At 56.7% G+C, this 461,373-nt stretch carries 394 protein-coding genes, 11 tRNA genes, 2 other RNA genes and 1 riboswitch (1 of these 408 only partly in view); of the genes, 167 read left to right on the top strand and 240 right to left on the bottom strand.

From position 1 onward, the window contains the following. Window positions 1-995 precede the first annotated feature (995 nt). Window positions 996-2,459: a ribonuclease G gene (rng, locus tag ACFPDR_RS09420; RefSeq protein WP_009461688.1), complete on the top strand. Its 1,464-nt coding sequence runs from the start codon at window positions 996-998 to the stop codon at window positions 2,457-2,459. 175 nt (window positions 2,460-2,634) lie between these two features. Here the strand turns inward: rng and ACFPDR_RS09425 are convergent, their stop codons facing one another. The 3 genes from ACFPDR_RS09425 to msbA all read right to left on the bottom strand — a co-directional run bounded on the left by ACFPDR_RS09425 (window position 2,635) and on the right by msbA (window position 5,556). Next, a complete protein-coding gene (locus tag ACFPDR_RS09425) occupies window positions 2,635-3,087 on the bottom strand; it encodes an AAA family ATPase (RefSeq protein ID WP_376911063.1) in 453 nt (150 codons plus the stop codon). A gap of 186 nt (window positions 3,088-3,273) precedes the next feature. Continuing rightward, a complete protein-coding gene (locus tag ACFPDR_RS09430; protein ID WP_376911064.1) occupies window positions 3,274-3,732 on the bottom strand; it encodes a hypothetical protein in 459 nt (152 codons plus the stop codon). A gap of 30 nt (window positions 3,733-3,762) precedes the next feature. Then, entirely contained in the window at window positions 3,763-5,556 is a 1,794-nt protein-coding gene (msbA, locus tag ACFPDR_RS09435; protein WP_143241206.1) for a lipid A export permease/ATP-binding protein MsbA, read from the bottom strand. A gap of 147 nt (window positions 5,557-5,703) precedes the next feature. Here msbA and ACFPDR_RS09440 point away from each other — a divergent pair, with 147 nt between their 5' ends. From ACFPDR_RS09440 to ACFPDR_RS09450, 3 genes are read left to right on the top strand one after another with little or no spacing between them, the layout of a single operon-like run. Next, window positions 5,704-6,609, top strand: a complete 906-nt coding sequence (locus ACFPDR_RS09440) for a glycosyltransferase family 9 protein (protein WP_376911065.1) — start codon at window positions 5,704-5,706, stop codon at window positions 6,607-6,609. Beyond that, a complete protein-coding gene (locus ACFPDR_RS09445) occupies window positions 6,606-7,370 on the top strand; it encodes a YdcF family protein (protein WP_009461680.1) in 765 nt (254 codons plus the stop codon). Before ACFPDR_RS09440 ends, ACFPDR_RS09445 begins: the two co-directional genes overlap by 4 nt. After that, window positions 7,367-7,633, top strand: a complete 267-nt coding sequence (locus ACFPDR_RS09450; RefSeq protein WP_203144973.1) for a YkgJ family cysteine cluster protein — start codon at window positions 7,367-7,369, stop codon at window positions 7,631-7,633. Before ACFPDR_RS09445 ends, ACFPDR_RS09450 begins: the two co-directional genes overlap by 4 nt. A 67-nt stretch (window positions 7,634-7,700) precedes the next feature. Here the strand turns inward: ACFPDR_RS09450 and ACFPDR_RS09455 are convergent, their stop codons facing one another. The 8 genes from ACFPDR_RS09455 to hrpA all read right to left on the bottom strand — a co-directional run bounded on the left by ACFPDR_RS09455 (window position 7,701) and on the right by hrpA (window position 21,052). Then, the gene (locus ACFPDR_RS09455; protein WP_035270697.1) at window positions 7,701-8,816 is read right to left on the bottom strand and encodes a glycosyltransferase family 4 protein; all 1,116 of its coding nucleotides are present in this window, start codon (window positions 8,814-8,816) and stop codon (window positions 7,701-7,703) included. Window positions 8,817-8,974: 158 nt separating this feature from the next. Beyond that, window positions 8,975-10,159, bottom strand: coding sequence for a glycosyltransferase family 4 protein (locus ACFPDR_RS09460; RefSeq protein ID WP_052159324.1), 1,185 nt, complete (start codon window positions 10,157-10,159; stop codon window positions 8,975-8,977). Continuing rightward, window positions 10,156-10,872, bottom strand: a complete 717-nt coding sequence (locus ACFPDR_RS09465; protein WP_060185766.1) for a polysaccharide deacetylase family protein — start codon at window positions 10,870-10,872, stop codon at window positions 10,156-10,158. Before ACFPDR_RS09465 ends, ACFPDR_RS09460 begins: the two co-directional genes overlap by 4 nt. 33 nt (window positions 10,873-10,905) lie before the next feature. Continuing rightward, complete coding sequence (locus ACFPDR_RS09470; protein WP_376911066.1) at window positions 10,906-11,712, bottom strand: glycosyltransferase family 2 protein; 807 nt, start codon at window positions 11,710-11,712, stop codon at window positions 10,906-10,908. Further along, window positions 11,685-12,527, bottom strand: coding sequence for a polysaccharide deacetylase family protein (locus tag ACFPDR_RS09475; protein WP_321217403.1), 843 nt, complete (start codon window positions 12,525-12,527; stop codon window positions 11,685-11,687). Before ACFPDR_RS09475 ends, ACFPDR_RS09470 begins: the two co-directional genes overlap by 28 nt. Further along, window positions 12,524-13,630, bottom strand: coding sequence for a glycosyltransferase family 4 protein (locus tag ACFPDR_RS09480; protein ID WP_083053968.1), 1,107 nt, complete (start codon window positions 13,628-13,630; stop codon window positions 12,524-12,526). The genes ACFPDR_RS09475 and ACFPDR_RS09480 overlap by 4 nt, the downstream gene beginning before the upstream one ends. Continuing rightward, window positions 13,627-17,103: a DNA polymerase III subunit alpha gene (dnaE, locus tag ACFPDR_RS09485; protein WP_254002840.1), complete on the bottom strand. Its 3,477-nt coding sequence runs from the start codon at window positions 17,101-17,103 to the stop codon at window positions 13,627-13,629. The genes ACFPDR_RS09480 and dnaE overlap by 4 nt, the downstream gene beginning before the upstream one ends. A 157-nt stretch (window positions 17,104-17,260) precedes the next feature. Continuing rightward, entirely contained in the window at window positions 17,261-21,052 is a 3,792-nt protein-coding gene (gene hrpA / locus ACFPDR_RS09490; RefSeq protein ID WP_376911067.1) for an ATP-dependent RNA helicase HrpA, read from the bottom strand. Between the two features lie 72 nt (window positions 21,053-21,124). Between hrpA and argA the strand changes: the two genes are divergently transcribed. The 3 genes from argA (at window position 21,125) to ACFPDR_RS09505 (ending at window position 24,478) form a co-directional block, all read left to right on the top strand. Further along, window positions 21,125-22,480, top strand: a complete 1,356-nt coding sequence (gene argA / locus ACFPDR_RS09495) for an amino-acid N-acetyltransferase (RefSeq protein ID WP_009461662.1) — start codon at window positions 21,125-21,127, stop codon at window positions 22,478-22,480. 70 nt (window positions 22,481-22,550) lie between these two features. Beyond that, a complete protein-coding gene (locus ACFPDR_RS09500) occupies window positions 22,551-22,823 on the top strand; it encodes an oxidative damage protection protein (RefSeq protein ID WP_009461661.1) in 273 nt (90 codons plus the stop codon). 368 nt (window positions 22,824-23,191) lie between these two features. Then, window positions 23,192-24,478 carry an EAL domain-containing protein gene (locus tag ACFPDR_RS09505; RefSeq protein ID WP_060185760.1) on the top strand — a complete coding sequence of 429 codons (1,287 nt, stop codon included), beginning with the start codon at window positions 23,192-23,194 and terminating at the stop codon, window positions 24,476-24,478. Window positions 24,479-24,539: 61 nt separating this feature from the next. On the opposite strand, the gene phoU is transcribed toward ACFPDR_RS09505, so the two are convergent. The 12 genes from phoU to alr form a co-directional block, all read right to left on the bottom strand. After that, window positions 24,540-25,274, bottom strand: a complete 735-nt coding sequence (gene phoU / locus ACFPDR_RS09510; RefSeq protein ID WP_009461659.1) for a phosphate signaling complex protein PhoU — start codon at window positions 25,272-25,274, stop codon at window positions 24,540-24,542. A gap of 87 nt (window positions 25,275-25,361) precedes the next feature. Next, on the bottom strand, window positions 25,362-26,045 hold the full coding sequence (gene rpiA, locus ACFPDR_RS09515; protein WP_009461658.1) for a ribose-5-phosphate isomerase RpiA: 684 nt from the start codon (window positions 26,043-26,045) through the stop codon (window positions 25,362-25,364). A gap of 38 nt (window positions 26,046-26,083) precedes the next feature. Continuing rightward, a complete protein-coding gene (locus ACFPDR_RS09520) occupies window positions 26,084-26,428 on the bottom strand; it encodes a Spx/MgsR family RNA polymerase-binding regulatory protein (RefSeq protein ID WP_009461656.1) in 345 nt (114 codons plus the stop codon). Window positions 26,429-26,455: 27 nt separating this feature from the next. Next, entirely contained in the window at window positions 26,456-27,262 is an 807-nt protein-coding gene (locus ACFPDR_RS09525) for an ABC transporter permease subunit (protein WP_009461654.1), read from the bottom strand. Then, a complete protein-coding gene (locus ACFPDR_RS09530) occupies window positions 27,259-28,179 on the bottom strand; it encodes an ABC transporter permease subunit (protein WP_009461652.1) in 921 nt (306 codons plus the stop codon). The genes ACFPDR_RS09525 and ACFPDR_RS09530 overlap by 4 nt, the downstream gene beginning before the upstream one ends. Then, window positions 28,176-29,306 (bottom strand): ABC transporter ATP-binding protein, encoded by a 1,131-nt coding sequence (locus ACFPDR_RS09535; RefSeq protein WP_009461650.1) that lies wholly within the window; start codon window positions 29,304-29,306, stop codon window positions 28,176-28,178. The genes ACFPDR_RS09530 and ACFPDR_RS09535 overlap by 4 nt, the downstream gene beginning before the upstream one ends. 6 nt (window positions 29,307-29,312) lie before the next feature. Next, window positions 29,313-30,419 (bottom strand): polyamine ABC transporter substrate-binding protein, encoded by a 1,107-nt coding sequence (locus tag ACFPDR_RS09540; RefSeq protein ID WP_009461648.1) that lies wholly within the window; start codon window positions 30,417-30,419, stop codon window positions 29,313-29,315. A 77-nt stretch (window positions 30,420-30,496) separates the two neighbouring features. Further along, entirely contained in the window at window positions 30,497-31,216 is a 720-nt protein-coding gene (locus ACFPDR_RS09545) for a 3-deoxy-D-manno-octulosonic acid kinase (RefSeq protein ID WP_009461646.1), read from the bottom strand. Between the two features lie 9 nt (window positions 31,217-31,225). Further along, on the bottom strand, window positions 31,226-32,005 hold the full coding sequence (locus tag ACFPDR_RS09550; protein ID WP_009461644.1) for a sulfite exporter TauE/SafE family protein: 780 nt from the start codon (window positions 32,003-32,005) through the stop codon (window positions 31,226-31,228). Between the two features lie 5 nt (window positions 32,006-32,010). Next, complete coding sequence (gene radA, locus ACFPDR_RS09555; RefSeq protein ID WP_009461642.1) at window positions 32,011-33,396, bottom strand: DNA repair protein RadA; 1,386 nt, start codon at window positions 33,394-33,396, stop codon at window positions 32,011-32,013. Window positions 33,397-33,405: 9 nt separating this feature from the next. After that, on the bottom strand, window positions 33,406-34,122 hold the full coding sequence (locus ACFPDR_RS09560) for an SDR family oxidoreductase (RefSeq protein ID WP_009461640.1): 717 nt from the start codon (window positions 34,120-34,122) through the stop codon (window positions 33,406-33,408). An 18-nt stretch (window positions 34,123-34,140) separates the two neighbouring features. Continuing rightward, the gene (gene alr / locus ACFPDR_RS09565; protein WP_009461638.1) at window positions 34,141-35,271 is read right to left on the bottom strand and encodes an alanine racemase; all 1,131 of its coding nucleotides are present in this window, start codon (window positions 35,269-35,271) and stop codon (window positions 34,141-34,143) included. A gap of 70 nt (window positions 35,272-35,341) precedes the next feature. Between alr and hpnC the strand changes: the two genes are divergently transcribed. The 3 genes from hpnC to hpnE are packed head-to-tail and all read left to right on the top strand — an operon-like array spanning window position 35,342 to window position 38,355. Next, on the top strand, window positions 35,342-36,202 hold the full coding sequence (hpnC, locus tag ACFPDR_RS09570; RefSeq protein WP_009461636.1) for a squalene synthase HpnC: 861 nt from the start codon (window positions 35,342-35,344) through the stop codon (window positions 36,200-36,202). Between the two features lie 6 nt (window positions 36,203-36,208). Continuing rightward, complete coding sequence (hpnD, locus tag ACFPDR_RS09575) at window positions 36,209-37,072, top strand: presqualene diphosphate synthase HpnD (RefSeq protein ID WP_009461634.1); 864 nt, start codon at window positions 36,209-36,211, stop codon at window positions 37,070-37,072. Beyond that, window positions 37,069-38,355, top strand: a complete 1,287-nt coding sequence (gene hpnE / locus ACFPDR_RS09580) for a hydroxysqualene dehydroxylase HpnE (protein WP_376911068.1) — start codon at window positions 37,069-37,071, stop codon at window positions 38,353-38,355. The genes hpnD and hpnE overlap by 4 nt, the downstream gene beginning before the upstream one ends. Before the next feature lie 16 nt (window positions 38,356-38,371). Here hpnE and speG read toward each other — a convergent pair whose 3' ends face one another. The 4 genes from speG to alaC all read right to left on the bottom strand — a co-directional run bounded on the left by speG (window position 38,372) and on the right by alaC (window position 43,132). Continuing rightward, complete coding sequence (gene speG, locus ACFPDR_RS09585; protein ID WP_009461630.1) at window positions 38,372-38,929, bottom strand: spermidine N1-acetyltransferase; 558 nt, start codon at window positions 38,927-38,929, stop codon at window positions 38,372-38,374. 311 nt (window positions 38,930-39,240) lie between these two features. Next, window positions 39,241-40,650: a threonine synthase gene (thrC, locus tag ACFPDR_RS09590; RefSeq protein ID WP_060185754.1), complete on the bottom strand. Its 1,410-nt coding sequence runs from the start codon at window positions 40,648-40,650 to the stop codon at window positions 39,241-39,243. Continuing rightward, complete coding sequence (locus tag ACFPDR_RS09595) at window positions 40,650-41,948, bottom strand: homoserine dehydrogenase (protein WP_022983573.1); 1,299 nt, start codon at window positions 41,946-41,948, stop codon at window positions 40,650-40,652. Before ACFPDR_RS09595 ends, thrC begins: the two co-directional genes overlap by 1 nt. After that, window positions 41,945-43,132 carry an alanine transaminase gene (gene alaC, locus ACFPDR_RS09600; RefSeq protein WP_026484343.1) on the bottom strand — a complete coding sequence of 396 codons (1,188 nt, stop codon included), beginning with the start codon at window positions 43,130-43,132 and terminating at the stop codon, window positions 41,945-41,947. Before alaC ends, ACFPDR_RS09595 begins: the two co-directional genes overlap by 4 nt. Before the next feature lie 167 nt (window positions 43,133-43,299). Here alaC and ACFPDR_RS09605 point away from each other — a divergent pair, with 167 nt between their 5' ends. From ACFPDR_RS09605 to ACFPDR_RS09625, 5 genes are all read left to right on the top strand, one after another. Further along, window positions 43,300-43,743, top strand: coding sequence for an Mth938-like domain-containing protein (locus ACFPDR_RS09605; RefSeq protein WP_009457563.1), 444 nt, complete (start codon window positions 43,300-43,302; stop codon window positions 43,741-43,743). Beyond that, a complete protein-coding gene (locus ACFPDR_RS09610) occupies window positions 43,740-44,207 on the top strand; it encodes a peroxiredoxin (RefSeq protein WP_376911069.1) in 468 nt (155 codons plus the stop codon). The genes ACFPDR_RS09605 and ACFPDR_RS09610 overlap by 4 nt, the downstream gene beginning before the upstream one ends. 52 nt (window positions 44,208-44,259) lie before the next feature. Continuing rightward, window positions 44,260-45,984, top strand: a complete 1,725-nt coding sequence (locus ACFPDR_RS09615) for a PhoH family protein (protein ID WP_035270746.1) — start codon at window positions 44,260-44,262, stop codon at window positions 45,982-45,984. 116 nt (window positions 45,985-46,100) lie between these two features. Beyond that, window positions 46,101-47,093, top strand: a complete 993-nt coding sequence (pdxA, locus tag ACFPDR_RS09620) for a 4-hydroxythreonine-4-phosphate dehydrogenase PdxA (RefSeq protein ID WP_251196137.1) — start codon at window positions 46,101-46,103, stop codon at window positions 47,091-47,093. Continuing rightward, window positions 47,090-48,061: a bile acid:sodium symporter family protein gene (locus ACFPDR_RS09625; RefSeq protein ID WP_088450771.1), complete on the top strand. Its 972-nt coding sequence runs from the start codon at window positions 47,090-47,092 to the stop codon at window positions 48,059-48,061. The genes pdxA and ACFPDR_RS09625 overlap by 4 nt, the downstream gene beginning before the upstream one ends. A gap of 144 nt (window positions 48,062-48,205) precedes the next feature. Here the strand turns inward: ACFPDR_RS09625 and ACFPDR_RS09630 are convergent, their stop codons facing one another. From ACFPDR_RS09630 to ACFPDR_RS09685, 12 genes are all read right to left on the bottom strand, one after another. Next, window positions 48,206-49,576 carry a replicative DNA helicase gene (locus ACFPDR_RS09630; RefSeq protein ID WP_009457570.1) on the bottom strand — a complete coding sequence of 457 codons (1,371 nt, stop codon included), beginning with the start codon at window positions 49,574-49,576 and terminating at the stop codon, window positions 48,206-48,208. Window positions 49,577-49,850: 274 nt separating this feature from the next. Further along, complete coding sequence (gene rplI, locus ACFPDR_RS09635) at window positions 49,851-50,306, bottom strand: 50S ribosomal protein L9 (RefSeq protein ID WP_009457571.1); 456 nt, start codon at window positions 50,304-50,306, stop codon at window positions 49,851-49,853. Window positions 50,307-50,324: 18 nt separating this feature from the next. Next, window positions 50,325-50,597 (bottom strand): 30S ribosomal protein S18, encoded by a 273-nt coding sequence (gene rpsR / locus ACFPDR_RS09640; protein WP_003802444.1) that lies wholly within the window; start codon window positions 50,595-50,597, stop codon window positions 50,325-50,327. 89 nt (window positions 50,598-50,686) lie between these two features. Beyond that, window positions 50,687-51,004, bottom strand: coding sequence for a primosomal replication protein N (priB, locus tag ACFPDR_RS09645; protein ID WP_009457572.1), 318 nt, complete (start codon window positions 51,002-51,004; stop codon window positions 50,687-50,689). A gap of 13 nt (window positions 51,005-51,017) precedes the next feature. Then, a complete protein-coding gene (rpsF, locus tag ACFPDR_RS09650) occupies window positions 51,018-51,416 on the bottom strand; it encodes a 30S ribosomal protein S6 (RefSeq protein WP_026484337.1) in 399 nt (132 codons plus the stop codon). A gap of 143 nt (window positions 51,417-51,559) precedes the next feature. Then, entirely contained in the window at window positions 51,560-52,363 is an 804-nt protein-coding gene (gene folE2 / locus ACFPDR_RS09655) for a GTP cyclohydrolase FolE2 (protein ID WP_026484336.1), read from the bottom strand. 149 nt (window positions 52,364-52,512) lie between these two features. Beyond that, window positions 52,513-54,378, bottom strand: coding sequence for a 1-deoxy-D-xylulose-5-phosphate synthase (gene dxs / locus ACFPDR_RS09660; RefSeq protein ID WP_376911070.1), 1,866 nt, complete (start codon window positions 54,376-54,378; stop codon window positions 52,513-52,515). Window positions 54,379-54,491: 113 nt separating this feature from the next. Next, window positions 54,492-55,400 (bottom strand): polyprenyl synthetase family protein, encoded by a 909-nt coding sequence (locus tag ACFPDR_RS09665; RefSeq protein WP_022983568.1) that lies wholly within the window; start codon window positions 55,398-55,400, stop codon window positions 54,492-54,494. Window position 55,401: 1 nt separating this feature from the next. Next, window positions 55,402-55,668 (bottom strand): exodeoxyribonuclease VII small subunit, encoded by a 267-nt coding sequence (locus tag ACFPDR_RS09670; protein ID WP_003802451.1) that lies wholly within the window; start codon window positions 55,666-55,668, stop codon window positions 55,402-55,404. A gap of 179 nt (window positions 55,669-55,847) precedes the next feature. Next, window positions 55,848-56,699, bottom strand: coding sequence for a sulfurtransferase (locus tag ACFPDR_RS09675; protein WP_376911071.1), 852 nt, complete (start codon window positions 56,697-56,699; stop codon window positions 55,848-55,850). Further along, a complete protein-coding gene (locus ACFPDR_RS09680; RefSeq protein WP_080655545.1) occupies window positions 56,692-57,600 on the bottom strand; it encodes a DMT family transporter in 909 nt (302 codons plus the stop codon). Before ACFPDR_RS09680 ends, ACFPDR_RS09675 begins: the two co-directional genes overlap by 8 nt. 89 nt (window positions 57,601-57,689) lie before the next feature. Further along, the gene (locus ACFPDR_RS09685) at window positions 57,690-57,848 is read right to left on the bottom strand and encodes a hypothetical protein (RefSeq protein WP_155624324.1); all 159 of its coding nucleotides are present in this window, start codon (window positions 57,846-57,848) and stop codon (window positions 57,690-57,692) included. Between ACFPDR_RS09685 and htpX the strand changes: the two genes are divergently transcribed. Next, window positions 57,847-58,728 carry a protease HtpX gene (htpX, locus tag ACFPDR_RS09690; RefSeq protein ID WP_009457574.1) on the top strand — a complete coding sequence of 294 codons (882 nt, stop codon included), beginning with the start codon at window positions 57,847-57,849 and terminating at the stop codon, window positions 58,726-58,728. The two genes, ACFPDR_RS09685 and htpX, sit on opposite strands and share 2 nt — an antisense overlap. A gap of 88 nt (window positions 58,729-58,816) precedes the next feature. On the opposite strand, the gene ACFPDR_RS09695 is transcribed toward htpX, so the two are convergent. The 4 genes from ACFPDR_RS09695 to aceE all read right to left on the bottom strand — a co-directional run bounded on the left by ACFPDR_RS09695 (window position 58,817) and on the right by aceE (window position 63,792). Beyond that, window positions 58,817-59,437 carry a GyrI-like domain-containing protein gene (locus ACFPDR_RS09695; protein WP_035270757.1) on the bottom strand — a complete coding sequence of 207 codons (621 nt, stop codon included), beginning with the start codon at window positions 59,435-59,437 and terminating at the stop codon, window positions 58,817-58,819. A gap of 25 nt (window positions 59,438-59,462) precedes the next feature. Further along, window positions 59,463-59,921 (bottom strand): GNAT family N-acetyltransferase, encoded by a 459-nt coding sequence (locus ACFPDR_RS09700; protein ID WP_376911072.1) that lies wholly within the window; start codon window positions 59,919-59,921, stop codon window positions 59,463-59,465. A gap of 64 nt (window positions 59,922-59,985) precedes the next feature. Beyond that, on the bottom strand, window positions 59,986-60,930 hold the full coding sequence (locus tag ACFPDR_RS09705; RefSeq protein ID WP_376911073.1) for an alpha/beta hydrolase: 945 nt from the start codon (window positions 60,928-60,930) through the stop codon (window positions 59,986-59,988). Window positions 60,931-61,116: 186 nt separating this feature from the next. After that, window positions 61,117-63,792: a pyruvate dehydrogenase (acetyl-transferring), homodimeric type gene (aceE, locus tag ACFPDR_RS09710; RefSeq protein ID WP_376911074.1), complete on the bottom strand. Its 2,676-nt coding sequence runs from the start codon at window positions 63,790-63,792 to the stop codon at window positions 61,117-61,119. 177 nt (window positions 63,793-63,969) lie between these two features. Between aceE and ACFPDR_RS09715 the strand changes: the two genes are divergently transcribed. Further along, window positions 63,970-64,419 (top strand): MarR family winged helix-turn-helix transcriptional regulator, encoded by a 450-nt coding sequence (locus tag ACFPDR_RS09715; RefSeq protein WP_035270761.1) that lies wholly within the window; start codon window positions 63,970-63,972, stop codon window positions 64,417-64,419. Between the two features lie 60 nt (window positions 64,420-64,479). After that, on the top strand, window positions 64,480-66,144 hold the full coding sequence (locus tag ACFPDR_RS09720; protein ID WP_035270762.1) for a Na/Pi cotransporter family protein: 1,665 nt from the start codon (window positions 64,480-64,482) through the stop codon (window positions 66,142-66,144). A 94-nt stretch (window positions 66,145-66,238) separates the two neighbouring features. On the opposite strand, the gene polA is transcribed toward ACFPDR_RS09720, so the two are convergent. Next, window positions 66,239-68,956, bottom strand: coding sequence for a DNA polymerase I (gene polA / locus ACFPDR_RS09725; RefSeq protein ID WP_035270763.1), 2,718 nt, complete (start codon window positions 68,954-68,956; stop codon window positions 66,239-66,241). Between polA and ACFPDR_RS09730 the strand changes: the two genes are divergently transcribed. The 4 genes from ACFPDR_RS09730 to hisM all read left to right on the top strand — a co-directional run bounded on the left by ACFPDR_RS09730 (window position 68,955) and on the right by hisM (window position 71,927). Beyond that, window positions 68,955-69,623 (top strand): TIGR00730 family Rossman fold protein, encoded by a 669-nt coding sequence (locus tag ACFPDR_RS09730; RefSeq protein WP_009457591.1) that lies wholly within the window; start codon window positions 68,955-68,957, stop codon window positions 69,621-69,623. The two genes, polA and ACFPDR_RS09730, sit on opposite strands and share 2 nt — an antisense overlap. Before the next feature lie 102 nt (window positions 69,624-69,725). Next, complete coding sequence (locus ACFPDR_RS09735) at window positions 69,726-70,520, top strand: ABC transporter substrate-binding protein (RefSeq protein WP_009457593.1); 795 nt, start codon at window positions 69,726-69,728, stop codon at window positions 70,518-70,520. A gap of 16 nt (window positions 70,521-70,536) precedes the next feature. After that, a complete protein-coding gene (locus ACFPDR_RS09740; RefSeq protein WP_009457595.1) occupies window positions 70,537-71,226 on the top strand; it encodes an ABC transporter permease in 690 nt (229 codons plus the stop codon). Next, window positions 71,226-71,927, top strand: a complete 702-nt coding sequence (hisM, locus tag ACFPDR_RS09745; protein WP_022983563.1) for a histidine ABC transporter permease HisM — start codon at window positions 71,226-71,228, stop codon at window positions 71,925-71,927. Before ACFPDR_RS09740 ends, hisM begins: the two co-directional genes overlap by 1 nt. Before the next feature lie 102 nt (window positions 71,928-72,029). Here the strand turns inward: hisM and ACFPDR_RS09750 are convergent, their stop codons facing one another. The 10 genes from ACFPDR_RS09750 to scpB all read right to left on the bottom strand — a co-directional run bounded on the left by ACFPDR_RS09750 (window position 72,030) and on the right by scpB (window position 85,294). Continuing rightward, the gene (locus ACFPDR_RS09750; RefSeq protein ID WP_035270768.1) at window positions 72,030-72,488 is read right to left on the bottom strand and encodes a DUF1641 domain-containing protein; all 459 of its coding nucleotides are present in this window, start codon (window positions 72,486-72,488) and stop codon (window positions 72,030-72,032) included. Between the two features lie 14 nt (window positions 72,489-72,502). Beyond that, window positions 72,503-73,693 (bottom strand): NAD(P)/FAD-dependent oxidoreductase, encoded by a 1,191-nt coding sequence (locus tag ACFPDR_RS09755; RefSeq protein WP_035275100.1) that lies wholly within the window; start codon window positions 73,691-73,693, stop codon window positions 72,503-72,505. Window positions 73,694-74,056: 363 nt separating this feature from the next. Beyond that, entirely contained in the window at window positions 74,057-75,874 is a 1,818-nt protein-coding gene (gene typA, locus ACFPDR_RS09760; RefSeq protein ID WP_009457601.1) for a translational GTPase TypA, read from the bottom strand. Window positions 75,875-75,877: 3 nt separating this feature from the next. After that, window positions 75,878-76,630, bottom strand: a complete 753-nt coding sequence (truB, locus tag ACFPDR_RS09765; RefSeq protein ID WP_022983561.1) for a tRNA pseudouridine(55) synthase TruB — start codon at window positions 76,628-76,630, stop codon at window positions 75,878-75,880. 33 nt (window positions 76,631-76,663) lie between these two features. Then, on the bottom strand, window positions 76,664-77,077 hold the full coding sequence (rbfA, locus tag ACFPDR_RS09770; protein WP_009457603.1) for a 30S ribosome-binding factor RbfA: 414 nt from the start codon (window positions 77,075-77,077) through the stop codon (window positions 76,664-76,666). A gap of 3 nt (window positions 77,078-77,080) precedes the next feature. Beyond that, window positions 77,081-80,137 (bottom strand): translation initiation factor IF-2, encoded by a 3,057-nt coding sequence (gene infB / locus ACFPDR_RS09775; protein WP_060185744.1) that lies wholly within the window; start codon window positions 80,135-80,137, stop codon window positions 77,081-77,083. A gap of 67 nt (window positions 80,138-80,204) precedes the next feature. Further along, window positions 80,205-81,689 carry a transcription termination factor NusA gene (gene nusA / locus ACFPDR_RS09780; RefSeq protein WP_035270771.1) on the bottom strand — a complete coding sequence of 495 codons (1,485 nt, stop codon included), beginning with the start codon at window positions 81,687-81,689 and terminating at the stop codon, window positions 80,205-80,207. Continuing rightward, the gene (gene rimP, locus ACFPDR_RS09785) at window positions 81,686-82,177 is read right to left on the bottom strand and encodes a ribosome maturation factor RimP (RefSeq protein ID WP_009457607.1); all 492 of its coding nucleotides are present in this window, start codon (window positions 82,175-82,177) and stop codon (window positions 81,686-81,688) included. Before rimP ends, nusA begins: the two co-directional genes overlap by 4 nt. A 322-nt stretch (window positions 82,178-82,499) precedes the next feature. Further along, window positions 82,500-84,332 (bottom strand): 23S rRNA pseudouridine(2605) synthase RluB, encoded by a 1,833-nt coding sequence (gene rluB, locus ACFPDR_RS09790; protein ID WP_376911075.1) that lies wholly within the window; start codon window positions 84,330-84,332, stop codon window positions 82,500-82,502. 2 nt (window positions 84,333-84,334) lie between these two features. After that, window positions 84,335-85,294 (bottom strand): SMC-Scp complex subunit ScpB, encoded by a 960-nt coding sequence (gene scpB, locus ACFPDR_RS09795; protein WP_374697900.1) that lies wholly within the window; start codon window positions 85,292-85,294, stop codon window positions 84,335-84,337. Window positions 85,295-85,426: 132 nt separating this feature from the next. On the opposite strand from scpB, the gene ACFPDR_RS09800 reads away from it, so the two are divergent. From ACFPDR_RS09800 to ACFPDR_RS09815, 4 genes are all read left to right on the top strand, one after another. Further along, a tRNA-Met gene (locus ACFPDR_RS09800) sits at window positions 85,427-85,503 on the top strand. Between the two features lie 831 nt (window positions 85,504-86,334). Then, window positions 86,335-86,411: transfer RNA gene (locus ACFPDR_RS09805), tRNA-Met, on the top strand. Window positions 86,412-86,967: 556 nt separating this feature from the next. Next, window positions 86,968-87,330, top strand: a complete 363-nt coding sequence (locus tag ACFPDR_RS09810; RefSeq protein WP_376911076.1) for a hypothetical protein — start codon at window positions 86,968-86,970, stop codon at window positions 87,328-87,330. A 73-nt stretch (window positions 87,331-87,403) separates the two neighbouring features. After that, window positions 87,404-88,429 carry a DUF3829 domain-containing protein gene (locus ACFPDR_RS09815; protein WP_376911077.1) on the top strand — a complete coding sequence of 342 codons (1,026 nt, stop codon included), beginning with the start codon at window positions 87,404-87,406 and terminating at the stop codon, window positions 88,427-88,429. 131 nt (window positions 88,430-88,560) lie between these two features. Here the strand turns inward: ACFPDR_RS09815 and ACFPDR_RS09820 are convergent, their stop codons facing one another. Continuing rightward, entirely contained in the window at window positions 88,561-89,526 is a 966-nt protein-coding gene (locus tag ACFPDR_RS09820; RefSeq protein ID WP_376911078.1) for a hypothetical protein, read from the bottom strand. A gap of 140 nt (window positions 89,527-89,666) precedes the next feature. On the opposite strand from ACFPDR_RS09820, the gene ACFPDR_RS09825 reads away from it, so the two are divergent. After that, complete coding sequence (locus tag ACFPDR_RS09825) at window positions 89,667-90,809, top strand: GNAT family N-acetyltransferase (RefSeq protein WP_376911079.1); 1,143 nt, start codon at window positions 89,667-89,669, stop codon at window positions 90,807-90,809. Between the two features lie 3 nt (window positions 90,810-90,812). On the opposite strand, the gene phaR is transcribed toward ACFPDR_RS09825, so the two are convergent. The 5 genes from phaR to ACFPDR_RS09850 all read right to left on the bottom strand — a co-directional run bounded on the left by phaR (window position 90,813) and on the right by ACFPDR_RS09850 (window position 95,765). Then, window positions 90,813-91,355 (bottom strand): polyhydroxyalkanoate synthesis repressor PhaR, encoded by a 543-nt coding sequence (phaR, locus tag ACFPDR_RS09830; protein WP_009457627.1) that lies wholly within the window; start codon window positions 91,353-91,355, stop codon window positions 90,813-90,815. A gap of 59 nt (window positions 91,356-91,414) precedes the next feature. Beyond that, on the bottom strand, window positions 91,415-92,152 hold the full coding sequence (phbB, locus tag ACFPDR_RS09835; RefSeq protein ID WP_088450794.1) for an acetoacetyl-CoA reductase: 738 nt from the start codon (window positions 92,150-92,152) through the stop codon (window positions 91,415-91,417). Between the two features lie 124 nt (window positions 92,153-92,276). Next, window positions 92,277-93,908 carry a PHA/PHB synthase family protein gene (locus ACFPDR_RS09840; protein ID WP_376911080.1) on the bottom strand — a complete coding sequence of 544 codons (1,632 nt, stop codon included), beginning with the start codon at window positions 93,906-93,908 and terminating at the stop codon, window positions 92,277-92,279. A 142-nt stretch (window positions 93,909-94,050) separates the two neighbouring features. Beyond that, the gene (gene pgeF / locus ACFPDR_RS09845) at window positions 94,051-94,818 is read right to left on the bottom strand and encodes a peptidoglycan editing factor PgeF (protein WP_254002824.1); all 768 of its coding nucleotides are present in this window, start codon (window positions 94,816-94,818) and stop codon (window positions 94,051-94,053) included. After that, on the bottom strand, window positions 94,800-95,765 hold the full coding sequence (locus ACFPDR_RS09850; protein ID WP_026484310.1) for an RluA family pseudouridine synthase: 966 nt from the start codon (window positions 95,763-95,765) through the stop codon (window positions 94,800-94,802). The genes pgeF and ACFPDR_RS09850 overlap by 19 nt, the downstream gene beginning before the upstream one ends. Before the next feature lie 116 nt (window positions 95,766-95,881). Between ACFPDR_RS09850 and ACFPDR_RS09855 the strand changes: the two genes are divergently transcribed. After that, window positions 95,882-96,658: an outer membrane protein assembly factor BamD gene (locus ACFPDR_RS09855; protein WP_035271413.1), complete on the top strand. Its 777-nt coding sequence runs from the start codon at window positions 95,882-95,884 to the stop codon at window positions 96,656-96,658. Between the two features lie 253 nt (window positions 96,659-96,911). Here the strand turns inward: ACFPDR_RS09855 and ACFPDR_RS09860 are convergent, their stop codons facing one another. From ACFPDR_RS09860 to ACFPDR_RS09890, 7 genes are all read right to left on the bottom strand, one after another. After that, window positions 96,912-97,592, bottom strand: coding sequence for a TetR/AcrR family transcriptional regulator (locus tag ACFPDR_RS09860; protein ID WP_052362930.1), 681 nt, complete (start codon window positions 97,590-97,592; stop codon window positions 96,912-96,914). Between the two features lie 51 nt (window positions 97,593-97,643). After that, a complete protein-coding gene (locus ACFPDR_RS09865) occupies window positions 97,644-98,939 on the bottom strand; it encodes a TRAP transporter large permease (protein ID WP_035270793.1) in 1,296 nt (431 codons plus the stop codon). A 2-nt stretch (window positions 98,940-98,941) separates the two neighbouring features. Continuing rightward, window positions 98,942-99,448 (bottom strand): TRAP transporter small permease, encoded by a 507-nt coding sequence (locus ACFPDR_RS09870; protein WP_247965809.1) that lies wholly within the window; start codon window positions 99,446-99,448, stop codon window positions 98,942-98,944. Window positions 99,449-99,468: 20 nt separating this feature from the next. Beyond that, on the bottom strand, window positions 99,469-100,461 hold the full coding sequence (gene dctP / locus ACFPDR_RS09875) for a TRAP transporter substrate-binding protein DctP (RefSeq protein WP_035270797.1): 993 nt from the start codon (window positions 100,459-100,461) through the stop codon (window positions 99,469-99,471). 48 nt (window positions 100,462-100,509) lie between these two features. Next, window positions 100,510-101,835, bottom strand: a complete 1,326-nt coding sequence (locus tag ACFPDR_RS09880; RefSeq protein ID WP_376911081.1) for an NAD(P)/FAD-dependent oxidoreductase — start codon at window positions 101,833-101,835, stop codon at window positions 100,510-100,512. Then, the gene (locus ACFPDR_RS09885) at window positions 101,832-102,197 is read right to left on the bottom strand and encodes an ethanolamine utilization protein EutQ (RefSeq protein WP_232466916.1); all 366 of its coding nucleotides are present in this window, start codon (window positions 102,195-102,197) and stop codon (window positions 101,832-101,834) included. Before ACFPDR_RS09885 ends, ACFPDR_RS09880 begins: the two co-directional genes overlap by 4 nt. 139 nt (window positions 102,198-102,336) lie before the next feature. Continuing rightward, the gene (locus ACFPDR_RS09890; protein ID WP_376911082.1) at window positions 102,337-103,272 is read right to left on the bottom strand and encodes an NmrA/HSCARG family protein; all 936 of its coding nucleotides are present in this window, start codon (window positions 103,270-103,272) and stop codon (window positions 102,337-102,339) included. Window positions 103,273-103,361: 89 nt separating this feature from the next. On the opposite strand from ACFPDR_RS09890, the gene ACFPDR_RS09895 reads away from it, so the two are divergent. Both ACFPDR_RS09895 and ACFPDR_RS09900 read left to right on the top strand, forming a co-directional pair. After that, the gene (locus ACFPDR_RS09895; RefSeq protein WP_376911083.1) at window positions 103,362-103,775 is read left to right on the top strand and encodes a winged helix-turn-helix transcriptional regulator; all 414 of its coding nucleotides are present in this window, start codon (window positions 103,362-103,364) and stop codon (window positions 103,773-103,775) included. 245 nt (window positions 103,776-104,020) lie between these two features. Then, window positions 104,021-104,500 (top strand): hypothetical protein, encoded by a 480-nt coding sequence (locus ACFPDR_RS09900; protein ID WP_376911084.1) that lies wholly within the window; start codon window positions 104,021-104,023, stop codon window positions 104,498-104,500. A gap of 21 nt (window positions 104,501-104,521) precedes the next feature. On the opposite strand, the gene ACFPDR_RS09905 is transcribed toward ACFPDR_RS09900, so the two are convergent. Next, on the bottom strand, window positions 104,522-106,576 hold the full coding sequence (locus ACFPDR_RS09905) for an ATP-dependent DNA helicase (protein WP_376911085.1): 2,055 nt from the start codon (window positions 106,574-106,576) through the stop codon (window positions 104,522-104,524). Between the two features lie 160 nt (window positions 106,577-106,736). Here ACFPDR_RS09905 and ACFPDR_RS09910 point away from each other — a divergent pair, with 160 nt between their 5' ends. From ACFPDR_RS09910 to ACFPDR_RS09920, 3 genes are all read left to right on the top strand, one after another. Further along, on the top strand, window positions 106,737-109,085 hold the full coding sequence (locus ACFPDR_RS09910) for a Tex family protein (protein WP_035270805.1): 2,349 nt from the start codon (window positions 106,737-106,739) through the stop codon (window positions 109,083-109,085). Window positions 109,086-109,088: 3 nt separating this feature from the next. Next, complete coding sequence (locus tag ACFPDR_RS09915) at window positions 109,089-109,601, top strand: hypothetical protein (RefSeq protein WP_035270806.1); 513 nt, start codon at window positions 109,089-109,091, stop codon at window positions 109,599-109,601. Between the two features lie 235 nt (window positions 109,602-109,836). Then, window positions 109,837-110,481 carry a CatB-related O-acetyltransferase gene (locus ACFPDR_RS09920; RefSeq protein WP_060185726.1) on the top strand — a complete coding sequence of 215 codons (645 nt, stop codon included), beginning with the start codon at window positions 109,837-109,839 and terminating at the stop codon, window positions 110,479-110,481. A 382-nt stretch (window positions 110,482-110,863) separates the two neighbouring features. Here ACFPDR_RS09920 and ACFPDR_RS09925 read toward each other — a convergent pair whose 3' ends face one another. From ACFPDR_RS09925 to ACFPDR_RS09945, 5 genes are all read right to left on the bottom strand, one after another. Then, window positions 110,864-112,186 carry a tryptophan--tRNA ligase gene (locus ACFPDR_RS09925; RefSeq protein WP_035270809.1) on the bottom strand — a complete coding sequence of 441 codons (1,323 nt, stop codon included), beginning with the start codon at window positions 112,184-112,186 and terminating at the stop codon, window positions 110,864-110,866. A 76-nt stretch (window positions 112,187-112,262) separates the two neighbouring features. After that, window positions 112,263-113,354 (bottom strand): cell division protein ZapE, encoded by a 1,092-nt coding sequence (gene zapE / locus ACFPDR_RS09930; RefSeq protein WP_035271417.1) that lies wholly within the window; start codon window positions 113,352-113,354, stop codon window positions 112,263-112,265. A 217-nt stretch (window positions 113,355-113,571) separates the two neighbouring features. Further along, window positions 113,572-114,999, bottom strand: a complete 1,428-nt coding sequence (gene lpdA / locus ACFPDR_RS09935; RefSeq protein WP_009457672.1) for a dihydrolipoyl dehydrogenase — start codon at window positions 114,997-114,999, stop codon at window positions 113,572-113,574. Window positions 115,000-115,160: 161 nt separating this feature from the next. After that, entirely contained in the window at window positions 115,161-116,375 is a 1,215-nt protein-coding gene (odhB, locus tag ACFPDR_RS09940) for a 2-oxoglutarate dehydrogenase complex dihydrolipoyllysine-residue succinyltransferase (protein ID WP_009457673.1), read from the bottom strand. Window positions 116,376-116,409: 34 nt separating this feature from the next. Beyond that, window positions 116,410-119,277: a 2-oxoglutarate dehydrogenase E1 component gene (locus tag ACFPDR_RS09945; RefSeq protein WP_035270812.1), complete on the bottom strand. Its 2,868-nt coding sequence runs from the start codon at window positions 119,275-119,277 to the stop codon at window positions 116,410-116,412. 520 nt (window positions 119,278-119,797) lie between these two features. Between ACFPDR_RS09945 and ACFPDR_RS09950 the strand changes: the two genes are divergently transcribed. After that, the gene (locus ACFPDR_RS09950; RefSeq protein ID WP_026484296.1) at window positions 119,798-122,092 is read left to right on the top strand and encodes an NADP-dependent malic enzyme; all 2,295 of its coding nucleotides are present in this window, start codon (window positions 119,798-119,800) and stop codon (window positions 122,090-122,092) included. Between the two features lie 274 nt (window positions 122,093-122,366). Here the strand turns inward: ACFPDR_RS09950 and ACFPDR_RS09955 are convergent, their stop codons facing one another. From ACFPDR_RS09955 to ACFPDR_RS09965, 3 genes are all read right to left on the bottom strand, one after another. Then, window positions 122,367-123,125, bottom strand: a complete 759-nt coding sequence (locus ACFPDR_RS09955; protein ID WP_268380562.1) for a class I SAM-dependent methyltransferase — start codon at window positions 123,123-123,125, stop codon at window positions 122,367-122,369. Between the two features lie 178 nt (window positions 123,126-123,303). Then, window positions 123,304-124,545 (bottom strand): voltage-gated chloride channel family protein, encoded by a 1,242-nt coding sequence (locus ACFPDR_RS09960; protein WP_137431268.1) that lies wholly within the window; start codon window positions 124,543-124,545, stop codon window positions 123,304-123,306. Window positions 124,546-124,625: 80 nt separating this feature from the next. Next, window positions 124,626-124,698: riboswitch (Fluoride riboswitch) on the bottom strand. A gap of 45 nt (window positions 124,699-124,743) precedes the next feature. Next, window positions 124,744-126,507 carry an L-lactate permease gene (locus tag ACFPDR_RS09965; RefSeq protein ID WP_137431269.1) on the bottom strand — a complete coding sequence of 588 codons (1,764 nt, stop codon included), beginning with the start codon at window positions 126,505-126,507 and terminating at the stop codon, window positions 124,744-124,746. A gap of 242 nt (window positions 126,508-126,749) precedes the next feature. On the opposite strand from ACFPDR_RS09965, the gene lldR reads away from it, so the two are divergent. Then, entirely contained in the window at window positions 126,750-127,529 is a 780-nt protein-coding gene (gene lldR, locus ACFPDR_RS09970) for a transcriptional regulator LldR (protein ID WP_035270821.1), read from the top strand. A gap of 266 nt (window positions 127,530-127,795) precedes the next feature. Here lldR and gltA read toward each other — a convergent pair whose 3' ends face one another. The 7 genes from gltA to ACFPDR_RS10005 form a co-directional block, all read right to left on the bottom strand. Further along, window positions 127,796-129,100 carry a citrate synthase gene (gene gltA / locus ACFPDR_RS09975; protein ID WP_022983549.1) on the bottom strand — a complete coding sequence of 435 codons (1,305 nt, stop codon included), beginning with the start codon at window positions 129,098-129,100 and terminating at the stop codon, window positions 127,796-127,798. Window positions 129,101-129,118: 18 nt separating this feature from the next. Continuing rightward, on the bottom strand, window positions 129,119-129,379 hold the full coding sequence (locus ACFPDR_RS09980) for a succinate dehydrogenase assembly factor 2 (protein ID WP_003802528.1): 261 nt from the start codon (window positions 129,377-129,379) through the stop codon (window positions 129,119-129,121). An 18-nt stretch (window positions 129,380-129,397) separates the two neighbouring features. Next, window positions 129,398-130,114 carry a succinate dehydrogenase iron-sulfur subunit gene (locus tag ACFPDR_RS09985; RefSeq protein ID WP_003802530.1) on the bottom strand — a complete coding sequence of 239 codons (717 nt, stop codon included), beginning with the start codon at window positions 130,112-130,114 and terminating at the stop codon, window positions 129,398-129,400. A 13-nt stretch (window positions 130,115-130,127) separates the two neighbouring features. Next, entirely contained in the window at window positions 130,128-131,906 is a 1,779-nt protein-coding gene (gene sdhA / locus ACFPDR_RS09990; RefSeq protein ID WP_026484288.1) for a succinate dehydrogenase flavoprotein subunit, read from the bottom strand. 3 nt (window positions 131,907-131,909) lie between these two features. Then, the gene (sdhD, locus tag ACFPDR_RS09995) at window positions 131,910-132,293 is read right to left on the bottom strand and encodes a succinate dehydrogenase, hydrophobic membrane anchor protein (RefSeq protein ID WP_003802535.1); all 384 of its coding nucleotides are present in this window, start codon (window positions 132,291-132,293) and stop codon (window positions 131,910-131,912) included. Beyond that, window positions 132,293-132,706, bottom strand: a complete 414-nt coding sequence (sdhC, locus tag ACFPDR_RS10000) for a succinate dehydrogenase, cytochrome b556 subunit (protein ID WP_009457694.1) — start codon at window positions 132,704-132,706, stop codon at window positions 132,293-132,295. The genes sdhD and sdhC overlap by 1 nt, the downstream gene beginning before the upstream one ends. 102 nt (window positions 132,707-132,808) lie before the next feature. Continuing rightward, the gene (locus ACFPDR_RS10005) at window positions 132,809-133,579 is read right to left on the bottom strand and encodes a GntR family transcriptional regulator (protein ID WP_009457695.1); all 771 of its coding nucleotides are present in this window, start codon (window positions 133,577-133,579) and stop codon (window positions 132,809-132,811) included. A gap of 289 nt (window positions 133,580-133,868) precedes the next feature. Here ACFPDR_RS10005 and ACFPDR_RS10010 point away from each other — a divergent pair, with 289 nt between their 5' ends. Further along, window positions 133,869-134,858 carry a malate dehydrogenase gene (locus tag ACFPDR_RS10010; RefSeq protein ID WP_022983546.1) on the top strand — a complete coding sequence of 330 codons (990 nt, stop codon included), beginning with the start codon at window positions 133,869-133,871 and terminating at the stop codon, window positions 134,856-134,858. Window positions 134,859-134,930: 72 nt separating this feature from the next. Here ACFPDR_RS10010 and ACFPDR_RS10015 read toward each other — a convergent pair whose 3' ends face one another. The 4 genes from ACFPDR_RS10015 to prpR form a co-directional block, all read right to left on the bottom strand. Next, entirely contained in the window at window positions 134,931-137,372 is a 2,442-nt protein-coding gene (locus tag ACFPDR_RS10015; RefSeq protein ID WP_374697886.1) for a TonB-dependent siderophore receptor, read from the bottom strand. A 224-nt stretch (window positions 137,373-137,596) separates the two neighbouring features. Beyond that, window positions 137,597-138,592, bottom strand: coding sequence for a FecR family protein (locus tag ACFPDR_RS10020; protein WP_035270827.1), 996 nt, complete (start codon window positions 138,590-138,592; stop codon window positions 137,597-137,599). Between the two features lie 108 nt (window positions 138,593-138,700). Then, complete coding sequence (locus tag ACFPDR_RS10025; protein WP_035270828.1) at window positions 138,701-139,201, bottom strand: sigma-70 family RNA polymerase sigma factor; 501 nt, start codon at window positions 139,199-139,201, stop codon at window positions 138,701-138,703. 108 nt (window positions 139,202-139,309) lie between these two features. Then, the gene (gene prpR, locus ACFPDR_RS10030; protein WP_239055240.1) at window positions 139,310-141,226 is read right to left on the bottom strand and encodes a propionate catabolism operon regulatory protein PrpR; all 1,917 of its coding nucleotides are present in this window, start codon (window positions 141,224-141,226) and stop codon (window positions 139,310-139,312) included. 254 nt (window positions 141,227-141,480) lie between these two features. On the opposite strand from prpR, the gene prpB reads away from it, so the two are divergent. The 11 genes from prpB (at window position 141,481) to efp (ending at window position 154,552) form a co-directional block, all read left to right on the top strand. Beyond that, window positions 141,481-142,380: a methylisocitrate lyase gene (gene prpB, locus ACFPDR_RS10035; protein ID WP_083054012.1), complete on the top strand. Its 900-nt coding sequence runs from the start codon at window positions 141,481-141,483 to the stop codon at window positions 142,378-142,380. Between the two features lie 104 nt (window positions 142,381-142,484). Then, window positions 142,485-143,648, top strand: a complete 1,164-nt coding sequence (prpC, locus tag ACFPDR_RS10040; protein ID WP_009457712.1) for a bifunctional 2-methylcitrate synthase/citrate synthase — start codon at window positions 142,485-142,487, stop codon at window positions 143,646-143,648. A 90-nt stretch (window positions 143,649-143,738) separates the two neighbouring features. Then, window positions 143,739-144,140 carry a hypothetical protein gene (locus ACFPDR_RS10045; protein WP_035270831.1) on the top strand — a complete coding sequence of 134 codons (402 nt, stop codon included), beginning with the start codon at window positions 143,739-143,741 and terminating at the stop codon, window positions 144,138-144,140. Between the two features lie 11 nt (window positions 144,141-144,151). Continuing rightward, window positions 144,152-144,427 (top strand): GNAT family N-acetyltransferase, encoded by a 276-nt coding sequence (locus ACFPDR_RS10050; RefSeq protein ID WP_115634098.1) that lies wholly within the window; start codon window positions 144,152-144,154, stop codon window positions 144,425-144,427. A 139-nt stretch (window positions 144,428-144,566) separates the two neighbouring features. After that, a complete protein-coding gene (gene acnB, locus ACFPDR_RS10055) occupies window positions 144,567-147,152 on the top strand; it encodes a bifunctional aconitate hydratase 2/2-methylisocitrate dehydratase (RefSeq protein WP_115634099.1) in 2,586 nt (861 codons plus the stop codon). 324 nt (window positions 147,153-147,476) lie between these two features. Beyond that, complete coding sequence (locus ACFPDR_RS10060) at window positions 147,477-148,643, top strand: TRAP transporter substrate-binding protein (protein ID WP_009457721.1); 1,167 nt, start codon at window positions 147,477-147,479, stop codon at window positions 148,641-148,643. A gap of 138 nt (window positions 148,644-148,781) precedes the next feature. Continuing rightward, window positions 148,782-149,414: a TRAP transporter small permease subunit gene (locus tag ACFPDR_RS10065; protein ID WP_009457722.1), complete on the top strand. Its 633-nt coding sequence runs from the start codon at window positions 148,782-148,784 to the stop codon at window positions 149,412-149,414. Continuing rightward, complete coding sequence (locus ACFPDR_RS10070) at window positions 149,411-151,333, top strand: TRAP transporter large permease (RefSeq protein WP_371478045.1); 1,923 nt, start codon at window positions 149,411-149,413, stop codon at window positions 151,331-151,333. The genes ACFPDR_RS10065 and ACFPDR_RS10070 overlap by 4 nt, the downstream gene beginning before the upstream one ends. A 236-nt stretch (window positions 151,334-151,569) precedes the next feature. Beyond that, a complete protein-coding gene (locus ACFPDR_RS10075) occupies window positions 151,570-152,781 on the top strand; it encodes a DUF2863 family protein (RefSeq protein WP_376911086.1) in 1,212 nt (403 codons plus the stop codon). 1 nt (window position 152,782) lies between these two features. Beyond that, window positions 152,783-153,922 carry an elongation factor P maturation arginine rhamnosyltransferase EarP gene (gene earP, locus ACFPDR_RS10080; RefSeq protein WP_376911087.1) on the top strand — a complete coding sequence of 380 codons (1,140 nt, stop codon included), beginning with the start codon at window positions 152,783-152,785 and terminating at the stop codon, window positions 153,920-153,922. Between the two features lie 72 nt (window positions 153,923-153,994). After that, window positions 153,995-154,552 (top strand): elongation factor P, encoded by a 558-nt coding sequence (efp, locus tag ACFPDR_RS10085; protein ID WP_003802564.1) that lies wholly within the window; start codon window positions 153,995-153,997, stop codon window positions 154,550-154,552. A gap of 93 nt (window positions 154,553-154,645) precedes the next feature. On the opposite strand, the gene ACFPDR_RS10090 is transcribed toward efp, so the two are convergent. The 5 genes from ACFPDR_RS10090 to ACFPDR_RS10110 all read right to left on the bottom strand — a co-directional run bounded on the left by ACFPDR_RS10090 (window position 154,646) and on the right by ACFPDR_RS10110 (window position 159,921). Beyond that, window positions 154,646-155,398 (bottom strand): SDR family NAD(P)-dependent oxidoreductase, encoded by a 753-nt coding sequence (locus ACFPDR_RS10090; RefSeq protein WP_247965825.1) that lies wholly within the window; start codon window positions 155,396-155,398, stop codon window positions 154,646-154,648. Continuing rightward, window positions 155,398-156,273 carry a hypothetical protein gene (locus tag ACFPDR_RS10095; protein ID WP_060185714.1) on the bottom strand — a complete coding sequence of 292 codons (876 nt, stop codon included), beginning with the start codon at window positions 156,271-156,273 and terminating at the stop codon, window positions 155,398-155,400. The genes ACFPDR_RS10090 and ACFPDR_RS10095 overlap by 1 nt, the downstream gene beginning before the upstream one ends. Next, a complete protein-coding gene (locus ACFPDR_RS10100) occupies window positions 156,267-157,889 on the bottom strand; it encodes an acyl-CoA synthetase (RefSeq protein ID WP_376911088.1) in 1,623 nt (540 codons plus the stop codon). Before ACFPDR_RS10100 ends, ACFPDR_RS10095 begins: the two co-directional genes overlap by 7 nt. Further along, window positions 157,886-159,055 (bottom strand): acetyl-CoA acetyltransferase, encoded by a 1,170-nt coding sequence (locus tag ACFPDR_RS10105; protein WP_376911089.1) that lies wholly within the window; start codon window positions 159,053-159,055, stop codon window positions 157,886-157,888. Before ACFPDR_RS10105 ends, ACFPDR_RS10100 begins: the two co-directional genes overlap by 4 nt. 65 nt (window positions 159,056-159,120) lie before the next feature. Beyond that, the gene (locus ACFPDR_RS10110; protein ID WP_203145001.1) at window positions 159,121-159,921 is read right to left on the bottom strand and encodes an IclR family transcriptional regulator; all 801 of its coding nucleotides are present in this window, start codon (window positions 159,919-159,921) and stop codon (window positions 159,121-159,123) included. A gap of 229 nt (window positions 159,922-160,150) precedes the next feature. Between ACFPDR_RS10110 and ACFPDR_RS10115 the strand changes: the two genes are divergently transcribed. The 5 genes from ACFPDR_RS10115 (at window position 160,151) to ACFPDR_RS10135 (ending at window position 165,921) form a co-directional block, all read left to right on the top strand. Continuing rightward, a complete protein-coding gene (locus ACFPDR_RS10115; protein WP_376911090.1) occupies window positions 160,151-161,161 on the top strand; it encodes a TRAP transporter substrate-binding protein in 1,011 nt (336 codons plus the stop codon). A 17-nt stretch (window positions 161,162-161,178) separates the two neighbouring features. After that, window positions 161,179-163,041 (top strand): TRAP transporter large permease subunit, encoded by a 1,863-nt coding sequence (locus ACFPDR_RS10120; protein WP_060185711.1) that lies wholly within the window; start codon window positions 161,179-161,181, stop codon window positions 163,039-163,041. A gap of 11 nt (window positions 163,042-163,052) precedes the next feature. Next, window positions 163,053-163,883, top strand: coding sequence for an SDR family NAD(P)-dependent oxidoreductase (locus ACFPDR_RS10125; RefSeq protein WP_376911091.1), 831 nt, complete (start codon window positions 163,053-163,055; stop codon window positions 163,881-163,883). Between the two features lie 235 nt (window positions 163,884-164,118). Then, a complete protein-coding gene (locus tag ACFPDR_RS10130) occupies window positions 164,119-164,799 on the top strand; it encodes a hypothetical protein (protein ID WP_257113142.1) in 681 nt (226 codons plus the stop codon). Between the two features lie 258 nt (window positions 164,800-165,057). Continuing rightward, entirely contained in the window at window positions 165,058-165,921 is an 864-nt protein-coding gene (locus ACFPDR_RS10135; RefSeq protein WP_376911092.1) for a hypothetical protein, read from the top strand. Window positions 165,922-166,083: 162 nt separating this feature from the next. On the opposite strand, the gene ACFPDR_RS10140 is transcribed toward ACFPDR_RS10135, so the two are convergent. Next, the gene (locus ACFPDR_RS10140; protein WP_376911093.1) at window positions 166,084-167,232 is read right to left on the bottom strand and encodes an iron-containing alcohol dehydrogenase; all 1,149 of its coding nucleotides are present in this window, start codon (window positions 167,230-167,232) and stop codon (window positions 166,084-166,086) included. A 134-nt stretch (window positions 167,233-167,366) separates the two neighbouring features. Then, a complete protein-coding gene (locus tag ACFPDR_RS10145; protein ID WP_035270842.1) occupies window positions 167,367-168,893 on the bottom strand; it encodes an aldehyde dehydrogenase family protein in 1,527 nt (508 codons plus the stop codon). A 242-nt stretch (window positions 168,894-169,135) separates the two neighbouring features. Between ACFPDR_RS10145 and ACFPDR_RS10150 the strand changes: the two genes are divergently transcribed. Beyond that, entirely contained in the window at window positions 169,136-171,013 is a 1,878-nt protein-coding gene (locus ACFPDR_RS10150) for a sigma-54-dependent Fis family transcriptional regulator (RefSeq protein ID WP_376911094.1), read from the top strand. Here ACFPDR_RS10150 and ACFPDR_RS10155 read toward each other — a convergent pair. The 8 genes from ACFPDR_RS10155 to ACFPDR_RS10190 form a co-directional block, all read right to left on the bottom strand. Next, window positions 170,964-171,440, bottom strand: a complete 477-nt coding sequence (locus tag ACFPDR_RS10155) for a DUF1178 family protein (protein ID WP_026484274.1) — start codon at window positions 171,438-171,440, stop codon at window positions 170,964-170,966. The genes ACFPDR_RS10150 and ACFPDR_RS10155 overlap by 50 nt on opposite strands. An 87-nt stretch (window positions 171,441-171,527) precedes the next feature. Further along, the gene (locus tag ACFPDR_RS10160; RefSeq protein ID WP_052159334.1) at window positions 171,528-173,213 is read right to left on the bottom strand and encodes an ABC transporter ATP-binding protein; all 1,686 of its coding nucleotides are present in this window, start codon (window positions 173,211-173,213) and stop codon (window positions 171,528-171,530) included. Then, a complete protein-coding gene (locus ACFPDR_RS10165) occupies window positions 173,210-174,664 on the bottom strand; it encodes an ABC transporter permease (RefSeq protein WP_115634105.1) in 1,455 nt (484 codons plus the stop codon). Before ACFPDR_RS10165 ends, ACFPDR_RS10160 begins: the two co-directional genes overlap by 4 nt. Window positions 174,665-174,671: 7 nt before the next feature. Next, a complete protein-coding gene (locus tag ACFPDR_RS10170) occupies window positions 174,672-175,649 on the bottom strand; it encodes an ABC transporter permease (RefSeq protein ID WP_009457740.1) in 978 nt (325 codons plus the stop codon). After that, window positions 175,649-177,835, bottom strand: a complete 2,187-nt coding sequence (locus tag ACFPDR_RS10175) for an ABC transporter substrate-binding protein (RefSeq protein ID WP_083054027.1) — start codon at window positions 177,833-177,835, stop codon at window positions 175,649-175,651. The genes ACFPDR_RS10170 and ACFPDR_RS10175 overlap by 1 nt, the downstream gene beginning before the upstream one ends. After that, on the bottom strand, window positions 177,829-178,401 hold the full coding sequence (locus ACFPDR_RS10180; protein ID WP_251196084.1) for a thermonuclease family protein: 573 nt from the start codon (window positions 178,399-178,401) through the stop codon (window positions 177,829-177,831). Before ACFPDR_RS10180 ends, ACFPDR_RS10175 begins: the two co-directional genes overlap by 7 nt. Before the next feature lie 102 nt (window positions 178,402-178,503). Then, on the bottom strand, window positions 178,504-180,105 hold the full coding sequence (locus tag ACFPDR_RS10185; RefSeq protein ID WP_321289834.1) for an acyl-CoA dehydrogenase family protein: 1,602 nt from the start codon (window positions 180,103-180,105) through the stop codon (window positions 178,504-178,506). 41 nt (window positions 180,106-180,146) lie between these two features. Then, window positions 180,147-181,151 (bottom strand): magnesium and cobalt transport protein CorA, encoded by a 1,005-nt coding sequence (locus tag ACFPDR_RS10190; protein ID WP_060185703.1) that lies wholly within the window; start codon window positions 181,149-181,151, stop codon window positions 180,147-180,149. 92 nt (window positions 181,152-181,243) lie between these two features. On the opposite strand from ACFPDR_RS10190, the gene ACFPDR_RS10195 reads away from it, so the two are divergent. The 7 genes from ACFPDR_RS10195 to ACFPDR_RS10225 all read left to right on the top strand — a co-directional run bounded on the left by ACFPDR_RS10195 (window position 181,244) and on the right by ACFPDR_RS10225 (window position 185,923). Beyond that, window positions 181,244-181,624 (top strand): DUF423 domain-containing protein, encoded by a 381-nt coding sequence (locus tag ACFPDR_RS10195; RefSeq protein WP_376911095.1) that lies wholly within the window; start codon window positions 181,244-181,246, stop codon window positions 181,622-181,624. Window positions 181,625-181,681: 57 nt separating this feature from the next. Beyond that, window positions 181,682-182,719, top strand: a complete 1,038-nt coding sequence (locus ACFPDR_RS10200; protein ID WP_060185702.1) for an adenosine deaminase — start codon at window positions 181,682-181,684, stop codon at window positions 182,717-182,719. Next, complete coding sequence (locus ACFPDR_RS10205; protein WP_376911096.1) at window positions 182,712-183,329, top strand: DNA-3-methyladenine glycosylase; 618 nt, start codon at window positions 182,712-182,714, stop codon at window positions 183,327-183,329. The genes ACFPDR_RS10200 and ACFPDR_RS10205 overlap by 8 nt, the downstream gene beginning before the upstream one ends. A gap of 58 nt (window positions 183,330-183,387) precedes the next feature. After that, window positions 183,388-183,702, top strand: a complete 315-nt coding sequence (locus ACFPDR_RS10210) for an I78 family peptidase inhibitor (protein ID WP_022983535.1) — start codon at window positions 183,388-183,390, stop codon at window positions 183,700-183,702. A gap of 6 nt (window positions 183,703-183,708) precedes the next feature. Beyond that, a complete protein-coding gene (locus tag ACFPDR_RS10215) occupies window positions 183,709-184,116 on the top strand; it encodes a PaaI family thioesterase (RefSeq protein WP_035270861.1) in 408 nt (135 codons plus the stop codon). A gap of 179 nt (window positions 184,117-184,295) precedes the next feature. Beyond that, window positions 184,296-184,895, top strand: coding sequence for an NAD(P)H:quinone oxidoreductase (gene wrbA, locus ACFPDR_RS10220; protein ID WP_009457766.1), 600 nt, complete (start codon window positions 184,296-184,298; stop codon window positions 184,893-184,895). A 14-nt stretch (window positions 184,896-184,909) separates the two neighbouring features. Next, on the top strand, window positions 184,910-185,923 hold the full coding sequence (locus ACFPDR_RS10225; RefSeq protein ID WP_376911097.1) for a glutathione S-transferase family protein: 1,014 nt from the start codon (window positions 184,910-184,912) through the stop codon (window positions 185,921-185,923). On the opposite strand, the gene ACFPDR_RS10230 is transcribed toward ACFPDR_RS10225, so the two are convergent. Further along, entirely contained in the window at window positions 185,917-187,086 is a 1,170-nt protein-coding gene (locus ACFPDR_RS10230) for an alpha-hydroxy acid oxidase (RefSeq protein ID WP_376911098.1), read from the bottom strand. The genes ACFPDR_RS10225 and ACFPDR_RS10230 overlap by 7 nt on opposite strands. 291 nt (window positions 187,087-187,377) lie before the next feature. On the opposite strand from ACFPDR_RS10230, the gene ACFPDR_RS10235 reads away from it, so the two are divergent. Beyond that, window positions 187,378-187,454 (top strand) — tRNA-Arg (locus ACFPDR_RS10235). A gap of 197 nt (window positions 187,455-187,651) precedes the next feature. On the opposite strand, the gene ACFPDR_RS10240 is transcribed toward ACFPDR_RS10235, so the two are convergent. Both ACFPDR_RS10240 and ACFPDR_RS10245 read right to left on the bottom strand, forming a co-directional pair. After that, on the bottom strand, window positions 187,652-188,125 hold the full coding sequence (locus ACFPDR_RS10240; protein WP_137431288.1) for a hypothetical protein: 474 nt from the start codon (window positions 188,123-188,125) through the stop codon (window positions 187,652-187,654). 320 nt (window positions 188,126-188,445) lie between these two features. After that, window positions 188,446-190,716 (bottom strand): TonB-dependent siderophore receptor, encoded by a 2,271-nt coding sequence (locus ACFPDR_RS10245; protein ID WP_376911099.1) that lies wholly within the window; start codon window positions 190,714-190,716, stop codon window positions 188,446-188,448. A 116-nt stretch (window positions 190,717-190,832) separates the two neighbouring features. Between ACFPDR_RS10245 and ACFPDR_RS10250 the strand changes: the two genes are divergently transcribed. The 4 genes from ACFPDR_RS10250 to ACFPDR_RS10265 all read left to right on the top strand — a co-directional run bounded on the left by ACFPDR_RS10250 (window position 190,833) and on the right by ACFPDR_RS10265 (window position 193,955). After that, complete coding sequence (locus ACFPDR_RS10250) at window positions 190,833-191,588, top strand: response regulator transcription factor (RefSeq protein WP_376911100.1); 756 nt, start codon at window positions 190,833-190,835, stop codon at window positions 191,586-191,588. A gap of 3 nt (window positions 191,589-191,591) precedes the next feature. Further along, on the top strand, window positions 191,592-193,037 hold the full coding sequence (locus ACFPDR_RS10255) for a sensor histidine kinase (protein ID WP_376911101.1): 1,446 nt from the start codon (window positions 191,592-191,594) through the stop codon (window positions 193,035-193,037). Between the two features lie 163 nt (window positions 193,038-193,200). Beyond that, window positions 193,201-193,277 (top strand) — tRNA-Arg (locus ACFPDR_RS10260). Between the two features lie 342 nt (window positions 193,278-193,619). Beyond that, a complete protein-coding gene (locus ACFPDR_RS10265; protein ID WP_035270874.1) occupies window positions 193,620-193,955 on the top strand; it encodes a hypothetical protein in 336 nt (111 codons plus the stop codon). 82 nt (window positions 193,956-194,037) lie between these two features. Here ACFPDR_RS10265 and ACFPDR_RS10270 read toward each other — a convergent pair whose 3' ends face one another. From ACFPDR_RS10270 to ACFPDR_RS10280, 3 genes are read right to left on the bottom strand one after another with little or no spacing between them, the layout of a single operon-like run. Beyond that, entirely contained in the window at window positions 194,038-195,474 is a 1,437-nt protein-coding gene (locus ACFPDR_RS10270) for an NAD(P)(+) transhydrogenase (Re/Si-specific) subunit beta (RefSeq protein WP_088450874.1), read from the bottom strand. Then, window positions 195,471-195,791, bottom strand: coding sequence for an NAD(P) transhydrogenase subunit alpha (locus ACFPDR_RS10275; protein ID WP_009457776.1), 321 nt, complete (start codon window positions 195,789-195,791; stop codon window positions 195,471-195,473). The genes ACFPDR_RS10270 and ACFPDR_RS10275 overlap by 4 nt, the downstream gene beginning before the upstream one ends. Window positions 195,792-195,795: 4 nt before the next feature. Further along, the gene (locus tag ACFPDR_RS10280) at window positions 195,796-196,914 is read right to left on the bottom strand and encodes an NAD(P) transhydrogenase subunit alpha (RefSeq protein WP_137431291.1); all 1,119 of its coding nucleotides are present in this window, start codon (window positions 196,912-196,914) and stop codon (window positions 195,796-195,798) included. Between the two features lie 656 nt (window positions 196,915-197,570). Here ACFPDR_RS10280 and ACFPDR_RS10285 point away from each other — a divergent pair. From ACFPDR_RS10285 to ACFPDR_RS10295, 3 genes are read left to right on the top strand one after another with little or no spacing between them, the layout of a single operon-like run. Then, entirely contained in the window at window positions 197,571-198,620 is a 1,050-nt protein-coding gene (locus ACFPDR_RS10285) for an ABC transporter ATP-binding protein (RefSeq protein ID WP_035270877.1), read from the top strand. A gap of 5 nt (window positions 198,621-198,625) precedes the next feature. After that, window positions 198,626-200,293: an ABC transporter permease gene (locus ACFPDR_RS10290; protein WP_080748018.1), complete on the top strand. Its 1,668-nt coding sequence runs from the start codon at window positions 198,626-198,628 to the stop codon at window positions 200,291-200,293. 16 nt (window positions 200,294-200,309) lie between these two features. After that, window positions 200,310-201,314 carry an extracellular solute-binding protein gene (locus tag ACFPDR_RS10295; RefSeq protein ID WP_083054036.1) on the top strand — a complete coding sequence of 335 codons (1,005 nt, stop codon included), beginning with the start codon at window positions 200,310-200,312 and terminating at the stop codon, window positions 201,312-201,314. A 242-nt stretch (window positions 201,315-201,556) separates the two neighbouring features. On the opposite strand, the gene ACFPDR_RS10300 is transcribed toward ACFPDR_RS10295, so the two are convergent. Beyond that, the gene (locus ACFPDR_RS10300) at window positions 201,557-202,150 is read right to left on the bottom strand and encodes a phenylacetic acid degradation protein PaaY (protein ID WP_035271432.1); all 594 of its coding nucleotides are present in this window, start codon (window positions 202,148-202,150) and stop codon (window positions 201,557-201,559) included. A 113-nt stretch (window positions 202,151-202,263) separates the two neighbouring features. Here ACFPDR_RS10300 and ACFPDR_RS10305 point away from each other — a divergent pair, with 113 nt between their 5' ends. The 3 genes from ACFPDR_RS10305 to ACFPDR_RS10315 all read left to right on the top strand — a co-directional run bounded on the left by ACFPDR_RS10305 (window position 202,264) and on the right by ACFPDR_RS10315 (window position 205,007). Further along, entirely contained in the window at window positions 202,264-202,521 is a 258-nt protein-coding gene (locus tag ACFPDR_RS10305) for a hypothetical protein (RefSeq protein WP_022983531.1), read from the top strand. A gap of 220 nt (window positions 202,522-202,741) precedes the next feature. Continuing rightward, the gene (locus tag ACFPDR_RS10310; protein WP_060185692.1) at window positions 202,742-203,812 is read left to right on the top strand and encodes a nitrilase; all 1,071 of its coding nucleotides are present in this window, start codon (window positions 202,742-202,744) and stop codon (window positions 203,810-203,812) included. Window positions 203,813-204,023: 211 nt separating this feature from the next. Next, complete coding sequence (locus tag ACFPDR_RS10315; RefSeq protein ID WP_203145011.1) at window positions 204,024-205,007, top strand: helix-turn-helix domain-containing protein; 984 nt, start codon at window positions 204,024-204,026, stop codon at window positions 205,005-205,007. A 16-nt stretch (window positions 205,008-205,023) separates the two neighbouring features. Here the strand turns inward: ACFPDR_RS10315 and ACFPDR_RS10320 are convergent, their stop codons facing one another. The 10 genes from ACFPDR_RS10320 to cysS all read right to left on the bottom strand — a co-directional run bounded on the left by ACFPDR_RS10320 (window position 205,024) and on the right by cysS (window position 213,429). Beyond that, the gene (locus ACFPDR_RS10320) at window positions 205,024-205,383 is read right to left on the bottom strand and encodes a DUF4870 family protein (RefSeq protein ID WP_009457799.1); all 360 of its coding nucleotides are present in this window, start codon (window positions 205,381-205,383) and stop codon (window positions 205,024-205,026) included. An 89-nt stretch (window positions 205,384-205,472) separates the two neighbouring features. Then, window positions 205,473-206,396 (bottom strand): prohibitin family protein, encoded by a 924-nt coding sequence (locus ACFPDR_RS10325; RefSeq protein WP_080655542.1) that lies wholly within the window; start codon window positions 206,394-206,396, stop codon window positions 205,473-205,475. Further along, window positions 206,386-206,526 carry a hypothetical protein gene (locus tag ACFPDR_RS10330; RefSeq protein ID WP_022983530.1) on the bottom strand — a complete coding sequence of 47 codons (141 nt, stop codon included), beginning with the start codon at window positions 206,524-206,526 and terminating at the stop codon, window positions 206,386-206,388. Before ACFPDR_RS10330 ends, ACFPDR_RS10325 begins: the two co-directional genes overlap by 11 nt. A 173-nt stretch (window positions 206,527-206,699) precedes the next feature. Next, entirely contained in the window at window positions 206,700-207,260 is a 561-nt protein-coding gene (locus tag ACFPDR_RS10335) for a hypothetical protein (RefSeq protein ID WP_230940584.1), read from the bottom strand. Window positions 207,261-207,677: 417 nt separating this feature from the next. Next, a tRNA-Ser gene (locus ACFPDR_RS10340) sits at window positions 207,678-207,770 on the bottom strand. A 60-nt stretch (window positions 207,771-207,830) separates the two neighbouring features. Further along, window positions 207,831-209,084: an aspartate kinase gene (locus ACFPDR_RS10345; protein WP_022983529.1), complete on the bottom strand. Its 1,254-nt coding sequence runs from the start codon at window positions 209,082-209,084 to the stop codon at window positions 207,831-207,833. A gap of 167 nt (window positions 209,085-209,251) precedes the next feature. Then, a complete protein-coding gene (gene tilS, locus ACFPDR_RS10350; protein ID WP_376911266.1) occupies window positions 209,252-210,199 on the bottom strand; it encodes a tRNA lysidine(34) synthetase TilS in 948 nt (315 codons plus the stop codon). A gap of 130 nt (window positions 210,200-210,329) precedes the next feature. After that, the gene (locus tag ACFPDR_RS10355) at window positions 210,330-211,295 is read right to left on the bottom strand and encodes an acetyl-CoA carboxylase carboxyltransferase subunit alpha (protein ID WP_022983527.1); all 966 of its coding nucleotides are present in this window, start codon (window positions 211,293-211,295) and stop codon (window positions 210,330-210,332) included. A 26-nt stretch (window positions 211,296-211,321) separates the two neighbouring features. After that, window positions 211,322-211,993: a DNA-3-methyladenine glycosylase family protein gene (locus ACFPDR_RS10360; protein ID WP_042483969.1), complete on the bottom strand. Its 672-nt coding sequence runs from the start codon at window positions 211,991-211,993 to the stop codon at window positions 211,322-211,324. Then, entirely contained in the window at window positions 211,978-213,429 is a 1,452-nt protein-coding gene (gene cysS, locus ACFPDR_RS10365) for a cysteine--tRNA ligase (protein ID WP_035270889.1), read from the bottom strand. The genes ACFPDR_RS10360 and cysS overlap by 16 nt, the downstream gene beginning before the upstream one ends. Window positions 213,430-213,693: 264 nt before the next feature. Between cysS and ACFPDR_RS10370 the strand changes: the two genes are divergently transcribed. From ACFPDR_RS10370 to ACFPDR_RS10380, 3 genes are all read left to right on the top strand, one after another. Then, window positions 213,694-214,305, top strand: a complete 612-nt coding sequence (locus tag ACFPDR_RS10370; protein ID WP_226348582.1) for a tetratricopeptide repeat protein — start codon at window positions 213,694-213,696, stop codon at window positions 214,303-214,305. A 169-nt stretch (window positions 214,306-214,474) separates the two neighbouring features. Further along, a complete protein-coding gene (locus ACFPDR_RS10375) occupies window positions 214,475-214,984 on the top strand; it encodes a peptidylprolyl isomerase (protein ID WP_045931048.1) in 510 nt (169 codons plus the stop codon). Continuing rightward, the gene (locus ACFPDR_RS10380; protein ID WP_376911102.1) at window positions 214,974-215,774 is read left to right on the top strand and encodes a UDP-2,3-diacylglucosamine diphosphatase; all 801 of its coding nucleotides are present in this window, start codon (window positions 214,974-214,976) and stop codon (window positions 215,772-215,774) included. The genes ACFPDR_RS10375 and ACFPDR_RS10380 overlap by 11 nt, the downstream gene beginning before the upstream one ends. Before the next feature lie 1,088 nt (window positions 215,775-216,862). Here the strand turns inward: ACFPDR_RS10380 and ACFPDR_RS10385 are convergent. Genes ACFPDR_RS10385 through ACFPDR_RS10395 form a run of 3 tightly spaced genes read right to left on the bottom strand, consistent with a single transcriptional unit; the run spans window position 216,863 to window position 220,183 of the window. Then, on the bottom strand, window positions 216,863-217,723 hold the full coding sequence (locus ACFPDR_RS10385) for an undecaprenyl-diphosphate phosphatase (RefSeq protein WP_239055223.1): 861 nt from the start codon (window positions 217,721-217,723) through the stop codon (window positions 216,863-216,865). 26 nt (window positions 217,724-217,749) lie between these two features. Next, entirely contained in the window at window positions 217,750-219,333 is a 1,584-nt protein-coding gene (locus ACFPDR_RS10390) for a TerC family protein (protein ID WP_035270896.1), read from the bottom strand. Window positions 219,334-219,391: 58 nt separating this feature from the next. Beyond that, window positions 219,392-220,183 carry an inositol monophosphatase family protein gene (locus ACFPDR_RS10395; RefSeq protein ID WP_060185686.1) on the bottom strand — a complete coding sequence of 264 codons (792 nt, stop codon included), beginning with the start codon at window positions 220,181-220,183 and terminating at the stop codon, window positions 219,392-219,394. Between the two features lie 108 nt (window positions 220,184-220,291). Between ACFPDR_RS10395 and ACFPDR_RS10400 the strand changes: the two genes are divergently transcribed. The 11 genes from ACFPDR_RS10400 (at window position 220,292) to ACFPDR_RS10450 (ending at window position 231,707) form a co-directional block, all read left to right on the top strand. Further along, window positions 220,292-221,140, top strand: a complete 849-nt coding sequence (locus ACFPDR_RS10400; RefSeq protein ID WP_088450892.1) for an RNA methyltransferase — start codon at window positions 220,292-220,294, stop codon at window positions 221,138-221,140. A 145-nt stretch (window positions 221,141-221,285) separates the two neighbouring features. Further along, window positions 221,286-222,056 (top strand): IclR family transcriptional regulator, encoded by a 771-nt coding sequence (locus tag ACFPDR_RS10405; protein WP_022983524.1) that lies wholly within the window; start codon window positions 221,286-221,288, stop codon window positions 222,054-222,056. A gap of 629 nt (window positions 222,057-222,685) precedes the next feature. Continuing rightward, window positions 222,686-224,095 (top strand): short-chain fatty acid transporter, encoded by a 1,410-nt coding sequence (locus ACFPDR_RS10410; RefSeq protein ID WP_035270901.1) that lies wholly within the window; start codon window positions 222,686-222,688, stop codon window positions 224,093-224,095. A 9-nt stretch (window positions 224,096-224,104) separates the two neighbouring features. Continuing rightward, complete coding sequence (locus tag ACFPDR_RS10415) at window positions 224,105-225,385, top strand: amidase (protein WP_376911103.1); 1,281 nt, start codon at window positions 224,105-224,107, stop codon at window positions 225,383-225,385. A 57-nt stretch (window positions 225,386-225,442) separates the two neighbouring features. Further along, on the top strand, window positions 225,443-227,125 hold the full coding sequence (gene mdcA / locus ACFPDR_RS10420; protein ID WP_035270904.1) for a malonate decarboxylase subunit alpha: 1,683 nt from the start codon (window positions 225,443-225,445) through the stop codon (window positions 227,123-227,125). 34 nt (window positions 227,126-227,159) lie between these two features. Further along, window positions 227,160-227,510 carry a malonate decarboxylase acyl carrier protein gene (mdcC, locus tag ACFPDR_RS10425; protein ID WP_009457832.1) on the top strand — a complete coding sequence of 117 codons (351 nt, stop codon included), beginning with the start codon at window positions 227,160-227,162 and terminating at the stop codon, window positions 227,508-227,510. Further along, window positions 227,507-228,409, top strand: a complete 903-nt coding sequence (locus ACFPDR_RS10430; protein WP_376911104.1) for a biotin-independent malonate decarboxylase subunit beta — start codon at window positions 227,507-227,509, stop codon at window positions 228,407-228,409. Before mdcC ends, ACFPDR_RS10430 begins: the two co-directional genes overlap by 4 nt. Beyond that, window positions 228,406-229,119 (top strand): biotin-independent malonate decarboxylase subunit gamma, encoded by a 714-nt coding sequence (gene mdcE / locus ACFPDR_RS10435; RefSeq protein ID WP_022983522.1) that lies wholly within the window; start codon window positions 228,406-228,408, stop codon window positions 229,117-229,119. Before ACFPDR_RS10430 ends, mdcE begins: the two co-directional genes overlap by 4 nt. After that, window positions 229,119-229,823, top strand: a complete 705-nt coding sequence (gene mdcG / locus ACFPDR_RS10440) for a malonate decarboxylase holo-[acyl-carrier-protein] synthase (RefSeq protein WP_376911105.1) — start codon at window positions 229,119-229,121, stop codon at window positions 229,821-229,823. Before mdcE ends, mdcG begins: the two co-directional genes overlap by 1 nt. After that, the gene (locus ACFPDR_RS10445) at window positions 229,813-230,775 is read left to right on the top strand and encodes a triphosphoribosyl-dephospho-CoA synthase (RefSeq protein WP_376911106.1); all 963 of its coding nucleotides are present in this window, start codon (window positions 229,813-229,815) and stop codon (window positions 230,773-230,775) included. Before mdcG ends, ACFPDR_RS10445 begins: the two co-directional genes overlap by 11 nt. A gap of 2 nt (window positions 230,776-230,777) precedes the next feature. Continuing rightward, window positions 230,778-231,707, top strand: a complete 930-nt coding sequence (locus ACFPDR_RS10450) for an acyltransferase domain-containing protein (protein WP_321289876.1) — start codon at window positions 230,778-230,780, stop codon at window positions 231,705-231,707. Between the two features lie 30 nt (window positions 231,708-231,737). On the opposite strand, the gene ACFPDR_RS10455 is transcribed toward ACFPDR_RS10450, so the two are convergent. The 3 genes from ACFPDR_RS10455 to ACFPDR_RS10465 all read right to left on the bottom strand — a co-directional run bounded on the left by ACFPDR_RS10455 (window position 231,738) and on the right by ACFPDR_RS10465 (window position 234,832). Further along, window positions 231,738-232,673 (bottom strand): LysR substrate-binding domain-containing protein, encoded by a 936-nt coding sequence (locus tag ACFPDR_RS10455; RefSeq protein ID WP_026484233.1) that lies wholly within the window; start codon window positions 232,671-232,673, stop codon window positions 231,738-231,740. 208 nt (window positions 232,674-232,881) lie between these two features. Continuing rightward, window positions 232,882-233,694 (bottom strand): mechanosensitive ion channel family protein, encoded by an 813-nt coding sequence (locus tag ACFPDR_RS10460; RefSeq protein ID WP_035271438.1) that lies wholly within the window; start codon window positions 233,692-233,694, stop codon window positions 232,882-232,884. 529 nt (window positions 233,695-234,223) lie between these two features. Beyond that, on the bottom strand, window positions 234,224-234,832 hold the full coding sequence (locus tag ACFPDR_RS10465) for a class I SAM-dependent DNA methyltransferase (RefSeq protein ID WP_083054047.1): 609 nt from the start codon (window positions 234,830-234,832) through the stop codon (window positions 234,224-234,226). Window positions 234,833-234,920: 88 nt separating this feature from the next. On the opposite strand from ACFPDR_RS10465, the gene ACFPDR_RS10470 reads away from it, so the two are divergent. From ACFPDR_RS10470 to ACFPDR_RS10495, 6 genes are all read left to right on the top strand, one after another. Beyond that, window positions 234,921-235,919, top strand: coding sequence for an LLM class flavin-dependent oxidoreductase (locus tag ACFPDR_RS10470; protein ID WP_026484230.1), 999 nt, complete (start codon window positions 234,921-234,923; stop codon window positions 235,917-235,919). Beyond that, entirely contained in the window at window positions 235,916-236,842 is a 927-nt protein-coding gene (locus tag ACFPDR_RS10475; RefSeq protein ID WP_026484229.1) for a LysR substrate-binding domain-containing protein, read from the top strand. Before ACFPDR_RS10470 ends, ACFPDR_RS10475 begins: the two co-directional genes overlap by 4 nt. A gap of 75 nt (window positions 236,843-236,917) precedes the next feature. Beyond that, complete coding sequence (locus ACFPDR_RS10480; protein ID WP_060185679.1) at window positions 236,918-237,946, top strand: Bug family tripartite tricarboxylate transporter substrate binding protein; 1,029 nt, start codon at window positions 236,918-236,920, stop codon at window positions 237,944-237,946. Further along, window positions 237,943-239,550 carry a gamma-glutamyltransferase family protein gene (locus tag ACFPDR_RS10485; protein WP_115634120.1) on the top strand — a complete coding sequence of 536 codons (1,608 nt, stop codon included), beginning with the start codon at window positions 237,943-237,945 and terminating at the stop codon, window positions 239,548-239,550. Before ACFPDR_RS10480 ends, ACFPDR_RS10485 begins: the two co-directional genes overlap by 4 nt. 416 nt (window positions 239,551-239,966) lie before the next feature. Continuing rightward, window positions 239,967-241,811: an ABC transporter ATP-binding protein gene (locus ACFPDR_RS10490; protein WP_239055214.1), complete on the top strand. Its 1,845-nt coding sequence runs from the start codon at window positions 239,967-239,969 to the stop codon at window positions 241,809-241,811. 132 nt (window positions 241,812-241,943) lie between these two features. Continuing rightward, complete coding sequence (locus ACFPDR_RS10495; protein WP_376911107.1) at window positions 241,944-242,708, top strand: glucosamine-6-phosphate deaminase; 765 nt, start codon at window positions 241,944-241,946, stop codon at window positions 242,706-242,708. Here ACFPDR_RS10495 and ACFPDR_RS10500 read toward each other — a convergent pair. From ACFPDR_RS10500 to ACFPDR_RS10520, 5 genes are all read right to left on the bottom strand, one after another. Then, complete coding sequence (locus tag ACFPDR_RS10500; RefSeq protein WP_376911108.1) at window positions 242,661-244,061, bottom strand: efflux transporter outer membrane subunit; 1,401 nt, start codon at window positions 244,059-244,061, stop codon at window positions 242,661-242,663. The two genes, ACFPDR_RS10495 and ACFPDR_RS10500, sit on opposite strands and share 48 nt — an antisense overlap. A 32-nt stretch (window positions 244,062-244,093) precedes the next feature. Further along, on the bottom strand, window positions 244,094-246,052 hold the full coding sequence (locus ACFPDR_RS10505; protein WP_376911109.1) for an ABC transporter permease: 1,959 nt from the start codon (window positions 246,050-246,052) through the stop codon (window positions 244,094-244,096). After that, window positions 246,046-247,224 carry an efflux RND transporter periplasmic adaptor subunit gene (locus ACFPDR_RS10510; RefSeq protein WP_257113116.1) on the bottom strand — a complete coding sequence of 393 codons (1,179 nt, stop codon included), beginning with the start codon at window positions 247,222-247,224 and terminating at the stop codon, window positions 246,046-246,048. Before ACFPDR_RS10510 ends, ACFPDR_RS10505 begins: the two co-directional genes overlap by 7 nt. 341 nt (window positions 247,225-247,565) lie before the next feature. Beyond that, window positions 247,566-249,761 carry a TonB-dependent receptor gene (locus tag ACFPDR_RS10515; protein WP_035270920.1) on the bottom strand — a complete coding sequence of 732 codons (2,196 nt, stop codon included), beginning with the start codon at window positions 249,759-249,761 and terminating at the stop codon, window positions 247,566-247,568. A 12-nt stretch (window positions 249,762-249,773) separates the two neighbouring features. After that, entirely contained in the window at window positions 249,774-250,886 is a 1,113-nt protein-coding gene (locus ACFPDR_RS10520; protein WP_371477976.1) for a YncE family protein, read from the bottom strand. Window positions 250,887-251,103: 217 nt separating this feature from the next. Between ACFPDR_RS10520 and mutS the strand changes: the two genes are divergently transcribed. Then, on the top strand, window positions 251,104-253,740 hold the full coding sequence (mutS, locus tag ACFPDR_RS10525) for a DNA mismatch repair protein MutS (RefSeq protein WP_060185671.1): 2,637 nt from the start codon (window positions 251,104-251,106) through the stop codon (window positions 253,738-253,740). 236 nt (window positions 253,741-253,976) lie between these two features. Further along, on the top strand, window positions 253,977-255,167 hold the full coding sequence (locus ACFPDR_RS10530; RefSeq protein WP_137431301.1) for a JmjC domain-containing protein: 1,191 nt from the start codon (window positions 253,977-253,979) through the stop codon (window positions 255,165-255,167). 73 nt (window positions 255,168-255,240) lie between these two features. On the opposite strand, the gene ACFPDR_RS10535 is transcribed toward ACFPDR_RS10530, so the two are convergent. Then, window positions 255,241-255,372: a hypothetical protein gene (locus tag ACFPDR_RS10535; RefSeq protein ID WP_274382996.1), complete on the bottom strand. Its 132-nt coding sequence runs from the start codon at window positions 255,370-255,372 to the stop codon at window positions 255,241-255,243. A gap of 274 nt (window positions 255,373-255,646) precedes the next feature. On the opposite strand from ACFPDR_RS10535, the gene ACFPDR_RS10540 reads away from it, so the two are divergent. The 5 genes from ACFPDR_RS10540 to bioD all read left to right on the top strand — a co-directional run bounded on the left by ACFPDR_RS10540 (window position 255,647) and on the right by bioD (window position 261,556). Beyond that, window positions 255,647-256,891, top strand: a complete 1,245-nt coding sequence (locus ACFPDR_RS10540; RefSeq protein WP_115634127.1) for a benzoate/H(+) symporter BenE family transporter — start codon at window positions 255,647-255,649, stop codon at window positions 256,889-256,891. Window positions 256,892-257,160: 269 nt separating this feature from the next. Further along, window positions 257,161-258,357 (top strand): cytochrome P450, encoded by a 1,197-nt coding sequence (locus ACFPDR_RS10545; protein ID WP_376911110.1) that lies wholly within the window; start codon window positions 257,161-257,163, stop codon window positions 258,355-258,357. Further along, window positions 258,354-259,520 carry an aminotransferase class I/II-fold pyridoxal phosphate-dependent enzyme gene (locus tag ACFPDR_RS10550; protein ID WP_376911111.1) on the top strand — a complete coding sequence of 389 codons (1,167 nt, stop codon included), beginning with the start codon at window positions 258,354-258,356 and terminating at the stop codon, window positions 259,518-259,520. The genes ACFPDR_RS10545 and ACFPDR_RS10550 overlap by 4 nt, the downstream gene beginning before the upstream one ends. A gap of 6 nt (window positions 259,521-259,526) precedes the next feature. After that, the gene (bioA, locus tag ACFPDR_RS10555; protein ID WP_226348569.1) at window positions 259,527-260,867 is read left to right on the top strand and encodes an adenosylmethionine--8-amino-7-oxononanoate transaminase; all 1,341 of its coding nucleotides are present in this window, start codon (window positions 259,527-259,529) and stop codon (window positions 260,865-260,867) included. Beyond that, window positions 260,864-261,556: a dethiobiotin synthase gene (gene bioD / locus ACFPDR_RS10560; protein WP_137431305.1), complete on the top strand. Its 693-nt coding sequence runs from the start codon at window positions 260,864-260,866 to the stop codon at window positions 261,554-261,556. Before bioA ends, bioD begins: the two co-directional genes overlap by 4 nt. Before the next feature lie 15 nt (window positions 261,557-261,571). On the opposite strand, the gene ACFPDR_RS10565 is transcribed toward bioD, so the two are convergent. From ACFPDR_RS10565 to ACFPDR_RS10590, 6 genes are all read right to left on the bottom strand, one after another. Then, window positions 261,572-261,946 carry a FecR/PupR family sigma factor regulator gene (locus ACFPDR_RS10565; protein ID WP_022983511.1) on the bottom strand — a complete coding sequence of 125 codons (375 nt, stop codon included), beginning with the start codon at window positions 261,944-261,946 and terminating at the stop codon, window positions 261,572-261,574. A gap of 10 nt (window positions 261,947-261,956) precedes the next feature. After that, entirely contained in the window at window positions 261,957-262,277 is a 321-nt protein-coding gene (locus tag ACFPDR_RS10570; protein WP_083054060.1) for a sigma factor-like helix-turn-helix DNA-binding protein, read from the bottom strand. Between the two features lie 429 nt (window positions 262,278-262,706). Then, entirely contained in the window at window positions 262,707-263,840 is a 1,134-nt protein-coding gene (gene bamC, locus ACFPDR_RS10575) for an outer membrane protein assembly factor BamC (protein WP_321289906.1), read from the bottom strand. After that, window positions 263,837-264,742, bottom strand: coding sequence for a 4-hydroxy-tetrahydrodipicolinate synthase (gene dapA, locus ACFPDR_RS10580; RefSeq protein ID WP_376911112.1), 906 nt, complete (start codon window positions 264,740-264,742; stop codon window positions 263,837-263,839). Before dapA (ACFPDR_RS10580) ends, bamC begins: the two co-directional genes overlap by 4 nt. Before the next feature lie 79 nt (window positions 264,743-264,821). Beyond that, window positions 264,822-265,472, bottom strand: a complete 651-nt coding sequence (locus ACFPDR_RS10585; RefSeq protein ID WP_022983510.1) for a site-2 protease family protein — start codon at window positions 265,470-265,472, stop codon at window positions 264,822-264,824. A 159-nt stretch (window positions 265,473-265,631) separates the two neighbouring features. Further along, window positions 265,632-266,258, bottom strand: coding sequence for an L-threonylcarbamoyladenylate synthase (locus tag ACFPDR_RS10590; protein WP_009457902.1), 627 nt, complete (start codon window positions 266,256-266,258; stop codon window positions 265,632-265,634). A gap of 196 nt (window positions 266,259-266,454) precedes the next feature. Between ACFPDR_RS10590 and ACFPDR_RS10595 the strand changes: the two genes are divergently transcribed. The 4 genes from ACFPDR_RS10595 (at window position 266,455) to paaX (ending at window position 269,725) form a co-directional block, all read left to right on the top strand. Further along, window positions 266,455-266,530, top strand: a tRNA-His gene (locus ACFPDR_RS10595). 365 nt (window positions 266,531-266,895) lie between these two features. After that, window positions 266,896-267,132: a hypothetical protein gene (locus ACFPDR_RS10600; RefSeq protein WP_022983509.1), complete on the top strand. Its 237-nt coding sequence runs from the start codon at window positions 266,896-266,898 to the stop codon at window positions 267,130-267,132. A gap of 4 nt (window positions 267,133-267,136) precedes the next feature. Beyond that, entirely contained in the window at window positions 267,137-268,606 is a 1,470-nt protein-coding gene (locus ACFPDR_RS10605; protein WP_026485269.1) for a phospholipase D-like domain-containing protein, read from the top strand. 159 nt (window positions 268,607-268,765) lie between these two features. Beyond that, complete coding sequence (gene paaX / locus ACFPDR_RS10610; RefSeq protein ID WP_022983507.1) at window positions 268,766-269,725, top strand: phenylacetic acid degradation operon negative regulatory protein PaaX; 960 nt, start codon at window positions 268,766-268,768, stop codon at window positions 269,723-269,725. Between the two features lie 190 nt (window positions 269,726-269,915). Here the strand turns inward: paaX and ACFPDR_RS10615 are convergent, their stop codons facing one another. The 3 genes from ACFPDR_RS10615 to ACFPDR_RS10625 form a co-directional block, all read right to left on the bottom strand. Continuing rightward, a complete protein-coding gene (locus ACFPDR_RS10615; RefSeq protein WP_035270945.1) occupies window positions 269,916-271,634 on the bottom strand; it encodes a cation acetate symporter in 1,719 nt (572 codons plus the stop codon). After that, window positions 271,631-271,939, bottom strand: a complete 309-nt coding sequence (locus ACFPDR_RS10620) for a DUF485 domain-containing protein (RefSeq protein ID WP_376911113.1) — start codon at window positions 271,937-271,939, stop codon at window positions 271,631-271,633. The genes ACFPDR_RS10615 and ACFPDR_RS10620 overlap by 4 nt, the downstream gene beginning before the upstream one ends. 214 nt (window positions 271,940-272,153) lie before the next feature. Further along, a tRNA-Arg gene (locus ACFPDR_RS10625) sits at window positions 272,154-272,230 on the bottom strand. Window positions 272,231-272,499: 269 nt separating this feature from the next. Between ACFPDR_RS10625 and ACFPDR_RS10630 the strand changes: the two genes are divergently transcribed. After that, complete coding sequence (locus tag ACFPDR_RS10630) at window positions 272,500-273,801, top strand: phospholipase A (protein WP_042483837.1); 1,302 nt, start codon at window positions 272,500-272,502, stop codon at window positions 273,799-273,801. Window positions 273,802-273,807: 6 nt separating this feature from the next. Here the strand turns inward: ACFPDR_RS10630 and ACFPDR_RS10635 are convergent, their stop codons facing one another. Continuing rightward, entirely contained in the window at window positions 273,808-274,761 is a 954-nt protein-coding gene (locus tag ACFPDR_RS10635) for a LysR family transcriptional regulator (RefSeq protein WP_042483833.1), read from the bottom strand. 127 nt (window positions 274,762-274,888) lie between these two features. On the opposite strand from ACFPDR_RS10635, the gene ACFPDR_RS10640 reads away from it, so the two are divergent. The 4 genes from ACFPDR_RS10640 to ACFPDR_RS10655 all read left to right on the top strand — a co-directional run bounded on the left by ACFPDR_RS10640 (window position 274,889) and on the right by ACFPDR_RS10655 (window position 281,094). Continuing rightward, complete coding sequence (locus ACFPDR_RS10640) at window positions 274,889-278,446, top strand: indolepyruvate ferredoxin oxidoreductase family protein (RefSeq protein ID WP_376911114.1); 3,558 nt, start codon at window positions 274,889-274,891, stop codon at window positions 278,444-278,446. A gap of 242 nt (window positions 278,447-278,688) precedes the next feature. Further along, a complete protein-coding gene (locus ACFPDR_RS10645) occupies window positions 278,689-280,578 on the top strand; it encodes an LTA synthase family protein (protein WP_376911115.1) in 1,890 nt (629 codons plus the stop codon). 59 nt (window positions 280,579-280,637) lie between these two features. Beyond that, window positions 280,638-280,714 (top strand) — tRNA-Pro (locus ACFPDR_RS10650). A 119-nt stretch (window positions 280,715-280,833) separates the two neighbouring features. Beyond that, on the top strand, window positions 280,834-281,094 hold the full coding sequence (locus ACFPDR_RS10655; protein ID WP_045931013.1) for a hypothetical protein: 261 nt from the start codon (window positions 280,834-280,836) through the stop codon (window positions 281,092-281,094). 34 nt (window positions 281,095-281,128) lie between these two features. Here ACFPDR_RS10655 and ACFPDR_RS10660 read toward each other — a convergent pair whose 3' ends face one another. Genes ACFPDR_RS10660 through ACFPDR_RS10670 form a run of 3 tightly spaced genes read right to left on the bottom strand, consistent with a single transcriptional unit; the run spans window position 281,129 to window position 283,683 of the window. Beyond that, window positions 281,129-281,623 (bottom strand): DUF421 domain-containing protein, encoded by a 495-nt coding sequence (locus ACFPDR_RS10660; RefSeq protein WP_081045424.1) that lies wholly within the window; start codon window positions 281,621-281,623, stop codon window positions 281,129-281,131. 18 nt (window positions 281,624-281,641) lie between these two features. Further along, window positions 281,642-282,058: a c-type cytochrome gene (locus ACFPDR_RS10665; protein ID WP_026485261.1), complete on the bottom strand. Its 417-nt coding sequence runs from the start codon at window positions 282,056-282,058 to the stop codon at window positions 281,642-281,644. A 2-nt stretch (window positions 282,059-282,060) separates the two neighbouring features. Then, the gene (locus tag ACFPDR_RS10670; protein WP_063692384.1) at window positions 282,061-283,683 is read right to left on the bottom strand and encodes a flavin monoamine oxidase family protein; all 1,623 of its coding nucleotides are present in this window, start codon (window positions 283,681-283,683) and stop codon (window positions 282,061-282,063) included. A 286-nt stretch (window positions 283,684-283,969) separates the two neighbouring features. Between ACFPDR_RS10670 and ACFPDR_RS10675 the strand changes: the two genes are divergently transcribed. Beyond that, a tRNA-Pro gene (locus tag ACFPDR_RS10675) sits at window positions 283,970-284,046 on the top strand. A gap of 70 nt (window positions 284,047-284,116) precedes the next feature. Here ACFPDR_RS10675 and ACFPDR_RS10680 read toward each other — a convergent pair. Then, complete coding sequence (locus ACFPDR_RS10680) at window positions 284,117-284,554, bottom strand: PACE efflux transporter (RefSeq protein WP_376911116.1); 438 nt, start codon at window positions 284,552-284,554, stop codon at window positions 284,117-284,119. 97 nt (window positions 284,555-284,651) lie between these two features. Between ACFPDR_RS10680 and ACFPDR_RS10685 the strand changes: the two genes are divergently transcribed. Next, entirely contained in the window at window positions 284,652-285,557 is a 906-nt protein-coding gene (locus ACFPDR_RS10685; RefSeq protein ID WP_251196057.1) for a LysR family transcriptional regulator, read from the top strand. Here the strand turns inward: ACFPDR_RS10685 and ACFPDR_RS10690 are convergent. Continuing rightward, entirely contained in the window at window positions 285,541-286,266 is a 726-nt protein-coding gene (locus ACFPDR_RS10690; protein ID WP_060185658.1) for a transporter substrate-binding domain-containing protein, read from the bottom strand. The genes ACFPDR_RS10685 and ACFPDR_RS10690 overlap by 17 nt on opposite strands. Window positions 286,267-286,348: 82 nt before the next feature. On the opposite strand from ACFPDR_RS10690, the gene ACFPDR_RS10695 reads away from it, so the two are divergent. Continuing rightward, on the top strand, window positions 286,349-286,750 hold the full coding sequence (locus ACFPDR_RS10695; protein ID WP_009457944.1) for a DoxX family protein: 402 nt from the start codon (window positions 286,349-286,351) through the stop codon (window positions 286,748-286,750). Between the two features lie 188 nt (window positions 286,751-286,938). Here the strand turns inward: ACFPDR_RS10695 and ACFPDR_RS10700 are convergent, their stop codons facing one another. From ACFPDR_RS10700 to ACFPDR_RS10710, 3 genes are read right to left on the bottom strand one after another with little or no spacing between them, the layout of a single operon-like run. After that, on the bottom strand, window positions 286,939-288,300 hold the full coding sequence (locus ACFPDR_RS10700; protein WP_239055200.1) for a sensor histidine kinase: 1,362 nt from the start codon (window positions 288,298-288,300) through the stop codon (window positions 286,939-286,941). Further along, entirely contained in the window at window positions 288,297-288,962 is a 666-nt protein-coding gene (locus tag ACFPDR_RS10705; protein ID WP_035270961.1) for a response regulator transcription factor, read from the bottom strand. Before ACFPDR_RS10705 ends, ACFPDR_RS10700 begins: the two co-directional genes overlap by 4 nt. 1 nt (window position 288,963) lies before the next feature. Then, window positions 288,964-289,512, bottom strand: coding sequence for a PepSY domain-containing protein (locus tag ACFPDR_RS10710; RefSeq protein ID WP_052159339.1), 549 nt, complete (start codon window positions 289,510-289,512; stop codon window positions 288,964-288,966). Window positions 289,513-289,734: 222 nt separating this feature from the next. On the opposite strand from ACFPDR_RS10710, the gene ACFPDR_RS10715 reads away from it, so the two are divergent. Both ACFPDR_RS10715 and ACFPDR_RS10720 read left to right on the top strand, forming a co-directional pair. Beyond that, window positions 289,735-290,151, top strand: coding sequence for a hypothetical protein (locus ACFPDR_RS10715; RefSeq protein WP_035270962.1), 417 nt, complete (start codon window positions 289,735-289,737; stop codon window positions 290,149-290,151). Window positions 290,152-290,360: 209 nt separating this feature from the next. Continuing rightward, complete coding sequence (locus ACFPDR_RS10720; protein ID WP_376911117.1) at window positions 290,361-291,986, top strand: acyl-CoA synthetase; 1,626 nt, start codon at window positions 290,361-290,363, stop codon at window positions 291,984-291,986. A gap of 230 nt (window positions 291,987-292,216) precedes the next feature. Here ACFPDR_RS10720 and pstB read toward each other — a convergent pair whose 3' ends face one another. From pstB to ppk1, 5 genes are all read right to left on the bottom strand, one after another. Continuing rightward, window positions 292,217-292,996 (bottom strand): phosphate ABC transporter ATP-binding protein PstB, encoded by a 780-nt coding sequence (gene pstB / locus ACFPDR_RS10725; protein ID WP_009463840.1) that lies wholly within the window; start codon window positions 292,994-292,996, stop codon window positions 292,217-292,219. A gap of 33 nt (window positions 292,997-293,029) precedes the next feature. Further along, entirely contained in the window at window positions 293,030-293,893 is an 864-nt protein-coding gene (pstA, locus tag ACFPDR_RS10730; protein ID WP_022983498.1) for a phosphate ABC transporter permease PstA, read from the bottom strand. A 12-nt stretch (window positions 293,894-293,905) separates the two neighbouring features. Then, window positions 293,906-294,844, bottom strand: a complete 939-nt coding sequence (pstC, locus tag ACFPDR_RS10735; protein WP_026485253.1) for a phosphate ABC transporter permease subunit PstC — start codon at window positions 294,842-294,844, stop codon at window positions 293,906-293,908. Window positions 294,845-295,064: 220 nt separating this feature from the next. Further along, window positions 295,065-296,108 carry a phosphate ABC transporter substrate-binding protein PstS gene (pstS, locus tag ACFPDR_RS10740; protein WP_026485252.1) on the bottom strand — a complete coding sequence of 348 codons (1,044 nt, stop codon included), beginning with the start codon at window positions 296,106-296,108 and terminating at the stop codon, window positions 295,065-295,067. Between the two features lie 96 nt (window positions 296,109-296,204). Beyond that, window positions 296,205-298,277, bottom strand: a complete 2,073-nt coding sequence (gene ppk1, locus ACFPDR_RS10745) for a polyphosphate kinase 1 (protein WP_371477950.1) — start codon at window positions 298,275-298,277, stop codon at window positions 296,205-296,207. Window positions 298,278-298,516: 239 nt separating this feature from the next. Between ppk1 and ACFPDR_RS10750 the strand changes: the two genes are divergently transcribed. Beyond that, a complete protein-coding gene (locus ACFPDR_RS10750) occupies window positions 298,517-300,007 on the top strand; it encodes an exopolyphosphatase (protein ID WP_376911118.1) in 1,491 nt (496 codons plus the stop codon). 297 nt (window positions 300,008-300,304) lie between these two features. Here ACFPDR_RS10750 and ACFPDR_RS10755 read toward each other — a convergent pair whose 3' ends face one another. The 5 genes from ACFPDR_RS10755 to ACFPDR_RS10775 form a co-directional block, all read right to left on the bottom strand. Further along, on the bottom strand, window positions 300,305-301,087 hold the full coding sequence (locus ACFPDR_RS10755; RefSeq protein WP_009463097.1) for a GNAT family N-acetyltransferase: 783 nt from the start codon (window positions 301,085-301,087) through the stop codon (window positions 300,305-300,307). A gap of 68 nt (window positions 301,088-301,155) precedes the next feature. Next, window positions 301,156-302,499, bottom strand: a complete 1,344-nt coding sequence (gene glmM, locus ACFPDR_RS10760) for a phosphoglucosamine mutase (RefSeq protein ID WP_009463095.1) — start codon at window positions 302,497-302,499, stop codon at window positions 301,156-301,158. After that, entirely contained in the window at window positions 302,496-303,338 is an 843-nt protein-coding gene (gene folP / locus ACFPDR_RS10765) for a dihydropteroate synthase (RefSeq protein ID WP_060185653.1), read from the bottom strand. Before folP ends, glmM begins: the two co-directional genes overlap by 4 nt. Window positions 303,339-303,364: 26 nt before the next feature. Further along, entirely contained in the window at window positions 303,365-305,278 is a 1,914-nt protein-coding gene (ftsH, locus tag ACFPDR_RS10770; protein ID WP_009463092.1) for an ATP-dependent zinc metalloprotease FtsH, read from the bottom strand. Window positions 305,279-305,385: 107 nt separating this feature from the next. After that, a complete protein-coding gene (locus ACFPDR_RS10775; RefSeq protein WP_009463090.1) occupies window positions 305,386-306,024 on the bottom strand; it encodes an RlmE family RNA methyltransferase in 639 nt (212 codons plus the stop codon). A 17-nt stretch (window positions 306,025-306,041) separates the two neighbouring features. Here ACFPDR_RS10775 and ACFPDR_RS10780 point away from each other — a divergent pair, with 17 nt between their 5' ends. Then, complete coding sequence (locus ACFPDR_RS10780) at window positions 306,042-306,638, top strand: YhbY family RNA-binding protein (RefSeq protein ID WP_026485246.1); 597 nt, start codon at window positions 306,042-306,044, stop codon at window positions 306,636-306,638. Between the two features lie 96 nt (window positions 306,639-306,734). Here ACFPDR_RS10780 and greA read toward each other — a convergent pair whose 3' ends face one another. Then, a complete protein-coding gene (greA, locus tag ACFPDR_RS10785) occupies window positions 306,735-307,211 on the bottom strand; it encodes a transcription elongation factor GreA (RefSeq protein ID WP_022983494.1) in 477 nt (158 codons plus the stop codon). A 407-nt stretch (window positions 307,212-307,618) separates the two neighbouring features. After that, window positions 307,619-308,944, bottom strand: a complete 1,326-nt coding sequence (locus tag ACFPDR_RS10790; RefSeq protein WP_035270974.1) for a solute carrier family 23 protein — start codon at window positions 308,942-308,944, stop codon at window positions 307,619-307,621. Window positions 308,945-309,263: 319 nt separating this feature from the next. Here ACFPDR_RS10790 and ACFPDR_RS10795 point away from each other — a divergent pair, with 319 nt between their 5' ends. Next, entirely contained in the window at window positions 309,264-309,902 is a 639-nt protein-coding gene (locus tag ACFPDR_RS10795) for a histidine phosphatase family protein (protein ID WP_376911119.1), read from the top strand. A 294-nt stretch (window positions 309,903-310,196) separates the two neighbouring features. Here the strand turns inward: ACFPDR_RS10795 and ACFPDR_RS10800 are convergent, their stop codons facing one another. The 4 genes from ACFPDR_RS10800 to carA all read right to left on the bottom strand — a co-directional run bounded on the left by ACFPDR_RS10800 (window position 310,197) and on the right by carA (window position 316,433). Beyond that, window positions 310,197-310,967 carry an SDR family oxidoreductase gene (locus ACFPDR_RS10800; RefSeq protein ID WP_376911120.1) on the bottom strand — a complete coding sequence of 257 codons (771 nt, stop codon included), beginning with the start codon at window positions 310,965-310,967 and terminating at the stop codon, window positions 310,197-310,199. A gap of 13 nt (window positions 310,968-310,980) precedes the next feature. Then, window positions 310,981-311,877, bottom strand: coding sequence for a lipid A hydroxylase LpxO (gene lpxO / locus ACFPDR_RS10805; RefSeq protein WP_026485242.1), 897 nt, complete (start codon window positions 311,875-311,877; stop codon window positions 310,981-310,983). 141 nt (window positions 311,878-312,018) lie between these two features. Beyond that, window positions 312,019-315,261, bottom strand: a complete 3,243-nt coding sequence (gene carB / locus ACFPDR_RS10810) for a carbamoyl-phosphate synthase large subunit (protein WP_088450966.1) — start codon at window positions 315,259-315,261, stop codon at window positions 312,019-312,021. Window positions 315,262-315,269: 8 nt separating this feature from the next. After that, window positions 315,270-316,433 carry a glutamine-hydrolyzing carbamoyl-phosphate synthase small subunit gene (gene carA / locus ACFPDR_RS10815; RefSeq protein ID WP_035270978.1) on the bottom strand — a complete coding sequence of 388 codons (1,164 nt, stop codon included), beginning with the start codon at window positions 316,431-316,433 and terminating at the stop codon, window positions 315,270-315,272. 169 nt (window positions 316,434-316,602) lie between these two features. Here carA and tal point away from each other — a divergent pair, with 169 nt between their 5' ends. Beyond that, complete coding sequence (tal, locus tag ACFPDR_RS10820) at window positions 316,603-317,565, top strand: transaldolase (RefSeq protein WP_376911121.1); 963 nt, start codon at window positions 316,603-316,605, stop codon at window positions 317,563-317,565. Window positions 317,566-317,706: 141 nt separating this feature from the next. On the opposite strand, the gene ACFPDR_RS10825 is transcribed toward tal, so the two are convergent. The 13 genes from ACFPDR_RS10825 to ACFPDR_RS10885 all read right to left on the bottom strand — a co-directional run bounded on the left by ACFPDR_RS10825 (window position 317,707) and on the right by ACFPDR_RS10885 (window position 335,580). Continuing rightward, the gene (locus ACFPDR_RS10825; protein ID WP_376911122.1) at window positions 317,707-318,807 is read right to left on the bottom strand and encodes a YncE family protein; all 1,101 of its coding nucleotides are present in this window, start codon (window positions 318,805-318,807) and stop codon (window positions 317,707-317,709) included. Window positions 318,808-318,892: 85 nt separating this feature from the next. Further along, window positions 318,893-321,316, bottom strand: a complete 2,424-nt coding sequence (locus ACFPDR_RS10830) for a TonB-dependent siderophore receptor (protein WP_376911123.1) — start codon at window positions 321,314-321,316, stop codon at window positions 318,893-318,895. A 194-nt stretch (window positions 321,317-321,510) separates the two neighbouring features. Beyond that, window positions 321,511-322,497, bottom strand: a complete 987-nt coding sequence (locus ACFPDR_RS10835) for a FecR family protein (protein WP_125304698.1) — start codon at window positions 322,495-322,497, stop codon at window positions 321,511-321,513. Then, entirely contained in the window at window positions 322,487-322,990 is a 504-nt protein-coding gene (locus ACFPDR_RS10840) for a sigma-70 family RNA polymerase sigma factor (RefSeq protein WP_042483745.1), read from the bottom strand. Before ACFPDR_RS10840 ends, ACFPDR_RS10835 begins: the two co-directional genes overlap by 11 nt. A gap of 269 nt (window positions 322,991-323,259) precedes the next feature. Next, window positions 323,260-324,054: an ABC transporter permease gene (locus ACFPDR_RS10845; protein WP_009463067.1), complete on the bottom strand. Its 795-nt coding sequence runs from the start codon at window positions 324,052-324,054 to the stop codon at window positions 323,260-323,262. Window position 324,055: 1 nt separating this feature from the next. Next, entirely contained in the window at window positions 324,056-324,862 is an 807-nt protein-coding gene (locus tag ACFPDR_RS10850) for an ABC transporter ATP-binding protein (protein WP_063692414.1), read from the bottom strand. Continuing rightward, window positions 324,855-325,895, bottom strand: coding sequence for an ABC transporter substrate-binding protein (locus ACFPDR_RS10855; RefSeq protein WP_063692448.1), 1,041 nt, complete (start codon window positions 325,893-325,895; stop codon window positions 324,855-324,857). The genes ACFPDR_RS10850 and ACFPDR_RS10855 overlap by 8 nt, the downstream gene beginning before the upstream one ends. A gap of 105 nt (window positions 325,896-326,000) precedes the next feature. Continuing rightward, on the bottom strand, window positions 326,001-326,612 hold the full coding sequence (recR, locus tag ACFPDR_RS10860) for a recombination mediator RecR (protein WP_003803396.1): 612 nt from the start codon (window positions 326,610-326,612) through the stop codon (window positions 326,001-326,003). Then, window positions 326,612-326,938 (bottom strand): YbaB/EbfC family nucleoid-associated protein, encoded by a 327-nt coding sequence (locus ACFPDR_RS10865; RefSeq protein ID WP_009463063.1) that lies wholly within the window; start codon window positions 326,936-326,938, stop codon window positions 326,612-326,614. The genes recR and ACFPDR_RS10865 overlap by 1 nt, the downstream gene beginning before the upstream one ends. Before the next feature lie 41 nt (window positions 326,939-326,979). Then, window positions 326,980-329,400, bottom strand: coding sequence for a DNA polymerase III subunit gamma/tau (gene dnaX, locus ACFPDR_RS10870; RefSeq protein ID WP_376911124.1), 2,421 nt, complete (start codon window positions 329,398-329,400; stop codon window positions 326,980-326,982). Window positions 329,401-329,515: 115 nt separating this feature from the next. Continuing rightward, window positions 329,516-329,613, bottom strand: an RNA gene (ffs, locus tag ACFPDR_RS10875) — signal recognition particle sRNA small type. 16 nt (window positions 329,614-329,629) lie between these two features. Continuing rightward, a complete protein-coding gene (locus ACFPDR_RS10880) occupies window positions 329,630-332,932 on the bottom strand; it encodes a UvrD-helicase domain-containing protein (RefSeq protein ID WP_376911125.1) in 3,303 nt (1,100 codons plus the stop codon). Beyond that, window positions 332,932-335,580, bottom strand: coding sequence for a hypothetical protein (locus ACFPDR_RS10885; RefSeq protein ID WP_376911126.1), 2,649 nt, complete (start codon window positions 335,578-335,580; stop codon window positions 332,932-332,934). Before ACFPDR_RS10885 ends, ACFPDR_RS10880 begins: the two co-directional genes overlap by 1 nt. 108 nt (window positions 335,581-335,688) lie before the next feature. Between ACFPDR_RS10885 and ACFPDR_RS10890 the strand changes: the two genes are divergently transcribed. Beyond that, window positions 335,689-336,501, top strand: coding sequence for a TOBE domain-containing protein (locus tag ACFPDR_RS10890; RefSeq protein ID WP_239055191.1), 813 nt, complete (start codon window positions 335,689-335,691; stop codon window positions 336,499-336,501). Here the strand turns inward: ACFPDR_RS10890 and ACFPDR_RS10895 are convergent. Genes ACFPDR_RS10895 through modA form a run of 3 tightly spaced genes read right to left on the bottom strand, consistent with a single transcriptional unit; the run spans window position 336,491 to window position 338,637 of the window. Then, on the bottom strand, window positions 336,491-337,192 hold the full coding sequence (locus tag ACFPDR_RS10895; RefSeq protein WP_035270991.1) for a sulfate/molybdate ABC transporter ATP-binding protein: 702 nt from the start codon (window positions 337,190-337,192) through the stop codon (window positions 336,491-336,493). The two genes, ACFPDR_RS10890 and ACFPDR_RS10895, sit on opposite strands and share 11 nt — an antisense overlap. After that, window positions 337,189-337,869 carry a molybdate ABC transporter permease subunit gene (gene modB / locus ACFPDR_RS10900; protein WP_009461324.1) on the bottom strand — a complete coding sequence of 227 codons (681 nt, stop codon included), beginning with the start codon at window positions 337,867-337,869 and terminating at the stop codon, window positions 337,189-337,191. Before modB ends, ACFPDR_RS10895 begins: the two co-directional genes overlap by 4 nt. A gap of 18 nt (window positions 337,870-337,887) precedes the next feature. Beyond that, entirely contained in the window at window positions 337,888-338,637 is a 750-nt protein-coding gene (modA, locus tag ACFPDR_RS10905) for a molybdate ABC transporter substrate-binding protein (RefSeq protein ID WP_266108091.1), read from the bottom strand. 176 nt (window positions 338,638-338,813) lie between these two features. Here modA and xerD point away from each other — a divergent pair, with 176 nt between their 5' ends. Continuing rightward, complete coding sequence (xerD, locus tag ACFPDR_RS10910; RefSeq protein ID WP_302357151.1) at window positions 338,814-339,710, top strand: site-specific tyrosine recombinase XerD; 897 nt, start codon at window positions 338,814-338,816, stop codon at window positions 339,708-339,710. A 15-nt stretch (window positions 339,711-339,725) separates the two neighbouring features. Then, window positions 339,726-340,220 (top strand): Cys-tRNA(Pro) deacylase, encoded by a 495-nt coding sequence (gene ybaK, locus ACFPDR_RS10915; protein WP_035270993.1) that lies wholly within the window; start codon window positions 339,726-339,728, stop codon window positions 340,218-340,220. A gap of 74 nt (window positions 340,221-340,294) precedes the next feature. Here the strand turns inward: ybaK and ACFPDR_RS10920 are convergent, their stop codons facing one another. Beyond that, entirely contained in the window at window positions 340,295-340,816 is a 522-nt protein-coding gene (locus tag ACFPDR_RS10920) for a hypothetical protein (RefSeq protein WP_376911127.1), read from the bottom strand. Between the two features lie 140 nt (window positions 340,817-340,956). Here ACFPDR_RS10920 and ACFPDR_RS10925 point away from each other — a divergent pair, with 140 nt between their 5' ends. Beyond that, window positions 340,957-342,180 (top strand): MFS transporter, encoded by a 1,224-nt coding sequence (locus ACFPDR_RS10925; RefSeq protein WP_376911128.1) that lies wholly within the window; start codon window positions 340,957-340,959, stop codon window positions 342,178-342,180. A gap of 222 nt (window positions 342,181-342,402) precedes the next feature. On the opposite strand, the gene ACFPDR_RS10930 is transcribed toward ACFPDR_RS10925, so the two are convergent. Both ACFPDR_RS10930 and ACFPDR_RS10935 read right to left on the bottom strand, forming a co-directional pair. Beyond that, window positions 342,403-342,882 carry a nuclear transport factor 2 family protein gene (locus ACFPDR_RS10930; RefSeq protein WP_376911129.1) on the bottom strand — a complete coding sequence of 160 codons (480 nt, stop codon included), beginning with the start codon at window positions 342,880-342,882 and terminating at the stop codon, window positions 342,403-342,405. A 16-nt stretch (window positions 342,883-342,898) separates the two neighbouring features. Further along, window positions 342,899-343,510 carry an NAD(P)-dependent oxidoreductase gene (locus ACFPDR_RS10935; RefSeq protein WP_009461315.1) on the bottom strand — a complete coding sequence of 204 codons (612 nt, stop codon included), beginning with the start codon at window positions 343,508-343,510 and terminating at the stop codon, window positions 342,899-342,901. Window positions 343,511-343,661: 151 nt separating this feature from the next. On the opposite strand from ACFPDR_RS10935, the gene ACFPDR_RS10940 reads away from it, so the two are divergent. Continuing rightward, window positions 343,662-344,051 carry a winged helix-turn-helix transcriptional regulator gene (locus tag ACFPDR_RS10940; protein ID WP_203145041.1) on the top strand — a complete coding sequence of 130 codons (390 nt, stop codon included), beginning with the start codon at window positions 343,662-343,664 and terminating at the stop codon, window positions 344,049-344,051. 62 nt (window positions 344,052-344,113) lie between these two features. On the opposite strand, the gene ACFPDR_RS10945 is transcribed toward ACFPDR_RS10940, so the two are convergent. Beyond that, window positions 344,114-344,539: a PACE efflux transporter gene (locus ACFPDR_RS10945; RefSeq protein WP_009461311.1), complete on the bottom strand. Its 426-nt coding sequence runs from the start codon at window positions 344,537-344,539 to the stop codon at window positions 344,114-344,116. Between the two features lie 325 nt (window positions 344,540-344,864). Between ACFPDR_RS10945 and ACFPDR_RS10950 the strand changes: the two genes are divergently transcribed. After that, window positions 344,865-345,476 (top strand): hypothetical protein, encoded by a 612-nt coding sequence (locus ACFPDR_RS10950; RefSeq protein WP_321289949.1) that lies wholly within the window; start codon window positions 344,865-344,867, stop codon window positions 345,474-345,476. Between the two features lie 29 nt (window positions 345,477-345,505). Here the strand turns inward: ACFPDR_RS10950 and ACFPDR_RS10955 are convergent, their stop codons facing one another. Together ACFPDR_RS10955 and ACFPDR_RS10960 are read right to left on the bottom strand one after the other, a co-directional pair. Further along, window positions 345,506-345,985 (bottom strand): low affinity iron permease family protein, encoded by a 480-nt coding sequence (locus tag ACFPDR_RS10955; RefSeq protein WP_376911130.1) that lies wholly within the window; start codon window positions 345,983-345,985, stop codon window positions 345,506-345,508. A gap of 967 nt (window positions 345,986-346,952) precedes the next feature. Next, window positions 346,953-347,027: transfer RNA gene (locus ACFPDR_RS10960), tRNA-Arg, on the bottom strand. Between the two features lie 554 nt (window positions 347,028-347,581). On the opposite strand from ACFPDR_RS10960, the gene dctP (ACFPDR_RS10965) reads away from it, so the two are divergent. Genes dctP (ACFPDR_RS10965) through ACFPDR_RS10990 form a run of 6 tightly spaced genes read left to right on the top strand, consistent with a single transcriptional unit; the run spans window position 347,582 to window position 353,587 of the window. Further along, window positions 347,582-348,640 carry a TRAP transporter substrate-binding protein DctP gene (dctP, locus tag ACFPDR_RS10965; protein WP_035271004.1) on the top strand — a complete coding sequence of 353 codons (1,059 nt, stop codon included), beginning with the start codon at window positions 347,582-347,584 and terminating at the stop codon, window positions 348,638-348,640. A 26-nt stretch (window positions 348,641-348,666) separates the two neighbouring features. Next, complete coding sequence (locus ACFPDR_RS10970) at window positions 348,667-349,188, top strand: TRAP transporter small permease subunit (RefSeq protein WP_009461299.1); 522 nt, start codon at window positions 348,667-348,669, stop codon at window positions 349,186-349,188. Further along, window positions 349,185-350,504, top strand: coding sequence for a TRAP transporter large permease (locus ACFPDR_RS10975; RefSeq protein WP_045930984.1), 1,320 nt, complete (start codon window positions 349,185-349,187; stop codon window positions 350,502-350,504). The genes ACFPDR_RS10970 and ACFPDR_RS10975 overlap by 4 nt, the downstream gene beginning before the upstream one ends. Window positions 350,505-350,528: 24 nt before the next feature. Next, a complete protein-coding gene (locus ACFPDR_RS10980) occupies window positions 350,529-351,179 on the top strand; it encodes a GntR family transcriptional regulator (protein ID WP_035271006.1) in 651 nt (216 codons plus the stop codon). Between the two features lie 35 nt (window positions 351,180-351,214). Beyond that, entirely contained in the window at window positions 351,215-352,102 is an 888-nt protein-coding gene (gene dapA, locus ACFPDR_RS10985) for a 4-hydroxy-tetrahydrodipicolinate synthase (RefSeq protein ID WP_035271009.1), read from the top strand. Continuing rightward, window positions 352,103-353,587, top strand: a complete 1,485-nt coding sequence (locus tag ACFPDR_RS10990) for an aldehyde dehydrogenase (RefSeq protein WP_376911131.1) — start codon at window positions 352,103-352,105, stop codon at window positions 353,585-353,587. Between the two features lie 219 nt (window positions 353,588-353,806). Here ACFPDR_RS10990 and ACFPDR_RS10995 read toward each other — a convergent pair whose 3' ends face one another. After that, window positions 353,807-354,808, bottom strand: a complete 1,002-nt coding sequence (locus ACFPDR_RS10995; RefSeq protein WP_083054089.1) for a LysR substrate-binding domain-containing protein — start codon at window positions 354,806-354,808, stop codon at window positions 353,807-353,809. Between the two features lie 143 nt (window positions 354,809-354,951). Between ACFPDR_RS10995 and ACFPDR_RS11000 the strand changes: the two genes are divergently transcribed. The 8 genes from ACFPDR_RS11000 (at window position 354,952) to ACFPDR_RS11035 (ending at window position 363,964) form a co-directional block, all read left to right on the top strand. Continuing rightward, on the top strand, window positions 354,952-357,240 hold the full coding sequence (locus ACFPDR_RS11000; protein WP_035271015.1) for an NADP-dependent malic enzyme: 2,289 nt from the start codon (window positions 354,952-354,954) through the stop codon (window positions 357,238-357,240). A gap of 159 nt (window positions 357,241-357,399) precedes the next feature. Continuing rightward, the gene (locus ACFPDR_RS11005; RefSeq protein ID WP_376911132.1) at window positions 357,400-358,413 is read left to right on the top strand and encodes a glycosyltransferase; all 1,014 of its coding nucleotides are present in this window, start codon (window positions 357,400-357,402) and stop codon (window positions 358,411-358,413) included. A 2-nt stretch (window positions 358,414-358,415) separates the two neighbouring features. After that, window positions 358,416-359,546 carry an FAD-dependent oxidoreductase gene (locus tag ACFPDR_RS11010; RefSeq protein ID WP_203145043.1) on the top strand — a complete coding sequence of 377 codons (1,131 nt, stop codon included), beginning with the start codon at window positions 358,416-358,418 and terminating at the stop codon, window positions 359,544-359,546. Next, entirely contained in the window at window positions 359,533-361,179 is a 1,647-nt protein-coding gene (locus tag ACFPDR_RS11015) for a hypothetical protein (protein ID WP_115634185.1), read from the top strand. Before ACFPDR_RS11010 ends, ACFPDR_RS11015 begins: the two co-directional genes overlap by 14 nt. After that, a complete protein-coding gene (locus ACFPDR_RS11020; protein WP_376911133.1) occupies window positions 361,172-361,960 on the top strand; it encodes an NAD-dependent epimerase/dehydratase family protein in 789 nt (262 codons plus the stop codon). Before ACFPDR_RS11015 ends, ACFPDR_RS11020 begins: the two co-directional genes overlap by 8 nt. Before the next feature lie 2 nt (window positions 361,961-361,962). Then, window positions 361,963-362,799 carry a sugar phosphate isomerase/epimerase family protein gene (locus ACFPDR_RS11025; RefSeq protein ID WP_115634187.1) on the top strand — a complete coding sequence of 279 codons (837 nt, stop codon included), beginning with the start codon at window positions 361,963-361,965 and terminating at the stop codon, window positions 362,797-362,799. Further along, window positions 362,796-363,152: a DMT family transporter gene (locus tag ACFPDR_RS11030; RefSeq protein WP_115634188.1), complete on the top strand. Its 357-nt coding sequence runs from the start codon at window positions 362,796-362,798 to the stop codon at window positions 363,150-363,152. Before ACFPDR_RS11025 ends, ACFPDR_RS11030 begins: the two co-directional genes overlap by 4 nt. Then, window positions 363,149-363,964, top strand: coding sequence for a glycosyltransferase family 2 protein (locus ACFPDR_RS11035; RefSeq protein ID WP_115634189.1), 816 nt, complete (start codon window positions 363,149-363,151; stop codon window positions 363,962-363,964). Before ACFPDR_RS11030 ends, ACFPDR_RS11035 begins: the two co-directional genes overlap by 4 nt. 81 nt (window positions 363,965-364,045) lie before the next feature. On the opposite strand, the gene ACFPDR_RS11040 is transcribed toward ACFPDR_RS11035, so the two are convergent. Continuing rightward, window positions 364,046-365,041, bottom strand: coding sequence for a tripartite tricarboxylate transporter substrate binding protein BugE (locus tag ACFPDR_RS11040; RefSeq protein ID WP_035271016.1), 996 nt, complete (start codon window positions 365,039-365,041; stop codon window positions 364,046-364,048). Between the two features lie 151 nt (window positions 365,042-365,192). On the opposite strand from ACFPDR_RS11040, the gene ACFPDR_RS11045 reads away from it, so the two are divergent. The 3 genes from ACFPDR_RS11045 to ACFPDR_RS11055 are packed head-to-tail and all read left to right on the top strand — an operon-like array spanning window position 365,193 to window position 367,930. After that, on the top strand, window positions 365,193-366,089 hold the full coding sequence (locus ACFPDR_RS11045) for an AEC family transporter (protein WP_009461286.1): 897 nt from the start codon (window positions 365,193-365,195) through the stop codon (window positions 366,087-366,089). Between the two features lie 9 nt (window positions 366,090-366,098). Further along, the gene (locus ACFPDR_RS11050; protein WP_009461285.1) at window positions 366,099-366,599 is read left to right on the top strand and encodes a bifunctional alanine racemase/tRNA (adenosine(37)-N6)-threonylcarbamoyltransferase complex ATPase subunit type 1 TsaE; all 501 of its coding nucleotides are present in this window, start codon (window positions 366,099-366,101) and stop codon (window positions 366,597-366,599) included. After that, a complete protein-coding gene (locus ACFPDR_RS11055) occupies window positions 366,563-367,930 on the top strand; it encodes an N-acetylmuramoyl-L-alanine amidase (protein WP_009461284.1) in 1,368 nt (455 codons plus the stop codon). The genes ACFPDR_RS11050 and ACFPDR_RS11055 overlap by 37 nt, the downstream gene beginning before the upstream one ends. Window positions 367,931-368,517: 587 nt before the next feature. On the opposite strand, the gene ACFPDR_RS11060 is transcribed toward ACFPDR_RS11055, so the two are convergent. Then, a complete protein-coding gene (locus ACFPDR_RS11060; RefSeq protein WP_026485215.1) occupies window positions 368,518-369,168 on the bottom strand; it encodes a VTT domain-containing protein in 651 nt (216 codons plus the stop codon). 145 nt (window positions 369,169-369,313) lie between these two features. Here ACFPDR_RS11060 and mutL point away from each other — a divergent pair, with 145 nt between their 5' ends. Together mutL and miaA are read left to right on the top strand one after the other, a co-directional pair. Beyond that, window positions 369,314-371,185 carry a DNA mismatch repair endonuclease MutL gene (gene mutL, locus ACFPDR_RS11065; RefSeq protein ID WP_376911134.1) on the top strand — a complete coding sequence of 624 codons (1,872 nt, stop codon included), beginning with the start codon at window positions 369,314-369,316 and terminating at the stop codon, window positions 371,183-371,185. Further along, complete coding sequence (gene miaA, locus ACFPDR_RS11070; protein WP_115634191.1) at window positions 371,182-372,120, top strand: tRNA (adenosine(37)-N6)-dimethylallyltransferase MiaA; 939 nt, start codon at window positions 371,182-371,184, stop codon at window positions 372,118-372,120. Before mutL ends, miaA begins: the two co-directional genes overlap by 4 nt. 100 nt (window positions 372,121-372,220) lie before the next feature. On the opposite strand, the gene ACFPDR_RS11075 is transcribed toward miaA, so the two are convergent. Both ACFPDR_RS11075 and purM read right to left on the bottom strand, forming a co-directional pair. Further along, window positions 372,221-373,681 carry an NCS1 family nucleobase:cation symporter-1 gene (locus ACFPDR_RS11075; RefSeq protein ID WP_137431383.1) on the bottom strand — a complete coding sequence of 487 codons (1,461 nt, stop codon included), beginning with the start codon at window positions 373,679-373,681 and terminating at the stop codon, window positions 372,221-372,223. A 285-nt stretch (window positions 373,682-373,966) separates the two neighbouring features. Next, on the bottom strand, window positions 373,967-375,016 hold the full coding sequence (purM, locus tag ACFPDR_RS11085; protein WP_022983476.1) for a phosphoribosylformylglycinamidine cyclo-ligase: 1,050 nt from the start codon (window positions 375,014-375,016) through the stop codon (window positions 373,967-373,969). A 54-nt stretch (window positions 375,017-375,070) separates the two neighbouring features. Between purM and hda the strand changes: the two genes are divergently transcribed. The 4 genes from hda to folK are packed head-to-tail and all read left to right on the top strand — an operon-like array spanning window position 375,071 to window position 378,346. After that, window positions 375,071-375,769, top strand: coding sequence for a DnaA regulatory inactivator Hda (gene hda, locus ACFPDR_RS11090; RefSeq protein WP_022983475.1), 699 nt, complete (start codon window positions 375,071-375,073; stop codon window positions 375,767-375,769). Between the two features lie 3 nt (window positions 375,770-375,772). Beyond that, window positions 375,773-376,474 (top strand): HAD family hydrolase, encoded by a 702-nt coding sequence (locus tag ACFPDR_RS11095; RefSeq protein WP_009461280.1) that lies wholly within the window; start codon window positions 375,773-375,775, stop codon window positions 376,472-376,474. Between the two features lie 10 nt (window positions 376,475-376,484). After that, complete coding sequence (gene pcnB / locus ACFPDR_RS11100) at window positions 376,485-377,864, top strand: polynucleotide adenylyltransferase PcnB (protein WP_009461279.1); 1,380 nt, start codon at window positions 376,485-376,487, stop codon at window positions 377,862-377,864. A 29-nt stretch (window positions 377,865-377,893) separates the two neighbouring features. Then, the gene (folK, locus tag ACFPDR_RS11105; RefSeq protein WP_376911267.1) at window positions 377,894-378,346 is read left to right on the top strand and encodes a 2-amino-4-hydroxy-6-hydroxymethyldihydropteridine diphosphokinase; all 453 of its coding nucleotides are present in this window, start codon (window positions 377,894-377,896) and stop codon (window positions 378,344-378,346) included. On the opposite strand, the gene ACFPDR_RS11110 is transcribed toward folK, so the two are convergent. The 5 genes from ACFPDR_RS11110 to ACFPDR_RS11130 form a co-directional block, all read right to left on the bottom strand. Further along, on the bottom strand, window positions 378,330-379,850 hold the full coding sequence (locus ACFPDR_RS11110; protein ID WP_376911135.1) for a UdgX family uracil-DNA binding protein: 1,521 nt from the start codon (window positions 379,848-379,850) through the stop codon (window positions 378,330-378,332). The two genes, folK and ACFPDR_RS11110, sit on opposite strands and share 17 nt — an antisense overlap. A gap of 52 nt (window positions 379,851-379,902) precedes the next feature. Then, the gene (locus ACFPDR_RS11115; RefSeq protein WP_009461276.1) at window positions 379,903-381,108 is read right to left on the bottom strand and encodes a putative DNA modification/repair radical SAM protein; all 1,206 of its coding nucleotides are present in this window, start codon (window positions 381,106-381,108) and stop codon (window positions 379,903-379,905) included. Window positions 381,109-381,247: 139 nt separating this feature from the next. After that, a complete protein-coding gene (locus ACFPDR_RS11120; RefSeq protein ID WP_022983473.1) occupies window positions 381,248-381,526 on the bottom strand; it encodes a hypothetical protein in 279 nt (92 codons plus the stop codon). A 218-nt stretch (window positions 381,527-381,744) separates the two neighbouring features. Beyond that, window positions 381,745-382,932 (bottom strand): MFS transporter, encoded by a 1,188-nt coding sequence (locus ACFPDR_RS11125; RefSeq protein ID WP_376911136.1) that lies wholly within the window; start codon window positions 382,930-382,932, stop codon window positions 381,745-381,747. 24 nt (window positions 382,933-382,956) lie between these two features. Beyond that, complete coding sequence (locus tag ACFPDR_RS11130) at window positions 382,957-384,159, bottom strand: MFS transporter (protein WP_376911137.1); 1,203 nt, start codon at window positions 384,157-384,159, stop codon at window positions 382,957-382,959. A 133-nt stretch (window positions 384,160-384,292) separates the two neighbouring features. Between ACFPDR_RS11130 and ACFPDR_RS11135 the strand changes: the two genes are divergently transcribed. Beyond that, entirely contained in the window at window positions 384,293-384,880 is a 588-nt protein-coding gene (locus ACFPDR_RS11135) for a TetR/AcrR family transcriptional regulator (RefSeq protein WP_257113071.1), read from the top strand. A 325-nt stretch (window positions 384,881-385,205) separates the two neighbouring features. On the opposite strand, the gene ACFPDR_RS11140 is transcribed toward ACFPDR_RS11135, so the two are convergent. The 3 genes from ACFPDR_RS11140 to ACFPDR_RS11150 are packed head-to-tail and all read right to left on the bottom strand — an operon-like array spanning window position 385,206 to window position 387,829. After that, window positions 385,206-386,726 carry a fumarate hydratase gene (locus tag ACFPDR_RS11140; protein ID WP_022983469.1) on the bottom strand — a complete coding sequence of 507 codons (1,521 nt, stop codon included), beginning with the start codon at window positions 386,724-386,726 and terminating at the stop codon, window positions 385,206-385,208. 39 nt (window positions 386,727-386,765) lie between these two features. Next, window positions 386,766-387,533: a crotonase/enoyl-CoA hydratase family protein gene (locus ACFPDR_RS11145; protein ID WP_115634197.1), complete on the bottom strand. Its 768-nt coding sequence runs from the start codon at window positions 387,531-387,533 to the stop codon at window positions 386,766-386,768. A 50-nt stretch (window positions 387,534-387,583) separates the two neighbouring features. After that, window positions 387,584-387,829, bottom strand: coding sequence for a hypothetical protein (locus ACFPDR_RS11150; RefSeq protein WP_162473396.1), 246 nt, complete (start codon window positions 387,827-387,829; stop codon window positions 387,584-387,586). Here ACFPDR_RS11150 and glyQ point away from each other — a divergent pair. From glyQ to ACFPDR_RS11185, 7 genes are all read left to right on the top strand, one after another. Beyond that, window positions 387,776-388,681 carry a glycine--tRNA ligase subunit alpha gene (gene glyQ / locus ACFPDR_RS11155; protein ID WP_026485201.1) on the top strand — a complete coding sequence of 302 codons (906 nt, stop codon included), beginning with the start codon at window positions 387,776-387,778 and terminating at the stop codon, window positions 388,679-388,681. The two genes, ACFPDR_RS11150 and glyQ, sit on opposite strands and share 54 nt — an antisense overlap. After that, a complete protein-coding gene (glyS, locus tag ACFPDR_RS11160) occupies window positions 388,681-390,813 on the top strand; it encodes a glycine--tRNA ligase subunit beta (RefSeq protein WP_035271031.1) in 2,133 nt (710 codons plus the stop codon). The genes glyQ and glyS overlap by 1 nt, the downstream gene beginning before the upstream one ends. Continuing rightward, window positions 390,813-391,352, top strand: a complete 540-nt coding sequence (gene gmhB / locus ACFPDR_RS11165) for a D-glycero-beta-D-manno-heptose 1,7-bisphosphate 7-phosphatase (RefSeq protein ID WP_088451012.1) — start codon at window positions 390,813-390,815, stop codon at window positions 391,350-391,352. The genes glyS and gmhB overlap by 1 nt, the downstream gene beginning before the upstream one ends. Before the next feature lies 1 nt (window position 391,353). Continuing rightward, window positions 391,354-392,103, top strand: coding sequence for a lysophospholipid acyltransferase family protein (locus ACFPDR_RS11170; protein ID WP_009454973.1), 750 nt, complete (start codon window positions 391,354-391,356; stop codon window positions 392,101-392,103). Beyond that, on the top strand, window positions 392,069-392,950 hold the full coding sequence (locus ACFPDR_RS11175) for a M48 family metallopeptidase (protein ID WP_088451014.1): 882 nt from the start codon (window positions 392,069-392,071) through the stop codon (window positions 392,948-392,950). Before ACFPDR_RS11170 ends, ACFPDR_RS11175 begins: the two co-directional genes overlap by 35 nt. A gap of 29 nt (window positions 392,951-392,979) precedes the next feature. Next, a complete protein-coding gene (gloA, locus tag ACFPDR_RS11180; protein WP_035271035.1) occupies window positions 392,980-393,375 on the top strand; it encodes a lactoylglutathione lyase in 396 nt (131 codons plus the stop codon). A gap of 192 nt (window positions 393,376-393,567) precedes the next feature. Beyond that, complete coding sequence (locus ACFPDR_RS11185) at window positions 393,568-394,797, top strand: nucleoside recognition domain-containing protein (protein ID WP_376911138.1); 1,230 nt, start codon at window positions 393,568-393,570, stop codon at window positions 394,795-394,797. 167 nt (window positions 394,798-394,964) lie between these two features. On the opposite strand, the gene rsmA is transcribed toward ACFPDR_RS11185, so the two are convergent. From rsmA to ACFPDR_RS11200, 3 genes are read right to left on the bottom strand one after another with little or no spacing between them, the layout of a single operon-like run. Further along, the gene (gene rsmA, locus ACFPDR_RS11190; protein WP_137431391.1) at window positions 394,965-395,756 is read right to left on the bottom strand and encodes a 16S rRNA (adenine(1518)-N(6)/adenine(1519)-N(6))-dimethyltransferase RsmA; all 792 of its coding nucleotides are present in this window, start codon (window positions 395,754-395,756) and stop codon (window positions 394,965-394,967) included. 8 nt (window positions 395,757-395,764) lie between these two features. Then, window positions 395,765-397,216: a peptidylprolyl isomerase gene (locus tag ACFPDR_RS11195; protein ID WP_083054099.1), complete on the bottom strand. Its 1,452-nt coding sequence runs from the start codon at window positions 397,214-397,216 to the stop codon at window positions 395,765-395,767. Next, on the bottom strand, window positions 397,209-399,572 hold the full coding sequence (locus ACFPDR_RS11200) for an LPS-assembly protein LptD (RefSeq protein ID WP_376911139.1): 2,364 nt from the start codon (window positions 399,570-399,572) through the stop codon (window positions 397,209-397,211). The genes ACFPDR_RS11195 and ACFPDR_RS11200 overlap by 8 nt, the downstream gene beginning before the upstream one ends. Window positions 399,573-399,725: 153 nt before the next feature. Here ACFPDR_RS11200 and ACFPDR_RS11205 point away from each other — a divergent pair, with 153 nt between their 5' ends. The 3 genes from ACFPDR_RS11205 (at window position 399,726) to ACFPDR_RS11215 (ending at window position 402,353) form a co-directional block, all read left to right on the top strand. After that, window positions 399,726-400,772 (top strand): aminoglycoside phosphotransferase family protein, encoded by a 1,047-nt coding sequence (locus ACFPDR_RS11205; protein ID WP_083054100.1) that lies wholly within the window; start codon window positions 399,726-399,728, stop codon window positions 400,770-400,772. Then, the gene (gene murU, locus ACFPDR_RS11210) at window positions 400,772-401,482 is read left to right on the top strand and encodes an N-acetylmuramate alpha-1-phosphate uridylyltransferase MurU (protein WP_137431392.1); all 711 of its coding nucleotides are present in this window, start codon (window positions 400,772-400,774) and stop codon (window positions 401,480-401,482) included. The genes ACFPDR_RS11205 and murU overlap by 1 nt, the downstream gene beginning before the upstream one ends. 163 nt (window positions 401,483-401,645) lie before the next feature. Next, on the top strand, window positions 401,646-402,353 hold the full coding sequence (locus tag ACFPDR_RS11215; protein ID WP_009454993.1) for a hypothetical protein: 708 nt from the start codon (window positions 401,646-401,648) through the stop codon (window positions 402,351-402,353). A gap of 110 nt (window positions 402,354-402,463) precedes the next feature. On the opposite strand, the gene glnQ is transcribed toward ACFPDR_RS11215, so the two are convergent. From glnQ to mnmC, 9 genes are all read right to left on the bottom strand, one after another. Continuing rightward, window positions 402,464-403,192, bottom strand: coding sequence for a glutamine ABC transporter ATP-binding protein GlnQ (gene glnQ, locus ACFPDR_RS11220; protein WP_009454997.1), 729 nt, complete (start codon window positions 403,190-403,192; stop codon window positions 402,464-402,466). Further along, window positions 403,189-403,968, bottom strand: a complete 780-nt coding sequence (locus ACFPDR_RS11225; protein WP_137431393.1) for an ABC transporter permease subunit — start codon at window positions 403,966-403,968, stop codon at window positions 403,189-403,191. Before ACFPDR_RS11225 ends, glnQ begins: the two co-directional genes overlap by 4 nt. 173 nt (window positions 403,969-404,141) lie before the next feature. Then, on the bottom strand, window positions 404,142-404,873 hold the full coding sequence (gene glnH, locus ACFPDR_RS11230; protein ID WP_373568170.1) for a glutamine ABC transporter substrate-binding protein GlnH: 732 nt from the start codon (window positions 404,871-404,873) through the stop codon (window positions 404,142-404,144). Between the two features lie 228 nt (window positions 404,874-405,101). After that, window positions 405,102-405,893: a MetQ/NlpA family ABC transporter substrate-binding protein gene (locus tag ACFPDR_RS11235; RefSeq protein WP_009455007.1), complete on the bottom strand. Its 792-nt coding sequence runs from the start codon at window positions 405,891-405,893 to the stop codon at window positions 405,102-405,104. A gap of 50 nt (window positions 405,894-405,943) precedes the next feature. Next, a complete protein-coding gene (locus ACFPDR_RS11240) occupies window positions 405,944-406,603 on the bottom strand; it encodes a methionine ABC transporter permease (protein WP_022983463.1) in 660 nt (219 codons plus the stop codon). Beyond that, window positions 406,600-407,610, bottom strand: coding sequence for a methionine ABC transporter ATP-binding protein (locus tag ACFPDR_RS11245; RefSeq protein WP_009455014.1), 1,011 nt, complete (start codon window positions 407,608-407,610; stop codon window positions 406,600-406,602). The genes ACFPDR_RS11240 and ACFPDR_RS11245 overlap by 4 nt, the downstream gene beginning before the upstream one ends. 246 nt (window positions 407,611-407,856) lie before the next feature. Then, window positions 407,857-407,932 (bottom strand) — tRNA-Lys (locus tag ACFPDR_RS11250). A 265-nt stretch (window positions 407,933-408,197) separates the two neighbouring features. Beyond that, on the bottom strand, window positions 408,198-410,366 hold the full coding sequence (locus ACFPDR_RS11255) for a glycoside hydrolase family 31 protein (protein ID WP_321289984.1): 2,169 nt from the start codon (window positions 410,364-410,366) through the stop codon (window positions 408,198-408,200). Window positions 410,367-410,517: 151 nt separating this feature from the next. Then, the gene (gene mnmC / locus ACFPDR_RS11260; protein ID WP_376911140.1) at window positions 410,518-412,383 is read right to left on the bottom strand and encodes an FAD-dependent 5-carboxymethylaminomethyl-2-thiouridine(34) oxidoreductase MnmC; all 1,866 of its coding nucleotides are present in this window, start codon (window positions 412,381-412,383) and stop codon (window positions 410,518-410,520) included. Window positions 412,384-412,515: 132 nt separating this feature from the next. Between mnmC and ACFPDR_RS11265 the strand changes: the two genes are divergently transcribed. Further along, window positions 412,516-413,379 (top strand): inositol monophosphatase family protein, encoded by an 864-nt coding sequence (locus ACFPDR_RS11265; RefSeq protein ID WP_060185615.1) that lies wholly within the window; start codon window positions 412,516-412,518, stop codon window positions 413,377-413,379. A gap of 155 nt (window positions 413,380-413,534) precedes the next feature. Here the strand turns inward: ACFPDR_RS11265 and ACFPDR_RS11270 are convergent, their stop codons facing one another. Continuing rightward, window positions 413,535-415,232 (bottom strand): AMP-binding protein, encoded by a 1,698-nt coding sequence (locus ACFPDR_RS11270; protein ID WP_376911141.1) that lies wholly within the window; start codon window positions 415,230-415,232, stop codon window positions 413,535-413,537. 80 nt (window positions 415,233-415,312) lie between these two features. Here ACFPDR_RS11270 and ACFPDR_RS11275 point away from each other — a divergent pair, with 80 nt between their 5' ends. The 3 genes from ACFPDR_RS11275 to mgtE all read left to right on the top strand — a co-directional run bounded on the left by ACFPDR_RS11275 (window position 415,313) and on the right by mgtE (window position 418,545). Next, complete coding sequence (locus ACFPDR_RS11275) at window positions 415,313-416,512, top strand: M20 aminoacylase family protein (protein ID WP_035271064.1); 1,200 nt, start codon at window positions 415,313-415,315, stop codon at window positions 416,510-416,512. Window positions 416,513-416,697: 185 nt separating this feature from the next. Further along, window positions 416,698-417,042, top strand: coding sequence for an acyl-CoA thioesterase (locus ACFPDR_RS11280; RefSeq protein WP_003803527.1), 345 nt, complete (start codon window positions 416,698-416,700; stop codon window positions 417,040-417,042). Window positions 417,043-417,063: 21 nt separating this feature from the next. Next, window positions 417,064-418,545, top strand: a complete 1,482-nt coding sequence (mgtE, locus tag ACFPDR_RS11285; RefSeq protein WP_109088800.1) for a magnesium transporter — start codon at window positions 417,064-417,066, stop codon at window positions 418,543-418,545. Between the two features lie 874 nt (window positions 418,546-419,419). Here the strand turns inward: mgtE and ACFPDR_RS11290 are convergent. The 3 genes from ACFPDR_RS11290 to ACFPDR_RS11300 all read right to left on the bottom strand — a co-directional run bounded on the left by ACFPDR_RS11290 (window position 419,420) and on the right by ACFPDR_RS11300 (window position 424,304). Beyond that, window positions 419,420-420,313 (bottom strand): DUF1932 domain-containing protein, encoded by an 894-nt coding sequence (locus ACFPDR_RS11290; RefSeq protein WP_321289989.1) that lies wholly within the window; start codon window positions 420,311-420,313, stop codon window positions 419,420-419,422. A gap of 212 nt (window positions 420,314-420,525) precedes the next feature. Beyond that, window positions 420,526-423,252 (bottom strand): preprotein translocase subunit SecA, encoded by a 2,727-nt coding sequence (gene secA, locus ACFPDR_RS11295; protein ID WP_009455031.1) that lies wholly within the window; start codon window positions 423,250-423,252, stop codon window positions 420,526-420,528. Window positions 423,253-423,371: 119 nt separating this feature from the next. After that, the gene (locus tag ACFPDR_RS11300) at window positions 423,372-424,304 is read right to left on the bottom strand and encodes a M23 family metallopeptidase (RefSeq protein ID WP_035271071.1); all 933 of its coding nucleotides are present in this window, start codon (window positions 424,302-424,304) and stop codon (window positions 423,372-423,374) included. Window positions 424,305-424,322: 18 nt separating this feature from the next. Here ACFPDR_RS11300 and ACFPDR_RS11305 point away from each other — a divergent pair, with 18 nt between their 5' ends. After that, a complete protein-coding gene (locus ACFPDR_RS11305; protein WP_115634326.1) occupies window positions 424,323-424,805 on the top strand; it encodes a DciA family protein in 483 nt (160 codons plus the stop codon). Window positions 424,806-424,838: 33 nt separating this feature from the next. Here ACFPDR_RS11305 and lpxC read toward each other — a convergent pair whose 3' ends face one another. From lpxC to rnpB, 16 genes are all read right to left on the bottom strand, one after another. Then, window positions 424,839-425,762 carry a UDP-3-O-acyl-N-acetylglucosamine deacetylase gene (gene lpxC, locus ACFPDR_RS11310; protein ID WP_026485180.1) on the bottom strand — a complete coding sequence of 308 codons (924 nt, stop codon included), beginning with the start codon at window positions 425,760-425,762 and terminating at the stop codon, window positions 424,839-424,841. Between the two features lie 210 nt (window positions 425,763-425,972). Further along, a complete protein-coding gene (ftsZ, locus tag ACFPDR_RS11315) occupies window positions 425,973-427,139 on the bottom strand; it encodes a cell division protein FtsZ (RefSeq protein WP_035271073.1) in 1,167 nt (388 codons plus the stop codon). Between the two features lie 171 nt (window positions 427,140-427,310). Then, window positions 427,311-428,537 carry a cell division protein FtsA gene (gene ftsA, locus ACFPDR_RS11320; RefSeq protein WP_009455039.1) on the bottom strand — a complete coding sequence of 409 codons (1,227 nt, stop codon included), beginning with the start codon at window positions 428,535-428,537 and terminating at the stop codon, window positions 427,311-427,313. 7 nt (window positions 428,538-428,544) lie between these two features. Then, on the bottom strand, window positions 428,545-429,336 hold the full coding sequence (locus ACFPDR_RS11325) for a cell division protein FtsQ/DivIB (protein ID WP_009455041.1): 792 nt from the start codon (window positions 429,334-429,336) through the stop codon (window positions 428,545-428,547). Window positions 429,337-429,353: 17 nt separating this feature from the next. Continuing rightward, complete coding sequence (locus ACFPDR_RS11330; protein ID WP_321387261.1) at window positions 429,354-430,304, bottom strand: D-alanine--D-alanine ligase; 951 nt, start codon at window positions 430,302-430,304, stop codon at window positions 429,354-429,356. Further along, window positions 430,301-431,707 (bottom strand): UDP-N-acetylmuramate--L-alanine ligase, encoded by a 1,407-nt coding sequence (gene murC / locus ACFPDR_RS11335; RefSeq protein ID WP_239055172.1) that lies wholly within the window; start codon window positions 431,705-431,707, stop codon window positions 430,301-430,303. The genes ACFPDR_RS11330 and murC overlap by 4 nt, the downstream gene beginning before the upstream one ends. Then, entirely contained in the window at window positions 431,704-432,777 is a 1,074-nt protein-coding gene (murG, locus tag ACFPDR_RS11340) for an undecaprenyldiphospho-muramoylpentapeptide beta-N-acetylglucosaminyltransferase (protein WP_239055171.1), read from the bottom strand. Before murG ends, murC begins: the two co-directional genes overlap by 4 nt. Continuing rightward, entirely contained in the window at window positions 432,774-433,967 is a 1,194-nt protein-coding gene (ftsW, locus tag ACFPDR_RS11345) for a putative lipid II flippase FtsW (RefSeq protein WP_022983452.1), read from the bottom strand. The genes murG and ftsW overlap by 4 nt, the downstream gene beginning before the upstream one ends. After that, complete coding sequence (murD, locus tag ACFPDR_RS11350) at window positions 433,964-435,493, bottom strand: UDP-N-acetylmuramoyl-L-alanine--D-glutamate ligase (RefSeq protein ID WP_376911142.1); 1,530 nt, start codon at window positions 435,491-435,493, stop codon at window positions 433,964-433,966. Before murD ends, ftsW begins: the two co-directional genes overlap by 4 nt. Then, window positions 435,490-436,662 carry a phospho-N-acetylmuramoyl-pentapeptide-transferase gene (mraY, locus tag ACFPDR_RS11355; protein WP_035271084.1) on the bottom strand — a complete coding sequence of 391 codons (1,173 nt, stop codon included), beginning with the start codon at window positions 436,660-436,662 and terminating at the stop codon, window positions 435,490-435,492. The genes murD and mraY overlap by 4 nt, the downstream gene beginning before the upstream one ends. Next, window positions 436,652-439,429: a bifunctional UDP-N-acetylmuramoyl-L-alanyl-D-glutamate--2,6-diaminopimelate ligase MurE/UDP-N-acetylmuramoyl-tripeptide--D-alanyl-D-alanine ligase MurF gene (gene murF / locus ACFPDR_RS11360; protein WP_266108113.1), complete on the bottom strand. Its 2,778-nt coding sequence runs from the start codon at window positions 439,427-439,429 to the stop codon at window positions 436,652-436,654. The genes mraY and murF overlap by 11 nt, the downstream gene beginning before the upstream one ends. Further along, on the bottom strand, window positions 439,426-441,165 hold the full coding sequence (locus tag ACFPDR_RS11365; protein WP_035271088.1) for a peptidoglycan D,D-transpeptidase FtsI family protein: 1,740 nt from the start codon (window positions 441,163-441,165) through the stop codon (window positions 439,426-439,428). The genes murF and ACFPDR_RS11365 overlap by 4 nt, the downstream gene beginning before the upstream one ends. Next, window positions 441,162-441,464, bottom strand: coding sequence for a cell division protein FtsL (gene ftsL / locus ACFPDR_RS11370; protein WP_009455049.1), 303 nt, complete (start codon window positions 441,462-441,464; stop codon window positions 441,162-441,164). The genes ACFPDR_RS11365 and ftsL overlap by 4 nt, the downstream gene beginning before the upstream one ends. Next, window positions 441,461-442,531: a 16S rRNA (cytosine(1402)-N(4))-methyltransferase RsmH gene (gene rsmH / locus ACFPDR_RS11375; RefSeq protein ID WP_376911143.1), complete on the bottom strand. Its 1,071-nt coding sequence runs from the start codon at window positions 442,529-442,531 to the stop codon at window positions 441,461-441,463. The genes ftsL and rsmH overlap by 4 nt, the downstream gene beginning before the upstream one ends. Before the next feature lie 7 nt (window positions 442,532-442,538). After that, entirely contained in the window at window positions 442,539-442,967 is a 429-nt protein-coding gene (gene mraZ, locus ACFPDR_RS11380; protein WP_009455053.1) for a division/cell wall cluster transcriptional repressor MraZ, read from the bottom strand. A gap of 289 nt (window positions 442,968-443,256) precedes the next feature. Next, window positions 443,257-443,663, bottom strand: an RNA gene (rnpB, locus tag ACFPDR_RS11385) — RNase P RNA component class A. 65 nt (window positions 443,664-443,728) lie between these two features. Between rnpB and ACFPDR_RS11390 the strand changes: the two genes are divergently transcribed. Next, entirely contained in the window at window positions 443,729-445,543 is a 1,815-nt protein-coding gene (locus ACFPDR_RS11390; protein WP_083054110.1) for an ATP-binding cassette domain-containing protein, read from the top strand. 15 nt (window positions 445,544-445,558) lie between these two features. Here the strand turns inward: ACFPDR_RS11390 and yfaE are convergent, their stop codons facing one another. The 8 genes from yfaE to ACFPDR_RS11430 form a co-directional block, all read right to left on the bottom strand. Continuing rightward, a complete protein-coding gene (yfaE, locus tag ACFPDR_RS11395; protein ID WP_009455057.1) occupies window positions 445,559-445,867 on the bottom strand; it encodes a class I ribonucleotide reductase maintenance protein YfaE in 309 nt (102 codons plus the stop codon). Next, entirely contained in the window at window positions 445,864-447,000 is a 1,137-nt protein-coding gene (gene nrdB, locus ACFPDR_RS11400) for a class Ia ribonucleoside-diphosphate reductase subunit beta (protein ID WP_026485169.1), read from the bottom strand. The genes yfaE and nrdB overlap by 4 nt, the downstream gene beginning before the upstream one ends. Window positions 447,001-447,018: 18 nt before the next feature. Further along, a complete protein-coding gene (gene nrdA / locus ACFPDR_RS11405; RefSeq protein ID WP_035271093.1) occupies window positions 447,019-449,298 on the bottom strand; it encodes a class 1a ribonucleoside-diphosphate reductase subunit alpha in 2,280 nt (759 codons plus the stop codon). A 198-nt stretch (window positions 449,299-449,496) separates the two neighbouring features. Continuing rightward, entirely contained in the window at window positions 449,497-451,323 is a 1,827-nt protein-coding gene (recQ, locus tag ACFPDR_RS11410) for a DNA helicase RecQ (RefSeq protein ID WP_035271096.1), read from the bottom strand. 9 nt (window positions 451,324-451,332) lie between these two features. Next, entirely contained in the window at window positions 451,333-452,469 is a 1,137-nt protein-coding gene (locus ACFPDR_RS11415) for a hypothetical protein (protein ID WP_035271098.1), read from the bottom strand. A 21-nt stretch (window positions 452,470-452,490) separates the two neighbouring features. Continuing rightward, window positions 452,491-454,263, bottom strand: coding sequence for a ClcB-like voltage-gated chloride channel protein (locus tag ACFPDR_RS11420; RefSeq protein WP_060185606.1), 1,773 nt, complete (start codon window positions 454,261-454,263; stop codon window positions 452,491-452,493). 8 nt (window positions 454,264-454,271) lie between these two features. Then, a complete protein-coding gene (locus ACFPDR_RS11425) occupies window positions 454,272-455,321 on the bottom strand; it encodes a cytochrome d ubiquinol oxidase subunit II (RefSeq protein ID WP_009455069.1) in 1,050 nt (349 codons plus the stop codon). After that, complete coding sequence (locus ACFPDR_RS11430) at window positions 455,318-456,658, bottom strand: cytochrome ubiquinol oxidase subunit I (protein WP_035271100.1); 1,341 nt, start codon at window positions 456,656-456,658, stop codon at window positions 455,318-455,320. Before ACFPDR_RS11430 ends, ACFPDR_RS11425 begins: the two co-directional genes overlap by 4 nt. A 161-nt stretch (window positions 456,659-456,819) precedes the next feature. Between ACFPDR_RS11430 and ACFPDR_RS11435 the strand changes: the two genes are divergently transcribed. The 5 genes from ACFPDR_RS11435 to ACFPDR_RS11455 all read left to right on the top strand — a co-directional run. Beyond that, window positions 456,820-458,577, top strand: coding sequence for a glutamine--tRNA ligase/YqeY domain fusion protein (locus ACFPDR_RS11435; protein ID WP_035271102.1), 1,758 nt, complete (start codon window positions 456,820-456,822; stop codon window positions 458,575-458,577). Window positions 458,578-458,587: 10 nt separating this feature from the next. Beyond that, window positions 458,588-459,358, top strand: coding sequence for a septum site-determining protein MinC (gene minC, locus ACFPDR_RS11440; RefSeq protein ID WP_026485162.1), 771 nt, complete (start codon window positions 458,588-458,590; stop codon window positions 459,356-459,358). Window positions 459,359-459,581: 223 nt separating this feature from the next. Further along, window positions 459,582-460,397, top strand: a complete 816-nt coding sequence (gene minD / locus ACFPDR_RS11445; RefSeq protein ID WP_009455077.1) for a septum site-determining protein MinD — start codon at window positions 459,582-459,584, stop codon at window positions 460,395-460,397. Between the two features lies 1 nt (window position 460,398). After that, complete coding sequence (gene minE / locus ACFPDR_RS11450) at window positions 460,399-460,677, top strand: cell division topological specificity factor MinE (RefSeq protein ID WP_009455079.1); 279 nt, start codon at window positions 460,399-460,401, stop codon at window positions 460,675-460,677. Between the two features lie 257 nt (window positions 460,678-460,934). Beyond that, window positions 460,935-461,373 carry the beginning of an aromatic ring-hydroxylating oxygenase subunit alpha gene (locus ACFPDR_RS11455; protein ID WP_254499705.1) on the top strand. 710 nt of this gene lie beyond the right edge of the window, so 439 of the gene's 1,149 nt are visible here — the first part of the coding sequence; it begins with the start codon at window positions 460,935-460,937; the stop codon falls past the right edge of the window.

The raw sequence follows: 461,373 nt of genomic DNA on the forward strand, positions 1-461,373 counted from the left end.
GCTCTCTGTAGCGCTTCAGGGAAAACCCTGTGTGTGCTGCAGCGAGAAAAGAACTATAGCACGAGGATTTTCCGCTTTGCAAGCGTTTCATGGGATTTTTCTCGGTATTTCAGGATAGAAAACCCCGTAAAACGATGTAGCTGATTGATAACTATGAAGAATAACTATAAAAATAACTTTTAGCTTATTTCGACTTTTTGCCTCCAGGCAGGAGGCTTCAAGCTTCTTCAGAGCAAAACACGAACAGAAAGCTATTTTCCTCACGGAAATTCGTTAAATCATCTCCCCCGTTCTCTGACAACTCCTGCCTCTATTCGCCTCTATATAGATAGAAGAGAAACTCCCTCCGAAAAACAGTCGCCAGTCGATGGGTTGGTTGGTTGGTTGGTTGGTTGCTGGATGGATGGATGGATGGATGGATGGATGGATGGATGGATGGATGGATGGATGGATGGATGGATGGATGGATGGATAGCGGACAAAAGAACGGCCACACGAACACTCCATTGGCCCTGTGCCTTCAACCAACAGCGTCTCTATATAGATAACGAGTTGAATGGCCTCCAAGATCGAGCACTATGCTGGGCTGCTAGCCACTCGGGGCCCCGGGACCGGGTGTTGGGGCGAGTCAGAGTACTTGCCGCAGTCGGAGTCACAATCGGGGATGCAAGCAGTCTGCTGTTTGAGCCCAAAGTTTGTGATTGGTCCGGGGGACCAATCACTGGGCGAGTTCAGACTGCGCCCCGATTGTGACTCCGACAAGGGGACCGGCGCATTGCGCCGGCAAGTAGTCCGCCCCAACACCCGGTCCCGGGGCCTCGAGTGGCGACCTACATAAAGCAGCTGGAACCATAAACGCCTCCAAGCAGTCTCCCAAACAAAGACAAGCGAAGCATTCATCCTCCCTAAACTCTCTATATAGTCATAAAGGCATAGCAGCCTCACCGACTTGGCCCTACACTAGCCCGGAACAGATATTCCTGAGCGAAATTACTATGCATGAAGACATCCTGATTAACGTCACTCCGTTTGAAACCCGTGTTGCCCTGGTCGAGCAAGGTGCTGTCCAGGAAATTCATATCGAGCGCAGCATCCAACGCGGTTATGTGGGGAACGTCTATCTGGGAAAGGTGGCACGGGTTTTGCCCGGCATGCAAAGTGCCTTTATTGATATTGGCCTGGAACGCGCGGCGTTTATCCATGTCGCGGACTTACGCCAGAATCGCACCGAGCGTAATCAGGGTAGTCCCACCACGCCGATTGAAAAGCTCTTGTACGAAGGTCAGTCTCTATTAGTACAAGTCATCAAGGATCCTTTGGGCACCAAGGGTGCTCGTGTATCAACACAAATCAGTATTGCGGGCCGCATGTTGGTGTATCTGCCTTTTGATCCTCATATTGGCGTATCGCAACGGATTGGTTCGGATGCAGACCGGATCGAGCTGCGCGAGCGTGTCAGTCGTCTTATGCCCAAGGATGAGAAAGGCGGTTTCATCGTACGGACTCAGGCCGAATGCGCGACGGATGAAGAGATCAGTGCAGACCAGCAGTATCTGCGTACTTTGTGGACACGTATTCAGGAACGTATCCGCGAGCAAGGCGCCCCCTCTGTGCTTTATACGGACTTGAGCCTGGCGCAACGTGTTTTACGCGATATGGTGACGCCCAACACCCAATCCATCATCGTGGACTCACGCACCGTCGTGCAGGAGATGAAGGAGTGGGCACAGATTTACACGCCCTCGGTGCTTGAGCGCATCAGTCACCACAAAGGCAGTCGCGCTCTGTTTGATACAGCCCATGTGGATGAAGAAATCAATCGCGCCCTGTCGCGTCGGGTAGATTTGAAGTCCGGCGGCTATTTGATTATCGATCAGACCGAAGCACTCACTACGGTGGATGTGAATACCGGCGGTTTCGTCGGTGGTCGCAACTTTGACGACACGATCTTCAAAACAAACCTGGAAGCAGCGATTGCCCTGGCCCGCCAGCTGCGTCTGCGCAATCTGGGTGGCATCATCATCCTGGACTTTATTGATATGGACGACCCTGCTCACCGGGAGTCTGTCTTGCAGGAGCTGCAAAAAGCGCTGGCCAAAGACCGCACTCGCGTGACGATCAATGGCTTTAGTCAATTAGGTCTGGTGGAAATGACGCGCAAACGTACGCGTGACTCTTTGGCGCACCAACTATGCGAGCCCTGCCCCACCTGCCAATCGCGAGGTTCCGTCCGCACGGCCCGCACAGTCTGCTATGAAATCTTGCGCGAGGTCCTGCGCGAAGCCAAACAATTCAATCCCAAAGAATTTCGTATTTTGGCGGCTCAAGAGGTCGTGGACCTGTTTCTGGAAGAAGAAAGCCAGCACCTGGCCGTGGCGGGCGACTTTATTGGCAAGCCCATTTCCCTGGAGGTAGATCCACACTACTCCCAGGAACAGTACGACATTATTTTGCTGTAATTGGTCAGCATTGGGGTTGGCTGGGTAGCCAATCCCCTACATAAGCTCTTGTACGGCAAGGTCTGCGGCCTGCTCGGACACGCTCCTACACACGCAAAGCTCAGACACAGATACAAGCAAACCAGCAAACATCTTCTGGCACGCGGCAATTAGCAGCAGAAAAACACGCCCCGGCTTATTCGCTAATCTGATGGCGGATGATATGAAAGCCCTCTGACTCCTGAGGTGCCACAAAGTAAGAGCTGAACAAATCAAACTGCGCTTCGGTCGTCTCAAAGGGATGCTCACCACTGGCATTACGGGCATGCAAACGTGCCTTGCACAGTTTGTCAGCCACAGCCGATTTTTCAATCAGCTCCCGCGCCCAAGCGCGTGTTGCCAAGGTATTGGACGGAAAATCCAGCACTACAGACATTCCAGCCTGCAACAAAGCAGCAATATGCGGTGCCATGGCCGCCCGCAACTGCGCTGAACAGCGCGCGTAATCTTCCAAAGACGCAATTTGACCGGGGTATACGTTAGCCAGCCAGAAATCTTCGCTGATTAGCACGGTCTTGGGCTGCTCGGACAGCTTTTTAGCAAGGGTGGATTTACCCGCCGCAATCTTGCCGCAAATCAGATAAAGCATCGCTGCTGTCGAGGCTGTCTGTCTGACTGGGGGTGTAGAGGCAAGATCCATAATCATCTCTGTTCATTGAGAGGGACTGAAAACAATAAACCCGCCTGAAAAAGCGGGTCACGAGCAGGACAGTCTTGTCCTGCGATCAGGGCGCCTCATGTGCTGAGCGAGTTGCCCAGCACAAAGCTTGGACACTTACAGCGGCGCAACCGGTACAAAATCATCCTCGGGCAGCACTTCTTTTGGTGCATCGTCCGGGTTGCACACACCTGGAGCACGAATTGAAGTGAAGATCTCCTGAATCTCTCGCTTCACATCAGCGCGGTAAGCGTAAACCTTTGCGTCTACCCAACCCTTTTGCATCAGGGTCAGATCGATCAGGATACTTTTATCCCAGCCCGCCCCCGGTTCCAGTTCGTAGCGCAAAGTGCCGTAGCTGGCCTGACGCTCATCCATCTTGAAAACCGCTGCTTTGCCACACTCGGCCTTATGCTTGAACAAGGCACGCTGAATACCCACAAAGTCCGTATTGATGCGGCGCTCCGTCTTGAAGTAACTGGGACGACGCAAATCTTGTTCTCGCAGTTCCGCACCCTGCTTGGCACACCCTGCCAACACAGCCAGCCCGGCCAGCGCAAGAATGATTTTCTTCATGATGTTCCTTATCGTGCAGCCCCAGGCTGCTTATTCGTTGAACTGAAACTGCATTTGGTAGAAACCGGCGTACACACCGTTGCGGGCCAGCAATTCGTCGTGACGGCCCTGCTCAATAATCCGCCCTTCGTCCAGCACCAGGATTTGATCCGCATTTTGTACGGTAGACAGACGATGCGCAATCACCAAGGTACTGCGGCCCTTCATCAGGGTCTCCAGCGACATCTGAACCTGACGCTCGGACTCATTATCCAGAGCCGAGGTGGCCTCATCCAGAATCAGAATGGGAGCATTTTTAATCAAGGCACGGGCAATGGCCAGACGCTGACGCTGGCCACCAGACAGGGAATTGGCATTCTCGCCCACCATCGTATCCAGACCTTGTGGCAAGCCTTCCACGAACTCGCGCAGATTGGCTGCCTCCAGCGCTTCCCAGATACGCTCCGGCGTAACATCGGCTCCCGCACCATAGGCCACGTTTTGGCCAATCGTCGCCTCAAACAGCACCACATCCTGGCTGACCAAAGAAATCTGGCTACGCAAGCTACGCAAGGTCAGCTCTTCGGAGGGAATGCCGTCTACCCGCACTTGCCCACTACTAGGAATCAAGAAACGCGGCAACATATTGGCCAGTGTGGTCTTGCCACTACCGGAACGACCAACCAGAGCAATGGTCTGGCCGGGCTGCACCGCAAAACTGACCTCGGACAAGGTATCGCGATGCGCGTTGGGGAAACGATGTGAAACCGAGTCGAACTCGATATGACCGCGTACAGGCTGCGTGAACTCTCGAGTCCCGGTATCGGGCTCCGGGTCCTGGTCAACCAGCTTGAAGACACTTTCTGCCGCCACCAGCATGCGCTGCATCGTGCCGGTGATATTGGTCAAACGCTTGATAGGATCAAAAATCTGTCCCAGGGCAGCCATGAAAGCGGCAAAGCTACCGATAGTCAGCGTGCCGGTATTGGCTTGGTAAAGTGCGACAAAAATCACCCCGGCCACGGCGATAGACACAAACAGCTGTGTGATGGGCGACAAAGCGGCATCCGCTGAAGCCGCACGCATGGCAAAGCGGCGCAGGCGCGCGTTCACATACATGAAACGGGTATTTTCACGCTCGTAGCCATCAAATAGCTTGATGACACGTTGGGCATCGATAGCTTCACTGACAACACGAGTCAGCTCGGCATTCATGTTCACGGTATCGCGATTAATACGGCGCAGGCGACGCGACACCAGCTTGGCCACAAAGACCGAGGCAGGCATGACCAGAAACACGATCACGGTCAATTGCCAGGACATGTAAAGCAAAACGCCCAACAAGGCGATCACTGTCAGGGTTTCACGCACTACAACAGTTACCACCTCGGTGGCCACGCCAGTCATGGTGCCGGCATCAATCGTGAAGCGGTTCAGCAAACGGCCAGTATCCCCTTGCTTGAACTCCGAATCGGACAATCCCAGCAAGCGGGAGAACATGTCACCACGTAAAGTCAGCAACATTTTGTTGGCGATCCAGGCAAATAAATAAGAACTGCCGTAACTGGTCACGCCGCGCACAAACATCAGTCCAATCACCGCCAGCGGGATGGACCACATGTAATCAGGATTGGCACCCGTAAAGCCATCATCCAGCAAAGGCTTCATGATCACCGCCAGCACCGGCTGGGTAGCCGAAGAGATACTGACCAGGATCAGCGCCAGCACCGCTACCTTCCAATAAGGCAGCAAACGGCTATAGATGCGCTTCCAGAGATCGGATTTGACAGGATCGTGCCCAGCAGGCTTGATTTTGGTTTCTATGGCGTTGGACAACGAGGACACCCTATATACTATCTAATTGTGTTTATTCTAACGCTCATTGCCTGAATCGAGCGTCTCCGCACTTGTTGGTTCTGCCTAGTTGTCCTGTTCATGTCTGATCCCTCTGCCCTTTACCTACGATTGCCTAATTGGTTAGGCGATGTATGCATGAGCCTGCCGTGTTTACAGGCTCTGCTGGATACCGGTTTGCCCGTCGTGGTTTGCGCCCGCCCCTGGGCCCGCGAACTGCTGTCGGCCTACCCCTTGCATGGCTTCATCCCCATGACCAGCCACTGGCATCAGGACGCCAAGGCCATACGCCGCTATCGTCGCCAGCACGGCCATCGCCAAGCGTACGGCCTGCTGCTGCCCGATTCGCTGAGCAGTGCCCTCAGCTTCAAACTGGCAGGTCTGCCAGCCTGCGGTTACCGGGACGACGGCCGTAGCCTTTTATTACGATGGCCTTTAAATAAGCCGCAAAAGCAGTTGCATGCGGTGCAATCCTGGTTCTATATTGTTCAGCAGGCTTTGGCGCTGTGGAATTTGAACCCGGCACCTGAACAAGCCCCAGCCACCCTGGATTTGACGCTCAGCCCCCTGCAACGGCAAGAAGGCGACAACAGTCTGCGCCAAGCCGCCCTGCGCCCCGGTGACTATATTCTGATCGCCCCTACCGCAACGGGACTGCACAAAGGCCGCGTCAAAGTCTGGCCGTATTTCGACCAACTGACCCGCCATCTGCAAGCCCAAGGCAAAACCGTCATTATGTGCCCCCCGCCCAACGAGCATGAGGCTGCCCTGCAAAATGCGCCCAGCGCACGTTGCCTGCCGCCCCTGCCTTTAGGAGCGTTTGCGCGGCTTTGCCAACAGGCGCAGTGGGTTATTTGCAATGACTCTGGCGTCTCCCATATCGCGGCAGCCATCAAGGCCCAGCAGCTGACCTTATGTGGCGTCACCAACCCTGAAGACACCGGTCCCTGGTCGCCACGGGCGATTTGCCTGGGGCGCGATGGCCAATGGCCAACGCTGGACGAGGTGGTGCAAGTGCTGGAGTCAGAGCGGGAGCACCCATGAATGTATCGAGCATCCTGACCAGCCTGGTCATTCCGCTGAATTTGTTTGCCGCCCTACTACTTGTGGCGGTGCTGCTCTTTATCTTGCGCCTGCGCAAAACCGCCGCCGCTCTGGCCTTGGCCGGACTGCTCTGGACCGGCGCCTGGTCCCTGCCTGCCACCAGTCTGTATGCGGGCGGTTATCTGGAAAAAATGTATCCCTATCAGCCGGCTGAGCAGGTAACGCAAGCCGATGCCATTGTGGTTCTGGGCGGCCACACCGCTCAAAACCGCAGCAATTGGTTCTTGCCCCAAACAGCACAGAAAACATCGGCGCGGGTAGAACGAGCGGCCGATCTGTATAAAGCGGGCCGTGCACCTTACATTGTCTTGTCGGGAGCCGCGCTGGACGGCGGCATCAGTGAAGCCAAGGTCATGGCCAACACCCTGACTAATCTGGATGTGCCCGCCTCGGCCACACTGATGGAAAACGAAAGCCTGACCACCCAGCAAAATGGTGCATACACCGCCCAGCTACTGCAAGAAAAGCAGGCCAAGAAAGTCTTGTTGGTAACCTCTGCCCTGCACATGCCACGCGCCATGGCAATTTTCCGCAAGCAAGGGGTCGATGTCATTGCGGCTGGTGCCGCCCCACAGCTAACGGTTCCGAACAGCCCCGAGTTTTCCATGTGGAAACCCAATCTGATGGCCTTGCAATCCAGCCGCTCCATCATCAAGGAATATGTCGGGATTCTGGTGTACTGGTCCCGAGGCTGGGCATGATTTGCCGTTCTGAATGTGGGGCCTGCTGTATCGCCCCCTCTATCTCCAGTCCTATCCCCGGCATGCCCCACGGCAAGCCTGCGGGTGTGCCTTGCGTTCAGCTGGACGAACAGCTACGTTGTCGGATTTTTGGCCAACCCGAACGCCCTGCCTGTTGCTCGGGCTTGCAAGCCTCGCCGGAAATGTGTGGAGAAAAGCGGGAAGATGCCTTGATCTGGCTGACGGAGCTGGAAACACTCACTGCTCCGTCCCTCAACAACTAAGCATAAAAAAAGCGTTCTGAAATACACTCAGAACGCTTTTTACTACAGGCTTGGCCTGCACCTGACTTTATAGCGCCCGCGCCTTCAAATAGGCCTGATAGGTATCCACCGAAAAACGCTGCGCATCAAAACGGTTTTCTGCGCGCTGCCTGGCACGCTTGCCCACGGTATGCAAGCAGTACTTCTGACATAACATGTCTCGGACATGCGCCTCAATGGCTGCCACGTCTCCACAAGGCACCACCCAACCCTCATGCAAATGCTCGATGCTTTCCGGTAGACCACCCGCATTGGAGATCAAGACGGGCAGCCCCAAAGCCAAGGATTCGTAGCACGCGTACGAGGCCGACTCTTTGTATGAAAGCACAAACCCCACATCACAGGCAGCCAGGATCGACCGCACATCCTTAACCAAGCCGGGGAAAACCAATTGTTCGGCACAGCCCAAAGCCTGCACTTGCTCCCGAACAGCCTGCGCAGGTGGATCACCTGCTACCACAATCCGAACGCGCTGCTTGAGTTCCGGCTCCAGACGGGACACTGCTTCAACCAGCAGCAACCAACCTTTTTCCAGATCCGTGCCACCCACTGAGCCCAGCACCAAACTGTTCTCTGCCAAATCAGCGCCGAAAAGTGCTTGGCGTGCAGCCTGCTTTTCCTGCGCGGAAACCGGGGAATAATGCTCCAAGTCCAGACCGTGATAAATCCGTTCAACGTTGCAACGCCGATAATCGGAATTGGCGAGTTGGCGGGCAACATAATCGCTGACAGCAATGCAAAGATCAGTCCCAAAGCGCGCCCGCAAACGGTTACCCATGCTGTGTAGGCGCTTGGTATTGTGTTTGGTCCAGATAATAACGGGAGGATTCGACAAGGTTTTGCAGGCGATCATGACATGACGATGATCGGTACTGCCATTGCAATGCACGATATCGAAGGCTTCGCGCTGCAAAAAACGGCGCAGGTTCCAGATTTCCGACAAGGCCGTCCCGATACGGGCGGTATACAGGCCTGGCAACACTCTTACACCGGGTATCTGCGACGCTTCCCGATACAGTCGGCCCGTTGCCGGTGCCGCCAGAGTGAATTCACACTGATGGGCCAAACCGCGCAACAAACCCAGAATATAGGTGACATGGCCACCGCCATTACCATGGTGAATATCAGTGATCAGGACCTTCAAAACTCGCTCCGTCAGCGGCTGTGAATGACAGACAAATACTCAGATCGAGCATCTACAGGCCACAAAGTGTATCCGCTATTGCGTAAGCTGAACAATGACTGAACAGCAGTTTTGACGATTTAATCTCGGTAAAAGAGAAAACCTGGCTGCACCTGCCTTTAATCTTGGCGGCGAAGCAACACTTTTTGATACAGGTCCTGATAGCGAGTCGCGACGGCAGGCCAACTGAATTGCACCAATAACTCACGCGAGTTCTCGATCAGATTCCTGGCCATGGCCGGGTCCTTGCTGATTTTCTCAATCGCCCGAGCCAGTTCCTGAGCATCCTCCGGATGGCTGAGCAGCAGTGCGTGATAGCCGCCCTGCACATATTGGGCAAAGCCGCACCACGGAGCCGGGCTCAGGACAACCGGCAAGCCATAGGACATGGCTTCCAGCGGTGCCATGCCAAAGCTGTCATTCAGGGTGGGATGCACGTAAATATCGGCAGCGCGATAAAAAGGTTCGACGTTGGAGGTTTCACCCTGCAGGATAACGCGATCCTGCATATTCAGAGTCTGAAGCTGCTGGCGTATCTGGTCACGCAGACCCGGCTTTCCGCCCACCACCAGCAATCGATAATGGGAAGGCAGTTTCGCCAAGGCTTCCAGCACCGTATTCAAGCCTTTACGCAGCGGATTACGAGCCACCAACAGGCAGACAACCTGATCGTTCGTAAAACCCAAAGACTCGCGAACCTGGGTGCGCTCCTGGCCTTGGGCATCGGCTTGCGGCAAGGCCACACCGGGAGCAATGACGGGATAGTCGTGCACGCTGCCATAGGCTTGCTGCAATTGTTCGGCAATCAGGCCCGAAACGGCGACTACGGCATGAGGACCGGGGCGCAAACGGCGTTTTTCCAAACCCAGATACCCCCAGACCCTCGGGCTGAAGTAGGAGCCCAGTTTTTTCAATAAAGGCAAAGGCCGCACGCGCCAGTTAAACCGCACGGGGGTGACATGCACTACTTCCACGTCCCCGCACCAGCCGTTCATGTGCGAGTGCACAATATCAAAACCTTGCGCCGTGGCCTTGGCGGCCTGACGGGCAAACAGAATGCCGCGTATCCAGCCCGGCCAATGCGACCAATGTCGAATAGGCACATAGGCCAGCTTCAAATCACAGCGACTGTCATATTCGCGCGCAAACACGGTGATTTCGTGTTTTTCGGCCAGCTCGCGCATCAGTTCCACCCCATACGCTTCAGCGCCGCCAAAGCGGTTACCGAAACGGTCGACCACAAAAGCGATGCGCAAGCGCTCGGGAATCGCAGCGGGAGTGTCGCGGGTTTGATCTGAGCTCATGAGCGGGAAACCGTACGACGCTTGTCTTCCAGGCGTGTCACGCACTTTTGCACGAAGCGCAAAATATTGGTGGAACGCGAGACCGTCACACGGGGCAAGTCAAATAAATCATCGTCTGAACGGGCCAGACCGCGATTGGTCGTGGTGGCATTCAGATAACCAGCCTGACGCACCTGCTCACGAATAGCCTGATTCTGATCGCCATAGGGATAGCAAAACGCGCTGACTTCCACTTGCAGCACGTCTTGCAGCTCTGCCTTGGATTGCACGATCTGGTAATGGGCGATTTCCGAGGACACATCGGTCAGATGCACATGGTCCAGCGTATGCGAACCGGCTTCATGACCGGCGTTCACCCAGGCGCGCAGTTCTGGCAAGGACATCAGACCGGAATGCGGCACTCCTTTGGGTTGGTCCCAGAAGTTCGAACCGTCCAGATGCCGCGCCACAATGTAATTGGTCGCCGTAAAGCCCAATTCATCCAGCACCGGCATGGCGTTCTGAAAGACGTTACGGTAGCCATCATCAAAGCTGATTCCCACAACCTTGCCCTGCTTTTCACCCCGCAGGTACGGCATCAGTTGCGCCATGGATAAACCACGGTAACCCAAGCGCTTGAGCCAAGTCATCTGGCGCCGAAAATCAGTAGGATGCACGGTCAAACCACGGTAAGGCGAGCCCTTGGGAGCAGGCACCCCGACCTGGTGGTACATAAGAATCGGAATCATAGGCGGCATTATAAGGGGCTAATCAGACTTCTGACGGGTGTAATACCACAGCTTACTATATCGAAACAGGCTGCCAGAAGCGGCCATACACGCCAGAATGAAGCCTTGCGGGCCGTCCAGAAATCCCCGTCGAACAATATAGTGACGCACAAAGGTCCAGCTGGCATGGCCAGCAATGCCCGGCAGGCTGGTGGTCTTGCCCTTGGCCTGCATTTGACGGGCCGCATCCGAGGAATAACGGTTGATCTTGTCGATAAAGACTTCAAGGCTGGCGTAGGGGTAATGCAGAAAATGTCCATCCAAGACCAGAACTGGATGCTCGGTCTGCACGCTTTCATGGACCTTGGCGTCGTTAAAGCGGGCTGTACCACGCTTGAACAGTCGTAATACCCGGTCTGGCCACCAACCGCTATGGCGCATCCAGCGGCCAGCGAACTCTGACAGGCGGGCAATCCGGTAAGCCGTACCACGAGGCTGAGTCATTTCCTGCTGAATCAGTTGTGCAAGCTCGGGCGTAACACGCTCGTCCGCGTCAATGGACAGCACCCACTCGCCTGTGGCCTGCTCCAGTGCCCGATTCTTCTGCGGCCCAAAACCGGGCCAATCCGGGGTGACCGTCACGTTCGCCCCCATGGAACGGGCGATTTCCACCGTCTCATCCGTACTGCCCGAGTCCACCACAATAATCTCGTCCGCAAAGGCAACGGATTCCAGGCAGGCACGAATATGCGCCTGCTCGTTTTTCGTAATCAGGATAACGGACAGGCGCTTGCCAGAACTCGACGCGGCGCTTTGCCCTACTTCTGTCGTTGACGACGACGCCATGCTTTCCACCTGTTGAAAATCGGACCGATCACGGGATGTACCGCAACATTCAGCCTGCGTCCTACCGATACGCCCGTCGTGTCACGCACGGCGAAACGATAAATGTGCAAAGGATCGCTACCAGGCTGGTTGGAGCCGAAGGCGCGCGTTGTATACAGATAGCGGAAACCGGCTTGCTGGGCGACCTGCACATAATCAGGATCAAAATAGCCTTGCGGCCAACACAGCTGGTCAGAGACCATACCCATATTGGCCTTCAAGGTCTGACGGGATTGCTCCAGTTCCCAACGCATCTTGTCGTTCTTTTGATCGCGCTGTTCGCTCAGGTCCCAGCGAGTATGGGTATGAGTATGACTGTGGAACTCGAACACACCATCAGCCTGCATGGCGTGGATTTCACTCCAGCGCAAAATCACCTCGTCGCTGCGACCTTGCTCGATACGCGCTTCACATTCACGATGATCCGGGCATTCGGGCACGTCCTGGCCCTGGCCCAGATAAGGGCGCACAGGCCCCTCATTGATCCAGCTTGTCACCAGGAAAATCACGGCATTGAAGCCATATTTTTTCAACAAGGGATAAGCGTAGACCCAGTTATCCAGGTAGCCGTCATCAAAGGTAATCAGTACCGATTTGGGCGGTACGCCCTGCCCTTGCAGATGGCCTACAAATTGCTCGGTTGTCAGGCTGGTCCAGCCGTTTTTCTTCAACCATTGCAAATGCTGCTCGAAATGCTCGGGACTGGCATTGATCATGCCCCCTTCCGGGGTGATATGGTGGTACATCATGACGGGCACAGTGCTTGCCACTTTCATCCCTGAAGCTCCTTTAACCAAGCATAATAAGCGCCTTCCAGCCGGTCGCCCATGGCAACCGGGGTAAAGCGCTCGTCGCTACGACAAAACAGGCGCCCTGCGGCTCCCATTTCCTGACGCAACTCCGTGCTCCGGATCATTTTTTCCAAGGCGGCACGCCACTGCTCCGGGTCGTGCAAATCCGCCAGCAAACCGCTGCGGCCTTCTTGCATCATCTCCGGGACCCCGCCAACGCGGCTGCCCAGCACAGGAATGCCGGCGCTTCCAGCCTCTACAAAAACAGTGCCCGACGCTTCCATATGGGTCGCCAAGGCAAAAATATCCAGATTGGGCAGAATCGAGGGCACATCTGCACGAGCGCCCAGCATATGAATCCGCCCTTGCAGCCCCAGTTCCGCGATCAAGGCCTGCAACTGTTCATAGCCCGGAGAGCCGCCCCCCACCAGCACCAAGTGCAATTGAGGGTAGCGATCAAATAAAGGCTGCATGGCGGCGATCAGTTCATGATGGCCTTTTTCGCGCCGCAATACGGCAACGCAACCTACCAGCAAGGTATCAGACGCCAAACCCAACTGGGCACGCAAATCCAGGAGGGGCGCTGAATCAATCACGCTGGGATCGACACAGGGATAGACCACCCGAACATGCCCAGGTTTCACGCCCCGCTCGATCAGGTGATCGCGCACATAATCGCTGGGCGTAATCACCCGTTTGGGCACGATGGTGTAAGACATCAAGGAGCCCACTTTCTTGGCCAGATGGCGCGTACGCACAATCAAGGGGGTTCCCGCCAGGCGCCCGGCCACACCGGCCAGCATGGTGTCACGGCGGCTATGGCTGTTCAGCACATCAAACTGACCTTGGCGCAAGACCCGACGCAACTGGCGCACACCGCGCATGTAATTGGCCGGGCCATCCATCAACAGGGTATGAACCACAAAACCCTCGTCGCGCAGGCGCTCGGTCAACTGGGCGTGGGGTTGGCAGGCGGCCTCCACCTGATGCCCCCTTTCGCGCAAGATGCGCATGGCTCGCAGAATGTAGTTTTCCTGACCACCAAAGCTGGTGGCAGCTTCCGAGTGCAGAATGCGCAAGGGCCTCATCGGTAGCTGATCTCCACCTCGCGCGTGGCGTCCCAGCCTTCCAGCTGCTCCAGCAGGGAGTCTGCCAAACGGACACGCCATTGCGGACCTAATTGCACCACGCACTCATAATCGGGACGCTGCAGTTGTACCTCGACCGGCACCCCGCCCTGCTCCTGGGCACGGTGTGGTGCCAACAAGGTTTGCAGACGCTGTGCGTCGGCATTATTGTTCAGGCCGATGCTCAGGCAACTGGCACGGGCTTCACGGGCCAGCTGCAAGTCAAAAATAGCATCAGCATTGATACGCAAGCCGCCGGTGTAATCGTCGTTGCTGACCTTGCCCTGGATGATGATCAACTGGTCTTCTTTCAGACGCTGGCGATGCTCTTCAAACAGCTCATTGAAGATGGCCACTTCCAGCTGCGCCGAGCCGTCATCCAGCATGGCGTAAAGCATCTTGCCGCGACGTGTCATGCGTACACGCACCGCTGACAGCACACCGGCAAACCACTGCGGACTGCGCGACGCTTCCAGACGTGCCAACGGTGTCGGTGCAAAACGGCGGACCTCATCACGCCAGGCGTCAAACAAATGGCCGCTGAAGTAAAAGCCCAGTGCCGTCTTTTCCTGACGCAAGCGATCTTGCAGGCTCCAGGGAGCCACTTTCGCAACCTCGCCTTCCACAATATCGTTGGAGTCGTCATCAAACAGCGAAGACTGGTTGGCGCTACGTTCGGCCTGTTCGGCAGCTTCGGTAGCGGCACCGATACTGGCCAGCAAAGCGGCGCGGTTTTCATCAATCGTGTCAAAAGCGCCGGCACGCACCAAGGCTTCAATGGTGCGCTTGTTCACCTGATGGCGGTCTACACGACGGCAGAAATCAAACAGGCTGGTGAAAGGACCGCCTTGCTTGCGAGCATCCACAATCGCTTCAACCGCAGCCTGACCGGTCCCCTTCACGGCGCCCAGACCATAGCGCATGGTGCGTGGCGGCAAGCCTTTTTCCGTATAGCTATCCTGCACAGGCTCAAAGCGATAGTTGGACGCATTGATATCTGGCGGCAAGACTTCCACGCCATTGGCCAGCGCATCTTTCCAGAAAATCTGTACCTTATCGGTATCGTCCATATCGGACAGCAAAGTCGCGGCCAGGAACTCGGCCGGATGGTGGGCTTTGAGCCAGGCCGTCTGATAGGCAATGAGAGCATAAGCAGCGGAGTGACTCTTGTTAAAGCCATAGCCCGCAAACTTTTCCATCAGGTCAAACAGCTTGACCGCCAATTCAGGGTCGTGGCCTTTCTTGACCGCCCCTTCCTCAAACAGAACACGGTGCTTGGCCATCTCCTCGGGCTTTTTCTTGCCCATGGCGCGGCGCAGCAAGTCAGCGCCACCCAGCGAGTAGCCACCGATAATCTGCGAGATCAGCATCACCTGTTCCTGGTAGACGATGACCCCGTAGGTACTGCTCAAGGTGCTTTCCAGATCCGGGTGGAAGTAATCGACCTCGGCTCGACCGTGTTTACGGTTCACGAAGTCCACCACCATGCCTGACTCAAGCGGCCCCGGACGATACAGGGCCAGCATGGCGATAATGTCTTCAAAAGTGGAAGGCCGCAGACTGCGCAGTAGCTCCTTCATCCCACGCGATTCCAGCTGGAACACCGCTGTCGTATTACCTTCGCACAACAGCTTGTAGGAGGCGTCGTCATCCAATGGCAAGGCCATGATGTCGAACTCGCGCTTGTCCGCATTGAACTGGCGTACATAGCGCACGGCCCAGTCCAGAATCGTCAAGTTACGCAGCCCCAGAAAGTCGAACTTGACCAGGCCGGCAGCCTCCACGTCGTCCTTGTCGTATTGCGACACGGCGTTGGCGTCCGGGCCTGACTGGGCATACAGCGGGCAAAAATCGATCAATTTGCCGGGTGCAATCAAGACCCCCCCGGCGTGCATGCCCACACTACGGGTCAGGCCTTCCAAGGGACGGGCCAGATCGATCAGGGCTTTGACTTCCTCGTCGTTCTCGTAACGCTCGCGAAAGGCCGGCTCATCGGCCAGCGCACGTTCCAGCGTCCAGGGATCGGCGGGGTTGAAAGGAATCAGTTTGGACAAGCCATCGCACAGGCTGTAAGGCAATTCCAGCACACGGCCTACGTCGCGCACCACGGCTTTTGCGCCCAGAGTACCGAACGTGGCGATCTGGCTGACGGCCTGACGGCCATATTTCTGTTTAACGTAATCAATAACGCGTTCGCGGTTGTCCTGACAAAAGTCCACGTCAAAGTCAGGCATGGATACCCGCTCGGGGTTCAGGAAACGTTCGAACAGCAAGTCATAGCGCAAGGGATCCAGATCAGTAATCCCCATGCTGTAAGCCACCAGGGAACCCGCCCCCGAACCCCGGCCCGGCCCTACGGGCACGCCATTGTGCTTGCCCCAGTTAATGAAGTCCGCCACGATCAGGAAGTAGCCGGGAAAGCCCATGGAAATAATGGTGTTGCACTCCCACATCAAACGCTCTTCGTAAGTGGGGCGTTGCTTCTCGCGCTCCTCGGGGTCGGCATACAGCTGCTTCAAGCGGATTTCCAGACCGTCTTTGGCCTGTTGAATCAGGAAGTCACCCAGCGACATGCCATCGGGCGTGGGAAAATCGGGCAGATAGGGTTTGCCCAGTTCCAGCTCCAGGTTGCAACGCTTGGCAATTTCCAGCGTGTTTTCCAGCGCAGCAGGAACGTCCGCAAAGCGCTGCTGCATTTCGTCCGAGCTTAGAAAATATTGCTCTTGCGTAAAACGCTTCACACGCTTGGGGTTGGCCAGCTGTTCGCCTTCGGCAATACACACCCGCACCTCATGCGCGCGGAAATCGTCCGGGGCAATAAACTGAATCGGGTGCGTAGCAACGACAGGCAGGTCCATCTCTGCTGCCAAACGCATGGCAGCTTGTACATACAGCTCATCGCCGTCCGCACCGCTGCGTTGCAACTCAATATAGAAAGCGCCCGGGAACAGACTGTCCCAGTGGCGGGCGCAATCACGGGCCAATTCCAGATTGCCATCGGCCAGGGCCTGGCCTACATCGCCCATACGTCCACCGGACAGGGCAATCAGGCCACTGCACTCTTTCAGCCAGGCGCGCTGCACTTCTGCTCGCCCCTTGTACTGGTTGCCCAGCCAGGCACGGGTCAGAATGTCGCACAGGCTCAGGTAACCAGCCTCGTTTTGCACCAGCAATAACAAGCGCGACGGTTTTTCGCGGTCTTCCTCGTTCTGCAGCCAGATATCACAACCCATGATGGCTTTCAGCCCGGCTTTACGCGCCGAGGTATAGAACTTGATCTGCCCAAACAAGTTGCACAAATCCGTCAAAGCCAGCGCAGGCTGCCCATAGGCCTGCGCTTTTTTGATCATTTCGGGAATACGGGCGATGCCGTCCACCACGGAGAACTCCGAGTGGGATCGCAAATGGACAAAGGAAGGGGTGGTTTCGCTCATGATGGAATTGTACTGAAGCCAATAGACATTGGTGACCCTGAAGCGATGCTCAGGGTGAATAAGGGCAGGCAATATGTTTCGATTGGTTCACATCTCGCGGAACAACAAACGCACAATCACCCGCCCCCTGCCGACCAATACCAAAATAACAAACAATCTAGCGCTGCAAGGCAGCCCAGGCTTTTTCCAGCCGCTTGACCGAGACAGGCATAGGGGTGCGCAGTTCCTGGGCAAACAAGGACACACGCAGTTCCTCCAGCATCCAGCGAAAATCCCGCAAACCGCTATCGGTCGCACCTTTCAGCGCGGCCACGGCACGCTGGTACTTGGTCAGCAGAACCGACATATCCTGCATCAGGCGTTGATCGCGAGCCGGGTCGGCACGCAGCTTGTCCACCCGTGTTTGTACCGCTTTCAAGTAACGCGGCATATGGGCCAGTTGCGCGTATTCATTGCTTTCCAGAAACAAGGTCGGCATCAAGGCGTTCAATTGCTGCTGTATGTCTTTCAAAGCCTCGGGGTGGGCCTTGATTTGTACCAGTTTCTTCTGGGCGGCACTCCATTCAGTCAGAATCTGCCCGGCCAGACGCGCCACTTCCTGGGCCACCAGACCCAGACGGCTGCGACCCTCCTGCACACGAGCCTCGAACTCGGCCTGGTTCTTGGGCCAGGGCTCCATCATGCAGGACTGTTCCAGAGCCACATCAATGATCTGATCACGCAATTGTTCCTGCGTCCCCAGATTGATGTACAGCATGCTGATACGAGTCAGGTCCGTAATGTTCTTTTCCAGAAAGCGCACCTGCTCGCGCAGGGCCAAACGGAACAAGCGGCGCAAACCCTGACGGTGCTGACGCTGGGCCTGGGCCGGGTCATCGAACACATCCAGATCGCAATGGGTTTTCTTGTCGATCAAGGCCGGGTAGCCAATAAAGCTGCGCCCCTTGCGTTTGATTTCCATCAGCTCGGGCAGTTCACCAAAGCTCCAGCTGGTCAGTTGCTCGTGATCCAGCACTTGCGCTACCTGTTCGTCGCTGGCGGCCATTTGCTGGAAGGAGGCCTGGGCCTGACGGCCATGCTCGGCCTTGAGCTGATCCAGATTGCGCCCGCCCGACAACATGCGGCCATGCTCGTCAATGACCCGGAAGTTCATGAACAAGTGCGTCGCCAGCGTCTCGGGTTTGAAGTCACTGCGCTGCGGCCTTTGCTTGAGCTGAGTCCACATATCCTGGGAAATGGCGTCCAGCAGGCTCATGCCCGGATCGGCTGCTTTTTCAAACCAGCGTTGGTGAAAGGCGGCAGCATAATCGGGCAGCGGCACACAATGGCGGCGGATGCGTTGTGGCAAGGATTTCAGCAAAGCCAGCACTTTTTCTTTCAGCATGCCGGGCACCAGCCACTCGCAACGCGCAGCGTCGATCTGGTTCAAGGCGAACAAGGGAACGCTCAAGGTCACCCCATCGCGCACCGAGCCCGGCTCGAAGTGATAATCCAGCGCCATCTTCACGCCCTGCCATTCAACGGAGCGCGGAAAGACCTCGGTGGTGATGCCGGCTGCGTCGTGCTGCATCAATTCGTCGCGGTTCAGCTCCAGGCCCTTGGCCTCTTCTTTGGACAAGCCCTTGAACCACTTTTCCAATGTGGCGGTCTGGTACACGTCCTTGGGAATGCGCTGATCGTAAAACGCGTAGATCAGTTCCTCATCCACCAGAATATCCGGGCGGCGGGATTGGTGCTCCAAACGCTCTACCGCCTGTATCTGCTGACGGTTATGACGCAGGAAAGGCAGGTTGGAGTCGATCTCGCCTGGCACCAGAGCCTGGCGCAAGAACAACTCGCGTGCCTGCACCGGATCAATGCGGCCAAAGTGAATGCGACGGCCACTGTAAATCAGCAAGCCATACAAGGTAGCACGCTCGTTGGCCACTACCTGCCCGGCTTTCTTCTCCCAGCGCGGATCGCCCCAGGTTTTACGCAGCAAATGGGCGCCAACTTTTTCAATCCATTGCGGCTCGATACGCGCCACACAGCGGGCAAAGAGTCGCGTGGTTTCCATCAGCTCGCCCGCCAGAATCCAGCGGCCTGCTTTCTTGACCAGCTTGGAGCCGGGGTGAATCACAAAGCGCAATTCACGCGTACCTTGATAGACACCCGTTTCTTCACTCTTGTAGCCAATATTACCGATCAAGCCCGTCAACAAGGCCAGATGCACCTGCTCATACGTGGCTGCCGAGGGGTTGGCGACCCAGCGCTGCTCCTGTACCAGACTGCGTAATTGGGTATGAACATCCCGCCATTCACGAATACGCAAAGGGGACAACAAAGCCTGTTTGACGCTATTGGCAAACTTGCGCTGCGAGCTTTGTTCCTGCGACAGCTCTTCCAACCAGTTCCACAGCTTCACATAGGACAGGAACTCGGACTTGTCGTCGTTGAAACGGGCATGGGCCTGATTGGCTGCTTCACGCTCATGGACAGGACGATCACGCGGATCTTGCACGGACATGGCCGAGGCCACGATCAGCATTTCCGTCAAACAATGATGTTCATGACCGGCCAGAATCATGCGGGCCACACGCGGGTCCACAGGCAGTTTGGCCAGGGAACGGCCCACCTTGGTCAGGCGCTGCTGTTCATCCAGCGCACCCAGCTCTTGCAGAATCTGATAGCCATCGGCAATCGCCCGGCCCGTGGGCGGCTCCACAAAGGGGAAGGTTTCCACATCGTCCAGATGCAAGGCCTTCATGCGCAGAATCACCGAGGCCAGCGAGGAGCGCAAAATCTCGGGATCCGTAAAGGGGGGGCGGCTCTTGAAATCCTGCTCGTCATACAGACGAATACAGATACCGGGGCCAATACGACCGCAACGCCCTGCCCGCTGGCTGGCCGAGGCCTGACTGATCGCTTCAATACGCAGTTGCTCGACCTTGTTGCGCCAGGAATAGCGCTTGATACGCGCCAGACCACTATCGACCACAAAGCGAATGCCGGGCACGGTCAGCGAGGTTTCTGCCACATTGGTCGCCAGCACCACACGGCGCGCATTGCCTTTGGGTCGGAAAATACGTTCCTGATCCGCCTGCGACAGACGCGCAAACAAGGGCAGGATCACGGTATTGATGGGCTTTTCTTTTTCCAGCGCCTCGGTGGCTTCGCGGATTTCACGCTCACCAGGCAGGAAGACCAGAATGTCGCCCGTACCATGCCGGGCACATTCCTGCACTGCATCCACAATGCCTTGCATCAGATCCCGCTCTTCCTCGGAGGTGGAACGGCGTTCTTCGGCATCGACCAAAGACGGGTCCAGAATCGGGCGGTACACAATATCGACGGGATACAGACGGCCCGACACTTCAATGACAGGCGCCTTCTTGCCCTTGTGGGCAAAGTGCTGCGCGAAACGTTCGGCATCAATTGTGGCCGAGGTAATGATCAGCTTCAGGTCCGGACGCCGTGGCAACAGTTGCTTTAAAAAACCCAGCAGAAAGTCGATGTTCAGACTGCGTTCATGGGCCTCGTCAATAATGATGGTGTCATAGCGGCTTAACAGGGGATCGCGCTGGGACTCGGCCAGCAAGATCCCGTCTGTCATCAATTTGATGGCCGAGCGCGGTCCGGTCTTGTCGTTAAAGCGGATTTGGTACCCTACCCAGTCACCAATCTCCGATTGCAGCTCCTGGGCAATACGCTTGGCGACCGACGTGGCGGCCAGACGGCGCGGCTGGGTATGACCAATAATCTTGCCCTGCAGGCCACGGCCCAGCTCCAGACAGATTTTGGGTAATTGGGTGGTTTTGCCCGAGCCGGTTTCACCACACACAATGACCACCTGATGGTCTTTGATCGCCTGCGCAATTTCGGCCCGTCGGGCGCTGACTGGCAGGTCATCAGGATAAGAAATTGTTGGTAAAGAGTGTGGGTTTTCAGTCAATTCGTCGGACTCGTGCATGAAAGGTAGTTTCTGGTACAGACATCATTATAATTTTGGCTTGAAACCATTTGGACGCAAAGATCCCCCGCAATGAACACAGACATCCCCGACTCGTACAACGCCATCGAACCACCTGATGAATCCCAGGCACAATTTGTGCGATGGTTCAGGGAAGTGGCGCCTTATGTACACGATTTTCGTGGCAAGACGTTCGTGGTGGCCTTTGGGGGCGAGCTCATCAACGATGGACTGCTCTACACCCTGATCCCGGATTTGTCGCTGCTGTCAGCACTGGGCATCAAGCTGGTGCTGGTGCATGGCTCCCGCCCCCAGGTCAATGAGCAACTGCGCCTGAAAGGCGAAACCACGCAATTCGGTCGCGGTACCGAGCCAACCAGTGCGGTCGCTCTGGAATGCGCCAAAGAAGCCGCTGGTGAAATTCGCCTGGACATTGAAGCCGCTTTCAGCCAGGGTTTGCCCAACACCCCCATGTCACATGCCCAGATTCGTATCATTTCGGGCAACTTTGTGACCGCGCGTCCGGTGGGCGTGATTGATGGCCTGGACTTCAAGCATTCTGGCGCGGTACGCAAGCTGGACGTGGACGCCATGCGGCTGATCATGAGCCAAGGAGCGCTTATTCTACTCTCCCCATTGGGTTTTTCTCCAACTGGCGAGGCCTTTACCCTGGACATGGAAGATCTGGCCACCAGCACGGCCATCGCCCTGCGCGCTGAAAAGCTGATTTTCCTGACCCCGGAGCATATCGGGCACTCCAATAATCTGGATATCGATTCGGAGCTGGCTCGTGCCGATGCCGACTCCCTGCTGGCCTCGGGCAAGCTGGACGAGGACTGCTCCACCTTCCTGCGCTACGCCTCGCAAGCCGTCAAACGCGGTATTGCCCGTGCGCACTTGGTGCCCTACAAGCAGGACGGCAGCATTTTGCTGGAGATCTTCACCCACGATGGGGTGGGCACCATGGTGGTGGAAGACACACTGGACGATTTGCGCCCGGCCAATCTGGACGATGTGGGTGCAATCGTGCAACTGATCGAACCCCTTGAAATTGACGGCACCCTGGTCCCCCGCGGCCGTTCGGTCATCGAGCGCGAGGTGGAGCAGTTCACGGTTCTGGAGCACGACGGCATTATTTACGGCTGTGTGGCATTAATTCCGTACGAAGAAGAAAGCATGGCCGAAATGGCCTGTCTCATCGTGCACCCGGAATGGCAAGGCTCGGGCGAAGGTGAAATTCTCTTGCGCCATACCGAAGCCAAGGCCCGTGCGGCCGGCTTCAAGCGTCTTTTTGTGCTGACCACCCGCACGTCTCACTGGTTTATCAAGCGTGGCTTTGTACAAGGTGGCGTGTCCGATCTGCCCAAGGGCAAGCAGTCCCATTACAACCGTTCGCGCAACAGCATGGTCTTTATTAAAAAGCTGTAAGCCGGTTTGACCCTCCTGCGCCCCTAAGTACAATACGCCCATCCAAGCATTTGATTGAAAAGGAACACATATGGCACGCATGATTCACTGTGTGAAGCTGAAACAGGAAGCCGAGGGCCTGGAGTTTCCCCCCTACCCCGGCGAGCTGGGCACCAAGATCTGGCACTCGATTTCCAAACAGGCCTGGGCCAACTGGATGGACGTGCAAACCCGTCTGGTGAACGAGAACCGCCTGAACCTGGCCGATGCCCGTGCCCGCACGTATTTGAAAGAACAGATGGAGCAATATCTGTTTGAAGACAAGGACGTGGAAGCCGACGGTTTTACCGCCCCTTCCGCTTAAGTCCCGATTCAGGACACGCACGCAGACCCCGGAGCATTACCATCGTGCTCCGGGGTTTCTTTATTTTTGCCCCCGACTCCCCCGCCTTTCCCCGCATTCTTATCAAATAGCCCCACCTTCAGCACGCAGCCAAAACGTAATTAAATGAAACGCTGCGCGACAAGTTAGTTTCAGACTGGTCAAAAATCAAAAGAAATGGGATTTTTCTACAGTTACCTGAAGCCCTAAGGCACAAAATCACGGCTGGCCTTGATGCGCATACAGTGCCCAAGCCACACCGGCCCATCACGTGTCCATGTCTGAGCAGCCTTGCGCCGAGCCCTGCACAGCACCGCCGCTTACTGCTTTACCCACAGGAAAAGAAGTTCATGTGCCGCCTAGACCTACCCGAGATTGACCAGTACTCCACTCACTTGCGCCTGTGGCTGGTCAACCTGAGCTATTTGGAGGCTTTGTATGGGCCGCAGTTTCATGCTTTTGTGCTGGATACCGTGCAGCAAAGGCTGCTGGACTGTGGGCTGACTGCCAATGAAATCTTTATCCGGGGAGATTTTGTCCTGATTGCCTTGAAGCAGTTGGGCAAGCAACACCGCTTTCAGCGTACCCATCCCAATGCCCTGGCCCAATTGCTGGGTGCGGCACTGGAGTGTGACCCCATCACCCAGGATGAGCACCGCATCTACCTGCACACCCAGATGGCTTACCACTACGATAGCCGTCAGTACGACACGAATCAGCTCCACCCTCCCGCTCCCAACCCCTGCTCTCATAATCACCCAGCCACGCTGGCCGCCTGGCACAAGGTCTGGGCCAAGACGTACCGGGACGATATGAGTCTGGCAGTTCGCATGCTGGATGATTTACAGAATGGGCTGCTGGCCCTGGCCTTTCAGCCCATCTATCACCTGGGTGAAAAACACAAGAACAAGGACTTTTATGAAGAAGCCTTGATTCGTCACTGCGGCACGGCGGATTACTCTTTACCCGAGGCCATCGCCGCTCTGGAGCGGCTAGGTCTGGTGTCCCGGCTGGATCGCAGTGTCTTGGGCAGTGTGGTGGAGCTGCTCAGTACAAAACCCGGTCTTTGTCTGGGAGTGAATATCTCCGCAGGCTCCCTGCAGGACGATTTGTGGTGGCAGGATCTGTTCAGCTATCTGGACAGTCGCCCGGATGTGGCCCAGCGCCTGATTCTGGAGGTGACGGAAACCGGCACCATCGCCCACAAGCCCACGGCGCTGCGCCTGATTGCCCAACTGCAAAACCTGGGGGTACGGATTGCTCTGGACGACACGGGATCGGGCAATAGCACCCTGGCCTTTCTGGTGCAGACCCATGCCGACATTATCAAAATTGACCGCTCGATCTTGCTGCGGGCACGCAGCCCCGGTCAGCCAGCCCATTTGCTGCGCAATCTGGTCAATGTCTGCGCCGATTACAGCCCCTACGTGATCATCGAAGGTGTCGAGGACGAGGCTGATCTGGAGTTTGTGCGCCAGTCCGGTGCGCACGGCGTGCAGGGCTATCTGCTGGCCTTGCCAACGCTGACCCCGTCCTGGTGGAACTCAGCAGTATTGATTACGGTGCAGGATGCGGTACTGCTACGTACCCAGTTCTATCCTGACCAAGCCCCCCAAGGCTACGGCTTTAGTTTTTGAAAAGCAAACAAGCCTTGCATGGTGTCATGCAAGGCTTGCAGCAAGAAGGCCCGGGTCGGAATCAGGCTTTGTCTTCGGATTCCGGTTCTGGCAAGGGTTCACCACGTGCAGTACGCTCGGTGTTTTTCACACCGGTGTGACGCACGTCGTCACCACGCACCATGTAGATCACGCGTTCAGCCATGTTCTTGGCGTGGTCGCCAATACGCTCCAGCGCACGGGCGATAAAGATCAGATCAATGGAGTGCGAAATCGTGCGTGGATCTTCAATCATGTAAGTGATGATGTGACGCAGCGAACCCTTCCACTCACGATCCACTTCCTTGTCGCTACGCACAATCTGTGCTGCGTGTACGGCATCCTGGCGCGCAAAGGCGTCCAGCACATCGTTGATCATGCCAGCGACTGAGGAGCTCATGTGGCGCAGTTCCACCACGGGCTCGTAGCCAGCGGTACCTTCGTGCAGACGGCGAGCCATCTTGGCGATGCGCTCGGCCTCGTCCCCGCAGCGTTCCATATCGGTCAGCATTTTGGAGATGGACAGCAGCATGCGCAAGTCAATGGCGGTGGGTTGATTACGGGCGATCAGATTGGTGATGCGCTCGTCAATCTCCACCTCCAGGCGGTTGATTTCTTTTTCACGCTCGCGAACCTGATCGACCAGCGACATATCCCCGGTTTGCAGGGCTTCGGTCGCACTGCGAACCATAGATTCAACAATACCGCCCATCTGCAAGAACAGCGAACGGGTGGCCTCCAGATCGGAGTGAAACTGCTTATTGGTATGTTCGTTCATAGTGGCCTTCTGTAACAGCAAAATGGCTCGCGCCAGCGCTTAATCCGTGCATAGATTAAGCACCGATTATGACAGAGACATTAAAATTCAGAAACCGTCGCCTGGCAGGGTGCGCACACCCTGTTGACCGGCAATCAAGGCCACGCTGGCTGGGGTAATCGCGAACAGGCCACAGCACACCACACCGGGCATATTGTTGATCTGGGCTTCCAGAGCAGCCGGGTCTGCAATCGACAAACCGGACACGTCCAGAATCAGGCCACCGTTATCGGTGACAAAGCCCGTGCGCTCGACGGGATTACCGCCCAAGGCGCGCAATTGGCGAGCCACGGCATTCTTGGCCATGGGGATGACTTCCACCGGCAAGGGGAACGCACCCAGGCGATCCACCAGTTTGGAATCGTCCACAATGCACAGGAACTTGTCCGAGACCGAAGCCACGATTTTCTCGCGGGTCAAAGCGCCACCACCGCCCTTGGTCATGTTCAACGCCGCATCGATTTCGTCGGCACCGTCCACATACCAGTCCATGCGTTCGATGGTGTTCAAGTCTTGCACTGCAATACCCAGACTTTGCAGGCGAGCGGTCGAGCGCTCCGAGCTGGAAGCAGCAGCCTTGAAGGCATGTTTGTGCGCCGCCAGAGCATCAATAAACAAATCAACCGTGGAACCCGTACCCACACCCAGAATGGAATCCGGGGTCAGGAAAGGAAGGACGTAATCAACCGCAGCCTGAGCCACCTGTTGTTTGAGTTCGGTCTGTGTGTACATGGCAGATATAAAAATGGGGGGGCTTGGCCCCCCTTGGTTTACTTAAGAAAACGAGCGGCAAATTTGCCTTCGTTGAAACCCACGCTGACCTCGCCCTCGGGCGTAATCAGCAAGGGGCGGCGCACCAGCGCCGGAAACTCAGCAATCAAGGCCAGCCATTGGGCATCGTCCTGCGGCTCTTTACGTTCTGCAGGCAGATTACGCCAGGTCATGGAGGCACGGTTGACCAGCTTGGGCCAGCCACCCAGCTCCTGCGCCCATTGTTGCAGGCGGGCCGCTTCCAAGGGATGTTCGCGGTAATCCACAAAGTTCAAAGGCAGACCGTTTTGCTCAAACCAGGCAATCGCCTTTTGGCAGGTGCTGCAATTTTTCAAACCATACATCGTGAACACGGCAATACTCCTTATCAATCAGGCGCGACGCTCGCGGCGTACCTGCAAGCGGCTGGCGACCACAACAAAAATACCAATCACCAAAATCAGCAGGGTTGCCAACGCATTGATCTCGGGCTTGAGGCCCAAGCGTACGCGCGAAAACACTTCCACCGGCAAGGTGGTAAAGCCCGGACCGGACAGGAAGGAGGCGATCACCACATCGTCCAGCGACAAGGTAAAGGCCAGCAACCAGGCCGCCATCAAGGCAGGCACGATCGAAGGCAGGACCACCTGGAAAAACGCCCTCAAGGGGGTGGCACCCAAATCAAGCGCCGCTTCTTCCTGAGAGCGATCCAGCTCACGCATGCGCGATTGCAGAATCACGGTCGCGTACGCGGTGCACAGCACCACGTGACCAATCCAGATCGTGAAGATGCCGTTCTGTTCCGGCCAGCCAAACAGGGAGTTCAGCTCCACAAACATCAGCAGCAGGGAAATACCCAGCACCACTTCCGGGATGACCAGCGGTGCACTGACCAGACCGATATACAGAGCAAAGCCCTTGAAGCGTCCCATACGGGCCAGCACATAGGCGGCCCAGGTGCCCAGAATGGTAGCCATGGTCGCGGTCAGCACGGCTATCAGGAAAGACAGCTTGGCAGCACTGAGCAGCGCTTTATCCTGAAACAGGGACTCGTACCAGCGGAAGGAAAAACCCGACCAGGACGTCATGATGGCCGATTCATTAAATGAAAAGACGATCAGGAACAGGATAGGAATGTACAGAAAACCAAAGCCCAGCGTCAGGACGATGGCGCGCAGCCAGGGATTAGGCTTGGTCATGAGCGGCCTCCCCGTTGCGCTTCCATCTGTCGCATCTGGCTGTACTGGAAGAAAATCAAGGGAATGATCAAGAGCAGGACCATCACGCAAGTGACGGCAGCAGCCATCGGCCAGTCCGCATTATTGAAGAACTCGGTCCACATGACACGGCCCATCATCAAGGTGTCAGCCCCACCCAGCATTTCCGGAATCACGTACTCACCTACGGCCGGAATGAACACCAGCATGGCACCGGCAATCACGCCGGACATGGACATGGGCAAGGTGATATTCCAGAACGCCGACCAGGGACGCGCGCCCAGATCGTAAGCCGCTTCCAGCAAGCGCATATCCAGCTTTACCAGATTCGCATACAAAGGCAGGATGAAAAATGGCAGATAGGCATAGATCAAACCGATATAGACGGCCAGATCGGTGCGGTAGATTTCCAGCGGCGCATCAATAATGCCTATCCACAGCAAGACCTGATTGAGCAGGCCATCGCCACGCAAAATGCCTACCCAGGCGTAGACACGCAGCAGCATGGAGGTCCAGAAAGGCAGAATCACCGCCAGCAACAACAGACTACGCACGGCGGGTGAAGAGCGCGCAATGTAGTAAGCCACCGGGTAGCCGATCAAGATACAAAAGATCGTGGTGACGGCAGCCATCTTCAAGGAGCTGACGTAGGTGGCCAAATACAGATTGTCGCTGAACAGCAGGATATAGCCGCGCAGGTTCAGTACAAAGGAAATGCTTTCCTCGGCAAACTGGGCCAAGGGCGTATACGGCGGCACCCCGAAATCAAGATCGGCAAAACTGATCTTGAGCACGAGCAAAAATGGCACCAGCAGAAACAGGATCATCCACAGGAATGTGGGTGCGACCACCAGCGTGCGACTGGTAGGCAGCAGTTTGCGCCAGGACAGGTTCTTCATGTGCTCAGTACCGTTGCGCTATCGTCGGACCAGGACACGTAGACCTCTTCGTCCACGCCGGGAGCATCTGGCTGGGCCAAGGTACCACTGGGCATTTGCGCCTCGATCAGCATGCCGGCGTCCAGACGAATCTGGTAGCGGGTGTAGCTCCCCATCCAGGACACGTGGGTCACAATGCCGTGGCCCCAGTTGGTGTCCTCGGAAGGCAACTCACGACTCACCTTGATCTGCTCGGGACGAATGGACACATACACGTCCATGCCCAGCGGTTCGCTGATCCCGTGGCTGACATACAAGGGGCGGTTTAACTCCTCGCACTCGATATGAACGTGGTCCGGTTCGTCCACCGTCACTACGCCGGTGAACAAATTGGTGGAACCGATAAAGCCCGCCACAAAGCGCGAGTTCGGGAAGGAGTACACATCGTAAGGCGTACCGGACTGGATGATCTGCCCATCGGACATTACCGCCAGTCGGCTAGCCATGGTCATGGCCTCTTCCTGGTCGTGAGTCACCATAATGCAGGTCACTCCCACACGCTCCAGAATCTTGACCAATTCAATCTGGGTTTTCTGACGAATCTGCTTGTCCAATGCGGACATGGGTTCGTCCAGCAAGAGCAGCTTGGGACGCTTGACCAGGCTACGCGCCAGAGCGACACGCTGTTGCTGCCCGCCTGACAACTGATTGGGTTTGCGGCGTGAAAAACCCGCCATCTGCACCAGATCCAGGGCTTCAAATACGCGTTCGTGGATTTCGTTGCGGGGCACGCCTTCCTGCTTCAAGCCAAAAGCCACATTGGCCTCAACCGACATGTGCGGAAACAGCGCGTAGGACTGGAACATCATATTGACCGGCCGCCGGTAAGGCGGCAGGTCGGTAATATCCTCGTTGTCCAGATAAATCCGACCGGAAGTCGGCTCCTCGAAACCTGCCAGCATACGCAGCAAGGTGGATTTGCCACTGCCTGAACTACCCAGCAGCGCAAAAATTTCGTGACGGGCGACGTCCAGACTTACAGACTGGACGGCCACCGTATCGCCAAAAATCTTGACGACTTCGTCCACACGCACGAAAGCATCCTCGCCATCCATCCAGGGCGAGGTTCCGGTACGGATATCTTGCATGATGCCTTAACGTCCAGACTTGAGTTCAGCCCACAGGCGCGTTTGCAGACGCTGCACCTTCAGTGGCTGTGGTTTGATGACGAACAAAGTCTTGGAGACTTCGGGCGAAGGGTAAATCATGGGGTTGTCAGCTACTTCCTTGACCACGAACTCGCGCGCATCTTTATTGGCGTTCGGGTAGAACATGGTGTTGGTAATGGCGGCATGGACTTCCGGCGTTTCAATGTAGTTGATGAAGGCGTGGGCCTCTTTCACATTGCTCGCGCTCTTGGGGATGGCCATGGTGTCAAACCAGACCGGCGCCCCGCCTTGCGGAATGTAGTAGTCGATGGCGTACGGCTTTTTAGCCTGGCGCGCACGATCAGCGGAGATCATCACGTCGCCGGAGAAACCGTAGACCATGCACAGATCACCCGCGGCCAGCTCATCGATATAGCCCGAGGAGCTGAACTGACGCACGTAAGGACGGATTTGCTTGAGCAAGTCCAGGGCTTCGCGGTAATCGGCTTCATTGCTGCTGTTGGGGTCTTTGCCAATGTAGTGCAGCACGGCCGGGAACACCTGGGCGGCTTCGTCCAGAATGGAAATGCCACAGCCTTTCAGCTTCTCGGCATTTTCTGGCTTGAACAGCATGTCCCAGTTGCCCAGGTCCACCTGCTCGCCCATGATCTCCTTGACCTTGGTCACGTTGTAGCCCAGGCCATTGGTGCCGTAGCCCCAGGGAATCAGGTATTCATTGCCGGGGTCCACATCGGAGAGCAGCGCCATGATGTCCGGGTCCAGATGGGACCAGTTGGGAATCTGACTTTTATCCAGCTTCTGGAACAAACCGCCTTCGATCTGACGCGCTGCGTAATGCGTGGAGGGAACCACCACGTCGTACCCCGACTTGCCCGTCAACAACTTGGCTTGCAAGGTGTCGTTATTATCGTAAACGTCATAACGCACGGTAATGCCCGTGGCTTTCTGAAAGCCGGACAAGGTATCGGGGGCCGTATATTCAGCCCAGTTATAGACGTTAACAACCTGATTTTGTGCCTGTGCAACAGGCATGATGGCAGCAGCGGCCAGCAGGCCGGCGAGTACCTGTGGTGTGTTCATCCCAAAAGACATCACGAGTCCCCTTCCTATCGAAAGCGAAAAACCCAAAAGGCGAGATGATAAAGCTTTTTTAAAGCCCGTAGTCGTAATTAACGCTGCGTTTGGTGACGGTAAGCAGAAAACATCTGCTGCCACCACTGATCGCCACGCGGCCCACACACTTTGAGCAAAGATCGTCTCAGGCGTTGCACATTACCCAGCGCCTGGGCGGGGCTGACGGGCCCCTGTCGTGCACGGTCAAAATCGATCAGCCAGACTTTGTCATTCGCATCCAGCAAAATATTGTAGGCGTTAAGGTCAGCGTGCCAAACCTCGAATTGGTGCATGCGGACAATCTCGTGTGCCACCGCTTCGGGGGAGGCACGGTCCAGGCACAGAGTCAACGGCTGCACATTGGGCACCCGCTGGCTTATCAGAGCCGCATGGTACCAAAAACCCTGCTGCCACCATGCGCCCGCCAGCACTTTGGGGACGGCCAAACCCTTGTTGTGCAAATAAGACATCACCTGAAATTCTCGCCAGCTGCGAGTCCGGGATGCCCCTTGCCACAAGTAGGAGGACTCATTGAAGCGAGCCACCAGACCACCACGCCGGTAGTGGCGCAGCACCGCCTGACCAAAGGGCCCGTTCACAAACCAGGCGGCCTGACGACCACCCTGTCCCACCTTGCTGGCCTGGTCGCCATACGAGGTGGCCTCGAACCAGCGCTGCAAGGCCTCAGGCTCCAGATCCAGCTGATTGGCCAGCTCCGGTGCCAACAAGGCACCGCCACCGGGCAAGGAATAGACAGTTTCGGATTGGGTGCTCACGGCAGCTCCTCAGGCACGAACCAGCAACAGGGCCATGATCAATACCAGCATGCAGGCAAAAATAAACTTCAGACGATTCTCGGGCAAACGATAGGCCAAGCGCACGCCAAACGGCACCAGCAGCAGGCTGCCTATCGCCATCGGTATGCCGACCTGCCAGGTAGCCTGACCATGAAACGCGTACGTCGCCAAGGCGACCAACGTGCCGGGAATAATCATGGACAGGGCCAAGCCTTGCGCACCGGTCTGGCTATAACCCATACGGCTGGTCAGGAACGGCACCACCAGCACCGCACCGCCCACACCAAACACGCCTCCGGCCAAGCCCGCCATCATGCCTACCGCGATATACCACAGCTGGCCAAACGACTCCGGGTCCGGACGCGGCTTGTCACTGCGACGACGCCGCCGGGAAAAGCCTAGACTCTGGTCGAAATAATACAGGGCAATGGCCATCACAAATACAGAGTAAATGCGACGCAGCAAGATCGCATCCATGCCCAGAGCCAGACGTGCGCCCAGCCAGGTAAAGATAATGGAGGAGATCGCCCCCAATGCTGCCCGACGAAAATCAATGTGGTTGCGACGATGGTACTGACGCACGGTCAGCAGAACCGCAGGCACCACCATGATCAGGGCCGTACCTTGAGCGGTTTGCTGGTCCATGCCCAGAATCAGGCCCAGCAACGGAATAGCCAGCAAGCCGCCACCGATCCCCAGGACCCCGCCGGTATAGCCAATAAGCGCGCCTCCCAGCAAGCAGGCCAGGATCAACTCAATACTTATCATGGCGGTTACAGATTACGCAGACGGTCGACAGCGTCTTCCACCCGGTCTACCGCCCAGATTTCCAGGCCTTCGATCGCCTGACGCGGGGCGTTGCTCTTGGGAATCAAGGCAATGCTGAAGCCTAATTTGGCCGCTTCGCGCAAACGCTCCTGCCCACGCGGGGCCGGACGAATTTCACCGGCCAGGCCGATTTCCCCAAACACGACCAGACCCCGTGGCAAGGGGCGATTATTCAGGGAGGACAAAATAGCCAGCAGCACCGCCAGGTCAGCCGCTGGTTCGGTAATCTTGACGCCACCGACGGCGTTCACGAACACGTCCTGGTCGTAGGTGACCACACCAGCATGGCGATGCATTACCGCCAGCAACATGGCCAGACGGGAACTTTCCAGGCCCACAGACAGGCGGCGCGGATTGGGCACATGGGCCGAGTCCACCAAAGCCTGAATTTCCACCAGCAAAGGCCGTGTGCCTTCCTGAGTAGCCATGACGCAGGAACCGGCTACTGACTGGGAATGCTGGGACAAGAACAGGGCCGAAGGATTGCTGACTCCTTTCAAGCCTTTTTCCGTCATGGCAAACACGCCCAATTCATTTACCGCACCAAAGCGGTTCTTGAACGCGCGCACCATGCGGAAGGAGGAATGGGTATCCCCCTCGAAATACAGCACCGTATCCACAATGTGCTCCAGCACACGCGGACCGGCCAAGGTCCCGTCTTTGGTGACGTGACCGATAAAAATCATGGAGGTACCGCTTTGCTTGGCCAGACGGGTGAGCTGGGCCGCACATTCACGCACCTGCGATACCGAGCCTGGGGCCGCACTGAGCTGATCGGAATACAGGGTTTGAATCGAGTCGATCACCACCACGCTAGGCTGGTGCGACTGCAAGGCCTGGCTGATGGATTCCAGACGAATTTCAGCCAGCAGATCCACACCTTCGGTAGGCACGCCCAAACGGCGAGCACGCAAGGCGACCTGCTCGGCGGACTCCTCGCCCGTCACATACAGAACTTTGGTTTGCTGAGCCAAGGCTGCCATGGCCTGCAGCAGCAGCGTGGATTTACCGACACCGGGATCGCCCCCGATCAGGATCACGCCGCCTTCCACCAGGCCACCGCCCAGGACACGATCGAACTCGCCTATGCCTGTAGGCACACGCGGCAGTTCCCGTGCCTGCACATCGGAAAGACTTTGGACCGGGCTGGAGCCAGCCAGGGAAGCAAAACGATGCGCACTGGCCGCAGCCGGTGTTTCTACCGTTTCCTGCAAGCTGTTCCAAGCCCCGCAGGCCGGGCATTTGCCCGCCCACTTGGGTGTATCTGCCCCGCACTCCGTGCAAACAAATACAACTTTGGCCTTGCGGGCCGCACGAGTACTGGTGGCCATAGAAATTCCTTAACGTCCGGCCAAGCTGCCACCGCCATCCACGCCCAGGTTCTGGCCGGTGATATAAGCGGCTTCATCGCTTAGCAAGAAGGTAACCGCAGCAGCCACTTCGGCCGCCTGCCCAAAACGTCCCAAAGGAATGGAGGACAGGCTGCGCTGTTCGGCTTCGCTGCCGACGGGATGATTGGCACGGAACAATTCGGTTTCGATCGGACCAGGAGAGACCGCATTGACGGTAATGCCGTAAGGAGCCAATTCCAGTGCCCAGGTGCGGGTACAACCCAGCAAGGCACTTTTGGCCGCGGCATAGCTGGTGCGATCGGAACCGCCGTGCACAACACGACTGCAAATATTGACGATGCGGCCTTCCTTGCGCGCTTTCATCGAAGGGATGAAAGCCTGGGCCACTTGCACCGCCACACGTACATTCAGGTCAAACACCTGATAAAGATTGCCCAGGTCCACCTGACCAATCGGTTCGGGCGCGACCATACCTACGTTGTTCACTACCGCATCAACGGGATATTTTTCGCGGATAACGCGCAGCATTTCCTCGGTTTCGCCTGCATTGCTCAAATCGCAGGAGTACAGATATCCGGGGAAATCAATGCTTTCGGTGTGGCGGGCCAGACCCACAACGTGGGCCCCGGCATCAGCCAGCCTTTGGCTGATTGCCCAGCCGATTCCTTTGGTAGCGCCGGTAACGAGTACACATTTATTTTTCATGGCTATGCCTTGTTGGTGTTAATCCTGGATGACGCGCGGCACGCGTGGGGCGACCGCGCAAATCAATTCGTAGCCCAGGGTTCCGGCTGCCGCAGCAACCTCATCCACACTGGGCCCGCCTTGACCGAACAACACCGCCTGACTGCCTACACCGGCGGCGGGCACCGGGGTCAGGTCGACTGCCAGCATGTCCATGGACACACGACCGAGCAAACGGGTACGCACCCCGTTCACGGTAATCGGGGTGCCAGTTCCCGCGTGACGCGGGTAACCATCGGCATAGCCACAAGCCACCACGCCAATACGCATGGCCTGCTCGGCAATGTACGTATGGCCGTAGCCAATGCCCTCGCCCTGCTTGACGCCGCGCACGCTGATCAGCTCTGCGGCCAAAGTCATACCAGGCTGCAGGCCGAAGTCCTCGGCGCTGATGTCCGCAAAAGGAGAGCTGCCGTACAGACAAATACCGGGGCGTACCCAGTGATCCGGACCGGAGGGCATGTATGCACCCAGGTCAGGGCTTAGTGTTGCCGCTGAATTGCACACACTGACCGGGCCCGGCAAGCCGTCGGTGATCCGGTTAAAGCAGCGAATCTGCTCCAGCGTGGCGTCAATGTTGTCGTCAGCGCGCGCAAAGTGCGTCATGCGCCCCACGGTTCCCAGCTTGCCCGCTTTTTGCAGACGCTGAGCGCGTTCGAAGGCGGCGGGGTAATCGTCCACGCTGAAACCCAGACGGTTCATGCCGCTATTGAGCTTGACCATGGCATTCAAGGCCACCCCGCCCTTCCACTGCTCCAGCATCTTGAGCTGCTCGTGGCAATGAATGACAGTGGTCAGGCCAAACTCGGCCAGCACATCCAGATCTTCAGGCTGGAAAAAACCTTCCAGCAACATGATGGGGCCGGTCCAACCGGCAGCCCGACAACGTATGGCTTCTTTCAGGTCCAGCATCGCCATGCCTTCGGCGGCACTGAATGCCCGCACCGCATTTTCGATGTCATGACCGTAAGCATTGGCCTTCATGACGGCCCAGATATGGGGCCGTTTTACGCCGGATGGAGCCGTGGCGTTATTCAGGCTCTGAATAACCATATCGAGATTGTGACGCAGTGACGCAATATGAATGGTGGCCGAGATAGGACGTGGCATGGTTCTCCCCGAAGCAATACGAAAGTCTAAACCAGCCCTAGTGGAAACGAAAGCCGTATACTGGCGGACTATGTCTATCGAGCACTATGAAAACTTCCCTGTCGCCTCTGTGCTGCTACCTCGTCGGCTACGCCGACCGGTCACCGATATTTATCGTTTTGCCCGCAGCGCCGACGACATTGCTGATGAAGGCGATTTAAGCGCTGCCGAGCGCCTGGAACTGCTGGCGCAGTTCGAAGCCGGAATAGAACAACTGCAGTATCACCAGCCCGTCCTGGCCGATACCCCGCACAGCGAAATTTTTGTCCCTTTGGCCAGCAGCATCAGCAACTTCCAGTTGCCGCTCAAGCCTTTTCTGGACCTGCTGTCTGCGTTTCGCCAGGATGTCACCACTCATCGCTATAGCGATATGGCCCAGGTGCTGGATTACTGTACCCGCTCGGCCAATCCGGTCGGCCGTTTGATGCTGCATCTGTATCAAGCCCACAGCCCGGAGCTGATCGAGATGGCCGACTCCACCTGTACCGGTCTGCAACTGGTTAATTTCTGGCAGGACGTGGCACTGGACTGGCACAAGAACCGTGTCTATATCCCGCAAGACCTGCTGGCCCAATATGATCTGGATGATGATTACATCCAGGCCCGTACCCAGCTGCTGCGTCAGCCCGAGGCCGATGCCCGCTGGCAGGAAATGATGCAGTTGCTGGTTACCGATGCCCGTCAACGCCTGCAAGCCGGGCTGCTGCTGTCCAGCTATCTGTCCGGGCGCATCAGCCTGGAACTGAAAATGATGGTATTGGGCGGCCTGCGTATTCTGGAACGCCTGGAAGCGGTAAAGTTTGATGTCTTCAGCCATCGTCCCACCCTGTCCCGCCTGGACTGGCTACGCCTGATTACCCGCGGCTTGAGCCGTACCCCTTACCGACCCTGAACGTCCATGAGCCCAGACGAGTATTGTCAGAACAAGGCAGCCCAAAGCGGCTCCAGTTTTTACTACGCCTTTTTGTTTCTGCCGCCTGAACGCCGCCGTGCCATCACGGCGCTGTACGCGTTTTGCCGCGAGGTGGACGACGTGGTGGACGAGGTTCACGAGGAATCGGTCGCCCGCATGAAGCTGGTCTGGTGGCGCACGCAAGTGGCCGATCTGTACGAAGGCCGTGCCCATCACCCGGTCATGCAGGCTCTGGCGCCCCATATCAAGGCGTTCGATCTGCCTCAGGACGAACTGCTGGCCGTGATTGACGGCATGGAAATGGATCTGGATCAGGTGCGCTACCAAAGCTGGAGCGAGCTGGAACGCTACTGTTGGCACGCCGCCAGCGTGGTGGGACTGCTGTCGGCGCGTATTTTTGGCCAAACCCAGGAACAGACCAGCGATTATGCCCAAAAACTGGGCCTGGCTTTTCAGTTGACCAATATCATCCGCGATGTGGGCGATGACGCTCGTCGTGGCCGCATCTACCTGCCCCAGGAAGATCTGGACAAGTTCGGTGTATCGCCTCACGAGATCCTGGATCAGCAGCATTCGGAGCGCTTCGAGGCCCTGATGGCCTTTCAAACCGAACGCGCCCAGGACTTGTACCGACAGGCCATGCGCGCCCTGCCCGCTGTGGATCGCCGGGCACAACGCCCAGGCCTGTTGATGGCCGCCATCTACCATGCCCTGCTGGTGGAAATTGCCAATGATCGTTGGCATGTACTGGAACAGCGCATTTCGCTGACACCCATTCGCAAATTCTGGTTGGCCTGGAAAACCTGGGTATCGGGCGGCCGCAGCTTGCAACGCAAACTGGGCCGATGAAAGTCGCGGTTATCGGGGCGGGCTGGGCGGGCTGTGCTGCCGCCTGGCGGCTGAAGACGCAAGGCCATCAGGTCAGTGTCTTTGAAGCCTCGCGCCATATAGGCGGGCGTGCCCGCCGCATCCACAGCCCCAATCTGGGGCGTGATACCGATAATGGCCAGCACATCATGCTGGGCGCCTACTCCGTCATTCTGGGTTTGATGGGGGAAATCGGACTGGACGAAGCATCCCGTCTGGAACGCAAGGATCTGGACGTGATCTCGGCCGATGGGCGCTTTCGCCTGCGCAATCGCCCCTTGCCCGCCCCCTTTCATTTATTGACTGGCCTGTTGGGCGCCCAGGGCCTGAGCTGGTCGCAGAAAATCAAGCTGGCACGTTTTTGCCGCTGGCTGATGAAACAGCAATGGCGCACCCCGGATGGTCTGACGGTTTTGCAGCTCCTGGAGCAGCATCAGCAAGACAGCCATGTCATCCGTTTGTTCTGGCAGCCGCTCTGCGTGGCGGCCATGAACACGCCCATTGAGCAAGCCTGCGCCCAACTCTTTGCCCATGTCTTGCGCGACAGCCTGGGCGGTCCCCGGCAAGCCAGCCAAACCTTGATTCCCTTGATGGATTTAAGCCAGCTCTGGTGCGAGCCCGCCCTGCGTGACATTCAGCTACAGCTGGGCCACAGAGTACAAAGACTGGAACTGACAGAGTCAGGTGTACAAATTGACGGCCTGCAGTTTGATGCAGCCATTGTGGCCTGCCCGCCCGTCCAGGCTGCGCGCCTGCTGCATAGCCTACCCAGCAGCCCGGCCAGCGAACAACTGCTGGCCGATCTGGAAGCCTTCAGCTACATCCCTATTGCCACCCTGTATCTGGAATTGGAACAGGCCTGGAATCTGCCCCATTCCATGTTGATGCTGGACGATAAAAGCGGCAGTGGTGGCCAATGGCTGTTTGATCACAGCGCCCTGAAACCGTGCAGCGGTGAAACGCTGGTGGGGATCGTCATCAGCGATGCTGTGCGCCTGCAAGCGCTGGACCGCGCGCAAGCCATTGCCGCGATCATCGAGCAGGTCCGCAGCCAGACCCGGCACCTGGAAGCCATGCCTGCCATACGGGCCAGCGAGCTGATTATCGAAAAACGGGCTACGTTTGCGGCTGTGCCCGGTCTGCGTCGCCCTTCGGTAGCGACACCTTGGCCAGCTATTCGCCTGGCAGGCGACTGGACCGATACCGGCTACCCCGGTGTGCTGGAAGGCGCTGTGCGCAGCGGGCTGAAAGCCGCGCATCTGTAAGGGCCACGACTGAGCACTACTGCGCCGACGGTGTCAGCAAAGTCTGCGCAGGCTTATGAGCAGCCAGAAACTCCGATTGAAACAGGCACATGCGCACCACATCCCGATACTGGCCGTTAATGAAGAACTCGTGCTTGAGCTCGCCTTCCACCTGAAAACCAAACTTCTGATAAATGTGAATGGCCTTGTGGTTTTCCTTGTCCACAATCAGCACGATCTTGTACAGGTTCAGCACTCCAAAGCCGTACTCGATAGCCAGTTTGGTCGCCCGCGAGGCAATGCCCTTGCCCTGGAACTCCGGCGCAATAATGATCTGGAACTCTGCCCGGCGGTGTACATAATCAATTTCCACCAGTTCCACCACGCCGGACGGCTGCCCTTCCCACTCCACAACGAAACGACGTTCACGCTGATCGTGAATATGCTCATCGTACAGAGCCGCCAGCTCGCCATAGGTTTCGTAAGGTTCCTCGAACCAGTAGCGCATCACGCTGGCGTTATTGTCCAGCAAATGCACAAAGCGCAAGTCTTCGCGCTCCAGCGGGCGTAATTTAACGTGAGTCGTTTTACTCATGATTTTTCTATCCTTTCTCTATGTTCGATAGACGAGCCGCCTATCTGCCTATACCAAAGGCCATAGACATCATGCCCGCATATCGTGTGTTTTTGATGAAGGCCTGATAGAAAAAGTTCAGTTGGCTGCAAAACCGCAGCCCGACCAGTCTTGCGGCAAAACCGGCCAAAAACGCAAAAACCCCGATTTCTGCTTTCCTGCATAGCAAACTGAACATCAGTCAGGCCAGCAGGAATATCAAAATCGGGGTTTGAAACTACTACCTAGCCGCTGTGGCTGCGCCAGCCCGGAGCTAGCGCAGGTAGCGGGCATCAGGTTGGGGCGTGTTCCTCGATGTAGCGACGTACTTGAGCTACATCCGAATCCATCACCACCACCTTCTGTGGCAAGTCTGCCAAACCGGTCAGGTGCGCAGGCACCGGAGCGGGCTGACCAATCGCTTCTTCGATTGTCTCGGAGAACTTGGCAGGCAGCGCGGTTTCCAGCACCAGCATGGGGATGCCTTCTTCGCGGAAGTTCTGAGCCACCTTGACGGCGTCTGCCGTGTGCGGGTCGATCAGAGTCTGGTACTGCTTGTTCACCTGAGCAATGGTGTTCAGACGATCCTGGTGCGAGCTGGCACCAGCCACAAAGCCGAACTCTTCCTGGAAGCGTGGCAGATGCTCGCTCAGGTCGAATTGGCCTTCTTTGGCCAGCTGCTCCCACAATGCCTTGACCTTGCTGCCATCACGGCCCAGCAGATCAAACACAAAGCGCTCGAAGTTGGAGGCGCGGGAAATGTCCATGGATGGGCTGGACGTGGCGTAAGTTTGCTCGGAACCACGGGGACGATAAATACCGGTGCGGAAGAATTCTTCCAGCACGTTGTTTTCGTTGGTGGCCAGAACCAGCTTGGCGATAGGCAGCCCCATCTGACGAGCAATGTGGCCCGACAGAATATTGCCGAAGTTACCCGAAGGAACGGCAAAAGAGACTTTCTGACCCGCCTGGCTGGTGCTTCGCAGCCAGCCCCAGAAGTAGTACACCACCTGAGCCGAAATGCGGGCCCAGTTAATGGAGTTCACGGCGCCCAGATGCCATTTGGACTTGAACTCCAGATCACCCGCCAAGGCCTTGACGATGTCCTGGCAATCATCGAACACACCTTTCACCGACAGGTTGTGGATGTTTTCGTCTTGCAAGGAGTACATCTGAGCGCGTTGGAAAGCACTCATGCGACCATAAGGCGAGAGCATGAACACGCTGACGCCACGCTTGCCGCGCAAGGCGTATTCAGCCGCCGAACCCGTGTCGCCAGACGTGGCACCCACAATGTTCAAGGTGCTGTTGCGCTGTGTCAGCACGTATTCGAAAACCTGGCCCAGGAACTGCATGGCCATGTCTTTAAAAGCCAGGGTTGGGCCTTGGGACAAGCCCAGCAAGGAGAAACCGGGTTCCAGTTCCTTGACCGGTACCACCTGCTCGCTGTCGAACACGCCGGGGGCATAAGCACGTGCCGTCAAGGCGGACAGTTCATCAGCCGGAATATCGGTGACGAACAGGCCCAGCACTTTGGCGGCCAGTTCGGGGTAGCTCAGGGCGCGCCAGGACTCCAGCGTTTCTGCACTGACTTGAGGGTAGCTCTCTGGCATGGCCAAACCGCCATCCGGAGCCAAGCCTTCCAGCAAGATGTCCGAAAATGGCTGGGCCTTCATGCCGCCACGAGTAGAGATGTAATTCATTACAGGTTCTCCACGCGCAGACGGGTCACGGCAGACTGAACAAAAGGCAGATTCTGAATCTGGCTGATCGCACCATTGATGGCACCTTCACGCGCTTCATGCGTCAGGAAGATGATGTCAGCCTGTTCACCGGCTGGCTCCTGGAACATGGAACCGATCGAGATCGAGGCTTGCGCCAGAATGCGAGCCACATCAGCCAGAACACCAGGACGGTCATCCACACGCAAACGCAGGTAGTACGAGGACACCACTTCATCCATAGGCAGGATGGGCGTATCGGACATGGCGTTGTGCTGGAAGGCCAGGTAAGGCACGCGATGTTCCGGTTCTGCCGTTTGCAGACGGGTCACATCCACCAGGTCCGCCACCACCGCCGAGGCGGTTGGCAAGGCGCCGGCACCGGCACCGTAGTAAACGGTTTGGCCCACGGCATCGCCATGCACCAGCACCGCGTTCATGGCACCTTGGACATTGGCCAGCATGCTTTGCAGTGGAACCAGTGTGGGGTGTACGCGCAGTTCGATACCTTCTTCACGGGCGCGGGTAATACCCAGCAGCTTGATGTTGTAGCCCAGGCGTTGTGCGTGTTGCAGGTCTTCCAGTGCCAGGCTGGTAATGCCTTCCACGTGAGCCTTGCTAAATTGCACGGGGATACCAAAGGCCAGGGAGGCCAGCAGGCTCAGCTTGTGCGCAGCATCCACACCTTCAATGTCGAAAGTAGGATCGGCTTCGGCGTAACCCAGACGCTGGGCATCGGCCAGGGCTTCAGCAAAGCTGACACCACGGTTGCGCATTTCGGACAGGATGTAGTTGGTGGTGCCGTTGATAATGCCGGCCAGCCACTGAATACGGTTGGCCGTCAGGCCTTCGCGAATTGCCTTGATGATAGGAATACCACCGGCCACAGCGGCTTCGAAGGCCACCATGACGCTACGCTCGTGAGCAGCGGCAAAAATCTTGTTGCCATGCTTGGCCAGCAGCGCCTTGTTGGCGGTGACCACGTGCTTGCCCTGGGCAATGGCTTCCATGACCCACTCGCGTGCCAGGGTGTCGCCCCCCACCAGCTCGACCACAATATCGATCTCGGGGTTACGCACCACATCCATGCCGTCTGTGGTCAGGGTGACCTCGTCCCCCACCAGCGCGCGTGCCTTTTCCAGGTCACGCACAGCAATAGCGACCACCTCAATACGGCGACCGGCGCGGCGAGCGATTTCATCTGCATTGCGTTTCAATACGTTCCAGGTGCCGCTGCCAACCACACCCAAACCCAGCAAACCTACTTTGATAGGACTCATTGAACAAATCCGTCCTTACGGAACATTTCTTTGATGCCGCGTACCGCCTGACGGGTACGTTGCTCGTTTTCGATCAGCGCAAAGCGCACATAGTTGTCGCCATACTCACCAAAGCCGATGCCGGGGGATACGGCTACTTTGGCATCGCTCAGTAAGCGCTTGGCAAACTCCAGCGAACCGATGTCCTTGTAGAACTCGGGAATCTTGGCCCAGATATACATTGATGCCTTGGGGACATCGACCATCCAGCCTGCTTCATGCAGGCCCTTGGCCAATACGTCGCGACGGCGGCGGTACTGCTCCACCACCTCGCTGACACAATCTTGTGGTCCTTCCAGCGCCGCAATGGCGGCCACCTGAATCGGTGTGAAGGTACCGTAGTCGTGATAGCTCTTGATACGTGCCAGGGCATTGACCAAGGACTCGTTCCCCACCATGAAGCCAATACGCCAGCCGGCCATATTGTAGCTTTTGCTCATGGTAAAAAACTCGACTGCGACATCGCGCGCACCTTCCACCTGCATGATGGAGGGGGCCACGTAGCCGTCAAAGGTAATGTCGGCATAGGCCAGATCGTGTACCACCAGAATATTGTGCTCGCGTGCCAGCGCCACAATACGCTCAAAAAAGGACAGCTCCACACACTGGGCCGTCGGATTGCTGGGAAAACCCAGAATCATCATTTTGGGCTTGGGAATGGACTCCCGCACGGCTTTTTCGATTTCCTCGAAAAAGTCCACGCCGGGGACCATGGGCACCGAACGGATATTCGCGCCGGCAATGACGGCGCCATAAATATGAATCGGGTAACTGGGGTTGGGCACCAGAACGGTGTCGCCCTTGTCCAGGGTTGCCAGCATCAAGTGGGCCAGACCTTCTTTGGAACCGATGGTAACGATCGCTTCACTATCAGGATCCAAGTGCACATTGTAGCGGCGCTCGTACCAATTGGTCACGGCTCGGCGCAGACGCGGAATGCCTTTGGAGACAGAATAACCATGAGTGTCCGGGCGGGTGGCCGCCTCGACCAGCTTTTCCACGATGTGCGCCGGTGTCGCGCCGTCCGGGTTCCCCATGGACATGTCGATAATGTCCTCGCCACGACGGCGGGCGGCCATTTTCAGCTCGCCTGTAATGTTGAACACGTAAGGCGGCAAACGCTCGATGCGCGGAAAGCGAATCATGACATTCCTTGAGAAGAAAACAGCGAAGACCCAAACCAAAAGGTGCGAAGTAAATCAAAGAGTTTAATCCATGATTGACTTACTGAGAATCACTGCAAACAGATCAGGTGCCGCATCGTCCCTGACTCTTTGCGCTATCATCGACCCTGTAACGGGAGAGACTCATCGTGCAACTGCAACGCGAACACAATCCAGCCATGAATGCCATCACCGCTTACGGTGAGGACTATGTGGCAATCAACTTTCAAAACCACGATCATTCCATCTTCTTTAGCCCTGAAGGTCCTGTGCAGGACCTGGCCATTCAAAGCGCAACCGAGCTGACAGCCCCGTTGCTGCGCCGGATTGCCGGACTGGAATCGGTCAAGCAAGACCCCATGGCCTTTCTGGACGACGCCCCGCCGGCGCGCCCTGACAACGCCCCCGAATTGATCTTGATTGGGACTGGCCAGCGCCAACACTTTCTGCACCCGGCTGTCACGCAGGAAATGCTGCAGTGGGGCATAGGTGTGGAAATCATGGATACCCAGGCCGCCGCCAGAACCTACAATATCCTCATGTCCGAAGGCCGCAAAGTTGTCGCCGCCTTACTCATACAGGAAAAAGCATGACAGCCCTACAAATTGGTGCCCCCATCCCCGACTTTTCCGTGCCCTCCACCCAGGGCGAGTTCAGCGCCGCTGACCTGAAAGGAAAAATGACAGTGTTGTACTTTTACCCCAAAGACAACACGCCGGGCTGCACCACCGAGTCCCAGAATTTCCGCGATGCCCTGCCCGAATTTCAGGCTGCAGGCGCACAAATCATTGGCGTTTCGCGCGACTCGCTCAGTTCGCACGAACGTTTTATCGACAATCAAGCCCTGACTTTCCCTTTGCTTGCCGACACCGAAGAGCGCTTGTGCGAACTGTTTGGGGTCATGAAAATGAAAAACATGTACGGTAAACAGGTACGTGGCATCGAGCGCAGCACCTTTTTGATCGACGCCCAAGGTGTGTTGATTCAAGAATGGCGTGGCATCAAAGTGCCCGGCCACGTCCAAGCTGTATTACAGGCTGTTCAGCAAGCCGCCTGAAACCTTACCGTGCCGACTTGCAGGTCGGCACACAACCAGGAGTACGTGTTATATGCCGCTACCAACGTTGCCCACCAAGCTGGGAACCCTGCTTAGCGAAAAAGATGACAGTGTCATCCTTGCCGATCCACCCGTACCACTAGACGAACCCGACACTCCCCCCGCCAGCCCCAAAGCCGCCCCCAGTAAAGCGGCTGCTACGCCACGCTCCAAAAAGCCTGCGCCCGTCAAAACGGCGCCCGCGGCCCCCGCAGCAGCGCCTGCGCCCGCCAGTGTGGCCAAAGCAGCTCCCAGCAAAAGCGCTGCCGCCAGCCCTGCCCAGGCTCCCAAGCCTGTCGCCGGCGCAGCCAGCAAACGCACCCGTCTGGCCCCCACCCAGCGCAAATTGTTTGTGCTGGATACCAACGTCTTGCTGCACGACTCCAATTCGCTGTTCAAGTTTGAAGAGCACGACATCTTCCTGCCCATGATGGTGCTGGAAGAACTGGATCACCAGAAAAAGGGCCTGTCCGAAGTGGCCCGCAATGCGCGTCAGGTCAGCCGCTCCCTGGAAGGGCTGGTGGGCGATCATGGTCTGGACAAGCCCATCAATCTGGATGGCATCGGCAATACCGAAGCGCGTGGCGCCGTCACCTTCCAGACCAGCGCTCTGGATACCACCCTGCCTATCCAGCTGCCGCTGGGCAAGGCGGACAACGCCATTTTGGCCGTGGTCAATGCCCTGACCCAGAGCATGCCCAAACGCGAAGTGGTGCTGGTGTCCAAAGACATCAATATGCGTCTGAAGGCCAAGGCACTGGGCCTGCTGGCCGAAGACTACCGCCACGATCACGTTCTGGATGACTCCGACCTGCTGTATGACGGTGTCATGCCCTTGCCGGACAATTTCTGGACCAAGCACGGCAAGAACATGGAGTCCTGGCAACAGGGTGGCACCACCTTCTACCGTATCAGCGGACCGCTGTGCAGCCAGTTCATGGTCAACCAGTTCGTATTTACCGAAGGCGACGATCCCTTGTATGCCCAGGTACGCGAAACCGCTGGCAATACCGCCGTACTGGCCACCTTGCGCGACTACAGTCACGGCAAGAACAACGTCTGGGGCATTACGGCTCGCAACCGCGAACAGAACTTTGCCCTGAACCTGTTGATGAACCCGGATTTTGATTTCGTCTCCCTGCTGGGCCATGCCGGTACCGGTAAAACGCTGCTGGCCCTGGCCAGTGCGTTGACCCAAACCCTGGAGACCAAGCGCTACAACGAGATCATCATCACCCGTGCCACCGTGCCTGTAGGAGATGACATTGGCTTCCTGCCCGGTACCGAGGAAGAGAAAATGCAGCCCTGGATGGGTGCGCTGGAAGACAACCTGGAAGTGCTGCATCTAGGCACCGGCAAGTCCTCCAGCAACCTGAACAACCCACAAGGCGCCGAGGCTCCGCGCAACTCCACCATGGAACTGGTGCGCTCCAAGATCAAGGTCAAATCCCTGAGCTTCATGCGCGGTCGTACCTTCATGAACAAGTTCCTGATCATCGACGAGGCGCAGAACCTGACGCCCAAGCAGATGAAAACACTGGTGACGCGCGCCGGTCCAGGAACTAAAATTGTCTGCTTGGGCAATATTGCCCAGATCGACACGCCCTACCTGACCGAGGGCAGTTCGGGGCTGACCTACGTAGTAGACCGATTCAAAGGCTGGCCGCATGCAGGCCACATTACCTTGCAACGTGGTGAGCGCTCCCGTCTGGCCGATTACGCCAGCGACGCACTCTAAACCGAATCGCTACTCACTCAAACCGGGTCCTGGACCCGGTTTTTTTTTACCGCCAGGCTGCATCAAGGCCAACAAGCACAGCAAAGACGCAGCGTGGAGGATTTTTAATGACTGTTATGAAACGTACCGCACAGCCCATCGGGCTTACCATGGGCGATGCCGCTGGCATAGGCCCGGAAATTATTGCCCGCCTGATTGTTGAAGGCCTGCCCCACCCCGCCGTAGTCTATGGCGATGCGGGTGCGCTGCGCCGTGCCCTGACACTGATTGGCGCCGACCAGGACTGGCACGTCGAGGAGGTGGAGCAGCCTGTTTGCACACCCAAGGGGCTCATTGCCGTCCTGAATCGCTGGCAAGCCCTGCCCGACGGTCTGCCCTATGGCGAAGTTAACGCTCAGGCCGGACGCGGCGCCTACGAATATCTGTGCCACGCTATTGATGATGCCCAAGCCGGTCTGATCCGTGCCATCGTCACCGCCCCACTGAACAAGCTGGCCATGCAAAAAGGCGGTATCGATGCCCCTGGCCACACCGAGATTCTGGCCGAGCGCAGCCACACCGAGCACTACGCCATGATGCTGGCTAACGAACACTTGCGCTCCATTCTGGTCACCATTCATGAGCCGCTGGCCCGTGTCCCTTCCCTGATTACTACAGAACGCGTCTTGCAAACCATCCGGCTGGCACAGTTGGCCTGCACCCAGGCCGGGATCGCCAAGCCCCGTGTGGCTGTGGCAGGCTTGAACCCCCATGCCGGTGAGGGTGGCAAATTCGGCTCTGAGGATATTGAGCAGATCACACCGGCTATTGAACAAGCCTGCGCCGAAGGCATCCAGGCCAGCGGCCCCTGGCCCGGCGACACGATCTTCATGCGGGCTCGTCAGGGAGAGTTCGATATTGTGGTGGCCCAGTACCATGACCAGGGGCTGATTCCCATCAAGCTGCTGGGTCTGGACGAAGGCGTGAACGTGACGGTAGGTCTGCCCTTTATTCGCACCAGTGTCGACCACGGCACCGCGTACGACATTGCCGGACAGGGTAAGGCCGACGCCTCCTCCCTGGGCTATGCCTACCGTATGGCTCTTTCCATGAGCGCGCATCAAGCATGATCAAGCGCTTACCGATTGACCCGTTTTTGCTGAAGCTGTTTGCCACTGTTGCTCTTGCCAGCCTGCTGCCCGCTCAAGGTTGGGGCGTGCCTCTGTTCCAACACATCACGCAGATCGCGATTGCCCTGCTGTTCTTTCTGCATGGTGCCCGCCTGTCTCGTGAGGCTATCTGGGGCGGCTTGTCCCACTGGCGTTTGCACCTGTTGATTCTGTCCGTCACCTTTGTGCTCTTCCCTATTCTGGGCAGTGGCGTGGCGGCTGTGCTGCGTCCCTGGCTAACCGACAATCTGTACCTGGGAATTCTGTTTCTGGCTTGCCTGCCCAGCACCGTGCAATCTGCGGTGGCGCTGACCGCAATGGCTAGAGGGAATGTGCCGGTGTCGATTTGCAGCGCCTCGGCCTCCACCTTGCTGGGGGTGTTCATCACTCCCCTTCTGGTCGGCATCATGCTGGCAGGTGCCACCAGCGCCCAGGCCACCGTGTCGCTGGAGGCGGTGGGAAAGATCATGCTGCAGCTATTTTTCCCCTTTGTCTTCGGGCATATGCTGCGTCCCCTGATCGGCGCCTGGGTCATGAAGCGCCAGCAACTGCTGAAAGTCGTGGATCAAGGCTCGATTCTGCTAGTGGTGTATACGGCTTTTTCAGGCGCGGTGGTGGGCGGTCTGTGGTCCTCCACCCCATTGAGTGCCTTGGGACTGATTGTGCTGTCCAACGCCGTTCTGCTGACCTTGGCGCAAGTGCTGGCCTGGAACCTGGGGCGCTGGCTGGGCTTTTCCTTTGAGGACCGTGTCAGCCTGCTGATGTGCGGCTCCAATAAAAGCCTGAGCAGCGGCATCCCGATTGCCAATGTCATTTTCCCTAGTGCCATGGTCGGGCCTATCATCTTGCCGATCATGTTGTTTCACCAGTGGCAGCTACTGGTATGTGCATGGCTGGCGAAAAGACTGGCGGCTCGAAGTGAAAACTAAGAGGACGGCGAACCACCTTGCCTGACTACCCATACACGCTGAACGATGAATAAAAAAGAGGCATACCAAGGTATGCCTCTTTTTTGTCCTGACATCTGGCAAACGGCCTCACAAGCCCGCGCACTGAAGCAGCCACTGTGCTTTTTAATTGGGCATGTAATCCAGAAAGCGCGTGCTGGCTCCGGCGAAGGTCAAGCGAACCGAACCAATAGGACCGTTACGCTGTTTACCAATAATAATTTCAGCCGTGCCTTTATCGGGCGAGTCCGGGTTGTAGACCTCGTCACGGTAAATAAACAAGATCAAGTCAGCATCCTGCTCAATAGCGCCGGATTCGCGCAAGTCACTCATTACAGGACGTTTGTTGGGGCGTTGCTCCAGGCTTCGGTTCAACTGCGACAAAGCAATCAAGGGACAATTCAATTCTTTGGCCAGACCTTTCAAGGAACGACTGATTTCAGAAATTTCCGTTGCCCGGTTCTCGCCACCGCTTGAGGACATCAGCTGCAAGTAGTCGATGATGATCAAGCCCAGTTGGCCACACTGTCGCGCCAGACGTCGAGCTCGTGCCCGCACTTCCATGGACGACAGGCCGGGCGTTTCATCAATGTAAATCTGGGCCTCCTGCACCTGCTGCACGGCATGTGTCAGACGTGGCCAATCGTCGGCTGTCAGCTTGCCGGTACGCATACGGTGCTGGTCCAGCAAACCGACCGAACCGACCATACGCATGGCCAACTGCACCGCGCCCATTTCCATGGAGAACACGGCAACGGGCAAACCCTGGGCAATCGCAACGTGCTCACCAATATTCATGGAGAACGAAGTTTTACCCATGGAAGGACGACCCGCCACAATCACCAGGTCGCCTGGCTGCAAGCCTGACGTCATCTTGTCCAGGTCAATAAAGCCAGTTGGGACCCCGGTTACTTCCGAATCGCCTTCGCGGTGATACAGCTCGTCAATACGTTCCACCACCTGGCTTAGCAGGGGCTGGATTTCCAGAAAGCCCTGCGAACCACGCGCCCCTTCCTGGGCAATCTGAAACACACGGGTTTCCGCCTCGTCCAGAATCTGCCGGGCCTCCTTGCCCTGCGGATTGAAGGCGGCCGAGGAAATATCATCAGCAACGGTGACCAGCTTGCGCAGGGTGGAACGTTCGCGAACGATCTCGGCGTAGCGACGAATATTGGCCGCCGATGGCGTGTTGTGAGCCAGCGCATTCAAATAGGCCAGCCCACCCACCTCTTCCTGCTTGCCTGCAACCGACAAGGACTCAAAGACCGTGACGACGTCGGCAGGACGGGCCAGACCAATCAAGCGGGTAATGTGTTGCCAGATCAGCTTGTGATCAAAACGATAAAAATCCTCGTCGGTGACAATATCGGCCACCCGGTCAAACGCGGCATTATCTAGCAACAAGCCACCGAGCACCGACTGCTCCGCCTCAATGGAATGAGGCGGGACCCTGAGGTAGTCCAGCGTTGAATCGGATTTGGCTGACTTGCTTTCCATGCATATACCTTCAAATCAAGGAAAAAAATCGACGCCGCAGCCAACAGAATGTGTTGTGCGGGCTTGAACAGTATGTGTATCTGGGGTCAGAACAGTCAGGCTCAACAGCGTGCTGGGCTGACAGGACCGAATGCGGCAATACAGTCACGCCGCAGGCGTGCTGGCTCTCTTCAAACAGAATGAAGAGAAAACAAAAAAGCCGGCTTGCACCGGCTTTTTTGAGCTTGGCAGATACACTCCATGAAAGAATGTACCATGCGTCAACGCGCTAGGCTTAGGCTACGTCGCCTTGAACCACAACGTTGATTTCAGCGATCACGTCAGGGTGCAGAACAACCTGAACGGGGTACTCGCCAATGGCTTTCAGGTGACCGTCTGGCAGACGAACCTGAGTCTTGACCAGGTCGGCAAAGCCGGCATTTTGCAATGCATTGGCGATGTCCATGGTGGTCACGGAACCAAACAAACGACCGTCCACGCCGGCTTTTTGAACCAGGGTGAAAGCTTGGCCGTTCAACTTTTCGTTCTGAGCCTGAGCAGCGGCCAGCTTTTCAGCTTGCAGCTTTTCCAGTTCGGCACGGCGTGCTTCGAACTCTTGCAGAGCGGCAGCCGTAGCACGGCGAGCAACTTTGCGTGGCAGCAGGAAATTACGGGCGTAACCATCACGTACGCGCACAACGTCACCCAGATTACCCAGGTTGGCGACTTTTTCGAGCAAAATAACTTGCATGACTAAGGTTCCTCTGGATTATTTGTGGTTGTCGGTGTACGGCAACAGAGCCAGGAAACGAGCGCGCTTGACAGCGGTGTCCAGCTGACGCTGGTAGTGAGCTTTGGTGCCCGTCAAACGTGCAGGGATGATCTTGCCATTTTCCTGGATGAAATCACGCAGGGTGTCCAGATCTTTGTAATCAATTTCTTCAACGCCAGCGACGGTGAAGCGGCAGAATTTGCGGCGCTTGAACAGTGGGTTCTGTTGTGCAAATTTGCGTTTTTTGTCTTTGCCTCTACGGAAAGCCATTTTGTGCCTCGTTAGTAACCGGGCTATACCCGGAAGAATTCAGTGTGAAGCGAGGTGTTGAACACTTCGCGACGATCGAGCCAGACCAGTCAAACCGTAACAGAGCCTTGTCCCGGAAAGTGACGCTGATATTGCTGTACATGCAGCACCAGACGCGTCGAACCTTTACGGGCTGGGGCAATAAAACCTTGTAGCTGCAAACGGGCTCCCAAAGGAGTGTCTGCCAGACCCAGTGCATTATTTCCCAAAGCCACTACCTGCATCGTCAAAGCGATTTGCCGGGAGTGACCGGCTTCCATTACGGAAGATTCGTGTTCCAGGACCAATTCCAGAGCTGGGACACCAGCCGGCGTATAACGCAAGGGCTTGATGTCGACAAGCTGACCGGCAAGAGAGAACTGGTTCACGTAGTCGGAGCTATTACTCTTCAGCTTGAGCTTCGGCTTCAGCAGCTGCAGGAGCGCTGGCTTCAGTACTTGCTTTACGTGCTTCTTCGCGTTCGACGGACTTCATCATGACCGAAGCGCCTTCAGGGGCTTTCTTCGTGCCAGCGACGAGGTAACGCAAGATAGCGTCGTTGTAGCGGAAGGAATGCTCCAGCTCGTCCAGGGTGGACTGACCGCATTCGATGTTCAGGCACACGTAGTGAGCCTTGACCAGTTTCTGGATTGGGTAAGCCAGTTGACGGCGGCCCCAGTCTTCCAGACGATGAATAGCACCGCCTTCGGAAGTAACAATCGCCGAATAGCGCTCGATCATGGCGGGCACTTGCTCGCTTTGATCGGGATGCACAATGAACACTACTTCGTAGTGACGCATGGAACAACTCCTTGTGGATATCGCCTACTACCCGCTGTAAAACCAGTCAGGCACCAAGCGCGACAGCCCGCCCATTCAATCCGGGTCGAGCAAGAAACCATAGATACTAGCACCAAGAAAGGCTGGCTGACAAGCCAAAAGCCTTAGCCCTGCACGCTTGCGTAGGCAGAGTGATTATGAATCGACTCAAAATTCTCGGCTTCGATGCTATAACGCAACACTCCGGGCAAGCTGCGCACGCTGACGGCTACATCACGCACCAGATCTTCGACGAATTTGGGATTGTCGTACGCGTATTCGGTAACGTACTTTTCGTCAGTGCGCTTGAGCAAGCCCCACAGCTGGCAGGACGCCTGCTCTTCAACCGATTTGATCAGCGTAGGCAAGTCCAGCGCAGCCGGATCTGCAAACACGGCCTGCACGGTAACGTGCGAGCGCTGATTATGGGCACCGTACTCTGAAATTGCCTTGGAGCACGGGCACAGGCTGGTAACCGGAACCAGCACGGACAACTCAAATTCGGGCTGGGCATCCACACCAACACGTGCTGTCCAGCTGACGGTGTAATCCATCAGGCTGGCCACACCGGATACGGGTGCCACTTTTTCCAGGAAAACGGGGAAGGTGGCTGTCATGTCGCCACGCCCGGCATTGAGCAAAGGCAACATGGCCTGGGCCATCTGCACAAAACCGGCGGGCGTCATGGCTTGACGGCGGTACTCTTCCAGCAAAGCCACAAAGCGCGACATATGGGTGCCTTTTTCTTCGGGCGGCAAGGCCACCGTCAACTCCCATTGCGCCACGGTGGGCACGGCCTGCCCTTGCAGGTCCAGCATCATCGGATGCCGCACCCCGCGCACACCCACGCGCTGAATCGCAACACGGCGTGTATCCGTGCTGCTTTGCACATCTGGCATGGCCAAAGGCGATTCCGACACTGTATTCATATCCATCAGGTTCAGCTACGACAGAGCCGCAACCGTAAATAAAAACAATAATGAATTATTATCTTACGCTTATCGCACGCGAGGTTCGATAACCTTAATAAGAACGCGCATATTGGGGTATTTAAACCCTAAACTGTGCAGAAATTGCCTCACGCCTCAAGCAAACTTGAGAAACGTTCACGAATGGAGCGCTCAATGCCTGCGGCATCCAGGCCCAGATCCTGAGCAATTTTCTTCTGATCGCCGTGATCGATGAACTCGTCGGGGTAGCCCAGTTGCAATACCGGCATCACCAGCGCTTCACGGCTGACAAACTCCAGCACCGCGCTGCCTGCGCCCCCCATCAAACAGCCCTCTTCCACGGTCACAAATGCCTGATGGCTTTGTGCCAGCTCTTGCAGCAAGGCTTCGTCCATAGGTTTTACAAAACGCATGTCTACCACGGTAGCGTCCAGAACCTCGGCTGCTTTCAGCGCCTCGTGCAACACGGGACCAAAAGCCAGAATGGCCAGGCTCTTGCCCTGACGGCGCAGATTGGCCTTGCCCAGCGGCACGGTATGGAGCTCCTGATCCACTTCAGCACCGATACCCGCTCCGCGCGGATAGCGCACCGAGCTGGGCCCTGGGTGCTGATAACAACAGGTCAGCAGCAAGCGGGTTTCGTTTTCGTCCGACGGCGTGGCCACCACCATGTTCGGAATGCAGCGCAGAAAGGCGATGTCGTAATTACCGGCATGCGTTGCCCCGTCTGCGCCCACAATACCGGCGCGATCCAGCGCAAAAGTGACATCCAGATTCTGCAAGGCCACATCGTGAATCAGTTGATCGTAGCCGCGCTGCAAAAAGGTAGAGTAAATCGCCACAACCGGCTTTTGCCCCTCACAGGCCAAACCACCGGCAAAGGTCACGGCGTGCTGTTCGGCGATACCCACATCGAAATAACGACGAGGGAATTGTTGCTCGAACTCCACCATGCCACTGCCTTCACGCATGGCGGGGGTAATACCGTACAGACGCTGATCCTGCTTGGCCATATCGCACAGCCACTGACCGAAGATCTGCGTGAACGTAGGGCGTGGCTTGGTCGTAGGCGTCACCAAACCCACAGAAGGGTCGAATTTGCCTGGACCGTGGTAGAGCACCGGATCGGCTTCAGCCAGCTTGTAGCCCTGCCCTTTACGGGTCACCACATGCAGGAACTGCAAACCACCCAGATCACGCAGATTGCTCAAGGTAGAGACCAGCGCATCCAGATCGTGGCCATCAATCGGGCCTACGTAGTTAAAACCCAGCTCTTCAAACAGTGTGGCCGGAGACAGAATCCCCTTGGCGTGGCCTTCAAACTTGCGCGCCAGTTCCAGCACAGGCGGGACATGCTGCAAGACAGTACGGCCTACATTTTTGGCAGCGGCGTAGAACCGGCCCGACATCAGGCGAGCCAGATAATGATTCAAGGCCCCTACAGGCGGCGAGATTGACATGTCGTTGTCGTTCAGCACCACCAGCACATTCACATCCGGAGTGACACCGGCATTGTTCAGGGCCTCAAACGCCATACCGGCCGTCATCGCGCCATCACCGATCACGGCAATGTGCTGACGCTCGATCCCGGCATTGCGCGAGGCCACGGCCATGCCCAATACGGCAGAAATTGAAGTCGAGGAATGCGCGGTGCCAAAGTCGTCATACTCGGACTCGGAACGCTTGGGAAAACCGGAGATGCCATCTTGCTGACGCAAACCACTCATCTGATCGCGGCGGCCAGTCAGAATTTTGTGCGGATAGGACTGGTGACCCACATCCCACACGATACGATCGTGGGGAGTCTCGAACACATAGTGCAAGGCAGTGGTCAATTCAACCGTGCCCAGATTGGACGACAAATGCCCACCGGTTTTGGATACGGATTGCAGAACAAACTCGCGCAGTTGTCGTGCCAGCTCGGGAAGATCACGTTGATCAAGCTGGCGCAAGTCGGCGGGAGACTGGATCTGCTCTAGGGAAACGGTTGTCATACTAAAGACGTCTATCCGGGCAAATAAGTGAAACGACTGTCTAAAAACAATCGCCAATCGGCTATTGTAAAACGCTTCGCGGCCTGTGCCAAAGTAGCACAGGCCCGCGTCGCTTAATGATTGCGACCCACGATGTAATCAGCCAGTTGCGTCAGACGTGCCGCAGCAGGTCCCAAAGGACGCAAGGCCAACTGGGCCTGCTCATTCAGAGCACCGAGCAACTCGCGCGATCCGTCCATACCCAGGATGGAGACATAGGTGGGCTTGTTATCGGCGGCATCTTTGCCCGCCGTCTTGCCCAGCGTGGCGGTGTCAGCCGTCACATCCAGAATATCGTCCACGACCTGGAAGGCCAGACCGACTGCCTGGGCGTACTCTTCCAAACCATTACGCACGGTAGAGGAAGCACCCGCCACAATACCACCCAGCAAAACGCTGGCTTGCAACATGGCGCCAGTTTTCATGCTGTGCATCTCTTGCAACTGATCACGGTCCAGGGCAATGCCCACGCTGGCGCAATCAATAGCCTGACCACCGGCCATACCGGCACTGCCGGCGGCCTGCGCCAACTGGGTAATGGCTTGCACAATCAGCGCAGGGGCAATCGGCATTTGTGCCAACAACTCAAAGGCCAAGGGTTGCAAGGCATCGCCAGCCAGCATGGCGCACGCTTCATCAAACTGAACATGGGTGGTTGGGCGACCACGACGCAATTTGTCGTCATCCATGCACGGCAAGTCGTCGTGAACCAGCGAGTAGGCGTGGATCAATTCCACCGCCGCCGCTGCCAACTCCAATGCTTTCAATTGGGCAGCGGCCATGGGCTTGCCTTGCAAGGCAGCCTCACCGGCGGCATACACCAAGGCAGCGCGCACGCGCTTGCCACCACCCAGCACGGAGTAGCGCATGGCTTCGTGCAAACGAGCAGGTTCCTGGCTGACAGGGGGCAGCAATTGTTCCAGTACGGTCTCAGTCTGCTCAACCCGCGCCTGCAGCCAATCAGAAAAACTGGTAGAACTCATCTTAACTATCTCCAACAGCTTCATCCCCGGACAAGGGGCGCAGCAGATTGCCTTGCAATACGCTGACTTGTTCTTGTGCAAGGTCCAGCTTGCGCTGACACAATTGGGCTAACTCCACGCCCTGCTCGTAAGCCTGCAAAGCCTGCTCCAGCGGCAATGCCCCGCTTTCCATGCGAGCGACCAGCGCTTCCAGTTGTGCCAGAGCGGACTCGAAATCCTGCTGGGCTGGCGCCTGGGCGCTTTGATTATCATCGCGAGATTTAACCATAACTATTCCTGATCAATGAGGGCCGTCAGGACTGGCTGAGACCCAATTGGAAGTGGCATTGTACGGGAGGCGGCGGCTTGCTGCCCTTCCCAAGGAGTACTTTCTACTTTGGGACCGCTCCACAGCAAAAAAGCCGCTCCGGAGCGGCTTTCTCAGCACCAGAAACTCAGGGCATTGAACTAGCTGCGCGCAACAGGTCGGCTGGCGTCACTCACCCATTCACTCCAGGAGCCGGGATAAATGCTGGAGCCAGACAAACCGGCCAACTCCATGGCAAAAAGATTGTGACAAGCTGTAATACCGGAACCACACTGGTGCACAACCATCTCTGCCGAAAGCGCTCCCAGCAAGTCCTGAAACTCCTGGCGCAGCTGATCGGCCGGTTTGAAACGCCCCTGTTCACCCAGATTATTCAGATGCGACCGATTAAGCGCATCGGGGATATGACCTGCGACCGGGTCCATCGGTTCCACGTCACCGCGATATCGCTCGGCAGCACGTGCGTCCAATACGGTAAAGATAGGTTTGGACAGGTTTTTCAGTACCTGCTCAGTCTGCACAGTAGGCATGGCAGCCTGCTCAGGCACACTCAATTTAGCAGCTGCTGGCACAGGCTTGGCCGGGCCGCTTTCTTCGGCTCCGCCCAACTGCTGCCAGGCCTGCCAGCCCCCATCCAGAATGGCGACTTGAGGATGCCCCAACCAGCGCAGCATCCACCACATATGGCTGGCGAATAAAGAGCCTTGGGCGTCGTAGACCACGACCTGCATACCATCACGCAAGCCGTTTTTCTGCAAAAGCTGCGCCAGCTCCTGACGGCTGGGCAAAGGATGACGGCCATTCAGACCCGTCTTGGGTGCAGCCAGATCCAGCTCGTGATCCAGAAACACGGCACCCGGAATATGCCCCTGTTCGTAAGCGCGTCGTCCTGCCTGATGGTCGGCCAAATCATGGCGTACATCCAGAATCAGCCACTCCGAATTATTCAGATTGGCCTGGACCTGCTCTGCGCTAATCAGAAATTCAAACACGTTCTGCCTCCTTGACGGGAGCCTGCTCCGCTGTCGCGGCCTGACCTCGCAAGATACGATCCTCGCTGTAGGTACGCCAGGCCGACAACAGACCAGACCCAATAATCAATGCCATACCTGCCCAGGCTAACCAGTCAGGCACATCACCCCAGAAAGCAATGCCAATCAGGGCGGCGAAAATAATGGTGGTGTATTGCAGGGCTGCGGTCAACAAGGCCGAGCCCAAGCCAAAAGCACGCGTCATGGTCAATTGCCCGAACAAGCCGGACAGGCCCACGCCCAGCAAGGCCAGCCACGCGCGCCAGCTCAGCTCGCGCCAGCCTTCCCACAAAAGTCCAACCAGGCTGGAACAGACGACAAAACAGGAGAACAGCAGCACGGTGCGCCATTCCGGCTCGCCAGAGCGCCCCAGGGCACGTACCTGCATCATGGCCACCGCGCTCAAGGCGCCGGCACACAGGCCCAGCATGGCGGCCCACCATTGGTCTGGCGTAATGCTGGGGCGCAGGACACCGATCACGCCCATAAAGCCCAGCAACACGGCAATCAGACGCACAGGGTCACGCTGGGTGCCACCCCAGGCAAGCATCCAGAAAGCAATAAACAAGGGAGCGGTGTAGTTCAGGCTGACCGCGGTGGACAAGGGCAGATTAGCCAGAGCCAGAAAGCCCAGCCACATGGAACTGACCCCGGAGACATTACGCCGGACATGCAGTTTCCAGCTTTGAGGAGCCAGCCTCAAACCACGGCTTTTAGCCCAGAACACCAGAAGAAGAACCGAGGGCACACCCCGGAACAAAACAATTTGCGCCATCGACGCCCCGGCATCGGCGGACACTTTGACACAGGCCCCCATAATGGCAAACATGGCGCAGGCTACCAGCATCCATAATGACTGCATGTGATCAAACCAGATTCAGTAATAAGGGAAAGCCATTACTATACTCCCCACCTTGTAAAAGTGGACCGGTAACCCCATATCCAGACCACTTACGCAACAGCAAGAACCTCGGCGCAAGAAACTATCTTGCCCGGAAGCTGACTAAAAGCTGAATATTTTATTTTCACGCCTGGAATCAAGGCTAAAATTCGCGCAGATCGTGTTCTCACGATCACGATTTTTTCTGTTACACCGGAATCCGCATTCATGAAACGAATTGTCCTTTTCTTAATCACCAACCTGGCCGTCATGCTGGTGCTCAGCGCCTCCATGAATATTTTGGGTGTGGGACGTTACCTGAACGCGCAAGGTCTGGACCTGACTCAATTGCTGATCTTCTCGGCTTTGGTCGGTTTTACCGGCGCCATTATCTCCTTGCTGATGAGCAAATGGATGGCCAAGCAAAGCGTGAACGCCCGTGTCATTGACCCTAATGCCCCCGCCAATGCCGAAGAGGCCTGGCTGGTCGATACCGTGCACCAACTGGCCGACCGTGCCGGTATTGGCCGCCCCGAAGTGGCCATTTACGAAGGCGAGCCCAATGCCTTTGCCACCGGCGCTTTCAAGAATGATGCTCTGGTCGCCGTGTCCACGGGCTTGCTGCGAGGCATGACCGAAGAAGAAGTCATGGCGGTGCTCGGCCACGAAGTTGCCCACATTGCCAATGGCGACATGGTCACCCTGACCCTGATCCAAGGCGTGGTGAACACCTTTGTGATCTTTCTGGCCCGTCTGGCCGGCTACTTTGTTGACCGCGTGCTACTGCGCAATGATCGCGACGTGGGCATGGGTTACTACGCCTCGGTCTTTGTGTTTGAGCTGATTTTTGGCGTGCTGGCCTCCATCATCGTGGCCTGGTTCTCGCGTCAGCGTGAATACCGTGCTGATGCCGGTTCCGCTCAGTTGCTGGGTTCGCGTCAGCCCATGATTCACGCGCTGGCCCGCCTGGGCGGCATGGCTCCTGGCGAACTGCCCAAGAACTTTGAAGCCTCCGGTATTTCGGGTGGTCGTTCGATCAGTGCTATCTTCGCCTCCCACCCTCCTATCGCTGCACGTATTCAGGCTTTGCAAAGCGCTCAATCAGTCTAAGATCCCAGGCGGCCTGAACGGCACAGCCAAATAAAATGCCCCAAAAGCACACAGGCTTTTGGGGCATTTTTTATGCCTTGGCGCAAAGTTAGCGTATTGGCTGCCGAACAATCATCTTGTGCCGACTCGACGACGCTTTGCTCCAATCACTCAGATAGATCTCGTGATACACGCCCAAAGGCTCCAGCCCTTCCTGCGGCAGGAACTTCGTATAGAGCTGCGACAACAAAGCTGACAGATCGGCTGGGGAGCCCACATGCATCACCTGCACGCACTTGCCCTCCGTCACGGCTTCCCACCTGGGAGCTGGAGCGTTCCCCAACTGAGCACGCATCTGGGCCACCGCGCCTTCCAGACCCGCCTTATCGGTCCATACAGGCAAGGTCACTTGTACACGCCACTGCCAGTTTTCCCGCCGCCCTGCTTCCACATCTTTCGGATCCGCAGCCCAGTACAGAACTTCGACCGGCGCTTCCATAAAGTCACGCCCCATGCGTTGGCGTGCCTCTCGACGGATAGGCTCAATAGCAAGCTGCAAGGTCTTGATAGCCGCCCCCACCGCAACAGGCTCGGGAGCACCTTTGCCATCCAGAATGGCAAACGGCAAAGTGGGCACATCCAGCACCCGAAAATGGTGCTGCAAAGGCGCATACAACATCTTCAGGGCTGGGATATCCTGGCTTAAATCGATCATGTTTTCGTAAGCCATAAAAAGGTCTCACCTAACTCCAAACCTAATCAGCAAAGTGATATTCCAAAATATCGTCACCGAACTCATCACGCTGGCCGCTTTCGGTCCAGCCTAAATGACGATAGAAACCATAGGAGCGCACCTGAGGATCACTATTACAAGCCAGGAACAGGCGCGTAAAACCACGCCCCTGCAAGTCCTGCATCATCTGTGTCAGCAAACGACGGCCCAGACCCAGGCTTTCATAGTCGGGCAACAGCGCCAACACCATGATCTCGCCGCTCTCGCTATCACCGAAGCAATAGCCAGCCATCTGCCCATCGACCACGGCCACATAGCCGGGGCAACTACCATCCTCAATACCTGCGGCCCAGCTTTCGGCGGTAACTCCCAAGGCGGCCAGATCCTCTTCAGAAAAAGCATTTTCACGAGTCAGTCCCCGGATACGCAGGCATTCGCGGGCGTCATCAGGCACTGCAGCGCGCAAGACTATCTTGCTCATTCACTACTCCAATATAAAAAGGGCAATGACGGCAAATCATCACGTCATCGACCATACAAAAGACTTAAGGGGTGTCAGTGTTGAGTTGGCTCAACCACTGGGCAATGTCGCCCACGACCTGGGGCATGGCCGAGCTGCCATCGGCCTGCGTCATGACGTGATCCAGATCGGGATAGCTGCGCCACACAACATGCGGGTTATCCACCTGTGCCACCATCTGGGCAGCGGCTTTCGGCGAGACCGAGGTATCGCGCCCGGACTGAATCACCAGAGTGGGGATAGCAATCCGTCGCAGCACCTCAGCCTGATCCAGATTCAGCATCTGCTGCCACCAATCGCGTCCATGTCCGCTCATCCGAGTATCCAGGCCGGCCCTGGCCTGCCTCAAAAATTCGCCCAAGCCATCAAGCATGGTTTGCTTGTCGGCAGCCGGCATCTCTTGGATTGAGGCGCTATAGAGCACATCATCCTGGAACCAGCGCCCGCCGCCATTAAAACTGATGGCCGCATCCAGATGCGAAGTCTGGGCCGCCAGCAAATGAACAATCACCGCTCCCTCGCTGCCACCCAAGGCAAAAAGCTTGTCATAGCGGGTCTGACTTTGCAGCTGTTTTAAAACCGCATCCAGATCAGCCACACGCTGTTGGGGCTGGTCGCGCTGAATATAGTCTGTCGGGCAGTCGCTACGCTCGGGATCGTCGCTATCAGGCAGCGCGGCCGTCAGCGCATATTTTTCCACCGCCAGCACCTGGGCTTGTGGACGAGCCTTGGCCAGAGTTTCCCAAACAACTTTCTTGTGCGCCACGCTATTGCAATCCGAGCCTTGCACAATCAGAAGCAGCTCCTGCACACCTTCTTGAGGGGCGATGGCAGGCTGGACGTAATAATGAATGGTGCTGCCATCTGCACGCGCCAATTCATGTAGCTGCGTTTGAGCATAAGCCTGGCTGCCCAAGTCCCCAGAGATAGCAAGGCCCGCCAGGCGGGCCAGAGAAATTGAATAATCCATGCCGCACTGTGGCACAGAATGATGAAGATTTGATGGAGAAAAATGGCGGACTCGCCGCCATGAAAAGGGACCAGCCAGCAAAGAGCTGACCTGACCGGGGGAGACATCAAGCCATCACACCCTTTGCTGGCTGGTGTCCCGCCGCCGGTCGCCATTTGCCCAAAAAGACGACCGGACTGGCAAGACTCAAGGCTTCATGGGATTGGTCTTTTCTGGATTGATTTGATAGCGCTGCAAAGCATCGCTGACCAGCGAGCGTGGCACCGAACCTTCGTCGGCCAAGGCCTTCAAGGCCGAGACCACGATAAAGTGCCGGTCCACTTCAAAGAACTCGCGCAGCGAGGCCCGTGTGTCGGAACGCCCAAAGCCGTCCGTACCCAAAACCAGCAAACGACGCTCCGGCAAAAAGGGCCGGATCTGCTCGCCCACAATCTTCATATAATCCGTGGCAACCACAATCGGGCCTGCATGCCCTTCCAGGCAAGACTGCACATAAGGGATACGCGGCTCGCTTTCCGGGTGCAAGGTGTTCCAGCGCTCCGTATCCAGGCCATCACGACGCAGTTGGTTCAGGCTGGGCGCACTCCACACATCGCTGGCCACACCAAAGTCCTCTTGCAGCAATTGTGCGGCAGCCAGCACCTCCATCAAGATAGAGCCACTGCCCATCAACTGCACACGCGGGGCCTTGGCTTTTTGCTGCGGTCCCGCCTGCAAGAGATACAGCCCTTTGATAATGCCCTGCTCCACCCCTTCCGGCATCTCGGGATGCGGGTAGTTTTCATTGAGCACGGTAATGTAATAGAACACGTCCTCCTGATCCTGATACATGCGACGAATACCATCCTGCATGATCACGGCCAGCTCATAGGAGAAGGTGGGGTCGTAAGAGCGGCAGCTAGGCACCACGCTGGAGAGCACATGGCTATGACCATCATCGTGCTGCAAACCTTCGCCCATCAAGGTGGTGCGACCCGACGTTGCACCAAACAAGAAGCCTCGTGTCCGTGCATCCGCCGCAGCCCAGATAAAGTCCCCTACTCGCTGAAAACCGAACATGGAGTAGAAGATAAAGAGCGGAATCGTGGGCACACCGTGATTGCTGTAGGCCGTGCCTGCTGCAATCCAGGAGGAGATTGCCCCAGACTCATTCAGGCCTTCCTGCAAGATCTGCCCGTCCTTGGCTTCTTTGTAATAGCTCAGCTGGCCAGCATCCTGTGGCGTGTACAACTGCCCCAAGTACGAGTGAATACCAATCTGGCGGAACAGACCTTCCATACCAAAGGTGCGCGACTCATCCGGCACGATGGGCACAATCAATTTGCCCAGTACCGGGTCTTTCAACAAGGTGCTCAAAATACGTACAAAGGCCATGGTCGTGGACAGGCCACGCTCGCCCGTGCCCTTCAACTGGGCCGCAAAGCTGTCCAGCGTGGGCACCGTCAAGGCCGGAACAGAGGTTCTTCGCGATGGCACAAAGCCACCCAAGGCAGCACGACACTGCTGCAAGTACACCGCTTCCGGGCTGCCTGGCTCGGGGCGCAGATAAGGCAGCTCTTCCAGTTGTTCATCCGTAACGGGTAGCTGGAAACGATCCCGGAAGGCACGCACGGCATCCGCGCTCATTTTCTTGAGCTGGTGATTGATGTTCTGGCCTTCACCAGCCTCGCCCATACCAAAACCCTTCACGGTTTTCACCAGAATTGCGGTCGGCCCGCCATGGCTGTTACGTGCGGCTTGGGCATACGCGGCGTAGACCTTGTCGGGATCGTGACCACCACGGGCCAGGGCCCAGATGTCGTCGTCCGACAAATCTGCTACCAGTTCCAGCAACTCGGGATATTTGCCAAAGAAATGCTCACGTACATAAGCGCCACTTTGGGACTTGAAGGTCTGATAATCCCCGTCCACGCATTCCATCATGCGTTTGCGCAGCAAGCCGGTTTTATCTTTGGCCAGCAAATCGTCCCAGCCTGCGCCCCAAATTACCTTGATGACATTCCAGCCTGCCGCACGGAAGTTCGCTTCCAGTTCCTGAATAACTTTGCTATTGCCACGCACAGGGCCGTCCAGACGTTGCAAATTGCAGTTGACCACGAAGATCAGGTTATCCAGCTTCTCACGCCCACCCACGGCAATGGCGGACAGGGACTCGGCCTGATCCATTTCCCCATCCCCCAGGAACGCCCAGACCTTGCGACCATCCATAGGCTTCAAACCACGGAAATCCAGATAGCGCATATAGCGTGCCTGATAGGCAGCCATCAAAGGCCCCAGGCCCATGGACACCGTGGGAAATTGCCAGAACTCGGGCATCAGGCGTGGATGCGGGTAAGACGACAAGCCACGACGCCCCGCCTCACGACGGAAGTTGTCCATCTGTTCATCATCCAGACGCCCTTCCACATAAGCACGGCCATAAATACCGGGGGCGGAGTGACCCTGTATATAGACCAGGTCACCATCAAAGCTTTCTGTGCGGCCCCGAAAAAAATGGTCAAAGCCCACGTCGTACAGAACGGCCGCGGACTGATAAGTAGCAATGTGTCCGCCCACATTGGAGTGCCGACCGGCACGCAGCACCATGACCATGGCGTTCCAGCGCACATAGGCATTGAGCTTGCGCTCCAGTTCCTTGTCACCGGGATACGGGGTTTGCTGATGCACCGGAATGGTATTCACATACGAGGTGGTCACGCGTGTGTACAGGTCACCGTGATGACGCGCATCGAAATCCAGCAATTGATCAATCAGATAGTGGGCACGGGGGCGTCCTACTGCCGCCGTGACCGATTCCAGGGCATCCAGCCACTCGGTCGTCTCTTGCGGGTCCACATCCGCGATCTGCAAAGCGTGATTCATAACAATCTCCAGGTGGATAGGCCGGATCCGCCACGCGACGTCCTCACGGCCTGAACAAGACGCAGGGCAGGACAAACCCTCACCCATACGATTGCAATTGCAACTACTTTATGAACGCATCTTATCCGCGTATAATTGCATTTGCAACTAAAAAATAAATTCCTGGGGGAAAGAACGATGAGTCGCTCCGACACTGATCTGTGGTTTTCCTTTGTGCGCGCGCACCGCAGCATCCTGAAAGAAATCGAACGCAGACTGGCTGCCGAAAAGTTGCCACCCTATGCCTGGTACGACGTGTTGTGGGGACTGGAAAGCGGGCCGGAGGGAACCCGACGCATGCATGAACTGGCCGATCGACTGGTCATAGAACGCTATAACCTGACGCGACTGATCGACCGGCTGGAAGCCCAGGGGCTGGTCCAGCGCAGTCGCTCCTCGGAAGATGGTCGGGCCGCCTTTGCCAGCATCACGGATGAAGGCCGGGCCTTGCGCAAACAGATGTGGCAGATCTACCAAAGCGCTGTGCAGGAACTGTTTCTGTCGGCCTTTTCCGATCAGGAACAAACGCAGTTTGCACACGGGCTGGATCAGGCTGCCCGACAAGCGCGGCAATCCTCCAACACCTAGATGTGTCTAACTGATACCTGAGGCTCACGCTTGTAAGAGGCACTGGGCTATTATTTAGCAATGAAAGAAATCTTCGCACTTCTCGATTTCGGGGGTTATATCGCCTTGCTCCTGTGGGGTATCCACATGGTGCAAAGCGGTGTGCAACGCGCCTTCGGTGCCGAACTGGGCATCTGGATGGGTCATGCCCTGGGGCGTCCCCGCCGTGCTTTTGTTGCCGGAGCGGCCATTACGGCCGCCATCCAAAGCAGTACCGCCACCGGGCTGATGATTACCAGCTTTGCCGCCACCGGCATGGTCGCCCTGGTTCCGGCCCTGGCCGCCATGCTAGGCGCCAATGTGGGTACGACGCTGATCGTGCAACTGCTGTCCTTCAAAATGACCGCGCTGGCCCCGGCCCTGATTCTTCTGGGAGTCTGGCTGTTCCGCTCGCAGGAGCCTGGACGCCGTCGTGACCTGGGTCGCGTCTTTATTGGTCTGGGCCTCTTGCTGCTGTCCCTGCATGAACTGGTGGGCTTGTTCTCCCCCATTCAGGACGCCCCCCTGCTGCAAACCATTCTGGAAGCGCTGGCAGGCAGTCCCATGACGGGCATGCTGCTGGCCGCTCTGCTGACCTGGGCCGCACACTCCAGTGTGGCCATTGTGGTGCTGATCATCTCGCTGGCCAGTCACCAGCATATGGACCCGCAACTGACCTACGCATTGGTGCTGGGTGCCAATGTGGGTACCGCTATCAACCCGATTCTGGAAGGGGCTGGCGGCTCCAAGGACCCAGCCAACAAACGTCTGCCCATCGGCAACTTGGGCACACGTGTGTTTGGTTGTCTGGTCGGCATGATTTTGCTGCCCTGGATTCCGGATTTGATGAGCTGGTTCACCAATGACCCAGCTCGTGCTGTGGCCAACTTCCATACCTTCTTCAACCTGGCCGTGGCAGCCTTGTTCCTGCCTTTACTCAAACCCTATTCGCGTCTGCTGAGCCGTTATCTGCCCCGCCGCACCGACCCGGATGATCCCGGCCTGCCCTTGTATCTGGACCAGTCCGCTCAGGAAGTGCCTGCCGTGGCCTTGGGCAATGCAGCGCGTGAGGCGTTGCGTCTGTCCGATATGTTGCAGGAAATCCTGGATACGGCCCGTCAGAACATGCTGAACAATAGCGCCCAAAGCATTAACCATGCGCGCTATATCAGTAATGCCGTCAACCGTCTGGAGCCGCTGATCACCACCTATCTGGCCAGTATGGACCAGGAAAACCTCAGCAAGAAAGATACCCGTCGTCTGAACGATATTCTGACGTTCTCCACCAATATCTCGCACGCCGCCACGATCAGCGTCAATGGCTTGCTCAGCCACACGGCCAAGCTGCGTAAACAAGGCTGGATACTGCAATCGGAAGAACAGGCCGAAATCGGCAAAGTCATGGACAGGCTGATTCGCAACCAGCGTCAGGCAGCAGCCCTGTTTGTGGCCGAAGATGTAAAAACCGCCCGCTTCCTGGCCTTTGAAAAAGACTTCTTCCGCGAACTGGAAGTAGCGGCGGGAGATCGTCATATTCGCAAGATCAAGGCCGGTCAGCTGGACTCCGCCGAGCAGGGCTCCTTGTACCTGGAGATTTTGCGCGACGTGCGTACCATCAACTCCTATCTGGTCAGCGCCGCCGCCTATCCAATTCTGGCCAAGCACGACGAGTTGCTGCCCAACCGAGTACGCTCCAACGAGGAATAAACAGACTGCAGCCAGGCGGTGAAAACAAGCCGCTCTGCTACTTAAAAAAAAGGCGACCATCAGGTCGCCTTTTCCTTTAGCTTGCCAGGAAGCCTTAGTGAGCCTGTTCCCAGTTATCACCCACGCCGACTTCAGCCACCAGCGGCACATCCAGCTTGGCTACATTGCACATCAGGCCCGGCAGGTTTTCACGCAGGACATCCAGCTCGTCTTCGGGTACATCGAATACCAGCTCGTCATGTACCTGCATCACCATCTGCGTGCGCAGCCCTTTTTCTTCCAGCCAGCGCTGCACAGCCACCATGGCCATCTTGATCAGGTCGGCCGACGTGCCCTGCATCGGCGCGTTAATGGCGGCACGCTCTGCACCGGCCATGCGTGGCCCTTTCGCGCCCTTCAGTTCAGGTAGCCACAGACGGCGACCAAACACGGTTTCCACATAACCCTGCTCATGCGCCTGCGCCTTGATGCGCGTCATGTAGCTGGCCACGCCAGGATAGCGGGCGAAGTAGCGATCAATATAGGCACGGGCTGCATCACGAGTAATGCCCAGATTGCTGGCCAGACCAAATTCGCCCATGCCGTAGATCAGACCAAAGTTGATCGCCTTGGCCGCACGACGCTGGTCCGAGCTGACGTCCTTGGCATCCACACCGAAGATCTCGGCAGCGGTTGCCGTGTGCACGTCCCCACCCTGCTCAAACACCTGCTGCAGATTCTCGTCGCCCGATACATGGGCCATGACACGCAATTCGATCTGGGAATAGTCAGCCGACACCACTTTGCCCAGTTCAGACACGAAAGCGGCGCGAACACGGCGGCCTTCTGCGGTACGCACTGGAATGTTCTGCAAGTTGGGATCGGAGGAAGCCAGACGTCCGGTAATGACGGCAGCCTGTGCGTAACGAGTATGCACACGGCCACTGTCCGGGTTCACCATTTTGGGCAGTTTGTCCGTATAGGTGGACTTGAGCTTGGCCAGGCCACGATATTCCAGCAGTACCTGGGGCAAGGGGTAATCCTGAGCCAAACGGGTCAGCACATCCTCATCGGTAGAGGGGGCACCGCTGGCGGTTTTACGAACCACCGGAATACCCAGCTTGCCGAACAGAATCTCGCCCACTTGCTTGGGGGAGTTCATATTAAAAGGTTGGTCGGCCAGCTCGTAAGCCTTGTTTTCCAGTTCCAGCATTTTCTGGCCCAGCTCGTGGCTTTGGCGCGCCAGAGTAGGCACATCAATCTTGACGCCATTGCGCTCCACAATGGTCAGCACGTCCGACGCCTGCACTTCCAGCAAATAGATACGCTCCAGCCCCTCTTCCTTGGCTACTTGAGGGCGCAGGCACTGATGCAGACGCAAGGTGTAATCCGCGTCTTCACAAGCGTATTGCGAGGCCACGGGAATATCCACCTCGTCAAAGCCGATCTGCTTGGCCCCCTTGCCGCAAATATCCTCGTAAGACGCGCCTTTCAGACCCAACCATTGCAAGGCCAGCTCTTCCATGCCGACACGCTTGTGCGATTGCAGAACATAAGCCTGCAACATGGTGTCCTCGCGAATACCGCGCAGGCTGACTTTTTCATTCAGCAGGACATGGGTATCGTATTTGGCGTTATGCAGGACCTTGGCCGCCTCTGCGCTTTCCAACCAGGGGCGCAGCGTTTCCAAGACATAGTCTTTATCCAACTGTTCTACATCCAGCGAGCCACGATGAGCCACCGGCACATAAAAAGCCTGCCCCGCCTTGACCGACACCGACAAGCCCACCAGACGCGCCATCAAGGGGTCCAGGGAGGTGGTTTCGGTATCCAAGGCCACCAGCTCGGCCTTTTCCAGCAGGCCTAGCAGGGTCTGTAATTGTTCTTTCGTCGTGACGGTCTGGTAATCCAGCTCGGCAGGCGCAGCAGGTGTTTCAGCCTCGACACGGGCATCCTGGGCGGGAACGCGCTTGGGATCATCTGTCAATTCACGCAACCAGGTGCGGAAACCGAAGGTCTCGTAGATATCCTGCAACACGGCGTTATCACGGGGCTCTGGCTCCAGCGCCTCGAAATCCCCGGTAAACCCAGGCACTTCGCAATCAAGTTTGACGGTGACCAGTTTGCGCGTCATTTCAAAGTTGGAGCTGAAGTCGCGCAGATTCTGGCCGGCCACCCCCTTGATTTTGTCGGCATGCTGCAACAGTTCATCCAGACTGCCATATTCGCCCAACCACTTGGCAGCCGTCTTGGGCCCCACCTTGGGAACGCCGGGAATATTGTCCGAGGTGTCGCCAATCAACATCAAATAATCGATAATCTGATCTGGGCGTACCCCATACTTGCTGGTAACGCCTTCTACATCCAGCTTCTCGTTACTCATGGTGTTGACCAGCTGCACATGCTCATTGACCAGCTGGGCCAGGTCCTTGTCCCCGGTAGACACCACGGTCTCGATGCCATTTTCTGCCGCCAGACGGGAAAGCGTGCCAATGATATCGTCGGCCTCTACGCCAGGCTGACAAATCAGATGCCAGCCCATGGCGCGTACCGCTTTATGAATAGGCTCTATTTGCACCGCCATATCTTCGGGCATGGAGGGCCGGTTAGCCTTGTATTGATCGTACAGATCGTCCCGGAATGTGCGGCCTTTGGCATCAAATACGCATACCATATAGTCCGCTTGATAATCCTGTAGCAGACGGCGCAGCATATTGATGACCCCGTACAAGGCGCCTGTGGGCTGGCCTTGCGCGTTTCGCAGATCGGGCATCGCATGGTACGCTCGGTACAGATAGCTGGAACCATCAACGAGCAACAAGGTTTTTTTCATGTCTAACAATAAAATCGTCCGTTTACCGGCCTCTGAGCAGATTCCTACCATCATGAAGGAGCTGCAAACTGCGGTCGATACATTAAAAGAAATGGGTGCTGGCGTTAGTGTTTTCGGCAGCGCACGCATCAAACCCGGTCATCCTTACTACGAACTGGCCCAGGAACTGGGCCGTCGTCTGGCCGAAGCGGGCGTCACCCTGATTGCTGGCGGTGGCCCTGGCCTGATGGAAGCCGCCAATAAAGGCGCGTACGAAGCAGGCGGGCAAAGTATTGGCCTGAATATACGCTTGCCTCACGAAACCACCAACAACCCTTACCAGACACAAAGTCTGCAGTTCGAGTACTTCTACTCGCGCAAGGCCACCTTTTTCATGCACAGCTGGGCCTACATTGCCCTGCCTGGCGGTTTCGGTACCCTGGACGAGCTGTTTGAAGTCATGACCCTGGTTCAAACAGGCAAAGTCCCACCCGCACCCATTGTACTGATCGGCACTTCCTTTTGGTCCGGCCTGATCGAATGGATTGGTGACCAATTGATGGAGATGGGCCTGATTGGTCCGAAAGACCTGAATTTGCTGGTCCTGACCGACGATCTGGACGAGGTCATGGGCTACATCAACCAGTGCTGCGTACTGCCTAGGGCGGAACCCGCATTGCCCCAGTAAGGCGTACGGGTTAAATTTGCAGTCTTTCTTCGGCCCTCCATCAGCAGGGCCGAATTTGTATTGAATGCCACAAGCTAGTCGATATTTGCCGGAGTCCTCCACATGAACAAAATGCTTGCCCGCCTCCTGATGGTGGCTTTTTGCAGTGCCTTGGTGCCCGCTGCTGCCCATGCAGCCGGGCCGTCCGAAATCCGTTTTGCCACTGAAGCGGGTTATCCCCCCTTCGAGTTTCTGGACCCCAGTGGCGAGCTGCAAGGCTTTGACATCGACATCGGCAACGAAATCTGTAAGCGCCTGCAAGCCAAGTGCGTGTGGATCGATCAGTCCTTTGACAGCTTGATCCCCGGCCTGCAAGCGCGCAAATTCGATCTGGCCAACTCCACCATGACCGCCACCGAGGCACGCGCCAAGGTGATCGACTTTAGCGAGCCCATGTATATTGTGCCGGTTCGCCTGGCCGCCCGCAAAGGCAGCGGTCTGGAGCCCACCGCCGAATCCCTGAAAGGCAAGCGTGTCGGTGTGCAGCAAGGCACCACCATGGAAACCTATGCGCGCCAGAACTGGGCCAACAACGGTGTCACCATCGTGGCTTACCCCAGCTACACCGACGCCTTCAATGACCTGGCCGGTGGCCGCGTGGACGCCACCTTCCAGGAAGCCCAGAATGCCGTTGAAGGCTTTTTGACCAAGCCTGCCGGTGCCGACTTTGAGCTGACCGGCAGCACCGTGGACGACAGCCCCATCCTGAACGAGCCTATCGCCATGGGTATTCGCAAGGGCAACAAGAAACTCAAGAAAACCGTTGATGAAGTTCTGCGTGAAATGAAGGCCGATGGCACCATGCAGACCTTTGCCGACAAATACTTCCAAAAAGAAAACATTCGCATCGCGCCCTGACCTGGATACCTGAACCATGTTGCTTTACGGTTATGGGCCGCAGTTGCTGGTCGGCACCTGGGAAACCATCAAACTGGCAGTGCTCTCGCTGCTGGTTTCCCTGGTGCTGGGTCTGGTCGCTGCCCTGATGAAACTGTCCCGCACCTCGCTGCTGCGATGGGTGGGCGGTTTGTATACCACCTTGATCCGGGGCGTCCCGGATCTGGTGCTTTTGATGTTGTTCTTTTTCAGCTTGCAAATCTGGCTGAACGAACTGACTGACTGGCTGGAATGGGACATGATCGAGATCGATCCCTTCGGAGCCGGTGTGGTCACGCTGGGCTTTATTTATGGTGCTTACTTTGCCGAAACCTTCCGTGGCGCCCTGATGGCTATCCCCAAGGGCCAAATGGAAGCGGGCAAAGCCTGTGGCTGGAGCGCCTGGCAAGTTCTGCATCGCATCCAGATTCCTCAGATGATGCGCTACGCCCTGCCCGGACTGGGCAATAACTGGCAAATCCTGCTCAAATCCACCGCACTGGTGTCCCTGATCGGCCTGAGCGATGTGGTCAAGATTGCGCAAAATGCCGGTAACGCGACCTTCAACTCCTTCCTCTTTGTGGGCATCACTGCCCTGATCTATCTGGGCCTGACCGCCGTCAGCAATATTGGACTGGGCTACCTGGAACGACGCTACAACATTGGCGTGAAAGGAGCACAGTTCTAATGGATGTTCTGAACGAATTCTGGCGCGCCTATCTGTACCAAAGCAATGGTCAGCTCTCGGGTCTGGCCATGACACTTTGGCTGCTGGTGATCTCGGTTGCCATCGGCTTTTTCCTGTCGATTTTCATGGCCATTGGCCGTGTCTCGGGCAAGGCCTGGCTATCGCGCCCTATCGGTGCCTTCACTTACTTTTTCCGTGGCACCCCCTTGTACGTGCAGATCCTGCTGATCTACACCGCCATGTACAAGCTGGCCATCGTCAAATCCGTACCTGCACTGGAAGCCTTCTTCATGAGCGGCTTCAATTGCATGATTCTGGCACTGACCTTGAACACTGTTGGCTACACCACCGAGATTTTTGCCGGAGCCATCCGCTCCATGCCTCCCGGTGAAGTCGAGTCGGCCCGTGCGTATGGCATGTCCGGCTGGACCTTGTACCGCCGCGTGATTCTGCCGCAAGCCCTGCGTCGTGTGCTGCCTGCTTACAGCAATGAAGTGGTGCTGATGCTGCATGCCACCTCGCTGGCTTTTACCGCCACCGTTCCTGACCTGCTCAAGATCGCGCGCGATGCCAATGCGGCCACCTACCAAACCTTTACCTCCTACGGGATTGCTGCACTGATTTACCTGTGCGTGTCCTTCATTCTGGTGGGCATTTTCCGTATCGTGGAAAAGCGCCAAATGGCATTCTTGAATCACTGAGTGCTGAGGTGCTGAGGTGCTGAGGTGCTGAGGTGCCGAACAAGAAAAAAGGGCCGCTTTCACAAGCCGCCCTTTTTTTCTTTAGCGATACAGCTGGCCGTGTCAGTCCCCCGTGTGATCCAGGTTCTGATAACGCATCTGGCGCCCCATCACACCGGCCATCATCAAAAAGAAAGTCAGGCCGCGACGCACTTCCGGCTCCTTGGCCAGTCGTATCAGGCCCATCAGGGTCGGTGTGGTCTCCGTGGCCCGCACCTGATCCGAAGCCATACGTGCCGCATTTCCAACCGACCAGGCGGCCCCTATGCCCTCCTCAAAGCCCTTCATAAGCTTTTCGAGCATATAGTCGTCCGTCATATCCACCAGATCGGCCAGCAGGGACACCGCATCCACCACCCGATTCAAACGACCACCGGCCAGCAAAGGTTCGATCTTGCCGATCAGTTCATCCAGGCCCTTGATGCCCGGATCCTCTCCAAGCAGGCTTTCCAGGGCGGAAGGGGACTTCTGAGCAGCGCCCGCATCACCGGGATTCAAGGATTTATCCGATACCGAATTCATCTGTCTCTCCTGAATTAGACCAAGCCACGGGCCACGGCCCAGTAAATACCCCGGTTAAAACCCTTGCGCAGCAGTCCACCCAGTTTGGTGGGCGGCGTGGGATGCACATCCTCCTTGTAGTCGTACCAGAGCGGCATACCGCCCTCCAGACCCATTTGGGCTACCGCCACCACCCGGCCATCGTATTCGTCGCTGGTGCGCCCAAATCGCAACTCTGAGGCCAGGTTGTTGACCACTACGGGCGATTGGTTATGGCAGGAGCCGCCCGCTTTACTGATAGGCAGGTCCACCGTGTCACCCAGCACGTATACATTGTCCAGCCCCAGCACCTTCATGGTTTGGTGATCGGTGGGGACCCAGCCTTCGTTGTCGGCGGCTTGAGAAATCCCCGAGTCACGCACAGCAGGCACCGCCGTAATGGGAGGAGTCGCCATCAGGAGGTCGAACGGCTCTTCTGCGCCCTCTTCGGAATAGGCAATCTTGCGTTCAGGGTCTACACGGCTCAGGGTAAAACCGCGTTGATGCTTGATGTCACGATCCTCAAAAATGGGCGGCAAGACCTGACAAACCTCGTTCTGCATGAACAGGCAGTTACGCAAAAGCTGGGAGGTCGTGGGATAGGTATAAGCAATCTCTACCTTGTCGCGTACACCACGACGACGCAGGTACTCGTCCAGCATCAAGGTTGTTTCTACCGGTGCAATACCGCACTGGTGAGGAACGTTATGAGTTTTGGGGAAGGTGACCGTTACCAGCACACGGCCCTTTTCCAGCTTGCTCAGGCGGTCCGCCAATTGGCGCGCAGGCGCATGCTGATAGAAATGATCACCGCCCTCTTTCAGGCCTTCGATTTTTTCCGGTGAGGGGACGCAGCCGGTAGACAGAACCAGGTAGTCATAGTCGATCTTCTTACCACTGGCGCAGTGCAGACGGCTGGCCTTGAAGTCAAAACCACTGACTTCCTCTAGCTGAAAATCAATTTCGGGGCGCAAAAGTGAAATTTGCGGACGTCGCAACTCATCCCGAAAAAAAGCATCAAACGCCACGTACATAAAAGCGGGCTTGTAATAATGCCAGGGAGAGTTGGACAGCATGGTAATGCGGACTTTACCAGAACGAATTTCCGGGTATAGCTTGGTCACTAAATGATTGGCGGTCATCGTACCGCCAATACCACCACCTACAATCACAATATGCTGCACCATCAGTATTCTCCTTAATGGGGGAAACTGCGCACCGGCTCTTGCAATGAAAAAATCTTTTCAAAAACAAGAAGATGCCCAGCTACAACTGAGACTTTGCAAAGCGAGCTTGGTAATGTGTCCAGCCAGTTTGTATCAAGCAGGTATTAAGCAGAAATTAAAGCAACCCATCAGACTCAATAAGCCACTTAATCAATTTTATTTATCCCACACCCTTTCTTGAATTTAAAAATCAAGCTGGGGTGCTTATGCATACACCCCAGCTTTTTAATACCGCGTTCTAAATCCGGCTGACGCCAACCATAGTAAGACAAAAAAAACGCCTGCATCAAGCAGGCGTTTTCTCGTATCGCTAAACCCGAAAAATTAACTTTCGCGTTGGCTGCGACGGCGCTCGTGTTCTTTCAGGTAACGCTTGCGCAGGCGAATGGACTTGGGAGTCACTTCAACCAGCTCGTCGTCATCCAGGAAGTCCACGGCGTATTCAAGAGTCAGACGAATAGGTGGAACCAGATCAATGTGCTCGTCCTTGCCGGAAGCACGCACGTTGGTCAGTTTCTTTTCCTTGATGGGGTTAACCACCAGGTCATTGTCGCGGCTGTGAATACCGATGATCATGCCTTCGTACAGGGCATCACCCGGGGACACGAACATGCGACCACGATCCTGCAGCTTCCACAAGGCGTAGGCCACGGCATCACCGTCGTCCTGGCTGATCAGCACGCCGTTACGACGCTCGCCCACCGTGCCTTCACGCATGGGGCGGAACTCGTCAAAGGTGTGGCTCATCAAGCCGGTACCGCGTGTCAGCGTCATGAACTCGCCCTGGAAACCGATCAGGCCACGGGCGGGAATACGGTACTCCAGACGTGTACGACCACGGCCGTCAGCAACCATATCCTGCAAGTCACCGCGACGGCGACCCAGTTCTTCCATCACGCCGCCTTGGTGGCCGTCTTCGACGTCCACGGTCAGCTGCTCGTAGGGCTCCATCTTGACGCCGTTCTCTTCACGAATCAGCACGCGTGGACGCGACACGGCCATTTCATAGCCTTCACGACGCATGTTTTCGATCAGAATGGTCAAGTGCAATTCACCGCGACCGCACACTTCAAACACGGTGTCGTCGTCAGTTTCGTTAACACGCAAAGCCACGTTGGACTTCAATTCACGGTCCAGGCGATCACGCAACTGACGGCTGGTCACGAACTTGCCTTCACGGCCTGCCAGAGGCGAGGTGTTCACCATGAAGTTCATGGTCAGCGTAGGCTCGTCAATGCGCAGCAAAGGCAGAGCTTCCTGGTGAGCAGGATCGGTCACCGTGCAACCAATGCCCAGCTCTTCAATACCGTTGATCAGCACGATGTCGCCGGCTTCAGCTTCATCTACCGATACACGCTCCAGGCCCTTGAACTTCAGAACCTGATTGATACGGCCTTTGATGACTTCGCCATCAGGACCAAATTTCACGACCACGTCCTGGGCAGCGCGCACGCGGCCACGGTTCACACGGCCTACACCGATCTTGCCCACGTAGGAGCTGTAGTCCAGCGAACAGATCTGCAACTGCAACGGTGCGTTGACGTCGTCCTCACGCTGGGGCACATGCTCCAGGATAGCGTCGAACAAAGGACGCATATCGCCTTCACGCACGTCTTCGGTCAAACCGGCGTAGCCCGACAGACCCGATGCGTAAATGATGGGGAAATCCAGCTGTTCGTCGGTCGCGCCCAGTTTGTCGAACAAGTCGAACGTGGCGTTGATCGCGAAGTCAGGACGGGCGCCTGGACGGTCAACCTTGTTGACCACCACAATCGGACGCAGACCCAGTTCCAGAGCTTTGCGAGTCACAAAACGGGTTTGAGGCATGGGGCCTTCAACCGCATCCACCAGCAACAACACGCCGTCAACCATGGACAGCACGCGTTCGACCTCACCACCGAAGTCAGCGTGACCGGGGGTGTCGATAATGTTGATGTGGGTGCCTTCGTATTCAACGGCACAGTTCTTCGCCAGAATGGTAATACCGCGTTCTTTCTCGATATCGCCCGAGTCCATGACACGTTCGGAGATATGTTCGTTGTCACGGAACGTACCTGCCTGTCTCAACAATTGATCGACCAGGGTGGTCTTCCCGTGGTCAACGTGGGCAATAATGGCCACATTGCGCAATGCGCGTCTCATAACTCATCCTTCTGATTGAAGTTTTTTGGGCAAAATCTCGGTAGGCAAGCTCTCGATGGCCAGCAAGGCCGACATCGGGTCTTCCATCGCCTGCAACCCGTCCAGGGTGTAGGCGTCGTCGATATGAAAAGGTCCTAATTCTGTCCGGCGCAAGGCCGTCAGATGGGCAAAACACCCCAGAGCACGTCCAATGTCTTGCGCCAGGGTCCGGATATAGGTTCCCTTGCTGCAACGTACAAACAAACGCGCCGATTGCGGCGTAAAGTCTTGCACCTGCAAATCGTGAATCACGAGATGTCGTGCCTCACGTTCCAGCTCTATACCCTGACGGGCATATTCATACAGGGGCTTGCCATCGCGCTTGAGCGCGGAATACATGGGCGGCACCTGGGTAATGGGTCCTCGGAAAGCAGGTAGAACTGCTTCCAGCGCCTCGAGGGTGACACCGGCAAAATCTGCCGGAGCCTGGGACACCACATTGCCGGTCAAGTCACCTGAATCGGTTTCCTGCCCAAACTGCAAGGTAGCTTCATAGGCTTTGTCTGCTTCCAGCATCGTGGCGGAAATCTTGGTAGCCCGGCCAAAACAGCAAACCAGCAGGCCCGTTGCAAACGGGTCCAGGGTTCCAGTATGGCCAGCTTTGCGGGCATCCAGAGTGCGGCGGGCACGCTGCAAAGCGTGGTTGCTGGACATTCCGTCGGACTTGTCCAGTAGCAGCACACCATCAATCAACTGCCCGCGTTTTCGCGTAGCCATCGTGTGTCAATCCGTGAAGAAACAACAGCCGCGTCAGGGCTGTTCGTCTGGCTCGTCCGATTTGGAAGCAGAGCCAGTCAATTCGCTATCGGCCTGGTTGGCGCTGTCGATGAGCTTGGAGAGCTCCATGCCGCGTTCCAACTGTCGGTCGTGATGAAAATGCAGAGTAGGAACCGTGTGGATGTGCAGCAGCTTGAACAGCAGCGAGTGCAACCAACCGGCCTTCTCGGTCAAAGCCGCCTGAGCGACTTCGGGCTCGGCGCCCAGCACCGAGTAATACACTTTGGCGTGTGCGTAGTCTGGAGACAGCTCCACGCCGGTCAAGGTAATCAGACCAGCGCGGGTCATGTCGATCTCGCGCTGGATCAGAACCGCCAGATCCTTCTGGATCTGGTCGGCCAGGCGCAGGTTGCGCCCTGGGTTTGGTTTGGACTTGTGTCGTGCCATAAATTACAGTGTCCGGGCGATCTCTTTGATCTCGAAGATCTCAAGCTGGTCGCCCACTTGGATGTCGTTGTTGCCACGCAGCGTGATACCGCAATCGAAGCCGGAACGCACTTCCTTGACGTCGTCCTTGAAGCGGCGCAGGGAATCCAGGTAGCCACTCCAGTGCACGACGTTGTTGCGCAGCAAGCGAACTTGCGAATCGCGACGGACCACGCCTTCGGTAACCATACAACCGGCGATATTACCAATACGCGACACGTTGTAGACTTCGCGGATTTCAACCATACCGATGACTTCTTCGCGCTGCTCGGGAGCCAGCATGCCGGACAGGGCTGCTTTGACCTCGTCAACCGCATCGTAAATGATGTTGTAGTAACGCAGATCAATGCCGTTGGCTTCAGCCAGTTTCTTGGCGCTTTGCTCGGCACGGACGTTAAAGCCGATCACTACCGCGTTGGATGCAATCGCCAGGTTGACGTCGCTCTCGGAGATGCCACCCACGGCGGCGTGTACAACCACCACACGCACTTCGTCGGTAGAGAGCTTGACCAGCGACTGTACCAGCGCTTCTTGCGAGCCCTGAACGTCGGTCTTGATGATGAGCGACAGGGTTTGCATGCCTTCGCCCAGATTGTCGAACATGGACTCCAGCTTGGCGGCCTGTTGACGCGACAGTTTCACATCACGGAACTTGCCTTGACGGAACAGCGCGATCTCACGAGCTTTACGCTCGTCAGCCATCACAACCAGTTCATCACCCGCAGCGGGCACTTCAGTCAGACCCTGGATTTCTACAGGAATCGACGGACCAGCCGAACTCAGCGACTTGCCGGTTTCGTTCAGCATGGCGCGAACGCGACCGAAGGAGGCGCCGACCAGCACGCTGTCACCACGGTTCAAGGTACCGCTTTGAACCAGGATGGTGGCCACAGGACCGCGGCCCTTGTCCAGACGGGCTTCAATAACCGTACCCTTGGCAGGTGCGTCAACCGGAGCTTTCAACTCCAGCATTTCGGCCTGCAGCAGCACGTTTTCCAGCAATTCGTCGATGCCCTGGCCGGTCTTGGCCGACACAGGAATAAAGGGCACATCGCCACCGTATTCTTCAGGCACCACTTCTTCGGCTACCAGTTCCTGCTTGACGCGTTCCGGGTTGGCTTCAGGTTTATCAATCTTGTTGATCGCCACCACCAGCGGCACGCCAGCGGCGCGAGCGTGGTGAATGGCTTCACGGGTCTGGGGCATCACACCGTCATCGGAGGCCACCACCAGAATCACCACGTCAGTGGCTTTGGTACCGCGAGCACGCATGGCCGTAAAGGCTTCGTGACCGGGGGTGTCCAGGAACGTGGCCGTGCCACGTTCTGTCTTGACGTTGTACGCACCGATGTGCTGTGTAATACCACCGGCCTCGCCCGAGGCGATCTTGGCACGACGGATGTAGTCCAGCAGCGAAGTCTTACCGTGGTCAACGTGACCCATGACAGTTACCACTGGAGCACGGGGCTTCAGTTCGGCGTCGTTCTGAGCATCGGTATCGACCAGGAAGGCTTCAGGATCGTCCAGCTTGGCAGCAATCGCCTTGTGACCCAGTTCTTCGACCAGAATCATGGCTGTTTCCTGATCCAGAACCTGGTTGATGGTAACCATCTGACCCAGCTTCATCAGGTGCTTGATCACCTCGGCAGCCTTGACGGCCATCCGGTGAGCCAGATCGCTGACCGAAATGGTTTCCGGCACGTGCACTTCACGGGCAATGAATTCTGCCACTTGTGGTTCACGGCGCTCGGCCTGAGCGTTGCGGCCACCACGACCACCCTTGCCACGACCTGCCTTGGCATTGGCTTTCCAGCCTTCACGACCACCGCCGGCACCGGCGGAAGCCACATCAGCCTTGGAAGGCTGCTTCTTGCGGCTGGCATCGCTGGTCCAGCCAGGGGTGCTGTCAGTCTTGACGGGTTTGCCCGGGGCCTTCTCGGTCTTGGAGCCTTTGGCGTCTTTCTTCTGAGCGCCCTTGGCACCTGCCTTGCTATCAGCCTCTGGCTCGGGAGCACGCAAGACCTTACGAGGACGGTTCAACATATCGCGCAACGCAGCGGCTTCGGCCTCTGCGGCCTTACGGGCGCGATCACGATCCTGGTCTTGCTCCACATCGGCGGCAACAGGAGGAATCACCGGGCCACGCACTGCACGGCGCTGACCAGTAGCGGCCATATCCCGAGGTTTTCCAGTCGAAGTGGGCGTTTTAGTCCCTTGAGGGTGCTGATTTTTATTCACAGAGTTAGCTTGACGGGCGTCGTTTACAGATTTAGTAGGTTCCACGGGCTTTTCTTGGGCCGTAGGAGAGGGAGCCGATTCGGCCTTTTCCTGAACAGGCGCTGCCGCGGCTTCGGATGGCTCCGTTGCAGCAGGTGCTTGTTCCTGAGGCTGAGGCTCGGGTTTCTTTGTATCTTCCTGAGCAGCCTCAACGGGCTGTGCAGGAGCAGCAGGTTCGGGCGCAGGCTCGGCAACAGGAGTCGGCTCGGGAGCAGCGACCACTTCGGGCTCAGGCTCTGGCTTGGGCTCAGGCTTGGACTCGACAGGGGCTTGCTCTTTCACAGGAGCTTCAGGAGTTGCTGCCACAGGATCTACGGGCTTGCTGACAGGCACGGCAGGCGCCTGTTCAACAGCTTGCTTTTCCTGACTAGCCGCCTGGGCCTGAGCAGCTTGCTCCTTTGCATTTTCCTGTGCCAATGCCGCATTGGCTTCTGCCACCAGCTCGGAGGGATCACGCTTTACAAACACGCGTTTTTTGCGTGTTTCCACCTGAATCGTGCGGGAGCGACCCGATCCGTCATCCTGACGGATCTCCGATGTTTGACGGCGAGTCAGGGTGATCTTGTTGCCTTCCTGACTGCCGTGTGAGCGGCGCAACGATTCAAGCAGCTTCGCCTTATCCGAATCAGTGATGGCGTCATCAACTGATTTGAGCTCAATACCTGCGCTACGCAACTGCTCCAGCAGAACATTCGCAGGCATTTTCAGTTCTTGAGCGAACTGGGCGACAGTGTTACTCGACATTCGACTCTCTCTTGCTTTACTACAACTATTCTTAATGAATACAACGCGCGGGACCTAGCTAGACATATCAGGCCTCGTCGTCAAACCAGTGGGCACGGGCACGCATGATCAGTTCGCTGGCCGCATCTTGCGCCAGGCCGGTCATCTCGGACAGTTCGTCCGTTGCCAGTTCCGCCAGTTCATCCAGCGTTGTAATCTCGTTTTCGGCCAGTACGGCGATCAGCTCAGGCGTCATGCCCTCGACTCCTGCCAGTTCCTTGACCGCGGTCTGTACCAATTCTTCCTTGGCGATGGCCTCGCTCAGCAGCGCATTGCGGGCGCGGGCACGCAGCTCGTTGACGGTTTCTTCGTCAAAGGCTTCGATGTCCTGCAATTCCTGCATAGGCACATAAGCGATTTCTTCCAGACCGGTAAACCCTTCGTCGATCAGAATATCGGCCACGGCTTCGTCCACATCCAGACGGGACATGAAGGTAGCGCGCAATTCTTCGCGCTCTTCATCCTGACGGTTGCGGCTTTCTTCCGGTGTCATGATGTTGATCTGCCAGCCCGTCAATTCCGATGCCAGACGCACGTTCTGACCACGCGAACCAATCGCCTTGGGCAGGTTTTCTTCGTCTACCACCACATCCATGGCGTGCTTGTCTTCGTCCACCAGAATGGATTCGACGTGCGCCGGTGCCAGAGCACCGATCACGAATTCGGCCGGATCATCGGCCCACAACACGATATCGACCTGCTCGCCGCCCAGTTCGTTACGCACCGCAGTAACGCGCGAACCTCGCATGCCCACACAAGTACCGATAGGATCGATACGCTTGTCGTAAGCAATAACAGCGATCTTGGCGCGCACACCCGCATCACGGGCAGCGGCCTTGATTTCCAGCAGGCCCTGTTCGATCTCGGGTACTTCGTTCTCGAACAGTTCTTTAATGAATTCAGGTGCTGTACGCGACAAGATGACCTGCTGGCCACGTGCTGCGTAGTCCACCTTCTGTACCCAGGCGCGGACACGGTCGCCCACGCGGATATTTTCCTTGGGGATCATTTCCGAACGAGGCAAACGTGCTTCGATCTTGCCCATTTCGATAATGGCATCGCCCTTGTCCATACGCTTGACCGTACCGGAAACGATGGTCTCACCACGCTCCAGAAAGTCGTTGAGCACTTGCTCGCGCTCGGCATCACGGATTTTTTGCAGGATGGCCTGCTTGGCAGCCTGGGCACCGATACGGCCAAACTCGATAGGCTCGAGTGGCTCTTCGATGTAATCGTCCACTTGCAGCTCGGGATCGATCTCCTGGGCGTCCGACAGCATCTCCTGCTTGTCGGGCTCTTGCAGACCGGCCTCGTCGGGCACGACCAGCCAGCGCCGGAAGCCTTCGTGGGCGCCGGTTTCCCTGTCGATTTCCACACGGATATCGACATCTTCCTTGAAGCGCTTTTTCATGGCCGAGGCCAAGGCGCTCTCGAGCGCGGTGAACACGACATCACGCGCTACGGATTTTTCACGCGCCAGCGCATCGACCAGCAATAGAATTTCGCGACTCATCGCTTCTTACCCTTGAAATCAAGAACGGGATCCAATTTGGCACGATCCACCTGGTCATAGGTGAATTCGACCTGCGTCAGCTTGCCCGATGCTTCGTCCAGTTCCAGCCTAAAAACGGTATCCAGCGGAACACTAGCCGGTAGCGCCCCTTCAGGAGCGTGGAGCGTACCCACAAACACTTTCCGATTGTCGAGCGCCTCGTGCAGGCGCACCTGCACCCGACTGCCCGCAAAGCGCACGTAATCGCCAATACGCAACAAGGGGCGATCTATTCCCGGCGAGGCCACTTCCATGCGCTTGTAATCCACGTTTTCCACTTCGAAAACGCGTGATAATTGTTTAGACACCCATTCACAGTGTTCGATACGCACCCCTTCCGGGTGATCGATGACGATGCGTAACAAGCCTAGCGGCGCACGCTCCACGTCCACCAGTTCGTACTCGGTACCCGCCAGGGTCTCTTGTGCCAAAGCTAGAATGTCTGCCATAAAATCCAAAAAAATGGGCTGTACGCCAGCCCATGGTCACCATGCACGCTTGAGAATCAAGCGGGCCCTGGTCTTGCGCATTGCCAACGTCAAATCGGGATAGTTGCAGGCGCAACCGAACCGGATGATCCACGCGGTCTCTGCCTTGAAAGACCGCCCTATTCGCTGGCGCGCAGCATCAAAAAAGACCCAGCCGACACAAACGTCTCTGAGCCAAGTTCTATATTCTACCAGAAAACCGGAAAATACGTGCATTCACACGGCCTTACAGGCCCAAACCGCAGGGTTCGGGCCACAAACTCAAAGTCCGTGCGTCCTGGCTTTACCGGCGCCCGCGTCCCAGGTGGGATTCATGGGCCGCCGAGCTGGCTGGTTGCCAGTCATCATCACGACGGCTGACACGGCGCACCACCGTTGTTTTCTTCACATGAGCCTTGGGCGTTTGCCCGGCTCCGGCACGATCGGACGCGCCGCGACGGGCCGAAGGCGCACGTCCTTCCTGAGCACCGCGAGCGTGACCACCACGGGCCTGATCACCACGCCCCTGCTCACCGCGCGCCTGGTCGCCACGCGCTGGACGGCGGCCATTGTGCACACGCGCACCTTCCTGCGAACGCCCCTCGCGACTGCGACCTTCATGCGCGCGTCCTTCCGAAGAACGCCCTTCCGCCGAACGACCGCGTTGCTGGCCACCACGTACACCCTGACCGCTACGTGGAGCACCACGCCCTTGACCACCGTGTTCACGACGACCACCATCAGGATGGCCATTGGCCAGACCACCGCTAATGAACAAGGCACCGCTGACGGATTCGTTTACACGCACATTATTTGAGGAGCGACCGCGACCTGCCACACGACCACCACGCCCCATGCGAGCACCACTCAGACCGTTGTGCTCCAGCGTACCGAAACCGGGAGGCAAAGCGCTGTCGTGGGACAGAGGTTGACGTTCGCGACGCTGGTGGGTGCCTTCGTCATCCGACTCTTTCACCAGCCCCAGGCGCAGCATGAATGCCATCACCACATCAGCATCCAATTCTTCCCAACGGCCACGGCGCAGATTTTTAGGCAGACCCACATCCCCAAAACGAGTGCGAATCAGACGGCTGACCGTCACACCCATCGCTTCAAACATACGGCGCACTTCACGGTTACGGCCTTCATGAATAGTGACGCGATACCAACGGTTGCTGCCTTCGCCACCCAAAAATTCGATCATGCCGAACTTGGCCACACCGTCTTCCAACTGCACGCCATCGCGCATGGATTGCATTTGCTCTTCGCTCAGCTCACCCAGAACACGTACAGCGTATTCACGCTCGGCACCGTAGCGCGGATGCATCATGCGGTTGGCAATATCACCCGATGTCGTGAAGATCAGCAAACCCTCGGTATTCAAATCCAGTCGACCGACCGACAACCACTTGCCCACTTTCAGGGAAGGCAGGCGACTAAACACGGTGGCACGGCCTTCGGGATCGTCGTGCGTGACAATTTCGCCAGCCGGCTTGTGATACAGAATCACGCGCGGAGGACGCTTGGTGTTGGCACGATTGATCAGTTGACCATTGATACGCACCTTGTCATCGGCACTGACACGTTGACCGATATGGGCAGGTTCGCCATTCACGGAGACACGACCTGCAACGATCAGCTCTTCCATATCGCGGCGCGAACCGATACCGGCTTCAGCCAGCACCTTGTGCAATTTAGGCTGCACCAAGTCGCTGCCCATGTACTTACCCAGGCGCTGCGACAAACGACTTTGCTTGTCCAGATGGCTGAATGCGATGTCATCATCACCATCCAGAATCACAACCGGAGCGTCGTCAGCAGGGTTGGAGTAACGAGCGGCCTGGGTGTTGCCTGGTCGCTTGTTGGCGCCACCGCGTGTATCTGGACGACGACCAGCAGCCGCAGGTTTGCGTCGATTGTTTTGTGGGCGAGCTGGGCGGGCCTTGGCCTCACCAGGAGCGGCCGCCTGGACCTCTTCATTCTGGCGGGGAGCCGACTCTTGCGTGGCATCGCCACGACGGCGGCGAAACGGCGTGCGCAGCTTGCGCCCCTGGCCCTTCGCGCGGGGATTCTTGGGGTCGGCCGCGCCAGAGGCGTCCGACATGGAGGCTGTGTTCGTCTCGTGCGAATCAGTCATTTTTAATCATTTACTCCAGAGTTTTTTATTTCGTCCGGTACCTGTATATCCGATAGGCCAGCCGCAGCCTGGGCCTCATCCACGGGGTCCGGTGTCGTATTCACTTCAGCTTGTTCGGTTTGTGGCAGCTCCGCTTCTGAAACTGCCTCAAGCAAATCGTCCTGACTGCCTGGCTCGGAATCCAGTTCGGACTCCAGCTCAAGCTGAGCAACAGAGGCCTGTAGCGGCTCCATGCTCACTTCCAAAGCAGCGTCTTGCTCTGCTTCTAGTTCTATTTCTTGCCCTGCTTCGGAACCAGTTTGCTGCCCAGCCACAGATGCAGACTCTTGCTCTGCACCCTGCTCTGCCGCTTGCTCCTGGCTCTGATCCTGATGATCCCCACCCTGCTGTTGATCTTGCTGTTGATCCTGTTGCTGATCCCGTTCTTGATCCGATTCTTTGTTCTGCTCCTGATCAGCCGACGCAGCTGCTTGCCCGTTTGGCAAGGAAGCCAAGGCATCCAGGGAGTCCAGAGTTTCAACCGAAGGCAACTCATCCAAAGAGCGCAGACCCAGATCATTCAGAAACTGACGGGTCGTTCCCAGCAATGCCGGGCGTCCGGGCGCATCACGATAGCCCAGCACTTCAATCCAGCCCCGATCCTCCAGGGTACGCACAATTTGAGTCGATACGCTCACACCACGTATGTCTTCAATATCCCCACGGGTAACAGGTTGCCGCCAAGCAATAATCGCCAAGGTTTCCAGCACGGCCCGCGAATACTTGGGCGCGCGCTCCAGACTAAGACGGGACAAAAACACTTGCATGGCCGGGCGACTTTGAAAGCGCCAACCCGAGGCAACCTGAACCAATTCCAGGCCACGCTCTTTCCAATCCAATTGCAAGATAGCCAGATAACGGCGCAGATCATCCGCGCTCAGCGGCGGGGAGACAAACATTTTGCGCAACTCGGCGCTGTTCATGGGCTGCTGTGCACACAGCAAAGCCGTCTCCAGGACTCGGATTATTTCACTTTCAGTCACTGCTGGGAAGCCTCACTTTCTGGCGATACTTGCATAAAGCAAAAATTCCATGTTAGTATTTATCTTTTCCGGCGCGGGGTGGAGCAGCATGGTAGCTCGTCGGGCTCATAACCCGAAGGTCGTAGGTTCAAATCCTGCCCCCGCAACCATCACCCGGAACTGCTTAGCAGAATCAAACAAGCCAGCCAATTTGTGCTGGCTTTTTTGTTGCCCGCTGTTTTGATCTGCAATCTTGCGCGCGGCGCAGCCCACAGTCAGAACACGCAGGCCAGCCATCAGCAATGTGGCAACAACCCCAGCCCAAACAAAGGCCACCACAGCAGCCGCAGCACGCATCCGAATCACCATCGTCGCCATCATCGGGCTTTTTTTCATCGGGCCGGAAGCGCACGCAAGCCCGCCGCCCTGGCTCAAACCAGAAACAGCCGCTTTAAAAGCAATTAAAAATGTTGTGTAAGCACACATGCTGATGATGAGTATGTCCGCAAGCCCTATCGGACTGGATTTGAATTGGCGCTCCTGATTGGCGGAACGCGAAAACAGCACAACAACGTTTGGGGCAATAACTGATCGGGGCGACAGGTCTACATTGTCAAATGCCAACATCAAGGCACCAACAGACCACCGCAGGGCTTATCGATTGCCTAAACCTGAAGCAAAGCCAGAAACAGAGAAATTCGTTTTGCCGGGACATCCCGCCTAGTAGGGGAGCCGACTGCTATCAAAGCCAGATGCCAGCCATCAAGAACTGGTCGCTATACAGGAAGCCGCTTGCGCGTTTGAACTTTTTGAAATGCCAGTCCGGCTGAACCTGTAAGCACAGTTCGTATTACACCATTGCGACCAGCAAGACGCAAGAAAATTGAGGATCGTTTTATCCAGCCTTTATGCCCCTTCCAGCGGCAATCGCCAAATATTAATGAAATAAACACGCCACACTATGTACATAATCAAAAACTATGTTATAGTTATTTTTCTGACGCGGGGTGGAGCAGCATGGTAGCTCGTCGGGCTCATAACCCGAAGGTCGTAGGTTCAAATCCTGCCCCCGCAACCAAATTCATTTATCGGCCTCTTGCAGATAAATTTGAAAAAACCGGATTTATTCCGGTTTTTTTTATGCCCGTTGTTTTTAAATAGTCTGGTTTCCTCAAAACAATAAACACGGCGTACCCACGACAAGCCCTCTTCCTGCAGTAACTCCCACCCCGCTAGTACGCCCCCATCTACTTCAAGCACGAAATTTTCTTGACGGCCGCAGTCTCACCGTGCGATAAACCTTCCCGTGCGGGTGATTAGCCAGCTTGAGCATGACCAGAACACAGAATAACAAGTCAGCTCCAGCCCCTCTAATCGCGCTTCAAATCCCGCCAATCAGCTTGTTTGTGCGTGAACACAGTGACGCCTCATGGGCGTGGTCTACGCTGCACGCTCACGCCTCACAGCCAAGCTGAGTTTCAAGAAAGACGAAATCCCTTACGAAAGCCAGGCCACCTCTTCTCCAGCGTTGGAGCCAAGTACGTGCCTGCGCGATCCCAGGATGAGTCGTACTTTTTGCAGTCACTCACACACAAGCAGAATCGGCTGGAGACAGCCGACTAAAGGATCAAGACATGAAACGAGTACCCGCAATCGCAGGGGCCGCTCTGGCCTTGCTGATGGCCAGCACCAGCACCTTTGCTGCCACCACCTATTTGACTTGCGAGTTTGCCGACCCGTCGGGCAAGCCCCAGGTTTTCAATTTCGCCCTGGATCAAGAGGCTGGCACCTTTGGGGTGTACGCTCCTGCTTCGGGCAGCGAAAGAATGGAGCGAGGCACCTTTGCCGACAACAAGGCCAGCCTGAATGAAGGCGCAATTGCCTGGGAGATTGACTTGGCAAGCGGCACCATCATCCGCGATCGCCGCATGGTAGGCGAAAAAGACCAGGGCAGCTGCAGCGCCATTTCTGCCGAGCGCAGTGGCTTCGAGCAGTAACCCCCCCTCCCCGAAAAGACCTGTCTCTGTCCCTTTCCCCAGGGGCAATGCAGCTTATCTCTACAGCGCGAAAATGAAGAAACTTACAAGTATTGTGATCCTGGGCGCGATCGGCATTGCCATCGGCGCCTACGCCAGCGGCCAATTCAACACCTGGCTGCCACAGGAAATGAAGGTCGGCACCTCTGGCAGTTCCCTTCTGGGCAATGGTGAAGTGAGCCTGCAAAAGCAGGATATGCAACTGGCCGAGAAACTGCAGCCAGTAATTGCCTGCCTGAATGACGTCGCCAGCCCCTTGAGCCAGCATGCCCAGAAATACATCAAGGAATATCAGAACCTTGTCGCTACCCCCGGCTCCACCCGCATTGCCGCCAGCTTCAAGATCAAGGTGTACGAGCAGAACAACTCCATCTCGCGCGAATGCATCACCCAAATGCGCAATGCCATCGCCATGCCGCCAGCAGACGCTGGACTGGACAAGCCTGGTCAAGTGTTTGCTGACACGCTGGAAAAGCTGATTCCCGTCATGAATGAAGCGGATCTCTATTACAGTCGCAAGGACAATATTGACGACCAGATGAAGAAAGGCCGCGAGCTGGACGAGCAGATCATGCCTCTGTTCATCAGCTTCTTTGATGCGGAAGACACGCTCAGACAAACAGTCTCGGAGCGCAATCACAGTCTGCGGGAAAAACAGTTGGTGGCGATTGAAAAGGCTTACGGCACCGAGAACTTTGCTTGGCACACGCTGAATGTCTCTCTGGCCGCCCGCCGCGCCGTTGATGCCATCAGCACGTTGGCAGAGTCCGAGCAGCTCACTGGCCAGTCCATCGAGAAAATCGAGCAAGCGTATCAAGCCGCCTTCGACAAGGCTGATGCCTTTGCCAAAGCACATCCCGACACCAAAACGCAGCTGGGCAACGCGCCCAAGTGGTTTGCCCTGTCCAGCAACTTCAATACCTTCCTGGTGGGCTTGAAGGATCTGCGCCGAGCCCTGGCATCGGACGCAAAGCAAGCCAATGTGGAGTACCAGCTCTCCAAGCTGGAGAACGACTACAACAGCATGATCAGAAACTACAACATGCTACCCGACGCCTGACGAAACCAGGCTAATGGCTGCGTTTTCCGTAAGCAGGAGAGCGCAGCCTGCGCACTGGCAATGGCAGACCCCAAGCAAGATGGGGTTGGTCCGGTATTACAGGGCCTCCCGCCACCAGGGCCAAACGCTCATTAGCGCGCCGCGTCATCCTTGCGAAGATCGAAAAACCGCAAACCATCACGCAGACGATCACGCAGCCAGACATAGACAGACGGGGCTTCTTGCCCTGTATTGAATCTGGCTTGCACCTTCATGCCAGACATCAATTTACGCACCTGATCCACAGACAAGCCAGACTCCAGACGTGCCGCTGGCCAAGGGGGATCCATTGTCATATTCAACGACAAGCGCCCTTGAGGCGCGGGTAGCTGAGCAATAAATGCCAGCAAGGCATCGCGGCTGTCCCGATCCGCCACCGAGTCAGGCATCAACTGCACGGAAGTGCGTGCGGCCAACAAGGCCTTCTCAATACCGGGGCGCGGGTCTTCGTACATGCTCATGTTCATCACCAACGCAGGCATGATCATGGACTGGATCAGATTCTGATTATCCAGGTACAGATTCAGACTTTTAAGCTCTGCCTGCTCAAGATCATCGGCACCCAAGGGGCGTCCTGCGGCCGACACAATCCCGAATTGCGCCTGAGCACGAACCTCACGCAGGTACTGACTACGCAGTCGAACCTGCTCCAAATTCAATTGTGCCAAGGCCGAGTCCCACTTGTACTTGAAAGTAAAATCCATAGGCTTGGCTTGCAGGCGCATTACGTAGTCCTGCCCTGGCAAACGTCCCGTCAGAACATAGATCCCGCTTACTTGTAGATCCATGGAGTCTGGAATAACTTGCCGCTCGGACAAGGATGCCAAGCCTTCATCACGCAAGACCAGCTCATCAAAGGCCAGCAGCATTGACGAAAAACCGGCCGACCATTGTCCATTCCGAACCAGACAAGCCCCCTCCTGATCCTGCATCTGCAGCTCGTCGCCGGATTGCGGCTGTAAAGCGACATAATTACGCAAATACTCACAAGCAGGACCCGCTTGAGCCGAACCTGCCAGCACCATCCACGTACCCAGCGCCAAGGTAATTTTCTTCATGAATTCCTCTTATTGGGCAAGCGCTGGCAACAATACCAATCAAGCCTTCCCTTTGTATGAAACGCTGGCTAGTATACAAAGCCGTCAGGGTCTATGCCCTAGCCCTGTTTCAAGTTGAGCTTACCGACGTACTCCTTGCCATGGTCAGCACTGAACCGATCCAATTTTCACTTTGCACACAGCTGAGTCAGCTCGACGCAGCACACTGGGACGCGCTCTCTGGCCATCACCTGTTGCTCAGTCATGCTTTTCTGACGTCATTGGACGAAGCTGGCTGCGCCATTCCACAGACAGGCTGGTCGCCACATTACCTCTTGATGCATCGTGGACAGACGCTGTCTGGTGCCGTGCCCCTGTATCTGAAGCACCATTCGCGCGGCGAGTATGTGTTTGATCAGGGCTGGGCTCAGGCTTATCAACGCCATGGGCTGGACTATTACCCCAAGCTGCTCAGTGCCGTCCCCTTTACGCCCGTTAGCGGCCCACGTCTGCTGGCGCACACACAAGAGGATCGCATCCTGCTGGCCAGGCAACTGATCCAGCTGACGCAAAGTAATCAGCTGTCCTCTGTGCATGTCCTGTTCCCGAATCCGGAGGACAGGCAAGCTCTGGAGCAGGCGGGCTTCATGATTCGCCACGATGTGCAGTTTCACTGGCAGAACCAGGACTACGCCAGCTACGAAGACTTTCTGGCCTCCCTGACCCAGCAAAAGCGCAAAAAAATGCGACAGGACAGCCGCAAGGTTTACGAGCAGGGGCTGTCCTTTGAGCACAAACAGGGTCAGGAGATTAGCGAGCAGAACCTGGACTACTTTTACCAGTGCTATGCCAATACCTATCAGGAGCGCGGACAACGCCCCTATCTGAATCGGCATTTCTTTGCGCGCCTGCACGAACAGCTACCCGACTCTCTGGTACTGATTCTGGCGCAACAAGATGGGCAAGATGTAGCCTGCGCCCTGTCGCTGCGGGACGGGCACACACTTTATGGACGTTACTGGGGCTGTACTCGATACGTGCCAGGCCTGCATTTCGAGACCTGCTACAACCAGGCAATTCAGTTCTGCATTGCGCAGCAACTGCGTTTCTTTGAAGGCGGTGCTCAAGGGGAGCACAAGCTCTCGCGAGGTTTGCTGCCCACTCCCACCAGCTCGGCGCACTGGATTGCTGACCCCCGCTTTGCCCACGCCATTGAAGAGTTCCTGCATGAAGAAGCGGGCCATGTGGCCCGCTATCAGGAAGCACTAAACAGCCATACCCCGTTTAAAACGCTGGCAAGCTAAAAATCAGTCTTTCTTGTCTTTGCCTGGTGGCGCAAAGGGAAAGACCGAGAACATTTGCCGGGTCTGATCCTGCATCTGGTCCTGCATTTGCACAAACAGATTCTTGCTTTGATCGATATAGCTGTTCATGACGGTTTGCATCACAGGCGCCTGTATGCTCATGAATTGCGCCCAGGCTTCCGGGCCGAACTGACCGCCGTAGACGCCTTTGGACTGTTCGGTCATGCGCTCCTGGATTTCCATGAAGGCCTGAATGTTCTTTTCCAGATACGAGCCCATCACCCCCTGCATGGCATTGCCATAAAAGCGGATGATCTGCATCAGCACCGGAGTGGAGAACATGGGGATACCCCCGCTTTCTTCCTCAAGAATGATCTGCAACAGAATACTGCGCGTCAGGTCCTCGCCGCTTTTGGCATCGACGACCGCGAACTCCTCTCCTGACAGGACCAGTTGCTTGACATCGACCATAGTGATGTAAGCGCTGGCCTGCGTGTCGTACAAGCGACGATTGGGGTATTTCTTGATGAGTCGAGGGGATCCCATGCTGGTGCTTACTTCCTAATCTATAAATCAAAAACACGCGCTATGCACTGCAACAAGCCTTAGCTCATGTGCAAGCCACCGTTCAAGGAGAAATCCGCACCCGTGGCAAAGCCGGAATCACCCGAGGCCAGCCAGGCCACCATGGAGCCAATTTCATCCGGTGTACCCAAACGGCCCACTGGAATGGTCGCCACGATTTTCTCCAGAACGTCGGGGCGAATCGCACGCACCATGTCCGTACCAATATAACCGGGGGAAATAGTATTGACCGTCACCCCCTTATTGGCAACCTCCTGGGCAAGAGCCATGGTAAAGCCGTGGATCCCGGCTTTAGCCGTGGAGTAGTTGGTCTGCCCAAACTGCCCTTTCTGCCCGTTCACTGAACTGATGTTGATGATGCGGCCCCATTGGCGCTCTACCATGCCATCAATGACTTGTTTGGTCACGTTGAACAGGCTGTTCAGGTTGGTGTCGATTACCGCACGCCAGTCTTCCTGGCTCATTTTACGGAAGGTACCGTCGCGTGTAATCCCGGCATTATTGACCAGAACATCCACACGACCAAACTCGGCAAAGACCTTTTTAAAGGTTTCAACGGTCGAGTCCCAGTCTGCTACGTTGCCCACCGAAGCATGAAATGTGTAGCCCAGCTCGGCCTGCTCGCCCAACCATTTCTGAAAATCACGGTTGGGGCCGCAGCCTGCAATAACGGTAAAACCGTCTTTGGCCAGACGCTGACAAATGACTGTCCCTATCCCTCCCATACCACCAGTGACGTAAGCTACTTTGCTGCTCATATACTTCTCCTGAAAGGGGTGACAAAGCTCGATCCCTGGGCCGGCCCGGGCAATGAAAAAGCCTGGCGTCGGGATAATGGAAGCAGGCAGACCGCCCTGCTCCCGAAACCTGAAAAATTGAAAATTAACTGGCGCGCACTTTCACATAACTGCCGGGCGCATCCTCCAGCACGGGATAACGCGCATGGCCCAGACGACGTTTTGCGCGACGCCGCGTACCCGACAAGAGTGCAAGCCACGCAATCCAATCGGACCACCAGCTACCAGGTACGGACTGAGCCCGCTCCATATACTGCTGGGCATCCAGCGTGGCGACTGGCTCGCCATCTTGTAGCACCCAGTAATTACGGCGCTGCTTGGCAGGCGGATTGATCACGCCTGCGATATGACCCGAGGCTCCCAGCACAAAACGATGCTGGGCCGCAGGCAAGGCCTGCAAGGACGCATAGGCCGACTGCCAGGGCACGATATGGTCTTCTTTGGAGCCATACAGGTACACAGGCAAATCCAGTTGGCTCAGATCGGCGCGGTGCGCCCCCACGGGGACACCACCTTTTTGAACCAGACGATTTTCCAGATAGGTGTTGCGCAAATACCAGGTAAAGAAAGGACCGGGCAAATGGGTGCCGTCGGAGTTCCAGTACAGCAAGTCAAAGGCAGGTGGTTTTTTACCCTGCAAGTAGTTACTGTTCACATAGTTCCAAACCAGCTCGGCGGGGCGCAGGAAAGAAAAGGTACTGGCCAGCTCACGGGCATTGAGCAATCCACCCTGCCCCAACTGCCACTCCCGAAACGCAACCTGTGCTTCATCGATAAAGACATTCAGCATGCCCACGTCGGTGAAATCCAACATGGTGGTCAGCAAGGTCATGGAAGCGGCTGGGTCCTGACCTTTATCGCGTGCCAGTGCCAAAGCGCTGGCCAGCAAGGTGCCACCGATACAAAAGCCCAGCGTATTGATTTTTTCCTGGCCCGACAGCTCCTGGCTGACACGAATCGCCTCCAGCACGCCCTGCTCCAGATAATCCTGCCAACTCAGTGCATGGATATGGGCCGCGTCATTCGGCTGGGGATTGCGCCAGGACATCAGATATACCGTCAGCCCCTGATCCAGAGCGTGGCGTACAAAGGAATTCTCCGGCTGCAGGTCCAGAATGTAGAACTTGTTAATGCAAGGCGGCACGATCAGCAAGGGCACGGCATGGACCATGCTGGTAGTAGGTGCGTATTGAATCAGTTGAAAAATATCGTTCTGGAACACCACGGCACCGGGGGTGGTTCCCACGTTTTGCCCCAGTTGAAACTGGCTTTCATCCGTTTGTGTCAGACGGCCTTTTTGCCAGTCGTCCATAAAATTGGACATCCCTTCCAGCACGGACTGGCCGCCCGTATCCATCATCGTTTGCAGGGCCTGGGGGTTGAGCATCAAATAGTTGCTGGGCGACATGGCCTCAGCCCACTGCATCATGGAAAAGCTCAGGCGCTCACGCTGCGCGGCTTCCAGCTCCATCGAGTCCAGCATCTCGTTCATGGCCTGAACGCTAAGCTGCCAGATATGGGCATTGAACAAGGCGGTGGGATTGCTCTGCCAGGCGGCATCCGCAAACCGGCGATCCTGGGGAGGTGGCAAGGCACCGCGCTGGGCCTGGTCCCACAACTCCTGCCACTGTTGCATATAACGAGCTTGCAGTTCAGCACAGCGGGTGGCATCGATCGGTTTGCCAAAACCTTGAAAAGCTCTGTTGTTACTCGACATCTGCCACCTGTAAACGAATTGCAAATACGCTTAGAGCATGACGTTCGTAACAAAAGCAGTCAATTGGGGTAATTAATTAGGCTGGCACGCCAATAGACGGAATTAAAGATTCCATATCGTATTTAATACGATCAAAAAACCGTTAAAGCAGGTTCAAGCGAGCAATGGTGGCTTGTCGGCCGGTCAAGGGCGAGCGGCGGTAGGAATAAAACAATCCATTCTCTTGAAACGTACACAAGCCACTTAAGTGCACGGTCATTTTTCCAGGGCTTAATTTTTCCAAACGGTGGCGGGCAATACCGGGCAAATCCGCCTGCCATTTTCCAGGACGCTTTCCCTGAATAAAAAAGGCGGCCAATTCCGGCTCATCCTGAACATAGGCATCAAAGACCTCCTGCCCGACTTCGAAGTGCTCCTGACTGATTGCCGGACCAATCCAGGCTTGCCAGGATTGCGCTTGGGGACAACGGGCGGCCATCGCCTGCCAGGTACGCTCCAGGACTCCGGCTTGCAGACCACGCCAACCGGCATGGGCCACACCCAATACCTGAGATTGCTCGTCCCAGATCACCACCGGCAGGCAATCGGCGGTCAGAATGGCCAGGGTACGATCCCGGCGTGTAGTGATGGCAGCATCAAACTCTCTGGGCACGGCAGGCAACACATCCTGATCTGCATCCAGCACATCTGTGCCGTGTACCTGTGCCAGCCAGACTGGCTCCGAAGCCAGGAAGTCCGCCAGCCGCTGGCGATTTACCTGCACCCGCTCCGGATCGTCGCCGGTATTCAGGCCCAGATTCAGGCTGTCACGCTCGTCCTGGCTGACGCCCCCAGCCCGAGTCGTACAGAAATAAAGCAGCCCCGCTTGTTCGGGGCCGCTAACACCAGGAATCAGCTTTGAGTGTGCCATTCAATCGCCTCTGCAACAGACTGATAGTCAGACGGTGGCTCCGCCGAGAAGCGACGGCGCTCGCCCGTATCGGGATCATCAAACTCCAGCACATGGGCATGCAGCATTTGGCGCTGCGCCCCCGCGACAACGCGGCCACCATATAAGGTATCGGCCAGCAGAGGATGCTTGATTGAGCTCAGGTGGACACGAATCTGGTGGGTACGCCCTGTCTCCAGTCGGCAAGCCACCTCGGTCACCGCTTCCTCGCCTGCATAACCCTGACGCAACATTTGATAATGCGTTACAGCATGCTTGGGAGCGACGGACGGCCCAGTACTCATGCGCACTGGCACGCGCAAATCGCGTCCAATCGGCTCATCGACCGAGCCCTGGCCCGGCAAGACGCCATGGACCAACGCCAGATACTGGCGTCCCATGCTACGCTCTTGCAGTTGTCGGACAAAGTGAGTTTGTGCGACTTCCGTGCGGGCCACGACCAGCAAGCCGGAAGTGTCTTTGTCCAACCGGTGTACAACACCGGCACGGGGTACCTGACGCAGATTGGGGAAGCGAAACAGCAAACCATTGAGCAAAGTGCCACGCCAGTTACCCGCGCCAGGATGCGTGACCAGACCCACTGGCTTGTTAACCACCAGCCAGGAGTCGCTTTGAGCCACAATCTCGAAGTCCACGTCATCGGGTTCGAAGGCCATGTCTTCTGGGGCCTGTTGCTCCCAGACCAGCACGGTATCACCGGGGTAAACCGTATGCTTGACCTTGACGGCCTGGCCGTTGACGAGAACATGCCCACTCTCGACCCAGGACTGTAGACGGCTGCGCGAATGCTGTGGCAGTAAACGCGCTAAAGTCTTGTCCAGACGATCGGGAGACGCAGTGATGGGAAGGATAAAACGCAGTGCGTCGGAAGAAACAACACTATCTTTTTCAGTATCTGTGTCAGGCATGGCGACAAATCATATAATTGAGCAGCAATGCTAACACCAAGGACGCTTTTGTGACTCGCCTGAACCTGAACTTGCCACGTATTCGTGGTACCAAGCTGGCCCACGTAGCCGCATTAATGCTGGCTGCCACTTTGCTTGCTGGCTGCGGCACTACCAAAAAAGAAGTTGACCCCACCTCGGGTTGGACCGCCGAGCGCCTGTATAAAGACGCCCGTGAAGAAATGTCCGCCGGCAACTGGAAAGACGCGCGTACCCGCCTGGAAGCCGTCGAGTCCCGCTACCCCTTTGGCACTTACGCACAGCAATCGCTGATCGACCAAGCCTATATCAACTGGAAAGACGAGGAGCCTGCCAAAGCCCTGGCCGCTATCGACCGCTTCCAGAAGCAGTACCCCAGCCACCCCGGTACCGACTACATGCTGTACCTGAAAGGGCTGATCTCCTTTACGCCTCCTAGCGCTGCCCTGTCCAACATTACCCAACAGGACCCCAGCGAGCGTGACCCCAAAGGTCTGCGTGAATCCTACGAAGCCTTTAACGATCTGCTGCAACGCTACCCCAATAGCCGTTACGCACCGGATGCCGCCAAGCGCTTGACCTGGCTGGTCAGCACCATCGCCCAGAACGAAGTGCACGTAGCCGAGTACTACTACAAGCGTGGCGCTTACGTGGCTGCTGTGAACCGTGCGCAAACCGTGATTACGGACTTCAAGGGCGTGCCTATTGCTGAACGCGCGCTGTACTTGATGTACCTGTCCTACGACAAGATGGGTCAAACCGAGCTGCGTGACACCACCAAACGCGTGATGGATCAGAACTTCCCGGACTCCACCTACTTCAAGGACGGTCTGGATGCCAAGGTTAACTACTGGAACCCGATTAACTGGTTCTAAACCTTTAGGCAAAGCAGCACAAAACACAGGCTGCCTTTGTGAAGCGACAATAAAACGCCTCACAGAACTTAGTCAAAAAAAAGCCGAATCCCATACAGGATTCGGCCTTTTTAGTTTTCCGGCTTCAAGCTGATATTCCTTACCAGTCTGCTCTGCCCTGCTCATCAAAACAGTAACGACAGGTCAGGTAGCTCCTTAGCCTGCAGCCATCTAAACACACCCCGCCCCCACAGGATCCAGAGCATCCTGAATATCACCCCACCTTCTTGGCATTGTCCTTTTGCACGCTATACATACGCTCTGCAAAAGCCTTGGCCTTGGCTGGGTCCAGGGGCTGGCCTCCCAGAATCTTCATGGTGTCGTCCAGATACACCATGCGGTCTTCCAGCTCTTCCTGCAGGCCAATCAGGTAATAGCCAATCTGACAAAAGTACGTCGTCCGGGCTCGGGTCTGGGCTTCAATCTCTTCCAGACCCATACGCTGAAAGAAATTGGCCAAGGCATTCATGCAGGCCTTGTCCGCCCGCGCGACGGCCTGACGCACTCGCTCGGAGCGCCTTGCCCAATCCCGCATGGCCATATCCAGGCCCGGCTCAAAACGGGACACGTCCAGCCAGGTAGAGAACAGGGACAACATGCCATCTTGCAGATTGTCCACATTCTCCAGCGCCAGCATGGTGGAGCGCATATTCTTTTGTTCCCAGAAACCGACCAGCCCATCCAGCAGATCGTCCCTGTCCTTGAAATGCCAATAAAAACTGCCTCGCGTGACGGCCATGACCTGCGCCAGACGAGTGATGCGCACCGCCTCCACGCCTTCCTGCATAAACAGGCGAATGGCCGCCTCCAGCCAGTCCGCCCGCGTCAAATGCACATTGGGCTCGGTCAGCGCGCCGGCCTGGGCCACACGTTCAATCAATTCCTTATCGCTCATATCGCCTGCTTGTAGAGTCGCTTTAGTCGCCAAAGTATACCGGCGCTCCTCTTATAACAGGCCCAGCATTCGTGGAAACGCCAAGGAAACAGCGGGCACGAAGGTGGTGATCAATTGAATCGGAATAGCCACAAACACGATCATGGCGATGGCCGGACCAAAGGAACGATGTACCGTCACCTTGCTGATACGGCAGGACATGTACAGCACAGGTGCCATCGGCGGGCTGTTGGAACCCACAATCACCGCACACGCCACAATCGCGGCAAACTGTATCGGATTGACATCGGCCACGCCCACCAAAGGCAGCAGCAAGGGAGCCACCACCACGGTCAAGGACACATCGTCAATAATCATGCCCACCAGAATCAGGAACACATTGACCATCAAGAGAATGCCGATGGGGCTATCCACCAGACCCGTCACAAAGGCGGTCAAGTCCTGTGGCACACCTTGCGCAACCAAAATACGGCCGATCAGAAAGGAGAACAGCAAGATCAGGATAACGGTGCCCGTAGTCTCTGCCGTGCGAACGAAGCTGTCACGCAGCTTGCGCAGGGTCAGTTCACGATACACAAAACAGCCAATACCAATCACCAGCACAACCGCCACCGCCGCAGCTTCCGTGGGTGTGAATACGCCCCCGTAAATACCACCCAGAATCAAGGCGGGAATACACAAGGCGGGCACGGCATAAAGCAAGGTCTTGAGGGAAGAACGACGGGATTGCTCATCAGCAGGCTGTGCAGGCAACTCCTTGAACCAGCGTCCAGCCACCACATAGTTGAACAGCGTCAGCCCGACCATCAACAGAATCCCTGGCCCGATCGTGGCTGCAAAACACGCCACTACCGACTGCTGCGTCACCACCGCGAACAGAATCATGGTGATGGACGGCGGAATCAGAATCCCCAGCAAAGAGGAAATCCCCAGCAAGGCCGCCGAGTACTGACGCGGATAACCGCGCTGCTCCATGGGATCGACCAGAATGGTGCCAATGGACGCCACCGCCGCCGAGGCCGTACCCGAAATCGCCCCGAACACCCCGGAAGCCAGCACCATGCTGGCCCCCATGCCACCACGACGATTCTTGACCAGCATTTCGGCAAAACCCACCAAACGGTGCGCAATCCCGCCTGCCTGCATCAAGTACCCCGCCATGATGAACAAAGGCAAAGCCAGCAGAACCAGAGAGTTCAAGGAACGGAAACCTTGCAGCATCAAGGTGTTCAAGTTGACGTCATACACCAGCGTCAACATCAGCAGCGTGCCCGCAAAGGACCAGGCCACCGGCACCCCGACACCCAGCAGAAACAAGAGCAAGAGAACAGAAAATCCGGCATGCATAATCAATGGCCCCCATGGCGCAAGGCCATCAAAGACTGATAAACATCGCGCAAGGCATAGATCAGGCTACCGGCGGCGTTCAGACCAATAGCGGCTTGCGGCACCCAGACAGGAATTCCCAGCTCGGCCATCGTGGTCGAGAACCGGGAACCCCACATGAACATGCGCAAGGTCCAATAGGCAAAAGCCACCACAATGATCAGCACCAGTACGGACACGATGAAACGATGGATAGCACGCGCCCCTGGGGTCTTCAAACGATGCGACAGGTAATCCACCACCAGATGCTGACGGGACTGGCTGGCAATCAAGGCCCCCGTCATATACAGCCAGATCGCCGCCACCATCACAATGGTGTGCACACCGGCTGCCGGCCAATTCAGGTAATAACGTGCGGCCACCACATAGGCCAAACCTGCCGCCACCACAACGCTGGACGCAATGGCCAGCCATTCCAGGGCGATCAGGGTCGGCCCTCGCTTGATCAGAAGGTCCTCACTCACATTCATACTCCCTTGTTCCTAGGTGTTCACTTGAGAGCCGAGGCGTTTTTCTCGATATGGGCCATGATGCTGTCGCCCACTTCAGCGTGCATCGCAGGCCAGACCTTGGCACGCACATGGGTGCCCAAAGCAGCCAGTTGATCCTTGTCGAGCTCAAGGTAGGTTTTACCCAGCGCTTTCCACTTCTCCACAATGGCCGCGTCCGCGACCTGGGCCTTGGAAAACTGATCTTGCATGATGGTGATGGCCGAGGTCTGGATCACTTCCTGCTGCTCGGGCGTCAAGGCTTCCCAGGCTTCCAGGTTCATGGACAGCACACCGGTAATGAACTGCTGCTTGCTGCGCACGTAGTAATCCAGCGTGTCGCGGAAATATTCGTAGTCGTAATAAATGACGTTGGCTGCATCGCCATCCACCACGCCGGTCTGAATGGACGTAAACACTTCGCCCCAGTCAATGGCTGCCGTCTGATAACCCATGGCTTGCACAGACTGCTGCATCATGGAGATTGGGGGGACACGTACCTTGATGTTCCTGGCGTCCTCTACCGTCACCGCATGTTTGCCTTTAGTGGCGACGCCATTGAATCCTTCAGGCCAGGCACCGAAGAACTTCAAGCCGTTCTCTTTGTAGATACCGTCCAGCGTTTCATTCAACCAGCCACCGGGCTGGTACGCGGCCAAGGCTTCTTCCCAGGTGGTGAACATGTAGGGCGTGTAGATCACCGCAATGCGCTTGTCGTAGGAAGTCATGGGCCAGTTCAGCATCAACTGCACATCACCGGCTACATGCTGGTCGAACACCTCTTCCTGACCACCCAACTGGTTTTGATAGAAAACGCGTGGCGACACCGCGCCTTGCGTACCCTCTTTGATCAGCGCAGCCCATTTCTCGATTGCATCACCGCTAGGCGAGCCTTGCGCGCCCGAGTCCGTTGCAATGCGCATGGTCTGTGCGGACACGGTGGCCGCGCTCAGGCTGAACATCACCGTCAGCAAGGTCTTGCTCAAAAGCTTCATAACTCCTCCTGGGTATGTCTTTTAAATTTATTGTTCAAACGTCGGCTATCAGGCTTCCGCCCGGTGCCGCCATAACTCCCAGCCCAAACGGGCCCGGACACCCACATCCAGAAACGGACGTGGCGGCAAGGCATCGGGTTGCCCCAAAGCCTGCATATCGGCAATCAAGGGATTGTCCACACCGCAAGCCAGATCGGCGACCAACATGCCGGAAATCGTGCCCTTGGTCAGACCCACCCCGTTCTGACACACCGCGGAATACACATGCGGTGCCACCTGCCCAAAGCCTGGGGAACCATTACGGGACAGGCAGATAAAGCCCGTCCAAGTGTGTTCCATCTCCACGTTCTTTAGATTCGGGAAACGCTCGTCAAACAGGGTTTTGTGCTCAATGCGCACGCGGCGGCGGCTTTCATCATCACTGCGCAAATTGGGCGCGTAAGTCATGTGCTGGCGGATCAGAATGCGTTGGTCATTGGTGCGACGCATGGTGATGCCCACAAAGGCATTGGCGGGCGTCAAACCCCAGCTGGGCAAACCACCCAATTCGCGCTGCTCGCTTTCTGTCAGGCAACGGGTCAGGCTTGCATGAGCCGCCATCGGCATCAGCTTGCCGCTGTAAAAACCGAACTGCTCGGCGAACACATTCACGGCCAGAATCATCTTGCCTGCACGAACCTTGCCACCGGGGGTTTCCAGCGTGACACCGTCGCCTTGCTGCAAGGACAGCACGGGCGTTTTTTCGTAGACGGTAACGTTGGGAGGCATATTGTCGGCCAGACCACGCGACAGACCCGCCGGGTTCAGCAACACCGTACCGGGGGTGTAAATTCCTGTGCGGAAATGCTTGAACCCCAGCTTGTCGTGCAAGGCCTTGCCGTCCAGCCACTCATGCGGTTCCTTCAAGGACTCCAGCACTTGCAGCGTAGGCTTCAAGGTTGTGCGTACGCCTTCCTCCGAAACCGCTGCGTGGAATTTCCCGATGGGGCTCCAGTCGCACTCGATACCGTAACGCTCGACCTGGGTTCTTAAATAAGCAATCGCGGTACGCGCCAGGCGCACATGCGAGCGGGCGGCGTCCAGTTCGCCCATGGAACTGCCGACGTTATGAGGGCTATCAATCGCAAAGCCGGAGTTTCGACCTTGAGCGCCCTCCCCCACCTGATCGGCCTCCAGCACCACGATGCTGTCACCGGGGCGGTTCTCTGCCAGGCGACGGGCAGCGGCCAAACCGGCCAGGCCTCCGCCGACAATCACCCAATCAGCCTGCACGTCTTTGGCCAAAGCGGGCTTGGGCGTGCGGGGAGCCAGGAGCCGACTCCACCCATTGGTCTTGTCGTTCTCCGGCAGACGCGTAATTTTCTTGATGCTCATGCCGCCGTCCGTGCGCTGGCCCAGTTGCTGGGATGCAGGCAGTAGTGGATCAGGGCAGACTCTGCTTCGTAGATTAAAGGCGTGCCTGCGGGCAACCACACACAATCACGTGGACCGGCTTCCAGAATGCCCTGCGGCGTGTGAATGCGCATGCTGCCCTCGATTACCGTCACGACCTCGTCATACAGCACGGTCCATTCGATGCGGGCCTGGTTCAAGCGCGCATACCCCGCCCCCAAAGGCGTCCCATCTTCCTCACCCACGATTTCCGCCAACTGCGCCATCTCCGGTTTTTCCTGTCTGGGCTGAAAGACCAAATCGTCAAAATGCATTACTCGCGGCAAAGTTTTTTCTGTTGTCATGTGGATCACCAAACACAAGTGGTTTTAGAACATACATAGTTGTATGTTGTGATGGTAATGAGCCGAATTTGACGCGTCAATGCGTGGAGAGATGGGGATTACCCTGCGTTCCAGGCGGGAGAGCTTTATATTTAAATGATTAAATTAGCCTTGTAACAGGATCTGAAAGCAGGGTTCTTGGTAGCGCTTTTGGCTGTTTTCTGCGCAACGCTTCTTCCAGCTTTTCACGCCCTTCTCCCATCAGCCAAGAACGCAGCGAGACAAGTTCAGGATTGATTTCTCGCATCAGACCGAGGTCCACCTGTTCTGCAAGAGGGCCATCCTCCAGACTAGACGCCATATGCCCCAAATCGGCGTTGGCAGCTAATACTTCATCAGGGAGTCGGGCATAAGTGATAGAGCGACCTGCGGCCTCAGAAAAGGCGGCCTCCAGCTCCTGGCCGGTCACACGATCACTGGCGATCTTCAAGGTCATCCCGGCAAAACGTGCCCTGTCCGCAAACAGGGCGGCAACGATTTTCCCTATGTCTTGCACCGCAGTGAGTTGGATCGAATGATCACGGTGTATCAGAGAAACCAACCACCCTTCCTCCAGGCCAAAGCCCGGCCGCACAAGCATCTCCATGAAGATCATGGGACGGATGATGGTTGCAGTCAGCGGCAGTTCGCGAATATGTGCCTCAATAAGAGGCTTGGCATCAAAGCGCGCAACACCTGTCAGTTTGTCCCCAGCGCTAGCCCCCGAGGAATAGATGAAATGCTCGACGCCATTTTTTGCCGCCAGATCAGCAAGACGTGTGCCATAACAAACCTCCTCTTCTGCTGATAGGTTCGCAGGCATCACGCTAAATACGCCATACACATCCTTCATGGCCGACGCGATAAGATTGGCATCGTCCAATGCCCCTTGCACGAGTTCAGCGCCTGCTTCCCGCAGAGCGATTGAAGCCGGTTTGGATGGAGATTGCACAAAGGCGCGGACAGGCCAGTGAGCCTCCAGAAGTGCTTTGGCCACCGATCCACCTTGCCGGCCTGTGGCTCCGAAAACCAGAATGGGACGATGTACTTTATTCATGATTCAGCTCGAAAAAAAGAGAATGTCGTATTCTTTCCTCGATATCTGAATTGCGGAAGACGGCACTTTTTTGAACCTCAGGCACAAAAATGAAACCCATAGATCCAGCAGAGTCGAATGCTCTCAAGGAGAAACCCGACAGCGACTCATCCTTCCAGCCAATTCCATTGAATGGAGTCTGCACGCGACTCGGTGACAAGTGGACCGTGCAGGTCATCTGGCGCCTTGCCATCGCGGGTGATCGTAGACTGCGATTTTCCGAAATCAAGCGTGAGGTGGAAGGAATCACACAGCGCATGCTGACGCTGACACTCAGAAACCTGGAACGAGATGGCTTGGTAGAACGCCATTATTTTCCCGAGGTGCCCCCACGTGTGGAATACGAACTGACGGAGATGGGGAAAAACATGCTCGATGCGCTGAAAGGCATCAATGTGTGGGTCAGAGAGAACCTTCCGCGTATACAGAAATCACGTCAAACGTACGATGCCAAAAAGCCTTGATGTAGAACGGAGAACGACGCGAAATTGAAGTCCAAGCTTATGATGCTGCGACTTTATACAATGTCGTGCCCCGTGCCTGGTACTGTGCAGCACCTAGCTCAAAACTCCACCGTGGCAAGCAATGGCTGAAACCTGTCCTAAGTTGTTGGCCCGTAAGACCCACTACTCCGCTTCCCGACGTCACAAGAACATGAAAACAGACATTTTCCAATGTCCAAGAATGCCCCTTTCATAAAACATACTCCATGAACCGCGAACAAGCAGAAACACGGGTACTAGAAGCCATTCCTGTACTGGCAAAGGATCAAAGCATTGAGGAGTGCATCGCTCAACTACAAGCCAGCGGCCTGTCTGAAGTCCGTGCGGCCAAACTTTGCGTGATGATTCCCGAAGCCTTCGGGCTGGCACTGGCCTGGCGCCTGGGTGCGGCACTGCCTGATGAAGAGCAGATGTTTGATGTGCACAATCGCGCAGGCGAGACGGTTCAGGTCCCCATGCTGGGCCAGCATGTGTTTTCCGTCGCGCTGGCAATGGCGGTTGCGGTGCTCAAAAAAGGCTGGTTTACGCCTATCACTCGGGAAGCGTTTGAGGCAGTCAGCAATCGCAGTGCCGTCATGTCCGTTCTTCAGCAGATAGAGGGCAGTCTGGAAGGCGCTGGCACACCCAGCCTGTTCTTATGGGGCCTGGTGGCAGAGGACATCGTCGCAGACGAGTCCTTACCCTAAGTTTTAATAGACGGAATACGCTCAAGCCTGCTCCGAACTGTCGTTCAGCTCCACATCACTGACCTGAGCGCTCTGCCGCCTGGCTTTCTGCTCCCGCAGAAACGCCAAGGCACGAGCAGGATCACGCGTACGGGCAAAAGGTGGCAAACCACGCCATAGCAGTTTGCCGTAGGGCTTCTCGACAATACGGGTGTCGCCCACCATCAGCACGCCCCAGTCGCGCTCGGTACGAATCAGACGCCCTGCCCCTTGCTTCAAGGCAATGGCGGCTTCGGGCAACTGGTATTCCATGAAGGGATTACCGCCCCTGTCCTTGCACTCCTTGATACGCGCTTCCAGCACCGGATCATCCGGCGGAGCAAAGGGCAGCTTATCGATAGCCACCAGCGTCAAGGCATCACCGGGCAGGTCAATCCCTTCCCAGAAGCTGGCGCTCCCCACCAAAACCGCATTGCCACGGGCACGGAACTCGTCCAGCAGAACTTGCCGTGAACGCTCCCCCTGGCGCAGCACATTGCGTTCGATGTCTTCCCGATCAAATCGGTCCCGCAGCATATCTGCAATCCGCTCGACCGAGCGCAAGGTGGTACAGAGCACCAGCACACCACCCTGCCCCGCCTTGATCAGCGGAATGAGCGCATCCACGAAGGCCTGATTGAAGTTGGGATGGCTAGGAAGCGGCAAGGTGCTGGGGACGTAGAACAGCGCCTGATTCGGATAGTCGAACGGCGAAGCCCAGGCTTCGGTGCGAGCATCAAACAAACCCAGTTGACGCTTGAAGTGATTGAAATCACCATGCACCGACAAGGTGGCCGAGGTCAGCACCCAGGACTGCTCCTTGCCTCGGTAGCGCGAGAAAATCTTGGCGACCGACAAAGGGGCACTGTGCAGGCGCAGATAATGCTGCCCACTTTCTACCCAACGCACGAACTCGTCGGGCTGGTCTTCGTCTTTTTCACTTTCTGGCAAATAGGCGTGACGGCCTTGACGATCCGGCTGGCTCCATTGGAACAAGCGCGCACGTAACTCCAAGGCGCTTTTATGCGCCGCCGTCAGATCAGGATGGCGCTCAGCCACCATGGCCAGCATCTTGATGACCTTGTCGAAGGTCTCCAGCAAATTCTCCAGCGCCTCGTCAAAAAGCTCGGGCTCGGGCAAGGCCTGAAAAGTGGCACGGCCACCTTGGGCGGCCAGCGACGCGGTGCGCAAATGCAAATCCCGAGCCGCTTGCTCCAGCTTGCGGGCCACCTGACTCCAGTCTACGGTCTCACGTGCCTGGGCCAGACCCGCCGCTTCTATCTGCCGACACAAATCCGTCAATTGATACAAGGACACGCTACTACCCAGAAAACGGGTGGCCACGTCGGGCAGTTGGTGTGCCTCGTCAAACACCACCAGATCCACGCTAGGCAGCAAATCCGTCACACCCTCTTCGCGCAAGGCCAGGTCCGCCATGAACAGAGCATGGTTCACCACTACTACATCCGCATCCTGGGCATGACGGCGCGCCTTCATCACAAAGCAGTCGCGCACAAAGGGGCAATCCTGTCCCAGGCAGTTATCGCGTGTGGAAGTGACTCGGTGCCAAATATCCGCGTCCTCCGGGACTTCGGCCAACTCACCCTTGTCGCCGCTACGGCTGCGTTCAGTAAAAAGCTGGATGGCCCGCAGATAAGCAATTTCCGCACGGGACTTCAGGGCACGGTCATCCTGCCCCAATCGTTCCAAATGGTAATGACAAACGTAGTTGCTGCGCCCCTTGAGCAAGGCCACATCCACCGGCAAGGCCAGCGCTTTACGCAGGTGGGGAATATCCCGACGGAACAATTGGTCCTGCAAGGTGCGCGTCCCGGTCGAAACCAGCGCTTTGCCCCCTTGCATGAACACGGGCACCAGATAGGCCCAGGTCTTGCCCGTGCCTGTGCCCGCCTCGGCAATCAGTACGCCGGACTCGGCGACCGTCTCGCTGATGGCTTGGGCCAGCTCCAGCTGAGCCTGCCGCGGACGATAGTGCGAGACAGACTCTGCCAGAGGGCCTTGGGGAGAAAAGATATCGGAATAATCCTGCAACAACATGGGGCAAAACCGCTCAGGGAGAGGTGACGAATGACAGAACTGTCTACAATCACAGTGGAATACATACAAGATGATACCTGCCAATTCTGGGTCGCTGCCGGTCTTTATGGCAAAATGCGGCGCTTGCAGACCCTTTTACAACGATGGACCCATAACTGAAATGACTGTGGAAACCCTCGCCCAGCAACAGGATCACCAACAGATTCTGGCGCTACTGGCCTCTGAACTGAACATCCGCATCCAACAAGCCGCCTCTACGGTTGAGCTCTTGGACAACGGGGCCACGGTCCCTTTTATTGCCCGTTACCGCAAGGAAGCTACCGGCGGCCTGGACGATAATGTCCTGCGTGATCTGGAAGTGCGCCTGATCTATTTGCGCGATATGCAATCGCGTCGTCATGCCATTCTGGAATCGATCCGCCAGCAGGAAAAACTGACGCCCGAGCTGGAGCAAGCCATTTTGGCGGCTGACACCAAGCAGCGTCTGGAAGACTTGTACGCCCCTTACAAGCCCAAGCGCCGTACCCGTGCCCAGATTGCCCGCGAAGCCGGCCTGGAGCCGCTGGCGGACGCCATTCTGGCCCAGAAGGATGCAGACCCTGTGGCGCTGGCCGAAGGCTATCTGAATGCCGAAGCCAAGATCGACACGGCCAAAGCCGCCCTGGACGGTGCCCGCGACATTCTGGCCGAACGCTTTGCCGAGCAGGCCGACCTGCTGGAAGCCATGCGCGACTATCTGTGGAAGTCCGCTCACTTGTACTCCAAGGTTGCCGAAGGCAAGGAACAGGAAGGCGACAAGTTCCGCGACTGGTTCGACTTTAACGAAGCGCTGCGCCAACTGCCTTCTCACCGCGTGCTGGCTTTGTTGCGCGGTCGTCAGCAAGGTGCACTGGACCTGCGCCTGGGCCTGAACCCCGAGCAGGATGCGCTTTTGCCCCACCCTTGTGTACTGAAAGTCGCCGAGCTGACCGATATTGGCGCTGACTTTTCCGCCGACGCCAGCCCACGCGACCATTGGCTGGCCGAGGTTTGCCGCTGGACCTGGCGCGTCAAGTTGCTGACAGCATTCGAATCCGAGCTGATTGGCCGTCTGCGCGAAGAAGCCGAGCAAGAATCCACCCGCGTGTTTGCCGCTAATCTGCGCGATTTGCTGCTGGCGGCCCCCGCCGGCAATAAAGCCGTTCTGGGCCTGGACCCAGGTATTCGTACCGGCGTGAAAGCTGCTGTGATCGATGCAACCGGCAAGGTGCTGGATACGGCCACCGTCTACCCCTTTGAGCCCCGTCGTGACCGCGAAGGCGCCATTCGTACCCTGGCCGGTCTGGCTACTCGCTACCAAGTTGAACTGGTGGCGATTGGTAACGGCACAGCGTCGCGCGAAACCGAGAAACTGGTTGCCGACCTGCAATCCGCTTTCCCGCAGTTGCCTTTGACTCGCGTAGTCGTGTCCGAGGCGGGCGCTTCGGTGTACTCCGCCTCTGAACTGGCCGCACAAGAATTCCCGGATATGGACGTCAGCCTGCGCGGTGCTGTTTCCATCGCCCGCCGCCTGCAAGACCCACTGGCCGAGCTAGTCAAGATCGACCCCAAATCCATTGGTGTGGGTCAGTACCAGCACGACGTGAACCAGCGCGAACTGGCTCGCAGCCTGGACGCCGTAGTTGAGGATTGTGTGAACGCCGTGGGTGTGGACGTCAACACCGCCTCTGCTCCCCTGCTGGCGCGCGTTTCCGGCCTGAACAACACGCTGGCCAAAAACATCGTCACCTGGCGTGACGAAAACGGTGCCTTCCAAAGCCGCAAGCAGTTGCGTGAAGTGCCGCGCTTTGGTGAAAAAGCCTTTGAACAGGCAGCGGGCTTTTTGCGTATTCCCGGTGCAGCCAACCCTCTGGACGCCTCGGCGGTTCACCCCGAAGCCTATCCGGTTGCCGCCCGCATTCTGGAGCGCCTGCAAACCGAAGCCAGCGATGTCATGGGTAAATCCGGCGCACTGAAAGGCTTGTCGCCTTCCGACTTCACGGATGAGCGCTTTGGTTTGCCCACCGTGCGTGATATTTTTAATGAAATTGAAAAGCCCGGTCGCGACCCTCGCCCTGAATTCACCACCGCCAAGTTCCAGGAAGGCATCAACTCCCTGAACGATTTGACGCCCGGCATGATTCTGGAAGGCGTGGTCACCAATGTGGCCAACTTTGGTGCCTTTGTGGACGTGGGTGTGCACCAGGACGGTCTGGTGCATATCTCGGCCCTGTCCGAGACCTTTGTCAAAGATCCACGTGATGTGGTTCGCGTTGGGCAGACCGTTAAGGTTAAAGTCCAGGAAGTGGATGTAGCTCGTAAGCGCATCGGCTTGACCATGCGCCTGAACGACGACAGCGGCCCTGTGCGTGGTTCCAGCAACACCGGCAACGCTCCCCAGCGCCGTTCCGGAAACAATCGCCCCAACCGGCAAGCTGAACCGGCACCGACAGGTGCTATGGCAGCCGCCTTTAGCAAACTTCGGAGATAAGCCATGACTGAGACCGAGCGCCTTTCCCAACTGACGCGTCTGCTCAATCTGCTGACCGGATTTGATCAGAAGGAACAGGATATTGCAGCCATCAGCCAGTCCGTGCTGACAGCCAGCGCCAGCCCGACAGCGATGGGTGAGGCGTATGGCAAGCACGCCCAGAACTTGATGGAACACGATCCGGATGGCGCTCTGATCCTGGCCATCAGCTACGAGCTGGACGACTATCTGGCTCTGGCCGATACCGTGGACGAACTGTGGGAAGAGATTCTGGCTGCCTTTGAAAGCCAGGATCTGCCCGCCTTTCCCTACGACGACATGCCTTTTCAGGACGTGGACGGCTTTTTCCAATGGGCGAACGAGCAGCTGCAGGAGTTTCACCCCTCCTACTGCCTGCTGGAATTTGCCCAAAGCTATGACGAGGAATTTCAGCTGATCGTGGTCAAACGCGAGAACCTGGAGGAAATTCTAAGTCTGTGTGAAAAACTGGATATTCCCGCTCAAGCAGCCGAATAAGGCCAGTAATCCCGGCCCAAACACACCAAGCCCTGCGTGAGCATTCATGCAGGGCTTGATGCTTTTGGCCCGCTTGAATGCCAAGCAGCTCAAAGCGCATTAGACTAGTCCCGCCATCAACATCAGCAAGCGAGCCTCTTGTGCTCGCTTGGCTGCTTGGCCCAAACATGAACACCCACTTTGCCGGGACCGGCGCAAAGTCAGTTCCCGCGCGGCAAGGTCCAGAAGGAGAAACATGGAGCAAAAACACTGGTCGCAGGTCGAACTCCTGCACGAAACCGTATCCAATCCCAATATTCACGTACGCGGCACACACAGCTATTACAGCCATGCCTGGACAGACAGTTTTGAAGAAAGCGTGGTGCGTTACCTGTACGGGGACGAATACAGCCGCAAGGCCTGGACCTCGCAATGGCCGGTAGACCAGCTGCATATTGGCGACTACGTGTGCATCGGTGCCGAGGCTGTCATTCTGATGGGCGGCAATCACACACATCGCATGGACTGGTTCAGCCTGTACCCCTTCGTGGACAAGATTACGGAGGCTTACGTCGGTAAAGGCGACACCCATATTCACGATGGTGCCTGGATCGGCATGCGAGCCATGATCATGCCCGGTGTCGTGATTGGGGAAGGCGCTGTCGTGGCCTCGGGAGCGATTGTGACCAAGAACGTGGCACCCTACACGATTGTGGCTGGCAATCCTGCTGTACCCGTGCGAAAGCGCTTTGATGAGGCAACGATTGAGCAATTGCTGGGTCTGAAGATGTATGAGTGGCCGGAAGAGAAATTCACGGCGCTAAGGGATGTGATCTGCGCAGAAGATATTGCAGCATTGGAGCAGGCCAGCCAGGACTGGGATCAGAAGTCCAAAGCCTAAGACCGACTGGCCCAGGCTCAAGTCCAGGTCTTAAGTCCGAATCCAGATTTCGGGCTCAGAATTCAGAGTTCACGTTCGGATCAGATCTGGTTTGGTTTGGTTTGGTTTGGTTTGACCTGACCTGACCTGACCTGATTTCAAGAATGAATTCAAGGCCAAAGCCGATTACACGAGCAGGGTCAAGCCAAGCTCCAGCTTGATCTTCTGCACACGCTCGGTACAAGGAATAAAGAACAGCTCCAAAAGTGAGATAAGTCTCTCTTTTGGGGCTGCTCAATTTCAAGCAATCTTCAAGTTGAAGCGTTGCTGCTCAAAGAAGCTTACTGTCTCCACTACGGCATCAATCCTGAACAGCCGATCAATCCCGCAGTAGACAAACCACTTAGTCGCGCATCGAATCCAAAGCGGCTGCAACGGCATCACGCAGATCTGCCGATACTCGTGCCACTTCTTCACCGGCGCAATGGATTTGCAACTCCTGACCGTCCTGCTTGGCAACTTCGGCAAAAGCCGCAGTCTGCAGTGCCTTGATCGCCACACCAGCCTGTTTTGGGTCTGCGTAAGAGCGAGACAGAAACAGCTCTTGTCCAGCAGCATCTTGCAGGCGGAAACGGAAGGTGCCATCTTCGTCGCGGAAGTTCACAAAACGAGCTTTACGAGCCTTGGCTTCAGTCTTGCTAACTGCCACGCTCAAGGGGTCACGCAGGCCCACGGCCGCCTTCAATTCATGGATGAAGGGGGTAGCGTAGGCACGAGCCTTGCGCGCGCCAACTTGCAGCAAATCCTCAATATCCTGGGGACGAGCCATCAAGGCTTCGTAGCGATCGCGCATGGGCGCAATCATGGCTTCCAGCAACTGATGCAAGGCATCCTTGGCCTCGCCCCAGGCCATGCCGTCGATCAACTGCTGACGGAAGGCTTGGGTCTGCTCGGGTGTCGCAAATGCCTTGTACAAGGCCGTCAGGTGCGAATCATCGGGATCTTTAGACTCGCCGGGACCTTTGGAGTCCGTCACGATGCGGGCAATGGCCGCCTTCAGTGCCTTGGCACCACCCTCGAACAGAGGAATCGTGTTGTCGTAGCTCTTGGACATCTTGCGGCCATCCAGACCGGGCAAGAGGGCCACGTCCTCTTCCACCTGTACTTCGGGCAATACAAACAGCTCCTTGCCACGGCCATACAGGTGGTTGAAGCTCTTGGCGATATCGCGTGCCATTTCCAGGTGCTGCACCTGATCCCGGCCCACGGGTACCTTGTGGGCATTGAACATCAGGATGTCGGCCGCCATCAGTACGGGGTAGCTGAACAGGCCCATGGTGACGCCATCATCAGGCTCTACGCCCGCCGCTTCATTCTTGTCGACAGAAGCCTTGTAAGCGTGTGCACGGTTCATCAAGCCCTTGCCGGTTACGCAACCCAGCATCCAGGACAGCTCCGGAATTTCCGGAATATCGGATTGACGGTAGAACGTTACTTTTTCCACATCCAGGCCGCAGGCCAGCCAGGTAGCAGCAATCGCACGGCGCGAAATGGCTACGCGCTCCGGATCGTCACATTTGATCAGGGCGTGGTAGTCCGCCATGAAGAAAAATGCGTCGACATCGGCTTGCTGGCTAGCACGGATAGCAGGACGAATCGCCCCGGCATAGTTACCCAAGTGTGGAATACCGGTCGTTGTAACGCCGGTCAGTACTCGTGTCGTCATGATAAAAAATACGCTTATAAAACTACGTGTCAGGGTTCAGGAATCAGACGCGTGGCCAGTGGCCGCGCCCAGCATCCTACAAAATAACTGCCTGGCGCCGTTCTGACTCCAGGTACTCCCGCGATTGCATTTCCATCAAACGCGAGACAGTACGGTGGAACTCATTGGCCATAGGGCCATCCACATACAATTCTTCTTCAGGCACCGCTGCGGACATGATGAACTTCACCTTGTGATCGTAAAAAACGTCGACCAGCCAGGTGAAGCGTCGCGCCGCAGAGGCATCACGCGCTGTCATGCGAGGCACATCAGACAAAATCACGGTCTGGAAGCGGTTCGCCAGTTCCAGATAGTCGTTTTGCGAACGTGGGCTGACGCACAGGGTCTCGAAATCAAACCAGACGGCTGAACCGGACAAGGCGACCGCTTTTACATCCCGGTTTTCAATACTGAGCACCGGCTCTTGAGGGGCCGTGTCCGACAAGGCCGTGAACATGGATTGCAGTTCTGCGGTGGTCTGCGGGCCCAATGGCGTCAAATAGGTTTTCACCTGCTCCAGAGCACGACGGCGATAATCCACGCCCGTATCCACGTTCATGATGTCCATGTTCTTCTGAATCAGCGCAATGGCGGGCAGAATGCGATCGCGGTGCAGCCCTTCCGGATACAGCGTGGAGGGCTCGTAGTTGGACGTCATCACAAAGGACGTGCCGCGCTCGAACAGACCCAGCAGCAGCTTGTACAAAATCATGGCATCGGCCACATCCGAGACGTGGAACTCGTCAAAACAGATCAGGCGATAACGCTTGGCGATACGCTTGGCGACCTCATCCAAGGGATCACTCATGCCTTTGACCTGATTCAGCTCTTTGTGCACGCCGCGCATGAACTCATGGAAGTGAATCCGAGTTTTGCGCTTGAGCGGCACCGTCAGGTAGAAGGCGTCCATCAGGAAGCTCTTGCCGCGCCCGACCCCACCCCACAGGTACACACCACGCGGCACTTCCGGGCGGGAGAACATACGACGCAAGGCGCTGGAGCGCATTTTGCGAAACTCTACCCACTCGTCGTAATAGCGTTGCAGCCGGTCTATAGCTTGCTCCTGTGCCTGGTCGGCACGGTAGCCTTTTTCCGCTAAAGCCTGATGGTAATACTCGCGAACATTCATATCACTGAAAATAAAAGAACCTGTCCAAGACAGGTAGTGGTCTGCCAGCATGCACTGCGATCCACAGCAGCACCGCTTTTGATGCAGGGTCTGAGCATACTGCGCGGTCAATTATCTCACGCATCGCAGCCTGTACAGACTGCTTTGATCAGCCTTTCGTGACGAAAAAAAGGGCGAGCCCGTGCCCGCCCTTTTCCAACAACACCCTGAAAGTCTATCAGAAGTTCAGAGCGCGTTTGTCCACTGCCAAGGCCGCTTCTTTCAGGGCTTCGGACAGTGTTGGGTGAGCATGGCAAATACGGGCGATGTCTTCCGACGCGCCACGGAATTCCATGATCGCAACAGCTTCAGCTACCAGCTCGGAAGCCACAGGGCCCACAAAGTGCACGCCCAAGACTTCGTCGGTCTTGGCATCCGCCAGAACCTTCACAAAGCCGGTCGTGTCACCCAGTGCGCGGGCACGGCCGTTAGCCAGGAAGGGGAAGCTGCCAGCGCGGTAAGCACGGCCTTCGGTCTTCAGTTGCTGTTCGGTCTTGCCAACCCAGGCGATTTCGGGCGAAGTGTAGATAACCCAAGGCACAGTGTCGAAGTTGACGTGAGGTTGCTGACCAGCCAGACGCTCGGCCACAGCCACACCTTCCTCTTCGGCTTTGTGAGCCAGCATAGGACCACGCACCACGTCACCCACCGCCCAGATACCTGGCAGGCTGGTGGCGCAATCGTCGTCCACAACCACGAAGCCGCGCTCGTCCAGTTTCAGACCGATGGTGTCTGCACCCAGACCGGCAGTGTTAGGCACACGGCCGATGGACACGATCAGCTTGTCGGCTTCCAGCTTGTGCTCGGCACCAGCGGCGTCCACGTAGTTGATGGTGACCTGTTTGGCGGACTTCTTGATTTCGCCAACTTTCACGCCCACATTGATCTTCAGACCTTGCTTGGTGAAAGCCTTCAGGGCTTCCTTGGCAACGTCGCGATCCACGGCGGACAGGAACTCGGGAGCACCTTCCAGAATGGTCACTTCGGCACCCAGGCGACGCCACACGCTACCCAGTTCCAGACCAATCACACCGGCACCGATAACGGCCAGTTTCTTGGGAACCTTGGGCAGACGCAGTGCGCCGTCGTTGGACAGAATTTGCTCTTCGTCGAACTCGGCACCGGGCAAGGCACGAGCCGAGCTACCGGTAGCGATGATGACGTTCTTGGCAACCAGCTCTTCAGCGTTGGCACCGGCCACGTTCACCGACCAGCCGCCGTCAACCTTGGCGCCAAAGGAAGCGGTGCCGTGGAAGAAAGTGACCTTGTTCTTTTTGAACAGGTACAGGATGCCGTCGTTGTTCTGCTTGACGACCACGTCTTTGCGACCGATCAGCTTGTCCAGATTCAGCGATACGCCCTTGACGTCCACACCGTGATCAGCCAGATGCAGATTGGCGTGCTCGAAGTGCTCGGAAGATTGCAGCAAGGCCTTGGAAGGAATGCAACCAACGTTGGTGCAAGTACCGCCAGGAGCGGGTTTGCCTTCAGCGGTGGACCATGCGTCCACGCAAGCGACGCTCATACCCAGTTGAGCAGCACGGATGGCGGCGATGTAGCCACCAGGGCCTGCACCAATCACGACAACATCAAATTGCTTAGCCATAAAAAATCCCATAAATGTGAAAAGGCACGCTGGACCGTCCAGAAGTCAGACGGGAAAGTATCAGGTGGCGAACGCCAACCCCCAGGGCCTTAAACAAAGTCGGCCAAGGCTTAGAAGCAAGCACTTGGCCGTAAACATACTAGACCGAAACTACCGCGTGCTTAGACGTTCAACAGCAGACGCTGTGGATCTTCCAAGGCTTCCTTCATGGCCACCAGACCCAGAACGGCTTCGCGGCCGTCGATGATACGGTGGTCGTAGGACATGGCCAGGTAGTTCATGGGGCGAATCACGATCTGACCGTTTTCGACAACAGCGCGATCCTTGGTGGCGTGAATGCCCAGGATGGCGGACTGAGGTGGGTTGATGATGGGGGTGGACAGCATGGAGCCGAACACGCCACCGTTGGAGATGGAGAAGGTACCGCCTGTCATTTCTTCCAGGGTCAGCTTGCCGTCGCGGGCACGGGCACCGAAGTCAGCGATTTGCTTTTCGATGTCAGCGATGGACATTTGATCAGCGTTACGCAGGATAGGCACCACCAGACCACGTGGGCTACCAACGGCCACACCGATGTCGAAGTAACCGTGGTAGATGATGTCTTTGCCATCAACCGAGGCGTTCAGTACGGGGTATTTCTTCAGGGCGGCAACAGCAGCCTTGACGAAGAAGGACATGAAGCCCAGTTTCACGCCGTGTTCTTTCTCGAACTGATCCTTGTATTTCTTGCGCAGATCCAGCACAGCTTGCATGTTGACTTCGTTGAACGTGGTCAGCATGGCGTTTTCGGACTGCGACTGCAGCAGACGCTCGGCGATGCGAGCGCGCAGACGGCTCATGGGCACGCGCTGCTCTGGACGGCCGTCCAGGGACAGGGTTGGAGGGGCAACAGGAGCGGCAGCAGGTTTAGCAGCAGCGGCGTTGGCTTCCAGAGCGTCACCCTTGGTGATGCGACCACCACGGCCGGAACCTTCCACGGAGCTGGCTTCCACACCCTTTTCAGCCAGGATCTTGGCAGCTGCAGGCGAAGCAACCGAAGAGGCGGCGGAGCTGGCAGCAGGAGCGGCAGCGGCTGGGGCAGCAGCAGGAGCGGCTTCTTGTGCAGCGGCGGCAGGAGCGGCAGCGCTGGCCTTGCCTTCGGAGTCAATACGGGCCAGCACGTCGCCGGAGGTAACGGTGCTGCCGTTGGCCTTGACGATTTCGCTCAGCACGCCCGAGGCAGGAGCGGGAACTTCCAGCACAACCTTGTCGGTTTCGACTTCGATCAGGATTTCATCAGCCTGGACCATTTCGCCAGGTTGTTTTTTCCACTCCAGCAAAGTGGCTTCGGAGATGGATTCAGAGAGTTGGGGAACCAGAACGTCGGTAATTGCCATGATTATATTTTCCGTATTTAAAATTTAGGGTGCGTTATTTGGTCAGCATGAAGCCTTTGCGAGCGCCGAAAGCCTGCTCCAGCAGCGCCTTGTGTTGTTCCTGGTGTTTGGCCAGGTAACCAACGGCAGGCGAAGCGGACGCGGCACGGCCGGCGTAACCCAGCTTCTGACCTTCGGTCATGTTCTCGTAGATGTGATGCTGAACGTAGAACCATGCACCTTGGTTTTGAGGTTCGTCCTGAACCCAGATAACTTCCTTGGCGTTGCTGTACTTGGCCAGCTCTGCCTGGAAGGCCTTGTGGGCAAACGGATACAACTGCTCCACACGGATAATGGCAATATCGTTGCGCTCCAGCTCTTTACGGTGGTTCACCAGATCGTAGTAAACCTTGCCCGAGCAAGCCAGAACACGTTTGACAGCGGCTGCATCAATTGCCTGATCGGTCTCGCCGATCACGGGCATGAAGTGACCCTCAGCCAGATCGCTCAGTGGCGAGGTAGCGTCTTTATTACGCAGCAAGGACTTGGGCGTCATGATGACCAAAGGCTTGCGGAAAGGACGGATCATCTGACGACGCAGCACGTGGAAGATCTGGGCGCCGTTGGTGGGCTGAACAACCTGGATATTGTTGTCAGCGCACAGTTGCAAGAAGCGCTCGATACGGGCTGAGGAGTGCTCCGGACCCTGACCTTCGTAGCCGTGTGGCAGCATCAGAGTCAGACCGCAATGACGGCCCCACTTGGCTTCACCCGACGTAATGAACTGGTCGATCACAACCTGGGCGCCGTTGGCGAAGTCGCCGAACTGAGCTTCCCAGATAGTCAAAATGTTGGGCTCTGCCGAAGCGTAACCGTATTCAAATGCCAGCACGGCTTCTTCGGACAGAACCGAGTCAATCACCGTGAAGTTGGCCTGGCCTTCGGAGACGTTCTGCAAAGGAATGTAGGTGCCGTCGTTCCAGCGCTCACGTTTTTGATCGTGCAGCACAGCGTGACGGTGGGTAAACGTACCACGGCCCGAGTCCTGGCCGGTAATACGGATGGCGTAGCCGTTGTTCACCAGGGTTGCAAAGGCCAAGTGCTCGCCCATGCCCCAGTCCACCTGAGCTTCGCCACGTGCCATGGCACGACGGTCATTCAGCATGCGGTTGACCAGCGGGTGAACCGTAAAGCCTTCTGGCACGGTGGTCAGTTTTTCACCGATGCGTGTCAGTTCGGACATCGGCAAGGCGGTGTCAGCCTGGTCAGTCCATTTGGCGCCCAGGAAGGCAGACCAGTCGGTGGCGTACTTGTTCTTGTAGTCTGTCAGAACAGGTTCAACCGTGCGCTTGCCATCTTCCATCAGTTGACGGTAAGCCTTGACCAGATCTTCGGGTTCGTTCTCGGACAGAATGCCTTGAGCAACCAGCTTGTCGGCGTACAGTTTGCGCGTACCGTTGTGCTGACCAATCTTCTTGTACATCAGCGGCTGGGTCATCGAGGGAGTGTCTTGCTCGTTGTGGCCCAGTTTACGGAAACAAACAATATCAACCACGACGTCGTGCTTGAACTCGCGGCGGAAATCCAGAGCCAGCTGAGTCACAAACACCACGGCTTCAGGATCGTCACCGTTCACGTGGAAGACAGGGGCTTCAATCATCTTGACCACGTCCGTGCAATACAGCGTGGAGCGTGTATCGCGAGGATCAGAGGTGGTGAAACCGATCTGGTTGTTAATAACGATGTGCAGCGTACCACCGGTACCGTAGCCACGGGTCTGGGCCAGGTTCAGTGTTTCCATGACCACACCCTGACCGGCAAAAGCCGCGTCACCGTGAACCAGCACGGGCAGAACCTGGCTGCCGTCTTCGTCGCTACGACGATCCTGACGAGCACGGACCGACCCCTCGACCACTGGGTTAACAATTTCCAGGTGGGATGGGTTAAAGGCCAGAGATAGGTGAACCGGACCGCCACGAGTGGACAGGTCGCTGGAGAAACCGTTGTGGTACTTCACGTCGCCGTCGGTCAGGCCTTCAGCGTGACGGCCTTCAAACTCGGCAAACAGGTCACCGGGCATCTTGCCCATGATGTTGACCAGCATGTTCAGACGACCACGGTGAGCCATACCCACGATGATTTCCTGAACGCCGTTCTCGCCAGCGTGGTTGACCACTTCATCCATACAAGCGATGAAGCTCTCGCCACCTTCCAGGGAGAAGCGTTTCTGACCGACGTATTTGGTGTGCAGGAAGCGCTCCAGGCCTTCGGCCTCGGTCAGCTGCTGCAAGATGTTGCGTTTTTGGTCAACGTTGAAAGAACCTGTGCCATGCACCGACTCCAGGCGCTGCTGAATCCAGCGCTTGACGACCGGGTCGGAGATGTACATGAATTCTGCGCCCACCGAACGGGAGTACGTATCACGCAAGGCCTTGAGCATGTCGCGCAGCGTCATGGTGTCGGCTTTGGTGAAGTAAGTGTTGGTGGCGGAGTAGACCTGGTCCAGATCTGCTTCGGTCAAACCGTAGAAAGCAGGGTCCAGTTCAGGGATGCTGGGGCGTTCGGAGCGCTTCAGGGGATCCAGATCAGCAATGCGTGCACCCAGGGAGCGGTAAGCAGCAATCATGGACTGAATCGACACTTGCTTCATGGCAACTGTCAGGTCCGGTGCTTGGGCGCTGGTCAGGAAGGCATTGGCTTTGGCACGCTGAGCGAAGGACTCGACGATGGGAGCGTGAGCTTGATCGCGGGTGCTGTCGCGGCCGTCAGTCGCAGGCTGGTGCTGCAGCTGGTCGAAGTACTCGCGCCATTGGTCGGCGACGGAGCCTGGATTGTCGAGGTAGGACTCGTAGAGTTCTTCGACGTAAGGAGCATTGCTCCCGAACAAATAAGAGTTACTGAGCAGTTCTTTTTGCGATGACATTATTACGCTTCACCTATCCGAGTGTTTCACTCGTGTTGAGATGCAGGAAAACCTTCCGCGACACGGACCTCGCCGGTTAGCGGATAGCAGGAGCAGAAGGCAACGTAGGACGCCTTATACAAGCCGTATTGATCTAGTATAACGCCGCACACAAAAGGCGCAATTAATGACATCTAAAATGCTTGGCGACTGCGTCATACCGTTGGCATTAACAAACACATCGATCTATCACGAGGGCGAATTCTTACAAAAGAAGCGCTCCAAATCATGATTGACGCCCCTTGGCTGCCCCACATGAAGGAAAAATTCCGATATGCTAATCGGGTGCAGCAAGTACGCGCTTCGCGGGCCCCTTTTCCACCAAACCGAGCCCAGCCTGCCCTTGGTCACCTTGAGGCAGGCAACAAGCGTTGCCATGACATATGCTGCCTATAACAAATCAGCACCTACCTGGTGACTGTATTTCTTATAAATTAGATTCACTTTTACACTAGAAAATCCTATCAGGAGCTTTACCAAAATGGATGCCAACGCCGATCTGGCCAAACTTGCGCTGGACTATCACGCGTATCCCACTCCCGGGAAAATCTCGGTGGTCCCTACCAAGACCCTAGCCAATCAAGATGACCTCTCGCTAGCCTACTCCCCCGGCGTCGCATCTGCTTGCATGGCCATCCACGCCGAAGGCGAAGAAGCCGCCGCCAAGTACACCTCGCGCGCCAACCTGGTTGCCGTGGTTACCAACGGTACCGCCGTGCTGGGTCTGGGCAATATCGGCCCCCTGGCCGCCAAGCCCGTCATGGAAGGCAAAGGCTGCCTGTTCAAGAAATTCGCCGGCATCGACGTGTTCGATATCGAACTGAACGAAACCGATCCGGACAAGCTGGTCGACATCATTGCCGCACTGGAACCCACCCTGGGTGGTGTGAACCTGGAAGACATCAAGGCCCCCGAATGCTTCTACATCGAGAAGAAGCTGCGCGAGCGCATGAGCATTCCCGTGTTCCACGATGACCAGCACGGTACCGCCATCATCTCGTCCTCCGCTGTTCTGAACGGCCTGAAAGTCGTCAACAAGAACATCGCCGACATCAAGCTGGTTTGCTCGGGCGCTGGCGCTGCTGCCATTGCTTGCCTGGACTTGCTGGTTGCCCTGGGCGTGAAGCTGAGCAACATTTTCGTGGCCGACTCGCGCGGCATCATCTGGAAAGGTCGCGACGAGAACATGGAGCCCAACAAGGCTCGCTACGCTCAAGAAACCGACGCCCGCACCCTGGCTGATGCCATGGTTGGCGCTGACGTGTTCCTGGGTTGTTCCGCGCCTGGCGTCCTGTCCGCCGACATGGTCAAGACCATGGCCGACAAGCCCCTGATTCTGGCCCTGGCCAACCCCGAGCCTGAAATCCGTCCTGAAGTAGCCAAGGCTGCCCGCCCTGACTGCATCATCGCGACCGGCCGTTCGGACTACCCGAACCAGGTCAACAACGTGCTGTGCTTCCCCTTCATCTTCCGTGGTGCCCTGGACGTTGGCGCCAGCGTGATCAACGAAGAAATGAAGCTGGCTTGCGTGAAAGCCATTGCCGAGCTGGCCCAGGTCGAGCAAAGCGACGATATGGCCACTGCTTACGGCGGCGAAGATCTGCGTTTTGGTCCTGAGTACATCATCCCCAAACCGTTCGACTCCCGTCTGATCGTTCAGATCGCTCCTGCCGTGGCCCAAGCTGCGATGGACTCCGGCGTTGCCGCCCGTCCTATCGAAGACATGGACGCCTACCGTCAGAAGCTGATCGCCATGACCTACCACACCGGCCCGCTGATGCGTCCGTTGTACATGCAGGCCAAGGCTGCGCCCAAGCGCATCATTTACGCTGATGGCGAAGACGAGCGCGTATTGCGTGCCGTGCAAACCGTCGTGGACGAGAAGCTGGCCCAGCCTATTCTGGTGGGTCGCCCCAGCGTGATCGACATGCGCGTCAAGAAAGCTGGCCTGCGTCTGGAAGCGGGCAAGAACGTGCAAATCGTTGATCCTGAAGACGATGATCGCTTCACCGAAACCTGGACTGCCTACTACAAGCTCAAGGCACGTGAAGGCGTGACTCCAGACATCGCCAAAGCCATGATACGCAAGCACAACTCGCTGATCGGCGTGATGCTGCTGCAACGTGGTGATGCTGACGGCATGATCTGCGGCGTGGCCAGCAACTACGACAGCCAGCTGCACTATGTTGAGCAAGTCATTGGCCTGAAGAAAGAAGCCCAGACTTTCGCCGCCATGAACGTGCTGATGCTGCCTACACAAACTCTGTTTGTGTGCGACACCCACGTCAACGAGAACCCCACTGCCGAACAGATCGCCGACATGACGATCCAGGCCGCCGACGAAGTCAAACGCTTCGGTGTGGTGCCTCGTGTCGCGCTCTTGTCGCACTCGAACTTTGGCAGCCGCCAGACCGAGTCGTCCCGCAAGATGGCCAAGGCTCGTCAGATCCTGGCTGAACGCGCTCCCGACCTGGAAGTGGACGGCGAAATGCACGCTGACTCCGCCCTGTCCGAGAAAATCCGCCTGAAGGCCTTCCCCGACAGCACGCTGCGCGGTTCGGCCAACCTGCTGATTACTCCTAACCTGGACGCCGGCAACATCACCTACAACATGCTGAAGATGACAGGCAGCAACGGTGTGGCCATGGGCCCCATCCTGCTAGGTGCGGCTCGCCCCATCCACATCCTGACCACCAGCGCTACGGTGCGTCGCATCATCAACATGACAGCCCTGGCCGTTGTGGATGCACAGCAAGAAGCCCAGCAAAACAGCTAATCCTGTTTAGCTGAATAAAAACCGGATGCAGCGTAAAGCGGCATCCGGTTTTTTATTTCATGATGACTTTGGCGGCCTGTTGCGATGGGCAAAGCTGTCGCCTGATCCAACAGAGTATCGGTACTCAGGATCCAGCTCATTTAGCCACAACGGACACAACACAGCCGCGCATCCTCTCTCAGGGTTGGCGGGTGCCCGGAATCTTGTGCAAGTTCGCTCCGTCAGCCGCGAAGTGTCCGAACCTGATGAGCAGACATCACACTCCAAGAGCGGCCTATTTCCGCACCCGCCCTGCTCGCACAGACAAAGGCCAGCTGATTCGGCGACGCTGATCGGGATCACCCCACTGCTTGCGCAACTCCACTTCCACTGCGCTCAAGGGACTGGCGCCCAGCGCTTTTTCAGCCGCTTTCACAGCCGACCAGGTTCTGATGTATCCCAGGAGCTGTGGCAAACTCCAATCCACCTCCATGGCCAAAGGCGGCAAGCTCAGCTCCTGAAAAGGAAAGGCCAGGCTGCGATACCCCTCTTCCACATGACGGCGCTCCGGTGGCCAGTAAGCGCCAATGGTTTCATAGTAGAAATGCTGCATGACGCTATCCACTTCACCCTCCACATGCAAGACGCCATAGGTGATCAAAGCCAGCAAGGCATCGGGGCGAGCGATACGCTGAACCTCGGCATAGAAAGGCCCCAGATCCAGCCAATGAGCCGCTTGCGCGACGGTGATCAAATCCACGCTGTTATCAGCCAGACCGCTGTTGTCAGCCAAAGCCGTGCGATAGCTCACACCCTCTTGCGGCTGCGCCTGAGCAATCTGATCGGCGCTGCCATCCGTGGCAATCACTTCCTTGAATCGCTTGGCCAGCAACACAGAAAGCTGCCCAGTCCCGCAGGCACAATCCAGCGCCCTATCCTGTGCGGGACTCAGTTCGGCCAACACATCCGCCAGCTTTTGCGGATAACTGGGGCGGTAACTGGCATAGTCGGCTGCAACTTGGGAAAAGTGATCTTTGAACTGGGAGTCTGCCATCGCTTCACCTTTGTCTCTTGATATCAAGCCATATAGTAGTTTGCTAAACGCGGAGCCTGGAAACCAGCGTAACAAAGAGACTATTTTTAAGCAGGCACATGAAGCATCCCTAGCCACTCGCTCACCGAGTGGCCGACTGACTGACTGACTGACTGACTGACTGACCGACTGACCCAGCTCAAACAGGCCAACGAAGTTTGAACTTGCGATGACCCACACGTTGCGCATGATAGATCCCTGCATGCCCCGAGAACACATAGGCTGCTACACAAGCGATCGCCGCCAAAGGCCCCAGTTCTGCACCAAACAGCTCCATCGCCATCAGTGTGCACGCAATCGGTACATTGGCTGCGCCGGCAAAGACGGCCACAAAGCCCAAGCCCGTCATCATGGAAAAAGGCATGTGCAGCAAGGGAGCCAAGGCATTACCCAGAGTCGCCCCGATGTAGAACAAGGGCGTGACCTCCCCTCCTTTAAAACCGGAGCCTAAAGACAGAACAGTAAACCCCAGCTTGCCCAGAAAATCCCATGGCTGCATAGGCTCGTGGAAAGAGCGCACTATTTCCGGAACACCCAGGCCAATGTACTGGTAGGCATCCAACGCCCAGACAGCTATCGCCACCACCAGCCCGCCCCAGAAGGGTCGCATGGGTGCGTACTTGATGCTCTTTTTCATCCAGGCGGAAAGCTGGTGAGTCAGCATGGCGAACAACATGCCGATCAGGCCGAACAGAACCCCGGCAATCAACACAGCCAGCATGCTCCAGCTGTCTAGTGACACGACGTACTCAACGACGTAATGGGTATGCTGCACGCCCCAGATCAGGCCCACCTGGTCGGCAACAATCGCAGCGATCAGACAAGGAAACAAGGCGTTGTAGCGCATACGGCCTATCGCCAGCACTTCCATGCCAAACACGGCTCCGGCTAAAGGCGTGCCAAAGACAGATGAAAAGCCGGCACTCATACCTGCCATCAACAGAATGCGTCGATCCTCCCGGCCCAGGCGAAACACATGGGTTAGCTGGTCCGACAAGGCGGCACCCATTTGTACGGCGGTGCCCTCTCGGCCTACCGATGCACCGAACAAATGGGAAATCACGGTTCCGCCAAGCACCAAAGGCGCCATGCGCAAAGGCACCACTTTCTTGGGGTCGTGAATTTCCTCGATCAGCAGGTTATTACCTGCACTAACAGACTGCCCTACGCGTTCATACACCCAGCCTACGGCCAAGCCTGCCAGCGGCAGTAGCCAAATCAGCCAGGCATGCTGTATCCGCCAGGAGGTAGCCTGCTCGAGTGAAAAAAGGAAAAAAGCGGAAGCGCTGCCTGCCAGCACGGCAATCAGGCAAGCGAGCACCAACCATTTGCCGTAATAGGCCAGCAGGTTTAGCGAGAGTGAGGTTTTGAGTCTGTTCATGGGTTGTAAGCTCAATGGAATCGGGCTGACCACAAACAGAAGATGTAAACGCAGACGCCTACAGCCCCGACGGTGGTCAGGTCACTGTAGACGTCATCAGCTGCTTCAGAACGAAACGGCGGTTAAAGGAGGAACGTCATCTCCAGGAAGAAATTGTACAACGACTCCTTTAAGCCGCAAATAAACAGAGCAAAATTTTCAAGCCATGGCCGGTGTCATCTGACGGCCCCGGGACAGGCTCAAGCCCCCTATGGTCAGTGCCAGGAAGACTGCGGCAGCTATCCACCAGCCCATGGCACCAGTAATCAAGGCCTGGCCGATCAGGCCTGCCTGAATGACGTAATACACCATGGGTATCAAGGTCTTGCGAACAATCTCGCCCTCACGTCCCAACATGCCGACAACCGCACCGGCAGCCACCACGTTATGGACGCAAATCATATTGCCAGCTGCTCCACCTACCGCCTGCAATGCAACCACGATAGCGGACTGGTCCACACTCAAGCCAATTTGCTGAGCGGTAGAGAACTGGAAGTACGAAAACATCATGTTACTGACAGTATTGGAGCCCGCAATAAATGCCCCCAAACTGCCCACCCAGGGTGAAACCGTAGGCCATGCCTGCCCAACCGCCGACGCGGCCCCTTGAGCCAGCACCAGCGGCATGCTGGCAATGGAACCATCAGCCGCTGCCGAGTTGATAAACACCTGCACCATAGGCACGGCCAACAACAAAGCAGGAGCTGCGCTGCCCATGGTACGCAGCGATGCTTTCACACCGACAACATACTGCTGACTGTTCATGCGAAAAATCGCAATGCAGGCCAGTGAGACCAGAATCAAGATGGCCCCTGGCGAGAACAGCAACTGAGCCGACGTAGAAATACCAGTGCCCAAAATTCCTTCCACCTTGATTGTGGCCGAAGGCCCCGTCAACCAGGCTTTTACCGCAGGAACAGTACGAGTAAAGATCAAAAGTGCAACCACCAGCACATACGGCGAGAAAGCCCGCAATACCGAAAAGCGTTGCTGCGATTCCGTGTTATCCATCGCCACTGTGCCCAGCCAGTGGGACGGCCATTGACTGCGATCCGGGAAATCAAAGGTTTTGCGAGGTGCAAACCAGCCCTTTCGAGCTGCGCTCACCACGATTACCAGTCCGACCATCGAACCCAGCATGGAGGGGAACTCAGGGCCCAGGGTAATGGCAATCAGGTAGTACGGAACGGTAAAGGCCAAGCCGGCAAACAAAGCGAACTTCCATGCCCCCAGTCCCTCGGCAAAGGAGCGGCGTTCACCGAAAAAGCGAGTCAACAAACCGCAGAGCAACAGTGGAATCACAAAGCCGGTCATGGCATGAATCAAGGCGACGTTCTCGACGATCTGCTGCAAATACTCAAGCGGCTGCAGGGGCGAAATGGCAGCTGCAACATCAACCTTGTTATCAATACCCGAACGCACTCCAACCAGCATGGGCGTACCAACCGCACCGAAAGACACAGGCGTGGACTGGATAACCAACACAGCCATCACCGCGGCCATGGCAGGAAAGCCCAGCGCCAGCAGCAAGGGAGCCCCAACAGCGGAAGGCGTACCGAAACCCGACGAGCCCTCGATCAGGGAGCCGAACAACCAGGCAACAATAATGACCTGAATGCGACGATCCGGCGATACATCCATAAAGCCCTGGCGAATCGCACTTAATGCTCCGCCCACCTTGAGCGTATTCAAAAGCAGCACGGCACCAAATACAATGAACAGCAGGGTCAATGCGGTAACAATGCCGTTGATCGTGGCTGCAGCAATAACTTCGGCCTGGCTCCCCCATACAAATAAAGCGAGAATCGCCGTAACCAGATACGCGGCCCCCATCGATAGTTTGGCTGATCGCCCCATCACCACCATCAATAGAAAAACAACCAATAATGGCGTCAGAGCCAACAAGGTGTATAAAAGACTCATCCCGAATTCTCCTTTGTGTGACTGCACATATAGGAGGAAGAGGTTTTGTTGGTGAACAAAATGCGGCTAGGAGCCCGGCCCTGGGCAGCGCAACCACTTCCCGTTTTGTATTTTTGAGCATCATAGCGGTATTACCACCTTTGCATTACCAGCAGAAACCCTGACTAATTTGGCGCCTCAAGGCCTTAATACGATTAAAAAACCAAGAAAGTGGTAATACCAAATTTAAAGAAGTGTCTTATATGACTATGAATCCCAGCACTCGCCTATCGGACCTGGTTGCTGAAAAAATCCGGCAACTTATACAGGATGAACAGTTGCAACCCGGTGACCGAATCCCGTCCGAGCGTCAATTGGCTGAACGGCTGGATGTGTCGCGTGTACCGATACGGGAGGCCTTGCGCTCGCTAAGCTCTGAAGGCTTGCTGGTTACCCGCCGTGGTGGGGGTACTTATGTTCAAGACAGCGAGTTGATCAACTGGCCAGCCCAGAGCATTGCGCCTCTGGAGGAGCTGATCAATGAAGACCCCTTGTATCGCTATGATGTCCTGGAGGCACGTCGGGCCTTGGAAGCCAGCACAGCCTGGCATGCGGCACAACGCGCAACAGATGCGGACAAAAAGCACATTGAACAGTGTTTCCAAGTGATGGTTCGACATCAACAAAACCAGGATGCAGACCTGTCGGCACGTGCAGACGCCCAATTTCATCTGGCAATTGCCATGGCTTCTCATAATGTCGTGCTGGTACAACTGATGAATGGCTTGTTCCAGTTAGTGTTCTCTACAGTGAAAGAGAACCGGCGCGCCATGTTCGAGTTCGACAATGCACGGGAAGTGGAAATTTTGACCGAGCAGCACGCGGGAGTCATGAAAGCTATTTTGGATGGTGATGCAGAACGGGCTCGCGAGCTGATCGGGCACCACCTGGATCATGTCCAGGCCAAAGTCCGATTTTCTGAAGAGAACAAAGCTCGTGAACAGCGGATTTTCCGCTTCAACAACCACCTTTCTCAGCCTTAAAGCCTAGCCTGTCAGGCATTGGAGCTGCTACATGTTGACGTGCATATGGTGGTGACAATGCCAACAGCAATGCCAGCGACTCTGGCGATGCGGGCAGTTTTGGTGATCGCTGTGGCTATGGCTGTGGCTATAGCCATAGCAATACAGAAATAACGGGCAAAAAAAAGTGCACCCAATGGTGCACTTGACCTTCCAGCTACTGCTTCATAACGCTACGGGCTACATGAACACCCGGGGCACGCCCCAGGGATCGCAGCCCGAAAGCATTAACGTTGAGCAGGTACGTCGCGCTGAGTTGGGCCCACGTACAGCTGACGTGGACGGCCGATCTTGTAATCTGGATCGGACAGCATTTCGTTCCACTGAGCAATCCAGCCTACGGTACGAGCCAGGGCGAAGATAGCGGTGAACAAGGATGTTGGGATGCCGATAGCGCGCTGAACGATACCCGAGTAGAAGTCTACGTTGGGGTACAGCTTGCGTTCGACGAAGTATGGATCTTCCAGAGCAATGCGCTCCAGTTCCATGGCCAGCTTGAACAGAGGATCGTTCTCCAGGCCCAGGGCTTCCAGAACTTCCTTGCAGGTTTCTTGCATCAGCTTGGCGCGTGGGTCGTAGTTCTTGTAGACACGGTGACCAAAGCCCATCAGGCGCACGCCCGAGTTCTTGTCCTTGACCTTCTCCATGAACTCGCCAACCTTGTCGATGCCGCCGTTGGCTTGCAACTCTTCCAGCATGTTCAGGCACGCTTCGTTTGCACCACCGTGGGCAGGACCCCACAAGCAAGCAACACCCGCAGCGATCGCAGCGAAAGGATTGGTACCCGACGAACCGCACAGACGCACGGTGGAGGTAGAGGCGTTTTGTTCGTGATCTGCATGCAGGATGAAGATACGGTCCAGAGCGCGCTCAACCACTTCGTTGACCTTGTAGTCTTCGCAAGGGGTAGCGAACATCATGCGCAAGAAGTTGCCGGTGTAGGACAAATCATTCTTGGGATAGATGAAAGGCTGTCCCAAAGAATACTTGTACGCCATCGCAACCAGAGTAGGCAGCTTGGCGATCAAGCGGATAGCCGACACATGACGGTGATGAGGATTCGTGATGTCCGTGGAATCATGGTAGAACGCCGACAGGGCACCGACCAGGCCGGTCAGTATTGCCATGGGGTGAGCATCCGGACGGAAGCCGCGCAGGAAGTGCTGCATCTGTTCCTGAACCATGGTGTGGTTCGTGACCAGGGAATCAAATTCCTGCTTCTGATCTGCGTTGGGCAACTCGCCGTTCAGGATCAGGTAGCACACATCCATGAAATCGCACTTTTGTGCCAACTGGTCGATCGGGTAACCACGGTACATCAACTGGCCCTTGTCGCCGTCAATGTAGGTGATACCGGATTCGCAAGCCGCCGTTGCCATAAAGCCCGGGTCATAGGTAAACATACCTGTCTGACCGTAGAGCTTACGGATATCGATCACGTCCGGACCTACGGTGCCCTTGTGTACAGGGAACTCAACCGAAGGGCTACCGTCGGAGAAGGATAGCGTGGCTTTTTTATCTGACAATTCCATCACTTTTTTCCTCAATGGTTATAGCTTTCGCATAATGTCTACTAGTCGCTGAATGTCCGGTGTGGCGTACTGCCCTTCTGGCTCGGAGCGAGCCAGAAGGACATCCAGCAAAACTGTATCGTCCATTTCGAACAAGCGGGTCAGGGCCGAGACGTCCTGATCAGTCAGCTCGTTTTCGTATTGATCCAGAAAACGGGTGATCATCAAGTCGTTTTCAAGCAAGCCCCGGCGCGCACGCCAGCGCAGGCGCGCACGCTCCAATTCCGTCAATGTTCTCATCGGTACATACCCACCTTTTTAGATACTGCGACGCACCAGCATTTCTTTGATCTTGCCGATGGCATGCGACGGGTTCAGTCCTTTTGGACAGACGTCCGTGCAATTCATGATCGTGTGGCAGCGGAACAAGCGGTATGGATCTTCCAGATTGTCCAGACGCTCGCCCGTTGCTTCGTCACGCGAGTCGGCAATGAAACGATAGGCTTGCAACAAACCAGCAGGACCGACGAACTTGTCGGGGTTCCACCAGAACGATGGGCAAGAGGTCGAGCAGCAGGCGCACAGAATGCACTCGTACAGACCATCGAGCTCCTCACGGGCTTCGGGCGTTTGCAAACGCTCTTTCTCTGGAGGAGGAGCATCGTTGATCAGGAACGGCTTGACCGAATGGTACTGATCGAAGAAGTGGGTCATGTCCACGATCAGGTCACGGATAACCGGCAGACCTGGCAGTGGGCGCAGAACCACAGGCTCTTTCAAGTCGCGCATATTGGTGGTGCAGGCCAGACCGTTCTTGCCATTGATGTTCATGGCATCGGAACCGCACACACCTTCACGGCAGGAGCGACGCAGCGCCAGGCTGTCGTCCATGTCGTTTTTAATGCGCAGGATCGCATCGAGCAGCATCTTGTCGGTGGGCTCCAGCTCGACTTCGATCTTCTGCATGTAGGGACGCTCGTCCTTGTCAGGATCGTAGCGGTAGATTTCAAATTTGACCTTACGTTTTTGGCTCATGTCAGTATCCTGCTTAGAAAGTCCGGGCCTTGGGCGGAATCGTTTCGGCTGTCAGAGGCTTCATCTGGACAGGCTTGTACTCCAGACGGCTGCCTTCCGAGAACCACAAGGTGTGACGCAGCCAGTTTTCGTCGTCACGTTCTGGGTGGTCGTTCAGGGCATGAGCACCGCGACTTTCAGTACGATTGGCGGCCGACTTCGTCGTAGCGCGAGCCACTTCGATCATGTTGGCCACTTCCAGAGCTTCAATACGGGCGGTATTGAACACCTTGGACTTGTCTTTGAAGTAAATATCCTTGACTTCGGGAACCAGGGATTCGATCTGGTCGACACCCTTGTGCAACAGATCCAGGGTACGGAACACGCCGCAGTGAGCCTGCATGGCCACACGAATCTTGTTGCCCACGTCCTGTGCCTTTTCGCCCGAGGTACGGGATTCCAGACGGTTGACGCGGTCCAGCGAGTACTCGATGGAGGACTCGTTGATTTCCTGGTGAGCGTGCGTTTTCTCGGGGTGCGAATCCACAATGTGGTTGCCCGCAGCGCGACCGAACACGATCAGGTCCAGCAGGGAGTTCGTACCCAGACGGTTTGCACCGTGCACGGAAGTAGCGGCACATTCACCGATGGCGTACAGACCATTGACGATCTTGTTTTCGCCGGTGGCGGTTTGAGTCACAACCTGACCGTAGTAGTTCGTGGGGATACCGCCCATCTGGTAGTGGATGGTTGGAACCACAGGGATTGGGTCTTTGATCGGGTCCACGTTACCGAACTTGATCGCGATTTCGCGAATCGAAGGCAGACGTTTCTTGATGACGTCAGCGCCCAGGTGATCCAGTTTCAGAACCACGTAGCTGCCGTCGCCACAACCACGACCTTCCTTGATTTCCTGGTCCATGGAACGGGACACGAAGTCACGTGGGGCCAAGTCTTTCAGGGTGGGAGCATAACGCTCCATGAAGCGCTCGCCGTCTTTATTGAGCAGGATACCGCCTTCACCGCGCACGCCTTCGGTAATCAGCACGCCAGCACCGGCTACGCCAGTGGGGTGGAATTGCCAGAATTCCATGTCCTGCAAAGGCAGACCAGCACGAGCAGCCATACCCAGGCCGTCACCCGTGTTAATGAAGGCGTTGGTGGAAGCAGCCCAGATACGGCCAGCACCACCGGTAGCCAGCACCACGCGCTTGCCTTCCAGAACGTAGATTTCGCCGGTTTCCATTTCCAGAGCGGTTACGCCCAGAACGTCGCCCGCTTCGTTACGCAGCAGGTCCAGCGCCATCCATTCCACGAAGAACTGGGTGCGGGCTGCAACGTTACGCTGGTACAGGGTGTGCAACATGGCGTGGCCGGTACGGTCAGCAGCGGCACAGGCACGTTGAACAGGCTTTTCACCAAAGTTGGCAGTGTGACCACCAAATGGACGCTGGTAAATCGTACCGTCCTGGTTACGGTCAAACGGCATACCGAAGTGCTCGAGCTCGTACACAGCGTGTGGAGCTTCACGGCACATGAATTCGATGGCGTCCTGGTCGCCCAGCCAGTCCGAACCCTTAACGGTGTCGTACATGTGCCAGTACCAGTGATCCTCGCTCATGTTACCCAGGGAAGCACTGACGCCACCTTGAGCCGCCACGGTGTGGGAGCGGGTTGGGAACACCTTGCTGAGCACGGCCACGGACAAGCCAGCCTGAGCCAATTGCAGGGAACAACGCATACCGGCGCCACCGGCACCGACCACCACTACGTCAAACTGACGGCGGGGCAAAGATTTTGTGATGGAAGCCACGGTTTAGAGACTCCAGATAATTTTTGCAAAAAAGACGACACTGGCAACCAGCCACAGCAAGGTCAACACTTGCAGGAACAAGCGCAGACCAGCGGGCTTGACGTAGTCCATCCAGATGTCACGCACACCAATCCAGGCGTGCCAGGACAAAGACAGGAAGAACAAGGTTGCCAGCAACTGACCCAAAGGCAGGGAGCCGACCGTGAACGAGAACAGGCCGCGCCAGGTCTCGAAATTCAGTTCACTGCTAAACAGGATGCCGCCGATGATGACCAAGGTGTAGATGGCCATGATGACTGCGGTGACACGCTGTGCCAGAAAGTCCAAGGTACCGTAGTGGGCACCCACTACCAGGCGGTTTGCGCCAATGCGCTCACGATTTGCCATTACCACACCCCAAACAGTTTCAAACCAAACACAACGGTCAGCGCCAGGCTGACCCCGAACACCATACCGGCCGACTTCTTGGCGGACTCTTTGTCGTTACCCAGGTGCAGGTCCAGTGCCAGATAGCGGATGCCGGCACAGAAGTGGTGCAGGTAGCCCCAGATCAGGACCAGAAGGATCAGCTTACAGACAGGGTTGTCGACGTAGCTGCGCAAGGTCTCGAAGGACTCTGGAGAGCTGACGCTCAAAGAGAACAGTGGCAATAGAACGAGCGGCAGGCAAAGAAACAGCAATGCACCACTGACACGATGCAAAATCGACGATTTTGCAGCCAGGGGCAAGCGGTAGCTCAATATCTGCGGCACGCTGATATTGCGATACTGCGGACGCTGCTTGGGTGCGGTATCAGACATGATGGCCTCGAAGTAGATAAAAAAAAGTCATAAAATTTTTAACCTTGGTATTTTCACCTATTTGACACTACGGTGCAGTATCAAATACCGTATGCCGCCGAACTAGCTGAGCGTGTTTCGGTAATGGAAGCGCTCAGTCAGGTACAAGCCCCGGCGCAACTCCATCGGTCGATCACCATAGGTATAGGACACGCGTTCCACGTGCAGGAGCGGCGAACCGGCAGCGACCTGCAAGACCGAGGCGGCCTCTTCGGTGGCACTGACAGCACCAATCTTTTCATCGGCGCGTACCATGCTCACGCCGAATTTGCTCTCGAACCAGGCGTACATCGGGCCCTTGTTCTGCTCAACGGCCTCCAGGGTCAAACCCTTGAAGACGGAGCCAGGCAGCCAGATATCGTCATAAATGGTCGGGACCTGATCAAAGGACAGAACCCGGCGCAGGTTCACCACCATGTCGGAGGTGCGCAAATCCAGCAGCACGGCAACATCCGTAGGCGCTTTCATTCGACGCACATCCAGAATACGGCTCTGGGAAGCCACAGGCTTGCCATCATCCGGGGCCAGGCGCAGGAAACGAAAGCGCACACGGGCTTCGTGGTGAGTAGCCACAAAAGTACCCTTGCCTTGACGACGGATCAGGAGGTTGTCGGCGGCCAGCTCATCAATGGCCTTGCGCACCGTTCCCTGGCTGACCTGAAAGCGGGCAGCCAGCTCCAGTTCACTGGGGATGGCTTCGCCGGGCTTCCACTCGCCACGATCCAGCCCCTGCAGCAACAAAGCCTTGATCTGTTGATACAGAGGGCTATAGGCCGCGCTAGGAGCGGATTTTTCGATTTCCTGGGTGCGTAGCGGCGGCACGTTATCAGACATGGGGCTCATAAAAAATGCGCGACAGATACAGCTTGGAACGCGCATTTGTTCATAAAATAGACAGTGCACTAATTTTCGCATGACCGGCCCCGAATGTCTAACGCTCTTATGTCTTATATAAGATATAAGACGTTTGACGCCGCTATCGTTTTGGTCTAGTCTGCGCAGTGAAAAAAGAGGCTTTTCCTCTTGCGAAAAACCGTTTTCCACGCCAGCCGCCCGGTCTGCAAAAGATTTAAACTGTGTTTTTCGTCACCGTCTTCAAACCCAAAAACGGAGTCTTACTCTCATGTCCAAACCCGCAATGCGCGTCGCCGTTACCGGCGCTGCTGGCCAGATTGGCTACGCCCTGCTGTTTCGCATCGCTTCTGGCGAAATGCTGGGCAAAGACCAGCCTGTAATCCTGCAGCTGCTGGAACTCGCCGACGAGAAAGCCCAAAAGGCCCTGAAGGGCGTCATGATGGAACTGGACGACTGCGCCTTCCCGCTGCTGCAAGGCATGTCCGCCCACAGCGATCCTGAAACCGCCTTCAAAGATGCTGATATCGCCCTGCTGGTCGGTGCCCGTCCTCGTGGCCCAGGCATGGAACGTAAAGATCTGCTGGCCTTCAACGCCCAGATCTTCACAGCACAAGGCCGTGCCCTGAACAAAGTGGCCAGCCGTGACGTGAAAGTGCTGGTGGTCGGCAACCCTGCCAACACCAACGCCTACATTGCCATGAAGTCCGCTCCTGACCTGCCAGCGAAGAACTTCACCGCCATGCTGCGCCTGGACCACAACCGCGCCCTGTCGCAGTTGGCCACCAAGTCCGGCAAGGCTGTTGCTGACATCGAGAACCTGATCGTTTGGGGCAACCACTCGCCCACCATGTACCCAGATACCCGTTTCGCTACCGTGAACGGCGAGAAGATCGACGCGATCATCAACGATCAGGCCTGGAACCGCGAAACCTTCATCCCCACCGTGGGCAAACGTGGCGCCGCCATCATCGAAGCCCGTGGCCTGTCCTCGGCTGCTTCGGCTGCCAACGCCGCCATTGACCACGTGCGCGACTGGGTGCTGGGTTCGAACGGCAAATGGGTCACCATGGGTGTTCCTTCGGACGGCTCCTACGGCATTCCTGAAGGCATCATCTACGGCGTGCCTGTGACCACCGAAAACGGTGAGTACAAGCGTGTTGAAGGGCTGGAAATCGACGCCTTCTCGCGTGAGCGCATGGACCACACCCTGAACGAGCTGCTGGAAGAGCGTGACGGCGTGAAAGACCTGCTGGGCTAATTGACCCGCTAGTCTGCAAAATCCCCGCCTGATTGGCGGGGATTTTTTTGCCTGAGGGCTAGCCTGCCTGCATCAGAAGTCGTAACGCAGATTCAGGAATGCACTGCGTGGCGCACCGTAGTGGCCGTAGCTGCCGCCCATGCCCTGATAGTAAGTCTTGTCGAACAAGTTATTCACGTTCAGAGTCGCCGCAAATTTCTTGTTGAACTGATAGCGCGCCATCAAGTTCACCACCGCATAACTGTCCTGCTCCACGGTGCTGTTGTAGCGGCTAAAGCGTAAGGAGGTCTTGGAGTTCCAGTTGACACCCCCGCCTACCGTCAAGGCACTCCATTGGCCTGGTAAACGGTATGTCGTCCACAAGCGCAAGGTGTTCACGGGCAGCACTGTCAGCAACTGCTCGCCTTGGGCATCTTTGGTCTTGGAGTGGCTGAAACCGAAATGCACATTCCAATCCGGCGTGATCTCCCCAGCCAGTTCCAGGTCAATCCCCTTGGTCTTGGCGCCATCCACAGAACGAAAAGCCTGGGTATTCTGACCTGGCACCGTAAAGCCCGCGTCTTCCTCGGCCACATTATCTTTTTGGGACTGATAGAGGGCGATATTCGCGTTCAGACGACGATCCAGAAACTCGCCTTTCCAGCCAAGCTCCTGATTCTTGCCAATAATTGGATCCAGGACCTTGCCATTACGATCCTGCGCGGACTGAGGCTGGAAAATATCCGTGTAACTGGCATAAATGGTTTGCTCAGGCGTCAGGTCATAAACCAGGCCAACATAAGGCGTGATTTGGTCACGCTCACGCATGCCATAGGTCTGCAAGAACTTGTCAGTTGGGCTGGCGTAATAGTAGTCGTAGTCATAGCTGGAAACCCGCGCACCCACAATCAAATGCGTCCTTTCAAGCGGATTGAAACGCACCGCAGCATAAGCACCTGTCTGGCGAGACTTCACATTAAAAATCTCTCCTACCTGCCCCGTATTCGCAGGACGTTCCAGCTCGTTATTCCAGGTATAGAAATTGACTTTGGAAACGCCCACATCCCAGCCCGTATGCTTGTTTTCATAGTTCTGGAAATTGAATCCGGCAATGAAATCGTGTTGACGCCCGCCCAGCTCGAAAGGCCCTTGCAAGGTAACATCCACACCTTTCTGGCTTTGCGTAGCCCCTGCGCGGTAGCGCAGCATTCCTGCACTGCCTGTTTCCTTATCCAGGAAAGAACGACCCGAGCCGACCTGGTAGGAGCCATTCAGATTATCCCGGTCCACATCCATGTAATTGGCCGCCACCTTGAACTGCCAATCATTGGGCAAATCCTGTTCCAGATTCAGCGTGTAGTTGGTCGTTTTGAACTCGTCATACATCCACCGGGCACCCGTGCTGGTCGAGCGCGAGAAATCGGTTGCTTCGCCATTGGTAAAGATCAAGGGTACGCCAGGCGCGCCCTTGGCCTTGTAGCGCTGATGATCCACGCTAAGGCGTAGCAAGGTGGTCTCTGTCAGGTCCGCCTCCAAAGCGCCATAGAACAGGTCCTTGTCCTGCTTGTAGGCATCCATGAAGCTGTTGTTGTCCTGCTTGGCAAAAACCAGTCGCCCTCGCAGGTTGCCGCTTTCAGTCAGGGGCCCGGACACATCCGCTTCTGCCCGATAAAAATCCCAGGAGCCCGCCCCCAACTGCACGTGGGCCTGGAACTCCTTCGTTGGGCGCTTACGTATCAAGTTCACCGTTCCGCTGGGGCTGCCCGCTCCCGTCATCAGACCGGTTGCCCCGCGCACCACCTCTACCCGGTCATACAGCGCCATATCCAGCAAGGTGCTGGGCATGGTGCGTGTCTGATTCACTTGCGTCGTGGTCACACCATCGAGCTGATAGGTATCAATGGCACTACCACGCGAATAAATATTGAAGCGCTGGCCACCATCCTGCGCCATGGTCACACCCGGCGTCTGCCCCAGGACATCCGTCATCGTATTCAACTGCTGATCTTCCATCTGCTGACGAGTAATCACGCTGATGGATTGCGGCGTATCCTTGATCGACAAGTTCATCTTGGTTGCGGTGTTGGTCAGCGGCGTTGTGTAGGAGCCCGTACCTTCCGTGGTCGGGTCCAGGCTGGCCTTGACCTGAATAGGCGCCAGCTGTGTAGCCTCGCTCAGAGCAGGACGCCGCAGCGATACATTTTTTCCGGATCGCACAAACTCGATTCCGGTACCCGCCAGAAGGCGACGCAACCCTTCCTCGGGAGACAGGCTGCCTGTCAGCGCCGGAGCGCTATATCCCTGCACCACATCCTGGGAGAAGAAAATCTGCAAAGAGGCCTGCTCACCAAATTCCAATAGCGCCTTGCTCAATGACTGAGCCGGTATGTGGAACTGAATGCTTGCTGATTGAGCGACTGCAGCTTGAGGCAGCGTACCCAGCGCAAGCGCAATAGACATGGCCAAGGCCGACATGCTGAACTGCATGCTCGATAAGGGCGTGCGCGATGCCGCACGTAATGATGCCGTTTTCACAATCCTGCAAATTCCATAAATGAAGTTTCGCGTCTGACGCAGATATCCCTTTGGCCAAAGGTGTTTTCAGGGGACTGTGCGCAAATCGCAAATCCTCCCCCCTCATGTCTATAGACGAGCCAGCCCCGCAAACATCGGATGGGAAATGAGAATCATTTTCGAAACAAAGTGTAACAGCAGACGAGAACAGAAAGCTCACACCACGGCTCGCGCATTACAGGAAATTATTTGGCGACGATGCGCAGGCGCCCATCCGGGGCACGCACCACAAGCACCGGAGCGAAAACCGGCAGCATCTCAAGAAACGATTGGGGGTCATCCACACTGAAAATACCCGCGATCTGATGATCTCGTAGTGTCGGTGCATCCAGCACTACGGGACGATCCAGATAACGGTTGATCTCAGCAACAGCGCGGAACAAAGGCGTATTTTCAAAGACGATCTTGCCGCGTCGCCAAGCCAGCGTGCTGTCCAGGTCAGGCAGGTGCACCGGCCCCAAGCCCAACTCGTCCGACACAGCCAGCCCCTGCCCTTTTTCCAGAGCTCGTGACTGACGATTCCACCACGGCCCATTGGACACATTGACCGAGCCCGACTCCACACTGACTTGCGTGGTCTGAGCGTCGTAACGCACATTAAAGCGCGTACCCGTTACCACGATTCGGCTCTCGCCCGCCTCCACCACAAAAGGGCGGGATGGGTCATGTTGCACTGAGAAGAAGATCTCCCCTTCAAGCAGCTGAACCACACGTTTGCCTTCGTAAAGGCGCGCTGTTGCGCGTGCACCCGAGTTCAGCTCCAGCACGGAACCGTCCGGCAAGCTCATCTGCTTTTGCTCACCACGCTGGGCCAATAAGCTCATGGTCTGTTGCGGCGACTCCAACCAGCCACCACTCAGGGCCACGCTTCCTACCACGGCCGCGGTACACATGCCCGCCAGCCCCCAGGCAAAGCGTCGACGCGTCAGTGCAGGGACAGGCTTGGGAGCCTCGCGGCGCGATAGAATCTCGCTCCATTCTTCCTTGGGAATATGCAGGCTGGCATCCCAAATACGCTGCACATTGCGGTACTGCCGGTCATGCTCGGGATTCGCCTGTCGCCATTGCTCGAACGCACGCCAATCCTCCGACGAAGCATCGTCAGAATGCAAATAGGCAAACCATTGAGCGGCAAGCTCGTCCGGTTCTACCGAGGAGGAAGAAGCGTTCGGTGGTTTCATCACAGCACAACAAGAGAGCAAGCTGCACAACAAAGCAGCCGCATGGAAATATACCCCTTCATACCTATAGACGTTCGAGAAGGGGCAAGACCCGAACAATTTGTCGGTTCAAGAGGCATATTTCTGTAACTTTTTATTCAAATGGCGCAGCGTGCGGCTCATGTGCTTTTCGACGACCGAGCGGGAAATGCCCATGGCACTCGCGATCTCCGCATGCGTCCAGCCTTCAATGCGATGACGCACATAGACCTGCTGACACACCAAAGGCAACTCATTCAGAGCGCTTTTCAAGTCTGCCAGCATTTGCCGCGAGACCAACTCCGACTCCAACTCCGGGGCCTGCGGATGCTCATGCTCGTCCAGTTCGTGCAAAGGAGTGGTAGGCAAAATCGCCTGGCGGCGATAACGGTCAATAACGCCGTTGGCGGTGCTGCGCTTCAGATACGCGCGCGGATTGTCAACCGTAGCCGCAGCATTTTCCAATAAGCGCAGCGCTGCATCCTGCATAGCGTCTTCGCTATCTTCATGAGGTGCTTTCCGACGCCACGCCGCAACCAGCTCAATGTAATGAGCGAGCCACGTTTTCTTGGGCGCGGATGATCGGGGCATACGGAACAAGCTGCAAAAGAATGAAAGCCGACATAATAACAATGATTCTCATTCATAATGAGCTGACGTATCAATTTATCGTTTCCGAGCACAGGGGCGACCCGATAGCTACTCCGTTTTACGCAACTTCCGCCACAAGGTACTACGGCTAATCCCCAGCCGCTGTGCCGCCAAGGCGCGGTTGCCACCACACTCTTCCAGTACTTTGGCCAGATGCTCTTGTTCACTGCGCTCCTGCTGATCACGCAAGGCTGGCAAGGCGGGCTCGCTCACCACGGCCCGCAACTCAGGCGCAATATCTTCCAGCACCACAGCCTGATCCCCTTGCACTGTGCCCAGGACCATCAAGCGTTCGATCAGGTTTTCCAGCTCGCGGATATTGCCGGGCCATGTGTAGTGGCGGCCTAGTTCAAGCAACTCCGCCATCCACTGCGAGTTGAGCGTGATTGCACCACCCAGACGTTGGGCAACCTTGGCCAATAAATGCTCCACCAACTCCGGCAAGTCCTGGGTGCGCAGACGCAAAGGCGGCAAACGCAGCACCAGGATGTTCAGTCGATAAAACAGATCCTGGCGGAACACGCCTTCTTTAACCTGCGCGGCCAGATCGCGGTGAGTAGCCGCAATCACGCGCACATCTACCGGCGTTGGCTCAATCGCCCCGATACGCAGCACTTCTTTTTCTTGCAGCACACGCAGCAAACGGGTTTGTAGCGGCAAGGGCATTTCGCCGATCTCGTCCAGAAACAGGGTGCCGGTGTGGGCCGCTTCCACCAGCCCCACCTTGCCGCCGCGGCTGGAGCCCGTGAAGGCGCCTTCCACATACCCGAACAGCTCGCTTTCCAACAGGCTGTCCGGGAAAGCCGCGCAGTTCACGGCCACAAAGGGTTGCGCGCGTCTGGCGCTGGCGCTGTGAATGCCCTGAGCCAGCAATTCCTTGCCTGTGCCGCTTTCACCAATAATCAAGGTTGTGGCAGTACTTTGAGCGCAAGCTTGGGCTTGAGCACGCAGCTTACGCATGGGCGAGCTTTGCCCCACCAGATCAGATAGCTCGTAACGGGCATGACGCGATGCGGCTTGCTGACTGCGTGAACGCAAGCTGCGGTCCAGTCGTTGAATCGCTGCCGGGTCCTGGCAAAGTAGCACTGCCCCGCTCAAGCGTCCCTGCTCCAGAATCGGCATGCGGGTCACGATCGCGGTACGGCCACCTACTTGCTGCACCGTATCCAACTGCACTTCCAGACTGCGCAGCGTGCCAGCCAGATCCAGCTCGGGATACAAGGAACCCAAACGACGGCCAATCATGGCTTGAGCCGGTTGGCCCAACCAGGCTTCCATCGCCGGGTTCACGGTTTCAATCCGCTCGTCCCTGTCCACTGACACCACGCCGTCACGCAACTGCGCCAGAATCGTATTCAAGCGATCCCGGCGAGCAGCCTCAGCGCGAGCCACACGAGCCAGTTCGATAGCGGATTCCAGGGCCTGTCGCACCGCTCCTTGTGAATACAGCAGCACGCCTTCCATCTGATTCTCGCGCGCCAGATCCACCACCAGACCGGGTGCCAGCACCCACTCCACGCCCAGCTCTTTCAAATCCTGGACACAGCTACGGGCGTCGGCTTCACTGCGATAGCTACGTAGCTCCACAGGCAGATCAAAACGCTGCACGAACTCCAGCAGCTCCAGCGGCATTTCGCCATAGGTCACCACCGCTTTGCGCTCTGCCTGTGCCGAGGCCAGACTGCCCATAATGTCGAAGCCACCGGGATGGACCAACACCACCGGCAAGTCCAGATGTTCGCGCAAATAACTGCCGTTGGAACCGGCAGACACCAGCACGTCAATTTCGCCTGTTTGTCGCAAAACCTGCACGGCCTCCACGGCCTCGCCATAGGCTTTGTCCACAATCAGTATTTCAGCCTGGGCGCGAAACTGCGGCACCAGCTCCTCCAATAGAGAACGCAGTCCATGCAGGCCGAAAGCCACCAGACGCAGACGCGCAGGCGGGGAGGAAGGATAAGGCATATGGTTTCACCCGGGCTTCAATAATGCGACACTGCTTCAAATTACGTTTCAATATTGAAACACAAAACAGGAAAAGACAATATTCCTGGAAGGGAGCGACGACATCACACCACGCGAGAAATCCCCGCCTCCTCTGGGTTCAGGCTTTTCATCGCCCCCATATTTGAACTTGGCACAGCATTTGCTTTAGTAGAACCAACCCATCGCAGCACTACGCTGACGACATTTTTATATCTTGTGATCTGGAGCCCCAAATGAGCCAAAACCAACTGACATCGGCAGGCGCCCGTTTCCGCCAGGCCCTACGTGAAGAACAGCCTTTGCAAATCATCGGCGCCATCAACGCCAACCACGCTTTGCTGGCCCAACGCGCCGGCTACCGCGCCATCTACTTGTCGGGTGGCGGTGTCGCGGCTGGCTCTTTGGGTTTGCCTGATCTGGGCATTAACACGCTGGACGACGTGCTGACCGACATTCGTCGCATTACCGATGTGTGCGATCTGCCTTTGATGGTGGACATTGATACCGGCTTTGGCGCTTCGGCCTTCAACATTGCCCGCACGATCAAAAGCCTGATCAAGTTCGGCGCTGCCGCTTGCCACATTGAAGATCAGGTTGGCGCCAAGCGTTGCGGTCACCGCCCCGGCAAAGAAATCGTCAGCACTGGTGAAATGGCCGACCGCGTGAAAGCCGCTGTTGACGCCCGTACCGATCCCGAGTTCTTCATCATGGCTCGTACAGACGCGATTGCCGTCGAAGGCGTGGACGCTGCTCTGGAACGTGCCCAGGCTTGCGTGGAAGCAGGTGCAGACGGCATTTTTGCTGAAGCTTGCTACGACCTGGACACCTACCGTCGCTTTACCGAAACGCTGGATGTCCCCGTGCTGGCCAACATTACCGAATTCGGCCAAACCCCATTGTTCACGGTGGAAGAGCTGGCTTCGGCCAATGTCGCCATGGTGCTCTACCCCCTGTCTGCCTTCCGCGCCATGAACAAGGCCGCCGAAACTGTCTACCAGGCGATCCGTCGTGACGGACATCAAAAAAATGTCATCGATTTGATGCAGACTCGTGAAGAACTGTACGATCGTATCGGCTACCATGCTTACGAGCAAAGCCTCGACAAGCTGTTCCAGAAAAACAAGAAGTCCTGAGCCACCACAGGCTCCCACCCGGCCCCTTGACTGGGCCGTCGCGCGGGTAATACCCCATTCAGCAGCCAGCCTCGTGCTGGCTGCCCAGCAACCAGGAGACCTTTATGAGCAGTACTGAGAACACCCCTAGCACTGGCTTCAAGCCCAAGAAATCTGTTGCCCTGTCTGGCGTTGTTGCAGGCAATACCGCCTTGTGCACGGTCGGTCGCAGTGGCAATGATCTGCACTACCGCGGCTACGATATCTTGGACCTGGCCCAGGCTTGCGAATTTGAAGAAGTGGCTCATTTGCTGATCCACGGCAAATTGCCCAACCGCGACGAACTGCGCGCGTACAAGCAAAAGCTCAAGCGTCTGCGTGGCCTGCCTCTGGCCCTGCAAACCGCGCTGGAAACCCTGCCTGCCCACAGCCACCCCATGGACGTGATGCGTACTGCCGTGTCGGTTCTGGGCTGCGTGCTGCCTGAAAAAGACGACCACAACCTGCCCGACGCACGCGACATCGCCGACCGTCTGATGGCTTGCCTGGGTTCGGCCCTGCTGTACTGGTACCACTACAGCCACAACGGCGAGATGATCGACGTACAGACCGACGACGACAGTATCGGCGCGCACTTCCTGCACCTGCTGCATGGTGAGAAGCCATCGGCCGAGTGGGAAAAAGCCATGCATGTCTCGCTGAACCTGTACGCCGAGCACGAGTTCAACGCCTCCACCTTTACCAGCCGCGTTATCGCCGGTACAGGTTCGGACTTCTACTCCGCAATTGCCGGTGCGATCGGCGCCCTGCGCGGTCCCAAGCACGGCGGTGCCAACGAAGTGGCTTTTGAAATCCAGAAGCGCTACGAGAACCCCGACCAAGCTGAAGAAGACATCCGCAAGCGCGTGGAAAACAAGGAAGTCATTATTGGCTTCGGTCACCCTGTCTACACCATCTCCGACCCACGCAACGAAGTAATCAAATCGGTGGCCAAAGAGCTGGCCGTGGCCGATGGCAACACCCGCATGTTCGACATTGCCGAACGTCTGGAAAGCGTGATGTGGGAAGTGAAGAAAATGTTCCCCAACCTGGACTGGTTCTCGGCCGTGTCCTACCACACCATGGGTGTCCCTACTGCCATGTTCACGCCTTTGTTCGTGATCGCGCGTACGGCTGGCTGGGCGGCTCACATCATTGAGCAGCGCGTGGACAACAAGATTATTCGTCCTACCGCCAACTACATTGGCCCTGAAAACCAGAGCTTTGTGCCTCTGGATCAGCGCCCATAAGTCACAGATCCTGGGCTATTATTTGCCTGTGATCTAACCCACACGGCCCCGCTGCATTGCGCACGCGGGGCCGTCTTGCTGGTGACTTCAATGCTCTCTGAATTTGTACGCTACGCCCTGCCGCTGGCCGGCACCTTGATGATTGCCTGTGCCTTGACCAGTCTGGTCTCCGGCGCTTATTTACTGCTTTTCAATCTGCGCCGCAGCAACCAGGTGTTGCGTCATCCCTATCTGGATCAGTACCCCTGGGAAAAACTCAGTTTTTCGCTGAAGGCAGGCGTACTGCTGGATTATTTTTTACGTCTGAATTTCCCCAAACGCCAAAACTCGCTGTTTGGCAATGCCAACCGGCTACTCAAGCACGTGCAACCCGATGATGTCCCCATGGGCATCAAATGGCCCCTGATGGGGCTGTGGGGCGGCTGCTTTCTGGGCATGATCGCCATGCTGGCTGTTTGGATTCTGATCGCCCTGCACTCCAACCCCACTTGAAGGAGTCTGCCATGACTACCGAGATCCACCACGACCCGCAAGCGCGTCTGTTTTACTGCGACATTGAAAACCGCCGCAGCGTGATCGAATACGAACTGGACGATGCTGTCATGAGCATCACCCACACCCGTGTGCCGCCCGAGCTGGAAGGCCGCGGCATTGCGGGGCAACTGACCCGCTTTGCGCTGGAAACGGCAAAAAACCAACAGTGGAAAGTACGCCCCATTTGCAGCTATGCCGTGGTCTATTTCCGCCGTCACCCTGAATACGCCGACTTGCTGGCCTGAGCCCGATAACAGTCAGCTTCTCGTAAGTCTTATATAAGATATAAGACCATTGCTTCGCTGCGCGCTTCAAATTACAATTGGGGCAACACGCGATTTATTGCATTTTCATATCAACCATTTACCGATAGGCACCCGCACTATGCTGGACTCTTACCGCGAACATGTTGCCGAGCGCGCTGCTCTGGGCATTCCCCCGCTGCCTTTGTCGGCTCAGCAGACCGCCGAGCTGATCGAGCTCATCAAGAACCCACCTGCCGGTGAGGAAGCATTTCTGGTCGACCTGCTGACGCACCGCGTCCCCGCCGGTGTGGACGATGCTGCCAAAGTGAAAGCCTCCTACCTGGCCGCCATCGCGCTGGGCACAGAAACCTGTGCTTTGATCAGCCGCGAGCGTGCCACTGAGCTGCTGGGAACCATGCTGGGTGGCTACAACATCAGCCCGCTGATCGATCTGCTGGATTCGCCTGAACTGGGCCAGATCGCCGCTAACGGCCTGAAAAACACCCTGTTGATGTTTGACTCTTTCCACGACGTTCAGGAAAAAGCCGAAAAGGGCAATGCCTTTGCAAAAGAAGTGCTGCAAAGCTGGGCCGACGGCGAGTGGTTCACCAGCCGTCCTGAAGTTCCAGAAAGCCTGACCGTGACCGTTTTCAAAGTCACCGGCGAGACCAACACGGACGATCTGTCCCCCGCCCCTGACGCCTGGAGCCGCCCGGACATTCCGCTGCACGCTCTGGCCATGCTGAAGAACCCGCGCCCAGGTATCGAACCTGAAGAGCCCGGCAAGAAAGGTCCTGTCAGCTTTATCGAATCCCTGAAAGAAAAGGGCCACCTGGTTGCCTACGTGGGCGACGTGGTCGGTACCGGTTCTTCGCGTAAATCGGCCACCAACTCCGTGTTGTGGTTCACCGGCGAAGACATTCCTTTCGTTCCCAACAAGCGCTTTGGTGGCGTGTGTCTGGGCAGCAAGATTGCTCCTATCTTCTACAACACCATGGAAGATGCCGGCGCTTTGCCTATCGAACTGGACGTTTCCAAAATGGAAATGGGCGACGTGGTGGAACTGCGTCCCTACGAAGGCAAGGCCTTCAAGAATGGCGAACTGATCTCCGAATTCCAGGTCAAGTCCGACGTCCTGTTTGACGAAGTGCGTGCCGGTGGCCGTATTCCCCTGATCATTGGCCGTGGCCTGACTACTCGTGCTCGCGAAGCACTGGGTCTGCCCCCAACCAACCTGTTCCGCCTGCCACAAAGCCCTGCCGACTCCGGTAAAGGCTTCTCCCTGGCCCAGAAGATGGTTGGCCGTGCTTGCGGTCTGCCTGAAGGCCAGGGCGTGCGTCCCGGTACTTACTGCGAACCACGCATGACTACCGTTGGTAGCCAGGACACGACTGGCCCAATGACTCGCGACGAACTGAAAGACCTGGCTTGCCTGGGCTTCTCGTCCGATCTGGTGATGCAGTCCTTCTGCCACACCGCTGCTTACCCCAAACCTGTTGACGTTAAAACTCACCACGAACTGCCTGCTTTCATCAGCACACGCGGTGGTGTTTCCCTGCGTCCAGGCGACGGTATCATCCACTCCTGGCTGAACCGCATGCTGTTGCCCGATACCGTGGGTACCGGTGGCGACTCGCACACCCGTTTCCCTATCGGCATCAGCTTCCCCGCTGGTTCCGGTCTGGTGGCCTTTGCCGCTGCTACCGGTGTGATGCCTCTGGACATGCCAGAATCCGTGCTGGTGCGCTTCAAGGGCGAAATGCAGCCCGGCGTCACCCTGCGTGACCTGGTTAACGCCATTCCTCTGTACGCCATCAAGCAAGGCTTGCTGACCGTCGAGAAAGCCGGCAAGAAGAACATCTTCTCCGGTCGCATTCTGGAAATCGAAGGTCTGCCCAACCTGAAGATCGAACAGGCTTTCGAGCTGTCCGACGCTTCGGCCGAACGCTCCGCTGCTGCATGTACCGTGCGCCTGAGCAAAGAGCCCATCATCGAATACCTGAACAGCAACATCACGCTGCTCAAGTGGATGATTGCCAATGGCTACGAAGACGAGCGCACTATCTCCCGTCGTATCAAGGGCATGGAAGCCTGGCTGGCCAACCCGGAACTGCTGGAGCCCGATGCAGACGCTGAATACGCTGCTGTGATCGACATCGATCTGGCTGAAATCCACGAACCTATCGTGGCTTGCCCGAACGACCCAGACGACGTGAAGACGCTGTCCGACGTGTCCGGCACCGTGATCGACGAAGTGTTTATCGGTAGCTGCATGACCAACATCGGTCACTTCCGTGCTGCCTCCAAGCTGCTGGAAGGCAAGCGCGACATTCCAACCCGTCTGTGGGTCGCTCCTCCGACCAAGATGGACCAGCAACAGCTGAGCGAAGAAGGCCACTACGGCGTTCTGGGCGTGGCTGGTGCTCGTATGGAAATGCCCGGTTGCTCGCTGTGCATGGGTAACCAGGCACAGGTTCGCGAAGGCGCCACCGTCATGTCCACCAGCACCCGTAACTTCCCCAACCGTCTGGGCAAGAACACCAACGTGTTCCTGGGTTCGGCTGAACTGGCTGCCATCTGCTCGCGTCTGGGCCGCATCCCGACCCGCGAAGAGTACCTGGCCGACATGGGCGTTCTGCAAGCCAATAGCGAAGACATCTATCGCTACATGAACTTCGACCAGATCGAAGAGTTCAAGGAAATTGCTGACTCCGTAGGTCTGTAAGCCCTAGCGCTTGCAAAAAACGCCTTCGCCGCTTCATGCGGCGAAGGCGTTTTTCTTTGCCTGTTTGAAATGACTTCCCTCTCAAGAGGCCTGTAAAAAGCCTGTTCAGCACAGCCCACCCGTCGCTAAAGGTGCACTCACTCACGCTTATCTGCCCACGGGTATACCCCTATCATCATTGTGGTTACTCCTTATGTACGGCCAGTGTTCGAATCGCATATAAAGCTGAAAGCAAACTGAAAGAAGACTGAAATAAAGCTGAAAACACATCAGATTGCTGCAGTTTGCTCTCGAACGCTTACAGCCACTTCGGAGACACACCTCATGAGAAACAGGATCAAAAAAAGCACCGCGCCTCAAGCACAAACTGGCGCATCCCGGCGCAAGTTCCTGAGCGGTGCTGCAGCCGGCACCGCGGCTGCAGCAACGATGGGCTTTCCTGCCATCGCTCGCGCGCAGGGTCCCATCAACTTCCGCTTCCAAAGCACTTGGCCCACCGTCGACATCTTCCACGAATTCGCTCTTGATTTCGCCAAGAAGATCAACGACATGACCGGTGGAGATCTGAAAATCGAAGTTTTGCCGGCAGGGGCTGTTGTACCGGCCTTTGGCCTGCTGGATGCCGTCTCCAAGGGAACACTGGACGGGGGCCACGGCGTGCTGGGTTACAACTACGGCAAGCAGAACGCCCTGGCCTTGTTTTCGTCAGGACCGGCCTTCGGCATGGACGCCAATATGGTCCTGGCATGGCACAAATATGGCGGCGGCAAGGAGTTGCTGGCCAAGCTGTACGATGCCATCGGTGGCAATGTCGTCTCCTTCCTGACCGGCCCGATGCCCACGCAACCGTTCGGCTGGTTCAAAAAACCCATCACCAAGACTGAAGACCTCAAGGGTCTGAAGTTCCGCACTAATGGCCTGGCTATCGACCTGTTCACTGAAATGGGCGCGGCCGTCAATGCTTTGCCGGGCGGTGAAATTGTTCCGGCACTGGACCGCGGCCTGCTCGATGGTGCGGAGTTCAACAACGCCGCCTCGGACCGCGCTCTGGGCTTTCCGGACGTGTCCAAGGTCTGCATGTTGCAAAGCTTTCACCAGGCCTCAGAAACCTTCGAGATCATGTTCAACAAGGACAAGTACAACGCCTTGCCGACACAGCTGAAGGCCATCGTCGACAACGCCGTGGAGGCCGCATCGGCCGACATGTCCTGGAAGGCGGTGGACCGTTACTCGCAGGACTACCAACGCCTGCAAAAGGAAGACGGCGTCAAATTCTACAAAACGCCCGACACCATTCTGCAGCAACAACTGGTCGTCTGGGACCAGATCGTCGCCAAGAAGGCCGAGACCAACCCCCTTTTCAAGGAAATCGACGCATCGCAACGAGCGTTCGCGGCACGCGCCATGGCGTGGGACATGGACACCAACAATAACCGCCGTATGGCCTACAACCACTACTTCGGTCGCAAGGCCCCCCAAGCCAAGAGCTGACCCCTAACGGCAATTGCACTGCGTCATCCCGTCCAGCCGGATGTGGATGACGTCTCCTTCCCCACTCCAGGCCGGCCGCGCCCCAAGCCGCAGCCGACACGCATCAGACCCTTTCCGCGCTAGCAAGGTGAACCTACCATGCAGAAAATTCTGGTCTTTATCGACCGGTTCAATACGTGGATAGGCCAGTTGTTCGGCTGGCTAGTCCTGGCATTGACCCTGTTCGTTTCCTTCGAGGTCTTCTCTCGATACGTACTCTCCAACCCACACGCCTGGGCCTTTGACATGATGAACATGCTGTACGGTGGCCTGTTCATGATGGCCGGTGCCTACACGCTCTCCAAGAACGGCCATGTGCGCGGGGATGTGCTGTACGGCTTTTTTCCACCCCGTCTGCAGGCAGCCCTGGATCTGATCCTGTACATCCTGTTCTTCATCCCTGGTGTGGTAGCCATGTTCTGGGCCGGTTACTACTTCGCAGCCGAGTCCTGGGCCATCACGGAGCACTCCAATATCACGGCCAACGGACCGCCCATCTACCCGTTCAAGGCCATCATCCCGCTGGCCGGTTTCTGCCTTCTGCTGCAAAGCTTCGTGGAAATGGTGTACTGCGTACGCTGCCTGCGAGACGGAAAATGGCCTTCGCGCGACAAGGACGTTGAGGAAGTCGATGTCGACAAGCTCATGGATATGGTGGACGTCAAAAGCGATGACATTGAGAAACTGGATGCCTTTGTCACAGGCGACGGCAAGAAAGGGAGTCCAACATGAGAAAAGAAATCTGGTTCGGGCTCACCATACTGATCGGCATTGTCCTGAGCATTGCCATCTTCATGCCAGCGCCAGCAGACATGAGCAACGGCCATTTGGGCCTGCTCATGCTGGCCCTGATTGTCGTCACTATCATGCTGGGCTTTCCCACTGCCTTCACCCTGATGGGGATGGGGGTGATCTTTACCTGGCTGGCCTATCGCGACATGGGCACGCAGCAAGCAATCCAGCAGACCCTGGACCTGATGGTTCTGCGCACCTACGCCGTCATGACCAACGACGTACTGATTGCGGTGCCTCTGTTCATCTTCATGGGTTACCTGGTTGAACGCGCCAACCTGATCCAGAGCCTGTTCCAGGGCATGCACCTGGCCATGGCACGAATTCCAGGTTCGCTGGCAGTAGCCACTATTGCCACCTGTGCCATCTTTGCGACAGCTACGGGCATTGTGGGTGCGGTAGTGACACTGATGGGCCTGCTGGCGATGCCCGCCATGCTGCGAGCGGGTTACAGCGTACAGCTAACGGCTGGATCCATTACCGCCGGGGGCTGCCTGGGCATTTTGCTGCCCCCCTCCGTACTCCTGATCCTGTACGGCGCCGTCGCGGGTGTCTCGGTCGTGAAACTGTATGCCGGGGCCTTTTTCCCCGGCCTGATGCTGGCTGTCCTGTACGTGGTGTACGTCATCATTCTGGCCAAGCTCAAGCCCAGTGTCGCGCCTCCGCTTTCCGCGGAAGACCGGATCGTGCCTCTGCCAGCCTTCGCACAAACCATCAAGGAGACCATTACAGACCGTGCTGTACCCGGCCTGATCAACGCCATGAAGGGGCCTCGCAACGTCGACGTGCCCATGAAGCTGCTGGTCAAGAATCTGGCCGTGGCCTTGCTGCCCGCTGTGATCTTCATCGCTGTCATGGGCTTTAGCTATCAGTCGGTCACTGCACCCAAAGTAGCCGAGCACTACGAGCTGCAGGAAATGGGCGGCGGTTTCAATAACTTCGACAATGACTACAGTGGCGGTGGACTGGCAGAACCTCCGGGTGCTGGCGGTTTATCCGAACCTGAAGGCAGCGAGCCACTTGTGACGCTGGGTGCCAGCGAACCGGGCGCAGAAGCTCCCGCAGCTGCAGCAGAGGCAGCCGAAGAAACCACTACGGCAGAGCGCCAAGCCGCGCCAATGACATTCTGGATCTTTCTGATCGTGGGCAGTCTGGCCTTGTTGTGCTACTACGCCATGCTGAACTTCGCACGGCTGGAAATCTTCAAGATGCTGCTCAGCTCCTTCTTTCCGCTGACCATGCTGATCCTTGCCGTGCTGGGCAGTATTATCGTTGGCCTGTGCACTCCCACCGAAGCGGCGGCCTTGGGTGCCTTGGGCGGCATCCTGCTGGCCTTCGCCTATCGCCGCTTGAATTTCTCCATGGTGCGCGAATCGGTGTACCTCAGCGCCAAGACCAGTGCCATGGTCTGCTGGCTGTTCGTCGGTTCCAGTATTTTCTCGGCCGCCTTCGCCCTGCTGGGTGGTCAGGAACTGATCAATGGCTGGGTGCTGTCCATGGATCTGACACCCATTCAGTTCATGATCCTGGCGCAGATTGTTATTTTCCTGCTGGGTTGGCCGCTGGAATGGACAGAGATCATCATCATCTTCATGCCCATCTTCCTGCCACTGCTGGCGCACTATCAGATCGACCCCCTGTTCTTCGGCCTGCTCGTCGCCCTGAACCTGCAAACCGCATTCCTGTCACCACCGGTTGCCATGTCGGCTTTCTACCTGAAGGGCGTCTCGCCACCCCATGTCACCCTGAACCAGATTTTCCTGGGCATGATGCCCTTCATGGGTATCCAGATCCTGGCGATCATCATCCTGTACCTGTTCCCTGGCATCGGCCTGTGGCTACCTAGCGTGTTGTACTGATCGCAACCTGCCAACATCGGACCGGACCCGACGCTTCCCCATTTTTCACAGGGGAGGCGCCGGGTGCATGGAGGCGGCCCCTCGCGTACATGCCTGATAAGGCACAAATTATCGCCAGCCTCTATTTTGCAAGCACCAGAACTCTACCAGCCATCCCCTAGGGGCTACCCTCATTCACACACCCCGGTCGTGGCAAAGGGTAAACTAGCTTGTCCCTCTCTCGGTTTTGTATGTCCATGTCGCAACTCAATTCCAAACTGCTCGCCCAACAACCCAAAGAAATCCAGCGTCTGATCAATTACACCGACGCACTGGTACGTTCCGGCTCGCAGATCGAAGATCGCTATTGGCAAGGGCTGACCGCTCAATTGCTGGACAAGCTCTATAGCGGGCGCCGCAATACAGCGGTTGAACAGACACTGGAACTGCTGGGCAGCCAGCAACAAAACCAGCATTACGAAATCCTGATGGAACTGGCCGAGTCCCACGCCGAGTGTCAGCAAATCGAGCATGACGGTGTGCTGTACGACGCCCTGCTGTTTTCGGCCCCGCTGACCGCCTGGACACGCTATCAACTGCCCCAGGGAGTATTGAAACCCCAGCAACACAAGGAACTGGAAGAGGCCTTGCGCGCCACGGTTCTGGCCGAAGGCACAATGTGCGCCCTGCTGCCCAATCTGGTCAATTACGACGAGATGCCGCAGACCTACCAGCAGGCTTACGCCTGGACGCGCAGCCTGACTGCGCAAGCTCTGGGCCGCAGCCAGGAGCCTGCTCCACTGAACAAACCCGAAGAAGCCAGCAGCCTGTTGGCCGACGCCCGCTTTCTGATTGGTGTCGTCATGGCTCCGGTCGGTCAGCCCCTGTTTCGCTGGCAGCAATCCAGCGACAATCTGCAAGCCGACCACCTGCGCTGGGTAGAGCAATGGGTGGAGCGTTACTCCGCCATCGTCACACCGTTGTTTACCGGCTGCCAGCTGCAGTTTCTGGCTCCCAACGCTTATTACGGCAATAACCGCGAGTCGGACCGCGAGATTCGTCCACTGGCCCTGAAGGCCGGTATCACCTGGCTGCAAACAGCCGTGAAGCTCTCGCCCGACCATTTGCGTGCGGCCATCGTTGCTTGCGGTGAAGAACAAGTCGAAGAATATCGCGTGGGCTTTAGCACCATTTCCTCGCCCACTGTGATTTATGGCTGTATCTGGCCTGTGTTGAGCCAGGAAGAAGCCGAGTCCTCTTTCCACAGCGACGACCATATCGACATTCCGGACGTGATTGCCGCCCTGCTCAGCACCCTGGGTCTGGTCCAGATTCAGCGCCTGCCCGGCCTGCACTCCACCGAGACCTGCGACGATTGCAACGCGCCCTTCTTCCCGGACATCAACGGCGAGATGCAGCACCCGGAACTGCCGGACGAAATCGATCTGGACCCCGTACAGCTGCACTAAATTGAACACCGTTACTGTTTCCCAACCTGTATCCATAGACCTGTTTTGCCGTGTTATCGACAATCTGGGGGATATAGGCGTGTGCTGGCGGCTGGCCCGTCAGTTGGCGGCCAGACCCGAGGTCGCCCAGCTACGCCTGTGGGTAGATGATCTGCACAGCTTCAGCCGTATCCAGTCCGAAATTCAAAGCGAACGGCAAAGCCAGCAACTGCAGGGCGTAGATATTGAGCATTGGCACGACGCGCGCCAAGAATACCCCGCAGCACATCCCTTCGTGATCGAGGCCTTTGCCTGCGAACCGCCCGAAGCCATGACACGGCAACTGACGGCAGATAGCCATGTGTGGATCAATCTGGATTACCTGAGCGCCGAGCCCTGGGTACAGGGCTGCCACGGCCTGCCCTCCCCACAAGCCGGTGGTGCGAACAAATATTTCTTCTTTCCCGGTTTTGTCCCGCAAACAGGGGGGCTGCTGCGTGAAAGCGATCTGCTGGCCCGTCGCGACGCCTTTCAAAGGGACGATGCTGCCTACCAGGCCATGCTGAGTCGTCTGGGCGTGGCGCAGGAGCACATTCAAGCCCTGCTCCAGGGCGAGATGCAGCAAATGTTCCTGTTCTGCTATCCCGATGCGCCCGTGCTGGCCCTGCCCGAAGTGCTATCCACGCTAAAGCAGAAAACCCTGCTGCTGGTGCCCGAGTCTGTTGCCCAAGGTATCCCGGATCTGGAGCAAGGCCACTTGCACGTTCAGCGCATCCCCGCTGTGAATCAGGCCGATTTTGATGCCCTGCTCTGGCGTAGCGCGCTGAATATTGTGCGTGGCGAGGACTCCCTGGTACGCGCCATCTGGGCCGCTCAGCCCATGCTGTGGCAGCCTTACGTACAGGAAGAACAGGCCCATCTGGACAAGCTGCAAGCCTGGCTGGATACCGGCAATTTGCCCAAGCCGGTTCAAGCCCTGCATCTGGCCTGGAGCAGTGCCGATCAGGCCGGCGCCGCCACTGCCTTGAGCCGCTGCCTGGACCCCAAGGTGTTGCGTCTATGGCAACAAGAAGCCCGTACTTATAGTGAAAAACTGGCTGAACAAGCCGATTTGGCCAGCAGTTTGCTGAGTTTTTACACCCAAGTCGCCCGAAAACGCTAAAATAACGGATTACCTCTTAAAAGCTCCCTGACACTGCGTTTGGCGGAGCCTGTCCCATTCGGAGTTTTTTTAATGAAAACCGCACAAGAACTGCGCGTTGGTAACGTCGCGATGGTTAATGGCGACCCTCTGGTCGTTCAGAAAACGGAATACAACAAATCCGGTCGCAACTCCGCCGTTGTCAAATTGAAGTTCAAGAACCTGCTGACCGGCTCGAACAGCGAAGCCGTGCACAAAGCTGACGAAAAATTTGAAGTGGTTCAGCTGGAAAAGCGCGAATGCACTTACTCCTACTTTGCTGACCCCATGTACGTCTTCATGGACGAAGAGTACAACCAGTACGAAATCGAAGCTGAAAGCATGGGCGACGCCCTGGATTACCTGGAAGAAAACATGTCCGTTGAGGCCGTTTTCTACGAAGGCCGTGCTATTTCGGTTGAACTGCCCACCATCATCGTGCGCGAAATCACCTACACCGAACCTGCCGTGAAAGGCGATACCTCCGGTAAAGTGCTGAAGCCTGCCAAGATCAACACGGGCACCGAAATCAGCGTGCCTTTGTTCTGCAACATCGGTGACAAGATCGAAATCGACACCCGCACTGGCGAATACCGCAGCCGCGTGATGTAAGAAAGACGTCGTACCGTCCAGTGCGGTACGCGCAAAAAAAGGGGCTGTTTTTACAGCCCCTTTTTCCTGCCTGCTCGAATCACCACATCATCCTCAGGCCAGCAGGCCGGTATTCACAAAACCACCGTCCACACTGATGATCTGCCCGGTCATATAGGCTGTTTTTTCGGTATCCAGCAAAAAGCAGATCGCCTGCGCTACCTCACGCGGCGTGCCATAGCGATGCATAGGCACGGCAGATTTCCAGGTTTCCTGCACCTGCTCCGTGTGCACTTGCATGGCCAATGGCGTCATGATCGGGCCAGGACACACACAGTTCACCCGTATGCCTTCCTGGGCCAGCTCATTGGCCATGACCTGCGTCAGGTTGATCAAACCCGCCTTGGTAATGCCATAGGCGGCGCGCCCACGATTACCCACCAGACCCGACACCGAGGAAATATGCACAATCGCGCCCTGCTTGTACTCGCGCATCAACAAGGCCGCTTCCCGGCTGATGCTAAACGCCGCCAGCACATTGACCTCGAAGGTTGCCCGTAGCAAGGCAGAGTCCGTTTCCAGAAACGTCACATCACGTCCAAACCCGGCAGAATTCACCAAGCCGCCTACAGGACGTTGGGAGTGATAGCGCTTCAGCAAAGGAGCAATACGCGCTTCGTCGGTAATATCCAGCAGCTCGGCGGCCAGATGATCGCCGTAACGATTGAACTGCTCTGTCAAAGCGGCTAATTTCTCGGCATTATTATCCAGAGCCAGCACATACGCGCCCTGCTCCAGCAACAGCTCGACGGTTGCCAGCCCAATACCGGAAGCCGCCCCCGTCACTACCATCCAGGAATCTTGCATCAGGCTGCCTCCAGAACCATTTCAAAAGTCACCAGCACAGAGTTCACCTCCGGTTTCAAACGACCACGATGCACGCCATGCTGATAATCAATAATGATCACGTCCAGTTGCACTTGTTGCTCGGCGGGCAGGCTCAGGTCAATCCGCCCTTCCTCAATCAGCACCTCAGTGACGAAAGGTTCGACAACGATCTCAGGCTCCAGGATCGCCCCGACCAAACTCCCGACACCACCGCGGATGACGGCACGCGTCAGGCCCAGCTCCTGACAGATAGCCCGCAAGACAGCTGAGATATTCTGGTTCGGGGCCAAGGTCACAATCCAGCTTTTCGGGCTTTCAGGCTGAGCCTGGACTGACAAGTGCTCGGGTCTGGCGACAGGCGTGAACAAGCTGAAATTCGTTTCCGGGCAAGGCAGAGTCTCAAAGGCTGCGCCGCGGACATAGCTAATATCCAGCTCCGGCGAACCACCCAAAATCGTTTGGTCCGGGAGAATATGCCCGGCCTGCAACTGTCCTTCAGAGTCACGCCAGGCGGCATGACAGTGCAGCCATAACTGACCATCTGGTTTGCGCCCCAGAGTCACACTGGCTTGCTCAATCTGAACCGGACCGGGGTGTGTATAAAGCTGGCTGTAGTACACCGAATGATCGGGCGAGGAAGACAGCGCCGGCATCACATAATGCAGGTCCGCAAACTGCCCGCCTTTGAAACGCCCCACCGCGCTATACAAACCATGTGCCTCCCCCGCCAGGCGGAAGGCATCCAGCAAGGAATGCCCGGCCCGCAAGGTCTGGGTATGACTTTCCGTCTGGCAAGGGGCCAGCATATAAGGCTGAGCCCGCTGAACGCCAGGATGCTTGACCTCTCTTAGCATGGTGCCTCCTGTGCCAGCTGCGGCAGACATTTCATCAGCTCATCTTTCACCATGCGCTTGGGCACTTTGCCGTAGCCGGACTTGGGCAGGGAATCCCAGAACTGGATGTACTTGGGCATTTTGTAGCGAGCGATGCGCTCGCTCAGCCAGCTGCGCAGCTCAGCCTCCGTCAAGGCGGCCCCTTCTTTCAAGACACACACTGCCACTCCGACTTCACCCCACTGACGATCCGGCACACCCACCACCGCCACTTCAGTAATTGCACCGTGCAGCAGGATGTATTCCTCGATCTCGCGCGGGTAAATATTGGAGCCACCCGAGATGTACATATCGGAAGCACGCCCGGTCAGGTACACATAGCCACGCTCGTCCATATGACCGATATCGCCCGTGCGAAACCAGCCATTGCGGAAGGACTCGGCATTGGCCTTGGGATTGTTGTAGTAGCCCGCAAACACGGCTGGGCCAATTACGCAGACCTCGCCAGTTTCGCCATACGCCACTTCCCGACCTTGTTCGTCCTGAATGGACACCTGCATGCCCGCACGCTCGTAGCCACAGCTGGCGGGATGGCTGATACGACCATCGGCATCTTGATGATCAAAAGACGGCAGCACGGTGATATTGCCCGTCACCTCGCCCAGGCCGTAGTACTGCACCAGCACCGGACCGAACTTCTCCAGCGCCAGACGCAAGTCCGCCTCGTACATGGGCGCACCGGCATAAATCACATGACGCAGGCTGGAGTGATCGTACTGATCGATATGTGGGCACTCGGCCAGCAACTTCAAAATCGTCGGTACTGTGAACAAGGTGCTGAGCTTGTACTTTTCGATCAAGGCAAAGGCTTGTTCGGTACTGAAGCTGTCGCCCGGCAAGAGCACGGTTTTTGCGCCACGCAACACCAGATTCAACTGATGCACACCTGCACCATGCGACAAGGGAGCCAGCACCAGACCACCATCTTCGCTGCGAGTACCAGGCAAGAGATCAGCCAGATGATTGGTCAGGACAAAGGCCATTTGCCCATGCGTCAACACGGCGGCTTTGGGCTTGCCTGTCGTACCGGAGGTAAACAGCAGCCAGCAAGGTGAGTTGGAAAATACATCGGCATTCGGCGTAACGGCACCCGCATGATCCCTTAACAGATCTGCCACCAAGGGGCGCGAATCGGCTGGTGCTGGTGTACCGCGCAACCACAGCAAGTCCATCTGCGGGAAATGCTGGGTGACGGTTTCCGCATGTTCAGGGAAATCCGTCTGGCACAGGAATACCGTGCTGCCAGACACCTCCACCATATGCAGCAACTCTTCGGGCTTGACGCGGAAGTTGGTCGGCACCCAGATCGCCCCCAAACGGAAAGCGGCGAACATGGAGAGGAACATCTCATTGCTGTTTTTGGAGTGCACCAGAATCGCGCTGCCAGCCTGCACGCCACGGGCTTGCAGGCCCGCCGCCAAGGCCGAGACCTGAGCATCCAGTTCCCGCCAATCCCAGCTTTCCTCACCCCAGATCAACGCGGGCTGATCCGGCAGACGACGCGCATTCTGGGTCAACAGGTGCGACAAGTTCATAGCCCGATTCGACATGGGCTGTACCACGGCATTTGTCATCATTTCAAGCGTTCCAGAATCGACACATAGTTAGCCACAGCCGCACCACCCATATTGAAGATGCCGGCCAGTTCCGCCTGCGGCAACTGCATGTCACCGGCTTCCTGAGCCAGCTGCATGGCGGCCATCACGTGCATGGAAACACCGGTTGCGCCCAGAGGGTGACCGCGAGCTTTCAGGCCACCGGAGACGTTCACCGGCAACTGACCATCCTTACGGGTGCGACCTTCCAGAATCACTTTCCAGCCCTCGCCACGCGGAGCCAGACCCATGGCTTCGTACTCCAGCATTTCAGCTGTCGTAAAGCAGTCATGGGTTTCCACCAGATCCAGATCCAGAATGCCGACACCAGCTTTGGACAGAGCCTGCTGCCAGGCACGATGCGCCCCTTCAAACGCAATCGGGTCGCGTCGCGACAAAGGCATGAAATCATTGACCTGGACACGGGAGCGGAAGCGAATCGCGCGGCGCAAGGCACGGGCGGTTTCTTCATCGGCCAGAATCAGCGCGGCAGCCCCGTCGGACACCATGGAGCAGTCGGTGCGGCGCAGCGGGCCGGCCACCAGAGGGTTCTTTTCCGAAACCTGATCGCAGAACTCCAGGCCCAGATCACGGCGCACATGGGCGTAAGGATTGGCCAGGGCATTCACGTGATTCTTGGCGGCAATCTGCGCCAAAGAGTGGCTCTGGTCGCCATAACAATCAAAGTAAGCCTGGGTGATCTGACCAAAAATCCCCGCAAAGCCCAGCGGATTGTCCTCTTCCTTGCGATAGCAGCCGGAGCTGAGAATTTCAGGAATACGGCTAGGAGGCACGCCCGTCATTTTTTCCGCACCGACAGCAATACCAATGCGGGCACGGCCGCTTTCAATCGCATCCATCACGCTATGAATAGCGGCACTACCCGTGGCGCACGCATTTTCTACGTGCACGGCAGGTGTGAAACGCAGATCAGGCTGATGCAGGGACAACAATCCGGCCTCGAACCCTTGGGGATTCAAGCCATTGTTGTAGACACCCACGGCCGCAAAATCGATGTCGCTAGCCTGTATGCCGGCATGCGCAATCGAATCCCTGACCACGGCTTGAATCAATTCTTCAATGTCGATGTTATCCAGCTTTCCAAACGGGGTATGTGCCCATCCCACAATACATGCGTGTCCAGACATAGTTTTCCTTGAACGTAGAAATTTGATCAATGAATCGCTCGCCCCTGAAAAGCTGAAATAGCTGCTCAAGGGCCCGTAACTTGTTCCCCAATCCTCAGGGACTCGATGTACGCCTTCTCTTCCAACAAAAGCGCTACCAGCTCCTCATGTCGTTTGTTGCGCAAGCGGCTCTCTACACTGGCGATGGCCAGGGAAGCCGGCATGCCACTGGTGGGATGAGAAACGCAAACCGCCACCCCCCAGGAACCTTCAAAAATAAAACCACGGTTAAAGGCATAGCCTTGCTCACGCGTCTCGGCCACCAGATCCCACAGAATGTCGGTGCTCAACTGGGGGTACTGGCGCAGGCGCTCGGCATTGACCTCCAGGGCTTCGCCAATCTGCTCATCCGTCATGGCCGCCAGAAATGCAATCCCACTGGCGCCACAACCCAAGGGGTGACGATCCCCCGGCTGCAACACATGCGAGCGCAAGGGATGATGCCCTTCCTCGCGAGCCAGACAGACGGTTTCATAGCCGCGCTGCACGCTGAGCAGCGCGCTGTCACCCGACACCTTGGCAATACGCGCCAAGCTGCGTTCGGCAATGCGCTGAATGCCAAAACGATGCGCTGCCATCAGCCCCAAGGAATACAGCTCGGGGCCGGGAAAATATTTGCGCGATACCGGGTCCTGCTCAATCAAGCCATTGCCCATCAAAGCCAATAACAGGCGACGGGTGGTGGGCTTGGTCAACTCGACCTTTTTCACGACATCACTCAAGCCTATGCCCTGGTTACGCAGGCCTACGACCACCTGCATGACTTGCACGGCCCTATCCAGGGTTTGGCTGGAAGAAATCGACTCTGGGCTCTCTTTGGAATCCATTTTCACACTCTTGATAATATAGGTCCGCATATTGGACCATTTAGTGACTCAGATTGGAATACGTGAACCGCCCTTTAGCGAAGTATTTTGGGCAGTATATTAAATATTTACGTAAATCCTGTAGGTAAAAATACTAGGTTGTCCTAATTTCAGGCCTGTCTTGTAATGCAGCAGGTCAGCTTACATAAATCTATAGGTCCATTAAATGGACCCCACAGGAGATTAAAAAATGAAGCGTCGCACATTTCTGAAAACAGTTGCTGCCAGCAGCACCCTGCCCTGGGCATTGAGCTTTTCCAAATCTGCTGAAGCTGCCGAATTCGAGTATCGCATTGCGCACAGCGTGCCCACCCATCACCCCTTACATGTCCGCATGGTTGAAGCCGCAGACCGCATTCGGGAACAAACGAATGGGCGCTTTGACCTGCGCATCTTCCCCTCGGACCAATTGGGTTCGCAGACCGATGTGATGAGCCAGATCCGCTCGGGCGCTATTGATTTCCTGTGCTTGTCCGGTGTGGTGCTCTCTACCCTGGTTCCCTCCAGCGCCATCAGCGGCCTGGGCTTTGCGTTCAAAGATTACGACCAGGTCTGGAAAGCCATGGATGGCGGTCTGGGCGAGTTCATTCGTGCCGAGATCGCCAAAACCCGCTCGCTGTTCGCCTTTGAGCAGATCTGGGACAACGGCTACCGCCAGATCACCAGCTCGGGCCGCGCCGCCGCTACTCCGGCTGACATCAGCGGCATGAAGATTCGCGTTCCGCCCTCCTCCATGTGGACCTCGCTGTTCAGCTCCTTGGGTGCTGCTCCGGCCACCATCAACGCCAACGAGCTGTACTCCTCCTTGCAGACCAAGATTGTCGATGCCCAGGAAAACCCGCTGGCCGTGATTTCCACCTTGAAGCTGTACGAAGTGCAGCAGTACTGCGCCATGACCAACCATATGTGGGACGGTTTCTGGCTGCTGGCCAACCGCCGCAACTTCGACGGCCTGCCCGAGGACATTCAGGAAATTGTGCGCAAGAACCTGAACCAGAGCGCCGTACAGGAACGTGCCGACTTGCTGGCCCTATCCGAGCAATTGCAAAGCGATCTGGAAGGCAAAGGCATGCAATTCGTCCAGGCCGATACCGCCGCCTTCAAGCAGCGTCTGATTGATGCCGGTTTCTATGCTGAATGGAAGAAGAAGTTCCCGGCAACAGGCTGGGAGCAATTGGAATCCGTCGTCGGTAGTTTATAAGCCAGGGGCACAGCACAATGACAAATGACAGTCAGAACCTGCAGATACAGGAACAGCCACCGCTGTGGCAGAAATTTGAAACTTGCTTGTTTAAAGCGACGGCCTTTATCAGTGCGATTCTGCTGGCCTTAGTCATTGTTCTCTTGCTCTCGGGCGTGGTGTCGCGCTATGTATTGCACGCACCACTGACCTGGTCCGACGAGCTGGGCGGCATTCTCTTCCTGTGGCTGACCACCTTTGGGGCCGCCCTGGCGACGTATCGCTTTTCCCATATGCGCATGACCGCCGTGGTCTCGCGCCTGGGCAGCGAATGGGAGCCCTTCTTTACCGCTTTTGCTATCACCGCCACCACACTGTTCTTCGCCCTGATCCTGTATCCGGCAATTGATTTTGCGATGGAAGAGGCCTTCATCACCACCTCTGCCCTGGAAATCTCCAATGCCTGGCGTGCCTCGGCCTTGCCGGTCGGTTTCGGGCTGGCGCTGATCTTTGGTCTGGGCAAGATGGCGGAAGTAATACGCCAGCCTAAAGCCATTTGGGCTGTCTTGAGCGTATTTGCTCTGGCTTTAGTGGTCTGGCTGATCAAGCCCTACCTGCAAGGGCTGGGCTACCTGAACCTGGTGATCTTCTTTGTACTGATTGTGGGCGTCAGCGTACTGACCAGCGTACCTATTGCCTTTACCTTTGCCCTGGCCACACTGGGCTATCTGGCCCTGACCACCCGCGTCCCCGTGATGACCCTGGTCGGTCGCATGGACGAGGGCATGTCGCATCTGATGTTGCTGGCCATCCCCACCTTTATTTTTCTGGGTCTGCTGCTGGAAATGACAGGCATGGCACGTGCCATGGTGCAGTTTCTGGCCAGCCTGCTGGGTCATGTAAAGGGAGGCCTGTCTTATGTACTGATTGGCGCCATGTATCTGGTGTCCGGCATCTCCGGCTCCAAAGCTGCTGATATGGCTGCCATCGCACCTGCGCTGTTCCCGGAAATGACCAAGCGCGGCGCCAAGGAAGGCGAACTGGTCGCCCTGCTGTCCGCAACTGGCGCGCAAACAGAAACCATCCCACCTTCTATTGTGCTGATCACGATTGGCTCGGTTGCCAGTGTATCTATTGCCGCCCTGTTTACCGGCGGTATGTTGCCTGCGCTGGTGCTGGGTATCGGCCTGTGTGTAGTCGTAGGCTGGCGCAACCGGCACGAGGACCTCTCCAATATTCAGCGCACACCCGCCAAAGAAGCCCTGAAGCTTTTTCTGATCGCCCTGCCTGCACTGGCCCTGCCCTTCGTCATCCGCGCCGCCGTTGTTAAAGGCGTCGCCACGGCAACGGAAGTCTCCACCATTGGCATCGTCTACGCCATGATCGCGGGCCTGGTCATCTACCGCCAGTTCGACTGGCGCAAACTCTACCCCATGCTGGTGGATACCGCTGTTCTGTCGGGAGCCATCCTGATCATCATCGGTGCAGCCTCCGGCATGGCCTGGGCCTTGACCCAATCCGGCTTCTCCCGCGAGCTGGCCCAATTCATGCAAACCCTGCCCGGAGGCCGCATGGGCTTCCTGATTGTGTCGGTAATTGCCTTCATCATCCTGGGCAGCCTGCTCGAAGGCATCCCCGCCATCGTGCTCTTTGGCCCGCTGCTGTTTCCCATCGCCCGAGTCATGGAAGTGCATGACGTGCACTACGCCATGATCGTGATTCTTTCCATGGGTCTGGGCCTGTTCGCACCACCTTTCGGCGTCGGTTACTACACCGCCTGCGCCATCGCCCGCGTCAACCCGGATGAAGGCATCCGGCCGATCTGGGGCTATATGCTGGCCCTGCTGATTGGCCTGGTCTTTGTAGTCGCCTTCCCCTGGATTTCGATTGGTTTTCTGTAAGAGATATGGCTATGACACAGCAGCACAACTCCGCCGTTTTTACGCAAAGCTTGCAAGGCAAAACAGTAGTGGTTTTTGGGGCGGGCGCGCCCCTGGAGGATTGGAATAACGGGAAAGCGGCGGCGGTGGCCTATGCCAGGGCCGGGGCGCAGGTGGTTTGTGTGGATAAGGATTTGGCGGCTGCTAAACGCAGCGCGGATCATATTCTTGGGGAAGGTGGAGAAGCGCTGGCTTTGGAGGCGGATGTTTGTGATACCGAGACGGTGGAAAAGACAGTGACCTTAGCTATAGAGCATTTCGGAAAAATCGATGTCCTGCATAACAACGTAGGCATTGCACCTGCGGGTGGGCCATTAGATATAGACGATGCTCTATTCCAAAAGACCATGGATACTAACGTCGGATCCATTCTGCGAACCACTCGCGCTGTATTACCGCACTTTCTAAAACAAGGCTCGGGAGTGATTACTAATATATCTTCCCTGGCCTCAATCCGTTGGAGTGGCTACTCTTACTTCGCTTATTACGCGTCTAAGGCGGCACTGAATCAGGCTACCGTAGCTACGGCATTGGAGTTTGCTGATAAAGGAATACGGGCAAATGCCATTTTGCCGGGGGTGATTGATACGCCACTGGTTTATCAGCAGATTGCTGCTCAGTATGACTCGATTGAACATATCAAGGAGCAGCGGGCTAATGCGGTGCCAATGAAGAGAACGGGAACACCGTGGGATATTGCGAATGCAGCGGTGTTTCTGGCTTCGGATGCGGCGGGGTTTATTACGGGGGTTTGTCTGCCGGTGGATGGGGGGCATTCTTGTGCTATGCCGGGGATGAGGTGAGTGGTTAGTTCCGATCGGTATGCACAATTGGCGAAAGTCTGCAATCGGCCAGGAGCAGTCATTCCATCATTGCTCTTTAACGACTCATATCAAGCGCCAATCTCGAAAATTTTCAGGTTTGCCTAAAAGGTTTGCGTGTGATTGCTCACTCTCTTCATTACGGATAGATTCATTCTTATAAGAACGATGAGCATTTTTGCCTTCCCTCTAAATCTAATTAGGAATAGAGAATTCTATGTTTCCTTTGAATCAAGTAGTTAACAGACCATTTGTATTTCTTGTTGACTCTCCGAATCATAACGATTTGTACGATGGCTACAGCATCGGGATGGCATTGCGAGATGCTCTTAGAGCAATAAGAATTCCTTGCTTTTATACCCTCGCAACAAGCAAAGAAAATTTTCAAGCTGCCCTAAACAACCGTCTTCCAGATGCTGTTCATCAAATGCAGCACTATGCAAACACAAACGCAATCCCGTTTGTTCATCTCTGCATGCATGGGTCACAACCGGGTGTCGGTTTAACGGACGGCTCGTTCTTTAGTTGGTCGGAGCTGCGCAACCTTTTATTGACCCACAATCATGTAAAGGGCCACGATCCGTATGTGTGCATGGCCTCATGCAACGGATTTAACGCTACCAGTATGGCAAACGCTTTTGATAGTGCTTTCAATATTCTTATTGGTAATACGGGAGCAGTACTTCAATCAGACGTAACCGTCGCTTATATGTCTTTCTACAACCATCTTTTTTATAAAGCTGCAAACTTCGATCAGTCAGTTCAAGCCATGCGTCATGCTTCTGGGGATCACAGTTTTTACTATGCTGTAGGTCAGCAAGTTAAGAATCAAAGGTTCTATGAAATGCAATCTCAGCTTCCCGTCAATCCATGGTCAAATTCGCAGCCGAGCTTCTAATATGGCAGTCAAGCGGACTGGCCAAAAGCCAGCCGCTTACTTATCGTTAGTAGTTTGGCTGTCTGCCTTGGATCGGGTTTTGTTATTTGTTATTTGTCGTTGGACGCAATCGACCAGGAGCCGCGCTCCAACTACGGCCTACTTGGCGTTACAGTGCCAATGCATAAAGTCGCAGCCCTATGAGTCGGTACGCTGAGATATGAAAACAAGGGAATCATGAGTACAACCAAGATTTGGTGCCCCTACGCCGGAGAAGAGATGGACTCTGCCGCATGTAATGCTGAGCACATCATTCCTTTGTCATTGGGTGGAAGCAACGGTTTTACAGTGCCGGTGAGTAAGACACTCAACGCGGAGGTTGGCAGTGCAATTGATGCTGCCTTGGCGACCAAGGATATCATCACGATGTTCCGTCGCCGGGAGTTCGATGCTCGTGGACACAGCAATAAGAAGCCAGAAGTAAGAATCCGGAATGCGACTTATGGCGCAGACCTACGCCCGGCACAGGTTACTCTTGGGGGTAAGGATGGCACTACGGTATGGGACGCCAGAAACAGGCTTGATGTCCCCGAGCAAGACCTCGCTGGGCAGGCCATCCAACTGACGCTCACTATCAAGCCATTTGATCGAATTCGTTTTGTGGCGAAGGTCGCTCTTGCAGCGGGATATGCAATTTATGGTGAGTTGTTCCGAACCTTTGCTGACCATGCTGACCTGCGAGGGCTGGTACATGCGAAATCCCCCGACGCAGCGAAGCAGGTTTTGGAGGCAAGCAACTTGCGCGGGTGCTTTGACCTATATCCAGTTGAGCCGAAAGATGCTCGCCAAGTACAGCTTGAGAAAGTGATGTGTGAGGCAGTTTCAGGATCCGTCGTAATGTCCACACCTACAAACGAAAGCGTGATCTTCACTGTAGGGGTTTTGGGTCAATGGGTAGGTACGATGAATGTGCCAGCCCAAACAGATTCCTATCCAAATGATGGTATTCACGACGTAGGGCACGTGATTTTGATGGTTGATGGAAAGACTGAGCGAATATCTCTTCGGGAATTTGCAAAGTACGTCCACGGACTTCAGACAGGTCAAACGGGGGATGAGCAAGCCCAGAACGATCCTGCCTAGGAATAGCAGGCTTAAGCTGGTTGGAGCGGCCAAGGCGGAGGAGCAGTGCGTTCGTCAGCTTTGGGGCGAAAGCAGTCGTACCGCATGCGCCCCTCAACTCCACGTCATCCAACAAATAAAAGAGGAAGAGCTTTCAGCTCTTCCTCTCAACACCTACTTAACTTACCTCACCCCAAACGCCTCTTCAAAAATCCCCATAATCGTCTTCTTATCCGTCTGAATCGGATTAGTCGCACCACAGACATCCTTGAGCGCGTTATCTGCCAGCACCGAAAAATCCTCCCGCTTCACACCCAGCTCTTCCAGCGACTTCGGAATCCCCACGATATCCGCCAGCTTTTTAATCGCTGCGATGACATCCAGGCCTTTCAGATCTGGATTGTTATCTGATAGCAGCTTGCCGATTTCATTCAGACGTTCCTCCGCCACCTGCATATTGAATGCCTGCACATGCGGGAGCAGCAGTGCATTACAGACACCGTGGGGCAGATCGTAGAAACCGCCTAGCTGGTGCGCCATGGCATGGACATAGCCCAGCGACGCGTTATTGAATGCCATACCTGCCAGGAACTGCGCATAGGCCATTTGTTCACGTGCTTTTTTATTATGTGGCTCGCGCACGGCAGTCGGTAGGTATTTGGCGATCAGTTCTACCACTTTCACCGCACAGGCGTCGGTGATGGGGGTAGCGATTGTGGAAACGTAGGCTTCAACGGCGTGGGTTAGTGCATCCATACCAGTGGCAGCGGTTAGCGACGCAGGCATGCCTTCCATCAGATCGGAGTCGTTTACTGACAGGAAGGGGGTGATGTGGCGGTCAATGATCGCCATTTTTACGTGGCGGGTTTCGTCGGTGATGATGGTGAAGCGCGTCATTTCCGACGCTGTGCCTGCGGTGGTGTTGATAGCCAGTAGCGGCAATTGCGGCTTGGCGGACTTATCTACACCTTCATAGTCTGCAATCTTGCCGCCGTTGCTGGCGACCAGCGCGACCCCTTTGGCACAGTCATGCGACGAACCACCGCCCAGGGATACGATCAGGTCTGCGCCATGTGCTTTCAAAGCATCCAGGCCTGCATTGACGTTACCCACGGTGGGGTTAGGCTGCACCTGATCAAAAATCGCTGTATTGATGCCCTGCGCAATCAACTTGTCAGCCACCAGCTTCGCCATACCCAGCTTGGCCAGATCGGCATCAGTAATGATCAGGGCTTTTTTGAAGCCCATTTTCCCGACAATCGGCATGGCCTGGTCCAGTGCGCCGGGGCCAAGAATATTGTGCGAGGGGATAAAGAATTCCGAGACTGTCATGGTGCGTATTCCTTATTAATGACCGAAGAGAATCCCTGCGACCTCGGGGGTATACGAACTGAGAGCGCGCAAGGAGGGAATCCCCCCATATTGCATGGGGGGAGGTCTTACAACACTACGAATAGATCAAAGGATCAGAAGAAGCCCAGGGCGTTCGGGCTGTAGCTGACCAGCAGACACTTGGTTTGCTGGTAGTTATTGAGGGCCATCTTATGGGTTTCGCGGCCGATACCGGATTGCTTGTAGCCACCAAAGGCGGCGTGAGCAGGGTACAGGTGATAGCAGTTGGTCCAGACGCGGCCAGCTTCGATGCCACGGCCTACGCGGTATGCGCGCGAGCCATCACGGCTCCAGACACCAGCGCCCAGGCCAAACTCGGTGTCGTTGGCGATGGCAATGGCTTCTTCTTCGTCCTTGAAGGTAGTGACGGCAGCCACTGGTCCGAAGATTTCTTCCTGGAAGGTACGCATGCTGTTTTTACCCAGCAGCATGGTGGGACTGATGTAGTAGCCATTATCCAGACCCTGGCCCAAACGATTGCGTTCGCCGCCAGTCAAGGCTTGTGCGCCCTCTTCCCGACCGATATTGATGTAGCCCAGGATGCGCTCCATCTGTTTCTCGGACACCTGCGCGCCCACCATTGTCCCGGCATTGAGGGGGTTGCCGGTCTGGATACGTTTGACTCGCTCCACGGCACGCTCGATAAAGCGCTCGTAGATGGATTCCTGAATCAGGATACGCGATGGGCATGTGCAAATCTCGCCCTGGTTCAGAGCAAACATGCTCAAACCTTCCAGGGCTTTGTCCAGGAAGGCATCATCAGCCTGCATCACGTCTTCAAAGAAGATGTTGGGGCTCTTGCCGCCCAGCTCTACCGTAGCGGGGATCAGGCGGTCGGCTGCGGCGTGCAGGATTTCACGGCCGACGGGGGTGGAGCCAGTGAAGGCGATTTTGGCGATGCGCTTGGAGTTGGCTAAGGCATGGCCTGCTTCTTTACCGTAGCCGGTGACGACGTTCAGTACGCCAGCGGGCAGCAAGTCACCGATGATTTCCATCAGCAGCAGGATGGAAGCGGGAGTTTGCTCGGCGGGTTTCAGGACGATGGGGCAACCGGCCGCCAGGGCGGGGGCCAGTTTCCAGGCGGCCATCAGCAGCGGGAAGTTCCAGGGGATGATCTGGCCGACCACGCCGATAGGCTCGTGGAAGTGGTAAGCAACCGTGGTGCTGTCCACATCCGAGATGCTGCCCTCTTGTGCGCGCAGGCAACCGGCAAAGTAGCGGAAATGGTCGACGGCCAAAGGCAAGTCAGCCGCGCGGGTTTCACGGATGGGTTTGCCGTTGTCGATGGTCTCTGCCACCGCCAGACGTTCCAGGTTTTGTTCGATACGGTCCGCAATGCGCAGCAAAACGGCGGAGCGCTCGGCAGGCGGGGTATTGGCCCACTGGTGGCGCACCTTGTGCGCGGCGTCCAGAGCCAGGTCAATGTCCGCTGCACCCGAGCGGGCTACCTGGCAAAACACCTGCCCGGTGACGGGCGAGACGTTATCAAAATACTCGCCTTCGACCGGCGGCACCCAACGTCCACCAATGTAGTTGTCGTAACGGGATTTGAAAGGGAATTCCAGATCCAGGCCCATGGATTTGAGATCGGACAGATTCATGATGTCTCCTTATTGATTTAGTTCGGTGCCACAAGACGTGCACCGCAGGGAAAGGTTAGGGGTGCCTTTATCCTGACTTAACTAAAGCAAATAACGTGCCAAACTAGCTAGCGATTGTCCCGACTCGATCCTGAGCTCGCCCGCCTCCATAATGGAACGACCTCCAGTCGCAGGCTGCGACAACTACTGTCGCAAAACGCGAGCACTGTCGCAGAATGCGACACCCCTCCCGGAGCACACTCATGACTTCTCTACACTCGTTTTGCCCGCAGACCAACGAAACCATGTGGCGTCAGTCCTGGGAGCGCTGTCAGACGATGGAGTCGGAGTTAAGCGCGGAACCTCGGGACATGAGCCAAGGTGCGCTGCGACAGTTGCTGGAACAACAGCATCACTTGTTGCATCACTCCTCGGCAGCGGTACAGGATCTGGCGGCGCTGGTGCACCCGCATCGCAGTCTGGTTTTATTGTGCGACGCACAAGGCACGGTGTTGCAACAGGCGGGGGACCCACACTTTCTGCAGCGGGCCGAGCAGGTTGCCTTGCGTGCGGGTGTGAGTTGGGCGGAGAACCATCGCGGCACCAATGCTATCGGTACGGCTCTGGTCTGCGCACAGCCCATCAAGATTCACGGCAGCCAGCACTATCTGCCTGACAACCGGATTCTTAGCTGCCACGCCGCCCCCATTTACGACCCTTACGGCCAGATTATTGGAGTGCTGGATATTTCCGGCCCTTCGGAGCTGGAACATCACTACGCGCTGGATTTGGCACAGCTGTACGCCCGCCAGATCAGCCGCCAGATGCTGGAGTCACTGTGCACGCCATCCCGCCGTCTGCTGCATCTGCATACAGACCCCGGCCTGCTCAATAGTGCTTTTAGTGGTCGACTGGTTCTGGAGGACGACACCATTGTGGCGGCCGATGAGTTGGCCGCCCGCATGTTGCGCCAGGACTGGCAGGAGCTACCCGGCCAGGACTTAAGTTCGGTACTGGAACAGGCGAAAAGCACGAGTCGACCTGTAACGCTCCACCTGAGCACAGCGGCTAAAACCCCGGCTCCAGCCCGTGCGGTGCTGGCTCGGACTGAGACGGCAGAAACTACACAACTGTCCCCTCAACAGGAAAAAGCTTTGGAGCCGGCTTTGCGCGCCATGCAGATGGGCTTGTCCATCTTGCTCAGCGGTCCTAGCGGCTCGGGCAAGGAGCGCATGGCGCGTGAGCTGCATCGTCGTCACAAGTCGCAATCCGGTCCTTTTGTGGCGATTAACTGCGCCGCCCTGCCCGAAACCCTGATCGAAGCCGAGCTGTTTGGTTATGAAGCCGGTGCGTTTACAGGTGCACGCCGTCAGGGCTATGCAGGCAAATTGCGTCAGGCCCATGGCGGTGTGCTGTTTCTGGATGAAATTGGCGATATGCCTGTAGGCTTGCAAAGCCGTCTGCTACGGGTTCTACAAGAGCGCGAGGTGCAGGCACTGGGTTCGGAACGCACACACAGGCTGGACTTCCAACTGATCAGCGCCAGCCATCAACCGCTGGAAAAACTGGTGCGTGATGGCCGCTTCCGTGCCGACCTGTACTTCCGACTGCAAGACTATATCTGCACAGTCCCCAGCCTTAGGGAACGCAACGATCTGGGCGACTACATTTCCAAAGAACTGGCTATTCTGGCACAAGGCCAAGCTGCGCCCCAGCTACATCCCGAAGCACTGCAAATACTGCAGGACTACGACTGGCCGGGCAATTACCGTCAGTTGCGATCGGTGCTGCTGCAAATCATTGTGCAAGATTCTCCGGGGCGGCTCTGGTTGGCCCAGGACCTGCCTGCCTTGCCATGCTTGAATGCAGAACACCCGGTACTGGTCCAAGAGCCTGCCATCCCGGAGGTCCGGAGCATTACGGAAACCAGCTCCCTTGACTCCCCAAAGCCACAAACCCTGAAGGAACAGGAATACGCTGCCGTGCAGCAGGCTTTGAAACAGCATCAGGGAAATATTTCACAAGCGGCGCGCGCCTTGGGACTGCATCGCAGTACCTTGCACCGCAGGCTGAAAGAAATGTCGCAGTTATTTACTGCAGGCGGTCATCATCCAGAAAGTCCGGAATCGGCATGGCAATAATGCCGTCGTCGGCCAGTTCCTGATACTCCTGCACCGTGGCCTGACCACGGATTGCACGCGGCTCAATGTCGCCCTCGTGCATGCGGCGTGCTTCCTGGGCAAACTGGGTGCCCACATTGTCTGACTTGCGTATCACCGAACGCAGCTCTTGTAAAAGCTGACCTTGAATCGCCCGCATTTGCGCTTCGGTAGGCATGGTTGAAGGCAAGGGAGGCGGAACTGGAGCACTGGCAGGAGCGCCAAGGCTTTCCTGCGCACCTACATTGATACGTGGAGCCGAAAGTTTGCGTTTGACCTCGTGGCTGTCGCAGACGGGGCAACACAAAAGCCCACGACTGATCTGCTCATCGTAACTTTCGCGTGAGCTAAACCAACCCTCGAACACATGGCCGTGTTCGCATTCAAGATCAAAAACCTTCAGACTCATAATGTGTTTATCAATGGGCGGACAGACCGCCGTATTGTGACATAGAAGTGCCGGACTAATTATGGCAAGTCCGGCATGTGGCGCGGCTTAACGGGGAACAGCGGCCAGCAGACGCTGCGTCAACTCTTCCTGCGGATGGAACAGAACGTGCTGTGCGCTGCCCTGCTCCACGATGCGTCCCTTGGCCATGATAGCAATTCGATCGGCCAGATACTCCACAACCCCGAAATTATGGGTAATGAACAAATAAGCCAGACCCAGTTCCATTTGTAACTCACGCATCAAATCCAGAATTTGCGCTTGTACGGACACGTCCAGGGCCGAGGTGGGTTCATCGCAAATCAGAACGGCGGGCTCTACCGCCAAGGCACGGGCAATAGCGATGCGCTGACGTTGCCCGCCGGAAAACTCATGTGCGTAACGATCCAGGGCATTCTTGGGTAGACCGACTTGGTCCACTAAAGTTTCAATTCGTTTGCGACGCGCCTTCGTGTCCAGCTCAGGACGCAGCGCGGTCAGGCCTTCCAGGAGAATATCCCCCACCATCATGCGCGGATCCAGCGACCCATAGGGATCCTGAAAAATGATCTGCAAACGTGAGCGCAGTTGCCGCAAGGCCTTGCCTTTCACTTGCAAGACGTTCTGCCCCTGCATCTGCACCTGCCCGCTGATCTGAGCCTGATGATCCAGCAAGCGCATCAAAGTACGTGCGACCGTGCTTTTACCGCAGCCCGACTCGCCGACCAAAGCCAGGGTTTCGCCCTTGTGCAGTTGCAGGCTCAAGTCTTTGACCACGGGAATGACAGGCAGGCGTCGCCACCAGGAGCCAGCCTGCTTATAGGAAACAGACAAGCCCTGAATATCCAGCACCAGCTCTTTGCCGCTATTGCGCGGTGGGACTGCTTCAATGGGCGCAGGGGCACGGGACAAGGGACGCCCACGTTTCTCAAAAGTGGGAATGGCATTGAGCAATTCACGAGCATAAGGATGGCTAGGGCGCAAAAAGAACTGGCTTGCCAGCCCGGCTTCCACTATTTGTCCGTGCCGCATCAAGGCCACATAGTCGGCGTACTGTTTGACCAGCAGCAAATCGTGCGTAATCAGCAAGATAGCCAGGCCCATCTCTTTCTGTATATCGGCCAACAACTGCAGAATCTGCGCCTGAACCGTTACATCCAGCGCGGTAGTTGGTTCGTCAGCCACCAGCAAATCAGGTTCGGCCGCCAAGGCAATGGCAATCATGATGCGTTGCTTCTGGCCGCCGGAGAACTGGAATGGAAAGTCGTCGTAACGCTGTGCGGCACCGGGGATGCCGACGCGTTCCAGCCATTTGATGGCCCTTGCCCTTTCCTGCCCCGCAGGAGCCACACCATGACGACGAATCACCTCGCTGATCTGCCGGCCAATGGACATGACCGGATTCAGGCTGGTGGACGGCTCCTGAAAAATCACGCTGATGCGTTTACCGCGCACATCCTGCATTTGCTGTTCAGGCAAAGGCGGCAGTTCCAACCCGTCCAAGGCAATTTGACCAGATTGCATCCAGGCGGCTTCGGGCAAGAGGCGCAGGATCGCCATGGCCGTCATGCTTTTGCCGCAGCCGGACTCCCCCACCAAAGCAAAGGTCTCACCGCGCTGCACGGCCAAAGACAGATTACGCACCACACTTTGCACACCGGCATCGGACTGCACACGCAGCTCCAGACCCTCGATATTCAGCACGGCAGGCGTTGCAGAGGGCTTCACGGCGGAGACATTTTCAAGCTCGCTCATACCTTGGCTCCTCCTGGACGACGTACTCGCAAAGCCTTGAAGCGACGAGTACGAGGGTCAAACGCCGTTTGCACCGCATCGGCAAAAATGTTCGCAGACAGAACCAAACCCAGCATCATCACAAAAGCCCCGGCCAGGCCCCACCAGATGATCGGGTCGCGGGACAGCTCGCTACGGGCGGCGTCAATCATGCGCCCAAAGGATGGCATGCTCGGGTCCACACCAATACCCAGATAAGACAGCACAGCCTCGTACAGCACCAGGCCGGAGAACTCCAGAATCAGGGTGATCAGCACAATGTGCATGACGTTAGGCAGCAGGTGACGGAACATGATGCGCAGATGACCGACACCAAAGGCTTGGGCTGCCTGAACGTAGTCCAGCTCGCGCAGCTTCAACACCTCGGCCCGCAGCAGGCGGCACAGGCCCGCCCAGCCGGTCAAACCCAGAATCAGGCACAGCATGAACAAGCGCAGATCTGCGCGAGCGGCCACGGTGTCGAAGCTGTCGGGATGGGTGTCGATATAGACCTGCATCATCAACACGCAAGCGGCGATCAGCAGCACACCGGGGATGGAAGTCAGCGTGGTGTAAATGTATTGAATGACATCATCCACCCAGCCCCGGAAGTATCCAGCGGCCAAGCCCAGAATGATGGCAGGTGGCAGCATGGCGAAGGTGGTCAAGGTGCCAATCACCAAAGCCGTGCGCACGCTTTTCAAGGCTTGCCAGATGATGTCGTTACCCGTGCGATCCGTGCCCAGCACGTAGTAATTCGCGCTCAGGCTCAGCACCAGGCATAGCAGTATCACCAGCACGCAGGCACTGAACCAGACCAATCGCCAATTCACCAAACCCTGCCCTTGCCACCAATAACGCCAAGCCGCGCCCCAACCCGGCTCCATGGATTGCTTGCGCCCCCAAAGCGTCAGCAGAACAGCCAGTAGCACACTGACTAGCCCCCCCCAGGCCAAACCTTTGGCGCCTAGCTGCAAAATATCGTGTCTATGCGCGGCAGGCGTATCCATACCCACCCCGGCATTGACCAGACGCGGAAAGTCCCGCACGGGCTTGCCATCTATCAGCATGCTTTCTTTGGTCAGCTGAAAGCGGGCCAAGGGAGCGGAATAGGTTTTTTCCACCTCGGCCAGCCCGGCTTTCTTCAGAATATCGTCCAGCGCAGAGCGGGCGACGGGGGCATAGCTGGCTGTGCTGGCTTCCTGCCCAGGGGCAGCCGGCAATAAAGGCCGGTAGTGAATGGAGTCCAGTAAACCGATCAGCAGGAAAAAGACCAGAAAAACAGCAGCGCACATGGCCGAGGGCGTACGTGCCACACTGGCCCAGGCCGAGCGCAAGGCAGGCCGCTTGACGACGCGCCAGGTGTAGAGCGCCATGGCCAGAAACAGTGCCAGCACAAAGGTATCGGTCCAGAGAAAGACGAACTGTGGCATGGCGGGCTCAACTAAAACGAATGCGGGGGTCAACCAGGGTGTAGGAGATATCGGCCAGAATCAAACCGGCGATATAAAGCATCGATCCTAAAAACACCATGGCACGCACAATGGAGAAGTCCTGGGCATTGATGGCATCAATGGTGAAGCTGCCCAGACCCGGAATACCAAAAAAAGACTCCGAAATCAGGCTGCCCATGAACAGCAGGGGCAAAGCCGAGACGGTGCCCGTCAGAATGGGCAAGAGCGCATTGGGCAAGACATGGCGGAACAAAACGGTAGATTCCGCCAGCCCCTTGGAGCGCGCCGTACGCACATAATCACGGCTGGCCTCTTCCAGAAACAGGCTGCGATAAAAGCGCGATTCCGCCCCGATACGCGACAAAATCCCCACCAACACCGGCAAGACCAGAAAGCGCCAGTTATCCATCCCTTCTACCCAGCCCGAAAACGGCACCCAGCGCAGCACCCGTGCAAACAGCCATTGCCCGGCAATGATGTAGAACAGGCCCGAAATGGACATCAACACGACGCACAGCACAACGGCGGAAAAATCCAGTCGGGTTCCCCGAAAGAACACCATCAGCAAGGCAAAACTGATGCACACCCATAAGCCCAAAAAGAAGGTGGGCAAGGCCAGCGCCAAACTGGGCCCCATGCGTTGCTTGATCTGATAGGCAATATCCTGCCCCTGGTCGGACAAGCCAAAGTCCAGGCGCAACAAAGGAACCGAGCGCTCGTAAAAAATCGTGTCGGTAAAGGTTTTGGAACCTTCCGCCTGCGCGTTATAAAACAGCGGCTTGTTATAACCGCGCTCTGCCTTCCAGTTTTCAATGGCCGTCTGACTGACGCGCTGTCCGCCAATGGACAAACGGGCCATATCGTCAGGCGTGTTCACGGCAAAGAACAACACAAAGGTCAGCAGATTGACCCCTATCAGAATCAGCACGCCATACAGAATGCGCCGCAGCATATAGGAAAACATCAGTCTTTCTCCTTGCGCAGAGCCACATGGCGACGACGCGCCTGAGCCTGCGAGCGCACCACCCACACCAGAATCAAGGCCAGCAAGCCCAGCGGAATGGCGGGCCACCAGACGGGGCGGTTCCAGCGATCAATGCGCTCCACACGCTGTTCGGGGTCGATACGGTAATACTGGATGCTGTCGCGCACCATCATGGACGGCTTGGCATTGCGCACCCAGCTTTGGTAGGCACCACCCGCATTGGGCACATAGCCAAACATCCAGGGGGCATCATGCTGGACCAGATGGATCATCTGCTGCACCACCGCCTGCTTGTCCGGGCCGTCGTTCAGAAAGCGCATTTGCTCGTACAGGCGATCAAACTCCGCGCTTTGGTAATTGGCGGCGTTCTCACCACCAAAATCCTTCTTGGCCTGGGGGCCATACAGCAAGGTGAAGAAGTTTTCGGCATCCGGGTAGTCGGCTACCCAGCCCCACAGAAATAGCTGTGCCGCGCCCCGCTTCATCTTGTCCTGAAAGCGGTTGTAATCGGTAGCGCGCACCTCCAGCTGCAAGCCTACCTGGGCCAGCTGACGGCGCATCCAGTCCACCGTGGCATCCGAGCCCATACCCATCATGGAGTCGTAATACAGAATCAAGGGCTTGCCGGTACGGCTGTCCCGTCCATCGGGATAGCCCGCCTGTCGCAGCAAATCACGCGCTTCGTCCAGACTGCGGCGTTTCACCACGCCATTGTCCTTGGTGTAGACATAAGGGTTGGCACCCTGGGGCAGCGGCTGATAGCCCGGCACGCCAGGCGGCAAAGGGCTATGCGCGGCTTCTCCTTGGTCATTCATGAAAATGGAAACGTACTGCTCCCAGTCGAACACAATGCTGATGGCCAGGCGCAGCTTGCGGTTTTTCTCGAACTGCTCGGGCGTATCGCCCTGACCGACCACCGGGTCGTGCCAGTTAAAGCCCATATAAAACAATTGCGCTTCAGGTGCCGTGCGCAATTGCAGGCCGCGCTCCTGATACAGATTGGCTTTGTCGACCGAGTCCTGCGCGGCCACTGTCATGGCGACACCGTACTCGCCCCGCTCCACCTGCGGAATGTCGTAATAGCCCTGCAGGAACTTGCCCATCAAGGGGACGCCCTCTTTTTCCAGAGAGAACACCACTTTGTCCAGAAAAGGCATGGGTTTGCCGCAATCTTCCAGTAAACCAGCAGCCTGGTCGCCGGGCTCGCCCACACAAGGGTATGGCTCCCCCCGGTAATTGGGGTTACGGCTCAGAACGTGACGACGATTGGTCAGGGATTCCGTCAGCATGAATGGGCCTGTACCCACGGGCCAGCTATCCAGTGTCAGATTGTGCTGCGCCATGCGCGGCTGGCTATAAAAACGCTCGGCCTCCCAGGCCATGGGCGCGGTAAAGGTCATGGCCAGCCAATACTTGAACTGTGGGTACTTGCCATTCACCTCGATGCGCAAGGTATGTTTATCCAGCGCTCGCACACCCGGCAAGGTGTAGGGCCGTAAATCCAGCCATTGTGGACGCGGCTCCTGCTTGTCGATACGGGCCAGTTCTTCGCTGAACTCCTTGAAGCCCCGGATGTGCTCGGCCATCACACCCAGCACAGGAGAGGCCAGGCGCGGGCTGGCCAAACGCTTGAAGGCGTAAACGTAATCGTGAGCCGTCAGCTCGCGCGAGCCGGTATGGGCGAAGTCGGCAATGCTGAAAGCATCGTTCAGGTCCGGCGCCCGCATGGGGTAATAGCGGTACTCGCCCTGCTCATCCAAGGCAAAGGCCGGATGCGGCTGAAAGCGAATGCCTTGCTTGATGGGAATATCGTAACGGCTGACTGCCACCTGTTCGCCCGGCACATCAGCAGGCAAACGATTACCCTGCTCATCAAGGTATACAGGCTCTACCAGCTCGGCCGCCGCCTTGGGAATCAGGCGGTAGGGACGGTCCAGATAGTGATAGCCGTACAGTGGCTCGTAAATCGAGTAAGTAAACGGCGTCTCGTCACCGGAGTAGGACAAGGCTGGGTCCAGGTGATTGGGAGAACGGGTCGTGAACGCGCTGTACAGCGTGTTTTCTGCTGCACTGTGTTCGTGATAAGGGCTGTTAACGGGCTTGGAGCAGGCTGCCAATCCGACGCACAACAGAGCCAGTCCGAGCCGCCGCAAAGGGCTTAGCATTGCCCTTGCTGCCAGCAGTCATAACGCCATTTCCATGGCGGAACAGGATTGGGCTCAGACCAGATGCCTACACCGGCTTCCTTGGCTTCGCGCTCCAGCTGATCAATACGAGGGTCGCGCAGGAAGCGGCCGCGTTTTTCACGATTGGCCATGGCCATTCCAGCCCGTACCAGTTTCTGGTTGGCGGTTTCGCCATCGGCCAAAGGCACATCGCATACAGCGCGACCGTGGCGGTCGCGCTCATAGCAAGACAGGGTCAAATGTTTACCGGAAACCAAATCCGACAGGAAGCGCCGCGAGGCCACCGCAAAGGGCTGACCAGGGCGACGGCTGTCTTTGGTGGTTTCGGGGGCATCAATACTGGCCAGACGCACGCGCACCTGCCTGTTATTGCTGGGCAAAATCGTCAGCGTATCGCCGTCGGCCACCCGCACCACCCGCCCTGTCAGCTCGAAGTCTTGAGCCTGAACAGGCAAGGCCCAGACAGCCATCACAGCCGTCAAGCCAGCACAAACGGCTGTGCGCCGCGTCAAAGAAGAAAAGCCGGACAGGGAAAACACAGTCATGATGCGGACAACACTCCAGGCGGGTAGCAGAAACTAGGCTAACAAATTATAGATACTGCGCACCGCCTGTCCAGAGCAATGTCCCTAGTAGGCAAGACTGCGTCAAGACGCCTGCAGGCGGGGCCAGATGCGATGCAAATACCAGGAAGCCTGCTCCACACCTTCCAGCCCGAATACGGTAGCCGGACCTTGTTGCAGACGATGGGTCGCGAACAGATCCGCGACGGCATCGGGAGTCACCTGGCGCATCAGGCAGGCTTGGTACAGAAGGGCCAGTTTCTGCGTCCAGACACGGCCTCCCGCCTGGGAAACCGTGCTCAACAAATCCTGTGCAACCTGACCCAGTTCCGCATCATCTCCCGTACGGGCACGCAAGTCTGCCTGCAAGGCCTCCAGGACACCTTCCTGACTCAAGGCGCGCTGCACATCCAGGCACATCACATTGCCGGAGCCTTCCCAAATCGAATTGACAGGAGCTTCGCGCAGCAAGCGCGGCATGGGGCCATCCTCGATATAGCCGTTGCCGCCCCAGGTTTCCATGGCTTCGGCACACAGGGCGATGGCCCGACGGCATACCCAGAACTTGGCAGCTGGAGCCAGCACGCGTAGCACCGCCTGCGCCACGGGATCATCAGCCCGCTCCTGCAAGTCCACCAGGAACAGGGCCAGATGGGTGGCCGCTTCGCTTTCCAGGCTCATATCCAGCAGTACTGCCTGCATCAAGGGCTGCTCGATCAATTGTTTGCCAAAGCAGCGTCGGTGCTGACAGTAATGCAGGGACTGCACCAAAGCCTGCCGCATCAGGGCGGCACTGCCCAGCACGCAATCAATACGGGTACGGGCCGCCATTCCGGCCAGCAAAGCAATACCGCGACCGGCTTGGCCCACGCGCCAGGCCAGCGCACCATCAAAATCAATTTCGGCACTGGCGTTGGAGCGGTTGCCCAATTTGTCTTTCAGCCTGCGTATATACCGGCGATTCAAGCCATATTCGGTATAGCGCGGCATCAGGAAACAAGAAAACTGCTCGTGCTCACGCGCCAGTACCAGATGCCCGTCCGCCTGCGGCACGGAGAAAAACCATTTGTGCCCGTAAAGACGAAACGCCTGAGCCTGGGGATGCGCTTCAGTGGTGCAGCCGCGCAGATCAGAGCCGCCCTGCATTTCCGTCATGCCCATGCCCAGCAGCACGCTGCTTTTTTCTGTCATCAACTGATCAGAAGAATCGTACTGATTGATGTCCAGCTTGGCCGCCCATTCCTGAAACGGATCAGCCTGCAATAAGGGCGCAGCGGCGCGCGTCATGGTCAAGGGACACAAGGTGCCCGCCTCAATCTGACCATGCATGTAAAAGCCCATGGCTCGTTGCAGGTGCTGGCCAGATTCGGACTGATGGGGCCAGATATGCAGGCCCTGCTCCATGCCCAGGCTCATCAATTGATGCCATGCCGGATGAAAATCCACCTGATCGACTCGTTGCCCTTGAGCAGACCAGCCTCGCCATTGCGGCGGCTGGCGATTGGCCAAGGCACCTTGTTCGCGCCAATGGGCAGAGCCCAGTTTCTGGCCATAGTCCGCCAGCGCTTGCCGGGCCTCCTGGGAGGCCAGCTTGCTTTGCCAATGTTGTAAAGCCGGATCTTCGCCAAACAGATCGTCATTCATCAAATCCGGCACCTGATTCTGTAACTGCTGTTCCAGACCCATCTCGCCTCCTTGATTCCGGCCGTCCTGCCCCGTCTCTTAATCTAGAGCCATTTGGCCTTTTTGAATTTCCAGTACAAAAATCCGCACACGCTGCCCATCAGGCCCAAGGCCAGGGGGTAGCCCAGCGTCCATTCCAGCTCGGGCATGAATTTGAAGTTCATCCCGTAAATCCCCGCCACCGCGGTCGGCACGGCCAAAATGGCCGCCCAGGCCGCCAGCTTGCGGGTAGTGTCAGTCTGCTGCATCTGCCCTATCATCAAGCCACCTTCAAAGGCGAAGGCCAGGGCTTGCCGCAGGCTGTTAATAAATTCGGAAGTGCGGGCAATGCGGTCTGCCACTTCACCGAAATATGCCCGACTTTCCGCATCCACATACGCCAGCTCGATGCGCGACAAACGACGGCTTAGCTCCGCCAATGGCGTTACCGCGTTATACACGCGCAGCAAATCGCGCCGTAAACGGTAAATACGCCGTACATCGTTTTCCTTGAAGCCCCGAATCAGAAATTGCTGTTCAATGGCCTCTACCGCCTTTTCGGTTTGTTCCAGGCAAGTCTGGTACTGGTCCACAATCAGATCCAGCAACTCCGAGGCGACAAAATCACTGCCCCGCTCCAGCAAGGCCGGTGTGCTTTCCAGACGGGCACGCAGCTCTAAATAGCTGCTGTTGGAACCACGCCGCACCGTCAGCAACAAGCCGTGGGCAATCAGAATCTGCGTAGTACCAAAAAGTGGGCGCAGATCTTTCAGGCCCAAGGTTACCGCCACCACAATCAGGCAATTGCTGAACTCCAGCAATTTGGGACGACGATGAGGGGCAATCAATTCTTCAACGGCATTGTCTGGCAGACCCAGTTGCGCCCCTACTTCGCGCAAGGTCGCCTCGCTGGGGTCTTTCAAACCAATCCAGATAAAGCCGTCCTTCAAGGGATTGTGTACAGGCAGGTGATGAATATCCAAAGCCTGTGCTGGCTGGCCAGACTGATAGCGATACGCGGCCACCACAACGTCTTGTGCATCAGGGGCGACCGGAGCTATTTCTTGCATGCTGTCTCCTTGCAGACAAAGCCAATTTTTTTGTTCGATAATAGCACTGGCCTCCCTCCGCGCTGCGACCGCAGCGACTTGCAAGGAACGACATGAAATCACGATCCATTCTGTGCCTGGGCACACTGATTATGGCCTTGGGCGTAGGCCTGGGCGCGTTTGGTGCCCACGCCCTGCGCGCCATGGTTGACGCTTCAGCATTGGCAACCTGGCACACGGCCGTACTGTATCAATTGCTGCATGGGCTGGGCTTGCTGCTGATTGCCGCGTTGGGCTCGCAATTGAATGCGACCTGGCAGTCGCGCAGCGCAATTCTGATGCTGGCTGGCGTACTGATTTTCAGCGGCAGCCTGTACATTCTGGTGCTTAGCGGCGTGAAATGGCTGGGCGCGATTACCCCTATTGGCGGAGTAGCCATGATTCTGGCCTGGCTCTTTCTGGCCATTGCCGCCCTGCGTGGCAAGGACGTCTGACCCCAGGCCTTTGCCTTCGTATAATGGGGCGCATATTCTGCCTACCAGGAGCGCCCCGTGTCTGATTCCGCCTTTTCCCTACGCGAATTTACCCGCCAACTGCCCAAGGCTGAACTGCACCTTCATATCGAAGGCACGCTGGAACCGGACTTGATCTTCAAGCTGGCCCAGCGCAATCACATTACGCTGCCCTATCCCGATCAGGCCAGCCTGCACGCCGCCTATCAGTTCACCGACTTGCAGTCCTTTCTGGACCTGTACTACGCCGGGGCGGGGGTTCTGATCACCGAGCAGGATTTCTTTGACATGACCTGGGCCTACTTTCTGCGCGCCCAGGCCGATGGCATTGTCCACACGGAAATCATGTTTGACCCGCAGACGCACACGGCACGCGGGATCGCCATGGAAACCGTGTTTGCCGGGATTGCCCGCGCCGCCCGCCAGGCCAGATCCGAGTTGGGGATCAGCAGCTATCTGATCTTGAGCTTCCTGCGCCACCTGAGCGAAGCCGAGGCGTTTGACACCCTGGAAGCCGCCTTGCCCTTGCGCAATCAGTATTCCGACCTGTGGATTGCCATTGGCCTGGACTCCTCGGAAAAGGGCAACCCGCCCGCCAAATTCGAGAAGGTTTATGCCCGTTGCCGAGAGCTGGGTTTCCGACTGGTCGCCCACGCGGGTGAGGAAGGCCCGGCCAGCTATGTACGCGATGCCCTTCAGCTTCTGAAAGTAGAACGCATCGACCATGGCGTGCGCAGCCAGGACGACCCGGCCCTGATGCAGTATTTGGCCGACCACGCCATTTCCTTGACAGTCTGTCCGCTGTCCAACATCAAGCTCAAGGTTTTTGATAGCCTGCACCAGCACAATCTGAAGCATTTGCTGGATCGCGGCCTGAATGTCTGCGTGAACTCGGACGACCCGGCCTATTTTGGCGGCTATCTGCTGGACAACTACCTGCAAACCGCCCAGGCCCTGAATCTGCGGGAGGCCGATTTACGCACTCTGGCAGCCAATAGCTTGCGCTCCTCCTTTTTACCCAAGGAGCAAAAGCAGGCCTGGTTGAACAAGCTGGAGCAGATTCCCGGAAATGACTGAATCCGCGCTGTACCTGCCACGTGCGTTCTTTGCCCGTGATCCGCGTTACGTTGCCCTGGAATTGCTGGGCAAAACCCTGGTTTTGAATGACGAGCGCGGGCAGCGCTGCGCCACCATTGTAGAAACCGAAGCCTATCTGGGTCCCCAGGATCAGGCCGCCCACAGCCGACGCGGTATCACCGAGCGCACGCGACTGATGTTCGGCCCGGCAGGCTACGCCTATGTGTATTTGATCTACGGCCTGCACCACTGCATGAATATCGTCAGCGGTGTTGAAGGCGATGGTACGGCGGTCTTGCTGCGGGCGGCGCAATGGACGTCGCCCGAGGATGGCCCGTCCCTGTCAGGCCCCGGACGATTGTGCAAAGGGCTGGGTATAGACAAAGCTTATAACGGTGCAGATGCCTGCGCCCCTGCCATGCATTGGCTGGACGCCCCCGCCCTGCCGCCAGAGCAAATTCTGATCAGCCCACGCATCGGCGTAGAGTACGCGGGCGCCTGGGCCAAGGCCCCCTTGCGCTACTCGATTGCCCAGCATCCCGAGGTGTCCGTCAAGCCGGGCAAAACCACCACAACACGCAGTGTCAAAGGCCTTAAACGCCCCGCCTAGAACAGGTATTATTAATCCTTCAAGCTGAATGCTTCCCAGCTGCTTTTAAGGATTTCCCATGCGACTCTCCGTACTACTTAGCGTCCTTCCCGCCGTTTTGCTGGCTGCTTGCACGGCCACGGGCAATAGCGCGCAAACAAGTTCGACCTCTTCGTTCAGCGACTCTTCTGGTGGTCTGTGCAATGCGGACGCCTTGAATCCAGCCGGTCAAACCGCCAGCCAAAGCCAAGTTGAACGTCTGGTCAAACAGGCCGGTGCGGCAAAAGCCCGCGTCCTGGCTCCGGACCGCATGTACACCACGGACTACGACCCCACCCGTTTGAACATCCGCGTGGACGAACAAAACAAAATTACCTCTGTTTACTGCGGCTGATCCCTGATGACTCTTGAGCAAAGCCAACACTTGCTGGACACGCTATTTGCCCCTTGGGTGCAAGCCCTGAAATTGCGTGTAGAAAACATGAATGAAGACGGCGTGGTTCTACGCCTGCCTTTTTCAGATCAATTGACGCACGTGGCCGGTGTGGTCTGCGGTCAGGTGTATATGGCGGCAGCCGATACCGCCATGGTGCTGGCCGTCAGTCAAAGCCTGGGGGAGTTTCGCCCCATGACTACAGTTTCACTGAACACCAGCTTTGTACGCCCGGTTAGCCAGGGGGATGTGCTGGTACACGCCCAAGTGCTGAAGCGTGGCAAAAGCATGGTCTTTGGCGACATCAAGCTGCTGGACGAGCAAGGTCGACTGGCCGCCCACGCCACCACCACCTACGCCCTGCTGCCAGGCTGATGCTCCTCGGGACGGCCACCCGCTTTGCAAGACAGACTCTGACACAAAACAATCCGTCCAGGGGTTTGGCAGAGCGGGCGTGGCACGACTATCATCGTCATAGCAGCTACGCCCCGGCTTAGCCCTGTGGCCGCTGCCCCGTCCGATTCCTTGTTGATCGCTTTTCTGGAGAAGTTCAAATGGCAAAAGTCCTGGTTCTCTATTACTCCGCCTATGGCCACGTAGAAAAAATGGCCCAAGCGGTTGCCGAAGGTGCACAAAGCGCTGGCGCGACGGTGGACATCAAGCGTGTCCCCGAACTGGTCCCGGAAGCCGTGGCCCAGAAAGCGAATTTCAAGCTGGATCAAGCCGCCCCGGTAGCCACTATTGGCGACCTGGAAAACTACGACGCCATCATTGTCGGCACCGGCACCCGTTTCGGGCGCATCAGCTCGCAAATGGCCAGTTTTCTGGATCAGGCCGGTGGCCTGTGGGCGCGCGGCGCACTCAATGGCAAGGTAGGCGGTGCCTTTACCTCTACCGCCACCCAACACGGTGGGCAGGAGCTGACGCTACTGTCCATTATTCATAACCTGATGCACTTTGGCATGATTGTGGTGGGCCTGCCTTACAGCTTTGCAGGCCAGACACTGCTGAACGAAGTCACTGGCGGCAGCCCTTACGGCGCATCCACCATTGCCGGTGGCGACGGTTCACGTCAGCCCAGCCAGAACGAGCTGGACGGCGCCCGCTACCAGGGCCGTCATATCGCTGAAATTGCAATCAAGCTGAAAGGCTAAAACGGAGTACACAGATGGGCATGATGATAGATGGACAATGGCATAGCAAAGAGCCTGTCAGCAGCACCCAGTCCGATACATTTCAACGTGCCCAGTCTGCCTTCCGGGACTGGATTACCGCCGACGGCGGCCCCGGCCCGGACGGCCAGGCAGCGCAGCCTGCCCAGGCCAATCGCTATCATCTGTATGTCTCGCTGGCCTGCCCCTGGGCGCATCGCACCTTGATCATGCGCGAATTAAAGGGGCTGCAAAAGCTGATTTCAGTGTCGGTGGTGAACCCCATCATGGGCGATCAGGGCTGGACCTTTGAACCGGCGGAGGGCGTGGTGCCGGACCCGGTCATGGATGCGCAGTTCCTGCATCAGCTCTATGCCAAGGCGGACCCGCAATTTACGGGGCGCATTACCGTGCCCGTACTGTGGGACAAGCAGCGCGGCACAATCATCAATAACGAGTCGGCCGAGATCATGCGTATTTTCAATAGCGCCTTTGATACTTTGGGCGCGCGCAGCCTGGATATGGCACCTGCCGAGCTGCTGGGCGAAATCGACCAGATCAATGCCCATGTGTATGACACCGTCAATAACGGGGTCTACAAAGCAGGTTTTGCCCGCTCACAAGCCGCCTACGACACAGCAGTTCATGCCCTGTTTGGCAGCCTGGACGGGCTGGAGGCTCGCCTGAGCCAGCAGCGCTACCTGACGGGCACGCAACTGACCGAGGCCGACTGGCGCTTGTTCACTACCCTGATTCGCTTTGATCCGGTCTATGTTGGCCATTTCAAATGCAATCTGCGCCGTCTGATTGATTATCCGAATCTGTGGAACTACATGCTGGAGCTGTACCAAATGCCTGGCGTGGCCAGCACGGTCAGCCTGGATCACATCAAGACCCATTACTACAGCAGTCACCGCCATCTGAACCCGACGGGCATTGTGCCGGCTGGCCCTGTACTGGATCTGAACGGGCCCCACGGACGAGGTCATTTACCCGTCCAGCCAGGGCCCTTGCATATCGGCCTTCAGTAACCGGGGCGATCGAAAATATCGGGATTGAGCAAGATGGAGCGGTCTACCTGATTGATATCGGTACGACCGCAAAACGCCATGGACACGTCCAGCTCATTCGCCATCAGTTTCAGCAAACGGGCCACACCGGCCTGCCCCGCCGCACCCAAGGCATACAGGAAAGCACGGCCAATCATGGCACCTTGAGCGCCCAAGGCGCGGGCACGCAACACATCCTGACCGCTGCGAATACCACCATCGACCAGCACTTCGATCTTGTCACCTACCGCCTTGCTGATCGCAGGCAGGCAGGAAATTGAGGATGGCGCGCCATCCAGCTGACGGCCACCGTGATTGGACACGATCAAGGCATCGGCACCACTATCCACGGCGTAACGAGCATCGTCGGCATCCATAATGCCTTTAACAATCAGCTTGCCGCCCCAGGCATTCTTGATCCACTCGATATCTTTCCAGTTCAGGCTCGGGTCGAACTGCTCGGCCGTCCAGGTAGACAAGGAGCGCAGATCCGACACCCCCTTGGCGTGGCCGACGATATTGCCAAAGCTACGACGGTGCGTGCGCAACATATTTCGGCACCAGTACGGCTTGGTCGCCAGATTCAGCAGATTAGGAATGGTCAGGCGCGGAGGTGTGGTCAGGCCATTTTTAATATCTTTGTGACGCTGCCCCAAAACCTGCAAGTCCAGGGTCAGGACCAGCGCCGAACAATTAGCCGCCTTGGCACGCGCAATCAGGTTTTCAATAAAGCTGCGATCACGCATCACATACAGCTGGAACCAGAACGGGGCACGGGTAGCCTGGGCCACGTCCTCCAGCGAGCACACGCTCATGGTGGACAGGGTGAAAGGAATACCAAAATCCCGTGCGGCCAAAGCCGCCAGCATTTCACCATCGGCGTGCTGCATGCCGGTCAGACCGGTAGGGGCAATAGCCACGGGCATGGCCACATCCTGACCCAGAAGCTTGGCCTTCAGACTGCGATGGTCAATGTCCACGGCCACGCGCTGTTTGAATTTCAGCTTGTGAAAATCCTGCTCGTTCGCATGATACGTGCCCTGCGTCCAGGAGCCGGAGTCGGCGTAGTCATAAAACATCTTGGGCACGCGGCGTTTGGCCGCCAGGCGGAAATCTTCAGTGCAGGTAATTTTCGACAGATCCATTACATTGGGCTCCAAAACAATGGCGTAATAATGCGACTTTGTGCCCTGCGGGGCAAGTCATCCGGGGCAGACTGTTCGAAGTTTCTGTCTGGCGCGCCTAAAGGACCACCAAGACGAGCCCCCAAGACCAAAAATAAAGAGATTCACTGTTGTCCCGCTGCACGCCTTGCCATCTCTGGCTTTACAGCCTGCCCGCCGACCCCGAAAAACATAAAAAAAGACGATTTCAGTAAAATTTGTTGATATTTTGGTGACAAGTAAAAATAGCCGTGCTATATTTCTACTTCTTTAGCGGCTGTAGCTCAGTTGGATAGAGTACTTGGCTACGAACCAAGGGGTCGTGGGTTCGAATCCTGCCAGCCGCGCCATATTCAGTAAAAAAGCCATTTCTTCGGAAATGGCTTTTTTGCTTTCTGCTCTCGGACAACAGGCAGGGAAAAGACCCACTACCCCGCCAGGCACCACCCAAACCCCACCCACAATAGCAATACGAGCAGGCTGGAACGAAGAAATAGAATGAGCAGTAGTGGCTTTTTATGTAGACAGGAATAACTCCTGCACGACCTTATCGCCTTTCTGACAACTCAATACCCTCACCGTCCCCAAAGCCATCATGCACCCACACCGCCACGGGGACGGCATAGCTCCATCCACCCGCTTTCCACCAGCATTCTGCAAACCACGCTTTGGTGGTGTTAGCCGCGATACTCAGTCCATCCAAGCCTTCATCCAGGAAATAGTCTTCGTGGAAGGCGTCCATCTTGTCCAAACCCAGAGACAGTTCCAGGGCTCTACCGGGAAAGATGGAAGGGTCGCTGCTATCTACTTTATTATTTTCACCGCTGTAGTAAATCCATGCCGACGGGGTTTCCAGGCCATCTTCACCAAAAAAAATTTGCACCTGGGCATCCGCAACGCTATCTGGCACAGGCAAGGCGAACAAGGTACGTAACTCGGTAATGAGATGCTTTGAAGCTCGTTCCAGACACCGCCTGTAACGCTGCTGAAACTGTGCCGGACTTAAGCCGAATGGGACCATACCTGTAACTCCTGGGGCTTTGAAACTGCAACTAATTGACTTGGGGCTGCGTCATCATCACGCTTGATGTTGACGCAGCCGCCACGAAGAATAATAGTTCCTCTCCCCAGTCAGCAAGCCACTCTTGCATTGGCAAGACTCTGAATGCCACTGCTCACTCCTGATCTCGGCTATAGCTCAAATCACTCAGGTACCTGGCGACGAATCGGAGACCTGGGGTCACGTCCTGCCAGATGGACTATCCCTACAAACAAATAACAGACGTGCAAAAGCGGCGCTACCTGTTAGCGCCGCTTTTTTACAACCCAAAGCAGACGCGCTTAGAAGCGGGCTTGCACATTCACCATAAAGTTACGTGGCTCGCCATAAATCAGGCCGTTATAGAAACCGAACTCTCGATAGTATTCCTTATCGAACAGATTATTGACGCGTGCCGTCACGCTCAGATTCTTGTTCACGTCATAACGCGCCATCACGTGGGCCAGCATGTAGCCGGACTGACGAATCGGGCTGTTATCAAAGCCGCCGCCCGTCAAGGGACGACCGGGCATAGGCGTGGATGTCGTGGAGCTGTCATAGCTGATACTGGTCCCCAACGTCAGCTTGTCGGCCAGCACGTTCGGACGATACGTGGTGCTAACACGGAAGCTGTGACGCGGGTCCTGACGTGGACTGCTATTGGGACTGGAATCCACCACATTCATATAGGTGTAGCCAGCATACACATTCCAGCGATTGGTCAGTGCCCCCGCCAGTTGCAAGTCCAGGCCAGTAGATTTGATACCCGTAGCATTGGCCACATACGCCTGATCGCCGGTATCCAGTACGGTACGATCATCATCCGCCTTGGCGACGTTGGTCTGCTTGGCATGGAACACCGCTACGGTGCTGGACAAGCGATCATCCAGCCAGGAGCTCTTGATACCCGCCTCGTAGCTGGCCCCCGTAATTGGCTTGATGATATTGCCTGCCACATCGCGCTGGCTTTGCGGTTTGAACACGTCGGTATAGCTGGTGTAGAGCGTGTGATTCGGCGTGACATCAAAGGTCAGGCCTAGATAGGGTGTCCATACCTTCTTGTCCAGCTCGGAGCGACGGGCGCTTTTGACATTGTCCTTGTCGTAATCGTAGGCATAGGTTTTGTAGTAGCTATAGCGCGAACCCAGAATGACTTTCAGATTGTCAGCCAGCTCCAGACGGGTGGCGATGTACGGGCCGTAATTGGTCGTCCGTGTCACACCACGCGCATCGGTACGGAAGGTTTGCGGCGCACCGTACTCATTACCATTCCAGGTCTGCCAGTTGGCCGGCAGATCCAGACGGTACTGACATCCACGAGCAGGCACATGACCATCAATATGGCAGTTCCCCAAGGCCCCACTGAACTGATAGGAAGTCTCCTCTGAGCGCTGGCCGTTAAAACCCAGAATCAACTCATGCTCGCGACCCAATAGTTTGAATGGCCCGGTGACATTCAAGGAGAAGGCATGCTGCGTGCCCTCGCTTTCCGAATGCAGGCTGTTCAAATACGCCAGCCCCGTTTCTCTATCAAACAGGCCCCATTTGGAACCGGCGCTATTGGCTTTCAACACCCCAAAGCTGTTGATGCTTTCCAGGTCGCTATAGCTGTAGTTGGCGTCGGCATGCCAGCCACCGCCCAGGTTCTGCTCCAGGTTTGCAAACCAGGTGTGATTCTTGCGCTGGGTGTAGCTCCAGTCCGCAACCGGGTGATAGCTGCGATCGAAATCCGTACGAGTGCCGTCCGAGAACCAGATAGGCACGTTCGTGCCCCAGGATGTGCCCTTGTGCTTTTTATAGGTGTACTCGTAACCCGCCGTCACGCTGGTGTCGGGCGAGAAGTCGTAAGTCACGGTAGCCAGCAGGCCAAAGCTCCTGGGGTTCTCATTGTCGCGGAAGGTATGGCTGTCATCCCCGCTAAGCACCAGACGCGCCCGCAAATCCCCATCTTGGCTCAGGGGAGTATTGATATCCCCCATCAGGCGTCGTTTGCGCCAGCTACCCAGCTCGACATTGCCCTGCAGGCCAAATTCCCGGTATGCCTTTTTACGTGACAGGGAAATGCTGGCCGACGGGTCACCCGTACCGCCCAGCAAGCCGTTGGCCCCGCGCAAGACGCTGACGTCTTCGTACAGGTCCATATTCACCGCCCCGCCTATGCCGGAAAAACCGGACTCGCCATTGAACTCCAGGCCATCAATCTTGTAGTTATTGATGTTGAAGCCACGCGCCCGGTAGGTTGTACGCGAGCCAATATCCACCTCATTGACACTGATACCCGACACCGAGGTCAAGGCATCGTCCAGCGACTGAATGTTTTGATCCTCCATTTGCTGGCGTGTAATGTTGGTGATGGCCTGCGGCGTATCTTTTTCTTCCATACGCAGCCCGGTCGAGCTTTTGCTGTAAATCTTTTGGTAGCTGTCTTCGGGCTCTGCCTGCTCGTGCCCCTTGACCGTAATGGGCTTGAGCATGGCGGGCGCATCTTGTGCCCAGGCTGCCTGCCCGCTCAGGGCAAGAAGAATCAAGGCCGCAAGAGGCTTGAGTGGTGGACGGGATGAAGGGAACGGCAAAACATGACTCCTGTTTAATAATGAGAACAATTCTTGTTCGCCGTAAGATTAGCGTGTATGGTTTCAGGCGATGTTTCGCCTTATGTTCCCGCCCAATCGCAATGTAATGGTATGTAATGACAAGTTTTTCCAGCCCCCAACGCCGTGTATTAATCATTGAAGATGATGTAGAACTTGCCGAGCTGACCGCCCAGGAATTGAGCTTTGGCGGATTCACCACGTACATCGCCGAAAGCGGTGCTCAAGCGTTTGAACTGCTCAAACGCCACCCGATTTCTCTGGTCTTGCTGGACCTGATGCTGCCCGGCGAGGATGGCCTGGAACTGTGCAAACAATTGCGCGGCATCGACAATCCTCCAGCCATCATCATGGTGACAGCCCGTAATGAACTGGCCGACAAGGTGGCGGGTCTGGAGCTGGGCGCGGATGATTACGTGGTCAAACCCTTTGAATCCAGAGAACTATTGGCACGCTGCAAGGCGGTGATTCGGCGCCATGCAGCTCCACAGGCCCAGGCAGAAACCGCCATCGCGGATGCTCCGCCCTCGCGCTATCACTTTCTGGGCTGGCAGCTGGACCTGAATGCACGCCAGTTGTATTCACCCCAAGGCGTCACCATCTCCCTGCCCAATTCAGACTTCCATGTGCTGCTGTCCTTGCTGGAAGCCCCCAATAAAGTACTGTCACGCGCCCTGCTGCTGCGCCGCGCCTTTGGCCGCAATCTGAACTACGAAGACAGGGCTATTGATGTGTGCATCAGCCGTATCCGCCATTACATAGAAAAGGATCGTTCCAAGCCGGAGATCGTGCGCACCGTCCGCAACGAGGGCTATATCCTGTACATAGACCCGCAATCCCTGCACGCTGAATAAAGCATGGCTGTTTCACCCTCAAGCACGTGGCCGGAGAAACTGCGCCGCAGCTTCTGTTTTTTCTATCCCGAACGATTACGCAGCAAGATCACTCTGGTCGTAGTCGTGGGGCTGCTGGTGGCCCAGATTCTGACCGGCACCATGTGGTCGCAAATGCGCCGGCAGGTCTTGATAGAAACCCCGGCCCGTATTGCTGCCGTGCGTTTTTCAGACTGGTATCTATATGCCGAGTCCCAGCTAGCCCATGGCGCGGACATTGACCCCAGCCTTCTGTCAGGCGTATCCGCCACACCCGTCAGCGCAGATCTGCCACTGGATTACCAGTCCAATATGAGGGAGGACTTTGGGCTGTTCTTTGAAAAAGTCATTCAAGAGCGCACCGGAGCCTGCAAGAATTTTCATCTGCTGTCGGTGAACAAGGCCAGACCTACGGACAAGGAGGCGGGTATTCCTTTGCTGGACGCCTTTTCGCGCGAACTGAATCTGGTGGATGTGTCTTTCTCCGCCATATTCAAGCTGTCCAATGGCCAGCACTGGCGACTGCATGTGGTGGAAAACCAGGGCTGGAGTTCCATCGGCAATCTGAAATTCACCTACGACTATTTCCTGCGCATCTATTTCTTCCGCCTGATTCTGGTGGTCATCGCCCTGACCCTGTGCCTGAACTTCATTTTTCGGCCACTGAAAAAGCTGGAAAAAAGCGTGCTGGAAATGGATGTGAACCGTAATCAGGAAAAGATACAGCTGGGCGGCTCCAAAGAGTTCAAGCGGCTGGGCGTGGCCTTTAACAATATGGTGGAGCGCGTACAAAAACATATTGAAGAGCGCGCCTATTTCTTCTCGGCCGTATCCCATGATTTGCGCACACCCATCACACGCCTGAAGCTGCGCGTACAGAAAGTGCAGGACGAGGCCTTGCGCCTGAGCCTGAAGCGGGATGTGGAACAGCTCAATGAACTGGTCAACTCCACGCTGGAACTGATGAGCTTTCAGACCTCTGACGAAGCCTTTGCCGAAGTCGATCTTGCCGCCCTGCTGACGGCAGTCAGCGTGAATCGTCAGGACCTGGGAGAAAGCATCGCGCTGGCAGAACTGGAGCCAGCCATTCTGAACATACAGATTCAGCGCTTTCGCCGTTGCCTTGAAAACCTGATCTCCAATGGCTTGCGCTACGGGCAGCACGTATACATCTCCGCACATAAAGCAGCGACGGAATACATCATTACCGTGGCCGACGATGGCCCCGGCATTCCTCTGGACGAGCAAGCCAAGGTCCTGCGCCCTTACTACCGCCTGGAGACCTCCCGCAATCGCTCCACCGGGGGCTATGGTTTGGGCTTGAGTATTTGCGATGAAGCCCTGCGCGCCCATGGTGGACGGCTGGAGTTTGGACACCAGGAACAGCGTTTTTGTGTACGCATCCATTTGCCCTTGCAGCCAGCAGGATAAAGACATTACAAAGTGCCGGGTTAAATCTGTGCCACAAGGGGCTCCGGCCCCTCTCCAAGCCTGATTTTTAGTGCTTTTCCAAACTATTTTGCATTTATTTCTAGAAAAATGCTTTTTAGGCTTGCCATGCAGATAAATAGTCTGCTATAGTTTCACTTCTTTAGCGGCTGTAGCTCAGTTGGATAGAGTACTTGGCTACGAACCAAGGGGTCGTGAGTTCGAATCTTGCCAGCCGCGCCATATTCAAGTTGATTTCTTCACGGAAATCAGCGACCAGAGTTAGAACTCGTGGGGTCAAACCCAATGGATGAGACTCTGAAAAGATCAGCCCTGATGACGATGTCATCAGGGCTTTTTCTTTGCCTGCTGCTTTTACCCTGCATACCGCCGCTTACCTGCAAACAGATCAAAACTCCACGACTGCAGACCGGGCACAATGTCTGTTGCACTTTCCTGCCCCTGCGCCCTCAACCGCCACGGGACAAGCGGTGTAAAGTAGCGACTTCCGCCCAGACAGAGCCTGCCTGCTCTTGCTAGACCACAGCGTCTGCGCGGACCTCTTCTTAATCGACAGGATTGACCATGTTTGAGCGCACAAAACTTCTTTTGCCTTTAGCGGCCCTCCTTCTGGCCAGCGCCAATAGCTACGCCCAGGATAGCGGCCCTGCCATTCAACTGGCGCAAATGGGCGGAGCCATGCACGCTGCCGCCGAAGTTTGCGGTGACTACAGCCAGACCCAGCTTGATGAGATGAAAAAACAGCAGAAGTCTTCCATTCAAAGCATGGGCCTGAACGACGAGGACTTTGATAAAGCCTTTGAGCAAGGCCTGGACCGTGGCCGTCAGGATCTGCAAAAAGCCACTGCCGAGCAGCGCAAGCAGATGTGCGAGCAATTGCGCTCCGGCCCCAAGTTCTAAATTCGCTCTACTCAACAAGAAAGCGCTCTGGCCCGCAAGGAACCAGAGCGCTTTTTACTGCCAGCGCGAAGACGGACTCGTCTTACAGCGCTTTGACCATATCTTCGATGGTCTTTTTGGCATCGCCAAACACCATCATGGTCTTGTCCATATAGAACAGCTCGTTATCCAGACCAGCATAACCAGCAGCCATGGAGCGCTTGTTCACGATCACGGTTCGGGCTTTGTAGGCTTCCAGAATCGGCATGCCCGCAATCGGCGAAGCCGGATCGTTCTTGGCGGCCGGGTTGACCACGTCGTTGGCCCCCAACACCAGCACCACATCGGTCTGAGCAAACTCGCTATTGATGTCGTCCATTTCAAAGACCTGCTCGTAAGGCATTTCGGCCTCGGCCAGCAAGACGTTCATATGGCCAGGCATACGACCGGCGACCGGGTGAATGGCGTAGCGCACATTCACACCCTGGCTGGTCAGCTTGTCCGACAGCTCTTTCAAGGCGTGTTGAGCACGGGCCACGGCCAAACCATAACCAGGCACAATCACCACGGACTCGGCATTGCTCATCATGAACGCGGCATCTTCAGCACTGCCGGATTTCACCGAACGATTGCCCTGATCTGCACCACCCGCAGCCGCTTCCGGATTGGCACCAAAACCGCCCAGAATCACGTTGAAGAAGGCGCGGTTCATGGCCTTGCACATGATGTAAGACAGAATCGCACCGGAGGAACCCACCAGCGAACCGGCAATGATCAGCATGGAGTTGTTCAGGGAAAAACCAATCCCTGCTGCCGCCCAACCCGAATAGCTGTTCAGCATGGACACCACCACGGGCATGTCTGCCCCGCCAATCGGGATGATCAGCATCACGCCCAGCAGGAAGGACAAGGCCAGCAGCACGCCAAAGGCCCACCATGCTTGCGTCATCACAAAAACCACGCCGCAAGCCAGGGCCAACAGCCCCAGCAGCAGGTTCAGCATGTGCTGACCTTTGAAGGTAACGGGTGCGCCCTGGAACAGTCGGAACTTGTACTTGCCCGACAGCTTGCCAAACGCAATGACCGAACCGGAGAAGGTAATGGCACCGACCAGCGCGCCCAAAGCCAGCTCCACACGGTTACCCATGGGCAGAGCCACCTCGGCCGAACCAATCCCGAAGGCCACCGGCTCCAGCACCACGGCAATCGCAATGGCTACCGCAGCCAGACCAATCATGCTGTGCATGAAGGCCACCAGTTCCGGCATCTTGGTCATCTCGACACGGCGTGCCATGACGGTGCCCAGCACGCCACCAATCACCAGACCAATCAGAACCCGCAGCAGGCCAGAGAGCTCTTTGCCTTCAGGAGCGAGGCTATAAATCAGCACGGCTGTGGTCGCAATGGCCAAGGCCATCCCCACCATGCCGAACAGATTGCCACGACGCGAACTGGCTGGATGCGACAAGCCTTTCAGGGCCTGAATGAAACACACCGAGGCCAGCAAATAGCACAAGGTAACGGTATTCATGGAAATCATGACTGCCCTTCCTTGGGCGTATTTTTAGCGCCCTTCTTTTTGAACATTTCCAACATGCGGCGGGTTACCAGGAAACCACCAAACACGTTTACCGAAGCCAGCGCGGTGGCAATAATGCCCATCGCCTGCGCCCAAGGGCTTTCGGTCAGGGCCGCTGCCAGCATCCCGCCCACAATAATGATGGCCGAAATCGCGTTGGTCACCGCCATCAAGGGCGTATGCAAGGCGGGCGTTACGGTCCAGACCACGTGGTAACCCACGTAAATGGCCAGCACAAAGATGATCAGGTTAATGACCAGGGGAGAAATAATATCCATGGCGTCAGGCTCCCTGCTGTGGAAAGAGTCGTTTGCCACCCTGTACAACACGGCTGGCATTCACAATGTCGTCGTCCGCAGGGATATGCAGCTCGTCAGACTGATCCTTGAGCATCAAGCCCAGGAACTGTTGAATATTGCGTGCATACAAGGCAGACGCATCCGCAGCCACACGGGCCGGGAAGTTGGTCTCGCCCACCAGGGTCACGCCATATTTCTCCACAATCTGGTCGGCTTCGGTCAAGGCGCAGTTGCCGCCACGGGCCGCAGCCAGGTCAACAATGACCGAACCTGCCCGCATGGACTGCACCACTTCCTCGGCAATCAGACGCGGGGCGGGCCGCCCCGGAATCAAGGCCGTAGTAATGATGACGTCGGCCTGGGCGCAACGCGCCGCCACCACCGCCGCCTGCCGTTGCAACCAGGAAGCGGGCATGGGACGGGCATAACCGCCTACCCCTTGTGCCGCTTCGCGCTCTTCATCGGTCTCGTAGGGCACATCAATAAACTTGCCGCCCAGGGACTCGATCTGCTCACGCGCGGCAGGACGCACATCAGAGGCTTCTACCACCGCCCCCAGACGACGTGCCGTGGCAATCGCCTGCAAACCGGCCACACCCGCGCCCAGCACCACGACACGGGCCGCTTTGACGGTACCCGCCGCGGTCATCATCATGGGAAAGAATCGGGGATATAAGGTGGCTGCTTTCAGCACAGCGGCATAACCCGCGATATTGGCCTGCGAGGACAGAACGTCCATGCTTTGCGCCCGCGTGGTACGCGGGATCAGCTCCAGGGCGAACGCCTGGCAGCCCGAAGAAGCCAGCTTGTCCAGACCCTGACTCTCGTAAGGGTCCAGCATACCGACGACCACATGCTCGGCACGCAAACGCGCCGAATCCACATCAGCCGGGCCCACTACCAGCAGCACGGTGGCTTGATAGGGATCTCCTATCGTTGCCCCTGCTGCCTCGTAATCGGCATCCGAGCTGGCAATCCCCTGTCCGGCACCCGCCTCGATAATCACATCATGGCCCGCCTTGCGGTAAGCCTTGATGGTATCGGGCGTGGCCGCTACCCTCTTTTCCCCGGTCCCCCGGGGGCTTAGTACACCCAGTCGCATCTTCAATCTCCAGTTAATTAACTAACTTCTACGATCTCTGACGACGTGCAGTACCCGGATGGGTGAGTCTGTCACCACGTGGACACGACCCAACAACCTCTCCGGCCCGGTGTGTGTTTGCCCTCAACACCGGAACACCATCTATAAATTCGGATGTGCAAAAAACAGGCCTGGTGCAGACCGGCCTGAACAGGATAGAAACCTACCCTTTAGTGTCCCTCTCCCACTCCTGCCCCTTGCAGGAAACTGTCATTCTTTTTGAACTCACTATAAGGGCCTTTATTTGACACAAGAAACCCCGACCCGCACTAGACCGCTTTAGACGAAAAAGCAAGACACATTACTACCACCTGATTATCGCAATATGATGCCTGTCCGACGGGATTTTTTTTGCTTGCCCACTGGGTAACACTGAGTAGATCAGCCTTTGCTACGGACTTAGACGCCTGATAATTAAAACTACAAGCATTGGCCTGCTGCTAAGATAGCAACTTCCTATAAAACTTGTCACTAACTCGTAATTAATGTTCGTGTTCACGCCCCGGTGATGTTTGCGTCGCTACTGGCCGCTGAACCACTTCTTTTTAAAGCCTAGGCAACCGCCCCCTTGATACGCGGTTTACCTGCACTACTCAGTCCCAGGCTGATCTATCCCCATGGCAGACATCCACATCGATCACGTAGTGAAACGCTACGGCAACAATACCATCATCAATGAACTGAGCCTGCAAATCCGGCATGGCGAGTTCTTCACTTTATTAGGGCCCAGCGGCTGCGGCAAAACAACCTTGCTGCGCATGATTGCCGGTTTCATCATCCCCGATGAAGGCCGCCTGTTTCTGGACAAGGAAGACATTACCTACCTGCCCGCGCACAAGCGCGAGACCGGCATGGTGTTCCAGGACTATGCATTGTTCCCCGATAAAACTGTGTTTGACAATGTGGCTTACGGCTTGCGGGTACGCAAAGTCAGCAGCAGCGAGATCAAGAAAAAAGTCGCCTACATTCTGGAGCGTGTGGAACTGGGGGGCATGGGCGAGCGTTACCCGGCTGAGCTGTCCGGAGGTCAACGCCAGCGTGTAGCCCTGGCCCGCGCCCTGGTGATCGAACCCCGTGTTCTGCTGATGGATGAACCTTTGTCCAACCTGGATGCCAAGCTGCGTATTCAAATGCGCCAGGTCATCCGCGAATTGCAGCAGGAATCCAATATCACGGCTATTTTCGTGACGCATGATCAGGAAGAAGCCCTGTCCATGTCGGACCGTATTGCCTTGCTGCGTCAGGGCCGTATCGACCAGCTCGATACCCCCGAAGCCATGTACTCCACACCACGCACTGCCTATGCTGCCGACTTTATTGGTGCGGCCAACCTGATCGACACCCTGGGCGTGCATGTGGAAGCTGATCACACCACCGTCAGCATTGCCGGTGGACACATCATGGTGAACAACCCGCCGCCTGCCGGCCAGGTACTGCTGGCAGTGCGCCCTGAAAACATCACTTTGCATACCGAAGCCCAGGCTAGCAGCATTCCGGCCCAGATTGTGGCTCGCCAATATCTGGGAACCAAAACGGCCTACAGCCTGAAACTGAGCGATGGTAAGCAAATTATTGCCGACGTTGCCGCTGCCCAGGACCCGCATCTGTCTGCAGGTGCTTCGGTGAACCTGAGCTTTAGCCCTGAATGTCGTCTGGTCGAGGCGTAAGACCCATGGCTATTGCTGCAAGACCCCTGGCCCTTCGTTCTCCCTGGTTCCTGCCCGCCCTGGTCTGTCTGGTGGTGCTGGTGTTCTGGGTTGTCTGGCCACTCGCCTCCCTGTTCTATCAAAGCGTGATCGACCCGGCAACAGGCATGCCCAGCCTGCACGGCTTTGAAACCTTCTTTAGCGACCCTCGCTATGTTGAGGCCTTCTTCAACACCATCAAGCTGGGGCTGATCTCCACGATAGGGACGCTGCTGCTGGGTGCGCCGCTGGCCTATGTGGTGGCTCGCTACGACTTCCCCGGCAAGGCCATTGTGGCCATCCTGCCCCTGACCACCATTGTGCTGCCGGACATCATCGTCTCGCAGGCCTGGCTGATGCTGCTGGGCAATAACGGAGTGGTGCGTCTGGCCCTGGAAAGCATTGGTATTGACCTGCCCAGTTTCTACGGCTGGTTTGGCATGTCCTATGTGCTGATCCTGAACGATTACACCTATGTGTATATCGGCATGCTGGCTGCGCTCAAGGCCATTGACGGCACGCTGGAAGAAGCGGCCGTGAACCTGGGTGCCAGCAATTTCAAGCGCGCGCTTAGCGTCACCTTTCCGGTGCTGATGCCTGCCTTGCTGGTCAACGCCATGATTGTGTTCACACTGGCCGTGGACAACTTCTCCATCCCCATGATTCTGGGCGGTCAGGTCGATGTGCTGTCCTCGCTGACCTACACCACCTTTCTGTCCGAGATGAGCGGTAACCCCACCATGCAAGGTGTGCTGGCCGTGGTGTCCGTCATTCTGGTCGGTGCGGTGTTGTTCATCCAGAAGCGGGTACTGGAGCGCAAGACCTTCCAGATGCAGCAAGGCCGCGCCCCACGTCCGGTTCGTGCTCAAGGGCTGGCCGGCATCTTGCTGACCGTTGGTGCGGTGCTGTTTGTGACCTTCTCGCTGATTCCGGCCTTTATCGTGCTGATTGGTGCCTTCACCAAAGCCAGCGGCCCGGTCATGCAATACGGCACCTTCACGCTGGACAATATGGAGCGTGCCCTGCGCTACGCTCCCGAGCCCATCTTGAACTCGTTGATGCTGGCCAGTGTCGCCACTATTGCAGGCACCTGCTTTGCCACGATCTGCAGTTACCTGATCGTGAAAAAGCGCCTGTTCGTGGTCACCGCGCTGGACTATATGGTGATGCTGCCTTTGGCCATTTCCGGCACCGTGCTGGGTATTGCCCTGATCCAGACCTACAACAGCGGCATGCTGGTACTGACTGGCACCTGGGTGATCATGGCCGGCGCGTACTTTGTGCGTAAAGTACCCTTCTCCATTCGCTCGGCCTCGGCCTCGCTCTACAACATTCCCGACTCTATCGAAGAGGCCTCCATCAATCTGGGTGTCAGCCCCTTCCAGAGTTTCTTCAAAGTGGTTCTGCCCTTGATGAAGCCCGCCATTCTGGGCGCGGCCATCCTGATGTGGGTCACTTCGCTGGCTGAAATTTCCGCCACTATCGTGCTGTATTACGGTGGTATGGAGACCATGCCCATCCAGATGTTCCGTCAGATCGACGCCGGCTTCCTGGCCCGCGCTTCGGCCTATGGGGTGATCTTGATGGTCGTGATTCTGGTGCCGATTTATCTGGCTATCCGTTTTCTCAAGCTGGATCTGTTTTCCAGCCGCTAATCTAAAAAGGCTCACTATGCTGACTACACGTTTTCTGAAAACTGGTCTGGCACTCTCCCTCAGTGTCGGCGCCCTGTCCCTGTCCGGTGCCGCCATGGCCGCCAATGCCGTGATGTACACGCCCAACAATGTGCAAACCATTGATACGGCGCTGGAAATTGCTCGCAAGACCGCGTCTGACCTGTCCATTCAACAAGTGACCTCGGGCGCTGGTGCCTTGATGAAGCGTATCGAAGCCGAAGCACAGAACCCGCTGGGTGACGTGGTCTGGGGCACTGGCTACGGCACCATGGCCGCTTTCCAGCAGAACTTCGAAGCCTACGAATCGCCCGAGAACAAGGCCATTCCTGAAGCTTTTCATGGCAAGGACAGCCTGTGGACCAGCTCCAACGCCCACGTCATGGTAATCATGGCCAACGAACGTCAACTGAAAGGCCAGGCCGCTCCCAAAACCTGGTCCGATCTGTTCGATCCTCAGTGGAAAGGCAAGGTCATTATTGGTGACCCCGCATCATCGGGCAGTGCCTACGACCAGGTTTATGGCATCTACCAACTGTACGGTGCAGAAGGCCTGCAAAAGCTGGCAGCCAACGTGATCGTGTCCAAGAGCTCGGGCCAGGTCTACAAAAGCGTGGCTAACGGCGAGTACCCCTTGGGCGTGACCATGGAATACGCGGCCTACGCCTACGTGGCCGGTGGTCAGAAAGGCATTGAGCTGATCTACCCTGAAGACGGTACCTTCATCGCTCCTGAAGGCGTGGCCGTGATCAAGAACCCCAAGAACGGCCAGGAAGCGGCCCGCAAACTGGTCGACGTTCTGCTCTCCAAAGAAGTACAGGAAGCCGAACTGGTGGAGAACTTCCGCCGTCCTACTCGCAGCGACATCAATGTGGCCGAGCTGACCAAGTTGCCTAACCTGGATCAGATCAAAGTGGCCAACATCGATCCTTTGAAGGCTGCTGCCGAGTACGAAACGGTCATCGAAGCCTGGAAACAGGCTTTGGCTGCAGCTGGCAAATAAGCCGGAGAAATTCAGAGCGCAACAGCAATGCGTGGTGGGCCTGCCCCACCCGCCTGCTGGTCCGCACTGAATGGACAAACCCCTTGATGCTGGATTCTCATCCGGCTCTCAAGGGGTTTTTTATTGCCTGAAATACGTGAGCAAAAACGGCTGCTGGGTGACATATTCCCAGCACTTTCAGACCGGCTCCGAAACTGCGTTGCGCTTGGCAAGCAACAAGCCTGGAGAAAGACAGAGCTGCCTTATTTATCCACTGGATAAATCTGATCTTCACGCAGGCGTGGGCGATCGGCTTCCACTTCGGTCAAAGGCTCCACACGCTGCATGGTTGCCAGTGAACGCTGGGCCAGACGCTGGTACATACGTGTGCCGAAAAACTTGCCATCAATGGCTTTCTGATCCAGTTCTTTGACCACCGTCGCGGGAGAACCGGCCACCAGACTGCGGGGCGGCACTTGCATCCCTTTCTTCACAAAGGCCATGGCGCCAATAATGCTGTCTGCACCAATATCCGCCGCGTCCATGACGACCGCATTCATACCCACCAGCACGTTGCGGCCAATGACGCAGCCGTGCAGCACGGCACCGTGCCCGACGTGGCCATCCTCATGCACCACCGTGTCCTGATAAGGCGTGCCATGAATAACACAGGTGTCCTGAATATTGGAGCCGGCCTTCATGATGATGCGCCCGAAGTCCCCGCGCAAACTGGCCAAAGGACCGATATACACGCCCTCGCCAATAATGACGTCACCAATCAGTACAGCGGTAGGATGAACATAGGCCGTGGGGTGAACCACTGGCACCAGCCCATCAATAGAATAAATATTTTGCATACCTGCCTCGTACAAAAAGCCTGCACCCACAGCCGGCCCAAGGTCCGGCCAAAAATACGATCATAGCTGCTGCAGACCGATATAATGCGCCGTACTCTTTCTTTTTGCATCCTATGAGCATGTTGTATTACTGGCTGGCCTTTTCCCTGGGCATGGTGTTTTACGCCGCCTACTTGTCGCAGTCCTTTTTGCTGTCGCAAGGCATCATCTATATGAAGGAAAAAGATCAATCGCCGCCCCTGCTCTGGCTGTTCACCCGCCTGATCGGCTTTATCCTGCGTGCCATTCCCGGCCTGCTGATGCGCCCTATCCCCCTGATTTTGTGGGTCGTGGGCCTGGGGCTGACGGTGCAATACAGTTTCGCGCTTTAAGCCAGACGGGCCGCACTTTTCTCGTTCACTGCACGGACATCCGGGTCAGGATTGGGGGCTTCCTGCCCCCACGTCTGCGACTCCCAGTCAAGCCTTCTGCGCCTGTCAGTCAATTCAGCACTGTCCTCCCCTCCTAAACTGACACAAAACAGGATGGCCGGGCTCTGTAAGCAGCACGGCCTGGCGATCAAGATCGCGGATACCGCGACAAGGAGGATGTATGCAGACAAGGAAAATCGTCCGGGCAGCCGCCGTACAGGCCGCCTCTCCCAACTACGACCTGGCAGCAGGTGTTGATAAAACCATTGAACTGGCTCGACAAGCGCGTGATGAAGGCTGCGACCTGATCGTATTTGGTGAAACCTGGTTGCCAGGCTATCCCTTCCACGTCTGGCTAGGTGCGCCGGCCTGGTCACTGAAATACAGTGCTCGTTACTATGCCAACTCACTCTCGCTGGACAGTGCAGAGTTTCAGCGCATTGCCCAGGCTGCGCGAACCTTGGGCATTTTCATCGCATTGGGCTATAGCGAACGCAGCGGTGGCAGCCTGTATCTGGGCCAATGCCTGATCGACGACAAAGGCGAGATGCTGTGGTCACGTCGCAAACTCAAACCCACGCATGTAGAGCGCACCGTATTTGGTGAGGGTTATGCCCGTGATCTGATTGTGTCCGACACAGAACTGGGACGCGTCGGCGCTCTATGCTGCTGGGAGCATTTGTCGCCCTTGAGCAAGTACGCGCTGTACTCCCAGCATGAAGCCATTCACATTGCTGCCTGGCCGTCGTTTTCGCTATACAGCGAACAGGCCCACGCCCTCAGCGCCAAGGTGAACATGGCCGCCTCGCAAATCTATTCGGTGGAAGGCCAATGCTTTACCATCGCCGCCAGCAGTGTGGTCACCCAAGAGACGCTAGACATGCTGGAAGTGGGTGAGCACAACGCCTCTTTGCTGAAAGTAGGCGGTGGCAGTTCCATGATTTTTGCACCGGACGGACGTACACTGGCTCCCTACCTGCCTCACGATGCCGAGGGCTTGATCATTGCCGATCTGGATATGGAGGAGATTGCCTTCGCCAAGGCGATCAATGACCCCGTGGGCCACTATTCCAAACCTGAAGCCACCCGTCTGGTGCTGGACTTGGGGCACCGAGAACCCATGACTCGGGTGCACTCCAAAAGCGTGACCAAGGCAGAGGCTTCCGAGCCAGGTGTGCAAAGTACGGCTACCTCAGTCGCTATCAGCCATCCCCAGGACTCGGACACACTGCTCGTGCAAGAGCCGTCCTGATCCCAAGAGATGACAAGGCCCGGACAGCTTGCCCGGGCCGTGATTCCTTCTGCTCCCCGGTCCTGCATCCGCGTCGTCCTGGTCGGAAATTATCGCCCTCCGCCACTCTTTCTGGTCTGGCTCAAACCAAAGATCTTGCCTGATACTTAGTCAGTCCAGTTGATCGCAGTCCCTGCCGTCAGCCTTTGGACCCACGACGGAGAGATCATCAATGGAGCAATGGTCCACCACGGCAGTTCCCGCTACCCGGCGCGCCCCCTATTGGATGGAGGCCGTCAACAAAGCTTATGTGCAGCTGGAATGCGCCGTCCCCTCCCGTTCCGCTACCCCTTTCTTCGGGGCCATTACGCGACGTGAACTGGCAGAGGTCAGCCTATCTCGTATCTCCTCGACCACCCAGACCGTGCTGCGCACGCCACTGCAAATTTCCAGAGCATCCGAGGATATTTTTCTGCTCAGTATTCAAGTGGCAGGAGCGGGACAACTAGTTCAGGATGAAAAGATCGCTAAGCTGAAACCCGGCGATCTGGCCCTGTACGACTCCACCCGCCCCTATCAACTCCTGTTTGACCAGGACTTTGAGCAGTATGTCCTGTCTTTGCCCGGCTCCATCCTGCGCAAGCGTTTGCGCAATGCCGAAGATATGACAGCCTGCAAAATAACCAGCGCCCAATCCGGCACGGCACGCCTGCTCGCCTATATGGTGAGCGAACTGATGGCCTGCCCGCCAACCGGCGGACCTATTGTGGATCTATCACTTGCCGACAGCCTGGTCGGTATTCTGGTGGCAGCGCTGGCCGAGAATCTGGGCAACCCGTCCTTAAAGGACGATACGGGAACCGTGCGGCGCGACCGGATCAAAGCCTATGTATTGGAGAATCTGCGCGACCCCGAGCTGAATATAGGCAAGATTGCCAATCGCCTGGGCCTGACAGCCAGCACTGTGCATCGCGCCTGGGAAGGCGAGGCCGATTCACTGACAAACTGGATTTGGTCCATGCGCCTGCAAGGCGCTGAACAGGATTTGCGCCGTCTAGCCCATCACCACAAGACCATCACTGAAATTGCGTATCACTGGGGCTTCAGCAGCTCTGCCCATTTCAGCCGGGCATTTCGGCAGCGCTTTGGTGTGCCGCCTAAAGAGGCCCGCGAAAGTATGCGGGCCCAGGTCCAAACAAACACGATGCCTATCTGATCCGGCGGTCCGGCGATCAGGCAATCGCCTTGCCGTCATTCAGAGCCAGCAGACCCTTGATCAGACGGTACAGAATCCACACGCTGACAATCACGATGGTCACGAAACCGACCAGAATCGCCATCAACAAGAAAGACAGCGCCACACCAAGCAATCCCCACCAGAACGTACGGATTTGCCAATCAAAGTGCGACTCCAGATAGGTGCCGCGCACTTCATCGCGCTTGATGTAGTTGATGATGATGGCGACCAGGGCGGTGATGCCGCCAAACATGGACAAGATGTACAGCGCGTAATTGATCAGAGTCAGATTACGCAGACTGACCAACTGGTTTGTACCGTCGCCTTGTGGGACCGGGTTCCTTTCCTCATTCATCCGTAACTCCTTGGAAAAATAAACGGTAGCGTTACCTATCCCGTAACGCTACCGAAGAAAACCTGTTCAGGTCAGTGACTGCCTGGAGATCAACGCAGTCCAATAAATGGCATGGCGGAACCGGGAACCAGACTTTCTGGCAACTTACCGTCCCATTTTTCCACCGCATTCAAATTGACCAGATTGGTATTCTGGGCCAATGCCTGGGCCCTGGCAGAAATGGCCTTGGCTTCGGCGTCACCACGCAGGCGAATACCGTCAGCTTCGGCCATGTAGCGTTCGCGCTGAGCGCGGGCTTCTGCTTCAGCCTGAACCACTTTGATTTCAGCCTGAATGGAAGCAGTTTCTTTTTGCTGGCGGGTGGTTTCAATTTGAACCTGAGCCAACATGCGGTTTTCAATCGATTGCTCGTAGGCTTTGGAGAACGACACTTCCTCAACCTGCACGCCCATCATTTGCAAAGGAGCGGACTCCAGGGTCACGCGCATGGCTTCGTTGATGTCAGCACCCAGCTTCTCGCGATTCTGAATCGACTGAGCAGCAGTGTACTTACCGAACACGTTCTTGATCACATCCAAAGCCTTACGCTCGAGCAAGCGAGCTTCCAGGGCATCGAGTGAACCGTACTCGGAGTACAGCTGAGCCACATCAGTTTCAGGTACGCGATACGTTACCGAAGCCACCATGGAGGCGGACTGCTGGTCAAAACTGTACGCCTCAAGCTGCATGCGAACCGTGTGATCACGTACCGAAATGGTACGTACCGTGTCAAAGAACGGAACCTTGAAGTCCAGGCCAGGTTCGGCCACGCGAACCAGCTTACCGTTACGCAGCACCACGCCACGTTCACCCTGGTCTACCTGCAAGAACGAGCCCATGGAGGCCACGATCAGGATCAGGAAAATAACAACCGCCGCTCCCAGGAAACCCAGTCCCTTGGAGTAGTTGGCAGTGCCACCTTCTGGCTTTGTTTTAGCAGCCAGTTTCGTAAATGGATTTTTATCAGTGCTCATCACGGCTTCCTTTATGTGGCTGACGCGTCTGGTCTTTTAATTGACGACGTTCCACCATCAGTTGCCGTATGCCTTTGGCAATCAGGTAGGCCAGCACAGCGGCCCCCAACAAAATCAAGATGATACGCATGACGCTTCAGTCTTCCCACTAGATTTCAGTCAGAGCGCAATTATCCCCGATTCCTTCTGTCACGCTCAGAAAAGAAGCGTCAAAATATGACAAATGGACAGTATTGCTGGTAACAAATCTTGAACAGACGCCATTGCGACGCCCGAGAAAATGGAAAAAAGCAGATTAGTTGCTTATTCGAGAGAAGCCAGGGCAGCGTCCAGTTCAGCCAGATGAGCCTGTACCGGCGGTACATCGCTACGGGTTGCAACCAGGCGCAGAATATGGTTTTTACTGATCTGGAAGGTGCGCATCAACTGCTCCAGTTCAGCCGTGGAGTATTGGCGTGCGTTATCGCGCAAGGCCGCTTCCAGCGCATCCAGCTGCTCGTAAACCGAGTCCAGATCTTCACGCTCCTGGATATAGAGACGAGTCAGCCAGATATGGCGTCCCACGCTATCCCATTGCTCCAGTCCGGCAAAGCCATACTTTTGCGTCAGACTGTTCAATTGACGGTAAATGTCGGAACCGCGCTCGACCTGATCCACCTCCAGCATGGGTGGGAAACCGTCTGGCAGACCGCCATCCCAAACCGGCTCGCTACGCTCCACGGTTTGCAGCACCGGCAAGATTTCACCCAGGCTTTGCACATAACGAGTCACGACCTGGTCATCCAATGCCAGCTCAGTTGACGATGCCAAAAAAGGCAGGCCCATCAAGGCCATGCTACAGATACAGAGGACTCGTTTAATCATCGCTCGCCCTAAAAAACAAGACCACCCGTCTTGAACGACGTAAAACACATTGGTCGATTGTAAGCACGGGAATGACTGCTTTTCTTTGCCTGTGCCAAAAACGACACAGCCTTTTCAATCCTCAACAGTCTTGGACTGAAAAGCCTTGCGCTTTAACAATCCATGCTGTTTGAAACGCTGCTGCCAAGGACACTCTACCGTTTCACTTCGCCTGAGTGGGCAAAATAAAAAAGTAACAATTATTTTTTGTTCTTGTGTTTGGAAAAGTGTGATGCCCGTCTTGTTGTCGCCATTACTGCCTGAACCAGGACCGGGTTTGCACAAAGACAAGCTTGAGCGTGGGTCCGAACATTGGCGACACTATGCGTCAGACAATAAAAAAAGCCCTTGAAAACAAGGGCTTAATTTAATTCCAGCTGGCGGAGACGGAGGGATTCGAACCCTCGATACGGGTATAAGCCGTATGCTCCCTTAGCAGGGGAGTACCTTCAACCTCTCGGCCACGTCTCCAGCTCTAGGAAAGAAGTAACTATAGCATTTTTAAAAAACCAATGCAAATAGCTAAAGGGATTATTTTTCCTGATCCAGCTCGAACGTCTTGTGCAGAGCACGCACCGCCAATTCCATGTACTTGTCGGCAATAATCACCGAGGTCTTGATCTCGCTGGTGCTGATCATCTGGATGTTGATGCCCTCTTCGGACAAGGCGCGGAACATGGAGCTGGCAATACCAGCGTGGTTACGCATGCCGATACCAACGATGGACACTTTGCACACGGCTTCATCAAACACGATTTCGCCAGCGCCCACAGCCGGGCCGACCTGGTTCATCAGCAGTTCCTTGGTACGCAGCGCGTCGTTGCGGCTGACGGTAAAGGAAAAGTCTGTGGTGCCCTGAACCGACAGGTTCTGCAAAATCATGTCGACTTCGATGTTGGCCGCTGCGATGGGGCCCAGAATGGAATAGGCCACGCCGGGGGTGTCGGGAACGGCACGCAGGGTGAACTTGGCTTCATCACGGCTGAAGGCGATGCCAGAGACAACGGCAGCTTCCATTTTTTGGTCTTCCTCGAAAGTAATCAGCGTACCCGAAGACATTTCTTCTTCGAGCGAAATCATGGGGTCGGTCATGGAGGACAAGACGCGCACAGGCACCTTGTACTTGCCAGCAAATTCCACAGACCGGATTTGAAGAACTTTGGAGCCCAAAGAGGCCATTTCCAGCATTTCTTCAAAGGACAGCACTTTCATGCGACGTGCTTCGGGCACGACGCGCGGGTCGGTGGTGTAGACACCATCCACATCGGTAAAGATCAGGCATTCGCTGGCCTTCATGGCAGCGGCAACAGCCACCGCGGAAGTATCCGAGCCACCACGACCCAGGGTCGTGATATTGCCTTCATCATCCACCCCCTGGAAGCCGGTCACAACGACCACACGGCCTGCGTCCAGATCCTGGCGAATGCGGGTGTCATCAATAGAACTAATGCGGGCACGAGTGTAGGCATTGTCGGTCTTGACGGGAACTTGCCAACCGGCGTAGCTGCGGGCGGGAACGCCCTGGGCAGCCAAGGCCATGGCCAACAAAGCGCTACTGGCTTGTTCGCCCGTAGCGGCCAGCATATCCAGCTCGCGCGGATCAGGCTGAATACTCAGTTCTTTGGCCAGGCCTAGCAAACGGTTGGTTTCACCGGACATGGCCGAAGGAACCACCACAACTTGGTGCCCGGCGGCATGCCATTTGGCAACCCGACGCGCCACATTCTGGATGCGCTCGATCGAGCCCATCGACGTGCCGCCATATTTATGTACGATCAGGGACATCTTTTACTCTGCATCAAAGGGCTAAGGTCTGGGATAGACACAAAACCCAACTATTCTAACGACTTTCTGTGCCCCAAGCGCAGGCTCTACCACATACACACGCAAAAAAACACATACTTTGTCGACTCAACACCATAGCCCACGCTCCTGCCACAGGCCACCCCAAACTACTTACTTGCTTGATCGGCCACCCGGCCTGCTTGCTGGTCGCCTGGACCGGCAGATTCGATCTGCACCCGGCCTCGCACACAGCGCACCAGGTTCTGTCCATGCTTCCACATCAAATTTCTGTCGTGCCCCCGGGCATGCAGCCCGCGCAGTTGCTTGAGCAGTTCTGCCAGACGCGCTTGCGTAGGCAAGCCAGCGCCCTGCTCCTGCAACCAATAACGGAGCACCAGGCTTTGCCGCGCTGGCTCCAGACTACGCCAGGCCACCAAACTGAAACTGCGTCCTGTTTCATCAGGTTCCAGTGTCAGCCAATCCTGGCTGGCCACACTATCCAATACTTCCTGTGTTTCGCGGCTTAGCTGGGCTTGACGCTGCAAACGGCTTTGCCAGCCCGGCCAGCGCGCGTCGAGTACAGGCGTGAGCAAATCGCGTACTGCACCACGGGTGTAATCAGGATTGATATTGGTGGGATCTTGTACCGCATACCAGCCTGTGGCTGCGGCAAACGCATCACTGGCTTGAAGAATAAGTGCCCTGGGCTGCTCCAGCCAGGGTCGCCAGTACTGCAATTGATCGCGCTGCATACGGGGTGCCATCGCCCCCAGACCGGTTGTACCCGTGCCTCGCAGCAAACGCATCAGAACCGTTTCGGCCTGATCGTCTTGATGATGAGCCAGCAGTACATGCTGCAAGCCAACAAAATGCGCCAGTTCAGCCAGGCCCTGATAACGGGCATCACGCGCGGCAGATTCCATACCATCAGCGCTTAGACGGCGGGACTGTACCTGGACCCGCAAACTGTGACAGGGTCGCTGCAAACGCGCAGCCAAGTCATGCACATGCGCTTGCCACTGATCGGCAATGGCTTGCAGGCCGTGATGAATATGGAAAAAATGAAGTGTGACTTTGCGGCGGCTGGCCCAAAGATGGGCATGTACCGCCAGCATTGCCGAGTCCGCACCACCACTTAAGGCGACAGCGACGCAATCGCCGCTTTTGAAACTTAGGTGATGGTTAAGCGCCTCCAGCAGCGGGGGTGAGGGGCTAAAGCCCCCCAGCTGACTGGAAGGCAATGGATCAGGCACGAACTTCCTGATAACGACCGTAGGCCAATAGACGTTCCATACGCTGCGCCAGCAGTTGTTCGGTGCTCAGGCCCGAGACCTGACGCAAGGCGTCGGCCAGGGCACGGCCCAATTGGCGCGCCATCATGGTGGGATCGCGATGTGCGCCACCAATGGGCTCGTTGATCACGCGATCGACCAGGCCCAGTTCTTTCAGACGGGGAGCGGTAATGGCCAGGGCCTCAGCCGCCACGGGCGCCTTGTCCGCACTACGCCACAGAATCGAGGCGCAACCTTCGGGCGAGATCACGGCGTAGGTGGAATATTGCAGCATGGAGACCACGTCACCCACGGCAATTGCCAACGCACCGCCCGAACCGCCTTCACCAATAATGGTGGAGATGATAGGTACACGCAGTTTGGCCATGGCAAACAGGTTATGACCGATTGCCTCGGACTGGCCACGCTCTTCAGCGCCAATACCAGGGTAGGCGCCGGGAGTATCAATGAAGGTAAAGACAGGGATACCAAATTTTTCCGCCAACCTCATCAAGCGCAGGGCTTTACGGTAGCCTTCGGGGCGCGGCATGCCAAAGTTGCGACGGGCGCGCTCTTTGGTATCACGACCTTTCTGGTGACCAATCACCATGCAAGGCGTACCGTTGAAACGGGCCAGACCACCCACAATTGCCAGGTCGTCCGCATACATGCGATCGCCATGCAGTTCGTGAAAGTCCGAGAAGATCTGGTTTACATAGTCCAGGGTGTATGGACGTTGTGGATGGCGAGCAACCAGGGCCGTTTGCCAAGGCGTGAGCTTGGCGTAAATGTTCTTGGCCAGCGTCTGGCTTTTTTGCTGCAGACGGCTGAGTTCCTCTGAAATATCCACAGCGGAATCAGATTGCACATAGCGGAGCTCTTCGATTTTGCCTTCGAGCTCGGCCAAAGGCTGCTCAAATTCCAGGAATGTATTTCGCATGTCGGTTCTTAAGGTTTAGGCCTAATTTAATATCGTACCGCAACTGTGTTCAGACTGCGCCACAGATGCCAGGTAGCCACCGTGCACCACGGTGCCCACGCTTGAGCAACTTCACGCGCCTCGAACCGGGAGACCGGCTCGCCGCTGAAATAGTGCTGAGAGATTGCCTTGAGCAGGCCCGCATCATCCAAAGGGAGAACATCGGGTCTGTGCAAGTTGAAAATCAGAAACATATCTGCCGTCCAGCGACCTACGCCACGAATGGCGCACAGATCTGCAATAACGGCTTCGTCAGACAGGGACTGCCATGCCTGGGGGTCGATTTTACGAGCATCAAAGTGAGTCGCCAAATCAACAATGTATTCGGCCTTGCGTTTGGGCAAACCCAAACCATGCAGGGCCTCGTAACCCAGTTCCAAAATAAGTTCAGGCGAGAGCGCCTGGCCACAGCCGTCCAGCAGTTTGCGCCACAGCTGGTCCGCCGTACGCGAGGCCAGTTGCTGGCCCACGATGGAACGCACCAAAGTGGTGAAAGCCGGAGCCTGATGTTGCAGCCAGTAGTCGCCATGCTGGGGGATGAGCTTGCGCAAGATACGATCGCGCTTCATCAGCTGGGCGCAGGCGTCGTCCCAGTAATCAGGTTTGCCCACCAAACGAACTTGAGGGCCGGATTGAACGCCGCTTAGGCCCTGCGCCATTGTGTTGCTCCACCTGGCCGATCTTCCAGCTCTACGCCCTGCTCTTTAAGCTGCTCACGGATGGCGTCGGCGCGCGCAAAGTCGCGATTCTGTTTAGCCTGGCCGCGTTCCGCCAGAAGCTCGTCAATCTGGGCGTCGCTCAAGGAGTCGGCACCGGCCACGCTGGCCGCCTGACCAAAGCGTGTGCTGGCGCGCCAGTAGACGGCGGGGTCCACTTGCAACAGACCAATCACGCCACCCAGGGCACGCATCAAACCGGCGGCCTGCGCATCCTTGTCGCGGTTGGCCTGGCCAGCCAGTTCAAACAGAACGGCAATAGCACCGGCCGTATTGAAATCGTCATTCATGGCTTCGGCAAAAGCCAAAGCGGGGCCTTGAGTCCAGTCAATTTGGACGTCGGCGGCAGGAACGTGTTGAAGGGTCTGGTACAGACGGTCCAAAGCCTGCTGAGCATCGCGCAGATTATCTGGTGCGTAGTTTTGCAGGCTGCGGTAATGGTTGCGCACAATAAAGAAGCGCAACATTTCAGCTTCACGCGGGTTGGCGATGTAGCTGCTTTCTTCGTCGGCCAGACCTTCGGGCGCCACGGTATCGCGGATGCGACGGAAGTTGCCCAGGGACTTGGACATTTTCTCCGAGTCCACCATCAGGGGGCCGCAGTGCATCCAGACATTGGCCAACTGACCGCCAAAGGCGCCTTCCGTTTGAGCAATTTCGTTTTCGTGGTGAGGGAACTTCAAGTCCGGGCCACCGCCGTGAATATCCAGGGGCAGACCCAGCAGCGCCTTGCTCATGGCCGAACATTCGATGTGCCAGCCCGGACGGCCCAGACCGTAGGAGGACTCCCATTTGGATTCGGCGGGTTCGTCTTCTTTAGCCGACTTCCACAGCACAAAATCCAGAGGGTCACGCTTGGCCGAGTTCAGGGCAACACGCTCACCGGCACGCAGATCATCCAAAGAGCGACCCGACAATTTGCCGTAGCCGGGGAACTGACGCACGGCGTAGTTCACATCACCGTCTTCGGACTGATAGGCCAGGCCGTTTTCTTCCAGCTTGGCAATAATGCCCAGCATATCGGGCACGTGCTGCGTGGCGCGTGGTTCCGAGTCAGGGCTTTGCACACCCAGGGCCTTTTCGTCGGCATGCATGGCGGCAATATAGAAGTCCGTTACCTGAGACATCAGTTGCTTGCGCTCGACGGCACGGCGGATGATCTTGTCATCAATATCGGTAATATTGCGCACATAGGAGACGCGATAGCCGCTTGCTCGCAACCAGCGCTGCACGATGTCAAAGCTGACCAGCATACGAGCGTGTCCCAGGTGACAGAAGTCGTACACCGTCATGCCACAGACGTACATACGCACGTGGCCCGGTTCAACCGGAGAAAACACCTCTTTAGAGCGTGACAACGAGTTATAAATGCGCAACATGGCCTGTAATCGTCATAAAATCGGAACCTTGTGCCAGAACAATTGCCCTTGGATCAGGTTCCGTATTTCCCGCCCGGCAAGAGGCAAGGTTAGAATGATGGTCAATAAGTATAGCAAGCAGACCTCGTTAAAGGCAGCAATCTACCAACCTTCCTGGTCTTCAAGCCAGATTTTATAGGCGCCCCCTCTGTGTTCAGTACACCTAGACGGACTCGGTTTCTCGCTCCTTGCACCCTGGCCCTTTTTCTGGCCCTGGGTCAAAACGTGAGCGCCCAATCCCTGCCCGATTTGCCCCCGCCCAGTGCGCGGGTGAACGATCCCTTGCTGGATATCGCTCCCGAACCTGAACGTGGCTGGAAGGGTCTGGCCCGTGCTCTGGACGTGCTGGCCCCCAGCGTCGATACCTCTTTGCCGCTTAGCGCCGCTGAAGTCAGCCAGCGCATCAGCACCTTGATTGCCCAGGGCCGTCATGCCGACGCCTTGCAGGCGATCGAAAAACAGCTGGAGCAACGCAAGGACCGTGGTGAGCCCGGTGCCAATGTGCAACTGCTGTTTTTGAAAGCACGCGCCCTGTCAGCCAGTGGTGACCACAATGGCGCCATCAGCCTCTACCAGAACATGACCACCTATTACCCGGAGTTGCCCGAGCCCTGGAATAATCTGGCGGCCGAGTACATTGCGCAGGACAAGCTGGACCTGGCCCTGGAAGCCCTGAAAATGGCTTTGACCGCCGATCCCTCCTACGCACTGGCCCGCGCCAATATGGGTGAAGTCCAACTGATGCTGGCCAATGACACCTACCGTCAGGCCGCCGCCAGTGGTGTGCCCAAAGCAGCCCAGCGTGCGCAACAAACTGGCCAAATTCTGCAACAATAAGATTTTTCTTTGACTGGGTTGTCCCTATCTTATGTTTGCAAGCACATTTCAATGGTGTGATCAGGCTCGCAGCTTGCGCACCCTGCTTATTGCTGCCTGTATGGCTATGCCTATGATGAGCAGTCCGGCTATGGCAGCAGATTCTTCCACTTCTTCTGAAGGCACTTCTATGAGCACCTCTCCACGCGTCCAACTGCAGACGAACCAGGGCACCATCCTGATCGAACTGAACGCAGAAAAAGCCCCCAACACCGTAGCCAACTTTGTGGACTACGTGTCCAGCGGTTTTTACGACGGCACCGTGTTTCACCGTGTGATCAACAACTTCATGATCCAGGGCGGCGGCTTTGAGGCCGACATGAAGCAAAAAGCCACCAACGCTCCTGTCAAGAACGAAGCCGACAACGGTTTGAAGAACGACAAGTACACCCTGGCCATGGCTCGCACCTCCGACCCACACTCGGCTACGGCTCAGTTCTTCATCAACGTGGCTGACAACGACTTCCTGAACTTCACCGCTCCTACCGCCAATGGCTGGGGCTACGCCGTATTTGGCCGCGTGATCGAAGGCATGGACGTGGTCGACAAGATCAAGACCGTGCGCACCGGCAACAAGGGCTTCCACCAAGACGTGCCCGTTGAGGACGTCGTTCTGGAAAAAGCCACGCTTGTCGAATAAGCTCACGCTTGCGGGCAACATCTGGATTGCTGCGGACCTGCATCTGGGTCCGGACAATCCAGACACCGTCCAGGATTTCCTGCAGTTTCTGCACTTCGCCCAGCATCAAGCTCATGCCTTGATCCTGGGCGGTGATATTTTCAATGCCTGGATTGGTGACGATCAAATCGCCCACCCTGCTCCCTGGCTTGCTCAAGTCAGTGAGGCGCTGCGCACATTCGCGCAGCAGCATCCGCTGTATCTGATGCGCGGCAATCGCGATTTCCTGCTGGGCCAAACCTACGCCCGCCATGTTCACGCCACGCTATTGCCCGATCAAGTCGTTCTGGACACTTCTGCCGGCCTGATTCTGATGTCGCACGGCGACGAGTACTGCCTGGACGATCTGGCCTATCAACGCTTTCGCCATTGGGTACGCAAACCCTGGCTCCAGAAACTCTATCTGGCCTGCCCTTTAAGCTTGCGTCAGCGTATTGCTGATTCAGCCCGCGCCGGTAGCCAGCGCGGCAAGCAATACAAGTCCAAAGACATCATGGATGTGCAGCCTGCAGCTATTGTGGCAGCCTGCGAGGCGCATCCTGTGCAGGCCATGGTTCATGGCCATACACATCGCCCTGCAGTACATGACATTCCCGGCTTTGAGCCGGTACGCCGCTGGGTACTCCCGGATTGGGAGTCTGACTCCTCGGAAGGAGGACGACGGGGCGGCTATATCAGCATTGAAGGTGTACAGCTCTGCCTGCACCAGTGGGGGCAAGAGGATCAGTGTCAGACACTGGGACCTCAGTAAGAGTGACTTCACCTACAGCCAGCTAGGTTTAAGCTCCACGTCTTTTTATACCTTCTTGCGATAAAACCTGTTTTTCTTCACACGGTGCTGGTGGCAGGAATCAAGGTGGGTGCATAAGCATTTTTGAGGGGGCAGTTGGGCTCGACTTGGCGGGTCTCCGGCCCGTGCTGCGCACGAGTTCCCTGGTCTCTTGCAGTATCCAGGCGCCCTGTGAACTCGCGGGGTGGCTCGTCCCCCGGATGAACCACAAGCGCCCCGCTCAAACAGCACAGGGCTTGCATCCTGGATACTGCAAGAGCCTGCGGCCAGAGCCCTGACTCGCCCGTCGAGCCCAACTGCCCCCTCAAAAACGCAAAAAAGACCGTGATTTTTGCCAACAAGATACTTTCGCTCGCGGCAACCAAAGCGGACCACCGAAGGCTGGTCTCGTGCCCGACCACCGACTCTTGGCGCCATGAGCAGCAAGGCTGCTTGTCCCTTCCTAACTGTGAGCCTCTCGGTTCGTCTGCCCCGGTATCCGGGCGGTTCAGACTGCTTGCCGCAGGCGGTATTCGGATACGGGGTGCAAGCGCCCTTATGTTTGAGCGGGACGCTTGTGTCTTGTCCGGTGGACAAGACACCCCGCGCGTTAAGGGCGCGCCCGTATCCGAACACCGACCAGGGTACCGGTGCGCAGCACCGGCAAATAGTCAGCCCGGATACCGGGGCAGACGAACCGAGAGGCGTCTTGCTGAGACCAAGCTCCTTTCAATAAGCAGCAGCGTATCGAAACCGAACCAGGCCAGACCAAATGACGGGCGACAAACCCGCTATTTGCCAACAAACCCTTGAACACAATAATCACCAAAAAAGTGCCTATCAAATTGGTACATCGCTAGATACGCGGACAGACAGACGGATAGACAGCTAGACAGATAAATAGATAGATAGATAGATAGGTAGGTAGGTAGGTAGGTAGGTAGGTAGGTAGGTAGGTAGGTAAAGTATGTGCGTGAAAAGACGACATTTACCGAGCCTCCCTGAAAAGAAAAATCCCCGCTGGCAGATCAAGCAAGCGGGGATTTCAAAACATCTTAGGCGGCAAAGGTCTAAGTCATCAGCCACACAAACAATACTCCGCCCAACGCAATCCGATACCAGGCAAAAGGACGATAGGTGCGACTGGACACAAAGCGCAGCACGGCCTTCACCAGGAACAAGGCGCTAAAGAAAGCAGCAACAAAGCCCACAATAATCGCGGTACTTTGATCTGCACTCAAGGACGCACCGTTGCGATACAGGTCATAAACCGTAGCAGCCAGCATGGTTGGCATGGCCAGGAAGAAAGAAAACTCCGTGGCGGTCTTGCGCTGAATACCGGCCAGCATGCCGCCGATAATAGTGGCGCCCGAACGTGAAGTACCTGGCACCATGGCAATACATTGGGCAAACCCAACCACCAAAGCCTGCTTCCAGGTGATCTCTTCCAAGGCAAAGGCGGTAGCCTTTTGCGAGGTGGCGGTTTCACCCTGATCCAGCTCCGACGTGTTCTTCGCGTACTGCGGTTTGCGCTCGACCCACAGCATCAACAAACCACCCAATACCAGCGTGAACACAAACACAATCTGGTGATGGAACAAGGCTTTGACGTACTGAATCGTCAAAGCACCAATAACGGCAGCGGGCAAAAAGGCAATCAGCAGATTGCGAGTGAACATCAGCTCGGTACGATCTCCGCGCAAGACCCCGGTGAGCAGCTGAATCAAACGGGCGCGAAAAATCCAGATCACGGCCAGAATCGAACCAAACTGAATGACAACCTCGAAGACCTTGGCATCACCCGAGGAAAAATCAATCCAGGAGCCCAAGATCAGCAAGTGCGCCGTACTGGAAACCGGAATGAATTCCGTGATGCCCTCAACAATCCCCAGAAACAGGGCTTTCAACAAATAGAGAGTTTGCTCAGTCATGTTGTCCGAATCAAAGCCAATAAAAATTAAGACGCCAGAAATGGATCGATTTGTTCATCATCGTATGGCACACGTTCCAGGCTGACCTGCGAAATGCGACGCCCTTCCAGCTCTTCCACCTTGAAGCGATACACCGCATCGCTTTGCTCAAGCACACACACATCGCCCACCTTGGGCAATTGTCCGAAACGCGTCAGCAGATAACCGGCCAGGGTGGCATATTCTTCCTCTTCATCCACCAGACCATCCACACCCAGCATCTGTTCCAGATGATGCAAGTCCGTAGAGCCGTCCAGGAGCCAGTGGTCCTGGGACTCCTGGACAATATCGGGAGTTTCGTCCTCGCTGGGGAAGTCGCCTGCAATCGCCTCGAAAATATCCAAAGGCGTCACCAAACCTTCAATAGTGCCGAACTCGTCCGTCACCATGACCAGCTGCCCGCGGCTTTGCTTGATGGTTTCCATCAGGTCCAAAATCCCGATGGACTCATACACAAAAACCGGCTGACGCAATTGGTCCAGACGGATATGACCATGAATCAGCAGGTCTGCCAGTAACTCTTTGCTTCGGCCAATGCCAATAACCTCATCGAGCGAACCGCGACACACTGGCACCATGCTATGGGGTTCATGCGTCATCTTTTCGCGCAGGACCTCAGGATCGTCCTGCACATTCACCCAGGTAATCGCATTGCGCGGCGTCATCACCGAATGCACCGTGCGCTCGGACAAGGTCAATACACCACTGACCATATTGCGCTCTTCCTGACCGAACACCATTTGCGCCGCCGCACCGGGCAGATCCGGCCCGATGGCCGTTTCACCGGAAGCGGGACGCTTGCCCAACATGCGCAGCACAGCCTCGGCCGTACGCTCACGCATGGGACGACCAGCCTGCAGCATACGCAACTTGCGACGCGCCAGCTGATTGAACATTTCGATCAGGATGGAGAAGGAAATGGCCGCATACAGGTAACCCTTGGGTACATGTACGCCAAAGCCTTCCACCAGCAAGGAGAAGCCGATCATCAACAAAAAGCCCAGGCACAGGATCACCACCGTGGGGCGACTATTGATATAAGCCGTCAAGGGTTTGGAAGCAACCAGCATGATGCCAATGGCAATGACCACCGCCGCCATCATGATGGGCAGGTGCTCGACCATACCCACCGCCGTAATGACCGCGTCGATGGAGAACACGGCATCCAGCACCACGATCTGCGCCACGATGACCCAGAAGCTGGCATACATGCGCGAGCCGGAAGCATGAGCGCTGCGGTTCTCAATACGTTCGTGCAGCTCCAGTGTGCCCTTGAACAGCAGGAAAAAACCGCCCACGATCATGATCAGATCGCGACCTGAGAAATCCAGGCTGAATATGGAGAACAAAGGATCGGTCAGCTGCACCAGATGAGACATGACCGTCAGTAAGCCAAGGCGCATCAGCAAGGCCAGTGACAGGCCCAGCACACGAGCCCGGTCGCGCTGCGCCGGAGGCAGCTTGTCGACCAAAATTGCAATGAACACCAGGTTATCGATGCCCAGCACAATTTCCAGAACTACCAGTGTGAGTAACCCAACCCAGGCGGTCGGGTCCATCAACCACTCCATCTCAGCTCCTTGGCGCTGTGATTAAAAGAACACCCCGGCAATGCCGGGGTCTAGGTTCTTAATCTTGCAGGTGCGACAGCATCTGAATAAAGATCTTCGGACTGGCGGCAATCACATTGCCAGTCTCTTTCCAGGTTTGTTCGCCTTCAAAGTCGCCCACCAGACCGCCGGCTTCGGTCACCAGCAAGGTGCCGGCAGCCAGATCCCAGGGTTTAAGGTTAACGGCGCAGAAGCCATCCAGACGGCCTGCGGCCACATAAGCCAAATCCAAAACCGTTGCACCCACGCGACGCACGGCAGCACATTCGGCCAGCATATCGGCAAATGGAGAGGTAGGTTTCACGCCTGCACCCGAATCCGGCACGTGTGCACCGATCAAGGCATCGTGGTAACGGGTCTGGCCCGAGACACGAATACGACGGTCATTCAGGAAGGCACCACCGCCACGGCTGGCCGTGAACATTTCATTGCGGTTGGTGTCGTAAATGACGGCATGGGCAGCCTGGCCACGGTGCATCAAGGCAATCGAAATTGCGTAGCACGGAAAGCCGTGGATAAAGTTGGTGGTGCCATCCAGAGGATCAATGACCCACTGGTATTCGGGAGCACCTTCGCCTGCGGGTTCCAGCGGTGGGCGCTCGCCCGTTTCCTCGCCGATAAAACCGTGGTCGGGGTAGGCTTCGCTCAACACTTCAATGATGGCTTCCTCTGCTGCGCGATCCACTTCCGTGACATAATCTTTAGGGCCTTTACGCGCAACCGACAGGTGCTGGAGGTCCAGACTGGCGCGAGAGATAATGGTGCCGGCACGGCGAGCCGCCTTGATGGCGGTATTGAGCATCGGGTGCATGGAAATTCCGTTTTTTTAACAATAATTGAGCCTGCCTGGCGTGCCCTGTTGCAGGGCAAAATCGCGTGAGCAGACACAGGAAGCGTAGCTTCAAAGTAGCTATTTTAAATGACTCAGACGCAAGCATCGGCATTTGATGATAATTTTCACCGGGTTCGCTTCATTATGGTGCAACCCAGCCACCCTGGAAACGTGGGCGCAGCAGCGCGAGCGATCAAAACCATGGGCTTTGGCGACTTATGTCTGGTCGACCCGCTAGACCCGGACGTTGCACAAAACCCTCAGGCAATCTCGCTGGCCAGCGGTGCCGTCGACGTTTTGGAGCAAGCAACTATTGTTCCCACTCTGGCACATGCACTGGAACCGGTCACTCTGGCTTTTGCCCTGACGGCCCGCCCCCGCTATTTAGGACCGCCAGCCGCCGATATACGTCAGACTGCCGAACTGAGCCGTGAGCATCTGCGCCAGCACGCCGGAACCGTCGCCATTGTGCTGGGGACCGAACGCGTGGGCCTGACCAATGATCACATCAGCCAGTGCCAATACGTCTGCCATATTCCGGCCAATCCTGAATACAGTTCCCTGAATGTCGCCCAAGCTTTGCAACTGGCTGCCTGGGAATTGCGCTATGCCTTGCTGGCTGAAAGCGGTGCCAGCCTGCTGCCCAATACGGATGGCAAGGCAGACCCTGGCAAGGAGCTGGCTCCCCAAGCCAAGGTGCAAGCCTTGCTGCAGCACTGGGAACAGGCCATTGAAAGCGTCAAGTTCCTGGACCCCAAACACCCCAAGAAGCTGGTGCCCCGCATGCAGCACCTGTTCGGTCGCGCCCAGCTTAGTTTGGACGAAGTGGATATGTTGCGCGGCCTGTGTACCGCCATGATCAAGACCGCCAAAACAGCGGGCCACCCCATCCCCGAACAACGTAAAGACGAGTCGGCAGGCCCGGAACATCGCTAAAACCTGCCTTCAAACGCGCTACCCCTCTTGCCCGCTGCACCCAGCGGGCATTGTCTTTTATGAGCGATCACACAGTGGACACTTTCTTGGCTGGCGTATATTCTTACTGAGTTACTTTTTCGGTAAGCAATAGCTGTTTTCAAGCATGAACACTCCCGAGACCGTAGAACCGCAGGATCAGGCCGGGCCGCGCACCTTGCAACGCGGCCTGCTGGTGCTCAAGACTTTGCAGAATCATCAAGGCAAAGGGCTGAGCGTCACCGACCTGTCGCGCGCCACGCAATTACAGCGCCCCACCATCTACCGGCTGCTGGCCGCCCTGATCGATCACGGTCTGGTCCAGAACAGTAGCCATAGCCGTCGCTACAGCGCCACGCGCCAGGATCAGGGCCTGTTTGGACTGGACCCGCGTGTCACCATCATGCAGCCCATCATGCAAGAGCTGGCTCAACAGACTGGCGACGCGGTCTTTCTGGTGGGCCGCGATGGCGACGACTCCGTTAGCCTGTGGCGCGAAATTGGCCCCTACCCGGTACAGATTCTGGCCACTTATGTAGGCAAGCGTCAGCCTTTGGGCGTGGGTTCGGGTGGCATGGCCTATCTGGCCACACTTGGGGACGAAGCGATCGAGCAGATTATCGAACGCAATGCCAATCAACTGGATCAGTACGGTGGCATGACTCAGCGCGAGATGCGCCAGTTGGTCACCAACACCCGTATCCGGGGCTACTCGGTTGTAGGCAATTACGCCGTACGCGGTGCTTTGGGTGTGGGCTGCGCGTTGTGCGATCACAAAGGCCGCCCCATTCTGGCCATGAGTGTCACGGCCATTACCGAGCGCATGCCTGCGCCACGGCAAAAAGAAATTGCCGGTTTGCTGCGCGACGCGCTGGATTCGGTCGCCGACAAGTTTTAAATCTGGGCGGATCTCTCCCCCTGAATGGTGTCGGATCGTTAACACCCTCATCCGCACACAGCCTGCCCTGTGTGCTTTTTTACGCCTCGAACCTCCCCCTCCCCCTGCTTTCCTCATCAACGCAGGTGGCTCTTCCAGGCTCAGCCTGTCAAGACAAAGGAAACTACGCTGGCGATAAGCCTGGCCCCTTCCCAAGCCGCACTCATCCCAGCTTGGCTGCTGAAAAAAGCAGTTCCGTTTCAAACAGTGCTCTAGCCGCCATTCAAACTGGTCCTCTAATCAGTTCGTTTTAGCTAAATATCCCCATTTCTCAAAAAACTGTCAGCTTTATATCGAAAGCCGCGTGTCGCAGCATTCGCACGCCCTTTTCTCCCTAGGGTTAACGCGTCATCGTTTCGCCGCGCGTAAATAAAACAACATTTGCTTTATTGATCCACGCACCAGCCTGTCGCTATCTTGTGGGCACAACGATAAGCCCCCTAAGGGGCACACCATAAAAAAGGAAGGCGAGATACAGGCAACAGTCATTACCGAGGAGTACGCGCTAGCGGGACTGTGTATCCAGCATCCACATCCATCAGCCGACCCACTAGCCAGGTCGGGGAGACAAAAACAAGGATAAGTTCATCATGAACACCACTGCTACCCTCTCGGCCAAACCCAGGCCAAACTTGCTGACCCGCTTTACCAATATCTGCGTGCGTTACGTAGAAAAGTGGATGCCGGACCCGTATCTGTTCGCCGTCATCCTGAGCTTGCTGGTTGTAGGACTGATTGCCCTGTTTGTCGATGGCGCCACCCCCGGAGGAATGGTGGATGCCTGGTATCGCGGGGTATGGGGTCCCAAAAGCATTTTCACCTTTGCCCTGCAAATGGTGCTGATTCTGGTAACGGGCTACACCCTGGCCGAAGCACCGCCCTTGAAACGCGCCATCATCTGGTTGGCCTCCCGTGCCCGCACACAAGTTGAAGGCGCCCTGTTGTGCTTTGCCGTGGGCGCGATCTTCTGCCTGCTGAACTGGGGCCTGGGTCTGGTGGCCGGTGCCCTGGTTGCACGCCAGGTTGCCCGCCGTCTGCCCAATGTGCACTTTGGTTATCTGATTGCCTCGGGTTATATGGGTTACCTGCTCTGGACTCAAGGTCTGTCCAGCTCGATTGCCCTGGCCAATACCGATCCCAACAGCCCCATCAACGTCATCCATCAACTGACCAGCATGACGGTGCCGTTCAGCCTGACCATTTTCCAGCCCTATAGCTGGATTCCAGTTGTGGCCCTGATCATCCTGCTGTTTCTGACGATCTGGCGCATGGAGCCCGACTACGCCTTACCACCCGACCCCGCCGTCTTTGCTGACATTGAAAAAGACCTGCCCAAAACCAAGCCCAGCACCCCAGCCGAAAAGCTGGAAAACCTGTGGATTCTGAATGTGCTGTTCTTTGCCGCGGGTATGTACTACTTCGTGCGCAGCGGTTTTGCGCTGAACATCTCATCCATGATCATGCTGTTTACCGTCACCGGTGCCCTGCTGCACTGGACGCCTATCCGCTTTATCAAATCCTTTGTCGAGTCCGCCAAAACGGCAGGCCCGCTGATTCTGCAGTACCCGCTGTATGGCGGCATCATGGGCTTGCTAGCCTATATCCCCATGGAAGGCGGTCGCGCCCTGGAAGAAATCCTGTCCTCCGCGCTGGTGACCGGGGCCAATGAATACACTCTGCCCTTCCTGACCTTTATCGCCTCCATCATCATCTCGCTGTTTGTTCCTTCCGGTGGCGGACACTGGGGTGTGCAAGGCCCCATCGCTGTGCAATCGGCCCTGGCCATTGGTCAGGACGGCCCTGCCTACCTGGGCCTGATGTCCATGGCCGTGGCCTTTGGCGAGGCGGTGGCCAATATGATCCAGCCCTTCTGGCTTTTGCCTGTGCTGGCCATTGCGCGCCTGAATGTACGACAAGTGATGGGCTTTACTGTCGTGGCCTTTCTGATTGGCACCGTCATTTTGACGATTGCTATTCTTATCGCACCCTTCACGATCTAAGGACGCGCCATGTCTGTGAATGATTTCGCTACCCGAAACAGGACATCCAGCCAGGAGGCAGCAGAGGCAGCAATTGCCCGCTACGAGCAAACCGAGGATCTGATTCAGGCCTTTGCCCATCTGGACAAGGAGCAGGTACGGCATGTCGCCCAAGAGCAGGAGAACAACACCGGCCCCTTGAAGGGGCTGGTCATCGGCATCAAGGATTTGATCAATACGGCGGACGCTCCAGCCACCTATGGTTCGCCCATTTATCGCGACAACCGCCCCACACAGGACGCTGCCATTGTGCAGGCCCTGCGTGCGGCCGGTGCCGTGCCTTTTGGCAAAACCGTCACCACGGAATTTGCGCTGTTCAGCCCTCCCAAGACACGCAACCCCTGGAATCTGGAGCACACGCCGGGTGGTTCGTCGTCCGGCTCGGCCGCTGCCGTGGCCGCCAATGTGGTGCCGGTAGCTTTGGGCACCCAGACAGCGGGGTCCGTGGTGCGCCCCGCCACGTTCTGCGGAATTTACGGCTTCAAACCCAGCTTCGGCGCCCTGCCCAGCAGCGGCTTGAAAACCATCAGTCCCTCTTTGGACACTTTGGGAATCCTGGGCCAGCGTCTGGAGGATGTGCGTCGTGTGTTCAACGCACTGCGCAGCACGCCGGAAGTATCGCAAGTCCTGCAGCAAGCCCCTTTGCGCCTGAGCTTTTTGCACACGCCCTGGTGGGAGGACATTGCCGAGGATTTGCGTGATCGGCTGGAAGCGACCGTAACTCACCTGAAAACGGATGACGGCCAGTTTGAAGTTCAGCTTAGCGACAGGGACAGTCTGTTTGGTGAACTGACCCACGCGCAGCAAGCCATCATGGGAGCTGAAGTACTGGCCCATTTAAGCCATGAACGCCAGCAACACCTGGAACTGCTCTCGCCTGCTTTGCAGACTTATCTGGATAAATGCGCACAGACTCAACCTGCCGAACTGATTCAGGCTCAAGGCCTGATCAATCAGGTCAAGCGCCAACCCGAGCTGATCTTCGGCGACGCAGACCTGATCCTGAGCGCCGCCGCCTTGGGCGAGGCTCCCACACGCGACACCACGGGCGATCCCGTGCTGTGCCGTGCCTGGACGGCATTGGGCATTCCATGCATCAACTTGCCCATCGGCTTTGGCAGCCACGGGCTTCCTTTAGGACTGCAAGTGGCTGCCCGCCCTGGGCAGGATGACCTGCTACTGGAAGCGGCCACCCGCATTGCCCATCGCCTGGGCACATTAACTATCGCGCTGCCTGAACTCCGATCCTGAAGGGTCGGGCAGCTTACTCAACGGATCACATCGACAGAGGTAGGACAGGGAAACCCAATGACGGACAGCAACTGGAATCTTAAGAATCAAGCCCGCCAGCAAAGACTGCAACGTGCCAGCCGCGCACTGGGAGACTCTTTGCAAGGCAAGATATGCAGCACGGATAAAGCCAGCAGCTTGCTGGAAGCCGTATTACAAGTAGGAGATCGAGTATGTCTGGAAGGCAATAACCAGAAGCAGGCCGACTTTCTGGCCGACGCACTGGTGGGAGTCGACCCAGCGCAGATTCATGACCTGCACATGGTGCAATCCGTGCTGGCCTTGCCCCAGCATCTGGATGTGTTTGAAAAAGGCATTGCCAACCGCCTGGACTTCAGCTTTTCCGGCCCGCAAGGTGCGCGCCTGGCCAGGCTGGCCTCGGCAGGACGACTGAACATCGGTGCCATTCATACCTATCTGGAGTTGTTTGCCCGTTACTTTGTAGATTTGACCCCGAATGTCGCGCTCATCGCGGCCCAGGCCGCCGATGAGCACGGCAATCTGTACACCGGCCCCAATACCGAGGACACCCCGGCTATTGTGGAAGCCACCGCTTTTTCCGGCGGCATTGTCATCGCCCAGGTCAACGAGCTGGTCGACAGCCAGACCACCCGCCTGCCACGCGTGGACATTCCCGCCGACTGGGTGAACTTTGTCGTGCCCGCTCCCCGCCCGCACTTTATAGAACCGCTGTTTACCCGTGACCCAGCCCAGATCAGCGAAATCCAGGTCTTGATGGCCATGATGGCGATCAAGGGCATCTACGCGGAATACGGTGTGCAACGCCTGAACCACGGCATCGGTTTTGATACCGCCGCCATTGAATTGTTGCTGCCCACTTACGGCGAATCACTGGGCCTGAAAGGCAAGATTTGCCAGCACTGGGCCTTGAATCCGCATCCTGCCCTGATCCCGGCCATCGAAGCCGGTTGGGTGCAATCGGTGCACTCCTTCGGCTCCGAGCTGGGCATGGAAAACTATCTGCGCGCCCGCTCCGATGTGTTCTTCACCGGCCCGGATGGCAGCATGCGCAGCAACCGCGCGTTCTGTCAGGCGGCTGGCCACTACGCCTGTGACCTGTTCATCGGCTCCACCTTGCAGATCGACCTGCATGGCAATAGCTCCACCGCCACGCTGGGCCGTATTGCCGGTTTTGGTGGCGCACCCAATATGGGCGCGGATGCACGTGGTCGTCGCCACGCCAGCCCCGCCTGGTTGAAAGCCGGGCAAGAGGCACGCCAAGGACGCCAAGGTGCAGCCGGTACGCCACGTGGTCAGAAGCTGGTGGTGCAGATTGTGGAAACCTTCCGCGAACACATGACGCCCGCCTTTGTGGACACCCTGGATGCCTGGACCCTACAGGAGCAGACCGGCATGGATCTGCCGCCCATCATGGTGTACGGCGACGATGTCACTCACATCCTGACAGAAGAAGGCATCGCCAATCTCTTGCTGTGCCGTACCGACGAAGAGCGCGAACAAGCCATACGTGGTGTTGCCGGCTATACGCAAGTGGGCCTGGGCCGAGATGCCCGCATGGTGGAGAACCTGCGCGATCGCGGCATCATCCGTCGCCCTCAGGATCTGGGCATAGACCCACGCCAGGCCACCCGCAATTTATTGGCCGCACGCAGCATGCGGGATCTGGTTCAAGCCTCCGGCGGGCTGTATCAACCTCCGGCACGCTTCCGTAACTGGTAATAGCCCGCCACGCTATTTGCATTAGGAGATCACGATGACAAACATTCCTCACGGCCTGGAAACTCTGGCCTATAGCTTCAAAGGACAAGAGCCTATTGGCACCTTCCAGCCTGTGCTGGTGGGCGTGGTAGGTTCGGGCAATCTGGAAGTGCTGGCCGAGCCCAAGGACAGCGCCGAATGCACCATCCATATTCATACCTCGGCACGTGGTTTCTCCACGATCTGGGATGCGGTGGTGCGGGACTTTCACCAGCGCCATCCGCTGGCCGGTATTCACTTTGACATTAACGATATGGGGGCCACCCCTGCCGTAGTCAGTCTGCGTTTGGACCAGGCCGCCAGCGAAGCCCTGGCACGCAGCCAAGCACAAGGAACACAGTCATGAGCAGTTATCTGGAATGTTCTGCCCGCCAGCGCGTTCAGGCTCTGTTTGACGCCAACAGCTTTCACGAATGGCTGCCGCCTGCACAACGTTTAAGCAGCCCCCATCTGGCCCAGTTGGGAGTGCCTTCTTCCTTTGATGATGGCGTGGCTATCGGCCGTGCTTTGCTGGAGGGGCAGACCGTGTATGTGGCGGCGCAGGAAGGCGAATTCATGGGCGGCGGTGTGGGCGAAGTCCACGGCGCCAAGCTGGTGGGCCTGCTGCATCGAGCCATGACTGACCGTCCTGCAGGCGTAGTCCTGCTGCTGGAGTCCGGTGGTGTGCGTTTGCACGAAGCCAACGCCGGTTTGATTGCCGTCTCGGAAGTGATGCGCGCCCTGCTGGACACGCGTAATGCCGGAGTGCCTGTGATTGCTTTGGTCGGCGGGCAAAACGGTTGCTTTGGAGGTATGGGCATTGTGGCCCGCTGCACCAACCACCTGATCATGAGCGACGTCGGCCGTCTGGCCATGTCCGGCCCGGAAGTGATTGAAGCCTCCCACGGAGTCGAAGAATACGACTCCAAGGACCGCGCTTTGGTCTGGCAAACCAGTGGCGGAAAACACCGCTGGCTGACTGCCGATTGCGACGACCTTGTACCGGACACCGTGGCCGCTTTCCGCGCCGCTGCCGTACAAGGCTTGAAGAATCCAGCTCGTGGTCCCGTCACCCTGGAAGAGCTGGAACAGGAACATCAGCTGCTGGCACACCGCGCAGCCCTGCTGCCTGTGGAGCAATGGGACCAAACTGAAAATCAGGCCCAAGCCTTGTGGCAAGCACTGGGGCTGGAACAAAGCGATCAAGTCGGGCAGATGGATGCTGCAGCCGTCAAAGCATTACGCAGCCAGGAGGCGCTGTCATGAAATGGGAAACACTGGTGCAATCGCTGTTCGATACGCAGCACAGCATTAGCGAACAGGATTTGTTCTTGCAGGGCGATGCCCAGTTTGATGGCGAGACCTTGGCCGTGATCGGCACGACGGAACACGCCCCCATCGGCGTGTCCCTGGCCTTGACCCAGGCACAGGCCGTGCTGGACACCATCAAGAACCATCCTGGCCGTAGCCTGCTGCTTTTGGTCGATACCCAGGGCCAGCAACTGCGCCGCCGCGATGAGCTGCTTGGCATCAACCGCGCCATGGCTCACTTGGGTATGTGCCTGGATCTGGCCCGACGCAAAGGCCACAAGGTCATTGGGTTGGTGTACGACCAGGCCCTGTCCGGTGGCTTCATCACCTCCGGTCTGATTGCCGATGCCTGCTATGCCGTGCCCGAAGCCGAAATTCGCGTCATGCGCATTCCTGCCATGGCCCGCGTGACCAAGCTGCCCGAAGCTATGCTGGAAGAGCTGGCGCAGTCCAATCCGGTCTTTGCGCCCGGCGTAGGCAACTACGTGGCCATGGGAGGCATTCAGTCTGTCTGGGACAGCAGTTCGCCAGAGCAACTGCGTGCTTCCTTGCGGGCGGCACTGGCTCAATCCAATGATCAGGATCGCCGCGCCAGCGATGGTGCCGAACGTGGTGGCCGCCGCCTGGCTGCCCAGATCATTGAACAGGTCTTGCAGGCATCCTGATGACAGCCCAACTGCTCGCTCGCCGTCACCACCTGATCACGCTGGACAACACAGCCTGGGATCAGGTGCTGGCTGATCTGGAGCCGACCAGCCACACCTGCCAGAGCCTGCGTCAATGGCAGACTCGGGGCTGGCCGCTGGTCGTCAGCCGTCAGCCAGGCGAATTGCGTAGCGGGCAGTTGCAAGTGGGCATTCCTTTACCGAGCGATTGGGGGCGGCAACGCCTGTCCCTGATCGTTCCCCAGAACCAGAGCCTGTCTTGGGGCAGTTTCCCCCCCGCCCATGAAGCCCAAACCTTATTGCCAGCCTCCTTGGCGCAAGACTGGCTGAGCTTATGCCAGCGTATGCAAGCACATGGCTGCACGGCTCAGGTCTATGGCAGTTATGGCTGGGAGCTGATCACAGGACAGGGCTATGTGCGTGAAGGTTCAGACCTGGATTTGCTGCTACCCGTGCAGAGCGCCACGCAAGCAGATCGTCTGGTGGAGCTATTAAGTGCAATCAGCGAATTGTCCGGTTTGCCCCGTCTGGATGGAGAGTTGCTGTTCCCGGATGACGCCGCCATTGCCTGGCGTGAATGGCAGCAATGGCGCAGCGGTGCCAGCAGCAAAGTGATGATCAAACGCACTCATGGTGTACGTATTCAGGCGCACTCGGACTGGCCCGAGCACGCTCCTGCTCCGGAGTCCTCTCATGCTGCTTGATGCCATTGAAACCAAAACATTGGCGCATCGCCCCACTGCCGCCGACTTCATGGATCCATCCCGTTCCTGGAGTTGTGCGGCCATAGGCCGTGCGGCGGTTCTGGCGCTGTATGACGAGCTGATTCTGGCTCCCAAACCGGGGCTGGTTTCCTTGCTCGACAGCGGCAGCCATGACGATATGGATGCCAGCACTTTTTATCGCAGTCTGTTTGCCCTGCGCCATTATTTTTCTGACATGGCGGCTCTGGGCCAACAGCGTGTTCCATTCAGCCAGCTGCAAACTCGCGGGATTGCAGCGGAGGCTCGCATGCAGGCGGCAACCGGGGGCATCAATACCCACCGTGGCGCCATCTTCATGCTGGGCCTGCTGTGCGCAGCCGCAGGCGCTTGCCTACCTTTTCGCACCCTGACTCCCGCCACGATTCGGGACCAACTTCAAACATTATGGGGGGCGGCTTTACAGGCCCGCAGCCTGCAAGCTTCGTCCGCACTGCCGGGCGGACGGGCGGTACGCCGCTATGGCTTGCGAGGCGCGAACCAGGAAGCAGCCCAGGGCTTTCCCACCTTGTTTGAAACGGCCTGGCCCGCCTGGCAAGTCGCTGTCAAAACTTTGTCTCCGCACAGCACACCAGTGGCAGAACAGCAATTGCAAACCGTGGGTCTGCATACCTTCTTTTCTGTTATGGCGGTCCTTGACGATAGTAATCTGGCCCATCGTGGCGGACTGGAGGGGCTACACTACGCGCGCCGCTGCGCCATGCACTACCTGCAAGCAGGCAGTGCATTCAGCCCCGATGCGGTGCAACGCGCGCAAGCCTTGCATCAAGCCTTCATGAAGCGTCGCCTGTCCCCCGGGGGCGCAGCCGACACCCTGTCGGCCTGCTGCTGGCTGGATCGCTTGCAAGCCTATGCACCCGGCAGTGCCAGCCAGCGTCGCCCTACTGGAGCCTGACTATGAAAATCGCCCTGCTGTTTTCCGGGCAAGGCATGCAATACGCAGACATGCTGCCCTGGATGAACCCGGCAAACCCCTTGCTGCTGCAAATGCAGGAACAGTTGCACGTTCCCGATTGGCGCGCTGCCATGCGCGACACCCGTTGGGCCAGCACCAATGCCCATGCCCAAGTTGTGCTGACAGCTTGCGCCTTGGCCGCTTGGCAGGAATTGCAGGAGCACGTCCCTGCTCTGCAAACCTCCAGGCGATCTTTGGTGGCCGTGGCGGGCTACAGCATTGGTGAACTGGCAGCCGCTTGTGTAGCGGGTGTGTTATCTGCCAGTAATACCATCCAGCTCGCCGAACAAAGAGCCGCCTTGATGGATAAAGCCGGGGCCGGACAGGACAGCAGCATGCTGGCGATAAGTGGGGTTTCAATCCGGACGATTGAACAATGGTGCCAAGCACACGGCGCTGCCCTGGCCATACGCAATGGTCCTGATAGTGCTGTCTGTGCGGGACCACGTGACAAGCTTGCTGCCCTGGAAAAATTCGCTCAAGAACAAGGGGCACGTTGCACACCCCTGGCCGTGAATATTGCCTCCCATACCCATTGGATGAGCAGCGCATCCCAGGCCTTTCAAGAGCAACTGAATCAAAGCGAACTGACTGCCCCGACCTTGCCTTGGCCCACCAATGCCGGTGTATGGGTGCATAACGCCACTACCGCTGCCCAGGCCTTATCAGCGCAGTTGATGCAAACCGTGCAATGGGACTCCTGCATGGAGCAGATTGAAGAGCGACAGCCCAATGTGGTGCTGGAGATTGGTCCGGGCCGCAGTCTGGCGACCATGTGGAATCAACGCTATCCGGAGATTCCTGCGCGCGGTGTGGATGAGTTCCAAACCCTGGATGGCTTGCAACGCTGGCTGTCTCGCTGGGCTGGATAAACACAAGACAGCGGCTTGCACAGACCCGCATCAACCCGACGTCGGCCCTTCTTTTTCCAACTGAGTACGCACGATCCGGCAGGCCCGTAACAAGCTCAACACATTCGGGCTGCGCTCGCGCGACTTCATGCACACCAGGCCGATACGCTGTGAATGTCGATACTTCGGCTCCAGGCTCAGCCACTGAATCTTGTCAGAAAAAACCGCTTTGGCTCGCGCAGGTAAAAGGGAGCATCCCACACCACCACTGACCAGGCTCATCAAGGAAAAGATGTCTCCGGTGCGCATCACAATATCGGCATCAAACCCAGCTTTGGCCAACATGCGCTGCATATCCCGCCCCGTTGCAAAATCATCGGTCAGCGACACAAAACGTTCCTTGGAACAACGCTCCAGATCCACCACGGACGAGTCCGATCCTTGCCAATCCATGGGAGCAGCAAACATCAGTTCATCATCAAAAATGGGCAGCACTTCCAGATCATCCGGTTGCTCCTGTGGCAACTCGATCAGGGCTGCGTCAATATGACCACCCCGCAACTTTTGCAGCAGCTTCTCGTTGGAGTCCAGCACCAGATCAATCTGCAATAAAGGCTTGTGAACCTTCAGCTCTACCAAAAGGCGCGGCACCAAACGTATCGTCAGCGAATACATGGAGCCTATGCGCAACTGATCCGACGAATACCCCCCGGCTTCGCGGGCAGCATCAATGCCATGCTGCAAGGTACGTATGGTTTCCTTGGCCGCTTCGGCCAGCTCGCGCGCCGACTCCTGTGGCACCAGATTGCGGCCTTCCTGCAAGAACAGCGGGCAGCGCAACCCTTCCTCCAGGCTTTTCAAGGCCCGATGCACGCTCACCGCACTGGTGCCCAATTGTTCAGCGGCACGGGCAATCGTGCCGGCTTCCAGAAAAGCCAGCAAAACTTCCAGGCGTCGTACCGTGATTTTTTCGTCGATCAGAAACATCGTGAGGGCAGGTGGAAAAACAGCGCCAGAGCAAAGAGTACAGTATGGGAGAAGCCCGCAGTAAGTCCAATGCAGGCTAACCCGAAAAAAATGCCCCAAGCCGCTAAAAGCAAGGCTTGGGGCATTCATACTTTCTATCGGAACCGCATGGGCTTGAAGCCTGCAGGACACGGTTCAAAGCCGGAGTCAGGCCTTGAACCCATCATGTTCATGCAGCCTTTTTCTCGCCAACCGACTGCACGATTTCACGTACTGGAACGGGCGTCTGCAAACCAGCCTGATTCAGCACTTGGACCGCACGGCGGAACAGATCAAAACGGGCATCCCAGAAGTCAGCAGCATTGATCCACGCACGCAGATTGACGGTGATTACGCTGTCCTTGTACTCCATGACCATGACCAAAGGAGCCGGGTCTTTCAGCACCTGAGGATGTTCATTGAGCAGGTCTTGCAGCAGCTTGATGGCCAGGTCCAGATCATCGCCATAACGTACGCCCACCCCGAAGTCCAAACGACGAGTGGTGTTACGGCTGTAATTGATGATAGGGTTGCCCCAGATCAGGCTGTTGGGCAGCGTAAATTGAATGCCATCCACTTGCTCAAAGCGGGTCAGGAACAAACCCACTTCCTGCACGGTGCCGTCACCTTTACCAACAACCGACACAAACTCGCCCGCACGCAAGGGACGCAGCATCAGCAACATGATGCCGGCGGCGATATTTTGCAGTGTGTTCTGCAAGGCCAAGCCCACCGCCAAACCGGCGGCACCCAGTACCGCGATAATGCTGGCGGTCTGCACACCAAAACGGGCCAACACGGCAATCAGCACAAAGATGCGGATTGTCCAGACCGTTACGGACTGGGCCATAGGCACAATCGTCGGATCCACTCGAGGCGAGCGGGCTGCCATGCGCTTGATGGCACGACCGGCGACGGCAGACAGCCACCAGCCAATAATCAGAATCAACAAAGCAATCACGACGTTGAGCGCAATCGCGACAACGGCTGGAAACTCTGTCATCCAGGCTTGCAATTTTTCCACGTTTCAATCTCCTCAATTAAAAGGCAAAGCACCGAAGGGACTGGCCGCCAAGGGTAAACATTGCTAGTGCGCATCATAGCCTTGGGACGGGTCTGAACCCAAGTTGAGCAAGCCCACCATCTTATCCCCGAAAACTGTGGATAGCTCATAGGAAAAACTGGGCAAATCAGAAAAACCTTCCGTAGTATCAGCCACTTGAAAACCACGAACAGAAAACATCCAAATCCGGAAACAGACGCCAGCTTATCCCCATAAAATGTGGACAAGTCACAGGATAAACCGTGAATCACTGCACTTATCCCCGTGCAATCAAGCACTTAGAAATGGCGAGCAGAGAATCGACAATTCTTTACCATTTTTTTCCTCGGGCAAGCCTCTGCTTGTTGAAAACCGGCTTATCCACAAAAGATGTGCATAAAAATAGGGAAAACCCCTGTATTAGCAAAAAATAGGCTTATAAAACAATCACCTAAGTAGCCAGGTCAGGGATTCACCATTTTGCACCTGTTCAAGCCGGTACGCGCCACAGGGAAGCCAGCCAATGCTGCTCCTGCGGCGGCCTGTCTGTGGGGCGATAAAAGTGATCGATATACTCAAAGCCCGCTTGCTCCAGACGCTCTGACCACTGCTCCCAACTGTAGTAACAACCATAGCGCTGACCATTCCAGCCTTCTTGCCCCTGACCACGCGGATTGGAAGAAAACAGCACGCCGCCAGGTCGCAGGCTATGACGCAAGGCCGTCAACACAGCTGGTAATTCGGCACTGGGTATATGGAATAAAACCGCATTGGCAAACACGCCATCAAAAGCCGCAGCGGGCAAATTCAAATCCAGAAAGTCCTGATGCAGCACCGGCAAGCCAGTTTGCTGACGAGCCATCTCCACGAAAGCCGCACAGCCATCCAGGCCCACCGGGCGGTGACCCATGGCCTGAAACGCGACCAGATCCCGCCCCGGTCCACAGCCCAGATCCAGAATATCCACAGGCCCCGGCAAGCCGATGGCTGCCAACAAAGCATCGCGATTCTGGCTGACATCATGGTCCCACGTGCCGTCCCGATAAGCCTGCGCATGGTCCTGGTAATGATTGACGGTGCGACGACTGGTTTCTTTCATCTGAACATCCTTGCCTATGCTATGGGTTTACTTGACGCTGCCTAACGATGGATCGACTATATCCTGAGTCCAATTTGAATCTGATGCCATGAAGCCAAGCTATCCGCTCTCCGTCCTAGACCTGTCCCCTATTGTTCAGGGCTCTACCCCGGCCCAGTCCTTTCGTTGTTCGGCGGACATTGCCCGTCATGCCGAGCAGTGGGGCTATCACCGTTACTGGCTGGCCGAACACCACGGCATGCCCGGTATTGCCAGTGCAGCCACTTCAGTTCTGATCGGGCACATTGCCGGTCAAACCAGCCGCATTCGTGTGGGCGCGGGCGGCATCATGTTGCCCAACCATTCCCCTTTGGTGATTGCTGAGCAGTTTGGAACGCTGGCCTCCCTGTACCCCGGCCGTATTGACTTGGGCCTGGGTCGTGCCCCTGGCTCCGACCCCGAAACCGCCCGCGCCTTGCGCCGCAATCTGAACAGCGACCCCGACCAGTTTCCGCGCGACGTGCTGGAACTGATGGACTATATGTCCGACGAGCCGCGCAACCGCATCATGGCCGTGCCCGGTCGCGGACTGAATGTGCCGGTCTGGATTCTGGGCTCCAGCCTGTTTGGTGCTCAACTGGCCGCCGCCTTGGGCTTGCCCTACGCCTTTGCTTCGCATTTTGCACCTGCTCAATTGATGGATGCTATTGAGGTTTACCGCCGTCAGTTCCAGCCTTCCGTGCATCTGGAAAAACCGTACGTCATGCTGGGCTACAACGTCTTTGCCGCCGACACGGAAGACGAAGCCAAGCTGCTGGCCTCCTCCTGGCAACAGTCTTTTGTGAACCTGCGCAGTGGTCGTCCCGGCCAGTTGCCACCGCCCGTACGCGACTACTACGAGCAATGCAGCCCACCCGCCCAGCATCTGCTGGACTCCCTGCTCAGCTGTACGGCCATTGGCAATCCGGAACAAGTGCTTGAACAGATGAAAGGCTTCATTCAACTGACCGGCGCCAACGAACTGATGCTGAACGCCAATATCTTTGACCATAACAAGCGCTTGCGCTCCTACGAGATTGCCGCCGAGCTGCGCGGCAGTCTGGTATGAACCCACGCCATCTTCAGGAGACCGCACTGCGCTACTTCCAGGAAGTAGCGCGTTGTGGCTCTATCTCGCAGGCGGCCAGCAATCTGCATGTGGCCACATCGGCCATCAGCCGCCAGATCAGCGGACTGGAAGAAAACCTGGGTATGGCCTTGTTCGAGCGCCATGCCCGTGGCATGAACCTGACCGCTGCGGGAGAACTGCTGCTGGCCCATGCCCGTCGCAGCGCCATGGATGCCGAGCGCACCTTGCACGATATTGCCGCCTTGCAAGGGCTGCAAACCGGCCTGATACGCATCGCCTCCTCTGAAGGTTTGGCCGCCCAGCTACTGCCGCAGTGCATCGCACAATTTCGTGAAAAGCATCAGGGCATCCGCTTTCAGCTGGACGTACTGCCACCACACCGCATCACCATGCTGCTGCTAAGCGGCCAGATTGATATAGGCATCAAATTCACCCAGACGGCTGAAAAAGACATCAAGACCTTGTTCCGCCGCGATGCGCCCGTCATGGCTCTGGCGGTTCCCGGCCACCCGGTCACCCGTACCGAACGCATCAGCCTGAAAAGCCTTCTGGCACACCCTCTGGCCTTGCCCGGCCCCGACACCACCGTGCGGCAAATGATGGATGTGGCCTGCAGCGCACAGAACCTGAGTCTGGACCCGGTATTCAGCAGCAATCACATGCAGTCTCTGCATCAATTTGCCTTGTCCGGCGCAGGCGTGACGGTGTCGGCCTTGCTCTCGGCTCGTCACCTGATTGAGCAAGGTTTGCTGCAAGCCAGTTTCATTCATGAACGCGGCTTGCTGAATCGTCAAATTGAAGTGCAGGCCCTGGCTGGCCGCCGCTTGCCCTCAATTGTTCGCCGCTTTCTGGACGAGTTGCTGCCGCAGCTTGAAGTCGACCCGCAAGCCTTGCCAAAATAGCAACGCTGACCTGCTTATTTGTTGCTGGTTCGGCATCATCGCCTTTCCTATCATCTCTTGATTGAGGAGATAGCCATGACAAGACCCAGCAACGCCGCAAGCAATGCGCAGCCCCCATCGACCCGTCGCCCCTGGCGGCGTCTTGCCCAAACCTTATTAGGTGCTGTTCTGGCCGTCAGTAGCGTGGCGGCCCATGCCAGCGATTGGCCTGATCGTCCCATTCGCCTGATCGTACCCTTCCCCACTGGCGGTGCCACCGACGTCATCAGCCGCCTGATTGCCGAAAGCGCGGCCAAAGCGATGAACGCCAACATCATTGTGGACAACCGCACGGGCGCGGGCGGCACGATTGGTTCAGGCGAAGTCGCTCGCAGCAAGCCCGATGGCTACACCCTCCTGTTCACCACCAGCAGCACCCACGCGATTGCTCCGCACCTGTACAAGTCCCTGCCCTACGATGCAGACAAAGACTTCACCCCTATCGCCCATTTGGGCGATGCCGCCAGCGTCTTGCTGGTGAACCCGTCCGTACCCGCACAAACGCTGCCAGAGCTGATTGACTATGCTCGCGCCCATCCTGATGAGTTGAACTACGCCAGCAGTGGTAATGGCACCATCGTGCACCTGGGCACCGAAGCCTTTTTGAATCAGGCCAATATCGTCATGTCCCACGTTCCATACCGCGGAACTGGTCAGGCCATTAACGATATGCTGGGCGGCTCCATTCATGTTTTACTGGACGCCATCCCCACCGGGATGCCCTATGTGAACAGCGGCCAGTTGCGCGCCCTGGCAGTAACCGGCCAGCAGCGCTCGCCGCTGGCACCCGATTTGCTCACCTTTCAGGAGTCCGGCCTGCCGGGCTATGAGTCGGTGACCTGGTTTGGCCTGTACGCCCCCGCAGGCTTGCCCGACGAAATTCGTGACAAGGCTTATGAGGCTTTTTCACATGCCGTTCAGGACCCCAAAGTACGCTCGCGCCTGCAAACATTGGGCGTGGACCAACCCCGCAGCACCAGCCGAGAAGAATTTATCTCTCTGGTCCGCGAGGACAGCGCACGCTGGCAAGGCCTGATCCAACTGACTGGAATACAGATTCAATGAACAAGACTGACACCTGTATGGACTGGAACAACCCCTACCCGTCCGCCCGCTCTGCGGTACTTGGCCAGAACATGGTCAGCACCTCCCACCCCTTGGCCGCGCAAGCGGGCCTGCGCATGTTGCAGGCTGGTGGCAATGCCGTCGATGCCGCCCTGGCGGCCGCCATCACACTGACTGTGGTCGAACCCACGGGTTGCGGGATAGGCAGTGATGCCTTTGCCATCGTCTGGGACGGCAAAGAACTGCATGGCTTGAACGCCTCCGGGCGCTCTCCCCGTGGCTGGTCGCCGGATCGTTTCAAAGGCCAAGCCACCATCCCCGACAAGGGTTGGGAAAGTGTCTCCGTTCCCGGTGCGGTCTCTGCCTGGGCCGAGCTATCCAGCAAGCTGGGCCGTCTGAGTCTGGAGCAAGTGGCCGCCCCCGCGATTCATTACGCCCGAGAAGGCTTCCCGGTCTCCCCCATAATCGCGCGCTTGTGGGAGCTAGGTCGTCAGCGTCTGGGCGATCAACCCGGTTTTGCCGAAGCCTTTTTACGTGATGGCAAAGCCCCAGTCGCTGGTCAGTGGTATCAGAACCAGGACCAGGCCAATACGCTGGAACGCATTGCGGCCACCCAGGGTCAGGACTTCTACACCGGCGAGCTGGCCAAACGTATTGCCGACTTCTCCCGCCAGCATGGCGGCGCCATGGATGAGCAGGATCTGGCCGAGCACCGCGCGAACTGGTGCGGCACCATCAGCCATCCTTTTGCCCAGTCCGTGATTCACGAAATCCCGCCCAATGGACAAGGCCTGGCGGCCTTGATGGCCTTGGGCATCATGGAACAAGCTGGTGTGGGCCAGCAGCCGCTGGACCATATCGACACGGTGCATTTGAGCATTGAAGCCATGAAGCTGGCTTTTGCCGATCTGTACGAGCACCACGCAGATCTGGAGCACATGATTCATCATCCCGAGCATTTGCTGGACCCGGCCTATCTGCGCGAGCGCGCCGCCCTGATTCAGATGGACAAGGCAGGCGACCCCAAGCACGGCCTGCCTGGCCCCTCCGGCACGGTCTATGTCACCGCCGCCGACTCCAGCGGCATGATGGTGTCCCTGATCCAGTCCAACTACATGGGTTTTGGTTCCGGCGTCGTCGTTCCCGGCACCGGCATCAGCATGCAGAACCGTGGTCATGGCTTTACCCTGCGCCCCGGTCATGTGAATGAAGTGGCCGGTGGCAAGCGCCCTTCGCACACCATCATTCCGGCCTTTGCCATGAATGCCGATGGCACCCCTCAAATGTCTTTTGGTGTGATGGGTGGCCCCTTCCAGTCGCAAGGCCATATGCAAATGGCACTGCGTGTTCTGCTGTACGGTCAGAACCCGCAGGCCGCTGCCGATGCCCCACGCTGGCGCGTGACGGGTGGCCGTGGGGTGGCGGTAGAACCCACTTTCGATCCGGCGCTGGTTCAGGCCTTGCGCGAGCGCGGTCATGAAGTCGTCGTTGAACCCGGCAGCGGTGTGTTCGCCTTTGGCGGTGCACAACTGATTCTGCGTCAGGGCAATCATTACGTGGGCGGCTCCGACCCACGTAAAGATGGTCAGGTGGTGGCTTACTAAGCCTATTTGCCTTCCAGAGATCACTGCCACTTTCTGATTGGGGTCTGGATAAGAACATCCAGACCCCAAATACCTTTGGGCCTCCCTATCTCTATTCAGACAAACCACTCGACGAAACAAAGACACGCTCACCAAGGCCCCATCCCTTCAGCCCCCTTCAAGGCTCAGCCCGGTCCACCAAAGAGCCAGGCACAGCCCCCAAAGCAGACTCCAGCATCGACTTGGCTCACTAAACGTACACCGTGGTCAATATCTGACACTTTCCCTACACAAAGACTGTGTTTTTATCAGGTTTTCTTCAGCCAGACAGAATGACTGCTGTACCATCAAAAATTGCCGCTTCATACCCCGGAAGCGGTTTTCTATTTGTCTAAACGGCCCTGTCATCCAGAGGGCCGTACGCTGGAGCCCATTCGGTGCTGTCATTCTTTGAACGTCGATTAGATCCCTATCCCGAACAACACGTCGCCCCTCCTCCCAAAGGATTTTTCCCCTTCATCTGGGCCTGTACGAAAAATTCACGCGGCTGGATTGGCTTGATGACCGTAACCTCGATTGGCCTGTCGGCCTACGAGGCCATGCTGTTTGCCCTGCTCAGCTATATCGTGGACTGGCTGCCCTCGATTGAACCTGCCCAGTTCTGGAGCCAGCAGGGTGGCACGCTGTTGACCATTGCCGCTGTTCTGCTGGGCAGCGTCGTGCTGATCAGCCTGCATACGCTGGTCATGCACCAGGTACTGGCCATCAACTTCCCCATGCGCCTGCGTTGGCTGTTTCACAAGCTGATGCTGAATCAGAGCATGTCCTTTTACGCGGACGAGTTTGCCGGTCGCATCACCACCAAGATCATGCAAACCGCTCTGGCGGTGCGTGAAACTCTGTTCATGGCCGTGGAAGTGGTCGTGGGCATGAGCGCCTACCTGATCGGTATTCTGATTCTGGCAGGCAGCTTTGACCGCCTGCTGATCCTGCCCTTCCTGCTCTGGCTGGTAGGCTACGCTTTGGCCTGCGTGTACTTTGTGCCCCGTCTGGGCAAAGTCGGGGCTGAACAGGCCGACGCCCGTGCGCTGATGACGGGCCGTATTACCGACGCCTACACCAATATCAACACGGTCAAGTTGTTTGCACACACACGCCGTGAAGCTGACCATGCCAAGAACGCGATGCGCCGCTTCCAGGAAACCGGCCATGCCCAGATGCGTCTGATCAGCATGTTTGAAGTGACCAACCATGTGCTGGCTACTGTCTTGCTGATCAGTTCGGCAGGCCTGGCCTTGTACTTGTGGTCGATTGATCAATCCACAGCCGGTGTAGTGGCGGCCGTCATTGCCATGGCACTGCGTCTGTCCGGCCATTCCCATTGGCTGATGTGGGAGCTGACCAATCTGTTCGAGAACGTAGGCACGATTCAGGACGGCATCAACACCTTGACGCAAAAACCCACGGTGGTAGATGCTCCCGATGCCAAGCCCCTGCAAATCGAGCAAGGTCGCATCGAATTCCAGGACGTGAGCTTTGCCTACCGCGATAAAAGCCGTCAGGTGATCGACAAGCTCAATCTGGTGATCAAGCCGGGCGAGCGCGTTGGTCTGATTGGCCGTTCTGGCGCGGGCAAGTCCACGTTGGTCAACCTGCTGCTGCGTTTCCATGATGTGGATAGCGGCACCATCCGCATTGATGGCCAGGACATTGCCCACGTCACGCAGGACAGTTTGCGTGCTGCCATTGGCATGGTGACGCAGGATACCTCCTTGCTGCACCGTTCCATGCGCGACAACATTCTGTATGGCCGCCCGGATGCCAACAACGAGCTGCTGCATATGGCGGTAGAGCGTGCCGCTGCTGCCGACTTCATCCCGCAACTGCATGACCGCCAGGGCCGTGAGGGCCTGGAGGCACATGTGGGCGAGCGCGGTGTGAAACTGTCTGGCGGCCAGCGTCAGCGTGTGGCAATTGCCCGCGTCATGCTGAAAGACGCCCCCATCCTGTTACTGGATGAAGCCACCAGCGCGCTGGACTCCGAAGTGGAAGCCGCGATTCAGGAAAGCCTCAACACCCTGATGCACGGCAAGACGGTAATTGCCATTGCCCACCGCCTGTCCACCATTGCGGCACTGGACCGCTTGATTGTGCTGGATCAGGGCCGCATCATCGAGCAAGGCAGCCACCAGGAATTGCTGGAAAAAGGTGGTTTGTATGCTCGTTTGTGGGCACGTCAAAGTGGTGGCTTCCTGGGAGAGACTGGCAAACAAGATAGTTAAAACGTGTCACTTGCTTGCAAAAAAAAACTGACGTTACATCTTTGTCCCATTAGAATTTCGAAAGATCAAACTTCGCCGTGCTTGCGGCGAAGTTTTTTTTCAACTTATTCAGCCCATACATAGAACAAGATTATGTTTTTAGTCTTCCCCGATTCCGCCGCCATTGCGGCACACCTGAGCGCCCGTCTTCAGGAAATTATTCGTCAGGATCCACAAGCGACTCTGGGTCTGGCAACCGGGGGGACCATGGAACCCGTCTACGCCCGTTTCGTACAGGACGTACGTGCCAATGGGCTGGATGTCTCCAAGATCAACAGCTTCAATCTGGATGAGTATGTGGGTCTGGCCGCAGCGCACGAGCAAAGTTACGCCTACTACATGCACCAGCACCTGTTCGGCCAACTGCCTTTTGAGGCTGCCCGTTTGCATCTGCCCAATGGCCTGACCCAAGAGCTGGAGCAGCACTGCCAGGACTACTCCGCCGCGATTGCGGCCAGTGGGGGTGTCGCCTTGCAATTGCTGGGCGTAGGCACCAACGGCCACATCGGCTTTAACGAACCGGGCACCCCTTTTGACAGCCGCACCCATGTGGTGGCCCTGTCCGAGCGCACCCGTATCGACAACAGCCGCTTTTTTGATTCCATGGACGAAGTGCCTGCATCGGCCATCACCATGGGGATTGCCGATATTCTGAGCGCCCGTGAAATTGCCCTGGTGGTCACCGGCGAGCACAAGGCTCGCACCATGCTCAATTACCAGGAAGGCGGTGTCACGCCCGAGCTGCCTTTCACAGCCTTGAAGCAGCACGCCAACACCCACATCCTGCTGGATGAGGCGGCTGCCAGCCTGCTAGACCCCAGCCTCTGCCACCGTCCCCTGATCAGCCAGGCTGCCTGAGCCAGCTTGCCAGCCCCCGCCCAGTGCTCGGAAGAGCGCCGCGCGGGATTGCAGACGTGCCTGCATCAAACTGACGCGCACATCCTGAGCGGCGTACAAGGTACGCTGCGCATCCAGTAAAGACAGCAAGGTTTCCGAGCCAGAGCGATAACGTGCTTCGGCCAGTTCAAACGCCAGCCTGGCTTGCTCCCACTCCAGCTCCATAGTCTGCGCCTGGGCATCAAGGCTATGCAGTTGTGCCAGCACGCCTTCCACATCCATATAAGCTTGCACAATGGTCTGCCGATACTGCGCCAGCCATTCCTGCAAACGGGCGTCGCTCAAATCCTTGCCCGCCTCCAGACGACCGGCATTGAAGATAGGCGCCACCAGCCCGCTGATCAGGCTGTAGACCGGATGGCGCAAGCTTTCTTCCCAATGATTGCCCGATGCCCCTGCCCGCGCCCCCAAGGTCAGGCTGGGATACATGGCAGCGCGCGCCACATGCACATCGGCATGAGCCGCTGACAACTGGGCCTCGATGCGCGCAATATCAGGGCGCTGCGACAAGAGCTGTGAAGGCAGACCTGCTTCCAGCTCCGGCACGTGCAAGCTGGCAATATCTTCCTGGGGCTCGGGCATGATTTCAGTACGGCCCAACAAGGTCGCCAGCTCCACCCGCGTGCGAATGGCCTGTTCTTCAATCACAAACAATTTGCGCTGTTGCGAAGCCAGCAATTGGCGTTGCTGTGCCAGCTCCAAAGGCGAAGCCGCCCCCGCCTGCAAGCGTGCTTCCAGCAGGCTCAACAAGCGTTGCGCAACGGCCAGGTTTTGACGGGCAATGGCCACGCGCTGTTTGTCGCCCAAGGCTTGCAGGCTTAAATGCACCACCTGCGCCTGCACGCTGACACGCAGCACATCCAGCTCGTAATTCGCCGCCTGAGCCAGGAACACGGCACTGTTGGCCTGGGCACGATTGCGTCCCCACACATCCAGCTCGTAGCTCATGAACACACCGGCCACATATTGCGAGCGAGAGTCTCCATGCGAGGAAGAAAACGGCGCATCTCTTTGCGCAGACAGATTGCCCTGCAATTCCGGCAGCAAACTGGCTCCGGCAATGCGTGCCTGAGCCTGCGCCTGCAAGATCCGGGCCTGGGCCTGACGCAGCACCGCCACGTCCTTCAAGGCTTCCTGCATCAGGCTGTTCAAGGCGGGGCTGTTATAAGCACGCCACCACTCCGGCTCTACCTGGGCCAGTACAGGACTGGGTGTCGCCTTGACTTGCTGTTGATACGCCTGGGGCAGCGTCGGCGGGGTCTTGTCCAGATCAGAGGACAAGGAGCCGCACGCTTGCAGCACAAGCGTGCTCATGGCCCCTGCTATCCATCGGTAATGAGCCATGCTTACTCCCCTGCCAAAGCCTGAACGGGGTCCAGCGCGGCCGCCGTTCGTGCTGGCATATAGCCAAAAACCATGCCCGTCACCACGGCGCAGCCAAAGGCGCCCAAGGCCGCCCGCAAGGAAAACACCACATCCACCCCACCAAAAATCAGGCCGATACCTACCACAGCACCAGCCAGCACGCCCAGGCAGCCACCTGTAATCGTCAACAAAACCGCCTCAGTCAGAAACTGGCGCATGATGTCACTTTGCCGTGCACCGGTTGCCATGCGTATACCAATTTCCCGCGTGCGTTCACGCACCGTCATCAACATTACGTTCATGACCCCGATGCCGCCCACCACCAAAGACACGGCGGCAATCAGGCCCAGCATCATGCTCATGGCCTGACGCGTGGAAGCCTCTGCCTGCAAGCGAGCCGCTGCATTCCCGATTGAAAAGTCTTCTCGCCCGCCATGACGCTGTGTCAGCAACTGACGCATGTCTTGTTCCGCTTCCAGAACGGTGGAACTGTCCTGCGCATCAATCACCACATAGTCGGGCTGCGTCTGGGCCTGATACACACGGGCACGCGCCGCGTGATAAGGCACAAACACCATATCGTCGTAAGCCTGCGCGCCCGAATCGGCACCGCGCTCCTGCATTACCCCGACCACCTCAAAAGGTGAATTGCCGATCAGGAGCTGCTGCCCCAACGGCACGTCCATATCGGGGAAGAATTGCTTGGCAGCACGATGTCCCAACACAACCAGGGGAGCCAGATCCCGGTCCTCGGCATCGGTGTAGTAGCGACCTTGTGCCAGCTGCCAGCGATGAATATCCGGCATGGTTTCATTGGCGGCAAACACATACACCTGGCGGTCCACGCTGCCACGCCGCACGGTAATCGGATCTCCAATCACCGGCATGACACGTCGTATCAACGGCAGCTCGCCAATCGCCTCCAGATCCTCTTCTGTCAGCTGTCCCTTGGCGACCCCATTGGGCGGTGATGAACTGCTCAAGTAAATGATCGTGGTCCCCATCGTGCCCATCTGATCCATGACACGTTGGCGGGCACCTTCGCCCACCGCCAGCATCACGATGACCGAGGCCACCCCGATGATCACGCCTAACAAGGTCAAGGCCGTGCGATGACGGTTAATGAACATGCTGCGCAAGGCGCTGCGGGTAGCATCCTTGATCTCCGAAACCCAGGGCGAGCGGCGGTGCTCGGGCGGTGGTAAAGGCTGTTCAAGCTTGGGCTCGTTGGCCGTTTCTGGGCGGCTATCCGAGAGGATGCAGCCGTCACGAATTTCAATAATCCGGTCTGCCATCGCCGCGACTTCATGATCGTGCGTAATCAGGATAATGGTGTGACCAGAGTTCGAGAGCTTGCGCAGCAAGGCCATCACTTCTGCACCACTACGCGAGTCCAGCGCACCCGTGGGTTCGTCGGCCAGAATGACACGGCCACCGTTCATCAAGGCACGAGCAATAGACACCCGCTGCTGCTGGCCGCCGGACAACTGATTGGGCCGGTTATCCAGCTTGTCCGCCAGACCTAGGCTACTGAGTAACTCTGCGGCACGTGCCACGCGCGCGCCCTCATCCATTCCCGCGTAAATGGCAGGCATCTGGACATTTTCACTGGCGCTTTCAGTCGGAATCAGGTGATAGCCCTGAAAGACAAAACCAAAGGTCTCACGGCGCAACTGGGCCAGTTCATCAGGACTGAGCTGTGCGACATCCCGACCTTGAAAAAGATAGGTGCCGCTGCTGGGTTTATCCAGACAACCCAGCAGATTCATCAGTGTCGATTTACCGGACCCCGAGGCCCCCACAATCGCCACAAACTCGCCCGGCTCAATACTCAAGCTGACATCGAACAGAACCTGCACAGCAGGCTTAGTGCTGGGCGGGCCGCCATAGATACGGTTAATGTCCCGCAGCTCAATCAAAGGAGGTGCAGCCCCTACCATTGCAGCCACCGCCAGCCACGCTCAGGAGTGAGCACCGCCAGAACAACGTGCTCCCCTTTAGCCAGCCCGTTCACGACTTGTACCTGGTGACGATTGCGCACTCCCAGGTCGACCGGCTTTTCCTGCACCTTGCCCCGCTCCAGCACCGGCACCGTAAAAGCATCAGGACCACGATCAGGGTCTGGGCGTAAAGCCACCAGGGGTATCAGTAAGGCCTGGTCAGCACGATCAATCTCAAACAGCACCTGCGCCGTCATCTGCGGCATCAATTCGCCGTCTTCATTGGCCACATCAAACAGCACCGTATACATGATGGCCTGTGTGGCAGTCGGTGCCGCCGCCGTGCTTTCATCCTGAGTGCTGCCCTCTGGCGCAGGCATGATTTGGCGAACCTTGGCCTGCCATTGACGCGCCCGCGTTTCGCCCTGCTCTCCCAGAGTCGTGAAGGTGACGGTCATACCGGGCTTGATACGACGAATATCGGCCTCAGACACGCTGGTCCACACCGTCATGGTGCTCAGGTCTGCAATGCGCAGAATATTGGGAGTTTGATACGTGGCATTCAGCGTCTGACCTTCACGAGCCTGCACGCCAATGACCGTGCCACTCATGGGCGCGTAAATGCGCGTATAGCCCAAGCGTGCCTCATCGGCTTTCAGCGTGGCCTGAGTCTGCTCCATCTGCGCTTGTACATGCGCTACCCGAGCCTGCGCAGTCGCCAGATTAGCTTGGGCAATCTGAATATCTTCCTGACGGCTGGCCTGCTGGCGCTCCAGTTGACGCTGGCGAGCCAATTGCTGACGCGCCAATAAAAGCTGAGCCTGCTGCTCGGCCAACTGGGCCCGGAACGCGGCCAAGGAAGCGCGGCCTGCATCGACGGTGGCTTGCTGCACACTGGGATCGATTTCCACCAGCAACTGGCCCTGCTCAACCTGATCGCCCGGCGCAACCGGCAAAGCCGTAATCTGCCCGGACACCTGCGCACCCACGTCCACATAGCGACTGGGCTTCAAAGTTCCCACCGCAGCAACGGTAGCGCGTATATCACTTTGCTCCACGGCCACCGTTTCAAACTGCTCTGAAGAACGCCCAGCCTGTGCGGCAAGCGCCCCCAGCACCAGCACCGCCACCAGGGCCAACGCCCAGCGGCGCTTTACTGCTTTGGACTTCATAACTAATCCCAAAAAACCGTAGATCTGCACCCGCCGTATCATGCGCGGCAGGTGATCAAAAAAACAAAAGTGGTCAAGAAGGCAGGTACTTGCTTAGACCAAAACCGGCTCCACGCTACTTAGCAGACAAGGAGGTTCCCACCTAAACGGTGCAGTCAAGCGGACAGGGCAAGAGGTCCTTTTTCAGGCCTTCCTTATAAAGACGTTTGAGAGCCCACTTTCCGGACATTTATTTTGTAAAAGTTATAGCGATGGGCTTGAGGTAAGGGCGTCAAACATTTGCTGGACGCCCTATGTGGTGGAGAACAGGCAGGACTGTGCCCCCTTGCCCGGTCCTTTCCTTAAAACTCCGCCGAGACACTCAGCATGAACGTGCGTGGCTGCGACAAGACCAGATAGCCATTATTGGGATAGCCACCGACCGAAGCCCAATACGCCGTATCGGCCACATTCTCGACACTGGCCCTGAACGTCATGGGCACACCGGAAATCTTGCGCTGATAGCTGGCCCCCAGATCCCAACGCACCCAACCTGGCACACGGATCGCATTGGCCGAATCCGCGTAACGGGCACCGGTTGCCAGCAACTGCGTATCCAGCGACAAGCCTGTCACCTGCGGCACATCCCAGGTTAGGCCCAGACTGCCTTGCCAACGCGGCACGCCAATCACGCGCTGACCTTCGCTCAGCGGGTCACCCGTGTTTTTCTGCTTGGTGTCCAAGGCGGTCACCCCACCCAGAATGCGCAGGGAGTCCGTCAACTGGCCGTAAAAGCTCAGCTCCAACCCGTTATGGCGATCCTTGCCCGCTTCCACAAAACGCAGATCGTCGTTCACCACACCACGCGGTTTGGTCGTGGTGAAGAAGGTCAGCCCACCGCCCATGGAACCGTTGTCGTACTTGATTCCCAGCTCTTTTTGCTTGGCCACAAAGGCCGACAAGCGCTGCCCGGCGTTTTGAACCGGCTGATTGTTAAAGCGAGTCGGTGCCAGATCGCCTTGCGCCAGGCTTTCCGTGTAGTTGCCGTACAAAGCCCATTCATCAGTCAGCTTGAACACCACACCCGCAGCAGGGCTGGTATGTTGCTGACGATCTTTGCGCTGCAAGGCCTGGGTGCCATAGTCATAGCTGCGCGTTTCCATGATTTGATGGCGCAGCCCCAACATGACTTCCAGCCTGTCGTCCCAGAGATACATCAGGTCGCCCAGGGTATAACTGGTCAGTTTGGTGCGTCCCACCAAAGCGGGTGAACCCAAATCTCCCCCGGTATAAGCGAAGGGTGACAAGGCGTGATTCACAGGATCATAAAGATTACTTTCCTGCACGCTACCCATAGCCCAGGCATTTTTCTCTTTGTGGTCATACAAAGAAGCAGCAGCGACCAGCTCATGCAACACAGGCCCGGTCTCAAAACTGGCTCGCAAACCCAACTCGCCTGTTTTCACGTCATCACGTCGGGAATTGTTGAAACGCGAGAAGGTGGTTTTTCCAGAAACGGCATCCGTTACCGTCTGAGTCGCAAGCTGATTTTTTTCCTTGCCATCTTTCATACCGAAAGCAGCCCACAGGGTCATGGAATCATTCAGATCATATTCCCCGCGTACCGTCCCAAAAATGGTTTTCTCATTAGAGTAGGTCCAGGGTTGGGCGAAGTTGCGCGTGTGCGAAGGCAAGCCCGGCAAAGCGGACAAGCCCGCCTTTAAAGCCACATTAGGCCGGACTTCACGCAGCTTATGTTCTTGATAGCCCAAGTCCGCCGACAAACGCACACGCTCACCACGCCAATCCACCCCTACTGTGTACAGGTCCAGACTGGTGTGCTCATTGTCGACCGCCGTATCACCACTGCGTTTGATGGCATTGATACGAATGCCTGCCGCATCATCGGCAAAACGACGCGCAATATCCGCCTTGATCTGGCTTTGCCCGCCACTACCATAACCTGCACCGACCTTGGTCAGCGGGCTCTCGCCAGCCCGTTTGGGCAGCACATTGATCGTGCCCCCAATACCACCGCCGGAAGGCGCGGCACCGTACAGAAAGCCACCTGCGCCATGCAGCACTTCAATACGCTCGGCCAGTTCGGCAGCCGTCGCTTGCCGGGGCAGCAAACCAAACAAACCGTTGTAGGCAATATCATCGGACGCCGTCAAAAAGCCCCGAATGAAAAAACTTTCCTGAAAATTGCCAAAACCACGGGCCACGCGCACGGAAGGGTCATGGCGCACCACATCGGCTACGGTCGACGCCTGCAATTGCTCGATATAGCGGCTGGTGTAGCTATTGACGCTGAAAGGCGAGTCCATGTTTTCAAGAGAACCCAATATCCCCACTCGCCCGCCGCTGGCGACCTGACCGCCCGCATACTCCGGCAACAAGCCCTGACGCGACGCATCCGCACTGGCATTAACGGTAATGGTGGACAACTCCTGCGGCTGGGCAACATCCCTCTGGTCTTGCGCCTGAGCCTGACAATGAAGAGCAAACAGAGACAGGACAAGAGAGCGTCCCAGGCAAGGCTTGAATAAGCTGGTCATCACGATTACCTATCAAGCCTTGATGTTCTTCAGGTCAATACGCACCACACTTTCGCGCTTGCTGGCTTTGTACTGCGGAGTGGAAGGAGCTTTAACGGTGACGTACAACTGGCTATCCGGGCCCAGCTCCAGGCTGTTGGGGTTATCAGGCAAGTTGTATTGCGCCTTGATCGCATAGCTGCCGCCATCCAGCACAGACACTTTGCCTTGCTCGCGGTGAGTCAAATACAGCTCGTCGCGATCAGCGTTATACAGGACATCCATGGCATCCCCCACCGGCAGTTCCTGCAGCAATTTGCCGTTGCGGGCATCCAGCACATACACGGTTTTCTGGTCTTTGGTCTCGGTCACGTACAGACGATTGCGGCTGGAATCCAGCGCAAAATTCAAGAGCAAGGCGGGTTTGGCGCCCGCCGGTTTCCAGCGCTGTTCGATCTTGTTGGTTTGGGTATTGATCACCATCACTTCGCCGTCGCCATTGGCGGCATACAGACGATGCGATCCCGAATCTATCAGCAGACCGGTCACCCATTTGCCTGCGTTTTCAATGGTGTCGATCAGTTCCAGATTACGATCATCCAGCACCCAGATCACGGCCGGCGCACCTACGGCCCCCACATATACACGGCCTTGCTGGGAGTCGTGACGAATCGTGCGTGGCCCCATTTTGGTGTCATCAAAACTGGTATTGCTAAAGCGGACTCGCTCCAGGCTCCCGTCCTCTTTCAGCTCAACTTTGGAGACGGCAGCAGCCAGACTATTGGTGACGTACAGGGTGTCGCCCGACGCGTTCGTCGCCAGGCCGAAGTTACTTTCATCGGTATAAATCGTCCCCTTTACATCCAGAGTGATGGGGTCCAGTTTATAGATCACACCACCCCGAACCGAAGGCGCACGCTCTGCCGAGGCCACATACAAGGACTTATCAAACGGGCTGTAAACCGTTTGATAAACCCCGTAAGCCAGATCCTTGCGCAAAGCCCCTTCTGCCGTAATTGACGTCTTTTGCGCCAGCTCCGGCGTCAAGGGCAGCGAGACCGACTCGGACGGCTGGGCATGGGCAAAAGATCCGGCACTTAGCAAAGCGGCAGACAAGACAGACAAAGCAAGGCGACGTGTGAACATTTCAATATCCCGTGTTAGAAATAGAAGTGATTATCATTTGTATTATTGCATTAAGCACTTCCATGCTCAAAATCGGGATATCCCTGCACCTTAAGGAGAAACACGCGGGACTAAATCAGCCGCTTCCCTATCCCCCACTTGACTGCCCTCGCTACAATATCGACTCAGCCGCCTTCTGGGCGGCCTTGTTGTTGAATTCCCTGACCTGTACTGCGCTATGACTTCTGCTGCCGATCTGTCCGCCCACACGCCCATGATGCGTCAATACCTTCAGCTCAAAGCGGAGGCTGGCTCGCATCTGCTGTTCTATCGGATGGGGGACTTCTATGAGATGTTCTACGCCGATGCCGAACGCGGCGCACGCCTGCTGAACCTGACGCTGACCAAGCGCGGTTCCTCCAACGGCGAGCCTATCCCCATGGCTGGTGTGCCTTTTCACGCCATGGAAGGTTATCTGGCGCGTTTGGTGGCCTTGGGCGAATCCGTCGCCATCTGTGAGCAGGTCGGTGACCCGGCTGCCAGCAAAGGTCCGGTCGAGCGCAAGATCATGCGTGTGGTCACCCCCGGCACACTGACGGATGACGCCTTGTTGCCTCCCAAGGCAGACCGCCTGATTGCCGCCTGCACACTGATCAAGGTGCAACGTCAGGAAATGGTGGGGCTGGCCTGGATGAACCTGGCCAGTGGCGAGTTTCTGGTCAGCCAGTGCGAACCGGACATGCTGGATACGGAACTGAATCGTATCGGCCCGGTAGAACTGGTCTATCCCGAATCGCTGCGCCCTGCCCCGGAACTGCCGCAAGCCAGTTGCCACACCCTGCCGGATTGGCACTTTGCACAGGACGGTTCACGCGAAACCTTGCTGGACCATTTTGACCTGGATTCTTTAGCCAGCTTTGGTCTGGACGATCTGCCTGCGGCGACGGCGGCAGCCGGAGCCTTGCTGCGTTATGTCGGCAGCACACAATCTCAGTCCCTGGTCCACATCACCGCTATCCGCGTTCAGCACAGCTCGGACTTTCTGGTGCTGGATGCCGTCACGCGCAAGAATCTGGAAATTACCGAAACCATTAGCGGTGAAACCAGCCCAACCCTGTTCTCCACGCTGGATCATTGCCAGACCCCTATGGGCAGCCGTTTGCTGCGCCGCTGGCTGCATCACCCCTTGCGCTTGAACCACGCCGTTCAGCAGCGTCAGGATGTGGTGTCCCTGTTCTTCCAAACCCAGCAAAGCGCCAGCTTGAATGCAGGCGATCCTTTGGGTGTGCTGCGCCATGCCCTGCGCCGCTTCCCGGACCTGGAGCGTATTGCCACGCGTATTTCGCTACGCAGCGTGCGTCCTCGGGAGCTGGCCAGCTTGCGCGATGCGCTGGTGACACTGCCTGAACTACGTCGGGAGCTGGAACAGAACTTTGCTCAGTCTGAACACTTGCATGGGCATTTGTTAAGTCTGGCTCTGGACCCGGAGCTGGCTTCCTTGCTGCAGTCTGCCATCGCCTCCGAGCCCGCCTTGCTGATACGCGATGGTGGTGTCATTGCCGATGGCTACGATGCGGATCTGGACGAGCTACGCAGCCTGGCCAGCGATAGCGGCGATGTGCTGGTGAAGATCGAAGCCCGCGAACGCGAGCGCACCGGCATTGCTACCTTGCGCGTCGAATACAACCGTGTGCATGGTTTCTTTATTGAAGTCAGTCGCGGTCAGGCCGACAAGGTCCCCGACGACTACCGCCGCCGCCAGACACTGAAAAATGCCGAGCGCTTCATCACGCCTGAATTGAAAGAGTGGGAGGACAAGGTCCTGTCCGCCAAGGACCGCAGTCTGAGCCGCGAGAAGTTCCTGTTCGATGAATTGCTGGACAAGCTGCAAAGCTATGCAGGCCCCTTGGCCTTGTGCTCCAGCGCCCTGGCCGAACTGGATACCCTGTCCTCCCTGGCCTTGCACGCACTGGACAATAATTGGGTCGCCCCCGAGCTGACCGAGCAAGCTGGCATCTGGATTGAAGCAGGCCGTCACCCTGTGGTGGAGCACAGTATCGAGCGCTTCACGCCCAACCATTGTGAAATGCACGCGCAACGTCGCATGTTGCTGATTACCGGCCCGAATATGGGCGGTAAATCCACCTATATGCGTCAGGTTGCCCTGATTGCCTTGCTGGCCCGCATCGGTAGCTTTGTACCGGCAAGCACAGCCCGTATTGGACAGATCGACCGTATCTTTACCCGTATCGGTGCGGCGGATGATCTGGCTGGTGGCCGCTCTACCTTCATGATGGAAATGACCGAAGCAGCAGCCATTCTGGCCGGTGCCACCCCCTACAGCCTGGTGCTGATGGATGAAATTGGTCGCGGCACCTCCACCTATGATGGTCTGGCCCTGGCCTGGTCCATCGCGCATCGCCTGCTCAGCCACAATCAGGCACTGACCCTGTTTGCCACGCACTATTTCGAAATCACGCGCCTGCCCAACGAGCTGCCTGCCGCCGCCAACGTGCACTTGGCCGCCGCAGAATCGGCCTCCGGCATTGTGTTCCTGCACGAAGTTCAGGAAGGCCCCGCCAGCCGCAGCTACGGGATTCAGGTTGCACAGCGCGCCGGCATCCCCTCCGCGGTCATCCGCCAGGCCAGCCGTGAACTGAGCCGTCTGGAAGCACAAAACGATCCTAGCGCACAACTGGACTTGTTCAATGCAGGCAGCGCTCCGGAAGCCACGGTCGCCGAGCCTGACCCAACCACAGAAAAAGCACTGGACTTGCTGGATCAGTTCAAGCAACTGGATGTGGATGACCTGAGCGCACGCGACGCCCTGGATTTGCTGTACCGCTGGAAAAAAGAGATGAAGGCGACGGGTTAAACAGTCCAGAAGGGAGCCCAAGAGGCTCCTTTTTTTATGTGGTTTTCCGAGGACCGTTGGCGAGCAGATCGACAATCAATCATTCTTAGACTCCTACCGTGAGTCAATCACTCTATATCGCGAGTATTTCTCTGGATTCTTTGCGCTGGATACGCCTGATACGCAGGCTAGCCATACACCGGGACAGGCCGGATCAGTTAAGCTACGGGCTAATTTAATTCTTGTTCGGGCAGTCCATGACTATCGACCAGCCATTGACCCTTTTGGGCGGCATCAGCGCGCATGAGTTCATGCAAACCTACTGGCAACGCAAACCTTTATTGATACGCGGCGCCATCCCTAATTTCAAGCACTCGCTGAGCATAGACAATATCCGCGAGCTGGTAACGCGTGAAGAAGTCGAGTCGCGCCTGATCATTCATGACGGCGAAGACTGGGAAATGGAAACCGGGCCTTTTGACGAGCTGCCGCCCGCCTCGCAGCCCAACTGGACCGCCCTGGCACAAAGCGTGGATCTGCACGACGACAACACCGCCGCCCTGATGCGTCAGTTCCGCTTCATTGGCGATGCCCGTCTGGACGACGCCATGATCAGCATTGCTTCTGACGGCGGTGGCGTAGGCCCACACTTCGACAGCTACGATGTGTTCCTGCTGCAAGCCCACGGCAAGCGTCACTGGCGTATCAGCCAGCAAAAAGACCTGAGCCTGGTGCCCGACCTGCCCTTGAAGATTCTGCGCAATTTCCAGGTAGAAGAAGAGTTCACGCTGGAACCCGGCGACATGCTGTATCTGCCCCCGCACGTGGCACATGACGGGATTGCAATTGGCGACTGCATGACAATTTCCATCGGCTTTCGCTCGCCTACCCAGGCAACGCTGGCCCGTGGTTTGATGGATGCCGCCTCGGATCAGTTGGCCGCCGCCAGTGGCGAAGGCTTTGGCTTGTATGCCGACCCACCGATGCCCATGCCCGAGAGCCTGCAGCAGCGCTACACCGACCCGGATGCCCAGGCCAGCACCACACCTGCCGCCTTGCCGGAGAAGCTTGTTCAGAAGTCGCTGGATGCCTTGAACGCCATTCGTTTTGACGAAGCATTGGCCTCACGGTTCCTGGGCGTCTGGCTGACCGAATTGCCCAGTAATAGCTGGTTCGACATTGCCGAAGACCCGGTTGATCTGCATGACCCCGAGCTGCCTGCAGGCCGCTTGGCTTTGGATCGCTGCTCGCGCATGATGTATCGCGGCGATGAGCTGTATATCAACGGTGAGGTCGCCCCCTGCCCCGCCAGCCCGGCCCTGAAACAATTGGCTGACCAACGTGAACTCTTGATCCCCGGCGACAGTTTCGAAGCCCTGGATGAAGATGAACGCGAAATGCTGAATGCCTGGCTGGATGACGGCTGGCTGCAGTTCAAGGAAAACTGAGCACTGAGCCACTAACTCTGGCGAGTTCAGAAAAGAAGCGGGGCAGCTTGCAGGCTGCTTCGCTTTTTTATTGCTAACACCTCAGGAATCGAAAAACCGATACATTTGCCGGTTGCAGTTGCAGTTGCAGTTGCAGTTGCAGTTGCAGTTGCAGTTGCAGTTGCAGTTGCAGTTGCAGTTGCAGTTGCCACAGTATTTTATTCACGCCATCCAGCAAGAAAAAGCACTATCATGAACAACGCGATTCAGAAGACGAGCAATCCGTCATAAAGCCACCATTAGTGGCTTTGCAGCCGAGCTTCAATCCAGCTCGGGCCACATTCAAAATCACGTAGCCACCCCGCTCAATCTAGTCAGGCACCTACCCAACTCAAAAGTGGTCTGCCCTACATCTAGAAAGCGTCCTATCTGGCCAGTCCATTTAATCGCTATAAATAGTGCTCGTTTGTCATCTCTCCTTTTGGAAAGCGCAGAGCACTATGTCTACCTCCCGATCGACCTCATCCTCTCTAGTCAGCGACCTGATCCCGCCTATCGTGGCCGGTCTGATCTCGGTCATCGTCAACTACGGCGGCACCTTTATTCTGGTTTTCCAGGCCGCCAAAGTAGCCGGCCTCAGCCCTGAGCTGACCGCCTCCTGGGTCTGGTCAATTTCCATTGGTGTGGGTGTTACCGGTTTGCTCTTGAGCTGGGTTTCGCGCGAACCCATCATCACCGCCTGGTCCACGCCCGCCGCTGCATTTCTGGTTACGGCTCTGGCCACCACGCCATATGAAGAAGCCGTCGGCGCCTACCTGATCTCGGCAGCGGCCTTTGTCGTCCTGGGCCTGTCCTCCTACTTCGAGCGCCTGATCCGTCTGATCCCCAACGGCATCGCTGCCGGTCTGCTGGCCGGCATTCTGCTGCAATTTGGCATTGGCGCATTTGGCAGCATGACACTGGACCCGAAACTGGCAGGTCTGCTGATTCTGGCCTACCTGATCATCAAACGCTTTTCCGCACGCTACGCAGTGGTCGGCATTCTGATCCTGGGCCTGAGCTTCCTACTGCTGGAGCATCGCGTAGACCTGAGTGGCCTGAAACTGGAACTGGCCGCGCCGGTATTCACCATGCCAGTATTCACCCTGAATGCCTTGCTAAGCGTCGCCTTGCCCTTATTCCTGATCACGCTGACCGGCCAATACATGCCCGGCATGCTGGTCCTGCGTAACGACGGTTTTCGTACCAGTGCCAACCCGATTGTCTGGGTGACAGGACTGGGCTCGCTGATCATGGCTCCCTTTGGCTCCCATGCCATGAACGTAGCCGCCATTACCGCCGCTATCTGCACCGGGCCAGAGGCGCACCAGGATCCTTCCAAACGCTGGGTTGCCGGGATTGCCGCCGGTGTGTTCTACATTCTGGTTGGCGTTTTTGGAGTAACCCTGGCCGCTGTGTTCATGGCCTTCCCTGCAAGCTTTATTACCACGCTGGCGGGCTTGGCTTTGTTGGGCACCATTGGCGGCAGCCTGGCGGGAGCCATGGCAGACGTCAAATCGCGTGAAGCAGCCTTGATTACCTTTTTGGCATCAGCCGCCAATATCACCCTGTTCGGGATTGGCGGGGCTTTCTGGGGCCTGGTGATCGGTCTGCTGGCGTACTTTATTTTGAATGGAAAGTTGCCGCAGCGAAAAACGGAAAAGCTGGGTACTGAGGGGCTTCCGGCGGCGTCTGATGCTCGGTAACTCATAAAAACCTATTCAGGCCAGAACAGAGTTTCTGGCCTGAATGGCAAAAACATTCCCCTTGCCCATGCAGGATTACTGCCTTGAATACCACTGATTTTATTGTAAAAACTAGTCACAAAAAACTCATCAATAAGCACTATAAACCTGCAACTTATCCCTACTGCAGGCAAAAAACCCTGTAAGAATTAATAGACACAATCTATTGACTGCCTCTTCCACGCTCAAGTGCTAGCCTGCGCTGGCTTTGATCTTCAGGAAACGGTGTCATGTTTGGCGATTTCGATCTTGCGTCACCCTATGCGGCTTATGCCCGTCTTCGTCAGGGGCCGCCTTTGGTTTGGGATGCGGATTTCTGCGGTGGGGCCTGGTTAGTTCATAGGCACAGCGATGTACAAGCTGCCCTGCGCAATCCCGATTTAAGTGTGCGGCGTGTTGGCGGGTGGGTGGCCCAGGCTGGCGCTGATCCTTCCCCTCGTTTGCAAGCCTTCAAGGGCTTGATGGCCAGGACACTGGTCTTTCTGGACCGCCCCCGTCACACACGCGTCAGACGAGTGGTGAATGCGGCTTTTAGTGCGAAGGCTTTGGAAACCCTGCACAGCACGATTGAAAAGCGCGTTACGCACATCCACCTGGAGTTAAAAGACAAGCTGCGGCACGGTTCAGTGGATCTGGTTGATGAGGTCTGTCGCCCGCTCCCCGCCTTAGTCATGATGGACGTGCTCGGCTTGGAGCAACTGCCTTTGTCTGTTTTTCAGGCCTGGTCAGAGCAACTGGCAGGTTTTATCGGACAAGCCACGCCGGATATGCCTTTGCTGAGAAGCACCCAGGACGCCTTGCTGGATATGGCTGACTTTCTAGGCAACAGTGCCAATCTGCAAGAAGGCGGGTTGGCCTGGCGGCTTTTGCATAATGAGCAGCTTTCCCTTCAAGGCAGGCGCGAGCGCTTGGCACAGTCCTGTATGTTGCTCTTTGCAGGCTATGAAACCTCCCGGCATCTGCTTAGCTCCCTGTTTCAAACACTGCTGGCCGACTCCACAACGCTGCAGGACTTGCTAGCGAATCCGCAGAAAATTCCTGCCGCGATCAAAGAGGTGCTGCGTCACGACAGCCCGATTCAGTACACAGCCAGACGTTTGATGCATGACCAGCACTGGCATGGTCAGCATTTGCGCAAGGGGCAGTTGCTGCTTTTGCTCTTGGGCGCTGCCAACCGCGATCCGGCGGTGTTTGCCAATCCCGACGATCTGGACTTCAGCCGCAACAATCAGGCCGAGCTATCCATGGGACACGGAATTCATCATTGCCTGGGAGCCGGTTTGGTGCAGCTGGAAGCCAAGCTCGTACTTGAGCAATTCCTGCCTTTGCTCCCTCGCCTGCAATGGACGCAAGGTGAGCGTATTCGGCTCCCCGCCTATCGGGGCTGGAACCGCTTGCCGGTTCAATACCGGGCGGCACAGTCATGAGTGCTTTTCTCGTTCATCTGGATCAACAACTGGAAACTTTGAAGACCAGGAAACTGTGGCGCCAAAGAGCAATCAGCCGCCCCTTGCCAAACGCCCATATCGAACGCAATGGCCAGGTCTTGCTGAATTTCGCCAGCAATGACTATCTGGGCCTTAGTCAGCATCCACAACTCAAACGGCTAGAAGCACAAGACGTCGCCGGAGCGACGGCATCCCCGCTGATTTGTGGGCATCATGCGCTGGCTCAAGCACTGGAGCAGGAGCTGGCTGAATGGAGCGGCTTCGAGGCCAGCCGTCTTTTTGTCAGCGGTTATCAAGCCAGCTTGGGCGTGATTCCCGCGCTGATCGGAACGGGCGACACGATCTTTTGTGACAGGCTGAACCACGCCAGCCTGATTGATGCCAGCCGCCTATCCGGCGCTCGTTTAAGTGTCTATCCCCATAGGGATATGGCACGGCTGGATGATTTGCTCGGCAGGCCAACACCAGGCTTCAAACTGGTGATCTCGGACAGCCTGTTCAGCATGGACGGGACAATAGCCCCGGTCGATGAGCTGATCGCCTTATGCGAACGCCACGATGCCTTGCTGTATCTGGACGATGCACATGGTCTGGGAATTTTGGGTGAGAACGGACGCGGAGCGCCTGAGCATTTCCAGCTCACGACCACGCAGCGGCGACGTCTTATTTATCTGGGGACGTTTGGCAAGGCGGCCGGTCAGGGTGGTGCATTTATTGCCTGCTCCCGCAAGCTGGCCGACTGGTTCACGCAATCCGCCCGCAGCTATGTGTACAGCACCGGCTTGGCCCCGGCGCATTGTGCGTCCTTGCTGGCCTGTCTGCAACTGATCAAACAAGCCCAGCCCCAGCGGACCTTGTTGAAAGAGCATATCCAGACGCTGCAAACCTTGAGCCAGGATCTGCCCTGGCGTCTAGCTCCCTCCGATACGCCCGTGCAAAGCCTGTTGATTGGCGAGGTAGAACCTGCTTTGCAACTGGCCGAAACCCTCCTGCAAAAAGGTATTTGGGCACCGGCCATACGCCCGCCTACCGTTCCCCGCCATCAAGCCCGATTACGCATATCCCTGTCTGCCACCCACCGGCAACAGGACATTGAAAAACTAGTCCAGGCACTACATGAAGCCGCCCACTCTTTACGGTGATTTGCCATGAACTCAAACTCCTTTCCCCCTTTGGCCCAACGCAGCCTGCAAGCGGTCTGGCATCCTTGCACTCAGATGCAGCATCACGATCAAGGCGTGCCGCTACTGGCAATCAAACGCGCCCAAGGCGCCTGGCTTCATGATGCCGACGGCAACGCCTATCTGGACGCCATCAGCTCCTGGTGGGTGAATCTGTTTGGCCATAGCCACCCGCATCTGGTGCAAGCCATTAGCGATCAGGTTCAGCAACTGGATCACATCATGCTCTGCGGCCTGACCCATGAGCCGGTTGTGCAGCTTTCCGAACGATTGGCCGCCTTGAGCAGCCATCGTTTAGGGCATGCTTTTTATGCCAGCGACGGTGCTTCTGCGGTTGAGATTGCCCTGAAGCTGAGCGTGCACTACTGGCGCAACCAAGGCCAGGAACACAAGCACCGCTTTGTAGGCATCGCGCAGGGATACCACGGCGAAACACTGGGTGCTCTGGCCGTGACCGATGTGCCCTTGTTTCGGGAAAACTACGGCACACAGCTGGGCCAGCAATACACCGCAGCCAGCCCCGATCTGCGTCAAGCCACTAGCCCGGACGAACACACGCAGGTCACCGAAAACGCATTGCACTCGCTGGAGCAGATTCTGGATGGTCATCAGGACATTGCCGCCGTCATTCTGGAGCCGCTAGTGCAATGTGCGGCTGGCATGCACATGCACTCCCCCGACTATCTACGCGGCGTGCGCGAGCTGTGTGACCGCTATCAGGTGCATTTGATTCTGGACGAGATTGCCGTGGGTTGCGGCCGTACCGGCACGTTCTTTGCCTGCGAGCAGGCCGGTATCTGGCCTGATCTGCTGTGTCTCTCCAAAGGAATTACCGGCGGCACGCTGCCCTTGTCCGTAGTGCTATCCAGCCCCTCGATTTATCAAGGGTTTTATGACCAGGACTTGCGCCGAGGCTTTCTGCATTCCCATTCTTATACCGGCAATCCCCTGGCCTGCCGAGCCGCGCTGGCCACGCTGGACTTGTTTCAACAATATCCTGTCTACGAGCTGCAAAAAACGCTGGGGCAAGCACTTGATGAAGGTTTGCATAGACTGAACCGGCACTATCCCAAGATGCAGCATCTGCGCCGCTGCGGGGTAATCTGGGCCTTTGATCTGGACACGGGCCCAGCTCGCTATGATCACCAGGGCTTTGCCCGGCGCTTTTACCGCTCTGCTTTGCAACAGGGACTGATGCTACGCCCTATCGGCAATACGGTTTACCTGATGCCCGGCTATCTCTGGGGCACAAAAGAGGTGGAGCATTGCCTGCATGGGCTGGGTCGTCTGCTGAAGGAATACGCATGAGGGCCTGCTTTGTGACGGGCACCGATACGGAAATTGGCAAAACGCTGGTCAGCTCGGCTTTACTTCATTTACTAAGCCAAAGCGGCGCGCGCACGCTCGGCATCAAACCCATTGCTTCGGGGGCCGTAGAGGTAGAAGGACGTTTACAGAACGAAGATGTGGATGCACTGGCGCGGCATTCCAGCCTGAAGCTCGCTCCCGAAACCCTGACACCGTACTTGTTTAAGCCCGCTGCGGCACCCCATATTCTGGCTGAACAAGCAGGAATCGAAATAGACCCGGCTCTGATCAAAACAACGGTTCAAACGGTGGCGAAGCAGGCCGATTATACAATCGTTGAAGGAGTAGGAGGCTTCATGCTGCCCTTGGGGCAAGGGCGGACAGGCGTAGATTTAGCGCAAGTCTTGCAACTACCTGTGGTGCTGGTTATCGGTCTACGTTTGGGTGCCTTGAATCACGCTTTGCTGACGGCTCACGCCATACGCGCCAGCGGCTTGAACTTGCTGGGCTGGGTCGTCAACCACATAGCGCCGGAGATGAGTTATGCCCAGGAGAACCTGCAAACGCTGCATGACTATCTGCCGAGCCCTTGCCTGGGTGTCATTCCCAGATTGGAAGCCACAACACTGGATGAGCGTATCCAGCAAGCTGCGCAATATTTACGCTCGCCTTGGGAAGATAGAGAATAGGCCTTTGGACAGGGCTTATAGAAAGTAGCTACCTACACTCCCCAGAAACGCCACGCCTAGCAGTAGACACACGGCGCCACCCAAGGCAAAGCGCAAGGCCGGGTTGGTGGACCAGGCGTCCAAACAGCTATTTAGCAAACGTTGACGCCATGTCCCCGACCCTGCCGCGCCTGCGGCTTGCCGGGAGTTTGCACGCAAACGACTCAGATGCTCCTCGCTGATTCCATCCATGGCTTCCCACTCCAGCTTCCAGCGCAAGAAGGCGGCCTGATGCTCAGGATCAATGGACAACCAGGCCCGGAAAGCAGACTGGCTGCGGGCATCGTTCTGATGTTTGGGGTCGTGCTGTTTGAGCAGCCAGCTCAAGGCCTGCTCATCAATGTGCTGCATGTGTTCGTCCTTAGACATACGAACCAGCCGGACGCGGCACTGCCCCGTCCGCCCGATTGAGCGGTGCCGGATTATGGCGGCACGCCAACATGGCCATGCGGATATAGTGCTCAACCACTTGAGGGCTGGTGCCCATGCGTGTCGCAATTTCTTTGTAGTTCAGGCCCTCGAAGCGATGCAGCACAAAGGCTTCACGACGACGACGAGGCAAGGCCTCGATCATGGCCAGCATACGAGCACCCGGTTCTGAAGGAGCGTGAGCAGAGGCTTGTGTGCCACGCAGCATACGCAGGCAAAAACTTAAACCGTTACGGCAAAACGATTTCAGCATGGGCCACTCCCTAAAACACATCAAATGATAATGGTTCCTATTATCTTTACTGTTTTAGAGAAAGTCCAGCCCTGCTCAAGAAAGATTAACTCTGCTCACAAAATAAAAGATGGCCCCTCTCAAGTCTCTGCCAAAGAAAGGCTTTGCACCATTTCAGGGAGCACCGCAATCCAGGCGCTACAAACAGAGCGCAGCGTAGCCTGAAAAAGAGACTGTGTCCTTTCAGGAAATGCTCTCAACGACCTCTTCTTCTGTAAAGGGAAAGCCAACGCTAATCGCGCTGACCTCGCCAGACTCCTGGCCCCTGTTGGCTCCTCTTCGACAAGAGAAAGAGAGCCAAAGTAACTCAGAACGGAGCTAGTGCATAAAAAAAGCCCTGGCATGAAACCAGGGCTTTTTCCAGACGGCCCGCAGGCCGACTCAAAATAATCAGTTGCCGGGGCGCAGATTGGTAGACAGCACATTGATGATGCGCTTGGCTGTCGGCGTGGTCTGCTCCTGACCTTGCTGATCCAGCACCGTTACGCGAGTGCCAGCACCTTGGGCGCTCAGCTTGATGCGGAAGGGCGTGGCTTCGGCGGTGTTGCGGCTGCCGAAGATGCGGCCAATGATGTTTTGCTGCTCGATCTTCTCGCCGGTATCCGAATCCAGATAGCGGATGAAGAACTCGCCAGCGGAACGGTCACGATCCTCAACCGAGAAACCGGCGGAGTCGATGGCTACGCCAACACGACGCCATGCACGATCAAAGGACTCGTTCAGCATCAACTCAGCCTGATCGCCCTTGTCCGACGCCTGGACCTGAACGCTGGAAGGATCCTTGGAAGCGTTGGCTACTTGTTCACGTGCTGATTCAATATCCGAGCCCAGGAAAACCATCATGCGGGCCAGCATGGCCGCATTCAGACCTGGATCTTCTTTGGCGAACACCCATTTAAAGGCGGAACCGTCTGCCGTTGGTGTTTCTTCCATGTGCTGGTGGGACACATAGATTTCGGTCTTGTTGCCGACGCGCTCAAAGCGGGTACGGAAGCGGTCACGTTCGCCGCTATCAAAGACCTGGTCAATGATGGAACCCAAGGCACTGCGTATCCAGCTTTCTGGAATCTTGGCACGGTTTTCAGCCCAGTCGGTCTGAATCAAGCCGGCACGGGGGTCCTGGGACTGAATGGTAAAACCATGCTCACCCCAGAAATCGACGATGCGGGGAAACAGGTCTTCCACGGGGCGGTCTACGACCAGCCAGCGCAGATCGCCATCGCGCATCACCTTGATGGCATCAGACTGGGGCAGGATCGTCTCGGCACCGCCTTTGGCCTGCTGCGCGGTTTGACCTTGCGAGTAGACCGAGTAAGACGTGGCACCTTCTGGCGCACGGTAATGTGCGTCGCGGTTGGCCTGGGTCAGATCCGGCGGAATGCTCAAGGGATCGCCTGCTACCGTACTCTTGTAATTAACCGACTCGCCCTGGCCCATAATCTGGTCCATCGTCGAGCAGCCCGACAGCACCAACAGGCTCAAAGACAGCCCGATCAGGCTTTTATTAACTGGCTTTGCAATCATGGAAGAAGATCCGCAAGTTTCAAAGATTGACGCAGCAACTCGTGATGCTGTGCATTTAACGGCGTCAATGGTAAACGATATCCCAGCTGAGTAAGGCCCATTTCTGCAACTGCCCATTTCACGGGGATGGGGTTAGCCTCAACAAACAGGTTCTTGTTCAGACCTGCCAGATAGGCATTCAAACGGCGTACCGTCGGTACGTCCATATCCAAAGCGGCCTGGCACAACTGGCTCATCAGGCGTGGGGCCACGTTGGCCGTCACGGAGATATTGCCTTTGGCGCCCAGCAAGATATACGAAGCAGCGGTAGGATCATCGCCGCTGACCACTATGAAATCTTCGGGGGCATCACGCAGCAGCAAGCCGCCACGAGCCAGATCGCTCGTTGCGTCCTTGATACCGATGATGTTGGGGATTTGAGCCAGACGCAGCACGGTGTCGTTCTGCAGATCAGCCACGGTACGACCCGGCACGTTGTACAGGAACTGCGGCAGATCCACCGCTTCTGCAATGGCGCGGAAGTGCTGGTACATGCCTTCCTGAGTAGGACGGTTGTAGTAAGGCACCACCGACAAACCGGCGTCTGCACCCACTTCCTGGGCGTGACGCGACAGTTCGATGGCTTCGCGAGTGGAGTTGCCCCCCACACCGGCAATCACGGGCACACGGCCAGCCGCGTGTTCAACGGCTACCTTGATCAGTTCAGCGTGCTCATCAACCGACACCGTGGGCGATTCGCCCGAGGTTCCAACGACCACCAGCACACGCGTTCCTTCCTGAATGTGCCAGTCGATCAGCTTTCGGTAAGCGGCAAAATCCAGACCCCCATTGGGATCCATGGGTGTAACAAGGGCAACCATGCTGCCCTGAAAATTGGAAATAGCAGAGTCCGAACTTGCCATGATGAGATGAATCTCCGGGTTTAAGGCCCTATAGCCGAAAAAAAATATGACTCACAAGTTTAACGGATAAGCCGTTAAATCATAAGAACCATTTCAATATGCCTTCGCCCAGCGCAATCAAGGGACTCATCAGGGTCCACAGTACGCCGGTAAACATCAGCAGGATCAAAATGACCATGCCATAAGGCTCGATACGAGAATAATGATAGGCCAAACGATTAGGCAATAGACTAAATACAATGCGCCCGCCATCCAAAGGCGGCAAAGGCAGCAGATTCAGTGCCATCAGAACCAGGTTGACCTGCACACCGGCCACCGCCATGCCCATCCAGAAGCGGCTGTCACCCTGCCCGATCTTGACCATCAAATGGGCATACAGAACCCACAAGATAGCCATCAGCATATTGGAGGCCGGTCCGGCCAGAGCAACCCAGAGCATGTCGCGCTTGGGATTGCGCAGGCGCCCCCAATCCACAGGGACGGGTTTGGCCCAGCCAAACAGAATGCCGCCCATGCCCATCATGGCGCTGGACAGCAACAGCACCGCCGGCACCACAATCGTGCCGATAGGGTCGATATGACGCAGTGGGTTCAGGCTGATACGACCGGCCAGCATGGCCGTCGGGTCGCCAAACATGCGGGCGACGTAGCCGTGGGCAGCTTCATGCAGCGTAATACCGAAAATGACTGGCAAAGCATAGACCGTCAAGGTCTGTATAAAAGAGTCCATGGTGATCCTTGGTCCAGGCCGGGGACTTATCCCCTACTTTTTCAAGACGATAAGTCGCCTGTCATCAGCCTGTCTGATTGGGACAGCGAGTGCTGCCCCAAGGTTCAGAATTGAAACACGGATAGGCACCTGGACGCGAGTTTTGTGCAAGCCCGCAGATCAGGACAGGCCCAAAGTGGCAGGATCACCCGAGCCACGACGCAACACCTCCGGCGTAGGGCCGGTCAGATCGATCACGGTAGTGGCCTGCAAGGGGCAAGGTCCACCATCGACAACCGCCGCCAACTGATGGGCATAACGGTCCAGAATTTCCTGGGCGTCGTTCAAGGGTTCGTCTTCGCCCTCAGGAATCAGCGTGGTGGAAATCAAGGGGCTGCCGACTTCTTCCATCAGGGCCAGGGCCACTTTCTGGTCGGGCACCCGAATACCAATGGTTTTGCGCGAAGGGTGCGACACGCGGCGCGGCACTTCCTTGGTAGCTTCCAAAATGAACGTCCACGGGCCAGGGGTGGCCATCTTCAACAAGCGATACTGCGGGTTATCCACTTTGGCAAAGTGGCTGATCTCGGCCAGATCACGACACAGCAAGGTCAGATGATGACGATCATCCAAGCCACGCAAACGACGCAGGTTGTCAGCGGCGGACTTGTCATCCAGGCGAGCGACAACGGCATAACTGGAATCGGTAGGAATGGCGAGCAGCCCTCCTTTCGCCAATAGTTCGGCTGCTTGAGCCAATGCGCGGGGTTGAGGATTTTCGGGATGAACGACGAATAATTGAGACATTTCGCGCTTCCTTGCTATTACGAGGGGAAATCATTAAACCTGAGTCACGCTCTAACCGGCAAGACCGGAGCAAGACTCAGGGTCGAAGTATTCTTGCACGAGTGTTGCATTCTTTAAAAAAAGCATGCTAGAATACATTTTTTACTTCACAGCCCACCTTGATGTAGGCCGGAAGCAAAAAAAGCAGTAAACAGTGGTGACCGTAGCTCAGTTGGTAGAGTCCCGGATTGTGATTCCGGTTGTCGTGGGTTCGAGCCCCATCGGTCACCCCAGAAATTTACCGCTTCCAAGGTTTTGCAACTCTCCTTAAATGGTGACAAGACCAGGAACTGGAAAAAACATACTTGAAAGCCCGCCACGCAGCGGGCTTTTTTGCGTTTGTTCATCGTAACAAGTTTGCCGCCTTCGCACACCCCACGCAAGTTCAGGCTGGACAATAAACTGTGTTTGATTGTGAACCCCAGGCCAGTCCTGGCTTTCGCCTGCGACCCAGCCCTTCGAGTTGGCAGGCCCGCACAGCAAAAGCCCCTCCCCCATCAAACACCCGGCATTTCAGCCCGCCTCCTCTGTAATAGAAACTGGCACAAAACCACGCTTTCTTATACTCTAATCTGTCCCATTTTCTGGAAGTTTGCTGATGACACTCGGTTTCCCCTGCTGGGATCAGGCACCCGTCAATTGGGACTGGCTTGCACAGGATGAAGATGGCCAATGGTTCTGGTATGGCGTCCAGCCCTCGCCTGGCATAGGCGGTGGCGTATGGCGCTCTCCCTCCCGCCTGCAGCAGTTTGCCGCCCGCGGCGAACCGAACCCGTCCTGGATGCACAGCCTCTACCAACGCCCGGACCTGCCTGACAAGAACCGTAGCACCTGAACCCATGCAAGAGCATCTGATACACCTGCGCTCCCTGCTGCACGATTACTGGCCGCATCTAGCCTTGGCGCTCAGCGTGATACTGGGCGCGTCAGCGGCCATTCATGCCGCCATGACCAAAAATGATGTCCGCGCCGCCATCAGCTGGGTGGGCGTCATCATCATGTCGCCCCTATTGGGACCGTTTCTGTATCTGATCGCGGGGATCAACCGCGTACGCAGACAAAGCCTTCTGGAACAAAGTGCAGACGTGTTCTATGAACAGGTCACCTATCTGCACCCTCCCGTCTCGGACATTGGTGCCCTGGTAGGCGCACCGTTTCGCTCTTTGCAAATTCTGGGTGACCGCGTCAGCCGCAGCCAACTACGCAATGGCAATAATGTGCGCGTTCTGGTCGGCGGCGATCAGGCTTATCCTGCCATGCTGGAAGCCATTGATCAGGCCCACAGCACCATTGCCTTGCAAAGCTATATCTTCGATAGCGACCGCCTGGGGCGTGAATTTGTCAGCGCCCTGTCGCGCGCCCATCAACGTGGCGTGCAGATTCGTGTGCTGGTCGATGCCATCGGGGCGAAATATTCGCGTACGCCCATTGTTCGATTGCTGCGCCGCGAAGGCATACGCTGCGCCCTGTTCATGACCAACCCCCTGGGCTTTCTGCGCATGCCCTACGCCAATCTGCGCAGTCACCGCAAATTGCTGATTGTGGATGGCACGGTAGGTTTTACCGGCGGCATGAATCTGCGTGAGTCCTTTATGGCGCAGTACAGCGACGGCAAGCCCTCTCAAGACACCCATTTCCGCTTGGAAGGCCCGGCAGTCATGCAATTGCTGGCTTCTTTCCGCCACGACTGGCAGTTCACGACTCGCGAAGATCTATCGCCCGCTTACTGGCATGCCAGCTCCTCGCCCGCCCCCAGACCTCACGTTCCGGCTCGCTGCATTGCTTCGGGCCCGGACCGTTTCATGGCCAGTACCCACCATATGCTGCAAGGGGCGTTTGCCATTGCCCAGCGCCATATCCGTATTCAGTCTCCCTACTTTCTGCCCGATCAGATTCTGTTGGGTGCCTTGAACACCGCCGCCCGACGCGGCATTCAAGTGGATATCGTCATCCCCGGGCAAAACAATCTGCGCCTGGTCAATTACGCCATGACAGCCCAACTGGATCAGGTGCTGCGCGCAGGCTGCCGGGTCTGGCGCGCCAGCGGCCCCTTCAACCACTCCAAGCTCATGACGATTGACGGAGTCTGGTCTTATATTGGTTCGTCCAATCTGGACCCGCGCAGCTTGCGATTGAACTTCGAGCTGGACGTAGAAATCTACAGCCGCGACACGGCCCGCCAAATCCAGAACCTGATTGATCTGGAAATTGAGGACGCCGAAGCCGTCAGCCTGGAGTCCTTAAGTTCAATCGGCTTTGGCAAGCGCTTGCGCAACCGCCTGATTTGGCTGGCCAGCCCCTATCTGTAATGTGTGCGCACCTGAAACTGCTGCAAGCTTCAAGAAAGCCCCTGGCTTGCACAATCTTTCAATCCGCTTGCGCACCCACCCTTTATAATCAAGCGCTTAAACGGTCTACACAGACAGGCGTGCCGTTCCAAAACAGACTTGAGCGCCATTAAAAAAACAATGTCCGAGCTTCCTTATTCCGACCTGGCCCAATGGGCCGCCCACCATCTGGAAAACCGCCCTCCCCGAGCCAAGTCCCTGGTCATGACCTTGTTTGGCGACGTGATTCGCCCACATGGCGGCAAACTTTGGCTAGGCAGTTTGATTCAGTTGCTGGCCCCCTTCGGGATCAGCGACCGACTGGTGCGCACCAGCGTGTACAGGCTGGCCGAGGAGGGCTGGCTGAGCGCGCAGCGCGAAGGGCGACGTAGCCAGTACACCTTGCGTCCCGAAGCCAGCCAGCGCTTCGAACACGCGTATCAACGCATCTACACCCCGACCTATCTGGCCTGGGACGGGCAATGGACGCTGATCTTCAGCATGCCCAGCTTGATGATGAACTCCAAGCAACGGGCAGACCTGCGCAAGGAACTGCTGTGGGAGGGCTTTTGCGCCTTGTCACCCACCGCTTTCCTGCACCCCAACCCGGATCACACGATTCTGGATTACATCCTGCAGGCGACACAGGCGCAGTCGCAGGTGTATGTGGGCAAGCTGGAACCTTCCCAACTGCCGCAAACCCGCCCTCTGTCCCAACTGATTCAGGACAGCTGGGATCTGGCCCAGGTGGCCAGCGGCTACGGTCAGTTCATCCAGCGCTTTGCGCCCGCTCTGGCCATGCTGGATGCAGGCCATGACTATAACGACGAGCTGGCCTTTGTGATTCGCACCCTGCTGATTCACGAGTTCCGCCGTATTCAGCTGCACGACCCTCAACTGCCTATTGAGCTGCTGCCAGCAGGCTGGGCAGGGAAACAGGCTTATGAGCTGTGCCGGGATGTATACCGTCAGGTCTGCGGCAAGGCCGAGCGCTATATTCTGTCCACCTTGCGGGCCGAGGATGAACAGGCACCGGAGGCCGCCGCCTACTTCTACGAGCGTTTTGACGGCCTGCCCGTCCCGTCCGAGACTCAGGCCTGAAGCTGAATCCCTGAATAGAGAGACTGACTGCTGTGTGCTTGATATCCGCAGCACACGACCAGCAGTACTGACCGCAATAGCTGTATGGGCAAATAAAAAACCCGGTGTGATCTGAATCACACCGGGTTTTTTTGCGCCCTTAACAATCAGGCTCAGGCACGGGCAAACAAGCCCGGCCTGTCAGAGCAGATTAGTGCGCAGACGCTGCTTCTGCACCCACACCCGTCTCGGAGCGTACCGACTGAGCCTCGAAACCGGCACGGTCGATCTCGGCACGTGGACTACGGTCAGTGATCGAGAAGAACCAGATCGCCACGAAAGCCAAAGGCATGGAGAACAGCGCTGCCGACGCATAAGGGAATGGCGAAGAGCCGGCTGGATTGCCCAGCGTAGCTTCCCACACCGAAGGCGAGAGCAAGGTCAGCAACAAGGCAACGATCAAGCCCAGGAAACCACCAATCGTGGCACCACGTGTCGTGCAGCCTTTCCACAGAATGGACAGGAACAGGACCGGGAAGTTAGCCGAGGCAGCAATCGCGAAGGCCAGAGACACCATGAAGGCGATGTTCTGCTTCTCGAAAATAATACCCAGCAGCACGGCAACCACACCCAGGATCAAGGTGGTAGTGCGCGATACACGCATGACTTCCTCGTTCGTGGCTTCGCCCTTCTTGATCAGCGTGGAGTACAGGTCGTGCGACACGGCGGATGTACCGGAGAGCGTCAAACCAGCCACCACAGCCAGAATCGTGGCAAACGCCACTGCCGACATAAAGCCCAGGAACACGTCGCCACCAACAGCATCAGCCAAGTGCACAGCGGCCATATTAGAACCGCCAATCAGATCGCCGCCAACTTCCAGGAAGCGAGGATTGGTGGACACCAGCACGATAGCGCCGAAACCAATAATGAAGGTCAGGATGTAGAAGTAACCAATCCAGGTGGTTGCCCAGAACACGGATTTACGTGCTTCTTTTGCATCAGGCACGGTAAAGAAACGCATCAGAATGTGTGGCAGACCAGCAGTACCAAACATCAGAGCCATACCGAAGGAAATCGCGCTGATAGGGTCCTTGATGAAGTTGCCGGGGCCCATGATGGCTTGACCAATTGTGGAGGCCTGGACAGCATCTTTACCGGCTGCAATAGCGGCATCTGTCTTGACCTGCACAGCCGCAGCGAACAGTTTTTCTGGCGAAAAACCATACTGTGCCAGCACCATGATGGCCATGAAGGAAGCACCGAACAGCAGCAGGCCAGCTTTGATGATCTGCACCCAGGTGGTGGCTGTCATGCCGCCAAACAGCACGTAGACCATCATCAACACGCCCACCAGCACCACAGCCACCCAGTACTCCAGACCAAACAGCAGCTTGATCAACTGACCGGCGCCTACCATCTGTGCGATCAGATAGAACAGAACCACAACCAGCGTGCCCGAGGCGGCAAAGGCGCGGATAGGACCTTGACGGAAGCGGTAAGCGGCTACGTCAGCAAAGGTGAATTTGCCCAGGTTACGCAGCTTTTCTGCCAGCAGGAATGTAATGATGGGCCAGCCGACCAGAAAGCCGATGGAGTAGATCAGGCCATCGTAGCCGTTGATCATCACCGCCGCCGAAATACCCAAAAAGGAAGCCGCAGACATATAGTCACCGGCAATGGCCAGGCCGTTTTGAAAGCCTGTAATACCGCCACCTGCCGTGTAAAAGTCAGAGACCGACTTGGTGCGGGCAGCCGCCCATTTGGTAATCCACAAGGTCGCCAGCACAAAGACCGCAAACATGCCGATGGCGGTCCAGTTGGTCGGCTGCTTTTGCAGCTCGCCCAGATCGCCGCCAGCTGCCAGCAAGGCAGGACTGGCCAGCATCAGGCCCAGAGCCAGGCCGGAACGAAGGTAGGAATGCTTCATTTACGCACCTCCTCAAGGACGTCCTTGGCCATTTGGTCAAACTTGGTATTGGCGCGCCAGACATAAATGCCTGTAATCACGACGGCCAACACAATGACTCCAAAACCAATAGGAATACCCAAGGTCATGACGCCATCACCCAAGCGCTCTGCAAACAATTCCTTGTCGAAAGCAATAATGCCGATGTAACTGTAGTAAGCCACCAGCATGACGATGGTGAGCATCCAGCCCAGCCGCAACCGGGTCTTGACCAGATTCTGATAGCGAGGATTGGCCGTAATCCGACCTACAAGAGGGTCTTGCATAGTTTGTCTCCGCATTGTTCTGAACGCCTTGTTTTGCTGGCGTATCTTATTGAACCGGCCCAGCCCAAAAAAGGCTGAAAACGGCGCTATGAAGACGCCTGCCGACGTCTATGCGGTGAACATTAGAGCCCGACACTTACACCATACTTACTAAATGCATCGGCTCAGGGTAATGCCTAGGAGTAGGAAAACGTGCAGGAAATGGGAGCAAGATTGGCGCGGGTGGAGGGGTTCGAACCCCCGGCCCCAGGCTTAGAAGGCCTGTGCTCTATCCAACTGAGCTACACCCGCCAGGTGATGGTGGCATCGTCAAAACTGCCAAGCAATGCAAGGTCCGAGATAACGGCCCGTACGGAATAAGGACCGATTTCAAGGCCCATTTTTTGAAAAAAAACAGACCTGAAAAGGACAATCGAATATTCTAGCCTGAAAATCTGTTTTAGATAAGCAGCACTCTGGTCAGAGTGTCAATACTGTAAGAAAAATAATTATAGGTAGTATTTTTAGTCGCAAATGGTACAGTCGTGTACGGATTAACACGCTTTCCTGGACTTTTCTCCATGCCGACCAAAAAGAAACTAAGTAAGCACTCTTTAATACTATCGGCCCCCCTTCTTATCTTGAGCGCAATCCTGAATACCGCACAGGCAGGTATCAGCTACCAGTTGCGCCAAGTACAGGCCAGTTCTGGTGAAACCGTCGATATTGACGCCATCGTCTACAACGACACAGGCAGCTTGATGAGCTGGACCGCCCCGCAAAACCTGGTTTTGCAGTGGCGCGACAATAACGGCAACGTCATCCGCAGCCTGGCCGAACTGGTCAACCCGCGGCCCCGAGCATCCATCCCTACCAACAACTTCACCGCCTACAGCTGGCGAGCCGTGGTCCCCAATGGCTTGACCGGCTTGCAAGCCGTCAATATTGAAGGCGAGCGTGTGATGTTGGCACTGGACACCAATCCGGAAGCCCAAAGCCCGATTACTTCGCAAGCAGCAAACGCCGCCGTGGTGAACGCAGGTGCTGGCCATGACCCACGTGTCATTGACCCCGCCCTGCCCTATGCCCAGGCCGTCGCAGCCGGAGCACAACGCGAAGGGCCAGCCATCAATAATGGACAAGGCCTGAAACCCGCGAACTCCAGCTTCGAGAACTTCAGCAATGCGATTTCGGCTCACGACCCAACCTACTTTATTGTCGGCAATAAAGGCGGCACAAACGCCCGCTTCCAGCTGAGCTTCAAGTACCGTCTGCATTCGCCGGATGATCCTAGCAATCCGAGATTCTACGATCACTTCTACATTGGCTATACGCAAACAGCCCTGTGGGATCTGCATGCCGACTCCAAGCCTTTTGTAGACACCACCTACCGCCCCAGCTTCTTCTGGCGTAAGGACTCCATTTGGGAGTCCGAGCAGAAACGTTTGTTCATGGGCCTGGCCACCGGCTACGAACACGCCTCCAACGGCAAGGCCGGAGACGACTCCCGCTCCATGAACGAGGTCTTCATCCAGCCCGAGTTCAATTACCGCTTTGATCACGGCGCCACACTGACGTTTGCCCCACGCATCAAGCACTATGTATTCATGGGCGAGAACGCAGACTGGGCACACTACCGTGGCCGTTACGACTGGAAGGTCCGTTACGCGCAGGACAACGGACTAGTACTGTCTGGCATGTACAACAAGGGCGCGGGCAGCCGCAATACGCATGAGTTCACGATTGCCTGGCCGCTGAACCGCACGCCTTTGAACATGAATGGCTATCTCTACGGCCAGTACTTCTCGGGCTATGCGGAAACCATGCTGGGATATCGCGATCGCTCTTCTCAGTTCCGTATCGGTCTGGCGCTGGTGCCTTAAGCACTTCTACAACAGTCCCCCACCGCGTCGGCTTCCCATGCCGGCGCGGGCCATATCATGATCACAGGCCTGGATCAGAAAACGCTGGAACAAGGCCACCAATCCTCCTGGCTCACGTCCTTTGGGCCACAACAAGCCTACCTCTACCGACTCGACCGGGTCATGAATCCCGATGGCATGGATACGCTTGCCTTCCAGAGACCAGGGCCGGTAAACCATATCTGACAAGATCGTCACTCCAAAGCCATAAGCCACCAAACCGCGCACCGCCTCCAGGGAGCGCGTCCGCATAGCGATGCGCTCCGGAAAGCCGGGGCTGCCCCAATGACGCATGGCCGCCGTATCGGCATCGTCTACCGTCAGAAAGATGTAGGGATAGTTGTTGATCTGCTCCAGGGACACGCTGGACTCATTGGCCAGAGCGTGTTGATCGGACACCCATAAACGACGGCGGGAACTGCTCAGGCGATGGTGCCCGAACAAAGCCAAATCGGTGATATTCGACAAAATAGCAACACCCAGATCGATGCGCTCGTCCTGCAAGGCCGCCTCCATTTCGGGGCGCTCCATATCCACCAGCTCGATGTCGATATTAGGATAACTGTGCTTGAAACGGCTGATCAGATCAGGCAGAAAATAGCCCAGAACCGTATAGCCCGCGGCCACCCGAATTTGTCCTTCGATATTTTGGCGACGCAAATCTGCGTGATTCAGTGCATCACTGACCGCATCAATCACGTGATGGGCGTGGTGAAAAAATGCCTGCCCCTGTGGCGTCAACTCCACGCCGTGGGGCAAGCGTTCAAATAAAGCCACATTGAGCTGACGCTCCAGACTTTGCACCGCATTGCTGATGGCCGACTGCGAGACATTCTCCGCCTGGGCCGCCGCCGAGAACTGCCCGCTGACCGCCGCAGCAATGAAATATCGGAACTGTCTCAGGGTCACTTCGTGTTTCATAGCCATCCGTTTTTCAGATATCAGGTACACGTAAATTTGATTTTACGATAACAAAAAGCTGCCCTAGACTAAAGAACAAACTACAACAACTTGCACGAAAACAATCCTTCTTGCAGGAGACAAACTCATGAATGCCCCACTCAACAAACCTTACAAGGCCATGTTGGAATCGGTGTCCCTGGATGACAAATACACTGTCACCAAGGGCCGCGCCTATATGAGCGGCACCCAGGCCCTGGTGCGCTTGCCCATGCTGCAGAAAGAACGGGACCGGCGCGCCGGTCTGAATACAGCAGGCTTTATCTCTGGCTACCGGGGCTCCCCACTAGGGAGCGTAGACCAAGCGTTATGGCAGGCCAGCAAACACTTGCAAGAACACGACATCGTATTCAAGCCCGGTCTGAACGAAGATCTGGCCGCTACCGCCGTCTGGGGTAGCCAGCAAACCAATCTGTACCCCAGTGCCCGCTTCGATGGCACCTTTGCCATGTGGTATGGCAAAGGCCCGGGTGTGGACCGTTCCATGGACGTGTTCAAGCATGCCAACTCGGCCGGCAGCGCCCGTCACGGCGGTGTGCTGGTACTGGCAGGCGATGACCACGGCGCCAAATCCTCCACGGTGGCCCACCAGTCCGATCACGTTTTCGCCGCCGCCGGTATCCCCGTGCTGTATCCGGCCAACGTGCAGGAATACCTGGACTTTGGCCAGCACGGCTGGGCCATGAGCCGTTTCTCCGGTCTATGGGTGGCCTTGAAGTGCGTCACCGAAGTGGTGGAATCGAACGCCTCGGTGGACCTGGACCCGGACAGCCTGAACATTGTCCTGCCCGAGATCGAGGACATGCCCGCCGATGGCCTGAACATCCGCTGGCCAGACCCGCCACTGGCGCAAGAAGCCCGCATGATGAACCACAAGTGGTACGCCGCTCTGGCTTATGTGCGCGCCAACAAATTGAACCGCGTCGAGATTGATTCGCCCGAAGCCCGCTTTGGCATCATGACGGCGGGTAAAGCCTATCTGGATACCCGTCAGGCACTGGCCGATCTGGGCCTGTCCGACGAGCTATGCGCCGAGCTAGGTATCCGACTATTTAAAGTGGGCTGTATTTGGCCCCTGGACGGGCAAGACGCCCGCCAGTTCGCAACCGGCCTGTCCGAAATTCTGGTGGTGGAAGAAAAACGCCAGATTCTGGAATATGCACTGAAAGAAGAGCTGTACAACTGGCGCGATGACGTACGTCCCAAGGTCTACGGCAAGTTTGACGAGACCGAACACGGTGGCGGCGAATGGTCCAGCTTGCGCTCGCCCTGGCTACTCCCTCCTCAGGGTGAACTGTCTCCTGCGATTATTGCGCGCGCCATTGCCCGCCGCTTGTGCACCATGGACATTTCCGAGGAGCTGCAAGCCCGCATCCAGGCCCGTCTGGCCATTCTGGATGCCAAGGACCGCGAAGCCCGTATGCCGCGCGTCAGCGTAGAGCGCAAGCCCTGGTTCTGTTCGGGCTGTCCGCACAATACCTCCACTCGCGTGCCCGAAGGCTCGCGCGCCATGGCCGGGATTGGCTGTCACTACATGACGGTCTGGATGGATCGCAGCACCTCCACCTTCAGTCATATGGGCGGCGAAGGCGTCGCCTGGATTGGCCAACAACCCTTTACCGATGAAAAACACGTCTTCGCCAACCTGGGCGATGGCACGTATTTCCATTCGGGAATTTTGGCGATCCGAGCCTCGATCGCAGCCAACTCCAATATCACCTACAAGATTCTGTATAACGATGCCGTCGCCATGACAGGCGGCCAACCCGTAGACGGGATCTTGAAAGTCACCGACGTCATTGCCCAGGTCCATGCCGAGGGCGCTCGCAAGATTGTGGTGGTCACCGACGAGCCCGAGAAATTCAAGGGCGTTACCCTGGCTGGCAACCCGCCTGTGTATCACCGTGATGAGCTGGACCGCGTACAGCGCGAGCTGCGCGAAGTGCCCGGCACCACCATCCTGGTGTATGACCAGACCTGCGCCACGGAAAAACGCCGTCGCCGCAAGAAAGGGACTTATCCGGACCCCGCCCTGCGCGCCTTTATCAATGACACAGTCTGTGAAGGCTGCGGGGACTGCTCGGTCAAGTCCAACTGCCTGTCCGTTGAGCCACTGGACACCCCCATGGGTTCCAAGCGCCGCATCAACCAGTCCTCCTGTAATAAGGATTTCTCCTGCGTTAACGGTTTCTGCCCCAGCTTTGTCACCCTGAAAGGGGCACAAGTACGCAAGCCGGAAGCCCAAGGTCGCTCGCTGGAATCCTTCAATCTGGCCGATCTGCCTCTGCCCAAACTGCCGGATCTGGACAAGACCTACGGCATTCTGATCGCCGGTATTGGCGGCACGGGTGTCGTGACGGTAGGTGGCCTGCTGGGCATGGCTGCTCATATCGAGCAAAAAGGTGTCAGCGTTCTGGATATGGCCGGTTTGGCCCAGAAAGGCGGTGCGGTGCTGAGCCACGTGCAAATTGCACGCCAGCCCGATCTGCTGCACGCCACCCGTGTGCCTACCGGCGAGGCCTCCTTGCTGATTGGTAGTGATGCCCTGGTCAGCGCCTCCACGGACGTACTGAGCCGTGTCAGCCGCGACCGCACACACACCATTATCAATACCGCTGCCAGCCCGACCTCGGATCTGATCGGCAACGCGCACTGGAAATTCCCGCTGCAAACCGCCTGCACGGATATCGAAAGTGCCGTGGGCAAAGAGATCCGCTATCTGGATGCCAATGCCCTGGCCGTACACGTCATGGGTGACGCCCTGTACGCCAACCCCATCTTGCTGGGCTATGCCTTCCAGCGTGGCTGGATTCCTCTGCACATGGACAGCTTGCTGCGCGCCATCGAACTGAACGGGGTTGCCGTCAAAGCCAACCGCGAAGCCTTTCAATGGGGGCGTCTGGCCGCTGAAAAGGGTATCGAAGCCCTGATGGAAGGTGCGACGCCCAAAGCCCGCGAAGTCACGTTCCCTGAAAGCGTGCAGTCCCTGATCAAGCGCATGGAAGAGCACCTGACTGCGTATCAGAACCCGGCCTGGGCCAAGCGCTATCGCGACGCCATCAACAAGGTCATGGAACGCGAATCACGCCTGAATCAGGACAAGGCTCTGCCCCTGACTCGCATCGCCGCCACGCAACTGGCCAAGCTGATGAGCTACAAGGACGAGTACGAAGTGGCCCGCCTGTACACCGACCCGGCCTTCCTGGACAAGCTGCGTGCCCAGTTTGCGGGGGAGCCTGGCAAGGACTACCAGATTGAATACCATCTGGCCCCGCCCTTGCTCGGTCGCAAGAACAGCCAGGGTCAGCCAGTCAAGAGCAAGTTTGGCCCTTCGACCCGCAGCCTGTTCAAGATTCTGGCCCATCTACGCGGTTTGCGCGGTGGTGCACTGGATATCTTTGGCTACACCCAGGAACGCCGTCAGGAACGCCAAAATATTGAAGACTATCTGGCTGACCTGAATGAAGTCAGCGCCCACCTGGATGCGGACAATATGGAAGTGGCCCAGCGCTGGTTGAACTACCCGGATCTGATCCGTGGCTACGGCCATGTCAAGGATGCGGGCCATGTCAAAGCCTACGCTCAGCGTGAACAGCAACGCAGCCAGTTCCGTTCCCGTACCGAGCCCAGCCAACGCGTTGCCTGAACTTATAGCCAACCCTGGACACAGGGCTGGCTCCCCCTAGCTCCTCCTTAGCAGCAGGCTGTCTTTCAAAGCGGCCTGCTTTTTTTTCGTCTTTACACTCTGAACCGCTAGCCCGCCGACTTTTCCTGGGCAAGCCCACGCGTTTAACAGGATAGTTTGCTCATTAAACTGACATACAATCGTGCAATTCGATGCCAGTGCCACCGCCTGTGGCAATCAGGTCGATCCAGGACCACTTTCTTATGCGCCATCTCGTTTACGTTTTCATTCCTTCAGCCCTGATTTTGCTGACCGCATTCAGGCTGGCTTTTGCCTTATGGCAATGGCCACGCGTGCGTCAGGCCGGAGGTCTGCTGCCCATTCTGATTGGCGGCCTGCGTATCGACGCGCTGATGATTGCCGCCTTGAGCGCCCCCGTGATCTTGCTGGCTCCCTGGCTGGGACACTATCCCGTCATGACGACGGTAGCCGCCATCTGGTTTACCTTCGCCTGGTTCTTGCTGACCTTGCTGGAAGTCTCCACGCCCCAGTTCATTATTGAATACGACACACGCCCAAACCGGCTGTACGTGGACTATCTGAAGCACCCCCAGGAAGTGATGGGCATGCTCTGGAAAGGCTACAAGCTGATGATAGGCATTGCCCTGATCGGTCTTGGGCTGATTGTGTACTCGGGCTGGTCTATTTTTGGCCATATCGGCCCCGATCCTGTCATGAGCTGGTGGCTGCGTCCCATCTGGATGCTGGTAGGCGCGGCTCTGTGTGCGCTGGCGATACGTGGCACCCTGGCACACCGCCCCATCAACCCCTCTTCGGTGGCTTGGAGCAGCGACAGCATGCTCAACACGCTGCCCTTGAACTCGCTGTACAACGTGGCCTACGCCATCTACAGCATGAAAAACGAGCGTTCTGCCGAGGACATTTACGGTGGTATGGATGCCGCCGAAATGAACCAGATCGTGCGCGATGCAGCCGCGCTGCCTGCCGGGCCTGACACATTGCCCACCCTGCACCGTCAAACCCCCGCACAGAAACGCGAGCGCAAACCCAATCTGGTCCTGATCGTGGAAGAAAGCCTGGGTGCGCAATATGTCAGCAATCTGGGCGGCGCCAAGTTGACGCCCGAGCTGGACAAGCTGGCCCAGACAGGCTGGAACTTCCGCCGCGCCTACGCAACCGGCACTCGTTCGGTACGGGGTCTGGAAGCGGTGTCCGCCGGTTTCCCCCCAACCGTGGCCGACGCCGTACTGCGCCTGCCCGGCTCACAAACCCGCTTCTTTACCCTGGCCCAATTGCTCAAGGAACAAGGCTACCGCTCGCGTTTTATCTATGGCGGCGAGGCCCACTTTGACAATATGAAGAGCTTTTTCCTGGGCAACGGTTTTGATGAACTGTATGAGCAATCCAGCTTTGAGTCCCCCGAATTTGTCGGCACCTGGGGCGCCAGCGACGAGGATATGTTCAACAAGTTGCACCAGTTGCTTGGCCAGGACAAGGAGCAGCCCTCCCTGACGCTGGCCTTTTCCGTCAGCAATCACTCGCCCTGGGAGTACCCGGCTGGCCGTATCCAGGTAGAAGGCGATCCCGCCACCGTAGAAAACACCGTGCGTTATGCAGACTGGGCCATTGGCGACTTCTTCAAGAAAGCGCGCGAATCCGATTACTGGGACAACACAGTGTTTTTGATTGTGGCTGACCACGACTCGCGCGTGGGCGGTGCCAACCTGGTGCCTTTGCGCCACTTCCATATTCCCGCCCTTATTCTGGGTGCAGGCGTTCCCAGCCGCCAGGACGAACGCATCATAAGCCAGATCGACCTGGCTCCCACCTTGCTGTCCCTGATGGGCATTGAAAGCGAGCACCCCATGATCGGGCGCGACCTGACCCAACAAGACAGCGACCGGGCCATGATGCAGTACTTCGAGAACTACGGTTATCTGAAGGGCGACATTCTGACCGTGCTGATGCCCCACCTGCCGCCTTGCCAGTATCGCTATACCGCACCGGACAAGTACGAGCCGCTGGAACAGATAGACGAAGCACTGGCCAAGGAAGCGCTGGCCCACGTCCTGTGGCCTAGCTGGGCATACCACGAACAGGCTTACACCCTGCCCCACCCGCAAAAACGCTAGAACCGGGGGCGCAGGGCTTGACGAAGCCCTGAATTCGTTCTATTATGCTTGTCTTTAGTCGGGGCGTAGCGCAGCCTGGTAGCGCATCTGGTTTGGGACCAGAGGGTCGCGAGTTCGAATCCCGCCGCCCCGACCATTAAAGAATTAAAGGCTTAGTTCATTGCACAGTGAACTAAGCCTTTTTCTTTGCCTGCTCCCAGAGCATCGCCTTATTTGCGTTATGCTTTGACCACCTACTCTGATCAGGAATCGGAAATGAGCAATTCAAAAATTCTAGGTCTGAGCAGCCTGGCCTTGTTGCTGTGCCTCCTGACTGTTCCTACCCTGTTTCTGCTCCTGCCGGTCTTTCTGTTCCCCCTGATCGCCTGCCTGATCGGCCTCTACGTTTACAAGCGTGGCCTGCGCGGACAAACACGCAATCTGGCTATTCGGCTTTTTGCCCTGCTGCCCTTCCCGGTCGCTGTGTTCACCTTTATTTTCTGCATGCAGTGGATTTCGCAGGGCTATCGGGCCTGAGCCTTCAGCACTGCCTGTTCCTGACCCGTTCAAACTACACGGATGTGTCCTTCAAAAAACTGAGTTTGCCATTAGGCTCGATATAGGCCGCCGCTACCTCTTCCAGCGACTGGATTCCGGCCAAACGCATTTCACTCAGGATTTCATCGCGGGTCACAAACTCCCGACGCATATTGCGCCACTGCAACTGCCCATCCCTGACCACACACACTTTGCGCGGAGTGGCCAGTGCATTGAGCGCCGGAAATCGGTACATCAGCCAATCGACGATGTACCCCCAGGCCACAATGGTTGCGGCCACCAGCAAACCGTCCGTCAAGGAATTGCTGCCCCCTGACATCGCATTGCCACTGGCGTCGGCAATCAGCAAAAGAATCAGCAAATCCGCAACGCCCAGCGAGCCCAGCTCTCGTCGTCCCGCCAGCCGCAGCAGGATGAACAGAACAAAGTACACCACGGTGCCTCGCAGCACGGACTCCAGCACCGGCATTTCCAGTGCGAAGACCGTGCTCCAATCCAGTGTCAGCATAGCGCCAGCAACCTGCGATCAGTTCAGATCGAAGTACTGATGGTCCTTGGGACGCTGGCCTGCCACATCCTTAGCCGTGATCTTGTCACTGAACTCATTGCCCAGATGAGAGCGCACATAGTTGACGACTTCGGCTATTTGCTCGTCATTTAGAACGCCACCAAAACCGGGCATGCCCTTATTGCCCTGGTTCACCATGAACACCACATAGGCAGGTGCCCCCAGTTTCGGATTCTTGGACAGGGACGGATACATGCCCGCCCCTTGAGCGCCCTTGCCATCGATCATGTGACAAGACGCACAGACCTGCTCATAAATTTCCTGACCGGTTTTCTGGGTAAAGACGACCGTATCACCCCCTACCACCGCCGTGTCCGCATGGCTGATGGTCAACAGTCCCGAGGCCAGAAAAACCGCTAGAGATCGCATCATCATGACTAGGCTCCTTTGGAATCGGCTTGTTGATTACCCACAATATGGCTATGCAAACGGGAAATCGCATTCAGGGAGGACAGGATCGCCCCTTCTTGCCAGGCGTTGACATAGGAAGCATGCTCGCCCGCCAGAACCAGCCGGCCATCAATCTGACACAAGTTCTCGTAATGCGCGGCCCGAGTCTGGTCCGTCCACATGCCATAGCAGCCCAATGTCCAGGGAACGCGGTGCCAGGCGACCGCCACCCCACTCTCGAACTCATCCTTATATTGAGGGTGGATTTGCGCACCATATTCCAGGGCCTTCTTGACCCGATCCTCGGGACTGAGCGACGACCATTCCACGGCGCTGGGACCGAACATATACCCCCCCAGCAATACGCCTTTGCCACCGGCCATCATGCCGCCACTGGGGTAAGAGATTTGTGTGATGGGCAGGTCGGTATAACTGATGCCGCCATAGATCGCGTCATCATCTTCCCAGAAGCGCCGTTTGAACTGCAGCCCGATCTTGACCGAGGGAGCGTAGGGCACAGCGTCAATGGCAGCGTGCATTTCCTTGCTGGCATCCAGATCTATCTGGCTCAGAATCGACAAGGGAATGGTACATACGCACCAGTCTGCTGTTTCAGTGTGCTCGCTGCCCTTGCTTTGATCCTTGTAGCTAACCGTCACCTTGCCATCGCTCTGCTTGATCGCAGTGACCTTGGCATTAAAGGTAAACAGTCCCTCCAGCTCCTTGCCAAAAGCAGCGCCAATCTGGTCCATGCCGCCGACCGGCTGAAACATGGTCTGCTGAAACTCGTACAAATCATGAATGCCCATATTGTGCCAAACGCTGGAGCGCACAATATCTGCCAGCTTCAAGGGCTCGGAAAACTCGGGCTGGGCATTGAGGCCACCTCCCGGATCACGCTCGAAACCGCGGACCTCGGAACTGGCATGACCTTTCACATAGGCCATGTTTTTATCCAGCGCTCCCCAACTACGCAAAGCCTCCAGCAGCTTTTCCTGGTCCTCTTTGGACAAGGGAGCATCGAGCGATTGAGTATTGATGGCTTTGGACAAAAGCTCGGAGACCTGTCCTTGGAAATCCGCATGGATATGGCGAAAACGCTGGGGCTTGCCATCAAAATGCTCTTTGCTATGCAAGTACGCGTTGTAGTTGTACTGGATAAAGGGTTCCAGCTTGACCTTGAGCCGCTTGCAATAGTCCAGCAAGGCCCTGTGATGGAAGGGAATACGCCAAGGCCCCGGATTGATGTACTGATCCTTGTCGAACTTCACATCCTGCTTGGCCCCGCCCAGTTCAGTGTAGCTGTCACCGCCGTGCAAGGACCAGTTCCGCCCTCCCACTTTTTCACGATATTCCAGGATTTTGACTTTGTAGCCTGCATTGCGCAGCTCCAAAGCGGCCACCATGCCAGCCAGCCCCGCTCCCAGGATCACCACAGAGGTCCCTGGCTTGGGCTTGCCCTCCAGGCGAATCGGGCCATCGTAGCTGCCCTCCGCCGCATGGCCCAGGCGCATCATGGCCTGATACATGGCCGCGCCACCTGCGGCATAACCGACCATGGTCAGAAAATGCCGCCGTGTCAGTATTCCACCCTGTGAAACTTGGCTCATCGTCCTTTCTCCTTTTGGAAAAATGATGAGCAGCATTCGCCCCCAACTTCTTTGCCTGCCCCCGGTGCATGAATGCTACTCGTGTGGAAAAAAACAAAGAACACAATGCCTTATGATCAGCTTGTCACTTAACTATAAGCACCTAAAATGTTTAAGCCCAACATAAGAAACACATCTTTACAGGGCTGAAAATTAGCTGACTTCCGATAAATGCGTGCAAGCCCCTTTTTGATGTGGGTCTATGCTTGCCAAGTTCACCACGACGGGATATAATTTTCTTCTTAGTCGGGGCGTAGCGCAGCCTGGTAGCGCATCTGGTTTGGGACCAGAGGGTCGCGAGTTCGAATCCCGCCGCCCCGACCAAAAAATTCAAAGGCCTTGCAGAGCAATCTGCAAGGCCTTTTAGTTTTGCCAGTTCGGTTCACTGCGTCATTTAACTTTGGCTGGCGCTCACACCCACCGAGTCGGGCAAACCAAAAATAGAATCAAATGCCCAGTTGTAGATAAAGGCGAAGATGGGAAAGAAAGCCAGCAACACCGCTTCCATCAAAAAAGCTTTCCACAAACTGACATTTAGCCACCACGCAATCAGCGGAATCAGCAAAGACACCAGCACAATCTGAAAACCGGTCACGTGCAGCACCCGGTGCCAGAACGTACGCGCCTGAATCTGACGACGGCGCTCCCAGGCTTCAAACAGCATGTTGTAGAACAGGTTCACCGATACTGCGCAGGTGCTGATCATGAAAGACAGCATCCCGCTTTCCATGGCCCCTGCCCCACTCAAGTGCCCCAATACGGTTGCCGCTACCATCATGCCCAGCAACTCGAACATCCCTATGTAGACGACTCTTCTTTTCCATCCCTGCACGATAAATATCCTTGATCAAAAGCTCAGAAAGCATGATTATCCGCAGTACAGCTTCTAGAAAAAGTCAGATTCCATCAGTTTTACTTATGGTTTAGCCATGCTTACCAGTGATCATCTTGAGCTCTTGCTTGCCGTGGTTGAACACGGCTCCTTCTCCGCCGCCGCGCGGGCGTTGCGCCGCACACAATCGGCCGTCAGCATGGCCGTGGCCAATCTGGAGGCCGAGCTGGATCTGTCGCTTTTTGACCGCAGCCGACGTGAACCTGTACCCACGGCCGAACTACTGGCCATGCTGCCCGACGCCAAGCTGATCGCCAGCCGCTTGCAGAGTTTGCGACTGCATTTGCAGGAATTATCGGGGGGATTGGAAAGCCATTTACGGCTGGGTATCGTGTGCGATGTCGATCCCGAACCGGCGTTGATTGCCTTGCAGGCTCTGGAGCAACGCTATCCCGGTCTGGACATAGAACTGCGAACCGCGCCCCAAGACGCGCTGGTCGAAGCATTGCAAAAGCGCGAGCTGGATCTGTGCATTGCCTATGGCGGGCGGGAACTGGAAAGCGTGGGGATTGTGCAATCGCTGTGGACCGAAACCATTAGCGCTGTCGCTGCACCCGGCCATCCCTTGCTACATGACAGCCCCAGGCCCCTGGAAGATTTGAAAGCCTACAGGCAGATTGTGATTACCAGCCCCGACAAGGATATACGCAAGGACCGTTCCATGCTCAGCCTGCGTCAATGGAAAACGGACAGTCTGCCCATGACACTGGAACTGGTGGAACGGGGATTGGGTTGGGCAAATCTGCCCTTGTCTTGCCTGCGGCCCTCACTGGAGTCTGGCCGTTTGCACCGTATCCAGTTCTCTACCGGCAGCAATGGTCTGGACTTGCCCATTTATCTTCTGCAATCCAAGGGACAGGATGTGGGCAAGGCGCAGGCCCTGTTCAGACAGGCCCTGCAAGACGAATTGAATACGCGTCTTGCGCCTATTCCGGTACGGTGACATTCGCCTGACCGCTATCAGCCAGGAACTGCGCCACCATCCCTTCCTTTTTCTGCCGGGCAATAAAGGCCTCAACCCAGGCATGGGCCAGCGTACGCTCTGACGGCACCGCCATGGCCTGACGAATCACAGTGAAACTGTCGGGCAGCACACGCAAGCCGCTGCGGGAGCGGGCATAGCGCTCCAAAGGCTGTCGTACGCCCGCAGCGGCATCCAGCTCTTCTTCCACAAACAGATCAATCGCATCGGCAGAGGTCGTTGCCCGTACCAGATCGGCATGTTTTAAATGACGGCTCAGGAACAAATCGTAGGCCGCCCCTTTGCCAACGGCAATGCACACGCCTTGCTGATCCAGCTGATCCACGTTCTGAAAGGCGGACTCGTCACGCACCAGATAGGTGCCTTCGATATGCACATAGGCTTCACTGAAGCGAATCTTTTCCGCACGCTTGGGATCAATCGCCAAAAAAGCCAGATCCCACTCGTCCCTGTAGACCGCCTCTACGACAGCCTGAGCCGCATCGTAGCCATGAAATTGCACGCTCAGGCCCAGCTCTTGCGCCACACTGCGCGCCAGGTCCGCCGAGACCCCTTTGGGCGACTGCTCATTGGCACCGCGTTGGGCCAGGACGGGATTGCCATAATTCATGGCAACACGCAAAACCCCGCTGGGGGCCAGTTCTGCTGCGACAGCCTGCTTTTGTGTCATGTAAATGCTCCGTCATACTTTTAAGAACCCGGTCTTCTACAATAACGCACCTTCCTGTCCCACTACATAATGGAGCGCCTGTATGTCTCGTGATGATCTTGGAAAACTCTTGCTGCGTGTCACGGTCGGTGTGTTGATCCTGCTGCACGGCATCGCCAAGATACGTTATGGCATCGGAGGAATCGAAAGAATGCTGATCGCCAACAATATGCCCGGCTTTCTGGCCTGGGGCGTGTACATAGGCGAAGTGATTGCTCCCGTCCTGATGATTCTGGGTTTTTACGCCCGTGCCGGCGGTTTGATTGTAGCCATGAACATGGTCATTGCCTTGTTGCTGGCCCATAGCAACCAGATCGGCAGTTTCAATGCCCAAGGTATTTGGGCATTGGAGTTGCAAGGCATGTTCCTGATTGGTGCGCTCACAGTCGGCTTGATCGGCGCCGGACGCTACAGCCTGGGTGGCGATGGCGGCCCCTGGAACTAAGGCTGGCCCGATTCATGTGCTGGAAAACGCCCGCTTCGCCGGGCGTTTTTCATGGATGATCAAGCATAACCCCCACCTGCCTCCCCTTGTTCACCCTAGCCACTCAGTCCGCTGGCCTCAGGTACCTCGACGCTACTGCACTTGCACGGGAGTTAAAGTTAGTTGGCGTTGGCACCTGGCTTCCGGCCTTAACTTGCCAAGGTCAAATCCAGTCGTAACCCCCCTTTCTCCGACGCACTGGCTTGCACTTTCCCCTGATAGCTGCGCGCCAGCTCACGCACAATATCCAGTCCCAGTCCAAAGCCTGGATGTCGCTCATCCGCACGCTGGCCACGACCAAACACACGCTCCAACTGCTCCGGCTCCAGGCCAGGACCGTCATCTTCCACCACCAGATGCAGCACATTGTCCTGCTGCCACACCTGACACCACACATTCTGCGTCGCCCATTTGCAGGCGTTATCCAACAGGTTTCCAGCCATCTCCTGCAAGTCCTGCTCTTCGCCTTTAAAGATCAACTCCTGATCGGGTAAATCCAGATGAATCTGCTTGTCGCTATGCAAACGCCCCATCACCCGACACAAGGACTGCAGACAACTAGACACATCCGTACGCACACCTATGGCACGTACCGCCATGGCTCGTGCACGAGACAAGTGGTGGTCAACCTGACGCTGGGCCAAGGCCACCTGCTCGCTAACCAAAGCCGCCAAATGCGGATCTTCGGCTTGCGCGGCGTTGCCCATAATTGTTAGCGGGGTTTTGACCGCATGGGCAAGATTTCCCGCCTGCGCCCGTGCGCGATCCACCATACCCGCATTAGCACTGAGTACAGCATTGAAATCATCCACCAAGGGTTGAATTTCACTGGGGAAATTGCCACTGACTTGTGGCTCCCGCCCCTCCTGCACGTCCAGCAAACGACGTCGCAAAAGATGCAGAGGGTACAAGGCCAGCACCACTTGCAAGATTGCCGCCAGGATCAAACCCACGGCCAAACCACCTAGCGACAGGAACAGAATCCGCTCAAAACGGGCTAATGGTTCGGCCAGAAGCTCCCGGTTGCCAGCCACCATGATCTGCAAGCTTTGTCCCTTGTCATTCACCTCGTCCAGTTCCTGACGCAACACAACCAGGCGTTGCTTTTCCGGCCCCGTCAGCGACAAAACACCATTGGGCGAATCGGGAGCATTCACATCCAGAGCCTCGTCCCACAAGGAGGTCGAGCGCAAAACCACCGTCCACTGCTCACTGCCCGCTTCCTGGCGTGCAATCTGCCAGTACATACCCGAATAAGGCTGCTCAAATAAAGGATCGCTCAGGCGCGATTGCAAAGTCACCCCATCCGCATTGTCCAGATTCACGTCCGCCATGATCTGGTCCAGGTGGGTTTGCAAACGCTGCTCGAACTGACGGTAAACGTGGTCTTGAAACAAGCGGTTCAGGCCCAAACCGGCCAGAACAATACTGATCAGAATCCAGGCCAAAGTCCCCAGCAGCAGGCGGCCACGCAGAGAGCCCAGAATGGTATGACCCCGCAAGGCGATCATGCTTCAGGGTCCACCAGACGGTAGCCCATACCTCGCACCGTTTCGATATAACCGGCGGGCAATTTCTTGCGCAGACGGCCGATAAAAACCTCGATGGTATTGGAGTCGCGCTCGAAGTCCTGAGAGTAAATATGCTCGGTCAGTTGAGTACGCGACAGCACTTGGCCAGGGTGATGCATCATGAACGCCAGCAAACGGTATTCATGGCTGGTCAGCGACAAGACCATGCCCGCACAACTGATGGAGGACGAGCGCGCGTCCAGCTCCAATTTGCCCAGCTGCAAACGTGGGTTCGCCTGACCGGCCGCACGGCGCAGCAAAGCGCGCATACGAGCCAGCAGCTCTTCCATGTGAAAGGGTTTGGCCACGTAATCGTCTGCACCCGCATCCATACCTTCGACCTTGTCGTGCCAATCATTGCGGGCGGTCAGAATCAGCACCGGCATATTGATGTCCGAAGCACGCCAGCGACGCAAGACCGATACCCCGTCCATGCCCGGCAAACCCAGATCCAGCACTACAGCATCAAAGGCCTCTACCTCGCCCTGATAATGGCCTTGCTCACCATCATGGGCCACCTGAACGGCATAGCCAGCCCGTTCCAGCGCCTGCTGCAATTGCGATGCCAAGGTAGGTTCGTCTTCAACAACCAGTATCCGCATCTTAATGTCCTCGGGAATGCGAGCGTTTCACGCCGCGCACAAGCAACACTTTGGCGGTCAAGGCGTCCACTTTCAAACGCAACAGGCGGTTGTCGTCAACCAGCATGCGCAAGTCATACACCCAGAGCTCAAAGCGCTCGTCATATTCAAACTGCACACGCAGCACTCGTCCGGGATAGGTCTCGCGAACCCGCTTCAGGACTTCCCGCAGCGGCAAGGCTTCTCCACGGCGCACGGCTTCGCGGGCCTGATCGTGGCCCCGATAGGCCGGGCCCGGAGGCCAGTACGGGCTGGGGCCGAAACGCTCATTAGGAGGGGGAGGTGGGGGTGGAGGCGGCGGAGGGGGCAAACGACGAAAACAGTCATCGTCCCCGAGGTAATCATGTCCAGACCAATCCGAACGCTGATCCCTGTCCCACGACGAATCACCTTTCTGCTTTTTGCTGCCGCAGTCAGGGTAATCGTGAGAATGGGCCAGTGCCAATGGCATCACCGCCGTCAAAACGGCGGCCAAACTCATCAGCAAGGCGGATTGTTTAATGGACGTCATAAGAATCGGTACGTGCAGAAAAAAAGAGGGATCAAACGATCACTCCCCCTTATATAGCAAGCTGCGGATGAACATAACATGAACAGCGGCTTCAGTTTAGATTCAGAGCCACCTGTCCATAATGGGCACCAGGCTGACAGGACAAACAAACCTTCCCACCTCAAAAGGAAGCTACCCAGGAATCTGACAGCACCACTTTTTGATTACATGAAGGAGCTATACATGAAACGCACTTCCCTCTTTTCTGCCCTGGTATTGAGCGCAAGTCTGTTGGGTGGCACCGCTGCCATTGCACAGGAAGCCACAAGCGCAGCCCAAACACAGAGCACGCAGAAACAAGCCCGTCAGGCCCGCGACCACAAACCGCTGACCGCTGATCAAGTCACCGATATCGGTCCCGCCTACCAGCGCCTGAAAGATGCCGGCTACACCAAAGTGGGCAGCCTGCATCAGCGAGGCGACAACATCATGGCCATGGTGGTTGATAAGGACGGCAAGGTTGTACGTGTCCGTTCCGAGGGTGCCAATGGCGAGTTTACGGTTGTAGAGCGCAAGAACGACGGTCAGCATCGTCGCGGCCACCGCTCCGGTCACGATCAACAACGTGACAGCGCCACGAAAGAGGCCACCAAGTCCTGATCATCACATCACTTTCCCCTAAGCAGTTGATGTTCGCAAGCAGTAGCAGTGACAACACGCAGTTGTTTTAGCAGTAGAAGTCGGTAGCAGGACGAAAAACGGCGCCCCCCCAGCGCCGTTTTTCTTTTCTACTGATTAGCCCGGATAGGGTCATCCCGCTCAAGGCGTTAGGATGGGAGTCTGTTTCACCTTTGGGAAAAGTGCCTCTCATGCTGTCTGCTGATTCGGTTTACTCACAAAGCTACTCGGAATTTCACTGGTCCATCCCCGAGCACTACAACATCGCTCACGACACCTGCGACAAATGGGCTGACGGGTCCGGGCGTCTGGCCCTGATCCAGCAATTGCCCGATGGTCAGATCAAGCGCTACACCTTCGATCAGCTCAAAGCCTGGTCCGATTCTTTAGCGGCTGCCTGGCAAGCCCAGGGTATTCAGGCAGGCGACCGTATCGCCATCTTTCTGGCTCAAGGACTTGAAACGGCGCTGGCGCATTTGGCGACCTACAAGATTGGCGCCATTGCCATGCCCTTGTTCACCCTGTTTGGCACGGACGCGCTGCGCTACAGGCTGAATGATTCCGGTGCCAGCACCTTGATTACCGATCAACAAGGCCTGGAGACGGTGTTGCCCTTGCGCGAGCACCTGCCACAGCTCAAACATCTTTACCAAAGTGACAGCCAGCAGGATCAGGGCGATGCACTTTCCTTATGGCAAGCCATTGCCGCCCACCCCGAACCGGCACCGCGCACATTGAACACCCGCGCAGACGCCCCCGCCGTGCTGATCTATACCTCCGGCACCACAGGTTCGGCCAAAGGTGCTCTACATGCCCACCGCGTGCTGCTGGGGCATCTGCCGGGCGTAGAGATGTCGCACAACTTCCTGCCCACAGGCGAAGGCCTGATGTGGACGCCCGCCGACTGGGCCTGGATTGGCGGCCTGCTGGATGTGCTGCTACCGGCCTGGCATCACGGCATACCCGTGCTGGCCTACCGCTTCCCCAAATTCGATGCCGAGGCTACCTGGAAACTGATGTCCGAGCACGGTGTCACGCATACTTTCCTGCCCCCTACTGCCCTGAAAATGCTGCGTCGCAGCCAATGGTCACGCGAGCAATGGCCTTTGAAGCTGCAATCCATTGCCAGTGGCGGGGAGTCACTAGGCGTACAGTTGCTGGATTGGGCGAAGCAGGAACTGGGCATCACCATCAACGAGTTCTACGGACAAACCGAGTGCAATATGATCGTGTCCTCTTGCTCGGCCTGGTTTCCAGGACAGGCGGGCAAGATCGGCAAGGCCGTGCCTGGTCACAAGGTCGCGATTGTGGATGATCAGGGGCAAATTCAGAAACCCGGCATCGAAGGCCATATTGCCGTGCAGTCCCCCGATCCGGTTATGTTCCTGGGTTACTGGCAACGGCCTGAAGCCACTCGCGAGAAATTTGTGGGTGACTGGCTGCTGACCGGCGACAAAGGCATGCAGGACGAGGATGGCTATATCCAGTTCGTAGGCCGCGATGATGATGTCATCACCAGCTCCGGCTACCGCATTGGGCCCGGCCCGATTGAGGATGGCCTGATGGGGCATCCCGCTGTCGCCATGGCGGCAGTGATCGGTGTCCCCGACCCCGAACGCACCGAAGTCGTGAAAGCTTTTGTGGTGCTGAAGGAGGATATCGAACCGTCCCAGGAGCTGGTCAAGGAGATTCAGGAGCACATCAAACGCCGGGTGGCTGCACATGAGTACCCACGGCTGATTGAGTTTGTCGATGCCCTGCCCATGACAACCACCGGCAAAGTCATACGTCATGCTTTACGCAAATTGAGCCAGTAAAGGCACAAGCTGCAGGCGGCACCCGCACAACACAAGGCCGTCGCTACTCCCTTTACTGGAGCCAACACTGTATCGCCGCCCCAATGGATAAAAAAACACCCCAATCCTTGGACGTAAATCCAGCGATTGGGGTGTGTGCCACACAGGAACGACTGTCCCGATGTGGGGGTATGGCTTTATTCAAACTCCAGGCAAAGCGCCGCAAGGCCGCTCTGCCCGCATCCGTCTGATTAACCGAAACGACCCGTGATGTAGTCTTCGGTTTCCTTGCGAGCGGGCTTCACGAAGATCTGGTCAGTTTCACCAAATTCCATCAGCTCGCCCAGATACATATAGGCGGTGTAATCCGAGCAACGAGCCGCTTGCTGCATGTTGTGGGTCACGATCACCACGGTGTAATCCGCTTTCAGTTCAGCAATCAGCTCTTCAATCTTGGCCGTGGAAATCGGGTCCAGTGCCGAGCAAGGCTCGTCCAGCAGCAGAACTTCGGGTTTGATCGCCACACCACGGGCAATGCACAGACGCTGTTGCTGACCACCGGACAGGCCGTTACCGCTTTGGTGCAGCTTGTCTTTCACTTCGTTCCACAGCGCAGCTTTGGACAAGGCCCATTCCACACGCTCGTCCATTTCGCCTTTGCTCAGGCGCTCGAACAAACGCACGCCAAAGGCCACGTTGTCATAAATGCTCATGGGGAACGGTGTCGGTTTCTGGAACACCATGCCCACTTTGGCGCGGATCAGGGAAATATCCTGCTTGGAAGTCAGCAGGTTCTCATTGTCCAGCAGGATTTCACCTTCAGCGCGCTGGCCGGGGTACAGCTCGTACATGCGGTTCAGCGTGCGCAGCAAGGTGGATTTACCGCAACCGGATGGTCCGATAAAGGCCGTGACCTTCTTTTCCTTGATAGACATGTTCACATTGCGCAGGGCATGGAATTTGCCATAGAAGAAATTCAGGTTGCGGATTTCAATCTTGGTCGATTCGTCGGAGGTAATAATTTGACTCATAGCGTTGGCCGACTAGGGCGCTCCGTGAAAACGTTATTTTTGGCGGAAAAGGCTGCGAGCCAGGATATTGATACCCAAGACCAGCAAGGTAATCAGCACCGCACCTGCCCAGGCCAGACGGTTCCAGTCCTCAAAGGGGCTGGCAGCATATTGGAAAATCACCACCGGCAAGTTGGCCAGCGGCGCGTTCATGTTCAGGGACATGAACTGGTTGTTCAAGGCGGTGAACAACAAGGGAGCCGTTTCACCCGCAATACGAGCCACAGCCAGCAGAACGCCCGTCACGATACCGGGCAAGGCAGCACGGTAGGAGATGGACATCACAATCTTCCACTTGGGGCAGCCCAGAGCCGCCGCGGCTTCGCGCAGACCGTTGGGAACCAGCATCAACATATTGTCTGTGGAACGTACCACCACGGGGATCACCAAAATAGCCAAAGCCAAGGAACCGGCCCAACCCGAGTAGTGCCCCACCTGTGCCACGTATACGGCATAGATGAACAGACCAATAATGATGGACGGTGCCGACAACAGCACGTCGTTCAAAAAGCGGGTGGCCGGAGCCAGCCAGCCACGCTGACCGTATTCGGCCAGATAGGTGCCGGCCAGAATGCCGATAGGTGTGCCGATCAGAGTACCGACGCCAGCCATCATGACGCTGCCGACAATGGCGTTCAGCAAACCACCCTCACCACCAGGAGGCGGGGTGCTTTCAAACAGCAGGGACCAGGCCATGGCACTGCTGCCCTTTTCGATCAGGGTCCAGATGATCCAGAACAGCCAGAAAAGGCCAAAGATCAAGGCAGTAAAAGACACACCCAGCATCAGGCGGTTAAACACCTGCCTGCGTTTGTAAATCGGGTTGCTCAGACTAATTGCGGATTTTTTATCAAACATGGTAGGTGATCCTTAGCGCGACGTGCCTTCGTTCTTGGCCAGACGCAACAAGAGCAACTTGGAGATCGCCAATACAACCGTGGTGATCAGGAACAGGATCAGACCCAGCTCCAGCAAGGCGGATTTCTGCATGCCACCGGCTTCGTTAAACTCGTTGGCCAGTGCAGACGCAATCGAGTTCGAGGGCGAAAACAGCGAGCTTGGCAAGTTAAAGGAGTTACCAATCACAAAGGTGACAGCCATGGTTTCACCCAGCGCACGTCCCAGACCCAACATGATCCCGCCAATCACCCCGTTCTTGGTGAAAGGCAGCACCACACGCCACATCACTTCCCAGGTCGTGCTGCCCAGACCATAAGCGGACTCCTTGAGCATGGGAGGCACCAGCTCGAACACGTCGCGCATCACGGCGGTAATGAAGGGGATCACCATAATGGACAGAATCAGACCGGCGGTGAACACACCAATCCCGAAGGGAGGGCCCGCAAAGATCTGACCCAGCACTGGCACCCCGTCAAAAAAGGAGATCAGGCCAGGCTGTACATAGCGCTGGAACAGGGGCACAAAAACAAACAGGCCCCACATACCGTAAATAATGGAGGGAATCGCAGCCAGCATTTCAATGGCCGTACCCAGAGGGCGACGCAACCAGGCTGGCGAGAGCTCTGTCAGGAACATCGCAATGCCAAACGAGACCGGCACGGCAATACAGAGTGCGATGAAAGAAGTCAGCAAGGTACCGGCAATGGGCACCAATGCGCCATATTCGTTATTGACCGGATCCCAGTTATTCGTCCAGAGAAAAGAGAAACCGTATTCGGCAATGGATTCCCGGCTTCCATAGATCAGGGAAATAGAGATGGCAGCCAGCAATATGAACACGAGAAACGCAAACGAGCGTGTCATGTTCTTGAAAATGCCGTCCATAAAGGCGTTCTGATTTGATTTCATGTAGACAGATGAAGGGTCAGGCCGGAATAGGACGAACGCACTGCAACCGATTCACAGATTCTGTAACAGCCAAGGCTGCTCCAGCCCAACAAACCGGATAACGCTACGCGCTGTGCGTTCAAGACAAAACCGTAATTTTTACATAATAAAGACGGCACCACCTAGAGGTGGGCCGTCTCGCAGGATCAATTTACAACTGACCTGTATTTGAACACGAATCTTACTTCCAGACCGCAGCGCCGTCTTTGGACTTGATCTCCGATGCCCAGGCCGCCTTGATCTGGTCGGTTACGTCCTTAGGCAACGCAACGTAATCCAGCTCTTCAGCAGATTTGGCACCGTTCTCGAAGGCCCAGTTAAAGAAGTTCAGCACTTCTTTACCGTTCTCGGGCTTGTCCTGGACCTTGTGCATCAGGATGAAGGTAGCCGAAGTGATAGGCCAGGATTTTGCGCCAGGCTCTTCGGTCAGAATCACACCCATGCCAGGCGTACCGGCCCAGTCTGCGTTGGCAGCGGCGGCAGCAAAGCTTTCCTGACCAGGCTGGACGAATTGGCCGTCCTTGTTCTGCAACTGGGTCCAGGACAGTTTGTTTTGCTTGGCGTAAGCGTATTCAACGTAGCCGATCGAGTTCTGCAGCTGGCGTACGTAAGCAGCCACGCCTTCGTTACCCTTGCCACCTTGACCGGTAGGCCACTTCACAGCCTTGCCTTCACCAACCTGGGACTTCCAGTCCGGGGACACTTTGGACAGATAGTTGGTCCAACCGAAAGTGGTGCCCGAACCGTCGGAGCGGTGAACCACCACGATGTCCTTGTTAGGCAAGGTCAAATCGGGGTTCAGTTCCTTGATGGCTGCATCGTCCCACTTGGTGATCTTGGCCAGGTAGATATCGCCCAGTACTTTACCGGACAGTTTCAGCTTGCCAGGCTCAATGCCTTCGACGTTGATCACAGGCACCACACCACCGATCACGGCGGGGAACTGCAACAGGTTTTCTTTTTCCAGTGTTTCGACCTTCATTGGGTCGTCCGAAGCACCGAAATCCACGGTCTTGGCAATAATCTGCTGCTGACCACCACCCGAACCAATCGACTGGTAGTTGACGCGGTTATTCGTTTGTTTGGCGTATTCAGCCGCCCATTTGGCATAGATTGGGTAAGGGAACGACGCACCAGCACCGGTTACGTCTGCAGCTGTGGCAGTAGCCGCAAAAGCGCTGAACGCCAGAGCAATACTTACCTTGTTGAATACACGTTTTAACATCGAGAAATCCTCTTGATGATAGTCAGATCACAGGCCCACCCTGTATGTGTCGTCATAGTAAACAGACTATATGACACGTTCATGACAGTCTGTATTTCACACACCGCCCAAGCGCTGCATCATGCTCAGATGCAGATTGAACGGGGCACCGCGACTGCGGATGCGGTTATAAGTGCCATCCGGATTGGCCTTCCAGGACAACTGGTTGTCACGCAAGGCATAAGTGAAGGCTTCGGCAATGACCCGCTTTTTCAGGCTGCGGTCCAGCACTGGCACACCCAGCTCCACACGACGAAAGAAGTTCCGGTCCATCCAGTCGGCCGAGGAAATAAAGACCTCTTCCTGACCGCCATTGTAGAAATAGAAAACACGCGAGTGCTCCAGAAAGCGTCCGATGATTGAACGCACCTGGATGTTCTCCGACAAACCCTTGACCCCCGGACGCAAGGCGCAAGCACCACGCACGATCAGGTCTACCCTGACTCCGGCCTGGCTTGCATCATAAAGCGCCTGAATGATCTTGGGCTCCAGCAGCGAGTTCATCTTGGCCATGATGCGGGCTTTCTTGCCTGCCAGGGCGCGCTCGGTTTCCGCCTGGATGCGATCCATCATGCTGTCATGCAAGGTGAACGGCGACTGCAGCAAGCGCTTCAGGGGCCTCCAGGCACCCAGCCCGGTCAGCATGGAAAACACCTTGTCCATGTCCTCGCAAATTTCCTGATTAGCGGTAATCAGGCCAAAGTCCGTGTACAGGCGAGCAGTGCGCGGGTGATAGTTACCCGTACCCAAATGGCCATAACGCCGGATCGCCCCCCCTTCACGACGCAACACCAGGGCCATCTTGGCGTGGGTCTTGTGACCCACCACCCCGTAACTGACGTGTGCTCCCACCTCTTCCAGCTTGGCAGCCCAATTGATGTTGGTCTGTTCGTCAAAACGAGCCATCAGCTCCACCACCACCGTTACCTCTTTGCCAGCACGCGCCGCCGACAGGAGGATATTCATCAACTCCGAATCTTCACCAGTACGGTAAATCGTCTGCTTGATACCGACGACGGCCGGGTCCGCCGCTGCGGCACGCAAGAAGCTCAAGACGGGCTGGAAGGACTGATACGGATGGTGCAGCAGTTGGTCTTTGCGGGAAATCGCCTCAAAAAACTGTGCGGGGGATTCAAATGAAGAATCAAACGGCGCCGGAATAGGCGCACGGTAATCCGGGAACAGAAGATCCGGACGGTCTGGCACATTACACAGCTGCATCAGACGCGTCAGATTGACCGGGCCGCTGACGCGATAAGTATCTGGCACATTCAGCGAAAACTCGCTTTGCAAAAAGCGCTCCAGGCGCTCGGGCATGGAACGGTCAATTTCCAGACGTACGGCCGCACCAAAGTTACGTTGCGACAGCTCGCCCTGCAAGGCGGCGCGCAAGTTGGTGACTTCTTCCTCGTCCACAAACAGATCGCTATTACGGGTAACACGCCACTGATAGCAGCCCTTTACGTCCATGCCGGGAAAAAGCTCGCCCACAAATACGCTGATCAGGGAGGTCAGCAGCATATAACCCTGGGGAATGCCGGCGATATCGTCTGGCACACGAATCACGCGTGGCAAGGCACGGGGTGCCTGCACAATGGCAATCGTGCCGGTACGGGCGAAGGCATCTTCACCGCTCAGCTCAACAATGTAGTTCAGGCTTTTGTTGTAGACGCGCGGAAAGGGATGCGCCGGGTCCAGACCAATAGGCGTGAGCAAAGGCATAACGTCACGCAAAAAGGTTTGATACGCCCACTCACGCTGAGCAGGTGTCCATAGCGCGGTCAGCAGCAGCCCTATGCCTTCATCCATCAAGGTCGGCAAGACCTCGTCCATCAGCAAGTCGTTTTGTTTCTCGACCAATTGGTGAGCCGCAGCCTGCACCTTGTCAAACGCTTGTTGAGGCAAAAACCCGTCATCCCCCACTTGATGAGGATTTTGCAAGATCTGTTCTTTCAGACTGGAAATACGAATTTCAAAGAATTCATCCAGGTTAGAGCTCACGATACAGATGTAGCGCAAGCGCTCCAGCAAAGGCGTGGTCGAATTTTCGGCCATGGCCAGCACTCGCTCATTGAACTTGAGCAAGGACAACTCACGGTTTAGCAAGGTTGAATCTGGAGAAGGCAGCATGGTGAGGTCGTTAAAAAGCCAAAGAAAATGGGATCGTGAGACTTTTACTACATGAATGTTACAGCTCTATGACCCGTAGCAATTCAAGTCTAAAACAGCTCTGCCTGGCAGGAGCGCAAATATCACATCGCCTTTCCCAAGATGCTTTCGTCTAACTTTTCTTAATTTTCCGGTTTATGTAACAAAACCCATGATTAATGTCCTTATAATCGCACAGTAATCATCCCGAGCGATGCCTCATGGAACAACTTCTTGCCGCTGTGGACCTGGGCTCCAACAGCTTTCGTTTATCCATTGGACGAGTGGTTCAGCACAACGGTCATGCCCAGATCTACACCATTGACCGCCTGAATGAATCCGTCCGACTCGCCGCTGGCATGGGTCCCGACAAATACATCAGTCCCGATGCCATTGAACGCGCCGTAGTCATTCTGAAACGCTTCAACGAACGTCTGGCCGGTTTTCACCCCAATCGCGTTCGCGCTGTGGCCACCAATACCTTCCGGGTGGCACGCAATTTAAGCGAGGTTCTGCCGGCTGCCGAGGCAGCCTTTGGCTTTCCTATCGAGGTCATCTCCGGCCACGAGGAAGCCCGCCTGATTTTCTCGGGGATCAGCAACGAGCTGCCCCCCTCCCCCAATCGCCGTCTGATGATCGACATCGGCGGTGGTTCGACCGAAGTCATTATTGGCAAGGGCCTCAAACCTCTGCTGCTGTCCTCGCTCTACATGGGCTGTGTCAGCTATACCGACAAATTTTTCTCCGATGGCGTGATCACCGAAGAGCGCATGAGCAATGCGATTCTGACGGCTCGTCGCGAACTGGAAGGAATTACGCGCCAATACCGCAAAACGGGCTGGCAGGAAGCGTATGGCTCCTCCGGAACCGCCAAGGGTCTGATCGCCATCCTGCAAGAGAACGGCATGTCCAAAAAGGGGATCACCCTGGAAGGCATGGAATTGCTGCGCAAACGCCTGGTACACGATGGCAAGGTGGACACACGCAATCTGAGCGGTATCAAGCCTCACCGCGCGCCCGTGCTGGCGGCAGGTCTGGCCATTATGATGGCCGCCTTCCAGGAGCTGAAGATTCGCCAGATACTGCCTGGTGAAGGCGCACTGCGTGTGGGTGTTCTGTACGACATGCTGGGGCGCGAATCGGAACACGATCAGCGTGACCAGACCGTTCAGCAAATGATGAAGCGCTATCAGGTCGACACACGCCAGGCCCATCGTGTGCACGATGCGGCGATGAAGTTCTTCGCACAACTGAAGCTGCCCGACACCCCTGAAGTGCAGGAACTGCAGCGTCAATTGGGCTGGGCCGCCGATCTTCATGAAGTGGGCCTGAGCATTGCACATGCGGATTACCACAAGCACACGGCCTACGTGCTGGAACATGCCGATATGCCCGGTTTTTCCAACGACGACCAAGCCTTGTTGAGCTTCCTGAGCCTGGGTCACCAGGGCAAGCTGGGCAAGCTCAAGCGCTTTGAGTCCAATAACGCCTGGTGGCTGACATTGCTGAGCCTGCGTCTGGCCGTCATGCTGATGCGCCGTCGCGAGGACAGGGAAACCTTGCCGCTGAGCCTGCAAGCGCGTGGCAAAACCGTCATGATTCATCTGGATCACGAATGGATGGCCAGCCATCCCCTATCCCAGGCCTCCTTGCTGGCTGAAGTACAGGCTTGGCAAAGCGATATCAATGATTTGAGCCTGGAGCTGGTCTGACAAGGCCTGCTGGACGTGTAGCGGCCAGGTGGGCCTGTTGAAAAACACTCCACCCAGCTTACAGCCCCGATAGCCTTGCTGACAGGCCCGTTGATTGGAGTATGGCTGACGCTAGCTGGCCGAGCCGCTCATTGACAGCGCCAAAGCCAGCCAAGCCAAGCCAAACCAAGCCAAACCAAGCAGATCATCAGAACCTAAAAAACCCCCGAAAGTTGGATTGCCATCCAACTTTCGGGGGTTCTTTTTATTCGCAGGCCCTATTCAGGCCCGACTTGTTCAGGCCTGAGCAGTACGCAATCAGACCAGGCCAAAGTGACGTTTATAGCGCTCGTCCATGGCTTCCAGATCCAGCAGGACAGGAAAGTCTGCCGTATTGAAGTCCGGATCCCAGGCAGGCTCCCCACAAATCGTGGCCCCCAGCTTCAGGTAACCTTTGATCAGCGGTGGAATGCGCGCTGGCAAATCGCTGTTCAGTCGTTCAACCGGATAGCGATTCAAGGGCTGCACATGCGGAATGTGCTTATTGTCCTGCATGGACTTTTGGGCCACACGCCAGACTTCGGCGGCGGTGACGCCATCGTCACGCAAACTGACACTGGCACAACCCAGAAGGTAACGGTAACCGCCTACACGCGTCAGGGCAGCAATGCCACCCCACAGCATCATGATGGCCGAGCCATTACGGTAGTCGGGATGGATGCAGGAGCGCCCAACCTCAACCAGGCTGGGGCGCAGCGCATCCAGGGCGCTGATATCGAATTCGGACTCTGAGTAATAGCCGCCCGCTTTATTGGCATTTTCAGGGGTCAGCAAGCGGTAGGTTCCTACAACCCGGTTTTCTTCGGGTTCGGTAACCATGAAATGCTCGCACCAGGGGTCGAAGCGGTCTATATCCAGACCATTGTGCTGGTCTGGAAAGACGGCATTCATTTCCTGGGTGAAAACCTGAAAACGCAAGCGCTGAAGGCATTCAAGCTCAGCCTGGGTACGAGCCAGGCGCAAGGCCAGGCCTCCAACGGTATGACCTGCCCAAGTATTCGCCCAATCCACTTCAGTACGTTCGCGCTCAAGATTTAGCATCGTGATGACTCCAAACACTTTCGTGCATCATGCACAAACAATGTTTCAGGTATTTGATAGCCACATTACTATTTCATTAAATCCACTGCAAGCAAGGTATCGATGCCTGCTTGAGCCAGATCGGCTTGTTCTGCTTCCACCATCAAGCGCAGCTTGGGTTCCGTACCTGATGCACGAATAAGCACTCGCCCACGGTCGCCCAACATTTGCTCCACTTCACGGGTTGCCTGTTGCAAACCCGCATGGTTTTTCCAGTCCTGGCCCGCTTGCAATGGCACGTTAACCATAATTTGCGGGTACATCTTCAGGCCTTCCATCAGTTCTGGCAGGCTCTTGCCGCTATGGCACAGGGCGGTCAGCACTTGCAAGGCGGCAATAATACCATCGCCTGTGGTGTGCCAGTCCAGGCACAGCAGGTGACCGGAGCTTTCGCCACCGAACACCCAGCCGTTTTGCTGCATCAATTCCAGCACGTAGCGGTCGCCCACTTTGGCGCGGGCAAACTCCACGCCCAATTCCTGCATTTTCTTCTCGAAACCCAGGTTGGTCATCAGCGTGCCAACCACGCCTTTTACAGGCTGGGTCTGCAGATGATCAGCAACAATTAGATACAATAGTTCATCGCCATTGTAAATGCGTCCCTGGGAATCGACCATTTGCAGACGATCTGCGTCACCATCCAACGCAATACCCAAATCTGCGCCGTGCTTGCGTACTTCTTCGGCCAGCTTCTCGGGATAAGTCGCGCCCACTTCCTGATTGATGTTGAACCCATCAGGTTGAACACCCACGGCAACCACTTCGGCACCCAATTCGCGGAACACGTGCGGAGCGATGTTGTAAGCCGCGCCATGAGCGGCATCCACAACAATCTTGAGCCCGTTCAGGTTCAAGTCATTCGGGAAGGCACTCTTGCAAAATTCAATATAACGACCAGCCGAGTCAGCCAGACGACGGGCGCGGCCCAGGGACTCGGACTTCACCCAGTGCATGGGCTGGTCAATGGCTTGCTCGATTTTCAGCTCGATCTCGTCAGGCAGCTTGGTGCCCTGTGCGGAAAAGAACTTGATACCGTTGTCGTAATACGGGTTGTGCGAGGCAGAGATCACGATACCGGCCGTCAGGCGCAGCGTACGCGTCAAATAGGCCACAGCGGGCGTAGGCACAGGGCCAGCCAGCAATACATCAATCCCGGCGGCCGACAAACCGGCTTCCAGCGCCGATTCCAGCATGTAGCCAGAAATACGGGTGTCCTTGCCAATCACCACGGTGGGGCGGCCTGTACCTTCATACTGGGCAGCCAGAACCTGCCCGGCAGCGTAACCCAGGCGCAAAGCGAACTCCGGGTTAATCGTTGGGCCACCTACTTCACCGCGGACACCATCGGTGCCGAAATACTTACGATCGCTCATTCAGAGACTCCACATTCAACCGCGTTCCACACATCCAGCGCTTCGCGCGTGGCGGCTACATCATGGACACGGACAATTTTTGCGCCCCGTGCCACGCAGGCAAGGGCTGCCGATAGACTGCCAATCAAACGCTCACTGGCGGGTTTCCCCGTGACATGGCCAATCATGGATTTGCGCGACAAGCCGATCAACCAGGGGTAACCAGGCACTGCCGCCTGCTGCAAATCCCGTAGCAACTGATAATTATGTGCCGCTGTTTTACCGAAGCCAAAGCCGGGATCCAGCATGATACGCTCGGATTGAATGCCTGCGCTCACTATGGCGTCACATCGTTGTTGCAAAAAATGACGTACATCAACGACCACATCATCGTAGTGAACCTGCTCTTGCATGGTCCGGGGCTCACCTTGCATGTGCATGATGCACAGACCGCAATTGGAGTCCTTGACGGCCTCGAGGGCACCGGGCATGCGCAAGGCATAGATGTCATTGATCATGTCTGCACCGGCCGCCAGGCTGGCGCGCATGACCTCAGGCTTGAACGTATCCACCGACAAGGCCACACCGCTGTCGCGCAAGCCCTCGATCAGAGGGATGACACGCTCAAGCTCTTGTTCCAGGGAAACGGGTTCGGCACCGGGACGAGTCGACTCGCCACCAATATCCAGAATGTCTGCGCCTTCGGCGATTAATTGACGGGCGTGGTCCAGCGCCCGAGGCAAATCATTGTGTGCGTTGCCGTCATAAAAGGAGTCTGGGGTGACATTCACAATCCCCATAACCAAAGGGCGCTCCAGCCCAAACTGGAAGCGCCCACAAGACCACTCAGGGTAATTCATGAAATAGGCATGGCCTATGTTGTAAGTTAAGCAACCGGCGTTGTCGCCGCGGCACCCTTGTCATCGGCTGGGCGAGGACCAGCGGCTGGTGGCGTGGAGCCATCGGAGGGTGTGTTGTCATTGCTGTTGGGCACGTGTGGAGCCCGTGGTGGCAAACCTTTCATGATGTCGTCGATCTGGTCGGCATCAATGGTTTCCCACTCCAGCAAGGCCTTGGCCATGGCATGCATCTTGTCCATATTGTCTTCGATCAGCTTGCGGGCAACCGCGTACTGTTCGTCGATAATCTTGCGGATTTCGAAGTCCACTTTCTGCATGGTGGCTTCGGACACATGGGTGGTTTTGGTGACGCTGCGACCCAGGAACACTTCGCCTTCGTTCTCGGCGTACACAACAGGCCCCAGAGAGTCTGTCATACCGTAGCGAGTTACGATGTCACGCGCAATTTGCGTGGCACGTTCAAAGTCGTTCGATGCGCCCGTGGTCATTTGATTCATGAACACTTCTTCAGCGATACGACCACCGAACAGCACGGCGATCATGTTCAACAGGCGCTCTTTGTCCATGCTGTAGCGATCGCCTTCCGGCAACTGCATGGTGACACCCAAAGCACGACCACGAGGAATGATGGTGACTTTGTGAACCGGGTCCGTCTTGGGCAGCATGCAAGCTACCAAGGCGTGACCGGCTTCGTGGTAAGCGGTGTTGCGACGCTCTTCCTCGGGCATGATCATGGTGCGACGTTCTGCACCCATGATGATCTTGTCCTTGGCGCGCTCGAAGTCCTGCATATCCACGGTGCGACCATTACGGCGCGCAGCGAACAAAGCGGCTTCGTTGACCAGGTTGGCCAGATCAGCACCGGAGAAACCGGGAGTACCACGAGCCAGCACCACAGCGTCCACGTTGGGAGCCAAAGGCACTTTGCGCATGTGCACTTTCAGAATCTGCTCACGACCACGGATGTCAGGCAGGCCAACAACCACTTGACGGTCAAAACGGCCAGGACGCAGCAAAGCGGGGTCCAGTACGTCAGGACGGTTGGTTGCAGCAATGACCAGTACGCCTTGGCCGGTTTCAAAACCGTCCATCTCGACCAGCAACTGGTTCAGTGTCTGTTCACGTTCGTCGTTACCACCGCCAAGGCCTGCGCCACGCTGGCGGCCCACGGCGTCGATTTCGTCGATAAAGATGATGCAAGGCGATTGCTTCTTGGCGGTCTCGAACATGTCGCGTACGCGGGAAGCACCCACACCCACAAACATTTCGACGAAGTCGGAACCGGAAATGCTGAAGAAAGGCACTTTGGCTTCGCCAGCAATGGCACGAGCCAACAGGGTCTTACCTGTACCCGGCGAGCCAACCATCAGGATACCGCGTGGAATGCGGCCACCCAGACGCTGGAAGCGGCTTGGGTCGCGCAGAAAGTCCACCAGTTCCTGTACGTCTTCCTTGGCTTCGTCGCAACCGGCCACGTCCGCAAAGGTAACAGGGTTGGAGTTCTCGTCCAGCAAACGTGCACGGGATTTACCGAAGCTGAATGCCCCGCCCTTGCCGCCACCTTGCATCTGACGCATGAAGAACACCCACACGCCAATCAGGAGCAACATGGGGAACCAGGAGATGAACAGGCTGGTCAGGAAGGAAGGCTCTTCACGGGCTTTACCCGATACCTGCACACCGGATTTCACCAGTTCAGGCACCATCCACAGGTCACCGGGGGACGTCAGCGAGTAGCTGCGGCCAGAATCCGGCGTGACATGCAGGGTATCGCCCTGAATATCCACCTTGCTGATGCGGCCGGAGCGGGCATCATTCATGAATTGTGTGTAAGTGACGCCATCAGTGGCTGGTGGCCGGCCGTCAAACTGCTTGAAAACAGTAAACAGCACCAGCGCAATAACCATCCAGATCGCGACTTTGGAAAACGAATTGTTCAAAGCCAATCTCCTGCGATTGCGATAACTTGCTCCATATGCTTACACATACCTGAACAAGCGCCATACATAGTTCATTCTACCCGATTCAAAGCCCGGCAAGTCATAAATTACCTGCGCTTCAAGCCACGGGCAACGAGAAAGGTTTCGGAGGATTTATCACGCGAAGCCTTGGGTTTACGCTCGACGACTCTGACAAAATTCTGCTTGAAAGACTCCACGATCTGGGAAAACCCGCTGCCGTGGAAGGCTTTGACGATCAGTACCCCTTCATCGGTCAGATGCTGCAGGGCAAATTCCTGTGCCAGCTCGCATAAATGCTGGATGCGGGCGGAATCGGCCGATGCCACACCAGACAAGTTGGGGGCCATATCCGAAATCACAAGGTCTACCGCCGCACCTTTTAAGGAATCTTGCAATTGCTCCAGTACAGAGTCCTCGCGAAAGTCGCCTTGCATGAACTCTACCCCGGCAATTGGTTCCATTTCCAATATATCCAGTGCGATAATGCGACCATTGAGCACACCGCCAGGGCCGACCATGCGTTCCCGTATCAATTGCGACCAGCTGCCCGGCGTAGACCCCAGGTCCACCACCACCTTGCCCTGAACCTGAATCTTCTCCAGATCCAATATTTCACTGAGCTTGAAGGCCGCACGCGCGCGATACCCTTTTTGTTGCGCCAATTTGACGTAGGGGTCATTTATATGCTGCTGAACCCACTCTTTAGAGAATTTTTTCTTGGCCATTCCCGTACAATCTCTTTATGCCAAAACTCAACCTTACACCTCATGAGCGCAGCGAACTTCGTGCTGCTGCTCACGCTCTGCGCCCAGTTGTCCTGATTGGAGACAATGGCCTGACCGACGCCGTGATCAAGGAAATCACCGTCCACCTGCAGGCTCACCAGCTCATCAAGATCCGTGTGGCCGGTGATGACCGTCAGGCTCGTCTGACCATGTTAGAACAAATCTGCGATGCGCTCGATGCTGCCCCTATTCATCATCTGGGCAAAATCCTGACTATCTACAGACCCAATATCGAACGCCCCCCTGTTTTGGGAGCGCCTGTTGAAAAACCTACCCGTGCGGTACGCAAGCCTTCGGAGCCTTACACGCCCAAAAAGCTGGCCGCTTCCGGTGTTCAGCGTACGCGCAAGACGGAACGTGCTCGCCGTGCTGAAATGCAAGCTGAACGCAGCAGCACCCAGGAGAAGAAAGCCTCGGCCGCACCACGCAGTGTTCAAAAGTTCTCGGCAGTCAAACCTGCTGCCGCGCCCCGTAGCAATACCAACCGTCCTGGCAGTGCCATGTCCTTGCGGGCAGGTGCTCGTCGCGGACTGGGCGGTTCGGGCAAACGCTAAACTGCCGTAAATTATAAGGCCCCCGCACAATGTGCAGGGGCCTTTCTTTTGCGTGCTCGAATCAACAGCAGGGCAAGCCTGCTGTCAGAAGCAAGGTCAAACGTAACTGATCGACAGGATTTCGTATTCACGAATACCGGCGGGCGCCTTGACCTCGACCACATCACCTTCGCTCTTGCCGATCAGGGCACGAGCCACAGGGCTGGAGATGGAGATCTTGTTGGCACGGATATCGGCCTCGACGTCACCCACAATCTGGTAAGTCACGGTGTTGCCGGACTCCAGGTCCTCGATTTCAACCGTAGCACCAAATACGATGCGGCCATCCGCCTGCAGCGCGGCCGGTTCGATAATCTGGGCATTGGACAAAGTGCCTTCCAATTCGGCAATCCGACCCTCGATAAAGCCTTGGCGCTCGCGCGCGGCATCATACTCGGCGTTCTCGGACAAATCGCCTTGTGCTCGCGCTTCGGCGATGGCGTTAATTACATCCGGGCGTTCCACCGTCTTGAGGCGGTGTAATTCGACTTGCAAACGTTGTGCGCCCTGCGCAGTCAATGGGATCGCAGACATAGTATTCCTGCTCAACAAGTAAAAGACGCTCCGTAGCAGGAGCGCCTGGAAGATAGGGGGATAACGATGATGGGGCAAACAATCAAACAGGTTGAATCGGCCGACTTGAAAGTCCTGCTGACCCTACAGCGTACATTCAAACACACTGCTCAAGCCAAACCTGCCGGCTGCCCCAATATGGCTTTTCCGACACAGAGAAATTCTGCGGCAGAAAAAAACCCCGCGAAGAACCGGGGTGTGAGATCTATTGTCGGCAAACTGCCTGAAAATAGCAAGCCCCTGAAACCCCTGTGTAAAAAAACAGAAGCTCAAGGGCCACGGGTTTAGAGCAGGCTATGTCAAGACTGGCGACAGGCTGAGGGCCAAACTAGTCAGAGCCAGGCCAGTCTTGATTCGCCTTGGGCCGACTACACCATATTCTGGCGACGGCCTCGCAACAAAGCGTGCAGCAAAATAGCACCAAAGGTGGCGCAGCCAATGCCGTCCAGACGAATTACGCCAAACTGCAAGGAGAAGTTACCAGCCCCCAGAATCAGGGTGACGGCTGCCACCAGCAAATTGCGGTTATCGCTGAAATCCACCTGGTTCACCACCCAGATACGGGCGCCCGCAATAGCGATCAAACCAAACACCACGATAGACATGCCACCGAGTACAGGACCAGGAATCGACTGAATCACGGCACCAAACTTGGGCGAAAAGCCCAGGAAAATCGCGATCACGGCAGCAAAGGCAAACACCAGCGTCGAGTAGATACGGGTAGCGGCCATCACGCCGATATTCTCAGCGTAAGTCGTCACACCAGTGCCGCCTACCGAGCCGGACAGCATGGTCGCCACGCCATCACCCACGAAAGCACGCCCCAGATAACCGTCCAGATCCTGGCCGGTCATGGCGCTAACCGCCTTGATGTGACCCAGATTCTCGGCCACCAGAATAATGGCCACCGGCACAATCACGGTCATGGCATGAGCCTGGAACACAGGCGCAGAAAAGCTGGGCAGACCCAGCCAGGCAGCTTCAGCAACCGGCGCAAAGTTGATTGGGGTGCCGTAGCCCATCACATTGGTGAAAACCCAGTACAACACGCAAGCCAGAGCCAAACCCACCAGAATCAGCAAACGCTGAGCCACCCCACGGGTATAGACCGCAATACCACCCACGCACAACACGGTCATCAAGGCCATCATGGAATCGAAGGTGCCGCTACCCATCGCGCCCTTGGCCGCAATAGGAGCCAGGTTCAGGCCAATCACCGCCACAATCGAGCCGGTAACAACCGGAGGCATCCAATGGTTGATCAAACGCGCTGCCCCACCCTGGGTACGGGCATTGAACACCCAGACCAGAACACCGATCAGCGTATAGACCAGACCACAGATAATAATGGCCCCCAAGGCCACGCCAATATTGGGATTCGGGCCGCTACCGGCATAGCCGGTAACCGCAATCACACCACCAATAAACGCAAAGCTGGAACCCAGGTAGCTGGGAACCCGGCCACCGACAAACACAAAGAAAATCAGCGTACCAATACCGGACATCAAGATGGCCAGATTGGGATCAAAGCCCATCAACAAGGGGGCCAGAATGGTGGAGCCGAACATGGCCACCACGTGCTGCGCACCCATGGCAATGTTTTGCGGCGTGGCCAGACATTCGTCGGGCTGCACAACCGCACCGGGTTCGCTGCCGGACACTCGGCGCCAACGCGGGAAGTAAGACTGAGACATAAAGGGTTCCAGAAAAGGAATAAAGAAATACAGCGCAATTCGTCAGACGGTCGCGCAGTGCTCCCTGAGGCACTGGCTGATTCGTTGAGGCATGATTTTAAACGTGAAAGACTCAACAAGGCACCTGAAAATAAGGCAGTACGCGGTAAACCCCAACATGGATCCAGCCAATACAGGTTTCAAACTGCCTTTTGACGTCGATGCTCGCGCTATATGCGGTATATACCCCCTCTATCTGCCTGTGCTTGACTGGCCCATTACAATAGACAATCAGCCTGCCTTTGGCAGTCCGATTCCCTAGCAGAGTGATTACGCCAGCATGAGTACGTCTATTTGTCTGATCCGCCATGGTGAAACCGCCTGGAACGCCGTACGCCGTTTACAGGGCTGGCAGGATATAGAGCTGAACGAGACCGGCCGCGAACAGGCCCGTGCCCTGCAAAGTTACCTGAGCTCCCCGGCGTTTCACATGCCTGTGGATGCCGTCATCAGCAGCGATCTGCAACGTGCCTCGGAAACAGCGGCAATTGCCTGTCAGCATTGGGATATTGAAATCCAGCAAATCCAGGGACTGCGCGAGCGTGGCTTTGGCAAGCTGGAAGGTCAAGCCTGGGATGCGGCAGGCCGTCATGGCCCGGATCAGCCCGACGATACCGTCGATATCGATTATGCCGTAGAGGGCGGCGAATCACTGCGTCAGTTTCAAACACGGGTTCTGAGCTGCTTTGAGGCGCTGGCGCAGGACAATACGGGCAAAAACCTGCTGGTCTTTGCCCATGGCGGTGTCATTGATATGGTTTGGCGCAAGCTGAACCAGCAGGCGCTGAATGCCAAGCGCACTCACGCAATTCTGAATACCAGCCTGAACTTCTTCAGCATTGATGCGGACTTGAACTGGACCTGTACGCAGTGGGGGCAGTTGCCACATCTGAATACGGCACTGGACGAGCAACTCTAAGCCATACATAGCCATGATCAGGCTGCTATCCGCAGATCGGATTAGCTGTAGCGTTCGATAAACCAGCCTGAGACTTGTGCGGAGTCCTGTCCGCCTGACTCACCTCATCAGTTCCTGACAGTGTCTCCAGCGCCACGCTCGCAAGCTTTATCCTTACGATAGCGACGGCCCTATACCAGGAAGAGCCACAGGCACTATTGCGGTTGCGGTTGCGGTTGCGGTTGCGGTTGCGGCCATAAGCATAGCCACGCTGAGGCCATTAAGGGCCTCAAAAATCAGCTACAGGGGCAATGATCAGCTTTTTTTGTTCAGTCGTGGCTTGCGCGGCGCCTGACGAGCCAGACGGTCATACAGCCAATTAGGTAAAAGACGCATCAGGCGAGAGACAACTCCCATCTGCCACGGAATGACTCGATAGGACACGCCCTGCTCGATGGTCTTGCGGGCTTTGCGGGCAAAGTCCTCAGCAGGCATCAGAAACGGCATGGAGTAAGGATTCTGTGCCGTCATGGCCGTGCGAATATAACCGGGCGTAATGGTGACAACAGAGACACCGTACAGCGACAGCTCCAGCCGCAAGCTTTCGCAGTAGGCAATGACAGCCGCCTTGGAGCTGCTATAAGCTCCTGCACCAGGCAGACCACGAATACCCGCCACGCTGGCAATACCCACCAAGGTTCCCTTCCCCGCCGCTTTCATGGTGCCGATAAAAGGCTCGAAGGTCGCCACCATGGCCAGAAGGTTTGTATCCACAATGGCTTTGAAGACGGAAAAATCCTCGGTTTCTTCCGTCAAGGTGCCAGCGCTAATCCCCGCACTGGCAATGACCACATCAATTTTTTGCCCTGTGAACTGCAAAAAGTCCTGGGCCGCTTGATGCAAGGCGTCTCTGTCACGTACATCCGCCACATAGATACGGTGCACACCGGGCAAGCTCTCAGCCAGCGCCTGGAGTTCTTCCTGACGCCGGCCCAGCAAACCCAGGCAAGCACCTTGAGCGGCGTATTCCTGGGCTAGCGCTTTGCCCAGACCGCTGCTGGCACCCGTGATAAAGACGGTTTGCATCTTTGCCTGCTTTTTACAGGAAGATCAGGGCAGCAATGCCCAGCACCAGCAACCACTTGAGGATGTAGTACAGGGTTTCGTTCTTTTTCTTGATCGCCTTGCCGAAACGACGCACTGCATAAACCGTACCGAAAATACGGTTGATACCACCCGTGCGGTCGCCTTCCTGGTTAGGAGCGGCAGCGGCGCGCAGCAAGAAACCACCTACTGCGTGATTGATCGCCTGTGCCCAGCGGTAACGCATGGGGCGCTCTACGTCCGCAAACAAAATAATGCGGTTCTGATCCGTTTTGTTCTCGGCGTAGTGAATAAAGGTTTCATCAAACACCACGGCCTCGCCATCACGCCAGTGGTAGCGCTGGCCGTCCACTTCGATATAACAATCCGGACTATTAGGCGTCATCAGCCCCATGTGAAAGCGCAGCGAACCCGCATAAGGGTCGCGGTGACGCGGTAAACGGGCACCGGGTGGCAAGGAGGTGAACATGGCCGCCTTGATCGAAGGAATGTCCTTGAGCAGATTGGTCGTCACCGGGCACAGTTCGCGTGCCGAAGGATGATCCGCGTCATACCACTTCAGGTAAAAACGCGTCCAGCCGGTTTTGAAGAAGGAGTTGAAACCCGCATCGTTGTACTTGTCCGAGGCCTTGATATGGCCTTCGCCAAATAGCTGCTCGGCCTCGGCACGGATTTCATCGCAGTGCTCCAGCAGCTTGTTCAGCTCGGGAAAATGTTTCAAATCCAGATACGGTTCGTTCGGTACTGCCGAAAAGCCGTACATGAAGACGTTCAGAGGAGCCGTGAAGGTGGAATGATCCAGCAACTGGCGAGAAAACCGGTGCCTGACTCGACCCCTGAAGTGCACAACAATCGTGCACACGATGAACAAGGCAAGAATGAACCATTTCACGACATGATCTCCAAAGAAGAAAACTTCTGCACTGTGCAGGCGGTGGCCTGCGTGCTGCCCCAATACGACGGCTTGGTCTTGTCTGATGCAAGAACAAAAAAAGGCGCACCACTAAGGTGCGCCTTTCCAGCCGGGTAAGACTTAGTGTTTCGCGAGCAGAGCGTGCAGCTCTTGAACCGCGTAAACTTTCAAGCCCTCACCTTGGCTCAGATACTGCAAGCCTTGAACCGCCGCCACAGCACCGGCAATGGTGGTGTAGTAGGCCAGGTTGGCAGCCAGCGCATGTGTACGGATTGTACGCGAATCAACGATGGCGTTGCGACGCTCTTCAACCGTATTGATGACCAAGGAAACTTCACCGTTCTTGATCATGTCCACAATGTGCGGACGACCTTCGGTAACCTTGTTCACCACTTGAACAGCCAGACCGGCCTGCTCGATGGCGCTGGCGGTACCGCGGGTAGCCACAACCTTGAAGCCCAGCGAGATCAGGCCACGAGCCACTTCAACCGCTTGTGGTTTGTCCTGAGCACGCACGCTGATGAAGGCCAGACCGCCCTTGGGCAGGTTCACGCTGGCAGCCATCTGCGACTTCACGAAGGCTTCGGCAAACGAGGTGCCCACGCCCATGACTTCACCGGTGGACTTCATTTCAGGTCCCAGAATGGTATCCACACCAGGGAACTTCACGAAGGGGAACACGGCTTCTTTCACGCTGTAGTAAGACGGCGTGACTTCTTCAGTAATGCCTTGCTCAGACAGAGTCTGACCAGCCATGGCGCGAGCGGCGATCTTGGCCAGCTGCAAACCGGTAGCCTTGGACACGAACGGCACGGTACGCGAAGCACGTGGATTCACTTCCAGCACGTACACATCACCATCCTGAATGGCGAACTGCACGTTCATCAGGCCCTTCACGTTCAAGGCCTTGGCCATGAGTGCGGTCTGGCGCTTGATTTCAGCTACGGTTTCGTCGCTGAGCGAGTAAGGAGGCAAGCTGCAAGCGGAGTCACCGGAGTGAACACCAGCTTGTTCAATGTGTTGCATCACACCGCCCACAAACACGCGCTCGCCATCGGCCAGGCAGTCCACGTCCACTTCGGTAGCGTTGTTCAGGAAGTGATCCAGCAGCACGGGCGAGTCATTGCTGACCTTGACCGCTTCGCGCATGTAGCGCTCCAGGTCTTGCTGCTCGTGCACAATTTCCATGGCGCGGCCACCCAGCACATAGCTTGGGCGCACCACCAGGGGGTAGCCAATTTCAGCAGCCAGAGCAATGGCTTCGCCTTCGGTACGAGCCGTACGGTTTGGCGGCTGACGCAGACCCAGCTTGGTCAGCAGCTTCTGGAAGCGCTCACGGTCTTCAGCCACGTCAATGGATTCAGGGCTGGTACCGATGATAGGTACACCGTTGGCTTCCAGAGCACGTGCCAATTTCAGCGGAGTCTGGCCACCGTACTGAACGATGGTGCCCACGGGTTTTTCGATGTGAACGATTTCCAGCACGTCTTCCAGAGTCAGAGGCTCGAAGTACAGACGATCGGAGGTGTCGTAGTCGGTAGAAACGGTTTCGGGGTTGCAGTTGACCATGATGGTTTCGTAACCATCTTCGCGCAATGCCAGAGCAGCGTGCACGCAGCAGTAGTCAAACTCGATACCCTGACCAATACGGTTAGGACCACCACCCAGAACAATGATCTTCTTCTTGTTCGTAGGATTGGATTCGCACTCTTCCTCGTAGGTCGAGTACATATAGGCCGTATCGGTGGAGAATTCAGCCGCGCAGGTGTCCACACGCTTGTAGACAGGACGCACGTTCAGTTGGTGACGCAGTTTGCGCACTTCCGATTCCACGGTGTCCAGCAGAAAAGCCAGACGGCGATCGGAGAAACCACGGCGCTTCAGACCGAACAAGGTGTCGCGGTCCAGATCGGCCAGCGTCTTTTGCTCCAGAGCCAGTTCAATGTCCACGATCTCTTTGATCTGGGCCAGGAACCAGGGGTCGATCTTGGTCAGGTTGTGAACTTCGTCCAGGGTCAGGCCTTGAGCGAAAGCATCGCCCACGTACCAGATACGCTCTGGGCCGGGTTCGCCCAGTTCGACCTGCAGTTTTTCGCGGTCGGTGGTTTTCTGGTTCAGACCATCCACACCCACTTCCAGGCCACGCAGGGCTTTCTGGAAGGATTCCTGGAAAGTGCGGCCAATAGCCATCACTTCACCTACGGACTTCATCTGGGTGGTCAGGCGCGAATCGGCCTGAGGGAATTTTTCGAAAGCGAAACGTGGCACCTTGGTAACCACGTAGTCGATGGTGGGCTCGAACGAAGCAGGGGTCGCACCGCCGGTGATTTCGTTCAGCAGCTCGTCCAGGGTGTAACCCACGGCCAGACGCGCAGCGATCTTGGCGATAGGGAAGCCCGTGGCTTTGGAAGCCAGAGCCGAGGAACGAGACACGCGCGGGTTCATTTCGATAACGATCATGCGGCCGTTATCGGGGTTCACCGCGAACTGAACGTTCGAACCACCGGTATCCACACCGATTTCGCGCAAGACGGCGATCGATGCATTACGCATGATCTGGTATTCGCGGTCGGTCAGGGTTTGGGCAGGAGCCACGGTGATGGAGTCACCGGTGTGCACACCCATGGGGTCCAGGTTTTCAATGGAGCACACAATAATGCAGTTGTCGGCGCGGTCACGCACGACTTCCATTTCAAACTCTTTCCAGCCCAGCAGGGATTCTTCAATCAGCAGTTCGTTGGTTGGCGATGCTTCCAGACCACGACGGCAGATGGTTTCGAATTCTTCAGGGTTGTAGGCAATACCGCCGCCCGTACCGCCCAGCGTGAAGCTGGGGCGAATCACGACGGGGAAACCGGCGGTGCCGATTTCTTCAGCGATACGCTTTTGAACCGCCCAGGCTTCGTCCATGCTGTGAGCCACGCCGGACTTGGCGGACTCCAGACCGATGGAGGTCATGGCGTCCTTGAATTTCAGGCGGTCTTCGGCTTTTTCGATAGCAGCGGCGTTGGCACCGATCAGCTCGACACCGAATTTTTCCAGCACGCCATGCTTGGCCAGATCCAGGGCGCAGTTCAGCGCGGTTTGGCCGCCCATGGTGGGCAAGAGCGCATCGGGACGCTCTTTTTCAATGATTTTCTCGACAGCTTGCCAGGTGATGGGCTCGATGTAGGTGACGTCGGCCGTATCCGGGTCCGTCATGATGGTGGCCGGGTTGCTGTTGACCAGCACAGTCCGGTAACCCTCGGCCTTCAGGGCCTTACATGCCTGGGCTCCCGAGTAGTCGAATTCACAAGCCTGACCAATGATGATCGGGCCTGCGCCAATGATAAGAATGCTTTTTAAGTCTGAACGCTTTGGCATAGTGCGATTTATTTATTGGCCTGGTGGGCAGCCATCAGGCTGATGAATTTGTCGAACAGCGAGGCAATATCGCGCGGGCCGGGAGTGGCTTCGGGGTGACCCTGGAAGCAAAACGCGGGGCGATCTGTCAACTCGAAGCCTTGCAGGCTCTGGTCGAACAAAGAAATGTGCGTGACCTTGGCATTGGCTGGCAAGGTTGTGGCATCCACCGCAAAGCCGTGATTCTGGCTGGTGATGAACACGCGGCCGCTGGCCAGTTCCTGCACAGGGTGGTTGGCACCGTGGTGGCCATTTTTCATCTTCAAGGTCTGAGCACCTACGGCCAGACCCAGGATCTGATGACCCAGGCAAATACCAAACACAGGCAACTTGCGCTCCAGCAAGCCCTTGCAAGCTTCGATTGCGTAATCGCAAGGCTCCGGATCGCCAGGGCCGTTGGACAGGAACACGCCATCAGGTTCGTAAGCCAGCACATCGGCCAATGGAGTTTGCGCAGGCACGACGGTGACCTTACAGCCACGGTCCGCCATCAGGCGCAGGATGTTGGCCTTGACGCCAAAGTCGTAAGCCACCACGTGGAAGCGGTCGCCTTCGGGCTTGGAGAAACCTTGGCCCAGTTCCCACGAACCTTCGGTCCAGTTGTAGGACTTGTCGGTGGTAACCACCTTGGCCAGGTCCTGACCCTTCAGGCCAGGGAAAGAGCGGGCCAGTTCCAGTGCACGTTCGGCATCATCACCCACCAGGATGCAGGCACCCATGGAGCCTTTCTCGCGCAAAATGCGAGTCAGCTTGCGGGTGTCGATACCGGAGATGGCCACAACGCCCTGAGCTTTCAGGTAGTCGGGCAAAGACTGGGTGGAGCGGAAGTTGGACAGGCGGGCGGGACAATCGCGAATGACAAGCCCGGCAGCGTGGGCTTTGGTGGATTCGGAGTCCTCTGGATTGACACCGGTATTACCGATGTGCGGATAGGTAAGCGTAACAATTTGACCGCTGTAGCTTGGGTCTGTCAGGATTTCCTGATAGCCCGTCATGGCTGTATTGAAAACGATCTCAGCAACACAGTGCCCCTCGGCACCGATTGATACCCCTTTGAATAGGGTTCCATCCGCCAGGGCTAGGACGGCACTAGTGATAGTGCGGGACTCCTCAGGAAATAAAGACGGCAGCACGTTAAAAACCCCGGATTCTGAAATTAATATTAAACCTTCTAATTATATGCTCAAACGGGGTTTTTCCGGTAGTTTATCGGTAATAACACCGAAACCAGGCACGAAAACCTGGAAAATCGACTACAGTAATTGATTGGTTTGATGGCTTTGCGATGGACTAGTAACAGACATGACTACTCAGCTTGACTCCCTGCGCCAGTGCACAACCGTAGTGGCCGACACAGGCGATTTTGAAGCGATGCGTGCGTATCGCCCTACCGATGCAACAACCAATCCTTCCCTGATCTTGAAGGCTGTCCAGCAGGCGGCCTATCGCCCCTTGCTGGACCGTGTCATCGCCGACCACCCTCACGCCAGCCTGGCAGAAACCAGCGACCTGTTGCTGGTTGCCTTTGGCCAACAAATTCTGGACATTGTTCCCGGCCGCGTCTCCACCGAAGTGGATGCTCGCCTGTCCTTTGATACCCTGGCCAGCGTCGAGCGCGCCCGCCATATCATTCAGCATTACGAAAAGGCCGGTGTGCCGCGCGAACGGGTACTGATCAAGCTGGCCAGCACCTGGGAAGGCATCCAGGCCGCCCGTGCGCTGCAGGCCGAAGGCATCAACTGCAACCTGACCCTTTTGTTCTGCCTGCCGCAAGCCATCGCCTGCGCCCAGGCCAAAGTCACCCTGATCTCGCCCTTTGTGGGTCGCATCTACGACTGGTTCAAGAAAACCGCTGGCCAGGACTGGGACGAAAGCGCCAACCAGGGCGAGAACGATCCCGGCGTGCGCTCGGTCCGCAGCATTTACGAATACTACAAAACCTATGACATCCCCACGGAGATCATGGGTGCCAGCTTCCGCAATGTCGGCCAGATCAAGGCGCTGGCCGGTTGCGATCTGCTGACCATCAGCCCGGATCTGCTGGGCCAGCTGGATGCAGCCCAGGGTGAAGTCCCTGCCATGCTGGATGTGGCGCGCGCCAAGGCGGTTGCCCCCGAATGGCGTGCCAGTAACGAAATCACTTTCCGCACGGATTTGAACCAGGACGCGATGGCTACTGAAAAGCTGGCCGAAGGCATCCGTCAGTTCACCGCGGATGGCATCAAGCTGGACTCCTTGATTCAGCAAGCGCGTCAGCAGGCTTGATCACTGGCACTGCGATATAAAAAGGCTTTGCATCCTGCAAAGCCCTGAAAGAAGCCCGCTGCTTGATCAACAACTTGAGCAGCAAAAAGAATCAGCCCGGCATTGCGCCGGGCTGATTTGCTTTGAACCTTCAGGCTGCAATCAGATCTTGCTCAGATCAATACGCACCACACTTTCGCGGGCGCTGACCTTATGGTCAGGCGTGAAGGGAGCTTTCACCGTGACATACAGCTGATCGTCCGGCCCCAGCAGCAGACTGTTGGGATGAGCAAGCAAGCTGTATTCCGCCTTTTTCGCATAGCTGCCCGCATCCAGCACAGACACCTTGCCCTGCTGGCGGTGCGACACATACAGCTCGTCACGCTTGGGGTTATAGACAATATCCAGCGCGTCCCCTACGTCCAGTTGCTCCAGCAGCTTGCCTGTGCTGGCATCCAGCACATAAACCGTTTTCTGATGCTGGTTTTCCGTGGCGTATAAACGGTTGCGCTTCGGGTCCAGAGCAAAGTTGAGCAAGATCGCCGGCTTGTCCCCGGCAGGTTTCCAACGCTGTTGGATCTGGTTCTTGTCCGTATCAATCACCAGCACTTCACCGTCGCCATTGCCTGCGTACATACGGCGATGATCCGTGTCCAACAATAAACCGGTCACCCATTTGCCCGCATTCTCAATGGTGTTGAGCACTTCCATGCTGCTCGTGTCCAGCACCCAGATTACCGCCGGATTGCCTACGCCCCCTACATAAAGACGCTTATGGGCCTCATCCAGCTTCACCGTACGTGGCCCCACCTTGAAACCATCCGTCCCCATATTGCTGAAGGCCGTACGTTTCAGACCGCCCTTTTCGCCCAGCTCCACGCGCGCAACTGCCGGGTTCAGGCTGTTCGTCATGAACAGTACATTCCCCTCGGCATTGCTGCTCAAGCCAAAATTGCTTTCATCGGTGTGAATCACACCCAGCACATCCAGAGTCTGCGGGTCCAGCTTGTAGAGCGCCCCGCCCCGCACACCATCAAGCATTTCTGCCGAGGCTACATACAGGGCCTTTTCAGACGCGCTGTAAGCCATCTGATAAATCCCGTAAGCCAGTTCCTTGCGCAAGGCGCCATCGGCCGTGATCAAGCTGCGCTGCGCCAACTCTGGACTCAAGGGCTGCACAGATGGCTGGGTAGGTTGAGCATACGCGGTCACGCTCAACAGGGCCGCCGACAAAACGGACATCAGAAAACATCGTTTCAACATTTTGTTTTTCCCTTCCAGGTCCAGGTAGGGCCAGGCGGTATCGAATACAGCCGCGAAGCCCTGCCTGACGTTAACAATCAGCGAATCAGAAATTCACGGAGGCCGACAACATGAACGTGCGCCCTGCCCCGTTCGTGGCAAAGTTGCTGGAAGCCAGCCAGTAGCGCTTGTCGGTCAGGTTTTCGATATTGGCGCGGATCACCACATCCTTGCCCGCAATATCGGTGTAGTAGCGCGCACCTACATCAAAGCGGGTCATGGCGGGCAGCTTCAAGGTATTGGTGTTGTTCAGATACTGGGACGAGGTATGAATCACGCGACCATTCAGGCTCAGGCCTTGTACCCAAGGCGTATCCCAATCCAGACCCAGGTTATAGGTGCTGGCAGGTACACCCGGTGCCCGGTTGCCTTCATTCACACCGTTCTGGGTTTTGGTGAGCTTGCCTTGGGTAAAGCCAGCACTGGCCATCATGCGCAAACCTGGCATCAATTCACCGTAGGCACTCAGCTCCAAACCACGGTTGCGCTGTTCGCCAAAGTAGCCATACACATTGTTTCCATCCTCTTGCCCTGCAGGTCGGGCAATCTGCCACAGGGAGGCCGAGGTCATGATGCCACCCCAATCCACTTTCACACCCGCCTCATACTGACGGGACTTGAAAGGCTTGAGAATCTCGCCACGATTCGCGTAGGTGTCCCCAACAATCGTGCCGCGCGTCAAACCTTCGGTGAAGTTGGCGAAGACCGAGACATTCTCTATCGGCTTGACCACAATCCCCGCCAAAGGCGAGATGGAGCTGGCCTTGTAATCGGAGGTTTTTACACCTGTAGTCGTATTGAAGCTGGTGCCATCCACGGTCTGACGACGCGCCCCCACCGTCAGCAAGACACGGTCATCCGCAAAGGACAAGGTATCTGCCACGGCAAAGCTGAGCAGGCCGGTACTGGACGCTTTTTGTGGCGTCAGCCGCTCTGTTGGACCTACCGGAATAGGCACAGGATTATAGATATTGGAGTCCGCCACTTCCGTGCCAGGGCTGTAGGCATTGCCCAGCTCCTGATCCATATAGCTCACTCCGAAAGCCAGCTTGTGCGCCACGCTGCCCGTGTCGAAATCCACGCTCAAACCCGCATCGCTACTTAGCGTTTTGGAGTAGGAATCATAGAAGGTGGAGATCACGCTGAAATTGCCATCCGCATCCACAGACTGGCGCACATTGGGATTCCCCGGTTTCACATTCACCGGGAAAATCTGGCGGTTCTTGCCGTGGCGATAGCCCACCCCGATATGCCCGGTTACCGAATCGCTGAAGTCATATTCCAGACGGGACATGATGGTGTTGTCGCGCTGGGTCAGGCGAGTGCCGGGGTAGAAATTGGTACGGCCATCCGGAGGTGCAGGCAGCTCGGTCAGATCGCTTTGAAAGCCAATTTGTGAACGGATATTTTCCAGCGTGTCTTCCTGGTGGATGACATCCGCAGACCAGCGCAAACGGGCGCCTCTATAATCCACGCCCAGGGCGGCCATGCCCAGATCCTGCTTGCCGTCGCGTGACGTGGCTTCTCCACCGCGCTTGACGCCGTTAAAGCGCACGCCCCATTCCTTGTTTTCACCGAAGCGGCGACCCACATCCAGCTGTGCCGTCACATTTGCCTGGCTGACATAACTGGCCGTCACGCGGGTCAAGGGCTCGTCCTCAGCCCGCTTGGTCACCAGATTGATCGCCCCGCCTATACTCCCTCCGGGTGGGATACCGCGCATCAAGGTGCCGGGCCCTTTCAGGACTTCCACACGCTCCAGAATCTGCACGGGCACACGGCTGGAAGACACCAGACTGTACAAGCCGTTCACGCTGACATCGCCACTGCCCACCGCAAAGCCGCGAATCACAAAGTCCTCACCAAAACCGCCGGTAGAGGTCGTCGTGCGCACCGCCGCATCATTCACCACCACATCGGCCAGAGTTCTGGCCTGCTGGTCATAGAGCAGCTCGGAGGTGTAGTTGGTGGTGCTAAAGGGGTTATCCATGACATCCACGGAACCCAGCAAACCCAGGCTGCCACCTGTTGCCACTTGCCCGCCCACATAAGCAGGCGACAAGTCGCCCAGAATCCCGCCCTTGACAGTAATGGTGGACAGCTCGGCCACCGAGGAGGCCGGGTCCGGCGTCAGGCTGATGGTATTGCCCTTGCGCTTGTACGTGATGCCTGTGCCCGCCAAGAGCTGCTGCAACGCCTGCTCAGGAGAATAGCTGCCCGACAAGGCCGGCGCCTGATGGCCATCCACCAACTCCTGAGAGAAGAAGATCTGGACCGAGGCCTGCTGCCCCAACTGCAACAAGGACTTGCTAAGGGGCTGCACAGGAAGATTGATGGAGGTGGCTTGAGCCTGCGCACGTACGTCCAGCGGCAAGGCGCTGACGGCGCAGGCCAGGCTGATTGCCAGAATCGTCAAGCGTGTATTGATTGCGGGCTTGTTGCGCCACACAGAAGAGGTCGGTGTATTCACAGTCTGACTAGGTCCAAAGAGTAGCAAGGCACGCCCAAGGCGGCCTCAAGACAAGGTGATGGGCGCTGCCGTCTGCGACATAAAACAGCTCCCCTTACTCTATCGACGAACCAGAATCAAAACACCGGAACAAAAATGAGAATTATTTTTGATAAATGAAAAACAGAGCCTGGATTGCCAGGCAAACTCGGGCTCTATTCGCTGATTCGCAGTTGTCCGCTGGGCAAGGTTTGAACTTTCACCGGCACCAGGTCGGGCAAGGTGTGAATCAGGGCCAAAGGCTCATTCACACTGAAAACCCCAGCCACCTTGTAGGAGGCAAAACGGGGCGCATCGAAAACAGCCGCTTGCGGCAAGTAACGATTGATCTGTGCCACCGCCTGCTCCAGCGGCGTGTTTTCGAACACAATCATGCCGTTACGCCATGCCAGGCTGGTATCCAGATCCGCCTTTTCCACCAGTCCCAGAGGAGCATCCTCAGCCGTGTAAACGGATTGCCCACGCTCCAGCAAGCGGGTATCCCGGTCCCACCAGGCACCCTGCTGCACCTTGACCGAACCGGACTCTACCGTCACCTGCAATTGCTGCTGCTCATGCAGAACATTGAAGCGCGTCCCTGTGACCACCACCCTGCTTTGCCCGGCATGCACCACAAACGGTCGGGACCGATCAGGCTGCACATCAAAGAACACCTCGCCTGCATACAGGTCAACGACACGCTCATTCTCGTAAAAACGAATCTGCGCCCGTGTGCCGGTATTGGCCATCAAGGTAGAGCCATCAGGCAGACGCAATTCTTCGTGCAGCCCGCGTGGGGTCGTCAATGTGGTTTGATAGGAGGGCTCAGTATCCAGGCTAGCCCGTATTCCTACAGCGGCAAGCACACCCGCCGCACACAGTCCTGCCGTCATGCCCCAGGCAAAACGACGGCGTGGCTTGTTGACCCGGGCCGATGGGCGCGAAGCCCGCAAGGCAGCCCGCAGCTCGGACTCGGGAATCTGCAAGGTCGCTTGCCAGATCGCCTCCAGATGGCGGTAACAGCGATCATGCTCCTGATCAGACTGTCGCCATTGCTCGAAGGCACGCCAATCCTCGGGCGAGGCCTCACCCGAGCGCAGATGAGAAAACCAGGCGGCCGCCTGATCCTGTGCGGTCGCTGCGTTCAGGACATCAGGGGGCATACTTCTGTAACCTTGTACTCAAATGTCGCAACGCTTTGTTCATATGCTTTTCCACCATGGCACGAGAGATCCCCAGTTCACTGGCAATCTCGGCATGGGAGCTTCCCTCCAGGCGCTGGTAAATATACACCTGCCTGCAAATGTCCGGCAGTTCATCCAGCACCGTTCTTAAATCATTGACCATCTGGCTGGAATACACCTGGGACTCCGGGCCAGTTGCCAAGGGATGCTCGGATTCATGCAGTTCGTGCAAGGGCACCATGGGCAGTTTTTCCTCCCGCCTGTGCCGGTCGATCAGACCGTTGGAGGTACTGCGTTGCAGATAGGCCGCCGGATTATCGGCCGAAACCGAGCCGTTTTCCAGTATGCGCAGCACAGCGTCGTGCATGGCATCTTCCACATCGTGATCAACGTGAGATCGACGACGCCACGCCCCCAGCAGCTCGCTGTAGTGAGCAAGCCAGGTTTTACGAAAGGCACGGCGGTCGGACATGAAAGCAAAGAGCCTGTAAGGAAAGGAGAAGGCTGATAATAACAACAATTCTCATTTCCAAAAACAGGAATGCTCGCTGTTTGCTCCGACAGTCTCACATTCTGGGCGTATGCGTTCCATCAATGCTCGCACAATAAGCTGATTTGCGAGCACCTGACTATTGCCTTGCTCCTACGACAAGGAGCAAGCATAAAAAAACCGGCGCCTGAAACAGGAGCCGGTTTTTCAACGTATAGCCAAGCTAGTCGATGGCTTGCTCAGGCATACGTTCAGAGCTTTTCCGTACCGCCACCTTGTGGCCGCCAGGCCAGCAGGCGATCTTCAAACACACTGACCAGTCCATCCAGGATCAGCGCAAAGACGGTCAGCACCACAATACCGGCGAACACCGTATTCACATCCAGCGTGCCCTCTGCCTGCAGGATCAGATACCCCACCCCACTGGCTGAACCCAGGTACTCACCCACCACAGCGCCCACGAAGGCCAGACCGACCGAGGTGTGCAAGCTGGAAAACACCCAGCTGGTAGCCGAAGGGATATAGACGTGGCGCAGCAACTGACGACGGCTGGCACCCAGCATGCGGGCATTGTCCAGCAGTGTGGAGCTGACTTCACGCACACCTTGGTACACGTTAAAGAACACGATGAAGAACACCAGCGTCACCGCCAGAGCCACTTTGGACCAGATACCCAGACCGAACCACATGCCGAAAATAGGCGCCAGAATGACTCGGGGCATGGAGTTGGCTGCAGTCAGGTACGGGTCCAGCAAGGCGGCCGCACGCGGCGACAGGCCCAGCCACAGACCGCAAGCCAGACCGGCAATCGTACCGATGGCAAAGGCCAGCAGGGTTTCGCTCAAGGTCACGCCCAGGTGCAGGTAAATATCACCGTTGGTGACGAACCAGGCCCAGATCACCTTGACCACTTCCAATGGCTGCCCAAAGAAGAAAGCCACTTTGGGGTCCAGCGTAAAAAAGTGCCAGGCAGCCAGAATGACGATGAGCAGCGAGATTTGCCAGCCGCGCAGGGCCAGCTTGGATTGAGTAATAGATTTAGACATATCAGGCACGCTTTTGCTGGGCATAACCCTTCAGAACTTCATCACGCAAGACGGCCCAGATTGCCGCATGCAATTCGACAAAGCGGGGGTCGTTGCGTACTTCGGCCACGTCACGAGGGCGTGGAAGATCGACATGAAATTCGCCGATGGGATGAGTACCCGGCCCGGCCGACAGAACCACCACCCGATCGCTCATGGCAATGGCTTCGTCCAGGTCGTGAGTGATGAACAGCACGGCTTTACGCTGCGCCATCCAGATCTCCAGCACTTCGTTTTCCATCAATTGGCGGGTCTGAATGTCCAGTGCCGAAAACGGCTCGTCCATCAGAATGATGTCGGGATCACGAATCAGGGTCTGGGCCAGCATGACGCGTTTGCGCATACCGCCAGACATCTGATGCGGATAACGATCCCCAAAGCCACCCAGGCCGACTCGCTTGAGCCATTCCTGGGCACGGGCGCGGGCCTCGTCCTGCAGGACACCAGCAAACTCCAGACCGGCCATCACGTTGGATTCGGCACTGCGCCAGGGCATGAGTGCTTCGCCCTGGAACATGTAGCCAGCGCGCTCGTTCACCCCTTCCAGGGGTTTACCGAACACACGCACTTCGCCCGACGAAGGGCTCAGCAAACCCGCCCCTACGTTCAGGAGCGTGGATTTGCCGCAGCCCGTTGGGCCTACAACCGACACAAACTCGCCTGGAGCAATGTTCAGGCTGGCGTCACGAACCGCTGTGTACGTACCTTTGCCATCGCGGGAGGCAAAAACACAGCTGATGTTATCTAAAGAAAGTGCTGCCTCAGACATTGGGATACTTCTTGTTGGCTTTTTCAGCAAATTCGTTGGTGAAGATCTTGCTGGTATCAATCTTGGATGCGTCCAGATTCGGCACAAAAGCGGCCAGCGCATTCAAGGCGGTAGCGGGGCCATCAGCATCGACCAGACCATCTGGCGAGAGTGCTTCTTTATTGGCATCCAGACATTGCTTGTACAGCTCCACGTCACCGAGCAGGTAGGTGGCGGGTACGGTCTTGGCAATGGTTTCGGCATCATTGGCCTGAATCCATTTGTCGGCGCGCACAATGGCATTGGCCAAAGCCTGAGCCGTATTGGGATTCTTGGTAATGAACTCTTCGGAGGCGTACAGGCAGGCCGAAGGCATGTTGCCGCCAAAAATGGTCTTGGTATCCGCAACCGTACGCGTGTCAGCAATGACACGGACTTCGTTTTCTTTAAGCAAGGTGCCAATAACCGGGTCCAGGTTGGCCATGGCATCAATCTGACCGGTACGCATGGCGGTGACGGCACCGGCACCAGCGCCTACACCGATAAAGGCCACGTCCGAGGGTTTCAGACCGTTTTGTTCCAGATAGAAGTTGACCATCATATTGGTCGAGGAGCCCGGTGCGGTCACACCGATTTTCTTGCCTTTCAGATCAGCTGGCGACTTATAGTCAGCCATCGTCTTGTTGGACACAGCCAAAACAATGGCGGGTGCACGCCCCTGCTGCACAAAGGCGCGGTACATCTGCCCTTTGGCCTGCAAGTTGATGGTGTGCTCAAACGCACCCGATACCACATCGGCGCTACCGCCCACGACGGCTTGCAGGGCTTTGGAGCCGCCGGCAAAGTCCGCCACTTTGACTTTGAGACCTTCGTCATCAAAGTAGCCATTGATCTCGGCAATGGACAAGGGCAGATAGTAGATCAGCGCCTTGCCACCCACGGCAATGGTCAGGTTTTTTTTCTCGATTTCTTGCGCACGGCCCAGCGTTGGCAATGACAGCGCTAGACCTGATGCTCCAACCAGCTTGAGTGCATGACGACGAGTCAGTTTCATGGCAATCCCCTTCTTGTTGTTGGTCATTAATTATTTAGGTTTGATACTTATACTAAAAAACAAAGGGGGGTGTCCCCCCCTTGTCCGCCAAGCGGTCAAACCCGATTACGTGGCGCGACGCTCCATCAAAGCCCAGGCAATGGTGCTGGGGTCTACATACTCCAGCTCGCTCCCGGCTGGCACACCGCGTGCCAGTCGAGTCACTTTCAAACCTTGGCTAGTGAGCATTTCCGCCAGATGATGGGCGGTGGTTTCGCCCTCTGCGGTGAAATTGGTCGCTAGAATCACTTCCTGCACTTGGCCATCACCGGCTCGCTCTAGCAAGCGGTCAAATTGCAAGGCATCCGGGCCTATGCCTTCCAGCGGCGTCAAACGCCCCATCAGCACATAGTAAAGGCCTCGATAGCCATGCGTAGCCTCGATCATGTTTTGATCGGCAGGCGTCTCCACCACACACAACAACGCCGGATCACGGCGGGGATTGGCACAGGTTTCACAGATAGGTTGAACAGTGAAACCATTGCAGCGCTGGCAGTGCTGCAGTGCCGTCGTGGCATGTTCAAGAGCGCGGCTCAATTGGTCGGCGCCTACCAGATCGTGTTGCAACAAATGGTAAGCCATGCGGCGAGCGCTACGCTCGCCCACACCGGGTAGCCGACGCAGAGCCTGGATCAGAGCCCGAAGCGGTTCGGGCTCAGCGATCTGCGGTTCGTTCATTAGAACGGGAACTTCATACCGGGTGGCAGTGGCAGGCCAGCGGTAACACCCGCCATTTTTTCCTGCGAGGTTGCCTCGGCTTTGCGCTGTGCATCGTTAAAGGCAGCAGCAATCAAATCTTCCAGCATCTCTTTTTCGTCTTCCAGCAGGCTGGGGTCGATAGAGACACGGCGCACATCGTGGCGGCAGTTCATGATGACCTTGACCAGACCACCACCGGAAACGCCCTCGACCTCGATATCGGCCAAGGCTTCCTGGGCCTTTTTCATGTTTTCCTGCATTTGCTGCGCCTGGCGCATCAAGCCGGCAATCTGACCTTTCATCATGGTTTGGTTTTCCTGATTGATATAAATTGACAAGGGGCCGTTCAGGCGGCCCGCACCAAAGGAGTGGCCTTGATTGACCCGGCTTTGACGCTGCCGTCAAAGTCCTGGATCAGGCTCAAGACAAAGGGATCCTGGGCAACCTGCTCTTCGGCCTGCCGCTGGCGCTCGGCCAGCTTGGCCTGCTCCACGGCATGCGCGGTAGCATCGCCCGTATCCCCGTATTCGATCACCAACTGAATGGACTGGGCAAAGTATTCCGACAAAACGGTGCGCAAGCGCGCTTTGCCCTGGCTGCCTTCAGTGGCCTTGATTTTGGCACGCAGATGGATTTCCTGGCCTTTCACGCCCAGCCATTCGCTCTGGCGGGCCAATTCAGCGGCCCAGCCACTTAAGGGCAGGCTGGTTGCCACTTCGGGCCAGGTTTCCGGTTTCATGCCGCCCAGACGGACGGTACGCGGGCTGTCCGAGCCGCTTTGCGGTACAGGCAGGCCCAGTTCAGTATCGGGCATGAAGCGATCAGACAGGGACACAGACGGTACATCGCCGTCTTCTTCGGCACGAGCCGCGTCCATATCCAGAGGTTGGTAATTCTCGAACTCTTCGTCCATGCCCTCGGACAGCCAGGCGGGCTCTTCCGGGCCGTCCTGGGTGGAGACGGCTGGCGGCGCTTCTTCAGCCACGGGTTCTACTCGGGCGGCGGCCTGAGCCTGAGACGACATCAGGGGCTGAGCACTGCTCTTGCCCTGGGCTTTGGGGGATTCCGCTACAGGGTCGGTAGAGGAATCAGCCTGGGATGCGGAGGTGGGCTCTGCGGCTGGCTGGGCTGACGGCGTCGATGCCGCTTGGGCGGCTTCAACAGCGCTGCTGTCAGCAACTGCAGTCGCAGCTTCTTGAGGCTGACTGGTCGCGGAACCGGCTTCAAAGCTTGCATCCGCTGGGGCAGACTCTGAAGAGTCATAGCTGGCCCCTGCACCGGCAGGCTCGGGAGCATCTTCCCAGGCCGGGACAAAATCGTCGTCAGCGGGGATGGATTCTGCGACAGGCGCTGCTTGGGCTGCATGTGCACTGGCAACATCAGCGACCGGGGCGGCTGCAGGGGCAGAAGCCTGTGCCTGCTGAGACGCGGCCTGTGGGTTAACCGCAGGCTGAGTGGTTTGCGCTGCTTGTGCAGTTTGTGCGCTCGGCTCTGTTTGCGCACCCTGCGCAGCTTGCTGTAGAGGCGCGGCAGAGGCGGTAGAGGTAGCCGGTGCCGACGCAAGCTCTGAGGCAGCGGGGGCTGCCGCAGGAGCGGGAGCAGCCTGAGCAGCCTGAGCAGCCTGAGCAGCACCAGCAGTATCAGACCCCGAAGGCCCTGCTGGCGGCACATACGCCGAAACAGGCTCAGGCAGCAAAGCCAGCATGCGCAAGCACGCCATCACAAAACCGGCGTACTCATCCGGAGCCAAAGACAGCTCCTGACGGCTATGCACCGCTACCGAATAAAACAACTGCACATGATCGGGCGAGAGCATGGGCGCTAATTGCCGCACTGCCTCAGCCAAAGGATCATCATCAGAAATCGTGCCGGGAATGCGCTGCTCGATGGCGATACGGGACAACAAGGTGGCCAGATCAGCCAGAGCGCCCGAATAAGACAGGCCGCGCAAGGCCAGATCATCGGCCACACCCATAATGGCCTGCGCATCATAAGCGACCAGCGCTTGCAGCAATTGCGCCAGGTGGCGTTGATCAATGGTGCCCAGCATGGCTTGTACAGCCTGGGCGCTAAGATCGCCTGCGCTATAAGCAATGGCCTGGTCGCTCAGCGACAAGGCATCGCGCATGGAGCCATCGGCTGCCTGTGCCAGCAAACGCAAGGCAGGCAGCTCGAACTGCATTTCTTCCTGGGTCAGAATGTCTTGCAGGTGGCCCACAATCGCGGGCACTGTCATCTGCTTCAAATTGAATTGCAGACAGCGCGACAAGACCGTGACCGGAATCTTTTGCGGATCGGTCGTGGCCAGAATGAATTTGACGTGCGCTGGCGGCTCTTCCAGCGTCTTGAGCATGGCGTTAAAGGCGTGCCCGGTCAGCATGTGAACTTCGTCAATCATGTAGACCTTGTAACGGCCCGAGCTGGGGGCGTAGACCGCCTGCTCCAGCAGCTGGGTCATCTCTTCCACACCACGGTTGGAAGCGGCGTCCAGCTCTACATAATCAATAAAGCGGCCAGCATCAATCTCGGTACAAGCGCGGCAAACGCCACAGGGCTTGGAAGTGATGCCAGTTTCGCAGTTCAGCGACTTGGCCAGAATACGCGACAAGGTGGTCTTGCCCACGCCGCGTGTGCCCGTAAACAGCCAGGCATGGTGCAGGCGCTGGGTATCCAGGGCGTGCGTCAGAGCGCGCACCACGTGGTCCTGACCAACCAAGGTGTCAAAGGAACGGGGGCGCCACTTGCGGGCCAGAACGAGATAGGTCATGCGAATTCCGGACGGCGTGAACCATCAATACAAATAAGCGAAAGGAAAAGTGTACCGGATTCGGTGCTGAAGGGAAGCAGATAGACCGGGCGCGCATAACCCGATAAGCAAATGAAGTGGCGAGCCTGACTCCGGCACTGATTCTGCACGGCTGTGGCTGCTTCGTTCCCGACCTGACCAGATTCACCGCCGAACCATGCGGAGGGGCCCGCCGACCAATAGTGTAGCATCAATACGGCAGCCAAAGATCGGCTCTCGGGAAATAAAGCGCAGCCTGCGCGGGCCGGCCATCCAGAGCCTGCACCTGCTCACAATACCGCTGCAATTGCGGCGCATAACGCTCCAGCATCCGTGCCTTGAAATCGTCCAAACTTTCATGCTCGGCAGGTCGTCCGGTCTTGTAATCCACCACCAGCCAGTGATCTTCCTGGGAAATGGCCAGGTCAATAATCGACACACGGCCACTGACGTCCAGCAAGGACCATTCCCGGTAAGCTCGGCTGACGCCCAGAAGCCAGCGGCCCCGTTCCGTCTGTACGGTCGCAGTAATCGCTTCAAACAGGGATTGGGCGGCTTCATCCAGATAGGTCGCTGGCACACCAGCACGCAGCAGTTGACGACGCATCACGGCGCGGCCTTGCTGCAAGCGTTCTACCGGCCATTGCTCCAGCCCTTCACGGCCCAGCTTTTCCAGCCAGTCGTGGGCAACCGTACCAATGGCTTTTTCATGAGTCGTGTCCAGGGACCACTGCCAGCTTTGATACTGCGGGCTGTCGGCCTGCAACTGCTCGGGCGGCGCGGCCGGCAAGCTCACCACACGCTGCAACAATGCCGCGGAACCTTGCCCGGCTTCCTCTTGCTGTCCGCCCTGCTCGGCTTGCCAAACAGGAGCCTGTGGCTGATCCAGGACCGGCCAGACACGGCTCAGCAAGGAGCGGCCATCCGGCTCGCGCAGGCCCTTATCCTGGGTGATGCTCAATTCCGCAAACAGATGCAGCTCCTGACGGGCACGCGTCAGGGCCACATATAACAAGCGGTGGCTTTCCTGCTCGGCCCGGATACGCTCCCGCGCCGCCAGAAACTGCGACACCGGATCGCGCTGCTCGCTGCCCTTATGGCTGATGGGCCCCAGAATCAGGCGCTCGGCGCTGTGCTCCAGACGAATCAACGGCTCGGAGTCGGCTGCTGACTGCTTGTGCAAGCCAAACAAGATGACAGTTTCAAACTCCAGCCCCTTGGACTTGTGAATTGTCATCACCTCCACGGCCTTGCCCGTGCCCTGCGGGGTGGCATACAGCGACTCCACACGGGCCTGCAGTTGTTGCTGGTCGGGCGGTCCGTAAGGGCATAACTCCTCCAGCAGACGCAAGACTTGTTCTGCATCCGCCTGATCAGCCAGGCTTGGATAGACTTGCGGCCCGCCCAAGCGCGTCCAGCATTCCTGCACCCAGGCAGCAAAAGGCATCAAGCCACTACGATTGCCTTTGTCCAGCAAGATCTGGCAAGCAAATAGCAGACGAGCACGCTCGTTGGCATCCCAGTCTTCAAAATCCTGATTGTGTGTAAGCTCGGCCAAGGTCTGTGTAGGGTGCAAGGCGCACAGGCGGTGCAGGCTCTCCAAACGCAGGCCGATCAATGGCGAGCGCAAGACAGACAGCCAAGCCAGTCGATCAGCCGGGTGCGCCAAGGCACGGACCAATTGCACCAGATCAGCCACCACAGGACGCTGTTGCAAGGGCTCCAGTTCTACGGCTCGACACGGGATGCCCTGCTCGCCCAGCTTGCGCACCAGACCATGCAAGTGCGAGCGTGCTCGCACCAGAATTGCCACCGGATGCTCACTGTCCTGATAACGTTCCAGAGCTTGAGCTGCGCACTGAACCGCCTCCTGCACTGCACGCTCTTGAGCCGCTTGCTGCGACGGCACAGCATCCTCTCCCCTAGCCACTCGGAAATGCCAGGACGGGTGAAAATGCACCGCCCACTCGGGAATATCGGGCTTGAAGGCGGTCGAATGTTCGTAGGTGACCATGCCCAGATCCGGATCAGGTCGAGCCGGAAACAGTTGCGCCCCCACCTTGTTAACCCATTCCACCAAGCGCGGATGTGAACGGAAGTTATTACTGAGATTCAGTGGCTCCAGCTCTACTTCGCCCAAGCGTCGAGCTTGCCAGACTTGCAAAAACAAACCCACTTCCGCCTTGCGAAAACGGTAAATGGACTGCATGGGGTCGCCCACCAAAAACAGACTGCGCCCATCGCCAGGCTCCCAGCCGCTGGTCAGGCGTTCCAGCAACTGCACCTGGGATTGGCTGGTGTCCTGGAACTCGTCTACCAGCAAATGGCGTATGGACCTGTCCATGCGCAAGAGCAGCTCGCCCGGCTCGTCGGCATCACCCAAGGCTTGCAAGGCACGTTGGGCAATCTCGGTGAAATCGACCTCAGCTTTCTCGGCAAAGCGAAGTTTCAATTGCGCCGCAGCCAGCCACAAGACCTGAATCAGATTGGACAGGACTTCTTGCTGTTGGGGGGAGTATTGCTCGGGCAAAAGGCGTGCACTGGCCAGGCGAGCAATCCAGGGCTCAGCCCCCAGACAATTGCTCAACCACTCGGTCAGCATTTCTTTTTGTGCCGTTTTTGGGGGAAAGCCATTACGCACCGTCAGGCTTTTGCGCAGATCGCCTTTATCCGTCAGCAACAAGGCTGCCAGACCACGCCAGCGCGGCAAATCGTCCATGACCGGGGCCAGGTTATCGCCTTGCCAATCCGCCAAGGCCAGCACATCGCCACTTTCCAGATTCGAGGCCGCAAAGCAGGCCAAAGGCGCCAAAGTTCGCGCCCAACCGGGTGGCAGTGAATCGCTTAGCTGCTGCAACTGCTGCTCCACCACCTCGCGCAAGCTGTCTTGCAAAAGCGCCACATCACCGCCCTGCCCCACCGCTGGCAACCACTGATCGCGGCTGGCCAACATACCGGCCAACAGAGCTTGCGCCTGCAGCAGGTTCACATCCATGTGTTCCAGAAAACGCGCCACGCTGGGCACGCTTTCCGCCATCTCCAGCGTGGCCCAAGCCGCCGCTTCGTAATGCTCCTGGGCCTTATCGGTAATGGCCGGAACCCCGCCCAGCCCCGTAATCCAGGGCATGGCGCGTACCAGGTGGGCACACAAGGAGTCGATGGTCCGGATGCTTAAACGGGCCGGGTAAGCCAGCAAATCCCACTGTTGCTCCTGATTACGCTGCATGGCGGCACGCGCCAGTTCCCAACTGCGTACCCGGTAGGGCTCGGCAGGCCGTTCCTGATTGGCAGCGGCCAACTTCTCCAGTACACGCGCATGCATTTCAGCCGCAGCTTTACGGGTGAAGGTAATGGCCACAATTTCTTCTGGCCGCTGCACGCGAGCCAGCAAGGCCAGAATCCGGTCGGTCAGCAGCTCTGTCTTGCCGGAACCGGCTGGGGCCTGGACCAGAAAGGAGGACTCGGGGTCCAGTGCCCGTGCACGGGCGGGGCTATCGCTAGGGACTGTCACCATTACACCTCTCCTCCATTGTCTTGGAGGTCTTCCTGGAACAAACGTAAAAAGGGCAAAACATCGCAATACAGCAGATCGTTGCGGTTCCAGATCTGATTGGCGGCCTGCCCTTGCAGGAACTCATCTGCCAAGCCTTCCACCGCCTGTTTCCACTGCGCGATTTGGGCGGTCCACTGCTGGGCGCTTTCCAATTCGGTCAGACCCTCAATATCCATGCCGGGCGCGGCCAAACCGCTTAAACCGACCTGTCGGGCATGCAAGCGTACAAAGGCCAAACCACTGACGCTACGGCCTTGATCCTGCAAGGCAGCAGCATAAAACGGCAATTGCAGATTCACGGGTCTGGGCCGCAGCCAGTCTTTATCGGGCCGCAGCTCGCCTATGCCGGTTTTGTAGTCCAGCAGCAATTGCTCGCCATCAGCCAGATCATCCAAGCGATCCAGACGCAGGTTCAGACGTAACAAGCCTCGATTCCAGCTCAATTCATGCTCCGTCGCCCCCAGAGCAAACGGCGGGCGCTGGGCTTCCTGATGGGCGTACTCGTTCAAGACCGCCAGACCCCGCTCCATTTCCAGGCTGCGCAGCACCGGACCATAATCGGCCAGCTCTTCCTGAGCGGCCTGTTCGATACATGCTTGCACCACATCCAGCAGCGAATCCTCACCAATCAGCTCATGCAGGCTGTCCTGATCCTTCACACGCAGCCAGAACAATTCGACGGCGCGGTGCAGGAACATCCCGCGTGTATTCATATCGCCCACACGGGCGTAGTCGGGCAAGGCCTGACCATGTAGACGAAACTTCACAAACGCCCACAAGGGATTGCGAGCCTGGGTATCCAGCACACTGATCCCGCCACGTATGCGCTCTTCCTGTTTCAAGCTGGGGCCTTGCTCGTCCAGCAAGGCTTCCTGTGCGACGGCCTGCTCTGCCTGCACCGCCCAAGGCATTTCAAGCACAGGCCAATGAGCAATCAAGGGACTGGGCCTCAGCTCCTGTTCGCCCTGATGCAAAGGCGCACTTAGCAAAACCTGATTCCCACAGCGTAGCAAGGCACTCAGCATCCAGCGCGCCCATTCCAGCTCCCGCTCTGGCGTACTGCGAGGTGCCGAGACTCGACGCAACACCTGGGCAGGAATCAAAGGATTGGGTTTGACCGCGGCAGGCAAAATATCATCGGTCAGGCCCAGCACCCATACGGCATCCCAGCGCCCGCCTTCCGCTTCCAGAAAACCCAGCACGTCCAGCCGGGAACGTGGGTCTCGTTGTGGCTGGAACAAATTTTCACGGGCCATGCGGGCCAAAGCGCTTTGTGCCTTCAAGGCACTGATGCGACCCAAGACCGGCGCTTGCTGCGCCAATTGCAGCAGCAAGGCTTCCAAAGCCTCCAGAGTTTGAAACTGGGCACTATCCAGACGGTTAGTGCCCGGAAAGCCCAAAGCCTCCAGGCATTGGCGCATGACCGACGCCCAGGTATCCACTCCTTGAGCGCCTGCCGATACGGACTCGAAGCGTTCCACCGCCTTGCCCCAGGCCAGAGCCAGTTCGGGTGTGTGGAAGCTGAGCATGTCGGCAAATTCTTTACGGCTAACTTGTGTAATGCGGTTGTCGCGCCAGGCCTTGTCAATGCGGGCACGGCCGCCTGCTTCGGACTGTTCTGCCTGACACGCTCCCAAACGCAAGGCTTCGCCCAGCATGGCGGGCTCGGCCTGCCCCTTGGTCGCCAGCGTAAACAAGGCCTTCAACCAGGCCATGGCCGCTTCAACCACTGGCCACTCAGCCAAGGATCGGGCTGCTGCCACGTTATAGGGCAAAGCACCTTGATCCGTGTGCATGGCCTGTCGCAAAAGACGATGCACCAACGGCAATTGCGTTTCCAGCTGCGCGGCCACAATGGCTACTGTGCGATCCGGGTCCTCGTCCAATTGACGACGCGCCCACTGCACCGCCAGGCGCCATTCCGTATCCGTATCCTGCGCCTGCACCCGATACACCTCTGTCGCCGGAGCCTCTTCATGCTGCAGCTGCAGAATCTCTACCCCCATGTCCTGCAAACCACTCAACAATCTTTGCAGGCGTGGCGAATATTCATGAAAACCATGCAGCACCATATGGCGATGACGCATGTGCAAGGCGCCTGCCCACACCGCTTTGAGCACACGCTCCGCAGCCAGGTTTGCATCATCCAGATCTGCCTGCTCCAGGCTTTGCCGGTAGTGAGAGCGCCATTGCATGAAGCGTTCAAAATCCACGCTAGCCTCGCCGGGTTTCAGCTCGATATTCCACTCATCCAGCAAGGTATCGGCTTCACAAGCCAGACGCGCCGCCTGACCGACATCCAGAAAATAGCCCTCTTCCTCGCACTGCTCGATACTGTGCTCCCAGCGCTGCAAGGCGGCGAAACGATCCATCTGGTGCGCGGCCGGTTGCCATTGTTCGGAAAAGCAGAGCTGATCACTGGCCTGCGCCAGCCACGCGCCCAAAGGCACAATTTCCGGTACGGCAACTGTCCCGCCAGCACCCGCCAGACGGGCCGACAAATGTCCCAGCAGGCGGCGCGCATAGCGCTTGTTCACGGTCAAGACAACCGTCTCGGCACTATTGAGCTCCTGCAATTGAGCCATGGAAACAGCAGGGGTGTCGTACATAGAAAAAACCAGTTAAGGTTGCAAGAAAACAGAACGGCCAGCAGCGCTGATCCGGCCATTGTACCGGCGCTCTATCCCTAGTTTGTTCCCGCCCTTACACTTATCACCATGTCTAGTTCACACACCCCCAATACCGAATTAACCGGCAGCCTGTCGCTGCGCACTGGCGACCATACCTGGGGTAGCGCCCGCCGTATGGCCTTGCTGGCAGCGATTGCCGAGCAGGGTTCGATCTCTGCCGCTGCCCGTCATATTGGCATCAGCTACAAGGCGGCCTGGGACGCCATCGACATCATGAATAATATGGCGGGCGAACCTCTGGTGCTGCGCAGTACGGGCGGTCATCGTGGTGGCGGTGCCACCCTGACTCCCAAAGCCGTCGAACTGCTGGAGCTGTATCAAACCTACGACCGGCTGCATCAACGCTTCATGAGCCGTATTGGTCGTTTAATGCCTTCCGTGGCGACTCAAATGGAGTTACTCCAAACCATGATCATGCAAACTTCGGCTCGCAACCAACTGGCCGGTATCGTTACCACGATTAAAACGGGAGCCGTCAACGACGAAATTCATGTGGATATTGGCCAGGGCCAAATCGTGGTCGCGTCCATCACACGAGAAAGCACGGAAAACCTGGGCCTGCGTGAGGGGCAGAAAGTTCTGGCCTTTCTGAAAGCGTCCTCGATCATGATTGGCACGGGCGACACCCGTAACTCCCTGTCCGCACGCAATCAACTGCCCGGCACGATTACCGATGTCATTACCGGTGCCGTCAATGCAGAAGTACGTCTGGAACTGCCACAGGGCCTGACAGTCACCGCCAGCATCACCCTGGACAGCACACAGCGCTTGCACCTGGAAGCAGGCCAGTCCGCCTATGCACTGTTCAAGGCATCCAGCGTGATGATCGCTACGCTGTAAGAACTTCCAGATCCGCGCTGGTACAGCATTCGATAATGCGTCCATCGCGAATACGATAGACCTCTTGGGCCAGGGCCCTGGCATCCTCAGGATCGTGTGTGATCAGGATAGTGGGAATATCGATCTGGCTTTGCAACTGAGCCAGTTCAGCCCGCAAACGCGCACGCAAGTCCTGATCCAGGGCCGCCAAAGGCTCATCCAGCAAAAGCAGCTGAGGTTCAATAGCCAAGGCTCGCGCCAGGGCACAACGCTGCTTTTGCCCGCCAGACAACTGGGCGGGATAGCTGCTTAATACCGACTCCAGCTGAAACGCTTCTACCCAACGCTGGGCAGCCGCAGGCATGTCTCGCACGGAGCGGTTGAACAAGCCCGTGTTCAGACCAAAGCAAATATTCTGTGCCGCCGTCAGATGCGGGAACAGGCCGTAGTCCTGAAACAGGTACGCCACCCGACGCTCGCGTGGTTTCAGGTTGATGCCTTTTTCAGAATCAAAATAGACCTGATCGCCAATTTGAATGCGGCCATGGTCGGGCCGCAACAAGCCCGCCACGCTTTGCACCGTCAAGGACTTGCCCGAACCCGAAGGCCCGTACAGGGCAATATGACGGGCTTCGGTTTGAATCTGGATATTCAAGTCAAAATGACGGGCCTCGCTGACCACGGTGCGTTGAATCTGTACAGTCAGGCTCATTGCATCCCTCTTTTACGGCGTACGTGACGGGGTGACAAGGCACTGGTACTCCACAAGACCAGCACACAAGTAATCGAAATAATAGCGACCAGCACCAATGCCTGCTGATCCTCCCCTGCCTGGACTGCCTCGTAAATGGCGATGGACATGGTTTGGGTGCGCCCCGGTATGCTGCCCGCGATCATCAACGTAGCGCCGAACTCGCCCAAAGCGCGGGCAAAGGCCAGCAAAACGCCTGCCATGATGCCACGCGCTGCCAAAGGCAGACTGACACGAAAGAAGATGGCCAGGGGTTTCAGGCCCAGCACGCTGGCCGCATTTTCCAGGCGGGGGTCCACGTCCTCAAAAGCCGCACGCGCTGCCTTCAAAATCATGGGAAAGGCCACGACAGTGGCGGCAATCACCGCGCCCTGCCAGGTAAAGACCAGTTCAATCCCCATACTGGAGAGCCATTGCCCAAAGGCACTGCGCCGACCCAGCAAGACCAGCAGGTAATAGCCGATGACGGTAGGCGGCAAAACCATGGGCAAGGTCAAGATGGAATCAAGCAGATCACACCAGCGCGACTGCCAGCGCGACAAGGCATAGGCCACTCCTATACCCAGCACACAGGCAAACAAGGTCGCCCAACCGGCGACCTTGAGCGATAAGCACAGGGGAATCCAAAGTGAAGTCATCCGACGATCAAAATCCTGTCAAGGCTTGGCAAAACCGTATTTTGCCAGCACTTGCTGTCCGGATTCAGACATGACGAAATCCTGGAAAGCCTGAGCCTTGTCATTACGGCCTTCGCGCTGCACCAAGGCGATCGGGTAAGTGACAGGTTCCGTGGTCTTGAGCACTTCCAGCACTTCCACCTTGTCTTTCATGATGGCCGCGTCAGTCGCGAACACGAAACCGGCTTCCACTTCACCACGAGCGACATAATCCAGCACCTGGCGCACATTCTGGCCCAGAATTTCACGCTGTTTCACCGCATCCCACTGACCGGCTTTCTCCAGAGCGGCCTGAGTATAACGACCCACAGGGACGACAGCCGGATTACCCAAAGCAACGCGTTTGACTTCCGCCTTGCCCAGATCGCCAGCGTTCGTAACCTTGGCAGGGTTGTCGCTAGGCACAATCAGCACAACCTGATTCTGCACAAAATTCTTGCGGGTAGCAGGATCCACAGCCTTGGCCTCTTCGGCCTTGTTCATGGCTTTCTGATCTGCCGAAGCAAACACATCCACAGGAGCGCCATTGACGATCTGCTGCAACAGCACGTCCGATGCCGCAAAACTGGTCAGCACTTTGGTGCCAGGATGCTCTGCCTCAAACTGGCCAGCCAATTCCTTGAAGGCGTTGGTCAGACTGGCGGCGGCGGCCACAACCAATTCATCGGCTTGCGCGGTGCCTTGCAAGAACAGGGATAAGGCAGCGACCGATACGACACGTTTGAACATTGTTTTCTCCTCCAAGGGCAGGTGTAACGAATTAGTATAATCAGGAAATATATATAGGTATATAGCGTAAATCTACCCGTCTGCTGAATGAAGCTCATCATCTCGGAGTGATAGCATGATGGCATTCCAGCTTTATTCCGGCTGCCAAAAGCACGCTTTACGACTCTTCCATCCTCATGACGCAAGCCAGTCTGATTTCCGATTTCATCACCATGCTCTGGTTGCAGGACGGCCTGTCTGCCAACACCCAACAAGCGTATCGGCAGGATCTGGAACGCCTGGAGGAATGGGCTCAACAAGAGCGCGAAGGCAAAGCGCTGGAACAGTTGGAAGCCAAGGATTTGCGGGAATGGATGGCCAGCCAGGCAGATCAGAGCAAGGCCAGCACAGCCAATCGCAGGCTGGCCACCTTACGTCGCTTTTACAACTGGACAGTGCAAGAAGGTATGCGGCAGGACGATCCCTGCCTGGAATTGAGCAGCGCCCGACAGGCCCCACGCGTCCCGCACACCTTGTCCGAAGAACAGGTAGAACGCCTGCTGGCTGCCCCGGACATACATAATCCCTTGGGGCTGCGCGATCGCAGCATGCTGGAAACCTTGTATGCCAGCGGTTTGCGCGTCACGGAACTGACTGAACTGCCCTTGCAGAACCTGAGCCTGAGCGATGGCGTGCTGCGCATCGACCAGGGCAAGGGGGGGAAGGACAGGCTGGTGCCTTTGGGACAGGAGGCCCTGCACTGGATCGAACGTTATATGCAGGAGTCCCGCCCTGCCTTGCTGGGCCAGCGCCGCAGCGACTTTGTATTTATTACAGGACGCGGCACTTGCATGAGCCGCCAGTCTTTTTGGTTGATCGTCAAGAAATATGCGGTTCAGGCCGGTATTCTGGCCCCCTTGTCCCCGCACGTTTTACGTCATGCTTTCGCGACCCATTTGCTCAATCACGGCGCCGACTTGCGCGTGGTGCAAATGCTCTTGGGACACGCCGACATTTCCACGACCCAGATTTATACTCATGTGGCACGTGAGCGCTTGAAAGCCTTGCACGCAGCCCATCATCCACGCGCCTAAGCGCACTACCAAGATATGGCTAAAGAAAAACACGTTAGCGAAACACCGGCCACACAGTGGCTACGTAAAAATGGCATTTCCTTTACCGAGCATAGCTACAACTATGTCGATCATGGCGGAGCCATGGAAGCGGCAGCCCAGCTGGGTCTGGACCTGCACCGGGTGGCCAAGACCCTGATCATGGAAGATGAAAGCGCCAAGCCCCTGATCATCGTGATGCACGGCGACCGTGAGGTCTCCACCAAGAATCTGGCCCGCCAAACCGGCGCGAAAAAGATCGCCCCCTGCAAACCGGATGTGGCCCAACGCCATTCGGGCTATATGGTTGGCGGCACCTCGCCTTTTGCCACTCGCAAGGCCATGCCTGTATGGCTGGAGGAAGAGCTGCTGGAGTTCGACACCATTTACATCAATGGTGGCCGACGCGGCTATTTGCTGGGTATCAATCCCCAGGTTCTGATCGACAAGCTGGGGGCTCGCCCCGTACAGGCTGGCCTGGAAAAAGGCTGATCTTACTTGGCAGCAGGTATAAAAAGACGGCGCAGTCAGCCCGTCTTTTTTTTGTCACGCACTTGCTTGAACCCTCAAACGCCACAATAAACAGCCTGGTTCTGCTCCCTGCACTTCCTGCCACGCGCAGCCACCACCACCACCACCACCACCACCACCACCACCACCACCACCACCACCACCACCACCACCACCACCACCACCACCACCACCACCACCACCACCACCACCACCACCACCACCACCACCACCACCACCACCACCACCACCACCACCACCACCACCACCACCACCACCACCACCACCACCACCACCACCACCACCACCACCACCACCACCACCACCACCACCACCACCACCACCACCACCACCACCACCACCACCACCACCACCACCACCACCACCACCACCACCACCACCACCACCACCACCACCACCACCACCACCACCACCACCACCACCACCACCACCACCACCACCACCACCACCACCACCACCACCACCACCACCACCACCACCACCACCACCACCACCACCACCACCACCACCACCACCACCACCACCACCACCACCACCACCACCTCCTCCTCCCGCAACTGGAACTGGAACTGGAACTGGAACTGGATAGCAGCGGACTACAACACTGTCCGCTCCATCGCTCTTCACAAAAGCAGGAGATTGCACCTCTTTGACATTTCGCCAGATAATTCAAACCTGAATAATAAGAGGGGACCCCATGTTTCAATCCTTGCGCCAGCCCGCCGTCATGACGGTGACTTTGGCGGCTGCTGGCATCCTGATGGTTACCATGGGGATACGCCAATCCTTTGGCCTGTTCGTTGGCCCCATTGATAAGGCAACCGGCATGGGCATCATGTCCATCAGCTTTGCCATGGCCGTGGGCCAACTTGCCTGGGGGGCCATCCAGCCTATTGCCGGTGCCTGCTCCGACCGCTGGGGCCCGGACCGGGTTCTGATCGCGGGCCTTCTGATTCTGGCACTGGGCTGTGCGGTAACGCCGTTTATTGGTACCGGGCTAGGGCTGACCCTGACGCTGGGCCTGCTGGCCAATATTGGTTCGGGCGCGGCCAGTTTCTCCACCTTGATTGGCGCTGCCGCCCAACGTATTCCGGATCACGCCCGCGGTCAGGCCTCGGGCCTGATCAATGCCGGCGGCTCCTTCGGGCAGTTCGTCTTTGCCCCCGTGGTGCAAAAGCTGATCGGCTGGGTCGGCTGGATGTCGACCTTTTGGGTTCTGGCCCTGACCGCCCTGCTGACCCTGCCTCTGATTCGCAAGCTAAGTCCGGGCAGCAAGCCCGAAAAAGCCGCAGCCACCCCAGCTCCTGTTGTCAGCGGTCCCGGTCTGGCCGAGACACTGAAAAGCGCCATGAAGGATCGCAGCTACTTGCTGCTGAGTCTGGGCTTTTTCACCTGCGGTTTTCACATTGCTTTTCTAGTCACCCACTTACCGGGGGAAATTGACTTGTGCGGGCTGCCACCTTCGGTAGCAAGCTGGTCGCTGGCCTTGATCGGCCTGGCCAATATCTTTGGCAGTATTGCCGCCGGTTCCTGCATTGCCCGCTGGCGCAGCAAGTACGTGCTGGCCCTGATGTATGCCTCGCGCGCCGTGCTGATCCTGTGGTACTTGATGATGCCTAAAACCGATCTGGTGTTTTACATCTTTGCCATCGGCCTGGGGCTGACCTGGCTGGCTACCGTGCCCCCTACCGCCAATATCGTCGCCAAGCTGTTTGGCACGCGCTATCTGGCAACCCTGTTTGGTCTGGCCTTGTTCTCGCACCAGATCGGCGGCTTTCTGGGCGCATGGCTGGGGGGTATCGCCTTGACCCGCTTTGGTGACTACAGCTGGATGTGGTGGGCTGATATTGTCTTGGCCGTACTGGCGGCCATCGTCAATCTGCCGATTCGCGAAGCCAAGATCAAGATGCAAACGGCTTAGACAACTCGCAATCGAAACTTCACCAAGCAACAGCACAAACGGTTGCCCAAAGAAGAACTCCGCTTACCCCCCTTATCAAAAAGACCCGCCATGGCTGGCGGGTCTTTTATTTGGTGTAAGCATAAGTCCTCGTTATAACGGGGCAAAGTCTTGCCCCCTTACGGCGCCGCGCAAGGCTGCTGCCTTATTGGTGGTAAAGAACGGGTTGCCCGAATAGTGAGCTTAGAACATGGTATTGCTGTTGGCCGCCTGCTCGGGCACGGCCTGAATCACATCCCAGTGCTCCACAATCTTGCCGTCTTGCACCCGGAAAATATCCATCACAGCGTGCCCGCGATCGGCCTTGCCATTGGTCGAATGCACATGCAGATAAACCAGATCGCCGTCTGCGGCACTACGCACAATCCGTGCGCGAGACTGCGGGTTCTCTTTGAAATAGCCATCAAAATACCCCACGAAAGGCGCTTTTCCGTCCGGCACCTCCGGGTTGTGCTGGATATAGTCCTCAGCTACGACCGCCGCCGCTTCCTGCACCTGATGCTTGTTAAAGAAGCTGTCGTAAAAATCGACCACCAGCTTGCGATTGCTCTCTTCCTGAGCCACATCACGAGTCGGCGAATTGGCAGCCAACGCTGCATTTGTGCTCAACAAGAAAGAGCCCGCTAATAAAACTGGAGATACCCATCGGATTAAACCTTTCATCAGTCCCACTCCCTATTCAATAACCTACGGTGAAGCGCTGGCGCGAATGGGCAGGACGTTCAATCTCGTCCACCAAAGCGATGGCGTAATCCTCATAAGAAATCTTGCTGCCTTGGTCGGAGACCAAAAGGCTGTCTTTGCCGATACGGAATTTGCCTGTGCGCTGACCGGGGCCAAACTCTGCCGAGGGCGACAGGAAAGTCCAATCCAGTTCTTTTTCCTGACGCAACTGATCCAGAAAGGCAATGCCACCCAAGGCCTCGGTCCGGTAAGCGTCCGGGAAAGCAGGCTGATCAATCAATCGCTGACCGGGGGCCACTTCAAGGCTGGCGGCACCGCCTACCACCAGATAACGCGGCACACCGGCCGCACGAACCGCCGTAATCAGCTTGGAAGGATCTGACGACGCAAAACGAACCGCACTAATTGCAATATCGTGCCCTTTCAATAGCGCAATCAAACCATCCAGATCATTCACATCGCCCTGAACTGCGGTGACATTGGGCAGGCTGGCAATTTTTTCAGTATGGCGAGCAATCGCTGTCACCGTATGACCGCGATCCGAGAGTTCTTTCAAAAGGCGCGAACCGACTTCGCCAGAAGCACCTATCAATGCAATACGAGACATAACAGCTCCTTGTGTGCTCAAATAAAGACCTGGTCTAGAAAGTAGACCATTAAGCGTGATGCTAGACAGTTTTTTGACCGTCCACAAGAAGTCACGCAGGCCATACCAGGTCACACGGAAGTGACTATTGAACACAGGAAAGCAAGCCACCATGTCCTCATCAAGCGCAGCCACATTGGCTTCCAGCCCCATTCAGGAAGAATTTGAACAACCCTGTCCCATCCGGGATGTACTGGATCGGATTGGCGACCAATGGAGCCTGCTGATCCTGGAATCGCTGGCACCGGGCACACTGCGCTTTAATGAGCTGGGTCGGGAAATCGGTGATATTTCCCGTCAAATGCTCTCGCGTACGCTCAAAAGGCTGGAAACCGATGGGTTTGTACAACGGACCTTATACGCCGAAGTACCGCCCCGCGTGGAATACACGCTCACCGAATTGGGGCAGTCTTTTCTGGTACCTATGCGAGAACTGGTGAAGTGGGCAGACGTACACCACGCCCGTATCTGTCAGGCGCGGCGGGAAGCTCAGGTGCAGTGAGAAAGCCAATCCAGCAGAAACAAAAAAAGCCGCATTACGCGGCTTTTTCTTGGACGACGGGGTCAAGCCGCACTGGCCGGCAAACCGAATACCCGGTCAAAGGTCCAGCTGAAAATAAAGGAATAAATCAGAAAGAACACCAGAATGGCTACTTCCATACGCAAGGCTTCCAGCAAGCCGACCTGATACCACCACATATACAAAGGCACGATAGCAATCACCAGGCCAGCCTCAAAGCTGATGGCATGCACACTGCGGCGCAACAAACTGCGGCCTTTGACAGCTTGGCGGGATTCCCAATGTTCGAACGCCGTGTTGAACACGTAGTTCCAGACAATCGCAATCACCGAGATCGCCACAGCAATGGGCGCGGACTCTGAAGCCTCCCCACCGGCAAAGTACGCCAGCAAGAAAGAAGAAAAAACAATGGCAAAAAACTCGAACAAACCCACGTAGAAAACGCGGCGTTTCCAACCCTGGAGTGTCATGACTACCCTGCTGCGGTGCATCAGCCTGGCACTGAAAGAGATTCAGCCGGACGAGACGATGCGTTCAAAAATGGAGTGGCAAATCCGATGCACAGGCCCTCAGCCCGCATCGAAGCTGCGATAAAGCGCACAATCCTACCACAGGCAAGCAGACGGTTTGCAGGGCAGCTCCAATAACCCTTTTCAAACCCGATCGGGCAATATTGTTACCCAAGCCTTACGCCATTCACAGCCCGTATCACTCCTCATCAAATCGCATAATCTGTACGCCCCGCAGCATTTATGGTGTCAGTTCCAACCCTCAACCTCTGGACTGGAGCGAACAATGACATTACATAAAGCCAACACCGAACAGCTGCATGAACTCTTGTATCAAGCCCTGGAAACTGAATTGGGTGGGGAGCAAGTCTATAAAGCAGCCATTTCCTGTGCCAATAACGCGGACCTGAAAAAAGAATGGGAAGGCTACCTGGAAGAAACACTGACACACCAACAGGTGCTGAAAAGTATCTTTGAGGAGCTGGCACTGGACCCCGCCAAACAAACACCCGGCCGACAAGTACTGAAACAGATCGCCTCTGCACTGGTCAAGGCCATGGGGTTGGCCAAACAGGCAGGGGATCCGAAAGCGGCAGAGCTGGTCGCATCCGAATGTGTCATTCTGGCCGAAACCAAAGACCATCTGAATTGGCAGTTGATTGGCCTGGTTGGCGAGCAGAGCAGAGACAAGAAACTGGCGACTTTACTCAAACAGGCTCATGACGCCGTCGCTCCCGATGAGGGCCATCACCTGTACCATACCCAGGGTTGGTCTCGCGAGCTGTGGATTCAATCCTTGGGATTTCCTGCCGTGCTGCCCCCGCCAGAAGAGCAAAAGCAAGTCGAAACGCCGATCGGGGCCTCGCGGGCCGAGCAGCAACGCAACAAGATGCTGTAAAAAAAAAGGGCCGCAAGGCCCTTTTATCTTTATGTATCGCCGTCCAGACGTCGGCGTGCTTTCAACGCGATGGAGGAATAATAGGCCTCCAATTTCTTGAGCTGCTTTTCATCCAGTTCCTCAACATCAATCAAGCGCTCATTGGCATCGGTCAGTGAAATAATCAGCTCATCAAGTTTTATATGCAGTGCCTTGCTATCTTTATTCTGATTTTGCTGAATTAAAAACACCATCAAGAAAGTAATAATCGTGGTTCCGGTATTGATAATTAACTGCCAGGTCTCCGAATAATTAAAATAAGGCCCGGACAAGGCCCAGACCAGCACGGCTAAAACAGCAACAGAGAACATGATGGGCGAGCCGGCAAAGCGGGTCACGGTCTTGGCAAAGCAGTCAAACAAACTGTCTACAGAATCTGGCTTGCAAGGTTTGACCACGGGTGGCTCCTCCTGCCTGCACGCAGAGGAGGAAAACGGGTCTTTTTTCAAGGAACGCTTGTCGTTTTTCATGGCAAATTCCTTATAAATAAAAGCAGTTTAGTCGGGAGCCCGCCTCATATATTTCAAATAAAAACGAAACTGGGCAAAATTCAAACAGAGCTCGATCAAGGACACACCTGATTTTCCTGCCACCGACTTGAGTCACACCGACGACAAGCCAGCCAAACGATTTGACCCAGCCTTATCCCCTTGTCTGATGCAAGGATAGACAAGAACTCCTCTATTTTTTTTACGGGTATTTCCGAACGAAATATCCTTTTACAGCTGACACTACCCAAGCCCCAACAAGATTTGTAAGATGCAGGCTGACTATCTTGCTTTCAGTTTGATAGTTTTTGTAGAAAGTACATTGCTGTCTTTTTTTAAAACACGCTATTTCCCATAGCCTTTATTTAAAAAGGAGCAAGAAGTGGGCAAGATTGACCATAAAACCATGTGTATTTTGTGCCAGACTCTGCCGCTTTCCAAAGCGTATACACCTAAGCATGCTTATATGGAACGCGTCACCAAAACAGAGGACTATGGAGACCAGGGAGCACAGAGCCTGTTTCGCTGCTCCGTTTGCCAAACTCACTGGCTTTATCAACAAGACAAATGGAAAAGTTGTCTGGGATTCAAGCTCTGGACCGGGAATGTAGATGACTATCTGTCCTCAACAAGAAATCCCGGCAAAGCATGGGGACAGCAACACAACCCCAGAAGCTCATCTCCGGGTTTTGACAATCGACCGTTCCATTAGCGCCTCCCGCATTCCATAGCGCGCATGACTCTTGAATTGTCATCATGAACGATTAGTCAGGTGCTCAAGCCAGCCTTGTTGCTCAAAACAGGGCTGGCTCGAAAAAAGAAAACGAGCGGGCACGAACAGCCCTGCGCAAAAAGCACAGGATGCTAATCATCAAGTGGGATATCAAAGCTCGGCCTATCAGAACGAGCCTTCAGGACCATGAAGCCGGGCAGGCGTCATGCATAAGAATGGCGGGCCCAGCAGGAATCGAACCTGCAATCTTCCCTTAGGAGGGGAAAGTTATATCCATTTAACTATGGGCCCGGTGGCTTGTCTGCGCAGTGGGCCCAGGCGGGCCAGACACTACATGCACCGCAGGAATCCAGGCTTTACAACACGCAAGAGTAGATTCGACGCCCTCTCTTGTTTGTAAACAACCAGCTATTTTCCTGCCTGCTGCTACCGAAAGTGCTACAGCAAAAGAACGGTCCAAAGACCCTGTCCTGCCGCCGTGCGCTTCTAAAAAAGCAGTCGCAAAGTGTACCAGCTAGACCGCGGGGACGAAAGGATTGAAACAGCTCAACAAGGCTGCCCCGCAGTGCTTCAAACAAGCATGAAAAAATCCGCATCACGAATGATTTCACCGCTGAAAATCCGCGTCAAAACCAGGTCTGGAACGCCCTTACCCTGTCCTTCCACCATCCAAAACGAACACCGAAACCCAATCAGCAAGCCACCTCCGGCGCTTTCTAGGACAAACCCCAATCTAAATATGTTGTTAATATATTTAGAAAATATTAAGATCCATCCCATGCTTTGACGCTGGCCGCCAGCCTGCGACGGAGCTGGACTCTATAAAAAAACCACCGGAGACAAACATGAAATCCAAACTTGTTGCATCCACCCTGGCCGGCCTGTTTCTGCTGAGCAGCATGGCCTCGGCGCAAGCGGCCGAAATCAGTTGGCGCGTACCAACTTCCGTACCCGAAGGCTCCCCGTTTTATCAGAATTTTCTGGAGCGTTTTGCAAAGAACGTGAAGCTCATGACGGGGGATCGTGTCGAGATTCAGCCCTTTGGAGCAGGTGTTATTGTTCCCGCCCTTAAAGTTTTTGAAGCGGTAGAGACCGGCGTGGTAGAGGCGGGGCACTCCACCTCCAGCTACCTGGTCAACCAGGACCCGGCCAATGCCATTTTTGCTGGCTACCCCGGTGGCATGGGACCTGATGCTTATCGCGTCTGGCTGTATGAAGGCGGCGGCAAGGAAAAACTGCAGGAGCTGCGTTCCAAAAACGGTCTCAAAACCATGATTGTCGGTTTGGGTTCGACGGAAGTGCTGGCCCACTCCAACACCCCCATCCGAACTGCAGAGGACTTGAAAGGCCTGAAATATCGCACTTCCGGTGCCTGGGCGGACGTAATGAAAGACTATTTCGGTGCCGTTCCCACCGTGGTGCCACCCGGCGACACGTACACCCTGTTGCAGCGCAAAGGGGTCGATGCGGTGGAATGGGCTACCCCCTCCTCCAATACCCCCGAAGGTTTTCATCAGGCCGCCAAATACATTGTGGTCCCTGGTGTGCATCAGCCCACCTTTATGTGGGAAGTCGTCCTGAAGCAGGAAACCTGGGATAAAGTGCCGGCCGATTTGCAGCAACTGATCGAGGCCGCTGCTGAACTGACCACCCACCAATCCCTGGACTACTTCTACAACGCCGACATCAAAGCCATGGAGAAGTACCGCCAGGGTCGCAATGAAGTCATCACTCTGGACCCGGCCTTCATCAAGCAATTGGCGGATGCCGGCAATGATTGGGTACACAAGAAAGCCGAAGCGCAAGCGCAATCGGGCAACGACTACATGAAGAATTTGCTGACTGATTACGACGGATTCCTGAACCGTTGGCGCAGTGAAAGCAATTACCTGATCCGAGACTAAGTCCCACTTTCTGAAGGAGAGCTGCCATGCTGCAGCCTATTTCAAAACTGATCGACTTTATCGCTCTTGCAAGCGCTCGGCTGGCGGAAATGGCGGCGGCAATCCTGGTCACCGCCATGGTATGGGAAGTCTTTGCCCGTTATGTTCTGCATGCCCCCACCGTCTGGGCCTTTGATGTGGCGTACATGATGAATGGGGCTATTTTTCTGCTGGGCATGGCCTGGGTGATGCGTCAGAACGAACACATCAGTATTGATGTGGTTCGCAAGCACTTGCCCAAGTCCCTGGCCCGTATGTCTGACGTGCTCCTGTACCTGCTGGTGCTGTTTCCGCTGTTTGCCATCTTGAGCAAAGTCGGGATACAGAAAGCCTGGATGGCCTGGAAGCTGAACGAAGTCGAAATGGTCAGCCCCTGGGCGCCGGTGATGTGGCCCTTCTACGCCTGCATTGCCATTGGCCTGATCGCCTTTACCTTGCAACTGCTGGCCCATGGCTTGCGCTGTGCGGTCAAAGAACAGAACACTGCTGACGTCGAGGTGAGCCCATGAATTTATGGATCGCCGGACTGATGTTCCCTGCTCTGTTCCTGCTGATTTTTCAGGGCATGCCTGTGGCTTTTGCGCTGATCCTGCCCGCTTTTCTGGCCGGTTGGTACGCCTTTGGCCCCATGGTCTTTGACCAGATGTATGGTGCTTTGTATGGAGCGGCCACCAACCATATCCTGTCAGCGATTCCCATGTTTGTGCTGATGGGAGCCCTGCTGGAGCGCTCGGGCATTGCCGCACGCCTGTTTCGCACCATGCAGTTATGGCTGGGCGGCCTGCCAGGCGGGCTGGCCATTGCCACCATCGCCATGGCGGCGACCTTTGCCGCTGCAGCAGGCGTGGTTGGCGCGGTAGAAATCATGGTGGGGCTGATGGCCATCCCGGCCATGAAGCGCTTTCGCTACAACAACTCACTGATCGCAGGCACGATCTGCGCCGGGGGTTCCCTGGGCACCATGATTCCTCCCTCGGTGGTCGCAGTCGTCTATGCCTCTCTGGCACAGGTTCCGGTTGGCGAGCTGTTTGCTGCCATGCTCTTTCCGGGCCTGTTGATGACCACGCTCTTTGTGGCTTACATCCTGATCGCCACCACGCTCAAGCCGGAGCTGGGCCCACGGGCAGATGACGAGGATATGCGCCGACCTTTGGGAGAAAAAATCAGTATCACGATGCGTGGTCTGGTTCCCATGATGCTGCTGATCATCGCTGTTCTGGGTTCCTTGATGAAAGGCATCGCATCACCCACCGAGGCCGCCGCCTTGGGCGCTGCTGCCGCCGCTGTTCTGTGCATCTTCTACCGTCAGTTCAACTGGGAAGTTTTCAGTGGAGCCTTGCGAATCACGGTACGCATTACGGCAATGATCATGCTGATCGTGGCGGGAGGCACCATGTTTACCGGCGCCTTCGCGGCCAATGGTGGTGCCAAGCTGGTACAGATGCTGACCAGCGACTTGGGACTGGGCAGTACAGGTACGATCATTCTGTTCCTGGGCATCGTCTTTCTGCTGGGCTTTGTACTGGACTGGACAGCGAACGTGCTGATTTGCGTTCCGCTTTTCCTGCCCTTTATTGTGGCTACCGGGCTGGACCCCTTATGGTTTGGCGTGATGGTGATCGTTGTCATTCAGACCAGCTATCTGACACCGCCCCTGGCCTCTTCCATTTTTTACCTGCTGTCCATTGCCCCGAAAGACATGACCTACGGACAAGTTTGTCGAGGTGTAGTGCCGTTTATTCTTGCTCAATTGCTGACCTTGCTGATCGTCGCCCTGTTTCCGGCGATTGCCACCTGGCTACCCCAGCAAGTGTCCGGCTTTTAACGCAATTTTTATATTGGAGTCTCCGTGAGTAGCGCCCCCACCCCCTCTTCTCGTGCCGCTGAAATCGCCTATCAAGCAATTGAGCAGTTAATTGCCACTCTCAAACTGGAGCCTGGTCAGGCCATTGTAGAAAGTGATTTGGTGGAAATGACAGGTTTGGGACGCACCCCCTTGCGTGAAGCCCTGATGCGCATGGTGGCCTTGGGATTGATCGAGCAACAGCCCCGCCGCGGCCTGCGTGTCAGTGAAATCCGTGTGGCTGAACATCTGACTCTGATTGAAACGCGCCGTGTCCTGGAGCGCCTGATTGTGCAGGGCGCCGCCCGCTGGGCGACTCCAGCCCAGCGCAGCGCCTTGCTCGGTCACGCCCAGGCCATGGTGGATGCTGCCGACGCCAAGGATATCGACGCCTACATGCTGGCCGACCAGCATCTGGACGAAGTCATCCACCAGGCCTGTCGCAACACCTTTGCTGTGCAAGCGGTCACTCCCATGATCGTTCAGTGCCGACGGTTCTGGTACGCCTATCAATATGAAGGGGACCTGGAGGCCGGAGCCCAAGCTCATTTGACCCTGGCCGAAGGCATCCAGGATGGAAACCCCGAACAGGCCTTGCAGGGCTCCGAGACGCTGATGGCCTACCTCAGCGCCTTCACCCGCAAAGTCATTGAATAAACCGATAGATCAACTATTAATAATCTGGAGACATCATGAATCTGAACGGAATCCTCGTTCCCATCGTTACCCCCTTTGACGCCAACAACCAGTTAAACGAAGCTGCGCTGGAACGTCTGGTTGAGTGTTTTATTGAAGCCGGAGTAGGCGGCATCGTGGCTTGTGGAACCACGGGCGAATACTACGCGCTCAGTGCACAGGAGCGTCGCCGCGTACTGGAGATTGTTGCCAGAACTGGCCGTGGCCGTACAACACTGATTGCCGGCGTGAACTCCATGTCGCCTGCCGAAGCCATCAGCCGAATCCGTGAAGCGGAAGAGCTAGGGTATGAGGCACTGATGCTCTCTCCCACCCCTTACAGCCTGCCCGGCCAGAATGAAGTGGTGGCGTATTTCAAGGAGGTCGCCGCGGCCACTGAACTGCCCATCGTCATGTACAACTTCCCGGCACGCATTGGCATCCAGATCGAGCTTGAATCCGTTTACGAACTGGCCAAGGTCAAGAACATTGTGGGCATCAAGGAGAGCAGCGGCAACTTCAGCCGGGTGGTTGCCATGGTCAATGCCAATCTGCCCGATTTTCAGGTTGTTTGTGGTTGCGATGACCAGGCAGCCGATTTCCTGTTCTGGGGAGTTCGTAGCTGGATCAGTGGCGGGGCCAATGTGTTTCCTGCCGAGCAGGTCCAAATGCTGAAAGCCGCCGAGCAAGAAGACTGGGACACGGTACGTCGCATGATGGCTGCCATGTTGCCCGCCATTGCCGCCATGGAGTCTGGCAACTACAACCAGAAAGCCAAACTGGGCTGCGTGCGTCACGGCATTGATGTCGGTTCGGTACGCTTGCCTCTGCTGCCAGTCGACGCGCAGGAACGAGATGACTTCCTGGCCCAGATCAACGCTTATCAAGTAGAACAGGAGGCTTGAATGCCCACGCAACAAGAGACTGTCTTTGAGTTGGCCCGCGCCGGAAAGCTGCACGCTTCCCATTTGATTCCTGGCTATCAAACCACGGCTTCGGCCCTGCTCGATAACGTCAGCCCTATCGACCTGGCCGTAATTGGCAAAATCGCTGCCGGCCAAGCCTCGGATGTACAAGCAGCGGTCGCTGCCGCGCGCACAAGCTTTGAGTCCGGCGAGTGGTCTGAACTGTCTCCGGCAGAACGCAAAAAGATCATGCTCAAATGGGTAGCCTTGCTGGAGCAACACGCCGAGGAACTGGCCGCACTTGATTGTGTGGACGCAGGCAAGCCCATTACTGAATGCCTGAACACCGACATGCCCGCCACCATCGATACCTTCAGCTGGTATGCAGAGACGGCCGATAAATGCTTTGGCCGAATTTCCCCAACCGGCTCCGACGCACTGGGTTTGATCACCAAGGAGCCCATTGGTGTGGTGGCGGCCGTCCTGCCCTGGAATTTCCCGGCTCAAATGTACGCCTGGAAAGTTGCCCCTGCGCTGGTGTGCGGCAACTCGGTCATTGTGAAACCGTCCGAGCTAACCAGCCTGAGCGCCTACCGCATGACACAGCTGGCACATCAGGCAGGCGTTCCCGCAGGAGCCCTGATCTTGATCACAGGCACAGGCGAGGAAGTCGGAGAGCCTTTGGGCCGGCACGGGGACGTGGACATTGTGTCGTTTACCGGCTCCACCGAAGTGGGCCGCCTGTTCCTGAAGTATTCCGCAGAAAGCAATCTGAAGGAGGTCGTGCTGGAATGCGGCGGGAAAAGCCCCCAGGTCGTTTTTGAGGATGCCCTGCTGGACGAAGCAGTTCCGTCCATCCTGGCGGCCGCATTCTGGAACATGAGCGAAAACTGCAGCTGCGGCTCCCGCCTGATCGTACACAGCAGCCTGAAAGATACGCTACTGCAAAAACTCAAACAGGGGCTAAACTCCTGGAAAGTAGGTCTGCCTACGGACCCGGATGTGTCTATCGGGCCGATGGTAGAACAAGCGCACTTTGAAAAAGTGGCCAGCTTTCTGCAGAACCCCGGCAAAAACGCCAAGTTGGTTCATGGGGGGCGCATTCACAGTAACCTGGGCAGTGGTTGGTATATCGAGCCCACCATCTTCGATCACATCACCCCGGAAGACCGCCTGTTCCAGGAGGAAGTGTTCGGCCCCGTTCTGGCCATCACGACCTTCGAGACAGAAGAGCAAGCCATCGCCTTGGCAAACGATACCCAATATGGCCTGGCCGCCTCCCTCTACACGCTTGATGTACGGCGGGCGCAGCGTGTCTCGCGCAAAATCAAGGCAGGCACCGTTTCGGTAAATGGCTTTTCCGAAGGCGACATCACCGCGCCCTTTGGCGGCTTCAAACTGTCCGGTTTTGGCGGCAAGGACAAGGGAATGGAGGCCCTGGATCAGTACCAGCAAACCAAGGCCATCTGGTATGTGAACCAGTAAGCCACTGCTTGCGTAGTCCCGGCAGCAATAAGCCAGGCGCCGTACACCGCCCCTCCTTCCAGACTTCTGAGCATGAAAGCGGGGGGCGGTTCTTATCACTGAGCTGCCCCGGTTTTTTGAGCAGATATGACAACCTGCTTCCAGCCCTTGCCCTGCCCGCTCGGCATAGGGCGCTCACGGTGTAACACTAGCAATCAGCCCGCAGCAGACAGAACGACATTAGTAGAAAAAAGCCCCCCGCTCCAAGGGCACCGTCTTATCAGTGCACACCCGTTTCAGCTCCTGCGCGAACAACTTGTCCACCGGACGCTGCTGGCCGGCCACCCGCGTAAAAAGCGCGATAGGCGACAAGCCCCACTCAAAGGAGTACGGCACAATCGCCACGCCGGACACGCGTACCAATTCTTCAGCAATTTCGGTCGGGACCACAGACACAGCACGGGAGTGATTCACGATCAGTTCACCGATCAGCTTGGGTGAAGAGGTTTCCACACTGGGCACCGGCTCCAACAAGCCTGCCCGCAAAAACAGATTCGCCACCTGCCGCCGCATCGGGGTATTGCGCGGTCCCAGAATCCAGTCCAGATCCTGCAATTGCGCCCAGTCCAACTTGCGTCGGCCCAATCGCCCCGCCAGCTCCCGGCTGGCAATCAAGCGTGGTTGCTGCGCGTACAAGGCTTCATGGCGCAGCCCTTTCATATTCAAGTCCGGAGAGCTGCGCGCCACCACTGCATCCAAAGCGTGGTCACGCAGTTGTTCCAGCAGCGTTTCCGTTAGCCCTTCGGTGATGCTGACGGACACCACCTGCCCTTGAGGGCGAGTTGCCCGCAAGGCCGTGGAAACCAGCTTGCCGGACACCAGGGGAATCACCCCCAGCCGCAAATGTGCTTGTCGTCCCATGCTGTGCGCCTGCAAGTCCAGACTCAGCAACTCCATGTCCTGCACCATGGCCCGAGCACGTGAAATCACGATCTGCCCTTGCGCTGTTGCCTCCATACCACGCGATGAACGCAGGAATAGCGGTGTGCCAAAGACTTGCTCCACCTCGGCCAAGGCTTGAGTGACCGCAGGCTGAGTCATCGCCATTAAATCCGCCACTTTGGTCAGCGAGCCCAAGCGGTCGATCTCGATCAGCAGAGCCAGGTGACGCAACCTGAGTCGTTGTACCAGGCGATGGGCGATATCGTTTGTTTCCAAGCCTTTGCCCCTATCTATAAGCATTTACTAATAGGGCAATAATAAGCCCTAATACTGCGGACTGTTTAATTATCTACACTTGTTGAAAGCCGGCGCTGGCGCACTATTCGCCACGCCTTCCCTGGATTTCACCAAACACCTGTTTGGCGCCTGAGCAAGAGGACACGATGAGTTCACCTGTAGATCGACAAGCCGCCCTGGATTACCACGAGTTCCCCATTCCCGGCAAAGTCACCATTGCCGCGACCAAACCCCTGGTCAGCCAACGTGACCTGGGCCTGGCCTATTCCCCTGGTGTTGCTGCCGCCTGCGAAGAAATCGTGGTCGACCCGAAAAACGCCTTCCGCTACACCGGCCGGGGCAATCTGGTGGGCGTGATCTCTAACGGTACCGCTGTGTTGGGTCTGGGCAATATTGGTGCCCTGGCCTCCAAGCCCGTGATGGAAGGCAAGGCCGTTCTGTTCAAGAAATTTGCTGGCCTGGACGTGTTTGACATCGAGATCAACGAAACCGATCCCGACAAGCTGGTGGATATCATCGCCGGTCTGGAGCCCACCTTCGGTGGCATCAACCTGGAAGACATCAAGGCACCCGAGTGTTTTGAAGTTGAGCGCAAGCTGCGCGAACGCATGAACATCCCCGTCTTTCACGACGACCAGCACGGTACCGCCATTTGCGTGACGGCGGCTTTCCTGAACGGCCTGAAAGTGGTCGGCAAAGATATCAAGAAGATCAAGGTTGTGACCTCCGGTGCCGGTGCGGCCGCACTGGCTTGCCTGGACTTGATGGTGGACATGGGCCTGCCCGAAGAAAATGTCTGGGTCACCGACATTGACGGCGTGGTCTACAAAGGCCGCCCTGGTCACCAGGTTCCTGAACTGGCCCGTTTCGCCAAAGAAACCGAAGCACGCAAGCTGGCTGATGTCATCGAAAATGCTGACGTGTTCGTGGGCCTGTCCGCCGGTGGCGTACTGAAAGCTGAAATGCTGCAGAAAATGGCAGACCGTCCCTTCGTGATGGCGCTGGCCAACCCCACCCCCGAAATTTTGCCTGAAGTCGCCAAAGCCGCTCGCGATGACGTCATCATGGCAACCGGCCGTTCGGACTTCCCGAACCAGGTCAATAACGTGCTGTGCTTCCCCTACATCTTCCGCGGTGCGCTGGATGTGGGCGCTACCACGATTACCCGTGGCATGGAAAAAGCTGCTGCCCGCGCGATTGCGGCTCTGGCTGAAGAAGAGCAGGACGAAGCCGTGGCCGCAGCCTACGGTGGTTACGGCCTGAGCTTTGGCCCCGACTACCTGATTCCCAAGCCATTCGACCCACGTCTGATCGTGCGCATCGCCCCCGCCGTGGCCCAGGCCGCCATGGAAGAAGGCGTGGCAACCCGCCCTATCGCTGACCTGGAAGGCTACATCGCCAAGCTGCAACAGTTTGTCTACCACTCCGGCGCGTTCATGAAGCCCGTGTTTGCCGTAGCCAAGCAATTGGTGCGCGAAGGCGGCAAGGCTCGCATCGTCTTTACCGAAGGTGAAGAAGAACGTGTGCTGCGTGCCGTGCAAGTGATTGTGGACGAGAAGCTGGCCCACCCGATTCTGGTTGGCCGCCCTGCCGTGCTGCTGTCCCGCATCAAGAAATTTGGTCTGCGCCTGCGTTTGGGCGTGGATGTGGAAGTGACCAACCCCGAGTCTGACGACCGTTTCCACCAGTACTGGACCACGTACTGGGAAAAAATGTGCCGTCGCGGTATCAGCAAGGAAATGGCTCGCGTGGAAATGCGTCGCCGCCTGACCCTGATTGGCTCGACCATGGTGCACCTGGGTGATGCCGACGGCATGATCTGCGGCACGATCGGTTCCTACCACAACCACCTGCGCTACATCGACGAGATGATCGGTCGCAAACCCGACTCCAGCGTGTACGCCGCCATGAACATCCTGCTGCTGGGCGAGCGCACCGTTGCCCTGACTGACACGCACGTCAACGACGACCCGAACGCACAGGAAATTGCGGAATACACGATTGAAGCCGCCCGCATGTTGAGCACGCTGAGCCTGGAACCCAAGGTCGCCCTGCTGTCGCGCTCCAACTTCGGTTCGGACTCGGCCGCTTCCGGTCCCAAGATGCGCGAGGCCCTGAAGCTGATTCAGGAACAGGCTCCCGAACTGCAAGTGGACGGCGAAATGCACGCCGACTGCGCGCTGGACGAAGCCCTGCGCAGCCGCACCTTGCCTAACTCTTCGCTGAAAGGCTCGGCCAACCTGCTGGTCTGCCCGAACGTGGACGCTGGCAACATCAGCTACAACCTGCTAAAGACTGCTGCTGGCAGCAACGTGGCCATCGGTCCTTTCCTGATGGGCGCCAATGCTCCTGTACACATCCTGACTTACAGCTCGACCGTACGCCGCATCATTAATATGACGGCCTTGACCGTGCTGCAAGCCAATCGTGGCTAGGCCTTAGGGCTGAAATGAAAAACCGGCCTGTGCAGGCCGGTTTTTTATATCTACTCTCCCAATTAGACTTGGACATAAAATGCTACATTCAGCCTATTCCTTCCGTCCTTGTCTTGCATTTCTGGTTTTTACCTCCGTCACAGATCTGCCGGGAGCCACATGATCTTTTATCCTGTTTTCTTGTCATTGGTCTGTGTAGTACGCAATCAAGCAGAGCAACTTGAACCTATGCTGACCCATATCTCGGAAAAACTGTCCCCCTTGGTCAGCGACTACGAGCTCATCGTGGTTGACAATGCATCTACTGATAACAGCATCAGCACGCTTCAGGCTCTTGCCAGCGAACAAGGTTTGCCGAACTTGCAGGTTTATGCACTAACCAAAGAAGTGGATACTGACACGGCGTCATGGGTGGGACTTGAAAACGCCCTGGGTGATTTTGTGGCCGTATTCAATCCTGTCGCCGATGACCTCGATTTCCTGCCTGAAATGTTAGCGCATGCCGTCAGTGGCTCCGATGTCGTCTTCGCCCTGAACCAGCAACCCTACCCAAGAACCTTGGCTTACCGCTTGGCCTTTACCACGTTCAACATTCTGTACAAACGTCTTAGTGGAATCAATCTGGCAAATGAGGCGCCACCATATCGCGTGCTCAGTAAACGAGTCGTGAACTTCATATTGCAGCACCCCCAACCTGCAATCACATACCGCCACTTGCCCGCTACCGGGGGCTTTGCCAAAACCACATTGCATTACAAAAGCGTATTACCCGGAACTGCCAAGCCAAGACGACTGGGCCACAGCGTAGACCGAGGCATGCGCCTGCTGGTTTCAACCACCCGCGCCCCTATGCGCCTGGTTACTACACTTTCCCTGTTCGGTGCGGTGGCCAATCTGCTGTATTCCCTGTATGTCTTGTTTATTGCGTTTTACAAAGACAATATTGCCGAAGGCTGGATCAGCCTTTCGCTGCAACAATCAGGCATGTTCTTCTTAATTTCCCTGGTACTGCTTGTACTGGGCGAGTACATACTGAACATGGCCAGCCTATCCAACGAAGGACCGCTTTATCATATTGCCCAAGAGTTCACCAGCGCCCGCATAAGCCGCCGCGAAAAACTCAACATCCAGGAACAAGAATCCAGCACAGCGCGCTCAAGCGGGCAGTCGTGACCATGGAAAGAACGACCGGGGACAATTCATCATGGGATGCGGTGGTGATTGGGGGCGGTTTTTATGGATGTGCCATTGCCGTCTTCCTGGCTCGTCAACGAAACTGGCGGGTATGCTTGGTAGAACAAGAAAAAGCGTTAATGACGCGGGCCTCATACAACAACCAGGCTCGAGTACATAATGGTTACCACTATCCACGCAGTTTCGTCACTGCCTATAGAAGCAGAATCAATCTGCCCCGTTTTCTGCAAGAATGGCCGCAAGCCATCTACAAAGAGCATCTCAAGCTCTACGCCATTGCTCGTCGCAATTCGAAAGTCACCGCCAGGCAATTTATCAAATTTTGCCAACAAATTGACGCCCGCATCGAAAATGCCCCCCCAACCTTGCTTGCCCTATTTAATCCCAAACTCATCGAAAACGTTTTTCTGGTGGATGAGTATGCGTTTGATAGCACCACATTAGCCTCCTGGGCCAGGCAGGCCCTGAGCGATGCTGGAGTCACCGTCCTTTGCGGAGTTAAAGCAAGCACTGTCGGCCAAGATAATCCTGGCCGCCTGAGCCTACAGATCACCGATCAGGACGCCGCCCCCAAAAATATTCAAACGCAACGCATTCTGAACTGTACCTACAGCGGCTTGAACCAATTAGGGGGAGACTTTCCGCCTATCCAAAGCAAACTCAAACATGAAATCACGGAGATGGCACTGATTCAAATGCCTTCAGAACTGGCTTCACTGGGCATCACCGTCATGGACGGCCCCTTTTTCTCGGTCATGCCCTTTCCCGCTCGCCAACTCCACACGCTATCGCATGTACGCTACACACCGCACCTTCACTGGCAGGATCAACCTACGTTAGACCCTTATCAACGCTTGCGCACCTATGATTACCAGTCTCGCTTTGATCGTATGATTCGGGACGTACAACGCTATATGCCAGCGATGGCCAAAGCCCAATATAAAGAGTCTTTGTTCGAAGTAAAGACCGTACTCAGCCGTAATGAGACAGACGATGGCCGTCCCATCTTGTTCGAGCGCCACCATACTTTGCCGGGCTGCTGGTCAATACTGGGTGGAAAAGTCGACAACATCTATGATGTCCTGGAAAAAATAGAAGATGAAATCCGTTGACCTCCAACACCGCATCACTGCACCAGCCATTCTTGCCTTGTGTCTGCCCGCTGCCCTAATTGAAAAATTCTCCGGCCGCTTCACTGTCCAGGGCTCAAACTATTTCTTCCAGGACCCTTTTCACCAAGGGGAGTATTTCGCCGTTGCACAGTCTTTGTCGGACACAGCCGGTTCCCCCTTTCCCGCACTATCCATTCATGGGGCCCTGGATTACATCCCGTATTTACTCATCTCCAGCCTGAGCGACACCCATTACAGCTTTCTGCCTACCTTCTTTCTGTATTGTCTTTTAGGCTTGATAGCCTGCTTGCTGGTCTCTATTTTAGGAATTCGCCTATCAGACCAGCCACGTCCAGGATTACCCGCACTGTGCCTGGCTTTGTCAGCGGCCTTTACTGTCGGCTACCGAGATCTGTTTCTTTTGCTCTGCCTCCTGCTTTTCTACTTGCTGATCAAACCAGGATACAGCCGACAAATACGGAGAGCACAGCAAGTGGCATTCGGTCTGAGCATGGCCCTGGGGCTGGTCTGGAGCTTTGACCGTGGTATCGCGGCTTGCCTGGCTCTGGGTACGGCAACCCTCGTTCTCTTACCTCGTCAGCGAGACTACCTGATCGCGTTGGCTATGTTCGTGCTGACCCTTGCTTTGGCGGGCCTGATACATCCTATTCTTTCCCCTGCTTCGTTACTGGAAAATATTCTGGTACTAATGCGCACATCAGCGCAATGGCGCCTGGCCGCCGGGCCACAAACCACACCTCTCATCGAGTTTGCCGTACAACTCAATATACTGGCCGTACTCGGCTGCTGGTTCTCGCACTGGCGCGCCCATAGTCTGAAAAAAGCCTTGTCGGAACTGATTGCTCTGTCCTTGCTTGCGGCACTCTTCACCAAAATAGGGACAAACCGGGCAGATCCGGAGCATATTCATTACGCGTTATGGATTCCGATGCTGCTGGCGATTCGAACCCCCTGCATCCAATCCAGAATGCAATGGCTGTTTGGGGCAGCAGCAATCTGGCTGCTGTGGCAAAGCTTCCTGATCGGACTAGAACACACTACTTTCGTCCCTGCTCTTGCTGCCGCCTGCCTGCTGCAGGCGAACACGCCTCGTTACACCGGGCAGCGCTTCGTCGCCAATCTGGCCTTGTGCGCCTCACTGCTATTTTCAGTTTATATATTTGCCCTGAGCCAGGACGTTGACCCTGAACTTACGCAAAGCCGATATGGATGGGTCACCCCCCTGATCAAAAAACAGCTGGATCAAGATACCGTTGCACCCGACATACAGTGGGCGAGTGCCGAATTGCAGCGCCACAAAGCTCACTGCGTGTTTGATCTTGCCAATCATGGTCTGATCAACGGCCTTACCCGTTTACCCGCCTGCAGCCGCTTTACCTACCCCGTCTATGCATCAGCGGACTATGAAGACGAGCTGATCAATGACGTAAAGCTCAGCAATGTGCCGGTGTTGATTTACTCCTCTACCTTTTGGTCCTACAACATTGATGGCCGTTCAATGAAACAGCGCTTTCCTGCCTTGGATGCTTTTATCATCCAGCACTACCCCATAGAGACATGCAGAGCCACGCTCTGCTTACGCTACCAAGAAGGACTCAGAGACCATGAATGAAGATGCCCTGATCGGATACTCCGGTTTTGTAGGCCAGACACTCAGTCGTCAGCGTGCTTTCGGGCACAACTTTCGTAGCACCAATGCCGATCAAATCGGCACTCAACCATATGACACCGTCTATTGCTGCGCTGCTCCCGCCAAAAAATGGCTGGCCAACAAGGAGCCTGCCCATGACAAAGAAGTCATTGAACAACTGATTGCGCATCTGGACCGGATTACCTGCAAAAAATTTGTACTCATCAGCACGGTAGATGTATTCAAAAGCCCGATTCATGTCGATGAGTCCAGCGAAGTCGATGAAAGCAATCTGCACCCTTACGGCCTGCACCGTCGCATGCTGGAGAAATTCGTTACCCAACGATTCGAGAATCACCTGATTGTCCGTCTTCCTGGTCTGGTTGGGCCTGGCCTTAGTAAAAATATCCTGTTCGATTTTCTGAACAGCAATAATCTACAAGCGATTGATAGCCAGGCGCTGTTCCAGTTTTACCCTATGATCAACCTTTGGTATGACTTGCAAACGGCACTAAAAGCAGATTTGGAGCTACTGCATTTATGTGCTGAACCCGTGAGCGTCGCAGAGATTGCCACACACGGCTTTAACCAGTTCTTTGAAAACGTGACGGACCACCCTCCTGCCCACTACGACATCCGAAGCTTGCACACCAAACTGTATGAGGCTCATGGTGCCTACCAATACAGTCGCAAAGAGTCCATCCAAGCTATACGGGCTTATGTCCAAACCGAACCTGTCACGCTATCTCAGGAGAAGGGCTAACTATGCGACTGTCCATTTCCAATATCGCCTGGCAGCCTGAAGAAGATCAGCGTATCGCCACATTGCTTGAACAGCATCAGATTGACGCCATCGATATTGCGCCGGGCAAATACTTCTCATCCCCTGAGCTGGCGACCAAAGCCGAAATCATGGCAGTGAAACAGTGGTGGCATGAACGTGGTATCAGCATCATCGGCATGCAGTCCTTGTTGTTTGGCACCACTGGCCTGAATGTCTTTGGCGATAAAGCATCTCGCTCAGGGCTGCTTACCCGCCTCCAGGCCATTTTTCGGATTGCAGGCATACTGGGCGCAACACGTCTGGTCTTTGGTTCCCCCCGCAACCGGGATCGTCATAGTCTAAGCGACCAAGAGGCCACAGACAGCGCAATCCAGTTTTTCCAGCAAGCAGCCAACTACGCCGCCGATGAGGGCGTTCTGCTATGCCTGGAGCCTAATCCAGTCTGCTATGGTGCCAACTTCATGACTAACAGTCAGGAAACAGCCTTAGTGGTCAAAGCCGTCAACCACCCGGCTTTACGCATGCAACTGGACACAGGGGCTATTACCATCAACCAGGAGGATGTAGCCCAGGTGCTGAACTCTTACGCAGCGCTGATCGGCCATGTCCATGCAAGCGAACCACAATTGGTGCCATTAGGCGATAACGGAACAGACCATGGGAAAATGGCATCAGCCCTGGCCCAATCCCTGCCCAAAGCCATCGTCACCATAGAAATGTTGGCTACCGAAACAGAACCTGCCTTGCAAAGCATTTCACGAGCCTTGCACGTTGCCATTCAGGCTTATCGCAACCCCGCACTTGAGCAGCCGCTATGAAATGGCTGATTCTTTTCTTGGGTATTGCAGCGAACGCCAGCGCCAGTGTGCTCGTCAAATTGGCCATGATGCCCCCCCGCCGCTTTCCATCGCTCTCCGACCCCATGGCCGCCTTGAGCAACTGGCCATTTTGGCTAGGACTAGTTCTCTATGGAATAGCTTTTCTGCTTTATGCCGCCGCCCTGACAAGACTACCCCTGAATGTTGCGCACCCCATTTTGACCTCTGGGGCCATTGCGAGCGTTGCAATCATGTCTCACCTGCTCTTTCGTGAAGCATTCCCCACCACCACACTCATCGGCATCGTATTGGTCATTGTCGGTGTTATTTTCATCACTTTCCGAAGCACATGAGCCCCATTTCACCCGCGCCCGCAAACTGGCAAGTACCTGCTTACGAATGTACCTTCTGGCAAGGAAAACGACATGACTATTGCGTCGTTATCCCCGTAATCAATGAAGGGGCTCGCATACATAGCCTTCTGCAACGCATGGCAGATGCTCAAATCGAAAAGCACGCTGACATCATTCTTATTGATGGGGGCAGTACTGACGGCTCACTGGAACCCATGCTATTACAGCAACTGGGAGTGCGCGGCCTGCTTGTCAAAACGGGTAGCGGAAAACTGAGTGCTCAATTGCGTTGCGCCTATGCCTTTTGTCTAACAAGCGGCTATGAAGGAATCATCACCATTGACGGGAACGACAAGGACGACCCGCAAGCCATCCCCGAATTTATTCAATCCTTAAAACAAGGAACCGATTTCGTTCAGGCCTCTCGCTACATTGCGGGTGGGTTTGCAAAAAACACGCCTCTGTCCCGCGATTTGGCGATACGTCTAATCCATGCGCCCATGTTGAGCCTGTTTTCTGGATTCCGCTGGACCGACACCACGCAAGGCTTTCGAGCCTATAGCCGACGTATCTTGCTAGACCCTCGTGTCGCTCCTTTCCGCGATATTTTTGCTAATTACGAACTACTGGCCTACCTGTCCTATCGGATACCCAAGCTTGGCTATACCTGTGTTGAATTACCTACCAGCCGACTTTACCCCAAAGGACAGGTCCCAACGAAAATCAGCAGCGTACGCGGAAACCTGGGACTCCTGACCGTTTTGATACAGGCATGTCTAGGTCGCTATAACCCGGATAAGACGGAGCCATAACAAAACACCCCAAGCACCAAAATGAGCTTGGCACTTGGGGTGCTGTTCCTTGCCAGTCGGCGAGAAAAGACTGAGACGAGCTTATTCCAGCTTGATATTGCCTTTCTTGACCACGTCGTGGGCCCAGTCGTACTGCTCCTTGATTTCCTTGGCGAACTCTTCAGGCGAGTTACCCGACGGTGTTGCTCCCTGCTTTTCCAAAGCCGAAATAATTTCGGGCTTCTTCAAGGCTTCAGCGGCAGCGGCATGCAGCTTGGCAACGATCTCAGGCGGCGTACCCTTGGGAGCCAGCAGACCATACCAGGCCGGGCTGTTCAACTGCGGGTAGCCTTCTTCGGCCAAGGTCGGCACATCTTTCAGAGCAGGCAGACGCTCGGGCCAGGCAATCGCCAGTGCGCGCAAGTTGCCAGCCTGGATCTGGGCCATGGACGACGGCAAGTTATCAAACATGGCATTGATCTGGCCACCGACCGCATCCGTCACAGCCGGACCGGCACCACGGTAAGGCACGTGCACGATGTCGGTGCCAGTTTCCAGCTTGAAGGCTTCGCCAAACAAGTGCAGCACCGAGCAAGTGCCCGAGCTGCCGTAAGAATACTTACCTGGATTGTCTTTCAGTTGCTGCACGAACTCCTTGAAGTTCTGTGCCGGGAATTTGGGGTTGACCTCGATCACGTTGGGCAGGTTGGCAAAGTTGCTGACCGGCACAAAGTCTTTCAAGGGGTCGTAAGGCAAATCATTGGGGCGGCAAGCGGGATTTACTGCCAGAGTCGAAATGGTGGCAATTGACAAGGTATAGCCGTCAGGTTTGGCGCGAGCCGCTTCTGCCGCTCCAATAGCGCCCCCGGCACCACCCTTGTTTTCTACCACCATGGACTGGCCCAGCACTTCGCTCATGCCCTTGGTCACAATGCGCGCCACAATATCGGTGGAGCCGCCTGGCGCAAAAGGAACAATGACGCGAATCGCTTGATTCGGATAATCCGCTTGAGCATGAGCGACATTAGCCGTGCCGATTATGGACAAACTTGCACAAAGGGATAGCAGCGCAAATTTCTTGGGAAACTTCTCTATCATGGGAACATCTCCTCTTTAGTCTTTTTGTAGATCCATCCCCTGGGTAAGGGGAACTAACCAATAATAGCGCAGCTAATCCCCATCAATTGTTAATTCTGAAAGCAGATACCTACAGGGGATATACCTATATCTGCTTCTATTTACCCTCATCATGGCCACAATATTCCCGCTGATTCTGCCCGATTTCCTGTTAATTGCACTGGGGGCTTTACTGCTGCATCGCTTTCATTTCAGTCGGGATTTTTTCCAGGGTGCGGAGAAGCTAGTCTATTACGTCCTGTTTCCAGCCCTGCTGTTTGATTCCATTACTCGTATTCCGCTCAATCTGGGCGATACCTGGCCTTTATTGGTCGCTGCGGCTGTTTTAATTGCCGTAGGCACGGTTCTGGCCTGGCTGGCCCTGCCCATTCTGAAACCCGAACATTTGCAGCACGCGGCCCTGACTCAATGCGCCTTTCGCTTCAATACCTATTTGGGGATGTCTCTGGCCAGTGCGATTGCCGGGCCATCGGGTGTCGCCGTTATGGCTTTGCTGGTGGGCTTTTCTGTTCCCATGGCCAATATGGTGGCAGTGACCGTGCTAGCGCGGGGGCAGCAAGGCCGTATCGCCATCGAGCTGCTTAAAAATCCCCTGATTCTGTCTACTGTTGCTGCACTGGCCTGGAATCTGGCTGGTTTGTCCGTACCAGGCCCGGTTCAATTGGCCTTTAGCCGCTTGGGGGCTTGTGCCCTGGGGATTGGTTTGTTGTGTGTAGGCGCCACCTTGTCCCTGCAAGGCTCGCGGCGTGCGGGGGCCTTGATCGGCTGGATTACGGCCATCAAGCTGCTGGCTTTGCCCTTGGCGGCCCTGGCAATTGCCTGGGTGTTGGATATGAGCACATTGGAGCGCCAGATGTTACTGGTATTTGCTGCCCTGCCTACGGCCTCTTCTGCCCACGTACTGGCTGCCCGCATGGGAGCCGATAGCCGTCTGGTCGCGCTGACCATGTCGATCGGCACTATACTAGCGGGCTTGACCATTCCATTGTGGTTATCCCTCGCTACCTGATCCAAGCCTATGAATCCGCAAGCTTTAACCCTGTCCTTGCCTGACGAGGACGCCACCACCGCCTTGGCCGAGCGCCTTGCCCCGCTGCTAAGCGGTCAGGTTCCCGGTGTGCCTGTGGGTGGACGAATTCATCTTCATGGTGACCTGGGCGCCGGTAAAACCCACTTTGTTCGGGCCCTGTTACGGGCTTGTGGCGTTACCGGTCGTATCAAAAGTCCTAGCTACGCTTTGCTTGAAAGTTATAAAGTTTCTAGCTTATACTTCTATCATCTTGATTTTTATAGATTTAGCGATCCACGAGAATGGGTCGACGCAGGTTTTCGCGATATTTTGCAAGACAATGCTGTTGTGCTGATCGAATGGCCCGAAAAAGCAGGGGATTTATTGCCCGAGCCCGATCTGGATTTACACCTGGATTATTGCGGTGACGGTCGTTTGGCCACCCTGGATGCACGCAGCGCCAAAGGAACGCTATGGATTACGACACTCGCCCCCAGCCTGCAGAAGTAGCCCCAGCCGGCAAGGCCCGTCGCCGATTCGTCGCCACGGCCACCACCCTGTTCCTGCTTCCCGTCATACCGCGGCTGGCGAACGCCAGCACCATCGTGGCCGTCCGTACCTGGCCGGCAGACGAATACACCCGCGTCACCCTGGAAATGGATAGCGAGCTCAAGGCCGAGCACTTCACACTGGAAAACCCCCATCGCATGGTGGTGGACATCCAGGGCCTGACCATGAACCGCACCATCGAGGAGCTGGTTTCCAAGGTCCGCCCCAATGACCCCTACATTCGCTCCGTGCGCGTGGGCCAGAACCGCCCCGACGTCGTGCGTCTGGTGCTGGATCTGAAACAGGCCGTCGCTCCCCAGATTTTTACGCTCAAGCCCGTTGGCGAATACAAGTACCGTCTGGTGCTGGACTTGTACCCGCGTGTGGCGCAAGACCCGCTGCTGGCCTTGCAAATTCAGGACGATAACGACCCCCTGGCTTCCGTCCTGGAAAGCCTGGCTCAAAACTCGCCTGACGCGCCTGTCCCTACGGTACAAGGGCAAACCTTGCCGCCCGTCGCTCGTACGCCGCCTCCTGTCACGACTCCACCGCGCTCCCCTTCGCCTGCAGCCACGCCGGGTACTCCCAATCGTCCTTTGCTGATTGCGCTGGACCCCGGCCACGGTGGAGAGGACCCCGGTGCCATCGGCCCCGGTGGGACCCGTGAAAAAGATGTGGTGCTGAATATCGCCCGCCGCTTGAAGCGTCTGATTGATGCTCAGCCCAATATGCGTACTTATTTGACGCGTGACTCGGACTTCTTCGTGCCGCTGCAAGTGCGTGTACAAAAAGCGCGTCGGGTGAAAGCCGACCTGTTCATCAGTATTCATGCCGACGCCTGGATCAAGCCCAGTGCGCGTGGCTCGTCCATCTACGCCCTGTCCCAGAACGGTGCAACCAGCTCGGCGGCCCGTTGGCTGGCCAAGAAAGAGAACGATGCTGACTTGATCGGTGGTCTGAACCTGGGTTCCCACAACCGTCAGGTCGCACAGATTCTGCTGGACCTGTCCACAGCCGCACAGATTAACGACTCGGTGAAAGTGGGCTCGCGCCTGCTGGGCGAGATCGGCAAGATCAACCGCCTGCACAAGCGCAATGTTGAACGCGCTGGTTTTGCTGTGTTGAAAGCACCCGATATTCCATCGATTCTGATCGAAACGGCATTTATCAGTAATCCGGAAGAAGAGCGTCTGCTACGTAGTTCTTCGCATCAGGACAAAATTGCCCAAGCCATTCTGACCGGCATCCGGGGATATTTTGCCGAGTTTCCGGCACTGGCCAGCCGTAGCTAACTATCTGCTTGGTTCGATGAAAAAAGCGCAGCATTTTTGCTGCGCTTTTTTTGTTTCCGTAGAGTCTGAGGCTGTTCGGAAAAGAGAGCGTCTTTGGGCAAAGACCAGTTTGAACCTGAATCGGCATGGCCTTTTCTTGAGGGGGAGCCGCTAGTCTGCAGGCGAGTCAGGGTTCTGGCCGCAGGCTCTTGAGCTATCCAGGATACAAGCCCCGTGCTGTTTGAGCGCGACGCTTATAGCTCGTCCGGGGGACGAGCTATCGCGCGAGTTCACGGGGCGCCTGGATAGCTCAGGAGACAAGGGTACCCGTGCGCAGCACAGGCCAGGGCCCCGCCTGCAGACTAGCGGCTCCCCCTCAAGAAAGCTGAGGCATTCTTTGCTAAAGGCTGAAACAGAGGCGGCTTTTTCAAAAATACGGAGAGTGCCAATAGTTACCTTGAACACTTGAACACTTGAGCCCAGATTTTGCGACAGCTTTTACCCCCTCGCCCACAACAGCGATATCTGACAGGTTCCCGAAATAAAAAAGGACGCCTACTGGCGTCCTTTCCTTAACCTTTAACAAGCAAGCAATCCGATCTCAAATCCTACAAAGTCGCATCACCCTTGCTCTTGCGCTTGAAGATTTTCCACAAGGCCCCAGCCACAACAGGCACTGCCGCTGCCGCAATACCAATCAGCACAATGGTATTCAAATGCGCCTTGATGAAAGGCACATTACCAAAGAAGTAGCCCAGCGTAATCAAGCTGCAAATCCACAGCACCGCGCCAGTAATGTTGTACATCTGAAAGCGCATGGCATTCATATGGCCCACACCCGCTACAAAAGGCGCAAAAGTACGGAACAAAGGCAGGAAGCGGGAAATGACGATGGTCTTGCCACCATGCTTTTCATAGAAAGCATGGGTTTTGACCAACGCACGACGATCCAGGAATCGGGATTCCTGGGTAAAGACTTTCGGGCCTATATACCGACCCACGTGATAGTTCACGGTATTACCCAGCACGGCTGCCACGATCAGCAGGCCACCCAGCATGACCGGGTCCAGCATGCCCGAAGCGCCAAAGGCTCCAGCAATAAACAACAGGGAATCGCCCGGCAGGAAGGGCAAAACCACAAGCCCGGTCTCGCCAAATATAATCAAGAACAGAACAAGATAAATCCAGGCTCCATACTGCTCGACCCACACACCCAGGTACTGGTCAATATGAAGGATCATGCTGAGTAAATCGGGCATAGTTCCACACCAAAATAACAATCCAGCCAGTCCGATACTGGCCAGACCGACACCATAGAGCAAGCGGTTAAAATAAGCCGCTACCGTTTGAAACCCGTTGAACGTGTAATGTTCAACCCTGAATACACACAAGGCCAGCCGCCCTATGTCATCAAGACGCCGTATTATCCCACTCCCGGACTTGCTTGTAAGCCAAATTGCAGCCGGTGAAGTTATCGAGCGCCCGGCATCTGTCCTGAAGGAATTGCTGGAAAACGCGATTGACGCCGGAGCCAGTGCCATCGAGATTCGCCTGGACGGCGGCGGCATACGCCGCATCTCTGTCAGCGACGATGGCCACGGCATCACCCAGGAAGAATTGCCCCTGGCGCTGCTGCAACATGCCACCAGCAAGATTCGCTCGCTGGAAGAACTGGAGTCCGTGGCCTCCATGGGCTTTCGGGGGGAAGCCCTGCCCTCAATTGCCTCGGTAGCCCGCCTGACGATCAACTCGCGCACTCAGGACGACCCGCACGCCTGGGAGTACTCACTGGGTCAAAGCGAACCCCAGCCCGCCTCCGGGCAGATTGGCACGCATGTGGATGTACGTCAGCTATTTGACGAAATCCCTGCCCGTCGCAAGTTCCTGCGTACGGAAGGCACGGAGTACGGCCATTGCGTGACCGCGCTGGAGCGCATTGCCCTGGCACAGCCGCAGATCGCTTTCCGACTGTTTCACAATGACAAGCCCCAACGCCACTGGCGCAGCGGCACACTGGAGCAACGCCTGCTGGATATTTTGGGCAAAGAGTTTATTGAGCAAAGCCTGCCTGTCGCCCAGGAACAAGGCCTGATCAGCTTGCGTGGTCTGGTGATTCACCCCGCCCATGCTCGCCCCAGTGCAGACAAACAGTTCTTGTTCGTGAATGGCCGTTTTGTACGCGACCGCACCGTCTCGCATGCTATACGCAGTGCTTATGCCGATGTACTGCATGGAGATCGCCAGCCTGCCTATGCCCTGTTTCTGGACATTGCCCCATCCACGCTGGATGTGAACGTACACCCCGCCAAGCACGAGGTTCGCTTCCGTGACAGCGGTGCCGTCTACCGCTTTGTGCTGCAGTCTGTCGGACAAACCTTGGCGCAAGGCAGCATGGCCGGCGAAACGCCTGTTGCCGCCATGCCTTTACCTGAAGGCGCTACCCAGCCTCCTATAACGGGCACACCCTACCCTTCGGCCACGCCTGGCGCACCCAGCAGCTCCTACACCAGCAGCGAACCCGCCATGCCGTATAGCCATCCGGCCCGTCAAGGTTGGCAATCCAGTTTCAGCCTGCGCGAGCCATCTGGAGGCGGCAATGTCGACTGGAAAAGCATGTATCGCCCGATTGAGCCTGCTCCCAGCAACACGCCAGTCACCAGCTACCAAAGCGAGACAGACAGCACAACGGACGAATTTCCTTTGGGCATGGCCCTGGGGCAGTTGCACGGCATCTATATTCTGTCCGAAACCCGTCAGGGCATGATTCTGGTGGACATGCACGCCGCACATGAACGCGTGGTCTACGAACAATTAAAGCAGGCTCTGGATGGCCGCGAACTGCCCCGTCAGGATCTGCTGGTGCCGGTCGTATTCAGTTGCTCAGAAAGTGATATCGCCTTGCTGGATGAGCATCAGGAAACCCTGGCCGATCTGGGCCTGAGCATGAATCCGGCAGGCCCCACCACCATGGCCGTGCGTGCCGTCCCCGCCCTCCTGGCCCAAGGCGATATCGAATCGCTGGCCCGTGCCGTACTGCGCGATCTGGCCCAGGTAGGCTCGTCACGCCACCTGGATGAGCAACGCAACGAACTGCTCTCCACCATGGCCTGCCACGGCGCCGTACGCGCCAATCGTCGCCTGAGCATCCCCGAGATGAACGCCCTGCTTCGCAAGATGGAACAAACTGACCGGGCCGACCTGTGTAATCACGGCCGCCCCACCTGGTTCCAATGGAAGCTCAGCGAGCTGGACAAACTTTTTATGCGTGGACAATGAACGATTTACCCATTCTGTGCCTGGCTGGCCCGACGGCCAGCGGCAAAAGCGCAAGCACGCATATCCTGGCGCAACACTGGCCGATTGAAGTGATTGTGATGGACTCGGCCACGATTTACCGTGACATGGACATTGGCACCGCCAAACCCAGCGCCGAAGAACAAGCCGCTATCCCCCACCACTTGCTGGACATACGCGACCCGGTAGAAAGCTACTCAGCCGCAGAGTTCGCCACCGACGCGACCCGTCTTATTCAAGAAATCCGGACGCGCGGGCATTACCCCGTGCTGTGTGGCGGCACCATGCTGTATTACAAAGCCTTACGCGAAGGCTTGAACGACTTGCCGCAGGCAGACCCTGCCATTCGCCAGCAGCTGGATGAGCGTGCCCAGGAGATTGGCTGGCCCGGCATGCACGAGGAACTGACCCGCATCGACCCGGTGACAGCTGCCCGACTGGCTCCCCGCGACAGCCAGCGCATTCAACGTGCGCTGGAGATTTTCCATATCAGTGGCAAGACCATGAGTGACTGGCTCAAGGACAAAGCCCAGCCGCAAGAAGAGAGCCACCAGTACGTCACCATGAGCCTGGAGCCAGAAGATAGATCCTGGCTGCATAAGCGCATTGCGGCTCGCTATCACGACATGATCGCGCAAGGGCTGCTGCAGGAAGTGGAGAAGCTGTACCAGCGCCCTGATTTACATCCCGGTCTGCCCTCCATTCGCTGTGTGGGCTATCGGCAACTGTGGTCGTATCTGGACGGCGAAGTCAGCCTGGACGTGGCGATCGAACAGGCGATTGCCGCGACTCGCCAGCTAGCCAAACGTCAATTGACCTGGCTACGCTCCGAACCCGAGCGTCTGCAATTCAACTGCCAGAGCCCGCAAGCCGCCGAGCAGATTGTGCAAGCGGCACGCCAGATCTGGCCAGCCTGATACACCAGGCTCGCTCGTAGGAACGGCCCCTTGACGGCCGGATAGTATCCGACTGCCAAGGGGCCGTTCAAAGAGACCGTTTTTTTACCCGAAACGCCTCTTACACCGAAGCGCCGCTCAGCTTGGGCAAAACTTTGGTGCGCATGGCCACGTATTGGAACGCGCCACCCAACAAGGCACCAATCAGCCAGCCGTAACCCGCCATATTCGCCAGCGCAGGCACCCAGACAGTCGCTACCGAGAACACCGCCGCCAGGAAGAAAGCGGCCATTGCACGCTTGTTCCAGCCATTCTGGAAGTAGTAGGTACCGCTTTCTGCCAGGCTGAACAGATCCGACACCACGACACGCTGTTTGCGGATCAAGTAGAAGTCCACAATCATGATGCCGTACAAGGGAGCCAGCAAGGCGCCCAAGGTATCCACAAAACCCGTAATGCCGATAGCGCTGATCAAGGGCAGCCACAAGGCACCGATAAAGAAAGCAATTACGGCTGTCAGAATGCCGCCCATCTTGGCAGAGATCAGCTCGGGCTTGAGGTTGGCCAAATCAAAGGCCGGTGGAATAAAGTTCGCCACCAGGTTGATACCCACGGTTGCGGCAAAGAAGGTCAAAGCCGCGATCACCGTTAAAGCCAGACTATCGACGCGATCCACAATATCGGTAGGGTTGGTCAAGGTTTCGCCAAACAACACAGCTGTACCGGCGGTAATGAACAAGGCCAGGAAGGAGAATACGGCCAGGCTGACAGGCAAGCCCATGAAGTTACCGATACGCATGCTGCGCTCGTCTTTCACAAAGCGCGAGAAGTCGCCGTAGTTGATCACAACGGCAGCAAAGTACGCCACCATGGTTCCTACTACCGCGCCAAAGGCCATCAAGGGTCCGCCTTCGTAAGAGCCTTTACCGGCAAAGATCTCACCCACTTTATCGAGCAAACCACCGCCAGCCTTGTACCAGATCACGGCCAGCAAGGCGAACATCACCAGATACACCAACGGGCCCGCCCAGTTCAGGAAGCGCGTAATCCACTTCATGCCCATCAGGAAAATACCCAGCTGCAGGATGCAGACCACCACGTAAGACACCCACCCCACCCAATCCAGCCCCAGGAACAAGGCTCCGCCGGGATGATCCAGCAAGGCATTGAACAACAGCGCCAAGGCCGTGGAGGCAAAGTAGGTCTGCACGCCATACCAGAAAATGGCCACAATCCCGCGCACCAGAGCAGGAAACTTGGCGCCCTTCACCCCCATGCTGATACGGGCAATCACAGGATAGGGAACGCCATACAGCACGCTGGGTTTACCGCTCAGATTCACCAGCCCCATCACAATAAAACCGGCCAGCAAGATGCCAGCAAATACGGCCCAACCATTCAGACCATAAGAAATAAACAAGGTGGCGGCCAAGGTGTAGCCAAACAGACTTTGAATATCGTTAGACCAGACGTTGAAAATCTCGAACCAGCCCCACAAGCGTTTTTGTCGTGGCAAAGGCGCCAAGTCTTCGTTGTGCAAAGCAGGATGCGGGTCTTTCAAAGATAAATCGCTGTGCTCCATTTTCTTCCCCCTAAGAAATTGCTTCTAACATTTCAGCTGAAATTTCTATGTGCTTGCCGTTACTGTAGGAGCCTTGCTGTTCGGGGAACATTATGGAATGTACGAGTAATACCTAAATTCGGATTAGCTCGAAAAACGACATAATCAAATCCATATAATATTTATTTGAAAAACAAATACATCAGATTCGATGCGGTAATACAGGGCAATTCAAAGCAGGATGCAGGAATAAAAAAAGCCAGCTTGATGAGCTGGCTTTTTTACTGACGGAAAGATCAGAGGTTTTTAGACCACTTCGGTCTGTGCCTGACCTTCCTGACGCTCCAGGATTTCGCCCAATTGGTAGACGGTTTCGCCTTGCTCGGACAAAGTGGCGCTGATGGCGTCTGCCTTGTCAGCAGGAACAATGATGATCATGCCGATACCGCAGTTGAACACACGGTACATTTCTTCGTCGGCCACGTTACCGTTGCTTTGCAACCACTGGAACAAGGCAGGCATGGTCCAGGAATCGCGCTTCAGACGGGCAGTCAGGTGCTTTTGCAGAATGCGTGGCACGTTTTCCAGCAAGCCGCCACCCGTGATGTGAGCCAGGCCCTTGATGTCCGCACCGTGGGCAGCCAAGGCAGCCAGCACGGATTTCACGTAGATGCGGGTGGGTTCCATGACCACGTCAGCCAAAGGACGGCCATCAAGCTCGTCGGTAGGCTTGGCGTTGGCGTGCTTGAGAATCTTGCGAATCAGGGAGTAACCGTTGGAGTGGGCACCGCTGGAAGCCAGACCCAGAACCACGTCACCAGGAACAATGGACTTGCCATCGATAATGCGCGATTTTTCTACCGCTCCCACTGCAAAACCGGCCAGGTCGTACTCGCCTTCGGGGTACATGCCGGGCATCTCTGCCGTTTCACCACCGATCAGGGCACAAGCGGACAGTTCACAACCCTTGGCAATGCCGCCAACTACTTGAGCTGCCGTGTCGACCGACAGCTTGCCGCAGGCAAAGTAATCCAGAAAGTACAAGGGTTCTGCGCCCTGGACTAGAATGTCGTTGACACTCATGGCCACCAGGTCTATACCCACAGTGTCGTGGCGCTGCCAGTCAAATGCCAGGCGTAGTTTGGTACCAACACCGTCGGTGCCGGACACCAGAACGGGCTCTTTAAGGTGGGTAGGCACTTCAAACAAAGCGCCAAAGCCTCCGATTCCAGCCATGACGCCTGCACGCATGGTTTTGGCAGCCAGTGGTTTAATACGATCGACCAGGGCATCGCCCGCGTCGATATCCACGCCTGCATCGCGGTAGGTCAAGGAAACAGAAGTAGTGTTTTTCATGGGAAAAGCCGTGGGATATGTGAAAATTGCGAGTTGGACGAAATTGTACGACACATGACCGAGCAACTGATTCTGGATATATCTCCAGCACCGCCTGCCTCTTTGGACAACTTTGTTGCCGGAGCGAATCAGGCTGCGTTGCAGGCTCTGCGTCAATGCAGTCCAGGACGCGCGGTTTACCTGTGGGGACCGCCCGGCGCAGGTCGAACACATCTGCTGCGGGCGATGGCCAGTCAAGACGACAGCCGCTATTTTAGTTCAGATACACCCTCCCAGCCCATCTTTGACATCGCTACCGATGACAAAGCCCCTCCCAGCCTCTTGGCCATCGACGATATCGAACGTTTTGACGAGCACGGACAGGCTGCCGTATTTGCACTGTACAATCGCTGGCGCGAGTCGGCCACCCGGCCAGACGCCTTCACGCTGCTGGTCTCCGGCGACCGGGCTCCCAAAACCATGTCCGTGCGCGAGGACTTGCGCACACGCCTGGGCTGGGACCTGGTATTCAGGCTGGAATACCTGTCGGACGCCCATCGGGCCGAAGCCATGCAACAGCGAGCCGCTGCCCGCGGTCTGCAGCTGCAAGCGGAAGTGCTCAGCTGGATACTGACTCACTACGATCGCGATATGAACCGCTTGAGCGCACTGATCGATGCGCTGGACAATTATTCACTGGTAAAGAAACGCCCCATCACTTTACCCCTGCTCAAAGAACTTCTGGCCAACAGCCAGACCCAATCTTCTAGTTGAGTCATGACTGCTTCTTCTTTTATTGCCCTGTTTGATCTGGACCACACTCTGCTTCCTTTAGATAGCGATTACCAGTGGGCTGACTTCCTGGCCCGTACCGGCCGCGTCGGTGACCCCGCTGAAGCCATTCGTCTGAATGAAGACCTGATGGAACGCTATAACCAGGGATTGCTGACGGCCGAGGAATCGGCCGAATTCATGTTGGGCCTGCTCACCAATGCCAGCCAGGAAGAGTTGCTGGCCTGGCAGGACGAATTCATGCAGGCCGTGATCCTGCCCTCGATCAGCCCCGCTGCACGCGAACTGTTGGCCCAACATCAGGACCAGGGCCATCTGGTGGCAATCGTGACCGCTACCAACGAATTCGTGACGCGCCCCATAGCTGCTGCATTGGGCGTAGACCACCTGATCGCCACCACCCCCGAAATGAAAGACGGCCGCTACACCGGCAAGATCAGCGGCGTGCCCAGCTTTCAGGCTGGCAAGATCACCCGTGTGGAGCAGTGGCTGCAAACCATGGGCAAAACTTTGGCCGACTTCGAGCGCAGCTGGTTTTACAGCGATTCGCCCAACGATCTGCCCCTGATGGAAGTGGTGACCGACCCCGTGGCAACCAACCCCAGCGACAAGCTGCGTGCCGTGGCCACCGAACGCAATTGGGTCGTCATCGATTTGTTCGCTGACATGATGGACAGCAAATCGTAAAATCAGACGCATGCTCAAGCGAACAATAAAAACATTTGTCGACCGGCTGCTCAAACCAGCCAAAAGCGCGCGTCCCAAAGGGCCGCGCCGCTACACACGAGAAGAACATGGCATAGACCGGCGTCTGGTCTCGCGTCATGCCATCAAAGTGTGCGAGGTCCTGAACCACGAAGGCTATCAAGCCTATGTCGTGGGCGGCGCGGTGCGCGATTTGCTGGTGGGCCTGGAGCCCAAGGACTTTGACGTGGCAACCAACGCCACACCCGAGCAAATCCGCCCCCTGTTCCGTCGTGCCCGCATCATTGGCCGCCGCTTCCGCCTGGTTCACGTGGTGTTTGGCCAGGAAATCATCGAAACCTCGACTTTCCGGGCCGATGATAGCGGCAAGCAAACGGATGAACATGGCCGCATCCTGCGCGACAACGAGTACGGCACCATCGAAGACGATGCCGCACGCCGCGACTTCACACTGAACGCGCTGTACTACGATCCCCTGACTGAAACCGTCATCGACTACCACAACGGGGTAGCCGATCTGAAAGACCGCCAGGTACGCATTATTGGTGATGCGGAAACCCGCTATCGCGAAGACCCGGTGCGCATGCTGCGTGCCGTGCGCTTTGCCTCCAAGCTGGATGCCACCATCGAACCGGCAACGGATGCGCCCATTCGTTCCTTGTCGCGTCTGATCGAGAACGTACCCGAGTCCCGTCTGGCTGACGAAACACTCAAGCTGCTGAACTGCGGCCACGCCATGGACTGCATCCAGCGCCTGCAGGCGCTGGGTCTGCACAGCAAGCTCTTGCCTATGGTCGAGCCGGTTCAACGCCTGCCCGGTGGCTCTGAATTCCTGGATATGGCCCTGGCCCGCACCGACACCCGCGTTCGTGCTGGCAAATCGGTCAGCCCCAGCTTTATCTATGCCTGCCTGCTCTGGAAGCTGGTCAAGCAAGAATGGGAACGACGCAGTGCCCAGGACATGCATCCCCAGCAAGCCTTGCTGGAAGCCGCCGACCTGATCCTGGAAAAACAAAGCCGCATCATGCCGATTCAAAAGCGCTTCCAGTCGGATATGCGCGAAATCTGGTTCATGCAGCCCCGTTTTGAGCGCATCGCCAATCGCGCTATCTGGCGCATGACGGAACAACCTCGTTTCCGTGCCGCTGTGGATTTTTTACAACTACGCGCCGAAGCCAAAGAGGTGGATAGCGTGCAGGCACAGTGGTGGATGGATCTGGCCGATGCCGGTGACGAAGAACGCAGCAATATGATTGCCGTACGTAAACCCGCTGGCACCGCCGCTACCGGCTCGCGCAGCGGCCAGCGCCGTACCCGCCGCCGTCGCTCCAACGCCAAGCGCAGCAACGCAACGGGTGGAAGCGAATCGTGATTCCAGGCAGCACCACCGTTTTCGTCGCCATGGGCGCGAATCTGGGCGAAGCACGACAAACTCTGGACACAGCAGCGGCTGAACTGGCCGCTACTGCTGGCATCCAGGATCTGACGCTGGCCCATTTCTACAGCACGGCTCCCGTCGATTCCAGTGGTCCGGATTACGTCAATACAGTCGTTCGCTTTTCCTGCACCCTGGCCCCCGAGACCTTGCTGGACCGTCTGCAACACATCGAGCAAGAGCACGGCCGCACGCGCCTGTACCGTAATGCCCCCCGTACCCTGGATCTGGACTTGCTGCTTTACGGGCAAGAGCAGATCAACACAGAGCGGCTAATCGTACCCCACCCCCGCATGCATGAACGTGCTTTTGTGCTGGTACCACTGGCTGATCTGGCTCCTGAACTTGAACTGACTCAAGGCCACATCAGTGAGTTACTGGTCAACGTGCAAGACCAGGAAATCAAGCGGCTGAGTTGATACCCGCGGCCAGGCCCTCGTCCGTAGCGGGGCCTGTCGCCAGCCGCCATCCTATTTGCAAGACCTGGGTAATACTGCTGACAATTTCCTCGCGGCGGGCCGCAGAGTCCACACGCAGCGCATACGAAGGATGCCAAGCTGCAATTACCCACGTCTGCCCTAAAAGAAACGGCTTGGCCAAATACTGAGCAAGCGGCACTTGGGTTCCCAGCAAAGCAGATAAGGCCGTCACCCCAAAAGTAACGATGACAGCAGGTTCAAGGCGCGCCAGTTCTTCCTGCAACCAGTGCCCACATGCCTGCACTTCGGCTTGAGAGGGGCTGACATGCAAACGCTGCTTGCCTCGCCCTTTCCATTTGAAATGCTTGACGGCATTGCTCAGATACAGCGCATTGCGTTCAATACCGGCACGCTGCAAAGCCTGATCCAGAACCCGCCCTGCAGGACCGACAAAGACACGCCCTGCCAAATCCTCGTAATCACCGGGTTGCTCGCCCAGCAACATCATGCGCGCTGTTGCCGGGCCTTCTCCCGGCACTGCTTGCGTAGCGTGCTCCCATAGGCCGCAGCGACGACAGGCTTCCAGTACAGACGGTTCACTGCGGTGAGGCTGTGCGCTGTGGGCCTCCACCGCGACTGACTTGCCCGGCATCCGGGCTACCGCACTAAACTGCCCCACTCGCCGGGCGCCATTACGGGCCTCGCTAATCATGGCGGGAATCAAGCTGGCTTCGGGCAGGCCTTTCCAGAATCGCACTGGCATGCTCTGCTGCAAAGCGGTTTCATTCAGCCGCGCGGGATTGAAAATGCTTTGGTAATAGCGCAACCACAAGGCCTCCACCTGATCATCGGCCGGGCCAGCCCGTAACGCCTCTATATTGTCGGGGGCATCCTGCAGCTGCAGATTCCGACCATCCCACAGTGCAAGCCCTTGCGGCGTCGCGATACACCACGACGTGCCCCCCATGCGTTTGGAGAAATAGTCTGCAATCCACTCCAGCACATCGTGCTCGGGTTCAAACCAGGCCCAGTACTCGGGCTGCATGCCCTTGCCACAATGGCGGAACCGTACATAAGCCATCATGTCGTGTTTTTCCTTACGCACCGCTTTGGCCATCTCGTACAAACGGGCACCATCTTCGTTTGCTACAGACTCCACACTGCGATCACCCTGATGCCAGCGCCACAGGACACGGTAAAGTAAAGCCCAACGCGCCGGCGCACGACACAGGGCCGCATCCTGCAGCAAGGCAGCCAGCCCTTTGGAAATACGCATAGACACACTGGAAACGGGCTGCTGCGCCTGGGGCTCTTGCAAGGAAACAGGAGAGGGAAGCGGCGCATGGGACGCTTCATACTCCAACCCGATTTGCTGCCCTTGCCGCCCTAAATCCGGGCTTGCTTCTGCCCAACAAAGCTCCTCCGGCGACCAGCCCTCGGCCAAAGCGCGTAATGCCTGCTCGCGCCAGGCCAGATAACCGCCGTTCACCATCAGAGTCATCATGACTGTTGGCTCCTGCTGCCAGAAAGAAGCAAGGTCGTCACACAAGGAGGATTCATAGCAAGCTCAGTTGCTGCGGATTGCTCGAGAGCATGCGTCGCAGCTTGTCTGACGCGGCTTCAGCAAGGCCGGGACGGTAATCCTGGACCACTACAAACGGCTGCAATGTCTTGATGGAACACCGCAAGCGAATCAAGTCCTGATATCGGATCGCCCGCATCTGACGAAGCTCGACCAGGCGCTTGGCATTGCGTATGCCTATACCCGGAACACGCGCAATCAGACGCTCGGGCGCCCGATTCAGATCTACCGGAAAAACCGCTCGATTGGACAAGGCCCAAGACAGCTTGGGATCAATATCCAAGGGTAAATCGCCCTTATCCTGAAACAGCTCCTCGGCCCGGAAACCGTAGCTACGCAGCAGGAAATCGGCCTGATACAGACGATGCTCCCGCAAGAGCGGCGGCGGCTGGGCTGGCAGCGCCGACGAACTGTCCGGGATGGGGCTGAATGCCGAGTAATACACCCGCTTGAGCTTGTAGGCTCCGTACAAGGTCTGCGCCGTTTGCAAGATATTGCGGTCATCCGCTGCATCCGCACCGACAATCATTTGTGTACTTTGCCCGGCAGGCACTTTAGGCCGCTTCTCCTCCTGAGCCTGTTCCTGGGACAGACGAATGACGCCCATGGCGCGCTTGATCGTATGCCCACTTTTCTCGGGCGCAAGACGGCTCAGGCCAGCGTCTGTGGGAAGCTCGATGTTGACGCTGAGGCGGTCTGCATAAAGACCAGCCAACGTAATCAGCTGGGGATCTGCATCAGGAATGGTTTTAAGGTGGATATAGCCGCGAAAATGGTGATCTTCGCGCAAGGAGCGCGCCACCTCGACCAGGCTCTCCATGGTGTAGTCCGAACTTCGTATGATGCCCGAGCTCAGAAACAGACCATCTATATAGTTACGCCGATAAAAATCCAGCGTCAGATCAACCACTTCGGCAGGCCGAAAACGCGCGCGTGGCACGTTGCTGGAGCGCCGGTTCACGCAATACAGGCAGTCATACTGACAAAAATTGGTCAGCAGTATTTTGAGCAGCGATACGCAGCGCCCGTCAGGCGTAAAGCTATGACAGATGCCGGCCCCCGTACTGGCCCCAAGACCCGTACGCCCACGGGAATCCCGTTTGGGCGCGGCACTGCTGGCGCAAGAGGCATCGTACTTTGCCGCGTCGGCCAGAATCTCGAGTTTGCGCGATAGCTCCATGATCGAAATACTGTATATAAAAACAGCATTATACAGTTTTCGCTCAAGGCGTCACTTATCCAGAAAACGTTCAAAGAGGGCAAGCGGCCTGGCCTGTCCGGCAAAGGACAAGCCAGGCAAACCAGTTCAAGCTAAAGGATCACGCGTCCAAAAGCTTGATCAAGGCCTCTTGATGATTGGATCGAGCTTCCAGCAATTGCCGCCCTTCTTCGGTCAACATGGCTATCAGGGGAGCGGGGAAAGGGGAAGGAGTCTGCGTCGTTTGCGGGATGGCTTGGACTAATCCCAGCGACTGTAATTGTTCAAAAACTGCTTGTTTCTTGTGCCAGGGGGTTTGGCGTAAGCGCACGAGCTCAAGAGTGTTCCAGATTGTGGGGTTGAGCTGCGGAATAGTGATGGAGCGCTGAAGTTGCGTCATACAAGGCCCTTAATTAAGACCACCCATACCGACGTTGTGTGCCCATAAGGGAGGTCAGCCAGAAAGCATCCCTATACCGTACAACATAACGATGTACAGAATATTTCAAGGAGTTCTGACAGACATCGTCGCAGCGCTCCTCCAAGACTCCAATAAGCAATAACCCGCGCTTGCGCCCTGGCAAACCCGGAAAAATCAGCCCGGGCCCGTTTTTCTGCTCATTTTTTTTGATGCAAAATTGTTCCGAAAAGCAGCAAAAACACAACAAACGATCCGGCTCCGGCCAACCCCAGATTCGCGCTTAAACCGTAGGCATCCACAGTCTGCCCGCCCAGCCAGGAGCCAAGCGCTATGCCGATATTGAACACAGCCACGTACAACGACGTAGCCACCTCAACAGCATTGGCAGCGGCCCTCATCATCCAGCTCATCAGCCCTACCGACACCCCGCCATACGCCAGGCCCCAAAGCAGCAAAATCGCACCTCCACTCAGCGGTGATCTACCCACTGTCAAGAAAAGCAAAGCAGTGATGCTTAGACCCAACGCTATCGCCATCAAGCTGGCTCCAGTGCGTTTGGCCGCCGACATCCCGATCAGGAAATTGCCCACAATCCCGGCCACTCCATAAGCAAACAACAAGGCTCCTATCCATTGAGCACCTATGCCGGAAACAGACAGCAAAAGAGGACGCACAAAGGTAAATGCGCTGAAATGCCCCGCGACCAGAATCAGGGTCAAGAGCAAACCAAACCATAACTGCCGATTGCCAAACTGCTCGGCGAACTGACGCCATGTGGTCGAGCGCGACACGGACAGGGGCGGAATCACGGCCAGATGGAAGATCAACACCAAAGCGCTCAGCAGCGCCATGCCGCCAAACGCCCAGCGCCATCCAGCCAGTTCACCCATCAATGCGCCCAATGGCACGCCCAACACAGAAGCGGCGGCAACCCCACCGAAGATGATCGAGGTTGCCAAACCTGCAGACTGAGCCGGAACCAGACGGGATGCCAAGCCACCTGCAATGGCCCAGATGCCTCCCATACAAAAACCAACCAGAACACGGGCGGCCAGCATCCAGCCGATGCCGGGGGCCAGGGCGGACGCTATATTGGCCATTACCAGCAAGGCCAGCAAACCGCACAGAATGCGTCGTCTGTCCACACCACCAGAGGCCAGCACCACCAGAGGCGCAAACAGGGCTGCCAACAAGGCAGGCAAGGAAATCAGCAAAGCAGCCGTCCCCGTGGAAGTCTGCAAACTGTCTGCAATGGGAGTCAGTAAACCTACGGGCAGCATTTCCGTCGTGACCACAGAAAAAGTGGCTAGGCCAACGGCGATAACGGCCAGCCAGGACTGCCGCTTGCTGGGCTGCCCGGTCATGGATAGAGAAGAGGTATTCATCGCTACATGCTCAAAGAAAGAAGTCTAGACAGCGCAGGAGCGGGCTACTACGGGTGCGCGCAAACTTTGATAGCTGCACAAGGCAAGCAAGACGATCAGGGCAGCGGCATAGAGCGCAACCATAAAGCCGGAGCTGGCTCCGCCCTGATCCACCATCCGCCCCGAAGCGGCAGCCCCCATAGCCACACCAATATTCAGACCAGCCAGCAGCCAGGTCATGCCCTCGGTTAATTGCTGCTCCGACACCACACGCTCGACCAGCGACATGGCCACAATCATGGTGGGGGCGAAAAACAGACCAGCCAGCAAAACCGCCCCTGCCAGCTGTGCCACGCTGGCCACCAGCAATAAAGGCAAGGTCGTGGCGGCGGTAGCCAAACCGCCCAACAGAAGCAGGCGATGCAAAGGGATGTTCAGCTTCAAACCACCAAACACCAGACCTGCTGCGCAAGAACCCAAGGCGTAAGCCGACAGCACCAGGCTGGCCGCCCCCGGCTGCCTCATCTGCTGGGCAAAGGCCACGCTGACAATATCCACAGTACCCACAATCACGCCCATGGCGACCATCAGCAATGCCAGCAAACGCACACTATTCAGACGCAGGACCGAAGGGCGGCTGCCCTGCTCCTGCGCTTGGATCGGCGGCTCAGTCCCCTTTTGCAACAACAGAGCCGACACACCGGCAATCAGCAATAGCGCAGCAGCCAGCACACCGGCTTGTGGAAACACCAGGACCGCCAAACCCACCGACAAAGGCGGCCCGGCAATAAAGGTGACTTCATCCAGCACGGTTTCCAGCGAATACGCTGTTTGCAAGCGATCCTGCCCACGATAAATCGCCGTCCAGCGAGCACGCACCATGGCCGACATGCTAGGCATGAAACCGGCCAGCACCGCGCCTGCAAACAAGATCCAATCAGGCGCCTGCCACCATGTCGCCCCAAACAAGAGCAGCAGGCCCAGCACACTAATGGCTGTTGCTAGCGGCAGAACACGGCTTTGCCCACGCCGGTCCACCCAACGGGACACTTGTGGCGATAGCAGCGCATAGCTCAATACAAAGGAGGCGGACACCGCCCCCGCCAAGGCATAGCTGCCCCGCAGTTGCGACAGCATGGTGATGATTCCTATCCCTATCATGGGCAGCGGAATCCGGGCCAGCAGCCCGGCCAAGGCGAATCCCCGTGTGCCAGGCGCGGCAAAAAGTTCTCGATAAGGCTGAGCCATTACATTCTCCGTGAGCGCCCGCTTGCCACGACACGGTGATGCGTCGACAATACATACAGGGCGTATGTTTAAAATGATATATATATACGCCGTGCATGTAAATATACATTCAGCTCGTATGTAAGGAGAAACTATGGCACGCCGTACCCGCGCCGAGATGGAAGAAACCCGCGCCACCCTGCTCGCCACCGCTCGCACGTTCTTTGCGGAACGTGGCTATGCCGACACATCCATGGACGAGTTGACGGCGCAAGCGGGCCTGACACGTGGTGCGCTCTACCATCATTTCGGTGACAAAAAGGGTTTGCTGGCGGCGGTGGTCGACCAGATCGATGCAGAAATGGACGAGCGCCTGCAGGCTATTTCAAACAATGCCGAGGACGCATGGGACGGGTTTGTACGCCGCTGCCATGCCTATCTGGAAATGGCGCTGGAACCGGAAATGCAGCGCATTGTCTTGTGTGATGCCAAGGCCGTACTGGGGGGCGCATCACCCGAATCGCATCAGTATTGCGTGGGTTCCATGGAAGGCTTGATTCAGGCACTGATAGATCAAGGTCGGATTGAACAGGCAGATCCCCACGCCCTGGCTTCCCTGATTTACGGCAGTCTGGCCGAAGCCGCCTTCTGGATTGCGCAGGGAGAGGATGGGGATGCCCGCTTGGTAAAAGGGCTGGCTGCACTGGATTTATTACTGCGCGGCTTGCTGATCAAGTCCTGAACGGGCGATGCTGAAAAAGCCAGTACCCAGGCAAAGAGCGGGTCTGGGATCATCTGCTTCTAACGGCAGGCAGATCAACAGATCGAATTTTTGTTTACGCGACCTCTTGAGCCACCAGAAATATACGGCCCTGGCATCTGTGGCGGTAATGAACCTCTCCTAAAACCAGAACATTCAGGCAGCCAAGCAAAGCTCATACAAACGACAGGCATAAAAAAACCCGCATTGAATGTTGTGCTGACGCTGTTATTACAAGCAGACCAGAAACACTCAGGCGGGTTTTGTATCGATAGCGCCGGGAAGCCCAAACTTCCCGTTTGACGTCTTACACAGCGACCAACGAGATCTCTGCGATACGCTTGCGCCACTCGGCAGGACCGGTGTTATGCACGGATACGCCTTGCGAGTCCACAGCCACGGTCACGGGCATGTCCTGAACTTCGAACTCGTAAATGGCTTCCATACCCAGGTCCTCAAAAGCCACCACTTTCGCATTGCGAATGGCCTTGGAAACCAGGTACGCGGAACCGCCCACAGCCATCAGGTAAGCCGATTTGTGAGCACGAATCGCTTCAATCGCGGTTGGGCCACGCTCGGCCTTGCCGATCATGGAGATCAGGCCAGTTTTGGCCAGCATCATCTCGGTGAACTTGTCCATGCGAGTGGCGGTGGTCGGGCCTGCTGGACCAACGGCTTCGTCACGCACAGGATCAACCGGGCCCACGTAGTAAATCACGCGGTTGGTGAAGTCCACAGGCAAGGATTCGCCTTTTTCCAGCATGTCCTGAATACGCTTGTGAGCGGCGTCACGGCCAGTCAACATCTTGCCCGACAGCAGCAAGGTCTGACCTGGCGTCCAGGAAGCCACTTCTTCAGGAGTCAGCTCGTCCAGGTTCACCTGGCGGGACTTGTTGTAGTCCGGCGCCCAGTGAATGTCAGGCCAGGCCGACAGCGGCGGAGGTGCCAGCTCGGCGGGGCCGTTGCCGTCCAGCGAGAAATGTACGTGACGGGTTGCCGCACAGTTGGGAATCATGGCCACAGGCTTGGAAGCGGCATGAGTCGGGAAGGTATTGATCTTCACGTCCAGCACGGTCGTCAAACCGCCCAGCCCTTGAGCGCCAATACCCAGAGCATTGACCTTCTCGTACAGCTCGATACGCAGCTCTTCCAGCTTGCTTTGCGGGCCGCGTTGCAGCAGCTCGTACATATCGATATCTTCCATCAGGGCTTCCTTGGCCATCAGCATGGCTTTTTCAGCCGTACCGCCCACGCCAATACCCAGCATGCCCGGAGGACACCAGCCAGCGCCCATCGTAGGAACCGTCTTGAGCACCCAGTCCACCAGAGAATCGCTGGGGTTGAGCATCACGAACTTGCTCTTGTTTTCCGAACCACCGCCCTTGGCGGCCACTTGAATGTGAACCTGATCCCCAGCGACCAGTTCCACATTCACAATACAGGGTGTGTTATCGCGCGTGTTTTTACGGGTGAACAAGGGGTCGTTCAGGATGGAGGCACGCAGTGGATTATCCGGATTCAGATAACCGCGACGCACCCCCTCGTCACAGAGCTCCTGCAAGGAGCGCTTGGTATCAAAGCGCACACCCATGCCCACTTTCAGGAATACGTTCACCACCCCGGTGTCCTGACAGATGGGGCGATGGCCCTCGGCACACATGCGCGAGTTGGTCAGGATCTGGGCGATGGCATCTTTGGCCGCCGGGTTCTGTTCGCGCTCATAAGCGCGGGCCAGATGTTCCAGATAGTCGGTGGGATGGTAGTAACTGATGAACTGCACCGCATCAGCGATGGACTGAATCAGATCGTCTTCTTTGATCGTGGTCATGGTGGCGTCTATATAAAAAACGGGATGAACAAGGGAAAACTATTTGCCCTGCCAGACAGGTTCGCGCTTCTCGGCAAAAGCCGTCGCGCCTTCCTTGGCGTCTGCAGAGGTAAAAATGCCGGCGATACGGGGACGCTGCAGATCGAACAGATCCGACTGACGCCAGTCGCGCGACTGGGAAATGATGCTCTTGGCGGTTTGCACGGCCAAAGGACCGTTGGCGGCGATCTGCTCGGCCAGTGCCAGCGCCTGCTCGGTAGTTTTGCCGGGTTCGGCCAGACGGCTGACCAGACCCAGTTCGGCCATGCGGGCTGCAGGGTACATACCACCGGTCAGCACCATTTCCATGGCCATGTGGTAAGGAATACGGCTAGGCAAGCGCACCATGCCGCCCGATCCGGGGACAATGCCGCGTTTCACTTCAGGCAGGCCAAAGTTGGCGCTATTGGCCGCCACAATCAAATCGCAGGACAGGGCAATTTCAAAACCACCGGCCAGGCAGTAGCCTTCCACAGCAGCAATCAGAGGTTTGGCAGGTGGACGCTCGCAAATACCGGCAAAGCCGCGGTCGCCTACATAAGGGCGCTGGCCAGTCTTGGCAAAGGCTTTCAAATCCATACCGGCGCAGAAGGTATTGTTGGCCCCTGTCAGCACGCCTACGGCAATGCTGGGGTCGGCATCGAACTCATCCAGAGCCTGGGCCAGCGCCTGCGCGGTTTCCAGGTTGATGGCATTGCGTGCCTCGGGACGGTTCAAAGTAATCAACAACACCTTGCCGATACGTTCAAGCGTGACAAGTTCACTCATGGACCTAGCCTCCTTTAGACTGCCGCCCGAGATTCTGTTTCAAGATCAGGTCAGCAAATAAGCAGTATTTGGACAAACGCATATGATACGTCTAAAAACAACTTGACCGCCCGGTACACAGCGGCCTTGCCCATGGCCCGGACGGCCAAAATAGCCCATTGCGGGCGCTTTTCTGCTGCAAGGGCGCAGTTCACGCTAAAATAGAAAAATTTTGCAGATTCTCGCTTTACTGGCCATTGCTCATGCTCACCTTTCAGCAAATCATACTTACGCTCCAGCAATACTGGGACAAGCACGGATGCGCTCTGCTTCAGCCCTACGATATGGAAGTCGGTGCCGGAACCTCTCATACGGCAACCTTTTTGCGGGCCATCGGCCCTGAACCGTGGCGCGCTGCCTATGTGCAGCCTTCGCGCCGCCCCAAAGACGGGCGTTACGGGGACAACCCCAACCGCCTGCAACACTACTACCAGTTTCAGGTCGTGCTCAAGCCCGCACCTGAAAACATTCTGGACTTGTATATCGGCTCGCTGGAAGCCTTGGGCATCAACCCCAAAGCGCACGACATCCGTTTTGTTGAAGACGACTGGGAAAACCCGACACTGGGCGCCTGGGGTCTGGGCTGGGAAGTCTGGCTCAATGGTATGGAAGTCACCCAGTTCACCTACTTCCAGCAAGTAGGCGGTCTGGACTGCACGCCAACCACGGGCGAGATCACCTACGGTCTGGAGCGTCTGGCCATGTACTTGCAAGGTGTGGAAAGCGTCTACGATCTGGTCTGGACCGAAGGTCACAACGGCCAGCGCATTTACTACCGCGACGTGTTCCACCAGAACGAAGTGGAGCAATCCACCTACAACTTCGAGCACGCCAGCACCGATGTGCTGTTTGCGCATTTCAACGACTACGAAGCCGAAGCCAAGCGCATCATTGACGTGCCGCTGGCCCTGCCCGCTTACGAGCAAACGCTGAAAGCTGCCCACACCTTCAATATGCTGGATGCCCGCGGCGCCATCAGTGTGACCGAGCGCGCTGCCTATATTGGCCGTATCCGCAATCTGTCCCGCGCTGTCGCACAGGCTTACTACGACTCCCGCGAACGCCTAGGTTTCCCCATGCTGAGCAACAAATCCTCGGAGGCCAAGTAATGAATGCCTCCACGACACAGCCTTTGCTGATTGAACTGTTCACCGAAGAACTCCCCCCCAAAGCGCTGCAACAGCTGGGGCAAGCCTTTAGCGAAGGTCTGCAAAAAGTATTGGGCGAGCAAGCCCTGCTGGCCCCGAACTGTGAAGTGCGCGCCTATGCTACGCCTCGCCGTCTGGCGGCCTGGTTCAGCGCTGCGTACCAGCAAGCCGAAGACCAGCCTTATACCGAAAAGCTGATGCCCGCCCATATTGGCCTGGATGCCAATGGTGAGATCGCTCCGGCACTAGCCAAGCGCCTGGCTGCCAAAGGCCTGGAGCATCTGAAGGCCAGCGACCTGCTGCGCGAATCCGATGGCAAGCAGGATTACCTGTACGCCAGCGGCATTGCCACTGGCGCCGCCCTGAAAGACGGGCTGCAAGAAGCTCTGGAATGGTCCATTACGCACCTGCCCATCCCTAAAGTGATGCGCTATCAGTTGGCCGATGGTGTCAGCAGCGTGCGCTTTGTACGCCCTGCTCACGGCCTGGTCGCCCTGTGGGGGTCGGACATCGTTCCCGTCAGCGCCCTGGGCCTGCAAGCCGGTCGCCAGACACACGGTCACCGCTTCATGTGCGATGCCCCCTTCGACATCCGTGATGCCGACAGCTGGGCCGCACAAGTCCAGGAGCAAGGCTGGGTAGTTCCTTCCTTCGAAGTTCGTCGCGAGCAGATTCGCACCGACCTGGAAGCTGAAGCCAAACGCCTGAACTCCACCTTGGGCAACGATCCCGAAGTGGAAGCCCTGCTGAACGAAGTCACCGCTCTGGTCGAATACCCCACCGTGTACGTGGGCCAGTTCGACGAGCAATTCCTGCAAGTGCCATCCGAATGTCTGATTCTGACCATGCGTCTGAATCAAAAGTATTTCCCGCTGTTTGACCCCGCCACACAAAAGCTGACCAATCGCTTCCTGATCGTCAGCAATATGAAGGTGGATGATCCCAGCAACATCATCGAAGGTAACGAGCGTGTGGTGCGCCCCCGTCTGGCGGACGCTCAGTTCTTCTTTGAAACCGATCGCAAGCAAACTCTGGCCGAGCGTGTTCCTACGCTGGCCGGCAGCGTGTACCACAACAAGCTGGGTTCGCAGCTGGACCGCATCGAGCGCCTGCAATCCGTGGCTGGCTACATTGCCAAGCAACTGGGCGCGAATGAAGAGCACGCCCGTCGTGCCGCTTTGCTGGCCAAGGCGGACTTGAACTCCAATATGGTGGGCGAATTCCCCGAGCTGCAAGGCGTGATGGGCGCTTACTACGCCCAAGGCGATGGCGAGCCCGAGGACATCGTGCTGGCTATTCGCGAGCAATACCGTCACCGTCTGGACCAGCCTGTCACAGAAGCCAGCCTGACCCAAGCCATTCTGTTCCTGGCCGAGCGTGCCGAAGTTCTGGTCGGTATCTGGGGCATTGGTCTGGCTCCAACTGGCGAACGCGACCCCTACGCCCTGCGCCGTGCGGCTCTGGGCCTGATCAGCGCCTACGAACAACTGCAAGCCGGTTCCCAATTGAAGGCCAATAGTCTGAATCTGGATACGCTGCTGAACACCACCGCTTCCTTCTTCAAGGACGGGGTTCTGGCCGATGACACGGTCGATGCGGTTCAGACCTTCATCTACGAGCGCTACCGCAATCAGCTCAGTAACGATTACGAGCGCAGCGTGGTCGATGCCGTGCTGGCCCTGCGTCCACCGCTGGAACAGGTTCACGCCCGCATTCAGGCTTGCGCCTCTTTTGCCCAACGCCCTGAAGCCGAGAGCCTGGCTGCCGCCAACAAGCGCGTCAGCAATCTGCTCAAGAAAGCCGAAGGCGAACTGGCAACACTGGACGACCAACTGCTGGTCGAGCCCGCCGAGCGCGAGCTGGCTACCAAGATTCAGGAATTGCAGCCCGTTGCCCAGGCCCAGTTTGAAGCCGGTGAATTTGATGCTTCCCTGGCCACGCTGGCCCAGGCCCGTGGTGCCGTGGACAACTTCTTCCAGGACGTCATGGTCATGGCCGAAGACCCTGCCATCCGTGCCAATCGCCTGGCCTTGCTGGCCAAGCTGCATGCACTGATGAACCAGGTTGCGGATCTTTCCAGGCTGGCTAACTAGTGAAACTTGCCATCATTGATCGGGACGGTGTCATCAACCATGACAGCGATGCCTTTATCAAAAGCCCACAGGAGTGGGAGGCCATCCCAGGCAGTCTGGAGGCCTTGGCTCGCCTGACCGAAAACGGCTGGAAGGTGGTCATTGCCACCAACCAGTCCGGTCTGGCGCGTGGTTTGTTTTCCATGACCACGCTCAATGCCATCCATGCCAAGATGCGCCGGGAACTGGCCTTGCTGGGTGGCTTTATCGACGCCATCTTTATTTGCCCGCACGGCCCGGAGGATGGCTGCACCTGTCGCAAACCGGCCCCCGGCATGTTTCGCGACATTGCACATCGCTATGAAGTGAACCTGCAAGCCGTACCCTCGGTGGGCGATTCCTTGCGCGATCTGCAAGCGGCCAGCCAAGCCGGTTGTGCCCCCTGGCTGGTCCAGACCGGCAAAGGCATGCGTACCCTAGAGAAAGGCGGCTTGCCCGAAGGCACGCGCGTCGAGGCCGATCTGGCCGCTGTTGTCGACAAATGGCTCCACGGAAACTGATATGGGCATTATCCGCGCTTCACTCTATCAACTCTTTTTGTTGATTACCGTTATCCCCTACGCCTTTGCCTGCCTGATTATTGCGCCACTGCCCCTGGATATACGCTACCGCTTTACCACTGGCTGGCCACGTCTGGCTGTCTGGGGTGCGCGCACGATCCTGGGCATACGCTGGCAAACCAAGGGCTGGGAAAACCTGCCCGATGGCAAGGCCATCATCCTATCCAAGCACCAGTCGGCCTGGGAAACGCTGTTCTTTCCTTCTTACATGCCGCGCCAAGTGTGCTTTGTGTACAAGCGTGAACTGCACAAAGTCCCTTTCTTTGGTTGGGGGCTGGCTTTGCTGCGCATGATCCCTATTGACCGTGCCAAGGGCCGGGATGCCTTTGAACAGGTGATCAAGATCGGGCAGCAGCGCATTGACGAAGGCCGCTGGCCCTTGTTGTTTCCCGAAGGCACCCGTACCGCCCCAGGCTCTACCGGCCGCTACAAGATGGGTGGCGCCTTGCTGGCCAGCCGTACCGGCACACCCATTATTCCCGTGGCGCATAATGCGGGCGAATGCTGGCGTCGCAATGCCTTTATCAAGACGCCGGGCTTGGTTACTATCTCCTTTGGTCCTCCCATTGATCCTGCCGGGCTGACCCCTGAAGAAGTAAACCAACGCGTACAGACATGGATTGAAACCGAAATGCGCGTCTTGAATCCGGAACGCTATGACGGTCCCCCCACAACTGGCTCTGTTTCCTGACACGGCCTTTCCCCACCCGGCGCAGCGGCAAGAAAAGCCGCCCGCCGGTTCTGCTCTGCCCCCCCAAAGTGCCCTGACTGTCCGGCCTGAAAACTTGCCGGAAGGCGTGCAATGGCAGCAGGTGCAGCTGGATGGCCACACCATTGGCTATCAGCTCAAACGCTCCCGCCGCCGGACTCTGGGGTTGACCATTAACGACAGTGGCCTGACCGTTGCCCTGCCCTCCTGGGTCAAGATCAGTCAGGCCGAGCAGGTGCTGCACAGCAAAAGCGCCTGGATACTGCGCAAGCTGCGCGAATACCAGCAGCGTCGTGAACAACTGGCCTTGCAAAGCCTGCAATGGGTCGATGGCGACACCCTGCCCTTTATGGGCGAGCCCATCCGCCTTAGCCTGAACCCGCAGATTCAGCAGGTACATTTCGACGGACGAGCCGGTCAGGTTCAACGAGGCCAACGCCTCTCCCTACCCCTACCCGTCGATGCCGAACCACAACGTGTTCAGGAACTGACTCAGGCCTGGCTACAAAAACAGGCCAAACAGTGGTTTGAGCAGCGGCTGCAACATTATTTGAACCTGTCGGGCTTGAGTGCCAGCAAATTGCGACTGGCGGCCCCCGCCAAACGCTGGGGCTCCTGCAACAGTGACGGCACGATTATGCTGAACTGGCGCCTGATACACTTTCACCCATCCATCATTGATTACGTCGTCGCTCACGAGGTCGCGCATCTGCAAGAGATGAATCACGGCCCACGTTTCTGGGCCTTGGTCGAAACGCTCTACCCTGATTTTGTCAATGCGCGCAATCAGTTACGACAATATGATCCAGGCACCCTGCCCCTGCTTTAAGGCAGGTTGAACTCTAGGAGCTCTACCTTATGCGTATCCTGCACACCATGCTGCGTGTCGGCAATCTGGACCGTTCTCTGGCCTTTTACACCGAAGTGCTGGGCATGAAATTGCTGCGCCAGTCCGACTACCCGGACGGCCGCTTCACCCTGGCTTTTGTTGGCTATCAGGACGAGTCCGAAGCCGCCGTGCTGGAGCTGACCCACAACTGGGACACTCCCTCCTACGATCTGGGCGACGGCTATGGCCACATTGCACTGGAAGTGCCTGATGCCTACAAAGCCTGTGAGGACATCAAGGCTCGTGGCGGCAAAGTCGTGCGCGAAGCCGGCCCCATGAAGCACGGCACCACCGTGATCGCCTTTGTGGAAGATCCGGACGGCTACAAGATTGAGCTGATCCAGGCCAAAGGGCGAGTGGATTAAAGCAAACAGAACCGGCCTTAACTGGCCGGTTTTTTTTATGCACCCCTGATTATTCAACTTGGCACAAAGGTGCCTGAAACGTGTTTTGCGACTATTTGTGCCGCTACCCTTACATACCGTAGCCGCTAAAACCCGCCGGTATTCTGCGACAATCTAGCTTGGCTTTTCCCTGCCCTGTTTTCTGCCAACACTATGCTCAACACTCTTTGGCTGTTTTTCTTCCTGATTGCCGCCGTCAGCGGGTTTTACCAGTGGCTGGTCGGGGGAAATGGCGAAATTTTTGCGCAGATGGTGCGCAGCCTGTTCGATATGGCCGCCCTGTCCGTGCAACTTATGCTGCTGCTTTTTGGCACGCTCACCCTGTGGCTGGGTTTCTTGAAGATTGCCGAGAAGGCCGGGCTGATCGACACCCTGGCCCGCTGGTTGGGCCCACTATTTAGCCGCTTGATGCCCGGTGTGCCTGCCGGTCACCCGGCTCTGGGGCTGATCACCCTGAACTTTGCAGCCAATGGCCTGGGTCTGGACAATGCCGCCACGCCTATAGGCTTGCGGGCCATGAAGTCGCTGCAAACACTGAACCCGCATCCGGACACCGCCACCAACGCCCAGATCCTGTTTCTGGTGCTGAATGCTTCGTCGCTGACGCTGATCCCCATCAGCATCTTCATGTACCGGGCTCAACAAGGTGCTCCCGACCCGACGATGGTGTTTCTGCCCATTCTGCTGGCCACCACCGCCTCCTCCGTGGCAGGCTTGCTCAGTGTTGCCCTGGTTCAGCGCCTGCGTTTATTTGATCCCGTTCTGATGCTGTGGTTCGGGGTGTTTGCGCTGATCCTGGGTTCCTTCATGGCCTTGCTGGCCACGCTCAGTGCAGCAGCCATCCAGTCACTGTCCTCTCTGATGGGCAACCTGACCTTGCTGTCCATCATCTGGCTTTTCCTGCTGATGGGCTGGCGACGCAAGATTCCTCTGTATGAGGCCTTTGTAGAAGGTGCTAAAGAAGGCTTTGGCGTCGCCAGGGATCTACTGCCCTATCTGGTTGCCATGCTGTGCGCTGTGGGCGTGCTGCGGAGCTCTGGTGCTCTGGATATCGTGCTGGACGTAATCCGCTGGCTGGTGAACCTGACCGGACTGGATACGCGTTTTATTGATGCCTTGCCTACCGCTCTGGTCAAACCCTTTTCAGCCGGTGCCGCTCGTGCCCTGTTGATTGAAACCATGCAGCATCACGGCGTGGACAGCTTCCCGGCCCTGCTGGGTGCGACCGTGCAGGGCAGCACAGAGACAACTTTCTATGTGCTGGCGGTTTACTTTGGTGCGGTCGGCATCCAACGTGCCCGCCACGCGGTTTCATGCGCCTTGATTGCTGATCTGGCAGGCGTGCTGGCCTCGATTGCAGTTTGTTATTGGTTCTTTGGCTAGGAGCCCAGGACTCAGCGTGGGGGCAAGACCTTTTTCCCCAGCAGACTCAAGCTGGCATAACAGATCATTCCAAGGACGAGTAGCCTTACACGACCCACCATAAAAAACACCCCAAAACGGAATCGATATCCAATTTTGGGGTGTTTTTCTTTACGGGGTTTTGTCTATCAGACGGCTTGAATAACGCCCTTATCCATCAGGTGATCGGCCAGGGCAATGTACTGTTCCAGGGACAAATCAGCCGGTCGGCTGGTAGGTGCAATTTCCAGCGCCTCCCAGTCGATATGAGCCGTCCAGTCACCCAGACCACCGCGCAACATCTTGCGTTTTTGCGAGAAGGCCCGCGCCACAACCTGGCTGAACACACGCGCGTCACGCGCCTGGGGACGATCTGCCGCCAGGGGCACCATACGCACGACTGCCGACACAACACGCGGTGGTGGGTTGAATGCCTCGGGCGGCACTTCAAACAACTTCACCATGCGATAGCGCGACTGCAACATCACCGACAGGCGGCTGTAGTCTGAAGAGCCGGGCTTGGCGACCATGCGATCAATCACTTCGCGTTGCAGCATGAAGTGCTGATCCACCACGGCATCGGCATAGTCCAGCAAATGAAAGAGCAAGGGGCTGGAGATGTTGTACGGCAGATTACCCACAATACGCAGATTCGGGCCTAAAGCACCGAAGTCCACGCTCAAGGCATCGGCCTCAATAATTTCCAGCTTGCTGGGCGAATAGTGATTACGCAGACGGGCTGCCAGATCACGGTCAATCTCGACCACACGCAAACGCTCCAGCGCCTGCGTCAGCGGTCGGGTCAGGGCCGAGAGGCCCGGACCAATTTCCACCATATTATCGACAGGCCGAGGGCCAATCGCACGGATGATCTGGTCGATGATGGCCTCATCTTCCAGAAAGTTCTGTCCAAAGCGCTTGCGCGCCTGATGCTGGGCCATACTTATCCTTAGCGACGGCGGGTGCTGGACTCGGGGTCCAAACGGTTATCAATGTAAGCGCGGCCGCGCAGGCTGTTCAGCCAATCTTCAAAGGCAGGCTCGGCACGCTGCTGGAACAGAGCCTGACGGGCCTGCATGCGCTTGTACTCGCCTTCCATATTGCGGGTACGGCGCTCGATCACCTGGATCAGGTGCCAGCCAAACTGGGACTCCACCACGGCGGTATCGTTGCCGGGTTGCAGCTTGTCCATGGCTTGCTCGAACGGAGGCACAGTCTCGCCAGGCGAGAGCCAACCCAAATCACCACCTTGTGGTGCGCTGCTGTCTTCCGAGTAACGCTTGGCCAGATCCTGGAAGGACTCGCCATTGCGCAAACGCACTTGCAGTTGCTCAATGCGCTGACGAGCCTGCTCGGAAGTCATAACCTTGGACAGCTTGACCAGAATATGGCGAGCATGAGTCTGGGTCACCATCATGGGACCGGACTGCGCCGATGCCGCACTGGCGACAGGCGAAGTATTGCTTGGCGCAGCACCGCCACGCTCCAGCACCTTCAGAATATGGAAGCCTTGACCACTGCGAATCAGGTCGGAAACCTGGCCGGGGGCCAGGTTATGGACAGCTTGTGCAAATAAGTCAGGCCAGTCGGACAAGGAACGAGTTCCCAACGCACCACCGCTCAGGGCCTCTTGACCATCCGAGTTGGAAGCAGCCAAACCGGCAAAGTCTGCGCCGGAACGAACCTGGGCCAGCAGGCCTTCTGCTTTGGTCCGCAAACGCGCTTCTTCGCTGGAGTTCGCGCCTTCAGGCACTCGCACCAGGATCTGCGCCAGACTGACAGGTGCATTTTGCGCCTGTGCCGCCGATTGCCCCAAATTGCCCAAACCTGCGCCACCTTGAGAGCGCAGGTAAATATCAATGTCGGCGTCCGTAATATTGATGCTGCTGTCGACCGCACGCATGCGCAACTGATCCAGCAGGATTTCCTGCTTCAGATTGGCACGGTACTGCTCCCAGCTAATGCCATTCTTTTCAATCTCGGCTCGCAACTGGGCCTCGGTCATATTGTTGCGCGAAGCAATCATGCGCACACCTTCATCCACTTGCTGTGGACCGACTGAAATCCCCATGGCGCGAGCTTCCTGCTGCTCCAGGCGCTCATTGATCAACCGTTGCAAAACCTGTTTGCGCAAGATGTCATGATCAGGAGCAGGAATTTTCTGCTGCTTTAACTGTTCCAGCACCTGTGCGGCTTCCAGATCAACCTGACGCAGGGTAATCACCTCGTCATTGACCACGGCAGCAATGCCATCCACAAATTGGGAGGAAGCAGCGGGTGCCGCCTTGGCTGCAGCGGGCTTGGACTGCGCCTGAGCCATTTGAGCCGTGCCCAGCCCCATGACGGCCATCAAAGCCAATGACAGGGTACGGTTTTTCAAGCTGAAACGCATATTATTCATACCTCTCATGAATCATTTTTTCCTGTACGGGATTGGTGACGGGTTCATAGCCAATCACACGGTCACGCAGCATTTTGATAGGGTCGTTGCCAATTCCGCCCAAACCGGATAGCTCCAGCTGGAAGAACAGGGCCTTATTGGTTTCCCTGGCCGAAACCGCATAGCGTTGCATCACCACACGAGCCGCCCAACAACAGTCGCCTTTATACTCCAGCCCCAGCACCGTTTGCGTGCCACGGCTTTCCTGGATGGAATAATCGTAACGTCCCACAGCGTACACCTTGTTGCTCAAAGGCCATTGGCCCGTCATGGAGACGTATTCCTTACCACGATGATCTTCGTCAGTCGGCGTGAAGTTGGGGTCAACGACCTGACGGGGATCACGCTCATAACGATAGTTCACACCCAGTGTTGCCAGGCGTTTAGGACGCCAACGAATGCCGGAGGCCAGACGGTTACGACGCTTCTCGTCTGGATTGAACTGCGCATCGAAGTTGACCGAGAACGTATTGGTCAAAGCCGCACTGGCACCGACCAGATAGTCTGAGCGGGTGCTGGTACGCGCTTTTTCATCGCCCAGTGTTACGGTTTGCTTATCAAAATACAAGCGCTGAGCGGCCTGCAGAACCAGACGCTCGAAGCCCGTGTCGGCATCCAGCCAGCGGGACGTCAGACCCACGGTGACCTGGTTTGCATTGGAAATACGGTCCCAACCACCGGAGAAGATATTTTCGCTGAAAGCCTGGGCAAAGTTGAAGCTGGCCAGACTGGTGTCGTACAAGGGCAGCGAGGATTGGTCGCGATAAGGCACGTACAGATAGTAAACACGCGGCTCCAGGGTTTGAATGGAGTCGTTGCCAAACAAGGTGGTGTCACGCTCGAAGGTCATGCCCGTATCCACGGACAGGATGGGCAAGACACGGCTCTGAGTGCGGGAACGCCCAGCGTACTTGGCCATATAAGGGCTAGGATCACCCACATACCAGTCTGTCTGGTATTGGCTCATGTGCAAGCCTGCTTTGGGCGTGATGTACCAACCTGGGCGAATGACAGGATAAGCCACCGTTGTATAGGACGAGAAACGCGTACCATCTGGAGCCAGACGGGTACTGCGCATACCGTCAAATTCGCTTAGATTGCCACTGTAGAAAGGCAAACGGAAACGGGTTGCATAGTTATCGCTGACTACATCAAAGCCACCCCAGTTATAACGGGATGCACCCAAATACCACTCAGGCAATTTGTCGTACTGTGGCTGACGATATCCAGTAGAAGAATCCTGCAGGGTCTGATAGCGCGTCGCACTGACGTGAGAGCGGAAATACTTGGAACCGCCCCAACCCAGAGTCACCGTACTGGCCAGATCCTGAATGGTGGAATCGTTCAATCCAAAGCTGCTGAAGTCACGGAAATAATCATCATCCGAGACACGGCGGATATCCGCATTCAAATAGAAACTGGCAGGCAGGCTCTGACGATACTGCCCCATGAACAGCCAGCGTTTATAACCCAGCTCCTTGTCATCAGGCAGATAGTTACCGGTCAACTCTCCGGAGAAGCTGTCACCCAGATAACGGAATTCCCCCCCCAACATGGCGCCGCGTTTAGCCATGAAGCGGGGCGTCAGGGTGGCGTCGTAATTAGGGGCCAGATTCAGGTAATACGGCACGCTCAGGTCTACACCACCCCGCGTCGTCATGCCGTAAGTAGGCAAAAGGAAACCGGACTTGCGCTCTTTACGGAGCGGAAAGGTCAGGTAAGGGGAATACAACAGGGGCATACCCTTGAAGTACAAGACGCCATTACGCGCCACCCCTTCGTTTTCCTTGGAATACAGATCAACCTTGGGCGACTGGATATACCAGGCAGGTTCAGGACATGGACAACCCGAGTAATTCACATCGGATAGCCGCATATGGTTGGAACTGAGAATATCAGCCTGCGTCGCGGTACCGCTACCGCCGGTGGCTCCCAGCCAGAACTCCGGGGACGACATGCGCCCTGTATCCGCGTCCAGGTTGTAATCAAACTCCGGGCTGCGCACCAGAGCCCCATCACGCATGATCAGGCCGTTGCCACGTACTTCCACCTGGCCGGTTTTTTCCTGATAGTCGATCCGGTCGCCTTTGACGACAGAATCAATGCGCCGGACCTGAGCACCACCTTCCAGACGCAAGGTGCCATCTTCCAGTGTTTTCATCTGGTCGCCTATCAGATAGACGGCCATATCCTCTTCCTGGAGCTTGCGCACTTGCAAACCGGGGGACGTCTTTAAAGACGGACGCACGGACGACTGAGCCTGGGCGACCCCCATGCCTGTCATCATCAACACGATATACCACGCCGCAACTCGCACTAAGACTGCGCCTCCAGTTGTGTCCTGCATTTATGTCCTGCATTTGTTCCACCAGAGACGAAAAACCCTGGCGACCCGGTATTATAGTTAAGCCTGCCGTTTAGCGGCACTGCTAAACACTAATCCGTTACGATCTTCTGCTTCCCTTTATTTATGTCTGCTTCTATTTCTGCCGCTACCGACCCTCGTTTGCAGCAAGCAATTACCTGGCTGAACACCCTGAAGTCCCGGTTTGGACTGGATCTGGACAGCCTGCAAACGGCCTCCAGCGACGCCAGCTTTCGCCGTTACTTTCGCCTGCAAGCCCAGGATCGAACCGTCGTTTTGATGGATGCGCCTCCGGCCACGGAAGACTGCAAGCCCTTTGTGCACGTTACCGAACTGCTGGCACCGACGGGCATCCACGTGCCCGAAATCCTGGCAGCAGACACTGAACAAGGCTTTTTGCTGCTCAGCGATCTGGGTCAGGACAATTTTCAGACCGCGCTGAAAAACCCCATGCCGCAAAGCGAGCTGGACAAACTGTACCGCAGTACGCTGTTGACCTTGGTGAAATTGCAACAAGCCGACACCACGGGCTTGCCTCCCTACAACGAACAGCGTTTGCTGGAAGAGCTGCAGGTGTTCCCCGAGTGGTACATCCAAAAACATCGCCAGTTCGAACTGAGCGAAAAAGATCAGGAGATGTTGCGCAAAACCTTTGCCGAGCTGGTTCAGGCCAATGTGCAAAGCGCTACTGTACTCGTGCACCGGGATTTCCACAGCCCTAATTTGATGATGCCCCTGCCCGGCCAAAGCGAGCCCGGTGTTATCGACTACCAGGACGCCCTGGCTGGCCCCATCACCTATGACATTGCCTCCCTGGTGATGGACGCGCGTGTTACCTGGACGGAAGAGCAGCAACTGGACTGGGCAATTCGCTACTGGCAAGCCGCCATGGAAGCCGGCCTGGATGTGCCTGCCGACTTTGCCGTGTTCCACCAGCAATACGAATGGATGGGCCTGCAACGCAATCTGCGCATTCTGGGTGTGTTTGCCCGCCTCTCTCTGCGTGACGGCAAACATCATTATCTGGACCATATGCCCCGCCTGCTGGGCTATGTACATCAGGTGGCCAGCCGCTACGAGTGTTTTAACGGTTTGCTGCGCCTGCTGAACCGCCTGGAAGGTCGCCAAACTGTTTTGGGCATGACGGTCTGATGCGCGCCATGATTCTGGCGGCCGGTCGAGGTGAGCGCATGCGCCCCTTGACCGACACCTGCCCCAAACCCCTGATTCCAGCAGGTGGTCGGCCTCTCATCGTCTGGCACTTGCGCGCGCTGGCCAAAGCCGGCTTTCAAGAAGTCATCATCAACCACGCCTGGCTGGGCGAGCAGATTGAATCCACTCTGGGTGATGGCAGCCAATGGGGCCTGCGCCTGAGCTACTCGCCTGAATCATCTGCCCTGGAAACTGCCGGTGGCATTGCCAAGGCAATGGATTTTTTCCAGGGCCAGCCTTTCCTGTTAATGAATGGCGATATCTGGTCCGACTGGGACCCTGCCCAAGCCTTTGCCATGGCCGAACGTTTGCAAGCTGGCCCGGAGCAGGCCTGGTTGATCCTGACCCCCAACCCGCCCCACCACCCCGAAGGCGACTTTGGCATGCAAGAAGGACAATTGCACCTATGTGCCAAAACCCTTGCGGGTGCCCGCAGCGCCACCTTGAGCGGCATAGGGGTCTACAAACCCGAACTCTTTGCCCATCTGCCCAAAGATCAGCCTGCCAAAGCCGCCCCCCTGCTGCATGCCGCCATCGAGCGCCGGCAGGTGCTGGGCAGTCTGCATGAAGGTTTCTGGATGGATGTCGGTACCCCCGAACGATTAGCCCAGTTAAACCAACACTTGGAATCGTTAGCACCCTCACAGTAAACTGATATTTTCCAGGCTAGCTGGCAGACGTTTCCAAGCACAACAAAGGGCAACAAAGCCAGCCATCCCGCCTCCGTAGCCCCAATGACGTCTATGCTAATGGGTTTTGTAATCGGGACTTGATTTGCTTTGAGTCCCTTGTCTGACAGGAACGTCTGTTCTCATGCTTGGTTCCTCCAAACGCACCGTATTCAAACCCACCGCCTACGGCTCCAGCCGTCGAAAACGCCGTATTCCACGCTGGTTTGTCCTGCTTTTGACAGGTATTGCCCTAGGTGCTGGTGGCCTGCTGTTCTTGCAAAAAAGTTATGGCCCTACGCGCCTGACCGTGGAGCAGTCGGAACAACTGCACTATGACCTCAACAGCGCCAATGCTGACAAGCAACGTCTGCAAGCTCAGTTGAACCAGACCAGTCGCGATCTTGAAGATGTCAGCCAGAAGGAAGACAAGCTGGGCAAACAGACCAGCGATCTGCAGGCCATGGTCACCAAGCTGGAAAAGGATATCGCGCTATTTGCCGATGCCATGCCTCCTGACCCGCGCGGCACCTCCCCTGGCATTCGCGCTGCCGAGTTCTCGGTTACGGACGGCCAACTGAACCACTTTGTGCTGCTAATGCAGGACAAGGGCAAGGACGCCGAATTCACCGGCACCATGGAGTTGGTTGCTGCTGGCCGCTACAGCAATGGTCGCAGCGGCAATGTGGACCTGCCCAGCCAGCCTGTCAGCGTAGGCCGTTACGCCTACATCAATGGCTCCGCAGAGCTGCCCGCCGGCTTTACGCCCCGTCAGGTCACGATCCGCATCAAGCCGGATGGCGCGAACCGCGTCGTTGCCACGCGCACCATCTACGTGACGCCCTCCCGATAAGCGCTGACCTGTCACGCACAGGCTGATAGTCACAAGAAAGCCCTTCAGGCCCTTGGCTTCATCGCCAAAATCCTGAAGGGCTTTTTTTAGCCGACGATCCAGCCAGACTCTTAAGCCACGTGCTGCAAAAAGTCTTTCAAACGTTGGCTAGGTGGATTGCTCAGCAACTCCGCAGGTGGGCCATCGTGTGCCACCCTGCCCTGATCAATAAAGATCAGACGGCTACCCACACGACGCGCAAAATCCATCTCGTGTGTCACCACCACCATGGTCATGCCCTCCTCAGCCAGCAACTGCATGACCTTGAGCACTTCCTGACGCAGTTCCGGGTCCAGTGCGGAGGTAGGCTCATCAAACAGCATCAGCTTGGGTTTGATCGCCAAGGCACGAGCAATGGCGACCCGCTGCTGCTGGCCACCGGACAGCTCGTTAGGATAATGATTCATACGCTCGGCCAGGCCGACCTTGGCCAGCAACTCCGTCGCTTCCTCACGCGCCTGAGAGCGGCTGGTGCCACGCGTATGGATAGGCCCGAACATGACGTTTTCCAAAGCGCTCATCTGTGGAAACAGATTGAACTGCTGGAACACCATCCCTGCTTCCCGGCGCAAGTCGCGCACCTGAGCGGGCGTGCCATTGACGCTCAAACCATTGACCACGATATCGCCAGCCTGAATGTCTTCCAGCTTGTTGATGCAGCGCAGGAAGGTGGATTTTCCCGACCCGGACGGGCCAACCACCACAACCACTTCGCCTTTATCAATATTCAGACTGATATCGTCGAGCACGATATTGTCGCCAAAGCGCTTGGTTACCTTCTTGAACTCGACAATACTCATACAATCCTCATGCGGTGTTCAATAAACTTCAGAGTCAGGGCAATCAGGCTGGTCAGGATCAGATAGATCACCGCCACCGCTCCCCAAATCTCCACCGAACGGAAGTTATTCGCAATAATTTCCTGGCCCTGACGGGTCAGCTCGGCAACCCCAATCACAATAAACAGCGAAGAATCCTTCAAGCTGATGATGCACTGATTACCCATGGCGGGAATCATGCGGCGAAACGCCACCGGTCCAATAATGTGGCGCAAGATCTTATGAAATGGCAGGCCCATGGCTTCTCCGGCCTCTTTCAGGCCCTTGGGCACGGATTGCAAGGCACCACGCACAATCTCGGAAATATAGGCCCCGGAGTTGATCATCAAGGTGAAGATCGCTGCGGTCAGCCCGTCAATTCGGATACTGGCCAGCATGGGCAGCGCGAAGTAGATGAACATCACCTGCACCACGATAGGCGTGCCGCGGATGAACAGCACGTAAAGCTGGCACAGGAAAGAGAGTACATACAGCAGATAGCGTCTGAAAAAACCCAATAGCGACAGAGCGATCAGCGCCTGTATGGAGCTCCAGATCCAGGCTGGCACAAAGCTTAGCCAATTGCTCATCAGCCAGGACAGGCCCTTGAGCGCAAAGCCCAGTGCAAACATGCCCAACACGAACAAGGCGGCTCGGCGCCAGGTGACCGGTACCCGAATATAGGTGGTAATCACCCCGGTCAGAAAACCCAATATAGCGCCACCCACCAACCCCAAAAGGGTAATGAGCAGCGTCATTTTTGTACCTTCCAGAAGGCTGGGTAAAGCCCCCCAGATAGCGTCCCATTCAAAAGTCACAGTGCTACCTTTGTCTTTGAATAAACGCCCACAACAGAGCGTCAAAAAATAAAAGCGGTGATCCCGTTACGACACGCGATCACCGCTTGGCATGCGCTTGGCTTTACGCCTGTTTATTCAGGCTGCTTGCCAAACCATTTCTGGTAGATTTTGTCGTAGGTGCCATCAGCACGAATATCTTTCAAAGCCTGGTTCACGACCGGAACCAGTTCGCTGTCCTTGGGAAAGGCAATACCGTAGAAGTCACCACTTTTCACGGCACCAGTGACCTTCACACGATCCTTACCGCCAGTCTGGGCGTAGTACTGCACGTTAGGCGTATCGTGCACCACCGCGTCCACACGGCCTGTTGCCAGCTCCAGGAAGGCATTGTCGATATTGGGGAACAGCTTGAGCTTGGCAGTAGGTACCGAGCGCTGCATGAAGTCCACCGTGGCGGTACCGATCTTCACCGCCACAGTCTTGCCTTCCAGATCGGAGGCAGTCTTGATGGCCGAGTTATCGGTGTTGACCAGAATGGCCAGACCGCTTTCGTAGTAAGGATCGGAGAAATCGATCACTTGCTTGCGGTCATCACGAATGGTGATCCCGGCCAGCGCAGCATCCAGATTGCGAGTTTGCAGGCCCGGAATAATACCGTTGAAGTCCATAGGCTGGAAGCGGTAATTCAGATTGGCCTTCTTGGCGACCGCATCCCACAGGTCGATGTCAAAACCGGTGTATTTACCGTTTTGCTTGAACTCAAAAGGCACAAACGCCGTATCGGTTGCGACCACCAGCTCTTTGCCTTGTTGTGCCAGAGCCTGCCCAGCGGGCAAAGCCAAAGCCAAGGCCAAACCGGCCATCAGGGTTTTCATTTTCTTATTGAACATCCGTTACTCCTCTGTAGGGACTGACCCAAAACCAGCCAGTTCGATGTTTTACCCAAGTCAGCGCAGGCTCATGACCTGCCCCAGCGTTGATCTATCCTACCCGAAGCAGCACAACTGTTTGTATTTAATAGTTTTAAAAAAAGAAAAACCTCGGGAAATCCCGAGGTTTTTTCATACAGCGAGTCGTATCAACACTCAAATTCAGAACGCAGGAACAATAGAACCTTTGTACTTGTCAGCGATGAATTTCTTCACGTCTTCGCTATGCAGAGCCTGGATCAGCTTGGCCACGCGTGGGTCATCCTTGGACTTGGCAGCTACAGCGATCAAGTTGGCGTAAGGGGAGTCTGCACCTTCGATAGCCAAAGCATCCTTGGTGGGGTTCAGACCGGCTTCCAGCGCGTAGTTGGTGTTGATCAGGGCGATATCCACATCAGCCAGAACGCGAGGCAAGGTAGCGGCTTCCAGCTCCTTGAACTTCAGCTTCTTGGGGTTCTGGTCCACATCACGCGAGGTTGCCAGAATGTTGGAGGGATCTTTCAGAGTCAGAACACCGGCTTTTTGCAGCAGCAACAAGGCACGGGCACCGTTGGAAGGATCGTTAGGGATCGCCACCAGCGCGCCTTCTTTCAGCTCATCCAGGCTCTTGATCTTGGTGGAGTAAGCACCGAAGGGCTCAACATGAACCACAGCCACCGACACCAGATCGGTTTTGTGTTCTTTGTTGAACGTATCCAGGTAAGGTTTGTGCTGGAAGAAGTTGGCATCGATATGGCCGTCAGCCACTTGCTGGTTAGGCTGCACATAATCGGTGAACACCTTGATATCCAGGTTCACACCTTCCTTGGCCAAAGCAGGCTTCACAAACTCCAGCAGCTCGGCATGCGGCACGGGGGTAGCAGCAACCGACAGGGTCTCGGCAGCTTGGGCCACGCTGGCCAGCAGAGCCGACACGGACAAGGCCAGAACGGGAACAAATTTCTTCAAAGACATGAGCGACTCCAGTTTCAGAAAGGCAAGACTATGACGATAGCTGCCAGGACTTATTTTCGGCTCAAGCGAGCCACCATGGCGTCTCCAAACACCTGCAGGAGTTGCACCAGCACCACCAGGATAGTCACGGTCACCACCATGACATCCGTTTGATATCGTTGATAACCAAAGCGCAAGGCCAGGTCACCCAGGCCACCACCGCCGATCACACCGGACATGGCCGAATACCCCACCAGGGCAATCGCGGTCACAATCAGGGCCGCCACAATGCCGGTCGTCGCCTCAGGCAGCAAAGCCAGCAAAACAGTCTGACGGGAGTTCGCTCCCATGGCACGGCAGGCCTCATTCACACCGGGGTCCAGTTCACGCAGGACGTTTTCCACCAAACGGGCAAAAAACGGCGCGGCGCTCAGGACCAAGGGTGGAATAGCGCCCTGCACCCCCAACGACGTACCAGCCAGAATGCGCGTCAAAGGAATAATGACGATCAGGAGAATCAGGAACGGCACGGACCGCAAAATATTCACGATCAGGGACAAGCTCTGGTAGATCCAGGCATTGTCCAGCATCTGCTTGCGGCTGGTCAGAAACAGCAGCACGCCTAATGGCAAACCAATAATTGCGGTAAAGCCCAGCGAAATACCCGTCATCAACAAGGTATCAATCGTGGCTTCACCAATCAGCGCCCAATCCAGGTTGCTAAAGTTCATGGTCGCAATACCTCAAATTGGACATTCAATTCAGTCAGCAAGGCATCCAGCCCTGCTTTAGCCTGCGCATCCCCTTGCACGGCCACGACCAGTTGTCCGTAGGGCTCGGTTTTGATGCGGCCAATGGCTCCCTGCAAGATGCTGACATTTAGCCCCAGCTGGCTGGTAATGCGGCTGATCAAAGGCTCCGTTGTCGCCACACCGCGCACGCTCAAGCGCATGACACTACCGGGCACACCTTCTGCCAAGGCATGCCAGTCGTCAGCGTTCACGCCGCTTTCACTGAGCAAGGACTGCGTAGTGGGATGATGCGGGTGCAGGAACACATCCAGCACTTCACCACACTCCACGATCTTGCCGGCATCAATCACGGCAACCCGATCACAGACAGAGCGAATCACGTCCATGCCGTGCGTAATCAGGACAATCGTCAGCCCCAGCTCCTGATTGATCTCGCGCAGCAAACGCAAGATCGACTGGGTGGTTTCCGGATCCAGCGCCGAGGTCGCTTCGTCGCACAGCAAAAGCTGCGGCCGATTGGCCAGGGCACGGGCAATACCGACGCGCTGCTGTTGTCCGCCCGATAACTGACGGGGATACTTATTGGCATGGTCCTTCAAGCCCACCAGCTCCAGCACTTCCAGAGCGCGAGCGTGACGTTGGGCGCGATCCACCCCTGCCAGGCGCAGAGGAAAACAGACATTATCCAGAACCGTGCGGGAATGGAGCAGATTGAAATGCTGGAACACCATACCCACGCCCTGTCGGAACGCGCGCAACTGCGCACCCGAAAAGCGTGTGATGTCCTGATCCTGTACCCAGACCTGACCTGAACTGGGTTGCTCAAGCAGATTGAGCATGCGGATCAGCGTACTTTTCCCAGCACCCGAGCGACCAATAATACCGAAGACCTCTCCTTGGTGAATCTGCAAGGAAACGTCGTTCAAAGCATGAACGGTCTTGCCTGCCAGGGAATAGGTTTTTGAGATGTGTTCAAGACGAATCAAGATGAACTCAGCCTAGTTAGTCAGTCGAGTTATAAAAGCCTGAGCTGTAAGCGAAATTTACCATAAAGCAAATTTGACTATGACCAGATAGATATAACCCAAGGAAATATTGAAACCATACTGAGGGCTGCACTGTATAGCAAGATTTCCGACCGGCCAATGCGCGGATGTGACCTTGGCTGTGCAAGGCAAGCGCCCAAAGAAAAAGGCCGCTAAGAGCGGCCTTGTTTCTACGTTTCAGTTTAGTGGTGGGTCGTGCGCGACTCGAACGCGCGACCAACGGATTAAAAGTCCGCTGCTCTACCGACTGAGCTAACGACCCCCTACTGAAAGATGAAATTATGGCCTGATTCGAAGGAGCCGTCAAGCACTAAATGCAAAATAATTGGGAAAAAGGCGTTTTTCTTTAAAAAACCTGAAAACAGCGTCTTGCTAAGGCCCCGCCCCTGCCCTTTTCCCTGTTTCAGAAACAAAATCGGAACATCTATCCAGGAGCATTTACTGCTGAAAATAGAAAATGCCTCCCGAGACTGAGGTCAGACCCCAATGCCGGGAGGCATTCAAAGACGATCAGGCTCGTCTAGCGCTTAACGGGCACGAGAAATACGAACCTCGGCACCACGGCGTTTGACCTCCAGCCCTTCGGACGGCAGGATCTTCAATCCTTCCAGACCCTTGATGTAGCTGGAACCCTGCATCTGCATGACGCGAATCTTGTTGCGCATCACAACCGGGCTATGCTCGGGCATGCCAAACATCCAGACCTCATCCAGCAAACGAGCCGAGTTGAACTCGGATGTATGCTTGACCACCGGTCCCAGACACAGCATATGGCCTTCGCGGCCAAAGACCGGCAAGCGGTCCAGACCCACAGTCATTTTCAGGATGGTGCCGCCTTCATAGCGCCAGCCCGTGCTCAGATCCCACCAGGCATCGCCTTCAGGCAGGTAGACCTCGATATCCTGGCCGGGCTGCAAGACAGGAGCCACCAGCAAGGCAGGACCCAACAAATACTGGGTATCCCACAAGCGAGCCTGGGCATCTGCCGGGAAGCTTTGAGCCATGGAGCGCTGTACCGGCAAGCCAGTACGCACGGCGTCTTCAATAATGCCCAATACATAAGGCACCAGACGGAAACGCCACTCCAGCCAATGAGCAACCTGAGCCTGGGTTTCTTCGTCAAACGCATCAGGACGCAAGGCAGGAATACCTTGCAGGCTGAAGTTTGCCGAGAAAACCGACATGGCCAACCAACGCAGATACAACTCTGGCGTCATTTCGCTAGTCGATGCAGCCGCATTGCCCCAGCCATGAATCTGGATAGGCACGCCGCTATTACCGGTAGCCAAGGCGGACTTCAAGGATTGCGTCAGACCTGCCCAGGTATTTTCCACCTGCGGGCCCAACTGCCAGGCAAAGCGCTGGGAAGATGGGCTCAGGTCGCGGCTGGCAACCACGCCTTCTTGCGGTGTCTTGTGACCGGCAACAGCATCAAACAGGGCCTGACGTGCCAGCACAGGGTAAATTGCACGCAACAGGGCGCCAGACTCGCCACCACGGCTGGTGATGGCATCCGGAATATCAAAACGGGCATTGCACAACACGGCACCCAGACCATCGTCGACCATCTGACGCTGGCGCTCGGTCCACATGCGGAACACGTCTTTGTGGGTCAGGTCCAGCAAACCGTAGTCGCGACCACCGCTTAGCTCATCGCCAGGGAAGACATAGGCGCAGCCGTCGTCATCATTGATAAGCAACCAACCGCGATCTTCCCACTCTTCGAACAAGCTGGTGCCCGCCAGTACGCAAGGACGAGTCCAGGCGGCCAGCTGCAACTGATCATTCTGCAAGGCAGAGAAAGCGTCGCGAGGGTCAGCCATGCGGGCGGCATCCCACTCCAGCGTAGGCTTGTCCTGCTGAAAATCGTAAGGCTCCGGTGGCGGCAAGACGGCCACATCCAGCGCAATGCCCTGCTCGCGGCACTGATTGGCCAGCTCACGCAAGGACGTTACATCCTGCGCCTGAGCGCCATCCAGCCACAAGCCCATAGGCGTGACACCGGGCTGACCAGCACGGCCCGTCAAGGCGGAGTACTGATTGATGATTTCGCTGGGATCACCCAGGAACAGGAAGAAATCCAGTTCGGCAGCGTGTACACGAGCGCGGTACGCATCCAGATCTTGCTGACCCAGATCATGTTCAACCCGCTCGAATGTATTGATGTATAAACCCCAGCCTTGGGTGCTCCAGAGCAAAGGCAGGCTGCGGTCGTCCGGGCGATCGGTGTCGACTGTTTCCTCGCGGCGGTCCAGCTCGCCCAGGGTTTCGCCCAAACCATACAGGGCATCTTCCTCGGCCAGGGCCAGAGCCAGCTGCCAGCAACTGTTGGGCTCTTGCTCGAGTGTCAATGGCTGATCGCCACTGCTCAAGAGCAGTTGCTCGCCACGCCGGACTTCAAAGCGCCACGGATTGGCCTGAATGTGCAGGGCAAGCTCGCCCTGCTCAATCCGCCAGCCCGAATCGGCTGCTTCCAGTTGAAATTCGCTGACCGCCTCATGGCGGGCCAGCAGCATATCGCCCAAAGCTTTGGCACGGGTACTGAGCTTTTCATTATCGAGCCGGGTAGCCGGCATACAGCGGAAACGAAAAACACCCGGCGCATGAGCTTCGATGCGCAGCGCAAAATCGGTTTCGACAAAAGCGAAATCGGCCTGGGCCGGTTTCGTCGTCAACAAACTCAGATGATTAAACAATTGTGTCACGTCGTCAGAGTGGAGCGAACGGCACGATGCTGATCGCAGGGTCACGCTCAAGATTACTTAACAAGGCCACTATTTTGACGTATTTGCGCTACAAAGGAAAATGTTGCTTCAAATTTCGCCGAAATAATTCGAAAAAAGGGCCTTAGCGAGGTATTAAGGCTTGCTCCAAACGCCGCTCCAAAGGAATGGGTTCCTCCAGACAATAAGCGGCAAACAAACTGGCTGCCAGCAGGCTCCAACTCAAACCACGTGAGCCGTAAGCCGCAGCCATAAACAAACCGGGCGGGCCCGGCACAAAACCCATCACGGGCAAATGATCACTTAAAGCACAGCGCCAACCGGCCCATCCTTGTTCGGGTGTTGCCACCGCCACAGCGGGATGAGCCAGCATGGCAGAAACTTTTTCTATATTTTGCTGATGACCCTGGCGGCTGACCTGGGCAGCCTCACCCCAACGTTCGTAGGTGCTACCAATGACTTGCCCCTGCGGGCCTACAGGCAGGATATAGCCCTGACCGCTTAAAGTCACTTCGCCACGAGTCAAAGCCTGTTCGGCAGGCAAGTATGTCACCTGCCCGGCCAGACGCTGCATGGCCGCCAGCCGTGGCAGGGGATGCTGGGCCAAGAACCCGTCGGGCAGCAAACTCAGGCTTTGGGCTGCCGCAGCTATCACTACACGATTGCTGCTTTCCAGGCACTCCCCCTGCCGATTGCAGACCTCCCACACTTCCGGCTCCGGGCCGGCTCGCAAGGACACCTGCTCTGGCAGACATTGAATCAAGGGGTGATCCAGCAGATGGGCAACCAGTGCACCGGGATTCACCACCATGCCTTGCGGAAAATACAGGCCACCGCCTTGCAGCGGCACCCCGGCCAAGGCCGAGCCCTGCCCACGATCCAGCCATTGCACCCAATCCTGGTCCAAGGCCAAACGCTCCAGCGCCTGCTGAATTTCGGCATCACTATTGCCCGCCTGGCCAAACACCAAGGTTCCGACTCGACGCGGGCGAGCCGCTTCCGGCAAGTCTTTCCAGCCCTGCCAGGCATGCAGAACAGCATTACGGCTCAAGCGGGCCAAGGGGGCATCATCCAGGGCGAACACGGGGGAGATGGCAGCCAGACGGTGACCTTGATGCGTCGCATCCAGGCCCTGGCTCAGTGCCGGATCACAAACCAGAACGGGCACACCTTTGCGGGCCAACTCCCAGGCACAGGCCGCCCCCGCCAAACCGGCACCAATCACTACCGCCCGCCCTTGCTGTGGTGGCAAATTGCTGCGTCGTCCCAGGTGGGGACGCAAGCGAGCGCGAATGGTGCACCACTTACCCCCGGCACCGGGGACTTTTTCCACTTCAAAACCTACCGAGGCCAGATCACGTCGCACCTGCCCGGCACAGCACCAGGAAGCCGCTGTCGCCCCCGGCGCAGCCAGACGCACCAGTTGCCCCAGGACCGACCGCGACCACATGGAAGGATTGCCACGGGGCGCAAAGCCATCCAGGTAAAACGCGTCCGCATGGCAGTGCAGCTCGCGCATCATGGTTTCGGCTTGCCCAAAGGCCAAGGTCAGTGTGACTTGTCCCCTATCCAGCTCCAGCCTGTGTATGCCCGGCACCAGTATGGGCCAGGCTGCCAGCAGTTCCTGGGCTTGGGTCTGCAACTCCTCGGGCAAGCGGGCGTACAGAATCGCCAAATCTGACTGGCGGAAAGGATGGGCCTCAACCGACACGAAATGCAGCCGCTGGCTGCGCTCCGGGTCCTGACGCCAGGCCTGCCAGGTAGCCAGAAAGCTGGCCCCCAGTCCAAAGCCGGTTTCACAAATCGTAAACTGGGATCGCCCCCGCCAACGCTCGGGCAGACCATTACCGTGCAGAAACACCCGTCGTGCCTGCCCCAAAGGGCCATCTGCCGGGTGATAGCTATCCTGATACACCGCGCTGACAGGCACGCCATGCTCATTGAATTCCAGAACGGCCGGGACCAGGGGCTCAAACGCAGAGGCAGCCATTAATTTTCCTGCCCATAACAACACTCACACACGCTCTAACCCCTTAAACTGGCCTTAATCAAACTGACACCAACAAACACGTACAATGAAAAGTCTCAGCTTCAGACTTTTCTTTTTTAAAACCGGATTGCCATGCCATTGTCACGTTTACCGCTCAGCGCCTGCCTGGACGCTGCTGTTACCGCAGCCCATGCCGCCGCCGCTATTTTACAAGCCTATGCGTCGGACCGTAGCTCTCTGGTGATCAGCAACAAAATGCACAACGATCTGGTGTCGCAAGCCGATCATGAAGCCGAGCAGGCCTGCATCAGCGTGCTGATGGAACGCACCCCGGACATTGATATCGTGGCCGAGGAAAGCGGCGGCGTGAATACAGGCCGTCCCACCTGGTATATCGACCCGCTGGATGGCACGACCAACTTCCTGCACGGCATTCCTCACTATGCCGTCTCAGTTGCCCTGATTGCCCCGGCCGGCACGCAAATGGATAACGGCGTTCTGGCCCAGGACACGCCGGTCATTGCCGTGGTCTACGACCCCAATCGCGAAGAGCTGTTTACCGCCATGTACGGTGTGGGCGCCTGGTTAAATGGCAGCCGTATTCAGACATCCTCATCGAAAAAACTGGCGGACTCGGTATTGGCCACAGGCTTTCCCTTCCGCGACTTCTCTTTTTCCGACCAATACATGCCCAGCCTGAACGCCTCCATTACAGGCAGCCGTGGTGTGCGCCGCATGGGTGCTGCCGCACTGGATCTGGCCTGGGTGGCTTGCGGTCGTTACGACGGTTACTGGGAAATGGGCCTGGCCCCTTGGGACGTTGCCGCTGGCACCTTGCTGGTGCGTGAAGCCAAGGGTGTGTGTCAGGACCTGTATCAGGAAGAGCCCTGGCCCGTCAGCGGTCACGTCTACGCAGGCAATGCCCACATTGCCGATGAGTTGCTGGGCATGGTGCGTCCGTCGCTGACACAGCGTCCGACCAAACCCAAGCCTTAACGCCTTATTCGGGGCCAGTTGCCAAACTTCCTGCTCCGATCTTCATCGCCCGATAAAAAAGCGAGCCATTTAAAACGGCTCGCTTTTTTCATACAGATCAGGTTGCAGGCCAGGTTTAGCAATTTGCTGAGTAATCGTCCCCCCAAACCGCCAAATCAAGCCTGCGCTTCAGGCTTGGCTTGCTCATCCCGCAGGACGCGGCGCAAGATCTTGCCCACATTGCTTTTGGGCAGTTCATCCCGGAACTCAATAATGCGGGGACGCTTGTACGCCGTCAGACGCTCTTTGCACCATTGCTTGATATCGGCTTCAGTCAAGGACGGATTACGTTTGACCACGAACAGCTTGATGCTTTCACCACTGTGCTCGCTGGGCACCCCCACCGCCGCCACTTCCAGCACATCGGGATGCGCCGCCACCACGTCTTCAATTTCGTTCGGATAGACGTTAAAGCCCGATACCAGAATCATGTCTTTCTTGCGATCCACCAGACGAATACGTCCCTGCTGATCCATGACACCGATATCACCTGTCTTCAAGAAACCATTAGGCGTAAAGACATTGGCGGTTTCCTCCGGCTGGTTCCAGTAAGCCGACATAACCTGCGGCCCTTTGACGGCCAGCTCGCCTTGTTCGCCCATGGCAACCGGTTGCCCCTGCTCGTCCAGCAAGAGCACATCGGTTGAAGGCAAGGGAAATCCAATCGTGCCACTGTAATCGCGTGAATCCGTCGAGTTCACCGCCACCACCGGGGAGGTTTCCGACAGACCATAGCCTTCAATCAAAGGGCAGCCCGTCACAGCCAGCCAACGCTCGGCCACGGCTTTTTGCAAGGCGGCACCGCCGGCCAGACACAGTTTGAGCTGCGCAAACGGCAAGGTACGGAATTTTTCGTGATTCGCCAGCGCATTGAACAAGGTATTCACCGCTGGAACGACTTCAGGCGGATTGCGTTTCCAGGCCTTGTAAACCGAATTGAGATCGCGCGGATTCATCACCAGCACCATATGCATACCTGCATACATAGCAAACAGACCGCAAACCGTCAGCGCGAAGATATGATAGAGCGGCAAGGCCACCATCATGGTGTAAGCCGGGCCTTTAAAGTCACCCAAAGCGGGAAAGCCCACGGCCTCCACCTGCAAGACGTTTGCCATCAAATTGCGCTGGCTAAGCATGGCGCCTTTAGGACGGCCCGTTGTGCCGCCCGTGTATTGCAACAGCGCCAGATCATCCGGTTTGGCGGGCTGACGGCTCAGGCTCAATTTGCTGCCCTGCTCCAGCACGGCCTCCAGACTGTGCGAACCCGGCAAGGAATAAGACGGCACCATGCGTTTCAAATAACGCACGGCGAAATTCACCACGCTGCCCTTGAGCCCCATCAGATCACCCACGGTACTCAACACCACGTGGGCAGGCTTCACATTGTCAGGAACTTGCTGCAGCACATGCGCAAAGGTTTCCAGAATCACAATGACCTGGGCCTGGCTATCGGCCAGTTGGAACTCCAGTTCGCGTTCGGTGTATTGCGGGTTGGTATTGACGCCCACCATGCCCGCCCGCATGGTGCCCAGCAGGCAAATCAGGAAGGGCAAACCATTGGGCAGCATCAGCATCACACGGCTGTCACGCTCCAGACCCTGTGCCTGCAACCAAGCCGCGAAGGCATCCGCGCTACGGTCCAGATGTTCATAGGAAATGTCATGCCCCATAAAGGTCAGCGCAGTCCTGTCCTTATGCTTTTTCATGGCGGCATCCAGACAATCGATCAAAGTCTGCTCGGCGCCTAACTGAATCTCATGGGGCACGGAGGCCGGATAATGCTCGAGCCAAGGTTTTTGCTGAGTATCCAAGGGCTTGTCACCTAATACGTGTTTATTTATGGTTAACTCTACTCTACTTTATTGTTCAAACCCAAGGACAAGCCCGCATCATGAAGCTGTTTGAACCCATTTCCGCCTGGTCGCATGAAATTGCGGCTATCCGGCGCGATCTCCACACCTACCCCGAACTGGCTTTCGAGGAAACCCGGACGGCCGATCAAGTCGCATCCTGGCTGGAGAAATGGGATATTCCGGTACATCGTGGCCTGGGCGTGACAGGCGTTGTCGGTATCCTTAAGGGTACAGGCGGCGAAGGTCCATCCGTGGGGCTGCGCGCCGATATGGACGCCCTGCCCATGCAGGAGCTGAACGAGTTCGAACACAAAAGCCGTCACGACGGCAAGATGCATGCCTGTGGACACGATGGACATACCGCCATGCTGCTGGGTGCAGCGCGCTACCTGTCCGAGCACCGTGATTTTGCGGGCACCATCTATCTGATTTTTCAGCCTGCCGAAGAAGGTTTTGGCGGCGCACGCGAAATGATCAAGGATGGCTTGTTCACGCTGTTCCCCATGCAAGCTGTTTTTGGCCTGCATAACTGGCCCGGCATGCCTGCCGGCACCTTCGGGGTTTTGCCAGGCGGCATGATGGCCTCCAGCAATACCTTTGAAATTCGCATTGAAGGCAAAGGCGCCCATGGAGGCATGCCCCATCTGGGCGTGGACCCCATCATGGCGGCCGTGCAACTGGCGCAAAGTCTGCAAACCATTGTCAGCCGCAATGTGGACCCCCTTGAACCCGTGGTGCTGAGCATTACCCAGATTCATGCCGGCTCTGCCGATAACGTTATTCCCAACGAAGCAGTCATGCGCGGCACGGTACGCACCTTCTCCACCGAAGCCCTGGACCTGGTCGAGACCCGCATGCGTGAACTGTGCGAGCAAAGCTGTGCCGCCCAGGGTTGCAAGGCCGAGTTCGACTTTGACCGCCGCTACCCTCCCACCATCAATAATCCCGAGCAAGCGGCCTTTTGCGCGCAAGTCATCCGGGAGCTGGTCGGCCCCGACAAGCTGCGTCAAGACATCCGCCCTTCCATGGGCGCCGAAGATTTCTCCTTCATGTTGCAAGAAGTCCCCGGCTGCTATGTCTGGCTAGGCAATGGCGATGGCGACCACCGCAGCCAGGGCCACGGCATGGGTCCGTGCATGCTGCACAACGGCAGCTACGACTTCAACGACGCCCTGATTCCTATTGGCGCCAGCTATTGGGCCAAATTGGCTCTGGACTGGCTGGCACAACACCGTTGATGCTTTAACAAATGTTTCATAGCGGGGCCAAAGCTTGCCGTTACAATGGCAGGTTCTATTGTTGACGGCGTGCGCTCCGCGCGACGGGCATCTGTCCCACCACCCTTTCTTCCTATACGGGAGTATTTGTGACTACTTCAAGCAACATCTCTTCGCTCCCGGACGGAGCCCCCACCCTGCGCGTCATGCCCATGCCCACAGACGCCAATATTCACGGTGACGTGTTTGGTGGCTGGATCATGTCCCAGGTGGACATTGCCGGAGCGATTCCTGCAACACGACGCGCCCAAGGCCGGGTTGCCACCATTTCCGTGAATGCCTTCACCTTCAAGCAGCCCGTGTTTGTGGGTGATTTGCTTAGTTTCTACACAGAAATCATCAAAACAGGCCGCACCTCCATTACGGTTTCGGTGGAAGTGTATGCAGAACGCAAACGCCTGCAACTTGAAACGGTCAAGGTAACGGAAGCCACGCTTACCTATGTGGCTACCGATGACGAGCGCCGCAGCCGCCCGCTGCCCCCTCTCTAAGTATTCGTGACAGGCAGGCCTATGCAGGAAAACCTGGTACCCCCTACTTCGCCCAGTGACACTCCCAAGCCGCGCCGTCTGGAGCCCGAGGATGCGCAGCAGGCACTGTATCGCCTGAAAAACATCCTCAAGCGCCAGGAAGTGGTGGAGTCGCTGGCCCAGCGCCAGTTCGAAGACGACGACCGCTCCAACCTGCTTGAGGGCTTGATCCATCGCCAGCATGAGAGCGAGATCAAGTCCATCCTGAACGATCTGCACCCAGCTGACATTGCCTTCATTCTGGAGTCCTTGCCCGAGCTGGAACGCCAGGCTATCTGGCAGTTGGTGGATGCCGAGCACGATGCAGATGTGCTACTGGAAGTAGCAGACTGGGCACGTGAATCGCTGATTCGCTCCATGGACGCTGCGGACCTGATCGCCGCCGCCGGCAATATGGATGCCGACGAAATTGCCGATCTGGTGCCTGATCTGCCGCCCGATGTGGTGGCCGCCGTGCAGCGCGGCCTGACAGACGAAGAGCGTGCGCAACTGATCGAAGCCATGGGCTACCCCGAAGACACCGTGGGCGCCATCATGGACTTTGACATGGTGCGCGTGCGCGAGGACGTCACCCTGGAAGTGGTCCTGCGTTACCTGCGTCGTTTGCAGGAACTGCCAGACCACACTGACCAGATTTTCGTGGTGGACCGGGCCGATAAACTACAAGGCACACTGTCCCTGACCCGCATGTTGGTCAGCGAGCCTGAAACCCTGGTGTCCTCTGTCATGTCCACCGATTATCTGACTCTGAATCCGCTGGATTCGGACTCGGATGCGGCCGGGGCTTTTGAGCGTTATGACCTGGTGTCTGCTCCTGTGGTGGACGATATTGGCCGCCTGATTGGCCGAGTCACCATTGACGAAGTAGTGGACGTGCTGCAAGAGGACTCGGAAGAACAGGCTCTGTCTCGTGCCGGTCTGCAAGAGGACGATATTTTCTCGCCCATCCGTACGGCTATCCGCAACCGGGCTCCCTGGCTGCTGATCAACCTCTGTACGGCGGCAACGGCTTCCTTCATTGCCTCGCGCTTTGAGGACACCGTCAGCCACATCGTGATCCTGGCTTTCCTGATGTCGATTGTGGCCGGTATTGGTGGCAACTCCGGCAACCAGACCATGACCATGATTATTCGTGCCATTGCCACCGGCCGAGTCACAGGTTCCAACGTCCTGCCATTGATCAAGCGCGAACTGCTGGTGACCTTTCTGGTTGGTGTCTGTGGCAGCGCGGTAACGGCATTCTTTGCCTGGTTTATCTCCGGCTCGATCGCCATTGCTGCCGTGATGATGGCCGCCATGATCGGCAATATGTTGATTGGCGCGGCGCTGGGCGTGATGATCCCGATTCTGCGTGATCGCTTTGGCAATGACCCGGCTGTGGGCTCCTCGGTATTGCTGACCTTTGCGACGGACTCGCTAGGTTTCTTGCTGTTCCTGGGACTGGCGACGGTGTTCTTGCTGTAAATCGCCTGCGGGTATGATTAAAAAAAACCGGCTTCTGGCCGGTTTTTTGATTTCTGCATCAAAAGGAGTAAATCGCCTCTTTTAATCTTTTGGCCCCAGGGAACCTGAAAATCCGAACACTGGAACACCTAAATATCGGGGCGTTGGCCCATTGATCCGTTGATCCGTTGATCCGTTGATCCGTTGATCCGTTGATCCGTTGACCCGTTGACCCGTTGACCCGTTGACCCGTTGACCCGTTGACCCGTTGACCCGTTGACCCGTTGACCCGTTGACCCGTTGACCCGTTGACCCGTTGACCCGTTGACCCGTTGACCCGTTGACCCGTTGACCCGTTGACCCGTTGACCCGTTGACCCGTTGACCCGTTGACCCGTTGACCCGTTGACCCGTTGACCCGTTGACCCGTTGACCCGTTGACCCGTTGACCCGTTGACCCGTTGACCCGTTGACCCGTTGACCCGTTGACCCGTTGACCCGTTGACCCGTTGACCCGTTGACCCGTTGACCCGTTGACCCGTTGACCCGTTGACCCGTTGACCCGTTGACCCGTTGACCCGTTGACCCGTTGACCCGTTGACCCGTTGACCCGTTGACCCGTTGACCCGTTGACCCGTTGACCCGTTGACCCGTTGACCCGTTGACCCGTTGACCCGTTGACCCGTTGACCCGTTGACCCGTTGACCCGTTGACCCGTTGACCCGTTGACCCGTTGACCCGTTGACCCGTTGACCCGTTGACCCGTTGGATTTCAGTATGTTTGCCTTATCTTGTTAAGCACAAGCTCTCTACCTTTTCCCGGGGAAAAACGTGGTAGCCAATCTCAGAAGTTGCTGCAAACTCAAACACGCGCACCAAACTGTCCTTCCAAACAACTAAGATCGTGAGGACGACAGTCGGGCCTCTTCCAAGAACACTTCCAGACTCTCCTGTGTCCCCACGGCCTGAGCTCTTTGCAAAGACTCGGTCTGCGCTGTGTGCTCAAAAAAATCCAGTACGCCATTGGTCACTCGCGGCGCAATGCCTGCCAGCTCCAGCTGACGACGCACTTGCAGAACCTCGTCTCGGCGGCGCACGCCGTGCACCAGATGGCTGCGCAGGCAGGACTCCATGAAGTCCTGCAAGCCCCGCTGATTCAAATCCTCCAGGACTTCATACAGCTCGGCCCGCAAACCCATGCGCTCGGCCAGCATCAAGTTTTCAATTCCCAAGGCCTCCAGCCCCTTGGTCATCAAACTGCGCAGCAGCTTCAAGCGCATTGCATCCCCCGCCTGTCCCGGCAAGATACGCACAGAAGCGCCCTGAGCCTGCCAAAACGCCGCAGCCCTGCCTGACCCTTGCCCTGCCGCCAACAAAGCCGTCTGAGCGCCTGTAGAGGGCACAGAGCCCATAATCGCCAGGTCAGCCAGCTCGATTCCGTGCTCTTGCGCCAAAACGTCCATGCTCTCCATGTCCTGGGGCTCGGCCGTACACAAATCCATGTACAGCGCTTTCACAGACAAATGCGGCATGACGGCCTTGGCCACTATGTATGCCTGTGTTCCCGTCACTGCCGACAACACGCCGTCAAGACTCCGCCAATCCGTATCCGCCTGCAAACACAGTTTCGCTCCCAATTGCTGCGCCAGTTCGCTGGCTGCGGCACTTTCCCGGCGCACCAGGATAAACGGCACCTGCACACCAGCCAACTTCAAGGCAGCACCATAAAAACGCGCGACTTCGCCCGCTCCGATCAGGGCAACACGATGTAATAAGGGAGATGTTGTCATAGAAAAACACACAGAAGAAACGATCAGCCGCAGCCGGTAGCACCAAGCTGCGTCCCGTAGCTTACAGGGAAAAACGGCCCTGCATGAGCGGGATATAACCATTCACAGATCAGTTCGCAGCAACAAAGCTGGCATCCAAGAAAAAACCCCATGCGCCAGGGGCGCATGGGGTTTGATCTCGCAGCCTGCAGGCTGGGCAGCTTGAGTCAGAATCAATTCAAGCGGCCATGGCACTGCTTGTATTTCTTGCCGCTGCCGCATGGGCAAGGATCGTTACGGCCCACGCGTGGCACTTCGCCCTTGGCCGCTTCGTCCAGACCGGGATCTTCACCGCTCAAGGCAGCATCGTAGTCCGAATGATGGAAACGGACATTGGAGTTGGCAGGAACCTCAACCGCGGCTTCCTCGACCTGCTCCGGAGTCTGAATACGCACGGTCATCAGCACTTTGACCACTTCATCACGCACACGGTCCAGCATGTCGGAGAACAGCTCGAAAGCTTCGCGCTTGTATTCCTGTTTGGGGTCTTTCTGGGCATAACCGCGCAGATGAATCCCCTGACGCAGGTGATCCAGGGCCTGCAAATGGCCACGCCATTGCGTATCAATGGACTGCAAGAGCACGGAACGCTCGAAATTGCCCCAGTTAGGCTGACCAACCAGATCAATCTTGGCTTGCAGCAGACGCTGGGATTCTTCGATAACGCGATCATGCAAGTCATCGTCGGTCAGATTGGACTCTTTCTCCAGCATTTCAGCCAAAGGCAGCTCAATCTGGAAGGTGCTCTGCAAAGCGGTGGTCAAGCCGGGAATATCCCATTGCTCTTCCATGGTGTCTTGCGGCACGTATTCACGGAACAGACGGCTAACGGCGGCTTCGCGCAGGCTGCTGATGGTGTCGGAAATATCAGCCGACTCCAGCACTTCATTACGCTGAGCATAGATCACCTTGCGCTGATCGTTGGCCACGTCGTCATACTGCAGCAGCTGTTTACGAATATCGAAGTTGCGGGCCTCGACCTTGCGCTGAGCGGATTCGATGGAACGAGTCACCATGCGGGCTTCGATAGGCTCGCCTTCAGGCAAACGCAGACGCTCCATGATGGCGCGCACACGATCACCGGCGAAGATGCGCATCAGCGAATCTTCCAGCGACAGGTAGAAACGCGAGGAACCTGGGTCACCCTGGCGACCGGCACGACCACGCAGCTGGTTGTCAATACGGCGGGATTCGTGACGCTCGGTACCAATAATGCGCAAACCACCAGCCTGTTTGACCTGCTGGTTCAGCGGTTCCCAAGCAGCACGAATAGCCTGGATCTTGGCTTCTTTTTGCTCGGCACTCAGGGACTCGTCTTCACGCACCTGAGAAATTGCACGTTCGATGCTGCCACCCAAGACAATGTCCGTACCACGACCGGCCATATTGGTGGCGATGGTCACGTGACCGGGCATACCAGCTTCAGCCACGATGTCGGCTTCACGGGCGTGTTGCTTGGCGTTCAGTACCTCGTGCTTGACGCCAGCGGCATTCAGGCGTGTGGAGATCAGCTCGGAGTTTTCAATGCTGGTGGTACCCACCAGTACAGGCTGACCACGTTCGTGGCAGTCCTGAATGTCTTTCAGAATGGCATTGAACTTCTCGTCATCGGTTTTGAAGACCTGGTCGTTCTGATCCTTACGGGCCAGCGGACGATTCGGTGGAATGATGACGGTTTCAAGACTATAGATTTCCTGGAACTCATAGGCTTCGGTATCGGCCGTACCCGTCATGCCCGACAGCTTGTCGTACATACGGAAGTAGTTCTGGAAAGTAATCGACGCCAGCGTCTGGTTTTCGTTCTGGATGCGAACGCCTTCCTTGGCTTCCACAGCCTGGTGCAAGCCATCCGACCAGCGGCGACCAGCCATCAAACGGCCGGTAAATTCGTCCACAATCACCACTTCGCCGTCCTGGACCACGTATTGCTGATCGCGGAAGAACAGGTTGTGGGCGCGCAGGGCGACCATCAGGTGGTGCATCAGGGAAATGTGGCGTGGCTCGTACAGCGACTCGCCTTCGGGAAGCAAACCGATTTCGGTCAGGATCTGCTCGGCACGTTCGTGACCGGCTTCGGAAATATGAACCTGCTGGCCCTTTTCATCGACCCAGAAGTCGCCTTCGGGCTCGGGCTCGTGTGGACGAGGCTCTTGCGTCATGCGGGTCAGCATGGGCGGGACCACGTTCATGCGCACGTACAGCTCGGTATTGTCTTCGGCCTGGCCGGAGATGATCAGCGGTGTACGGGCTTCGTCGATCAGGATGGAGTCAACTTCGTCGACAATCGCGTAGGACAAACCGCGCTGGCGGCGATCCTCGGCGCGGTATTCCATATTGTCACGCAGGTAGTCAAAACCAAATTCGTTGTTGGTACCGTAGGTAATGTCAGCCTGATAGGCAGCAATCTTCTCGGCATTGTCTTGCTGGGGAACTACGACGCCCACGCTCAGACCCAGGAAGTTGTACAGACGCCCCATCCAGTTCGCATCGCGTCGAGCCAGGTAATCGTTGACGGTCACCACGTGCACGCCTTTACCGGACAGTGCATTCAGGTACACGGCCAAGGTCGCAGTCAGGGTTTTACCCTCACCCGTACGCATTTCGGAAATCTTGCCGTTGTGCAAGGCAATGGCACCGAGCATCTGCACGTCAAAGTGGCGCATGCCAAATACACGGACACCCGCCTCGCGCACTACAGCAAAAGCCTCGGGCAGGAGCGAGTTAAGCGAGGCGCCATCCTGAACACGTTGGCGCAGCTCCTGCGTCTTGGCTGCCAAGGCCTCGTCACTCAGGCCCTGAATAGTAGGCTCAAGAGCATTAATCTGGGCGACCTGCTTACGGTACTGTTTGAGCAATCGGTCGTTACGACTGCCAATAAGCTTTTTCAGCAATGAAACCATTCTTGTGTCGTCAATGTAGGCGAGGCCGCAAGGGCTTGAATCTGTGCCTCGAGCCTATCTCTGGTTAAAAGGGATGCGCAAGCAAACAATCAGTTTAACGCACATGCTGCAAGACGGAACTACTTGTCCGAATCCAATTGCGCGACTTGCTGCTCTACGTACTCACGCGCCGGCAGAAAAAGCTTGGGATCCAGGGCATGTCCGGCCATGCGCACTTCAAAGTGCAGGTGTGAGCCTGTGGACTGCCCGGTAGATCCGACACGGGCGATCAACTGCCCTTTTTCTACTACGTCGCCTAATTTAACAACGATTGATGAGGCATGGGCGTATCGCGTGCTCATGCCATTGCCGTGATTGATTTCCACCAGCTTGCCGTAACCTGTCATATAGCGGGCTTCCGATACCACCCCACCGGATGCGGCATAGATAGGCGTCCCCTTGGGCGCTGGAAAGTCCAGGCCTTCGTGCAAGGCATGACGGCCCGAGATCGGGTGACGACGCCAGCCAAAGGAAGAAGCTACCTCGTCATAGTCCACCGGACGGTAATTGGGCAGACGGGCTTCGTTGCCGGTACGCTCGGTCAGCACGGAATCCAGCATCTGAAACCAGTCCTGTTGCTCGGACATCTGTTTGGCCAGATTATCCAGCTGCTCGCCCAGGCGGTCGGCGTTCCAGACCAGGTCGGCTCCATCCATGCTGTCCATGACGGCCAGATCCTGCACGGGCATGGCACCGGCCAGCTCCGGATCGGTGTACTCAATGCCGGCCGCCTTGGCCACGCGCTTGCTGACACCGTCCATCTCGATCAGTTTGGCCTGCAAACCGCCGACTTTTTCGGCCAGGCGGGTCACGTTGTCCTGCATGGCAGCGGCCTGGCTCTGGGCCATATCCGCGTCCAGCGACACGCCACCGCGTTCACCCCAGTGCGACTGCACCAGAGCTCCCGCCGCTGCGGAAACACCCAGCGATACCAAAGCCACCAGGGCGATCACCGTACGGCGCACCCCTTTGGCTTTGGCATCTAAGGACGTATAGTCTTTATGTTGATCCACTATCGTATAACCTCGAACATGACCTGGAAGCCCCCTTTTTCCTCATCCGCGCCAAAACGCAGTAGCGGGCAAAGCCACGCTTTGGGTTGGCTGGCCAGCGACCAGCAAGGTTCCCAGGTACTGGAAATGGCCCGGCAGCTGATGGCGGCGCAGACCCATGTAAGCAAAGCCTTGCCACCTGCTTTGGGCAAGGCTTGTAAAGTAGCCCGTATAGACAGACAGCAATTGACGCTGGCAGTTCCCAGCGCCGCACATGCGGCCAAGCTGCGTCAGCTGTTGCCCACTGTCACACGGCAGATGAATGCCGCTGGCTGGAACATTAGCGAGGCGCTGGTGCACGTGCAAGCCCATTTGTTTGCAGCTGTGACAGAAAAGCCCGCACGCCAGGTACAAGTCCTGGACGAACGGGCCTTGGAATCATTTGAAAAGCTGCATGACTCATTGCCGCAAGGTCCCTTGGCGCAAGCCATCGAACGCTTGTTGCGTCATCATCGCGGCTAAGCAAAGCACCAGGATCGGGCCCCTAAGCAAGTATCAAGCGAATTTCCACTCGCTGGAAAAAGCGTGGGGTGCACTGGCAGCCGACTCGAAAGTCACCAGCTCCCAACTATCCTGGGCGGCCAGCAAGGCACGCGCCAGCTGGTTATTCAAACCATGGCCGGATTTGCACGCCACATAGCGTGCAATCAGGGGGTGGCCAATCAGGTACAAGTCGCCAATAGCATCCAGAATCTTGTGCTTGACGAACTCGTCCTCGTAACGCAGACCGTCGCTGTTCAGGACACGGTACTCGTCCATGACAATGGCATTGTCCAAACTGCCGCCACGGGCCAGACCGGCCGCACGCAAAGCTTCCACTTCGCTGGCGAACCCGAAGGTGCGCGCACGTGAAATAGTCTTCACGTACGAGTCATGCGCAAAATCCACCTCGGCAAAATTGGCCGTTGCATCAATGGCCGGGTGGTGAAAATCGATAGAAAACTGAAGGGCAAAGCCTTCGTAGGGCTCCAGACGGGCCCACTTGATGTCCTGCCCCTCGCCTTCAGAGACTTCGATGGGTTTGAGGACACGCAAAAACTTCTTGGCGGCTTCCTGCTCCTGCAAGCCCGCCGAACGCAACAAATAAACGAATGTGCCGGCGCTGCCATCCATGATGGGCACTTCTTCAGCCGTCAGGTCCACGTGCAGATTATCAATGCCCAGGCCAGCGATGGCCGACATCAAATGCTCGACGGTTGAAACCCGAACATTATCCTTGATCAGCACCGAAGCCATACGCGTACCACCGACCTTGTCTGCCTGCGCGGGCAAATCCACGATTTCGGGCAGATCGATACGGTGAAACACAATACCCGTGTCAGGCGCAGCAGGGCGCAGTGTCAGTTCGACACGACGACCAGAGTGCAAGCCGACTCCTTTGGTACTGATGACATTCTTGATGGTGCGCTGACGAAGCATGGCTGTTCTTGTATTTGTAAAGTGTTGTTCGCAAAGACTATTGTAACCGTAATACGGGTTATCCACTATACGCTTTCTAAAAACATAAGCAATTGTCAAGCGTCAAACACCACGACACAACAAAGCACTTACGCCCCCTGAGCGCGAACGCCCAGGGGGAGTCGTGGGAGAAATCAAATTGGCGACTCGGGTAATCGCCGAACCTGATTTTTAATCAGCCTGCTTGCGCAAGAACGCCGGAATGTCGAAGTGATCCATACCGGCAGTCTCCAGTGCACGCACCTGAGCCGAAGCCTGGCTGCGTGGATTGCGGATGACGGCAGGCACGTCGGCGTTGGCGTAATCCGCACCGATGACAGGCATGTTGTCCGTACCTGTACGTAACACTTCTTCGTTGTTTTGTACCAACTGTGGGCGCGCTTGCTTGCGACCCAAGCCGGTAGCCACAACGGTCACGCGCAGGCTGTCGCCCATGGACTCATCGTAAGCGGTACCAAAGATAACGGTGGCGTCTTCTGCAGCGTAGCCACGGATGGTGTCCATGATTTCGCGCGTTTCGCGCATCTTCAGGGACGACGAAGAGGTGATGTTCACCAGCATGCCGCGGGCACCGTGCAGGTCCACACCTTCCAGCAATGGGCAAGCGATGGCACGCTCAGCCGCTTCACGAGCGCGGTTCGAGCCGGAAGCCACAGCGGTACCCATCATGGCCTGGCCTTGCTCGCCCATGATGGTTTTCACGTCTTCGAAGTCGACGTTCACGTTACCTTCAACATTGATGATCTCGGCAATACCCGCGCAGGCATTGTGCAAGACATCGTCAGCTGCCTTGAAGCAATCGGACTGTGTTGCGTCCTCATCCATCAAGTCGTACAGGTTTTCATTCAATACAACGATCAGGGAGTGAACGTGCTTGCTCAGCTCCTCGATCCCTTCTTCGGCCATGCGCAGACGGCGATTGCCTTCAAAGGAGAAAGGTTTGGTGACGACACCCACGGTCAAAATGCCCAATTCCTTGGCCACTTCAGCCACAACGGGGCTGGCACCCGTACCGGTGCCACCGCCCATACCGGCTGTAATAAACACCATGTTGGCGCCGTTCAAGGCTGCGCGAATTTCTTCGCGAGCGGTTTCAGCGGCTGCACGGCCTTGGTCAGGCTTGGCACCGGCGCCCAGGCCGCTGCGGCCCAGACGAATCTGGATAGGTGCATCGCTGCTGGCCAGCGCCTGCGAATCGGTATTGGCGCAAATGAAATCAACGCCCTGAACACCAGAGTTGATCATATGCGTCACAGCGTTACCGCCTGCGCCGCCCACGCCCACGACCTTGATGACCGTGCCGCTACCGCTGGTATCTAACATTTCAAAGTTCATCATGATTGACTCCCACTCAAACACTTAATTAGTCAAGTTTCTACGTACTTCCCCGATACAACTGAAATTTGGAATCAGCTCAAAACATCTGCCAACCAAGGGGTTCGCACCCGGTTTGAACTGCCTCCTGGACCGCCCTTTCAGGCTGCCCGACCTGAGCGTCTTGCAACGCCCTTAATTCATGAACCATTCCTTCATACGGGCCATCAGACCTTTGACGCTGCCTTTTTGCTGAGCCACCTTGCGGCCACGAGCGCTTTGCAGGCGTGCTTCGGTCAACAAGCCCATCACGGTCGAAAAGCGTGGGTTGCGCATGACATCAGCCAAGCTACCTTCATAGCTGGGCACAGCAATACGCACAGGTTTCAGGAACACGTCCTCGGCCAGCTCCACGATGCCCGGCAACATGGCCGTACCACCAGTCAACACCACGCCCGAGGACAGCAAGTCTTCGTAGCCCGATTCGCGCAGGCTTTGCTGCACAAAGGTAAAAAGCTCTTCCACACGCGGCTCGATCACAGCACCCAGGGCCTGGCGCTTGACCTGGCGGTTGGGACGATCACCCAGCCCGGGCACTTCAATCATTTCTTCCGGATGGGCCAGCGATTGCTTGGCCACACCAAAACGCAGCTTGATCTCTTCCGCATCCGGCGTAGGGGTGCGCAACATGGCGGCAATGTCGCTGGTGATCTGGTCGCCCGCGATCGGGATCACGTCGGTATGACGAATCGCACCGCCGGTGTAGATGGCGATATCGGTCGTACCGCCACCGATGTCCACCAGCACCACGCCCAGCTCTTTCTCGTCCGCCGTCAGGCAAGACAGGCTGGAGGCCAGAGGCTGCAAAATCAGGTCCTGTACTTCCAGGCCACAACGACGCACACACTTGACGATGTTCTGCGCCGCGCTGACGGCACCGGTCACAATGTGTACCCGCACTTCCAGACGCAGACCGCTCATGCCTATGGGTTCGCGAATATCTTCTTGCGAATCCACGATGAACTCCTGTGTCAGCACGTGCAGCACTTGCTGGTCGGTGGGGATGTTCACGGCCTTGGCCGTTTCAATCACGCGTGCCACATCGGTCGCCGTGACTTCCTTGTCTTTCACCGCCACCATGCCACTGGAGTTAAAGCTGGTGATGTGGCTGCCTGCAATTCCGGTGTAGACCTCACGGATCTTGCAATCGGCCATCAACTCCGCCTCTTCCAAAGCGCGCTGGATGGAATTGACTGTCGTCTCGATATTGACGACCACCCCTTTGCGCATGCCCTGGGATTCATGCTGTCCCAGACCAAGCACTTCAAACCGGCCTTCCGGCAGCACTTCGGCCACCACCGCAACCACTTTGCTGGTGCCGATGTCCAATGCAACGATCAGGTCTTTGATGTCACGAGTCATATGTTCTTTACTTCACAGGGGTAGATGAAACCGGAGCCAGCGTTATCGCAAAGCCATTCGGGTAACGTAAGTCGGCACTTTGCAAAGCACGGTCGCCAAGCCGTTGCATCAAGGCAGGCCAAGCCTGCACAAATCGTTCAACACGTACCGCAAAGGGCAATGCACCTTTACGACCGTGCGGGTCGGCAATATCAGCAGCCGGGTCACGCCCCAGGCTTAGCTGCATGCCGTTGGACAACACTACATCCCAGGCGTAGCGCGGGCTCAGCGTCACTTCACTGACCTGTACATCCAGCGGCCCAAACCAGCGTGCCAGCTCGGCATACCGTTGCACCACCAGACGCTCCGAATTCGGAGGACCGCTTAGCTGGGGTAAATCCACGTCATCAGGCACCACGGCTTTATTGGCCGAAAATGATTCACCCCAGGTGTTGATCATTTCGTCTTCGTTCCAATAGGCCAGCGGCTGCTGTTCTTCAATCCGTACCGACAAGCTATTGGGCCAAACGCGGCGGATCTGCGCGCGACGTACCCAAGGAGCCGTTTCAATCAGGGCGCGGGACTTGTCCAGATCTACTGTGAAGAAGTTGCCTTGCAGGCGACCGGCAATCGTGGCTTTCACCCCTTCAGGAGTCACATAGGCCAGACGCTCGCCTTGCGAGGACTCGATCTGAATGCGTTCGATATTGAAGTACGGACGACGCACAGCCCAAACCACAACACTGATCACCAATGCCGATACCGCTAGCAAAGCCAGCGTATTGGCGATCAGGTTGGTCAGACGTGCATCGGAAAACATGAGTCAGGCTCCCCGTTCTATAGGCTGCGAGCAATGGCCTGCACCTTGCAGCGCGCCGTTGCCAAAATGTTCACGCACAACTGGGCGTAGCTGGTGCCCTCTGCTTTGGCTGCCATGGGCACCAAAGAGTGGCTGGTCATGCCCGGAGAGGTATTCATCTCCAGCAGCCAGGGGCGGTTTTGCTCGTCCAGCATGAAATCGGCACGGCCCCAGCCCTCGCAGCCCAGTGCATTGAACGCACGGACGGACAGATCCTGGATATGTGCCGTCAATTCAGGCGACAGATCTGCAGGACAGAAGTACTGGGTTTCGTCCGAGTAATACTTGTGTTCAAAGTCGTAATTGCCTTGTGGGGCCACAATATCGATCACGGGCAAGGCACGTGCCTGGGCGCCCACGCCGATGATGGGTACAGTCAATTCGCGACCACGAATGAATTGCTCAGCCAGCACGACCGTGTCGTAATGCATGGCGGTTTCAAAGGCGGCAACAGCCTCCTCGGCGCGATCCACACGCACTACCCCCACGGTGGAACCTTCATGGGGCGGCTTCATGATCAGGGGCACGCCCAGACGTTCAACCGCAGCGGCAACCCGGCTGACATGATCCAGTTGCGCAAAACCGGGAGTGGGCAAACCCAGGTGCTGCCAGATGTGCTTGGTCATGATCTTGTCCATGGCCAGGCCGGAGGCCATCACACCGCTGCCGGTGTAAGGAATGCCCATCCACTCCAAAGCACCCTGCAAGGTGCCGTCTTCGCCGTAACGACCATGCAAAGCAATAAACACGCGGTCAAAACCGGCCTGAGCCAGTTCGGTCAGTCCTTTCTCGCCCATATCGAACAAATGCGCATCCACGCCCATGCTGCACAGCGCTTCATGCACGCCTGCGCCAGACATCAAGGACACTTCACGTTCGGCGGACTTGCCGCCGTACAACACGCCGACCCGACCAAAATCCGCTGTCATGCCATTTCTCCCAATTGAGCAGGGATCCGGCTGATGGACCCTGCACCCATTACCAACACCACATCGCCGTCACGGACAAAGTCCAGAACGGCTTGTGCCATATCGCTGATTTCGGCCACGAAAATGGGTTCGACCTTGCCGAGCACACGCACTGCGCGACTCAAGGCACGGCCATCGGCGGCCACAAGGGGAGCCTCACCGGCGGGATAGACCTCTCCAAGGAGGACCGCATCGGCCTGGCTAAGTACCTGCACGAAATCTTCAAAGCAATCACGGGTGCGTGTGTAGCGGTGCGGCTGGAATGCCAGCACGATGCGGCGATCAGGCCAAGCACCACGTGCGGCCGCCAAGGTAGCAGCCATTTCGACAGGATGGTGACCATAATCGTCAACAACGGTAAACGTGCCACCACCTTGCTCCTGGGAAACCGGGAAGTCACCCACCATGGAGAAGCGGCGCCCCACGCCGGTGAACTCTTTCAGGCCACGGGCTATGACCTCGTCACTGACACCCAGCTCAGTGGCAACCGCAATGGCAGCCAAGGCATTGAGTACATTGTGCTTTCCGGGCAGATTCAGGCACACGGACAGCAGGGGAAGATCGCCTGTGGCCCCTTTGCGCTGCACATCAAAACACATGGTGGTGCCACGGCTTTCGATGTTGATCGCGCGGACCTGGGCATCTGTATCAATGCCGTAAGTCGTGACAGGACGCGATACAAAAGGAATGATTTCGCGCACATTCGCATCGTCGTTGCACACGATGGCGCTACCGTAAAACGGCAGGCGGTGCGTGAAGTCGATGAAGGCGCTTTTCAGTCGGGCAACGTCATGACCATAGGTGTCCATATGGTCGACGTCGATATTGGTGATGATGGCCATCACCGGCAACAGGTTCAGGAAAGAAGCATCAGACTCATCCGCTTCCACCACGATGTAATCGCCCTGCCCCAAGCGGGCATTGGCACCGGCCGAATTCAGGCGACCACCGATCACAAAGGTCGGGTCCAGATCAGCCGCGCCCAGCAGGCTGGCTACCAGGCTGGTGGTGGTGGTCTTGCCGTGCGTACCAGCCACGGCAATGCCGCGCTTCAAGCGCATCAGCTCGGCCAGCATCAGGGCACGTGGCACCACCGGAATGCGGGCGGCACGCGCGGCCAGCACTTCGGGGTTGTCACCCGCAATGGCGGTGGAGGTGACGATAGCGCCCATGCCAGCGACGTTTTCGGCTTTATGGCCGATCACGATACGAGCACCCAGCTGCTCCAGGCGACGAGTTACCGCCGTTTCCTGAATATCCGAGCCACTGATGGCAAAGCCCAGGTTCAGCATGACTTCGGCAATGCCGCTCATGCCCGAGCCGCCAATCCCTACAAAATGAATATGTTGAATGCGGTGTTTCATCCCACCCTCCTTGCCGCCTGCTGACATGCTTCGGCAATCTGCTGCGTGGCATTCAACTGTGCATGTTCTTGCGCGTGGCTGGCCACACGACTTAATTCTTCACGGTTCAGTCCTTGCAACCACTGCGCAAGCCACTGAGCCGTCAACTCCGATTGTTTCTTGAGCCACGCACCCGAGCATTCGCTCAGGTAGCGGGCGTTGGCTGTCTGGTGATCGTCAATCGCGTGTGGCAGCGGCACGAACAGAGCTGCTACGCCGATTGCAGCCACTTCAGCTACCGTCATGGCACCGGCGCGACAAATCAGCACATCGGCCTCTTTCATGGCCTGCGCCATATCGCCAATAAAGGCCTTGCAGTCGGCCTGCACCTGATTGTCTGCGTAGCTTTGCTGCAAGCTTTCCAGATGCTGCTGGCCGGACTGATGGGTTAGATGCGGACGCTGATCGGCAGGGATCAGCGCCATGGCCTCAGGCACCACTTTGTTCAGCGCGGCGGCCCCCAGGCTGCCCCCCACCACCAGAATGCGTAGCGGTCCGCTGCGTTTGGCATAACGCTCGGCAGCCGGACCTTGGCCTACGAAGGCATCGCGCACCGGGTTGCCCACAGTTACTGCACCAGGCAAGGCACCGGGGAAGCCGGTCAACACACTGGTCGCCATTTTGGCCAGGTAGCGATTCGCCGTACCGGCCACCGCATTTTGCTCGTGCACTACCAGCGGGCGGCGCGACACAAAAGACATCAGGCCACCGGGGAAAGCCACGTAGCCGCCCATACCCAGTACCACATCCGGCTTGGCTTCCTGCAGGCAGCGATGCGCCTGCCAGCAGGCACGGATCAAAGTAAAGGGTAAAGAGAGCAATGCCTTCACGCCTTTGCCTCGTAGTCCGGAAAATCGCAGAGGCAGCATTTTAATCCCATGCTGTGGGACCAAGCTACCTTCCATGCGCTCGGGATGACCCAGCCACAACACTTGCCAGCCGCGTTGCTGCATGGCTTCAGCCACGGCCAGCCCGGGCATGATGTGCCCGCCTGTACCGCCTGCCATGATCAGGATGGTTGGAGTGCTCATGTGCGCTTACCTCGCATCATTTGCCGATTCTCAAAATCCACCCGCAGCAACAAGGCAAAAGCCACCAGATTCATCACAATGCCCGAACCACCGTAACTGACCAAAGGCAAGGTCAGACCCTTGGTAGGCAACAAACCCAGCACCACACCTATATTGATAAAAGCCTGCACGCCGAACCACAGCGCCACACCTTGAGCGACGACACCGCTGAACAAGCGATCCATGGCGCAGGCCTGACGACCAATATTGAAGCTGCGCCATACGACAAAGCCAAAGGTCAGGATCAGGGCGGCCACGCCAACAAAGCCCAGCTCTTCACCAATTACCGCGACGATGAAGTCGGTGTGGGCTTCAGGCAGGTAATGCAGTTTTTCCACGCTGGAACCCAGACCCACGCCAAACCATTCGCCTCGGCCCAAAGCAATCAGCGAGTGCGACAACTGATAGGCACTGCCATAAGCATTGTCAGGATTCCAGGGGTCCAGATACACGAACAAACGTTCACGACGCCACGGTGAGAGCCAGATCAGCAAAAGGAAGCTGCTGACCATAATGCCCAGCAAGGCAGAGAACAACTTGCCGTTAATTCCGCCAATGAACAAAATGCCCACCGCAATGGCCACAATGACCATGAAGGCGCCCAAGTCAGGCTCCATCAACAGCAACACACCAACCAGACCCAGGGCCACCGCCATAGGCAGGAAACCCCGAATAAAGGTATGCAGATGCTGCTGCTTGCGCACGGTGTAATCAGCGGCATACAGAACCATGGCTACTTTCATCAGCTCCGAAGGCTGGAAGTTGATGATGCCCAAAGGCAACCAGCGACGTGCACCGTTTACTTCACGGCCAATGCCGGGAACCAGCACCACCAGCAGCAAGAAAATAGCCAGAGCAAACAGAGGCACGGCCAACTTCTGCCACACACGCAGCGGCACGGTTGCGGTAAACATGGCCAGCACCACACCCACCACAATGAACAAGGCGTGGCGAATTACAAAGTAGTAACGACCGTAGCTTTCATAGCGCGGTCCGTCTGCCAAAGCGATCGAGGCCGAATACACCATCAGCAAACCAAACAGGGTCAGCATCAGTGTGGCGGCCAGCAAGGGGCGATCAAACGCAGGCAATGCCGTGCGTCCGGGACGTACGGCATTGACACCCGAGGTCAGCTCAGCAAACAGACTCATGCCGGCTCTCCTCTATCCAGTGCCATCTCGGTCACGGCGGCGACAAAACACATGCCGCGATGGTGATAGCTTTTGAACATATCCATGCTGGCGCAGGCCGGAGACAGCAAGACCACATCGCCCGAACGCGCCTGCTCGGCAGCAGCTTGCACAGCGGCTTCCAGACCCTCGCAGAAACGATGACGGACATCATGAGCGTCCAGAACAGAGGCAATCAGCTTGGCGTCCTGCCCAATCAAAAACACTTCGGCCACATTCGAGGCAGCCGCAACGGCCAGCGGCTCAAAATCCTGGCCTTTGCCCAAACCACCGGCAATCAGCCAGACACGCTGATCAAACCCGCGCAAGGCGGCAACAGTCGCGCCGACATTAGTACCTTTGCTGTCATCCAGATATTGAACACCGTCCATCACACGCACCAGTTCGACACGGTGCGGCTCCCCTTGATAGGTGCGCAGACCATTGAGCAACTCAGCCCAACCCAGACCAAGACAACGAGCCAGCAACAAGGCTGCTTGGGCATTCAAGGCGTTGTGACGCCCCTTGATCTGCAAAGCCTCAACCGGCATCAAGCGTTTCAAGCCACCTTTACCGCGCACGGCAGGCTCAGCCGGTGCATTACGTTTTTTCAGGCCTGTGGCCGGCAGTTCAAAATCGGTAGGCTCATTGGCCACCAACCACTGCATGCCGCCATCCGTCAGCAAGCCCATATCGCCCAGCAAAGCGGGCTGGTCCAAACCGAAGCTGCGCACCGACTCTTGGCTGGCATCGGGAATCATGGCCATAACGGCTGGATCATCACGATTGACCAAGGCCACATCACACATGCTGTACATGCGCTGCTTGGACTCGACGTAAGCGTCCATACCGCCGTGCCAGTCCAGATGATCCTGCGAAATATTCAGTACAACGCCAGCATCCGCCTGCAAGCTAAAAGTGCTATCCAGCTGGAAGCTGGACAACTCCAGCACCCAGACCTGCGGCAAGGCATTGTTTTCCAGAGCGTCGCACAGGGCGGTCAGCGCAGCAGGGCTGATATTGCCCACCGCCAGTGCAGAAACACCTGCCTGCTCCAGCAAGTGGCGCGTCATGGCCGTGACGGTAGTCTTGCCATTGGTGCCGGTAATGGCCACCACACGGCTTTCATGGCCTTGATCAGCCAGATCTTTCAAGGCACGGGCAAATAGCTCGATCTCGCCAATGACTTCGATTCCACGATCTCGTGCCTGGCTTAAAAATGCGGCCAGAGCAGGATCCAGGGGCGACAAGCCGGGGCTGATCACCAGGGTATGCACGTCGTTCAGGCTATCGGCCTGCAGGGCGTTTTGCCCCAGACGCGTATCCAGAGCCGAGCTGCTCAGGGCCTGAAGCTTGTCCAGACCCTGTACGTTTTCACGCGTATCCGCCAAACGAATGCTGGCCCCCTGGGCCAAAGACCAGCGAGCCGCAGCAAAGCCTGTCTCGCCTAACCCCAGGATAAGCATGAGACCGTCTTTACGGATCGAAGGAAAACTCAACGCATTCATCGCAATTTCAATGTAGACAGACCGACCATGACCAGCATCATGGTGATGATCCAGAAGCGAACCACCACCTGTGTTTCTTTCCAGCCGCCAACTTCAAAATGATGGTGCAGCGGCGCCATACGGAACATTCGTCTGCCCTGCCCGTAGCGTTTCTTGGTGTACTTGAACCAGGTCACCTGCAGCATCACCGACAAGGTTTCCACCACAAACACGCCACCCATAATGAACAGCACGATTTCCTGGCGAACGATCACCGCGATCGTGCCCAGCGCACCGCCCAGGGCCAGCGCACCCACATCACCCATGAACACTTGAGCGGGATAGGCGTTGAACCACAAAAAGGCCAGACCCGCACCGGCAATGGCTGCACAGATCACCATCAACTCGCCCGCGCCGGGGATATAGGGGAACAAGAGATATTTGGAGTAGTCGACCCGGCCAACCACGTAGGCAAAAATGCCCAGGGCAGCGCCCACCAGCACGGTAGGCATGATGGCCAGACCGTCCAGGCCGTCCGTCAGGTTGACGGCGTTGCTGGAGCCAACAATCACTGCCCAGGTCAGTACCACAAAGCCCAGCACCCCCAGCGGGTAGCTGACGGACTTGAAGAACGGCACAATCAGGTCAGCCTGCGTAGGCAGGGGCATGGTGAAGCCGCTCAAGACCCACTCTTTGAACAAGGGCCACAGCTCAGTATTGGCAGGCACCGAAACGGCAAAGCTCAGGTACACGGCCGCAACGATACCGATCAAGGCTTGCCAGAAAAATTTCTGACGCGAGGACATGCCTTCGGGGTCACGATTGACGACTTTCTTGTAGTCGTCTGCCCAACCAATCCAGCCAAAACCAAAAGTCACCAGCAGAACAACCCACACAAAACGGTTGGTCCAGTCTGCCCACAACAAGGTACTGATACCGATAGAAATCAGGATCAGGACACCGCCCATGGTGGGCGTGCCGTTCTTTTGCAAATGCGATTCCGGACCGTAAGCGCGGACAGCCTGACCAATCTTCAGTTCGGTCAGCTTGCGAATCACCCAGGGTCCTGCCAACAAGCCAATTGCCAGCGCGGTGGCGCTGGCCAAAATAGCACGCAGGGTGATGTACTCAAACACCCCAAAGGCGCGAATATGATCGTCCGATAGCCAACGTGCCAGTTCAAGAAGCATGAGTGGCCCCTTCATTATGGGAGAAGTGGTTTTCCAGGGCGGCAACCACACGCTCCATACGGGCGCTGCGCGAACCCTTGATCAACACATGGGATGGCTCCAGGGCCAGCAGATAAGCCACCATGTCTTCCAAAGTCTCGAATTGATGCGCACGCGCACCAAAAGCCTGGGCAGCATGGCTGGCATCGCCACCCAAGGTCAGCAATTCATCCATGCCACGCTCTTTGGCGTAGGCACCCACTTCAGCATGCAATTCGGAGCTGTTATCACCGATCTCGGCCATATTGCCCAGCACCAGCACCTTGCGGCCTTTCAGCTGTGCCAGCACATCAATGGCAGCACGTACCGAATCCGGGTTGGCGTTGTAGGTGTCGTCAATCAACTGGTAACCGGAAGACAGTTGCTTGGGCTGCATACGGCCCGTGACAGGACGGAAGCTTTCCAGACCCTGCACAATCGCGCTCAACGGCGCACCGGCGGCATGAGCGCAAGCAGCAGCGGCCAAGGCATTGCGCAGGTTGTGGATACCGGGGCTGTTCAAGGTCAGGGCAGCAGACTGGCCTGCCACATGCAACACAAAACGGGTTTGAGCTGGCTCGACAAACATATCGGCCGCAAAGACCGTTTCCTGACCGCTCAGGCCAAAACGCAATACGGGACGCTGACCAGCCTGCTCAGCCCACATGGCGCTGAAGGCATCATCATCAGGAATCACCAGCGCACCATCTTGTGGCAGCGCGTCAATCACGGCACCGTTTTCACGAGCCACTGCTTCCACACTGTGCATGAACTCCTGGTGTTCACGCTGTGCGTTATTGATCAGGGCAATCGTGGGGCGAGCCATGGACGCCAGCACGGCAATCTCACCGGGGTGGTTCATGCCCATTTCCAGAACGGCGGCTTTGTGCTCGGAGCTCAAACGCAGGATGGACAGGGGTACGCCCAGATCGTTGTTCAAATTACCGCGAGTTGCCAAGCTTTCTGCTTCGCCCAACCAGGCGCGCAAGATCGCGGCAATCATTTCCTTGGTCGTGGTCTTGCCATTGCTGCCGGTCACGCCGATGACAGGGATGTCAAAGCGCGAGCGCCACTCGGTCGCCAAGGTCATCAGCGCACGACGCGTATCGCCCAGCACAATTTGTGGCAGTTCGACGTCGGCATCACGCTGAGCCACGAGGGCCGCCACAGCGCCCTGCTCTTTCGCTTTTTCCAGATAGCGATGACCATCGAACTGCTCGCCGCTCAGGGCCAGGAACACATCACCTTTGCTCAGGCTGCGGGAATCGGTGCTCAAACGCACGCCACGCAACCACAGCAAGGCGGCTTTGGCCCAGTCGGAATCGTCAAACACAGAGCGCTCGCCCTGCACTTCCTGGTAGGTTTCGTGGCCCTTACCGGCCAGCAAAACAATATCTTCAGGGCTGGCAGCCCAGATCGAAGACAGGATGGCGCGAGCCCGATCCATTTGCACGGCCGGCGCCTCAGGCATACCAGCCACGATCTGACGAATGATTTCGGCAGGATCTTCAAAACGCGGGTTGTCGGTCGTGACCAGAACGCTGTCAGCCAGACGAGCCGCCACTTCACCCATAATGGGGCGCTTGGCCGTGTCGCGGTTACCGCCGCAACCAAATACGCAAATCAGCTTGCCGCCACGTACGCTGGCCACTTCACGCAAGGCTTGCAGGGCGCGTTCCAGTGCATCGGCAGTATGAGCGTAATCCACCACGACCAAAGGCAAGGGCTGACGACCTGCGGTGCTCTTGGGCGTCACAATTTGCAAACGACCAGGCACGGACTCCAGCTTGTCCATGATGCGGGCGATCTTGGACACAGGCCAACCCACTTCTTGCAGTACACCCGCCACCAACAGAAGGTTGGCCACGTTATGCTCGCCCAGCAAGTGGGTCAAAATTTGTGCGGTGCCGTGAGCGGTCACCAGATTGAATACCTGGCCGTCGGCACCGGTATGCACGTCCTGAGCCAGCAAATCTACCTCGGGCTGGCTCATGGAGTAGGAAATCACACGGGCGGCCAGACCGGCCTGCATCAATTCACGGCCCGTTTCATCGTCAGCGTTCACGACGGCGCTACGCAGACCAGGCCAACTGAACAGGCGCAGCTTGGCCTGTTTGTACTCTTCCATGCTGTGGTGATAGTCCAGATGGTCATGCGTCAGATTGGTGAACCCGGCAATATCAATACGGACACCATCCAGACGGCCTTGCTCCAGACCAATGGACGAGGCTTCCAGGGCCACGGCATTGCCGCCTTGGGCGCGAATAGCAGCCAGGCTACGGTGTACGGTCAGCACGTCCGGCGTGGTCAGGACGCCACCCAGATTGGAGCCATCGGGCAAGGTCACGCCCAGCGTACCGATCGTGCCGCAAGGCACTTGGGAATGATTCAAGGCCGACGCCACCCACTGCACGGTGGACGTCTTGCCATTGGTGCCGGTCACCGCCACGACAGTCATGGCCTCGGAAGGACGGCCCCACCATTCGTGGGCCACTTCACCCAGCAAGGCACCCAGATTGGGAACCTGCAAAACAGGCACACCGGGATCAACTGTTTGATCGCCCCGCTCGCGCACAATGGCCACTGCACCTTGCTGCACAGCCTGAACTTCGTACTCACGACCATCACCCTGATGGCCGCGGCAGGCGAAAAACGCATCACCCGCCTTGATCTGGCGGGAATCCAAACACAGATTAGCCGTGGGCGCTACATGCTGCGCCAGCCACTCCAATATTGCTGCGGCGTTCATCGTACATTCTCCGCACCGGGGCCAACGGCCACCAGCGAATCTATGGGCGCATCAGGCTGGACACCTAGGCGTCGCAAGCTCCGGGCCACAATTTCTGAAAAAATCGGCGCGGCAATACGCCCGCCGTAATAATTGGAACTATGTGGTTCGTCGATCGTGACGGCCACCACAATGCGAGGGTCGGAGACAGGCGCGAAGCCGACAAAAGAGCCGCGATACAAGGACTTGCTGTAGCGACCATCCACAATCTTGCGGGCCGTACCGCTCTTGCCAGCGACGCGATAGCCTTGCACCTGAGCCAGACGGGCACCGGCGGGCCCCGCCGCGGCTTCCAGCATGGCGCGAACTTCCGCGGCCACTTTAGGGGTGTAAACCTGAACGCTGGCGGGCTTGCCTTCACGCTTGAGCAAAGTCATGGAAACCATGTCGCCATTACGCGCAAACGCCGTGTAGGCGTGGGCAATTTGCAGCAGGGAAACCGACAGGCCATAGCCATACGACATGGTGGCGCGCTCGATGGGACGCCAACGCTCCCAGGGGCGCAGTCTTCCACTGGCAATACCGGGAAAATCGGCCTGCGGAGAACGACCAAAACCCAGCTCGGTAAACTTGTTCCACATTTCCTGCGAAGTCAGGCGCTCGGAAATCATGGTCATGCCAATATTGCTGGACCGACGCAAAATACCGGCAGCATCCAGCATGCCATTGTTGCGACTAACGTCACTGATCACGCTACCTTGGTAGCGGTACTGACCATTGCCCGTGTTGAACTGGGTGGCGGTGGTGATGCGGTTGATATCCAGCGCCAGAGCCACGGTAAACGGCTTCATGATGGAACCGGGCTCAAAGGTGTCGGTCAAGGCACGGTTACGCAGGGCCGGACCCTTGCGATCATCCCGGTCATTGGGGTTGTAGGTAGGCAAGTTCACCAGGGCCAGAATCTCCCCGGTTTTCACGTCCATGACCACGGCCGCAGCGGCATTGGCCTTGACGTCTTCCATACCTTTTTTCAAGGCGGTGTACGCGTCGAACTGCAAGCCGGCATCAATGGACAAGTGCAAATCCTGACCGTGGGTAGGCGGGATAATGGCGCGCACGTCCTCCACCACACGTCCCAGACGGTCACGAATTACGCGGCGCGAACCGGGCGTGCCGGACAAGGCAGAGTTGAAGGCAAGCTCAATGCCCTCGATGCCCTGGTCTTCAATATTCGTAAAGCCCACAATGTGCGCCATGACATCCCCTTCGGGATAGAAACGACGCATTTCTTCTTGTTGGTGGATACCAGGGATTTTCAGTTCAGCGATTTGAGCCGCCACATCCACATCCACCTGACGCTTGATGTAGACGAAGTTACGATCTTCAACGGACAGACGACGCTCGATATCGGACTGCCCCATACCAAGGAGCTTGGCCAACTGACCGATCTGCTCGGGTTTGGCATTCCGAGCATCATCAGGAATAGCCCAGATGGCTTTGACAGGCACACTGGAGGCCAGCACCACAGAACCCGTACGATCAAAAACCTTGCCACGCATGGGCGGCAGCACCTGGGTGCGCTCGTAACGGCGCTCGCCTTGCTGCTGCAAAAATTCGGTAGACAGGCCCTGCAAATACAAAGCCTTGACGATCAGGGCGCCAAAACCCAGAAACAAGAGGACCAGCACCAAACGCGAGCGCCAGAATGGAATCTGGACGCTCAGGACGGGATTTTCGTGATAGCCGAATCGTTTCATGGCCGCCCTCCGGACTGCACCTGGGTCGAGCTCAGCTCACCCCCTTGCAAATAGAGAGTGCGCTCGGGAGAGCTCAACACCAGGCCCAATTCGTTGCGACCAATATCGTCCACGCGAGCGTTACGGGCCAGCTCGGCCCGTTCCAGTTGCAGACGACGCCAGTCCGTATCCAGTTCACCGGCTTTGGTGACCAGACGATCGGTTTGCACAAACAGCTCGCGCGCCTGATAGCGCGCCGTCACCAAAGAGATGGCCGAAAGCATCAACACCAAAGAGAGGGTGATGACCAGGCGCATCATCGGCGGCCTCGCTTGCCGGCGGGCTGTCGGCTATAGGCGGCCTGTTGCAACAGGCGCTCGCTGGCACTGCGCATCCAGTCCTGGGGGATGGGAGTGTCGGTGCGTTGCACCACACGTAATACCGCCGAGCGGGCTCGGGGGTTGTCGCCGGACTCCTCGTCGGTGGGCAAGATTCTGCCCAAAGACTGCACCAGAGGCTGGGGCAAGTCTTTTTCTAGGATAGGTAGACGTGACTGTTCCTGCGCGGGACGCGCAGCTGCGTTCATGAACTGTTTGACCATGCGGTCCTCCAGTGAATGAAATGCAATCACCGCAAGCCTGCCCCGAGTCGCCAATCGACTCAGAATTGACGGAAGCGCGTACGCGAGCTCTTCGAGCTCACGATTGAGGTAAATCCGTATAGCCTGGAAGGTCCTGGTTGCCGGATGTTGACCCTTTTCGCGCGTGCGGACGACACCGGCGACGAGCTCGGCGAGATCACGCGTTGTATGTAGCGGGCGGGATTGGCGGCGATCAACAATCGCCTTTGCAATCTGGAAAGCAAACCGTTCTTCGCCATATTCTGCAATGACCTCCTTTAAAACCTCTACGCTGACCTCGGCCAGCCACTGTTCAGCGGTCAAACCACCGCTGGTATCCATGCGCATGTCCAACGGACCTTCGCGCATAAAAGAGAAACCTCGTTCTGCGTCGTCGATTTGTGGCGAGGAAATGCCCAAATCCATCATGACGCCTTGCAATGGCCCCACATCCAGCTCGTCCAGAGCCTTGGCCAAATCACCAAAACCACTATGTACAACCGTCACACGGCTATCTTGTGCTGCCAGCTCCTGGGCCACGGCGATCGCTTGCGGATCCTTGTCGATCACGATCAGGCGCCCCTGGGGACTCAAGTGCGACAACAAGAGACGGCTGTGACCGCCACGACCAAAAGTGCAATCGACGTACACACCATCGACCAAACCCTGGATTTCGGGGTTTTGCGCCCAGCGCCGGGCCTCAAAGGACGGATCCACGAGGGCCGCCACCGTAGGCTCCAGCAGCACGGATCGATGTACCAGCGTCATGACTTACTCAGAAAGAAAAAGTGTCGAATACGTCTGTGGAGTTTTCAGCCAGATCCTGGGCCTGTCGGCGTTCCAGTTCCTGCGCATTCCACAACTCAAAATGGGTGGCCATACCCAGCAGCATGGCGTCGCGCTCCAACCCCACTGCGGTGCGCAGTTCGGGAGCGATCAATATCCGACCAGCGGAGTCCAGATCAACGTCCTGAGCACTACCCAGCAGCAGGCGTTGCAAGAAACGGGCACTCATGGGGAAGCGGGCAATTTGTTCGCGCTTTTCTTCCCACACACTGCGCGGATACACCAGCAAACAGCCGTCGGGATGGCGAGTGAGGGTCAAGCGGCCTTGTTCCTGCTGCAAAAGCGCGTCACGGTGCCGAGTCGGAATGGACATCCGACCCTTAGCATCCAGTGTGAGTGCGCTGCTGCCTTGGAACACTATTTTCCCCCACTTTTTTACACTATTTCCTACTTTTCCCCACTCTACGGGGGAAAGCCTTTGCGGTCAAGGCAGTGGTTGCAATTTTTTCAATCACAACAAGCACTTAGCGCACTATCCTAGAAGTGACTAAAAAAAAATACTGTGTGAAATCAAGAAATTGCAGGGCGCATTAAAAGTGAATTGTTATAAAAATGCGCGCAAGCGACTCTTGCCAAGGATTCAACATCCTTAACAATTGCTTTCAAATGTACGAAATCGGTGCAATTGGTGGCGAACGCCGGGAGAAGTGTGAGACAGGCCTATAGGCCGGATTCTGTATGCCAGCGGGAACCCGCTGGCCGGCAATCATTCCTCTGGACCGACCATTACTGGCCGGTTCTAGCTACCTACCCGCATACTGAGACGAGCCGCCTCTCGGGCTAAAAGCCTGCGTATGCCTATTTGGTATTGCTCCGGGTAGAGGTTACCGCGTTTCACCCCACAGCACTTTGCACCGAAGTACAAGAAAACACGGAAGTCGCCGTATCTGTGCCTGCTTGCGCAAGCCCTTGCTGTGGTCTCGTCTCTGTGGCCCTGGTCCTCGGCTCGTCTGGCGTGATGCCACACTTGCCGGACGGCTGTTAGCCGCTACCCTGCTCTATGGAGTCCGGACCTTCCTCGATACTTGCGTACCGCGACTGCCCAGCCTGCCTCACAGATGCATTGTAACCTGCGACAATAGAGAAATTCGCAGGACGCGCTGATTTATCTGGAGTCTTATGTCCACCAATCTGATTTCCCTGACCGATGCCCAATTGGCATTCGGCCACCATGCTTTGCTGGACCATGCCGATCTGGTCATTCAAAGCAACGAACGTATCGGTCTGATCGGGCGCAATGGTGCTGGCAAATCGTCGCTTTTGAAAATTCTGGATCAACGTCAAGCTCCCGACGATGGTCAGGTCAAACGACTGGGCGGGCTGAAAGTAGCCACCGTCGAACAAGAACCGGAGCTGGATCCGAATCTGAGCATTTACGATTTGCTGTGTGGCGATTTCACCGAAGCCGAAGACTGGCAACGCCCTGCCCGCGTCAACGCCCTGATCGACAAGCTGGGCTTGAATCCGGATGCACTGGCTGGCAGCTTGTCGGGCGGACAGCGTAAACGCGTCGCTCTGGCCAATGCCCTGGTGAACGAACCCGACCTGCTCTTGCTGGACGAACCCACCAACCACCTGGACTTTGACGGCATTCTTTGGCTGGAACAATTGCTGCTGGATTTCCGTGGCAGCGCAGTCATCATTACCCACGACCGCCGTTTCCTGGATGTGGTGGCAACGCGGATTGTCGAGCTGGATCGCGGCAAGTTGTTCAGTTTCCCCGGTAACTTCAGCCAATGGCAGGAGCGCAAGGCTGAATACCTGGAGGCAGAGAAGCAACAAAATGCCAAATTCGACAAATTTCTGGCCCAGGAAGAAGTCTGGATTCGCAAAGGCGTGCAAGCCCGCCGCACCCGAGATGAAGGTCGTGTTCGCCGCCTGGAACAATTGCGCCGTGATCGTGCCGAACGACGCGAGCGCTCGGGCGACGTCAAATTCGCCATTTCCGAAGGCCAGCGCTCCGGCAAGCTGGTCGCTGAACTGCAAGATGTCACACACGGCTACGACGACCGCATCCTGATCAAGGATTTCTCCACCGTGCTGATGCGTGGTGACCGTATTGGCCTGATCGGCCACAACGGCGCCGGCAAGACTACCCTGCTACGCATCATGCTGGGTTTGCAAGAGCCTAATTCTGGCACCGTGCGCCACGGCACCAAACTGAACATTGGCTACTTTGACCAGATGCGCAGTCGCCTGGACGAAAACGCCACTCTGGCGGACACCATCAGCCCCGGCAGTGAGTGGGTGGAAATTGGCAATCAGCGCAAGCACATCATGAGCTACCTGGAAGACTTCCTGTTCCCGGCAGCCCGCGCTCACTCCCCGGTACGCAGTCTGTCTGGCGGTGAACGTGCCCGACTGGCGCTGGCCCGCATGTTTGCCCAACCTACTAATGTATTAGTACTGGACGAACCGACCAACGACCTGGATATCGAAACTCTGGAGCTGCTGGAAGACCTGATTCAGGATTACACGGGCACCGTGCTGCTGGTCAGCCACGACCGTACCTTTCTGGATAACGTGGTCACCCAGGTGATTGCAGCCGAAGGCGACGGCCATTGGGGCGAGTATGTGGGTGGCTACGACGAGTGGCTGGCACAACGCCCGCAAGCCAAAGCCGAGACACCGGCAGCCAGCACTCCAACTCCCGCCGCTACTGAAAAACCTGCTGCAGAGCGCAACAACAAGGCTAACAAGCCTGGCCGTCTGGCCCCGTGGGAAGAAAAGGAACTGGACGCGCTGCCCGAGAAAATTGCAGCCATAGAAAGCCAGCAAGCCGAACTGGCAGAACAGCTGAGCGCACCGGATCTGTATAAAGATGGCTCTGCTCGAGCCGACGAGATCAACCAACAACTGGATCAGCTCAACACTGACCTGGAGCAGTTATTTGAGCGTTGGGAAAAGTTGGAAGAAAAGCGCTTGGCCAGCTAAAGGGAGACAGAGGAATCAGGGATTCAGCCCGGTAAAGCCGAACTGATCCTCCGGTTCCTCCTCAATCCGGGCAATGCGCTGACAATCGACCATGATCGGTTCGAGTACCGTGCAACAACACGGCAGAACCTCGCCTGGGCCGACATACGCTAAAGGCTGCTCTTTATAAGCAACCTTTCCATACACAAGAGGAATACGGCAGGAGCCGCAATAGCCGCTCCTGCATTGATACTCAACCTGATGGCCGGTTCGTTCCAAACCTTCCAACAAAGTTTCGCCGTCCCGCAACTGAAAGTCATGATCAGTTGTCCGGACTTGACTCATAACTCGATACCGTCGAAATCGCCAGCCGACACGGCCGAGTCGATCTGACCGACCAGGTAAGAGCTCAGTTCCACCTCTTGAGGTGCCACCTGCACGGTGTCCGAGGACAGCCAGGTGTTGATCCAGGGAATGGGGTTGTGTTTGACGGACTCAAACGCAGGCTTCAGGCCCACAGCACCCATACGGATATTGGTGATGTATTCCACGTACTGTCCCAGAATGTCCTTGTTCAGACCAATCATGGAACCGTCGCGGAACAGGTAATCCGCCCACTGTTTCTCCTGCTCGGCTGCGTCTTTGAACATATCAAAGCAGACCGGCTCCAGTTCGCGGGCAATCTGAGCGAACTCGGGATCATCGCTACCGGAACGCAGAATATTGATGATGTGTTGCGTACCAGTCAGGTGCAACGCTTCATCACGCGCAATCAAGCGAATGATCTTGGCATTACCTTCCATCAACTTGCGCTCGGCAAAAGCGAAGGAGCAGGCAAAGCTGACGTAAAAGCGGATGGCCTCAAGAATATTGACGCTCATCATGCACAGGTACAGCTTCTTCTTCAGCTCGTAGACGCTTAGCGTGCGGGTTTCACCGTTGATCTCATGCTCGCCCGCGCCCAGTTGGGCATACAGCATGGTGTCGCTGATCAGATCGTCGTAGTACGAAGAAATATCGGCCGCACGCAGCTGAATGTTTTCGTTACGCACGATGTCGTCAAAAATAACGGACGGATCATTGGCAATATTGCGAATGATGTGCGTGTACGAGCGCGAGTGAATTGTCTCGGAGAAAGCCCAGGTTTCAATCCAGGTTTCCAGCTCCGGAATCGATACCAGAGGCAGGAAGGCCACGTTGGGGCTGCGGCCCTGAATGGAGTCCAGCAAGGTCTGATATTTCAGGTTGCTGATGAAAATATGCTTTTCGTGGTCAGGCAGGTTCTGGTAGTCGATCCGGTCCTGGGTGATGTCCACTTCTTCCGGACGCCAGAAGAAGGACAACTGCTTTTCAATCAGCTTTTCAAAAATCGGATATTTTTGCTGGTCGTAGCGAGCCACGTTAACCGGCTGCCCAAAGAACATGGGTTCTTTGAGCTGGTCGTTATCCGTTTTAGAAAAAGTACTATAGGTAGTCATGATGCTATTTACCCTTGCTTAGATCTTGCACGCGCCGCCTGCGCAACCGTCGTCCTCTACTTCGCCATGCGAATCATCGGCACCGTCGCGGGTGTTGTGGTAGTACAAGGTCTTCACACCGTATTTGTAGGCCAGTAGCAAGTCCTTGAGCAGTTGCTTCATCGGTACGCGACCACCCTCGAACCGCTGTGGGTCATAGTTGGTGTTCGCAGAGATCGACTGGTCAACGAACTTCTGCATCACGCCAACCAACTTCAGGTAGTCGTCGTTACCGGGCATTTGCCACAGCAACTCGTACTGATCCTTATATTTTTCAAATTCGGGCACCACCTGACGCAAGATGCCGTCCTTGGACTGCTTGACGGACACCAGGCCACGCGGAGGCTCAATACCATTGGTGGCATTGGCAATCTGGCTGGAGGTTTCCGAAGGCATCAAGGCGGTCAGGGTGGAGTTGCGCAGACCGTGCTTGACGATGTCAGCACGCAGGGCTTCCCAGTCCAGGTGCAGCGGCTCGTTGCAAATACCGTCTACATCTTTCTTGTAGGTGTCGGTAGGCAGCAGTCCCTTGGCATAGGTTGTTTCGTCAAAGGCGTCGCAAGGACCGTATTCACGCGACAACTGTACCGAAGCCTTCAACAGGTAGTACTGGATGGCTTCAAAGGTACGGTGGGTCAGGCCCAACGCTGCCGGGTCGGAGTAACGGGTGCCGTTCTTGGCCAGGTAGTAAGCGTAGTTGATGACGCCAACGCCCAGGGAGCGACGCTTGTTGGTTGCGTTCAGTGCAGCCTTGACCGGGTAGTCCTGATAGTCCAGCAAAGCATCCAGAGCGCGAACAATCAGTTCAGCCAGACCGTCCAGCTCGTCCAGGGACTCCAGAGCACCCAGATTGAAAGCCGACAGCGTGCACAGCGCGATTTCACCTTCGGGATCGTTCAGATCGTTCAAAGGCTTGGTGGGCAGGGCAATTTCCATGCACAGGTTGGACTGGCGCACGGGAGCGCGGTCGGCCTGGAATGGGCTGTGCGTGTTGCAGTGGTCCACGTTCTGAATGTAGATACGGCCGGTGCTGGCACGCTCTTGCATCAGCAGGGAGAACAGCTCCACAGCAGGCAGGCTGCGCTTGCGGATGGCGGGATCCTGTTCGTACATCTCGTACAGACGCTCGAACTCGTCCTGGTCGGCAAAGAAGGCTTCGTACAGACCGGGCACGTCATGAGGCGAGAACAGCGTGATATGGCTGCCCTTGATCAAGCGTTGGTACAGCAAGCGGTTGATCTGAACACCGTAGTCCAGGTGACGGATACGGTTTTCTTCTACACCACGGTTGTTCTTCAGAACCAGCAGTGTTTCCACTTCCAGGTGCCACATGGGGTAGAACAAGGTTGCCGCACCACCACGCACGCCGCCTTGCGAGCAGGACTTCACAGCGGCCTGGAACATCTTGAAGAAAGGCAGGCAGCCGGTGTGCTGAGCCTCACCACCGCGAATTTCGCTACCGACGGCGCGAATGCGACCACCGTTGATACCGATACCGGCGCGCTGCGATACGTAACGGACAATGGCGCTGGTCGTGGCATTGATGCTGTCCAGGCTGTCGTCACATTCGATCAGCACGCAAGAGCTGAACTGACGGGTGGGTGTGCGCACACCAGCCATGATGGGCGTGGGCAAGGAAATCTTGAATTGCGATACCGCGTCGTAAAAGCGCTTGATAAAGCCCAGGCGAGTGTCGGCAGGGTAACGGGCGAACAGGCACATGGCCACCAGCATGTACAGGAACTGGGGGCTTTCGTAAATGCGCTTGGTCACGCGGTTTTGAATCAGGTACTTGCCTTCCAGCTGCTTGACGGCACCGTAAGAGAAGTTCATGTCACGCCAGTGATCCAGATGGGCATCCAGCTCATCGAACTCGGCGCGCGTGTAGTCTTGCAGCAGATGCGGATCGTAGCGACCTTCCTTGGTTTGCAAGGTTACGTGATCGAACAGGCTTGGAGGTTCAAACTGACCAAAAGCGATTTTGCGCAAATGGAAAATCGCCAGACGGGCAGCCAGATATTGGTAGTCAGGCGTATCTTCGGAAATCAGATCCGCAGCCGACTTGATGATCGTTTCGTGGATGTCGCTAGTGCGAATGCCGTTATAGAACTGAATGTGAGAGCGCAGCTCTACTTGAGAGACGGACACATTACTCAGACCTTCAGCGGCCCAATCAACCACTCGGTGAATCTTGTCGAGGTTAATAGGTTCTGTACGGCCATCTCTTTTAGTGACCATTAACTGTTCGGTTGATTGCATTTCAGTCTCGGAAATCGGTGAAGATTGACGGAAGACGCGGCTTTTGCAGCCGCCAGCGTCAGTTGATGCACACCATATATAGTGTGATATTGACGTCATTCTACTACATATAGCGGATTGAGCGAATAGCGGTTTTTGGACTGCAGAGCAGATTCGGCACATAAAAATGCAACCAAACTTTGCTCTGCTAACAATTTCCTATTGCGTCTGGAACTCTTGCACGCAGCGCAGCAAAGCCTCGCCATAGGCCTCTCTTTTGCGTACGCCTATGCCTGTAATTGGCTCCAGATCAGCCTCTGAACTAGGGCAACGAATAGCCACTTCGCGCAAAGTGGCATCATGGAAAATGACATAGGCCGGCACACCATGTTCGCGTGCGGTAGCCGCACGCCAGGCGCGCAAAGCCTCGAACCGCCTCTGCTGGTCGGGTTCCAGAGCAGGTCCGGCAGGCGCCTGACCTTTTACTCGGTGAGCAGCCGGTCCGCGTGTTACGGTTTCGCGCCGCAACATCAAGGTCCGCTCCCCTTTGAGCACTTCACGGCTGGCCTCGGTCAGCAACAAGGTGCCGTAGCCTTCCGGATCAACGGTAACCAGACTGTGTGCCAGCAACTGGCGCAGCACCCCGCGCCAGGCTTGATCGGTCAAATCCTTGCCCACACCAAAGACGGTCAGCTTGTCGTGCTCATGCTCTTTGACACGATCCGTCAGCTTGCCCAGCAAAATGTCGATCAGGTGCCCGGCCCCGAAGCGCTGACCGCGCTCACGCCACAATCTATAGATGGTGGAGAGCATTTTCTGCGCCGCCACTGTGCCATCCCAGGCTTCTGGCGCTTCCAGGCAGGTGTCGCAGTTACCGCAAGGTTCGATCTGCTGATCGAAATACGCCAACAAGCGCTGACGGCGGCAGGAAATGGTTTCGCATAGGCCCAACATGGCATCCAGCGCGTGCCCCTGCTGGCGTCGATGTGCCGCATCGCCTTGCGACTGGTTAATCATGCGGTGCAATTGCACCACGTCCTGCAGGCCATAGGCCAGCCAGGCCGTGGCCACTTCGCCATCGCGCCCTGCCCGCCCGGTTTCCTGGTAATACCCTTCCACCGATTTGGGCAAGTCAATGTGGGCCACAAAGCGCACATCCGGTTTGTTGACGCCCATGCCAAAGGCAATGGTCGCCACCATGACCACTCCTTCTTCTCGAAGAAAACGAGCCTGGTTAATGGCGCGTTGCTGCGCGTCCAGCCCTGCATGATAGGGCAAGGCATGAATACCGTTCTTGCACAGGAACTCGGCCGTGTCTTCCACGCGTGAACGCGACAGACAATACACAATCCCCGCATCCCCGGAGTGCTCCTCCTGAATGAAACTCAGGAGCTGCTTGCGCACCTCGTTCTTTTCAATGATGCGGTAGCAAATATTGGGACGATCAAAACTGGCAACAAAATGCCGGGCCTCTTCCAGCTTCAGGCGCTGGGCAATTTCTACCCGCGTCAACTGAGTGGCGGTAGCCGTCAAGGCAACCCGTGGCACACCCGGCCAACGCTGGGCCAGCAAATCCAGACCCAGATATTCAGGGCGAAAATCGTGACCCCATTGCGATACGCAGTGGGCTTCGTCAATGGCAAACAGAGAAATCTGGCCGCGTGCCAGCAAATCCAGGCAGCGGTCTGTCAGCAACCGTTCGGGAGCCACATAGAGCAGATCCAACTGCCCCGTCAGAAACTCGCGCTCGACCTCGCGGGCAGTTTGCCAATCCTGGGTGGAATTCAGATACGCCGCGTTAACGCCCAACTCGTTGAGGGCGTCCACCTGATCCTGCATCAAGGCAATCAGGGGAGACACTACCACGCCGGTGCCGGGTCTCACCAAAGCAGGAATCTGGTAACAGAGCGACTTGCCGCCGCCGGTGGGCATCAAGACCAGGGCGTCGCCGCCTTGGATCAGGGTCTCGATAATCTCGTGCTGAGAACCACGAAAACTGTCATAACCAAAAACTTCCTGAAGAACCTCAAGTGCTGACTGGGCCATGCCGCCTGCTTAAAAAATCGGAATAGAAAAACGCAGCGCGATGTTCGACTGACGACTTTCCAGATGACGGCGAGCTTGCAAACCCACCCTAAGGTGGGGACTGTACCAGAACTGCTGCGTGACCCCAAGGTAGCGGTTCTCCCCGCCGGCAACTACCTGCTGCACCTCGTACTGAGTCTTCACTTCACCCCAGCGGCGCAGGGGCACGGACAGACCGACAATCTGCCGACTGCTGGCCGCATCCACCTTCATGCCCTGGTAACGGCTCAAATCCAGAAAATTGTCCTGGTAGCGTTCACCCTGCCACTGCAGGTGCAAATCATCCAGCACATCCAGGCCGTAGGCTGCCTGATATCGCCACCCCTGCCCCACCGCATGGGAAGCTTTGGCCACGCTGGCCTGCCACACGCCAAAGTCCGGCGATCGATAGGTTGCACCCAGACCGGTCAGCCCAAAATCACGAGCGCTTTCCATCTGGGTATCAATACTGGTACGACTGGTGACATCGGTACTGAGCATCAAGCTGCCAGCCGAAGAGCCATACACAAGATCCCCGTTATCCTGCTTGCCCGTCATGTCCAGCGCGCCAACGGCCAGGGCATAGCGCCATGGCCCGGCCGGGCCCTGCTCGAACTGCTGAGTGATATTGATACCGCCCAGTTCCACGGGCCGCGCCCAGTCCGGTGCGGTAACCGTGTCATTGCCCAGGGTCAGCTGCAGTCCGTCTTCATTCACATAGCGCCAGTTGCGCTCGCCAAACTGCCAGACCTGGTCGGGCGCACTGCTCAACCAGCGGGCACTCCAAATTGGAGAGGACTGCTGACTATATTGGATGGAGCGCGCCAGACTGGCGGTGCTGGCACCGCTCAGACTGAAATCGGAAAATGTGTAATCCATGGAGGCCGCTGGACTGAGCAAGTCCTGATCTCCTTGGCGATGCCACTGCGTAGCATCAAAAAATGGCTCCACAGGCGGGAGCTCCTGGGCCGGAATGGCCTGTGCCTCATCCACGCCATACACGCGGGTAGCAGACAAATTCTCCAGCCCAACACGATTTTGAGCGGTGGCCAATGGAACAGCGAACAGCATGGCAAGACCGACCAACAGCCCGCCTGCCAAGCCTCGCTGGCAAGCTTTTGTACGCATGATTTATGTCACAAAAAGAGTTTAGCGCCGGGCATCCAGCATCACTTCGCCGCTCGCATCCAGGGAGCGTTTGATGGCGGAGTATTTTTCCAGCACAGCAGACTTATAGACTACACCAATCAGACGACCCGAGCCGTCACCATTCAATACGGGCAGACGCTCTCCGGCAAAGCTCACAAAGTGTTCCTGAGCCTCGTCCAGACTCATGTTCGGGTAGAGCGTCTTGACGAAATCCATGCGCAGAATATCGCCCACCACACGCTCCTGGGCAGCGTTGTCGTCCAACAACATTCGAGTCAGGTCAGGCTGAGCAATCACACCTTGATAAACCTGTTCTTCGTTCACCACATACAAATAACGCACGGGGTAGTCCAGAAACATCTGCAAGGCATCGCGCATCTGGGTGGTGGTGCTGACGACGGTATCAGCCGGACGTACCAGCTCGGCCAAGGTGGTGTGACGCAACTTGTGGCGCAGCAAGGCATCCCGCTCGCGCACCAGGGTGACTTCATACATGGCGACCTCGGCCACACCACGGGACACAAAATAAGCCATGACACAGGCCACAATCAAGGGCAGCACCAACTGATAGCTCAATGTCATTTCAAACAGCATCAGTATGGCCATGAAGGGAGCGCTGGTGGCGGCCCCCAGAAACGCGCCCATGCCCACCAGGGTGAACAAGTACAACGGTAAATCCAGACCCGGCAAGATCAGCAAAGTCAGTTGACCAAACAAGGTGCCAAAGGCCGCGCCCACAAAGATGGCGGGGGTAAACACACCGCCGACAGCGCCCGAACCAACTGTCAGCCCTGTGGCCAGAACCTTGAACGCCAGGATAAGCAGCACGCTGTACCAGGCCCAGTCGCTGTGCAGCATGGAGGACACTACGCTAAAGCCATTACCGGCCACGCGCGGCATGACAATCAGCAAAAGTCCCAGCAACAAACCACCCAAAGCCAAGCGCAAAGGCAAACCCAGGCCAGTACGCTTGAACAGGGTGCGGAACAGATTCAACAATTTCAGGAAAGCGGGTGCAGCCAGACCAATCAGCACCCCCAGGACCAGAAAGGGCAAGATGTCCCAACCTGCAACGGCCTGAACGTTCGTCATTTCGTAAGGGGCGTGATAACCACCCAGCATACGCATGGTCAGGTGAGCACTGACAGCCGCCATCAACAGGGGGCCAAAGCTGCTCATGGTCATGGTGCCCAGCACAATCTCGGCCACAAACACGGCACCGGCAATGGGGGCACCATAGGCGGCTGCCACACCGGCTGCGGCGCCACAGGCCACCAGCAGGCGCAGACGGGCTTCACCAAACAAGGTGAAACGGCCAATCGCGGAAGCGGACAAAGAGGCCAGATGCACCATCGCCCCTTCGCGGCCAATCGAGCCGCCCGAGGCCACCGTCATCAAGGACGACAAGGATCGCAGCAGCCCCTGGCGAATGGACAAACGGCCATCGCCAATGGCCACAGCTTCCATATAGTCAGAATTGCTTCCCGACGGCAGACGCCCTGCCAGCCATAGCAGGATACCGGCACACAAACCGCCCAAGGTGGGAAACAGGAGGCGCATGTACCAGGGCAGACTTTCCGTGACTGCGACGATCCCCCCGTGCTGACCCGTGACAACTTGCTGCACCAAGCGCATGCCCTGATGAAAGGCCAAAGTCGCCAAGGCACCCAAAATACCAGCCAAGACCGCCCAGGCCAGCATGGCGGGCATATCAGACAACCACTTGAAACCCTGCAGACGCTTGCGCATCGACAGCACGGAATGGGCAATCATAAAAAAGGTCAGCCTTTAAAGCTGGGCGGCAAAGGTGGGCGAGACAATCCAAACATGCGCCAGTACACCCACACGTTGAAAATCAGCACGATCGGCAAGGTAATCACAATCGCCGACAGGATCAGGCTCAGGGCTGGCACCCCGGCGGCGGCGTCCCAGATCGTCATCTCGTCCAGGATCAGATAGGGGAAGAAGCTGAACGCCAGCCCGGCCATGACGGACACCATCACGAACAGGGTCAGCAAGAAGGGCAAGGTCGTGGTGCGATAGCTGCTGTTGATCATGCGCTGCAGGCTCATTTCAATCGACACAAAGCAGCTGAGAATCAAGGCCCAGAGGAACAATACCAAGCCCCAATACGGCCCGTCGCTCCATTTAAGCAGCACGCCGGCATTCACAAAGGCCAACACGACGGACACACCCACGGCACCGGCCGCAAACCAGCGTACCGAACGACGGCCCCAATTGACCGCCCGGGCACGCAGCTCGCCTGCTTCACGCATGATGAGCCAGCTAGCACCTAGCAAGCAGTACGCGGCAATAGCGCAAAAGCCCATGAAGACAGAGAACCAGATATAACCGGCATCGCTCTGAAAGCCCACTACGACCTGCGCCAGCAACACACCATGGGAGAACGCCGTCAACCAGGACCCCAGGGCAAAACCCATTTGCCAGCGGGACTGACGCTCTACCGGCGCGCGCAGTCGGAATTCGAAGGAGACGGAACGGGCAAAAACGCCCACGCCCAGCGCACATAACGGTCCGTACAGGCCGCCCATCACCGCCCCCCAGGCTTTGGGGAAAGCGCAGACAAACAAACCCAGGCCAAGAAACAGCCAGAACTCGTTGGCATCGCGCCAGGGGCTCAGCAATGACAGCATGCGGGGACGCAAGGAGTCCGGTGCCAGCAAGGACAGACAGCCCACGCCAATATCGAAGCCGTCCAGAACCGTCCCGGCCACAATAATCAAAAAGAACAGGGCCAGAAACGCCAGCGGCATCCAGAACGCCGGATCATGGGCGCCCAGGCCCAACGCATTTGCAAAAGAGTCAATCATGCCCGCCCCCGATGCCGCGCGATCGGTACCACACCAAAACGAACGGCATGTCGCAACTTCTGGAAAAAACCAATCATGCACAAGATGTAGACCAGGCCGTAACTCAGCAAACCCAGCCCGACGGTAAAGACGCTCTCGGTGCTTTGCACTTGCACGGCCTGAATATCGTTACCGACCAGATAAGGCAAAAAGCCCAACAAGACGTAGGCTGCGCCACCCAGCAACATGATCCAGCCCAACACCGAGGCGACCACCATGAGCTGACGTTCTCTATAAGAAAGAGAGTGCGGGTCCAGGCCATAACGGCGAGTGCGCAACAAGACCCACAGCAGCAGGAACAGCATCAAGGCTCCTGCCAGCACGGCTGCACGGAAGGACCAGAAGGTCAGGGTGACGGGCGGCATGGCGTCGGAAAACTGATCCAGACCCATCAAAATGCCACTGTCATTACGACCCAACCAGCGTCCACCTGCATGAGACCAGCGCAGCACACCCAGAACACTGTCCTGCATGGCGGAGGGCGCCGCCACCAGAATCAAATCAGGCTGCGAGCCGCTTTCCCAGTACGCCGCCGCAGCCGCTGCCTTGGCAGGCTGATGCTCCGCAGTCATGAAACCATTGCCTATCACAGCGAGGATCAGGGCCAGCCAAGCCACCCCGCCCAGAAACAGGGCACTGCGAAAGGCCAGACGCTCCTGGTCGGTAACCGGCTTTTGCATGGTCTGGGCGCAGGTTACACCCAACATGAAAAAGGCCACCGTCAGCAAACTGCCTGCAAACAAAAGACCGGCATACCAGGGCAAGGCGGGCGTGCTGAGCACATCCAGCCATTCCATCACCACATAATGGCCTTCAATCACATCGACACCCGTTGGCACCTGCATCCAGGCCACAATCGCCACCAGCCAGAACGCCGTGACGGTAACGCCCAGGGCCACCATCAGCACCACCACGGTATGAACCAGATTGGACAGCATGCGCTGGGCAAACAGCATCACACCCAAAAAGCAGGATTTGAAAATGAACAAGGACAGCATGGAGGCGGCCAGCATGGGACCGATAACATCACCCACCTGCTCCATCAGGCCCGGCCAGACACTGCCAAACTGAAGCAGCACGGGCATGGACGCCGCAAAGCTTAAAATAAACGCCAGCGCAAACAGACGCACCCAAAAACGGTACGCCCCCATCCAGGCCGCGGCCTTGTTGCCAAAGGTTCTGATCTTGAAATACAGCAACACCCAGGCCAGTCCCAGCTCCAGGGCCAGAAACAGCAGCATGAAGCCCAGGCTAAGGAAAAACTGGGCATGAGACAGAGAAAGGGCGGAGTGCGTCATAATGAGCGCTAGTGTAGGGTGAATTGGCCTGCAAACGCCACCATACTACCCCAAGTTCTTCCCTGATTTTTTAGAACCCGTTCATGGGGTAAATACCCCTCTAAAACAAGAACGTGGCAAAATGGTCGATTAGTCTGTCGGCTTCTTTATTTCAAACGTGTATGACCTCTGACACCACTCCCGCTCCCGTATCTAATTTTCTGCGCACGATCATCGACCAGGATCTGAGCGCTGGCCGTTACGCACAAAAATCCTGGGCCGGTCAGCCAGGCCCGGCCAGTACCCAGGAAGGGGCGGCTGTTGATGCCGCGCGTATCCGTACGCGCTTTCCCCCCGAGCCCAACGGCTATCTGCACATTGGGCACGCTAAAAGTATCTGTTTGAACTTCGGACTGGCCAGCGACTACCAAGGTGCCTGCCACCTGCGCTTTGACGACACCAATCCTGAAAAAGAAGAACAGGAGTACGTGGACGCCATTATCGACATGGTGAAATGGCTGGGCTTTGACTGGACCTTCAATAAAGAAGAGAACCTGTACTTTGCCAGCGACTACTTCGACTATATGTACCAGTTCGCCGAAGCCCTGGTGAACGCGGGCCATGCCTACGTTGACGAGCAAAGCGCCGAAGAAATGCGTGCCAACCGTGGCACCCTGACTGAAAAAGGCGTGAACTCGCCCTGGCGCGACCGCCCTGCCCAGGAGTCCATCAAGCTGCTGCGCGAAATGCGCGACGGCAAGCACCCCGATGGCAGCATGGCCCTGCGCGCCAAGATCGATATGGGCTCGCCCAATATCAATATGCGCGACCCGGTCATGTACCGTATCCGCCATGCAGAACACCATCGCACTGGCGACAAATGGTGTATCTACCCCATGTACAGCTGGGCGCACCCTGTGGAAGACGCGCTCGAGCGCATCACCCACAGTCTGTGTACCCTGGAATTTGAAGACCAGCGTCCCTTCTATAACTGGATTCTGGAACGCCTGGTCGAACTGGGGCAGTTGTCCGACCCGCTGCCCAAGCAGTACGAGTTCTCGCGTCTGAACCTGTCCTATGTGGTCACCAGCAAGCGCAAGTTGCGCCAGCTGGTTCAGGAAAACCACGTATCGGGCTGGGACGATCCGCGCATGCCTACCCTGGCCGGTTTGCGCCGCCGTGGTTACAGCGCCGGTGCCATCCGCCTGTTCACCGACCGCCTGGGTGTGTCCAAGGCAGCCCAACACGTGGACTACAGCCTGCTGGAACAAGCCCTGCGCGATGATCTGGACCCGGTGGCCGACCGCAGCGTTGCCATTCTGGACCCGATCGAACTGATCATTACCAATTACCCGGAAGGCCAAAGCGAGCTGTGTCACGCACCGCGCAACCCACACAATCCGGAGGCCGGCCAACGCGAGTTCCCCTTCTCCGGTCGCCTGTACATCGAGCGCGAGGACTTCAAGGAAGAGCCACCCAAAAAGTACTTCCGCCTGTTCCCCGGCAATACCGTGCGTCTGAAGTACGGCTATGTCGTGCGTTGCACCGGCTGCGTCAAGGACGAGCAAGGCAATGTCACCCAGGTTTTGGCGGAATACCTGCCCGACACCAAGAGCGGCACGCCCGGTGCGGACTCGGTCAAGGTCAAGGGCAATATCACCTGGATCAGCGCCGAGCACGCGATTGCCGCCGAGATTCGTCTGTATGACCGTCTCTTTGCCCACCCTCAGCCCGATGCAGCCGACCAGGACTTCCTGGAGCACATCAACCCGAACTCGCTGCGCGTGATTCAAGGTTGGCTGGAACCCGGCACCAAAGCCACGCCCGATGCTCGCTGGCAGTTTGAACGCCTGGGCTACTTTGTGGCGGACCGTGTGGACTCCACTCCAGAAAAACCCGTTCTTAACCGTACTACGACTCTGAAAGACACTTGGGTCTAAGGCTATTGACGTGAACGATCAGACTCATGCCAAAGGGCCGCAGGCCCTGGATTTCAAAAGCGCCACGCTGTACGCCGTACGGGTGGTGCTGCGTTCGGCTGACACGGCCGAGCAGTTAGCCGCTCTGTCTCAACGCATGAAAGACGCTGGCTCCTTCTTTGAGGACGAGCCCGTCGTCATTGATGCCAGCGCTATTGATGCGCCGGTGGATTGGGCCACACTGGTTGCCGCTTTGCGTGAGCACAAGCTGCACCCGGTGGGTATCATTGCCCACCCTGACCATGCCGATAACGCCATCGACAGCGGCTTGCCGCATGTGGAGTTGTCCAACCCACCAGCCCGCCCCCAAACCCAGGCCGCACCGGACAAGGAAGTGCCCGTGTTGTCGCAAGCCGCCCAGCAAGAAGCACCAGCGGCGGTCGCCCCGCCACCGCCCGCTATTGCTCCGGCTGCGCTCATCATCAACCGTCAGCTGCGTTCCGGCCAGCGCATCTACGCGCGCCACACGGATCTGATCGTGATCGGGGCGGTCAGCCAGGGTGCAGAAGTGGTAGCCGATGGCAATATCCACGTCTACGGTCCACTGCGCGGCAAGGCCATGGCTGGTGCCCGTGGCGATGCAAAAGCACGCATCTTCACCACCGAGCTGGACCCGGAACTGATTGCCATTGCCGGTGTGTATCGCATTATTGAAACGCGACTGGATGCACAGCTACGCAACAAGCCCGTTGTCGTCACGCTGGAAGAAGATACGCTCAGATTTGATCCTCTGAGCTCCTAACAGTACAAGGCGCCGGCTTTTGCCGGCGCTTTTTATAGAGGCTTGCACTGAGAGCCCGCATGAGAGCAAGCAAGTGCAAGCGCAACCGTGTAAGCTGACACGGAACAAAGCAATTGATATGTTTTGTTTCTAAGCAGTAGGCTAAGTGGCAGAACGGATGTCAAAATTAGGCCCGTTATGCTTTACGATTATGTGACTTGAAAAACAAAGGAATCCGATTGTCATGGCGCGTATAGTTGTAGTGACCTCCGGCAAGGGTGGTGTGGGCAAAACCACCACCAGTGCCAGTTTTGCATCTGGTCTTGCGATGCGCGGTCACAAGACCGTGGTCATCGACTTTGACGTTGGCTTGCGCAACCTGGACTTGATCATGGGTTGCGAGCGACGCGTGGTGTATGACTTCGTCAACGTGATCCAGGGCGAAGCCACATTGAACCAGGCCCTGATCCGTGACAAGCAGCTGGAAAATCTGTTCATCCTGCCCGCTTCCCAGACGCGTGACAAAGACGCGCTGACCCGCGAAGGTGTGGAGAAAGTACTGGAAGAGCTCAAGGGCATGGGTTTTGAATACATTGTGTGCGACTCGCCCGCAGGTATCGAAACCGGCGCCTTGATGGCCTCCTACTTCGCAGATGATGCGCTGGTTGTGACCAACCCCGAAGTGTCCTCGGTTCGTGACTCGGACCGCATCCTGGGCATTCTGGCCGCCAAATCGCGACGTGGTGAACAGGGCAAAGAGCCCATCAAAGAATATTTGTTGTTGACCCGTTATAGCCCCAAACGCGTGTCGGACGGCGAGATGCTGTCCTTGCAAGACGTTGAAGATATCTTGCGCATCAAGCTGATCGGTGTCACCCCCGAGTCGGAAACCGTGCTGCAAGCATCCAACCAAGGAGTACCCGTTATCCATATCAAGGAAAGTGATGTGTCCCAGGCCTATCAGGACATCGTAGATCGTTACCTGGGTGGCGAAAAACCATTGCGTTTTGTGGATTACGAAAAGCCAGGTCTGTTCAAGCGCCTGTTCGGAGGAAAGTAATATGTCTTTCCTGTCCTTCCTGCTCGGTCACAAGAAAACGTCGGCAACAGTTGCCAAGGACCGTCTGCAACTGATCCTTATTAACGAACGTGGCCAAGGGGGTGTTGCTCCGGACTACTTGCCCCGCTTGCAAAAAGAGCTGGTCGAAGTGATCTCGCGCTACGTGAAGATTAATCCCGATGACATCAAGGTGAACCTTGATCGCCAGGACTCGCTGGAAGTGCTGGAAGTTAAAATCGAAATGCCGCAAATTGATGCCAGCACGCTGGAAAACAAGTAAAGCGTTGCTGACAGAAAAACTTTGCTGCTTGAAATGGCCATCCGCAAGGGATGGCCATTTTCATGGCTACTCCCTATACCAAAAGCAAGCCGCAAAACACCTGCAACGAGCAGCGCAATGCGGCTAGGCGGCTAATAGATCAGGTACAATTTTCCCTTGGTAATCGGCCCGTTCCGATTTTTCTTCGCGCCAGAGATGGCAAGTAGTACCATCGATGTCCCCTGAGGCCTGGCTTATTGACCCATGCGGAGGGAATCATGACCGAGCTCGGTCAGATGGCACGTCTTGTGCCCGCTCACCCCCAGCTTCCTGTTAGCGCCTATTTCGACCACGCTCTGTTCGAGCGCGAACAAGAGCGTATTTTTCAGCAGTCGGCCTTGTACGTCGGCAATGAAAAACTTGTTCCCGAACCCGGCGACTGGCGCACCTTGATCCAGGAAAACGCTGCCCGTACTCTGATACGCAGCCAACACGGCGTAGAACTGCTCTCGAACGTCTGCAGGCATCGCCAGGCCCTGATGCTTGGTGGCATGCCCGGCCAGTCCAATCAGGCCAGCCACGGCTCCCTGAGCAGCACAGGCGGCAATATTGTCTGCCCCCTGCACAACTGGACCTATAACGCGCAAGGCGACTTGCTGGCGGCTCCCCGTTTCAAGGACAAGCCCTGTCTGAACCTGGAACGCTACCCCTTGCGCG

It is taken from the genome of Alcaligenes sp. GCM10023179 (genome assembly GCF_042653705.1).
Lineage (GTDB): Bacteria > Pseudomonadota > Gammaproteobacteria > Burkholderiales > Burkholderiaceae_B > Alcaligenes > Alcaligenes phenolicus.

Excerpts from the sequence above, each read along its gene's own strand:
- rng (WP_009461688.1), top strand. The coding sequence starts at position 996 with ATGCATGAAGACATCCTGATTAACGTCACTCCGTTTGAAACCCGTGTT.
- ACFPDR_RS09425 (WP_376911063.1), bottom strand. The coding sequence starts at position 3,087 with ATGCTTTATCTGATTTGCGGCAAGATTGCGGCGGGTAAATCCACCCTT.
- ACFPDR_RS09430 (WP_376911064.1), bottom strand. The coding sequence starts at position 3,732 with ATGAAGAAAATCATTCTTGCGCTGGCCGGGCTGGCTGTGTTGGCAGGG.
- ACFPDR_RS09440 (WP_376911065.1), top strand. The coding sequence starts at position 5,704 with ATGAGCCTGCCGTGTTTACAGGCTCTGCTGGATACCGGTTTGCCCGTC.
- ACFPDR_RS09445 (WP_009461680.1), top strand. The coding sequence starts at position 6,606 with ATGAATGTATCGAGCATCCTGACCAGCCTGGTCATTCCGCTGAATTTG.
- ACFPDR_RS09450 (WP_203144973.1), top strand. The coding sequence starts at position 7,367 with ATGATTTGCCGTTCTGAATGTGGGGCCTGCTGTATCGCCCCCTCTATC.
- ACFPDR_RS09460 (WP_052159324.1), bottom strand. The coding sequence starts at position 10,159 with ATGAGCTCAGATCAAACCCGCGACACTCCCGCTGCGATTCCCGAGCGC.
- ACFPDR_RS09465 (WP_060185766.1), bottom strand. The coding sequence starts at position 10,872 with ATGTACCACCAGGTCGGGGTGCCTGCTCCCAAGGGCTCGCCTTACCGT.
- ACFPDR_RS09470 (WP_376911066.1), bottom strand. The coding sequence starts at position 11,712 with ATGGCGTCGTCGTCAACGACAGAAGTAGGGCAAAGCGCCGCGTCGAGT.
- ACFPDR_RS09475 (WP_321217403.1), bottom strand. The coding sequence starts at position 12,527 with ATGAAAGTGGCAAGCACTGTGCCCGTCATGATGTACCACCATATCACC.
- ACFPDR_RS09480 (WP_083053968.1), bottom strand. The coding sequence starts at position 13,630 with ATGAGGCCCTTGCGCATTCTGCACTCGGAAGCTGCCACCAGCTTTGGT.
- dnaE (WP_254002840.1), bottom strand. The coding sequence starts at position 17,103 with ATGAGCGAAACCACCCCTTCCTTTGTCCATTTGCGATCCCACTCGGAG.
- hrpA (WP_376911067.1), bottom strand. The coding sequence starts at position 21,052 with ATGCACGAGTCCGACGAATTGACTGAAAACCCACACTCTTTACCAACA.
- argA (WP_009461662.1), top strand. The coding sequence starts at position 21,125 with ATGAACACAGACATCCCCGACTCGTACAACGCCATCGAACCACCTGAT.
- ACFPDR_RS09500 (WP_009461661.1), top strand. The coding sequence starts at position 22,551 with ATGGCACGCATGATTCACTGTGTGAAGCTGAAACAGGAAGCCGAGGGC.
- ACFPDR_RS09505 (WP_060185760.1), top strand. The coding sequence starts at position 23,192 with ATGTGCCGCCTAGACCTACCCGAGATTGACCAGTACTCCACTCACTTG.
- phoU (WP_009461659.1), bottom strand. The coding sequence starts at position 25,274 with ATGAACGAACATACCAATAAGCAGTTTCACTCCGATCTGGAGGCCACC.
- rpiA (WP_009461658.1), bottom strand. The coding sequence starts at position 26,045 with ATGTACACACAGACCGAACTCAAACAACAGGTGGCTCAGGCTGCGGTT.
- ACFPDR_RS09520 (WP_009461656.1), bottom strand. The coding sequence starts at position 26,428 with ATGTATGGTTTGAAAAATTGCAGCACCTGCCAAAAGGCGATTGCCTGG.
- ACFPDR_RS09525 (WP_009461654.1), bottom strand. The coding sequence starts at position 27,262 with ATGACCAAGCCTAATCCCTGGCTGCGCGCCATCGTCCTGACGCTGGGC.
- ACFPDR_RS09530 (WP_009461652.1), bottom strand. The coding sequence starts at position 28,179 with ATGAAGAACCTGTCCTGGCGCAAACTGCTGCCTACCAGTCGCACGCTG.
- ACFPDR_RS09535 (WP_009461650.1), bottom strand. The coding sequence starts at position 29,306 with ATGCAAGATATCCGTACCGGAACCTCGCCCTGGATGGATGGCGAGGAT.
- ACFPDR_RS09540 (WP_009461648.1), bottom strand. The coding sequence starts at position 30,419 with ATGTCTTTTGGGATGAACACACCACAGGTACTCGCCGGCCTGCTGGCC.
- ACFPDR_RS09550 (WP_009461644.1), bottom strand. The coding sequence starts at position 32,005 with ATGATAAGTATTGAGTTGATCCTGGCCTGCTTGCTGGGAGGCGCGCTT.
- radA (WP_009461642.1), bottom strand. The coding sequence starts at position 33,396 with ATGGCCACCAGTACTCGTGCGGCCCGCAAGGCCAAAGTTGTATTTGTT.
- ACFPDR_RS09560 (WP_009461640.1), bottom strand. The coding sequence starts at position 34,122 with ATGAAAAATAAATGTGTACTCGTTACCGGCGCTACCAAAGGAATCGGC.
- alr (WP_009461638.1), bottom strand. The coding sequence starts at position 35,271 with ATGCCACGTCCTATCTCGGCCACCATTCATATTGCGTCACTGCGTCAC.
- hpnC (WP_009461636.1), top strand. The coding sequence starts at position 35,342 with ATGTCTATCGAGCACTATGAAAACTTCCCTGTCGCCTCTGTGCTGCTA.
- hpnD (WP_009461634.1), top strand. The coding sequence starts at position 36,209 with ATGAGCCCAGACGAGTATTGTCAGAACAAGGCAGCCCAAAGCGGCTCC.
- hpnE (WP_376911068.1), top strand. The coding sequence starts at position 37,069 with ATGAAAGTCGCGGTTATCGGGGCGGGCTGGGCGGGCTGTGCTGCCGCC.
- speG (WP_009461630.1), bottom strand. The coding sequence starts at position 38,929 with ATGAGTAAAACGACTCACGTTAAATTACGCCCGCTGGAGCGCGAAGAC.
- thrC (WP_060185754.1), bottom strand. The coding sequence starts at position 40,650 with ATGAATTACATCTCTACTCGTGGCGGCATGAAGGCCCAGCCATTTTCG.
- ACFPDR_RS09595 (WP_022983573.1), bottom strand. The coding sequence starts at position 41,948 with ATGAGTCCTATCAAAGTAGGTTTGCTGGGTTTGGGTGTGGTTGGCAGC.
- alaC (WP_026484343.1), bottom strand. The coding sequence starts at position 43,132 with ATGATTCGCTTTCCGCGCATCGAGCGTTTGCCGCCTTACGTGTTCAAC.
- ACFPDR_RS09610 (WP_376911069.1), top strand. The coding sequence starts at position 43,740 with ATGACAGCCCTACAAATTGGTGCCCCCATCCCCGACTTTTCCGTGCCC.
- ACFPDR_RS09615 (WP_035270746.1), top strand. The coding sequence starts at position 44,260 with ATGCCGCTACCAACGTTGCCCACCAAGCTGGGAACCCTGCTTAGCGAA.
- pdxA (WP_251196137.1), top strand. The coding sequence starts at position 46,101 with ATGAAACGTACCGCACAGCCCATCGGGCTTACCATGGGCGATGCCGCT.
- ACFPDR_RS09625 (WP_088450771.1), top strand. The coding sequence starts at position 47,090 with ATGATCAAGCGCTTACCGATTGACCCGTTTTTGCTGAAGCTGTTTGCC.
- ACFPDR_RS09630 (WP_009457570.1), bottom strand. The coding sequence starts at position 49,576 with ATGGAAAGCAAGTCAGCCAAATCCGATTCAACGCTGGACTACCTCAGG.
- rplI (WP_009457571.1), bottom strand. The coding sequence starts at position 50,306 with ATGCAAGTTATTTTGCTCGAAAAAGTCGCCAACCTGGGTAATCTGGGT.
- rpsR (WP_003802444.1), bottom strand. The coding sequence starts at position 50,597 with ATGGCTTTCCGTAGAGGCAAAGACAAAAAACGCAAATTTGCACAACAG.
- rpsF (WP_026484337.1), bottom strand. The coding sequence starts at position 51,416 with ATGCGTCACTACGAAGTAGTGTTCATTGTGCATCCCGATCAAAGCGAG.
- folE2 (WP_026484336.1), bottom strand. The coding sequence starts at position 52,363 with ATGAATACAGTGTCGGAATCGCCTTTGGCCATGCCAGATGTGCAAAGC.
- dxs (WP_376911070.1), bottom strand. The coding sequence starts at position 54,378 with ATGACAACCGTTTCCCTAGAGCAGATCCAGTCTCCCGCCGACTTGCGC.
- ACFPDR_RS09665 (WP_022983568.1), bottom strand. The coding sequence starts at position 55,400 with ATGAGTTCTACCAGTTTTTCTGATTGGCTGCAGGCGCGGGTTGAGCAG.
- ACFPDR_RS09670 (WP_003802451.1), bottom strand. The coding sequence starts at position 55,668 with ATGGTTAAATCTCGCGATGATAATCAAAGCGCCCAGGCGCCAGCCCAG.
- ACFPDR_RS09680 (WP_080655545.1), bottom strand. The coding sequence starts at position 57,600 with ATGCAGTCATTATGGATGCTGGTAGCCTGCGCCATGTTTGCCATTATG.
- htpX (WP_009457574.1), top strand. The coding sequence starts at position 57,847 with ATGAAACGAATTGTCCTTTTCTTAATCACCAACCTGGCCGTCATGCTG.
- ACFPDR_RS09685 (WP_155624324.1), bottom strand. The coding sequence starts at position 57,848 with ATGAATGCGGATTCCGGTGTAACAGAAAAAATCGTGATCGTGAGAACA.
- ACFPDR_RS09695 (WP_035270757.1), bottom strand. The coding sequence starts at position 59,437 with ATGGCTTACGAAAACATGATCGATTTAAGCCAGGATATCCCAGCCCTG.
- ACFPDR_RS09700 (WP_376911072.1), bottom strand. The coding sequence starts at position 59,921 with ATGAGCAAGATAGTCTTGCGCGCTGCAGTGCCTGATGACGCCCGCGAA.
- ACFPDR_RS09705 (WP_376911073.1), bottom strand. The coding sequence starts at position 60,930 with ATGGATTATTCAATTTCTCTGGCCCGCCTGGCGGGCCTTGCTATCTCT.
- aceE (WP_376911074.1), bottom strand. The coding sequence starts at position 63,792 with ATGAATCACGCTTTGCAGATCGCGGATGTGGACCCGCAAGAGACGACC.
- ACFPDR_RS09715 (WP_035270761.1), top strand. The coding sequence starts at position 63,970 with ATGAGTCGCTCCGACACTGATCTGTGGTTTTCCTTTGTGCGCGCGCAC.
- ACFPDR_RS09720 (WP_035270762.1), top strand. The coding sequence starts at position 64,480 with ATGAAAGAAATCTTCGCACTTCTCGATTTCGGGGGTTATATCGCCTTG.
- ACFPDR_RS09730 (WP_009457591.1), top strand. The coding sequence starts at position 68,955 with ATGTCTAACAATAAAATCGTCCGTTTACCGGCCTCTGAGCAGATTCCT.
- polA (WP_035270763.1), bottom strand. The coding sequence starts at position 68,956 with ATGAAAAAAACCTTGTTGCTCGTTGATGGTTCCAGCTATCTGTACCGA.
- ACFPDR_RS09735 (WP_009457593.1), top strand. The coding sequence starts at position 69,726 with ATGAACAAAATGCTTGCCCGCCTCCTGATGGTGGCTTTTTGCAGTGCC.
- ACFPDR_RS09740 (WP_009457595.1), top strand. The coding sequence starts at position 70,537 with ATGTTGCTTTACGGTTATGGGCCGCAGTTGCTGGTCGGCACCTGGGAA.
- hisM (WP_022983563.1), top strand. The coding sequence starts at position 71,226 with ATGGATGTTCTGAACGAATTCTGGCGCGCCTATCTGTACCAAAGCAAT.
- ACFPDR_RS09750 (WP_035270768.1), bottom strand. The coding sequence starts at position 72,488 with ATGAATTCGGTATCGGATAAATCCTTGAATCCCGGTGATGCGGGCGCT.
- ACFPDR_RS09755 (WP_035275100.1), bottom strand. The coding sequence starts at position 73,693 with ATGGTGCAGCATATTGTGATTGTAGGTGGTGGTATTGGCGGTACGATG.
- typA (WP_009457601.1), bottom strand. The coding sequence starts at position 75,874 with ATGAGACGCGCATTGCGCAATGTGGCCATTATTGCCCACGTTGACCAC.
- truB (WP_022983561.1), bottom strand. The coding sequence starts at position 76,630 with ATGGCTACGCGAAAACGCGGGCAGTTGATTGATGGTGTGCTGCTACTG.
- rbfA (WP_009457603.1), bottom strand. The coding sequence starts at position 77,077 with ATGGCACGACACAAGTCCAAACCAAACCCAGGGCGCAACCTGCGCCTG.
- infB (WP_060185744.1), bottom strand. The coding sequence starts at position 80,137 with ATGTCGAGTAACACTGTCGCCCAGTTCGCTCAAGAACTGAAAATGCCT.
- nusA (WP_035270771.1), bottom strand. The coding sequence starts at position 81,689 with ATGAGTCGCGAAATTCTATTGCTGGTCGATGCGCTGGCGCGTGAAAAA.
- rimP (WP_009457607.1), bottom strand. The coding sequence starts at position 82,177 with ATGGCAGACATTCTAGCTTTGGCACAAGAGACCCTGGCGGGTACCGAG.
- rluB (WP_376911075.1), bottom strand. The coding sequence starts at position 84,332 with ATGACTGATTCGCACGAGACGAACACAGCCTCCATGTCGGACGCCTCT.
- scpB (WP_374697900.1), bottom strand. The coding sequence starts at position 85,294 with ATGAACAGCGCCGAGTTGCGCAAAATGTTTGTCTCCCCGCCGCTGAGC.
- ACFPDR_RS09810 (WP_376911076.1), top strand. The coding sequence starts at position 86,968 with ATGAAACGAGTACCCGCAATCGCAGGGGCCGCTCTGGCCTTGCTGATG.
- ACFPDR_RS09815 (WP_376911077.1), top strand. The coding sequence starts at position 87,404 with ATGAAGAAACTTACAAGTATTGTGATCCTGGGCGCGATCGGCATTGCC.
- ACFPDR_RS09820 (WP_376911078.1), bottom strand. The coding sequence starts at position 89,526 with ATGAAGAAAATTACCTTGGCGCTGGGTACGTGGATGGTGCTGGCAGGT.
- ACFPDR_RS09825 (WP_376911079.1), top strand. The coding sequence starts at position 89,667 with ATGGTCAGCACTGAACCGATCCAATTTTCACTTTGCACACAGCTGAGT.
- phaR (WP_009457627.1), bottom strand. The coding sequence starts at position 91,355 with ATGGGATCCCCTCGACTCATCAAGAAATACCCCAATCGTCGCTTGTAC.
- phbB (WP_088450794.1), bottom strand. The coding sequence starts at position 92,152 with ATGAGCAGCAAAGTAGCTTACGTCACTGGTGGTATGGGAGGGATAGGG.
- ACFPDR_RS09840 (WP_376911080.1), bottom strand. The coding sequence starts at position 93,908 with ATGTCGAGTAACAACAGAGCTTTTCAAGGTTTTGGCAAACCGATCGAT.
- pgeF (WP_254002824.1), bottom strand. The coding sequence starts at position 94,818 with ATGGCACACTCAAAGCTGATTCCTGGTGTTAGCGGCCCCGAACAAGCG.
- ACFPDR_RS09850 (WP_026484310.1), bottom strand. The coding sequence starts at position 95,765 with ATGCCTGACACAGATACTGAAAAAGATAGTGTTGTTTCTTCCGACGCA.
- ACFPDR_RS09855 (WP_035271413.1), top strand. The coding sequence starts at position 95,882 with ATGCTGGCTGCCACTTTGCTTGCTGGCTGCGGCACTACCAAAAAAGAA.
- ACFPDR_RS09860 (WP_052362930.1), bottom strand. The coding sequence starts at position 97,592 with ATGAGCGATAAGGAATTGATTGAACGTGTGGCCCAGGCCGGCGCGCTG.
- ACFPDR_RS09865 (WP_035270793.1), bottom strand. The coding sequence starts at position 98,939 with ATGCATGCCGGATTTTCTGTTCTCTTGCTCTTGTTTCTGCTGGGTGTC.
- ACFPDR_RS09870 (WP_247965809.1), bottom strand. The coding sequence starts at position 99,448 with ATGAATGTGAGTGAGGACCTTCTGATCAAGCGAGGGCCGACCCTGATC.
- dctP (WP_035270797.1), bottom strand. The coding sequence starts at position 100,461 with ATGAAGCTTTTGAGCAAGACCTTGCTGACGGTGATGTTCAGCCTGAGC.
- ACFPDR_RS09880 (WP_376911081.1), bottom strand. The coding sequence starts at position 101,835 with ATGAGCATCAAGAAAATTACGCGTCTGCCGGAGAACGACAAGACCAAT.
- ACFPDR_RS09885 (WP_232466916.1), bottom strand. The coding sequence starts at position 102,197 with ATGACAACAGAAAAAACTTTGCCGCGAGTAATGCATTTTGACGATTTG.
- ACFPDR_RS09890 (WP_376911082.1), bottom strand. The coding sequence starts at position 103,272 with ATGAATAAAGTACATCGTCCCATTCTGGTTTTCGGAGCCACAGGCCGG.
- ACFPDR_RS09895 (WP_376911083.1), top strand. The coding sequence starts at position 103,362 with ATGAAACCCATAGATCCAGCAGAGTCGAATGCTCTCAAGGAGAAACCC.
- ACFPDR_RS09900 (WP_376911084.1), top strand. The coding sequence starts at position 104,021 with ATGAACCGCGAACAAGCAGAAACACGGGTACTAGAAGCCATTCCTGTA.
- ACFPDR_RS09905 (WP_376911085.1), bottom strand. The coding sequence starts at position 106,576 with ATGTTGTTGCAGGATTATTCCGATATCTTTTCTCCCCAAGGCCCTCTG.
- ACFPDR_RS09910 (WP_035270805.1), top strand. The coding sequence starts at position 106,737 with ATGACTGTGGAAACCCTCGCCCAGCAACAGGATCACCAACAGATTCTG.
- ACFPDR_RS09915 (WP_035270806.1), top strand. The coding sequence starts at position 109,089 with ATGACTGAGACCGAGCGCCTTTCCCAACTGACGCGTCTGCTCAATCTG.
- ACFPDR_RS09920 (WP_060185726.1), top strand. The coding sequence starts at position 109,837 with ATGGAGCAAAAACACTGGTCGCAGGTCGAACTCCTGCACGAAACCGTA.
- ACFPDR_RS09925 (WP_035270809.1), bottom strand. The coding sequence starts at position 112,186 with ATGACGACACGAGTACTGACCGGCGTTACAACGACCGGTATTCCACAC.
- zapE (WP_035271417.1), bottom strand. The coding sequence starts at position 113,354 with ATGAATGTTCGCGAGTATTACCATCAGGCTTTAGCGGAAAAAGGCTAC.
- lpdA (WP_009457672.1), bottom strand. The coding sequence starts at position 114,999 with ATGGCTAAGCAATTTGATGTTGTCGTGATTGGTGCAGGCCCTGGTGGC.
- odhB (WP_009457673.1), bottom strand. The coding sequence starts at position 116,375 with ATGGCAATTACCGACGTTCTGGTTCCCCAACTCTCTGAATCCATCTCC.
- ACFPDR_RS09945 (WP_035270812.1), bottom strand. The coding sequence starts at position 119,277 with ATGTCATCGCAAAAAGAACTGCTCAGTAACTCTTATTTGTTCGGGAGC.
- ACFPDR_RS09950 (WP_026484296.1), top strand. The coding sequence starts at position 119,798 with ATGGATGCCAACGCCGATCTGGCCAAACTTGCGCTGGACTATCACGCG.
- ACFPDR_RS09955 (WP_268380562.1), bottom strand. The coding sequence starts at position 123,125 with ATGGCAGACTCCCAGTTCAAAGATCACTTTTCCCAAGTTGCAGCCGAC.
- ACFPDR_RS09960 (WP_137431268.1), bottom strand. The coding sequence starts at position 124,545 with ATGAACAGACTCAAAACCTCACTCTCGCTAAACCTGCTGGCCTATTAC.
- ACFPDR_RS09965 (WP_137431269.1), bottom strand. The coding sequence starts at position 126,507 with ATGAGTCTTTTATACACCTTGTTGGCTCTGACGCCATTATTGGTTGTT.
- lldR (WP_035270821.1), top strand. The coding sequence starts at position 126,750 with ATGACTATGAATCCCAGCACTCGCCTATCGGACCTGGTTGCTGAAAAA.
- gltA (WP_022983549.1), bottom strand. The coding sequence starts at position 129,100 with ATGGAATTGTCAGATAAAAAAGCCACGCTATCCTTCTCCGACGGTAGC.
- ACFPDR_RS09980 (WP_003802528.1), bottom strand. The coding sequence starts at position 129,379 with ATGAGAACATTGACGGAATTGGAGCGTGCGCGCCTGCGCTGGCGTGCG.
- ACFPDR_RS09985 (WP_003802530.1), bottom strand. The coding sequence starts at position 130,114 with ATGAGCCAAAAACGTAAGGTCAAATTTGAAATCTACCGCTACGATCCT.
- sdhD (WP_003802535.1), bottom strand. The coding sequence starts at position 132,293 with ATGGCAAATCGTGAGCGCATTGGCGCAAACCGCCTGGTAGTGGGTGCC.
- sdhC (WP_009457694.1), bottom strand. The coding sequence starts at position 132,706 with ATGTCTGATACCGCACCCAAGCAGCGTCCGCAGTATCGCAATATCAGC.
- ACFPDR_RS10005 (WP_009457695.1), bottom strand. The coding sequence starts at position 133,579 with ATGTCTGATAACGTGCCGCCGCTACGCACCCAGGAAATCGAAAAATCC.
- ACFPDR_RS10010 (WP_022983546.1), top strand. The coding sequence starts at position 133,869 with ATGTCCAAACCCGCAATGCGCGTCGCCGTTACCGGCGCTGCTGGCCAG.
- ACFPDR_RS10020 (WP_035270827.1), bottom strand. The coding sequence starts at position 138,592 with ATGAAACCACCGAACGCTTCTTCCTCCTCGGTAGAACCGGACGAGCTT.
- ACFPDR_RS10025 (WP_035270828.1), bottom strand. The coding sequence starts at position 139,201 with ATGCCCCGATCATCCGCGCCCAAGAAAACGTGGCTCGCTCATTACATT.
- prpR (WP_239055240.1), bottom strand. The coding sequence starts at position 141,226 with ATGCCTTATCCTTCCTCCCCGCCTGCGCGTCTGCGTCTGGTGGCTTTC.
- prpB (WP_083054012.1), top strand. The coding sequence starts at position 141,481 with ATGAGCCAAAACCAACTGACATCGGCAGGCGCCCGTTTCCGCCAGGCC.
- prpC (WP_009457712.1), top strand. The coding sequence starts at position 142,485 with ATGAGCAGTACTGAGAACACCCCTAGCACTGGCTTCAAGCCCAAGAAA.
- ACFPDR_RS10045 (WP_035270831.1), top strand. The coding sequence starts at position 143,739 with ATGCTCTCTGAATTTGTACGCTACGCCCTGCCGCTGGCCGGCACCTTG.
- ACFPDR_RS10050 (WP_115634098.1), top strand. The coding sequence starts at position 144,152 with ATGACTACCGAGATCCACCACGACCCGCAAGCGCGTCTGTTTTACTGC.
- acnB (WP_115634099.1), top strand. The coding sequence starts at position 144,567 with ATGCTGGACTCTTACCGCGAACATGTTGCCGAGCGCGCTGCTCTGGGC.
- ACFPDR_RS10060 (WP_009457721.1), top strand. The coding sequence starts at position 147,477 with ATGAGAAACAGGATCAAAAAAAGCACCGCGCCTCAAGCACAAACTGGC.
- ACFPDR_RS10065 (WP_009457722.1), top strand. The coding sequence starts at position 148,782 with ATGCAGAAAATTCTGGTCTTTATCGACCGGTTCAATACGTGGATAGGC.
- ACFPDR_RS10070 (WP_371478045.1), top strand. The coding sequence starts at position 149,411 with ATGAGAAAAGAAATCTGGTTCGGGCTCACCATACTGATCGGCATTGTC.
- ACFPDR_RS10075 (WP_376911086.1), top strand. The coding sequence starts at position 151,570 with ATGTCGCAACTCAATTCCAAACTGCTCGCCCAACAACCCAAAGAAATC.
- efp (WP_003802564.1), top strand. The coding sequence starts at position 153,995 with ATGAAAACCGCACAAGAACTGCGCGTTGGTAACGTCGCGATGGTTAAT.
- ACFPDR_RS10090 (WP_247965825.1), bottom strand. The coding sequence starts at position 155,398 with ATGCAAGATTCCTGGATGGTAGTGACGGGGGCGGCTTCCGGTATTGGG.
- ACFPDR_RS10095 (WP_060185714.1), bottom strand. The coding sequence starts at position 156,273 with ATGCTAAGAGAGGTCAAGCATCCTGGCGTTCAGCGGGCTCAGCCTTAT.
- ACFPDR_RS10100 (WP_376911088.1), bottom strand. The coding sequence starts at position 157,889 with ATGATGACAAATGCCGTGGTACAGCCCATGTCGAATCGGGCTATGAAC.
- ACFPDR_RS10105 (WP_376911089.1), bottom strand. The coding sequence starts at position 159,055 with ATGTCTGGACACGCATGTATTGTGGGATGGGCACATACCCCGTTTGGA.
- ACFPDR_RS10110 (WP_203145001.1), bottom strand. The coding sequence starts at position 159,921 with ATGGATTCCAAAGAGAGCCCAGAGTCGATTTCTTCCAGCCAAACCCTG.
- ACFPDR_RS10115 (WP_376911090.1), top strand. The coding sequence starts at position 160,151 with ATGAAGCGTCGCACATTTCTGAAAACAGTTGCTGCCAGCAGCACCCTG.
- ACFPDR_RS10120 (WP_060185711.1), top strand. The coding sequence starts at position 161,179 with ATGACAAATGACAGTCAGAACCTGCAGATACAGGAACAGCCACCGCTG.
- ACFPDR_RS10125 (WP_376911091.1), top strand. The coding sequence starts at position 163,053 with ATGACACAGCAGCACAACTCCGCCGTTTTTACGCAAAGCTTGCAAGGC.
- ACFPDR_RS10130 (WP_257113142.1), top strand. The coding sequence starts at position 164,119 with ATGTTTCCTTTGAATCAAGTAGTTAACAGACCATTTGTATTTCTTGTT.
- ACFPDR_RS10135 (WP_376911092.1), top strand. The coding sequence starts at position 165,058 with ATGGACTCTGCCGCATGTAATGCTGAGCACATCATTCCTTTGTCATTG.
- ACFPDR_RS10140 (WP_376911093.1), bottom strand. The coding sequence starts at position 167,232 with ATGACAGTCTCGGAATTCTTTATCCCCTCGCACAATATTCTTGGCCCC.
- ACFPDR_RS10145 (WP_035270842.1), bottom strand. The coding sequence starts at position 168,893 with ATGAATCTGTCCGATCTCAAATCCATGGGCCTGGATCTGGAATTCCCT.
- ACFPDR_RS10150 (WP_376911094.1), top strand. The coding sequence starts at position 169,136 with ATGACTTCTCTACACTCGTTTTGCCCGCAGACCAACGAAACCATGTGG.
- ACFPDR_RS10155 (WP_026484274.1), bottom strand. The coding sequence starts at position 171,440 with ATGAGTCTGAAGGTTTTTGATCTTGAATGCGAACACGGCCATGTGTTC.
- ACFPDR_RS10160 (WP_052159334.1), bottom strand. The coding sequence starts at position 173,213 with ATGAGCGAGCTTGAAAATGTCTCCGCCGTGAAGCCCTCTGCAACGCCT.
- ACFPDR_RS10165 (WP_115634105.1), bottom strand. The coding sequence starts at position 174,664 with ATGCCACAGTTCGTCTTTCTCTGGACCGATACCTTTGTGCTGGCACTG.
- ACFPDR_RS10170 (WP_009457740.1), bottom strand. The coding sequence starts at position 175,649 with ATGTTTTCCTATATGCTGCGGCGCATTCTGTATGGCGTGCTGATTCTG.
- ACFPDR_RS10175 (WP_083054027.1), bottom strand. The coding sequence starts at position 177,835 with ATGCTAAGCCCTTTGCGGCGGCTCGGACTGGCTCTGTTGTGCGTCGGA.
- ACFPDR_RS10180 (WP_251196084.1), bottom strand. The coding sequence starts at position 178,401 with ATGACTGTGTTTTCCCTGTCCGGCTTTTCTTCTTTGACGCGGCGCACA.
- ACFPDR_RS10185 (WP_321289834.1), bottom strand. The coding sequence starts at position 180,105 with ATGGGTCTGGAACAGCAGTTACAGAATCAGGTGCCGGATTTGATGAAT.
- ACFPDR_RS10190 (WP_060185703.1), bottom strand. The coding sequence starts at position 181,151 with ATGCAAGAAATAGCTCCGGTCGCCCCTGATGCACAAGACGTTGTGGTG.
- ACFPDR_RS10195 (WP_376911095.1), top strand. The coding sequence starts at position 181,244 with ATGAAATCACGATCCATTCTGTGCCTGGGCACACTGATTATGGCCTTG.
- ACFPDR_RS10205 (WP_376911096.1), top strand. The coding sequence starts at position 182,712 with ATGACTGAATCCGCGCTGTACCTGCCACGTGCGTTCTTTGCCCGTGAT.
- ACFPDR_RS10210 (WP_022983535.1), top strand. The coding sequence starts at position 183,388 with ATGCGACTCTCCGTACTACTTAGCGTCCTTCCCGCCGTTTTGCTGGCT.
- ACFPDR_RS10215 (WP_035270861.1), top strand. The coding sequence starts at position 183,709 with ATGACTCTTGAGCAAAGCCAACACTTGCTGGACACGCTATTTGCCCCT.
- wrbA (WP_009457766.1), top strand. The coding sequence starts at position 184,296 with ATGGCAAAAGTCCTGGTTCTCTATTACTCCGCCTATGGCCACGTAGAA.
- ACFPDR_RS10225 (WP_376911097.1), top strand. The coding sequence starts at position 184,910 with ATGGGCATGATGATAGATGGACAATGGCATAGCAAAGAGCCTGTCAGC.
- ACFPDR_RS10230 (WP_376911098.1), bottom strand. The coding sequence starts at position 187,086 with ATGGATCTGTCGAAAATTACCTGCACTGAAGATTTCCGCCTGGCGGCC.
- ACFPDR_RS10240 (WP_137431288.1), bottom strand. The coding sequence starts at position 188,125 with ATGGTCCCATTCGGCTTAAGTCCGGCACAGTTTCAGCAGCGTTACAGG.
- ACFPDR_RS10250 (WP_376911100.1), top strand. The coding sequence starts at position 190,833 with ATGACAAGTTTTTCCAGCCCCCAACGCCGTGTATTAATCATTGAAGAT.
- ACFPDR_RS10255 (WP_376911101.1), top strand. The coding sequence starts at position 191,592 with ATGGCTGTTTCACCCTCAAGCACGTGGCCGGAGAAACTGCGCCGCAGC.
- ACFPDR_RS10265 (WP_035270874.1), top strand. The coding sequence starts at position 193,620 with ATGTTTGAGCGCACAAAACTTCTTTTGCCTTTAGCGGCCCTCCTTCTG.
- ACFPDR_RS10270 (WP_088450874.1), bottom strand. The coding sequence starts at position 195,474 with ATGATTTCCATGAATACCGTTACCTTGTGCTATTTGCTGGCCTCGGTG.
- ACFPDR_RS10275 (WP_009457776.1), bottom strand. The coding sequence starts at position 195,791 with ATGGATATTATTTCTCCCCTGGTCATTAACCTGATCATCTTTGTGCTG.
- ACFPDR_RS10280 (WP_137431291.1), bottom strand. The coding sequence starts at position 196,914 with ATGCGACTGGGTGTACTAAGCCCCCGGGGGACCGGGGAAAAGAGGGTA.
- ACFPDR_RS10285 (WP_035270877.1), top strand. The coding sequence starts at position 197,571 with ATGGCAGACATCCACATCGATCACGTAGTGAAACGCTACGGCAACAAT.
- ACFPDR_RS10290 (WP_080748018.1), top strand. The coding sequence starts at position 198,626 with ATGGCTATTGCTGCAAGACCCCTGGCCCTTCGTTCTCCCTGGTTCCTG.
- ACFPDR_RS10295 (WP_083054036.1), top strand. The coding sequence starts at position 200,310 with ATGCTGACTACACGTTTTCTGAAAACTGGTCTGGCACTCTCCCTCAGT.
- ACFPDR_RS10300 (WP_035271432.1), bottom strand. The coding sequence starts at position 202,150 with ATGCAAAATATTTATTCTATTGATGGGCTGGTGCCAGTGGTTCACCCC.
- ACFPDR_RS10305 (WP_022983531.1), top strand. The coding sequence starts at position 202,264 with ATGAGCATGTTGTATTACTGGCTGGCCTTTTCCCTGGGCATGGTGTTT.
- ACFPDR_RS10310 (WP_060185692.1), top strand. The coding sequence starts at position 202,742 with ATGCAGACAAGGAAAATCGTCCGGGCAGCCGCCGTACAGGCCGCCTCT.
- ACFPDR_RS10315 (WP_203145011.1), top strand. The coding sequence starts at position 204,024 with ATGGAGCAATGGTCCACCACGGCAGTTCCCGCTACCCGGCGCGCCCCC.
- ACFPDR_RS10320 (WP_009457799.1), bottom strand. The coding sequence starts at position 205,383 with ATGAATGAGGAAAGGAACCCGGTCCCACAAGGCGACGGTACAAACCAG.
- ACFPDR_RS10325 (WP_080655542.1), bottom strand. The coding sequence starts at position 206,396 with ATGAGCACTGATAAAAATCCATTTACGAAACTGGCTGCTAAAACAAAG.
- ACFPDR_RS10330 (WP_022983530.1), bottom strand. The coding sequence starts at position 206,526 with ATGCGTATCATCTTGATTTTGTTGGGGGCCGCTGTGCTGGCCTACCTG.
- ACFPDR_RS10335 (WP_230940584.1), bottom strand. The coding sequence starts at position 207,260 with ATGATTAAACGAGTCCTCTGTATCTGTAGCATGGCCTTGATGGGCCTG.
- ACFPDR_RS10345 (WP_022983529.1), bottom strand. The coding sequence starts at position 209,084 with ATGTCCCTGATCGTACATAAATATGGCGGCACGTCGATGGGCTCGATC.
- tilS (WP_376911266.1), bottom strand. The coding sequence starts at position 210,199 with ATGCTGGCGGTACATGCCCATCTTTGGGCCAGCCGCCGCAAAGTCACA.
- ACFPDR_RS10355 (WP_022983527.1), bottom strand. The coding sequence starts at position 211,295 with ATGCGAAATACATTCCTGGAATTTGAGCAGCCTTTGGCCGAGCTCGAA.
- ACFPDR_RS10360 (WP_042483969.1), bottom strand. The coding sequence starts at position 211,993 with ATGGCGCAGGGCCTAAGCGGCGTTCAATCCGGCCCTCAAGTTCGTTTG.
- cysS (WP_035270889.1), bottom strand. The coding sequence starts at position 213,429 with ATGTTGCGCATTTATAACTCGTTGTCACGCTCTAAAGAGGTGTTTTCT.
- ACFPDR_RS10375 (WP_045931048.1), top strand. The coding sequence starts at position 214,475 with ATGAGCACCTCTCCACGCGTCCAACTGCAGACGAACCAGGGCACCATC.
- ACFPDR_RS10385 (WP_239055223.1), bottom strand. The coding sequence starts at position 217,723 with ATGACTGAGCAAACTCTCTATTTGTTGAAAGCCCTGTTTCTGGGGATT.
- ACFPDR_RS10390 (WP_035270896.1), bottom strand. The coding sequence starts at position 219,333 with ATGGAGTGGTTGATGGACCCGACCGCCTGGGTTGGGTTACTCACACTG.
- ACFPDR_RS10395 (WP_060185686.1), bottom strand. The coding sequence starts at position 220,183 with ATGCACCCGATGCTCAATACCGCCATCAAGGCGGCTCGCCGTGCCGGC.
- ACFPDR_RS10400 (WP_088450892.1), top strand. The coding sequence starts at position 220,292 with ATGACTCAGACGCAAGCATCGGCATTTGATGATAATTTTCACCGGGTT.
- ACFPDR_RS10405 (WP_022983524.1), top strand. The coding sequence starts at position 221,286 with ATGAACACTCCCGAGACCGTAGAACCGCAGGATCAGGCCGGGCCGCGC.
- ACFPDR_RS10410 (WP_035270901.1), top strand. The coding sequence starts at position 222,686 with ATGAACACCACTGCTACCCTCTCGGCCAAACCCAGGCCAAACTTGCTG.
- ACFPDR_RS10415 (WP_376911103.1), top strand. The coding sequence starts at position 224,105 with ATGTCTGTGAATGATTTCGCTACCCGAAACAGGACATCCAGCCAGGAG.
- mdcA (WP_035270904.1), top strand. The coding sequence starts at position 225,443 with ATGACGGACAGCAACTGGAATCTTAAGAATCAAGCCCGCCAGCAAAGA.
- mdcC (WP_009457832.1), top strand. The coding sequence starts at position 227,160 with ATGACAAACATTCCTCACGGCCTGGAAACTCTGGCCTATAGCTTCAAA.
- ACFPDR_RS10430 (WP_376911104.1), top strand. The coding sequence starts at position 227,507 with ATGAGCAGTTATCTGGAATGTTCTGCCCGCCAGCGCGTTCAGGCTCTG.
- mdcE (WP_022983522.1), top strand. The coding sequence starts at position 228,406 with ATGAAATGGGAAACACTGGTGCAATCGCTGTTCGATACGCAGCACAGC.
- mdcG (WP_376911105.1), top strand. The coding sequence starts at position 229,119 with ATGACAGCCCAACTGCTCGCTCGCCGTCACCACCTGATCACGCTGGAC.
- ACFPDR_RS10445 (WP_376911106.1), top strand. The coding sequence starts at position 229,813 with ATGCTGCTTGATGCCATTGAAACCAAAACATTGGCGCATCGCCCCACT.
- ACFPDR_RS10450 (WP_321289876.1), top strand. The coding sequence starts at position 230,778 with ATGAAAATCGCCCTGCTGTTTTCCGGGCAAGGCATGCAATACGCAGAC.
- ACFPDR_RS10455 (WP_026484233.1), bottom strand. The coding sequence starts at position 232,673 with ATGTTTCTGATCGACGAAAAAATCACGGTACGACGCCTGGAAGTTTTG.
- ACFPDR_RS10460 (WP_035271438.1), bottom strand. The coding sequence starts at position 233,694 with ATGACAGAGTTTCCAGCCGTTGTCGCGATTGCGCTCAACGTCGTGATT.
- ACFPDR_RS10465 (WP_083054047.1), bottom strand. The coding sequence starts at position 234,832 with ATGAAAGAAACCAGTCGTCGCACCGTCAATCATTACCAGGACCATGCG.
- ACFPDR_RS10470 (WP_026484230.1), top strand. The coding sequence starts at position 234,921 with ATGAAGCCAAGCTATCCGCTCTCCGTCCTAGACCTGTCCCCTATTGTT.
- ACFPDR_RS10475 (WP_026484229.1), top strand. The coding sequence starts at position 235,916 with ATGAACCCACGCCATCTTCAGGAGACCGCACTGCGCTACTTCCAGGAA.
- ACFPDR_RS10480 (WP_060185679.1), top strand. The coding sequence starts at position 236,918 with ATGACAAGACCCAGCAACGCCGCAAGCAATGCGCAGCCCCCATCGACC.
- ACFPDR_RS10485 (WP_115634120.1), top strand. The coding sequence starts at position 237,943 with ATGAACAAGACTGACACCTGTATGGACTGGAACAACCCCTACCCGTCC.
- ACFPDR_RS10495 (WP_376911107.1), top strand. The coding sequence starts at position 241,944 with ATGTTTTTAGTCTTCCCCGATTCCGCCGCCATTGCGGCACACCTGAGC.
- ACFPDR_RS10500 (WP_376911108.1), bottom strand. The coding sequence starts at position 244,061 with ATGAGCACGCTTGTGCTGCAAGCGTGCGGCTCCTTGTCCTCTGATCTG.
- ACFPDR_RS10505 (WP_376911109.1), bottom strand. The coding sequence starts at position 246,052 with ATGGTAGGGGCTGCACCTCCTTTGATTGAGCTGCGGGACATTAACCGT.
- ACFPDR_RS10510 (WP_257113116.1), bottom strand. The coding sequence starts at position 247,224 with ATGAAGTCCAAAGCAGTAAAGCGCCGCTGGGCGTTGGCCCTGGTGGCG.
- ACFPDR_RS10515 (WP_035270920.1), bottom strand. The coding sequence starts at position 249,761 with ATGACCAGCTTATTCAAGCCTTGCCTGGGACGCTCTCTTGTCCTGTCT.
- ACFPDR_RS10520 (WP_371477976.1), bottom strand. The coding sequence starts at position 250,886 with ATGTTCACACGTCGCCTTGCTTTGTCTGTCTTGTCTGCCGCTTTGCTA.
- mutS (WP_060185671.1), top strand. The coding sequence starts at position 251,104 with ATGACTTCTGCTGCCGATCTGTCCGCCCACACGCCCATGATGCGTCAA.
- ACFPDR_RS10530 (WP_137431301.1), top strand. The coding sequence starts at position 253,977 with ATGACTATCGACCAGCCATTGACCCTTTTGGGCGGCATCAGCGCGCAT.
- ACFPDR_RS10540 (WP_115634127.1), top strand. The coding sequence starts at position 255,647 with ATGTCTACCTCCCGATCGACCTCATCCTCTCTAGTCAGCGACCTGATC.
- ACFPDR_RS10545 (WP_376911110.1), top strand. The coding sequence starts at position 257,161 with ATGTTTGGCGATTTCGATCTTGCGTCACCCTATGCGGCTTATGCCCGT.
- ACFPDR_RS10550 (WP_376911111.1), top strand. The coding sequence starts at position 258,354 with ATGAGTGCTTTTCTCGTTCATCTGGATCAACAACTGGAAACTTTGAAG.
- bioA (WP_226348569.1), top strand. The coding sequence starts at position 259,527 with ATGAACTCAAACTCCTTTCCCCCTTTGGCCCAACGCAGCCTGCAAGCG.
- bioD (WP_137431305.1), top strand. The coding sequence starts at position 260,864 with ATGAGGGCCTGCTTTGTGACGGGCACCGATACGGAAATTGGCAAAACG.
- ACFPDR_RS10565 (WP_022983511.1), bottom strand. The coding sequence starts at position 261,946 with ATGCAGCACATTGATGAGCAGGCCTTGAGCTGGCTGCTCAAACAGCAC.
- ACFPDR_RS10570 (WP_083054060.1), bottom strand. The coding sequence starts at position 262,277 with ATGCTGAAATCGTTTTGCCGTAACGGTTTAAGTTTTTGCCTGCGTATG.
- bamC (WP_321289906.1), bottom strand. The coding sequence starts at position 263,840 with ATGATTGCAAAGCCAGTTAATAAAAGCCTGATCGGGCTGTCTTTGAGC.
- dapA (WP_376911112.1), bottom strand. The coding sequence starts at position 264,742 with ATGGCAAGTTCGGACTCTGCTATTTCCAATTTTCAGGGCAGCATGGTT.
- ACFPDR_RS10585 (WP_022983510.1), bottom strand. The coding sequence starts at position 265,472 with ATGGACTCTTTTATACAGACCTTGACGGTCTATGCTTTGCCAGTCATT.
- ACFPDR_RS10590 (WP_009457902.1), bottom strand. The coding sequence starts at position 266,258 with ATGTCTCAATTATTCGTCGTTCATCCCGAAAATCCTCAACCCCGCGCA.
- ACFPDR_RS10600 (WP_022983509.1), top strand. The coding sequence starts at position 266,896 with ATGACACTCGGTTTCCCCTGCTGGGATCAGGCACCCGTCAATTGGGAC.
- ACFPDR_RS10605 (WP_026485269.1), top strand. The coding sequence starts at position 267,137 with ATGCAAGAGCATCTGATACACCTGCGCTCCCTGCTGCACGATTACTGG.
- paaX (WP_022983507.1), top strand. The coding sequence starts at position 268,766 with ATGTCCGAGCTTCCTTATTCCGACCTGGCCCAATGGGCCGCCCACCAT.
- ACFPDR_RS10615 (WP_035270945.1), bottom strand. The coding sequence starts at position 271,634 with ATGAAGCATTCCTACCTTCGTTCCGGCCTGGCTCTGGGCCTGATGCTG.
- ACFPDR_RS10620 (WP_376911113.1), bottom strand. The coding sequence starts at position 271,939 with ATGCAAGACCCTCTTGTAGGTCGGATTACGGCCAATCCTCGCTATCAG.
- ACFPDR_RS10630 (WP_042483837.1), top strand. The coding sequence starts at position 272,500 with ATGCCGACCAAAAAGAAACTAAGTAAGCACTCTTTAATACTATCGGCC.
- ACFPDR_RS10635 (WP_042483833.1), bottom strand. The coding sequence starts at position 274,761 with ATGAAACACGAAGTGACCCTGAGACAGTTCCGATATTTCATTGCTGCG.
- ACFPDR_RS10640 (WP_376911114.1), top strand. The coding sequence starts at position 274,889 with ATGAATGCCCCACTCAACAAACCTTACAAGGCCATGTTGGAATCGGTG.
- ACFPDR_RS10645 (WP_376911115.1), top strand. The coding sequence starts at position 278,689 with ATGCGCCATCTCGTTTACGTTTTCATTCCTTCAGCCCTGATTTTGCTG.
- ACFPDR_RS10655 (WP_045931013.1), top strand. The coding sequence starts at position 280,834 with ATGAGCAATTCAAAAATTCTAGGTCTGAGCAGCCTGGCCTTGTTGCTG.
- ACFPDR_RS10660 (WP_081045424.1), bottom strand. The coding sequence starts at position 281,623 with ATGCTGACACTGGATTGGAGCACGGTCTTCGCACTGGAAATGCCGGTG.
- ACFPDR_RS10665 (WP_026485261.1), bottom strand. The coding sequence starts at position 282,058 with ATGATGATGCGATCTCTAGCGGTTTTTCTGGCCTCGGGACTGTTGACC.
- ACFPDR_RS10670 (WP_063692384.1), bottom strand. The coding sequence starts at position 283,683 with ATGAGCCAAGTTTCACAGGGTGGAATACTGACACGGCGGCATTTTCTG.
- ACFPDR_RS10685 (WP_251196057.1), top strand. The coding sequence starts at position 284,652 with ATGCTTACCAGTGATCATCTTGAGCTCTTGCTTGCCGTGGTTGAACAC.
- ACFPDR_RS10690 (WP_060185658.1), bottom strand. The coding sequence starts at position 286,266 with ATGACACAAAAGCAGGCTGTCGCAGCAGAACTGGCCCCCAGCGGGGTT.
- ACFPDR_RS10695 (WP_009457944.1), top strand. The coding sequence starts at position 286,349 with ATGTCTCGTGATGATCTTGGAAAACTCTTGCTGCGTGTCACGGTCGGT.
- ACFPDR_RS10700 (WP_239055200.1), bottom strand. The coding sequence starts at position 288,300 with ATGATCGCCTTGCGGGGTCATACCATTCTGGGCTCTCTGCGTGGCCGC.
- ACFPDR_RS10705 (WP_035270961.1), bottom strand. The coding sequence starts at position 288,962 with ATGCGGATACTGGTTGTTGAAGACGAACCTACCTTGGCATCGCAATTG.
- ACFPDR_RS10710 (WP_052159339.1), bottom strand. The coding sequence starts at position 289,512 with ATGACGTCCATTAAACAATCCGCCTTGCTGATGAGTTTGGCCGCCGTT.
- ACFPDR_RS10715 (WP_035270962.1), top strand. The coding sequence starts at position 289,735 with ATGAAACGCACTTCCCTCTTTTCTGCCCTGGTATTGAGCGCAAGTCTG.
- ACFPDR_RS10720 (WP_376911117.1), top strand. The coding sequence starts at position 290,361 with ATGCTGTCTGCTGATTCGGTTTACTCACAAAGCTACTCGGAATTTCAC.
- pstB (WP_009463840.1), bottom strand. The coding sequence starts at position 292,996 with ATGAGTCAAATTATTACCTCCGACGAATCGACCAAGATTGAAATCCGC.
- pstA (WP_022983498.1), bottom strand. The coding sequence starts at position 293,893 with ATGTTTGATAAAAAATCCGCAATTAGTCTGAGCAACCCGATTTACAAA.
- pstC (WP_026485253.1), bottom strand. The coding sequence starts at position 294,844 with ATGAAATCAAATCAGAACGCCTTTATGGACGGCATTTTCAAGAACATG.
- pstS (WP_026485252.1), bottom strand. The coding sequence starts at position 296,108 with ATGTTAAAACGTGTATTCAACAAGGTAAGTATTGCTCTGGCGTTCAGC.
- ppk1 (WP_371477950.1), bottom strand. The coding sequence starts at position 298,277 with ATGCTGCCTTCTCCAGATTCAACCTTGCTAAACCGTGAGTTGTCCTTG.
- ACFPDR_RS10750 (WP_376911118.1), top strand. The coding sequence starts at position 298,517 with ATGGAACAACTTCTTGCCGCTGTGGACCTGGGCTCCAACAGCTTTCGT.
- ACFPDR_RS10755 (WP_009463097.1), bottom strand. The coding sequence starts at position 301,087 with ATGCTAAATCTTGAGCGCGAACGTACTGAAGTGGATTGGGCGAATACT.
- glmM (WP_009463095.1), bottom strand. The coding sequence starts at position 302,499 with ATGAGCGATCGTAAGTATTTCGGCACCGATGGTGTCCGCGGTGAAGTA.
- folP (WP_060185653.1), bottom strand. The coding sequence starts at position 303,338 with ATGAATTACCCTGAGTGGTCTTGTGGGCGCTTCCAGTTTGGGCTGGAG.
- ACFPDR_RS10775 (WP_009463090.1), bottom strand. The coding sequence starts at position 306,024 with ATGGCCAAGAAAAAATTCTCTAAAGAGTGGGTTCAGCAGCATATAAAT.
- ACFPDR_RS10780 (WP_026485246.1), top strand. The coding sequence starts at position 306,042 with ATGCCAAAACTCAACCTTACACCTCATGAGCGCAGCGAACTTCGTGCT.
- greA (WP_022983494.1), bottom strand. The coding sequence starts at position 307,211 with ATGTCTGCGATCCCATTGACTGCGCAGGGCGCACAACGTTTGCAAGTC.
- ACFPDR_RS10790 (WP_035270974.1), bottom strand. The coding sequence starts at position 308,944 with ATGTCTCAGTCTTACTTCCCGCGTTGGCGCCGAGTGTCCGGCAGCGAA.
- ACFPDR_RS10795 (WP_376911119.1), top strand. The coding sequence starts at position 309,264 with ATGAGTACGTCTATTTGTCTGATCCGCCATGGTGAAACCGCCTGGAAC.
- ACFPDR_RS10800 (WP_376911120.1), bottom strand. The coding sequence starts at position 310,967 with ATGCAAACCGTCTTTATCACGGGTGCCAGCAGCGGTCTGGGCAAAGCG.
- carB (WP_088450966.1), bottom strand. The coding sequence starts at position 315,261 with ATGCCAAAGCGTTCAGACTTAAAAAGCATTCTTATCATTGGCGCAGGC.
- tal (WP_376911121.1), top strand. The coding sequence starts at position 316,603 with ATGACTACTCAGCTTGACTCCCTGCGCCAGTGCACAACCGTAGTGGCC.
- ACFPDR_RS10825 (WP_376911122.1), bottom strand. The coding sequence starts at position 318,807 with ATGTTGAAACGATGTTTTCTGATGTCCGTTTTGTCGGCGGCCCTGTTG.
- ACFPDR_RS10835 (WP_125304698.1), bottom strand. The coding sequence starts at position 322,497 with ATGCCCCCTGATGTCCTGAACGCAGCGACCGCACAGGATCAGGCGGCC.
- ACFPDR_RS10840 (WP_042483745.1), bottom strand. The coding sequence starts at position 322,990 with ATGTCCGACCGCCGTGCCTTTCGTAAAACCTGGCTTGCTCACTACAGC.
- ACFPDR_RS10845 (WP_009463067.1), bottom strand. The coding sequence starts at position 324,054 with ATGTCTAAATCTATTACTCAATCCAAGCTGGCCCTGCGCGGCTGGCAA.
- ACFPDR_RS10850 (WP_063692414.1), bottom strand. The coding sequence starts at position 324,862 with ATGTCTGAGGCAGCACTTTCTTTAGATAACATCAGCTGTGTTTTTGCC.
- ACFPDR_RS10855 (WP_063692448.1), bottom strand. The coding sequence starts at position 325,895 with ATGAAACTGACTCGTCGTCATGCACTCAAGCTGGTTGGAGCATCAGGT.
- recR (WP_003803396.1), bottom strand. The coding sequence starts at position 326,612 with ATGAACGAACCGCAGATCGCTGAGCCCGAACCGCTTCGGGCTCTGATC.
- ACFPDR_RS10865 (WP_009463063.1), bottom strand. The coding sequence starts at position 326,938 with ATGATGAAAGGTCAGATTGCCGGCTTGATGCGCCAGGCGCAGCAAATG.
- dnaX (WP_376911124.1), bottom strand. The coding sequence starts at position 329,400 with ATGACCTATCTCGTTCTGGCCCGCAAGTGGCGCCCCCGTTCCTTTGAC.
- ACFPDR_RS10880 (WP_376911125.1), bottom strand. The coding sequence starts at position 332,932 with ATGGTGACAGTCCCTAGCGATAGCCCCGCCCGTGCACGGGCACTGGAC.
- ACFPDR_RS10885 (WP_376911126.1), bottom strand. The coding sequence starts at position 335,580 with ATGTACGACACCCCTGCTGTTTCCATGGCTCAATTGCAGGAGCTCAAT.
- ACFPDR_RS10890 (WP_239055191.1), top strand. The coding sequence starts at position 335,689 with ATGTCTAGTTCACACACCCCCAATACCGAATTAACCGGCAGCCTGTCG.
- ACFPDR_RS10895 (WP_035270991.1), bottom strand. The coding sequence starts at position 337,192 with ATGAGCCTGACTGTACAGATTCAACGCACCGTGGTCAGCGAGGCCCGT.
- modB (WP_009461324.1), bottom strand. The coding sequence starts at position 337,869 with ATGACTTCACTTTGGATTCCCCTGTGCTTATCGCTCAAGGTCGCCGGT.
- modA (WP_266108091.1), bottom strand. The coding sequence starts at position 338,637 with ATGTTCAAACGTGTCGTATCGGTCGCTGCCTTATCCCTGTTCTTGCAA.
- xerD (WP_302357151.1), top strand. The coding sequence starts at position 338,814 with ATGACGCAAGCCAGTCTGATTTCCGATTTCATCACCATGCTCTGGTTG.
- ybaK (WP_035270993.1), top strand. The coding sequence starts at position 339,726 with ATGGCTAAAGAAAAACACGTTAGCGAAACACCGGCCACACAGTGGCTA.
- ACFPDR_RS10925 (WP_376911128.1), top strand. The coding sequence starts at position 340,957 with ATGTTTCAATCCTTGCGCCAGCCCGCCGTCATGACGGTGACTTTGGCG.
- ACFPDR_RS10930 (WP_376911129.1), bottom strand. The coding sequence starts at position 342,882 with ATGAAAGGTTTAATCCGATGGGTATCTCCAGTTTTATTAGCGGGCTCT.
- ACFPDR_RS10935 (WP_009461315.1), bottom strand. The coding sequence starts at position 343,510 with ATGTCTCGTATTGCATTGATAGGTGCTTCTGGCGAAGTCGGTTCGCGC.
- ACFPDR_RS10940 (WP_203145041.1), top strand. The coding sequence starts at position 343,662 with ATGTCCTCATCAAGCGCAGCCACATTGGCTTCCAGCCCCATTCAGGAA.
- ACFPDR_RS10945 (WP_009461311.1), bottom strand. The coding sequence starts at position 344,539 with ATGACACTCCAGGGTTGGAAACGCCGCGTTTTCTACGTGGGTTTGTTC.
- ACFPDR_RS10950 (WP_321289949.1), top strand. The coding sequence starts at position 344,865 with ATGACATTACATAAAGCCAACACCGAACAGCTGCATGAACTCTTGTAT.
- ACFPDR_RS10955 (WP_376911130.1), bottom strand. The coding sequence starts at position 345,985 with ATGAAAAACGACAAGCGTTCCTTGAAAAAAGACCCGTTTTCCTCCTCT.
- dctP (WP_035271004.1), top strand. The coding sequence starts at position 347,582 with ATGAAATCCAAACTTGTTGCATCCACCCTGGCCGGCCTGTTTCTGCTG.
- ACFPDR_RS10970 (WP_009461299.1), top strand. The coding sequence starts at position 348,667 with ATGCTGCAGCCTATTTCAAAACTGATCGACTTTATCGCTCTTGCAAGC.
- ACFPDR_RS10975 (WP_045930984.1), top strand. The coding sequence starts at position 349,185 with ATGAATTTATGGATCGCCGGACTGATGTTCCCTGCTCTGTTCCTGCTG.
- dapA (WP_035271009.1), top strand. The coding sequence starts at position 351,215 with ATGAATCTGAACGGAATCCTCGTTCCCATCGTTACCCCCTTTGACGCC.
- ACFPDR_RS10990 (WP_376911131.1), top strand. The coding sequence starts at position 352,103 with ATGCCCACGCAACAAGAGACTGTCTTTGAGTTGGCCCGCGCCGGAAAG.
- ACFPDR_RS10995 (WP_083054089.1), bottom strand. The coding sequence starts at position 354,808 with ATGCTTATAGATAGGGGCAAAGGCTTGGAAACAAACGATATCGCCCAT.
- ACFPDR_RS11000 (WP_035271015.1), top strand. The coding sequence starts at position 354,952 with ATGAGTTCACCTGTAGATCGACAAGCCGCCCTGGATTACCACGAGTTC.
- ACFPDR_RS11005 (WP_376911132.1), top strand. The coding sequence starts at position 357,400 with ATGATCTTTTATCCTGTTTTCTTGTCATTGGTCTGTGTAGTACGCAAT.
- ACFPDR_RS11010 (WP_203145043.1), top strand. The coding sequence starts at position 358,416 with ATGGAAAGAACGACCGGGGACAATTCATCATGGGATGCGGTGGTGATT.
- ACFPDR_RS11015 (WP_115634185.1), top strand. The coding sequence starts at position 359,533 with ATGAAATCCGTTGACCTCCAACACCGCATCACTGCACCAGCCATTCTT.
- ACFPDR_RS11020 (WP_376911133.1), top strand. The coding sequence starts at position 361,172 with ATGAATGAAGATGCCCTGATCGGATACTCCGGTTTTGTAGGCCAGACA.
- ACFPDR_RS11025 (WP_115634187.1), top strand. The coding sequence starts at position 361,963 with ATGCGACTGTCCATTTCCAATATCGCCTGGCAGCCTGAAGAAGATCAG.
- ACFPDR_RS11030 (WP_115634188.1), top strand. The coding sequence starts at position 362,796 with ATGAAATGGCTGATTCTTTTCTTGGGTATTGCAGCGAACGCCAGCGCC.
- ACFPDR_RS11035 (WP_115634189.1), top strand. The coding sequence starts at position 363,149 with ATGAGCCCCATTTCACCCGCGCCCGCAAACTGGCAAGTACCTGCTTAC.
- ACFPDR_RS11040 (WP_035271016.1), bottom strand. The coding sequence starts at position 365,041 with ATGATAGAGAAGTTTCCCAAGAAATTTGCGCTGCTATCCCTTTGTGCA.
- ACFPDR_RS11045 (WP_009461286.1), top strand. The coding sequence starts at position 365,193 with ATGGCCACAATATTCCCGCTGATTCTGCCCGATTTCCTGTTAATTGCA.
- ACFPDR_RS11050 (WP_009461285.1), top strand. The coding sequence starts at position 366,099 with ATGAATCCGCAAGCTTTAACCCTGTCCTTGCCTGACGAGGACGCCACC.
- ACFPDR_RS11055 (WP_009461284.1), top strand. The coding sequence starts at position 366,563 with ATGGATTACGACACTCGCCCCCAGCCTGCAGAAGTAGCCCCAGCCGGC.
- ACFPDR_RS11060 (WP_026485215.1), bottom strand. The coding sequence starts at position 369,168 with ATGCCCGATTTACTCAGCATGATCCTTCATATTGACCAGTACCTGGGT.
- mutL (WP_376911134.1), top strand. The coding sequence starts at position 369,314 with ATGTCATCAAGACGCCGTATTATCCCACTCCCGGACTTGCTTGTAAGC.
- miaA (WP_115634191.1), top strand. The coding sequence starts at position 371,182 with ATGAACGATTTACCCATTCTGTGCCTGGCTGGCCCGACGGCCAGCGGC.
- ACFPDR_RS11075 (WP_137431383.1), bottom strand. The coding sequence starts at position 373,681 with ATGGAGCACAGCGATTTATCTTTGAAAGACCCGCATCCTGCTTTGCAC.
- purM (WP_022983476.1), bottom strand. The coding sequence starts at position 375,016 with ATGAAAAACACTACTTCTGTTTCCTTGACCTACCGCGATGCAGGCGTG.
- hda (WP_022983475.1), top strand. The coding sequence starts at position 375,071 with ATGACCGAGCAACTGATTCTGGATATATCTCCAGCACCGCCTGCCTCT.
- ACFPDR_RS11095 (WP_009461280.1), top strand. The coding sequence starts at position 375,773 with ATGACTGCTTCTTCTTTTATTGCCCTGTTTGATCTGGACCACACTCTG.
- pcnB (WP_009461279.1), top strand. The coding sequence starts at position 376,485 with ATGCTCAAGCGAACAATAAAAACATTTGTCGACCGGCTGCTCAAACCA.
- folK (WP_376911267.1), top strand. The coding sequence starts at position 377,894 with ATGGGCGCGAATCTGGGCGAAGCACGACAAACTCTGGACACAGCAGCG.
- ACFPDR_RS11110 (WP_376911135.1), bottom strand. The coding sequence starts at position 379,850 with ATGATGACTCTGATGGTGAACGGCGGTTATCTGGCCTGGCGCGAGCAG.
- ACFPDR_RS11115 (WP_009461276.1), bottom strand. The coding sequence starts at position 381,108 with ATGGAGCTATCGCGCAAACTCGAGATTCTGGCCGACGCGGCAAAGTAC.
- ACFPDR_RS11120 (WP_022983473.1), bottom strand. The coding sequence starts at position 381,526 with ATGACGCAACTTCAGCGCTCCATCACTATTCCGCAGCTCAACCCCACA.
- ACFPDR_RS11125 (WP_376911136.1), bottom strand. The coding sequence starts at position 382,932 with ATGAATACCTCTTCTCTATCCATGACCGGGCAGCCCAGCAAGCGGCAG.
- ACFPDR_RS11130 (WP_376911137.1), bottom strand. The coding sequence starts at position 384,159 with ATGGCTCAGCCTTATCGAGAACTTTTTGCCGCGCCTGGCACACGGGGA.
- ACFPDR_RS11135 (WP_257113071.1), top strand. The coding sequence starts at position 384,293 with ATGGCACGCCGTACCCGCGCCGAGATGGAAGAAACCCGCGCCACCCTG.
- ACFPDR_RS11140 (WP_022983469.1), bottom strand. The coding sequence starts at position 386,726 with ATGACCACGATCAAAGAAGACGATCTGATTCAGTCCATCGCTGATGCG.
- ACFPDR_RS11145 (WP_115634197.1), bottom strand. The coding sequence starts at position 387,533 with ATGAGTGAACTTGTCACGCTTGAACGTATCGGCAAGGTGTTGTTGATT.
- glyQ (WP_026485201.1), top strand. The coding sequence starts at position 387,776 with ATGCTCACCTTTCAGCAAATCATACTTACGCTCCAGCAATACTGGGAC.
- glyS (WP_035271031.1), top strand. The coding sequence starts at position 388,681 with ATGAATGCCTCCACGACACAGCCTTTGCTGATTGAACTGTTCACCGAA.
- ACFPDR_RS11170 (WP_009454973.1), top strand. The coding sequence starts at position 391,354 with ATGGGCATTATCCGCGCTTCACTCTATCAACTCTTTTTGTTGATTACC.
- ACFPDR_RS11175 (WP_088451014.1), top strand. The coding sequence starts at position 392,069 with ATGACGGTCCCCCCACAACTGGCTCTGTTTCCTGACACGGCCTTTCCC.
- gloA (WP_035271035.1), top strand. The coding sequence starts at position 392,980 with ATGCGTATCCTGCACACCATGCTGCGTGTCGGCAATCTGGACCGTTCT.
- ACFPDR_RS11185 (WP_376911138.1), top strand. The coding sequence starts at position 393,568 with ATGCTCAACACTCTTTGGCTGTTTTTCTTCCTGATTGCCGCCGTCAGC.
- rsmA (WP_137431391.1), bottom strand. The coding sequence starts at position 395,756 with ATGGCCCAGCATCAGGCGCGCAAGCGCTTTGGACAGAACTTTCTGGAA.
- ACFPDR_RS11195 (WP_083054099.1), bottom strand. The coding sequence starts at position 397,216 with ATGAATAATATGCGTTTCAGCTTGAAAAACCGTACCCTGTCATTGGCT.
- ACFPDR_RS11205 (WP_083054100.1), top strand. The coding sequence starts at position 399,726 with ATGTCTGCTTCTATTTCTGCCGCTACCGACCCTCGTTTGCAGCAAGCA.
- murU (WP_137431392.1), top strand. The coding sequence starts at position 400,772 with ATGCGCGCCATGATTCTGGCGGCCGGTCGAGGTGAGCGCATGCGCCCC.
- ACFPDR_RS11215 (WP_009454993.1), top strand. The coding sequence starts at position 401,646 with ATGCTTGGTTCCTCCAAACGCACCGTATTCAAACCCACCGCCTACGGC.
- glnQ (WP_009454997.1), bottom strand. The coding sequence starts at position 403,192 with ATGAGTATTGTCGAGTTCAAGAAGGTAACCAAGCGCTTTGGCGACAAT.
- ACFPDR_RS11225 (WP_137431393.1), bottom strand. The coding sequence starts at position 403,968 with ATGACGCTGCTCATTACCCTTTTGGGGTTGGTGGGTGGCGCTATATTG.
- glnH (WP_373568170.1), bottom strand. The coding sequence starts at position 404,873 with ATGGCCGGTTTGGCCTTGGCTTTGGCTTTGCCCGCTGGGCAGGCTCTG.
- ACFPDR_RS11235 (WP_009455007.1), bottom strand. The coding sequence starts at position 405,893 with ATGTCTTTGAAGAAATTTGTTCCCGTTCTGGCCTTGTCCGTGTCGGCT.
- ACFPDR_RS11240 (WP_022983463.1), bottom strand. The coding sequence starts at position 406,603 with ATGAACTTTAGCAACCTGGATTGGGCGCTGATTGGTGAAGCCACGATT.
- mnmC (WP_376911140.1), bottom strand. The coding sequence starts at position 412,383 with ATGGCTGCCTCTGCGTTTGAGCCCCTGGTCCCGGCCGTTCTGGAATTC.
- ACFPDR_RS11265 (WP_060185615.1), top strand. The coding sequence starts at position 412,516 with ATGCCATTGTCACGTTTACCGCTCAGCGCCTGCCTGGACGCTGCTGTT.
- ACFPDR_RS11275 (WP_035271064.1), top strand. The coding sequence starts at position 415,313 with ATGAAGCTGTTTGAACCCATTTCCGCCTGGTCGCATGAAATTGCGGCT.
- ACFPDR_RS11280 (WP_003803527.1), top strand. The coding sequence starts at position 416,698 with ATGCCCATGCCCACAGACGCCAATATTCACGGTGACGTGTTTGGTGGC.
- mgtE (WP_109088800.1), top strand. The coding sequence starts at position 417,064 with ATGCAGGAAAACCTGGTACCCCCTACTTCGCCCAGTGACACTCCCAAG.
- ACFPDR_RS11290 (WP_321289989.1), bottom strand. The coding sequence starts at position 420,313 with ATGACAACATCTCCCTTATTACATCGTGTTGCCCTGATCGGAGCGGGC.
- secA (WP_009455031.1), bottom strand. The coding sequence starts at position 423,252 with ATGGTTTCATTGCTGAAAAAGCTTATTGGCAGTCGTAACGACCGATTG.
- ACFPDR_RS11305 (WP_115634326.1), top strand. The coding sequence starts at position 424,323 with ATGACCTGGAAGCCCCCTTTTTCCTCATCCGCGCCAAAACGCAGTAGC.
- lpxC (WP_026485180.1), bottom strand. The coding sequence starts at position 425,762 with ATGCTTCGTCAGCGCACCATCAAGAATGTCATCAGTACCAAAGGAGTC.
- ftsZ (WP_035271073.1), bottom strand. The coding sequence starts at position 427,139 with ATGATGAACTTTGAAATGTTAGATACCAGCGGTAGCGGCACGGTCATC.
- ftsA (WP_009455039.1), bottom strand. The coding sequence starts at position 428,537 with ATGACTCGTGACATCAAAGACCTGATCGTTGCATTGGACATCGGCACC.
- ACFPDR_RS11325 (WP_009455041.1), bottom strand. The coding sequence starts at position 429,336 with ATGTTTTCCGATGCACGTCTGACCAACCTGATCGCCAATACGCTGGCT.
- ACFPDR_RS11330 (WP_321387261.1), bottom strand. The coding sequence starts at position 430,304 with ATGACAGCGGATTTTGGTCGGGTCGGCGTGTTGTACGGCGGCAAGTCC.
- murC (WP_239055172.1), bottom strand. The coding sequence starts at position 431,707 with ATGAAACACCGCATTCAACATATTCATTTTGTAGGGATTGGCGGCTCG.
- murG (WP_239055171.1), bottom strand. The coding sequence starts at position 432,777 with ATGAGCACTCCAACCATCCTGATCATGGCAGGCGGTACAGGCGGGCAC.
- ftsW (WP_022983452.1), bottom strand. The coding sequence starts at position 433,967 with ATGAGTCTGTTTGCTGAGCTGACCTCGGGTGTCAATGCCGTACGTCCC.
- murD (WP_376911142.1), bottom strand. The coding sequence starts at position 435,493 with ATGAATGCGTTGAGTTTTCCTTCGATCCGTAAAGACGGTCTCATGCTT.
- mraY (WP_035271084.1), bottom strand. The coding sequence starts at position 436,662 with ATGCTTCTTGAACTGGCACGTTGGCTATCGGACGATCATATTCGCGCC.
- murF (WP_266108113.1), bottom strand. The coding sequence starts at position 439,429 with ATGAACGCCGCAGCAATATTGGAGTGGCTGGCGCAGCATGTAGCGCCC.
- ACFPDR_RS11365 (WP_035271088.1), bottom strand. The coding sequence starts at position 441,165 with ATGAAACGATTCGGCTATCACGAAAATCCCGTCCTGAGCGTCCAGATT.
- ftsL (WP_009455049.1), bottom strand. The coding sequence starts at position 441,464 with ATGATGCGCCTGGTCATCACCCTCTCTTTGGTGTTGATGCTTTCGGCC.
- rsmH (WP_376911143.1), bottom strand. The coding sequence starts at position 442,531 with ATGACGCTGGTACATCGATCCGTGCTGCTGGAGCCTACGGTGGCGGCC.
- ACFPDR_RS11390 (WP_083054110.1), top strand. The coding sequence starts at position 443,729 with ATGTCCACCAATCTGATTTCCCTGACCGATGCCCAATTGGCATTCGGC.
- yfaE (WP_009455057.1), bottom strand. The coding sequence starts at position 445,867 with ATGAGTCAAGTCCGGACAACTGATCATGACTTTCAGTTGCGGGACGGC.
- nrdB (WP_026485169.1), bottom strand. The coding sequence starts at position 447,000 with ATGACTACCTATAGTACTTTTTCTAAAACGGATAACGACCAGCTCAAA.
- nrdA (WP_035271093.1), bottom strand. The coding sequence starts at position 449,298 with ATGCAATCAACCGAACAGTTAATGGTCACTAAAAGAGATGGCCGTACA.
- recQ (WP_035271096.1), bottom strand. The coding sequence starts at position 451,323 with ATGGCCCAGTCAGCACTTGAGGTTCTTCAGGAAGTTTTTGGTTATGAC.
- ACFPDR_RS11415 (WP_035271098.1), bottom strand. The coding sequence starts at position 452,469 with ATGCGTACAAAAGCTTGCCAGCGAGGCTTGGCAGGCGGGCTGTTGGTC.
- ACFPDR_RS11420 (WP_060185606.1), bottom strand. The coding sequence starts at position 454,263 with ATGATTGCCCATTCCGTGCTGTCGATGCGCAAGCGTCTGCAGGGTTTC.
- ACFPDR_RS11425 (WP_009455069.1), bottom strand. The coding sequence starts at position 455,321 with ATGATTGACTCTTTTGCAAATGCGTTGGGCCTGGGCGCCCATGATCCG.
- ACFPDR_RS11430 (WP_035271100.1), bottom strand. The coding sequence starts at position 456,658 with ATGACGCACTCCGCCCTTTCTCTGTCTCATGCCCAGTTTTTCCTTAGC.
- ACFPDR_RS11435 (WP_035271102.1), top strand. The coding sequence starts at position 456,820 with ATGACCTCTGACACCACTCCCGCTCCCGTATCTAATTTTCTGCGCACG.
- minD (WP_009455077.1), top strand. The coding sequence starts at position 459,582 with ATGGCGCGTATAGTTGTAGTGACCTCCGGCAAGGGTGGTGTGGGCAAA.
- minE (WP_009455079.1), top strand. The coding sequence starts at position 460,399 with ATGTCTTTCCTGTCCTTCCTGCTCGGTCACAAGAAAACGTCGGCAACA.